Consider the following 457,920-nt stretch of genomic DNA (forward strand, 5'->3'; position numbering starts at 1 on the left):
CGCCCACCCGTACTTGAAGGAAGCTCCGATGGCCGAGAAGGACACGCGCACCTACATCAGGGTGCACGACGGTCTGCCGGACCACCCGAAGATCATCGCTGCGGGCGGTGAGGCTGGCTGGCTCTATATCTGCGGACTCTCGTACTGCTCGCGTCAGCTGACCGACGGAGTGATCCCCAAGGGACTCGTCCCTCGGCTCACCGACTCAAGCAATAGCGAAGCACTTGCTTCAGCGTTGTTGCGGGTCGGCTTGTGGCACGGCTTCGACCACGACTGCCCCAGGTGCCCGCCCGCGCCGGCCGACTCCTACGTCGTCCACGACTACGTCGTCCACCAGCGTTCCCATTCTGAGGTCAAGGCCCTCAGCGAGAAGCGCGCAGCCGCAGGTCGGAAGGGGGGACGGCGCTCCGGAGAGGTGCGTCGGGCCGCTTCCGCCGCTGAAGCAAACGGCGAAGCAAGTGCTTCAGCAAAACCGAAGCAACCGCGAAGCAAAACCGAAGCAGATACAGAGGCAGAGGCAGAGGTAGTTAAAAGAACTACTCGAACTCCTTCGGAGTCCTCGGAACCTCTGCGGCACGACGTCGAACGGGTCTGCAGACACCTTGCTGCCGCCATCGAGAAGGGCGGCGACCCACGCCCCCAGATCACCAAGAAATGGCGCACCGACATGCGCCGCCTGATCGACGTCGACGGCATCACCCCGGACCAGGCCATCGCCGCCATCGACTGGGCCCACGCCTCCGACTTCTGGAACGCGCACATCCTGAGCCCCGCCAAGCTCCGCGACAAGTTCACGACCCTCCGCCGGCAGGCCGCGAACGAACAGCGCCGCCACCACCCTTCCGGCCCCCAGACCGCCAACCGAGACATGACCGACGAGGAGATCCGCAATGCCAGCACCTTCGGCTGAACCGTCCGACATGGACGACTGGCGCACCGAGCGCCGCGACGAGGCCGTCGCCGCCTTCGATGGCCAGATCCCCGCCCTCTACCGCCAGCAGATCGACCTCCACCCCGCTGTCGCCGCCTGGGCGGACCGCACGGCCGACGCCCCCGTCAGCCTGTTCCTGTGGGGTCCCCTCGGCGTCGGCAAGACCCACTCCGCCTGGCAGGCCACCCGCCGCTGGATCGCCGCCCTCTACCCGCTCCACGACCACGGCCGGCCCTGCGGCGGCGGACGGGTGCCGCAAAGCCGGGCCGTCGACGACGTCCTGGAGACGCTGTGACACGCGCCCTCGCCCCCGGCGGGCAGCTCACTGAACTCGATCTCGCCGTTCTCCAGCACGCCGCCCACGGGCTCACCATCGCCGCCACCGCACGCGCCATAGGGAAGTCGGCAGTTGCCGTCCAGGACGCCAGGCATCGGCTCATGGGCAAGCTCGGCGCCACCACCTTGGTCCACGCCGTCTTCCTCGCCTGCCAGGCCGGGATCCTCGACGGCCGGCCCCGACGCCACGGTGACCACGCCGGCTACGAAGCCCACCGCCGACGCGGCGAAGACCCCACCCAGTGCGAGCCCTGCCGACTCGGCGAACGAGCCCACCGGCAAGCCATGAGAAACCGCAACAACGAGAACCAGGAGGCAGCGTGAACCCCAACAAGGCGGCAGGAGAGGGCCTGAGTGGCCGTGTAAGCGCCGAACAGGGCGCGGAGGCAGTCGGGGAGGGTCGGGTCGCTCCGGGGCCCCAGAAGGGCACGCAGAGCCTTGAGACCGCCCAGCGCCTCGCCGTCACCTTCCAGACCCGCATCGACGCCGCCCGCGACTGGGCCCGACACAACCTCCCCGCCAACCAGCGGGATGCACTCCTCCGCGTACTCCGCGGCAACACCACCAGCAACCCGAAAGGCCAGCCGTGAACCACGACAACAACCCCGAACCCGACAGCACCTACACCCCCAGCTGGTCAGCCGGCGACACCCCCATCCCCTCAACCCACCACCAGACCCACCACTTCGACACGACCGCCAGGCCCACCGACCCCCGACAGCCCGCCTACGACGCCGTGTACGCCCACATCCGCGAGCTCGGCGACCACATGCCGCCGAACCCCGTCCACCGCAACGCCATGATCTGGCGCGCTGTCCACGCCGCCCTCGGAGCCACACCCGTCGGCCGCTGCGTCTCCTCGCACTGCGTCGACGGCGACCACGTCATCGACCTCGGCCCCGTCAGCGGTACGGAGGGCGAGCGATGACCCCGCCCGACCCGAACCCCGCCGTCCAAGGCCAGTGTCCCGCCTGCCGAGGAACCAGCCTCTTCCTCGGCAACGGCGGCCACGTCACCTGCGCACGCATCGACTGCCCCAACCCCTGCGCCACCGACGACCTCCTCCACGGTCAGCCCGCCAGCCAGTGCACCACCGAGACCCCCACGAAGGACCGCTGTATCCGGCCCGCCCAGCACGCCGGCCCCCACACCGACGCCTACGCCATGCACTGGGAGCAGACGTGAGCTACGACATCAGCCTCTACCTGAAAGTCGACACCGGCGACCCCGAGCCCATCGACTACTGCGCCGCCGACATCGGCAACTACACCAGCAACGTCGCCGCCATGTGGCACGACGCCCTCGGCCACCGCCTCGCCGACCTCCACGGCCAGCGCGCCGGCGACTGCAGCGACGCCCTCACCCGCGCCGTCCACGACATGCAGCAACGCCCCGACCACTACCAGGCCATGAACCCGCGCAACGGCTGGGGCGACTACGAAGGCGCCCTCGACTACCTCGCCCGCCTCCGCATCGCCTGCCTCGCCCACCCCGCAGCCGAGATCCACATCAGCCACTGACCCACCGCACCGCCAGCAAGGAGAGAGCCGCCGTGGACCACAACTCCGCTTGCACGATCTGCAACCGCGACCTCTGGAACGACGAGCAGGGACGCCTCATCTGCCGGCTCTGCCAGCAGCACGTCGACCGGAACCTGCAGTCCATCGCCGGACCCCGCGGCCTTTATGCCCGGCTCTGCCTCCGCACCACCCCCGGCAAGAGCAGCGGCGGCCCCGCAGTCTCCGGCACCCGCGGATCCAGCATGCCGCCCAGCGAACACGTCCTGAACCTCGTCGCGAACGGCGGCATCGTCAGCAACCTGGAATCCTGGGTCAAGGACTGGGCCACCTACGGGCTCGCCGACATCGGAGAAGGCGGCCGGCTGCAGCACCGCATCGACCACGCCGTCCGCACCCTCCGGCTCAACCTGGGCCAGGCGGCACTCAAGCATCCCGCTCTCGATGAGTTCGCTCGAGAGATTCACAGCATGGTCCGCCAGTGCTCGGCGGTTGTCGAAGGGGAGAAGCCCCCTATCCGCGTCCGAGTCCAGTGCCCCTGTGGCGCCACCCTCGGTGTCACGCTTTCCACCGATGGGGAAACATGCCGGGCCTGCGGCGCCGAGTACGGGCACGCGGAGGTTCTCCGGCTACCCCTCGCCGACAGGCGGGCTGCGGCATGAGCGACTACCCCGGCCTCCGCGTCGGCGACGTCATCCCCATGGCGCCCGCCTCCGACGGCCAGGCATGGATCCCCGCCGCCGTGGTCGTGCAGCTCCTCCGCGCCATAGCCGACGGACACCGAGGCCTCGCCGACGACCCCGAGTGCGACCTCCGCAGCGGCGCCGACGCCATCGAAGCCGAGGCTGATGCCATAGAGGTCCGGGCCATCATGCAGACGCGGGCGGGTGGGCTGTAGGCGGAACACGACGAAGCCCTCCACCCGGTCGGGTGGAGGGCTCGTTCGTCGTTACTCGGTCTTCTTCGGGTGCCTGCTGGCCGCGTGGAGGATCCATACGATCTTGCGATCCTCGTCGACCACGTACCAGACTCGACCGCCGCTCGTGACCTCGATCTGCCACTGGTCACGGCGCTTACCGTCGAAGACGACCGTAGCGAGGTCGAACTTCAACTTGTGATGGCGGGCGGTCTGCACTGCAGGCGCCGGCTCGGTCCTCATCGCGAACCAGGCGTCAGCGGTGTTGCTCGGGGCTTCGGTGCAGAGCTCCTGCCACCCCGTTCCCACTCCCTTGACCCCGAATCGGATCTTGTATTCGCCCGGCTTGGGCGGCGGGACGACGAAGTCCCCCCTCTTATTGCTCAATCTGCAGGTACCTCCGGAGGCTCGACTTCCCCGAAGTCGCCCGCCTCCGGACTGGTCAGCTTGCTGTAGAGCTCCTGGTCCGCGTACACCTCGGCGGTCGACTTCCATGCCGCGATCAACGGCACGATCGGCCCAACGGTACCGAGGTCGGAGGCCGCACGTGCGGTCTCCATGAACTCAACGAGGAACTCCTGGACTGCCTTCTGCGGCAGGAAGCGGACCCACGGGAACGCCTCGGGGAACACCTGGGTGAGCATGGCGACGGCTTCAGGGCTGCTCTTCATGAGCGCCACGAACATCCGGGTGGTGGAGTCGACGACCTCCGTGACCTGCTCGGCGCGCTCGGCCGTGGTCAGGTACAGGTCCTCTTCGTCGCCGCGACGGTGCAGGAGCAGGCCCTTGCGAGGGCTGTCCTGCAGCCGCGCGACGGTGTCCTTGGGCTTCTGGATGAGCTCCGAGAAGTTCACTTCTGCCGGCATCGTGGTCATGACCTCAAAGGTAGTTCAAAAGTTTGCAACCGTCCACCGGAAACGAGACGCAAATCAGGCCGGAAAGCCATGAGGAAATCACGCAGAGTGACCGACGGAAAGAGGGCGGACATCCTCGCAGGTCAGGCAGGAGTCAGCCAGCCGCATCCGAACCCGCCCCACCCCCAGAACACCCACCGAGCGCCCGCCGACCCCCGACGGCGGGCGCTCGCATGCGGGCGGGTACGACGAAGCCCGCCGGGGGTGGGCCGGCGGGCTGGGGGTGGGTGCGGTTCGGGGACGCTAGAGCGGACAGGCCGCGTCCAGCACCCTCAATGCCTCATCAAGAGCCCGTGCAGCCTCCCCAGACGTCCCCTCCCGCAGAAGCCGATCCGCCTTCACCAACAGCCCCCGGGCCTCGGCGTAAACAGCATCGTCGCCAATCGCGTCCAACGCCTCGGCGACAGCCTCATCGATCCTCAAACGGCACCTCTCATCGACAGAACAGCACTCGAACCGTTGCCCGCCGGGGTGGGCCGGCGGGCTTCAGGAGTGGGGTCAGGCGGACATGCGGAGCTGGCCGCCACCCTCGAAGTCGTCGATGATGTCGGCGATCTCCTGGTAGACCTGCTCCAGGATCGGGCGGTCGTCCTCGGTGTACGCGGCGACCTGGTCGATGCGCGAGCCGGCCGGGCCGGGGATCTTCCCGGGGCGGCGGCCGTGCACCTTGAAGTACCGGTTCGAGACCCGCGAACCGAAGCCCGACTGGAACTTCGCGACGGTCTTCGGCTTGTGCCCCTTCTCGGCGAGGAACGTCGACGCGTACAGCGGCGTCTCCGACGACTCCAGCTCCGGCCGCTCACCCATCACGCGCGCCATGATGACCTTGCCCGTCGCCGTCGCGTAGGCCTCCGGGAGCACCGGGCGCAGGATCGACAGGATCTCCGCCTGCTCCCGGTACGGCACCGGGCCAGCGGCAGCCGTGATCTCGCGGGACTTCGGGACGGGGACGGCCCTCCGGGTTTCGTCGGTGACGTACCGGTACAGGGCATCGGCAAGTTCGACCTGGGCGCGCTCAACCTTCAATCGCTTGCCCTCGTCGGCGATGCGACTGGTGGTGACGTTCGCCAACCACATCGGCAGAATGCGCTCATGGATCAGGAACTGAGGGTAGACACGGCTCTGTCCGGGAAGCATGACGTGCATTACGCACGTCTTACCCTCTGACCAGGCCTTTCGCTCGATCGCCTGGCGCTGTCCGTTCGGGTCCAGGGTCAGGTTCTGGCACAGCTGGCCAAGGACGGCCCAGCTGCCCTGCTCGTTGGTGACAACCGTGACGGTGTCACCGTGGAACTCGAACGAACCGATCTCAAACTCAGGGCCCTGACGTGCGACCATGGTCATGGTCTCTCCTGTCTGTAGCGCAGTGGGTTGATCGCCAGGCCCACCCCGAACCGCCAAGTACCGGGTGGGCCTTTCGCGTTCAACATAGCCACCCTAGGGGCTATCTCGCTACATCTTCCGCTAACTATGACCATCTAGGTAGCCGTAGTTGGACCTAGTTGGCATCATGGCGCCATGACTACTTCCCTATCGCGAGACCTCGACCGGCTCGCCGAGAAAGCCCTGGCCCGCCGACAGGAGCTGGCCCTCCCTCTCACCGCTGCCGCCCAGACCGCAGGCATGTCCAAGGACACCTTCCGGCGCGTCGAGCGGGGACTCCCTATCCGCGACAGCAGCTACAGCAAGGTCGACAAAGCTCTGCGCTGGGCGCCCGGCTCCTCGCTCGGGATCCTTGCAGGGGAAGGTGGCCCTATCGAGACCGAGCCCATCCCGGCTAGCGGCCTCACGCTGGCCACGATTCCGGATGACACCCTCAAGGGCGCCGTTGTCAAGGCCGTCATCGCGACCTCCGACACGCTGACCGCGCGAGAGATCCGAGCCCTCTCCGATCGCGTACTCGAAGAACTGCGCCGCCTGCATGAAGGTGAATGACAGAGACGGCGAAGGCCCCGCCGGATGCCCGGTGGGGCCTTCTGCGTGTGCGGCTGAGGTCTTGCTTCACGGTCGAGTTCGGACGATGCTGCCGAACCCAGAGACTGGATCCACCCAGCCCTCAGTGGAGAGGGTCTGGATGACGCGCGAGGCGGTGCTGGGGCTGATGCCCTTCGCCTTCGCCAACTTGCTGATCGAAGGCGCATGGTCGCCTGGCTTCAGTGCGCCCGATTTGATCTGGCCGATGATCTCATCCGCGTACTGGCGATAGGCGGGGGAGTGACCTCTCGTGACGCGTGGCCGTTTCGCCCATTTTCGCTCACGTGAGGCAATGAGGGCCTGCTCGGTCAGGCGGCTCACGTCCTTCACGTTCCACGGAGGAGACTCGGATTGAAGGGCTGCGAGTTCTGCGGCCTCGGCTTGAGACCTCGTCTCGAACCAGATCTGTGTGCGTGCGGCGATGAGCGGGAACCACGTCCGCGCGGAGTCGCGCCGGTGCTGCGACTCCCGCCTCTGAAGGTCGTTCGTGATCCCGAGGTACAGGACGTTCCCTGAGGTGTCGAAGTAGCGGTAGAGGGTGGTTCGCTCCGTCATGCGTCTACTCCCCAGGGGCCAGCGTCTCGTCGAGGTACTCCTGCACCGGCCCGAACAACCCCCACGGCACGAAGTCGGGGATCTCGCCCAGCCGGATCCAGGCGACCTCGGCCAGTTCCTCCTCGTCGGCGACTCGGGCCTCGCCGCCGACGACCTCGCAGGCGACGTAAGACATGTGCCGGCCGGTCTGCGGGTGGACTCGCTCGCCGAGTGATCGGACCGCCTTCACCTCCAGGTCGACCTCCTCGGCCGTCTCCCGGACCGCGGCCTGCTCCGGCGTCTCCCCGGCCTCGATCCCGCCGCCCGGGAACGCCCAGAGAAGCTTCCCCTCCCGCTCCCGGCGTCGGATCATCAGGACGCGGTCGCCCGCGGTGATGATGGCGGTGGAGATGCCCTGCTCAGTCGTCGTCTCGGTCACGCCAGTGCCTCCAGGATCGGCGGGTAGATGTGCTGCTCAGGGATGAAGCGGGTCAGGTCTGCGCGCGGCACCCAGGCCACGTCGCTGTTCTCGTCGGGGTCCCGGTTCTCGGCCTCGCCCATCAGGTGCTCCGCGAGGAAGTAGTCGACCAGGACTCCCGTCTTGGGGTGGACGCGCTCACCAAGTCGCTGCCGGATTGCGCACCGAACTCCGGTCTCCGCGCGGGTCTCCTCGACCGCGACCATCTCGGCCTTCCGGCCGGGCTTCACGGTGCCTGCCGGAAACTGCCAGGTGAGGGCATCGTCACCTCGCCGGCAAACGAGGAGCACATCGGGGCCCCGCGTTACGACCGCGACTGCCACGCGGAAAGCCTGCGCCTGAGCAGCGGTTGGGGTCGGGCGGGATAAGGCAGCGAAGCGGCGAATCACCGATGCGGAGGCCCTTTCGTAGGCGGTGTCGAGGAGCTGCTGGGTGTCATTCTTCGGGACCATGTCCGGCGAGCTGTGCCAGCTGGCGACGGTGCGGACCCCCACGTCGAGATGCTCGGCGAACTGCTCGTTCGTCATCCTGAGGGCCTGCTGCAGAGCGCATGCCGTGCGGCCGGTCCACGTCTCGACGACTTCCACTTTCCGCCCCTCGCGCGATCGGATTCGAGGTCTTGCACTGTCGAAGCACCGTAGTTGCACCGACACTGCCCTGCTCGCTCATGGCAGTTGAGCTGTCAACTCGGTTGACTACAGGGCATGCAAAGGGTGCTTCTATCTGGCGGCGCGCGAGATCTGCTCGGCTCGCGAGCCGGTCACGCCGAGCAGCTTGCCAACCTGGTTCCAGGAGCGGTCGACGTACAGCTCCTTCGCGACATCGGCCTTGATCTCCTTGAGGGAAAGGTCGAGCCGCCCCTCAAGCTCTTTGACCGCCTCGTACCGCTCGACGGCGTCGCTGATCTCCTTGAGCGCAGCGATGAGCGCCCTCTCTGCGGTGTCCACGGCATCGGTCATGACACGAGAGTAAGGGCCAATCCGGGCCACTTCAAGCAGCTGCTTGACGGAGGCTGCGCGACCCCCTACATTCGTCATCAGCGAGGGAATCCAAGCGCCGCTTGGAACCCCTCCGTCGTCCACTCTCACCAGGCCCAGCCTGCGGACGGCGCTACAACAGAAAACGGGCTGGACACCGCGACTCTCACCTCGCAGGCCAGCCCTACCACGAGGAATCTCTGAAGGGTCACCCTCATGGCTACGCAGAAGTCTAACGGCACCCGTGTGCCCGCTACCGAGAACAGCCTCACCCCCGCCCGCCTCCTGTCCACCCCTCTGGCCGATCTGCTGGCCGAGGTGGACGCGGAGGTCACGGAAGCGCCCTCCGAGTACGGCGACGCCTTCGAGGGTGTCTTCATCAAGCCGTACATCGGCCCGATCCAGATCGTCCTCCCGAAGGCCCGTAATGCGGCGCACCGGGACGTGATGGCCCGCGTGCTGGTCGGCCGGCTGCTGGGTACGGACCTGGCCCCGCTGCCCTCCTCGCTGGAGTCCCGCTCGTTCGGCGGTGTCCGGTGAAGGCCGCGTCGTCGGAGCGCCGGCTGGTCCTGGTGGGCCGGAAGTCGGGCCGTGGTCCGATCGTCATCCAGATGCCCGCCCCGGCTCCGCAGCCGGCCCGCATCCCCTCGGCCCGGTGATCGCCGTGTACGAGATGTCTGCGGCTGACCGTGCCGCCCACGAGGCCGCCTCCTACGTTCGCCGCCAGGCCGCCGCGCCGCTGTCGGACAAGGAGCGCGAGGAGCTGTCGCGGAAGCTCGCCGAGCGCAACAAGAACAGCCGGCGGTGAGTAGGTACGTCGGCACCCTGCCGACCCGCCTGCTGAACGACGACGCCATCCGCCCCGGCTCGTACCCCACGTGGGGTCACGCGGCCAGGGACTTCGACGGCCGCAGCAAGGACCGGAAGGTTCTCGCCAGGCTGATGGAGTCGCTGCCGCAGGGCCAGCGGAAGCCGATCCTCCTCGGTGTCGACGACCGCTACCACGACATCTACGTGTCGGACGGGCATCACCGGGCGCTGGCTCTGCTGAGGCTCGGGATCGTCGACTTCTCCTTCCGCTGGTGCTGGCTGCGTGCCTGGTCCGTGGATCACCAGTCGGAGCGCTTCCCGTACACTGGGCCAAGACCGGCGGATGGGGCGCCGCCCTCACCGCCACCGGAGCCACCGGGGTTCTCACCGGCCAGCTGTGGGTTGACCTCCTCCTCGGCGCTGCCTTCTACGGCATCGGCGCCGTCCACGGGCGGCCCGTCACCGAGGTGAGCGAGACGCAGCCGGACCCCACCTTCGTCCCCCTGGACGGCCCGCCCGCCACCGCATCCGGCGGCGAGAACAACCTGGTCGACGCTCTCATCACCGCAGGGATCATCGCCGAGAGCCAGCGAGGCGACACCCGAGTCGTCGGCGACATCCACCGCGACGGGCCCGGCTGGGCCGCCACCGTCGAACTGCCCCGCGGCATGGCCGCCGTCACCGCCATCGACAAGGCCGGCTTGCTCGCCTCCAGCCTCCGCGTCAAGCGCCAGCGCATCGAGATGAAGGCCGACGCCTCCGCCGAAGGTCACGAAGGCCGCTTCACCCTGTGGGTTGCTGACTCCGACAACCCCTACGCCGGCCCCAAGGTGTACAGCGAGCTCGCGCAGGCCCAGCGCTGGGACTTCTGGCAGTACGGCGTCCCCCTCGGCCTCGACGGCCGCGGCCGCCGCGTCGACCTGCACCTGCTGTGGTCGTCCCTCCTCATCGGCGGCCTGCAGGACTACGGCAAGTCCTACCTCGCCCGCCTCGTCGCGGCCGCCGCCGTTCTCGACCCGACCGTCCGGATCGTCCTCATCTCCGGGAAGGTCAGCCCCGACTGGCTGCCCCTCGAAGAGGTCGCCCACAAGTACGTCATCGGCGCCGACCCGCGCACGGTCCGCAAGGTTCTCGACGTCCTCGACGAGACGATCACCGACATGCAGGGCGTCGGCTCCGAGCTGACCCGCCTCTACCGCGAGGACCCGGCCAGCTGTCCGGAAGGCAAGCTCACCAAGGAGCTGACCCGGCGCCCCGGGCTCGGCCCCACCCTCGTGATCGTCGAGGAGCTCCAGGAACTCCTCGACGCGGCCGCCCTCATGAAGGTGAAGACCAGTGAGGACGAGGACGGCGAAGGTGCCCGCACCCGGTCCGCGAAGGACGTCATGGTCGAGTCCATGGCCCGGTTCGTGCGCGTCGCCCGGTTCGCCGGCGGCATGGGGATGTTCATCACCCAGCGGCCCGACTCCAACTCGGTCCCCACTGCCCTGCGCGAGGTGTGCGTCAAGCGCGCCAGCTTCCGAGTAAAGGGCGACCGCAGCGCCAAGATGGTCCTCGGTGACGACGCCGTCATGAACGGCGCCGCGCCCCACCTCCTGACCGAGGACTCCAAGGGCATCTTCGTCCTCGACCAGGGTGCCGAAGAAGGCCACTCCACCCAGCGTGGCGACGTGATCGACCTGCCCACCTTCCTCGCCATCTGCAAGCGCGGCCGGCAGCTTCGTATCGACGCCGGAACACTGACGGGGTACGCCGCCCAGTTCGGCAAGCCGGTTGAGGTGCCGCCCGAGGCGCGGATCGTCGCCGACGCGACCAAGGCCATGCGTGAGGCCGGTGTCGACCGCATGCGAACGGAAGACCTCGCGAAGGCGCTGAACCTTGAAGCCGGCGACCTGCGCGACCTCATGGAGAAGGCGGGGGCTGGCAAGCCTGTCCAGTTGGGAGGGATGCCCGATGGGAAGAACCCCCGCGGCTACAAGCTCGATGTTCTCCAGTCACGCGCCAGGCGCCCGTAATGCCCTGATCGTCCTCTGCTAGGCGTCTGCTAGTGACTGCTAATCCGCAGGTCAGAGCCTGCTGTTCGCCTGCTACCGCACTGCTAGCCGGTCAAGAAGTAGCACCCCTTTAGCAGACCCTCTAGCACCCCTGACCTGCAACTTAGCGGCAGCCCCATGCCGCCTAGCACCCGAAATCAACCCATTCATCCCCGCCGAGAGGAGCCCCCGACGGACAGCCCGCAGACCACCTACTACCGCACCCGAGTCGACGCAGACGCCCTCACCGCCGCCATCCAGCCCGGCACCACCCTCTACATCCACCACCACGGCCGCACCCACGCCTGGACCGTCACCGACCAGACCGGCGTCCTCCGCAGCCCCATCCTCACCCCCGCCGACGGCCACCCCGGCCGCGTCACCCTCCACCAGCTCCTCGCCCGATACGGCGCCATCCACACCCAGAACCCCACTGAAAGGACCCCGACATGAGCCTCAAGTCCTCCTACCAGGCCACCCGCGGCGACGAGCGCAAGTTCCTCCGCGACATCCAGCCCGGCGACCACCTGTACGTCATCAACAACCACTCCGACCGCGGCGACACCTACAGCGAATGGGTCGTCACCAACAAGCGCAGCATCATGGGCCACCGCGAGGTCGAGTCCCCCTCCCACGGCGGAGTGATGAGCGCCCAGAGCCTCCTCCGCAAGGAACGCGAAGTCCTCACCCAGCGGCCCACCCACCTGCCCAACCTCGGCGTCCGCGACCTCCACGGCGCCTTCACCGAGGACGCCCAACGGGCCGCCCGCCTCGTCGGCGACCTCCACGCCATCGAGACCGCCAACGCCCTGTCCGCGCAGTACGCCGGCCGCCGCTGAGCCAGGACTGCCCGCTGCCCGATCCGCCCGACACGCACGGGCGGTGAGGGGAGCCGGGACAGCCCCGAGCCCAGAAAGGCCCGCCATGCCCAAGCCCACCCTCCGTGGCCGCCTCGTCGCCGCCGTCCACACCGCCGGAGCCCGCGTCGCCGGCGACAAGGGAACCAAGGCCGCCGGCGCCATCACCGCCACCCTTCTCGGCGTCGAGATCGTCGAATGCGGCCCCACCTGCGGCGACCACTGCGCCGGCTACGAGCACGTCGACACCCTCCGCCGCCTCAAGTAACCCGCCCCCACCACTCGAAGGAGAACCCGAGATGGCCGCGTCCACCGCCGTCCGGCCCGCCGATCTGACGGTCGACGCGGCCACCCTCATCCGCGACATCGAGCAGTACCTCGCCACCCAAGCCCCCCGCACCGCACACCCGCTCGTCACCAAGACCACCGACCAGCTCGTCGCCGAAGCCCTCCAGCAGTCCTCCGTCGAGACCACCACCGCGGCACCCGAACTCACCGCCCCCGCACGCTGGTGGCGCATCATCCCCGACTGGGCCCTCGCCATCACCCCCGCCCGCCGCCTCCACGGCGCCGGACGCCCCATCACCGTCACCCAGCACCTCCAGCTCACCGCCCTCGTCATCGAGCAGTACGGACATCACCGCGGCGGACTCCGATCCCTCAGCGGACGGCGATGCATCCTCGGCGCCCAAGCCGTCCTCTACCGCCTCGGCTACGGCGACGAAGCCACCGCCATCGCCGCCGGCCAGCAGATGCAGAACGTCCTCCGGCGCCGCGGCATCAACGAGCCCTACCACCGGTGGAACGACCGGCCCGAACGGTGCACAGGCGACGCACTCCAGCTCATCCGCGAAGCCATCGACGGAATCGAATAGAGAACCCCTATGTAGACCTACTTAGAGATAGCTTGACCTGATGACAGGACCGAACATAAGGTTCTCTCAATCGGTGCTTTGCGCCTGCTGAGGCCGCCCCACACGGGCGGCCTTTCGCGTACCCGGAGGTGACCAATGACCTCCCTCGCCCTCGTCGACGAAGAAGCCGCCGCCTACTACACCGGCCGGCCCCGCGTCACCATTCGCCGGTGGGCCCACGAAGGCCGCATCCGGCGATACGGCAAAGGCCGCGGCCGCGTTCGTTACAACGTCTTCGAGCTCAACCCCGCCCACCGTGACGAAGACACAGGTGAAGTGCTTGAAGCTGGCGGACCACCTCCACTGCCGTCCCGTAGCGACGCCGCGTAGGTAACAGCACGGCTACACCGGCCCGAGACGACCCTCAGCTCCGGCAGCCTGGCCCGATGCGCATCAGACCCATCGCGGCCATGGCCAGCCTCGCCTTCGCCCTCACGCTCACCGCGTGCGGCGCCGCCGACAACCCGCCCGCCACGCCTTCGGACAAGCAGGGCGCTGAAGCCTCCACGGCAACCGCTGCGCCGGCGGCCGAAACCACCAGCCAGCCCCCCGCAGCCACCACGGAGCCCAGCACCAGCGGACCACTCGCACTCGGTACCACCCACACCTGGGAAGACACCGAGAACGGGATCCGCGGCACCAGCGCCGTGCTCAGCTACCAGCAAGGCATCAAGTCCGTCGGCTCCGCCGCCGAACACTCCGGCACCCCTGGCTACGTCTGGGCCGCCCTCGAACTCAAGGTGTGCAGCGTCAAGGGCCTGTTCGCCGCAACCACGACACCGTGGACCCTGTCCTATGCCGACGGCGCCCGCGTCGAACCGTCCAGCGGCACCTGGGCCGACTTCCCCAAGCCGCAGTTCCCCATCGAGACCAAGCTGACCCCGGGCAAGTGCGTGCGCGGCAAGGTCGTATACCCGGTCCCCGGCAACAGCCGCCCGCAGACCGTCGTCTACGCCCCTGATGGCTTCGACGTACCCGTCGAATGGGCGGTGCCCACTAAGTAGAAGGAGGCGCCCGTGGCTGGCAATCCCCGCAACGGGCGCCCCTACCGCGAGCTCGCTTCGGAAATGGTGAGCATGGACGATTGCGGCATCATCCCCGTTACCGGTGCACCAGGCCTCCACTTCCTGTGGGAACGCCGGGGCCGAGTCATCACCCTTACCAGCGTTCTCAACGCGCCTCCGCCGCCTACTCTCTGGCGACCCTCGCTCCCTTCTGCGCGCCGGGATGAGGACCGTTAGCCACGCTCTACATCGCCCCCCAGCACACGCCACCAGGAGCCGGACATGCCCCGCGTAGCCATCCCCGTCACCCAGTCCTCACGCGCCGGCACCGTCCTTCCGGCGGCCACCACCGGCGACGCCGTCAACAACCACAGCGTCGCCAACGACGGGCGCGTCATCCTCATGGTGAAGAACACCGGCGCCTCGTCCCGCAACATCACCTTCCTCACCACGCGGAAGGTCGACGGCATCGCGACCCCCGGGCGCGTCGAGGCCGTGCCTGCCGGAGAGACCCAGCTGTTCGGACCGTTCCCGCCGACCGACTACGGCACCACGCTCAGCGTCGACGTCGCCCACGCCGAGCTCACCCTCAACGCGATCCGCGTCTGACTCGCCCTGCCAGTCGCAAATCCGCGAAACCCCCACCTCCCTCGCCGGTGCCCCCTAGGCTCCCGTGGTTACCACCACGCAAGGGGGCCAAATGGCGAAGATCAAGACGCGGCGGAAGATGGGCTGGATCGCACTCGCATTCCACTGGACCATGCTCGTCTGCACGGTCGGACTGTGGACTCCAGTGTTTCTCGCAGCACGCCGGCGCCGGCTCACCGTCACCCACATTCCCGACGGATACATGGGCCCCATTCCGCCGCACTAGAGTTATTCACTGGGAGGTGCGCCATGCCAGTCGCACCTCCCAGCCGATGCAGTTCCGTGGGCTGCCGCAGCCTCGCCGTCAAGTACGGCAAGTGCGACGAACACCAGCGTCCACCCTGGGCCGGCCGATCCTCCCCACGCGAGCGCTACGGCATGAGCAGCGGCACCATGCGCGCACTGAAACGCAAGGTCATGGCCAGGGACAACGGCTGCTGCTATTGGTGCGGCGGCGAGGGAGCCGAGGAGCTGGAGCACAAGACGCCCGTGAGCCAGGGCGGTGCCCAGCGCGACCTGGACAACCTCGGAGTCATCCACGTCGACTGCCACAGGGAGAAGTCGATCGGGGAGGCCATCGAAGGAAGCCGGCGCGCTCGAAATCGTTGATCTTTCCACGCGGAAATTTTGAGATCGATTTCAGAATTTCCACGGGGGAGGGGGAGGAAAAATCTCTGGAAGAATCCGCACGGGGACCGACGCGGCCAGAGCGGGAGATCTCTGCACAGAATCTGCGGTAGGGGGTCTGTGATCATGGCGCGCACTGCGCAGCCGGCTGCGCTGAAGCTGATCAAGGGTCGGGGTGAGGGCAAGGACACCGCGGGCCGGCCGGTCAACCTGGGGCCGGCGTTCAAGCGGGTGCCGCCGAACCCGCCGTCGTGGCTGAGCGCCGAGGCGAAGGCGGAGTGGAAGCGGGTGGTGCCAGGACTGTCCCGCCTGGACCTGCTCAAGCCGGAGGACCGGGCGGCCCTGGCGGCGTACTGCGAGGCGTGGGCGACGTTCGTCGAGGCGACCCGGACCGTGCAGGCCGAGGGCCAGGTCATCGAGGCCAGACAGGGGAAGCTGGCGCACCCGTGTGTGGGCATCGCGCGGGCGGCGGGACGGGAGATGCGCAGTTGGGCGGCGCACTTCGGGCTGACTCCGTCGACCGAGCAGGCCCTGGCGAGGGGGGCCGACGATGGCGACGAGGACGACAACCCCTTCGGTTGACCTGCCCGACTCTGACGAGCTTGAGCGGCTGAAGCTGTCTCCGGAGGTCGCCTGGTACTTGCTGAGCCGTGGCGTCCCGCTGCCGGATTGCCCGCCGCTGATCCAGACGCCGTCTCCGGGCGAGGCGCCCGGCGCGGTGTTCGATCCGGATCGTGTCGACAAGGTCATCAAGGCGTTCAGCCTGTTGCGGCACACGCAGGGCCAGTGGGCCGGCCAGCCGCTTCGGCCGGACCCGTGGCAGGTGGCGTACATCCTGGCGCCGGTCTTCGGCTGGGTCCGCTGGGACGCTGACGCGGGCGCCTACGTGCGGATCGTCCGCGAGCTGTATGTGGATGTTCCACGCAAAAATGGAAAATCGACATTGGCCGGCGGCCTCGCGATCTACATGACGTGCGCGGACGGCGAGCAGGGCGCCCAGTGCATCACCGCGGCGACGACGAAGGAGCAGGCCGGGTTCGTCTTCGAGCCGGTGAAGAAGCTCGCCGAGGCGGCTCCTGCCCTGAAGCGCCATGTGACGCCGCTGAAGGGCGTGATCCTGCATCGCAAGTCCGGCTCGTACTTCAAGCCGATCTCGTCGGTGGCGGGCGCCCAGCATGGCGCGAACATCCACTGCGCCATCATCGACGAGCTGCACGAGCACAAGACTCCCGAGCTGGTCGAGACGATCGAGACGGGCACGGGTTCGCGCCGGCAGCCGCTGGTGGTCATCATCACGACCGCGGACTCCGGCAAGCGGGAGTCGGTGTACGACCGCAAGCGTCAGCGGGTCGAGAAGCTGGCTCGCCGGGTCTTCGAGGCCCCGTCGGTGTATGGCGTGGTGTGGGCGGCGGAGCGGGACGACGATCCGCATGTTGAGGCAACGTGGCGGAAGGCGAATCCGGGCTACGGGGTGTCTCCGACCCGCGCGTACCTGCAGTCGAAGTCGGATGAGGCGAAGCAGAGCCCGGCCGACCTGGCGAAGTTCCTCCGCCTGCACCTGGGGCGGCGGACGAAGCAGGAGACGAAGTTCCTGACCATGGAGTCCTGGCACCGCAATGCCGGGATGGTCGACGAGGCGCGGCTGGCTGGCCGCGAGGCGTATGGCGGCCTGGACCTGGCGGCTACGTCCGACTTGCTGGCGTTGTGCTGGCTGTTCCCGGACGACGAACGCGACGGCTTCGACGCGATCTGGCGCCTGTGGACGCCGGAGGACAACGTCGACGCACTGGACCAGCGGACGGCCGGGGCGGCCACGGTGTGGGTGCGCGAGGGGCTGCTGGTGGCGACCCCGGGGAACGTCGCCGACTACGACTACATCCAGCTGCAGATCGAGCGGGACATGGAGGTCTTCGATGTGCGCTCGATCGGCTTCGACCCGTGGTCGGCGGTCCCGCTGACGAACAAGCTGGCGGAGTCGGACGCGCCGATGGTGAAGGTCCGGCAGGGCTTCATCACGATGTCGCCGCCGCTGAAGGAGATGCAGCGTCTGCTGCTGAAGGGCACACCGGAGGCGCCGATGTTCCGGCACGGCGGGAACCCGGCGGTGACGTGGATGGTGGACAACCTGGCCGTGGCGATGGACCCGGCGGGCAATGTGAAGCCGGACAAGGCCCGGTCGGCGGAGAAGATCGACGCTGTTTCGGCGGCGGTGACCGCCTTGTCTGAGGCGATGACCCGGGAGCCGGTTGTGAAGTCGGCCTACGAGGACGGCGACCTTGAGGTCGTGTGAGGGGGTGCCGTCATGTGGGGCTGGTTTCCGTGGCGTCGGACGGTGGTGCGCCGCCGTGTGGTGGTGAACCTCGCCGACAAGGCGTTCGCCGGGGTGCTGTGGGCGAAGCGGGGCCCGCTGCTGGTGCTGCGGGACGTCACGCTGATGCAGCACGGCGCGGCGGACACGCCGATGGACGGCGAGGTCGTCGTCGAGCGGGCCCGGGTGGAGTTCATCCAGGCGATGGGGGGCTGATGTGGCGTTCGTCGTCTCCCAGGGCCGCCTTGCGGCGGTCTCGCTGGCCCCGTCGGTGGCTCCGGCGGCTTGGATGCAGGTGTCGGACGGCGTGTTCCTGGAGTACGCGCACTTGTACCGGGCCCAGCCGCAGATCCGCACGGTGGTGTCCTTCTTGGCGCGGAACATCGCGCAGCTCGGCCTGCACGTGTACCGCCGGGTGTCGGATGTGGACCGGGTCCGGCTGACGGATCATCCGCTGTCGCAGATCCTTGCCGCCCCGGGCGCGAGACTGACGTGCTTCCGGCTGGTCGAGCGCCTTGTCGCCGATGTCGCAATCTATGACACGGCGTTCTGGGTGAAGGTGCGCCAGCCCGGTTCCGGCGTCATCGGCGTCATTCCCATTCCGCCGACGCGCATCTCGATCGAGGGCGACAACTGGCTGGAGCCGGAGGGCTTCACCGTCCACGGCTCGAAGGGCGATCTGAAGCTCACGCCGGACCAGGTCGTGCACTTCCACGGCTACAACCCGGTGGACCTGCGTATCGGCTCGTCACCGATCGACTCGCTGCGCGCTCTGCTGGCGGAAGAGTTTGAGGCGACCCGGGCCCGCGAGGAGATGTGGCGGAACGGCGGCCGACTGTCGGGCGTGCTGAAGCGGCCGGCGGACGCCCCGAAGTGGGATCCGACGGCGAAGGCCCGGTTCAGGGAGGGCTGGAGGTCGTACACGCAGGGCGGCGGGACGCCGATCCTTGAGGACGGCATGGAGTACGAGCAGCTGGCGATCGATCCGGCGAAGGCTCAGTACATCGAGGCCCGCAAGCTGACCCGCGAGGAGACGGCTGCGGCGTACCACATCCCTCCGCCGATGGTCGGGATCCTGGATCACGCCACGTTCTCCAACATCAAGGAGCAGCATCAGCAGCTCTACCAGGACACGCTCGGCCCGTGGCTGCAGTCGATCCAGGAGGACATCGGCCTCCAGCTGATTCCGGATCTGCCGGACAGTGACGGCGTGTATGTGGAGTTCAACTTGCAGGAGAAGCTGCGCGGCTCCTTCGAGGAGCAGGCGCAGATGCTGCAGACGGCGGTTGGTGCGCCTTGGCTGACGCGGAACGAGGCGCGGTCGCGGATGAACCTGCCGCAGATCGAGGGCGGCGACGAGCTGGTGACGCCGATGAACGTGATGGTGGGCGGCATGGCGTCGCCGACGGACACCGCGAAGTCTGGTGGCCCGCTCCCAAAAGCGGCGGGCCGCCTGGTCTTGTCGAAGGCGGGGCGGCCTGAGGGCCTGGATGATGCGTCTGTTGAGCGTGAGCGGTTCGCGGCGGCGCTGGAGGCGTTGACCCGCAGGCAGGCCGAGGGTCTGCTGGAGGACCTTCCCGCCGACAGCGGCGGGGTGTCGGCCTGGTGGGGCCGGGACCGGGCCGTCCGGGTGGCTCAGATCCAGGGGCTGATCGAGCACCACATGGTGCGGATGGCCCAGTTGGGCGCGTGGGACGTCCTGGAGGCATCCAACCCGGACGCCGAGGGATGGTCGGCCGAGGTGATGACTGCGTGGCTGGCGGCCGCGGCCCTGCATCATGCCGAACTGCACGACGGCGCCGGCGAGATGGCGGCAGTCAAGGCTGCCGCAGCCCCGCCGCCGCCCGAAGAAGGCGGTCTGGGCGCTGCTCTGGCGCTTGCGGCCTCGGTGTGGGTGGCGGCCGCCTTCGCCCGCTCGGAGACTGCGGCCACGGAGGCCCAGAGCTTCGGCGGCCACGACGCTGCCGGCGCTTCGGGGATGCGCTTCAAGCGGTGGGAGACCACCAGCGGTAACCCGCGGTCGCAGCATGCCGTGCTCGACGGGGAGACGGTGCCGTTGAACGGCGTGTTCTCGAACGGTCTGCGCTGGCCTGGCGACGGAACGGGCGATGCGGACCAGACCGCGAACTGCCGCTGCATTTTGACGTACTCAAGTTCGGAGTGACCCATGCGGATCAAGAGCTGCCCGGTGCGGATCAAGGCCGCGGGCACCCACGAAGGAACCGACGACGGGGTCTTCGAGGCCATCGTCGCCGCCTACAACGTCGACAGCGTCGGCGACAAGATCAGCCCTGGAGCCTTCGAGGCCACCTTGGCCGAGTGGAAGGGTCGCGGCGACCCCATCCCGGTGCTGTGGTCGCACATGTCCCACGACCCCGAGTACCACATCGGGGAGGTCCTGGAGGCGGAGGAACGCCCTGAGGGCCTGTGGGTGAAGGCCCGTCTCGACACCGACCCCGGCACGAAATCCGCCCAGGTCTACAAGCTCCTGAAGGGTCGGCGCGTCACCCAGTTCTCCTTCGCCTACGACATCGAAGAAGGGTCGTGGGTGGACCAGAAGGACGGCCCCGGCTACTACGAGCTGCGCAAGCTCAAGCTGTACGAGGTCGGTCCGACGCTGATCGGCGCCAACCAGGCCACCGAGCTCCTCGATGTGAAGAGCCGGGCGGCCGCCGAGACGTTCCCTGACCTGTCCAAGGTCCAGGAGGCCCTGGAGGGCCTGAAGGCCGGCAGGACACTGTCGGCGAAGAACGAGGAGAGGGTGCGGGACATCGCACGCCTCGCCACCGAGCTGCTGGACTCGCTTCCTTCCAGCGACGACTCGCAGGACGCCGAGAAGGCCACGCCTGCCCCGCCCGCTGCCGCTTCGCCCCGGGAAATCCCTGAGGCCAAGGCCGAACAGCCCGCCGGGCCGAGCCCCGCCTCGCTCCGTCTGCACGCCGACCTCGAAGCCCTCGCGGCCGAGGCCTACACGCTCACGGACTGAGGAGAGACGTGGACAAGATCCAGGAGCTGAAGGACCAGCTCAAGCACCACCTGCAGCAGGCCCAGGGGATCGCCGCGAAGGCGGACGACGAGGGCCGCGACTTCACCGACGACGAACGCACCCAGGTCACCGAGCACATGGCCAAGGCCGGCGCCGCCAAGGACGGCCTTGAGAAGGCCAAGGCGACCGCCACCATGCGCCAGGCGCTGGCCGACCTCGGCGAGGGCGTCGAACTGAACGAGAAGTCCGGCGAGCGCCGCACCCCGTCCGGTCTGATCGTCCCGGACGCCAAGGCATCGCTGGGCGAGACGTTCGTGAAGTCGGGCGAGTACCAGGGCCTGCTCGCGTCGGCCCCGAACGGCGTCTTCGGCAAGGACCACCGCGTCCAGTCCCGCCCGGTCGGCTACAAGGCGCTCGTCACCGGCGGCTCGGACACCTCTGGCGGCGCGTTCGTCACCAACGACATGCGCGGCCTGCTCGTCGGCGAGATGGCGTTCCAGCGCCCGCTGCGCCTGCGAGACGTCGTCACGAACCTGACGACGACCTCCGACACGATCGAGTACGTCCGGCAGACGTCTCAGACGAACAACGCCACGCCGGTCGCCGAGTCCACCGCGACCGCGGACCCGGGCTCCATGAACGCGGCGAACGGCGTGAAGCCGGAGTCGGCACTCGCGTGGGCGAAGGTGACGACCCCGGTCAGGACCATCGCCCACTGGATCCCGATCACCAAGCGGGCCCTGTCGGACGCCTCGCAGGTCCGGTCCATCATCGACGCATTCCTCCGCTACGGCCTGGAGGAGGAACTCGAAGACCAGATGATCTCCGGCGACAACACCGGGGAGAACTTCGAGGGCCTCTCCAACGTCTCCGGCGTGCAGGCCCAGGCCTGGGACACCAACCTCCTCACCACGACCCGCAAGGCGAAGACCAAGGTGCGGCTCGTCGGCCGGTCCACCGCCAACGCCTACCTGCTCAACCCCGCGGACCTGGAGGCCATCGACCTCCTGCAGGACAACGAAGCCCGCTACTACTTCGGCGGCCCCGCCGGGGTCGGCTCCGCAGGCACCCTGTGGGGCGTGCCGGTCATCGAGACCGAGGCGGTCCCCGCGGGAACCGGCTACGTCGGCGACTTCCGCAAGGCGGTCCTGTGGGACCGCGAGCAGGCGTCGATCACGATCTCCGACAGCCACGCCAACTTCTTCATCCGCAACATGGTCGCGATCCTCGCGGAGATGCGGGCCGCGTTCGGCATCATCCAGCCCAACGCCTTCGTCGAGATCGACCTGACCGCCTGATCGGAGGCCCTGTCATGGCTTACCTGAACCCGGGCGCCGGCGCGGCACGCGAGGGGCGGCAGACGGCCGCGGTCACGAACGCGGCCGCCGCCACCGCCTCGGCAGCGGCCGGCGCAACCCCGACGAAGGCCGAGTACGACGCGCTCCTCGCCGACGTGAACGCGCTGCGCACCAAGCTGAACGCGCTGCTCGCGGCGATGCGCACGTCGGGCCAGATGGCCCCGTGAGTCTCATCAGCTCACGCACGGTCCAGGGACGGTGTCCTGTGTGCGGCGAAAGCCACGCATCATGCGGCACCGCCCAGGACGCCGATCCTGTCGACCGACGTGTGGAGGTGGCCGCTGTGGGCGGACCGCTGAAGAAGTACGAGGTGGTCACGCCGCATGGCGTGACGACCACGATGAAGCTGAACGAGGCCGATGCCCGCCGGCTCGGCGTCCTCGACGCGCCCGCCACGGAGTCCGAGAGCGTCGCCGCCGACGGCGAGGAGGCGGCACCGGTCGCGAAGAAGAGGGCTGCCAGCAACAAGAGCCGTACCGCGGCGGACAAGGGCGGTGCGGGCGGTGGCGACGACTGACTACCTGGCGGCCCCTGAAGACCTTGCCTCCTGGCTGGGTGTTCCCGCGACCGATCCACGACTGCTGCAAGCGCTGGCGGCGGCCTCAAGCCGCTTCCGGGGAGCCGTCCGGCACTACGTCTCGCTCGTCGAGGGCGATGTCACGGTTCTGGACGGCAACGGTAAACAGTCCTTGTTCCTGCCGGCCGCGCCGGTCGTCTCCGTGGCGGCCGTCGAGGTCGATGGGGAGACGCTGACCTACCTCACCGACTACGAATGGTCGGCAGACGGCTTCCTGCGGAGGATCGGCGCCTGCTGGCCGAACCGGCTGCGCTGCGTCGAGGTCGTGTGGACGCACGGCTTCGACCCGGTGCCCGAGGACATCGCCGAGGCGGTCATCGACCAGGCCCGCGCCCAATACGCGATGCGTCCCGGCGTGACGTCGATGACGGTGGGCGGCCAGTCGGTGTCCTTCGGCGCACAGGCGGCCATCGGGGTGACGGCCCAGTGGACGACGGCGGTGGAGAAGTACCGCCTGAACTGGGGGGACAGTCCGTGACGCTCATGTTCTACCAGTCGGTCGTCCGCGTGCGCGCCCCGCTGGTCACCGACCGATACGGCAACAAGAAGCGAGACTGGTCCGCCGCCGAGCACTCCACGGTGGAGGGCGTGAACGTGCAGCCGTCCGCCAGCCGTTCGGACTCCAGCGAGGAGACTCTCGACCGCCAGACGACGGTCACCGGCTGGATTCTGCAGACCGCTGAGGGTGTCGACCTGGACCTGCTGGCGACGGACAGGATCCAGTACGACGGGATGACCTTGGAGGTCGAGGGCGAGGTCGAACGCTGGCCCGACCCCTTCGGCCCTGGGGTTCATCATGTGGAGGCCCGCCTGAAGGAAGTCGACTGATGGCCCGCGGGCGCACGCGCGTGGTCTTCGAGCGACGTATGTTCCGCCAGATCGCCTCAGGGCCCGAGATGGCCGCGTACATGCTGGAGCTCGCCACCCGGGGCAAGGCCATCGCCGAGGCTCTGGCACCGACGTACACCGGCCCGACATGGGGCACGGCCACCCGCTCCCAGGACTACAAGCGGTCGCTGGAGGCGAAGCTCACACGCAACACCTTCGGCTGGCGCGCCGAGATCGCGGCGAACGTCGCCTATGCCGTGCAGGTGGAGTTCGGCACAGGCCGCCCGTACACGTCCCAGGAGCGCCCCCAGGAGGGGCATTCGCCGAAGTGGCGGACCCTGGGCCGCACTCTGGAAGCGATGAGGAGTCCCTGATGCCCCGCATCAAGCTGGCCCATTGGGTGGGCGACCACAAGCCGGGCGACGAGATCGACGTGAGCGACACCGAGCTGGCGTCGCTGAACCGTGACGGCCGGGTGGCTGCCGTCGTCGATGTCGTACCCGACCCGCCGACCCCGCTGCCCGAACCGGCCGCCCTCGCCGTGGCGCCGCAGGCGGAACCTGCGGCTGGTGAGACGGGCCGCAGGCGACGATGACGCTGCCCGTCGCTCCCATGCCGGACGTCGAGCAGGTGGCCATCGATCTGCTGGCCGAGGTTCTCGACGACACGGTGACTGTCAGCAGTGAGTGGCCGGAGTCCGTGGCCGAGCACCTTCCGGTGGTGGCGGTGTCCCTCGGGCCGGGCGGCGGCTCGGCCATCAAGGCGGTCACCGCGAACCGCGGTCTCGACATCGACGTCCTCGCCGCCACCAAGGCGGAGGCCCGGGACCTGGCGGCGCTCGTCTCGGCGCATCTGCTCGCAGCACAGGGCACTGTCCGGCCCGGCGCCCGAATCTACGGGGTGGCGGAGACGAGCCTCGTGTGGCTGCCGGACCCTGTCACCAACCTGCCCCGCTATGTCCTCGTGATGAGCATGGTGGTCCGCCCCGCGTAGCAGCACCCAACCCGCACCCCCATACCCATTCACCCGTCGGCACCTGGCCGTGCGGGTCCTCGCTATGCCTGGAGGCATCCCGTGGCGAACGACGCCGACAACGTGCGCGTGGGCTTGACCGGCTCCGTGCTCATCGCCCCGAAGGGCACGACCGCCCCCGCCGACCTCGACACCGCCTGGCCCGCCGGCTGGGAGGACCTCGGCTACCTGTCCGACGACGGCGTGGAGCTGACCTACTCGACGGAGTCCGAGGACATCAACGCCTGGCAGTCTCTGTCGCCGGTGCGGAAGGTTCTGACCGGCGTCGACATGACGCTCGGGTTCACCGCCATCGAGCTCAAGACGACCACGATGACGCTGTACTTCCCGTCCGCGACGATGTCCGACGTCTCCGGCACCGTGCACAAGCTCAGCATTCCGGCCGCCCCGGCGCCGGACGAGCGCGCGATCGGCCTGGAGTGGATCGACGGCGACATCAAGAACCGGCTGATCATCGCCCGCGGCGAGGTCACCGACCGCGAGGCCCTCACCCTGGCCCGCTCGGGCGCGGTGGGTCTCGGCATGACGGTGTCGGCCTACGCCGACTCGGCGCCCGAGATCGCCGTCTGGCTGTCCAACGACCCGGCCTGGTCCGCGGCGTAACCACATCTCCCGGCAGGCGTGCCATGCGGGTCGCGCCTGCCGGGCCTCAACCCGCTACCACCCGCAAGGAGAACCCCATGACCACCAAGAAGCCTGCCGGCCGCGAGGTCGTCTCTCTCGACTCGCTCGCCGCACAGAAGCGCGAGGCGCTGCCCGAGGCGACCACGTTCGAGCTCCGCGGCGTCGAGTTCACCCTGGAGCCCTTCCACACCCTGCCGATGAACCTGCAGGAACGCATGAAGGGTCCCGACGACTACCTCGGCATCGTCCGTGTCGCCCTCGGCGCCGACAAGATCAAGGAGATGGTCGACGCCGGCTACGAGATCGTGGACCTGAACCTGATCGCCGAGGAGTGGATGCGGCGCTCCGGGATCGAGCCGGGGGAATCCCCGGCCTCCTCCGCTTCCTGACGGAGTACGGGGAGGCCGTCGAGTGGGACATGGCCCGCTACTGGCCGGGCCGCTCCCTGCTGGATCTGTGGCGCGGGGGGCTCACCTGGCGTGAGCTGCGGGTCTTCCTGCGCTATCTGCCGCGTGACTCGGCTACGGCCCGCGCTGTGCGTAACGCCTCGCCGGAGGAGGAGGCGTGGACGATGGACCGCCATCTGCTGGCGTCCATCGTCGACGCCGTCCGGGAGAGCACCTACGCCGCGATCAAGCTCGGCGGTGATCCGAAGAAGACGGGCCGGCTGAAGCCGCCGGCGCCGATCCCTCGGCCGGGTGTCGCTGAGACGCAGAAGTCGAACGTGATCCGTTTCGGTGGCCGCCACGGCTCCGGAGCAAAGCAGCTGGCGACGGTCTTCGGGAGGCCCGCCGCGAACCAGTAACGGAGGTCGCGGTGGCTGAAGGCGGTGTGCTCGTAGGGCGCGGGTATGTGTCGATCCGGCCCGAGTTCGAGGGGGACTGGTCCCGCTCGGTCACCTCCCGCGCTGCGCGGGCGGGCAGCGGCGGCGCTTCGGCTTTCTCGAAGGCGTTCGGCGCCGGCCTGAAGGGGCTGGGGGCGCTCGCGGGCGTGGCGGTCGGCGCGAACCTCGCGTCGGCGGCCGCGGGCGCTGCTGCTCTTGCGCCTGCGCTGACCACCGCTGCTACCGCTGCGGCTGCTTTGAAGATCGGCCTGTCGGGTGTCGGTGAGGCGCTCAAGGCCGCTTTCGCAGACACCAGCTCGGAGGCCAAGGAGGCCGCGTCGGCGAGCAAGGCCGTCGAGTCGGCCCAGCGGAGTCTGGCGAACGCCCAGCGCGGCCTCGCGCGGGCCCGGGTGGATGCCGCAGCCCGGGTCCGTGACGCCCTGGAGGGTGTTGCGGACGCCGAGCAGAACCTGGCCCGCGTCGCGCAGGAATCGGCGCGGCGCCAGAGCGACGCTCTGCAGGAAGTGCGGGACGCCGAGGGGGACCTGCGTGCTGCCCAGCAGGACGCATTCGACGTCCAGGTGTCGCTGACCGAGGCCCGCGAGGAGGCCACTCGGTCGCTGGAGGACATGAACCAGCGGCTGGCCGAGGCCAAGCTCGACGAGCGCGAGGCGACCCAGCGCCTCGCGAAGGCCGAGAGGGAGCTCAAGGAAGCCCAGAAGAAGAAGGGGACGACGCCGCAGGAGCTGGCCGAGCTGCAGCTCGCCTACGACCGGGCCGCCCTCAACCTGCAGGAGCAGCAGCGCGAGACCAAGCGTCTGGCGGAGGACACCGAGGCGGCGAATCGGGCCGGCGTCGAGGGTTCGGCCCAGATGCAGCAGGCGCGCGAGCGTCTCAGCAGCGCCAACGAGACGGTCGCCGACCGCGAGCGTGATCTGGCGCGGGCGCAGGAGGAGGCCCGCCGTAGCGGTGTCGAGGCGGCCCAGGATGTCGCCGACGCGCAGGAGTCCTTGGCCGAGGCGCAGCGTGGCGTCGACGAGGCGCGCGCGGATGGCCAGCGGCAGGTCGAGGACGCGCAGCGTGCTGTCGCCGAGGCTGCCGCCGCGGTGGCGGACGCGCAGGCCGCCGCGGCGAGCCAGACGTCGAAGTTCGGCGAGGCGATGGCCAAGCTCGCGCCGAACGCCCAGTCGTTCGTGCGGGCGATCCAGGGGCTGGCGCCGGCGTGGACCGGCATGAAGCTGTCGGTCCAGAACGAGCTGTTCAAGGGCCTCGACGACACGGTCACGCAGCTCGGCCGGACCACCATCCCGATTCTGCAGCGGCAGCTCACCGCTACCGCCGGGATCTGGAACCAGATCGCCAAGTCGGCCGCGTCCGGCGTCGAGGAAATGGCCCGTACCGGGCTCCTCGACCAGGTACTGGCGGGCGCCAACGACAACTTGGCCGCGTTCAAGGACGCCCCGGCGCAGATCCTCACCGCCTGGGGCCGACTCGCGGTCGCCGCGCAGCCCGCCTTCAACCGGATGATGCAGGGCCTCGCCGGCACCATCGAGCGGTTCTCCGCCGGTGTCGCGAAGGGCTTCGCCTCCGGCGCGCTCGAAGAGGGCATCAACACCGCCTTCGAGATCCTGTCGCAGTTCGCGACGCTCCTGGGCAACGTCTTCGGTGTCGTCCAGGAGATCTTCCGCGCGGCCTCGGACGCCGGCGGCCAGATCATCGGTGCGCTCGCTGCGGTCTTCGGCGAGATCGAGAAGATCCTGGCCGCGCCGCAGATGCAGGCGACGATGCGCGCCCTGTTCGCGAGCGTCTCTCAGATCATCGGCGCACTCGTGCCGGTCATCGGCGCCATCGTGCAGGCCGTTGTCCCGCTGCTCGCGGCCATCGCACAGCCCATCGCGGCCATCGCCGAGGCGCTGGGGCCGGTCCTTCAGGAGCTCGCCGCCTCGCTGGGTGCGGCCCTGATGCCGATCATCGAGGCTCTGGCGCCGGCGCTGGTCCTGGTCGGCACGACGATCGTGGAGCTCGTCCGGGCGGTCATGCCGCTGATCCAGCCCATCGCGGAGCTGATCAGCGGGGTGATCGCGGCGCTGGCTCCTGCCCTGGAGCCGGTCGTCCGGGTCACGGCTCAGCTCGTCGATCTGCTGATGGGGCCGCTGACTCAGGTGGTCGAGGCGCTGATGCCTGCGCTGGCTGTGATCGCGGACATGGTCGCGCAGGTCTTCCAGGCGCTGGAGCCGATGCTGCAGCCTCTCATCGATCTGTTCTCGCAGGTCGCCGAACTCGTCGCGAATGTGCTGACGATCGCGCTCGACCAGCTCATGCAGATCCTGCCGCCTCTCATCGAGGCGGGCCTGGCGCTCGTCGACGCCGTTTTCGCCGCACTGGAGCCGCTGCTGCCGGTGATCAGCGAGGCGCTGGAGGCAATCGGCGGGGCTCTGCTGACGATGCTGCCGTCGCTGCTCTCCTTCGCCGACGCGGCGGTGGTGCTCGTCGAGGGACTGACGCCGCTGATTCCGATCGGCGTCCAGCTCGTGCAGACGGTGCTGGAGGCGCTGCTGCCGATCCTGCCGACAGTGGCGGAGGCGTTCGTGGCGATATCCGACGCGCTGGCCCAGATGATCGGCCCGCTCGCGGAGATGATCGGCCAGATCGCGGACCAGCTCGCCCCGATCCTCGTCGACATCGCCCCGTTCCTGGGGCAGTTCGTGACACTGCTGGCGGACCTCCTCGCGCAGGTGCTGCCGCCGTTGACGGGTGCTCTCCTGATCCTGGTGCAGGCGGTCGCGCCTCTGCTCCCGGTGTTCGTGGAGCTGGTCGGGATGATCCTGGACGCGGCGGCCGGTGTGCTGATGCAGCTGCTGCCGTCGATCCTGCAGCTGGCCCAGGCCGGGGTGGATCTGGCGGTGGCTCTGCTGCCGCTGGTGCCGCCCCTGGCTGAGCTGATCGGCCTGGTGCTGGAGCTTGCGGTCAACGTCCTGTCGTGGCTGCTGCCGCCGCTGATCGATCTGGCCACGTTCTTCGTGGACGAGCTGACGGGCGCGCTGACTACGGTGATCGGCTGGATCTCTGGTCTCGTCACCGCTATCGCTGATCTGATCACGTGGGTGCGAACCAAGCTGGGGCCCGCGTTCGTGTGGCTCCGGGACAAGGTGGTCCTGCCCGTGTGGCGGGGCATCCGGACCGGAATCGCTGACGCGTGGTCGTGGCTGAAGACGAACGTCTTCGCGCCCATCAGGATCTTCTTCACCCAGACGATCCCGGGCTGGGGCGCGACGCTGAAGGACCGCGTCAAGGGCTCCTGGCGGGACATGCGCGACGGTGTCGCGTCCTCTTGGGCCTGGCTGAAGACGCACGTGCTCTATCCCGTCCGGGACTTCTTCACGAAGACGATCCCGGGCTGGGGTGACAGCCTCAAGGGCCGCATCGTGGGAGCCTTCGATGCTGCCCGCGCCGGCATCAAGCTGGTGTGGGACAAGATCAAGGACATCGCCAAGGCGCCGGTGAAGTTCGTCGTCGACACCGTCTACAACGCCGGCATCCGCAAGGTGTGGAACCTTGTCACCGACGCGTTCGGCGGCAAGCACCTGGAGCCGATGCGGTTCGCGACGGGCGGCATCATGCCCGGCTACACCCCGGGCCGCGACATCCACCTGGTGCCGTCGGTGGCAGGCCCGGTGGCTCTGAGTGGCGGCGAGGCCATCATGCGGCCGGAGTGGACCCGCGCAGTCGGCCCCGGCTACGTCGCGGCCATGAACGCCGCGGCCCGGTCCGGTGGCGTCGGCGGGGTTCGGTCCGCTCTCGGCTTCGCCGATGGCGGCATCTTCGACGGCATCGGCAACGCCCTGTCCGGCGCCTGGGACAAGGTGAAGTCCGGCTACGACTGGCTGGCGGACACTTTCGGCGGTGCCATCCGCGCCGGCGTCACCCGGGTCGTGAACCCGCTGATCGACGCCATCCCCGGCGGCTCCATCGGCCTCGTCGGCCTGCTCAAGGATCTCTCGAAGGGGGCCGTCGCACGGCTCCTCGGCGCCGGAGAGGAGGGCGACAAGAAGGCCACCCCGAACGTCGACTACCGGCCCGCCGCCGGCGTCGAGCAGTGGCGGGGCGTGGTCCTCAAGGCGCTGACGGAGGTGGGCCAGCCGCACACCTACGCCAACATCACCCTGCGCCGCATGAACCAGGAGTCGGGCGGCAATCCGACCATCGTCAACAAGTGGGACTCCAACTGGCAGGCCGGCCACCCGTCGGTCGGCCTCATGCAGGTGATCGGCCCCACCTTCCGGTCCCATGCCGGCGCCTACCGCGGCACCGGTCCGTTCTCCTACGGGGTGTCGACGAACCCCCTGGCCAACGTGTACGCGTCCATGCGGTACGCGCTGAGCGCCTACGGCAGCCTGCCGAAGGCGTACAACCGGGCGGGCGGCTACGACTCCGGCGGATTCCTCCAGCCGGGCTTCACCCTGGCCTACAACGGCACGGGGCGGCCTGAGCCGGTGCTGACCGGCGCCCAGTGGAACTCGATGAGGCAGGCCCGCTCTGAGGGCGCTGGCGACATGTACGTCTCCGTGTACGTCGGCGACAAGGAGATCACCGACATCGCGCGGGCGGAAGTCCGCCGCGCCAACGGCGAATTGATCCAAGTCCTCAACGCGGGAGGGGGTCGCTGATGGCCATTCCCGGGAACGCCCTGTCGGATCTGGTGTCGACCATCGAGCCGAACTCGTCCGGCTGGGCGTCGCTCCTGAACTGCACGCTCTCGCGCGCGACTGGGGGGACCGCGTCCGACGGCTGCCTGCAGATGCGGTCTGTGGCGTCCGGCGAGATGCGGTGCCGCACGACGGCAGGGTATGACGTACTGCCTGGCGTGGAGTACCTCGCGTTCGCTGACGCGTCGGGCGCTACGGTGCCGGAGCGGATCGGGATCCGCTGGCTGACGGCCGCCTTCGCGGAGATCTCGGTCTCGTGGTCGCTGACGACGGCTGCTGCGTCGGCGACGTGGCATCGGATCGCGGTCGCCGACTACGCCCCGGCCGGCGCCGCGTTCGCGCATGTCGTGTTCTCGTCGACTCCCGCAGCCGCCGCCGTGAACAGCCTGTTCGACAACGTGTACTTCGGGCCGCCGATGCGGTCGACGGGCAACTTGCTGTCGGCCAACACGGAGACGTCGGAGCGGGCTGCGGGCTGGGAGTACACGGCCACCACGAACTGCACGGTCGCGCGCACGGTACCGGCTGTGAACTGGTCGGCTACCGCGTACACGGTCGGCGGTCACGTCGCCACGATGACCGTGACCGCGAACGGGGCGGCCGAGTTCCGGTCGACCGACCAGCCGACTGTCGTCCCGGGCCAGGAGTACCTCGCCTACGCCCACCTGAACCCTCCGGCGAGCGGCACCGCCGCATGGATCGAGCTGCGGTTCTACGACGCCGGACTCGCCCAGATCAAAGCGACTCGCGCGGTTCTCGCCGCTCCGGGAACCGGCTGGTACCGGCAGCGGGTCTCCGACTTCGCGCCCACCAACGCCGCCTACGCGTCGGTGGCGTTCGGCCTGTCGACGGCAACGGCCGGGCAGGTGCTGCGCGTCGACAACGTGGCCGTCATCGTGGCCCCGCGGTTCGCGGCCGGCAGCATCGTGCCGTATGCCGACGCCGACTTCGAGGCGGGTGTCGGGTCGTGGGCCGTCATCTCCGGGGTCGCTGCGATCAGCCGCAGCACCCCGTGGGGATCGGTCTTCCGCTCCGGTTCCTACGCACTGACTGCCACGTCGGCGACCGCGACCGCATCTGTCATCCGGTCGGGCCAGTACGCCCTCAACGCCACCGGTCCCCACCGCATCACGCTCGACTTCATGGTCAGCGCCGGCGGCTGGACCCTGGCGGTCACCACGCGGTACTACAACAGCTCGGGGACCGAGATCCTCGTCGGGTCCTCGCCGCCGATCGCGGCCCCCGGGGCGGGCTGGTGGGAGCTGATCGCTGATGCGGAGCCGCCGGCTGCAGCAGCCAAGATCGCCATCGACCTGACTCTCACTGCAACTGCAGTGTCGTCGACCATCCGGCTCGACCGTGTGGCCTGCTTCCCATCCCTGTCGTTCTTTGAGGTGACTCCCCAGGAAGCCACAGCGTCGGTCAGCATCGTGATCCGGGAGCTGGAGGTCGGAAATCTGCTGACGCTCACCCGCACCACGCCGGACGGAGTGCGCACTCTGGTCCGCGGGCCTGACGGCCTCATCGACCGGATGCCGATCACCGACAGCCAGTTCCTCATCGAGGACTACGAGGCCCCGCTCGGCGTCCGTGTCGTCTACGCCTACGAGACGTTCGAGGTCGGCGACACCGTGGCGGACCGCAATGGGGCCGGCGGGGCCACGATCCCGGCAGGGGACCCAAATCTCGCCTGGCTGTCGGATCCGGGCATGCCGCAGCGGAACCTGCAGGTGATGGTGAAGACCCCGCCGGACTGGCAGCGGCCGATCGCCCAGGGCGAGTACCGGGTCCGGGGGCGCCGCAACTCGGTGGTTCTCTCCGACGTCCGTGGCGGGCTGGAGGGCGACCTCGTCATCTGGACCCGCTCCGACGAGGAACGTCGGGCCCTGCACTGGCTGCTGGACTCGGGCCGGGTTGTGATGTGGCGGGCCGTGCCCGGCATGGGCATCGACGACATGTACGTGGCGGTCGGCCAGGTCACCGAGGGCCGGGTCGTTCCGCAGGGCTGGGAGGTGTGGCGGGAGTGGACTCTGCCGCTGCGGCAGGTCGACATGCCGACTGCTCTCGGGGTGTCCGGGTCGGCCGGTCGCACATGGCAGGACGTCCTCACCGAGTACGGCACGTGGGCGGACGTCCTGAACCGTTTCGCCACGTGGGAGGACGTCTACCTGAACCGGCCGAAGGGGTGATCGATGTACCCCGTATCCGACCGGTTCCTCGCCGCGATCGCCGCGTCCCACACGCCTGCCACGGAGGTGGCGCTGTACCGCACGGACGGCATCGTGGAGCAGCTGGCCCATACGGGCGGTTCGGTGGCGGTGGACCGCGGGTCGTCGGTCCGCCGCACCTGCTCCATCACTCTGGCGGACACCAGCCTCATCCCGAGGGACCCTGCAGCGAAGCTGGGCGTGTACGGCGCCCGGGTCCGGGTGGCCCGCGGTGTCGTCTACACGGACGGAACCCGCGAGCTGGTGCCGCTCGGAATCTTCCGCGTCGACGAGATCTCCGGGGACGTCGACGAGGGCCCGGTCACCTTGCAGGGCAAGGGCCTGGAGGCGGTCGTCTCCGACGACAAATTCACGGCCCCGTGGAGGGCCAGCGGCACCGCGGTGTCCGCGGTCACCGCCCTGATCCGGCGGAGTCTGCCGGACGCCCCGGTCGACAGCAGCGCGGCCACCGACGCGGCGATCGGCGCCCGCACCTGGGACGTCGAGGCCGATCCGTGGGAGGCGGCGGTCGAGGTGGCGGCCGCGATCGGATGCGAGGTGTACGCGGATCCGGACGGCGTGTTCGTCATCGCCCCGCTGCCGGACCTGCTGACCGCCACACCGGCGTGGACGATCGCGGCCGGCGAGGGCGGCGCCTACATCAAGGCCGACCGCACCATGTCGGCCGACGGCGTCTACAACGGGGTGCTGGCCCGCGGCGAGTCGACGGAGACCGCAACGCCGCCGGTGAGCTCGCTCGTCGTCGACAACGACCCGGGCAGCCCCACCTACTGGTCCGGGCAGTTCGGGCGCCGGCCCACGTTCTACTCCAGCTCCACTCTGATCACGGTCGGCGCCTGTACGCAGGCCGCGACGCTGCTGCTCCAGTCCGCGCGCGCCCCGAACGCGACCGCGGACATTTCGTCTCTGCCGAACCCGGCGCTCGCGCCCGGTGACGTGCTGCGGGTCGTCTACCCGGACGGCACCAAGGAGCTCCACCAGGCGAGCAGCTTCACTGTCCCGCTGGACGTCTCGGGCGACTTCACGATCCGGACCATCTCGGCGAAGGAGGGCACGTGAGCGGTGCGAGTGATCTGGCGGCCGCCCTCCGGCGCAACACACTCAGTGCAGCGCGCGCCAATCCCGGAGTGAAGGGCGCCGATTTCCACCTCGCGACCGTCTCCGCTGTCGGCAGCGACGGCACCGTCACCACCACCGACGGCATCATCGCCCGCCGCATGGAGACCTACCTCGCCCCCGTGGTCGGCGACCTCATCGTCGTCACCGTGTCCGGGAAGGGCTCATGGCTGGCCCTCGGCCGCACCGCGCCCTCCGACGCCGGTACCGCCTGGGTCAGCTACACGCCCACGTTCGTCTCGGCCGGTGGCGGCGCCGCTGCCGGGAACGCGCTCGTCGACGCGAAGTACACGCTCCGTGGCGATGAGTGCACCGTCAGGCTGTCGTTCGTGGCCGGTACGACGACCACCTTCGGAACCGGCACCCTGCGGTGGGGCCTGCCCTTCACGTCCGCGGCTCTGCCCAGCGCGTCGATGTTCTGGGCCGGATCGGCCATGTGCTCCGACGCCGGCACCGCCTACTACCCGGGCATGTGCCGTGTCATCGGCGGCACTTCCTACCTCGTCGGCATCAGTGCAGTCACCGCGGCAGGGTCCGCCGCCACCGAATGGCGCTTCGCCACCCCTTTCACCTGGGCGAGCACCGACTACGCCTCCTTCGGCGTCACCTATCAGATCGCGTAGAAGGGTCCCACGTGGCCACCGACTCCTACGGGCAGGGGATCGTCGTCCCTGCCCTCACCGACGCCCCCAACATCAGCCTCAACGCCACAGGCATGGACGACATCGTCGGCCAGACAGTCCTGCGATTCAGCTCCGCATCCGAACGGAATGCCACTCTCGTCGGCGACCAGGCCCCCGTACCCGGGCAGATGGTGTACCTCGCCGCCGAGGACCGGTACGAGGGCCGGATGAGTGACGGCACCTGGCGCAGCATCAGCTCAGGCCCCTGGGTCCCCATCACCTTCGCGGCTGGCTTCGCGGCGAAAACGGGCACGCCCTCCTACCGGGTCAGCGGCGACACCGTCGAACTGCGCGGCACCGTCGAACGCAGCTCGGCCGCCCCTTTCGACAAGGGGGCCTCCTTCACCATTGCCACGCTGCCCGCCGCTGTCCGACCCGCGTTTTTCCGCTACTTCCCTGCCGCGACGGGCTACGTGTCCTCCCACATCTACGCCCGCATCGAGGTCGGGACTACCGGGGAGATCTCGGTCATCATCCCGCCCGGCACCGGCACCGCAACCTCGTGGCTGTCGCTCGACAGCTGCCGCTACTCCCTCACCTGACCTGGAGCCCCTTCATGATCCGTCTCCCACAGGTTGACCCTGACGGCGTCGTCTACCGCATCAACCTCTGGTCCGACTTCACCGGCGGCGTCCCCGTGCTCGTCAACGTGCCGGCCCGGACCGACCTCGACAGCCAGGCCATCGAGACCGAGGTGATCGCCCTCGCGAACCGGCTCACCGAGCAGCTCCAGGTCGGGGTGACCAACATCCTCCGACACGAGTCCACGAGCGCCGAGCTCCAGCTCACCCAGCCCGAGACCCCGTAGCCCACCCCTGTTCCTCGCCCGCCCCGCGCCGACCGGCCGGGGTTTCGTCATGTCTGGAGGCCCCATGGCCTGGTACCCCGGCGCCATCAAGATGGAGCTACAGCCGGAGTCTGATCAGCAGCCGGCCATCAGGCCGACGCAGTTCATCCTGCACAGCATCGCGGCCCCATGGGCGGCGCGCCGCATGTACGAGTACTGGCGCGACTCGACCAACCTCGACAGCCACTTCGGTCTCGGCTACGCCGGCGACATCGGCCAGTACATCGGCACCGAGACCCGAGCCGACGCCAACTACCGGGCCAACCGCCGCGCGGACGGGACGGGCGCTGTCTCCATCGAGACGGCTTCGAACCTGCAGCACACGGACCCGTGGACGGCCGAGCAGGTCGAGGAGCTGATCAAGCTCGGCGTCTGGCTGCACCAGCGACATGGGATCCCGCTGCGGATCTGCCGCTCCTGGGACGACCCGGGCTACGGCTACCACTCCCTGCACCCCGAGTGGGCCGTCAGCGGGACGGCCTGCCCTGGCAAGGCCCGCATCGAGCAGTTCAGAAAGGTCGTGTTCCCGGGCATCGTCGCCCGCGCGACCAGCACCGAGGAGGAAGACATGACCCCCGAGCAGGCCAAGCAGCTCGCCGACCTGGCCGTCGCCGTGAAGGGCCTCACAGCCGCGGTGAAGCGCATCGAGGACAAGCAGCGCATCGCGCCCTGGCAGTACAAGCAGGAGGGCCTCACCGACACGCGGGACATGAACCAGATCCTGCGCGACGTCGACAAGACAGTCCGCATCACCGCGACGGGCGGCATGACCCCCGACCAGGTCAGCGCCCTCGTCAAGCAGATCGCAGCCCGCGTCTCGACCGACATCTCCGCCCGCCTCGCCAACTGAACGGACCACTCATGACCGTCGACCTCGACCGCGCCTACTGGCTCGGCCTGCTCATCTCCGTCGTCCTGCCCATCCTCGTCGGACTGGTGACGACACGCGTCACGCACGCCGGCACGAAGGCCGTCCTGCTGCTCGCGCTCACCGCCCTCAACGGGTTCGTCATCGAGCTCGCCAACCCGGGGCCCGGCTGGGACGCCGGCACCGCAGCCGTGCTCGCCCTCGTGTCCTTCGCGACCGCGGTTCTCGCACACTTCGGCCTGTGGAAGCCCACCGGCGTCTCCGGCCGGGCCCAGGACGCGCTCGTCACCGCCCGGGCACCCCGGGGGGTGTAGGTGACGGGCGCGACGCTGCGGCGAGTCCGGAAGCACTTGGGCCGCCGCGGCGCGATCCTCCTCATCTTCGGCGTCGGCAAGATCTGCTGGGGCGCGAGCTTCCTCGTCGATCCTCCCGAGCCCGTTGGCCTGCGGCTGCTGACCCAGTGGCGCGGGCTGCAGGACTGGGCCTGGCTGTGGATCGTCTGCGGCGCCATCACCGCCGGCTCCGCGTTCGCGCGTATCGGCCGCGACAGGGTCGGCTTCCTCGCCGCCCTGATACCCCCCTCGGTGTGGTCCGTCGCCTACCTGGCGGCCGTCCTCACCGGCGACTACTCCCGCGGCGCGTTCGTCGCGGTCTGGTACCTGACCTCCCATGTGGCGGTCATCATGTGGGCCGCGACGGTGCCCGAGTACTCGGTCCCCAAGTCTCCGCGCGGCCGGAGAGAGGCCGGATGAACGTCGGTGAATGGGCGGCTGTGATCACGGCCGCCGGCAGCATCCTGGGCGGCGGCGGCCTCTTCGTCGGCCGCGCCACGGTGCGGGCTGCGAGGGCTACGGCAGCGGCCACTGAAGCAGCCGCCCGCGCGAACGCCGCGCCGGCGCAGCAAGCGGCCGACCTGGCTGTCCTGCAGGCGACGGTGAAGCGGGTGGACGAGGAGAACGGGTCGCTGCGAGGCCGGCTGCTCCGTCTGGAGTCCCTCGTCCGGGCCTTCTCGTGGACGGTGGACGAGCTGTACCGGTGGGCCCGCGACCCGGTCGGCAAGCCGCCCGACCCGCACGAGCTCGTCCAGGAGTACAACCGGACAGGGGTGTGAGCATGGAGCTGAAGCCGCTGCGACCTCTGCCTGTCGCCATCGAGGCCGATGGGGAGACGCTCGCCGACATGGGGGTTGCCGACCCGCCGCACGAGCCCGACGTCGTACCGCCGCCTGACGAGACCCCCTGAGGCCCGACGGCAACGCCCCCTCCTTCGGGAGGGGGCGGCTTCGTCATGTCCGGGGTCATGCGTCCGGGTGTCGGACCTTCTTCTTCAGCGCGGCCTCGACGGCGAACCGCGGCTCCCCGATGGCCGTCGCGTGCTCAGTGACTGCGGCCTGTACGGCGGCTGCCGTTTCCACGGTGAGCGCGCCAGCCTGCTGCTCGGCCCACGCCTGCTCTTCGAGTTTGATCAGTTCGTCAGGGAGTTCGATCGCCACGGTCGCATCGTAAGCGGCGCCCCTGACAGCGCTGCGACGGCACCCCGGACTGTCGGCGGCCAGTCGTAGACTCGGGCCAACATCAGCGTCTTCTGGCTGACGCGATGCTCGGACCCGCCCGTCGGGACAGCGACCGACGGGCGGGACACCAACCGGGAGGCCCCGTGCAAGACCTGGTCGCGTTCCTCCGCGCCCGCCTCGACGAAGACGAGCGGATCGCTCGCAGCACCGTTCCGGGCCCCTGGAGCTGGACGCCCAAGGAGGACGTGTGGGGGCAGTGCGGTCCGACTCTCGTCCACAACCCGGGCGACGACGAGACCGAGGTGCTGGCAGGCATTGGGCACGACGCGTGGGGTCTGTGCGTGGCCGATGGCGCCGCCGGCCACATCGCCCGTCACGATCCCGAGCGGGTGCTGGCCGAGGTCGAAGCCAAGCGGAAGATCGTCGCCCTGCACGAGCCCGTCATCCTGCACGCGGGCGGTGGCGCAGCCCACTTCGACACGACCCGGGTCTGCCGTTCCTGTGAGCCGCCCAAGCAGTTCCCCGAGACCGCTTACCCCTGCGCCACGCTCCGTCTGCTCGCCTCCATCTACGACGGTCACCTGGACTACCGCGAGGAGTGGCGGCCTCTCTAGGCCGCGAGCTCCTGCTCGGCCTGGACGGCGGCATCCCACTCGACGAGCAGCCGGCCGTACTCCGCGCGCCCCTCGGCCGTCAGCTCGCCAGCGCGCAGCAGGGCACGGATCCGGCAGTTGATGACGGCAGGATCGGCGGTGCGGGTGGCGGGGCGGGAGTGCTCGGACATGGGGGCAAGCCTACGGGGTGGGACTGACGGCTTCCACAACTTGTAGAGAACGACAGATTCCAAGTATCTGCAGCGCCCCACTGTTGCCGAAGGGAAACGTTCGGCACACTGCGTAATGTGCGTCAGGCCCTGCACTGCTGGGCGCCCCCGCTGATGTGCTACCTCATGCCGCTCAGGCGGATCAGCCATCGGTCCATAGGGAGGACGACATCAGCGGTCTCAACGGGGCGCCCGTCTTCGCCGAGGCGCGTCCGCACCAGCCGGTACGCCATCGCGTCCACCAGCAGCCTGAGCGAGCGGGCCTCCTCCTCGGTGACCGGCCGGACGCCGACCTCGACCACGAAGGACGCGTGCGGGCGGCGCGGTGCGCGCCACCACGAGGTGACGACCATCGCGGACCGGCCGCCCGGGTCCATGCACTCGACGACCTCGCGCCGAAGGGCGGTTCCTTCCGGGACTGCGAGGCGGCCGGCGAGCTCGGCGGTCGCCCGGCAGGGCGTGGTGTCGGTGAGTTCGGCGCCGTAGGGCCACGGGGCGTCGGGGTCCGTGAGGGTGCGCATAGCAGGAGGGTGCGCCACGTAGACGCCCTTGCGCTGCTCTCCGTCGAGAATTCCAGCCTGTCGGAGGAGAACGTAGGCGAGGCGCACGGTCTGCTCGTGCACGGTGTACTGGCCGGCCATGAGCTTGCGCGACGGCAGAGCTTCTCCTGGCGCCCACTCGCCGGCCTGGATGCGGGCGTGGATGTCAGCGGCGATGCGGCGGTAGCGCGCGTCGGCTGACATGGCGACCTCTGATCATGATCACGAGTGAGGTTCGCACAGTACGAGCCGCGTCGGGCGCTTGATATATCAAGGTGGCGCCGGGCACGCTGTGGGCCACAGAGCAACTGCACAGAGGGTTCGGCACGGCGGGTTCAGGTCCCGCTGGTGCCGACGGAGCCGCTCCCGGTTCGCCTGTACCCCGCGTGCGAGCAGGAGGCGGTTCTCGCGGCCACCCGCCCCAGTACGGCGGGTGGTCGCACCGGCGAGTCTCTCTCAGGGGGTAATTCCCGCGCGAGATGCTCGTTGGCCAAATGCCAGGGCCAGACCGCTGTTGACGCCTTCGAGGGTGCCGTGCGGTCTGGCCCTGGTCTATGTGGTGGGGGACTGGGAAACGAGTGGGAGACGATCTTGACCAACCAAGGGTGGTTGTTGACCAATCCATGACGTACTGCACTGAGTAAGTGCAGGTCAGACGGTTACGGTCAGAGATTCCGCCAGGCTGTCGAGCCGCCGAAAAGGTGGATGCGAGATCCCAGAAATCCTGCAGGCACTCGCCCTTGCTCAGGATGTCCGTCTTCAGCACCATCTCACCCTCCGCGAGGCATCGACCAGCCCTCCACTGGAGGGGCGGCTTCGAGCAGCCGCCCCTCCAGGTTTCGCCATCTTCGCGGTTTCCCCCGGCCGAAATCTGGTGCTAGGAAGGTTCCGTCGTGCCGGTCAGCCAGTTCGCTTGTCATGCAGTTCGGATCGGGGCGAACAGACCGCTGGCGTCCTCACAGCGACGGCAACCTCGACGGATCGACCGCCTAACGTTCGCTCCCGACATACAACTGTCGGTTGCTGGACGCGTCTCCCACCGCATAAGTTCAGCCATCACTCGCGCTCCATCCGGAACCTGTGCCCGCCCCGCTACGATGAGCGACACGGTTTTCTGGCATGTGACAGAGACAGCGCGGCCGACGAGCCTCTGTCATGAGGTGTGCGAGATGACCGAGGCAGAACCGCACAGGGGTGCATCGGGAAGGTCCCCCAACCTCCCGGAGTGCGTCTGGAGATAGGAAGCGCCCGACCCTCGGGGTACGGGCGGGGATACATGGGGTGGGATGTGCGGACCGACTTCGGTGACCTTGTCGTAGAACGGGCCATCGTGCATGTGGTGCCTCAGCGCCCCAGAGGAGAAGACCCTCCGCCACTCGTACTGAGCGAGACGGCCTGCAGGCTCGATGACGGGGGACGCACGGCCTTGCAGGGGAAGCTCCGTGATGTCCTCGGGCGTCTGGGCCGTGAGGTCGTTGAGGATCCCGAGCTCAAATCCGGCCTGCCCGATGCTGTCCGGGCGTTTCTGACCGGCAAGCAGGATCTGGTTGAGGTCTCGGGTGAGCTCGCCCATGCGCTTCGTGACAGCCAGAACGGATCCAGCTCGGCGGGCCTCCTCCTGGTTGCCGCTGCCCGTCTGGACAACCAGTCGGCGCTCCTGATGGTCAAGCTGGAGCAGGAGACAGGCATGCAAGCGAACGAGATCCTCACTGACGGCTTGCGAACCTTCGATATGCAGTATCTCGCCAATCTACTGTTCACCGAGAGATCAAAGGTGTACAAGGTTGCCCTCTTCTCCGAGGAGGGAATGGGCGGGCAGAAGCTTCAGGGGTGGGCTGCCGACCCCCAGACATCAGGCAAGGACGTGGCGCAGTTCTTCCTTGAGAGGTTCCTCGGCTGCCGGCATCAGAACGACCCCCGAGAGCTGACCCGACGCTTCCACGACGTCGCCATGGACTGGGTGAACAGCCGCTTCAGAACTTCCGACTCCGACGTGCGCGTGGACTATCTCATGGCCGTCATGGTTGAGCTCCAGAGCTCCGCCGGTGCTCTGGACCCCGCGAACTTCATCGAAACCCATCTCCAAGAACCGCACCGAGACGACTTCGCGGAGTTCCTGCAGACGAACGATGTCCCTCTCCGTACCTTCGACAAGAACACCGACCTCATCGGCAACCGGCTGCAGAAGGTGCGAGTCGATCTTGCCAGCGGAGCTTTCCTGGTTGCACCGCTGGAGGCCGTTCAGGACGGCACCGTGGCTGTGAAGGACCTCGGGGACGGGCGAACCACGGTCACTGTCACCGACACTCTCGCCAATACCAGTAGTGGCGCTGCGGCCGGGCGTCCACCCAAGCTGCCCGAGCAACCCGTAGAGCTGCCTTCTCAAGCAGAGACGATCCCCGGTCTCGAAAGCATTCTCGGTGCCCCGACTCGATCCTTGCGCGCCAAGGTCGTCCACTCACTCCCGCCGGCGCAAACGTGATCGTCAGCAGCGCTTCTACCTCCGAACTGACGTTGAGACATTCATGCCTCTAACCGCCGACGAGGCCTTCCAACGCTACCAGCAAGAGCTTCCGCGTATCGAGGAAGCCGCCGAAGCGACAAAAAAACACCTTATCCACTGCACTACCCGCAAAGGGATCAACTGTGAGGTAACCGCCCGCGCGAAGGAGGTCAGCAGCTTCAAGACCAAGATCTACCGCAAGCGCTACACCGATCCCTGGAAGCAGATAACCGACAAGGCCGGCCTACGTGTCGTCGTGCCGCACCGAGGCCTCCTCGACCCGGTCCTGGAAGCCATCAAAGGGTGCCTCGACATCGTCAGGGTGGAGGACGCCCGCAAGGATCCTGGCTATGTAGACCATCTGCGCTACCCACGCCTGCACGTCCAGGCCATCATGGTCGGCGGATTGGCAGACCCAGACGGCGTCCCGTACGAGTGCGAGATCCAACTACGCACAGAAGCTGTCGACTTGTGGTCGCGCATGTCCCACCGGCTCCTCTACAAGCCTGGCGTCGAGCCTCCAGCTGATGTCAGTCGCTCGCTGTACCGTCTGATCGCACTGGTCGAGCTGTTCGACCTTGAAGTCGAACGGGGGGTTGAAGCGTTGACACAGCATCCCGATCTCGCTCACGGCAACCGTCTCCTCTCGATGGCCGAACAGCGCTACCGCACGTTCACCGATCACCCTTACAGCAGAGACCTCTCGCGTGACACGATCGACGTCCTGTCCCAGACGATCGATGACGACACCACCTATGGTGAGCAGCTACTCGAATTCACCGAAGTCTTCCGTGAACGCATCGAGCGAGCTTACGCCGACTACGGTCCAACCAGCGCCCACTTCTTGAAGCATGGCCGCTATCTACTGGCCAGCCAACCAGAAAGCCTGATCATCTTCGAGCGGCTCCACCGTGCACGCTTCCGCCTTAAGAGCGCCTGGCAGAAGAGCGAGCTACCGGAAACCATGCTCTCCGATATGGCACAAATCTGGGGAACCGGACTATGACGAACTCAACACAAGCAGAACCCCCAGCCCTTGCGGCCGCCACCGCGATGTTCATCGAGGTCCTCGTGGTCGGTATCGGCACACTGGCTGCAGCAGTTCTGCTATTCATCGCCCTCATAGGCCCCGCAAACACGAGCAAGCTTGCGCCTGCAGCGGATTCCTCCCTGATCGCTGGCGTGGCACTTGCCGCCGCCTACGCTCTAGGAATTCTCATCGACCGAGCCGCTGACACGATCCTGGCCCCCCGGCGGCGACGCCTTCGCATCCATCACTTCCCATCTGATGGCGTCTACGCCCAGGCGCGCCTACGCCTGGCCGATAACCCTATCCAGGCGGCGCGGGCGGACTACGCCCGCTCGCGCATGCGCATCTGCCGCGGATGGATTCTCAATGTCATCGCCTTGACCCTTACGGCAGACCTGGCCATGTTGCGCTACACCTTCGACGATCGTGCGCTCATCCTCTGCGTCACCACACTGCTCGGCGCGGTGACTTCCTTCGGCTTTTATCGCGCCTGGAGCGCCCTCACCGAGACCGGCTACCGCAAGCTCGCCCAACAGACCGCCCTTCTCACTAGCCCAGCAGTGCCTTCCCAACCTGACCCCAGCGCCACACTTACCTGAGGCAGCTGGCACGCAAATTGAGACCACATACGTTCGGATACTTCACGATCGCACCATCCGACGCGCCCGCCCCAAAAAGGCGCAAAGGCGACCCGCGTGAAGCTCCTTAGGGACTCCCGAGCGGAATATCCGCAGCCCCTCGTTGATTGCTTCCTCTTAGAGATCACGGGAGGGGCGCTGATGGTCGACTTGATGTTGTTCCGGCAGGACGCGGACGGGCGGGATGTCGAGCTGTCCGGGTCGACGGTGGCGCTGGAGGTGGAGCTGCAGCGGCGGGTCGAGGCCGGGCTGGAGCAGATGCTCGGGATCCGGTTCCTGGCGTCGGAGTACGCGACCGGTCCGTGGCATCGGGGGCGGATCGACACGCTCGGGCTGGATGAGAACGGCAGTCCGGTGGTGATCGAGTTCAAGAAGGGCTCCGACAGCGGGGTGCTGTCGCAGGCCGTCTCGTACATGGCGTGGCTGGAGTCGGCACACCACGAGTTCGAGGCACTCGTCAGGAAGGTGCTCGGCGCGGAGGCGGCCGAGTCCGTCGACTGGCGGCGTCCGCGGATGGTCTGCATCGCGGCCGGTTTCTCGCACCACGACCGCGTGGCCGTCCAGAGGGTGCCCGAGCGGATCGACCTGGTGCGCTACCGGGTCTTCGAGGGCGGGCTGCTGAGCCTGCTGCTGGTGGACTCCTCGCCCGGCGTCCCGAGCGCGGCGCCCCGGCGGAGCCGCGCTCGGGACGCGGGGGCCGAGGACGCTGCGGTGGCCCCGGCGGCTCCGGCGCCGGCGGGCGCCGGTCTTGTTCCGGATTGCCTTCGGGATCTGTTCGGGGAGGTGGACGAGGCGCTGACGGCGTGGGGCGAGGTCGAGGTGGTGCCCCTCAAGCACTACGTCGCCTACCGGCGGCTGGTGAACGTGGCCTCGGTCCTGTTCCGTCCGAAGCACGAGGTGATCCTGGTCTATCTCAGACTCGACCCGGACACGGTCGTGCTGGAGGAGGGCTTCACCCGGGACATGCGCGGTATCGGGCATCTCGGGACGGGGGACCTGGAGGTTCGTGTCGCGTCGGCGGCGGACCTGGAGAAGGCGGCGCCGTTGATCCGGCGGGCGTTCGAGGCGGCCTGAGACAAGCGGAAGGGCGGCTGGAGCATCGGTTCTCGATGTTCCAGCCGCCCTTCGGTGTCTGTGGTCCGCCGGCCCCGGCTTCTCGTTTCTCATGATCAGCTCTCCGGTCCGGCGAGGGTGAAGTCGTCCTGTTCCAGTTCGGCACGCAGGCGCTGTTCGGCGACGTCGGCGTAGTGCGGGGAGAGTTCGACGCCGACGAAGTTCCGGCCTTCCCGGAGGGCTGCGACGCCCGTGGAGCCGCTGCCGGTGAACGGGTCGAGGACGGTGCCGCCCTCGGGGCAGACCTGGACGAGCTGCCGCATGATCTCGACGGGCTTCTGGGTGATGTGGACCCGGCCCTTGCGGGGCTGCGAGGCGATGTAGTGGCCAGGCAGGTAGAGGTCGCGGGAGTGGTCGAGGGAGCCCTTGACGCCCCAGACGATGAACTCGGAGTCCTGCTTCGGCCCGCCCTTGCGGGGCCGGCTGGCGGGCTTGATCCACGGGAGGGTGCCGCTCCAGGTCCAGCCGGCCATCTGCAGGGCGTCGGTCGTGGTCGGTTCCTGGCGCCAGTCGGTGAAGACCATGGCGATCGCGTGCTCGGTGGAGGCCCGGTACGCCTCGGTGAGCAGTTCGGTCAGCCAGGAGCGGTACGAGCGCTGGTCGCGGTTCTCGCCAGGGAAGTTGGCGAGGTCGTGTGCCGAGTTACTGGTGACGTACTTGGCGCGCGCGGTGCGGCCGGTGCGTTCCGAGCTCGTACGGCCGCCGGAGTTGTACGGAGGGTCGGTGATCACCGCGTTGACGCTCTCGTCCGGGAGTGTCTTCAGGACGGTCAGGGCGTCGCCTCGGTGCAACGTGTAGCTCATAGGGGAGGGCCTCTCTACGGGGGGCGGAGGGTCGTGGAACCCATGCCGGACAGCGCGCAACGGCGCTCGTCTCTGGCGGGGTTGTGCCGGAGGTTAGCCGTGGATTCCGGCCGGACCTAACGAGGCGGCGGCGGCTCGGGGCCGGGGCCGGAGGTCGTTTGGTGCGGCCGGAATCGCGGTCTACTGTCTCGCCGTGTCGCCGGGAAGGAGCCTCGCTCCACCTCGCTGACCTGTGCTTATCCGAGCTTTCCCGTCCAATCAGGCCAGCAGGAACGAACGTTGCCCACACGTTTCCCGATGCCGTCCGGAGGTCCTTGTGTACCGCCTGAGATTACAAGCGCGGCTGGCTGCCGCGCGTGACCTGAGACCGGCGTTCGGGAGCTGCTAACTCCTCTGACCTCGGGCCCGCCCAAGAGGCGGATGCACATCGGCGCGGTGCCGGCGGCTTTGCACGAGAAGCCGGCACCGCGTCTCCTACGAACACCGAGGAGCCGCTGCGATGCAGCATGTCCTGATACCCCCGCGCCCCGACCCGACGCCGTCACCCGGCCGGCCCCGCCGCCCCGGTGAACGGCGGCGGCGATGAACAAGACCACCAAGGGCGTCGTCGGCCTGTGCGCGGCCGGCTCGATGCTGCTGGTCGTGCCGGTCCTCGCCTTCGGCGCCGGAACCGCTTCGGCTTCCTGTCCGATCGGTGACGCGCAGTCCGTGGACACCGCGGCGGTCGCCGACCAGGTGAGGGCCATCCTGGATGGCGGCGGCAAGGCTTCGGTCTCCGTGCCGGGGCTGGACAATCCGGCCGAGCAGATCCCCTTCGCCAAGACGATCCAAACCACCGGCGTCGCGATGAACATCCCGGCCCGCGGGCAGGTCGTGGCCCTGGCGACCGCCCTGCAGGAGAGCGGCCTGCGGAACCTGACCTGGGGCGACCGCGACTCGCTGGGGCTGTTCCAGCAGCGGCCATCGATGGGCTGGGGCACGGCGAACGAGATCCTCGACCCGGTGCACGCCTCGACCAAGTTCTACGAGGGACTCCGGCAGGTCTCGGGCTGGCAGTCCCTGTCCGTCACGCAGGCCGCCCAGGCGGTGCAGAAGTCGGGCTTCCCCGAGGCGTACGCCAAGTGGGAGCCGCTGGCCACGGCCTTGCAGAAGGCCATCGAGCCCCTGCTGCCGAAAACCGGTGGCGGTGGCGGTGGTGCGTCACCGTCGCCGGTTCCGGACGGTCCTGCGCCCGGCTCCACGGGTGGCTGTGCCGCCGACGGGGACGGCACCGACTTCGGCACCATCCCAGCCGGCGCGCTGCCCGAGAAGTACAGCATCCCCGCGACCGCTCCGCGGGAGGTCCAGACGGCGATCCGGTGGGCGCTCGGACAGCTCGGCACGCCGTACCAGTGGGGCGGGACGTGCACCGACTCCCACGGCGACACGGCGATGGCCCGGTGCGACTGCTCCTCCTTGATGCAGCAGGCGTACAAGGCCGCCAGGGTCACCCTGACGCGGACGACGTACACGCAGGTAAAGGAGGGCAAGCCGGTCTCGGCCGACGCCCTTCGGCCGGGTGACCTGATCTTCACCGAGGGAACGGCCGCCGTACCCGAGCACGTCGGAATGGCCATCGGTCAGGGCCTGGTCGTGCACGCCCCGCGCACTGGCGACGTCGTCCGCATCACGACCGTCGCCGCCTGGAAGTCCGGGATTCTCGCGGTCCGCCGAGTCGTCTGACCGGCATCTCTCCCCCTCTCCCCTTTCTCGCACCGCCGCTCCACCTTCACGGGCTTCGGCGTGCCTTCATTCAAACTGGAGTTCTCGTGTATCTCGCCGAACAGGTCATACAGCTCGCCTACGACCCCGGGATCAAGCCGAACGAGGGCGGCCTGCCGGGCCTGAACGTCCTCAAGCAGGTGATGGGCTCCATCAACCTCTTCGGGCTCATCGCCGTGGTCGGCGCCCTCGCCGTCAGCGCGGGCGTGTGGGCCTGGGGCCACCACTCCGGCGGCCACCAGGCCGAAGCCAACGGCAAGAAGGGCGTCCTGGTGAGCGCCGGCGCGGCCCTCCTGCTCGGCGCCGCGAACGGCGTGGTCGCGTTCTTCAGCACGCTGGGGACGCAGGTCCACTGATGTCTTCCCACTCCTCCAACCCCGGCGGCGCATCTCGCGTGCGCCGCCGGGCGCTGCTCGGCACCGCCGTCCTGGCGATGCTCCTCGCCCTCGCCGGCCTGGCCGCCTACCTCACCCGCGACAGCAGGGCACCCGCCAAGGCCCCTGTCCAGCGTCCGAGTTCGCCGCCGACTTCCTCCTCGGCCGTCACGCCGTCCGGGCCGCCCACGGTGATCACCCGCCCCCGCGCCCTGCCGGTTCCGCCGAGGACCACCGACCCGATCACCTTCGGGAAGGCGGCCGCAGCGGCGCTGTGGTCGTACGACACCCGGGCGTACCCGCAGGCCGAACTGCGGCGCGCTCTGCACGCGTGGCTGACCCCGGAGGCCAAGTACGCCGACGCGGCCTCTGTCGACCGAGGTATCCCCTTGGCGGTGCTGTGGAAGGAGATGGCCGCCAACGGCCAGTTCGCCACGGCCACCGTGAACGAGGGGCACTTCCCGAACGCCTTCACCCGGGCCCTTCAGGAGGACCCCGGCGCGATCACCCAGGCGTACGTCTACGCCGTCACGGTCTCGGGGAAGCAGGCGATCGCCTGGAAGGGCTCGCCCGTCGGCGGCGCGGAGAGCCGCTCCACCACTCTCGCGGTCCAGTGCCGCCCCAACCAGCCCTGCGCCCTGGCCGGCGTCATGCCGTCCGTCGCACCCTGAGTCCCGTTCACGAAAGGAGGTACCCCCATGGATGTCTGCGGCCTTCCAATGATGGACAAGGTGTGCACCGCCGTCGACTTCGTCACCAACCCGGCCGGGGCCGTCACCGACGGCATCGGCGCGTGGATCGCGAAGTCGGCCGGCGAACTGGCGGCCAGCGCGGCGGACCTCGCCGCCAAGGCCGTCAACGAGACGACCGCCATCGACCTCAACGCCGGCTGGTTCCGGGACAACTACCAGCTTCTGCTGCCCATCGGGCTCGCGCTGACCGTAGGCATCTTCTGCATTCAGCTCATGTTCGCGGCCTGGCGGCGCGACGAGCGGGCCCTGGCCCAGGCCGCGATCGGCACCATGACCGGCGTCCTGTTCAGCTTCTCCGCCATCGCCTTCACCACCGTCGCCATCACCGTGGTCGACGCCCTGTCCGACGGACTGTTCCAAGCCGCCAACACCTCGGTCGACGACGCGATCCGCCGCGTCGTGAAGATCAACCAGTTGGGGGCGATGTACGGCCTGGGCTGGGGTGTTCCCGCCCTGGTCGCCTTCGGGTGCGCGATCGGTGCCTTCCTGTACTGGGGCGTCATGGTCGCCCGGAAGGTCGGCGTGCTGATCATGGTCGCCCTCGCCGTGTTCGCCGGCGCGGGCGGCGGCTGGGAGGTCGCCAAGCGCTGGCGTCGGGGCTGGATCGAGGCCACCGCCACCCTGATCGTCTCGAAGCTTCTGATGACCGTGGTCTTCCTGATCGGCGTCTCCGCCATGGGCAAGAGCGACGCCAACGACGGTCTGTCGGCCCTGTCGGACGCGATGGCCGGCATCGTCGTCATGGTCCTGGTGCTGCTCTGCCCGTACGCGACGTACAAGTTCGTCCACTGGGCGAGCGAAGGCGGCGGCCACGACGACCTGCACCGCACCGGCGTCGCGGGTATGGCCGTCGCCGCCGGCGCGGCGAAGACCGCCGGCAGCCTGGCGATGCGGGTCGGCACCGGAACCCCCGCTCCCCAGGGACCGAGTCAGGTTCCCGGCGCGGGCGCCGACGGTGTCGCCTCCGGCATCGATCCTGCCGGCGGCAACCTCAGCAAGGAGGGCATCGACGCCGGCCCGCCCAAGCCGCAGACACGCTTCCGTTACGGCGAGGACCCGAACGCGACCGGCGACAAGGGACGGGCCCTGATCCAGCGCCCCGGCATCCCGCCGCTCATCACCCGGCCCGGCGAAGAGGAAGCGGAAGGTTCCCAGCCGGGTGCCCAGGCCGTCAGCGGCAGCTCCGGTCGTCCCGCCAGCACGTCGGCTCCGGGCAACGGCGTGAGCCACATCGGCACCACGCCGCCCGCCGGGCCCTCGGCGGCAGCCACCGGCTCGCCGGCGCCGACGCCCTGGGTGTTCCCCACCCAGCCGCCTGAGGGTTCCTGACCCTCCCCCACCGGGGGCGGGCTGCCCCTCCGCAGCCCGCCCCCTCCCGACTCGACCGTCGAAGGAGCCCCGCCGTGTCCTCCAGAAGTGTGCCGCCCGCCCCGTCTCTCGTTCACCTCCACCGTCTGGAACCCTCATGTCCGGTAAGCACCAGGCCGAAGTCCCCTCGGCCACCGTGAAGTTCCCCCACCGCAGCAGGCGCGGCGTCCTGCTCGGCCTGACCGCCCCGCAGCTCCTCGCCGCCGGACTCACCGGCCTTCTCCTTCTCGCCGTGATCCTCGCCCGCGGCGTGGTCGGCGCCCTCGCGCTCATCCCCCTGTGGGCCGTCATCGCCCTGTTCGTCTTCGTCCGCCACCGGAGCCGTGCCCTGGCGGACTGGGCTCCGGTCGTCGTCCGGTACGCGCTGCGCCGGATGCGCGGCCAGCTCCTCTGGCTTACCCGCCCCTCGCGCCGGCCGACCCACGAAGGACTGCTCCACCTGCCCGGCACCGCCGCCAGCCTGCGCGTGGCCACCGCCCCGGACGGCCGGTACGGCGCGGTCCACGACCCGCACAACGGCACGCTGACCGCCGTCGTCAAGGTCTCCTCCCGCGCCTACGCCCTGCTCGACCCAGGCACCCAGCACGCCAACGTCTCCGGCTGGGGACGGGCCCTGGCCGCGCTCGCCCGGACTGGGCAGATCGCCCGCATCCAGGTGATCGAACGCACCGTCCCGGACTCCGGCGACAGCCTGCGCCGCTACTGGGAAGAGCACGGCCGCCCCGACACCCCGGTGGCCGGAGCGATCTACAACGAGCTGATCCAGAGCGCCGGTCCGGCCGCCGCCCCGCACGAGGCGTACGTCGCGCTGTCGCTGGACACCAAGGCGGCACGCCGGCTGATCAACCAGGCCGGCGGCGGCCTGACCGGGGCCTTCAGCGTCCTGGCACAGCTGACCTCGACCTTCGAGCAGGCCGCGCGGACCGCCGGGCTCAACCCGACCGGCTGGCTCACCGCCCGCGAGATCGCCGCCGTCGTCCGCACCGCCTACGACCCCAAGGCCCTCGCCTCCCTGGATCGCTGGTCGGCCACCGGCCGCCCCGAGGCCGAGCCCACAGCCGCCGGCCCCGTCGTGGTCGTCGAGAAGGCGGACCACATCGCGACCGACTCCGCCGTCCACGCCACGTACTGGGTGGAGAACTGGCCCAGGACCGAAACCAGCGCCGGCTTCCTGCACCAGCTCCTGTTCACCGGCGGAGTCCGGCGCACGCTGTCGCTCTGCTACGAGCCGAAGGGACTGGACGCCGCCCTGCGAGACGTCCAGCGCAAGAAGGCGTCTGTTATCGCCGATGCCGCCGAGCGGGCCCGGCGCGGGCAGGTCGACTCCGAGGCGGACTCGATCGAGTACCAGGACATCAAGGCGCGCGAGCGGCAGCTCATCGCCGGCCACGCGGACGTCGCCCTGACCGGGCTGCTGACCGTCTCGGCCGACTCCGAAGAGGAACTGCGCACCGCGTGCGCGGTCGTGGAGACCGCCGCCGTCGGCGCCCAGCTCGACCTCCGGCCGCTGACCTGGCAGCAGGCCGAGGCGTTCACCGCCGCCGCCCTGCCGCTCGCCCTCGCCGCGTAGCCCCGGCACTCCCCGCATCACTGAAAGAGCACTCCCGTGCCCCGCACTCCCCGCACGACCGCGCAGGACTTCGTGCCCTTCGCCACCGCCGCGCTCGACTTCCACCGCGCGCTCAACCTCCCCGGCGGCCCGCTCGTCACCACCCGCGCCGAGCTGGATGCCCTTCACTGCCATCTCGTCTCGCTGCACGGGCTGCTCGACGCCCACGCCGTACGTGCCGGCCGGCTCCTCCCGGCGGAGGGCGACCACCTGCGTGCCGCCCGTACCCGGATCTGGCAGGCAGTCGACCACCTCCACGCCGCCTACCACTCAGCTCCCCGCCCGGACTCCGGCGAGGTGCCCGAGCGCGAGGCGTGCCGGGGCGGCCTGCCCGAAGGGGCGCCAGAGCTGACCGTCTGCCAGCGCCATCAGCGAACCGCGCGCCTGGTCCGCCGCCGAACGACCCCGGCCGACCTGCACTCCCCGTTCACCGGCCTCACCCGCCGCTGACCCGCCCCCACTCGGAGAAACGTTCATGCCCCGTACCCGCGCCAGCGCCTCCCACCTGTTCGTGCCCCACAAGGCATCGCGCACCGAGCGCAGGGCAGCCCGCGCCGGTTTCGCCGACGCCCACCGCCAGGCCCGTCTCGCCGGAACGCCCCCGAACCACCGTGCCCAGGAGACCACCGATCCGGAACTTCGACCGGTCTACCCGCCGGCCGGGCGGCCCGGACCGGCCTCGGCCCGCGGCGGCAAGCTCCGCCTGCCCGCCCACCGGATGACCACCGCCACCGCTTCCGGGGCCTATCCGTTCGTCGCCGAGGGCGGTCTGGGGGCCGAAGGCGTCTTCATCGGCCGTGACGTCCATGCGGAGGCCGCGTTCTGTTTCGACCCGTTCTCGCTGTACGGCAGTGGCCGGATCGAGGGCTTCACCAACCCCAACGCCGTCCTGGCCGGGATCATCGGCATGGGCAAGTCCGCGCTGGCGAAGTCCATCGCCACCCGGTCGATCGCCCATGGCTACCGGATCTACATTCCCTGCGACCCGAAGGGCGAGTGGACCGGCGTCGCGCAGGCCCTCGGCGGCTACAGCATCGCGCTCGGCCCCGGCCTGCCGGGCCGGCTGAACCCGCTGGACGCACCGGCCCGGCCCGTCTCCGTCAGCGAGGACGACTGGGCGAGCGAGGTCCGAAAGCGGCGCCTGCTGCTCCTGGCCGGCCTGGCGCGCACCGTCCTGAAGCGCGATCTGCTGCCGATGGAGCACACCGCCCTGGACCTCGCTCTCGACCTGGTCGTCGCCGAGGCCGCCGCCCGCGGCACGGTGCCGCTGCTCGGCGAGATCGCCTACGTGCTCGGCTCGCCCCAGCGCCTCGACCAGGCGCTCGGCAACTCCTCCGGGCACCTGGGGGCGGCCGCCCAGGACGTCGCACACGCCCTGCGCCGCCTGGTGCACGGTGATCTGAGCGGCATGTTCGACGCCCCGAGCACCGTGGCGTTCGACCCGACCGCGCCGATGCTGTCCATCGACCTCTCCCGCCTCGGCGGCGCCGGCGACGACACCGCGCTGGTCCTCGCCATGACGTGCGCGAGCGCGTGGATGGAGTCCGCCCTCGCCGACCCCGCCGGCGGCCGACGCTGGGTGATCTACGACGAGGCGTGGCGGGTGATGCGACATGTCGGCCTGCTGGAGAGGATGCAGTCCCAGTGGAAGCTGAGCCGTGGTCTCGGCATCGCGAACTTGATGGTCATCCACCGGCTCAGTGACCTGCTCTCGGCGGGGGACGCCGGTTCGCGCGGCCGGGTGCTGGCCGAGGGTCTCCTGGCCGACTGCTCCACGCGCATCATCTACCGGCAGGAGCCCGACCAGCTCGACGCTGCCGCGTCCCTGCTCGGCCTGACCGGCGTCGAGACCCAGGCGGTGTCCGCGCTGACCAAGGGCCGGGGCCTGTGGAAGGTCGCGGGCCGGTCCTTCATCACGCAGCACATCCTCCACCCGGCCGAACGCGAACTGTTCGACACCGACGCCCGAATGTCGGCCTAGACCATGGCCGGAGGAACGATCATGTCCGTTTCTTCCAGTTCTCCCGCCCCTGCCGAGAACCAGCCGGCGGCGGCCAGTGTGGACCTGGCATGGCGGAGGCACATCCCGGCGCTGGCTGCTGCCGTCGCCGGGATACGGAAGGCGTCCGACGACTGGGACGCGGTCTCGGACTCCTTCTGCGACACCGACGGCTGGCCCGTCGACGAGCACGGGTACGAGGACGGGAAAGTGAAACGCGACGCCGAGGCGTGGCGGCACGTCGAGGTCTTCCTCGACCACGGCCCCGAGGTCCTGGCCGGCGCCCGCGCGACCGCCCGGAGCGCCGACTACGCCGAGGGGCCCATCAGCGAAGACCTCCGCTGGCTGCGCGGCATCGACGCCACCCTGGAACACGCAGGGCAGCTTCAGCGCGAGTGGGACCAGATCCTGGTCCTCATGGACGCCTCCATGCCCGGTTCACGGAAGCTCTACGAGGACCGGGCGAAGGAGGAACGCAACGCTGACGGCTGGCACTACGCCGACGAGCTGGCCATCCGCGGCCCGGCCCTCGTCCGGGCCGCCGACCACCTGGCCCGTCGGGCGGACGCCGAGCACTCCGCGCACACGAAGCGGGCGCGTGCGGCTCTCGCCCGCTCCGCATCCGGAATTCGCGGAACCCTGCCCGCCTCTCCCCCAGCGCCGGCACCCGGCGCACCGGTTCCAGGCCGCTCCCGCTGACACCCGTAGCACCGAGTCCCGGCCGGACCAAACCGCCCGATCACCAGATCCTCGTGGACCACCGCCCGCCCCACGCGGTCCGGTCTGCGCTCACCGCGGCGTCGACCGCCGGGACGCCTCACCACGGAGAAGACCGATGAACCCAGACCACCCCCTGGTCACCGCACGGACCAGCTCCTTCTCGCCCCTCGTCGACGCGGATCCGAAGCGGGATCGTGGGTACGGCTACCTCACCGGTCCCCTCCGCCGGCGGGGCCTGGAGGTCACCGTCGAGTACGGCCTGAGCGACTACGTCGTCGATGTCGCCCTCCCCGACGGCAGTTCGATGATCATCTCGCCGCCGCAGGAACCGCCTTCCGAGAACCCCGGCTTCCCCGAGAGCTGGACGGTGGTCCGCCACCGGGAGGCCGGACCCCCGGTGTACGAGGTGATCTACGACTCCGAGCCCGACGGTCCGGACGCCCGGCACGGCGGCAGCGTCTCAAGCCTGCTCGCCGCCGTCGACACGTGCCTGGACCAGCTCGGCGTACCCCCACGCCGCGAGCAGTACCGCTCCTCACAGGAGCACGCCGCCGACCCCGTCCCACCCAGGGTGAGCGCTGCTCTCTCGCCGTCCCCGTCGGCCGGATCGCGCACGGTCCGCACACCTCTGGCGGCGGAATCACCCCCTCGCGCCGCGCTGCCCCCCTCGCGCTCGTCCACCGCCCCTGGCCGCTGACCCCTTCCCGTCTCGGAGCACGCCATATGCCTCGCACCAGCAGAACCATTCCCGGCCCTCGCTCTCTCCCGTCATCGAGCCCGCACCGGATGGATCAGCCGTGTTGCCCAACTCCGCCGAAGAACTGCTCGCCGACGTCACCGTCGGCCGCCACCCCGATTACGGCATCGTCGCCGCGAACCCCAAGAACCTTCCCGCCGGCACCTGGATGCTGGAACGGCTCGACTTCCGCCCCATCCCGGGCGAGCCCGCCCTGTACGCCCTGACCGACCAGCAGCGTGACGGGCAGGGCCGCGCAACCCGGGCCGTCGAGCTGCTGCGCAACGCCGACTTCCGGGTCGATGCGGACGCCGTGTTCGAGCCCTCCCTCGCACCCGGCGCGCGCCCTGCCCCGAGCCGAGTCCCGCTCGGCGAGCCCGAGGTCGCCTTCGCCGAACATCCGCAGCTCGGCATCGTCGCGGCCCTCGACGATCGCGCCTCCGGAATCACCGCAATCGCCCTGCTCGGCCACGGCTGGCGACACGACCCCCGCCTGGACATCTACACGCTGCCCGCCTCCACCGGCCGGGACGAGGCCCTGGGGAAGGTCGCCGGCGTCACGCTGGATCTGTACCGCTCGGATGTCCGGGTCGCGGTGCACCCCCGCCTCGCCCAGGAGGTCGCGAACCGTCGCGCCGCCCCCGCGCCGCACCCGTCCCCAGACCGCGACCACGACCACGACCACGACCACGACCAGGGTGCCGGCGCCCACCGTTCTCCGATCAGCGCCGCCGCGCTCGCCTCCAGCCCAGCCGTCGCCGGCCTCCCGGGCAAGCGACCAGTGGCCGCTCCCGCCATCCCCGTCACGGCGGCCCAACCTGTCGATCCGCGCATCGCCTTCTCCCGCAACCGCTGACCCAACACCCCTAACTGATCGTTTCAGAATGAGGTTCGGAGTCGTCGCAAGCAGATGATGCTGCAAGCGAGTTGAAGCAGGCCGAGGTGGAGGTCGGCGCGTATCTCGTAGCGGATCCGCAGGCGTTTGAACTGGTGGAGCCAGGGGAAGGTCCGCTCCACGACCCAGCGCGTCTTGCCCAGCCCCGAGCCGTGAGGGACACCTCGACGGGCGATCTTCGGGGTGATGCCCCGAGCCCGCAGGATGCGGCGGTACTTGTCGTAGTCGTAGCCGCGGTCGGCGAACAGCCGTCGCGGCCGGTGACGCGGCCGGCCGACCAGGCCGCGGACGCGGGGAATCGCGTCCAGCAGTGGCGTCAACTGGGTGACGTCGTGCCTGTTTCCGCCGGTCAGAGTGACGGCGAGAGGTGTTCCGTGCCGGTCGACGATCAGGTGGTGCTTGCTGCCCGGCCGGGCCCGGTCGACCGGCGAAGGTCCGGTGTGAGCCCCCCTTTCAGGGCCCGGATGTGCGAGCCGTCGATCGCGCAGTCGTCCATGTCGAGCAGGCCTGCCTTGCGCAGCTCGGCCAGGAGGACTTCGTGCAGGCGGGGCCAGACGCCGGCCTCGGTCCAGTCCCGCAGCCGCCGCCAGGCCGTCACTCCACTGCAGCCGGTCCGCTCGGCGGGCACGTCCCTCCAGCTCACGTTCTTGCGCAGCACGTAAACGATGCCCCGCAAGGCGGCGCGATCGTCCGCAGGCAGGCGTCCGGGATACCGGTGGCGCCGCGGCGGGCGGGGCGGCAGCAGCGGGGCGATGCGTTCCCACAGCTCATCAGGCACAAGATCATCCGACACCCGCACCACTCTGCCGCCACCAAGCTCGACCGCCAAGTCCCTGCACGGAACTCATTCTGAAACGATCAGTAAGGAATAAGTCCTATGGCTGTGAAGACCATCTGGCCCATCGATCACTCCTGCGGCCATCACTCCAACCGTGACCTGTCCGATCGGCCGGCCGACCGCCGCGCAGGCTTCGCCGAATGGCTCGCCACACAGGAGTGCACCGCCTGCTGGCGTGCCTCCAAGGAAGCCAACGAGCAGGACAAGACAGCATGGTTGGAGACCAAACGGGCTGAGGAGCAGGCCGAGTCCGAAGCCTGGTCGCAGCAGTACCGGATGCCTCCGCTGGAGGGAACCGAGCGGGCCGTCTCCTGGGGTGTACGCTGCCGCCACCAGATCCTGGCCGCCGCCTACACCGCCCTGGTCGTCGAAGGCGACACCAGCGAGGTCGACTGGGAGGCCATCGAGGAGTCCGCACGCACGATCACCCGCGCCGGCTGGTGGATCGACCAGCGCTCCTCCGAGCCCGACGACCTCCCCAAGCTAATCCAGGCTGCCACCGACGCCAACCGCCCCATCGAGAACCCTTACTTCTAGTACTCCAGTGCGGTTTTTTGATCTACCTGCCGGCTGGGCGGGCGAGCAGTCGTTGGTAGTCGCCACGTCGGGTCGTGGCATGGTGCCGTGTAAGGCTGCGGCAGACCTGAGCTCTTCCAGCGGCTGACGTACTACAACGCGCGACGGCGCCACAGCTCCCCCGGCTACCTCTCACCCGTCGACTTCGAACAGCAGCACCAGCGAGGACATAGACTCACACTCGCAGCATGAACCCCTGTGTCCAAACTCCGGGGGTCACCTCACCGTCGGTCGGGCCCTCGGGGCCGGACATCCGGATACGCCCGGGCTCAGTCGACGGGTGAGCGTTCCACGGTGCAGGTGACGGTGCCCGCGGGGCACCAGTGGGTACGGCCGCCGACGAGGCGGAGCTGAAGATCCGCGTCACCCATGCCGGCGCCGTCGAGCGCCGCGCGCAGTGCGGTGGGGGCGGGCTGGGGCGGAAGCCCGAGGACCCCGACCAGGACGACGCCGTTGCGGGCGTCGACGGAGGCGATCTGCCAGGCGCCCGCCTCCGCCCAGCGGTCGGCGACCGGCCGGGCGTCGGCGGCCAGGGCGCGGTCCCGGGCGACGGAGACGGTGCCCGTGGTGAGCGGGACGGCGACCAGCAGCACCACGGCCGCCACCGCCGCCAGCGTCCGGCCGTGGAACGTACCCACCGGGAGCCCGGCCTCCCGGGCCGCGTCGCGCACCCGGTAGCCGAGGAAGACGAGGGTGCCGGTGGCCACGATCGCGGCCACATTGGTGGCGAACAGAAGCGCCGACTCACCCGCGTCGTGGTAGCGGTGCACGGTGATCAACAGCCCGGTCACGGCCAGCGGTGGGACGAGCGAGATGGCGATGGCCACCCCGGGCAAGGTGTCGGAGATGTCGGTCCTGACCAGGGCGAAAGCGCCGACCGTTCCCGTGGCCAGCGCGGCGAGCAGGTCGATCAGACGCGGACTGATCCGGGAGGACACCTGACTGTTGCTCGCGAACGCGTCGGGCGGCGCGGCGATCCAGCCCAGCAGCATGCCGATCAGCACGACCACCACCGCACCGCCGAACACCAGTAGCACGCTGCGCACGACATGCGCCCGGTCGGCGAGGACCAGGGCCAGCGCGGTCCCGAGGATCGGCGTCATCAGCGGGGCCACGATCATGGCCCCGATGACGGTGGCGGTGGAGTCCCCCACCACTCCCGCGCTCGCGATGACCGCGGCCAGGGCCAGCAGCACCCAGAACCGCGAGGCACTGCGACTGCCCCACGCCCTTTCGATGAACAGCGCGTCGACCATCCGGCGGGCCGCCGCCTCGCCCACACCGGCCATTTCGCCCCCTTCGTTAGGTATGCGGAGATTCTGCCCTCCGGGGCCCGGTGGCGGGGGAGGACACGACGGACCACGGACCCTCGGTGTGCCGGCGGTGGTGCCGCCCACGGCGACGGCGGCACATTCACGCGAGGCGGGAGTGTCCGTGCCGTGAACTGTGAGAAGGAAGCCGCGGACGGGGCGGACGGGATGCAGACGAGGCCTCGGTGATCAACCCCGCCCGGCGGCCCGATCAGCACCAGAGGGACCATGTCAAACGTCTTCTCCCTGAACAGCAAGTTCCTGTGGACGATGACCATCTCTGCAAGAAGGTTGGTGAAGGTGAGGTCCCGCGTCGTGGCAGGAGGTAATCGTCTCGCGAGGGAAGTAGAGCGCTGTCAGGTGGCACGGCTCGACTCCTGGCAGATCTCACGCAGATCCCGCATCAGCCCCAACCGCATGAGCGTCATGACCCAAGCCGTGCTCACCCTGAAGAGGCAACGCGGAGAACGCTCAGTGCCGGCCGCACTGGGTCAGCGCCGCACCCATCCGCGTTCGTAGGCATGCCAGCCGAGTTGCATGCGCGTGGAGACCTTGGCGACCTCCATGAGCCGCTGCAGTCGGCGCTGGACCGTGCGCAACCCCAGTCCCAGACGGGCGGCCACCGCCCGGTCGGTCAGTCCGGTGAGCATCAAGGACAGCAGAAGCAGGTCGGTGTCGTCCGGCTCCTCGGTCTGCGGCTCCGCCTCCACTTCACCGGACGCCGACAGCAGCAGGGGACGGGCTGAGTTCCATACCGTCTCGAAGAGGCTGAGCAGTGCCCCCACGATGCCCGGAGCACGCACCACCACGGAGGTCGGTTGCGCACCGTCCTGAGGGGAAACGGGGCCCAGCAGAGGCATCAGTGCTGTGGAACGGTCGGCCACGATCAGCTTGCACGGTACTCGCTCGACGACCCGCACCCGTTGGGTGCGCCCCAGAGCCGCGGAGAGTTCGGCAGTCGTCGACGGCCCGTCCAGCGCGGCCTGTTCGATGACGACCCGGTACCGGACCCCGCGGCGTGCCGCATGCTCCTCCGCCTCGTGCTCGTCCCCTCGTACCACCGCCGGCTCGGCCGTGACGAAGGCGTGCAACTCGCGCTGGGCGCCGTGCTGGAGCTGTTCGAACCTGTGCCGGATCGCATCGGCTCCGGTCAACACTTCCAGAAGGCCGGCGCGCTCCTGTCCGGCCGCGCCCCGCCGGTACTCCTCGGCGAGTTCCGCCACCGTGGACTCCGCCTGCTCCAGGGCGTGGCGCCCCGCGGCGAGCGCGGGGCCGAAGGCCAGCTGTGGCGGCGCCACCACGTAGACGCCGACCTGTCCGGCGGCGCGTGACACCATGCCGCCGTTCTCCAGCCTGCCGAGCAGCCTGTCGGCCTCCCTCGCGTCCACGTTCAGATGCCGGGCCACCTCAAGGCTCGTCGCGCTCCCCAGCCGGACCAGCACCCGGTACACCCGCTCCTCATCCTGTTCCAGACCGATGGACCGCAGCATGAACCCCTCCCTTTGAACGCTCGGACACCCCGCCACGAGCACCGTGGAACGGAGGGTCACACTACGACCCCGCTTTCTGAGGCAGACGCAGGTCCTCCAGCAGAGGGGACACGGACCTGTGGGCTCCGGCGCACCTGGGCACGGCGGGCCCGCCATCCACCCGCGAGTCGGCCGGGCGCCACCGTGAGTTCGGGCTTCGGAGACCATGGCTGCATACTCCGCCCGTCCGAGCGCGCGATCGGCCCCGCGGGGTGGCGGCAAGTCGCCTGGCCACTTGCCGCCAGTCGGCTCGCTTCGCACCGGTGGGATGCGCACGGGGGCTGCCGTCCCGCCAGGACGAACGGTGTGCGGCAACCGGTCCGGGTACTGCTCCTGGGCTGGCCGGTCCGGGCCGGGCACGGCGCTCCTGACGTCGACGAACAGCTGGTCAGAGGAGTGGGCGAGGAGATTTCGGGCGAGGTGCGTGTCGGCGAACGGCTGCCGGGGAGAGCTGCCGATCCAGATCCCGAGGGCGTGCCGTGAACCCGTCGCGCGCGTACGGACGACGCCGGGAGACGGCGGCCTGCAGAGCCTGTGGCGCCCTTTCAGGGGCCTTGCGTGCCCCGCTCCACGTCCCTCAGGATCCAACCCCGCAAGCTCACGCGGCCCCCGACTCGTCCGCCCCACCCCAGCGGCCATCGGCAGCTATGAGCGGCACCAAATCGACCCATCCCAAGGGGAGATCCCCCACCCATGTCCCAAGGAGAGCTTGTGTCAGGACGTCTCAGACGACGGGCAGCCGCAGCCTTGCTCACGGCTGCCGCGACCGCCGTACCTCTGGCGGCCGGAGCCCTTCCGGCCCAGGCGCGGAACGAACCCGCGCCCTACTCCGCCTATCGGGCGAAGTCCGAGGCCAAGGTGGTCGAGCAGTTCGCCGACGAGGAGAAGGTGACCTTCTGGGTCGACCTCGCGTCGGAGGCGGACGACTCATCTGCCCGTGCGGCGAAGGGCAAGCCGGCCAAGGCCGCTGCCGTCTACCGTGCGAAGACCGCGTTCGCCAAGAAGTCCCAGGCCGGGGTCATCGCCCTGGCCGAAGAAGCCGGGGCGACGTACCAGTCGTTCTGGATCTCGAACACGGTGAAGATCACCGGTGACCGGGCGCTGGCCGAGAAGATCGCGGCCCGCTCGGACGTGACCGCCATCGAGGCGGACGACCCGGTGATGGTGCCCGACCCGCTGCCGGGCACCACGGAGGTACCCCGGGTCAACGCCGTGGAGTGGGGTGTCGACCGGATCAACGCTCCCAAGATCTGGAGCGACCTCGGCATCCGCGGTGAAGGCGTCGTCGTCGGCAGCATCGACACCGGCGTCCAGTTCGACCACCCGGCCCTCGCGTCGAAGTACCGAGGCCTGAAGATCGACGGTTCGTACGACCACGCGTACAACTGGTTCGACCCCGGCGGCACCTGCCCGACCTCCGCGCCCTGCGACAACAACGGCCACGGCACCCACACCGTGGGCACCATGGTCGGTGACGACGGCGGCAGCAACCGGATCGGCGTCGCCCCCGGTGCCCAGTGGATAGCGGCCAAGGGCTGCGGAACCAGCTCCTGTTCCCAGGCGGACCTGCTCGCCTCCGGCCAGTGGATGCTCGCGCCCACGGACGCCTCCGGTGCCAACCCCAGGCCGGACCTCGCGCCGGACGTCATCAACAACTCCTGGGGTGCCGACATCATCGACACCTGGTACAAGGACCTCGTCCAGGCGTGGCGTGACGCGGGCATCTTCCCGGCCTTCTCCAACGGCAACAACGGAGTCGAGGGCTGCAACACCGCGGGCTCGCCCGGCAACTACTCCAACTCCTACGCCTCGGGCGCGTTCGACAGCAACAACGCCATCGCGAGCTTCTCCTCCCGCGGAACCGGCGAGGACGGCATCGTCAAGCCGAACATCGCCGCGCCCGGTGCCAACGTCCGTTCGGCCGCGCCCGGCGGCGGCTACACCGTCAAGTCGGGTACGTCGATGGCCTCCCCGCACACCGCCGCCACCGTGGCGCTGATGTGGGCGGCCTCGCCCGCGCTCCGCGGAGACGTCGTCGCGACGGAGCGGATCCTCAATGAGACCGCGATCGACACCGCCGACCTGAGCTGCGGAGGCACTGCGGAGTTCAACAACGTCTGGGGCGAGGGGCGTCTGGACGCGCTCGCCGCGGTCGAGGCCAGCCCGCGTGGCGCGCTCGGCGCGATCGGTGGCAAGGTCGGCTCCGGCGGCTCCGGTGTCGCGGGTGCGACGGTGACGCTGGACGGACCGATGAAGTCCACGCTGACCACCGGCGCGGACGGTTCCTACGGCGTCCCCAAGGTCCTGGTCGGCGACTACAAGGTCACCGTCTCCAAGTTCGGCTACCACTCCACCGAGTCCACCGTCACCATCGTCGAGAACGGGACGGCGACGAAGGACTTCTCCCTGGAGAAGGCGCCGGACGCCACGATCAGCGGCACCGTTCGGACCGAGGGCGGCGCCGAGGCCGGTGCGGCCGTCGTGGTCCAGGGCACCCCGGTGAAGACGGTCACGGCCGCCGACGGCACGTACTCGATGACGCTGCCGACCGGTGCGTACACCATCGCCGTCACCCCGGTCAGCCGCTGCGCCACGGCGACGACCGTACGGGTGGAACTGACCGCCCCCATGGGCAAGGACTTCCACCTGGCCAGCAGGGAAGACGGCTTCGGCACGACCTGCGCGGTCGGCACGGCAGCCTTCCCGGCCGGTGACACCAAGCTCGCCATCACCAACCCGACGGCCGGCGCGGCCACCCTCGACCTGCCGTTCCCGGTCGCTCTGTACGGCAGGACCTACCGTTCCGCGAACGCCACCGTCAAGGGCGTCCTCGCGTTCGGCACCCCCAGCATCACCTCGGCGAACGTCAGCCTGCCGTCCACCGGCGTTCCCAACGGGGTCCTCTATCCCTTCTGGGACAACCTGCAGATCGACACCGGCTCCAGCGACTCCGGCGTCTACTGGGCGATCCGCGGCACCGCGCCGCACCGCTCCGTGGTCGTCGAGTGGCGCGACCTGCAGTTCATCTCGGCCGCGGCCCAGCGGATCAGCTTCTCCGCGGTCATCGGCGAGGACGGCACCGTCTCGTACCACTACAAGGACATCGACAGCGGCACCTACGAGAACGGCTCCAGTGCCACGATCGGCGTCGAGGACCACACCGGCATGGACGCCCTGCAGTACTCGTTCAACCAGCCCGCCGTCGCGAACGGCCTGAGCGTCTCCTTCAGCACCGGCAGGAGCGCGGTGCTCGCCGGCAGGGTCACGGACGAGAACGACGGCAAGGCCGTCGAGGGCGCCACCGTCAAGGTCGGCAAGGGCGGCACCGACATCGCCACGGGCACCACGGGCGCCGACGGCAGCTACCTCCTCCAGGTCCCTGCGGGCAGCACCGAGGAGGCCTACGACATCGCGGTCTCCGCGGAGCACTACTCCGGCGCCACCGCGACGCGTGAGGTGAAGGCCCGCGGCATCGCCGTGGCCGACGCCGTCCTGAAGACCGCTCTGGTCAAGGCCTCCGCGGACCAGTACACCGTGGTCGTTCCCGCGGAGCAGACGCGCACCCGCACGCTGACCCTGACCAACGAGGGCACCACCACCCCGTACGCGGTGAAGGAGAAGGACTCCGCCGCCTGGGTCACCATCGCGGCCACCTCCGGCACCCTCGCCAAGGGCGCCACGCAGAAGGTGGGCCTGCTCTTCGACACCCGCGGCGCCACTCCGGGCACGGTTCTGTCCGGCACGCTCCTCATCACGTCGGAGAGCGGCCGGGTCCCCGTCATCGAGATTCCGCTGAAGATCGTCGTCCCGGCCTACCAGGCGGCGCTCGACACCGGCGCCACCGGTTCGGTCACGGACCTGCGGGGCGACGCCTGGGGTCCCGACCGGGCGTACAAGGCCGGCTCGTACGGCTACATCGGGTCCGGGGGGATGTCCAGCACGAAGAAGACGATCTCCGGCACGAACGAGCAGGAGCTCTACCGCACGGCCCGTACCGGCGCGCAGGAGTACCGCTTCGACAACGTCCCCGACGGCGTCTACCGCATCGAGCTGGGATTCGCCGAGGTCAGCGGCACCAAGCCCGGAGCCAGGGTCGTCGACCTGCTCGCCGAGGGCCGGGAGTTCGTATCCAACCTCGACATCGCTCTGGAGGCGGGCACGTTCACGGCTCTGGACAAGACCATCACGGTGAAGGTCACCGACGGTCAGCTCAACGTCCGCCTGTCGGCGATCCACGGCAAGTCGCTGGTGAACTCCGTCCGGGTCACCCAGCGCCCTGACCTGGCCGGCTGAGCCACAGCGGCCCGACACATAGATCACAGCGGCCCGCCCGGTGTTCCTCCGGGCGGGCCGCCCCGCGTCGCCGACGCGGCTCGACGCGCTGGATTCCGCAAGTGGTGTGGGGTGAGAAGTCCACATGCTGAAATCGGCAGGCTGATTGACAGAAGCCGGCGCGTGCCCGGTTCGTCCGGCCACCCCAGGCGGGGCAGGAATCGGTGTCCCCATGCAGGTGAGTTCGGGAGGTGGGCTGCGGTGGTGCGTCGCACGAGGTCGGAGGAAGGCGCCCCGAGACGGCCTTGGCCGGCTGCGCGCCGATGCGGCCGCGTCCACGGGCGCGCCGCCGGACGACGACGTGGTTCTGCTGCTGCTGGTGGAGTTCGCCCCGGGAACGACGGCGACGACGGAGGACGAGTATCGGAGGGTGGCGCCTGACGCTCCCGGCCTGGCGAAGGCGGCCACCGGTTTTCCAGGTCCACCGCGACGACCTGCGACAATGCCGGGATCCGGTCGGCGGAGGACGAGGACGAGGAGCGGACATGAGTCTGGAGGAGCTGGGACTCACGGCGGACGAGGACGCCGTCTATCAAGCGCTCGTGCGGCTTCCAGCGGCACGGCGCGCAGAGGTCGCCGACGCGGCCGCCCTACCGGACCACCGGGCCGACGACGCCCTCCGCCTCCTCGTCGACCGAGGTCTCGCGGCCCTGACGGCGGACGGTGAACGATATGCGGCCTCGCCGCCCGCCGTGGCCCTCGGCGCCGAGCTCGCCGCCCAGCGGGAGCGACTCCTGCGGGCGGAACTGACCGTCACCCGGCTCGTCGAGGCGTACCGGACCGTCGACGTGGACCGGGCCGAGCGGGACCTGGTGGAGATCGTCCACGGGACCGCGGCGATTCGCCGGCGCCACCTCCAGCTCCAGCTGTCCGCGCGCAGCACCATCGACATCCTGTCCGCGGGGGATCCTCGCGCGGTCGCGCCCGACGACAGCCAGGAGGTGACGGCCATCGGTCGCAGCGTGCGGGTCCGGGCCGTCGTCGACCGCACGTTCCTGACCGAGCCGGGGGCACAGGACCAGGTGGCGCAGTCAGTGGAGGGCGGCGTGGAGGTACGCGTCGTCGACCGCGTCCCGTGCAAGCTCATCCTCGTCGACGGCGAGACGGCGATGCTGCCCCTGCGCTGTCACGGCGAGGACGTCGATCCGACGGTCGTCCTGCGCGACGGTCTCGCCCAGGTGGCGGCCGTGCTCTTCGAGCAGGTCTGGACGCAGGGACGGCCCTACCTGGATCCGCATCCCGCGATCGACGTGTTGGACACGCACATCCTGCGGCTGCTCCTGGCAGGGCTGACGGACTCCGCCGTAGCGGGCCAGCTGGGCATGTCCGTGCGGACCGTCCAGCGACGGTTGCAGGCCCTCATGGCACGAGCGCAGGTGACCACTCGACTGCAACTCGGCTGGCACGCCAAACACCACAGCTGGGTGTGAGAAGCCGTGGGGCCGCCCCTCAGGCAGCCCCACGGAGTGCGGATCACTTCAGGAGGACCGCCCGGATGACCTCCTGCTCGACGCTCAGGCCGCCCGGCGCCTCACTCGTCGCCCGCAGGGAGATCGAGGACGCGTCGTCCGGGCTCTGGAGGACCGTCGCCCACCGTCCTTCACCCGTCCGCTTCAGTGGAGCGGGTCGCCACGTCGCCCCGTCGTCGTACGACACCTGGAGCGAGGCGGCGGTGGCCGCGATCTCACCGGTGTACGTCGTCGAGCGCAGCCCCAGGTCGAGACGGTGCCCCGCGCGCGCCTTCCCCTGGATGTCGGTGGCGACGTCGTAGTCCAGGTTCAGCAGCGGGACGTCGGCGCGGACGGCGCCGTTCGCCGGCAGGGGCAGGTAGTCGAAGCCCCACGCGGTGCGCGTGCGGGTCGACGTGGGCCAGGCCGCGCTGGCCCGCTGCCCGGTGGCGACGAGCTCGTACCTGCCCTGCGGCGCGTTCCACGCCCGGCCGGACTGACTGTTGGACGTGGCGACCTGCGTCCCGTCGCGGTACAACGTGGTCTTCGTGCCCGTGCCCCCGACGCCCAGGTGGCCGTCGTGACCACTGGACCACATGGCGACGTTCCACTGGAAGGTTCCGCTGACATTCTGCTGGGCGACGTAATTGGAGCCGTCGCTCAGGCGTGGAGCGGTGACCGGGGCGAACCAGGCGGCGCGGTACCGCTTGCCCGCGGTGTAGGAGGCGCTCACGTTCCGCTCGGCGAAACCGGCCCCCGTACCCGAGCCGGCGTGCTGTTCGTACCAGGTCCCGAGGCCCGCGGGGTGCTGAGCCACGAACTCCGTGACCGCGCGGGAGTACCGCTCGTACTCGTCCGTGCCCACGGCCGGGCCCCAGGTCGGTGCGAAGTGACGCGAGCCCTGCCCCAGGGTGCCGGGCGTGGCGTTGTACGTGCTCTCGACACGCGCCAGGTCGTCGTCCTCGGGACGGTGAACGAGCGGTGTGTCCGGGATGGAACCCTTGAAGGTCTGCAGCAGGTCGTAGGTGTAGTCCGGGTACTCCTTCTGCCGTACGTGCAGCTTGCCCCGCCCCGACCGGGCTTCCGCGATGAGCAGCTCACCGTCCCGCTGCATGACCGAGGCGACGGGCATGGAGCCGCCCGCGGTGGCGGACTCGTAGAGTCGGCCGCGCGTGTCGTTGACGCTGATCAGCAGGGCGGCGCCGGCCTCGGAGGCGGCCCGCACGCGCTCGGCGATCGGGACTTCCGTGCTGCGGTCGACGACGACGGCCTTCCCGCGGACGTCGAGCCCCGCGTAGTCGGCGGTCGAACCCTTCCCGGCGTACACCGTCCGGAGGGTGCTGGTCCCCTCGTGGAACGGGCTGTTGCGCTGCGCCGTGAGAGCGATCTCGCGACCGCTGCCGGTCTCGGCGTCCAGCGCCTTCTCTCGCATCCGCCAGTGGATCAGCGTGTCCAGTGAACCCTTGGTCACCGGCTGTGTGGGGGAGAGGTACAGGGAGTCGTACGCGGCCGGCAGGAGCAGTGCGCTGTTCCAGTTGAAGGCCGAGGTCACCGGGCCCGTCTCGTAGGCACGCGAGAAGTCGAGGATCGTCTGGGTGGACGTGCTCTCGCGCTCCGGAAGGGCGTACGCGCGGCGCGCCCGGCTCGCGTCGAGGCGCACCTCGCCGCTCGGGTGGGCCGCGTCGACCGTGGTCGTGGGATCGAGGAGCAGGGCCATGCCGAGCCCGTCGGAGGTGTCGCCAGGGACCTCCATGAACGACCAGGCGGTGTAGTCGCCCGGGGGCAGGCGCAGCGTGGTCTCACCGTCGACGTTGACGTACATGGGGTCGCTCCGGTGAGGGCTGTTGACGACCACGGTGTCCCTGGCCGGCTTCCCGTCCCGGCCGGTGACCTTGATCGTGTAGTCGTACAGTTCCCTCTCCTTGTACAGGGCGAAGCCTGTGTGGGCCACGACCTTGCCCGTGGCTGCGTCGGTGGCGGCGATCCTGCCGGAGAAGGTCGTGTCGACGGGCACCCGCGACGGATCCAGCGTCAGCGTGACCTCGGCGCTCCCACGGGCGGGCACGGTGACCGAGGACGCCGAGAGGCTGTAGGCGGAGTCCGCGGTGTCCAGGGCGAGGTCGAGCGTCACCGCGCCGTCACCGCTGTTGCGGTAGGTGACGGTGCGGGTGCTGGACACATCCCCCGTGTGGGGCCACTGGTAGACGGCGGCCGGGACCGATCCCGTCGCGTCGATGACGGTGTCCACGGCGGTCTCCACGTCCAGACGGCCCGTGCCCGTCTCGTACGGCTTTCCGTTCGTGGTGTGCGACGCGGACATCAGCGCGTCCTTGATGCGCTGACCGCTCCACTCGGGGTGGCGCTGCTTGAGCACGGCCGCCGCACCCGAGACGTGCGGGGTGGCCATGGAGGTGCCGTTCATCGACCGGTACATGCCGCCGGACCACCCGGGCACGGACTGGGAGGCGGCGGCGAGGACGCCCACCCCGGGGGCGGAGAGATCCGGCTTCAACCCGTGCGAGCCGGTGAGCGGGCCCTGGCTGGAGAAGTCGGCGCGCTTGTCCTTCGCGTCGACGGCGGCCACCGTCAGGGCTGACTTCGCCGCTCCGGGGGCGCCGATGCTGCCGGGAGAGTAGCTGTTGCCCGCCGCAACGACGTAGAGGGGGCCGCCGTCGGCCGACAGCGCGTCGAGTGCCAGGGACATCGGATCGTCGCCGCCGGAGGAGTCGTTCGATCCCAGGCTCATCGACACGACGTCCGCGCCCTGTGCCCTGGCCCATTCCATGCCTGCGATGACTCCGGAGTCGGCTCCGGCTCCGGAGTCGGCCAGCACCTTGCCGATCAGGAGGCGGGCGCCGGGCGCCACGCCCTTCTCCGCGCCGCCGGACGCCGCCCCGCTGCCGCCGACGGTCGAGGCGACGTGCGTGCCGTGACCGTTGCCGTCGTCGACGCCCTCACCCGGTACGAAGCTCTTCGCCTCGTCGACCCGCCCCTGCAGGTCCGGGTGATCGAGGTCGGCGCCGGTGTCCAGCACCGCCACCTTCACACCGCTGCCGTCGAATCCCTTCGACCATGCTTCAGGAGCCTTGACCTGGGCCGTGGACGCCGCGAGGGCGGCTTCGACACGGCCGTCGAGCCAGAGCTTGCCGACACCGCTCGCGGGACTCCAGGTCCCGCCGCCCGGGGCAATGCCCTGCCAGAACGCACGGGACCGTTCCTTGTCGACGCTCAGGACCGTGGAACGGATCGACGCCAGGGTCCGTACGGTCCGGGAGCCGGCGGGCGCCGGCGGAGGCGTGGCGGAGCGGTTCACCGAGGACGGTGTCGCGATGAGCGGGACCGAGTCCGCCCGCGCGTCGTCGTACCCCATCGCGACCAGATCCGTGACGTTGAACAGGCGAGGATCCACCCGTCCCGCCGCGAGCAGCGGCATCGCGTCCGAGGGCACGACGTAGGTGTCCTCACCTCGTGTGTACACCTGCACCGGGCCGGACGAATCGGCGGCGGGCTCGACCGTCACCACGTCGCGGGAGCCGGGCAGATCGGTGAAGTGCACCACGTCACCGGTGACGAGGGTGATGTCATGGGACCGGACGGACTCCGGTGCGCCGTCCTCCGCGGCGCGGAGCGGCGGGGTGTCCGCCGACGCCGCGGAGAGGGGAGGCCAGCCTGCGATGGCCAGGACGAGGGCGGCGGCCAGGGTGGACCGCCGGGGGGATATGGATCTCATGGGCCCTGGTCTATCGGGTGGCGAAGCACAGGCACAGTGGTACCGGATGGCAAGGTTCCGCCATGGCGGAAGTCGGACAGTCGAGGAGACCGCGTGTCCGGTGTCGCCCGGTCGAGCCGACGGTTCCGCGCCCTCCGTCAGCGGGCTACGGCAAAGGGCTGGAGACGAGCCCTTGCGAGCGGGCTGAGCCGACGACGCGAGTGGCATGTGGTGGTGGCGGCGATGCGGATCGGCACCTTGGCCACGAGGGACATCGAGGCGGCGGTGCGAACGGCACCTCCCGCCCGCGCGCCCTCGTCACCGAGGCGTCGCCTGCGGCCCTGGAGACCGCGCCCTGCAGCGGCCCGTGCCCGGCGCCAGGCCGCGGGGCGTGGCAGCGACGACATGCCGGCGATCCGGCGTAGCCTAACCGGACCGGTCTCAGGGGCCGTCGCGTAACCGGAGGGGACACAACGGAGCGAAATGTCTCTGAGCAGCAACAACTCGGGCAGCGAAACCACCCGCAAGCGCGCCCGCGCGATTCCCGCCCTTCTGGTCACCCTCGGCGTCGTCTTCCAGATCTTCACCCCGGAACAGCTGACCGGAATGCCCGCGTTCGTCGTCGCCCCCCTCATGGCCGCTCCCTTCTACACCTGGTGGGGGACACTCTCCTTCGGTGTCGCGGGCATCGCGGCCGAGCTGCTGCTCAGCGTCGTCTCGGACAGCATCGGGGGTACCGCGGCAAACCAGGACCTCGCCACCCATCTCATCTCCATCGGATTCGCCACCGTCATGGCCGTCGTACTGAACCGCGCCGCCGTACGAGTCAACGCCCAGATCACAGCGGCCAGAGGAGTGGCCGAGGCGGCGCAGCGCGCCGTCCTGCCGGCCGCACCCGAGCACATCGGCGAACTACGCCTGAGCACGCACTACGAGACCGCCCAGCAGGACACGCTCGTCGGCGGGGACCTGTACGCCGCCCGCGCAACCCCTCACGGCACCCGGACCATCGTCGCCGACGTACGCGGCAAGGGACTGGAGGCCATCGAGACCGTCTCGATCATCCTCGGCGCCTTCTGGGAAACAGCCGACCGGGCAGCCACTCTCACCGAGGTCGCCAACGACCTCGAACGCGCCCTGGCCCGCGAAACCGCACGACGCAGCGGCTACGGCGACGCCGAAGGCTTCGCCACCTGCCTCCTCACGGAAATCCCTGACGAACCCGGCACCCTACGCACCATCAACCTGGGCCACCCACCCCCACTGCTGCTCACATCCGACGGAACGGCCTCGCTCCTCACACCGAACGCCTTCTCGGTCCCCTTGGGACTCGCCCAACTCGCCTGCGGCGAACCCGCGGAAGACCACTGGGACTTCCCACCAGGGGCCATCCTGCTGATGTACACAGACGGCCTCTCGGAGGCCCGGGACCAGATGGGCCGGTTCTACGACCCCGTCCAACGCCTCACCGGACGCACGTTTCCCACACCCCAACGCCTTCTCTCGGCTGTGGTGAAGGACGTACGCAGCCACACGGGCGGTCACCCCACCGACGACATGGCCCTGCTCGCCGTGCAGAGCCCGTCCAACAGGACGACGTAGACACCCTGGCGAGGCGGCGGCCACCACCATGCCGCCGCCCCGGTGGGCCTCGCCCCGCTACCTGCTTCCGGGGAAATGGCGGTGACGACTCGACACACCCGAGGCCTGTCGTTCAGGTCCGTCCCCGAGCTGGACGGCTTCGGCCCGGTAGTCGAGACCGACGCCCGCTCGACCACCACGACCTGTGCCGGGTCGCCACCAAGGCCGACGGCACGGGCCGCTGATGGTTGACCGGATCGGTCGAGGAGCAGCCTTGGGGAAGGGCTGTCGAGCATCGCCGCGGAGCGGGTCAGTGTGAAACAGGGCGCGGAGTTGCGGCGTTCAGGCAGACGGCGCTGGACGCAGGGTCGCCCCGGAACCGGGTGGCGCGCCGCTGTCTCCGCGCGGTGTCCCGGGCGACGGTCCGGGCACCCGAGACGATTGCGCGGGCGAGGATCAGTGCGCCGGTCAAGTGGTGCCGTCGCCCGCGGCCTGCGTCCTGATCGGGCATGAGTCCTACGCTGGCGCACAGGAGGCTGCACTCGTGTCCGGGCTCCTGCCGCCGCGTCACGCTTCGTGGAGCGCGGACGCCGCGCGGATTCGGGACGTGTGGCCGCCCAGCGGGCCGGCCGGATCGAGAACGGCGGCGCTCCGAGGAAGGGGACCGCTCACGCTTAGGCCACCTGCTTCAGATCGGCGATGGCGGCGAGAGACAGGCCCATCTCCTCGTGCAGGAATCGCACGATGGTCCAGTGGGGCAGCGCACCCTCGTCGAAGGGCCCGAATTCACGGCAGTACAGGGGGATCCAACGCAGCGCCTCTTCCAGTGCCTGTTCCCGACCCGGCTCTTGCTGGTATTCCTCGTAGGCGATGCTCCGGTGATGGATGAAGAATCGCCCGGGGAGGCGCTCCTCGCACAAGGTGCGGTATTCGCGTGTCTGCAGGATGAGGTAGTGCCATATCTCGTCGATGTCCTGCTCGACCGGGAGGAAGAGTCCGCCGAGCTGTTCCCGATGACGGGAGACGAGGTAGAGGTAGCGCAGGCACTCGGTTATCTGGCGCTCCACGAAATCCACCGGAGCGTCCGGAGTCCCGTCCGTGAAATGCCGCACGATCTCCGCGTGCAGCGACTCCCCGAGGAGACTTTTCATGTCGTAGGTAGAGAGGGTTCGACCTCTGGTCATGGTGCTCCGGTTCCTGAGGAAAAGGAAGTCAGAAGAGAAAGAGGAGAGGGAATCCGTCGGTGAGGTCAGGCGCCGCCGGCGGTGAGCCAGGCGTACTTCCCGGACTTCCCGACGGGAATGTGGGTTCGGTGCTCGATTCGGCAGCGACGACCGGTCAGTTCGTCGAGCCCCTGCCGCAGCGCCTCCGCCTCCCCGGTTCCGACGGGCTCGCCGGTGAACGTCGTGTACAGGAGAGTGGCCTCCTTGTCGCCGTGGACGTCGAGCCGGTGGACGAAGACCGCGTCGGACGCGTCGCCCATGAGGCGGTCGAGATCGCCTTGGGCGACCGGTCCCTGCGATGTGCTCAGCAACTCCTTCACCCGGCCGCAGAACTGGACGATGGTCTCCGGGTCCGGCTCGCCGTCCGAGGTGCGCACGCAGTCCCCCGTCCGGTAGCGGACCAGTGGCATGTAGGGGTTGCGCACACTGGTCACGACGAGCTCGTGGATCGTGCTTCCGTGGGCCACCGGGAGGAGTTCGACGCTCATCCCGTCGAGGTGGGGCCGGTACCGGCCGTCACGGTCGCTGAAGTACAGGTAGCCCAGTTCCGTGCTGCCGAAGAGGTCGATGACGGGGCAGCCGAAGTGGCCGTGCAGGTAGCGCCGTACGTTCACCGGGGTGTACTCGTAGGCGTGGATGATGCTGGCGGGCGGGGGGAAGGCGTCCCACAGGTTCCAGGCCAGGGCCTTCCGCACCAGATGCGCCAGGTGGTAGCCGGAGCAGTCGAGGTGGTAGAGCCCCTGGGGGTGGTTCCTCCGCACCCGATCGATCTCGTCGAGCATGCGCATCACCTCCCCACGGTCCCATGTCGCCGGATCGAGATGGAGGTTGAGGTAGCAGGTGCGCTCGTCCAGCCAGCGGTCATCGAGTGTGGGTACGGGGCCGGGCTCGACGCCCCGCCGGGCGGCGTTGATCCTCGCCACGTGCTCCGTCGCGAGCACCGTGGTCAGGGAGACTCGGCGGCAGCCCGACCGCCACGTCTCGGCGATGTCGGGGTGGCTGCTCCACAACTCGTAGTAGGAGTACAGCAGGAAGTACGGAGGCCGGATGATCTGCATGCGCGCGTGGTTGGTCCCGGTGGACAGGACGAACTCCGCCTCACCCGATGCCAGTGCCGCCGCGAGTCGGGGCGTCATCCAGTTGTCGGGGAATCCCCGCGCGATCTCCGGCTTCTCCAGGAGGGGGAAGTAGCCCTCGGCCAACGCCTTCTGGTAGATCGGTATGTCGCGAACATGCTGGATCACCGTGTCGGTCGGCTGGCCCTTCATTAATTCCTTCTCATTTTGCGCATGGTCGAATCGGAACGGGACAAGGGGTCGACGATCGGGCGCCCGGAGCGCACCGGGGCAAGCAGGGGAACCTCCCACGAATTCACCCCGGGCGCCCTCGCCGAGGCGTCAGGAGATACAGCCGGCCTTCGGGGTCGCACTGATGCAGCCACTCTTGGGCGTTGCGCTGATGCACCCGTTCTTCGCCTGCAGCTGCGCGGAGTTGACGGCCAGCCAGTTCTTCCAGACGTCGTCCTCTGCCATCCTCCGGATGAGCTGTTCCATGATTATCTCCGATGCTCGTGGAAGGCTTACTTCGTGCGGACCGATCACGGAGGCACTACCTGATGACGCGCTCCTGGCGATCCGCTCGGTGAATTTAGAAGCGCGATCGGCGGACTGTCAACGATTGGTAAAGAAGATTCATGAGAAGTGGTCTTGTCACAGCCGTCTTTGGCGTGATCCCGACGACTCGGCGCTCCTTGGGCGCCGATGCGTCCGGCGCGTCAGCCCACGTCCCCCGTGCGCGGCGACGTGGGCTGACGGTCGCGCCATCGGAGAGGAGGGGACATCGGCCGGATGCCCGCAGCCCCGCGCATGAGAATCCTCTCCTCGTGTCCGGCGCCTGGATCATGAGCGGGCACAATGACCGGATGCTGTGGCACAGGCTGGGGTTGGCATTAGGAGCGGGAGTGGCCCTGCCGGCGCTGCTGATCGTGTGGCACTGGCCGGGGCAGCACTCTCCACCTTCCATGGGCCCTGCGGTCGTCCTGGGGCCTCCCCTCGCGCAGGCACCTCCGGCCACTTCCGCGCCCCGCCCGGGCCGGCCGGCCGAACCTTCCCCCACCTTCCCGCATCCCTCTGTCGCCTGCCCCCGCTCCGGTGGCAGCGAGGTGGCCGCCCTGCCTCCCCCGGAGACCGAGGACGACGACTTCTGGGACGACTTGACGGACTTGGAGGAACAGGACGGGTCGGGCTGCCTCTGGGAAGACGACGATGACGCCGAGCGGGACGACTGATGCCGAGTGTGTCGATCAGCGCTCGGTCCCGGATCGTGGGCTGGATGATGCTGCTGCTGAGCGCGGCTCTGGCCGTGCCCACCTTCGGGATCACGGTCCTCTGGCGGGCCGAGCTGGACCGCCAGGTCGACGTACAGCTCCGTGCCGAGGCGGACAAACTGCGTGCCTTCGCCCGGACCTCGCGTGACCCGCACTCCGGAGAGCCCTTCGGCACGGGGGCCGCGCTGCTCACGGCGTTCATGACGGTGCACCATCCCGCCCATGAAACGGCCTTCTTCAGTGTCGTCGACGGGCGCGCCGACCGGCGCAGCCCCGGTCCGGTGCCGACCCGTCTGGATCGGGATCCCGAGGTCGTGGCCATGGTGGCGGAAACGACCGATCCGGGCATCCGGTGGCTGGACACCCCGGCGGGGCGTGTCCGCTACGGCGTCGTCCCGGTGCGGGTGCGGGGCGACCGTGCCGACACCCGTCTCGTTCTGGTGGCCTTCCGGGACCGACAGTTGAGCCGGGAGTCGCAGATGGCGCGAACCCTGCTGGCCTCAGGAGGCGTCGCCCTGCTGGTCGCCGGGGCGGCGAGCTGGCTGGTGGCGGGCAGAGTGCTGGCTCCGATCCGACTGGTCCGGCAGACGGCGGAGCGAATCAGCGAGACCGACCTGACGCAGCGGCTGCCAGTACGGGGCAATGACGATGTGGCACTACTCGCTGAAACGTTCAACCATATGCTCGAACGGCTCTCCCAGGCCTTCACCTCACAGCGCCGCTTCCTCGACGAGGTGGCGCACGAACTGCGGACACCCATCACCGTCGTGCGCGGACATCTGGAACTGATGGACGCCGCCGAGGGCAACGAGGCCCACCAGACCCGCGCACTGCTCCTCAGCGAACTGAACCGGATGCGCCGGATCGTGGACGACCTCCTCCTCCTGGCACGGGCCGAGCGCCCGGACTTCCTCAACCTCGGCCCGACCTCGCTGACCGATCTGGCGGTCGACGTGGCGGCCAACGCGCAGGGGCTGGGACGTCGGCACTGGAAGGTCGCCGAAGTCGCCGACGCCACCGTTCGAGCGGATGGTCAGAGACTGACCCAGGCGCTGATGCAACTCGCCGCCAACGCGGTCGCCCACACGACCGAGACGGGCACCATCGAGATCGGTTCGCGTCTGCGGCACGGCCGGGTGGTGCTGTGGGTCGCCGACACCGGGCCGGGCGTGGCACCGGAGGATCGCGAGCGGATCTTCCACCGCTTCTACCAGGCCGATACGGCAAGCTCCGACACCGGTATCGGCATCGGGCTCGCGCTCGTCAGCGAGATCGCCCAAGCCCATGGCGGCGGCGCCCACGTCGAGGACGCTCCCGGCGGTGGCGCGCGCTTCGTCATCGACATTCCCGCACTGCACCCGACGACGGAGGACACCCACGGTGAGCCGGATCCTGATAGCGGAGGACGATGCAAGAATCGCCTCCTTCGTCGAAAAGGGGCTGAGCCGTAGCGGATACGTCACCCATGTCGTCGCCGATGGTGTCTCCGCCTACGAGCTCGCACGCGGCCGCGACTTCGACCTCCTGATCCTCGATCTCGGTCTGCCCGGCCGCGACGGACTGACGGTCCTGCGCAAGCTGAGAAACGCACGCGTCACCCTGCCCGTCATCATCCTCACCGCCCGTGACGCGGTGAGCGACGTCGTGGGTGGACTGGAGAGCGGGGCCGACGACTACATGTCCAAGCCCTTCGCCTTCGACGAGCTACTGGCGCGGGTACGGCTGCGGCTGCGCCGCGAGGAACCGCTGGACGGTTTCCTGCTGCGGGTCGGAGATCTGGTCCTCGACCTCCGTACCCGCCGGGTCCGGGCAGGGAACCGGGTCACCGACCTGTCCTCCCGCGAGTTCGCCCTGGCGGAGATCCTCATGCGCAATCCCGACCGGGTGCTCTCGCGGGAGCAACTGCTCAGCCATGTATGGGGGTTCGACTACGACCCCGGCTCGAACATCGTCGACGTCTACGTCCGCTACCTGCGGCGCAAGATCGGGGCCGAACGCGTCCAGACCGTGCGCGGGGTCGGCTACCGGCTCAGAGTCTGACCTTCGGCGCGAGTTCGAGCTGTGGCGGCCCCGCGCCGGCCTGTGTACGCGGCGCCCGGTCCACCGGCGGAATCGCCCGTGGGCCGTGGGCGGCCGCGGGTTGTTGCGCCCGCGAGCGCGTCCTGCTGGAGGGCGGCCTCCGGGTCCGGCTCATGAGAACTGTCTCACCGTCATCTCATTTCCAGCTCATGGTCTGGACCAATAGTGTTCCTGCGGGTCACCGGCGACGCGACGCCCTTGGGACGGCGCGTTCGGTCGCCGTGGCGCCATTCCGGGACCAGGGCGCCACCGCACCTACAGCAGGCATGGACGACCTCGACGGTTCCTCCGCGCGACGACTCGCAGCTGTTCCTCCGGCACCCGTGCCACTCCGTACACCCGAGAGCCCTGTCGCGCCGGTCGAAGCCGCCACCGGTACGACGAGCCACGCACCACTTCCCCAAGGAGGACACTCCTGTGTTGCAGATCATCGACCAGGCCCGGGACTTTCCTTCCCGCTACGGCGGAGAGGGACCCGGTCTCCAGGGCTTCGCGGACGGCCAACGGCCCTCCGCCATGTTCATCACCTGCTCCGACTCCCGTGTGGTCCCGACGCTGTTGACCGGCGTCGGCCCGGGCGAACTGTTCGAGTTGCGCACCGCCGGCAACATCGTTCCGCCGTACGACCCGGAGAACGCCACCAGCGAGATGGCGACGATCGAGTACGCGGTCTCCGTGCTGGAGGTGTCCGACATCATCCTCTGCGGGCACTCCCACTGCGGCGCCGTGGGAGCCGTGGCGCGTGGGGACGACCTGCGGACCCTGCCCGCGGTACGCGGCTGGCTCAGCCGGTCCGCCCCCACGGACGACGGCGGGCCCGACTTCGGCGACCTCGGTCCCGATGTCGCGCTGCCCGTGCAGCACCACGTCGTCGCGCAGATGCAGAGGCTCCGCGACTACCCCTGCGTGAGCGAGGCCGTCCGCGAGGGCCGGCTCGGCCTGCACGCCTGGTACTACGAGGTCCACACCGGCGCCGTCCAGGCCCACCAGATCGCCACGGGTACCTTCTCCTCCCTGTAGACGGCGGTGCCGGCGCGCGCGGTCCCCCGCCGCCCTCGGCTGCCGCTCCCCCCACCCCCAGGAGCTGAAGTCAATGAAGACCTCTCCACGTCTCCGGTTACAGCCGGACATCCTCTCCCGCGACCTGCTCGCATCGGTCGTGGTGTTCCTCGTCGCCGTCCCCCTGTGCGTCGGCATCGCCGTGGCCTCCGGTGTCCCCGCCGAACTGGGCCTGGTCACGGGAATCGTCGGAGGGCTGCTGGTCGGCGCGCTGCCGGGCAGCGCGCTTCAGGTCAGTGGCCCGGCCGCGGGTCTCACGGTCCTCGTGTTCGAGGCCGTGACCAGCCATGGCGTCGGTGCGCTCGGCATCCTCGTCCTGGCCACGGGACTGCTCCAGATCGCGCTCGGTGTCGTCGGCTTCGGAAGGTGGTTCCGTGCCATCTCCACCGCGGTCGTCCACGGCATGCTCGCCGGCATCGGCCTCGTCCTGATCGGCAGCCAGCTCTACGCCCTGGTGGGAGCCGAGGCGCACGGAAACGGTCTCGACAACCTAGCCGGCCTTCCGGAGCTGCTCACGAGGAGTGTGTCCGGAGCCCCGGCGCTCTCCTCCTGCGCGATCGGTGTCGGAGCCATCGCCGTGCTCATCCTGTGGAAGCGGCTTCCCGGACGCCTGCCCCGGCTGCTTCCCGGACCGCTGGTCGCCGTGGGTCTGGCCACCCTCGCGGTGGCGGTGCTGGACCTGCCCGTCGCCACCATCGAGGTCCGCGGCCTGATCGACTCCCTGAACCTGACGGGCCTGGACGACATCGGGCTGCTGGCGGATCCCGCGCTGCTGGGCGTCGTTCTCGCCTTCACGCTCATCGCCTCCGCGGAGTCCCTCTTCAGCGCCGCCGCCGTGGACCGGATGCACGACGGCCCGCGCACGCACTACAACAAGGAGCTCATCGCCCAGGGAGCGGGGAACACACTGTGTGGCCTCGTCGGCGCGCTGCCCATGACCGCCGTCATCGTGCGCAGCGCCGCCAACGTCCAGGCCGGTGCCCGTACCAAGATGTCCAGGATCCTCCACGGAGTGTGGCTGCTGCTGTTCGCGGCCCTGTTCCCCGCCGTCCTCGGTCTGATACCTGTGGCCGCGCTCGCCGGGGTGCTCATCCACGCCGGCGCGAAGCTCGTCCCGGTCAGGATGTTCGGGACGCTCTGGCGCGAACACCGTGGCGAGGCAGTGGTGCTGGCCACGACCGGACTGGCGATCATCGCCACGGACATGTTCATGGGTGTCCTGGTCGGCATCGGGGCGGCCGTTATCAAGACGGCGTGGGAGACCTCCGCTGTCCGTCTCGACATCGACGAGCGGGATGGGCGCACCACGGTCGCCCTCAGCGGCAGCGCCACCTTCCTGCGCCTTCCGCTGATCCTCGACACTCTGGAGGCGCTGCCGAAGGACCGGCCGGTGAAGATCGACCTCTCCCGGCTGCGTCACCTGGATCACGCCTGCCGTACCGCCCTTGACGCGTGGACCGCCCAGAACAGCGTCGGCGTCCGGGACCCCGGAGGCATGCCGGATCCGGCGCCGCGCAAGACCGCCCTCGTGGCTGCCGCACGGGGCGGCGACACCGGGGACGGCCCTCGCGGAACCACCTCTTGACGGACGTGCACCCCTTCTCTTCGTCTTCAGGAGGCTCCACCGCGCACCGGCACCACCAAGAGCGGTCACGTCCTTCGACCCGTTGACGCCCCACGCTGTCGGCGCGGCCGTCGCCGCGTCGACAGCTCTCGTTCGCACCGCCCGCCTTCCACTGCCCCGGAGAGCTCACCGTGAAGCTCCTGCCGAGTGGCCGACACCCCGATCTACCATGCCGCCGTCGAGCGCTGTCATCATCCACGCCTTACGAGCACACACCGTTGAGCGTCCGCGCCCACCTGCGCGCCCCAGAGGGGCGTGTCTTCCAGGGTGACCTCGACGCCTGTATCGCCGAGGTCCGCGGCGGCCAGGCGCGCCCGACGACGGCCCCCGAAGGAGCCTCATGCCCACGTCCACCGTCCGCGCCCCCTCGGACCACGCCGCCGACCGGGCGCCCAGCACCGAAGAACTGGTTGGCCCGACTCCGCACGAGGAGGTGGTACGTCAGGAAGCACCCGGACGCGAGACCGCCGCCGAGGAGGCCCTGCGCTGGATCCCCCTCTACACGGCCGCGTTCGGCCCCCTCGACGCCGACGCCCTGCCGCACTGGACGATCGTGCGGTTCCCGCACGACGAACCGCACATGTCGCTGGCGGAGATAGCCAGCCTGGCTGGCGGGACGGAGACGCCCGACGGACCGACGGTCCCCGTGCGGGACCACACGTGACCCAGACGGCCTCCTCAACCAGGGTGGCGGGTTTCTCCCGTGAACAGCGCCGCGCCCTGACGGTGCTCTGCATCTCGCAGACGCTCGGCGGCGCGGGCATGGCGGCCGGCATCACGGTCGGCGCGCTGCTCGCCCAGGACCTGCTCGGCTCGACCGGTCTGGCCGGACTCCCGGCCGCGCTCTACACCGCCGGAGCGGCCTTCGGAGCGGCGGGGCTCGGGCGCGTCGGCCAGCGCTTCGGGCGCCGTCCCGGGCTGGCGCTCGGCAACGGCATCGCCGCGCTGGGCAGCGCGGGCGTGGTAGCGGGAGCCGCGGCGCGCTGGCCCGTCCTGCTTCTGGCCGCCCTCTTCGTGTACGGGGCGGGTACGGTCACCGGTCTCCTGGCGCGCTACGCAGGCGCCGACCTCGCTCCACCCGAACGACGCGGCCGGGCCGCCGGAACCGTCCTGTTCGCCATGCCCCTGGGAGCGGTCGTCGGCCCGAACCTGACCGGACCCACCGGAGACCTCGCCGACACCTGGGGCCTGCCACGGCTGACGGGCCCCTTCCTGCTGGCGGCGGTCGCGTACGTGGCGGCCGCGCTCGTCCTGCTGGTGTGGTCGCGCCCGGACCAACTGCCCCCGACCCCGCCCCGGGAGCCCGGAGCCGCCCGTACCGGGCGCCCCGCCCCCGGGGTCGTCACCGGCGCCACCGTGATGATCACCGCGCAGCTGGTGATGATCGCCGTGATGACCATGACGCCCGTCCACATGGCGGGCCACGGCCACACGACACGGGCGGTGGGCCTGGTCATCGCCCTGCACGTGGGCGCGATGTTCCTGCCGTCACCGCTGAGCGGCCTGCTCGCGGACCGGATCGGCGGGCGGCGGGTCGCCGCCGCGGCCGGAGCCGTCCTGCTGGGCGCGGGTCTGCTCGCCGGCCTCGCCCCACCGCACTCCCTCCCCCTCCTGGCCTGCGCGCTGGTCCTGCTCGGAGTCGGCTGGAATCTGGCCCTGCTCGGCGGCACGGCCATGCTCACGGACGCCGCGCCCGCCGAGAACCGGGCCGCGGTGCAGGGCCTCGCGGACGTCGGGATGTCCGTGGCGGGCGCGACCGGCGGCATGGCCTCGGGACTGGTGATGGGTGCCGGCGGATACCCGGTCCTGGCCGCGGCAGCTGGTTCCCTTGCCCTCGCGGTCATCCCGGCCGTGGCGAGGGGCGGCAGCCGCCCCACCTGACGAGCGGCCGGCCGGCATGTGCGCGGGAGGACGACCCAGAACCCGTCACAGCAGCCTCTCCGCTCCCCTTCCCCTTCGTCCGTGGTCCGACAGAACAGGAGCCGCCAGATGAGCCGTCCGACGAGTTCTCCGACGAGCGCCCCGACGGTGTCCGCCGCCCGGCCACTCGCCGACGGCGACCGGGTCGACGCCGTGATCGTCGGGGCCGGGCTCTCCGGCCTCTACCAGCTCCACCGGCTGCGGGAGCTCGGCCTGACGGCCGTGGTCTTCGAGGCCGGCGACGACATCGGCGGAACGTGGTACTGGAACCGCTACCCCGGGGCCCGCTGCGACATCGAGAGCACGTCGTACTCCTACTCCTTCTCCCCGGAACTCGACCAGGAGTGGGAGTGGAGCGAACGCTACGCCGCCCAGCCGGAGATCCTGCGCTACATCCACCACGTCGCCGACCGGTTCGACCTGCGCGAGGACGTCGTCCTACGCACGCGCGTCATACGAGCCGTGTACGACGGACGCGACCATCGCTGGCGGCTGTCCACGGACGCCGGAGGGGCCGTCACCGCCCGCTTCGTGATCCTGACGACAGGCTGCATGTCGGTCCCGAATGATCCGCGGATTCCCGGGGCCGACAGCTTCACCGGCGCCGTCCACCACACCGCACGGTGGCCGCGCGAGGACGTCTCCTTCGCCGGGAAGAGGGTCGCCGTGATCGGCACCGGATGCTCGGGCGTCCAGGCCGTTCCCGTCATCGCCGAGGAGGCGGCCTCCCTGACCGTCTTCCAGCGCACCCCGGCCTACGTCCTGCCGGCCCGCAACCGCCCGCTGCGGGCCACGGAGCGCGCGGCGCTCAAAGCCGGGTACCCCGAGTTCCGGCAGGCGCAGCGGCGCTCGCGGGGCGGGACCGTCTTCGCGCCCCCGACCCGCTCGGCGCTGGAGGCGGACGAGGCGGAGCGCACCGCCGCCTACGAGGCGGCCTGGGACGAGGGCTTCCTCAACGGACTGCTGCGCACCTACACCGACATCCTCACCGACGAGAAGGCCAACGAGACCGTGGCGGAGTTCGTCCGGTCCAAGATCCGGTCGATCGTGACCGACCCCGCGACGGCGGAACTGCTCTCCCCGCGCACGTTCCCGTTCGCGACCAAGCGCCCCTGCCTGGGAACCGGCTACTACGAGACGTACAACCTCCCGCACGTGGCGCTCGTCGACCTGCGCGCGACCCCGATCGAGCGGATCACCCCCCGAGGCATCCGGATCTCGGACGGGGAGCACGACCTCGACGTGATCGTCCTCGCCACCGGCTTCGACGCCCTCACCGGCTCCCAGATCGCCATCGACATCGTGGGAAAGGGAGGCATGACACTCCGTGAGCGGTGGGCCGAAGGCCCCCGAAACCACCTCGGGCTCGTCTCGGCCGGCTTCCCCAACCTCTTCACCGTCCTCGGGCCGCTCAGCCCCTCCGTACTCACCAACATCACCGTGTCCCTCGAACAACAGGTCGAGTGGATCACCGACTGCATCGACCACCTGCTCAGGAACGGCCTCACCGAGATCGACGCCACCCCGTCCGCCGAGGCCGCCTGGGGGACACGCGTGGCGGAACTCGCCGCCCGCACGCTCTACCCGGCAGTGGACTCCTGGTACACGGGGGCGAACGTCCCGGGCAAGCCCCGCGTGTTCCTCGCCTACGCGGGCGGGCTCGACCGGTACAGGGAAGAGTGTGACGCCGTGGCCCGCGCGGGTTACGCGGGCTTCGTCCTCTCCTCCTCCACGGACGGGCGTTCCCTGTCGGACCCCTACTGATCCGAAACGCTTGGGGTTCAGGCTCGTTGACCGTGCGTGACCGATCTGGTGGAGGATGCTCGGATATGGTCGCCGGACGCGCAGGAGGCTGTGCGGTTGCTGGCGGTGTCCGCGGTGGTGGAAGGCCGGGACCGGCCGGAGGCTGCGGCCCTGTTCAGGGTGTCGGTCAGGGCCGTGGACAACTGGTGGGCCAAGTGGCAGGCGGGTGGCCAGGACGCGTTGCCGTCCCGGCCGCGAGGCCGCCGCACAGGCGAGCATCAGGTGCTGTCCGAGACCGAGCAGGCCGCCGTGCGGCAGGCGGTCCTCGATCACATCCCCTGCGACCTGGGACTTTTTCCGGTCAGCTGTGGACGCGGGGGCTGATAGGCGAGCTGATCATCAAGCTGTACCGGGTCCGCTTCACCGAGCCGGGAGTGGCCAATTACCTGAAGCGGTGGGACCTGACCTTCCAGCGGCTGGACAAGCGGTCGGTCGAGCAGGCCCCGGCGGCGGTCCGCCTCTGGTGCGAAGAGGCCTGGCCGGCTATCCGGGCCAGGGCGAAGGCGGAAGGCATCGAAGTCTTCTTCGGCGACCAGGTCGGGATCCGCTCGGACCAGGTCACCGGCCGCACCTGGGGCGAGCAGGGACGGACGCCGGTCGTCCGCCGCACCGGCAACCGGTTCTTCGTGAACGCGATGCCCGCGAACGAAGGGGCGGATGCACTTCAAGGTCTTCACCGAGACCTTCGACGCGAACGTCAGGTGCCGCTTCCTCGCCCGGCTCGCCGACCACGTCGACGAGATCGAGCTGCACTTCCTGCCCTCGTACTCAGCCGAGCTGAAACCGGGCGAGCTGGTCAACGCCGACCTCAAACGCAGCCTGCCCCCACACACCGAGTCAGGAACCAGCCCGAACTCGCCGCCGAGACTCGAAGCCCCGCACGTCCGCTACGTCCTCGACGAGTGAACCCGATGACTTTCTGATCAATATGTCGAGTGCGTCGTGAACCTTGAGACTTGAACCACGGGCACGCGGGTTCAGGGCGTGACGATGGCGAAGTCGGGGTCGGGCCGTCCGAGGTGGCCGAGGAGTTCGGTGAGCTTGGCGGTGTCGCCGGTGGCCCGGACACCTTCCCTGGTGAGAAGATCCGCTGGGGAGAGGGTGCCGAGGAGGACAGCGCGCAGGTCGGCTTCGGCGAGGGTGATGTCGAGATCGGGGTTCGCGTCGAGGGGAACCCTGGCGGACCCGTGGGTGAGGACGCCGTTACGCAGGCGCAGGGTGACCGGGTCGGCTCCCGTAATGTTCCAGCGGATGGTGATGTCGGCGTGCCAGGAGCGGGGGCCGTCGACGCGGATCGCAGCGGCGTCGAAGAGCTGCTCCAGAGTGAGGGCCGCCAGGAAGTCGGGGGACGCGGTGGTGGTCGGGGTTCCGACCGCTCCTTCGCGCAGTTCCAGGGCGCCCATGAGGTAGAAGTTGCGCCAGGTGCCGTTCTCGCTGCCGTAGCCGAGCTGTTCCAAGGCCCGGGCCTGGAGGTCACGGGCCTCAGGGTTGTCCGGGTCCGCGAAGAGGACGTGGTTGACGACCTGCGCCACCCAACGGAAGTCCCCCTCGTCGAAGGACGTGCGGGCTCGGCGCAGGACCTCCCCGGCTCCGCCCATGAACTCGACGTAGCGTTTGGCGGCCTCGGTGGGCGGGTGCTCCCACAGGTGCGCTGGGTTGCCGTCGAACCAGCCGAGGTAGCGCTGGTAGACGGCCTTCGTGTTGTGGCTGACGGAGCCGTAGTAGCCGTGGGTGTGCCAGGCCTGTTCAAGTACGGGCGGCATCTCCATCCGCTCGGCGATCTCCAGCGGGGTGAACCCCTCGTTGATCATGCGCAGGGTCTGGTCGTGCAGGTAGGCGTACAGATCGCGCTGCTCGTTGAGGAAGGTGATTACCCGGTCCCGGCCCCACACCGGCCAATGGTGCGAGGCGAAGGCGACGTCGGTGTCCGCCCCGAAGAGGGTGACGGCCTCGGCGAGGTAGCGGGCCCACGTACGCGGGTCGCGCACTTCCGCGCCGCGCAGGGTCAGCAGGTTGTGGAGGTTGTGGGTGGCGTTCTCGGCCATGCACAGGGCCCGGTGGTCGGGGAAGTGGATGTTCAACTCGGCCGGCGCCTCCGTGCCTGGGGTGAGCTGGAAGACCATGCGGATGCCGTCCACCTCCTCCTCCTGACCGGTCCGCAAGATGGTGAGGGTCGGAGGGATCAGGCCGACGCTTCCGGTGGAGGTCGTCTGGCCCAGCCCGGCACCGACCTGCCCGCGTTCGCCCCTGGGCAGCGCCGCGCCGTACATGTACGCGGCGCGCCGGGCCATCGCGGTACCCGCGTAGACATTCTCGCTCACCGCGTGCTCCAGGAAGCCGTACGGGGCGATCACCGGGATTCCCGCCGCCAACTCGGCCTCCCCGACGACGCCGCGCACCCCACCGAAGTGGTCGACGTGACTGTGGGTGTACAGCACCGCGGTGACGGGGCGCTGACCGCGGTGGGCGCGGTAGAGGGCCAGGGCGGCAGCGGCCGTCTCAGATGAGATCAGCGGATCGATGACCAGGACGCCCCGCTCCCCCTCGACCAGCGTCATGTTCGACAGGTCGAAGCCGCGGACTTGGTAGATGCCCTCGGCAACCTCGAACAGGCCGTGGTCGGCGACCAGACGGCTCTGGCGCCACAGACTCGGATTGACCGTCGCAGGGCAGTCACCCGCCAGGAAACCGTAGGCGTCCAGGTCCCACACCGCACCGTCGGCACCGCGTACGAGCGGGTCGCGCGCCGTACCCAGGAAGCCCCGGCGCGCGTCCTCGAGGTCACGGGTGTCATCGAACGGGAAACGGCGCAGGACCGCCGCGTTCGCCTCCACGATGGACGGCTCGGCAGGCGCGGGCCCTGTGCTGCGGTTCATGCTGCTCTCCTCGGCGTGCTGTTCTGCACGTCGCCCGCCGACAGCGGGCCGTTCCCCCCACCCTCGCGGCTGGGGCAACGGGCCACGAGCCGGATGAGCCGTCCGGGTGGTGTCGGTCGCCGCTCCGCTTCCGGGCTGCCGCCGACGAAGGTCGTCCCGATACTCGGGGGATGATCAGCACACTGCGCGGCTGGGTCCTTCCCGCGAATCAGCGCCGGTCCCTGGAGGCACGGCTGGGTGGGGTCCACCATCTCGGTCGTCGCCGAGCGAGCCTTGCGGGGTGCGGCCCAGCACCACTTCCCGACTTGCAAGGACCTGTTCACCTGGCCGAGGAACGCTCGGCCGCCCTGCGTGCTCCCCGTCCAGGGCCTCGCCAACTTTTGACCGACGACGACACCGCCGGGCAGCATGGGTGGTCGCGCAGTGGGGCGGTGCTGGTGGACGGGCTGGGGTGACGGGGAGCGGCGTATGCCGTCCCACCTCGCCGAACCGGCTCGTCCCTTCTATGTTGGTACTCCAGGACCGGCCGGAACACGGCATCGAGTGATCCCAGCACGTCTGTCGTGGTCCTGATCCGGGCGGGTCGCGAGTGCCCCTGGCCGGAGAGTGGACAGGAGGTGCGGCGATGGAGTGGCTGCGAGCCGCAGGGCCGATGGTGCGTTCGTCGGCCGCGCTGCCCCTGGGCGTCATGCTGGGTGTCGCGGTGGTGGACGCGCTGACGGGGCCTGAGTACAACCTGCTGCCGGTGTACGCCGCCGGCCCGGCGATCGCCGCAGGGCGTGGAAGCATCCGGAACGTCGTGACGATGGGGGGCGTCGCCGCCCTGCTGTGCCTGCTGTTCGCGGCACATGCCGACCGGTTTGGCGCGCTGCGCATGTACGTCGCGCTGGCCGCTATCGCGTACGTCACGCTCGCCGCCGTCTACGCCGCGTGGATCAGGCTCAAAACCGAGCGACGCCTCGTCGACGTGCAGGAGGTGGCCAGGACGCTGGAGGACGTGCTCTTCGTTCCCCTGCCACCGGTGCTCGGCCCCGTACGGATCGGTGCCTCCTACGTATCCGCGAGCCGGGCCACCCGTGTCGGAGGGGACCTGTACAAGGCGGTGCCCTCCCCCTACGGCGTACGCCTCGTCATCGCTGATGTCCAGGGCAAAGGGCTGGGCACCATTCGCTGCGCTGCCGTGGTGCTGGCCGCGTTCCGTGAGGCCGGTCCGGAGTACGAGGACCTCACGGAGGTCGGCCGACGCATCGAATCCGCCCTGAAACGCTCCACTGACGGCAAACGGTTCGTGACCGGCATCCTCGCCCAGATCAGCCCGGACGGACAGCTCCTCGCCTTCAACCAGGGTCACCCCGCGCCCCTGCTGCGCACCGCTGATGGTGGCATCAGGTTCCTCGAGCCGGACGAGCCGGTGCCGCCTTTCGGGCTCACCGGGCTGGCAGGCTCCGGCAACGTGCTGGACAGTGTCACGCGACTGGCCCTGCAACCAGGGGACCGGCTCCTGCTCTACACCGACGGTCTGAGTGAGGCGCGGGACCGGGACGGGCGGTTCTACCCGGTGGCCGAGCGGGCGGGGCCGCTTCTGGATGAAGGCAGCCCCGAGGAAGCTCTTCGCCGCGTACGTGCCGACGTCGCCGCCTTCACCGGAGCGGTGCCTGACGACGATTCCGCCCTGATTCTGGTGGAGTTCGCCCCGGGGGCGGTCCCGTAGGATGCCGGGGTCGTGGTGCCGGCCGGAGATCTGGACTGTAAATCGTTCGGCTCTGTCTCATATTCGGTGGTGACGGAGAGTGCCGCTATCCGAGGAGGATGCGGTGGCGAAGAGGGTGAAGCCTGCTCGTCCGTGCATCTGACGCGCGATCCGCTTGGTCTTGGTTTGGTCTTGGTGTTGACGCCTTCGGTGGGGCCGTTGCTGTACGGAAGTGTGAGTGCGGCGATCACAGCGTCGCGGTCTCGGTCCAGGCTCCGGGTGAAGGCGTGCAGATGGGGCAGATCGGCTGAGCGAACCTTGAAAATCCAGCGCGAGAGACCGTCGGCATTACCTTCGCAAGGTGTCAGGAGTTCGGCGAAGCCTTCGGCAACGGCGGCCAGCTGGGTCATCTCGGGGCAGGCAGCGGTAAGGCGGGCCAGAAGACCGCGATGCTCGGCCTTGAGGTTGTCGGGCCTGGCGAGGATCATCGGGGCGAGCCGGAGCGGGGAGACGTGCCTGCGGTCGGCGTCCGCGCGGCCCTGGTTGATGTACTTGTGCAAGAGGTTCAGACATCCGGTGAACCCAAGGGCCTTGATCTCTTCGAAGAGGTGCTGGACGGGGACGGCCGGGTCCGCAGCACGACGTCTGCGCAGGTGTTCGCGGCAGGAGTCGACGAGGCTGGCGCGGTACTTGGGGACTCGGAGCATCCGCTCGGGCCGGTCGGCTCGCGCATAGCGTTTGACGGTGTTCAGGGCCAGTTGCAGGCGGCGGGCGCATTCGAGTAGGCCCACACCCTTCTCGAGCAGGTCGTGGACCTGGTGCCAGCGCTCCAGAGTCGTCTGCGCGCGGGGTCCGTCGTAGATGGGCGCGTCTAGCTCGGCGGCCCAGCAGGTGCTGTGTGCCTTCACCTCGCTCAGGGCGGCTTCGCACAGGTTATGCCATAGGTGCCACCGGTCGGCGACCTGGACTGCGTCGGGCAGGGCGCGGCGGATGGCCTCGGCGTAGGTCGTGGAGCCGTCTCGGCACACGACCTCGACGCCCGGATGCTTGAGCAGCCACGCTTCCAGCGTGTCGGCGGTGCGGTCGGGCAGTACGTCGATCCGTTCATGGATCTCGGCGTCGATCACCACGGTGGCGTAGCGATGCCGCCGGCGCAGGGCGAAGTCGTCGACGCCGATCACGCGGGGCACCCGCCCGGTGGGCAACGGGATACGCAGCAGGGTCCGCAGGGCCGTGTGACGCGACACGCCCACCGCGAGTATCGCCAGCAAACGCGATCCAGCCCGGCCCGCTAACTCTTTGACCACGGCCTTGACCTGCCTGGTCAGACGGGCCGTACGACGCTGGTATCGCTCCAGCACTCCGGGCATCTGCTCGCGGAAGGTCTGCCGACAGCCGCGTATGGGACACACCAGACGCCGCACCCGCACACGGACCACCACCCGGCGGTCGTCGACCGGCACGTCGGCGACTGTCCGCCAGTGGTAGCTGCGCACCCGCCCCGCCGACGCCCCGCACCCCGGACAGATCACGGCCTCCTGCGAAGTCCGGGCCCGCACCACAATCCGTTCACCCTCGTCGGCCACATCCCCGATGACCAGCGGGAAGAGACCCGAAAACACCATCTGCACAAGCTCGTTGACATCCTTCATGTGATGGCCAACGACCCTCACGACGCCCCGTCACCACCGGATATGAGACAGAGCCGTTCGATTGACAGACCCGAGTACTAGCTGTCCGGTGCCCCGCTGCCACGGGGCACCGGACTCTCGCTTCCCGTCGCCCAAGGGGAGGCCCCGGTGCGGCTCGCGGCCTCTATCAGCGATCCCCGGCCGGGCCAAATCACGGATTCTGCGGATCCTCTCCCCTGTCGATCCGATTCCCCACGCCCAGGAGCCCGTGTGCCCACCCCTTCGATCACCATCTCCTCCGAGTTCAGCGGCAGCGTCGTGGCCAGAGGGGCCGCCGACGACCTGTCCGCGATGCTCCTCAAGCACGCCGGCTTCCAACAGACCCAGGACTGTCACGGCCGGCGCCACCGGCTTCCCACCACCACGCCCGGTCGCCGACCAGGTCGCAATCGCCAGCCGCACCGCCGACATGCTCCGCGCCGCCCGCTACGACGTCGCCCTCGCACCCTCCCTGGACAAGGCCCGAATGAGCCCCCGGCGAACCCCCTTGAGCCCTATGCCGCTGGCGCCGCACTTCTCCAAATCACCGACGAGATCCGGTCGGCCGAGAACGGCGAGGGCCTTCGGCGAGCCGTCGACCAGCTTCTCCACCCCGAGCACGGGGCCCTGGAGTACATCCGGGAAGCACTGGAGGCCGCCGGCGAGCACATCAACGGCCTCGACGACGAGGCGTACCGGCTGGCCGACCGGTTCGGCTTCGCGGCGGACTTCGTCTGTTCGGCGCAGTCGGAGCTCGTCGACTCGGAGGACGATCTGCGTCGTGTCGGCGGACCGTCCCGGTCCGAGGCCGAGTCGGCAACGCGCTCCTCGAACCCGTCCGCCTCCCGGAGCGCGGCGCTAGCCGTTTCGCCCGCGGGGGCCAAGGCCGATGTCGCCACCGCGGCCTTCGCTAGCGATGTCGCGGAACTCCGCCCGTCCGCCCGTCCGTCGCACCTCTCCGGCCCCCGGCGGTAATCGGGATTTCCTCTTCCGTCGCGTCATCCGCCGGCCGCATTCCTCCGCCACAAGAGCAAACTCGTCTCCTCCGGTGGGAGCGCGTGCTCCCACCCGGCCCGGCCCGTCAGCACCACCCTTCAGGAGGACCCGTGCCCGAGTACTACTCCAGCATCGGCGAGGCCATCGGCGCCGCGATGCAGCACAACATCCGGCTCGCCCACAGCGGCCGGAGGCCCATCGACGATCCGCCCCTTCAGATCCGTCGCCTCCCGTCGGCCGCCGCCGACCCCTCCTCCGTGCCGGGGATGATCACCCGGCTCACCGAGGACGCCTCGCCCGACGAGGTGGCCGGGATCATCGAAGAGGTCAACGGCGCGCTCGTCGGTGCTCTGCCCCAACTGACCGAACTCGTCGCCGCTGCCGCCGACTGGGTCCGCGTCCGCCTGGCCTTCGACGACCCGCACCACAACCCCGCCATGGAGACCTGGACCCGGCTGGCCGCCGCCCACGGCCTACTCGAAGACGTACGGGAACAGCTGGAGGCCGCCGAAGACGGCATCGCCGCGTGCTCGGCCGAGCGCACCGATCCCCGGCACCACAAAATGATCAGCGTCCTTCGGACGCGGGAACTGCTCGACGACGTTCTCGGTGCCGACCCGGATGCCTCACCTTCCCCTGCCCATGTCCCGGACCCGGACCCGGGCCGACGGCTCTCCCCTAGCACAGCATCGCTACCGGTGCCCTCCTCCACTTCTCTTGCCCCGCCCCGTTCTGCGGAAGGAGCCCCGATGGGCAACTTGGCCGACACCTACGGCACCGACGTCGAGATCTACACCTGGGCCGACGGCATGGTCTGGGCCGACGGACGCACCGACCTACCCGAATCGGCCCACCGCGTCCTGCGCTCCTGCGGATTCACCGCCCCGGCCGACCCGGGCAACCCCGCCTCCTACAGCCTTGCATCGCACATCACCGGCCCGGACCGGCAGCTGGCCGCTTCCGCTGCCTCGAGCCAGCTGACCGACCTGGGGCACCGGGTCGCGATCGACCCGGGCCTGGCCGTCGGCTACGTCGGCGAGTCCGTCGACACCGACGCCCGGCGCCAGGTCGCCGCCTGCCAGACCTCGCCCGTCGCGGCCAAGGTCCGCCCCGGCACCAGTACCCCGCCGCCCGCCGCATCGCCTCCGTCCGTGGGCCGCACCTCCCCTCGTTCCCGCTGAAACGTTCCCGCCCAATCCGTAAGGAGTAGTCCCGTGGCCTGCACGAGAGCCGAGCGCGCCCCGCCCCCGCCCGCTCGCACCCCAAGGAACCGCCCGTGCCTTCCCCGCGCACCAGCGCGCCGTCGACGACCGCCGGCTCCGACGCGCTCCTCTACCTCCTGTTCGGCGTCCTCGGCGCCGCCATGGCCTTCGGCTCGCTGGCCTGGCTGACCGGCAACCTCACCAACGCCCTCGTCGGAAGCGGCCCATGGGCCCCGCTCCGCGCCACCGACGCCCTGCTCCACCCGGAGATGCTGTGGCCGGCCCTGAGCACCACCGCGCTGCTGACCGGCGCCCGCGTCGTTCCCGCCCTGCTCACCCTGGCCCTGCTCACCGCCGTCCTGGTGGTCTGGCTGCGCCGACGTGCCGGCGCCAAGACCTGTCTCGCCCGCAAGGGCGACCTGGCGCCGCTGCTGGACAAGGAGATCACCGCCAAGGCCAAGAGCCTGCGCCCGTCCCTCGGCGACCGGGACGACAAGGAGGTCGCTCCCGCCGACCGCGGCATCCTGCTCGGCACCCTCGACCCGGGCCGGGCCGAGGTCCGGGCCTCGTGGGAGGACGTGATCGTCGCGATCATGGCCCCTCGTTCCGGTAAGACGTCCGGCCTGGCGATCCCCGCGATCCTCGCGGCTCCCGGCCCGGTCCTGCTCACCAGTAACAAGGCCGCGAACGACGCGTTCACCGCGACGGTGGACGCCCGCGCCGAGGTCGGCACGGTCTGGACCCTCGACCCCCAGCAGATCGCCCACCACCCGCGCGAGATGTGGTGGGACATCCTGGCCGACGCCCGCGACCTTGCCGGTGCGAAGCGGCTGGCCGGGCACTTCGTCGCGGCGAGCGTGGACGAGTCGAGCGGCTCCGACTTCTGGTCCACCGCCGCGTCCAACACGCTCGGCGCCCTGTTCCTGGCCGCCGCGAGCCACCGGCGGCCGATCACCGACGTGCTGGCATGGCTCGCCTCCCCCGCCGACCGGACCCCGGTCGACCTGCTCACCGACGCCGGCCACGACGCGGTCGCCGCCCAGCTCCAGGGCACCGTCTCCGGTGCGACCGAGACCCGCGACGGCATCTATGAGACGGCGAGGCAGTACGCGAGCTGCCTGCTCGACCCGGACGTCGCCGCCTGGGTCACCCCGAGCAAGGACCTCCCCGAGTTCAAGCCCTTCACCTTCGCCACGTCCCGCGACACGCTGTACCTGCTGAGCAAGGACGGCGGCGGCAGCGCGTCGGCGATCATCGCGGCAGCGGCCGACGCCGTGATGCGCGCGGCCGTGATCGTCGCCGAGCGTTCCGGGGGTCGGCTCGACCCGCCAGCCCTGTGTGTCCTCGACGAGGCCGCCAACGTCTGCCGCATCAGCGATCTGCCGGACCTGTACTCGCACCTGGGCAGCCGGGGTGTCATCCCGGTGACGATCCTGCAGTCCTACCGGCAGGGCCAGCAGTGCTGGGGCGAGGCCGGAATGGACGCCCTCTGGTCCGCCGCCACCGTCAAGATCGTCGGATCGGGCATCGACGACGCCGACTTCGCCGACCGCCTCAGCCGACAGGTCGGCGACCACGACGTCCAGACCGTCTCGGTCTCCACGAGCGAGGGCGGCAAGTCCACCTCGATCAGCATGCGCACCGAGAGGATCCTGCCCCCGGACGCGATCCGCGCCCTGCCCAAGGGCAAGGTGCTGCTGCTCGCCACCGGACTGCGAATCGCCATGCTCAGCATCCGGCCCTGGTACAAGGAGCCCTCCGCCAAGGTGGTCGGGCCTGCCTCCGCCCGCGCCACGAAGGCGATCACCGAGCGGGCCCTGGCGAAGACTGTTGGCCACGACGACTTCGGGCTGTCGGCATGAGCGCGCCCACGCCGTCCTCCGCGCAGCTGGCGCAGTCGCCGGCCGTCCTGCACGCAGGCCGGTGGTGGCTGGTCGGTGATGTCGGGTCGGTTCCGCTCTCCGACCTCGCGTTCATCACCGTGCTGAACGGCTTCGCCGAGGCGCTGTCCACCGCCGACCATGCGGTCGCCGCTCTGCGTGCCCGACTGGATGAGCCGTCCGCCGCGTCCGTTCCCCGTACGGGAGGATGGCGGTGAACCCGCTGATGGACGCCGAGCAGGCCCTCCTCGGCGCGGTGCTGCTCGACCCAGGCCAGCTCGCGCACCTGGAGTGGCTCGCGCCGGATCACTTCTACCGGCCCGTCCACCAGGCCCTGTTCGGCGCGCTGCGCAAGCTCGGGAGCGACGGCCACCCCGCGGCCGAGGGCGAGCGGCCGGTGCCGCTGTCGTGGGTGACCGACGCGGTCGCCGAGGCTGGTCTTCACGTACGGGGGTTGACCGCCTCGTACGCCCATGTACTGATCTCGACCTGTCCGCGTCCGGGGCATGCTCCGGTGTACGGCCGCATGGTGTTGGAAGGGGCGATCCACCGCACCGTCACCGAGCATGCGGTCCGGCTTCACCAGGAGGCGCGCACGGGTGCGCTGCGCGGCGAGGTCGAGGGGACGCTGCACTACGCGGACGTCCTGGCGGGGGTGCTCACGGATCTCGCCCGGCGGTGGGGCACCGAACCGCGACCGGTCGCGCCCGCCGTTCCGCCGGCCGTCACCCCATCCGCCGTTCCGCCGGCGCAGGCCGATCAGGTGGCCGAGGACGAGGTGTTCCTCCTGGCCCTCCTCGTCGAGCGGCCGGGCGCGATGGGCGAGGTGGTCGACTGGCTGCGGCCGGGGGACTTCGCCGACCCGGTCCACGGACAGCTCTACTGGTGCCTCGGCGCGCTGCACCACCGGGGTGAGCCCCTCGACCGGATCACCCTCCTATGGGAGGCCCAGCGACGCGGCCTGCTGACCGACGGCACGCTGTCGAAGGGCCGGTTCGCCCTCATCTGCGACGGCGTGGGAGCCGGCAACGCCGAATGGCTCGGCCAGCAGGTGATGCGCTCCTCGCTCAGCCAGGCCGCCGCCTCCTCCGCACGCGCCGTCCGTGCGCTGGCCGAGGACGAGGCCCTGGCTCCTGGGCGGCTGATCAACCACGCCCTGCACGCACTCTGTCCACTCGACGAGGTCCGCGCCCGATGGCAGACCGCGCACGGCCGGACGGCCTCTCCGGTATCGGCCCCTACGTCTTCTCCGGACGGGCCGCCACCGGCGCGGGTGCACGCGGCTCTCAACCGCAGCACGACACGCGAGACGCCATCGCCCCTGCCTCGGGCGGGCCCCAGCTCCCCAACGCACACCGGTCGGACGCCCTCTCGCAGCCACCGCTGACTCCACCCCCGTACCGGTCCTCCCTCACGTCTTCCTCTCCGGAGCTCACCTTGACCGACACCTCCGTCTCCAACGTCTTGGCCCTCCGTACCTCGGCACTGGGCTTCGACGCCCTGCGAGACAACCTCCCGTCCACCGACCCCCACCACCCCTCACCCGACGCCGTCACCGTCGCCCGCCGCCTCACGGAACTCAGCGCGCTGATCACCGACCTGGCCGACGAGGTGCTCCTGCGGTCCGCCGAGCACGGCCTCGAAGGACGCTCCGCCCCTGCCACCGTGGGCTTCGCCGCCGCCATCCGGCCCGCGTGCGAAGCGGCGTCCGCTCTCGGGGCCGTAGCCCTCCGGCTCTCCGTCCTGGACCAGGAAGAGCACCTTCACGGCCCGCTCGGAGCCAAGGACAGGCGCGCGGCGGAAAGGCCGCTCCTCGACAGCGCACTCGGCATCGCGAGGGGGGCTCTGCGTGAGACCGCCGAGTCCCTGCGTGTCGCGGCGGCGACGGTCTCCCTTCCGTCCCTGCGCACCCAGGCCGCTCTCCTCCGGTCCGTGGCAGCGGCGTCTTCTCCTCGTTCCCTTCCTCCCGCTGCCGTCTCGGCGGCGGCTCCTCAAAACCGGATGACACGAGGTCGGTGACGTGGCCATCACCGTCTCCCGTCCTCCGCTGATCGGGTCGCTCTGCTCCGGGTACGGCGGCCTCGACCTGGGGGTGCAGGCCGCTCTCGGCGGCACCCTGGCCTGGCACGCGGAGGTCGATCCGAACGCCTCGCGCGTCCTGGCCCGCCACTGGCCCGGCGTCCCCAACCTGGGCGACATCACGGCCGTCGACTGGTCCGCCGTCCCCCGGGTGTGCGTCCTCACGGCCGGATTCCCCTGTCAAAGACGTCTCGGTCGCCGGCCGCCGGGCCGGACTCAACTCCCACACCCGTTCCGGGCTGTGGCTGCACGTCGCCCGTGCGGTCGAGGCCCTCCGACCCTGCTTGGTAGTGATCGAGAATGTGCGCGGCCTCCTCACCTCCCCCGCCGGTTCCCCTGGCGACGTGGAACCCTGCCCGTGGTGTCTGGGCGACACCGCAGGTCAGCCTCCTCTGCGGGCACTCGGTGCCGTACTCGGATCCCTGGCCGACCTCCGGTACGACGCGAAGTGGCTCGTGCTTCGCGCCTCCGACGTCGGAGCCCCGCACCGTCGCGAGCGAACCTTCCTGGCGGCCTGGCCCGCAGGAGACCCTGCTCAAGACGCCGACCAGCAACATCGGGAAGAACGGCGGCTCGCAGCACCCGGCCAAGAGGAAGAGCGGGGGCCACGGGCCGAACCTGGCCGACGAGGTCGAATGGCTCCTGCCGACCCCGAAGGCGTCGGACGGGATCAAGGGCTCGCCCAACCCGCGGCACGGGAACGGGGACATGACCCTGCCCAGTGCGGCGGCCTCGCTCTCCCCCGCCCGGCGGACCGGAAACGCGAGCATCCGCTCGGGCGGGGATCGGCACCCTCCCCTGTCGGCGACGGCCCTGCCGCTGTGGGCGGAGACGGGACCGGAAGCCGGGGCGGAGACGAGCAGTGGGGACCGTACGCCGCCGCCATCACCCGATGGGAGAGGCTCACCCGCCCCGCGCCAGCGCCCACCGACACGGCCGGTCGCCTGCGGGCCGACTTCGTCGAGTGGATGCAGGGCCTCGACACCGGCTGGGTCACCGCCACCCCGGGGCTCAGCCGACCTGCGCAGCTCACCGCCCTCGGCAACGGCGTCGTTCCCCAACAAGCTGCTCGGGCTCTGCAGTTGCTGGCGCCACCGTTCCCGCGCTGCCCACGCTGCACGGGCGATGGGGCCTGTTGAATCCCCCACTCAATGACTGCTCTTGTCCGGTGTGCCAACGGTTGCTGTCGGCATCGATGAAGACGGGAGCGCGCACGCAGCACAGAGCACCAGACGTTTCCGGCACCGTGGCAGACACGAGACTGGCCTCATCGATGCCCAGCAACCCGACGCGGGGCACCTGTCTGCGCAGGCAGACACGTCCCCGTGACCGCCTACCGAATCACCTGGCACACCCTGTTGTCGTCCGTCACCTCGTACACATCGATGCGCAGCAGCTCGCGGACATGGAGCGGGACTCGTTCGGCAGCCTTGACTGACGACGAGGGCACGACGAGCGCATAGCGTATGTGAGGGTCCTGGCTCGTCATGCGGCGTAGCAGCTGGCCGTAGGCGATGTCGGCGTCGATGCCTTTCTCGCTGGTGCGGCCTTTGGCTTCGCAGATCAGCCGCTCGTGGTCGCGTACGGCCTCCAGGTCGGTCCAGCGGTCCGTGGGGTCGACCGGGGTCCAGCCCTCGGCCAACAGCCACGTGCGGAAGGCGTCGGTGACGCGGTCCTCGTCGTTGTCGCGGGCCAGGATCTTCCGCAGCGCCTCCAGGTCGGCCTTCTCGTTGCGGCGCAGCCGTCCGCGGCTGTCCGCGTCGAGGTCGGCCGGGCGGACGACGATCAGCCGTAGCCCGTGTGCGGGGATCTCCGTGTCACGTCGGGCGTCGTATAGGGCCCGCTGCTCGCCCCGGTGGACACCACTCACGGTCAGCCGGTCCGGCTTGTCGAAGTGAGGCATCGGCTGGTCGTGCTGCAGTTCGCGGTACTCGACAACGAGCTCGTGACCGGGCCAGTAGGCGTCGACGGGCAGCTTGACCCGGCGGCCGTTGGTTCCAGGATCTCCCAGCAGCCAGTCGAACTTGTGCTGCGTCAAGGCGCTCTCGTGGAGGATCCGGTTGCACAGATCGACGACGTATGCCTCGTCACTATCATCTCTCGTTCCCATGACCGGGCATCCTGCCACCCCCGACTGACAACTGCCCCCAGGCCAGCGAGCCTCACCTCACGGACCGCACCCAGCGCCAGAGCACCGCGCCCGGGCAGGGGAAAACCGACGTCCCCGCCCAGGGCTCGCGCGCCCCGTGAGCGTTCACGGGTTGCGCCGTTCGGTCTCAGGCGGAACGCAGCAGATCAGCCGCCTGACGCAACGTGTCCAGGATCTCCTGGCGGGCCGCAGGCCGGGAGGCGAACACCCGCGGACTTGGGTGCCATGTGGCAAGAGTGTGGACCTTGGGCGCGTACTGCTCCTGATAGGCAGCCCAGCCGGCTTGCGCCTTGCGCCCCATCAGGACGACCACCTCCAGCGCGGGAAGCATCGAGATCACCTCATGCAGGAACGGCGCCGCGCGCTGTATCTCCGTCCGCCCGGGTGCGGCGATCCGGTCCGCGGTGCCCAGGTACCACGGCACGACGTTCCAGTGCACAGACAGCTCATAGGGCAGACCCGCCTCGTCTCGCAGCGTCCAGCAGTTCTGCGCGGTCGGATCGTCGTTGTCGATGGAGATGATGCCGCTGCCCGTACGGCGCAGGGCAGCTTCCGCCCCCATGGACTTCTGGCCGGGCGCCTCCAGAAGGAACAAGCTGCGCGCTTCAACGCCCCCAGACGCGGGATCGAACCACGGCACGGACTCGCCGTCCCCGAGACGTTCGCGCAGATTCTCCACCCAGTCGTTCAAAGGACGTACGGCAGGTACGGTCCGCACAGCCTCCAGCCGTGCCTGCAGGGCTTCGGGATCGCGCAGAGCCCGAGGAGCCGTGGAACGAAGATGATCGCGTGACGTCATGGACCGCAGTGTGCCAGGCCCATCTGACATCAGTAGCCAGCCTCCAAACACCCCACCTGTCCCTCCCCCATCCGAAACCGGATCAAGCGCGGAAGGGAAACAGCTCCGGCCGTTTTCAAAATGCCTCACCAGCGGCCAAATAGTAGCGCTCTACCGGGATTTTCCGGCCGGGCCAAACCGCGGTTTCTCCGGATCCTGTCGGGCATGTCGCCGTCTCACAGATGGAGCACGCCCCGATGTTCGACACAAACCCGACCGCCTCCGCCCCCGGCCCCGTGCCGTTCCGGGTCTCCGACGAAGACCTCGACGACCTCGCCAGCGCCCTCGCCCAGACCATCGCGGAGGTCAAGCGGCACGGCGTCATCCTCGACCGCCTCGGCTCCGAACCCGACCCCGTGCCTCCTGCCGACCAGCAGGAGGACGGGGCTGCGGAAGCCGAGGCGGACGACCCGGAACAGACCGACGGCCCTGCCTCAGTGTTCATCGTCGCCCTGGGCGGCGAGGCGTACGCCGTCGAACTCGCCGCCCTCAGCAACTGGGTGAACCACCTCCTCCTGCCGGTGTACGGCCGGGAGATAAGCACAACGCGCCCGTGGTGCGCGCAGTGGCACGACCACCCCGAGGCCGTCGCCCGCCTCCACGCGCTCTGGCTCGCATGGCAGCAGCTCACCGACAAGCAAGCCGGTCTGGCAGGCCCCTCCACGTGGCACCGCGACCACCTGGACCAGGCCCTGGTGCACCTGCGCGCCCCGGACGGTCCGTTCGCCGCGTGCACGACGAGCCCGACCCGGCCCAACCACCGGGTCCTGTCCACTCCCGCCCCCGGGTACGCGGAGGTGGCGGCGTGAACGACGACTTCGACTTCGACTTCGATCTCGACGAACTCGCCCCCGCCGATCCCGCCTCCGCGGAGGCGGTGGAGCGATTCTGGTCCGGCGACCTGAGGGCGCTGTCCCAGCACCACACCACGCCCAACGGCTCCCACAGCTTCGTCGTCGCCCACGATCAGTCCGTTACGTGGGGGGTGCCCGGCAAGCCACAGGTCATGGCGATCGCGGTCGCGCGAGACCTGAGCCGGTTCACGTTCACCCTGGAGACGAGCTACCACGCCACGGTGTCCTTCGCCCAGGCGTGGCTGGTCGAGCGCGGCTGCCCGCCCGAGAAGATCGCCAAGATCCACGGCGACGCAGTGAAGCCCGCCGACGATCTCACTCTCCAGATCGAGCAACAGATCCGGGGATCAGGCACCCGGTACGAGGTCCTCGACACCCACACCTCGGACTTCAACCCGAGCGAGACGTGGACACTGACCCGGGACGCCCAGCCTTCCGAGGCGCCGATCCGGGTCTTCCACGAAATGTGGGACCACGCCGCCGGCACATACACGATGCGCGAGGGCGCGTTCGCAGACGAGGACGCCGCCCACGCCTGGCTGGACGACCGAGACGGCCCGCTGCCCGAGCCACCGGAGTACCGATACGCCGACGGCGCCGTACTCCGGGCCCGAGCCGCCCTCTCCCGGTCGGCCGACACCCCCGCGATACCGAAGGCCGGCGTCGACGCCCCGCGCACACCGCCAGCCGCACCAGGCCGCCGCCCGGCCCAAGGGCGGCTGCTGTGAGCCGTGCCCGCTTCGCCTTCGCCGCGCACCCCGACGCCATCGCGGACCTGCGGGAACTCCCGGACAACATCCGCGACCTGGCGCTGCTGGAACTGCAGAACCTGGTCCACGGAAGCGACGACTGCCTGCCGTTGAAGGGCCGCCTCGCCGGCTACCACAAGGTCTACGTCGACCCGTCCGTGTCCTACCGCCTGGTCATCCAGTTCCGCCCGGCCCCTCCGGCCTCGAACCACAAGCGCGAGATCTACCTGGTCGCCGCCGGGAGCCGGAAGGACTACGCGGTCTACCGCACGGCCCACCTGCGCACCGCCCCGACGCAGGGCACCGCGGCGGCCTCCGCCGCCGAGGCCCGCGTCCAGGCCGCCCGGTCCCGCTCCTCCCTCACCGCCGGCCGCCCGCCGGCCACCCCGGCAACTCCCGTCCCGGCGGTCCCCACCACGGCCGCCGCCTCCCGAAAGGCCCCCTCGCGATGACCGACGACCGCGCTCTCCTGTCCCGTAACGAACTCGCGGGGCTTCTCACCGAGGCCGCGCAGAGCGTCTCGGGCATCGTGACCGCCGAGTACCCGACGGCCGCCAGCCGCTCCTACCTGCACCCCGTGCTGGGCCCGCTGTCCGCCGGACCCCGGGTGGTCGGTGAGCTGAACGACCGGCTCGAAGGGCTGGTGGCCGCCGTGCCCCGCCCGGCCACGCCGGCGGGACTGTTCACCCTTGCTTCCTACGCCGCCGCGCTGGGCTGGCTCACCGAGTCCTTCACCGAGCTGACCGCCTCGGTCGACCAGATCTGCACCCGCGTGGGCATCCCCTCCGAGCCCCGGGACCCGGCCTTCGCCGCGTCCGGCGATGCCGGCCGGGACGGCGAGTTCGATCTCGCGTTCAACGCGCTGGAGCTGGCGGCGATCCGGACCGCCGCCGAGGCCGCCGGCCTCTCACCGAACGACTACGTCGAGGTCCTCTCCCAGTCGCTGCTCGCCGCCTCCCGGATCACCGACGCCTGCATGGAGATCTCCAGCGGACTACTCGAAGACGCCGCGTACGTCCTGGACGAGGCGAGCGACCACGTCCGGACCGACAACGGACCGAACAACCTGCCCACCCTGGTCCGTTCCCTGCTCGCCCGGATGGAGACGGCCCAGTGAACCCCTACGACCCGAACGAGGAGCCCGGTCTCCACCTCGTCGCCGAGACGCTCGGCGTCTCGGAAGTCACCACGCTCAACACCACGTACCGCCCCGGCAGTCCGCTGTACCGGGCTGCGACAGGGGTGATCGGGGCCGCGTACGAACTTGATGCCCGGCACGACCAGGTGACGGGCGCCGCCAAGGCGGCTCTCCGGCTACTCGGACCCGTTGGGGACGGCGAGCTCAGCGGTGCACGCGTCTCGTACGCGATCCTGCGGAGTTCGATCCCGAAGCTCGGAGACCTCCTCACTCAGCAGGATCGGGCCTACGACCGTCTCGTCGAGGCCATCTCCGCGTACCGGCGTCTTCTGCACGAGTCCGGCACCGAACACACGACGGCGAAGGCCCACGAGGCGAACCAGGAGCAGGATGCCGGCCGGGACGACGACTGGGCCATCGCGGGTGATCGCCGGCTCAGGGCTCTCGAAGCCGCCGAGGCCGGCGGCCTCCGATTCCACGAGAGCGCGCTCTACGGCTACGCCTACCTCTCGGACAGCCGACGCCCGGGCACCGCCCCTCAGGTCTGGCCCGAGACCGTTCAGCGGCTGGTCGCCGACGGGCTGCTGCACCAGGACACCAGCGAAAGCCTGCACCGGCCCGGACAGCTCCTCTCACTCACTCCGCGAGGCGAAGTCGCCCTGCGTGAAGCGCGTACGGCGGCACCGCGCGTGAACGCCGCCCTCATCCGCAGCAGCCCTCCGGCCAGCCCCGGTCTCGTCGCCGACTCGACCGCCGCGCCCGTCGCCGGGACGGCCAACACGGCCTCCCGCTCTCGCTGACTCCATCCCGACAGGACGCTTCCATGCCCACTCCTGCTCAGCCCCCCACCTTCTCCTTCGCATCGAACGACGCGCAGCACGTCGAGGACGCACTCGCCCTGATGGGGCCGAATTGGACCACCTGGATGGTGATGACCCTGGCCCAGGAGCGCAGCCCCCTGCGTGTACGGGATGCCGCCGCCTCCCGCCCCCATCGCAGCAGCCCAGCGAACCCACCCCGGCGTCCCGTTGGGGGCGGACGGTGCCCGGACCGCAGCGGCCCTGCGCCGGAGCACCGCTGTGCTGGCCTCACTGTTCAGCCACGCCCCCCAGCCGCAACCGCGGGTGCCGTCCTACGTGACCACCCAGTCCACTCCGGTGCGGTCACGGTGAGCCGGATGGTGCCGAGAACCGCGGCGCCCCTCCGTCGATACGGCGTCCGCGCGCTCCTGCCGTCCAACTCGCTGCGCGCGCGGGCCCCTCTCTCCTCCCTCCGCGCCTGGAGCTTCGACCATGTCCCCCTTTTCCGACCCGTCCCGCTATGAAGAGGTACTGGTCAGCCCCCTGTATCTCGCCGGCTCCAACGGGGCCGGTGACGCCGGCTTCGCCCCCGTGGCCCACTGGCCGCACCACTACCTCGACGACGGCCCCTGCCAGCTCCTCGTCACCTCGCCCGACCAGCGCATCAGGATCGGCTGGTTCGGCGACGACTTCGACCTGTGGAAAATCACCGCCGCCGAGGACGCCGTCGCCCCGCCCCGCTGGACGGCAACCTTCAACCACGTCACCCCGGCCGAGATCGTCGCCGGCCTCACCACCGCCCTGGCCCAGGACTACGCCGCGTCCGACCCGTACAAGAACGACGGGCGCTTCCTGGCGGAACCGTCGTTCTACTGGGCCGACGCCGTCCGGCCGCTGCTCGACGCCGGCTGGCAGTCCAGGCGCACGTACGGGTTCGTCGATCTCGTCTCCCCCGACGGACTCGCGGGCGCCGAAATCGACTCGTACCGTGAGGGACCCAGCAGCCAGTTCATCACGCTGTGGGCCGGCCCTCGGGGCTGGGGCACGCGGGCGGAGGCGGTGTTCACCGCCCGCACCCCGGCCCACCTGATCGCCGCGACGGCCGCCGCCATGGCGAGTTCGGCCCCGGTAGTCCGCGAGCGGCACATGATCCACCGCGAAGTGGAACACCTGGTCACGCTGACCCCGGTCGCCCCGGCTGCCGCTCCTCAAGACTCTCGTGCCCCGACCCCGCTCGACGTGCGACGTACCGCCGTCACCGAAGCCGTCCGCCGTGCCGCGCGCGCTCCGCAGACAGCCACCGACCTCCGCGTGATGGCGGCCCAGAACCGCACCACGGCCTCGGCCCGCATGCGGTCCTCCACCCTTGCGCCCGCCGCCGCAGCCCGGCCGCCGGTCGCTTCGCCGCCGCGCCGGCACAGCCGCTGACTCCCGCCCGGCCCCACCCAGACGCCCCCTTCGCCCCTCCGCACGCCAGGAGTCCTCTCATGCCCGACACCACCGCGCTCGACCAGGCCGCCTCCATGATCGAGAAAGCCTGGGCCCAGCCCATCGAAGTCCTGGAGGTCCTCGCGGTCCGTCGCCCCTGCGACGACCCGCTCCTGCGCTCGGCCATGCACATCCGTACGGCCCTGGCCATCACCGACAACGCGGCGGCCGCTCACCAGGACCGTCTGCACGCCCTGACCCGGCCCGGGTACGTGCCGGCGCACTACGAGCTGGACCGGCTCGTCAGCTCGGCCGCCGACCTTCGCGTCGCGCTCGCGGAGAGCGGTGCGCACGTGCAGGCGATCCGGCGCGTGATCGAGGCACGTGAAGCCTCCTCGACGGCGGCCCGGGGCCCGGCGGCGAGCCTGTCCCGGGCCGCCAACGCCCGATCGAGGCTCGCCCCGCACGCCCCGGGCCGGCTGCCCGACCAGCCCGTTGCTGCGGCTGCCGTCGGGCCGTCGGCGCCCGTCTCGGGGCCGCGTCGCTGACCGGTCAGGCGAGGTCCTCGTCGCGGTCGGCGTCCTCGGTACGGACGCCCACCGCGCGGGCCAACTCCTCCACCGTCAGCTCGACGCGCCGGCCGGCCGCGACCCGGTGCTCCACCACCATCTCCTCGTCCGGCCACCGGCCGGACTGCGCTCCGACGGTCCACGACCGCCCGGCGGCGCGGATCTTGCGCTCCAGCCCGGCCCCGTCCCAGTGTCTGCTCGGCTCCGTCATCCCTGCTCCCCCCTCCGGTCCTGTACGGCTCGCTGCCGTAACCCAGTTACGACAACTCCGGCCGCCGCTCCATTCCCGCGCCGCCGGCGTCCTGGACTGATGCCCGTGGCCAGTTCGCCCACGGCAGACGGGTCACTCCCGGAAACAACTACGGACTTCGGCACACCCCATGCCAACGTACGGGTGTCAGAAAACCGCAGCTCAACGAAGGGATCGCCCAACCGTGAACGCCTCAGCCACCCTCCTGCCCTCTGTCGTCCGCCCCTCCGTGGAAAACCGCCACTGGCTCTCCTCGGACCACTGCGCCACCCCGGTCCTCGAACTCCTCCACGACCTCGACTGGACGGTCATCGAAACCCCGGAGGCCAACGTCCACGCGACGAGCCCTGACGGCCGCGTTTACGTCGGCTGGCTCCCCGAGGACCCCGCCGCCTGGACGCGCGACATCGTCTGGCACGTCCAGGTGCTACCCGCCGAAGGCGACGAGTGGACCCAGGAGTTCGGCACCCATACCCCCGCCGAAGCGGTGGCCGGATTCATCGCCGCCCTCGTCGCCCACTCCACCCGCTGAACCGGTGGTCGGGGCGGGCCCTCGCCAGCCACACCCAGGGGCCGAAGGTCCCCCGGGACCTGCTCTGTCTCGGCGCCTCCTGATGCTCCCGACCCGTACGCCCTCACCTCTCCCGGAGGCTTCCCGTGCCCCAGTACATGACCGTCGGCCACCTGCTCCGCCAGCTCCAGGACCTCGACCCCACCCTTCCGATCCGCCTCGCCATCAACCCAGACTGGCCCTTCACCCACTACCTGGCGGCCGAGGTCTTCGTCCGGGACGGCAAGGCGTTCATCGCCGACGACGGCCAAGAGGGCTACCTCCCCCCACCGGTCAGCGACGCCCTCGCCTGGTCCTAGCCCCTCTTCCCTGCACCCCGGAGGCTTCCATCCCGCCGCACATACACCCGCTGCACGGCCTCGCCGTACGCCCCATGCCGGGCGGTGTCCGCGGCGCGCTCGTTCAGCGCGTCTCTCCACGGTACGACGGCCCTCTCGACGTCAGCTGGCTCCCCGTTGATGCCCAGAAGCTCCCCCTCGGCCGTATCCGCCTCCACTGGGAGCCCGCTCCCCGCGCCGGCTGGAACGTCAACGCCCACCTGGGCCTAGCCACCACCGAGGTACACCTCACCTCCTGGCCCGCGGCCCCGGACGACTGGCCGCGCCTGGTCCGCCCGACCCTCCACGAGGTGACCGGCCTGTGCGCCGCCCTCGCGTTCACGACCGAAGCCCTCGACCTCTCGAACCGCCTTGCCAAGCTCTGACCGAGCACTGCAGAAGGCCGCCTCTCGCCAACCTGGCCGGGGCGGCCTTGCCTTGATGCCCAGCCGTGTCCCGTGTGCGCATTTCCTGAGGAATAGATACGGCGGATTCAATCGGTTGTCGCAACACCTTGATTTCGGAGGTGTTCAAGATCGCTACGGAGGACTGGAGCAGGAAGACCGGTGATGCGCCCGAGAGACTTCGGCGGCAGTGGCGTGCTGACCGGGCGCTGAGGCCAGCGATGCGCTCGCCTGGCCGGCCTGATCCGTCGCGGGTGGTGCAGCGGCAGTTCTGGCGGCTGATCGCCACGGGCGTCACGACGGCTGAGGCATCGCTGGCGGTCGGAGTGTCGTGGCCGGTCGGTTCTCGGTGGTTCCGTCACGCTGGCGGCATGCCGCCGATCTCTCTGGCCGAGCCCACCGGCCGCTACCTGAGCTTCGAGGAGCGTGAGGAGATCGCGATTCTGCGCGCCCAGGACAAGGGTGTGCGGGAGATCGCCCGCGCGGTCGGACGTGACCCGGGGACGATCTCTCGCGAGTTGCGTCGCAACGCCGCCACCCGCAGCGGGAAGCAGGAATACCGGGCCACGGTCGCGCAGTGGAAGGCGCAGCAGGCGGCGAAGCGCCCGAAGGCAGCCAAGCTCGCAGGCAACGGCAGATTGCGTGAATACGTACAGGAACGGCTCGCCGGCAGTGTCCGTCGCCCCGACGGCACGATCGTCACCGGGCCCGAGACGAAGGCGTGGAAAGGGCTGAACAAGCCGCACCGGCAGGACAGGAGATGGGCCACGGCATGGAGCCCGGAGCAGATCTCGCGTCGGCTTCATGTCGACTTCCCCGATGATGAGCGTATGCGCATCAGCCACGAGGCGATCTACCAGGCACTGTTCATCGAAGGCCGTGGCGCGCTCAAGCGGGAGCTGGTCACGTGTCTGCGTACCGGCCGGGCACTACGGACTCCCCGTGCGCGGTCGCAGAACAAGCCGCAAGGGCATGTCACCGCGGACGTCGTCCTCAGCGAACGCCCCGCCGAAGCTGGGGACCGCGCGGTCCCGGACACTGGGAAGGTGACTTGATCATCGGGACGGGCCGCTCCGCGATCGGCACGCTCGTCGAGCGCAGCAGCCGCTCCACGCTCCTGGTGCACCTGCCCCGGCTCGAAGGCTGGGGCGAGAACCCGCCGGTGAAAAACGGCATCTCGCTCGGAGGCTATGGCGCGATCGCGATGAACGCGGCGCTCACCACATCAATGACGCAACTGCCCGAGCAGCTGCGCAAGACCCTCACCTGGGACCGAGGGAAGGAACTCTCCGGCCATGCCCAGTTCGCTCTCGATACCGGGACGAAGGTGTTCTTCGCCGATCCGCACTCGCCCTGGCAACGACCTACGAATGAGAACACCAACGGGCTGCTGCGTCAGTACTTCCCGAAGGGGACCGACCTGTCCCGATGGCCCGCCGAGGACCTCGAAGCGGTCGCCACGGCGATCAACAACCGGCCCCGCAAGGTCCTAGGCTGGCGGACACCGGCCGAGGTCTTCGAAGAACAGCTACGCTCGCTGCAACAGCCCGATGTTGCAACGACCGGTTGAACCCGCCTACTGAGCCTTTTCCATCTTCATCTTGAGCTGGTCAGATGCAGAGTGAGGACGGCCTGGACGAGGCTGGTGATCCGGGTGGTCGAGCACCGCAGTTTGCGGAGGAGCCGCCAGGACTTGAGGGTGGCGACGGCCTTCTCGGCCAGGGCCCGGATCTTCGCGTGGGACCGGTTCACCGCCTGCTGGCCTGCGGAGAGGGTCTCCCAGCGTCCCCAGCACGGGATGCGGACCGTGCCACCGGCACCTCGGTATCCCTTGATGCTCCTATAGACGTCAAGTAGTTGAGATGGCGTGGCGAGCGCGGGGCTGGTTGAGAGCGTGGTAGACCTCCCGGGCTATGAAGCGCTTGAGGCAACGGATGATGTCTTTCTTCGTCAGCCCCTGCTGGACGCGCCGCGCGACGTAGGCCCGGGTGCGAGGGCAATAGCGCATACGAACCACCGCGATCATGTGAAGGGCACGGTTGGCCTGGCGATCACCGCCCCGACTGAGGCGGTGTCTGTCGGTGCGCCCGGAAGAGGCTGGGACTGGAGCGGCGCCGCACAGAGCCGCGAAGGCGGCCTCCGAGCGCAAGCGCTCGGGGTTGTCGCCGGCCGTGACCAGCAGCTGGCCGGCGGTCCCTGTGCCCACGCCGAACAGCGCGACCAGTTCGGGGGCAGCCGCCGCGGTGAGCACGGAAAGGTGCTCGTCGACTTCGTCGATCTCTTCGGTGAGTCTGCGGATGCGGCGAGCCAGCTGGCGCAGGGCGAAGCGGGAGGCGTGAACAGGGTCGCCGAGGTCGGGCCCGGGCCGCAGCCGAAGGCAGCTATTGACCAGGGCGGCGCGCGTGAGCCCTGCGAGCGTCTGACGCAGAGGCTCAGGAGTGGTGACTCGCAAGCCGATGAGTTGGTTGATCGCTTGCGTCCTGGCCTTGATCGCGGAGGCGCGGGTCACTCGCAGTTGGCGCAGGGCTTCAACTGTGCCGGTGCGGGATTTGGGAATGGCCTGGGCTCGTCCCGAGGCTGCTGCCCGGGCGGCCACGTAAGCGTCGATCGGGTCGGACTTGCCACGGGAATGGCGAGTGCCCCGGTCGGGGACGTTGACCTCGACCACCACCAGGCCGCTCGCAGTCAGCACGGTGGTCAGCCCCGCCCCATAGGATCCAGTGCACTCGACGCCCACCGCCTGTACCTGGCCGAATGTGCCGAGCCACGTCAGCAGGGCGCGATATCCCTGGGTGGTGGCGGGAAACTCCTGGTCGGCCACGGGCCGCCCGAGCGGGTCGACAACAGCGGCGTGGTGGGTGTCGGTGTGAGTGTCGACTCCGGCAAAGACCTCACGCTCGGGATGCTCGTCGATCATGCTGGGCCTGCTGCCTTCTCATCGCGTGGACAGGGCAGCACGCGCCGGTCGGGAGAACGAACACGACAGTGACGGGGCTTCTCGCACAAGCTCCTATGAAGTCACGACACCCTTCCGGGCTGCGTGCGGTGGTGTCACCGACAGGCCGACAGATCAAGGCAAAGACACGGAAGTTGTGGTCAGTCAGCCCAAGGGTCAGACCTGCCGGTGGCACCACCAACCATCATCACTGTCGGCCCAGCACCGGATGCCGGCCCCGGCGAGGGCGTCGACGATGCCGTGTTCGCGGGCCGCGCGGACGTCGTGGACGGCGCCGGGCAAGGCCGGTGATGCCCACAGCAGCCGGCCGAAGGGGTCGGCGAGTACCTGCACGTTCATCCCGTGCTTCTTGTGCCTGCCGGAGTAGAACGGCCGGTCCGCGGCGATGCGGTCGATGGGCAAGGACCGTGCCGTCGAGGAGGAGATATGCCTTCGCCGGCGCGGTCCGCACCGCTTCGGCCAGGCTGGGGGCGAGAACGGCCAGGAGCTCGACGGCCTCGGTGACGTAGCGGTAGGCCGTCGTGGTGCCGATGCCGAACCCGACCGCGAGCTGGGCATAGGTGTGCCCCATTCGCAGATGGGCGAGGGTGAGCAGGGCCTGGCGGCCCGCGCTCAGGCGCCGCCACCGGGAGCTGATCGCGCGGCGGTGGCGCCGCAACTGCTGCGTGAGGAAGCGGAGGGCGGAACTGGACACGTCGACGCCCGACGGGTAGACAAGCACGTGAAGCCTCTGGTGGAGACGGTTCTCTTGGTCGAAATCCCATCTACCAGGGGCTTCATCACGTTGTCAGGCCAACTGTCGTACATCATCGGCAGTTTGGAGGTGGCTCACTGCGGGCGTCACCGTGGAGATGTTCGAACTGGCGGCATGGTGGCCGAAGTGAAGGAGAGCGATGATCTCGCAGAGCGCTTGGCGCCGGCGTTATGTCGTGCCTGTCGCCAAGGAAGCCGGGCTTGTCCCGGAGGGCGGCGTGCTCCGGATGTTGGGGGAACGCGGCGACTGCGCGGTGCTCGAATTGCAGGCACACCCGATGGATCCGAAGCTCCAGAGCTTCTTCGTCCGGGTGTCCGTCGTTCCGCTGACGGAACGCGCCTGGACTCAGCGCCAGCACTGGGACCAGGCCAAGGACCACCTTCCCGGTTCGGGTTTCGGGATGCTTGGGTGGGAAGTGAAGCCACCTGCGGGTGTGGCCTTCGATGTCCCGGGGGGCAGCTCGCTGGACGGTTTGTGGACGTACGGAGCCGGCGTCGAACCGGAAGAGTGTGCCGAGCACCTGGCCGAAGTGCTGCGCGATCACACGTTTCCGGCCATGAGGCGATTCCTGGACCGTGATGTCCTGGCCGCCGAGATGCGGCAGCGTTCCAGTCACCTGCGACATCACCGTCCGGCCGGTTGGGCAGCCGTCCTCCTCAACGTGGACCGCGTGGCACCGGTAGCCCTGGAACACCTGCTCCAGGCGGTGGAGACCGACTACCCGCTTGCGGACGAGTTCGTCGCCTGGGCCCAGGAGTACGCAGCACGGCACAATACGCCTGACTGACGGCCTCTTGCCTGCAGCACCAACCGCATCACCGCGATCGTCCAAGCCGTGCTGGCTCTTCATCACACGTCAGCGTGAGGTTGGAAAAGGCTCACTTCTACCTCAATAGGCGCAGTCGTCGTACACCTGATAGTCGCGACCTTCGCAGAGGCTGCTGGAGTACCCGGGGTCCCGGATCTCGCTCGTAGGGTTCGGGTCGGCAGGAGCGGGTTTCTCGTTTGCCGAGACGACAATTGACACGACGGCAACGACCAAGAGCGCGACTACAACGAAGATGCATCCTGGATGCTGCTGCCCCGCCATGCCAGGTGCAGCATTGCGTCCTGCGCAGGCGCGGCGGTGGCCTGCCTGCTGGTAGTGGTCATCCATCACTTGCGCATATGGGACACCAATACGCAAGGGGACAATCTTCCCGCAATGCTGGCAGTTGTATTCGCCCATCTTTCCCCCAAAGATCGAGGACGGTTCCCGAGTCCGCCGAACGGCACGCTGCCCGCTCCACGCGCGACGGCGCTCGGCCCCTGCTCTACGGTCACCCGCTCCGCTCGACTCGGTCCTTGGCCCACCACAGGAACGCGGCCGAGTGCTGCTGGTTGGCGAAGCCTTCTCCGACGAGGGTGCGGAGGAGATCATTGCTCCAGAGAATGAGGCGCCCACGGGTCCAGCTCACCGACTCGGGGGCCGGAAGCTCCAAGCCGTAGACCAGCCGCGCGATCTCGCGCTTGCCACCCGCATCCGTCATGTACTTGAGGATCGTGAGGAATCGCTCGGGGTACACCACGCACAGGACCCTTGTCAGGAGCGCTTCCTTGAAGCCGGTCATGGCGAAGGGCTTCGATCCGTCGAGCAGTTGCTGGAGCCGGTCCTCCAAGGGCACCTCGCCGGGCCCGTGCAGGAGGTATCCGATCGTTGAGCGGGTCGCCTCGGCTGCCGCCGCATCACCCATGTCGTTCCACGCGGAATTGAACGTGGCCTGGTTCCCGGGCCGCGCGCCGATCTCGGAGTTGGCGAAGTCCTTGAGCACCTGCGGGTTGCACGTCCGCAGTCCGTCGGGGGCGAATACCTCCTGGTACTTGGCCCAGTAGGCGGCTACTCGCGAGTCGAGGTCCGGCTTGACCGCGAGGTACTGCGCCTTCAACCGGGCCACGCGCTCCAACCGCTCGGGGTCGACGTCCTCAGGTTTCGGGAACCGTGCCTTGAGCGCCTCGAAGGAGCGGGGCGTCTGCTTCTGCGGGGACGGGAGCCCGCCGTGCTCCCACTCGAAGCCGCACCGGTGTCGGACCACCCGGCGTCCGCCGTCGAGCGTCGCGCGCACCTCGATGTCCTCGTCGTCACTGCACAGCGGACACATGGCCATGGACATGGCTACCCCCGGTTCTCCTCGCGCCGCCGCCCGCCCCCCGAGCCGGCTCGCTCCCCATCGGTTTGAAGGGTGCGGCAACAGGGCCGCATCGACGGTGAGCGTACCCGTCGCCCCCGCATGGTGCTGCCAGGCCGCGTGCGCGGAACGGCGGGGGCGGGCGTTCGCTGCCAGCCCTGCTGGAAATGGTTCCGCGCCGCCAGATGCGCCCGTGCCCGGCACGTGTCGGTCCGGAATCAACTGGGTGGATTCGGGCCGGACCGCGGGGCGTCGGGCCGTAGGATTCGGCAGTGAGTGCCGACGGTGTCTACCCGTCGCGTGCCCTCGCTGGGGAGGAAACCACATGCAGGACCCTTCGGACTCGATGGAGATAGCCGTTCCGGGGGAGAACGGTCGGAGCGATTCCGCCGACTCGCTCATTGCAGACGGCCCGGTGTCCGACTCGGACGTCGACTCGACGGCGGTGTCGACGGTCCTGGTGGAGGTGCTCCCGGGGGTGGCCGTCGTCGCCGGTGAGGTCCCGCCGGAGCTGAAGCCTGATCTGATCGACTTCGGGATCGTTCCGGCTGCCGACCGCAAGCAGATCTCGGCGGTCCTCGCCTCGATCGGTAACGCGGCGACCTTGGCAGGCAATCTCGGAAACGCGTTCGCCAGCGTGCAGGGGCTCTACAGGATCGGCGACACGGCGCAGGCCCTGCTCAAGAGCGGCGCGACCCTCGCCGCCAAGGACGGCGGGAACCTCGGCGCGGTGATGGTTCCTGGCCACTTCTTGCATCAGGCTCGCTTCTACTCCGTGAACGCGGTGAGCAAGGCGCAGACCGCGGCCTCGGTCGGGCCGGCGCTGGCCATGGTAGCCCTTCAGATGATGCTGAGTGAGGTCTCGGGCCTCGTCAGGGCCAACCTCGCGGTGACGAGTCAGGTCCTCGCAGACATCCGCAAGGATCAGTGGGCTGAACTGACCGGGCTCGTCGCCGCCATCGATCGCGCGGTCGCCCAGGCGCGGGAGATCGAATCGGTCCCGACGTCCTTGTGGGATGACGTCGCGGGCAGCGGAGCGCTGCTGCAGAAGCAGCTTGAGCTCTACCAGGGGAACGTCCGCGACCACGTCCGGCAGATCGGTCGGGCTGACGCACGCAGCCACCGTGAGTATTTGCAGACGAACGCCGAGGCGATCGCTTTCGACGCCTACGCCCTCCTGTCCTCCCTCAAGGCATGGACCGGGTACCACGCGCTCCGCGCCGCGAGGGCGAGAGCCGCTGGGCGCGAAGACGCCGCCGAGGCGCAGTATGCCGAGGTCATCGCACGCGACACCCGCGCGGAGTTCGACTCCGTCCTCGCCGAGTCGACGAGCCTCGTCGACTCGCTGACGCGGGAGTTGCGGATCACCGTCGAGCTCCCCGGGCCCGACTCATGGCCGCTGCCGGGGAAACGGAAGGACGTGAAGGCTGCCCGTGAAACCTCCGCCCGGCTTCTGGAAGCAATCGCGCCGCTTGCCGACGCTCTTCACCCGCCGACTCCCCCGCTCGAGGCCCCGAGCATCGTCTGCGCCCCCGAATCGCTGACTCTCGAACCGTACCTTCCCATCCTGCGCTGGTTCCTCAAGGACGGTGAGGCCCTGCGCGTCCTCGGCTTCCCCGACCAGCTCGATGCCTTCGGCCCCATCTCCGCGATCTTCAGCGGAGCAAAGGAGAAGTTGGCTGCGGCAAGGGACAAGACCTCGGCAAAGACCCTGGTCGCCGTCACGGATCGCCGCATCATCACAGCCAGGGCGAACGCATTCCTCGAGCAGGGCGAGATCGTTCGAGACATCCCGATCGATCTCGTGCGATACGTACGGGCAGCGACCGCGCAGGACGGAAACGCGCGTCCGGCGATCGATCTCATCACGCGCGACGAAAACATCCGGTGGCTCTTTCAGACCGACGTAGCCGACACCGAAGTGGACGCGCTCGCCGCCGTGCTTGCCGAATCGATGACGATCCCGGACGTGGAACGCAATGAGTTTCAGCGGCGCCGCTACGCCCTCCCCCAGGCGGGCGGAAAGAACGAGAACGCCAGCACCAGATCTGCGGAACCGGCTGGTTCCGACGCCACAGCCTGTGACAGCGAGTAGAACCGGAGCGGTCGATCGTTTTCGGGGAGCCGGTCACCGCAGCAGAGCGTGGACGGGCTCGCCAGCGTACGAGATTCGACCGAGCAGCCTGGGCCCATACCGAACCGCTCCATGATCCGGGCGATCACGCAGCGAGTTTCACGTGATCGCCCGTCAGGTCCTACGCCAGGTAGGTGCCTGCAAAAGCGCCGTCGAAGCCGAGCGCGGTGAGGGCCTGCTCGACGCTGGGGTAGTTCGTGACGTCCGGGGTGCCGCTCAGAGCGTCGAAGTCGGCGCGGCTGATCTCGGGTTCGAGCCACTGGTCGCCGCACCGGCAGCAGACCCAGACGTTGCGGCCGTGGTTGATGAGCAGCCAGTCGCGTCGGGCCCGGCAGCCCGAGCACATCGCGGGGATGCCGCCGAAGGCCAGCTCCTGCGGGTGGCTGAGGCAGCGGGTCGCGCCGGGGCCGTCGGCCGGCTGAGTCTCGTTCTGGAGGTACAGCAGGGGGTCGGTGCCGGCAAGGAGGGCGGGCAGCACGGGTGCCGGCTCGGTGGTGTGGTCGGTGGTTCTGAGCACGAGCGTCATCTCCCGGTCGAGGGCTTGCTGTTTTCAGCCGTAACAGCCGGTGGAACCGCTTGTCCAGGCATTTCGAGGCATCCGGCGGCCAGTGACCAGCTTTCCGGGCGCACTGGTCAGCGGCGCGGCGGGCGACTGCGCGGGGCAGGGACGGCAGGGCGCGGCGCTGCTGCGGATGTGTTCCGTCCGCTGGTGGGGCGGGCCGAGGGCCTGTTCGGCCGGGTGCCAGCCTGCTGGCGATGAGTAGCTTCCCCTGGGTGGGCGGGGAGCTGCGCGATCCGGCGCAGGCGCCAGACCAGGACGTCGTTCACGTCCGCGGCGGTGTCGAGTTCGCGCATGTCGATGGCCCGCTGGAGGAGGACCTCGGGGTCGTGTCCTGCTGCTTCGGCCTGGGCGAGGGTGGCGGCCAAGGCGTCCGTCTGCGTCGAGGCGCCTTCTGTGCGGACGTCCTGTTCCTTCAGGACTGTTCGGATGGTGCTCTCGTACTTCCGCCGGTCGGCCTCGGGCAGGGCGCGGCCTTGGTCGTGGAGTGCTCGCATGGGGGTGTTGGCGGCGAGGCGGTAGGCGGTGCGGAGGTGTTGGGCGGTCTGGCGGGCGGCGTGGGCCTGCTGGGCGTGGCCGTGGGCGGAGTGCCAACGGGCGGCGGCGAGGGCGACCAGGACGAGGGTGGAGACGAGCATGGCGGTGGTGCCGCCGTCTTCGCCGCGCCCGAGGGCGCCGCCGGCCTGGATGATGCCTCGGGCGGCGAAGCGGATGGCTCGGGTGTCGGCGCGCTCTGCTCGCACGTGGCTGCGGGTCGCACGTTCGAAGGATCGGGCGGCGGCGGCCAGCTCGGCGCGGGTGGCGGCGGGGGAGGTCTGGGCGAGGGCGTCGAGGAGTTCTCCGACGCCGACGAGGTGGGCGGCGGCTTCGTCGTCGTCGCGGTCGAGGAGGACGGCGGCGTGCTCGGCGGTGCCGGTGGCGCTGCGGCGTGCTCGGGCGGGTGGGGGCCAGTCCGGTCGGCCTTCGGCAGCGGGGGGCGCGGCCTGGTCGGTGAGGCCGTCGGCCAGGTGGTGGCGGATCTTCGGGAGGGACAGGTCGGGGGCGAGCTTGGAGCCGGGGTACCAGATCGGGTCGCCGTGGCGGTTGCGGTCGCCGGGAAGGGCTACGTTGTAGCCGAGGGCGTCACCGGACGATGCGTGGCGCACCTTCACGCGCAGGCCCGCCTCGTGAAGGCGGGTGAAGAACTCCTCTTCGGTGGCGGCTCCGGCAAGGGCTTGGCGGACGGCTTCGCGGAGCGTCTCGCGGGGGGTCTCGGGGCGGCCGGTGCGTTCGGCCTTGAACTTCTCGGCGCTGGTGGGGTTCTTCGCTGCGGTGCCGTCGCCGGCGTTGAGGCGGCGCAGGTCCATCTCCTTCTCGATGCGCCGGCATTCGGCCTGGGCCTTGTTGAAGTCGTAGTTCAGGCGTGGGTTGCGCAGGTCTCCTCGGACCAGGGTGGCGACGATGTGGATGTGGTCTTCCGCGTGGCGGACGGCGATCCACCGGCAGCCGTCGGGATCACCGTCCGGGGCGATGCCCGTGGCGTGGACGATGCGCTGGGCGATGGCGTTCCACTCCTCGTCGGAGAACCGCCGGTCGCCGGGGGCGGTGCGGACCGAGCAGTGCCAGACATGCTTGGCGGGTGCGCGGTCGCCGGCCTGCTTGACCCGCAGGTCGAGGGCTGCGGTGAGGCGGGCGAGGGTGGCCTTCGGGTCGGGGTCGGGGCTGGTGTCGCGGCCGGGGTCGGGGGCGAAGCCGTCCCAGGAGCCCACGAGGTGTGCGTCGGTGTGCTCCTCGCGTCGGCCGGGGCCGTAGAGGTAGACGAGGAGTCCGTGGGTGCGGGAGCCGCGTCCGATGTCGGGGACCATCACAGCCTCCTGGTCACCAGGTCGTTCGCCGCGTCGTCGAGGCGTGCGAGAAGCCGGGTAAGGGCCATGAGGGCGTGGTCGAGTTCGCCGACCCGCGGGCGGCTGCCGCTGTTGAGGGTGTAGGCGATCTGGTTGGTGTTGTTGCCGATCCGGGCCAGGGCGGTGCGCAGGGCGGCGAGTTCGTCGATGGCCGCGTCGAGTTGTTCGTTGGTGTGCAGGGCGGTCGAACCGCGGGCGGCGGCTAGACCGGCGGCGGCGAGGAAGCGGGCGACGGTGACGTTGCGCTGCGCGGCTGCGGCAGCGATCTCGGCTTTCTCGTCGTCGGAGAGGCGGGTGGTCGTCTTGCGGGTGCGTTCGCTCGGGTTACGGGGGCGGCGGCGCGGTGTGCGGTCGGGGAAGGCGGGTGTGCTCGGGCTCGGTTGCTCGCGGTGGTCGTCGTGGTCGGCTTCTCCCTCGGTGACCGGCGCCCCCTGGTGCCGGTTGCCCGGCTGGTCCCCGTGCGCCCTCGCTCGGGGACCAGCCGGGCTTCCCTCGCCCTCTGGGGCGGGGGCAAGTGCGTGCGACGGGCCGTAGGACCGTCGTACGCGATAGCTTGCTCCGCCAGGAGCCGTCGTGGGGTCACGCTGCTCTCCGGCCGTGGTCGCTGCCGGGTCGTCGGTGGTCACCGGCTCGTCTCGGGGTTCTGCTGCTGGATTTCGCGGACGATTTCCTCGATCCAGTCCATGGCGAGGACCGGGTGGTGGAGGGTCCAAGGGCGGTCGTGCTGCCCGCGCTGCACGATCCAGGTGGTATCGGGGCCGGATTGGGCGTGGTGGAGGTGGCCGCGCTGGTGCAGGACGGTCAGCCAGGACTCAACTTCGGCGGGCGTGGCCGGGTGAGTGCGCATCAGGTGGGCTCCGCTTCTGTTCGGGAGGGGTGTCCGGAGCGGGTGACCGGTCGGGGTGACCGGCTCGGTCACCCGCTCCGTGGAGGTTCGGTCAGGGGCGGGTTGAGGTGACCGGTTGTCCGTGCTGGGCGCGGAGCTGGGCCATCAGGGTGGTCAGGGTGTCGCTGGAGAGCGGGATCTGCTGACCGCGGATCGCCTGGGCGACCACCTTGCGGGTCAGCTTGTCCTGGGTCCTGACCGCCGACCGGGCGATCTTCAGCAGCTCCTCGGTGTCCGGGTCGGGCCGCCGGTCACCAGGTGTCCGGGTGCCCCGGTCAGTGACCGGCGGCTGGGTGACCGGCTGACCGGGATCCGCTGTCTGGCTGTTCTGGTCACGGGTGACCAGGGCAGCGTCTTCGGCGCGGTCAGTGACCGGCCGCGCCGTGTCCGGCTGTCCGGGCAGGTCAGCGGCCTTGTGCCGCTGACCGGAGTGACCGGGATGACCGGTGACCGGCGTCGGACTGTCCGCCGGGGTCGTGTCCCCGGTCAGTGACCGGGGGGCGGGGGCCTTCTTGTCCAGGGGCAGCGGGGGCTGGTCGGTCAGTGCAGTGACCGGCTGACCGGGGGTGCCCTGACCGGCCGCTGGCTGCTGCTGACCGACCCAGTCGGTCGGGGTGACTTCGGCGGCGTCGAGCCGGTCGACCTGACCCGGGTGACCGGCCTGACCGAGGTCCTCGCGGTCACTGCTCTTGACCGGCCTCCGGGCGATGAGGATGTAGAGGTGGACCGCTCCGGCCAGGGCGAGCGGGGCGATGGTGGACAGCACCGCGACCACCGTGTCTCCGAGCCGGAGGCCGGTGCCGGCGACGGTCTGCTCGTTGAGCCGGACGGCGTGGAGGGCGTTGGCCCAGATGCTGGCGGCGGTGGCCGTGCCGAAGAGGGTCCAGACGTAGAGCCTGGCGCGCAGCGGCGCGTCGCGCAGGACCAGGAGCGCCCGGACGCCGTAGGCGATGAACCCGTCGATCACCAGGGGGAAGAGGTAGGTCAGGAAGCCCCGGATGTGGATGGCGACGGCCATCTGCTGCAGGGCGTCGTACGACAGGGCGCAGCCCGCGCCGCCGAGGGCGATGACGACCGCGCGGTCCCAGCCGGATATGTGCGCCGTCTTCGGCGCGGTCGTGGCGCTCACGCCGCCGTCCCGAAGTCGTCGCGGCCCAGGCGCTCGCCGCCGGCCTCGAGCGTGGCGGTGGCCGTCTCGGTCTGCTTCAGATCTCGGTTGCGCAGGGCGCGGCGGAGTTCGCGGTACCGCTTCTGGGCATGCTCCTCACTGATCTTCAGCAGTCGGGCCAGGCGCTGCTCGGTCACCCCGTGGCGGAAGGCGGCGCGGATGACCGCGCGGCGCTCGGCCTTGGTGAGGTGGATGTCGCGGCCGGCGATGGTGTCGTTGACCCGGCTGTAGTCGAGGCGGTCGGCGATCTTCTCGTGTAGCGGCTGGCGCTCCTCCTCGGTCAGTCCGCCTCGGATGCCGTCGGCGTCGCCGCCTTCCAGCGCCGCGTCTAGGCAGGTTCGGCGGACCGGGCACTGGTTGCACAGCGCCTTCGCTGCGGTGATCTTGTCGGTCTCGTCCGGCTCGGGGAAGAAGATCTCTGGGTCCACCGGGTTGCACTCGGTGCTCTGGCAGACGGCGTCGGCCCGCCAGGTCTGGTCACCGAGGAGGCGGTGGCGAGTGGGGCTGTTCGTCGTGGGGGTCATGCAGGGTGCTCCGATCGCTCTCCGCGCGCAGGGGCGCCGGCGGAGAGGTGCGCTGGGTCGGGGAAGGGCTCGGGGCGGCGCGTAGCGGGCGCGGCCCGGCGTGGTGACTTGGGATTGGTCAGGCCGCGAGGCGGTGCCGTCTGCGGTCGACCTGCTCGAACTCGACCCGGGTGGTCATCTGGGCGAGCCGGGAGGCGACGCGGTCGCCGAGCTGGGCCCGGAGATCGCTGATGCGCAGGTTGGTGGTGATCAGAGTCGGGAGTTCGTAGTTGTACCGGCGGTTGATCAGCCGGTACGTCACTTCCTCGGTCCAGTCGCTGGCCTTGGCGGCGCCGAGGTCGTCGATGATCAGCAGCGGGCAGCGGCTGACGGTGGCCAGCTCCCGCTCGCTGTCGGCTCCGGGCCGGGGCCGCAGGTCGGCGTACAGGTCGGCAGCGGTGGTCGCGCGCCAGCGCACGCCGACTCCGCTCTGCACCAGAGCCCGGACCGCGCCGTACGCCTGGTGCGTCTTGCCCGCGCCGACGACGCCGGCCATCAGCAGGCTGGGGCCGGTGGTGACCTGCCGTCTGGCTCCCTGGTTGGGGGCGACGGCGGCGTCGGCAACGGTCCGGACCCAGGTCAGGACCTGGGGGTGGTCGGCGACGGCGGCCCGGTAGCGCGGGGGCATCCCGGCCGACAGGGCCTCCAGCGGGGAGACGGTCTCGTCCTCGGCCGGTACAGCGACGGCAGCGGGGTCGATGTTGCGGGTGGCCAGGATCCGGGCCATCCGGTCCAGGGTGCCCTCGCCGAGGGTCTGCGGTTCGCGGTGTCGGGTGCGCATCACAGCTCCTCGGCGTAGGCGGCAGCGGCGTCGGTCGGGTTGGTCCACGCCTGGTGGGCGGGCACGTTAGGCCGGATTCCCGGCCGTGCCAAACCGCTGAGGCGTGCGTTCATGGCCTCGTTGACCATGCTGGTCAGCACGCTGGGGTGCTTGGGGTTGGTGGCGAAGTTCGCCAGCCCGGCGCGGATGTGCTCGGGGGCGATGCCTTCGCCCAGGAGCTTCTTGGTGATCCGGCCGAGGTGTCCGATCACGTCGCTGGGCGGGCGCTCGTCGCAGGCGGCGACGTACTCGCCGACGAGTTGGTTGGCCGAGACGCCGGCTGCGGGCGCCGTGCGCCCAGTAGGGACAAGGGATCCAGGATCCAAGATCCTAGATCCAGGCGCCGAGCCCTCCCCGACGCTTCGGGGAAGGTTCGGAGAACCCTCGGCGAATGCGCCCTGACCTGTGCTTTTCTCCGCCTCGTGCTGTGAGGCTCCGATCATGCCGTCGAGGGCGTCCTGGTGGGCAGCGGGAGCCTCGCCTGCGCGGTCGCGAGGGGACGCGGTGGCCGGAGCACCCGAATCGAGGGTTCGAGGAGTACTCGGCGAACCCTCGGCGAGCCCTCGGCGAGTGGTGGACGAGTCCTCGGTCCGCTTGCTGCAGGTGCCCTTGCAGGGGGCGCACCGGGCAGCGGCCTGGTGCGCCGGGCAGGTGGGGATGCGCGACTGGCTCGGCTTGTCGATCTTCTGGTGGTCGGACCAGGTCACGATGTGGAGGTAGCGGCGGCCGTCGCAGCCGGTGTACCGGCAGATCAGGCCTGCGTTCGCGAGCTGGTGGAGGTCGTCCTCGACGTGGACCGAGGTGTGCTCGACCCGGAGGGGCCAGAGGAGTCCGGCGATGATCGCGGCGTTGTCGCGGTGGCGACCGTGGTCGTCGGACTGGGTGAGGAGCCCGAAGAAGGTCCGCTCGGCCTCGACGCTCACTTCGGCGAGCGACTCGGAGACGAACGCCTCCGGCTTGATGGTTCGGATCCGCGCCATGTCAGCGGCCCCGGCCGGCGGCAGCCGAGTCGCTGTGGGTGAGGGTGGCGTCGGCAAGGTCGAAGACGTGCGGCCTGGTCCAGTCCGCCTCGGGCCAGGTCCGCAGGATCCAGCGGGCGGCGACCCTGGCGGTCGTACAGTTCGTCGTCAAGATCCTCCCGGACTCGTTCCTGACGACGGCGTGCAGATGGGGCCACCTCTGCTTCGGGTCGTCGAGACCGACCCGGACCGTGGCCGCGCCCGGGATCATGTCGGCGAGCTGGGTGGCGAGGCGGTGCTGGCGGCCGGTTTCCGGGCAGGCCAGAGTTCCACTCGGCATGGCGAGCATGCGATACTCCGTTGTTCGTAGGAGCGCGGTGCGGTGGTTCTCGTGCAAAAGCCCCGCCGCCCGCGTGATGTGTTGGACACCTCTTGAGGTGTCGGCCCGGCGCTTGGGAGTTAGCAGCTCCCGGGCGCCGGTTCTTTATTGCTGGCGTTCATCACGGGCCGTTCGCCTGCATCGGCCACCTCTCCTGTGCTCTGCCTCTGCGCACGCCTGCCCTCGAGGGCGAGGGTGCGCACCCCTGCGTTTTTCGGTAGCCTGAAACTATCTTGACCAACTCGAAAGGTCAACGTCTCGAAGTTTCTTCGGCTCTCCCGAAAACGAGGTCTGATGCCAGCTCGCCGCTTCGACAGAACTCGCATGCGCTCGGTGCGCCGGGCTGCCGAGATCTCTCAGTCCGACGTGGCGTCCGCCCTGGGTGTCGCGGATTCGACGGTGGCAGGGTGGGAGCTCGGCTCGTCCACGCCGGATCAGGAGAAGCTGTCCGCCCTGGCCCAGGTGCTCAAGCAACCGGTGGACTCCCTGTTCCCCCGGGACGGCCTGCCCGACCTCACCGACCTGCGGTGCGACGCCGGCCTGCACCGGTACGAGATGGCGGCGGTCATCGGCACCAAGAGCGACGGCCCAGTGGCCGGCGCGGAACAAGGAGTGCGGCGCCTCAAGGACAAGTACCTCCCCTCTTTGGCCGAGGCGTACGGCGTCACCGTGGACGAGGTGAGACGGGCGCAGGAACGTTCCATGGCCAAGGCTCGCGGCGAGGAAGTACAGCGGGAGGCCGCTTTCGTTCCCGAGGCCGAGGAGCCCCCTCGTACGCTGGCCGGGAAAATCACCTTGCTGCTCGAACGCTCGTATCCTGAGGGAACGGCGCCAGGGGACGCGGAGATCGCCAAGGCCGTGAACGCGTACGCCGGGGCGGAGGTCTCCAACCCCGAGATGATGGCAGCCCTCCGGACGGGCTCTGCCGGAACCCCTGCTCCCGTTGTTCTGGAGGGGCTCGCCGACTTCTTCGGTGTCGCGCGTCTGTACTTCGAGCCTGACGATGCCGTCGTGCGCCAGGTCTATGAAGGGCTGCGCCTGATGTCGGCCGCCAAGCACGGGAAGGTGGGTCGCGTCCGCGCCCGCGGCCTCGGCTCCGAGGGTCTACCCGCAGAGGTCCTTTCCATCCTGAACGAATTCGCGACCGAGTTCGAGAAGAAGGCCGGCCCCACCGACAACGAGTAGTGCCCTGACTCCGGCTTCTCAGCTTGGGAGGCAGGGCACTTGGGCAGGCGTCCCCTACTCGGCCGCCGACGTCGGCTCGTAGTGCTCTCCGCCGACGAACACGGCACGGACGTTCTTCAGCGCGCCCAGGTCCGAAAGCGGATCGCCGTTGACGAGGAGCAGGTCGGCGCGGTGTCCGGGAGTGATCCGCCCGGTCGTGGTGTCCAGCCCCAGCGCCGTGGCCGCTTCGGACGTCGCCATGTCGATGATCGCGGCGGGCGTCAGGCCCAGGTGGGCGTAGAACGAGAGAGCCGGGACCAGTCCGTCGAATCCGGCGCGCTGCACGCCGGCGTCCGTGCCGGCCACCAGGCGTACGCCCGCGTCGGCCATCCGGCGCACCATGTCGAACATCGCGGCGGCTCGCTCCTCTCCGAAGATTCGGGGAAGCATCTGCCAGTGAGGGCTGACCGCAGGGCAGACGGCGATCCCCCGGTCGATGATCTGCTGCACCACGTCCTGCCGGAAGTCGAGGCCGCCGCCGGTCATCCAGGTGCAGTGCTCGATGGTGTCCACCCCCGCCTCTACGGCGGCGGCAATGCCATCGGCTCCGTGCGCGTGGGCAGCGACGGGAACGCCTGCCCGATGGGCCTCGTCGACGAGGGCGCCCAGTTCTTCCTTGGTGAACTGGGACTCGTGGCTCTTGGGACCGTCCTTCGTCAGGCCGCCGCCGGTGACCATGGCCTTGATGACTCCGGCGCCGGCCGCGAGATTGCGACGGACAAGGTCGCGGGCCTCGGCTTCACCGGCGATCTCGCCTCCGAGGAAGTGGCAGTGCCCACCTACTGTGGTCACCGGCGTGCCTGCGGACACGATCCTCGGCCCCAAAGTTCGGCCCTCGCTGATCTCGGCGGCCAGCCGGAGGACCAGCCCACCCCGGTCGCCGAGGTCGCGGGCCGTGGTGACGCCGCTGCGCAGAAGCTGCTCCGCACGATGGCGCATGTCTTCGAGCAGGACTTCGTCCGTCGAGGTCTGGAGGCCGGCCACCGGGTCGGGGCTGCCGTCGAAGACCAAGTGGACGTGAGCGTCGATCAGGCCCGGCATGATCGTCCCGTCGAACGCGAACCGAGGCGTGTCGGCGCCGGCCTGCTCCTCGACCTCCTTGCGCGGTCCGACAGCAGCGATCAAGCCGTCCTTGACGAGGACGGCCCCGTCTTCGAGATACGTCCCCGATCCGACGATGACTCGTCCGCCGGTGATCAGCATGCTGGCTCCTTGGGCGTGGGGGGTCATACGGCGTTCCTCAGAGCGTCGGACACCTCTATCAGTTGTTTCACATCCGACTCGCGGTCGCTTCCCAGCGCCATCGCGAGAGGGACGGCACGGCGCGGCGCCGGAACCCCTTCCTCGATTCGTCCGGCGGCCCTCCGGAGTCGGGCCGCGAGCTCGTCGGTGTCGAGGTCGAGCATCGCGCTGTCGTCGCCGTCGTCCAGAAGGTACGGGCTGATGTCCACCAGGCCGTCGCGGCATTCGACGATGCGACGGTGGTAGCGGCGGTGCACACCGCGGGCACGCCAGCGGTCGAGCGCCGCCGGGGAGGCCGGCCGCAGCACAGTGTCGGGATACGCCTCCGTCAGCAGTTCCCACAGGGGGGCGAGGCGGCGGTGATCACGTCGGTGCCGGAGCCAGAGCCGCAGGGAGGAGAGCCGTGCTCGCGCGCCGGAGTAGGTGATACCGGCCGCGAACAGCAGGATAGACGCGACCAAGAGGAAGGCGACGGCTGCCATCACGGGATGAGGCACCTCGCCGCCGCCCCATCGAACGGCGACGATGACGGCGCGGATCGCGCAGGCGATGGCCATCGCGCCCAAGCCGACGGCCGTCATCCACAGCCCGGTGGAATGCGGCCGACGGGACATGCGCGCGTACTGGGTCGTCCAGCGGTACGCCATGCCCAGGGCGTACATGAGGTAGAGGCCGGCGCCGGCGTAGAAGAAGGCGATCTGCGGGACCGTCATGTCGGCCGTGCTGAAACTGCCGGCGAAGACCTCGTGCGGGACCGTCAGCGCCGCCGCGCTGATCGCGATCACGACGAGGCCGACGGCGACCGCTTCCTTGCGCGCCCGCCGGCGCCCCGCCTCTTCGTCGGCAGCAGAGAAGAGGTAGAAGCACATCAGGAAGTAGACCGTCAGGAGCAGCAGGACGTTCTGGATCAGCTTGGCCGCTCCGTGGCCGGCGACCGTGTCGACGCCGGAGGCGCCTCCCGGCATGGCGACGGGGTACGAGAGCGTGGCACAGAGAAGACAGAGCGTGACGGAGCGCAGGGGTGCGTCGTGGGGAGAGCGTTTCAGCTGGTAGACCTTCCAGCCGAGGGCGGCGACAAGCACCAGAAGGAGCAGTTCCACAGCTACAGCCACCCTCGCCGGTCACCGAGCGCCGCCTCGACACGGCGCAGCGAGGGGTCGGTCGACAGCGGCGTTGCGCCGGCCAGCAGGGACGACCACTCCAGGATGATCGTGGCCACCAGCTCGACGGAGCACTCCTCGCCGTCGTCGTACGAGCAGCGACGCGCCACGCGCTTGATGGTCTTGGGCGCGAAGACGGGCAGCATGGCGGCCCAGCCTTCGACGAAGACGGCGGTCTCCTCCTCGGCGGCGACCGCAGGATCCGCCTCCGGCCGAGCCTCGACGGCTTCTTCGTTCTCCGCGACGAAGATGTGGCCTACTTCGTGGAGGATGATGTGCTCTTGGTGCATACGGGTCGTTTCCTGCTGGTACAGGATCACGTCGTAGTCGTCGTACTCGACCCACATCCCCGAAGGACCCGGCTTCGGCAGAGGGGCTTCCCGCAGGTACAGAGGTCGGCCCCGGCGTCGGCTGAGCGCCTGGCACAGCTCCTCTATATCGAGTGGCGGTGCGATTCCAAGGTCCTGCAGCTCACGCCGAACCAGCCGATGCAGGTCACCTTCCACGGTGCGGTTCACGGCCGGCCGCCAACGACTGAGTCGCCCGGCTCGACCACCTCCACCTTGCGAAGGAACCGATCGCCCTACCGCGCCTCGGGCACGATTCTCTGACCACACTGGGTAATCCTCCAACCGTCCAGTGATCGCTCCCCCGAGCAGGGGTAAACCCCCATTGATGACGTTTGATCCCTGAGCCCAGTCAGCCTTGGCCGGATGCGCCCACAGGCTCCACGAGGTGCCCCACGGCCCGTGACCACTCAACCGTCAGGCCTCGCCACCTCACGGCGATATCGCATACGCGAACATCACGAACCCGCTGATGGGGCACCTTCGGCCAGGTCTCGGGAACCTGATGGACAGTACGTGATCGCGCAGGCGAACCACGAACCCCTACTCATGATCCACCGGGTCGGCACAAATACCCTAAAACGGCCATAAGTATACCATCAAGAGCCCCCGACCTGGCCTTTTCCGACCTCACCATGCGCACCTCAAGTGCCGAGTTGCAGCACTGGTCCGTTATGAATCCGAGATATTTACACTCCGGCAAAACCTGACAGATAGCCCACGTTTTCACGAAACGCTCACCTCAAGGCCACATGTGGCACCGGCCACTCTGGGGCACATCGGGCGCTAGCGACCATTACCCTGTCCCGCATGTCGAAAGCCCTCCCCGAACAGACCGACGACTACAAGAAGTTCTGGAATGAATACCACCTGTGCACGCTCACTACGCTGCGGCCTGACGGCGGACTGCACGTGGTCCCGGTCGGAGTGACCATCGACCCGACCGTTGGCATCGCCCGAGTTATCACCCGCAAATCAAGCCGGAAGGTCGCCAATATCCTGGCTGACGGCGGCCAGGGGCGCGTTGCGGTATGCCAGGTGGACGGAGGTCGGTGGGCTACGCTCGAAGGAACGGCGAAGGTTTCAACCGACGCTGCCGAAGTCGCAGAAGCCGTGGCCTGTTACGCAGAGCGATACGGACGCATGCCAGCTCCAGACCCCGAGCGCGTCGTCATCCGGATCGCCGTGGAGAGGGCCATGGGGCAGGTTTCCGCCCAACGCCACGGTCCCGCCTCAAGGGCTGCGGCGTAGCACCTCGCTGGAGGGGCTTCCTCAAGCTCTGGCTGATCGAGCGTTACTCCTCGTAGGCCCATGCCCGGCCGGTCTGCCGGTACTCCTCGACAGGGATGGGGTCGACGCCGGCCCTCATGCGTGAGGTGTAGAGCAGGCCGTCCAGGTGGTCGATCTCGTGGTGGATCAGTCGGGCGAGCCCGCGTTCGTAGACCGTGGTCACTGTCTGGCCTTCGAGGGTGGTGGTCTCCACGGTGATCCGCAGCGGTCGGGGGACGAGGCCGCGTACGTCGAAGTAGCTGAGGCAGCCCTCGTACTGCTCATCCTTGTCGATGGAACTGTCGGTGATGCGGGGGTTCAGCAGGACGATAGGCGGGGTCTCGAGGCCCGGGGGCTGAACCACGGCAGCGGCCCGGCCGATCGCGATCTGAGGCGCCGCGAGCCCCATGCCCTTCGCGAACGGGTGCACCTGCCCGATCCGCTCCATGGCGGAGAACAACCGCTCGACGGCTTGCTCAGCTACCTGGCGCTCGGCCGGCAGATCGAAGGCGCGGGCCGGTTCGGCGAGGACGGGGGCTCCGCGCTGCACGACTCCGAGGTCGCGCATCTGCTCGCTGGGCCGCACCTGGGTCACCTGAACTCCCCTTGATTCATGTCACGTTCGGGACTCGCCCGGAATCTCCATTCGAGACGGTACCGGGCGTGGAGGGCAGGTGTGGACGTGCTCCAGGAGAAGATCCGCTTCCCGTTCTCCTCGTGCTGGACCGGTGCCGTCCTGAGCGGGGCGGCCTCGGCAGTCATGGAGGTCTCGGTGCCCCACACGGCGGGGTCGAGGTCGGCAGGGAAGGCGAGTTCGACCGCCAGGTGTTCGGTGGGCAGGCGGACGGCGCGCTGGAACCACCTTCCCCACTGTTCCTCCCCCACGGAGTAGGCGTACTCGATCCAGACCGACTCGCCCGGATAGAGGGGGAAGCGGCCCTCGCTATTCTCGAAGCGCAGCCACACTTCCTTGAAGGCGTCGCGGTCGTGCTTGGCCTGCCAGCGCATCTCTTCACCGCGGCAGGTCGCGGTCAGTGCGAGGTCGTCCCAGGTCAAAGGGTGGGCACGGTAGTGGGCGTTGGAGCGCTCGGGTTCGCCGGGGTAGCGGTCGACGCTGATGCGGATGAGATAGCGGGTGATCGGCTCGGTGCCGGTGTTCCGCAGCAGCCGACACATCGTGAGCCGGTAGAGGCGGCCGTCGTAGTCGAGGCGGGCTGCGTCGTGCTCGACGACGATCGCCGAGCCGGTCGCGTACGGCTGCTCCATCCTGCGGGGAGCCGGTACGGATGCGGACGGCGCGGTACGGGCCTTCGCCGCCTCGTAGTCGAGCCAGCACTTCCAGATGGCCTTGCCGGCGCCGAGGGTCTCCTCGGCGCGGCGGGCGAAGTCCTCGGTCGGCTTGTGCCGGCCCGACTCGATGTGGCTGACGTAGGACGGATCGAAGCCCATCCTCTTGGCTAACGCTCGCTTCGGAAGGCCCCGTACCTCGCGCCAGTGGGCGACCGTCGCCGCGAAGTCCTCGGCAGCTTGGTCGACCGTCTGGGCATCGTTCCGCGCGTCCATCGAAGCCCCCGCCTGGATGCTGGATGAGATGAGTGAACCGTGCGTGATCTCGATTCATCATTCTGTCACGGTCCCGTTCATCGGTTTCCTTCCTTCACCGGCCCAGGTCGACCCCCGGGCCCCGACGAGGAAGGCGGCAGCGATGCGCTTGCTGTATCTACTCAATGTCTCCAACGCCAGCCAGTTGGCCGCCGATTCGGGTTTCACCTTCGCCAACCTGCTCGCCCCGGCCCTGACAGACGCCGGGGTCGAGGTGACCGTGGCCTCGCCGGTTGCGGTCGGCGACGCCCGGGTCGCCTTCGAGCCCACCGTCTCGCCGTCCACGAAGTACCGGGCCCGCTTCGACCCCGGCATGGGCGCCCTGGTCGCCCTGTTCCGTGAGCGGCGGCCCGAGGTGGTGGTGGCCAACCAGGTCGAGGCCGCCCCGGCGATCCGGGCCGCGCTCCTGGAGGCCGGGGTGGACGCGACGGTCGTCGGGTACTGCCACTACCTGCCGTTCTCCTTCACCGACACCGGCGTCCTGGAGCTGGACCCGGCGATGGACGACCGGGGCCTGGGCCGCAGCGTGCTGCTGGCCTTCGCCGCCGGCCTCGCGGCCTGCGACCGCGTCCTGGTCCACTCCTCCACCGCCGCCTCCTGGACCACCGCAGCCGCCGCCCGTACCAGCGTCGACCTCGGCGACAGGCTGCACATCGTCCCCGCCCCCAGGGACGTACGGCTGGTGCGCGACCCGGCCGGCATCACCCCGCCCGACGGCCGGGCCACCGGTCTCTACAACCACCGCCTCTACGCCCACTACGGCACGGCCCGCTTCACCGAGCTGGCCCGCCGTCTCGTCGCCGGCGGCGCGGTGCGGCTGACGGTGATGGACCTGTTCGGCACCCGAAGCCCCGAGCGGATCCGTCTCGACCCCAGCCCCGAGCGGCACCTGGAGGAGCTGGCGACCACGGACGGCGTCACGATCGCCTCCGACCGCGGCGACCGGGTGCGCTACCGCAACATCCTGGCCGGTGCCCACTTCGGCATCGCGCCGTTTCGCCCCGGCTGCCCCTGGTCGATGTCGGTGATCGACTGCCAGGCCATGGGCCTGCCCGTGATCGCCCCGCGTACCGGCTGGCTGGCCGAGCACATCGACGACGAGCTGCTGTTCGACACCGCCGAGCAGGCCGCCCAGGTCGCCGAGCGTCTCGCCACGGACCCGGAGTTCTACCTGCTGCACGCCAAGCGCGCGTACGCCTCCACCGCCGACCTCACCCCGGCTGCCGTGGCCGCCCGCTACCTGGAGGCGATCCGATGACCGGCTTCGACGCGGTCCTGCTCTCCTACGACGAGCCGCAGGCCGACCTCCTGCACACCCGCCTCGGCCACGTCCTGGGCAGTGCGGTCAAGCGCCTGCACGGCGTGCGCGGGATGCGGCGGGCCTACCGGCTCACCGCCGAACTCGTCGACACCGAGCAGTTCTTCCTCGCCGACGGCGACTTCGCCATCGACGAGGACTTCTGCGCCGGCGAGGTGGAACCGCTGGCCGACGGGGTGGCGATGCGGGTCTGGCAGGCCGCCAACCCGGTCAACGGCCTGGTCTACGGCTATGGCGGGCTCAAACTGATCCACCGAACGGCGCTGCGGGAGATGGGCCAGGCCGTCGACGTGCTGGCCGCCCTGCCCGGCCGGGTCGAGTTCTGCCGCCAGACCGCCGGGGTCACGCGGTTCAACCAGTCGCCGTTCCACGCGTGGAAGGCGGGCTTCCGTGAGTGCGCGATGCTCGCCCGCGGCAGCGAGTACGGCATGACCGACGCCTCCGCCCAGGAACGGATCGACGCCTGGAAGGCCAGCAACAGCGGCGACTTCGCCGCCTACGCGGCGGCCGGCGCCCTCGACGGGCTCGACTTCGCCCAAGCCGTCGGCCGCGACCCCGAGCGCTTCGAGGCGATCAACGACCCGGCCTGGCTGCAGCAGCACTTCGCCGTACTGCGCGACGAGCCGGCGGTCGCCGGATGAGCACCGCGCCGGAGCCGCTGGTGCTGATCGAGCCGTACGCACACCGGGGCGGCGGGCACCACCAGCACACGCTGACCGCGCTCGCCGCCACCGGGGCGAGTCTGGTCGTCGCCCCGGCCAGCCCGAGCCAGGGACTGGGTCCGCTGGCCCGCTCCGATGCTCGCATCGCGGCCGGCCCGGACGGGGCAGTGGCGCGGTTCCTGCTGGCCGCCGCGTGGGGAGCCGAGCGCGTATCGGCGGCCGGACGGCGGGCTTTCGCTTCCCGGCGCTGGCCTCGTCCGGTGCGCCGGTTGCCGCACCAGGTCACCCTCCTGGCCCGGTGTCTGGCCGAGGCAGCCTGCCTGCGGACAGCGCGCCGCCTCGCCCCGCAGGCGTCGGCGGTGGTGATCCTCAGCGCGAGCGAGGCCCTGCACGGCCTGGCCGCCCTGCTCGGCGGAGCCCCGCACCTGCGGTTCGTCCACGAGCTGGTCACCACCGAGGACCTCCTTGTCCGCTGGCTGGGGCGGCTTACCCGCAGGGGCGAGAAGCGGGTGGTCGCGCTGCACCCGACCCCGGCCGTCCGCGACCAGATCGCTGCCGCCTTCCCGACCCTTCCCGGCGAGGTGCGCGCGTTCGCGGTCGACGACGGGCGGCGGCTGACCGAGGCCGAGCGCGACGGCGGCCGGACCGCCTTCGCCATCCCCGACGACGCGACGGCGGTGTGCCTGGTTGGCGGCTGGTGGCCGTACAAGGACATCGCCACCGTCGACGCCGCACTCGCCCGCCTCACCGCCCCGCTGCACGTCCTGGTGTGCGGCACCCCGCTGGACGACTCCGTCCTCGCCCGCTGGCACCGGCTGCCCCACGTCCGCCTCCACACCATGCCCGGACCGGTCGCCCACGAGATCCTGCGGCTCGTCTACGGCGCCGCCGACGCGGCCCTCGTCGCCCGCCACCCGGGCGTGGGCAAGGAGTCCGGGCTCGTTATGGACGCCGCCCGCCTCGGTGTTCCGCTCCTCGTCTCCGAGCACGACCCCGACCTGACCGCCCGGCTCGTCGGCCAGCCGTGGGTCCGGTCCTTCCCGGCCGGCGACGCCGGCGCGCTCGCCGAGGTGCTGGACCAGCTCTCCGCCGAGGTGCCCGCCCGGCCGGGGTCGTCGGCACGGGCGGTGCTGGACCTGTACCCGGCAGCCGAGCAGGCCGCCTTCCTCACCACCACCTACACCCGCCTGGTTAAGGAGTGCCGCTGATGACGTTCATCCCTCCCACCCTGATCGCGGTCGTCGGCCCCGTCGAGCCCGCGCTGCTGGCCGCCTGGACCACCCATTACCGCCGACTCGGCATCGAGCGGTTCCTCCTCGCCTTCCACTTCCCCGACCACATCCCCGACGCCCAGCGCCACGAGCTCCTCGCCGCCACGCACGCTCTCGGCATCGTCCCCACCCAGGTCAGCACCGGCCCGTGGCACGAGCACACCAACACCGAGCTGCGCGACGGGTTGCGCGAGAAGGCCGGGCCCGGCTGGCACCTGATCGCCGACACCGACGAGTTCCAGACCTACCCCGCCCCGCTGGCCGACGTGATCGACCGGGCCATGGGCACCGCGAGGAGAGTGGTGGGCGGGCTGATGCTCGACCGCGTCTCGGCCGACGGCAGCCTCGCCCCCTGGCGCCCCGGCCCCGGACTGGAGCGGGCCTTCCCGCTCGGCGGACACCTCACCCACCGGCTCCTCAAGGGCGACCCCCGCAAGATCGTCCTCGCCCACTCCTCGGCCGACGTGGCCTCCGGCAACCACCGAGCCTCCGGCCACAAGCCCGACCTGGACACGCTCGCGTGCGTGCACCATTTCAAGTGGCGCTCGGGCGTCCTGGACGACCTGCGCCGACGGGTCGAACGGTTCTCCTCCGGCGCGTGGGCCGAGCACACCCCGGCCGTCCGCAGCGAGGCGTCCCGCCTGCTGGAGCACGTCGACCGGCACTCCGGCCGCATCGACGTCGCCGACCCCCGCCTCGCCTTCCGCCGCGTCACCCTCGACCGCCTCCCTGAGGGCTGGGCCGCCGAAGCGGCCACGATCACCACCACCTGGCGCCCGCCCACCTCTCAGAACCAGCCCGGCTCCACGATCTCCTCGCCCTCGCCCTGAGGCTCCTCGAACCGCACGAAGAAGTCGTCCAGCGCCTCCGGCGTCACGACGAGCGCGTTCGCGTCCGCCCGCGAGTTGCGTTCCGCCAGCCGGCGCAGCAGCTCGTCCCGGGCCACGGGGAAGTACAGCAGCCGCCACCGGCCTCCGGCGGCCTCCACCAGCGTCTTCATCGCCTCGCGGTCCTTGCGCGGCCACAGTGCGTGGTCCCACACCACGTCCCGGCCCTCTGCGACCAGCTCGGCCAGCCGCTCGTGCAGCTCGGCGACGACCGGAGCCTCCTTCCCGAAGTAGGTGTTCTCCGGGTAGTCGACGCCGTACCGGCCGTGCCGCTCGAAGACCACCTCGTCCACCGACAGCCGCACCGCCCCCCGAGGCTCCAGCACCCGCTGGGCATAGGTCGTCTTCCCCGAGCCGGTGAGCCCCACCAGCAGGAAGACCGTCGGAGCGCCGCTCTCGACCACCATCAACTCCCCTCGCCTCCGCCGTCGTTCCCGGCAGTCTGCCACCGTCGGCCGGGCCGGATTCCCGTTCCCGGCCGCCGCCACCCGAAGGAGCAGCCCGTGCCCGCCTCCGCCCTTGCCCGCGCGCTACGCGCCTACGTCCGCTACTCCCCCGGCACCCTCGGCAAGGCCCAGATCATCGACCGCTTCCTCGACGAGCACCTGCGCACCCACCCCGTCCACACCGCCGTCCGGCTGCGCTCCGGCGACACGGTTCCCGTCACCACCAGCGACGTCATCCAGCGCTTCCAGTACCTGTTCGGCGAGTGGGAGCCGAACCTGTCGGCCTTCCTGCGCGACCGGCTCCGCCCCGGGGACACCTTCATCGACGTCGGCGCCCACCGCGGCGTCTTCAGCCTCTTGGCCTCCCACGCTGTCGGACCTCACGGCCACGTCGTCGCCATCGAGCCCCATCCCGGCTTCCACGGCGACCTGGTCTCCGCAGCCGCCGCCAACCGCCGCACCAACATCCGCACCGTCCGCTCCGCTGTCTCCGACTCCACCGGAACCCTGACCCTGTACGTGGAGGACCCCTCCAACCTCGGCCACACCACCGCCGTCCGCCCCCAGCACGTCCACGCGACCGTCGAGGTCCCCACCACCCCCCTCGCCAACCTGATCAGCCGGGCCGACCTTGCCACCACCCGCGTCATCAAGATCGACGTCGAAGGCGCCGAAGCCGCCGCGATCCGCGGACTCCTCCCCGCGCTCCCGTACCTGCGTGCCGACGCCGAGCTCGTCATCGAGGTCACCCCCCGGCTCCTGGCCAAACAGGGCGAGAGCGCCGCCGCCGTCATCGCCGCCCTACACGACCACGGGTTCCACCCGTACACGCTCACCAACAGCTACGACCCGGCCACCTACCCCCGGACCATGCGCCGGCCCCAGACGCCCGTCCGGTGCGCCACGCCCCCGAAGGCGATGACCGACCTGGTCTTCTCCCGCACCGACACCGACCGTCTCATGCTCGGGTGCTGAACCGCATCCACACCATCCGGACGATGAGGAGGGCACCATGCCGAATGAGATGACCAGCCGGAACATGGTCAGCGTGATCGTCCACGACAAGGCCAGCGACACGGTCGCCGCTGTGCTCTACGGCGTACGCAATTGGATCCCGCAGCCGGCCTGAACTCTTCCTGGTGGCAAGGCGGAGTCCGGCGAAGCGCTCGACGAAGCCGCCGTCCGCGAACTCGCCGAGGAGACCGGGCTGCTCACCGACCCGACCGATCTGGCACTCGTCCACGTCACCCACGTAGATCAGGGCTTCGACCAGCTCGGTCCGTTCGTCCTCTTCGTTTTCGCCACCAGTACATGGACCGGAGAACTGACCAACCGCGAGCCGGACAAGCACGTGAGGACCTGCTGGGTCCCTGCCGACCTCCTTCCCTCGCCCGCATTCCCGACCTCCACACAGGCATTGGCTGCGTGGAGGACGGGCGGCCCCGTCTTCTCCCGCTATGGAGGGCCAGGGCGTGGAGGAGTCGACGGGACGCCGGCCCAAATTGTCAACGGTGCGGGCAATCTGCCGCGTCTCCGTACGACGCCGGCACATGAGCAGACGTAGCGGGCGCCCCTCGTACTCCTGCCCCCAGGAGTCGGAGGTCTCCCCCCTTCACCGAGCGCCTGGGCTCGTTTGGTCTGGCACGAGGGCACGGCAGGCCTCTCAAGCGGAGCGGTCGCCGACTCGAGTGAATCGTCAGCGAAGGTCTGAGACAGCTTCCAGCGCGGCGTGCCAAGGGTACGTGGTCGGGTCGCCCTTGCCTGGCTCGTTCGGCACGAAACCGCCCTCGCCGTACACCACGCGAACGCCAGTGGTGCGAAGCGCCTCAATCGACCGCTCGAATTGAGGGTGGGCGACGTATGCACTGTTGACGCACGGCATCATCGCGATCGGGATGCCTTTGCCGATGCCTTCGGCGACCACCCCGACGAGCCATTTGTCCGTGAGGCCGAGCGCCCAGGCGTTCACCGTGTTGAAAGTGGTCGGTGCGACGAGGATGGCGTCCGGCTTCGGCCACACGTCCGGCTGGCCGGGAAGCCGGTAGTCCCATCTGACTGGTCGACCCGTCAGCGCGGCGAGGCCGTCAAGGGATTCGTGGAGCCAGCGGGCCGCCGTCGGAGTGAGTCCCAGGCATACGTCCCATCCATCGGCCTGTGCCTCCTCGATGACCCGGGCTATGTCGAAGACTGGAGGCGCCGCGCTGCTGAACAGGTACAAGGTCCGCGTACTCATGGACCTATCCGACCACACGGCGGCGCCCCCGACTCAACGAGTCGGAGGTGAAGCCATCTCGCGCGGCTCTGGGCGCGAGTAGCGTTCCGGATGACGAGTCAGGAACGGAGTACCAGTATGCCGACACCGGACGACGACCACACCGGAAGGCGCATCAAGGAGCAGCGCCGGCTAGCGAGATTGACTCAGCGCGAACTCGCCGACCGCATCCCGTACTCGTACAGCTGGCTGACCCAGGTTGAATGCGGTGCTAGACCGGCATCCGTGGACTTCACCGCCGCCGTGGCACGAGCACTGAGAATCGACGTCACTGTGCTGACAGGACAGCCCTACGTGGTCCAGCTGCAGGAGGACCGTCTCGCGGAACTCATCCGCCCGATCCGGGAGTCCCTCGACCTGTACGACCTGGGTGATGACCCGGGGGTCATCACCCGCCCCGCCGTTGAACTGACCGCTGCGACCGAGGAACTGTGCGCGCACGTCAGGGCCACCCACCTCCATGCTGCTGCGGCTGCCCTCCCGGACGTCATCACCGAACTGACCGCCCTCTGCTGGCGCACACCGACGACCGAGCTGTGGAGAGCGCTCGCCTCGGCCTACCGCACCGCGCACGACGTCACGGTCAAACTCGGGTACTTCGACCTGGCCAGCGTCGCCCTCGACCGTCTGGGGTGGGCATCGGAGCGGGCCTCCGACCCCTGCCTCGCCGCCGTACGGCAGTACTTCCGCGGCCTGGTGTACTTCCGCGAGGGCGAGTACACCATCGGTCTGCGTCTCATCCGCTCCGGCCACGCCTTCCTCGACCCTTCCGTCGAGTCCCGCGAAGCCCTCACGGTGGCCGGCCAGCTCCACCTGGGCGGCTCCGTCCTCGCCGCCCGAGCGGAGGACGAGAGCACCGCTGCCACTCACATCGCGAGCGCCCGCGAATACGCGGGACGGGTCGGCGACGCCAGCAAGGTTCACTGGCTCAACTTCGGCCCGGTCAACGTCGACCTCCACGAGATGAGCGTCGCAATGGAGATGCGGGATTACGACGAAGCGCTGAGGCAGGCGAAGGCGATCAAGCTGCCGGCCGGCATCGCGACCTCCCGCCGCGCGCACTACTTCATCGACCGAGCCCGCGTGGAGATGGAACTCGGGCGCAGCGAGGCTTCATTGAGGTCCCTGTGGGCCGCACGACGGGCAGCACCGGAGCAGACCCGTTACCACCCCGGGGCCAGAGAAACGGTCCGCGGCCTCATCCACATGTCCCGTCGGACACCGGAATCCCTGGGCAGCATGGCAGCGTGGGTCGGCATGTAACGAGGTCAGACTCTCTCCGAAGTGAAAGAGTTTCGCACCCCCGAGCTCGCCACGATGGTCCCGGCACTGTTCAACGACCAGGTCGGGGGCGCTCCATGGCGAGCCGCGAGGGTGCGGAGTTCCGCAACTACAGCCCCGGTCCTGCTGCTGGAAACGGCAGCCGGACCGGGATGGACCAAGGCAACCGACCGGTTGTCGCCGCCTTCGCGTTGCCGCCGCTGGAATTGTCCCCGGGAGTGCTCGTGCACTCCCGGGAGAACCGGGAGGCGGCCGTCGAGACCTGGCTCCTTCTGGCCTCACCCGACGCGCAGAAGGCCCAGCGCGAGTGGAGGAGGGACGGGCTCACGCTCCTACGGTGCGGCGGCCTGTTCTCCGCCGTACGCATCCCCGCCGCGATCATCCACGCCGCGGCTGGCACCGAGGACCCTCGCGAGCTGACGGACGTCCTCGGCGACGCCCTGGACGGACCGGTCTTCTACGACCGCAGCGGGCGACAGTTCTACGCCCTCACCCCGCACAGCACCGCCCGGCTCTGGAGAGTGCCGGACATCGAGTGCCTTGGGTCGGACTTCTTCCTCGGAGTCCCGGCGACCAGCGTGACGGAACCCGATCCGCGCTACCGGGCGTGGTGGGTCGTACCGATGGATGGCCCGGCTGTGCTGTGCGTCCCGGACGCCGTCGTCTGCTTCGTCCAGCGAGGCCGAAGTCTGGTTGCCGCGGCGAAGGATCAGGAGACCCGAAATGCATGAGTTCAAGACCCCGGCCAGACGAAGGTGCTCCGATGGCTGACCTCGCTACACGCTATCCCCCGCCGGGGCCGGAGTTCATGGACCGCGTTTCCGTCGCCGCCTGGGTGGAGCGCGGACCCATCGTCTCCGTGCCTCGCGTGCTACTCACCCCGGCCCGGCCGCGGCCGACCGAGAGCGTGGAGGCATACCGGCCGGGCCTGCTGGGCATTGCCCAGGGCCTTGGCCTGGGGCAAGCCACCGACCCGTACCGGCTCCGCTTCGGTCTGCTTCTGGTTCAGGGCATCGCGACTCTCGACTACGGACACCCCTCCACCACACTGAACGTGCCCTACCCGGAGACCTGGTACCACCTGGCTCAAGCGAGCGGCTACGCCCACGTGACGGTCGGGCTCGCACTGCGCGAGCTCGGTGGGGGCTTGGAAGCGGTGCACGACTACCTGGCCACCGAAGGCCGGGCCGGGCGTCTGTGGAGCGGCCAGGCCGCCTGGCAGCGCTCGATTCCGGCGACCTGGCTCCGAGCCCGTTAGAGGTTCTGTGTGTACCCCATCACGGCTCGCCCCGGGCAGGCGCCCAGGGCTTCCCAGGAGGGGCGGCGCGACAACCGATACCGCTCGGATCGCACCCCGGTCACCAGAGCCCCGTGCACGGCAGACGGCCGTCGGCCCCACCCTCTCGAACCGCCCTCCGTGGCACGTCGCAGCCCCCGGCGGAGGGCCCTCAACCGATGGATTCGAACCGATGAGTCTCGACACACTGCCTGTCCACCGAGGACTCCACGTCCCGCGCGTCGCGCGGTGGTCGGCGGAGCAGGACATCCCCTTGGACGTTCTCGTCCGCGGCGGCCGCCTCACGTACGCGGATCCCGTCCGTCCGATCCGCCTCCGCACGGAGGCGGCCCAGGCCGGACTCGTCGGAGCGGAGGGCGGCCGGTGATCCCCAACGATCCACACCGGGCGGCCGCGGCGGCTGCACAGTGCCGGCGCGTCGTCGCCTACCTGGTCGTCTTGGGCGGACTCGTCTGCGCCCTCACCTACGGGATCATGCGGTGAGGCTCCCTGACGAGCCCGTGACCGGGCCCCGGCAGAAGTGGGTCACGGGCCAGTGCTGGCGGTGCGACGGCACAGGGCTGCAGGTGCTGTGGCTTGGGCCGGCCCTGAGCGAGGTTCACGGTTACGCCCCGCTCTACGCCTGTGAGCCGTGTACCCGCCGTCTGGAGGAGTTGATCAGCGCCTACAACGCACGCCGTGACATCACCTGACGCACCGCTTCGCGGACACTGTCCATCAAGGCCGACCATTGCGCCCGTTCAGGGGGCTTCCCTACCCCTACCGCGTCAAGCGCTCTCGCGCTGCAGGTGTTGCTCACCCTCCTCGGCGGGTGGCCCCACCTGGCGTGGCAGAGAGACGCCCTGTTTCATGCGAGGTTCCTTGCCGAAGAAGTCCTGATACTTCGCAGGGGTGCCGACTTCTCTGATGATCTTCTCGACCCAGGCCTGGGTGTAGAGGTAGGCGTTGAAAGCCTCGCTGTAGATGCAGTACCTCGCGTCGGTCTCATACGGCTTCGCGGAGTCCTTCGGGGGCCGGACGTGGAACCGCTGCCACATCTCCACATGCTCGCTGAAGGGACTGAACTCGAAGGGCAGGCGCTCCTCCACGGCACCACAGACCTGCTTCGCACGCAGCTTCGCCCTGTCTGCGACCTCCACCTGACGGTCTCTGATGATCACCGTGCCCTTACGCCCGGCCTGAACCATGACCCGACGCTCTTCCTCGGTCAGCTCGTCGAGCTTCACGAAGTCGATCGCCAGGTCGGCGTCCGTCTTCGATCCGACCATGGGGACGAGCCGAATGCGGTAGTCGTACTGGAGGCTCTCCAGAACGTCCGGATCGATGGCCGCCTCGAACTTCGCGACAAGGTCGCGGGTCGGCTGCGGGAGCTTCCTCGCCGCTGATTCCAGCTGCTCACGTCCTTCAGCCGTGAGCGCCTGGAGCGAGACCGGAAAGCGAAGGCGGTCCGCCAGGCTGTACTTGATGCCGAAGTGCCCCACCATCTCCTGCTCATAGTTCACGACGAGCGCTTGCGCCTTACCACCTGTGGCGATCTTGAGATTGTGCTCATATCGGTGCTCCACCTTGTTGCGAAGCGCAACAAAGAGCTCAGCGTTCAGACGTACCGGATCACCGGCGTTCGCGTAGCGCTCTCTCAAGCATCGTTCCAGATCCCAAGCTTTCGGCTCGCCGTCGATCATGACGTACCGACCAGTCTTCGGATCCCTGTACCGGTAGTCCACTCCGGCCTTGTGGAACTCTGCGTGAAGCAAGTAGTGCCACGCCTTGTGCATGTGAGTGAGGAAGTCGGAGTAGTTGCCCGTGGAGCAGTTCCACTCATCAACCGCTTTGAGGGCGTGGCGCTGCGACTCCATGAGCATGTGATGCCACCGAGCATGTGCCATAAGCGTATGTCCTTCTCGTCCTCCCGAAGGATCACATCCTCGATCTCCTGGGGGCAAGCAGTAATACTCACCTGTTGCGACTCACCCGCGGAGCACACTGGCCCCACTGAGTCGTCCGCAGGGGTAAAATACCTGCGCCTTCCGATTTCTGCTCGACTCGACGGGGAAACCGTTCACGCTGAACCTTTTCCAACCTCGAACCAGTCGTGTGCCGCGGTATGTCTCGGTGCGGAGGACTGCCCCCGGGCCGGGGGTACGTGACGCGCCGACTGGTCCGATCGCTGAAGTCGGCACCAGGAACGCCCAGCGTTCCGGGGCCAGGGCGAAGTGCTGCTCGACGCGGCAGGTTTCGGTTCCGTAGGTATCTCATGACAGCACCGACTTCGCGCTCTATGCCGTGAAGAAGTCTGCGAGTGCGCGTGCGACCGGGCCGGACGCGTTCTCCGTAGGGATGTGGCCTGCGTCCGGGATGCGTACGAGGGTGGTGTGCGGGATCTCCGAGGCAAACCGCTCGGCGTACTCCACCTTCTGGAACTCGTCGTCCGCGCCCCAGATCAGCAGTTTGGGTGTCTCGTTCTGCCGCATGGCAGGGAGGAGATCCCGGGTGTAGCGGTTGTCGGCAGCGCCCACCATGGCCATCCAGGAGCGGCGGACCCGCGCGTCGGTCCACGGGTCCAGGTAGTCCGTGATCAGCCGCTCCGTGGCGGCACCGGCCAGCGCTTGGGTCACGGCCTGGCGGCGGGCGGCGAGGACCTCGCCGGCGGTGGTCGCGGCGACGACCTCGGGGTCCCGGAAGCGGGCCACGCTCGACACCGGCCAGGAGTCGTAGCTGACCGAGTTGACCAGGGCAAGCTGGGACACCTCGAGGCGGGCGTGGACGAGGAGGTACTGGGCGACGGCGCCGCCGATGTCGTGACCGGCCACGGCGATCGGCCCGGAGAGGTCCAGCGCGGAGGCGAAGCGCGCCACCCAGTCCGCGAGGGCGGGGACCGTACCCGTCTCCAGGGTGAGTTCGCCTCCCGAGCGCCCGAATCCGGGGAAGTCGACCGCGACGGGGCGCAGTCCCGCCGCGACGAGGCGGTCCATCACCGGAAGCCAGACCCGGCTCCAGTAGGTGCCGTGGAGCAGGAGCACGGCCGGGCCGTCCTGTTCCACGGTCAGGTAACTGGTCGGCGCACCGCCAACCTGGGTCTCGGTCCGCAGCACTGTCGATTCGATGATCTCGTTCATGGGCCCACTGTGGCGGGGGCCGGTCTCCCAGCCGAGAGTCCGGAATGACATTCTCAAGTACTTTCTTGCCATGTCGCTTCATCGGGTGGTGGCCCTGCTCACTCCGCCACAGTCGCCCTTCGAGCTGGCCAGTGCGTTCGAGGTCTTCGGTATCGCCCCGCCGGACGCGCCGCCCCGCTACGACTTCCGGGTCTGCGCCGAGCAGACCGGGCTGCTGCCGACCGGCGCCGGCTACACGATGCTCGTCGAGGAGGGGCTGTCCGCCCTGCGGGAGGCGGACACCGTGGTCGTCCCCGGCCGGCAGCCGCCCGACGCGCCCGTGTCCCCGGACGTCGTCGAGGCGCTGCGGGACGCCCACCGGCGCAGGGCGAGGATCGTCGCGATCTGCACGGGGGCGTTCGTCCTCGCTCAGGCCGGACTGCTCGACGGCCGCCGCGCCACCACTCACTGGCGCAGCGCCGCCCGGTTCGCCGCTTCCTTTCCCGAGGTGCAGGTGGATCCGGACGTGCTCTTCGTGGACCACGGTGACGTGGCAACCAGTGCAGGGACCGGCGCCGGCATCGACCTATGCCTGCACCTGGTGCGTTCCGACCACGGAGCGGCGTACGCCGCCCAGATCGCCCGGCGCATGGTCCTGCCGCCGCACCGGGAGGGCAGCCAGCTCCAGTACGCCACGCAGCCCGTACCGGCCAGGGCGGACGAATCGTTGGCGCCCCTGCTGGAGTGGGCCACCTCCCGCCTCGACACCCAGCTGACCCTCGACCACCTCGCCGAACACGCCGGCCTGTCCAGCCGAACCCTCGCCCGGCGCTTCGCCGAACAACTCGGCACCAGCCCGGGACAGTGGCTGCTCGCCCAGCGCCTCGACGCGGCACGGATCCTGCTGGAACAGACCGACCTTCCAGTGGACGCCGTCGCCACCCGAGTCGGACTCGCCTCAGCGGTCAACCTGCGCCGCCGCTTCCGGACACATCTCGGCACCACACCCGGCGCCTACCGGCGAACCTTCAGCGAAACCTGATGGCACAGATGGGCGTTCATACACGCACTGGCAAACGATCTGAGCGCGGGCGCAACGAGAGCAGCCCTTTCTAATCCGACGGCGCTAGCCGCGTGTTGGACGGATCTACAGAACGACGAAGTCCCTGGTAGACGGGTTCTCGACCAAGATCGCCCATAGCCACCAGGAGCTTCGTATGCTTGTCTACCCGTCGTCGTTTGCCCCGTCCAGTCGCACCCTGCGGTACCTGACCAGACGGCTTGCGGCGCGGAGAGGGGAGGTCGGGACCCGGTGGCGGCGTCTGACCGCTGGCCGTCAGGCTCTCCTCGCCCTGGCCCATCTGCGGTGCGATGACACTGCGCCCAGCTCGCCACCGGGTTCGGTGTCGGCATCGCGACCGCATACCGCTACATACGCGAGGCCGTCGACGTGCTGACCGCGCTCGCGCCCACCCTGGCCGGGGCGATTCTCATCGCACGGACCAAGGCGTTCGTAATCCTGGACGGCACCCTGCTGCCGATCGACCGGATCGCCGCCGACACCCCGTACCACTCCGGCAAACACAAGCGCCACGGCATGAACGTCCAGGTCCTCCCCGATCCGTTCGGCCGCCTGCTGTGGACCTCGCCCGCGCTGCCCGGCTCCACCCACAACCTGACCGCAGCCCGCCCCCACGGCATCGTCGAAACACTCACCGACGAGGGCCTCAAGTACTGAGCCGACAAGACACACCAGGGCGCCGGCGGCAACATTCGGGTGCCCATCCGCAGTCGTGGCCTCAAGTGGTGGCAGCGCCGCCACAACAGCACACATGCCAAGATCCGGTGCCTCGGTGAGCAAGTCATGGCCACCCGGAAGGGTTGGCGACTCCTGCGGAAACTCCGGTGCAGCACCAACCGCATCACCGCGATCGTCCAGGCCGTCCTCGTCCTTCATCACGCGTCAGTGTGAGGTTGGAAAAGGCTCAGTGGTGGAGCGCGACTTCCTCACGGCAGCTCGAAGGGCAGCTCCATGCCGTCGAGCGCCGTGGAGCAGGCGCACTCCCTCTCGGGCTCCATGCTCCGGACGGTACGGAGGACGAGGTCCTTCAGCCGTCGGACGTTCGCCGAGAACGCCCTGAAGACCTCGTGCTGCGAGACGCCCTCCCCGCGCGCCACCCCGGCGTCGTAGTCGGTCACGAGAGCCACGGAGGTGTAGCAGAGCGCGAGTTCGCGTGCGAGCGCCGCCTCAGGATGCCCCGTCATGTTGACCAGCGACCATCCCGCGGAGGCGAACCACCGCGACTCCGCCCGAGTCGAGAAGCGAGGGCCTTCCACGACGACCATCACTCCGCCGTCGTGGACCTCCTCCCCGCTCTCACTCGCCGCCTTGAGGACGGCGGTCCGGCCCGTCTCGCAGTACGGGTCCGCGAAGGAGACGTGCACCGCGCCGTGGTCGTAGAACGTCTGCGCACGTCCCCTCGTGCGGTCCACCAGTTGGTCGGGGACGACCACGCTGCCGGGGCCGAGGTCGTCGCGGAGGGATCCGACGGCGCAGGGCGCGAGGATCCTCCGGACGCCCAGCGAGCGGAGGGCCCACAGGTTGGCGCGGTAGTTGATGCGGTGGGCCGGGAGGGCGTGAGTGGCGCCGTGCCGGGGGAGGAAGGCCACCGCACGGCCGTCCACGGTGCCGATGGTCACGGCGTCGGAGGGCGGGCCGTACGGGGTGGTCACCTCGACCCGGTGGGTCGGTTCCAGCAGTTCGTAGAAGCCGCTTCCGCCGATGATCGCGATGTCGGCCGTCGGGTTGCCGCCGGGTCGTTCATGCATGGTGTCGTGTCTCCGTGGGAGGGGTGGTCGGTTCGTCACAGGGCCGTGGGCGAGGGTGGGGACGTGCCGTATCGGGAACTGCGCCCTCAGCGCGTCGTCGTGTCCACCAGCCGGCGCAGACCGCCGCCGCCGCGATCCCGTAGGCGGTGGTGGCCGTCCCTTGCCCCGCCAGGGGCGTCGCGAGGTAGGCGGTGGCACCGGCGAGGGCCACGCCCAGCCACTCCCAGCGGCCGTCCAGGGCGACGAGCGCGACCAGGAGGAGGGCGTACCAGGAGTAGCCGGGGGTCAGCAGGAGGAAGGCGGTCCCTGTGGTCACCAGGGCACCGCTCCAGGGGCGTTCGGGATCTCCGCGCGACCAGACAGTGAGCGCCACCGCCACCATGACGAGGACGACGGCCGGCACGGCCCACGCGTCGGGCAGGACGAGTCGGAGCAGGGCGTACCGGCCGCTCGCGGCCGCCTCGTCGTATCCCTCCTCGCGTGCGTAGCCGCTCAGGTACCCGAAGACGGATTCCTGGGAGAGCAGGACGTACGGCAGGTACAGCGCTCCGACGGTGGCCACCGCGGGAAGCAGGACCGCCAGGACCGCGCGCGGCCGCTTCGCTCCGGACAGCGCTCCCGGCACGAGGAGGGCCGGCAGCATCTTCGCGGCGACCGCCAGGCCGAGCAACACCCCGCCGGCGACGCGGTGGCGTGCCACGACGGCCAGGGCGGCGACGGACAGGAGGACCGCCAGGATGTCGACGTGGGCGTTGTTGACCGCTTCGACGGGCACGGCCGGGCACCAGGCCCACAGGGCGACCCTGTGGGGATCGCCCCGGCGGCGGGTGATCACGACCAGCAGAGCCGTGACGGCCAGCGCGAGGAGGGCGGCGGCGGTCTGGAGTGTCTTGTGGCGGACGCCGTCCGGTGAGACGGCGTGGACCAGCAGAAACCATGCCTCGGCGGTCGGCGGGTAGATGGTGTGGACCGTGGGCCGGTTGATGCGGGTGCACAGGCCGTCGTCCAGTGGGGCGAGGTCGGGTTCGCTCCGCGCGCAAGCCGCGGCGTCGGGGAAGAGCCACACGTCACGGAGTTCGAGGAGTGCCGGGTCGTCCGGTGCGTGGTCGTACGGGGAGAATCCGGAGGCCTGCACTCGCCCGTCCCACGCGTACCGGTAGGAGTCGGTGCTCGTGGTCGGCGCCGCCGTCAGGCCGGTGGCCGTGACCGCGATGGCCCCGGTGACGAGGAGCGGGAGAACGCACCGGCCGGGGACCCGGCGCAGGGCGACGACGGCAGCCGCGAACAACACCCACGCCCCCGCGTATCCGGCCAGGAGACCGGCGCCGCGCGCGTTTCCGTGCAGAAGGGCGACGAGGAGGGCGGTCAGGGCCGTGAGCATGAGGGTGGCGACGACGACGGGGCGATTGCGGATCACCCACGCAGCGTGGCAGGGCCCCGGCCTTCCAGGGAGGCGACCCGGCGGGACGTTCGAGTTCCGTAAGGTGTCGAACCGCTCCCGCGGCCCTTCCCGGGGGTGTCATGGACGACATGACCTTCCGCGTGCCCAAACCGCCGATCCGGTTCCTGTCCACGGTGCGGCCACCCTCCTTCGGCGGTCGGCTGCACGACGCCAGGACGGCGACGGTGGTGGGCCGGTGGCTCGGTGCCGCCTTCGGCGTCTGCCTGCTGACCGGTCTCGTCAGTCACTACCTCCAGCACCCGCCGGTCTGGCTCGCCGACCGCTTGCCCGCACGGCCGGTGTGGGGTTACCGGCTCACCCAGGGCCTGCACGTGGCCGTCGGCATCGCCGCGCTCGTGCTGCTCCCGGTCAAGCTCTGGGCGGTGTACCCGCGGCTGTTCGTGTGGCCGCCGGTCCGGTCCGTACGACACGCACTGGAGCGCCTCTCGATCGCCGTCCTGGTGGCCACCGCCGTCTTCCAGGTGGTGACCGGGCTGCTCAACATCGTCGAGTGGTACCCCTGGTCGTTCTCCTTCGTACCGGTGCACTTCGCCGTCGCCTGGGTCGTGGCCGGCTCGATCCTGCTGCACGTCGCGGTCAAGGCACCCGAGATCCGGGCCCATTGGAGCGGACGGTCGAGCGGAACACGTGCGTTGCCGGCCGAGGACGTCGCCGACCGGCGTTCGTTGCTCCTCGCCGTGGGCGGGGCGGTCGGTGTGGTGACGCTGACGACGGTCGGTCAGTCCGTCACCCCCCTCAAGGCGCTCGATCTGCTCGCGCCCCGCAGCCCCGACCACGGCCCCCAGGGCCTGCCGGTGAACCGGACGGCCGCCGCGGCCGGTGTCTCGGCCGACGGCCTGGCACGGTGGCGACTGGAGGTCGTGGGTCCACAGACCTACGTCCTCGGTCTCGGCGAACTGCGGACGATGGCTGCCGCTCAGGCCCGGTTGCCGATCGCCTGTGTCGAGGGCTGGAGCGTCGACGCAGACTGGGGTGGGGTGCGGGTGCGGGACCTGGTGGAGAGGGCCGGCGGACGGCCGGGCCGGGACGCCCTGCGGGTGACTTCGCTGGAGGCCCGGGGCGCCTATCGGGTGATGGAGATGGGTGCGGAGTACGTGGACGATCCGCTCACCCTCCTCGCCCTCACGCTCAACGGGCAGCGGCTCTCGCTCGACCACGGCTTCCCCGCCCGGATCATCGCCCCCAACCGGCCGGGGGTCCTGCAGACCAAATGGGTACACCGCCTGGAGGTGCTGTGAGCCCGTCTCAGGTGTTGCGCTACGCGGTCGGCGGTCTCGGGGTCGGCCTGATCGGCCTGGGGGCCTGGCTGGTGACGGCCGAACCGGCCCCGGGCGCCGTACTGGTGTGGCTGGCCGGGGCACTCGTCGTCCACGACGGCGTCCTCGCCCCGCTGGTCCTGGCCGTCGGCCTGCTGATCGCCGGACGACCCGGACGGGGCCTGTGGCGCGGGGCTCTGGTGATCGCCGGCAGCGTGGTACTGGTGACGCTGCCGCTCCTCCTGCGGCCCGGTCCTCCGCCCAATCCGTCGGCGCTGCCCCTCCCCTACGGACGGAACCTCGCGATCGTGCTGGCGGCCGTGGCCACGGGCGCGGGGCTGCTGCACCTCGCGCGCCTGTGGCGGCGGCGGTCTCAACGGCGAGTCGGTACCGACGGCTGAGGCACGAGGGACAGGAAAGAGCGTCCTGCAGCCGTCCAGCCATCGGACACGCTCCATCCGGTCGCGGCCGCCTGGTCGGAGAGGGCCCGGACACCCATCCGGGCCCAGGGGAACGGCTCTCCCCTGCCACCGCGGCCGTCGTCGACCCGCACCTCGCAGCGCTCGTCGACGTCGACGGGCGCGCATTCGGCGAGGACGCGACCGGTGCGGGACACGATCCGGCGCAACCGCCGCAGCAGGCGGGCGGGATCGCCGCCGATGCCGATGTTCCCGTCGATGAGGAGGGCCGTGTCCCAGCGGCCCTCCTCCGGCAGCTCCTCGAAGACGGACCTGCACAGGGCTGCGCCGCCCGTTCTCTCCGTACGGGACACTGCCTCCGGGTTGACGTCGATGCCCAGGGTTCGACGGCCGTCGGAGGTGAGGGCGGCGACGAGCCGTCCGGGACCGCAGCCGATGTCGAGGACCCGGTGCCCGCACCGTGCCAGGACGGACCGGTCCGCGGAGTCCGGCTCCTCGCACCAGCGCTCGACCTCCAGGGGCAGCAGCCAGCCGTCGTCACGCCGCAGGAACAGCGGCCCCCGCCCGGTGCGCAGGGCATCGGCGTATGGATCTGCGCGCCACGCCGTCGTGGTCACGACGCCGTCCCCGCTGTCGAAGCCGTGAGGCGGGCGTGCCGGGCCGCGAAACGCGTCCACGATGCCTCAGCCGCCACGTACCGGGCGTCCCGCGCGGTGTCCACGTCACACAGGACGGGCAGCGAACCGGTCCTCAGGCCGGCCGCCCTCAGCCGCGCGTGCTGCACGGCTCCGGTGTCGGGGCGGGACATCGGGACGCCGAGCAGGAGGGCGGGGTCGGGAACGGCGAGGCCGAGGGCCCAGAAACCCCCGTCGGCGGCGGCGCCGAACCAGGCGTCGTGCGCGTCCCAGCACAGGGCGGGGGCGAGGATTTCCGGGGTGATCTGCGGGGTGTCCATGCCGAGCAGGAGCGCCGGACCGTCGCAGGCGGCGAACGCGGCCGCGAGCCGGACGTCGAGTCCGCCCGCCACCTGGGGGACGACCTGGAAGCCTGGCGGCAGCCACGGCCCCGGTGCGCCGTCGAGCACGAGGACGTGCCGTGCGGCCGGGACGCGCGCCGCGGCGGTGAGAGTGTCCGCGAGGGCCGCCTCGGCGAGGGAGGCCGCCTCCTCCGGGGTGAACGGAGGCGTGAGGCGGGTCTTCACGCGGCCCGGCAGCGGCTGCTTCGCGATGACCAGGAGGGCGGTCACGGGCGGCCACCTCCCACGGCGACGGGCTCGTCGAGCACGCGGCGCATGTCGGTCACGGCCTGCCAGGTGCCCTTCCAGGTGCCGGTGACCTTCGAGCGGCCCGCCCGGGGCAGGTACGGCACGTCGACCTCGCACACGCTCCAGCCGGCGTCGGCCGCCCGTACCACCATCTGGAGCGGGTAGCCGCTGCGGCGGTCCGAGAGGTCAAGGCCGAGGAGTGCTTCGCGGCGGGTGGCGCGCATCGGTCCCAGGTCGCGCAGCCGCAGCCCGGTGCGGCGTTTCAGCAGTCGGGAGAGGGCCAGGTTCCCCGCTCTGGCGTGGGCCGGCCAGGCTCCTCGCCCGGTGGGGCGGCGGCGGCCGAGGACCAGGTCGGCGGAGCCGTCGGCCACGGAGCGGACGAGGCCGGGCAACAGGGCGGGGTCGAGGGAGGCGTCGCAGTCGCAGAAGCACACGAACTCGGCCTCCGCCGCGAGCAGTCCGGCCTGACAGGCGGCCCCGAACCCGCGCCGGGGCTCGCGCACCACCGTGGCCCCGAGGTCGGCGGCGAGCGCGGCCGATCCGTCGGTGGAGCCGTTGTCGACGACGATGGGCCGCCAACCGGCGGGAATCCGGGACAGGACCCAGGGGAGGGCCTCGGCTTCGTCGAGGCAGGGCAGGACGACATCTGCGGTCATGGGTGTCACACGTCTCACCGTAGGAATCGCGGACGGTTTTCAGGCCCTTTCACTCCTTACGAAACGCGGACATCGGGAAGCGTCCCCCGGGTGGGCGTGGCCGTCGGCGGCAGGAGGGTGCGAGGGTGAACGCCATGAGCGAGCACGACACCCCGACCGCACCCGCCCGGATCCTGGTGGTGGACGACGACCCCACGGTGGCCGAGGTGGTCGGCGGCTACCTGGAGCGGGCGGGCTGCTCCGTCGAGCACGCGGCCGACGGCCCCGACGCGCTGCTGCGGGCGGAGCGGCGGTGGCCGGACCTGGTCGTGCTCGATCTGATGCTGCCCGGCCTGGACGGCCTGGAGGTCTGCAGGCGGCTGCGTGCGCGCAGGCCCGTGCCGGTGATCATGCTGACGGCCCGCGGCGACGAGGACGACCGCATCACCGGCCTGGAGATGGGCGCGGACGACTACGTCACCAAGCCCTTCAGCCCGCGCGAACTGGTGCTGCGGGTCGAGTCCGTGCTGCGGCGGACCCGTACGGCCGCCGCCCCGGCGGATCCGGGACCCCCACTGCGGGGCGGAGACATCACCGCGGATCCCGTGACCCGCCGCGCCACCCGGGCGGGGCGGGAACTCGCCCTCACCCTCAGGGAGTTCGACCTGCTCGCGTACTTCCTGAGCCGTCCGCGCACCGTGCACGGCAGGGAGGAACTGATGCGGGAGGTGTGGGGTTGGGACTTCGGCGACCTGTCCACCGTCACCGTCCACGTGCGACGGCTCCGGGCCAAGATCGAGGACGATCCGGCCCGGCCCCGGTTCATCCGTACCGTGTGGGGCCTCGGCTACAGCTTCGAGCCGGAGAACGAGGAGGGGACGGAGTGAAGGACGTCCTGCTCATCGCCCTCTTCGCGCTTCTGGGGGCCGCGTGCGCCGGGCTCGCGGGCGCGGTCGTCCTGCGGCTCGTGCGCCACCGCTCGGTCGCGGTCTCCCTGGCCGTGGTCGCCGCCGTCACCGTGACGGCGATGCTCGCCGGAACGCTGGCCGTCGCCCAGGCGATGTTCCTCTCCGCCCACGACCTGTGGGTCGTCACCGTCGTCGTCGCCATGGCCGCCCTCGTCTCGCTGGCAGTCGCGCTTCTCCTCGGACGGTGGGTGGTGGCCCGCAGCCACGCCCTGACGAAGGCGGCGCGGGACTTCGGCGACGGAGGAAGCTTCTCCGCCCCCAGGGGCACCGCCACCGCCGAACTCGCCGCCCTCACCCTCGAACTGGCCGCGACGAGTGCCAAGCTGGACGAGTCCCGTCGCCGTGAACGCGCGCTGGAGACGTCCCGGCGGGAGCTCGTCGCCTGGATCTCCCACGACCTGCGCACCCCTCTCGCCGGGCTGCGGGCCATGGCGGAGGCGCTGGAGGACGGTGTGGCGGCCGACCCCGACCGCTACCACCGGCAGATCCGCACCGAGGTCGACCGCCTCACCGCCATGGTGGCCGACCTCTTCGAGCTCTCCCGGATCCACGCCGGCGCGCTCACCCTCGCTCCGAGCCGGCTCTCCGTCTACGACCTGGTCGGTGACGCGCTCGGCGGCGCCGATCCGCTCGCCCGCGAGCACGGCGTACGCCTGTCGGGAGAGGCGGTCCAGGCGGTGCCCGTCGAGGTGGACGGGAAGGAGATGACCCGTGTCCTGGCCAACCTCCTCGTCAACGCCATCCGCCACACCCCGCCCGACGGCACGGTGGCGGTGGCCGCCGAGCGGCGCGAGGACACCGTGGTCCTGTCGGTCACCGACGGCTGCGGGGGCATCCGGGACGAGGACCTGCCCAGGGTCTTCGACACCGGCTGGCGCGGCACCCAGGCGCGCACCCCTCCCGCGGGGGCGGGGCTGGGGCTCGCGATCGTGAGGGGCATCGTCGAGGCTCACTCGGGCAGCGCCGCGGTGCGCAACGTTCCCGGAGGGTGCCGTTTCGAAGTCGTCCTTCCGGCCGCCGCCGGCTGAGCGCGCGGGCCAGACCACGGCGTCAGACCGCGGCGGCGGAAGCCCGCTGCCCGGCCCGGGCGAACTCCTCCATCCCCTCGGCGAAGCCGACCTCCGGCAGCCAGCCGAGGTCATGCCGCAGCCGGGTGGAGTCGGCCGTGACGTGCCGGACGTCCCCGAGCCGGAACTCCCCCGTCACCAAGGGCTCCGGGCCTCCGTGGGCGCGGGCCAGGGCGGCGGCCATCTCGCCCACCGTGTGCGGCTCCCCGCTGCCGACGTTGTACGGGGTGAGCACCCCCGCGGGCAGGTCGGCGACGGCTTCCAGTGCCAGCACGTCCGCCGCGGCGACGTCCCGTACGTGGACGAAGTCCCGGAGCTGTCCGCCGTCCTCGAAGACGCGGGGCGCCTCGCCGCGTGCGAGGGCCGAACGGAACAGCGACGCCACGCCCGCGTAGGGGGTGTCACGGGGCATGCCCGGCCCGTACACATTGTGGTAGCGCAGGGAGACGGCCGTTCCTTCCACCGAGCGGGCCCAGGAAGCGGCCAGGTGCTCCTGGGCCAGCTTCGTCGTCGCGTACACGTTCCGGGGGTCGACAGGCGCGTCCTCCCGGACGAGTCCCGGGGCGAGGTCGGCGCCGCAGACGGGGCACCGGGGCTCGAAGCGTCCCGCCGCCAGGTCCTCGGCGCGCCGGGGCCCCGGCCGTACAGGACCGTGGGCAGGGCACTCGTAGCGTCCCTCCCCGTACACGACCATGGAACCGGCGAGGACGAGACGCCGCACACCGGTCTGCGCCATCGCCGCGAGCAGCACCGCGGTCCCCAGGTCGTTGCAGCCGACGTAGTCAGGGGCGTCGGCGAAGTCCTTGCCCAGGCCGACCATGGCCGCCTGGTGACAGACTGCCTGCACCCCGTCCAGCGCGGACCGTACCGCCCGCGGGTCCCGGACGTCCGCGTGCAGGAACTCCACCGGCGAGGGCGCTGGGGCAGTGGGATGAGCGCTGGGCAGCAGCGCGTCCAGTACGACGGGCTCGTGGCCCGCCGAGAGCAGTTCCGTGACGATGTGCGAGCCGATGAACCCGGCTCCTCCGGTGACGAGTACGCGCATGGTGCGACGTTAGGGGCAGGTGCCGCACCGCGGGGGCATCCATGCCGTGACGTAAGGCTTCCGTCATCAGTACGGACTTCCGAGGTTGCCCCACATCCCGGCTCCATCGAGTCGGCCCCCTCTCACGGAGCCGCTCCGACGCCCACGGCATCGTCACACGGGCGACGAGCCGGTGCGTGATCACCGGCCTTCCTGATCCCGGGGCCTGTCGCTCGAACCGACTCCGTCCCCCACAGCGAACGACCGGAAGTACTCGCGCAGCATCACGACAACTATCGGAACGCCACCCCAGACAGCACACAGGACCAGAGACTTCGGCTCCTCCGTGAACTGACCGCCGATCCACCAGAACGCGGTCATGGCCAGCCACAGCGCAACCCACAGAAGGGGCGTCGGAATTCGTCTGAACCAGTCATGCATACAAGGAGGTTACTGCCCAACCGATGTGCCACGAGCAGCACGGGCACCGAGACCAGTATCAGCGGCAAGCGCCCTCGCCGAAGGTCGCGTGGGAGATGTAGAAGGCGAGCACGTCGGGGCCGGGCGGGAGCAGGTCCTCGATTCCCGGAAAGACCACGGGCGGCTCCGGGTCCGGGGTCAGGGTGACGCGGACGCAGTACTCGGTATCGGTGTCCTCAGTGCCAACGGTGTAGCCGCCGTCCTCCTCCTTGTGCGTCTCGATGTTGTGCCTGGGCCCGATACCGCTCTCCTGGATCGCCTCGGCGATCAGGAATCCGCGGTCGCCCGCGAGAGTCGTGTAGTGCGCCTTGCCGTCCAGGTCCGCGACGGCCTGGTGGACGGCGTCGCGGAGCTCGCCCTCGCTCCAGGTCGACTCGGCCCGCACTCCGTACAGCCCGCCGAGCACGATGAGCGGCGCCAGGACGATGAGTGCGCGTCCGACCGGGTTGCGGTGGTTGTAGACGTACCGGCCGGTTCCCCAACCGCTCCTGACGAAGACCGGCTCCTCGCTCACCGTTCCTCCGGTCCGGGAGCGGCTCGACCTGGTCCCGTCCGCACTGCGGTCAGCGGCAGCCACTTCTTGCGCATCGGTCACTCGCCCATCGACTCGTCGGCACCTTCCGTGCCGTCCTGGCACAGACACAGCGCCAGGACGAAGCACACGACCCGCCTCGCCGACAGAAGCCGGTGGCGCCGCTCGATCCGGTCGTGCTTGGCCATCACCCCGTCCACCAGCTCAGCGGTGAACACCCTACTCAGAGCCCCGATCCGTACCTACTGACCCGCGCGGCCCCCGACCCCCACCGGCCGCCTGCCGACAGAAGCGAAGCGGTGGACGATTCATCGATTCGGTAACCGGCGGGGACAGCCGTCTCCGCCCACAGGATCGTTGCATAGGCTAAAGGTAGCCATGAGTGAAGAGCACCTTCCGGGGGAACGCCTTGTCCAACCAGCAGCCGTCCGGAACCCGGGTTCTATCGCTCCTTCCCTACATCGTCATGGGGGTCACTCTGGTGGCGGACGTCGCCGCCGGCCCCACAGTCGGTCTGCTGCCGCTGGTGGCGCTGGGGCCCGCCTTCGCGGGGCTCACCGGTGGACCGGCCCGCACCGCCCTCGTCGGGAGCCTGGCCCTGATCCTCTGCCTCGCCCTGGGCTGGTACGACGGACTGTTTCCCGGGCGGCGCGGCACGACGGCACTCATCTCGGTGGCCGGAGTGACCGCCGCCGGCCTGGCCGCAGCGGTGACGCGTCGCCGCAGGGAGGCGGAACTGGCCAGCGTCCGCTCGATCGCGGAGGTCGCGCAGCGGGTTCTCCTGCGCCCCGTACCGCGTCAGGCAGGCGAGCTCCTCGTGGCCGTCTCGTACACGGCGGCCGTCGCGGAGGCGCGGATCGGAGGGGACCTCTATGAGGTGGTGACGTTCCCCGGGGGCGTGCGGGTCATCGTCGGAGACGTACAGGGCAAGGGGCTCGACGCGGTGGAGACGGCGGCGGACGTGCTGGGCGCCTTTCGGGAAGCGGCCCACGACGAGCCGGAGCTGGTGGGGGTGAGCACAAGGCTGGAGCGGGCGATGGACCGGACTCTGCAGGGCGAGCGGTTCGTCACCGCGGTGATCGCGGAGGTACGGCCGGACCGGACCATGACGCTGCTGAACTACGGTCATCCCGCGCCCCTGCTGCTCGGTTCCGCCGGTGCGGCCCGATTCCTCGAGCCGGGTACGCCCGCACCGCCGCTGGGCCTGGGGCTCGACGGGACAGAAAGCCCGGAACCACTGACAGGAAAGTTCGCTCCGGGTGACCAGCTGTTGCTGTACACGGACGGCGTCGTCGAAGCCCGTGACCGGCGGGGAACGTTCTACCCGCTGGTGGACCGGCTCAGCCTCTTGGACGCGGAAAGCCCCGAGCTCGCCCTGGAGAGGCTTCACGGGGACCTCGTCAGACACGCCGAAGGGCCGCTCGGGGACGACGCCGCCTTGCTTCTGTTGCGCTACCGCCCGCAGGGCGAGCGAGTGGGAGGCCATGACGGACAGCCGCGTCTCTCAGGGTAGAAAGGTCGTATGCAGAAGCACGCGGGGGCCGAGCCGGCGCCGGACGACATCGAGGCCGTCACGCGCGCCGTGCTCACGGCTTCACGACTTCTGGTGGCCGTGTCGGCGCGGTCGCTGGCGACGGTCGAGGAGAGCATCACCCTGCCCCAGTTCAGGATGCTCGTGGTGCTGTCCACCCACGGGCCGTCGAAGCTGGTGACGCTGGCGGAGCACCTCGGGGTCCAGCCTTCCACCGCCATGCGGATGGTGGACCGGCTGATCGCGGCCGGCCTGGTGAGTCGCCGCACCAATCCCGGCAATCGGCGCGAGACCATGCAGAGCCTGACGTCCGAGGGTGAGCGCGTCGTCCAGCATGTGACCACGCGGCGCAGGGACGAGATCACGGGCATCCTGCGCCGGCTCGACCCCGCCCAGCGCAGCGCTCTCGTCAACGCGCTCGCCGCCTTCAACTCGGCCGGCCAGGAACCGCCCTACCGGGCGGGGGATGCCGATCCGCTGCCCCTGGGCTGGTCCGACCCCACGGACGAGACACGATAGGACCGCACCGTGGCGACGAAGGAGACGGCCGCGAAGACGAGCAGCAGGACGGTCGTCCAGGCCAGTCTTCGCAGCAAGGGGCCACGTCCTTCGAGTCCCCTCGGGGCGACCCTGTCGCCGGGGTCGTAGACCATGCCGATCAGGTCGCCCGGGATCACCTCGGGTCCACACCCGCGCCACAACCTCTGCCGTACGGGGGAGCCGTCCTGCAGCCGGACGGAGCACCGGTAGGCAGGGCGGTCGAGCGGCTCGTGAGCGACCGCGGTCACCACCACGTCCCGGGTCCGGCCGGCACCCGACAGAACCGCGTCGGCGGCGAGCGCCGAAAGGGCCGGGGAGAGGAGGAAACCGACGGCCACGAGGAGGGCGACCAGCAGATGGCCTGCGCGAAGGAACAGCAGGTACAGCGCCACGGCAGCTGTCGCCACCAAAACGGCCGCCTCAGCCTGGGACGAGGTCACACCGACCAGAACGGCGGCGGTGCTCGCCCCGCCGACGAGCAGAGTCGCGACGGAAGCGACGAAGAAGCCCTCGGCCACCAGCCACCACGGAGGGTTGCCCGCGTACTGCGCGGCGCCGAGAAGCCTTGCGCTCACTCGTGCTCCCGGCCCCACGTTGAGACTATGCAATAGTTTGTTTGCGTCGCGAAATAGCCGATGCCGGGACGTTACCGAACCGCGTCCATGGCGTATCGAGGCCAGCTGTCACACCCGGAGGCCAGCCACATGCCCACCTCCCCCCAGCGCCCACGTCCTCCCGTCGGCTGGAGAAGATTGCTCTTCCGTTCACCGATCCATCTCTTCCGCGCCGGCCTCGGCCCCTTGTTCGGCGGGCGGCTGCTCCTGTTGATCCACACCGGTCGACAGTCGGGCCGATCGCGCGAGGTGGTCCTGGAAGTGGTGGCCCGGGACCGCCGCCAAGACACCTGGACCGTCGCCTCCGGTTTCGGGTCGGAGGCCCAGTGGTACCGCAATCTGCGCCACACGCCCCAGGCGACGATCCAGTTCGGGCGTGGCTACCACGTCGTGACGGCCCAGTTCCCCACCCCCGAGGAGGGCGCGAGGATCATGACCGAGTACGCCCGCCGGCATCCCCGCGCCGCACGGACGCTCTGCCGCTACATGGGATTTCCCATCGACGGACACACCATCGACTTCCGGTCGGCCGGCAAGCAGATCCCCTTCGTGCGGCTGAAGTCCGACGAGCCGAGGTAAGCACCGCGGCAAGCCCAGGCATCCGCGGTCAGGGCAGGACCTCCAGAAGGTCCTTGCACGCATGCTGACAGTCCCGGCAAGCTTCGGCGCAGACCAGACAGTGCGCGTACTCCTTCGCGTGGCCCGCACACATGTCGGCGCATGCCGCACAGACGTCGGAGCAGATCCTCAGGAGGTCTCGAGCGACCCTGTCGAGACCGCCGGACGCGCGCGACAGCACGGACGCCGTGGCGCAGCAGGCTTCGGCGCAGTCGAGATCGAGCCGCACACAGCCGACCAGGCCCTTCACCCCATCCTCCCCCAGACATGCATCCGCGCATGTCTTACAGATCTGCGCACAGACGAGACACGAATCGATGCAGGCCGCCAGCTGTTCTCTCGCCTCGCTCGAGGCCATGGCCGCGGGATGGCGGCCGAGTACCGACGACATCCGGGGATTCATGAAAACCACCCTCTTCGTACAGCCCTCTCGATGCGTCTCCCCATGACCGGGGCAGTCATGCGCAAGGAAAGCAAGACCCTCAACCCGCCCTCCGCCAGCCAAACCCCCATCGGGCCGACGATGCGGTAACACTCAGGTAGCAAAAGTGGCACAACGCAAAGATGTTACTTTTTCGTTACATGGGGAAGCTTTGTCCAATTAAGGGGTTGTATCGACCCCTGAATCTCACCCTTACAGCCGACGAGAGGATTGCCGGACACCCCGCCCTTACCACAATCTCAGCACCTTACGGAACCTCTGCAGTCCAAGAAGTTGTCGACTGCGCTGGGTAACTTCGGCGCCCATGACCACAGCTCACACAGCACCGGAACACGTCCGGGACGAAGCGCCGGTCTCTGCCCGGGGATGGACCATCGGACGGCCACGGGCCGGCGACGGCGCCCAACTCTGGCGGCTGGCACGGGAGTCCGAGACGCTCGACGTCAACTCCTCCTACAGCTACCTCCTGTGGTGCCGGGACTTCGCCGACACCTCCGCCGTCGCCCGCGACGCGGACGGCCGGCCGGTGGGCTTCGTGACCGGCTACCTCCGGCCCGACGCGCCGGGGACGCTGCTGGTCTGGCAGGTCGCCGTCGACGCCGCTCACCGGGGCCGCGGCATCGCCGGGGCGCTGCTCGACCACCTCTCGGAACGCGTCGCCGGCACGTACCCGCTCGACGCCGTCGAGACGACCATCACCCCGGACAACCTCGCGTCGGAGCGCCTGTTCGGCGCCTACGCGCGGCGGCACGGCGCCCGGGTGAGCCGGACGGTGCTCCTCCCGTCCGGTGCCTTCCCTACGCCCGGCCACGAGGCCGAGGTGCTGCACCGCATCGCGCCGCTGGCCTTCTGACGCCGGACCCTCCGCCGCCCGGCCCCGCCCCTCCCCCGCTCCGTCTCCCCCGTTCCGCCACCCCCCGTACTGGAGTCCCGCATGACGCTCATCGCCGATACCGAACCCACCGTCTTCGAGACCGTCGAGTCGGAGGTGCGCAGCTACTGCCGCGCCTGGCCCACTGTCTTCGAACGCGCCACGGGCAGCCGCCTCTTCGACGAGCACGGCCGTCCCTTCCTCGACTTCTTCGCGGGGGCGGGTTCGCTCAACTACGGCCACAACAACCCCGCGCTGAAGCGCCCGCTCCTCGACTACCTCGGGAGCGACGGCATCACCCACGGCCTCGACATGTCGACGACGGCCAAACGGAGCTTCCTGGAGACCTTCCGCTCGGCCGTCCTCGAACCCCGCAGTCTGCCCTACAAGGTGATGTTCCCTGGACCGACCGGCACCAACGCCGTCGAGGCGGCGCTGAAGCTGGCCCGCAAGGTCACCGGCCGCAAGACGGTCGTGTCCTTCACCAACGCCTTCCACGGCATGTCCCTCGGCTCCCTCGCCCTCACCGGAAACGCCGGCAAACGCGCCGGCGCGGGCGTGCCGCTGACCCACACCACCCAGATGCCCTTCGACCACTACCTCGGTGGCAGGACCCCGGACTTCCTCTGGTTCGAGCGGCTCCTGGAGGACTCCGGGTCCGGCCTCGACCACCCGGCCGCCGTCATCGTCGAGACGGTCCAGGGCGAGGGCGGGGTCAACGTGGCGCGCGCCGAGTGGCTACGCGGCCTCGCCGACCTGTGCCGGCGCCGGGACATGCTGCTGATCGTCGACGACATCCAGATGGGCTGCGGGCGCACCGGTGACTTCTTCTCCTTCGAGGAGGCGGGCATCACCCCGGACGTCGTCACGCTCTCCAAGTCCATCAGCGGCTACGGACTGCCCATGTCGCTCTGCCTGTTCCGCGACGAGCTCGACGTGTGGGAGCCCGGCGAGCACAACGGCACCTTCCGCGGCAACAACCCGGCCTTCGTCACCGCCACCGCCGCCCTCGACACCTACTGGCGGGACTCCACCCTGCGCGACCGCACGCTGCGGCAGGCCGGACGAGTCGAGAGTGCTCTGCGCGACCTCACCGCCGGGCATGAGCGGCTCGGGATGTCGTACCGGGGCCGCGGTCTCGTGTGGGGCCTGGAGTTTCTGCACGAGGGTCGGGCGCGGGCGGTGTGCCGGCGTGCCTTCGAACTGGGCCTGCTCGTCGAGACGTCGGGGCCGCGCGACGAGGTCGTCAAGCTGCTGCCGCCGCTGACCGTCACCGACGACGAGCTGGACGAGGGCCTCGGCATCCTCGCCCGCGCCGTCCGCCACACCGCCTGAGACCGCCCGACCCACCGCACGGAAAGGCCACCGCCATGATCGTCCGCACCTTCGCGGAACTGGAGAACACCGAGCGGCACGTGAAGTCCGCCTCCGGCACCTGGGAGAGCAAGCGCATCGTCCTCGCCCGCGAGCGCGTCGGCTTCTCCCTCCACGAGACCGTCCTGTACGCCGGGACGGAGACCGCCATGTGGTACGCGAACCACGTCGAGGCCGTCGTCTGCACGGCGGGCGAGGCCGAACTCACCGACCACAAGACCGGGACGACGTACACGATCACCCCCGGGACGATGTACCTCCTCGACGGCCACGAGCGGCACACCCTCCGGGTCAAGGAGGACTTCCGCTGCCTGTGCGTCTTCAACCCGCCGGTCACCGGCCGCGAGGACCACGACGAGAACGGCGTGTACCCGCTGCTCACCGAGCCCGAGGGCGCCTGACCGCCCCGCCCCTCCCCCGTACGTACGAGAAAGGCCAGCACCGCGATGACCACCGCCCCCGCCCGCCCCGTCGACCCGTACCCCACCCGCGGCACCGAGGAGGCCCTCGTCTACCGCAAGGAGCCCGTCGTCTGGTCCGAGCCCGGCACGCCGGGGCCGTTCTGGCCGCGCGAGCTGGAGAGCTATGACCGCAACGGCTTCTTCGCCGTCGACGCCCTCGTCACCCCGGACGAGGTGACCGAACTCCGCGCGGAACTCGACCGGTTGGTCAACGACCCCGCAGTGCGCGACGACGAGCGGTCGATCGTGGAGCCGCGCTCCCAGGAGATCCGCTCGGTCTTCGAGGTGCACCGGATCAGCGAGGTCTTCGCCCGGCTCGCCGCCGACCCCCGGCTCGTGGACCGGGCCCGGCAGATCCTCGGCTCCGACGTCTACGTCCACCAGTCCCGGATCAACGTCAAGCCCGGCTTCGGCGCCAGCGGCTTCTACTGGCACTCCGACTTCGAGACCTGGCACGCCGAGGACGGACTGCCCCTCATGCGGGCCGTGTCGGTGTCGATCGCGCTGACCCCGAACTTCACCACCAACGGCAGCCTCATGATCATGCCGGGCTCGCACCGCACCTTCCTCGGCTGCGCCGGCGAGACCCCCAAGGACAACTACAAGCAGTCGCTGCGGATGCAGGACGCCGGCACCCCCTCCCACAAGGCGCTCACGACCTTCGCCGAGGCCTGCGGGATCGAGCACTTCACCGGCGTGGCGGGGTCCGCCGTCTGGTTCGACTGCAACGCGATGCACGGCTCCGGCGACAACATCACCCCCTTCCCCCGCAGCAACGTCTTCCTCGTCTTCAACAGCGTCGAGAACGCACCGGAGCTGCCGTTCGCCGCGCCGGTCCGCCGGCCCTCGTTCATCGCCGCCCGCGACACCACCCCTATCGGCTGATCCCGGTGAACCTCCGGCACAGAAAGGACCTCATGAAGCACCTTCCCTCCCTGGACCGCCGCCGCTTCCTCACCCGCTCGCTGGGCATCGGCACCCTGATCGCCGCCCCGGCCCTCCTCGGCGCCTGCACCCGTACCGAGATCGGCGCCAATGGCCCCGGCGGGGATGCGGACCTGCTGGCGAGGCTGCGGAAGCAGGGTCACGTCCGGGTGGGCTTCGCCGGCGAGGCCCCGTACGGCTTCCAGGACGGCGGCGAGCTCGCCGGGGAGGCGCCCACCCTCCACCGGGAGATCTTCACCGCCCTCGGCATCCCCGAACTCCGGCCCACCCTCACCGAGTTCGGCGCCCTCATCCCCGGGCTGCTCGCCGGACGGTTCGACGTGGTGAGCGCCGGCATGGCCATCACCCCCGAGCGCTGCGCCAAGGTCGCCTTCTCCGAGCCGGAGTTCGTCTCCCCCACCGCCCTCATGGTCCGCGAGGGCAACCCGAAGGGCCTGAGCGACCTGACGTCCTGCGCGGCGAAGGGCATCCGGGTCGGCGTCCTGACCGCCGCCGTCGAGGGCGGCTACGCGAAGGCCGCGGGCGTCCCGGACGGGGCCCTGGTGACGGTCGGCAAGCAGCAGGACGGACTCGACGCCCTGCTCGCCGGACGGATCGACGCCTTCGCGCTCACCGGCATCTCGCTGCGCTGGCTCGCCCGCACCAACCGGGGGGCCGCCGTCCAGGTCCTCGAACCGTTCGTACCGGAGATCGACGGCGTCGAGCAATACAGCCCTGGTGGTGCCGTCTTCCGGCCGGGTGCCACGACGCTGCGCGACGCGTTCAACGCCGAGCTCATCAAGATCACCGGTGACCCCGGGCGGTACGTGGGGCTGATCGGGAAGTACGGCTTCACCGAGCGCGAGGTGCCACCGCGCACCCTGCGCACCACCGATCTCTGCACAGCGTGACGGGCCGCCGGCATGGCTGACTTCCTCCCCGAGCTGGGCCGGGCCCTCCCTGCGATCGGCGAGGGGCTCCTGGTCACCCTGGAGGCGACGGTGCTCGGCGCGGCCCTCGCGCTGCTCGTCGCCTTCGGCCTGGGCCTGGCCGCCCGCTCCCGGGCCGTCGTGGTGCGCGGCGCGGCCCGCGTCGTCGTGGAGTTCCTGCGCGGCACCTCGCTCTACGTCCAGCTGTTCTGGCTCTTCTTCGCGCTGCCGATGCTCGGCTTCCGGCTGGAGCCGATGGCCTGCGGGGTGCTCGCCTTCGGGCTCAACTACGGGGCGTACGGCGCGGAGGTGGTGCGGGGCTCGATCGCGGCCGTGCCCGCCGCCCAGACCGAGGCGGCGATCGCGCTGGGCATGGGGCCGGTCCTGCGGCTGCGGCGGGTCGTGCTGCCGCAGGCGTACGTCCTCATGCTCCCGCCCTTCAAGAACCTCCTCATCCAACTGCTCAAGGCAACCCCGCTGCTGTCCCTGGTCACCGTCGCCGACCTCACCTTCCAGATCGATCAGCTCCGCTCGGCGACCGGCGCCACCGCGTCCGCCTATCTGGTGCTCCTGCTCCTCTACTTCGGCGTGGCAGCGCTTCTGGGAGCCGGCATGAACGCGCTGGAGCGAACGGCGAAGGAACGGCTCGGCCAGGAAAGCGGTGGTGCGTGATGTGGGACATGGACGCGGCGCGGGCCGCGCTGCCCGTCGTGCTGTCCGGCTTCGGCGTGACCCTGCTGGCGACGGTCCTCGGCTTCGCGGTCGCGGTGGTCGCCGGGCTCGGCGTCGCCCTGGTCCAGCGCTCCGGGGCCCGGTGGATCGCCCTGCCGGTGGGGGCGCTGGCCTCGTTCGTCCGCTCGACGCCGGTGATGGTGCAGCTGTTCGCCGCCTGGGTGCTGGTGCCGGGCCTGGACCCGTTGACGCTCGGGGTGCTGGTGCTGGGGCTGCACTACGCCACGTACCTCTCCGAGGTCTACCGCGCCGGCATCGACGCCGTGCCGAAGGGCCAGTGGGAGGCGTGCACGGCACTGTCGCTGCCGCGCCGCCGGGTGTGGCGGGCCGTGGTGCTGCCGCAGGCCGTGCGGAAGGTGCTTCCGGCGCTCGGCAACTACGCGGTCTCCATGTTCAAGGAGACGCCGTTCCTCTCGGTCATCACGGTGAACGAGATGGTCCACGAGGCGAGCACCTTCGGCAGCACCCACTTCGCCTATCTGGAGAGCTTCACCCTGGCCGCCGCCGTCTTCCTGCTGGCGAGCTGGCCGACGTCCGTGCTCGTCCGCCGACTGGAGGCCCGCCTTGCCCACTGAGACCGACCACGGACCGGAGAAGGTGCGGTTCGCCCGGGTGACGAAACGGTTCGGGGACCACACCGTCCTCGACGGGCTCGACCTGGCGGTCGCGCCGGGCGAGCGGGTGACCCTGATCGGCCCGAGCGGCTCCGGGAAGACGACGATCCTGCGGCTGCTGATGACGCTGGAGCGGGTCACGGACGGCGTCGTCCACGTGGACGGCGAGCCGTACTCCCACATGCCGTCGGGCCGCGCGGGCGGCAAGCTCGTCCCGGCGGACGAGCGCTACCTGGCCCCGCGCCGCCGGCGCGTGGGGATGGTGTTCCAGCAGTTCAACCTCTTCCCGCACATGAGCGTCCTCGCCAACGTCATGGAGGCGCCCCGGCACGTCCTGGGCCTCGACGGCGACGAGGCCGCCGCGCGCGCCCGGGACCTCCTCGGACTCGTCGGTCTCGCCGAGAAGGAGGACGAGCACCCCACCCGGCTCTCCGGCGGCCAGCAGCAGCGCGTCGCCATCGCCCGGGCCCTGGCGATGCGCCCGGAGCTGCTGCTCCTGGACGAGGTGACCTCCGCGCTCGACCCCGAGCTGGTGGCGGAGGTCCTGGACGTGCTGCGGGACGTGGCGGCCGGCACCGACATCACGATGCTCTGCGTCACCCACGAGATGGGCTTCGCCCGCGACATCTCGCACCGGATCCTCATGTTCGACGAGGGCCGCGTGCTGGAGTCCGATGCCCCGGAGCGGCTGCTCGACGACCCGGAGCACGAACGGACCCGGGCGTTCCTGAGAACGATCCGGTGAGCGGCCGCTCGCAGAGCCGACCGTCCAGCCCGTCACCCGTTGGACGCCGATTGCCCGCCAGGGCTGGCACGCCGACGGAATGCGGCAGCAGAGGGAAGGCGAGGGCTCCCTCGTCAAACGCGAGTGAGGGCGGCGGCGCCGAAGGAAACATCGAAGCGGTCGCACCAGATGCTGAGGCTGGTGTATTGGGACCAGTCGACGTCGGCGGGCAGCGCGTAGTTCTGGTCGCCCTTGTTCCCCTTGAGTTTGGCAAGCGTGACGTGACGCCCGTCGTCGAAGACGTGCCAGCCCGCCTTCCCCTCCACGACTGGCGCGTCGCTGAGGACGACCCGAAGGTCCGGCCCGTTGCTCGTGTCAAGCTCCTCGATCCTCAGGGTGTGGGTGCCATCCGCGAGACGGACCACCTTCGCGGTGCCGGAGGTGTCGTGTTCGTGACTGATGAAGACTCCCTCCGCCACGGTCGTCGGACCGACCGGCGCGGGCGCGGGCGACGTGGCACCGGAGGCGGTGGGGACCACTGCCTCGGTGGTGGGTGCGCTCGTGGGGAGAGCCTCGTTCACCGTCTCGTCCACCCACAGGGCCCACGGCTTGAACCACATCAGGGCTGAGGCCGCCACCACTGCGGCGACACCGCCCCACAGCGCCCACTTCCTTCGGCGTTCCATGGTGCCCTCCTCCGGTTCGACTTCACTGTCTTCCCCATCCAAGCGGGGGACACCCTTTACAGAGAAGCCGCACCGGATGACGAATCTCTTACGGCCTGGACGTCTCGATCACTCGACCGCCTCGCACGGCGGGCGCCGAGAGGACTCGCCTCGAAGGCCAGCCGCCCCAGCGCGACGAGGCAACCCTGCCCGAAGACCATCACCAGCAAAGCGCCTTCGTCCCAGTACCACTCCACGGCCCAGGGGCGAAGGATCACCACCGTCACGCCGAGATGTGAGGCGGAGAGGACGAGCCCGGCCCGGCGACGGCGGATGCAGAGAAGCGGCACCACCGCCCACACAGTGGAGACGAGCACCATCAGAGGGGCGGCAAAAGGCAGAACGGACATGGCGGACCTCGTGATCGGCAGATCGGTCTGCAACCGTCGCATCCGCGCAGGGCTCGTACCAGTCTTTCAACGCATCACCTTCATCACGGGAAAGCCGAGCTCGACGGCCGGCACGGTCTCCGCCGGAGGGCACTCACGTGCGGCCGGCCGAACGGTGTGCTTTCGTGGGGCCAGGTCGTTTCCCGGAACCTCGGCCGGCGATCTCGATCACCAGCCCTCGGTGCGTTCGCCGACCTTCTTGGCATCGCCCAGAGAACAGCAGCCACTGGCTTGCACCAGTGTGCCGTCCGCAACTTCAAAGGTCGCTATGGCCCCCCTGTCGGACGGGACGCGTGGACGACGAATGCGTCTCCCGCGACGACGCGCCCCTCGCCGCGCGCCCGGGACTCAGACGGCCGAACGGTGGTCCCGAGTGCCCGCACCGCGCGCGAATCGGAACCGCGTGACCGACGTGGGGGCCCAGCCCCGCAGGTAGGCGACGCCGAGCGGCGGCAGGATGACCGTGCGCAGAAAGTTCCACAGAATCTGGAACAGGAGTGTCGCCCTCCCTCATGCAGGAGATGGTCGGCAGGTTGACCAGCCCGAGAGCCGTAGGTCGCCGCTCCGGGCCTGCGGTGCGCCGAAGTCCCAGGCGTGTAGCGGAGCGGGACCGCGTGGGCATGGTCGGCCGCTGGTCACAAGAGCGTGCTTCCCGCCGCGAGGGGGCGCGCGTGCCGACCTCGGCTCCGTACGGCCTTCCAGGCGAGGTAGTGGCGGACGAGCGGAACCATGGCGCACCAGAGGAGGGCCTCGCCGACCGGCCCGAGCTCTGCCAGGCCGGCGAGGGCGAAAGCGGGCAGCACGCACAGGGTGGAGCCGAGGGCCCATTTCAGCCGCAGCACGAGCACAGCGGGCAGCCCGGTAGCGGCCCAGGCACGGGCCCCGGCGCAGGCGGAGGCTCCGGTGTGGAGGAGGAAGGCGCCGATGGGGATCAGGGCGAGGGCGACAGCGAGGATGAAATCCGCCTCGTCTTCCGGGGTGTCCGCTGTTTCCTGGGCGATTCCGTCGCGGGCGACGACGACGGCGTGGTCGCGCCACAGGGTGACGGTGACGTCGTCGCCCGCTTCGAGGCGTTCGAGGAGCGGCCCTTCACCACCCATGTCTATCTCCTGGGGAAGCCCCGGTGTCTTGTGCAGGCGGAGGGCGAACTCCTCATGCTTAGGTTCGTCCCGGATGACGACAGTGGCCACGCGGGCCTTGCGGGCATGGAGACAGCTTGCGTGAGGCGCGGGAGTGGCATCGGCGCAGGTCTCGGCCTGGAGGTACTGGCGCTCGTCCGTCACTGCCTGGGGTACCGCGGCCAGGCCGAGGGACACGACGGTGAGGGCGGCAAGGCCCAGGAGGGCGGCGACGGCTCCCCACGCCCGGTGCCAGAGGGTTCGTCGGCGCGTGCTCATGGCGAGGTCCTGTGGCCGGAGAACCCAGGGTGCGTGAGGCTCCTGATGGCAGTCTGAGGTGGGACGTCCATGTCTCCCTCGGGGGGCGGCTGTGCGATTCAGAAGAAATGCTGGAGCAGGGTGGTGGCGTCCACGGTGCCGAGCAGGTGCGGCTCTTCGTCGGTGTAGTCCACGACCAGGACGACGGGACAGCCGGTGCGTTCCATCACCGCGGCCATGTGGAGAGGTGACGCGTCGGGGCTGACGACCGGCGGACCGGGCGGACGCGTGGGCAGGATGTCCGCGAGGAGGATCTCGCCGGCCCCGGCCCGCACCGTCTCGTCGAGTGCCTCGCCCACGACTGCGGCGAGCAGGGGGTCGTCCCGCACGGGGCGGGGCAGAGCGGCGTTGAGGATCGTGGTGGGAGGCACTGCGGCAAGGGGATGTCCGTCCGCGCTCACGACGACGAGTGCCGGCGCCCTTTCGCGGATGAGCAGGCCCACGGCGTCCCAGAGGCGGGTGTCGAGCCGGACAGAGGTACAGGGCCATGCCAGATCACGCGCGTGCATGCGGGATGGTCTCCCCCGTGCTCGTCCCGCCGCCGGAGGTCTTCGGAGGCGTGGTACCGGTGCCGATGAGGTCGTCGACGTGGAAGAGGCGGGCGATGGGGACATCGGTGCTGCTGTGGGCGATGATCGAGAAGGCGATGCAGACGGCGATGAGCGTGTACGCCTCCTGTCCCTGCGGAATGCCGGCCTGGAGGACGAGCAGTCCGTAGACGACCGACGCGAAGCCCTTGGGGCCAAACCATGCGGCCACCAGCTTCTCGCGGCGGTCGATCCTCGTGCCCCACAGGGACAGCAGCAGGGAACCGGGCCTGATCAGCACGATGGCGAGGACGGCGGCTGCGTAGCCGCCCCAGGAGAGGTCGCCGAACAGCTGCGGGGTCAGCAGGGCGCCGAAGACCAGGAGGGCGGCGAACTTGGCCAGCTCCGCCAGCGCCTCGCCCAGCGGCTCGAACGCCTTGTGGGACTCCGGCGCGACGGCGGCGAGGACCGCGCCCGCGGAGAAGGCGGCGAGGTAGGGGTTGGCGTGGGTGAGGTGACAGGCCGCGTACAGGATGATCCCGGTGGCCAGCGGCAGCAGAGGTTGCAGCTTGGGCTCGGCGCCGAAGTGCGGCAGGCGTACGAGCCCGTTGACGATCAGCGGGAGCAGCACGCCGAAAGCGAGACCGAGGCCGAGCTCCAGGGCGATGCTTCCGTACGACGCCTCCGCACCGGCCGCGGTCGGGCCGGCGGCGGCGATGAGAATCAGGACCACCGGAAGGGCGAGCCCGTCGTTGATGCCGCTCTCCACGTTCAGCAGCTCCCGCAGCCGGGCCGGCACCTCCTTGCGGCCCACGATCGCGGAGGCGAACACCGGGTCCGTCGGCGCCAGGACCGCGCCGACCAGGAAGGACGTCGTCCAGTCCAGGCCGACCAGGTAGTGGGTGATCAGCGCCATACCGACGCAGGCGAGCGGCATGCCCAGCCCGAGCGCCCTGACCGGATTGCGCCAGTTCGCCCGCAATTTGGCGAAGGAGACGTGCATCCCATCGGTGAACAGCACGGCGAACAGCGCGAGGTCGGCGGTCACCGCGACGATCTCGCTCTCCGGCGTGACATGGATCAGCCCCAGGAAGCCGTCGCTGACGAGCGCTCCGCCGAGCAGGAAGAGCAGCGAGGTCGACAGGACGGTACGGGCGGCGAGCCCGGACAGCAGGACCGCGACGAGCAGCGCGGCCCCGAAGACGGCGACAAGCACCATGAAGGAAGTCCCCCGATCGGCAAATAAGACACGTGTCCCTTGCTCGCCGACCAGACTTCCCGGCACACCACGAGGAAACTTACACCTTCCCTACGCGGCATTGACAGAACCTTGACACGCACGAAATCCCGGCATCTATTGCCGAGGTCCGGCAATTACAAAGGAAGGGATCTTCTTACTACGCCACCCCAAGCCGGGCAGCTCGCCCGCGGATGCGGTGTCCGTCCAGGTCGCCAGGAAGACCGGTCGGCGACGGTCGAATCGGTTCTGGAGCCCGTACGGCTCCGACGGGCACGGCCGCGCAAGGGCGGTCGTGGGGCACGGCCAGGACCTGAACTCATGCGTCCGCGCGGTACAGACTGATGCCACCGTTGACAAACAACTGCACGTACCCACAGGACCAGCAGATCAGCCCGGTGGCCGACTCGTTCGCCCACGCGAGGTTGAAGAACTCCATCCCCGTGCTGTTGAGCTTCACCTCGCGCTCCCGGAAAACATCACCCCCGCACGTCAGGCAGCGAATCTCCCGCTTGCCGATTCGTGCGCGTACAGGCTTGGCCATGGTTCCCCCTTCGCTTCCGTGACTCGGCAGCGGTTTGGCCGCTGTTCTGCACTGTTTGCCATTGTGCGGCGAGGGCAGGAGCAGCTGCCTTGCCATCGGTCGGCAGTCTTGTCGCCTGACCGATGCCGACCCAGTTACTCCCCACGGCCTGACTCGACATGACGGGACGATTGGACGACCGCTCCAAGGGCCGAGGAGCCGGGTGCGCCGTCGATCACCGGCTGCCGCCGGGCCGGACACCGCTCTCGGCCTGGCAGTGGTCCGGCGCGTGAGGTTGCCCGAGGCTGCCGGACCGCGCCAGCGAGACAGACAGATCCGGGCGCCAGGTGGTCATGCCACCTGTTCTTGCCACGATCGGCTCCTCCTCTGAACAGCACCGCCTGACGGGGCTCTTTTCCCACCGAACCCGGTTGCTATGGTCGGAACTTCGAGCAGCAGATCGATTCAGCTCCTGGAGCACGTCGGAGCGATAGCACACACGGGGGAAGGGGTCTGATGGCCTGGGAAGAGTGGGAACAGCTCAAAGCGGAGGCCTCGGGTCAGTCCTCCACCGCGATGTAGCTGAACCGGGTGCCCGACGAACAGGATCCGGGTGGCGGGGCGCCCGGCGGTGACCTCAAGGTCAGCCAGCAGGATCTCGCCGCCGTCGGCGACTCCGCCTTCAAGCTCTTCGACAAGCTGGGCAAGGACGGACGCGACGCCTGGTCCGTCAGCCAGTCGGCCGCCAGGGACCTGCGGACGCAGGGCTTCGACCTGGGCGACGCGATCGACCACGTGCAGGACCGCTGGGAGAAGCAGTTGAAGACGTTGCTGGACGCCTGCGCGCACATCTCGAACCACATGGACTTCACGCAGAACGCGCACGCCGGCGACGAGCACTACATCTACGGCGTCGTGAGCAGCATCGCGACCCTGGACGAGGGCTTCACGGAGAGGACCCAGCGCTGATGGACCTCGAAGCGCTGCGTCAGGGCAGCTTCGGCCAGCTCAGCCAGGCCATCACTGCCTGGAAGGGGGTCGCGGACAAGCTCAAGGCACTGGAGACGGACGCCAGGGACGACCTCAAGGCCAAGGCGGACAAGGCGAACTGGGCCGGCGCGAACGCCACCGTCTCCCGCTCCTTCATCACCAAGACGGCGGGCGAGTTCTCGGACGCGCACACGCAGGCGCAGAGCATCCACGACATCCTCAAGGACACGCATGACGAGCTGGTGAGCTACAAGCAGCAGCTCGACCAGGCGCTGGAGCGCGGCCGTCAGAAGAACCTGACGGTGACGTCGATACCCGGCGGTTTCACCGTCACCATGCTCATCCACCCGGATCGCGCCGCCAAGGGCCACGACGTACCGGACCACTCCCCCCAGGACGCCGAGCACCTGCGGGACGTCGTGGAACGCATCCTGAACAGGGCGACGGAGAGCGACTCGACCGCCGCGACCGTCCTGCGCGCCCTCGTCGACCAGGCCGAGACCGGCTTCTCGGGAGCGAAGTACGGCGACCGGGACACCGCGATCGACGCGCTGCGCAAGGCCGAGGAGGCGGCGAAGCTCCTGAAGGAGAAGGGCGACGAGATGTCGCCCGAGGAGTTCCAGAAGCTGAACGGCCTCCTCGCCTCGTACAAGAACGACCCGCTGTTCCAGGAGAAGTTCGCCACGCAGGTGGGTCCGAAGGCGATGCTGGAGTTCTGGGCCGACCTGTCGAGCCCGGACAACCCGAACGAGCTGACGCGCACCCTGGACCGGACGCAGCTCAACCAGCTCGGCGAGTTCCAGAAGAACCTCGGCGCGGTCCTCGGCGGCGCCACCCAGTCGGACAGCTCCGCCATGCGGAACTGGGAGAACGACATGGTGTGGCTCTCCGGCGAGCGGTACAAGACGCGCGGGGCGGAGGTCTACGGCTATCAGATCATGAGCAACCTCATGCGCACGGGCGACTACGACGACCAGTTCCTCAACAAGTACGGCAACCAGCTGGTCGCCACCGAGGAGAAGATGAAGATCCCTGGCAACTACTACCAGGGCATGGGGCAGATGATGCCCAAGATGAACTTCATCGGCGACGACGACTTCGGCCGCGACCCGATGACCGGATTCATGACGGCGCTCTCCAACAGCCCCGACGCGGCCACGCAGTTCTTCAACACGAAGGAGCCGCAGGACAACGCGCAGTGGGTCCTGAAGGAGCGCCCGTCGTTCGACGACTCCCCGCTGAAGGACGGCCCCAACGAGGCCCTCGACGCCACCGGCAAGGCGATGTTCGCCGCCGTCTCCGGCGCCACCGGGCCGGACGCGCCCAAGTCGGAGTTCGGGGAGCACCCTCCGGAGCGGCGCGAGGCGATGAAGCGCACGCTGGACATCCTGGCGAGCACGGGCAACGACTTCCCGCCCGAGCTGCGGGACGACATGGCGTACTCCATGGGAAGCCACAGCGACTGGGTCCACAAGTCGATGAGCAGCCCTCTCGTCAAGCACGAGCTCGACTCCGGGCAGTTGATGGAGGTCAGCAAACAGATCTCCAGGAACCAGGAGTCATACACCCTCCTGAACAAGCAGATGCACGGAGCGATAGCCGCCGACATCTACACAGAGAAGACTCATCCGGAAGACAGCCTGGACAGGGCGGGACGCACCATCGGCTTCCTGGAGGAAGCCCGCTACCAGGCGACGAACGACGAGAAGGGCGAGAAGCTCGCCGACGCCTCGTGGGAGAAGGCCGGCAGGTACCACGCGATCGGCGGCCTCGTCACACCGTGGCACCCGGCCGGTGACGCGGCCCAGCGCGTGGTGGACCTGATCACCTCGAAGATGCTGGAGGACGAGCAGAACCGGATCAACGCCGACGCCACCAGCGATCACACCAAGACCTATGAGAACCGCAGGTTCGAGCTGCAGAAGCTTGCGGACATCTGGTACCAGGAGAACAAGGAATGGGCGGAGGATCCGACGCACGAGGGATTCTCGAAGGAGCACGGTGTGTACGCCCAGATCGAGGGCTCCGCGAACGACGGCAACAAGAAGGCCGAGGGAGTGGCGGGCATCCAATGACAAGGGCAACACGTCGCGGGGTGACGTACGCGCTCGCCGCCGTCGTCTCGTTCTTCCTCACTGCCTGCGGCGGGGGACGCGAGTACGCGGTCCCGGAGCAGACCTGTGGGATCACCGTGAATCGGACGACACTCGACCCGTTCCTGCCTGACGGGGAGAAGGTCGAGATCGTCGGCGACTCCCTCGTCGAGACGGGCGAGGACACACGCGGCCACTGCGAGATCCGGGTGGACGGCAAACGGGCGATGTACCTCCGTGTCAGCAAGGTGGACAAGCTCTACGACCCGATGGGCGAGGTGGACGCGTTCCGCTTCACCAACCGCGAGAAGATGAGCGGCCTGCCGTTCCCGGGCGAGGGAGCGTTGGGTGACGCTGCGGCCATGGTGAACACGGAGTGCACGGCGCCCGGAGCGGCGTACCTCAGTGTTCTGGTCACCGTCGACGGCACGGTGGACGACGAGGTCGCCGAACGTCGCCGCGACCTCCAGGCATTCGCCGTGGACCTGGTACCGGCGGTGAAGAAGGCCCTCGGCTGCGCGGCCTGACGCCCGGCGGGGAAGCCACGTCCTCGCCGGGCCCCGGACGGTCTCGTCCGGGGCCCGGCGGGGACGGCCCCGTGACAAGGCCAGAGACCGCGAGCCGGCGCACACGAAGGAATACGGGCATCCCGGCCCACGAAGAACACGAGAGCGACAGGAGAGAGCGTGACGTGGAACGACCGCGAGCCCATGTTCGTAAGGAGGGGCCGATGGGTCTACAACTCGCGTAACCCCGTGGCGCGGGTGCTGATGCTCCTGACCGTCGCCGGCCTGGTCGGCTCCTACCTCTACGTGTCCGACCAGGGGCAGTGGAGTGAGTCCGAGCTGCGCGACGCGGTCCACGGGGCCGCCCGCGATCTTGAGGCCGAGCCGCAGCGGGTGTACTTCGGCTACGACAGCATGATCAGGGACGCCATCGAGGCGACGGACGAGGGCCCCGTCTCCGACCTCGTCATCAGAGCCACCGACGACGGCCACGGGAGCGGTGCGGCGAGCATTCCCACGGAGGACAGCTTCGAGGTCAGCGCGGCCCACATGTCCGAGACCTTCTGCATGCGCCTCTCTCCGCCCGAACCGCCGCGCGCCCTGGGAAAGACCCCCACCGTCAGTCTGACCGTGCAGGTCTCACGGGGCGACTGCTGAGACCTCCTCCGGCGTAGTCTCTCCCGGCTTTGCCGCCCAGGCAGGGAAACAACGGTCATGCCGAGCCCTCCCGCTGCCGGTACGCAGAGGTGAGGTGCGCGCTTGCGGGCTCGGCGGGGCGGCCCGCCGTGAGCGGACCCCGGTGGGTCGAGCCTCTCCTTGCCCCGGCAACCCGTACGAGCACCTCTGCCCCTGCCGGGAGCCGGCGCTCTGGGGGACACAGCGCCACACAGAAGGTGGACGAGTGGGGGCGGAGCGTATGGTGAAGGCGGGTGTGCCGGGAAGTCTGGTCGGCGATCTCTGTGACCTGCCCTGGAGCCCGCATGACTCCGATGTCCCCGGTCGAACGGGTCCGCCATCGTTCCCTGACGCTGCTGCGCAGACTCCGTCCCCGCCGCGACCACGCCGTCGTCCGGTTCAGGGGCGACCTGACGGCTGACACCGTCATCGACACGCATCGCGTGCTGCGCGCGGCCCTGCGCGATGTGCCGACGGTGCTGGTGGTCGACGTCTCCCGTGTGACCCACCTCAGTCCGGACGGAGCTATGGCGCTACTCCTCGCGGTCCGGGCCGCCCAAGCCCAGGGAACCCGGATGGAGATCACCGGTGCGCATGCGCAGGTGGCGGCGACCATGCGCCAGACGGGGCTGGAGCGCTACCTGTCGGTCCTCCCTCCAGCCCGTTAGCCCGCTCGCCGCGGTGATGTCCCCGTCGGCACTCGAGGCTTGCCCCTTGTCGGGCGGGCTCGGGCGGGAGTACGTTCACGGCTGGTGTGCCGGGAAGTCTGGTCGGCGTTCAGGGGCCGTGTGCCCGCCGTTCCCTCTCGTGGAGGCCTCATGGTCTCGCCCGCCCTCCTCACCGAGTCCCTCACCAAGCGCTACGGCCGTATGACGGCACTGGACAGCCTGGACCTGAGCGTCCCGGCGGGCGAGGTCTTCGGGTTCCTCGGGCCCAACGGCGCCGGCAAGTCCACCACCATCCGGTTGCTGCTCGGTCTGGCCCGGCCGACCGCCGGCCGAGCGTGTGTCTTCGGTGCGGACGCCGCCGACGTCGCCGTGACGCACCGCCGGCTGGCCTATGTGCCGGCCGACATAGCGCTGTGGCCCCGGCTGACGGGTGCGGAGACGCTCGAACTTCTGGCGCGGACGGGGCCGGGCACCGATCTCGCCTATCGGGACGAGCTGGTGGAGCGGTTCGGTCTGGATCCGTCCAAGCCGGGCCGGACGTACTCCACGGGGAACAGGCAGAAGGTGGCGCTGATCGCTGCTTTCGCCACCCGGGCTCCTCTGCTCGTGCTGGACGAGCCGTCCAGCGGCCTGGACCCGCTGATGGAACGTGAGTTCCGCCACGCGGTGGGTGAGGCCCGGGACAACGGCCAGACCGTCTTCCTCAGTTCGCACCAGCTCTCCGAGGTCGAGGCCGTCTGCGACAAGGTGGCGATCCTGCGCGCGGGGCGGCTCGTGGACGTCGCGGCCGTCGGAGAGCTGCGACGGCTGCATCGCACGGAGGTGACGGCGGGCTTCGCCACCACGCCGCCGGACCTGACCCGGGTGCCCGGCGTGGAGGAGGTCGAGGCGACCGGCGCGACGTCGGTCCGGTTCACCCTCATTGGACCGCCCGGCCCGGCCCTGCATGCGCTGGCGGCCGCCGACGTGCGGAGCCTGACCGTGCGTGAACCGTCCTTGGAAGAGATCTTCCTCGGCTACTACGGCGGGGAGGAGCGATGACCGCCACGGTGACGGCACCCGGCGCGGGCCGGGGGACTCTTTCTTCCGCCACGTGGGTGGTCACGGGCCTGACGCTGCGACAGACGTGGCGGGGAGCGGTCGTCGTGATCGCGCTCGCGGCCCTGATGTCCGCGGTGGCGGTGGGCGCCTATCGCACTGCCGTCGCAAGCCCGTCCGACGCCGCGGCTCTGGCTGCTCTGGCTGAGAATCCGGCGATCCGTACGCTGTTCGGCGAACCGGTGGCGCTGCATGACGCCGGCGGTTTCGCGGTGTGGCGGACAGGGACGGTGCTCTCGGTGCTGCTCGCGGTGTGGGGACTGCTTGCCGCGACACGGATCACCCGGGGCGAGGAGGACGCAGGCCGGTGGGACGTCCTGCTCGCCGGGAGGGTGCCGGTCAGGAAGGTGGTGACGCGCCACCTCGCAACCCTCGTGGCCTGGACGCTGCTGGCGGGCGTGGCCGCGTTCACCGGTCTCGTCGTCGCGGGCGCGACCGCGCACGGCGCGATGGCACACGCGGCCGGCCTTGCCCTGTGCGGAGTGTTCTCCGCCTCTGTGGGCGTGCTGACGTCGCAGGTGTTCGCCGCGCGGTCGGCTGCCAGCGGTGCGGCGGTGGCGGTGCTCGGCGTCGGCCTGCTGCTCAAGATGGTCGGGGACGGCATCGCCGCTCTGGAGTGGCTGCGCTGGTTCACGCCCTTCGGCATGGCGGCACTCGCGCGCCCCTACGACGGAGACCACATGGGGCCGCTGGCGGTCCTGGGAGCCGTATGCGTTCTGCCGGCCGTCGCCGCCCTCGCCGCGGCAGGACGACGCGACGTTCGTGGCGGCCTTCTACCGTCTCCGTCGGGTCGAGCGCCGCGCACGGTCCTGCTCGGTTCGCCCCAGGCGTTCGCCGTGCGGCGCCTTCTCCGGCCGCTGGCCGCCTGGTCGGTAGGGATCGGTACCTACTTCCTCCTCATCGGTGTGCTGGCCGTTTCGATGACGGCCTTCCTCGCCGGCAACCCCCGCTTCGTCGAGCTCGCCGAGCAGTCCGGTTTCGGTGGGCTGGCCAGCGTCGAAGGCTACGTGGCAGCGCTGTTCGCTCTCTTGGCCGTCCCCGTGGGAGCGTTCGCCGCGGTCCGGCTCGCCGGCCTCGCCCAGGACGAGACCTCGCGACGGCTGACGCTGCTGCTCGCCCAGCCCATCAGTCGGGTTCGGGTGCTCGCCGCCGAGGTCACCGCCTCGGCCGGGGGCGCCGTCGTGCTGACGACCGTCGCCGGCCTGGCCACCTGGGCCGGGACCGTGACGGTCGGTGCAGGCCTGGGCCTGCTCGACGCGTTGTCCGGGGCGTGGAACGTCCTGCCCGTGGTCTTTCTGTGCCTGGGCTCCGGGGCTCTGGCTCTCGCCTGGGCTCCGCGCGCGGTGGGGTTCGTCGGCTGCGTGCCGGCTGCGGGAGGGTTTCTCCTCAACGTGTTCGCCGACTCCTGGGGATGGCCGACGTGGGTCGGGCAGGTCTCTCCTTTCGCGCATCTGGCGGCCGTACCCGGCGCCCCGGTCGGCTGGTTTGCGGCGATGATGATGACGGCTGTCGGTGTCCTTGCCATGGTGGTCGGCGCGGCCGGCTATCAGCAGCGGGACCTTCGCGTCTGACCGTCCGAAGAGCAGGGTCAGCTCTTCTCCGAGGTGACGTGCGCAAGGAGCAGGGCGGCGAGCAGCGCCCATGGCAGGTACGCCGGACCCGCCGTGGCGTAGGTAGTGGCGGCGAGCCCGCAGGCGGCCACGAGGAACGTGGTCAGGCCCCGGCCTGTGGTCAGGAAGGCCCATGCCCGGCGTGCGCTGCCCGGTCGTCTCGTCTCCGTCACGGCTGTGCGGATCACGAGGGCCGCCACGACAACGGCACAGCCGAGGAGCGCGGGGCCGTATCCGTCCTCGATCACCGGCTGCCGCCGGGGCGGGCGCCGGTTCCGGTCTGGTAGCAGTCGGGGATTCCGTCGCCGTCGTCGTCGCGGTTCTCGGCCTCGTAGAGCTGCCTGTAGATGCGGTTGCGGCGGCGCAGGAGGAGGGCGGCGAGTGCGGCGGCGGTGAGGGAGCCGATGAGGACGGCTGCCTTGACGTGTTCGGCCTGGGTGGGGTCGGGGAAGGCGAGTTCGCCGATGAGGAGGGCGACGGTGAAGCCGATGCCGGCGAGGGTGGCGAGGCCGAGGACGTCGGCCCAGGCGAGGTCGGGGTTGAGCTCGGCGCGGGTGAAGCGGGCGGCGAGGTAGGTGCCGAAGAAGATGCCGAGGATCTTGCCGACGACGAGGCCGATGAGGACGGCGAGGGGTTCGGGGTCGGTGAAGACGTGACCGAGGGCCTCGCCGGAGACGCTGACGCCGGCGGCGAAGAGGGCGAAGAGGGGGACGGCGACGCCGGCCGAGAACGGGTGGATGAGGTGGGCGACCCTCGCGCCGGGGGATGCCTTCTCGTTCTTGTCGCGGGTGGTGCGCAGGATGAGGCCCATGGCGACGCCGGCGACGGTGGCGTGGACGCCGGAGTTGTACATCAGGGCCCAGACGGTGATGCCGAGGGGCACGTACCACCACCAGCCCCGGATCCGGAAGCGCTGGAGGGCGTAGAAGAGGACGAGGCCGGCGACGGCTCCTGCGAGGGCCCAGAAGTTGAGGTCGGAGGTGAAGAAGATCGCGATGATGAGGATGGCGCCGAGGTCGTCGACGACCGCGAGGGTGAGCAGGAAGGCGCGGAGGGCGGTGGGGAGGTGGGTGCTGATGACGGCGAGGACGGCGAGGGCGAAGGCGATGTCGGTGGCCATCGGCACGGCCCAGCCGTCCGGGGAGCCGCCGCCCGCCTTCGCGGTGAGGACGTAGAGGGCGGCCGGGACGGCCATGCCGCACAGGGCGGCGACGGCGGGCAGTGCGGCGGTTGCGGGGGTGCGCAGTTCTCCGACGACGAGTTCGCGCTTGAGCTCGATGCCGGCGACGAGGAAGAAGACGGCGAGGAGGCCGTCGGCTGTCCAGTGGCCCACGGAGAGGTCGAGGCCGAGGGCGGGTATGCCGAAGTGGAAGTCGCGTACGGCCTCGTAGGCGCCGCTCCACGGACTGTTCGCCCAGGCCAGCGCCACTACGGCGGCGGCGAGCAGGACGAGTCCGCCGACCGTCTCGGTGCGCAGGGCTTCGGCGACCGCCTGGCGTTCGGGCCAGGGAAGGAGTCCGAAGACGGTCTTGCGAGGGCGTGCCTGGGTCATGGGAAAGCCCTCCGGGGCATGTCGGCGGACGGGCGCACGGGCCCTCGGACGCCGACCAGACTTCCCGGCACACCAGCATCGATCGTTTCTTGATGCGTTCTTCACAGCCTATCGGCAGGCCGGGGGGCTCACCAGGGCGCCCTGCGGACGGTGGCCGGGTACGAGGGGTGAGGGTGCCCGTGTCCACCAAGGCGCGAGGTGGATGCGGGCACCCTCGGGAGCCGGGCCGCCGGGGGGCGGTCAGACGGTGGTCTTCACCGGCTCCTGGTCGGAGTCCTCGTCGGTGTCGAGGCCGGCGTCGCGGCGCTTGGCGAAGGCGAGGAAGGAGTTCAGCTCCCGCTTGACGACGGGGGCGAGGAGGTAGAGGCCGATGATGTTGATGACGGCGAGCATGAAGAGCACCGCGTCGGCCATGTCGATCAGGGTCTGGAGGGTCAGGAGCGAGCCGGCGACGGCGAAGACGGTGTAGACGACCTTGTAGGTCAGCTCGCTGGCGCGGCTGCGGCCGAAGAGGTGCGTCCACGCCTTGAGGCCGTAGTAGCCCCAGGTCAACACGGTCGAGATGGCAAAGAGCATGACCGCGATGGTGAGGATGTACGGGAACCAGGGCAGGACCGTGCCGAAGGCGTCGGAGGTGATGGTGACGCCGCCGATGGACTCGCCGGCGCGGGCTTCGGCCCAGCTGGCGGGGTTGGCGATGACGATGGTCAGGGCGGTCATGGTGCAGATGACGACGGTGTCGATGAACGGCTCCAGGAGGGCGACCAGGCCCTCGCTGGCGGGGTGCTTGGTCTTGACCGCGGAGTGGGCGATCGGGGCGGAGCCGAGGCCGGCCTCGTTGGAGAACGCGGCCCGCTTGAAGCCGATGATCAGCGCGCCCAGCACGCCGCCGGCGACGCCCTGCGGGTTGAAGGCGCCCTCGATGATCGTGGAGACCGCGGCGGGGACGGCGGTGACGTTGACGGCGATCACGACGAGGCAGGCGGCGATGTAGATGCCGGCCATGGCGGGGACGAGCTTGCTGGTGACGGAGGCGATCGAGCGGATGCCGCCGAGGAGCACGATGCCGACGAGGGCGGCGATCAGGATGCCGAAGAACAGGGCGCCGGCGGAGGAGCCCATCATTCCGTCCTCGCCGCCGGTGACGGAGACGAGCTGGGCGTAGGACTGGTTGACCTGGAAGAGGTTGCCGCCGAAGAGGCCGAAGAACAGGACCATGAAGGAGGCGAGGACCGCGAGGACCTTGCCGAGGGTCTTGCCGTTCTTGCCGAAGCGCTCGGCGAGGCCCTTGGGCAGGTAGTGCATGGGGCCGCCGGAGACGGTGCCGTCGGCGTGGACCTCGCGGTACTTCACTCCGAGGGTGACCTCGACGAACTTGGTGGCCATGCCGAGCAGGCCGCACAGGATCATCCAGAAGGTGGCGCCGGGGCCGCCGATGGAGACGGCGACGGCCACACCGGCGATGTTGCCGAGGCCGACGGTTCCGGAGACGGCGGCGGTCAGGGCCTGGAAGTGGTTGACCTCTCCGGCCGATCCCTTCTCGTCGTACTTGCCGCGCACCACGTTCACGGCGAGGCGGAACTTGCGCAGCTGAACGAAGCCGAACCAGCCCGTGAAGACCAGACCCGCGACGACGAGCCAGGCCACGATGAGCGGGACCTCGGTGCCCCCGACGGGCACGGAGTAGAAGACGACCTCGCCGAGCCAGGTGGCTATCGGCTCGAAGAACCCGCTGACGGCTTCGTCGACGGACTGGGTGAAGGAATCGAGTGACACGGTGGGGACCTCAGGTGCGCAGGACCGGCCTTGCGGGAGGCGGTGCCGGTGTGGGGGTGCGGTCTGTGAGCGAACGCCGTTGTCCGATCGGCGAGCGGGGTGACCGACGTCCACGGACTCGGAGCGTGATCACCTCGGTCGTACAGCCGGGTCTTGCCCGGAACCCCGGTGCGGCGGCGAGGGGTGGCGCCACCTGCGGAGTTGGGCATTCCTAACACAGACCACACACCTTTTCGCGTGACGCAAATCACAGAACTGTCAGTGACATGAGAAAGGGCCAGCAGGTGTGATGTGACCGTTATGCGGACCGGTCGATCCGTTCACAGGACACGCATTTCTGCACGTCAGCACCGTGTCGCGGTACGTGCCTGTTGCGCAGCCCGGCTTGCCGCGCGATACGGCCGGATGGACCAGCGCAAGGCGAGAGACGTCGGGGAGGTGAAGCGTGACGGCTGCAGAGGATCGCGGACGCAGGACAGACCCGTGATCCGGGCGCTCACGTCGTCGCGCCGCGTCACCCGGTTCGCGGATCTCATGCCCGCGTAACCGCCACCGATCACGACCACACGCGTCTTCGCCGTCACGACGCCTCCGCCGCCCCAGCGTTCGGCATCAAGGCGCCGCGTCCTCTGGGAGAAGGCATGCGTCGGATCACTTCCCCGCGTGCGCGGACCTGCTCGGTGCAGAGCTCGTCCCTGCGAGCGCACCCTGAGCGCCCAGGCCCGGTCCCGGCCCGCCCTATGCTCCGCCCTGGTCGTCCGCTGTACGTCCAGACGCACGTCCGGGGGCGAAGGGAAGCGCCTCGGCATCGGCATCGGCGGCGTCGGCGAGCGCCTCGGCGGCGGCTTCCGCCGCCTTCGCCGCGTCGTCCGCGGCTTCGGTCGCGGCCCTGTCGTCGGTGGGCGTCTCCCGGGTCGCCGGGGACCGGGGCAGCGCCTCGCCGAAGGCGCGCGACACGCCTTGGAGTGCGGTGGTGACCTCGCCCGGGATCACCCAGAAGGTGCTGCCGGCCCCCTGGGCGAGCTGGGGGAGCGTCTGCAGGTACTGGTAGGCGAGGAGCCCCGGGTCGGGGTCGTTGCGGTGCACGGCCTGGAAGACCTCGTCGATCGCGCGGGACTGCCCCTCCGCCTTCAGGATCTCGGCAGTGCGGTTGCCCTCCGCGCGCAGGACCGCGGCCTGCTTGTCCCCCTCCGCGGTGAGGATCTGGGACTGCCGCTGGCCTTCCGCTCCCAGGATCGCCGCCCTCTTGTCCCGCTCGGCACGCATCTGCTTCTCCATCGCGTCCTTGATGGACTGCGGAGGGTCGATGGCCTTGATCTCCACGCGGTTCACCCGCAGCCCCCACTTGCCGGTGGCGTCGTCGAGCACGCCGCGCAGCTGGCTGTTGATGGTGTCGCGCGAGGTCAGGGTCTTCTCCAGGTCCATCGAGCCCACGACGTTGCGCAGGGTGGTGACCGTGAGCTGTTCGACGCCCTGGAGGAAGTCGGCGATCTCGTAGGCGGCCGCTCGCGGGTCGGTGACCTGGAAGTACAGGACGGTGTCGATCTCGACGACGAGGTTGTCCTCGGTGATGACCGGCTGCGGCCTGAAGGAGACCACCTGCTCCCGCAGGTCGATGACCGGGTAGACCCGGTCGATGTAGGGGATGACGAGGTTGAGTCCGGGCCTCAGCGTGCGGCGGTAGCGACCGAGGCGTTCGACGTTGCGGGCCCGCGCCTGCGGCACGATGCGTACCGCCCGTACGACGGTGAACACGGCGAGTGCCGCGAGGATCAGACCGGCGATGAGCAGTCCGGACACGTCCATGGCTCTCACTCCCGGGGGTAGACGACGGCCGTGGCGCCGTCGATCTCCATGACGTCGACGGTCGCTCCCGGAGGGATCACCAGCGCCTCGTCGTAGGCGCGCGCCGTCCACTCCTCACCGCCGATCCGGACCCGGCCGCCCGCCCCCGTCACCTCCGAGACGACCCGGGCGGGCCGTCCCACCAGCGCGTCCACGCCGAACGGCTCGGCCGGGGGCCCTCCCAGGCGGCGCACCGCCGCGGGGCGTACGAACAGGAGGCTGACAGCGGCGAGGGCCGCGAAGACGACGAACTGCAGCGGGGGCGGAAGGCCCAGAGCGGCGGTTCCCGCCGTGACGGCGGCAGCGGCACCGAGGATCCCCAGCGCGGCGGTGAGGGTGAAGATCTCCGCCACGGCCAGCGCCCCCGCGACGATCAACCAGACCAGCCAAGGATCCATGGCGCGCTCCCGACAGGGTGCGGCTCCGCGAAAGGCGAGCTAGTTCGGAATCTTTTGTGGTGTTTTACCCACCTTGGTGCTGTCGCACTCCCGGGAACCCTGTCTCTCCCGGCTCAGCGGCTGTCGCCGTGCCGACGGCCGGTGCGGCGTGCCGCCCGCCGGGCCGGGCGAGAAGGTGGCGGGGGTCCGTCGCCCGGGTGATGGCCGTTTCGACCGCCGCGACGCGGTCGGCGAGCAGGCCGAGGGCGGCGACCGCCCTCGCCAGGGGCTCTCCTCCGGAGTCACCCAGCGCACGGGTGCGGGCATGGGCGGCGGTGATCTCGGCCCAGCGGGCGGCTTGCGCCGGCGTCCGGGTGCCGCGGAGTTCGGCGAGCTTGAGGAGGTTGGCCTCGGCGTCGGCGGTGAGGGTCTGGGCCTCGGCGGTGTAGTGGTCGTCGATGACGGCGGCGAGCTCGGCGTCGTTCATCGCGGGCGAGACGCGGGTGGCGATCTTGTTCATGGTGCGGTACGAGCCCTGGAGCCGGAAGGGCGGTTCGGTACGGGCTTCTTCCGAGCGGGCGGCGGAGGCGATGTACTCGGCGTTGACGGCCAGGACGGTCTCGCGTGCCGTCAGCAGGTGCCGGAGAACGGCCAGGACCTGGTCGAGCTCGGCCGGGGCATAGGGGTGGGAGAGGCGGTCGCGGCGCGCGGTCGGGTCCCCCGCCGCCAGGCGGACGAGCAGTTCCACGTCCGTGCGCTCGCGGCCGGCGAGCGGGGCGAGCACCGGGTTCGAGGTGAGGGCGTTCTCGATGAAGCTGAGGGCGAAGACGTCCTCCTTACCGGTGAGGACGTCGCCGAGGTTCCACACGTCGGCGCGGTTGGCGAGCATGTCGGGGACGCGGAAGGCGTGCCCGGACTCGGTGTACGGGTTGCCGGCCATGCAGACGGCGAAGCGCTTGCCGCGCAGGTCGCGTCCGTTCAGCGTCCGGGTGGCGTCGCAGAGGGGGATGAACTTCTGCAGGAACTCGGGCGAGCAGTGCTGGATGTCGTCGAGGTACAGCAGGACGTTGTCGCCCGCGGCGAGGGCGAAGGCGATCTTCTCCAGTTCACGGCGCGCGGTGGCATCGGGGGCCTCAGCCGGGTCGAGGGTGACCGTGCGCTGTCCGAGCGCCGGGCCGTCGATCTTGACGAGGAGGAGGCCGAGGCGGTCGGCAACGTACTCGATGAGCGTGGTCTTGCCGTAGCCGGGCGGGGACAGGAGCAGCAGCAGGCCGTGGGAGTCGCTGCGCTTGGCGTCGCCGGCCGCACCCAGCTGCTTGGCCAGGTTGTCGCCGATGAGCGGGAGGTAGACGTCGTCGACGAGGCGGTTGCGGACGAAGGAGGACATCACCTTGGGCCGGTACTCGTCCAGTCGGAGCCGTACGCGCTCCGTGTCGACGAGAACGCGGCGACGCTGTTGGTAGGCGCGGTGGGCGGGCACGTCGTCGGCGGCGAAGGCCGCCGTCCTGGCGAGGAACTCGTCGAGACGGAGGTCCAGGGCGCGGTCCGTCAGCCTCGGGTGACTGCCGAGGAGACCGGTGACCTTCGCCCCGGCGGTGCCCTCACCTTCGTAGCGTTCGAGATCCGGAGAGAGCTCGACGGCGACCGCCTCGGCGAGCACGTCCGCGTCGAGGCCGTCGCCTGACGCGGACGCGTAGGCCGTGAGCCAGGCTTCGACGTGCTGTCGGCGTGCGCCGGGGGTGGCGAGGGCGGCGAGGGAGTCGTCGTACGAGGAGGTGCCGACGGCGTGGCGGAACTTCTCCAGGAGCGTGCGGGCCGGGGTGGACAGGACGAATCCGGTCGGTTCGGCGGCGAGTTCCTCGACGAGGTACGCGGCGGCGGCCGGATCTCCGATCTCTTCGGTGAGGTGCCGTCGCAGTCCGTCGAAGACGGACTCGGTGCCGAAGAGGTCGCGGGCGTGGGTGAGGGAGGTGGCCCGCTCGGCCCACTGTGCGCGGTCCTCGGCCGTGGCGGTGTGGGCCCAGTGGAGCTGGGCGGTCGCCCGTGCCCGGCCGGAGTGCCTGAGCAGACCGGCCGTCGCGTGCAGGTCGACCAGCGCCCTCAGGATGACGGCGGCGTCGTGGTCGTGGACGCCCCGCTCGTACCCTTCGCCGTAGGCCCCTTCCGCCGCTCGCCGGGCGAGGGCGTGGAGGTCCTCGTCCGCCAGGCCGCCGGCGCCGTACTCGGTGAGGAGGCGGGCGGCCAGGTGCTCGGAGCGGTAGACCTCCGGGGACTCGGAGGGCAGGGGGCGGGTCCAGAAGCGGCGGGCCTCCTCGAAGGCCGGGTCGGTGACGGGCGCCCGGTAGTCCGTGCCGGTCAGGGCGAGGGTCAGCGCGTCGCCGGACGGTACGAGGGTGAGTTCGGGGGTCTGGCGGTGGACGGCGAAACGGTGCCGGCCGAGCCGGATGGTGTCCCCTCCGTCGGAGAACAGGTCGGTACGGTCCCGCAGCGCGCGTCCGGCCTCCTGGCGGGCGGCGGCGAGCCGGCTCTCCAGTTCCTCCGCCCGCGTCCGGTCCCCGAGGTCCCGGAGGGCGGCCGCGGTGCGCCTGACCTTGACGACCATCGGGTCGGACGCGAAGTAGGCGTGGACCTCGTCCTGGTCCTTCAGGGTCGCGGAACGGCGGGCGACCGCCTCCAGGACCCTCATGGCCGAGTCGGCGTGCCGCTCCGCCTGCCGGGCACGGGTGTCCTGGAGGGACTGCCTGCGTGCCGAGAGCGCCTCGTGGATGTCCGCGCGCTTCTCGGCCAGTTCGTCGAGGAAGCCTTCGGAGGCGGAGAACCGGGCCTCCAGGTTCTCCAGCTGGAGCATCAGGCGGCCGAGCTGGTCGTCGCACGCCTCGGGGGTGTCGGCCGCGGCGAGGGCGCTGGTGACCGTCTGGCCGAGCAGCGCGAGTTCGGCGGCGAACTCGGCCGCGCCTTCGCGGTCGAGGAGTTCGGTGCGCCGGGCGGTGAGGACGGCACGGGCGCGGTTCAGGGCGCCGAGCACGTCCGCGATCCTGCCGAGGATCGCGGTGCGGAGGGTGGCGTCCCCGACGTCGAGCCCGGCGATGATCTCGCTGACGGTCCGCAGGGCGAGCGTGCTCGCGTCGATCCGCTCGCCGAGGGGGCCGGCCTCGGCGGCGGTGACCAGATCCCGCGCCTGGACGGCGAGCGCCTCGGCCTCCGCGTGCTGAGGGGCGAACGCGTCGTCGCGGCCGAGGAAGAGCACGGCCCGTCCGGCCGCCGTGACGATGTCGTCCTCGGTCTCGGCCGCCAGGGACTCGATCGCGTCGGCGTCCGCGTACCGCATCTCCTTGAGCGTCAGCACATGGCCCTGTGCCTGGCGCAGTTCGGTGATCCGGGAGATCCATTCCTCCGCCGTGGCGGGGGCTTCGCCGTGGACGCGCCTTGTCAGCCGGGCGATGCGTTCGGCGGCCTTCGTGAGGGCTTCCGCCGCCTGGCGGGTGAGGGTGGTGACGGTCTCGAACTCGTCGAGGACCTGCGTGAGCGTGCCGAGAAGTCCGTTCAGCGGGGCACGGAGGTCTCCGGCCGCCGGGTCTCCGAGCCAGTGGTGGACGTCGTCCGCGTGGACGCAGGCGGCGCGCAGGGCTTCGTACACCTCGCCGGCGGGTGTGAGCTCGGTGGCCTGACGGGCGATCGACAGGCAGTCGGAGATGCCCCGGACGAGGTCGGCGTTGCCGATGCGGCCCAGGGGCCCGTCGCCGGTGGGTGGCGCGTGGACGTCGGAGAGGTACGGCGTCCGCCAGACCTGTACCTGGTGGATCCGTCCGGGCTCTCCCCCGCCGTCGCGCAGGAGCAGCATCGTTCCGTCGTCGAGCAGCGCGTGCCCGTGGCCGGAGAGAGGGGCGGCGATCTCCTTGCGGATCAGGTTGTACGGGAGGAGCAGGGCACGTCCCTCGGCCTGGTCCTGGAAGACGTACAGGAGGTCCTCCCCGTTGGGGGAACGGATCACCTGGTCGAAGGCGAGTCCCGAGGTGTCGGCGTCGAAGGTCTTCACGGTGCCGGTGGCGAGGCAGTAGCCACCGGGGAACACGAGACCGGCGTCCTCGGGCAGGCGCAGGCACGCCTGCTCCAGGCCGTCGAGACGGGAGACCGCCCCGGTGAGGGTGTTGAAGACGAGGTGCCGCCGGACCTCTTCCTTGTAGGGGCGTACCCGCACGAGGACCAGGGGGCCGACGGTCTCGTGGGCGACCTCGGCGTCGGCCAGGGACTGCAGCGGCTCCTCGACCGGTTCGATGTGGATGCCGTCGGCGGTCTCCGTGTCGTTCTCCGTCTTCAGGGTCAGGGCCCCGCCGACCGTGGAGACGAAGAGACGGCCGCCTCCGACCGCGATGTGAGGGAAGCGGCCAGGTACATGGTCCTGGCGGCCGGCCTCGACCCAGTCGACCTCCTGGGAGGCGGGCAGGACGTGGTCGCGCTCGCCCCGGGCGTCGAGGAACCGCGGCGCGCCCGAGGGGCCGATGGCCCAGCGCAGGACACGCAGGTCCCCCGCCTTCTCCCCCACCTGGAAGACGGCGAGCAGACGGCCGTCGACACGGCGCAGTCTCAGCAGACGGGCGCCCCGGAAGTAGCGGTGCAGCGCCACGAACTCGCGGCGGAAGTCGGGGTCGTCGAGGAGGCCGGGGACAGCGTCCTCGGGCAGGGCGTTCAGGTCCCGGTCGTACAGGGTGAAGGTGTCGGCGACCGTGGGCTCCGCTCCACCCGTGGTCGCCGTGTGACGGCCCACGAGCAGGAGGTCGTCACCGACGGCTACAACGTCCCGGGGCAGGCAGGCCTGCTCGGTCCGGAGGTGGGCCGTACGGGTGAGGGCCAGTTCTCCCGACCCGAACTCCGCGATCCGCGCCTCGTTGAGGGCCTCGGCGCGCCGGGCGAGTTCGCCCGCCTGGGCGGTGAGGCGGTCGCGCAGCACCGCGTACGCGTCCTGGTCGATTCCGGTGCTCATCCTCTGCCGCTCCTTGTACCGTGGTGATGGACGGGTCCGGTGCCGGTGACTCCCCCGTTCGCCGGCACCGGGCCCGTTCTGACCGCACCCCCGTGGGCGGTCAGTTCGTGGCCGCGCCGTTCAGCGCGGCGGTCTCCGCCGGTACGGCGCCCTCCGCGGGCGCGTCCAGCAGGCCGGAGTTCATGACCTTGGCGAGGAGCGCGGAGACGCTCAGGTTCTGCACGTCGGTCGTGGACAGGGATCCGAGCACCTTGGTGAGGTCCCCGGTGAAGGAGCCCTCGCCGTTCAGCCAGGGGCCCGCGAGGGCCTGCATCGTGCTGGAGTGGTCGACGAACCCGTCGACGGACTTGCCCAGCGCGATGGACTGCACGAGCCGGTCGAGGAAGACGGACTCCCCGCCGACGATGCTGATGTCCGCGTTCTCAAGGCCGGTGGCGAGCACCGTGGCCTGGGCCTCGGCGACCTGCCGCTGGACGTCGAGACCGGCGAGCCGGATCTCCTTCTCCGCCTCCAGCCGGAGCCGGTACTCCTCGTGCGTACGGGACGCCTCGTCGAACGCGGCGACGGCGATCGCCTTCTGGTTCAGGCCCTCGGCCTCCGCCTTCAGCTTCTCGCCGATCGCGGTCGCCTCGGCGAGCGCCTTGGCCCGCAGCCCCTCGGCCTCGGCGCGCAGCCGGGCCTCGGTGGCGTCGGCCTCGGCGCGGCCAGCCTTCTCGATGGCGTCGGCCTCCTTCTCGCGGACCTGGACGGCGGCGAGCCCTTCGGCGGCGGCCTCGGCCTGGACGCCTTCCGCGAGGCGGATCTTGGCGCGGGCGTCCATGTCGGCCGCCTTGTGCCGGGCCTCGGCCAGGGTCAGCTCCTCGGCGGCCCGGTGGATCGCGGCCTGCTCGGCGGCCTCGGCCGCCTTGATGTCCTTGACCAGCTTCTCCTGGGCCTCGGCCTCGGCGGCGATGACCAGGGCCTGCCGCTCGCGCTCGGCCTCCTCCACGGTCCGCAGCCGCTTGATGGACTCCTCCTGCTCGGCGACCGTGCGGTCGACGGCGACCCGCTCCCGGATGACCTCCGCGATGTCCCGGCGCTCCGCCTCGACCTCCTTCTCGGCCGCGATGCGGTTCAGCTCGGTCTCCCGGTCGCGGGCGATGACCTCCAACAGGCGGTCCTTCTCGATCCGCTCGTTCTCGATCGCGATGACCCGCTCGCGGTTCTTCTGCGCGACGACGACCTCGCGGGCCTGGTTCTCCCGCTGCACACCCAGCTGCTCCTCCGTACGCAGGAACGCGCTCTGCGCCCGCAGCCGCTCCTCCTCCACGACCTTCGCGGTCTCCGCCTCCTCGCGGGCCCGGACGGTCTCGATCTCACGCCTCTGCTTGATCTCCGCGTCCGCCTGACGCCGCTCCAGCTCCAGGATCGCCTCGCGGGCGTCGACGTTCTGGCGGGTGATCTCCTTCTGCTCGTGCTGCCGCAGCTCGTTGGTGCGGACGTTCTCGGCGGCGGTCAGCTCGGTGATCTTGCGGATGCCCTGGGCGTCGAGGATGTTGCCGGCGTCGAGCTGGGTGAGCGGGGTCTGCTCCAGGTGGTCGATGGCGGCGTCCTCAAGGCTGTAGCCGTTGAGGTCGATGCCGATCAACTCGATGATGCGGAAGCGGAGTTCCTCGCGCTTGGTGTAGAGGTCGGTGAAGTCCATCTGCTTGCCGACCGACTTCAGCGCCTCGGAGAACTTCGCGTTGAACAGCTCCTGGAGCGTTGCCTGGTCGCTGGCCCGGGCCGTGCCGATGGCCTGGGCGACCTTGATGACGTCGTCGACCGTCTTGTTCACCCGGACGAAGAAGGAGATCCGGATGTCGGCCCGGATGTTGTCCCGGCAGATCAGGCCGTCCCGGCCGGTCCGGGAGATCTCGATGGTCTTCACCGAGATGTCCATGACCTCGGCCTTGTGGAGCACGGGCAGGACCACCTGCCCGGTGAAGGTGACGTCCACCTTCCGCATCTTGGAGACGATCAGCGCCTTGCCCTGCTCCACCTTGCGGAACAGCCGGCCGACCATGAACAACGCCGCGACGACGGCGAGCAGGACAACGGCGACGAGCACGCCGAGGCCCGAGGTGATGGCATCCATGAGAGAACCCCGTGTCGATCGAAGAGTGCGTACCCGCTCAGGCGGCGGTACGCGAAGAATCAGGTGCGGGCACGTCGCCCCGGGCCCGGCCGTGGCGACGTCCTCGGGAACGAGGCGCGTCGCCGTAGGCCGAAGACCCACTTCGTCAGCCACCAGGACAGGGTCAGAGCACCCGCGAGCAGGAACACGGACAGCGGCAGGGCCCAGACTCCGGGCAGTCCGGCCCGGCCGAGCAGCACCATGCCGCAGACGTCGAGCACCCACCCGGTGGCGACGACGGCGGATGCCGCCGTGGCGGCCGACGTGTCACCGAGCCCCAGAACCTCGGTGTCCGCGTCGGCATCGAAGGTGTCCGGGGCTGTGACGCGGCAGAGCACCAGCGTCCAGAAGCCGATCACGGCGGCGAATGCGGTGGTCATCACCAGACAGGGAAAGCCGAAGGCCGCTCCGATGAACTCGCTCATCGCCGCTCCCCCCGTGACAGCTCTTCCGGATCCCGGCACCAGTGACACAACACCTCTGCCGCCGAGGCCCATTCTGCGGGACATCTGGTAGGAGCCGCATTGCCGGAGTACGGCAATCTTTACGTCTTCTTGATGCCGAGACGCGCAAACCTCGAGCGAAAGTGGAGTTCCATGCGTTGACGACGTACTGGACGCCGATGGTGCTCGCCGGACGCCTGACACCGTCAAGTCGGTAACGGAACGGCCGTGGACGGCGGCTGCCGTCGGGGAAGCAACGCGGCGATGCCCCCGAGGACTACTACGCCCCGGGGGCATCCACTGGACGTACTCGGCGAGCGGTGTCAGACGCACGCCAAAGCCGCGGCGCCGAAGGAGACGTCGAACCGGTCGCACCAGATGCTCACGCTCGGAACCGTCGACCAGTCGATGTCTGTGGGCAGCAGATCGGGGCCATTACTGGTATCGAGCCCTTCGAGGCGCAGAGTATGGCTACCGTCAGCGAGGCGGACGGCTTTTGCGGTGCCGGTGGTCGTGTGCTCGTGGCTGATGAAGGTAGGAGGAAGGGACTCCCGGTCCACGAGCGCGGACCGCGCGTGGACCGGGAGCGCTCGGTCGTCCCGGCTGGGTGCTCCGGGGCGGCCGATGTTCCGATCAGGCTCGTGTGACCGTGAAGGCGCACCAGGCGGTCCAGGCGGAGGCGGTGTCTCCGTCCTTCACCCTGACCCGCCAGCGGTACGCGCCCTCGGTCAGGGTGCCGGCCGGCACCTGGAGGGCGGCGTCGTGGCTGGTGTCGCTCGTGAGCTGTCGGTGGAGCACGGGCTTGCCCGCGACGGTGTCGACCTCGAAGACGACCTTGCGGCGGGGGCCGGGCCGAGACGGTTCGACGGTACCGGGAGGAGCGACGGACTCCAGGGTGGCGGCGAGCGTCGGGCTGTCGGCGGTGACGACCGGGTTTCCGGCCGGGTCGCCGCAGAGCTGGAAGCCCGCGTACGAGCCGTCGGAGACGCGCGGGGCTTCAGGGGTCGGCAGCAGCCGGTCGTCCGTGACAGCCGCGGCCGGGGCGCGGTCGGCGGAGGCGGCCGCGAAGGCCATCGGAGCGGCGACGGCTCCCGCGGCGCAGAGCGCGAGAAGAGCGAAGGCCGCCCGGCGGGTGCTCCGGCGGGGTTGGGTATGCGTACGCATGTCGGTGTCTTTCCTCCTCATCGTCCGGCTACTTCACGTAGAGCGTGTGGTCGGGGCCCGACGCCTGGACCTGGGTGCACTGGTAGGAGTTCCAGCGGTGTTCGGCGACGAGACGTTTGCCGACCTCCTGACAGCCGGCAAGGTTGTGCAGGGTCTCGTAGGAGGTCCAGGCCGCGGCCGAGTTCGGCTTGAGCTTGTTCGCGACGCCGTAGGCGGCGGCGTTGCCTCCGGCGGTGACCCCGTCGGTGCCGTCCCAGCGGTAGTGGACGCCGAGCCAGACCCGGCCGACGGCGTTCTCGGTCGCCGCCGCGGAAATGCTGGTGAAGGTGCGGGTGACACCGAGGGCGTTGGGGTCCTCGGTGGTGGCGGTCCAAGTGATCTGGTCGGTGCCGAACCACGCCTGGGTGGCCTTGGACCAGGCACCGGCGAAGGTGGCGTGGCCGGAGACGTAGGCCGGGAACGGCGGGGAGAAGTGCAGGCCGTTGCGGTCCTGTGACAGCGGCTGCCAGTTGGCGTCGGCGGTGGTGTTCGCATTGCCGTCGCCGTCGAGGCGGATCGCGCTCTCCGGCCGCCACAGGTCGATGTTCGTCTGGTACTTCTGATCCCAGGACGTGATCGCCGCGTCCGCCATGGCGAAGGCGGTCAGCGCGAACAGTTTGGCGTTGCCGGTCACGGTGGTGCCGTGCTGGCGGGACAGGATCTGGGTGTGCTCGAAGAGCTGGCCCGGCGGCTTGTAGGTGCCGTCGAGGTCGTTGGCCCAGAACAGTGCCGCCTGCGTCTGGTCGGCAGTACGGGCGGTGGACTCGGCACGACCGAGGCTCTTCACGTCGTTGACCTGGTCGGCGTATGCCTGGCTCGGCAGCAACGTGCTCATCTGGCTGTGCCCGGCCGGACCTGCGGTACGGAACTGCGCGCTGCTCGCCATGGCGAAGGGCTTGACCAGACCCCACTGCGGAGTGGCTCCGTCACCTGTGCCGGTGGGCCGCCAGTAGCCGGGCTGCGTGGATCCGGTGTAGGGGGCGACGGGAGCCGAGCCGTCGTTCTGGCGGGCCGCGATCATCGCGGAGGCGGCCTTCTGTCCCACCTCGGTGCCGGCCGCGCGCTGCGCGCTGGTGACGGCGGCGGGGATGGTGGAGCGGGCTGCGGCGATCTCGTCGTCGAAGTTCAGTGTCGGATACAGCGACCGCAGGACGTCGAAGGCGGCGTGGTCGATGGCGCTGTTCACGTCCGGCAGGGCTCCGTTGGAGGCCGTCGCCTTGACGAGGTAGGCGTCACCAAGGCACTTGAGCGCGCCCTCGGCGCACCTGGCCGAGTTGGCCGCGTCGTAGATGGCTCCGTGCACCATCGCCCCGGCCCGAGCCAGCGGGCCGGGCGCGCCGCCGACCTGCCGGAAGGTCTCTTGCAGGACGTCGTTCCAGTAGACGACGTGGTCCTTGACCGGGTCGGCCGGCGTCTCGTAGGTGACGAGGATCGACGGCGCGGTGCTGGTCTGTGCGGAAGCGAAGATCTTGAAGGCGGTGACGTCGCTCTCGTCGGTCGCCCGCAGGCCGATGGTGTCGACCGTGTTCGCGGTCTTCGACCACTGCTTCACCAGAGGGGTGATGTCCTCCGATATCCAGCGCGGGCCGCAGTCGGTGTGGCCGTGGGTCTGGGTGGAAGTGGTCACCTTGGAGCGCCAGGCGGGCTGGTTGCTCCAGCGGGTGGCGGACGAGGCGTTGCCCGTGTCCCAGATCTCCCAGGAGCGCGGTGTGCAGTTGTCCGCCCAAGTGGCGTAGAGGTTGAGTTCGGCGTTCAGGATGTCCTGGCCGGTGACGGACGCATGGCGCGGGAAGTTGATGAAGGAACGGGCCTCGCCCTTCTGCCACTCGCGGCCCACGCGCAGGTCGACGCCGGCCGAGAAGTCGGCCGTGTCGCCGTTGCGGACGTAGGTGTCGAAGTCCGTGCCGAAGTAGACGGCCGGGTCGATGGTCACGGGATAGCGGGTGGCCTCGTCGGTGAGGAAGCCGCGGTCCGCCTTGACCCGCAGGTCGAAGCCGCCGGCCCGCTCGGTCACTCCCAGGTCCACGCGGGCGGCGCGGGCTCCGGGCGCGTTCTCGCCACCGGCTCCCGCGTCCCACATGTACGGCGTGGAGCCGCGTCCCACGCTCTCGCCCGTACGTGTGTCCGTCAGGGTCAGCGTGTCGTCCGGGCCCTGACGTGCCGTGATCCCGCCCGTCCGCACCGGGAGGACCAGATCCGCGGCCCGTTCGGCCGCCTTCCGGTCCGCCACGACGAGGTACTGCTCGAAGCCCGTGCGGGTGGCCTCGACGACCAGGTCGGTTCCGGGAAGCACATCGTCGTACGTGGCCTTCGGACCGTTCAGGCGGGGCTCGGGAAGGGGGCCCTTCCAGCCGAGGGAGAGCCGTTGCGCGTCCTGGCCCAGGGTGGCCAGGTCTCCACCGGACGCGCCCGTACGGCCGGCCAGGCGCAGGCCACGGGGGTGGGCCTTCGGCCGGACGGAGCCGTCCGTGTCCTTCACCAGGGTGAGGTCGACACCGACCCAACGGCCGCGCTCTCTGAATCGGACAGGCCCGGCGAACGACTCGAGCGACATCGTGCCGTCGGGGTTCGCCCACAGCGTGGTGCTCTCCGTGCGGGCGCTCACGACCTCGATCCGCCGCCCCTGGGCCTGAGCGGTGAGGCGCGCGTTCACTTCTTCCCGCGGGGCCGCCGACTCCACGGCGCGGTGCGCCGCGGGCTCCGATGCGGAGGCGGCCGGCGCGAGGGATAAGACAGTGCCCGCTTCGGCGAGCAGGAGCAGAGCAAGAGGGAAGGCCAGAGGCCCGCCGCGCCGTTCCGGTCCGCGGGACCGGCCGGTGGAACCGTGCACGCCGTACTCCTTCTGATCAAGAGGGAACAGACGCACGGAATGCTCACAGCCGACTACTCGGCGCGTCCACGGCTTGTCTCGGAAAGCGACGTGATCATTCCGACAGTGGAACCAGGAACTCCGTTGGAAATCGGGCGGTTCTCCAGCCAACAGCGTCGCGCCGGGACGTTCACCTCATCAACTCCCATCACGGCACTTGACAGAAGTCGCCGGTCAAGACCACTCCAACCGATACGGTCATGCGTGGTGATCCCTTGACCGGGGGAACGCTGGTCCCGCCCCACGTGACCGGTTCTGTCGCCATCCGCCCCGGGTGACCCCGCGCTCAGAACTCCCTTTCCGGCCAGCCGAGCAGGCGGGCCCCGATCACGGCCGTTTGCAGCGTGTAGCGGCTCGCAGGGTCGGCAGGGTCCGCTCCGGTCAGTCGATGGATGCGTTCCAGGCGGTAACTGACCGCCCTGACCGACAAATTGAGGTCCTGGGCGGTCTTGGTCGTCACGCACCCGCTGTCGAAGTAGGCGGTGAGCGTGTCGAGGAGGGGTTCGGCCCCGCCGCGGGAGGACCTCAGGGGTCCGAGGGTGCTGCGGACGAGGTCCTCCATGGCCTGGCGGTCCCGGGTGAGGACCGGGTAGACGAGGAGGTCGACGGCGTGCAGTACGGGCGCGTCGAGACCGAGGCGGTCGGCGAGGTCGAGGGCGCCCAGTGCCTCCTCGTAGGAGTGCACGACGCCCCTGGGCCCGGGCTGGGGCCGGCCGATCGCAGCCTGGCCGCCGCCGGTGGCGGCGAACGCCTGCTTGGCGAAGTGGGCGAGGACCTCGGGCTGGTCGCCAGGAGCGACACAGACCATGCGACCGCCCTTCGTGGTGAGCAGGATGTGCCGGTCGCCGAACCGCCCGATCAAGGCCCTCTCGACCTGCTGCGGCACCGGGTCCGCTTCCGTGTACGCCTTCGGCCCGCGCGCGACGGCGACCGCGTGGGCCTGGGAGAGGCGCAGCCCGAAACGCTCGGCCCGTTCCGCCGTCCGGCCCAGGTCGCTGCGCCCGTACAGCAGGTCGTCGATGAACTCCCGGCGCTCGGCCTCCTCCTGCCTGACGGCAAGTCGCTGGGCCCGTTCGAACCCCGCCGAGAAGGCGTCGACGGACTGCTCGACCACGGAGAGAAGGTCCAGGACCGTGCGCCGGGTCAGCGACTGCTCCGGCCAGGCGGACCTCACCGCGGTCAGGTGGCTGCCGATCAGCTCCCGCAAAGCGCGTCCCTCTCGGGCAGCCTCCTCGCCCGACTCCCGCCTGCGTTCGATCTCGTCCCTGGTCAGCCGCCGTCCGGTGGCCGCGACGTCCACGAGCAACGACGCGTACTCAGGTGTGTAGTCGTCTGTCATCTTCCCGCCCACCGTTATTTCCTGCCGCGCCGGTTCGCCCCGGCGAGGATGTCGTAGAGGATGAAGAGCCCGACGGCCGTCCACATCAACCCCAGGCCGACGTAGGCCCACGTGGTGCGCACGGCAGTGGGGGCATCGACCAGACGCGGGATCGCGGTGGCCAGTACAGCCCCGTACACGCACAGCCCGAGGGCACCCAGGAGTGGCACCGGCGCCCGGGCGCCCCGCAGGAAGACCGGCCGCCAGCCGGCCAGCACCGCCACGCTCGGTGCGAGGAGGAACACCGCTCCGCCGATCAGGACCACCCAGCTCTGCGTGACGCTCACGAGGCCACGCCGGAGCGCTCACGGCGACGCCGCCGATCCACCTCATACATGCCGAGCAGGGCGGTGGCCGCGTTCAGGGGGAACGCGACAGCCTCGGCAACGGCGGTGATGTCCCAGGCGCGGCCTGCGCTCGCCGCGAGCGCCGTGCACAGCAGCAGTGCGGGAAGGAGCCTCCGCCACCGGGGCAGCTCCGCCATCCGCCACACCCGCACGCACAGGACGACGTTGAAGACCAGGAAGGCGAGGGCGAACAGGGCGATCAGGATCAGGGTGAAGGGCACGGCCGGACTCTTTCGGGGCAGGCGGAAGACAGTGCCGACCAGACTTCCCGGCTCACCAGCGCACGATCCTAACCTCAGGGCAGCTCGGTGAAGGCCTCCACCGCCCTGGTCTTGCCGGTCACGACGATGATGTCGCCCTTCGCGACGACCGTCTCGGCGGTCGCGTGGGTGAAGTCCTCGCCCGGGCGCTTGATGCCCACGACCGTCACGCCGTGACGGGCGCGTACCTGGGACTGCCCCAGGGGCTTGCCGGTCGCCACGCTGGGGGCGACCGTCTTGACCAGGGCGTAGTCGTCGTCGAATTCGATGAAGTCGAGCATGCGGCCGGTGACGAGGTGGGCGACGCGTTCGCCCATCTCGTGCTCGGGCAGGACGACGTGGGGGACGCCGAGGCGTTCGAGGATCTGGCCGTGCTGGCGGCTGATCGCCTTGGCCCAGATGTTGGGGACTCCGGCTTCGAGGAGGTTGGAGCTGATGAGGATGCTCGCCTCGATGTCGCTGCCGATGCCGACGACGGCACTGGTGAACTCGTGGACGCCGAGCTGGCCGAGGACGTCGGGGTCGGTGGCGTCGGCGACGGCGGCGTGGGTGAGCTGGTCGCTGTACTTCTGGACGAGGCGGGCGTCGCTGTCGATGCCGAGGACGTCCCAGCCCCGGCGCATCAGCTCGTTGGCGAGAGAGCTGCCGAAGCGGCCGAGGCCGATGACGGCGACGCGCTGGTCCGGCTGCGCCCGGTCGTCGTCCGGGCGACGTGTCCGGCCCTTGCGGAGACGGTGCAGGAAGCTAGCCAATGACAGGTCGCTCCTCGGGGAGTTCGTAGCGGCGCGTGCGCTCGCGCAGGGCGAGCGCGGAGACCAGGGTGATGGGGCCGATGCGGCCGATGAACATCAGGACGATGAGGACGAGCTGTCCGCTGCCGGGCAGGTCGGCGGTGAGGCCGGTGGACAGCCCCACCGTCGCGAAGGCGGAGACCACCTCGAACAGCACCGCTTCGAAGGCCGCCCTGCTCACCGACAGCAGCGCCAGGGTGGCAGCCATGACCAGGCCGATGCCGAGCAGCGCGACGGTCAGGGCCTGGCGCAGCACGTGCGGGCCGAGGCGGCGGCCGAGGACGGCGGAGGTCGGCTCGCCGCGGACCTCGGCGAGCATCGCGGCGGCGAGGACGGCGAAGGTGGTGACCTTGATGCCGCCTGCGGTGCCCGCGCTGCCGCCTCCGATGAGCATGAGCATGCACGTCATCAGCAGGGTCGCGGGCTGCATGGCGCCGATGTCCAGGGAGTTGAACCCGGCGGTGCGGCTCATCGCCGAGTGGAAGAAGCTGTTGAGGAGCTTGCCCCAGAAGTCCTGGGCACCGAGCGTGGCGGGATTCGTCCACTCCAACAGGCCGGTGAGGAGCGTTCCGGCGGCGAGCAGCGCGACGGTGGTGATGACGGTGAGCTTGGTGTGCAGGGTCCAGTTCTTCCGGCCGGTCGTACGGGCCCGGTTCCGGTGGCGCAGCATCTCCAGCAGAACCGGGAAGCCGATGCCGCCGAGGATGACGGCGGCGGCGATGGGCAGCGTGACCCACGCGTCCTGCGCGTAGCGGGTCAGACTGTCGGCGTGGAGGCCGAAGCCGGCGTTGTTGAAGGCGGACACCGCGTGGAAGAACCCGAGGTAGGCGGAGTCGCCGACGGAGTGCCCGTACCCGAACCGGAACCGCAGTGCCAGGACGGCGCCGACCGCGAGCTCGACCATCAGCGTCGTGCCGGCGACCCCGAGAAGGACCCGGCGTACGTCTCCGATGCCGAGGCTCTTCGTCTCGGCCTGCGCCGTCAGCTGCAGCCTCAGACGAAGACGCCCCGAGACCAGCAGGGCCAGCAGTGAGGCCATGGTCATGATCCCGAAGCCGCCGACCTGGATCAGGGCCAGGATCACGCCCTCACCGAAACCGCTCCAGTAGGTGCCGGTGTCCACGACGGCCAGGCCGGTGACACAGACGGCCGAGGTCGAGGTGAACAGCGCCGTCAGTACGTCGGTGGCACCGCCGTCCTCGGCAGACGCCGGCAGCATCAGCACTCCTGTGCCGATCACGACGGCGGCGGCGAAGGCCAGGACGACGGTCCGAGCGGGGTGGGCGGAGAAGAACGAGCGGGCCCGTCCGCGACCGGTAGTCACCACGATGGCGGGCCCCTCCCCTGCGGTCCGGTCACGCCCGGGCTGCGGGCGCGCCCCCATGCGTTGGCGATGTGTCGAGAACGGCCGTAACCCTACCCGCGGCTCCGCGCCGACCCCAGCATCCTCCAACGGCGCGGCCATGCCGTCATCGGTCCACCCGCGATACCACTGCCCAGTCCCCTCGCCGGGAGAGCAGGCAACCACAACGTGCACATCGAAATACCGTTGCCCTACGCCGACCAGGCACTACAGGGGCTTTCGTCACGTTTGGATCGATCTTCCCCACACCTGACCACCACCTCCGCCGCCAGCCTCAGCGCGCGGATGGCCTTCGCGGGAAATCCCTCCCCTCCTCACACGGCCACGGCACTGAAGGCGCTCTCAGATTGCCGGATCCGGGCAGTCGACGCGGGCGTGTGGCCGTGACACGGTGTGCGCGCAGCAACGCATCGACCTGTGACGGGGGATCAGGATGGCATCGGGAGGGGAACCGCACGCTGGGGGTCACGAGGCGCGACGAAGCCGTCCCGAACCGGATCCCAGGCGGTCGTGACGTGACGGGGCCTCGGCACGGCACGCCGTTCGACTCTCGTCGACGGCACATCCAGAACGTCCTCATCGGCGTTGTCAGCCTCGTCGCCCTCCTGTCCGGCGCCACACTCCTGATCGGCGTACTGCCCCGGGCCGCCGCGGACGAGCACGCCTTCCTCTCGGCGTCTCCCTGTCACGACGACTCGATGGACGACTGTCTCCGTACGACGTGGTTCTCCGTGGACTCCGTCCGCGTCCGGCATGGCAAGTCCTCAGGAGGAGAGGTAGGACTCTCCGGGCCCGAGTCGGGGTCCAGGACGGTGAAGTTCAGCGGAGTCGACGAGTTCCTGGAGCGAACCCGCCCGGGAGACCGCGTCGAGGGCACCCTGTGGCGAGGCTCGATCGTCCTGCTCTCCGATGCCGAGGGCGGGCGACGGACGGACGCCCATCCGGCCGGCAGCTCCCTCTTCGCAGCGGGATTCGGCATCGTGCTCGTCCTGGCCGGCGGGCTCGGCGCCTTCGCTGCATGGTGGTGGATCCGGCACTCCGACGGCTCACCGGTCCGTCAGCGGCTTGCCCCGGGCATCGCCACCGGATCGGTCGTCGCATGGGGTCTCTACACGTTCGCGCTGACCGTCGTCCTGTACGAGCGGGACGCGAGTCTCCAGAGGTTCTTCACCCTGTGGGCCCCGGCCGCCGCCATAGGAGTGACCGCCGTACTTTGGCAGCCGCTGCGGGCCCGTCGTCGCGCCGCTGCCCGCTCGCTGCGGCACCGAAGCGGCTGAGGGAACGTCGATGCCGCCGCGCAATCCAGGACGGGACTTTGTGACGAGCCCGACCTGGATGGCCCTGTGCGTCCTCGTGTACGCCTGGACAGCCGCCAGTAGCGGCACACCGGCATGGCTGCGCCTCGTGGCCACAGCGTTCGGCCTCGTCTGGCTCGCCCTTCTGACACGGACCGTGGCCTACCACCGTCGTGCTCGCCGTTCGCCCGATCGGCGGTCCTCCGGGACCTGATACTTGTTCCGCCCGACGATGCCGCTTCTTTCTCGGCCCGTCCGGATCGATGCACTGGGGGAGAGATGACCGTGCTGCCGCACCAGGAAGGTTCGTGGACCGACGGCCACATGGTGGTCTGCGGTGACGACGGGCTGGCCCGCCGGCTGGCGGCCGAACTGCGGGACATCTACCGGCGGCACGTCGTCCTCGTCGTCCCCGGCGGCCAGACCGGCGCCCCGGGAGCGGAGCCGGCCGCCGCCCACGACGGTCAGACACCACCGGCCGGGAACGCGACCGCGGCGGTGCCGCCCCTGCGCGAGGTGTCCGCCGCGGCGCCGACGCGCGAAGCCCTTCGGCGCGCCCGGGTCGAGGGGGCCGCCGCGCTCGCCCTGCTCTACGAGGACGACGAGACGAACCTGCGGGCCGCACTGGCCGCGCGCCGGCTCAACCCGGGGCTGCGGCTGGTCGTCCGCATGTACAACCGCAGACTTGGCGACCATCTGGAGCAACTCCTCGACCAGGCCGCGCTCGTCACCGCGTCCGCCAACGACCGAACCGTCCTGGACGCGTCCACGACCGTGCTGTCCGACGCCGACACCGCCACGCCCGCGCTCGTGGCCACCGCCATCGCCGACACCCGCAAGATCATCCAGGCCGACGGGCTCCTTCTGCGCGCGGCGGAGCGTCCCGCACCAGGCCGCGGAGAGGTCCCCGATCCCGGCCTGTGCACCCTGGCCCTGCTGTCCTCCGCCACCACCGACCCGACCGGCGCCGAAGGCTCCGGCACCAGCGGTTCGGACGCCCCCGAGCTCCTGCCTGACGAGCGAGCCGTCCAAGCCGCCCAGGGCCGGGGCGCCATCGTCCTGGAAGCCGTACGACGAGCGAGTGCCGCTCCGCCGCCGCGGCGGCTGGCGCGACGCGGCGCGCCGTTGGGCGAGGTGTTCTCCGCCCGGCTGCGGTGGGCGGTCGCCTGCATCGCCGCCGCGGTCCTGGCACTGACCGCCACCACGGCCGTGCTGACCGACGCCGACCCCGTGCACGCGGCGTACCTGACCCTGCTCGACCTCTTCTCGATCAACGACCCCGCGCTCGACGGCTCGACGACCCGGCAGGTCCTCCAACTGCTGTCCGGTCTGGTCGGTCTCGCCCTCCTGCCCCTGCTCGTGGCCGGAGGCCTGGAGGCACTGGGCACCTTCCGCACGGCCAATGCGCTGCGCCGCCCTCCGCGCGGCCTGTCCGAGCACATCGTGCTGCTGGGCCTCGGCAAGATCGGGACCCGGGTCCTCGCCCGGCTGCGGGAGCACGACATCCCGGTCGTCTGCGTCGAACAGGACCCCGACGCCCGCGGCATCCCGCTCGCCCGCGACCTGGGCGTCCCGGTGATCCTCGGCGACGTCACCGAGGACGGCGTCCTCGACGCCGCCCGCGTCCACCGGGCCGACGCCCTGCTCGCCCTCACCAGCTCCGACACCACCAACCTCGAAGCCGTCCTCGCCGCCCGCACCCTCAACGGCGGCCTGCGCACGGTCCTGCGGATCTACGACGACGACTTCGCCACCGCCGTCTACCGCACCCTGCGCTCCGCCCACCCCGACGCCGTCACCCGCAGCCGCAGCGTCTCCCACCTCGCCGCCCCCGCCTTCGCCGGCGCCATGATGGGCCGCCAGATCCTCGGCGCGATCCCCGTCGAACGCAAGGTCCTGCTCTTCGCCGCCCTCCTCGTCGCCGGACACCCCCAGCTCGAAGGCCGCACCGTCGCCGAGTCCTTCCGCCCGAACGCGTGGCGGATCCTCGCCCTCGACACCGCCGACCCCGCCGCCCGCCGCCCCGACCTCGCCTCCACCCCGCACGACGGCGCCCAGCCCCAGCTCCTGTGGGACCTCCACCCCGGATACGTCCTCCGGCCCGAAGACCGCGTGGTCATCGCCGCCACCCGAAGCGGCCTCGCCGAACTCCTCGCTCCCGGCCCCGCACCGTACTCAGGTAGCTCGTCGGCCGGCCGCTGACGTCGCGGTTGCTGAAGCGCGACATGCCGGCGACTGCGAAGACCGCGGAGACGATGACCAGGGCCGCCTGCGCCCAGACGACGCCAAGGCCTGCTCGCGCCGGCCGCACGCATGGGTTCGCGTGATCGGTGGGAGGGCTGTCCCGGGTTCAGAAGAGGTGGCGGGCCCATGCGAGCTGTTCGACCGTGTCGGTCTGGGCAGGCGCGAAGGGCGTCTTCCACTGGCCGGTGCCTCGGTAGAGGTGCAGGACAGTGTCGTCCGTTGCGTCACGGCTGGCCGCGAGGAGGTCGTTGCGGCCGTCACCGTTGACGTCGCCGATACCTATGAGGTGAGGGAAGAGGCTCCAGCCACCGCCGATGCGGGTCCGAGGGGCGAAGGTGCCGTCGCCCTTGCCGAGGTAGAGCCAGAGGACGCCGTCCTTGTCGCGGGCGACCAGGTCGCCGGCCGTGGCCCCGGCAAGGTTGCCGGTGGCGGTGAGCTGGTTGTAGACGCCCCAACCGCCGCCGATCTTCTTGCGGGTCGCGAAGGGGGACTTGGCGTTGCCGGTGCCTCGGTAGAGCCACAGCACCCCGGCCCTGTCGGAGGCCAGGAGATCGGGGCGGCCGTCGCCGGTCACATCGGAGCCGGTCGCAAGCTGGTCGTAGATCCCCCAACCGCCGCCGATCCGGGCGCGCGGGGCGAAAGGCGCCTTGTGGCCGCTCTTGCCTTCGTAGAACCACAGGACGCCGCTCTTGTCTCGTGCGACGGTGTCGCCGGTGCGGGTGCCGCCAAGGTTGCCGGCGGCGAGGATCCGGTCGTACCCGTTCCAGCCGCCGCCGATCGGTAGTTCGTACGGCCTCTCGTAGGCATCGAGCCCCCACACCTGTCGGATGTCGTACGAAAAGAGGTTGCCGTCGGAGTGTCGGGCGAGGACGTCGGGGGAGCCGTTGTCGTCGAAGTCGTGCGGACGCGGGGCTCGGGTGAGAGTGAAGGTCCCCTTGCGCTCGACGGCCGGGCCGACACCATTGGCGGGTACGGCCGTCACCGTCCAGGTGTAAGCGCCGTTGAACGCCGGAAGGCCGTCCTTGTACAGCCCGTCCCATGTGAGGGACTGTGCGGTCACGCCCTCACGGGGCTCCTGGACGACCTTCGCGGACCGGCCGGACGCCGTGTGGGTCAGCGTCAGTGTCGTCCTGGCGTTGAAGCGGCTGAGCGTCCAGCCGACGGTCAGCTTGCCACCCGCGCGGTCGAAGTCGAACGTGCCGGTCGTCGGCAGGTTCTCCCTCAGCACCATCAGGGCGGACGGTTGGTTGAAGGTGCGCAGCAGGGTGGCGATGGGTTTGCCGGTGACCGGGTCGGGGGCGATCCGGTACAGCCCCTCTCCGTGGGCGAGCGTGCCCCCGAGGGCGAGCAGGCTTCCGTCGGGGCTGGACGCGACGGATCCCGCGTGGGCCAGGAGCGGTACGTCCGCCCCGCCATCGAGCGACCGCGCGACGAGCGGGGTGTACGGGTGGGGGGACGTGGCTGTCCCGCCACCCGGCTTGACCAGTGCCACCCAGTCGCCCACGTGGTGCACCGTCAGGCCGATCGTCTCCCGGCGGACCAGCGGGGTGGTGGCCAGCGGCGAGCCCGTGGCGCGGGACAGCACCTGAAGCTGGGGGTTGCTCCCGTACGGGCCGAGTACCCAGGTCAGGTGGGTCGGCGTCACGGCGATCGCCGTGTAGTTCGCCTCCGGGAGGAAGTAGTGGGACGCGGTGATCGCGCCGGTGGCCACGTCCACCGTGCTGAGCCGACCCCTGTAGTAGCCGTTCGGTATCGGCTCCGCGTAGGAGACGGCGAGGCTGTCCGGACCGGAGGCGTAACTGAACCTCGCCCTCGACCCCTCGGCCAGGTCGAGCTTGCGGTCCCTGACCTGACCGTTCTCGCCCAGGGAGACGAGATGGAACTCCTCCGCTCCGTTCACAGTGGCAGTCATCAGCAGCGACTCTCCCACCACACGGTCCACCGTGTACCGGGTGACGGCCGTGTTGAACGCCGACGTGTCGATCACCACCGGCTCCGTGGCACCGCTCATGTCGGTGAGCGTGAACACAGCCCCTCTCTGGGACACGATCAGGTCGGTGCCGGCGCTGCCCCAGTAGGACCCGGCCGGCAGGGTGGTGGTGGCGCCGTCCACCAAACGCGTCCAGCGGTGAACAGCTGCCGCATCGGTACCGGTGCGGCTGAGCATGCCGGTCTTCCCAGCGCTGAGCAGCACGGAATCGGCGGGTATGGACAGAGGCGCGACCGCTTCCGCTGTCGCCCCTGGTCCTGCCTCGGCCGTCGGAGCCGCGGACGCCGGTGCGCTCAAGGCCCCTGCGCTCATGGCGAGAACAAGGGCGAGGGCCGGGCTGAGGCGTTTCAAAGAAGGGACCTCCCGTGCTGCGGTGTGGGAACGTCCACGTCACCCACATCAGACTCTCGTGGCGGCGGTACAAGGTCGCGCGGCACCGTGATCAGGATTCCGCTGCCCGCTCGATCCGGGCTTCCGCTTCGTGGGGCATGGAACCTCTGAGCGCTGTCAGCAGTCCGGCCCCGCCGGCGCCCGGTACCAGGCCGCCCGCAGCATGGCACACCTCCACCTCCGCGTCGCTTCCGTACTTCGGCAGCCTCAGGCGGGTCGACGATGCCGACCCCGCACGCATCAACGTCACGCTCGATCCCACGCCGGCCGGTCGCTGCAGCAACCGGCCGTGCCGCTTCATCCACGGCTACGCCATGGGTGGCCTCTCCCCCACTTCGACATGAGGGCGTGACTTAAAGTGCGATGCGAAGTATGGACAGATCTGTCCGAGTGCTGGGTTTCGAGAGTCCCAGGATCCCCCCATGCCGGAAGGAAACGAAACGGTGCACGGTGAGTACAAGGCGCCCGGCGGCAAGCTCGTCGTCGTCGATCTGGACGTCGAGGAAGGGGGGCTCCGCAACGTGCGGGTGGCAGGGGACTTCTTCCTGGAGCCCGACGAGGCGATCCTCGCGATCAACAGTGCCCTGGAGGGGGCTCCGTCCTCGACGGACGCCACGGGTCTGGCAGCCCGGATCACCGCGGCACTGCCTGAGTCGACCGTGATGTTCGGGCTGACCGCGGAAGGGATCGGCATCGCCGTACGGCGGGCCCTGGCCCACGCCACCGAGTGGAGCGACTACGACTGGCAGCTGGTGCACGCGGGACCTCAGGCCCCTGCCCTGCACATGGCGCTGGACGAGGTGCTCACCGCCGAAGTCGCCGCCGGACGGCGCGCTCCCACCCTGCGGGTCTGGGAGTGGGCCTCGCCCGCCGTGGTCATCGGCAGTTTCCAGTCACTGCGCAACGAGGTGGACCCCGAAGGGGCGGCGAAGCACGGGATGACCGTGGTGCGCCGCATTTCCGGAGGCGGGGCCATGTTCGTGGAACCGATGAGCACCATCACCTACTCCTTGTCCGTGCCGGAGTCCCTGGTGTCGGGTCTCTCCTTCGCCGACAGCTACGCCTACCTCGACGACTGGGTCCTGGGTGCGCTCGGCGACATGGGGATCAAGGCGTGGTACCAGCCGCTCAACGACATCGCCACCGAGGCCGGGAAGATCGCGGGCGCCGCCCAGAAGCGCGTGGTCGGCCCGGACGGCGGGCCCGGGGCGGTCCTGCACCACGTGACCATGTCGTACGACATCGACGCCGACAAGATGCTGGAGGTCCTGCGCATCGGCCGGGAGAAGATGTCCGACAAGGGCACCAAGAGCGCCAAGAAGCGCGTCGACCCGCTCCGCCGACAGACCGGCCTCGCCCGGGAGCAGGTGATCGAGAACATGATCGCCTCCTTCCGCGACCGCCACGGGCTGACCACCGGAGAGGTCACCGCGGAGGAGCTGCTCCGGGCGGAGGAGCTGGTGCGGACGAAGTTCGCCACCGAGGAGTGGACCGCGCGGGTGCCGTAGGCGGCCTGGCAGGCCGCCCAGCGGGGGATGGCCGACCGGAGACGCGGCTTGTAGTGTCTTCGGCGTCCGACCTTCATCGAGCCGGGCAACACCATCACGTACTCCCTGTCGGTCCCCGACGCGCTCGTGCAGGGCCTGTCCTTCGCCGACAGCTACGCCTACCTGGACGACTGGGTGCTGGGCGCGCTCGGCGACATGGGCGTGAAGGCGTGGTACCAGCCGCTCAACGACATCGCCACCGAGGCCGGGAAGATCGCGGGCGCGGCGCAGAAGCGGATGGTGGCCGGCGGCGGCGCGGTCCTGCACCACGTGACGATGGCGTACGACATCGACGCCGACAAGATGACCGAGGTGCTGCGGATCGGCCGCGAGAAGCTGTCCGACAAGGGCACGAGGAGCGCGAAGAAGCGCGTCGACCCGCTGCGCCGCCAGACCGGCCTGCCGCGCGAGGCGGTCATCGAGCGGATGATCGCCTCCTTCCGGCAGCGGTACGGCCTGACGGAGGGCGGCGTCACGGAGGAGGAGGCGGCCCTCGCCGAGGAGCTGGCGGAGTCCAAGTTCTCGTCCCCGGAGTGGACCGCGCGGGTCCCCTAGGGTCCGTGCCCTCCGGGACGGGCCCGGCCCCGTCCGGAAGGCGCTCTGGGCCGTGCCTTCCCGTGCGGGATCCGGAAGGCGCGGCCCGGGGTCCTTCCCGTGCGGGATCCGGAAGGCACGGCCCGGGGTCCTTCCCGTGCGAGTGGATTCCCCGGTGCGGGCGTACGAGGAGCGGATGGCGGCGCTGGAGGAGGGGCCGCTGCGCGCGGTCCGGGCGGCGAACGCGGCCCGCGCGCTCGCGGGCGCGCGGGAGGCGGTCGCCGCCTCCGCCGGGCCGACCCGCGCCCGGCCGCATCCGGGCGGCGTCCCGGCCTGGGAGGCGGCGGCCGCCGCGTACGTCCCCGGCTGGCGGCCCGACCCGGACGGGTGACCTGCCCGCGACCGGCTCGTTGACGTCGTGGACACGCTGGGTCGACGGCCGCGGAGGGCACCTTGGGACGGACGAGAGCGGGGGCGGCGGCGCTCCTGGGGATGCTCCTGGCGGCGGCGCCGGTCGCGCCGCGCGGGGCCGCGGCGATCGTCGGCGGCGAGGAGGCGGTCCCGGGGGCGCATCCGTACGCGGTGGCGCTGGTCGACGTCGAGCGGCGCCGGGAGTTCTGCGGCGGGGCGCTGATCGGCCCCCGGCACGTCCTGACGGCCGCCCACTGCCTGACCGGCTCGTACACGGACACCGGCCGGGTCGCGGTGCTGCTCGGCGACCACGACCTGCGCACGGCGGCGGAGTCCCGTCACGCGCGCGCGGCGCGCCCGGCCCGCTTCTCGGTGCACCCGGGCTACGACCGGGCCACCCAGCACGACGACCTCGCCGTCATCACCCTGTCGGCCCCGGTCCGCCCGGACGCCGGGGTGCGTCCCGTACCGCTCCCCGCCCCTGGCGAATCGTTCGTCCACACGCGGCTGGAGGCGGTCGGCTGGGGTGCGACGTCCTTCGGCGGGGGCCCCTCCCCCGTGCTGCGGACGGTCTCCCTGGACACGCTCTCCAACGCCGCCTGCGCGCTCCGCGGCGTCGACGGCCTCACCCCGGCCCAGCTGTGCACCTGGACCCCCGGCCGCGACACCTGCGTCTACGACTCCGGCGGCCCCCTGGTCCACCGCTCCCCCGCCGGCCGCCCCACCCTGGCCGCCCTGGTCTCCTACGGCCGCGGCTGCGCCACGGAGACCCCGGCGGTGAACACCCGGATCACGGCCCACCTGTCCTGGATCGAGCGCGTGACCGGCCTCCGCCCGCCCGCCTCCTGACGGCCCGGCGGAAACGGGAACGAGCCGTGCGGACCGGTGTGAAACCGGTCCGCACGGCTCGTCTCTGCTGGTGTCCGAGGGGGGACTTGAACCCCCACGCCCGATAAAGGGCACTAGCACCTCAAGCTAGCGCGTCTGCCATTCCGCCACCCGGACAAGGTGTCTGCCGCTTCGCGCTTCTGCTCGGCGACGAACATCAATCTACCAGGTGTTCGAGGTGCTTCTCACCCACGTTTCCGATGGTCAGGGCGTCGGGGCGGCCGGAGTGGCCGGGGTGGCCCGAGTGGCCGCCGCGGCCCCGGGGCCGTCGCCGGCGTCCTCGGCCGGCCGGGCGTCCTTGACGCGCACCCGCCACACCGCGGCCAGGGCCAGGACCGGCAGCGCCGTCACCACCAGGAAGCCCGTGGTGGGCGAGGTGGCCTGGACGAGCGGGCCCACCAGGAGCGGGGAGGCGAACTGTCCGGCGAAGGCGGCGGTTCCCGACAGGGCGGTGGCCTTGCCGCGGACCGCGACGGGCACCTCCTCCCCGATCAGGACGGTGGTCACCGGGAAGAACACCCCCTGGCCGAGGCCGAAGAGGACCGGGGCCAGGAACAGCAGGGGGGCCGAGGGCGCCACGGCCAGGAGGAGGAACGCGGCGGCCCACAGGGCCAGGGCGCCGCGCAGCAGCGCCGGCCGGCCCAGCCGGGCGCCGAGCGGTGCGTAGAAGAGGCCGATGACGCTCATCGTGGCGGACATGCCCACGGTGTAGAGGGAGACCAGCAGGGGATCGTCCACGCCCGTCTCGGCGAGGCGCTGGGGGAGGAAGAGCAGCAGCGCGTAGAGCAGCAAGGAGGCGGAGAACTGGAGGGCGTACCAGACGAGGAGGACGCGGTGGCGGCGCAGGAGCGTCCTCGTGCCGATCCGCTCCGCCGGGCCGCCCTCGCCGGCCGGGCTCCCGCCGGGCAGCAGGAAGAGGGTGGCCACGCCCAGGGGCAGTCCCAGGAGGTAGACGCCGAACGGCAGGTGCCAGGAGATCCCGCCGACGGCGCCGGCCAGGAGCGGCCACAGCACTCCGCCCAGGCTGGTCGCGGTCGACCGCCAGCCCATGGCCCGCTCCCGGTCGCTCCCCTGGTAGAGGTTGAGCAGGGCGAGGGTGGTGCCGGTGAAGACCAGGGCCGCGCCCACGCCGAAGACCATCCGGCCGGCGATGAGGGCGGCGTAGTCCTCGGTGACGAGGCCGGTGGCGCCGGCCAGGCCGTAGACGACGAGGCCGCCGGCGAGGGGGAGGCGCAGTCCCCAGCGGTCGAGCATCCATCCCGCCAGCGGGCTGGCGACGGCGATGGCGAGGCTGTGCGCGGTGACGATGAGGCCGGCGGCGGTGCCGCTGAGGGCCAGGTCCTCGCGGATGACCTGGACGACGGGGGCGAGGATGGAGCCCGCCATCACCGTGAGGGTCGAGGCGAAGAGCACGAGCGGCAGGGTGCCGGAGCGGGGTGCGGCGGAAGGTGCCCGGTCCGCGGTGCCGGCGGGCGGCCTGGCGGCGGTGGTCATCGGGCACCGCCCAGGGCCAGGTCGCCGCGGGGGGTGCGGGGGGCGGGGGCCAGGCCGAGGTTGGGCAGGCGCAGGGCCCGGGCGTTGAAGGCCATCAGGGGCTGGATCAGTCCGTCGACGAAGACGAGGAAGGCGAGGGTGCCGACGCCCACCGGGCCGCCGAGGAGCCACCCGACCCCGAGGAGGACGGCCTCGACGCCGATCTTGGCCCCCCAGAAGGGGAGGTGCCACTTGCGGTGCAGGGAGATGACGAGGAGGTCCATGGCGCGGATGCCGGTGCCGCTCATGATGATGAGGGCCGATCCGTAGGCGCACAGCAGGACGGCCGCGACCAGTGCGGGCACCGGGGCGATCCCGTCCAGGTCCGCCAGGCGCATCAGGTCGATGAGGCTGCCGCAGAGCAGGAAGGTGACGAAGGGCATCAGGACCGGGCGGCGGCGGTTCCACAGCGACCAGATCACGATGCAGACGGCGGCGATGAGCGCCTGGGCCAGGCCGATGGTGAGCGGGAAGTGCTCCAGCAGGCCGAGGGAGAGGACGTCCAGCGGGTCCACGCCGAGGCCGGAGTGGATGAACAGGGTGGCTCCGGCGGCGAAGACGAGGCAGCCGGCCAGATAGGTGAGGTGGCGGGGCAGGTTTCGGCGCGTGCGTCCGGGGGCTGCGCTCGAAGGGGAGGTGGGCGGGTGCGGCACGGGGGGCCTCTTCCTTCGTGGACGGGTGGGGGGAGGTGCGGGCCGCTCCGGCGGTGCGGGGCGGACCGGTGGTGCGGGGTGCTCCGACGGCGCGGACCGGTGGTGCGCGGGGCGTACGACGGCGCGGACCGGTGCGTGCGGGGCCGGGCCGCCGGGGCGGGGCCCGGCGGGGCCGGGTCGGACGGGGTGCGGCGCCGTGGGGCGGGCCGGTGGGCCGGGCCCGAACGCGGCGGTCCGGGTCAGGCGTTGACGAAGATGAGGTGGTTGCCCTCGGGGTCCGTCAGCTCGAAGCGCTCGCCGGTCTTGTGGGGGACGATCTCGGTGGCGCCGAGGTCCTTCAGCGCGGCGTGCGCGGCGGGGATGTCGGCCTCGGTGAAGGCGATGTGGACGGGCTTGTCGCCCTTGCTGACGATCAGCTCGCCGCCGTGGCCGGTGTCGAAGACCACGGTGTGCCCCGGGTACTCCTCGCGGACGGCCAGTCCGAGCCGGTCGCGGTAGAAGGCGACCATCGCGTCGAGGTCGGTGCAGAAGATCTTGGTGACGGTGAGCTTGCCGAACATGGCGCCTCCTGGGAGAGCGCCCCGCCGGGGCGGGGCGGGTGGCTGGGGGGTGCGGGCGGGACGGACACGCGGAAGACGGGGGTCGGATTTCCTCGTGGAATCCCGCCCGCAGATGTAAACTACACCGTGCAGTACCCCATGTAAACCACCCAGTGCATTTAGAAGGCGAGCCCCGTGGACCAGACCACCGCACCCCGCTCAGGACGGCCGGCGAAGCGCGCCGCCATCGACTGCGCCGCCCGCACCGTCTTCGGGCGCGAGGGCTTCACCCGCGCCAGCGTCGACGCCATCGCCGCCGAGGCCGGGGTCTCGAAGCGCACCATCTACAACCACCACCAGGACAAGGAGCACCTCTTCCTGAGCGTGCTGCGGGAGAGCACCCACGCGGTCGCCGCCCACCAGGAGGAGCTCATCGACCGGCACCTGTCCGACCCGGCGGACCTGGCTGCGGGCCTGGCCGCGCTCGGCCGCGCGCTGGCCACCCCGCAGGAGGGCTTCGAGGAGCACTTCGCGCTGGTGCGCGTGATCTTCGCGGAGGCGTCGCGGCTGCCCCCGGAGTTCATCGACAGCTGGCGGGAGGAGGGGCCCCGCCGCATCGCCGAGCGGCTCGCCGAGCGGCTGGCCGGACTCACGGCCGCCGGCCACCTGCGCGCGGACGACCCGGCGCGGGCCGCCGCGCACTTCACCCAGCTCGCCACCTCGGAGGTGTACGAGCGCTCCTTCCACGGCGCCCTCCCCCTTCCCCAGGCCGAGGTGGACGCGTCGGTCGACGCCGGCGTCGACGCCTTTCTCCGCCTGTACGGAACAAGGGGCTGACTTTCTGATCTGCACGGTGTAGTTTACTTTTCGGAAGGCCCGCCCTTCCCCCGGTCCACGCCGTCCCTCTGGAGGTACCCCATGTCCGCTCAGCCCCTGGCCCTCGCCGTGATCATCGGCAGCGTCCGCGGCGGCCGTCTCGGCGAGAAGGTCGGCCACTGGGTCGCCGACCAGGCCCGCGGCCGGGACGACGTGACCGTCGACGTGATCGACGTCCTCGACCACCCGCTCCCCCTGGCCATGCCGGCGATGGGCGAGGCGCCGGCCGAGGAGGTCAGGCTGGTCAAGGACGCGCTGTCGGCGCGGCTCGCGGCGGCGGACGCGTTCATCGTGGTGACCCCGGAGTACAACCACTCGTACCCGGCCTCGCTGAAGAACGTCATCGACTGGCACCTCCAGGAGTGGGCCGCCAAGCCGGTCGGACTCGTCTCGTACGGCGGGATGGGCGGCGGCCTGCGCGCGGCGGAGCACCTGCGCCAGGTCTTCGCCGAGGTGCACGCGATGACGGTGCGCGAGATGGTCAGCCTGCACAACCCGTGGGGCGCGTTCGGCGACGGCGGCGCGCCCGAGGGCGCCGACGGGGCGGCGAAGAAGCTGATCGACCAGGTGGCCTGGTGGGGCAGGGCGCTGCGCACCGCCCGCCGCGAACAGCCCTACACCGTCTGACCGCGGCGGCACCCCGGGGTCAGGGAGCCCGGTCCGCGACCGCCCGCGCCCCGCGCGGGTCGCCGCCGGCCGGGCCCGGGTCGGCCGCGGCGCCCGGCCCCGGGGACACCCGGGGCGGAAACGTCCGGTGGACGCCGAGGACCACGGCGGCGGCGAACGCCGACGCCACCCCGCCGAGCAGGAGCCCCGACCGGGCGCCGTGGCTCTCCGCGAGGGCGCCGACGAGCAGCGCGCCGAACGGCGTCGTGCCCTGGAAGACCAGCGTGAACAGCGCCATCACCCGGCCGCGGTAGGCGGGGTCCGCCCCGAGCTGGACGCAGTGGTTGGCCGCCTGCGAGAAGTAGATCGACCCGAAGCCCGTCAGGAAGAGCAGGGCGGCCGCCGCGACGAAGCCGGGGGCGAGGGCCGCCAGGGCCTCCACCGCTCCGAAACCGGCCGCCGCCGCGACGACGTGGCCGAGCCCCGGTCTGCTCCGGCGCCCCGTCGTCACGAACGCGGCGACGAGCGAGCCGGCCGCCAGCGCCGTGGTCAGCAGGCCGAAGGCGGCGGCGTCGGCGCGGAAGACGACCTTGGCGAGCAGCGGCAGCGTGAGCTGGAAGTTGAAGCCGAACATGCCGACCACCGCCACCAGGGCCATCGGCAGCGCCAGGTCCCGCCGGGAGAGCACGTGCCGGATCCCCTCCCCCACCGGTGCCCGGCCCGGCCGCCGGGCGGCACGGTGGAGCTCGGCCGGCCGGATCAGACGCAGCCCGCCCCAGGTGGCGAGGTAGCTGAACGCGTTGACCAGCATCACCGGGCCGGTGTCCACCCGACTGATCAACAGCCCCGCCACCCCCGGCCCGACCACCCGCGCCACGTTGAAGTACACGGCGCTCAACGCGGAGGCGTTGGGCACCAGTTCGGGGCCGACGAGCTCGCTCACGAAGGACATCCTGGCGGGCACCTCGACCGCGTTGACGGTGCCGAGGCCGAGCGCGAACAGGTAGATCTGCCACAGCCGCACGTCACCCGCCAGCACCAGGACGGCCAGCCCCAGGGCGAGGGCGCCGGCGGCGAGGTTGGCGGCCATGAGCAGCCGGCGCTTGTCGTACCGGTCGGCGAGCCCGCCCGCCCAGAGGGTGAGCAGGATCAGCGGCGCGAACTGCAGGGCCGTGACCACCCCCAGGGCGGTCCCCGAGTTCCCGGTACGGGACAGGACGAGCCAGTCCTGGGCGACGACCATCATCCAGGTGCCGGTCACGGAGACCAGCTGGCCCGCCGTGAACAGCCGGAAGTTGCGTACCGTCAGGGACTGGAAGGTGCGGTGCAGGGGGCGCTTCATCGTTCCTCGCGTGGGTGGAATCCGGCCGTGGCGGAGGGCGGGGCTCAGTCGAGGCCGCGGAAGATGTGGAGGTCGGGCGCTTCCTCCTCCTCTCCGGCGAGCAGCGCGGCCCGCACGTGGACCATCCTCTCCGTGCCGGCCGTGTCGTGTTCCCTGATGTCGGTGTTCATGCGTCCCAGCCTCTCGTCGTCGTTCCGCTGCTCGTTCGGGATCCTGTGCCCGGGCCCTTCGCCGTCCGGCCGGCGGGGTGGGCCCCCCGGGGACGGGAGGGCGCCGGGTCCGGGTTCGTGGGTGCGGGCCGTCGGGGCCCGCACCGGCGCGGGCCTCCCCGGCTCCGTGCGCCCCTCAGCACGCCGCGCGTTCCGGCACCGGGACGGGGACGCGCGTGCGGTGGAGGGCCGCGTGGATCCGCTCCGTCCCCGGCGCGGGGGTCTGGCTCCTCAGGGCCCCGTCGCGGGGCCGGGGTATCGCCGCGTCGCGGGCGAGGAGGCACTCCTCCAGGAACCCGAACGCCTGGAGGTGGTAGGTGCGGGCCGCCCAGCCGAGGCTGATGTTGTGCCCGGCGTCCTGGAGCTGGTCGACCCGCACCTTGGGCGCGGCGAGCGGGGCGGTCAGCGCCGCCACCGCCCCGGGGTCGAAGCGCCACCACTGCTCCTGCTCGGCGAAGGTGAAGCGCACCGGCACGCGCACCCTGGCCGCGAGGGCGGGGTACGCCTCGGGCCACAGCGGCGCTTCCCGGGCCTCCACGGCGGGCACCGGGGCGACCAGTTCGCGGCCGAGCCGGAAGGCGTCCGGCGGGTAGAGGCGCAGGGCGCCCCAGTGCCGGCGCCAGGCTCCCGGGGCGCCCGCGCCGGGGAGCTGGTCGGGGGTGACGGCCAGCCGGGTGCCGAGGCCGGACACGTCGAGGCCGAGGAGGGAGTCGCCGCGCTCCTGGGCGGCGGCGGTCAGCGCCAGCTTGCCGCCGTTGGAGTGCGCCACCAGGAAGAAGCCGGCGCCGAGCGGGTGGGTGCGGGCGAAGTCGTCCAGGGCCGCGTAGAGGGTCCGGGCCTGGTCGGCGAGCGGCAGCCCCTCGGGGAAGTGGGGGGCGGAGACGCCGTAGCCGGGGCGGTCCAGGGAGAGGACGGTGAAGCCCAGTTCGGCGCCGAGGGTGAGCAGGGAGAGGCCGGGGCGGGCCCGGCTGTCGAAGTACCCGGCCCGCATCCCGCCGCCGTGGACGGCGACCACCACGGCCCGGGGCGGCGTCCGGAGGGGCTCGGCGAGCAGCCCCGAGACCGGTACGCCCCCGGCGTCGAGGGTGACGGCGCGCACCTCCGGGGCCTCGGGGGGCGGGGAGCCGGCGCCCGGGGGCGCGTCGCCCCCAGCCGGTATTTGTTGACTTTCAGGCATTTTTCCAGACATCCCTTCCATTACTGGATCAATCCTCAATAACCTGTCATGTCATGAGCACATCACTCGCGACCGTCCCGGCCGCCCGCCGCTGCCAGACGGCCCTCAACTCCTTCCACAGCACCGTCTACTTCGCCCCCGACCTGAGCCGGAGCCTGGCCGGGTACGGGGTGGAGGACCCCCTCGCCGCCCACGTCGCCGGCAAGACGGCCGCGCTCGGCCGCGTCGGCCCCGGCGTGGCCGCCGCCGCGCTCAACGGCCTCGCCCACCGGCTGGTCGCCCGCCACCTCCCCGCGGTCTGGGACCGGGTCGACCCGCGGACCGTCGTCGCCCTGCGGACCGAGGCCGCCGACACCGTCCTGCGCCGCCTCCTCGGCGAGGAGGTCATCGCCTCGCCCGGGATGGCCGAGGCGGCCGGACTGGCCGAACGGGCCGTCTCCGCCTGCGCCCCGCAGGGCCGTCCCATGTACGCCGCGCTGGCCGACCTGCCGGTGCCCGACGCCCCGCACCTGGCGCTGTGGCACGCCGCCACCCGGCTGCGCGAGTACCGGGGCGACGGACACATCGCCCTCCTGCTCGGCGCCGGACTCGCCGGCCTCGACGCCCTGGTCCTGCACACGGCGAGCGGCGACGGCGTGCCCAAGGAGGCCGTCCTCGCCAACCACGGCTGGACGGGCGCGGAATGGGACGCCGCCGAGGAGCGGCTGCGGGCCCGCGGACTGCTGGGCCCGGACTCCGCTCCCACCGAGCGGGGAAGGCGCTTCCGCGAGGAGCTGGAGTCCGACACGGACCGCCTCGACGCCGCCCCCTACGACCGGCTGGGCGAGGAGGGCGTCGCACGCCTGACGGAGCTGGTCGGGGGCTTCGTCACGGCCGCCGCCGAAGCGGGCGCGTACCCGCCCGCCCTGCGGCACCTGTTCACCGTCGACTGAGGCTCCCCGCCGCCGGTCCGCCCCGGCTCGCGCCCGCGGACCGGCCGGCGGCCGGCGGTCAGAAGTCCACGCCCCGCATGGACTCCAGCGGCTCCCCCGACGTCCAGGCGATCCGGAAGACCAGCCGGTGGAACCGCCAGCCGGCGGCCGTGCGCACGGCGCGGACCTCGCTGTGCCCGCCGACCCGGAAGTGCTCCTCCGGCCCTCCGGGGCCGTGCACGTGCGTGGCGAGCTGGTGCGCCCGCAGGGTGGCCCGGTCGCCGTCCAGCTCCACGAGGTGGTTGGCGCTGACGTGGTGGGTCCCCTCCCACCAGGAGCGGGCCTCGCGCTGGAAGGCCGCGAACCCCCTCACCCCCCGGTGCGTCCCGATCGGGAAGACGAACTGGGCGTCCTCCGTGAAGACGGACCGGAACCAGTCGTCGCCGTAGCCCCGCTCGCACACGGTGTCCAGCGCGACGACGTACCGGTCGAAGAGCTCCCTGATCTCCAGACGGTCCGTCACTTCGCGCAGTCGGGCCCGGAGTTGATCCAGCTCCGCCGTCACCCTCGCCTCGTCGGCGCGCAGCGGCGTCGTCACTCGTGCCTCCCGCCGTGCGGGGCCGCCGCAATCTTCGCCGCGGACGCCCGCCAGCTGCGCGGGGTGTGGTGGCCCGGGGCGCGCTCCAGACGCTGCCAGCGGGCGACGGGGCGGCCCTCGGACACCCCGTCCGGTTCCTCCGCTGCGGTCATCCGGGAGAACAGGACCGCGACCAGCGCGGCGAGTTCCTCGGGGCCGGCGGAACCCCTCTCGATGCGTAGGAAGTTGTCTGCGGTCAGGTCGGGCAGGGTCATGGGTGATCGTCTCCGTCGAGTCGGGTCGAGTCGATACGGGCGGGGGGTGGGTGGGGGGGGCGCGCCCTGGGAGCCCGGCCGCACGGCGGCCGGGCTTCTGGGGTTCTGGGGGTCCGGTACAGGGGATGCTCACCGGCGGTGGGGACGCCGGCGGTGGCGGCAGGTGAGGGGGCCGGTGGTCAGCGCGCCTCGAAGATCTTCCAGTGGCCGCGCTTGATGAAGATGGTGCCGTCGTTCGCGTCCACGAAGAAGTCCACCACGGCGTAACGGCCCGGCTGGAGCGTCAGGTTGAGCACCGAGGACTCGCCGGAGTTCATGGGGAGGCCGCCCGTGCCCTGGGCCAGGTCGAGGGCGCCCGAGTGGTCCGGGAACTTGCCGTGGTCGCCGAACTCGGCGATGTACGCCTTGAGGTCCTCCTCCGTGGTGTCCTCCGCGAGGCGGAAGAAGATCGCCTCGATGTTCTGCCCGGCGGGCATCGCGTTCCGGAAGACCAGCGGGCGGCCGGCGCGGACCGTGCCCTGGAGGTCCCAGACCGGCCGGCCGTCGACCAGGCGTCCCGTCAGGCTCGCGGTGGGCACGGGCAGCGGGGCGGTGGCGGGCGCACCGCCGACGGTGAGGGTGGCGAAGCGCGGCTGGGCGTCCCGGATGTTCTGGTAGTCGAAGAACCAGTACGTGCCCGGCGTCAGCGTCTTGCCGAAGGAGGCCGGGAGGTTCGGGTGGATCACCGTGCCGCCGAGCAGCTCCGCCCGGTCCCTCAGCTCGGCGCTGCCCTCGATGATGTCCGGCGCCGTGTGGTTGATGATCTTCAGGAGGCTGGACCGGAACTCCTCGAACGTCACCCCCGGCTTCGGGCGCACCAGCGAGACCCAGCCGGACGCGGGGTCGGTGGTGGTGACGCGGAAGGTCACGTTGCCGGGCCGGGCGGTGGCCGGCGCCGAGAGCCCTTCCGCGGAGGACCTGATGTCCAGGACCTGGGCCGACTGCCCGTCGGGCGCCGGTTCGACGGCGGCGGGGGCGGACGCGGGCGCGGCGGCGGTGGCCGGGCCGGTGGTGGCCGTGAGGGCGAGCAGCAGGCAGGCCACCGCTCCGACGCGGGTGGAACGTGTGCGCTTCGTGCGCATGGTCTCTCCTCGGGACGTGGGGTTTGCGGCAGGGGCCTCGCGGCGCGGACGGCGCACCGCGCGGCCGGACGCCCGCCGGGCAGGCGGGCGCGGGGCCGCCCGGACCGGGGCCGCCCGGGCGGCCCCGGTCCGGGCGGCGGCTCAGCCGCCGTGGCGGGCGGCGGCCTCGATCGCGCGGCGGAACGCCTCCTCCGGCTGCGCGCCGGAAAGGAGGCCGGCGCCCTCGAACCGGAAGAGGGGGACGGAGCGGACGCCGAGCGCCCGCACCCGGTCGAGCTCGGCCCGGAGCCTCGACGCCTCGGCGTCCGCCCCCGGGCCGGTCTCGGCCCGCCGGACGCCGATCTCCGCGGCGAGGCGCGTGAGCGTCGCCGCGTCGCCGATGTTCAGGCCGTCGGTCAGGTACGCCCGGAACAGGCGCTCGGCCATCGGCTCCGCCAGCCCCTGCTCCCCGGCGGCGGCCAGGAGGCGGTGGGCCTCGAAGGTGTCGACGTGGACGGCGCGGGCGAAGTCGAACTCCAGCCCCTCGCGGGCGCCGGTCTCCGCCATCCCCGCGGTGGCCCGCGCGGCGTTCTCCGCGCTGCCGAAGAACTCCGCGTGGACCTCGGACAGCGGCCGTCCGGCCGCCGGGGCGTCCGGGGAGACCCGGAAGGGCAGGAACGTCACGTCGAGCGTCCCGCCGGCGTCCCGGTGACGGCGGGCGGCGCGCTCGAAGCGGGTGAACCCGAGGTAGGAGTGGACGCAGGTGAGGTCGAGGGTGATCTCGACGCGCACGGTGGCGCGGTCGGCGGTGGTCATGTGCGGGCGGTCCCTTCGGTGGCGTGGGAGTTCGGCTCGTCCTGGTGCGGCACGCCCCGGGGCGGCTCGGTCCGGGACTGCTCGCCCCGGGACGGCTCGGCCGGCCGGCCGGGCGCCCCGGCCCCGGCGCGGGCCGAGCGGCGGCCGCCCAGGTGGTACGCGGCGGCGACCAGCACCGCGCCGGCGGCTATCACCCCGAAGGTGGGCTGGATGCCGAGCGAGCCGACGATCGGCTGGGTGACGAGCGGCGCGAGGAACTGTCCGAGGAAGAGCGCCGTGGTCAGCAGTCCCGCGTAGCGGGCGCGCACCGCCGCCGGGGCCTCGGCCAGGACCCAGTTGTTGAGGTTCGGCATGAGCAGGCCCAGGCCGGTGCCCATGACGAGGAGGGCGAGCACGAGCACGGTGATGCCGGGGGCCAGCGCCAGGACGACGTAGCCGAGGCCGATCGCCAGGAACGCCAGGGCGGCGAGGGAGTACTCGCCGGCGAGCCGCCGGAAGAAGGCGAACCGCATGGCGACCAGGCCGGTGGTGAGGGTCTGCACGGCCAGCACGCCGCCGGACACCACCGAGGCGGCCCCGAAGTGGCCCTCCACCAGGAAGGGGACCTGCACGGGCACCGAGTAGAAGGCGATCTGGCCCAGCATCATCGCGAGGAGGGCCGCCACGATCCCCCCGGGGACCTTCCGCCCGGCCGGCCCGGCGTCCGCCCCGGCATCCCTCGGGGCGGCGGCCTGCCGGCCGCCGGGGAGGAACATCAGGGCCGGGACGGCCAGCGCGCCGCCGAGCAGGTAGATGAGGAAGACCACGCGCCAGTCCAGGCCGGCGAGCGCGCCGCCGCCGAGGAGCAGCACCACCCCGCCGAACGACCCCGCGGCGGCCTGTCGTCCGAGGAGTCTGCGGCGGTCGTCGCCCTCGTACAGGTCGGCGATCATGGCCATGCTGCTCGTCATGATCAGCGAGACGCCGATCCCCAGCACGGCACGGCCGACGAGGATGCTCGGGAGGTCGGGCAGGTAGGAGCCCGAGCTGCCGCCGAGGGCGAACGCCAGCATGCCGATGACGAGGGCGCGCTTGCGTCCGACCCGCTCCACGAAGAGTCCCGCCAGGGGCGAGAACAGGACGATCGCCAGCGCGTGGGTGGTGGTGATCATCCGCGCCAGCAGGTCGACGTTGGCGGCGTCGGCGAAGCTCTCGCGGATGCCGGGGATCGCCGGGGCGACGGTCGCCCCGGCCATGATGGTCAAGGTGCCGGCGAGGACGAGGGTGGCTCCCTGCCCGCCCCCGGCCGGTTTCGCCGCGTCCTGTCCGCGGGGCTCTGTCGTCACTGCGGTCATCGTTCCTCTCTCGTGCCGTGCGGGGGTGCTCATGCGCTCGGGCGCCGGCCCCACGCGGAGAACAGCAGGGTGGTGACGTCCCGGGCCCGCGGGTCGTCCAGGTTCGCGACGAACTGCTTGAGGTCCTCGGCCCCGACGAGACCGCTCGCGACGAGGCCCTCGCCCTGGAGGGCCATGCGCAGGCGCATCAGCTCGTTGTCGTCGGCATGCTGCCCCGGGCCGAGCGGGGTCACCCGCAGGTCCACCGCTTCGAGGCCCGCGCGGGCCAGCGTGGACGGGAGCCTGCGGCCCCAGTGCATGTCGGCGCCGGCCGCCTTCCACCCCTGGAGGTAGGCGGCGACCAGGGCCCGGCCCGCGGGGGTCGCGCAGTGTTCGCTGGGCAGGAAGTAGAAGTCCTCCACCACCAGCCAGCCGCCGGGAGCGAGCCAGCGCACCGCCCGCGCGAGGACCTCCTCCGCCCCGTCCAGGTGCTCGAAGAGGGCCCGGGCGAAGACGAGGTCGAACGAGCCCTCCTCGAACTCCGCCTCCTTGACGTCGAGCTGACGCACAGTCAGCTTTGGCGAGCGGTCGGCGTCGAGGGCGCTGACGTCGGTGTCGACGGCGAGGACCGACGCGGTGTCGGCCCGCTCGGCGAGCCAGTACGCCATCGATCCGGCGCCGGCCCCCAGTTCCAGGACCCGCCGCGGGCCCGCGGCGGGCAGGCCGTCGATCACGGCGCGGCTCTGGGGGTCGTAGATCCGCTCCCAGAGCTCGGTCAGGGCGGCCTCGATCCGGCGGCTCTCGGGGGTCCGGGTCTCTGCGGTCATGCGGGTCCACTCTCCTGCTCGGTTCGGGGGGCCGCGTCCATGTGGGCGGCCACGGTGCACAGCACGTACTCCGGCGGTGCGACTTCCAGTCGGGCCAGTTCCTCCTGGCCCTCGGAGATGCGCGGATCGGCCATCCACGACCGGTACGCCACCTCGCTCACCCACATCGGGTAGTTGATGAAGGTGGTGCCGTCCCGGTCGACGTAGGGGGTGGCCGAGATGAAACCGGGGAAACCGCGCTTCCACTCGCTGCTGCGCTCCAGCAGGTCGAGCACCGCCCGCGCGGACCCGTGGCCGTCCAGGTGCCGGGTGGCCACCACCACGACGCCGGGCCGCGCGTCGGTCTCGGGGCCCTCGATGCCGGGGGCCGGGGCGCCGTGGAAGACGGTCGCCGAGACGACCCCGGGCCGGCGGCCCAGGCCGTGCAGCACGCCTCCCGCGGGGTTGTCCCGGAACGAGGTGCGGTAGGCGGCCTCGTCGGTCCACTCGCCCCGGTTGACGACCGTGGCGCCGTCCGCGCTCAGGTGCACCCGCGAGGAGACGAAGCCCGGCGTGTGCCGGACCCACGCGGTCACCTCGGCCTTGAGGACGGCGACCAGGTCGGCGGCGGCCTCCGGCCCGGTCGTCCTGAGCACGCCGAAGGAGACGAAGCCGGCCTCCCGCCCCGGGCGGGCGGCACGTGCGTCGGGCATGGGGTAACTCCTTTGTGGGGGTGGGACGGTCACTGGAAGACGGAGGCGTGCTCCCGCGCCCAGTCGCGGAAGGTGCGGGCCGGCCGGCCCGTCACGTCCTCGACGACGGTCGATCCCGCCTCCGGCTCCTTGGTGAGCATCGCGAAGTAGTCCAGGGCGCCGTCCGCGTACGAGGGCGGCCAGCCGGTGGCGACCATGGCGGCGCGGGCCGCCTCGTGCGCCACGTCCTCCCAGCCGAGCTCCCGGCCGACGACCTCGCCGATGATCGCCACCTGCTCCCGCTGCGACAGCGCCTCCGGGCCGGTGACCAGGTACTTCCGCCCCCCGTGGCCCTCGCCGGTGAGCACGGCCGTGCCCACGGCGGCCAGGTCCGCCTCGTGCACCGAGGTCCGGACGGCCTCCCCGTACGGGAAGCGCACGACCCCGTCCTCGCGGATCTGGGCGGCGAAGCCCAGGGCGTTGGCCTGGAAGCCGGTGGTGCGCAGGAAGGTCCACTCCAGGTCGGTGGCCTCCAGCAGCTCCTCCAGGTAGGCGTGGCAGTTGTTGTCGGTCCGCTCCAGGCCGATGTGGACGCCGACGGAGGAGACGAGGACGGCCTTGCGGGCCGTGGCCGCGATCTTCCGCACCACCTCGGGGGCCGTGTCGACGGGGGTCGTGAAGAAGGGCCACATCAGGAAGACGCCGTCGACGCCCTCCAGGGCCGCGTCGAGGCTCGCGGGGTCGGTGAGGTCGCCCACGTGGATCTCCACGCCCTCGGGGAGCCGGCCGATGTTCGGGTCGTCCTTCAGCACCAGGGCGCGGACGGTGGCGCCCGCCTCCAGGAGCTGCGCGACGGCGTGCGGGCCGACGTTTCCGGTGGCCGCGGTGACCAGGACGGTGTTCTGCTGCGGCATGGCTGCCTTCCCTCGTTCGGTGTGCGGGGCGGTCGGGGGTCGTTCGGTGGGCGCCGGGGTGCTCACTGCGGCGGGTTGCCGTGCTTGCGGGACGGCAGGTCGGCGTGCTTGGCGCGCAGCATGTCGAGCGACCGGATCAGGACGGACCGGGTCTCGCGCGGGTCGATGACGTCGTCGATGAGGCCGCGCTCGGCGGCGTAGTACGGGTGCATCAGCTCGTCCTTGTACTCCGCGATCCGCTGCGCCCGCACCGCCTCCGGGTCGTCGGCCGCGTTGATCTCGCGGCGGAAGACGACGTTCGCCGCGCCTTCGGCGCCCATGACGGCGATCTCGTTGGTGGGCCAGGCCAGGGCCAGGTCGGCGCCGATCGAGAGGGAGTCCATGACGATGTACGCGCCGCCGTACGCCTTGCGCAGCACCAGGGAGACGCGGGGCACCGTGGCGTTGCAGTAGGCGTACAGCAGCTTCGCGCCGCGCCGGATGATGCCGTTGTGCTCCTGGTCGACGCCCGGCAGGAAGCCGGGCACGTCGACCAGGGTGATCAGCGGGATGTTGAACGCGTCGCAGAACTGGACGAACCGGGCGGCCTTCTCGGACGCCTCGATGTCCAGGGCGCCCGCCGTGGCGGCCGGCTGGTTGGCCACGATGCCGACCACGTGGCCGTCCAGGCGGGACAGGGCGCAGACGATGTTGGGCGCCCAGGCGGGGTGCACCTCGAAGTAGTCGCCGTCGTCGACGATCTCCTCGACGACCTTGCGGATGTCGTAGACCCGTCCGGCCTCGGCGGGCACCAGGTCGAGCAGGGTGTCGTTGAGCCGGTCCGCCGGGTCTCCCGACCGCTCGACGGGCGACAGCTCGCGGTTGTTGGCGGGCAGCAGCGACAGGAGGTGGCGCACGTCCTCCAGGCAGCTCTCCTCGTCGTCGTACGCGAAGTGCGCGACGCCGGAGGTCGCCGCGTGCACGTCGGCGCCGCCGAGGCCGTTCTGGCTGATCTCCTCGCCGGTGACCGCCTTGACGACGTCCGGGCCGGTGATGAACATCTGCGAGGTCTCGCGGACCATGAAGACGAAGTCGGTGAGGGCGGGGCTGTAGGCCGCGCCGCCGGCGCACGGGCCGAGCATCACGGAGATCTGCGGGATCACCCCGGAGACGCGGGTGTTGCGCCGGAAGATGCCGCCGTAGCCGGCGAGGGCGGTGACGCCCTCCTGGATGCGGGCGCCGGCGCCGTCGTTGAGGGAGACCAGCGGGGCGCCGGCCGCCTCCGCCAGGTCCATGATCTTGTGGATCTTCTGCGCGTGGGCCTCGCCGAGGGCGCCGCCGAAGATCCGGAAGTCGTGGGCGTAGACGAAGACCGTACGGCCGTGGACGGTGCCCCAGCCGGTGACGACGCCGTCGCCGTACGGCTTCCTGTCCTCCAGGCCGAAGCCCTGGGCGCGGTGCCGGCGCAGCGGCTCCACCTCGTTGAACGACCCCTTGTCCAGGAGCAGCCGGATGCGCTCGTGGGCGGTGAGCTTGCCCTTGGCATGCTGCCGCTCGGTGGCGGCCGGGTCGCCCTCGTGGGCGGTCTCCTTGATCTGGTTCAGTTCCTCGATCCGGTTGCGGATCGTGCCCTCTGCTGTGGACATGTCGCTCTTCCCTCTCCGTTCGGTCGTGGGGTTTCAGACGGTGGCGGCGGCGAAGGCCCGCTCGGTCCTGGCCAGTTGGCGGGCGGTGCCGGTGGCGTGGACGCGGGCGCCCGGCGCGATCCGGCGGATCAGCCCTCCGAGCACCAGACCGGGACCGACCTCGACGAAGCGCTCCGCGCCCATGCCGGAGAGCGTGGTGACGGTCCTCGTCCACCGCACCGGTTCGGTGAGCTGGTCGCTCAGGGCGACGACGATCTCGGCGGCGGTGGACAGCCGGGTCCCGGTCACGCTGGAGACGAAGGGGACGCGCGGCTCGCGGAAGTCGGTCCGGATGAGCGCTTCGGCGTACTCCCCCCGGACGGACCGCAGCAGGCTGGAGTGGAAGGGGCCCCCGGGGTCGAGCGGGGCGACCCGCGAGGCGCCCGCGCGCAGGGCCGCGCGGGTGAGCGCGGCCACCGCCTCCGCCCGGCCCGACACGACGACCTGCCCGGGGCCGTTGTCGCCCGTGGCCTCGACGGTCTGCCCGGTCTCCGCCGCGGCCTCGGCGCACAGGCGCACGACCGTGGCGTACCCCAGTCCGAGGACCGCCGCGGTGGCGCCCCGCACCCGGTCGCCGACGGTCGCGACGAGTTCGCCGCGCAGCCGGACGAGCCAGAGCGCCTCGGTCCACTCCAGCACGCCGGCGGCGACCAGCGCCGCGTACTCGCCCAGGCTGTGCCCGGCGACCGCGTCCGGCTCGATGCCCTGGCCGCGCAGCACGTCCAGGGTGATCAGGCTGGTGAGGAAGACCGCGGGCTGGGTGACCGCCGGGTCGTCCAGGTCCCTGGCGGGTCCTTCCCGGCAGATCCGCCCCAGCGGGATCCCGAGGAGGTCCTCGGCCTGGCGGAAGTAGGCGTCGGCCAGGTCGGGGCGGCGCGCGAGCGGTTCCTTCCCCATGCCGACGCGCTGGGAGCCGTGGCCGGGGAAGACGAAGGCGGTGCGGGTCATCCTGTCACGTCCTTGTCGTTCGGTTCAGCGGGCGGGGAGGGCGGGGGCGGCGGTCCGGTCGTACGGGCGGCCCTGGAGCCAGGCCCCGGGCAGGGTGCGCACCTCGACCACCCGGGGGGCCGGTCCCCGCACCGCGGCGGAGGCGGCGTGGCCGGGGCCGCAGGGCACGTCGAGGACGCTCCAGCCCTCCGGGTGCCGGTCCCGGGCGGCGCCGAGGTAGTCCTCGGACGGTGCGCGGCTGAGACCGGTGCCGATGCCCTTGAGGTACGCCTCCTTGCGGGTCCAGATCCGGCCGAAGAGCTCGGTGCGCTCCCGCCCCCCGGTGTCGGAGAGTTCGGCCTGCTCGCCGGGGTGCAGGGCCGCGACGCAGAGTTCGACGGTCTCGTCGCGCGGCAGCCGCTCCACGTCCACGCCGACCGGGACGGCCGCGACGCCCACCAGCGCGAGGCCGCTGCTGTGCGAGAGGGAGAAGTGCAGGGACGGCGCGTCCGCCACGGCGGGCCGGCCGTGCGCCCCGCCGCACCCGGGGCAGGGTTCGCGGACGAACCGCAGGTCCGCGGGGTGCCGTCCGGTGTAGTGGCCGAGCAGTCTGCGCAGGGCCACGTGGGCCGCCGCGTACAGCAGCCCGTCGGCGGGCCGGATGAAGGAGTCGGCCCGCCGGCTCTCCGCCGCGTCGAGGTCGGACCGGTCGAGCGCGGTGGCGTCCGCCCCCTGCGGGGCGCGGACCAGCCACAGGTCCAGCCGGTCGGACGGCACGGCCGCGAGCGGGGCTGCGTGCCGGGCGGGGGCCGGCCGCTCCGGTGCCAGGGTGGCGTGCCCCGTCATACCGGCACCGCGGCGCCGTGCCGGGGCCCGTCGCCGGCCGGTGCGAACTTCCGGACCAGGCAGTCGACGAGTTCGGCGGCGCTGTTGGCGAGCAGCAGCATCTGGAGGTGGAGTTCGACCCCCAGCGCCGTCTCCATGCGGTGCTGGAGTTCGAGGCCGGCGATCGAGCCGACGCCCAGGCTGTTCATGGGGCGGCCCGTGGTGTCGACCTGGTGGGGCGCGATGCCGAGGATCCTGCCGAGCTCCTGGCGGACGTACTGGTCGAGCAGCCGCGTCCGCTCGCCGTGGTCGGCGGTGGCCAGGGCGGCCGGGTCGGGGGCGGTCACGTCGGCCGGCCGGGTGCGGGCCGGGCCGGTGCACGCCTTCAGGTTCGCTGTCATGCTCTTCCCGTGGTCGAGGGCGGCGGGGACGCGCGGCGCGTGCCGCGCGTCCCCGTCCCGGACGCGGTGGCCCGGGGGCGGAACTCAGGCCTGGTAGGGGGTCTTCTCGCGGCCCTCGCGCAGGACGGTGGCCCACCAGGCGAGCTGGTCGAGCAGCACCTTGGCGGCGCCGGCCGGGCCCGTCTCGTCCTTCGGCCGGCCGTCCTCGCCGAACTGCTCCCAGGCGGTGTGGAAGCTGACGGCGTCGCGGACGGTGACGGCGTGCAGCTCCGCGAAGATCGGGCGGAGCTGCTCCACCGAGCGCAGGCCGCCGGAGAGGCCGCCGTAGGAGACGAAGCCGACCGGCTTGGCACGCCACTGGGTGTAGTGCCAGTCGATGAGGTGCTTCAGCGAGGCGGGGAAGCTGTGGTTGTACTCGGGCGTGACGACCACGAAGGCGTCCGCCTGCTCCAGCCGCGGCGACACGGCCGCCAGCGCCTCGGCGGTCTCGGGCGACGGGTTGTGGGACAGCGCGGCCGGCAGCTCGTGGTCGGCCAGGTCGATCACGTCGACGATCAGGTCCGCGCGGTTCTCGGCCTCACCGGCGAACCAGGTGCCGACCACGGGGCCGAAGCGGCCCTCGCGGACGCTGCTGACGATCACCGCGAGCCGCAGGGGTGCGTGGGACATGAAGGGTTCCTTTCACAGGGGCGCAACGGGGTGTTGCACGATCAGGGGGCGGCACGGCGCGGCGCGAGGCCGTGGAGCGCGACGAGGAGTCCGGCCGTGCCGACGGCGGTGACCAGCAGGAGCGGCGGCCCGTACCCCGTGTCGAGGAGGGTCGACGTCAGGGCGGTGACGATCGCCGCGCCCGTCTGGACGGCGGTCTGGTAGAGCCCGCCCGCCGCGGGCCGGAGCTCCTCGGCCACCGAGGCGGTGGCCTGGAGGTGGAGGGCGGTGAAGGCGAGGACGAAGGCGGCGCCGACGAGCAGCATCGTGGGCAGCACGTCGGTGGCGTACCGGACGTCCGCCGGTGCGTCCCGCGGGTAGAGCGCGTAGCCGAGCGGTGCGGCGGCGGCGCCGGCCGCGATCAGGAGGGCGGGGCGGACGCGGGTGGCGAGCCGGCCCGAGCCGAGGGCGACGCAGGCCAGCGGGAGGGCGGCGGGCAGGAACGCCAGTCCGGTCTCCCAGGGGCCCCAGCCGGCCCGCCGTTGCAGGTGCGTGGTGCTGACGAGGAGCAGGCCGAGGTACGAGCCGTTGAGCGCGGCGGCGCCCAGCGCGGAGCGCACCAGCGGGCCGTGGCCCAGGAGGCCGGGCCGTACCAGCGGTTCGGGCGAGGTCCGCTCCGCCCGGACGAACAGGGCGGCGAGCAGCGCCGCCGCGGCGAGCGCGGCGACCGTGCGCGGGTTGCCCCAGCCCGCGCCGGGCACGGCCGAGATCGCGTACACCAGGGCCAGCAGCGCCCCGGTGTGGGCGAGCGCGGAGGGGGCGGCGTACCGTCCGGGCCGGGGCCGGGCCGGGTCGTCCTTCGGGATCAGGCGCAGGCCGGCCGCGAACAGCAGCAGGGCGACCGGGGCGGGGAAGGCGAAGGTCCAGCGCCACCCCGCCTCGGTGAGCGCTCCGGACAGCAGCAGTCCCGCCGTGAAGCCGGACGCGCCGAAGAACGAGTAGACCGACACGGCCCGGCCGCGCGCGGGCCCCGGGGGGAACGCCGAGGTGATGATGGCGAGTCCGGTGGGCGCGGTGAGCGCCGCGCAGACGCCCTTCACGAAGCGGGTGGCGATCAGCAGGGACCAGTCGTCCGTGAGCGCGCCCGCGAGGGACGCGGCGGCGAAGACGGCCAGCGCGGTGAGGTAGACCGGCCGGCGTCCGAGGATCGCGACGAGCCGGGTGCCGAAGAGCATCAGGCCGCCGAAGCCGATGGCGAATCCGGTGACCACCCAGTGCGTCCGGGCGGCGGTCTGTCCCAGGTCGTCGCCGATGGAGGGCAGCGCCACGAGGGCCACCGACACCTCCAGGGCGTCGATGAGCATGTTGCCGGCGAGCACGAACAGCAGGCCCCAGAGGGCCGGGCTCCGGTGCCCGTCCGTCGTGGCGCGGGGCGCACCGGGCCGGGGTGTCGTCGAGGACGTCATGATCCCGTTCCGTGTGGTGGTGGGTGGGGGCGGTGGGGGTGGCGGGGGGCCGGCCGCGGGGGTGTGGGGGTCGCGGCCGGCCCGCCGCGCCGGCGGGGGGTGGGGTCCCGGTCCGCCGGCCGTCGGGGCCCTTCAGCCGAGGAGGGTGCCGCCGGTGGCGTCGACGAAGGAGCCGGTGATCCACCGGGCCTCGTCGCCGGCGAGGAAGGCCACCACGTCGGCGACGTCCTCGGGCTCGCCCACCCGGTTGAAGGCGGACAGCGCCGCCATCTGCTCGACCGCCTCGGGGATGCCGAAGACGGGGTTGTCGTTGCGGGTGATGCCGGGCGCCACGCTGTTGATGGTGATGTTGCGCGGGCCGAGGTGCTTGGCGAAGTGCAGCGCGAGCTGGTCCACGGCGCCCTTCGTCATCGCGTACGCGATCTCGTCCGGGTTCGCGACCCGGGTGAGGCCGGAGGTGATGTTGATGATCCGGCCGCCGTCCGGCATGTTCTTCAGCGCCCGCTGGATGAGGAAGAACGGCGCCTTGGCGTTGACCCGGTACAGCTCGTCGAACTTCTCCGGCGTGGTCTCCTCGGGCTTGACGCCGCCCATCACGCCGGCGTTGTTGACGAGGATGTCGAGGTCGGTGGAGCCGGTCCGCTCCCGCAGCCCCTCCTCCAGCCCGAGGAAGAGCCGGTGGACGTCGCCGTCGACGCCCAGCACCGCCTGGACGGTGAAGGCCCGGCCGCCGTCCTTCTCGATGACGGCGACGACGTCCTCGGCCGCCTCGCGGCCGGTGGCGTAGTGCACGGCGACGAGCGCGCCCTCCTGCGCGAGGCGGATGGCGGTCGCGCGGCCCATGCCCCGGCTCGCGCCGGTGACGAGTGCCGTCCTGCCCGTGAGCCTGCCCATGTCTGTTCTCCGTTTCTTCGCTGTTGCCGTGTCCGGGACCTGTGCCGAGGCCGCCGGGGTCTTCGAGGGGGTGGGGACGGAGGCCGCCGGGGCCTTCGGAGCGCCGAACCAGCGGAGCAGCGCCGTACGGAGGCCGGAGGCGTCGTCCGCCGCCCCGCCGGCCCAGGCGACGTGGCCGTCCGGCCGGACGAGGAGGGCGGCGGAGTCCTCCGCCGTCGCGTGCGGCGGGAGGACGACGTCCACCGTGTCCACCAGGGCCGACCAGGGGGCGGCCGTCTCCCGCAGGCTCCGGGCGGCCCCGTCGCCGGAGGGGACGAGCAGGACGCCCCGGCCGGAGCGCAGCAGCCGCGCGCCGGTGGTCGGTCCGTCGGGGGTGGTGAGCGGCCGGGGCGGCAGCCGCCGGCCGAGCAGGGGGTGCCGGCCGGGGCCGACGTCGTGGCGGACGTCCAGGCCGGAGATCATTCCGGCGAGGTGGGTGCGGACGTTCTCACGGGGCGTGAGTTCGGCGAGCACCTCCCGTACGGCGTCGACCTCGGGTCCGCCCAGCAGGAGCAGGGCCTGGGTCCGGATGTTGCTCAGCACCCGCCGGGCGACCGGGTGCCGCTCGTCGTGGTAGCTGTCGAGGAGTCCGTCCGGGCCGCGCTCGGCGACCTGGGCGGCGAGCTTCCAGCCGAGGTTCACGGCGTCCTGGAGGCCGAGGTTGAGGGCCTGGCCGCCGATCGGCATCTGCTGGTGGGCCGCGTCCCCGGCGAGGAGGAGCCGGTAGTCGCGGTAGTGCGTGACCTGCCGGGAGGCGTCGCCGAAGGAGTTCACCCACAGCGGGGTGCCGCCGCCGATGTCCTCCCCGGTGACGCGCTTCCACGTGTCGGCGACGTCCTGGAAGGAGGGCTGTCCGCCGCTCGGCCGGGCACCGAACTCGTGCACCATCACCCGGGTCACTCCGTCGGGACGCCGGGCGGCGATGGCCAGTCCCCCGGCCAGCCGCTGGAAGCGGCGGTCGGGGATGTCGATGCCCGCCACGTCGGCGCGCAGCAGTTCGCGGGTCGCGTCGGTGCCGGGGAAGTCGAAGCCGCCCAGCCGACGGACCGTGCTGTTCTCGCCGTCGCAGCCGACGACGCACTTGGCCCGCAGGGACACCGTCGTCCCGTCGGGGGTGCGCGCGACGGCCTCGGCGTGGTCGCCGGTCACGGTCAGGCCGGTCAGCTCGTGGCCGCGCCGGATCTCCGCGCCCAGGCCGCTCGCCCACTCCCCGAGGAGTTCCTCCAGGCGGGTCTGCGGCACCTTCCACTGGCCCGGCCAGGGGCTGGGGAGCCGGAGGTCGAGGGGGATCCCCCCGAAGTGCCCCCGGGGCTCCGACGGCACCTCGCCGAGCCGGTCGAGCAGGCCGCGGCTGTCGAGGATCTCCATGGTCCGGGCGTGCAGGGTGGAGGCCCTCGACTCGGTGGTCGGCGCGGTGAGCTTCTCCAGGACCACGACGTCCGCGCCGGCCAGCCGCAGTTCCCCGGCGAGCATCAGGCCGACCGGGCCCGCGCCCACCACGACCACCTGGGTCTCCGTGCGGTCCTCGGTCATGGTCAGGCCCTGGCTTCCGCGTGGCTCTTCGCGTGGTTCAGGGTGGCGCGGCTGTTGGTGCTGAGCGCCGTGCGCACGTACTCCCGGGCGTCGGCCACGGTGGCCTCGGGCCCGAGGACGCGGGCGATGTTGTCGGTGTTGAGGGTGACGGTGTGCTGGGACGAGGCGGCGACGCCGTGCTCGTTCTCGGCGAACGTCCAGTAGCCGGTGTGGAGGGTCATCAGGGCCGGCAGGGTGACCTGCTTGTAGGCGATCTTGTGGTGCGGGAAGGTCACCCGGTACGACCGGGTGGTGTGCACCGAGCCGTCCTTGGCGCGGGTGTCCATCTCCAGCTCCTGGAGGCCCGGGGTGTCCTCCTGGAGGCGGACGGTCGCCACGTGCGGCAGCCGCTCGGACCACAGGTGGGCCTCGTTGACGAAGTCGTAGACGTCCTTGGCGGAGCCGCCGATCTGCACGGTGTCCTCGAAGGAGAAGGTCAGGTCCTCGGTGGCGTGCGCGAGTTCGACGTTCTTCTTCAGGGCGGCGAGTTCGGAGCGCGAGTTGCGGTCGACCGCCTCGTCGATCCACTTCATGTTCGCGGGGTCCTCGTCGACGGCCCGGTAGTCGTGCAGCAGCCGGACGCGGGACTCGGTGTCGGAGAGGGCCTCGACGATCCAGGTGCCGCCCATGGCGGCGACCGGCGGCGTCGAGACCTCCTGGCGGAAGGTGATGCGCAGGTTCTCCGGGTCGAGGGTGCGGCGCGAGGTCCAGTTCTTGGGCTCGCCGTTGGCGGTGGCCCAGATGCGGATGCGCTCGGTGCGCTCGTCCTTCTCGACGTGGTCGACGTGGATGGTCGGCGGGAAGATCCGCGGCCAGTTCTCCACGTCGGCTATCAGCCGGTAGACGGCGGCGGCGGGAGCCGAGATCGCGATCTCGTGCTCCACCTCGCGCAGGCCGGACTGCGTCATGCTCGTGCTCCTTGGGGTCGTTCGGTCGGGTGGGCCGGTCAGAAGTTGCCGAGGCCGCCGCAGACGTTGAGGGCCTGGGAGGTGATGGAGGCGGCGGTGTCCGACGCCAGGTAGCCGACGAGGCCGGCCACCTCCTCGGGGGTGGAGTAGCGGCCCAGCGGGATCTTCGACTGGAACTTCGCGAGGATGGCGTCCTCGGTGGCGTCGTACGCGGCCGCGTAGCCCTGCCGGACGCGCTGGGCCATGGGCGTCTCGACGTAGCCGGGGCAGACGGCGTTGACGGTGATGCCGGTGGGGGCGAGCTCGTTGCCCAGCGCCTTGGTGAAGCCGACGACGCCGTGCTTCGAGGCGGAGTACGGGGCGCCGAGGACGACGCCCTGCTTGCCGGCCGTGGAGGCGATGTTGATGATCCGGCCGCGGTCCTTGTGGCGCAGGCCGCCGGTGGTGAGGACCTCGCGGGTCAGCCGGAACACGCTGTTGAGGTTGGTGTCGATGACGTCGTCCCACAGCTCGTCGGCGATGTCCGCCGTGACGCCGCCGCCGCTGCGGCCCGCGTTGTTGACGAGGACGTCGACGGTGCCGAAGCGGTCGACGGCCGCCTGCACGAAGGCGCGGGCGTCGGCCGAGGAGCGCACGTCGAGGGTGGTGCCGTCGACCTCCAGGCCCTCGGCCTGGAGCTGCTTGACGGTCTCGGCCACGTTCTCGGCGCTGCGGGCGCCGATGAAGACGCGGTGGCCCTGGTTCGCCAGGAGGCGGGCCACGGCCAGCCCGATTCCGCTGGTCCCGCCGGTGACCAGGGCGACCCGCTTGTCCTGCTGCGACATGTCTCTCTTCTCCAAAGGGGATCGTGGGGCGGGCGGCCGCCGCGCTGGGACGCGCCGGCGGCCACCGCACGGTGCCGGACCGGTTCAGGCCTGGGGGACGAGGGCGGAAAGGGTCTCGTTGATGGCGGCGACCAGGGCCCGGGGGGTCCGGTTGTCGGTGAAGACGTCGTCGTCGAGCGCTATGCCGAACTCGCGCTCGATGCGGCTGCCGGTCTCCAGCAGGGCCAGCGACTCGTAACCCAGCTCCTCGAAGTCGGTGTCGAGGATGTCGCCGTCGAGGTCGACGCCCTCCTCGGCGCCGGCGCCCTCCAGGAGGATGCGCTTGAGGTCGTCGATCGTGAACTGCGTGGACATGAGGGTCCTTTCGTGGGGCGTACGTGCCGGAGCACGGGAGGTGGGGGTGCGCCGGCCGTCGGCGGGGGGGGTGGGCGCCGCGGCCGGCGCGGCCTGGGGGGCGGTCAGTCCGTGGCCCGGACGACGACCGCCGAGTTGTAGCCGCCGTAACCGCGGGCGAGGACCAGGGCGGTGCGGATCGAGGTGGGCCGCGGCTGCCCGACCACCAGGTCGATGTCGTACGCGGGCGACAGCTCGACGTTGGTGGTGGGCGGAACCAGCCCCTCGCGGATGGCGAGCAGGGCGGTGACCACGTCCACCGGCGCGGCGCCGGAGTAGAGCCGGCCGATCATCGTCTTGGGGGCGGTGACCGGGACTCCGGAGGGCCCGAAGACGGCGGTGATCGCGTCGGCCTCCTCGCGGTCCAGCCGGGGTGTGCCGGCCGCGTCAGCGAAGACCACGTCGACGTCGCCGGCCTCGACGCCCGCGTCGGCGAGGGCGACCTCGATGGCGCGGCGCAGACCGGGCTCCCGGCCGCTGCCCGGCTTCGGGTCGAAGGTGGCGCCGTATCCGGCGATCTCGCCGTAGACGTTGTCGGCGCCGCGCTCGCGGGCGGTCCGCTCGTCCTCCAGGATCAGCAGCGCGCCGCCCTCACCGGGGACGTAGCCGCCGGCGGCGGCGTCGAAGGGCAGGTAGGCGCGGTCGGGGTCGTCGCTGGTGGACAGCCGGCCGCCGGCGATCTGGGCGACCCAGCCCCAGGGGCAGATCGACGCGTCGAAACCGCCGGAGAAGATCAGCTTGCTGCCCTTGCGGATCTGCCGGCGCGCCTGGGCGATGGCGTCCAGGCCGCCCGCGTGGTCGCTGACGACCACGCCGCTGGGGCCGCGCATGCCGTTGCGGATGGAGATCTGGCCGCTGTTGACGGCGTAGAACCAGGCGAAGGACTGGTACGCGCTGACGTACTGACTGCCCTGGCTCCAGAGCTTCTTGAGCTCGTTCTGGCCGAACTCGAAGCCGCCGGAGGTCGAGGCGGTGACGACGCCCATGTCGAACTCGGGGATGTCGCCGGGCTGGACGCCCGCGTCCTCGAAGGCGCAGTCGGCGGCGACCAGGGCGAGCCGGGTCATCCGGTCCGTCTGCGGGATCAGGCGGCTCGGCAGGTGCTTCTCCGCCTCGAAGCCGCGGATCTCGCCGGCGAGCCGGGAGGGGTACTGCTCCGGGTCGAAGCGGGTGACGCGCTCGATGGCGTTCTTGCCGACCCGGGTGGCGGCCCAGAAGTCGTCCACGCCCAGGCCGTTGGGGGTGGCGACGCCGATGCCGGTGACGACTGCCTTGGCGCTCATGCCGCGCTCCTCTCGGGTCGGGCCAGCACCATCGCGCTCTGGAACCCGCCGAATCCGCTGCCCACGGTCAGGACCGCGTCGGTGCGGTGCTCACGGGCGTGGAGCGGGACGTAGTCGAGGTCGCACTCCGGGTCGGGGGTGTGCAGGTTGGCGGTGGGCGGCACCACGTGGTGTTCCATCGCCAGCACGGAGGCGGCGATCTCGATGGAGCCGATGGCGCCCAGCGAGTGGCCCACCATCGACTTGATGGAGCTGACGGGGGTGCGGTACGCGTGGTCGCCGAGGCTCAGCTTGAACGCGGCCGTCTCGTGCCGGTCGTTCTGCTTGGTGCCCGAGCCGTGCGCGTTGATGTAGTCGATCGACTCCGGGTTCATCCGGGCCTCGGCCATGGCCACGTTGATCGCCTCGGACATCTCGCGCCCGTCGGGGCGCAGCCCGGTCATGTGGAAGGCGTTGCAGCGCGAGGCGTAGCCGGCGATCTCCGCGTAGATGTGCGCTCCGCGGCGTCGCGCGCTCTCCAGCTCCTCCAGGACGAAGACCGCGGAGCCCTCGCCGAGGACGAAGCCGTTGCGCGTGCCGTCGAAGGGCCGCGAGGCGTGCTCGGGGTCGTCGTTGCGCGGGGTGGTCGCCTTGATGGCGTCGAAGCAGGCCATGGTGATCGGCGAGATCGGGGCGTCCGTGGCGCCGGTGATCATCACGTCGGCGGTGCCCTCGCGGATCAGCTCGACGGCGTGGCCGACCGAGTCCAGTCCGGAGGTGCAGCCGGTGGAGACCACCGTGGCGGGGCCCTCGGCGCCGACGGCCCAGGCGACCTCGGCCGAGAACGAGCTCGGGACGAAGTAGTTGTACAGGTGCTGCGGCGCGTACGTGTGGTCGACCAGGTCGAGCCGGCCGTCGTCGCTGACGATCCGGTACTCGTCGTCCAGGCCGGTGGTGGCGCCGACGGCGCTGCCGATCGTGACGCCGGTGCGGTGCGGGTCGAAGCCGGCCAGGTCGAGGCCGCTGTCGGCCAGCGCCTCGCGGGCGGCGACGACGCCGAACTGCGCGGCGCGGTCCATGCGGCGGATCTCCTGCGGGGTGAGCCCGTGGAGTTCGGGGGCGAAGTCGACCTCCGCCGCCACCTGGGAGCGGAACTGGGAGGGGTCGAAGAAGGTGATGCCCCGCGTCGCGGTGCGTCCCTCGCTCAACAGGCTCCAGAAGTTCTTGGTGCCGATTCCCCCGGGGGCGAGCACTCCGACCCCTGTGATCACTACGCGGCGGCCCACTGGTCGCGCCCTCCCTTCGTGTCGTCGTGTCGCGGTGTCACCGGGAAGCCGTCCAGTCGTAGAAGCGGGTGGCCATGGCGTCGGCGGGCGAGCGCCAGGTCTTCGGGTCGTAGGCGGTGATGAAGGGCTTCAGGTCGTCGCTGACCTTCACGAAGGAGGGGTCCGTCTTGGCCTCCTCGATCAGCTCGCCGCCGTTCTCGACGTCGAAGTCCTGGAGGTGGAAGTAGAGGCCCCGGTACGCGAACAGCTGGCGGCGGCGGGTGCCCATGCGGTGCGGCATGTCGGTGGCGTCGAACTCCGCGAAGAGCTGGCCGACTTCGGCGGTCGACGCGAGGTCCATACGGGCCACGATCAGGGTGCTGTGCATCTCTTCCTCTTTTCCGTGCGTCAAGGGGTGGCTCGGGGGCTGAACAGCCGGACGAAGTCGGTCACGCCGTCCGTGATGAGCGCGTCGACCTCGAAGTCCGGGAGCTTCAGGGCGCCGTGGAAGGAGCGCTGGACGACGCCCTGCGCCACCAGCTGGATGAACCGGTCGGCGGCGTGGTCGGCGTCGGCGATGTCGAGCAGTCCAACATCGGCCAGCCGCCGCAGTCGGCGGGCCAGTTCGCGCCGGGCCTGCCGGGGGCCGGCGGTCTGCCACATCTCCAGCACCCCGGCGGGCAGCCGGTCGAGTTCGGCGCCGATGTGCCGGACGATGGCGAAGTGCTCCGGGAAGCTCGTCAGCGGCGTCAGCCACGCGCGGCCGAGGGCGGCGAGGTCATGCTCCAGGTCGACGACGTCGACCAGGTGCTCCTCGGCGATGACGGTCAGCGAGGCGGCGACGGCGGCGGCGCTCTCCAGCAGGACGGAGAGCAGCAGCTGCTCCTTGTCCTTGAAGTAGTGCGTGACCGTCTCCGGGGCGACGTCCGCCTCGTCCGCGACGGTCTCCACGGTGGCGTGGGTCCAGCCTTCGCGGGCGAAGACGTCCCGGGCCGTCCGCACGATGTGGCGGCGCTGCTCGGCGGGGCCGGCTTGCGGGGGGCGGGTGGCGGTTGCTTCCGGCGTGGCCATGGGGTTGCTCCTCCAGGGGGGCGGTTGGGACCGGTTGCGGGGTGCGGGGCTCCGGCTCAGAGCGCGCGGGGTCGGCCGAACCAGCGCTCCAGGGCCATGGGGAGGTCGTGGTGGCTGCCGGGCGCGGCCCAGGCGACGTAGCCGTCGGGGCGGACGAGGACGGCGGTGGTGCCGCGCAGTCCGCTGTCGGCGGAGACCTCGCCCGGTTCGGCGGTGACGATGTCGACCCGGTCCGACCAGCCGGCGGCGCGGGCCCGGAGCCGGGGGTTGTCCGTCAGGTCGAGGAGCAGACCGCGGGCGGAGTGCAGCAGCCGGGTGCTGCTGGTGGTGCGGTCCCCGGTGGTCAGGGCCAGGTGGGGCATCCGCTTGCCGAGCAGGGGGTGGTCGCCGGTGCCGACGTCGTACGTGATCTCCAGGCCGCTCACCATGGCGGCGAGGTGCCGGGACACGTCCTCGTAGCGGATGAGCTCGTTGAGGACGTCGCGCAGCGGCTGCACCTCGGGACCGCTGAGGAAGAGCAGGCCCTGGGCGCGGGTGTTCATGAGGAGGCGCTTGCCGACGGCGTGGCGCTCGCTGTGGTAGGTGTCGAGCAGCTCGGGGGAGGCCGTGCCCCTGACGGTGGCGGCGAGCTTCCAGCCGAGGTTCACGGCGTCCTGGATGCTGGTGTTCATGCCCTGCCCGCCGGCGGGCAGGTGGATGTGGGCGGAGTCGCCCGCGAGCAGCACCCGGCCGCGGCGGTACTCGGTGACCTGGCGGGTCGCGTCGCCGAAGGAGCTGACCCACACCGGTTCGGCGTGCGAGATGTCCTGGCCGGTCAGCCGCTTCCAGGCGTCGGCGACCTCGTCGAAGGAGGGCGGGGCGTCCCGCCGCTGGGGCGGGGTGCCGCGCTCGCAGACGATGATGCGGGTGATGCCGCCGGGCAGCGGGCCGACCATGACCATGCCGCCGGGCAGGGTCTCCCCGATCATGCGGGGTTCGAGTTCGATGCCCTTGAGGTCGGCGAGGAACATCTCCATCGTCGACGGCGTGCCGGGGAAGTCGAAGCCGGCCGCCTTGCGGACGGTGCTGCGGCCGCCGTCGCAGCCCACCAGGTAGTCGGCGCGCAGGGTCTGGACGCCGTCCGGACCGCGGACCTCGACCTCGACGCCGTCGTCGCCGTCCGTGAGGGACAGCAGCTCGTGGCTGCGGCGTATGTCGGCACCGAGGCTGACGGCCCACTGCTCCAGGTGGGTCTCGGTCACGGACTGCGGCACGGTCTTGGCGGCCTGCCAGGCGCCCTCCAGGACCCCGAAGTCGACGGGCAGGCCGCCGAAGTGGCCCTGCCGGCTGGTCTCGATCTCGCCGAACCGGGGCAGGATGCCCCGCTGGTCGAAGACCTCCATGGTGCGGGCGGTGAATCCCAGGCCCCGGGACTCGCCGGTGCGCTCCGCGAGCCGCTCCAGGACGATGACGTCGACTCCCGCGAGGCGCAGTTCGGCGGCGAGCGTCAGCCCGGCCGGACCAGCGCCCACGACAATCACCGCAGCGTCGGCGTCCATGTACCTCTCCTCGGCCATCTCAAGGGTTCCTTCGGTGGGAGTTCCGGTGCGCGGGAGATCCCGTGTGCCGGAGTGACGTGTGCTCAGAGCAGAGCAGCGGAAGCTGATGACAATCCTGTCCGCCGGGAAAGGTGAATTCAACCGGCCCATGTTCATGCCTCTGTGAGTTTTCGTCATGTCTTTCCGCCCGGCACAGAACCCGGTGCGGCGAATGTCAGAGGAATGCAAGAAGTGCTCCCGCGACCGCCCTTCGGGGTGCCGGAGCGCCAGGTCCGGGGGGCTCGGCACGGAACGCCGAACACCTTCCCGCTCTCCCCTCCCTTCACCGACAGGAAACCTTTCGGAGGATGTCAGAAGCCGTACAGAATTGGCTTTCCGCTCTTGCCGCCGTCCGCGCGGCGGAATTAGCGTCGCCACCGATTCCAGCGACCACGAGGGGGATGCGGTGCATCACGGGACGATCCTTACGACCGGGGCCACGGCCGCCTGCGCGGGCACCGACTGCCGCCTCCGGGAGGCGGCGGGCCGGACCCGCCGGCCGCCGGTGGCGGGGAGCAGGCTGTGCCCGTCCTGCCGCGGACGGCTGGGCCGGGAGCTGCGGGATCTGTCGGAGCTGTACGAGGAGTGCGGTCGCCGCCTCGGCGGGGACGCAGGCCGCACCGGTGAGCAGGTCCGGGGCGGCACGGTGCCGGAGGTCCCGCTCGACGTCCGGGCCGTGGAGACGCGCACCCTGATCCTCCAGGTCCTGAGCCGCTGGGCCTGCCGGGTCGCCGAGGAGCGCGAACTGGCGGCCCCGCGGCGCGCGATCGCCCCGCTCGTCGGCTTCCTGGTCCGGCACGCGGCCTGGCTCGCGGCGCACGAGGCGGCCGGGGAGGTGTCCGAGGAGGTGGCGCGGACGGCGCGCGGCGCCCGGCGGGCGGTCGTCCCGCCGCCGGGCCAGCGGGTCTCCATCGGCGCGTGCGTGGAGCAGGGTTGCGGGGGCGGACTGACGGCGGTCGTGTGGCCGGAGCGGCCCGAGCAGCCGGCCGAGATCCGCTGCGACGCGCATCCCTCCCACCGCTGGCTGGGACACCGCTGGCTCCAGCTCAGCCGGCGGCACGGCGCGACGCGGCACCGCGCCCCGGCGGCACCGCGCGCGCGGACCCGGGGCGACCGCCCGGCCGGAGGCGACGGCGGCGGGCACGCCCCGGCCGCCGAACCGTCCCGCTGGGTGGCTCCCGCCGACGTGGCCCGGCTCTGGGGCGTGCCGATGGGCAGCGTCTACCGCCACGCCAGCACCGACAAGTGGCGCCGGCGCAACGAGGGGGGCCGCGCGTACTACCACGCCACGGACGTCCACGAGACGCTGGCCCGCCGAGCGACGGCCGAGGCGGCGCGCTGAACCCCCGGCCCCGCCCCAGGGGGAAGGCCGAGCCCTGAGGGCTCGGCCTTCCCCCTGGGGCGGGGTCTCTTCCGGTCCGCGCGGCAGCGGTCTGCTGGGGCCTGGCGTTGCCTGCCGGGGGTTTGCTGCCGCCTGGTGGGGCCTGTTGCCGCCCGCCGGGGGCCGTTGCCGTCGACCGGAGGGCCCGTTGCCGGCCGCCGAGGGGCCGTTGCCGTCGGCTGGGGGGCTGTTGCCACCCGCCGGGGGCCTGTTGCCGCCCGCCGGGGGGCCGCTGCCGTCGACCGGAGGGCCCGTTGCCGGCCGCCGAGGGACCGCTGCCGTCGGCTGAGCGTCCGCCGCCACCCACCGGGGGCCCGTTGCCGCCTGCCGGGGGCCGCTGCCATCGACCGGAGGGCCCGTTGCCGTCGGCTGGGGAGCTGTTGCCACCCATCGGGGGCCCGTTGCCGCCCGCCGGGGGCCTCCGGAGATCTGCTGAGGGCCGGTGGGTACGCACCCACCGGCCCTCGTGCCCACCGGGCTTCCTGCACGACGCGCTTCGCGCGCACCGGACCAGGCGCTCCGCCGGCCCTCGCGCCCGCGAGCTTCGCACCTCCGGCCCGGACGTCCGCCGGGCTTCGTACTCCGACGGATGCCGTGTCCTCCGCCCGCGCGCCTACGGGCTCCGGCAGTCGCCGGCCGTCGTGTCCGGCCGCCGTCCGCCCACCGGGCCCGGCGCTCGCCGGGCTTCGTACCCACCTTGCGGGAACGCGCGGCCGGCGGGCTTCGGCGCGGGGGTCGTCCGGTGCTCGTCAGGCCTTGATGTCGCAGATGCCGGCGCCGGAGGTGACCGACGCGCCGACCTCGGCGTTGAGGCCGGTGACGGTGCCGGACTTGTGGGCGTTGAGGGGCTGTTCCATCTTCATGGCTTCCAGGACGACGATCAGGTCGCCCTCCTGGACCTCCTGGCCCTCCTCGACCGCGACCTTCACGATCGTGCCCTGCATCGGCGAGGCCAGGGTGTCGCCCGACGCGGCCGGGCCGGACTTCTTCGCCGCCCGGCGCTTCGGCTTCGCGCCGGCGGCCAGACCCGTGCGGGCCAGGGTCATGCCCAGGCTCGACGGCAGGGACACCTCCAGGCGCTTCCCGCCGACCTCGACCACGATCGTCTCGCGGCCCGCCTCGTCGTCCTCCGCCTCCGCGCCGGCCGGGGCGAACGGCTTGATCTCGTTGACGAACTCCGTCTCGATCCACCGGGTGTGGACCCGGAACGGGTCCGCGGTGAACGCCGGGTCGACGACGACCGCCTGGTGGAACGGGATGGCCGTCGCCATGCCCTCGACCCTGAACTCGGCCAGCGCACGCGCGGCACGCTGGAGCGCCTGCTCACGCGTCGCACCCGTCACGATCAGCTTCGCGAGCAGCGAGTCCCACGCCGGGCCGATCACGCTGCCGGACTCCACACCCGCGTCCAGGCGGACGCCCGGACCGGTCGGCGGCTGGAAGAGGGTGACCGTGCCGGGGGCCGGGAGGAAGTTGCGGCCCGGGTCCTCGCCGTTGATGCGGAACTCGAAGGAGTGACCGCGCATGGCCGGGTCGCCGTACCCGAGCTCCTCACCGTCCGCGATCCGGAACATCTCCCGGACCAGGTCGATGCCCGTGACCTCCTCGGTCACCGGGTGCTCCACCTGCAGACGCGTGTTCACCTCCAGGAAGGAGATCGTGCCGTCCATGCCGACGAGGAACTCGACCGTGCCGGCGCCGACATAGCCGGCCTCCTTCAGGATCGCCTTCGACGCCGCGTACAGCTGCGCGTTCTGCTCCTCCGTCAGGAACGGCGCCGGGGCCTCCTCGACGAGCTTCTGGTGCCGGCGCTGGAGCGAGCAGTCACGCGTGGAGACCACGACCACGTTGCCGTGCTGGTCGGCCAGGCACTGCGTCTCCACGTGACGCGGCTTGTCCAGGTACCGCTCGACGAAGCACTCGCCCCGCCCGAACGCGGCGACGGCCTCGCGGACGGCGGAGTCGTACAGCTCCGGGACCTCTTCGAGGGTGCGGGCGACCTTCAGACCACGCCCGCCGCCGCCGAACGCCGCCTTGATCGCGATCGGCAGACCGTGCTCCTCGGCGAACGCGACGACCTCGTCCGCACCCGACACCGGGTCCGGGGTGCCCGCCACCAGCGGGGCACCGGCACGCTGGGCGATGTGCCGGGCCGCGACCTTGTCACCGAGGTCGCGGATGGCCTGCGGCGGCGGGCCGATCCACGTCAGACCGGCGTCGATCACGGCCTGGGCGAACTCCGCGTTCTCCGAGAGGAAGCCGTAACCGGGGTGGATCGCGTCCGCCCCCGAGTCCTTCGCGGCCTGCAGGACCTTGCCCATGTCCAGGTAGCTGGTCGCCGGGGTGTCACCGCCCAGGGCGAACGCCTCGTCAGCCGCACGGACGTGCAGAGCGTCCCGGTCCGGCTCCGCGTAGACGGCTACGCTGGCGATCCCGGCATCCCGGCAGGCACGGGCGACACGAACAGCGATTTCGCCACGGTTGGCGATGAGCACCTTGCGCACGACGATTCACTTCTCCTGATGTCCGGGTACGGAATACATGACTTCCTCCACCTTGACCAGCGATCCTTCAGGGATCAACCTCCGCCAGTACAGGGTTCGGTGAAATGCGAGGTCCCCTCGAGGAGAATTCACAGATTTCCGAGGCGGAACCCGACTCCCCTGACAGTGAGGATCCACCGGCTGGAGCCGAGTTTGTTGCGCAGACTGCTGACGTGGGTGTCGATGGTGCGTCCGGGGCGCGACCAGGAATCCTCCCATACCTGGGTCATCAGCTGTTTCCGGGAGACGACGTGATCGGGCTGGGAGGCGAGCAGGTGCAGCAGGTCGAATTCCTTGCGCGTCACGTCGACCGGCTCCCCGTGGAGCCGGACCTCGCGGGTTCCCGCGTCGATGCGCAGCGGACCCCGGATGATGACCTGGGCGAGCGCCGGCTGCATGCGGACCCGGCGCATCACCGCCTCGATCCGCGCCATCAGTTCGCGGAACCCGTACGGCTTGACCATGTAGTCGTCCGCGCCCGCCTGAAGGCCGAGGACCCGGTCCAGTTCGGTGTCCCGGGCGGTGACCGCGATGACCGGGGTGTCCGCGTCGGCGCGGACGCCCCGGCAGACCTCCAGGCCGTCCAGGTCCGGCAGGTCGAGGTCGAGCAGGATGAGGTCGGAGTTCCGGTACTCCCGGAGGGCCGCGCTCCCGGTGGCCACGCTCTGCGCCCGGTACCCGTGCCGGCGCAGGCCCTGCACCAGGGAGTCGGCGGCGCGCGTCTCGCTCTCCACGACGAGCACCCGCAGGGCTTCCTTGCCCTGGGCGGACGGCGCTGTCGGCGCGGACGGCACTGTCGGCGCGTGCGGAGCGGAAGCGTCCCGCCCCTCTCCGTGTTCTCGCGGTACGCGTGCCTCGAGTAGGTCTGTGGACTGCCTCTTCATCTGCCGCTCCTGCACATCCGCGCATTGGCGCATCCCCGTTGTTCCTTCGATGGGGAGATTACAAACCGCCGATCCGGTTTGTCAAAGACCTGACCAGCCCCCGACGGAGCGCCGACTCCGCCGCACCGACCGCAAGGAGGGGTGCAAAGTGGCAGTTTGGGAGACCATGTCCACTTCTTGTCTCGCAACCCGCTCCCGCAAGGGGACGGTCTGACGGTATACAAACCACGCAGTTGGTTTGGTATATTCCCCGGTACAGTCACCGCCGCCCCGCGCGGTGCCCTCCGGGAGCCACGAGTGAGCAAACAAGAACGGGCCGCCCGCACCCGCTACGCACTGATTCGCTCTGCGGCCGAACTGTTCGAGCAACGTGGGTACGCGCAGGCACGCCTGGCCGAGATCAGCGCCGGCGCCGGAGTCAGCTCCGGAGCACTGCACTTCCACTTCGAGAACAAGGCGGCGGTGGCCCAGGCCGTCGAGAACGAGGCGTCCCGGTCCCTGCGCCGCGCCGCGCGCGCGGCGCAGGAGCGGAACGCCGACGCGCTGCAGACGCTGACGGACACCTCGCACGCCCTGGCGCGCCTGTTGCAGCAGGACGTGGTGGTACGGGCCGGCTACCGGCTCAACTGCGACGCCGCCGGGCGCCCGGAGCTGAACCTGCGCCAGGAGTGGCAGAGCTGCGTGCAGTCGCTCCTCTCCCAGGCCGCCGACGAGGGCGCGCTCGCCGACGGGGTGTCGCACCGCGAGGTGGCCACCGTCGTGGTCGCGGCGACCACCGGGCTGGAGGTCCTGGCCGGGGACGAGGCCGAATGGCTGTCGCGCGCCTCGCTGACCGTGCTGTGGCGGCTGCTGCTGCCCCGCATCGCCACCCCGTCCGCGCTCCGGGCGGTGGACCCCCGCGGCCGGGACTCCGTCACCGTGGCGCTCGAAGGGGCGGTCCTGCGGACGCCCGTGCCGCTGCCGACGCAGACACCTCCGCGGAGCCCCGCGGAACCCTGAGCGACCCCGCACCACCCTCCGCCCCCGAGTCCCGAGCTCTCGGACCCTCGGACCCGGTCGTCGAGAACCCGGCGTCACCGGACCGTTCACGGTCCGGTGACGCCGGGTTCTCGACGACCGGGTGCGGCCCGACACCCGCCCCGGCGCCCGACGCTGTCCGACGCCCCGCATCGCTCCGTCCCGGACGTCCGCGTCACCCCGTGCCAGACGCCCCGCATCCCTCCGCCCCGGTCACCCGCGTCACCCCGTCCCGGGCCGCCCCCGCGGGCACTCGGTCGACACCCCCTCCCCCAGCCACCCACCCCTCCCCCGCCCCGGCCCCCTCACTCTTCCTTGACAAACAGTCCATCCGGTTTGTTATTTTCTTCGTAAGCGCCGGAGGGGAGGGTCCGCCCGTCCCCGCGACGGCGGACAAGTCCGGTGGCCCGCCCACCGGCCTAGAGCACGGGGGCTCATGGTGGAGACGGGTTCTCCTTCCGAACACGCGGGCATCGGCCTGCTGGAAGCATTCGTGGGGCGCGGCTTCGCCGCGGCCCTCCAGGACGGGCTGCGGCGCTCCGCCCCGGCCTACGCGCACGGGGTCGCCCACACGGCGGCGGACCGGACGGCGTCCCGGACCCGCGGGGCGGTTCCCGCCCCGCGCCGGGCCGACGACGGACCGGCGGACGGGGTGCTGCGCCCCACCGAGGCCGTCGCCGTCCTGCGCCGGTTCGACGAGCGGCTGCACGCCGTGCTCGGTCTCGTCCCCTCCCCGGACTCCGAGGACGACGCGGTGCGGGCCGTCCTGAACGTCTACGCCCGGCGCGTCCTGGAGGACGCCCAGACCATCGCCACCGGTGACGCGCCCCGGATCGTGCCCCACGGTCCGGCCGTCCCCGCCCTGGCTCCCGCCCTCGCCTCCGCGGCCGGCGCCCTGTTGACCGAGTGCGCCCTGCGCCACGTCCTGGCGAGCACTCCGGCCGCCCACGCCGTCTCCCGCGCGACCGCCCTGGTCAAACCGCTGAGCCAGGCGATCCGCGAGCACCACGCGGCGGCCTCGCCGTCCGGACCGGGCGGCGGGACCGGTGACCCGCTCGCCGCGGAGGGTGCCCTCTGGCACGAACGGCGCCGCCTCGCCCGCGAGTTGCACGACGAGCTCGGCACCCGGCTGACGGAGGCCCTGCGCCTGCTGGAACTGTGCGCGCAGCGCACCGAGGACCGCCACGGCCACCTCGACGCCGCCGCGGCCTCGTTGCGCGCGGCGGTCGGCCAGGCCGGCGACCTCATCACGGGGCTGCGCAACGACACCGCGCTCCCCACCCTGCGCCAGGCGGTCGAGGAACTCGCCGGCCGGGCGGCGCCCGACGCGCCGCCCGTGACCGTCGTCTGCACCGGCGACGAGCGCCTGATGCCCACCGCCTGGCGGCGCGAACTGCTGCTCGCCGTGAGGGAGTGCCTGCGCAACGGCCTCGCCCACGCCGAGGCCGACCGGATCACGGTCACCAGCCGCGTCACCCGCCGCTGGTGCCACGTCCGGGTCAAGGACGACGGCATCGGCTTCCTGCCCGACCTCGACGGCCCCGGCGCGCGCGGCCACGGCCTGCGGTCGGTCAAGGACCGCGTCGAGCACATCGGCGGCCGGCTCTCGATCGAGAGCGTGGTCGGCGAGGGCACCACCGTCGACATCCACGTGCCGCTGCGCCCGCGTCCCTGAGCCGCTCCCACCCCGGCACCTGCCGCACCGGAACCCTCCGTACCGGCACCCTCCGCACCGGAACCCTCACACGGGGAGACCGATACCGTACCGGTCGAGCGGTTTCCGCGATCGGCCGGAGGGCCGGTCCCGGGGCCGGCCGCACCGCCACCACAACTAACCGACCGTCCGACGCCCCCGGGACCGCCACCGCCGACCGGCCGTCCGACACCCCGGCACCCCCGCCCGATCAGGCGGGGGTGCCCCTCCCTGCGTACCCCGCGGCCGGATCCCGGCCGCCGACCCGCGGGCGGTCGCCGCACCGGCGCCCAGGCACCCGCCCAGCCCAGCCCAGCCCCGACAGCGTCTCCTCACACCCTCTTTCTCTTTCACCGATACGGGAGAACCGAAGTGGCCCTGCACGCAGAGACCGCGACATGCCCTTTCGCCCTCGACCCGCAAGGACGTGACATACACGCCGAGACGGCGGCCATCCGGAGCCGGGGAGGATCCGCCGTGCGGATCGAACTCCCCGGCGGGGTCCCGGCCTGGTCGGTCCCCGGCCATGACACCGGCAGACGCCTGCTCGCCGACCCCCGTCTCTCCAAGGACCCCGAGCGGCACTGGCCCGCCTGGATCAGCGGCGAGGTGTCCGCGGACTGGTCCCTGTCGATGTGGGTGTCGATCCGCAGCATGTTCACCGCGCACGGCGCCGAACACGCCCGGCTGCGCGGCCTCGTCGCCTCCTCCTTCACCGCCCGCCGGACCGAGGCCATGCGCCCCGCCGTCGAGAACGCCACCGCCGAACTGCTCGACCGGCTGGCGGCGCTCCCGCCCGGGCAGCCCTTCGACCTGCGCGCCGAGTTCGCCGTCCCGCTGCCGGCCCGGATCATCTGCGAGCTGTTCGGCGTGCCCGCGGAGACGCGGGGCGAGCTGTGCGCGCTCTTCGACCGCCTCTTCGAGACGTCGACGGACATCGAGGAGGTACGGCACTGCGCCGGTGTGCTGTACGGGCTGCTGACCGACCTGGTGGCGGCGAAGCGCCGCGCGCCCGGCGACGACCTCACCAGCGGGCTCGTCCGCGCCTGGCAGGCCGAGGGCCGCTGCGACGAGCAGGAGCTCCTGGACACCCTCGTCCATCTGCTGTCGGCGGGCTACGAGACGTCCGTGAACCTCATCGACCACGCCGTGCACGCCCTGCTGACCCATCCCGACCAGCTCGCGCTGGTCCGCGCGGGCGGAGCCTCGTGGGAGGACGCGGTCGAGGAGACGCTGCGATGGCAGCCGCCCGCCGCCCACCTCCTGCTCCGTTACGCGGTGGAGGACGTCGACCTCGGCGACGTCGTGATACCACGGGGCGACGCGGTGGTGATCTCCGTGGCCGGCGCCGGGCGGGACCCCGGGACGCACGGCCCCGACGCGGACGCCTTCGACGTCACCCGGCCGACCCGGCGCACCCACCTCTCCTTCGGGCACGGCGCGCACCACTGCCTGGGCGCGCCACTGGCCCGGATGGAGGCCGTCATCGCCCTGTCGGCGCTCTTCGAGCGGTTCCCGCACCTCGCGCTCGCCTTGCCCGGCACGGAGTTGCGGCCCCTGGCCTCGTTCATCTCCAACGGCCACCGGGAGCTGCCCCTGGTGACCGGCGGGGCCCGCCGGGGCCCCGCCGGCGCGTCACGCCCCGGAGACCGGCCCTGACCCGAAGGCCGGGGAGCGCACGCCCTCGATGACGCAGCTGAACGTCGTCCGGCCCCGCTGGACGCCGACGACCTCGACGGCCCGCGCCCCCCGCCGCCGGGTGGGCACCTCGCGGGCCTCGATCCAGCAGGGGGCGTCGAACTCGACGTACTGCCGGGCCGTGACGGCGGTGGAGACCGGGCAGAACGCCGGGTCCCCCACGAAGGCGTAGGCCGCCTGGTGCGCGGCCTCGGCGAGGACGAGGCCCGGCACGTGGTCGACGGCGTGGTCGAAGAGCGCCGGGTTCCCGGTGTCGCCCCGCAGCAGCCAGCGGCCGGGGCGGCCGGCCGGGGCGAGGGCGACCTCCGACTCCGTCCGCCGCCCCACCAGCGCGGGCGGCTCCGGGGCGGGGGCGGGGACGGGCCGGGCCGCCGCGTAGGCGCCGCGCAGCCTGCGGTAGACGTCCTTCGACACCCAGCCGAAGCGCGAGGAGCTGGTGAGGAAGACCCCGCCGGCGTGCCGGACGGTGATCCCTATGTCGAGGGTGCGGCGGCCGGAGCGGACGCACACGGCAGTCGCGGTCATCGGCCCGGGGGCGCGGCCCGCCGTGGGGCGGTGCGGGTGGGTCTCGTACCGCATCGAGTCCATCAGGAACTCGTGGGAGCGGGTGATGCCCAGTCCGGCGTGGGCGACCAGGAGGCCCGTCTGACGGATCGTCTGCGCGACGAGCATCTCGGAGTGGGCGGCGCCCGGGGCGGCGTCGAAGAAGCAGTGGTCCCCCGACCAGTCCAGGTCGAAGGAGAACTCGGTCTCGCTGCGGCGCCACCAGCGGGTGACGAGGACGTCCCGCTCGTCCACGCGGTGCGTGAACGAGGGCGTCGGGGCCGGCAGGAGCACCCCCGCGGACGGCGGCGCGCAGGTGGCGGCAGGGCGCGACGGGACGGCTGGGCGGGTGGTCTCGGTGTCGCGCGACATGACGTCGATCATGGTTCCCCCGTGTTCGGATCGGTGGCCGGAAAGGTTCCGGTCACCCCCTCGTTCGGTAAGATACGGACGAGCCGGTTTTCTTTTCAACCCCGGCCAGTACATAGGTTGGTCAAACAACAGATGGCAAGGAGGCCATGCGGTGGCACGACAACCACGCGCTATCCGAACGCGCAACGCGGTACTGACGGCTGCTGCGGAGGTGTTCGCCCGCCGTGGTTACGAGGCGGCGAACATCGCCGAGATCCTCACCCAGGCGCAGGTGACCAAGGGCGCCCTGTACTTCCACTTCGCCTCCAAGGAGGAACTCGCCCGCGGGGTCCTGGAGCACGCGGTGACCGGCACGGTCGACCACCCGGTGAAGGTGCAGGCGCTGGTGGACACGGGACTGCTCCTGTCGCGCCGCCTGCCCAACGAGCCGATCCTGCGGGGCGCCGCCCGGCTGGCGGCCGACCAGGGGGCGGGCGCCTTCTTCGGCGGCCCCTGGCCCATGTGGACGGACCTCACCGCCCGGCAGCTCGCCGAGGCGAAGGAGGCGGGCGAGATCTACGAATCCGTCGACCCCATGGGGACGGCGGAGGTGCTGGTGGGCGCGTTCACCGGCATGCAGCTGATGGCCCTGGCCTCCGGCACCGAGCAGGAACTCGTCCGTCTGACCTCGAAGTTGTACGAGCTGATCCTGCCGGGCATCACGATGCCGGCCGTCCTCCAGCGCGTCGACACCTCTCCGGCCCGCTCCGACGCGCTGCTCGAACAGGCGCGCGCGCAGAACGCGGCCGAGCCGGCTCCGGAAGAGGCCGCCGAGTCCGCGTGACGGGGCCGCGTTCCCCGGGAGCGCCCCAGGAGGCGGGAGCGCTTCCGCGCCCACGGCGCGGGAGGCCCGCCCCGTGGGCGCGGTGTCCGCCGCGCGCGGGTCAGGGCAGCAGCACGACCTTGCCGGTCGTGCGGCGCTCCCGCAGGTCGGTGTGGGCCGCGCGGGCCTCGGCGAGGGGGTACGCGATGCCGGTCACCGGACGGAGCCGGCCCTGGAGCGCGAGGGCGAAGAGCTCCTCCAGGGGTTCGTGAAGGGCCCCCGGGCGGGCCAGGGTGGGCCGCAGCCAGAAGCCGACCACGGCCGCGTTGAGCCGGCCGAGCCGCTCCGGGTCGAGCGCGGCGAAGGCGGTGCGGGAGGCGTTGCCGTAGGTGACGAGCCGTCCGAAGTCGGCGAGGGAGCCGAGCGCCTGGTCGAAGAGCGCGCCGCCGGCGGCGTCCAGGATGACGTCCGCGCGCAGCGGCAGCGGATAGCGGGCGGCCTCGTCGGCGCCCAGTTCCAGCGCGAGCCGTTCCTTCTCCGGCGTGGACGCCTGCGCGAGGACGCGGCCCGCGCCGAACTCCCGGGCCAGCTGGACCGCGAGGCTGCCCACGCCGCCCGCGGCGGAGTGGACCACGACGCTCTCGCCGGGCACGAGCCGGGCCGCGGAGCGCAGCAGGTGCCAGGCGGTGAGCCCCTGGGTGAACAGGGCGAGGGCCTGTGCCGCGTCCAGCTCCTCGGGGACCTCGACCAGGGCCGCCTCCCGGGCGACGACCTGTTCCGCGTAACCGTGGGCGACCTTGGCGAGGACCCGGCGGCCGTCGCCGGTGCGGCCGACCACCTCGCTGCCCGGCACGTGCGGCAGCAGGTCGGCGGAGAGGTAGGACCCGTCCGTCTGGAAGGTGTCGGCGAAGTTGACGCCGGCCGCCTCCACGGTGATCAGGGTCTCGCCCGGCCCGGGCACGGGGGCGGGGAGGTCGACGGGCGTGAGGACTTCGGGACCGCCGAAACGGTCGAACCGTATCGCGAGCATGATCCGGAACGTTACCCGACGGTCCGCCGTCCCTGCGGTGCGGTCCCAAAAGGAGCGGCGGCCATGAGGCCGGTGACGCGCCGGACGCCTCAGCGGAGCGCGGGGATGACCTCGGATCCGTACGCGTCGATGGTGCCCTCGCGGTCGTCGTGCATGGCGTAGACGGCGAACTGGTCGACGCCGAGGTCCTTGAGGCGGCGGAGCTTGTCGACGTGGGCCTCGGCGGGACCGAGGAGGCAGAAGCGGTCCACGATCTCGTCGGGGACGAAGGCGGTGTCGGGGTTGCCGGCGCGGCCGTGGTGGGAGTAGTCGTAGCCGTGCCGGTCCTTGATGTACGCCGTCAGCTCCTCCGGCACCATCGAGGAGTGCTCGCCGTACCTGGCGATTAGGTCGGCCACGTGGTTGCCGACCATGCCGCCGAACCAGCGGCACTGGTCCCGGGCGTGCGCCAGGTCGTCGCCCACGTAGGCGGGGGCGGCGACGCAGATGGTGAGGGCGTCGGGGTCCCGGCCGGCCTCCATCGCCGCCCGGCGGACGGCCTTGACCATCCACTCGGTGAGGAAGGGGTCGGCGAGCTGGAGGATGAACCCGTCGGCCTTCCGCCCGGCCAGCGCGAGGGCCTTGGGGCCGTAGGCGGCCATCCACACGGGCAGCTTGCCGTTCTTGACCCAGGGGATCCGGATCGGGTTGCCGTCGACCTCGGCCTCGCGGCCCTCCGCGAGGTCGCGGATGACGTCGATGGCCTCGCCGAGACGGGCCAGGGTGTTGGGCCTGCGGCCGGCGACGCGCATCGCGGAGTCGCCCCGGCCGATGCCGCAGACCGTGCGGTTGCCGAACATGTCGTTGAGGGTGGCGAAGGTGGAGGCCGTCACCTCCCACGTGCGGGTCCCCGGGTTGGTCACCATCGGGCCGACGTGGAGCTTGGTGGTGTGTTCGAGGATCTGGCTGTAGATGACGAAGGGTTCCTGCCACAGCACGGCGGAGTCGAAGGTCCAGCCGTAGCGGAAGCCGTTGCGCTCCGCCCGCCGCATCAGGCCGACGACCTGCGAGGCGGGCGGGTCGGTCTGGAGCACGAGTCCGAAGTCCAAGGCGGGGCCTCCTAGTTCAGGTACTGACAGGTGGAGCGGGGGACGAAGACGCCGTGGCCGGCGCGGCCGACGTACGTGCGCTGGTCGACGACGAGTTCGCCGCGCGAGAGGACGGTCTCGACCCGGCCGGTCACCGTCCTCCCCTCGTACGCCGAGTAGTCGACGTTCATGTGGTGGGTCTCGGCCGACAGGACCTGGGTGGCGTGCGGGTCGTAGATGACGACGTCGGCGTCCGCGCCGGGCGCGATGGTGCCCTTCTGCGGGTAGAGGCCGAACATGCGGGCCGGGGTGGCGCAGGCGATCTCGATCCAGCGGCGCCGCGAGATGTGGCCGTCGACCACCGCCTGGTGGAGGAGGTCCATGCGGTTCTCCACCCCGGGCAGGCCGTTGGGGATCTTCGAGAAGTCCCCGCGTCCCAGCTCCTTCTGCCCCGTGAAGCAGAACGGGCAGTGGTCCGTGGACACCACCTGGAGGTCGTTCGTCCGCAGCCCCCGCCACAGCGCCGCCTGGTGCTCCTTCGGCCGCAGCGGCGTCGAGCACACGTACTTGGCGCCCTCGAAGTCCGGCTCCGCCAGGTTGTCCGTCGACAGGAACAGGTACTGCGGGCAGGTCTCGCCGAAGACCGGCAGGCCCTTGTCCCGCGCCGCCGCCAGCTCCGCCACCGCCTCCTCGGCGGACACGTGCACCACGTACAGCGGACTGCCCGCGACCCGGGCGAGCTGGATCGCCCGGTGGGTGGCCTCCGCCTCCAGCAGGGCCTTGCGGACCTCCCCGTGGTAGCGGGGGTCCGTCTCGCCCCGGGCCAGGGCCTGTTCGACGAGGACGTCGATCGCGATGCCGTTCTCCGCGTGCATCATGATCAGCCCGCCGGTGTCGGCGGCGACCTGCATGGCGCGCAGGATCTGCCCGTCGTCCGAGTAGAAGACCCCCGGATACGCCATGAAGAGCTTGAAGGAGGTCACGCCCTCCTGGACGAGCAGCGGCATCTCCCGGAGGGTGGCCGGGGTGACGTCCGACATGATCATGTGGAAGGCGTAGTCGATCGCGCAGTTGCCGTCCGCCTTGGCGTACCAGGTGTCCAGGCCCTCGCGGAGGGGGTGGCCGACGGACTGGACGGCGAAGTCGACGAGGGTGGTGGTGCCGCCCCAGGCGGCGGCACGGGTGCCGGTCTCGAAGGTGTCGGAGGCGGAGGTGCCGCCGAAGGGCAGCTCCATGTGGGTGTGGACGTCGACGCCGCCGGGGATGACGTAGCGGCCGGTGGCGTCCAGGGTGCGGTCGGCGGTCCAGCGGGCCGCCGCGTCGGAGCCGTGGGCGGCGAGGGCGGCGATGCGGCCGTCCTCGATCAGGACGTCGGCGTGGAGTTCGTCGGAGGCGGTGACGACGAGGCCGCCCCGGACGAGGGTTCGGGTGCTCACGGGACTTCTCTCCTGCCGACTAGAGGGAGCGGAGGGCCTGTTCGAGGATCGCGGCGCCTTCTTCGGCCTCGGCGACGGTCAGCGAGAGGGGCGGGGCGACGCGCAGCGCGCTGGTGTCGTGGCCGCCTCCCTTGCCGATGAGGAGGCCGTGCTCGCGGGCCGACTCCAGGACGGCGGAGGCGGCTTCGGGGGCGGCGCGGCCGGTGGCGGGGTCGGCGAGCTCGATGCCGATCATGAGGCCGCGGCCGCGGACCTCGCGGACGAGGCCGACCCCGGCCGCGGCGGCGCGGATCCGCTCGATGAGGAGGCCGCCGACGCGCCGGGCGTTGCCCTGGAGGTCGTGGTCGAGGAGGTACGTGAGGTTGGCGAGGCCCGCGGCCATGGTGACGGGCGAACCGCCGAAGGTGGAGATGGAGTTGGCGTCGAGGCAGTTCATGATCTCGGCGCGGGCGACGACGCCGCCGATCGACATGCCGTTGCCGATGCCCTTGGCGAAGGTGAGCATGTCCGGCGGCCCGGCCTGGGCGTGCGCCTGCCAGCCCCAGAAGTGGTCGCCGGTGCGGCCCCAGCCGGTCTGCACCTCGTCGGAGATCCAGAGGACGCCGTGCCGGTCGAGGACCTTGCGGAAGGCGGCGTAGAGGCCGTCCGGCGGGGAGGTGAAGCCGCCGACGCCCTGGACGGGTTCGGCGAGGAGGGCGGCGGTGCGGTGGGTGTGGCCGAGGAGGTCCTCCAGGTCGGCGACGGCGGCCTCGGTGAACCGCTCGTCGGTGAGCCCGGCGAAGGGGCCGCGGGTGCGGACCGCGCCGTGCAGGTAGAGGGTCTGGAGCGGGGAGAGGCCGGTGGGCGACCAGGCGCTGTTGCCGGTGACGCCCACGGTGGAGAAGGAGCGGCCGTGGTAGCTGTTGCGCATCGCCAGGACCTGGTTCGAGCCGCGGTACGCGGTGGCGAGGAGCAGGGCCGTGTCGTTGGCCTCGGTGCCCGAGGTGGTGAAGAAGACGCGGGCGTCGGGGATGCCGGAGAGGGTGGCGATCCGTTCGGCGAGCTCCACCATCGGCCGGTTGAGGTAGAGGGTGGAGGAGTGGACGATCCGGCCGGCCTGTTCGGCGATCGCCTTGGTGACCTCGGGCAGGGCGTGGGCGGTCATGGTGGTGAGGATGCCGCCGAAGAAGTCGAGGTAGCGGCGGCCGTCGGCGTCCCACACGTGGCGGCCCTCGCCGTGGGTGATCTCGATCGGCCGGTCGTAGTAGAGCGCCAGCCAGTCGGGGAGGACGGCGCGGTGGCGGGCGTGCAGGCTGTTCACGGCGTCACCAGTCCGTCGTACGCGTCGGGGCGGCGGTCGCGGTAGAAGGCCCACTGCTGCCGGACCTCCTCGATGAGGCCGAAGTCGAGGTCGCGGACGACGAGTTCCTCCTCCTTGTCGGAGGCGACGTCGCCGACGAAGCGGCCGCGCGGGTCGACGAAGTAGCTGGTGCCGTAGAAGTCGTTGTCGCCGTACTCCTCGACGCCGACGCGGTTGATGGCGGCGACGAAGTACTCGTTGGCGACGGCGGCGGCGGGCTGCTCCAGCTGCCAGAGGTAGGAGGAGAGGCCGCGGTGGGTGGCCGAGGGGTTGTAGACCAGCTGGGCGCCGTTGAGGCCGAGTTGGCGCCAGCCCTCGGGGAAGTGGCGGTCGTAGCAGATGTAGACGCCGACCTTGCCGACGGCGGTGTCGAAGACCGGCCAGCCGGCGTTCCCCGGGCGGAAGTAGTACTTCTCCCAGAACCCCTTCACCTGCGGGATGTGGTGCTTGCGGTACTTGCCGAGGTAGCTGCCGTCGGCGTCGATGACGGCCGCGGTGTTGTAGTAGAAGCCCTCGGACTCGACCTCGAAGACGGGGACGACGATCACCATGCCGGTCTCGCGGGCGAGCTCCCGCATCCGCGTGACGGTGGGGCCGTCCGGCACGGGCTCGGCCCAGCGGTAGTGCTCGGGCTCCTGGACCTGGCAGAAGTAGGGGGCGTTGAACACCTCCTGGAAGCCGATCACCCGGGCGCCCTGCCGGGCGGCCTCGCGGGCGTGCTCCTCGTGCTTGGCGATCATGGATTCGGTGTCGCCGGTCCAGGTCGCCTGGACGAGGGCGGCGCGTACGACGGTCATGAGCAGCTCCTTCGGCGCGGCGTCAAAGAGCCTCTACGCCCGTAGACACGGTGCGTAGGAGGAGAACGTAAGCCCCGTCACACCCCGGAGCAAGAGCGCCGCCCGGAAGCAGTGCGGTCGATCATGTTTCATACCGGACCGGTCCACACCGGACACGTACCGACACGTACCGACCGCTGCCCGTACGTACGGTTCCGCCCTCAGGCCCCGAGGACGCCGCCGACCCTCAGCGCGTGCCGCAGGGCGCGGTCGTCGGCGGGCGAGAGGGCGCGGGCCGCCGCGCCGAGCCGGGGCATCAGCAGCGCCGGGTCCACGGCGGCGAGCCGGGCCGCCTCCTCGGGGGTGCGGACCCGGAGGAAGGCGGTGAGCAGCGCGTGCGCCTCGTGGTCGTGGTGCTCCGCGACCAGCGCGGCGACGGCTCCGGCCAGCTCCTCGACGGGCCGGGCCAGCCCCTGGCGGAGCAGCTGCTCGCAGTCGTCGGCGCGGCCCGCGTCGGCGAGCGCCCCGGCGACGGCGGCGAGCCGCGCGGGCGGCAGCGAGGCGGCCTCCCAGAGCAGGATGGCCCAGTCCGCGCCGAGCCCGGCGCGGTGGAGCTCCCCGGCGAGCGCGGGCAGCCGCCCGACCGGCCCGGCGAGTGCCTCGAAGAGCAGGGCGTGCGCCTCGCCGGTACGCCCCTGGGCCCGCAGCCGCTGGATCGCGTAGACGGCGTTGGCGGCGGCGCGGGCGGCCTCCTCCTCGGCCCCCGCAAAAGCGGCGGCGGACGCAGGCGCAGAAGCGGACGCGGTGGCGGTGGCGGGCGGTGCGGCCGGGCCGGTGCGCGGGCCGGGCTTGAGCCGGAAGCGGGCGCCGCGCGGCTCCGCACCGGCGGCCGGCGGCGCGGGCGCGTCGGGGACGGGCCGGGGCTCGGGGCCTCCGGAGGCGTCGTCGGCCCAGGCGTACCGGGCGCCCCGGGGACGCCGCCGCTCCGGCGCGGGAGCGGCGGGGGCGAGAGCGGGGGCGGGGACGGGTTCTTCGGCCCCGGGGGCGGCGCCCAGGTCGGCCCGCCCGAGCCGTCCGAGCCGTTCGCCGAGGTCGGCGATCCGGGCCGTGGCGCGGGCGAGGTCGTCCCGGGTCCAGGCGAGGTCGTGCTCCAGCCGGGCCGCTTCACCGGGGTCGGGGGTGCCGGGCCGCCGGCCGAGTTCGCGGAGTCGGGTCTCGGCGTGTCGGCGCTCGCGTTCCATGAGCTCACGGCGGGCCGCCAGGGCGTCGGCGCCGCCGGGTCTGCGGTCGTGGGCGAGGGCCGCGGCCTCGTACAGTCCCCGCCCCGGCTCCGGCGCCTCGCCCGCGTCCCGGAGGAGGGACTCCACGACGTCCCAGGGCAGCAGTTCGGTGCCGTCGAGGCAGGCGCGCAGCCCGTCCGGGTCCCGTTCGGCGAAGACGGCCCACCAGCCGCCCGACGCCTCGGCGCGGGCGGCGAGTCCGCCCAGCCAGTGGGTGAAGTCCGCCATCTCTGTGGGAATGTGAGTGACCGTCATGCGTACGCACCTGCCCCGCGGTAGAAGGGGACCTTCCGGTCCGCCGCAGGGCATTGCACCGCACGCGTGTTACGGGACGGCTACGGACCGTTTTCCTTTCCGTGCCCCGGGGACCACATCCGTGCGGTACCGGGCGGTCACAGGGTGACGACGATCCCGGCGTGCGGGCGCTTCCCCCGGCGGACGATCGCGGCCGGGAGGTCGACGAGCCAGAACTGGTAGGTGTACTTGCGGGCGAGCATCTTCCGGATGCGGCCCAGCTCGTCCGGCGTGGCGAGCCGGGCGGTGCCGGAAAGGCGGGCGGCGCCCCCGGGGACGTTGCCCCGCACGTCGCAGACGGCCAGTTCGACCTTCGGGTCGTTGCGGAGCCGCTTGACCTTCCAGGAGTCGGCGCGGGTCCACACGTACACGTGCCCGTCCTCGACGGCGTACCAGACGGGGGTGGAGACGCCGGTCCCGTCCTTCCGGTGGGTGGTGAGGCTGATGTAGCGGCCGCGCCGCAGCTCTTCGGTCGTCCTGTCGGTCGTCATGGCCGACGAGCCTACGCGGGGGTGGGGTTGCGGGCGTGGGTCAGCGTCTCCCAGGCGACGAAGAGGTCGTCGGTGCCGCCGGGCCGCTGGCTCGCGGCGAGCTTCTCGGTCTGCGGCAGCCGCATGCCCAGGCGGCCTTCGAGGTGGTTGAGGGCGACCTCGACGTCGGGGCCCATGGTGCGCTCGACCTTGCCGCCGCACAGCCAGCGCGGGACGGTGGCCCCCAGCTGGTAGCGGGCGTGGAACTCCAGGGCGGCGGCGATCCGCGGGGCCTCCTCGCGGTAGAGGTCGACGCCCTGGTGCCAGGCGGTCTCGGCGATGTGGGCGGTGGCGGCGAGCGAGTAGCCGATGTGCATGAAGTTGCGGCAGGTCTCCTGGCCGAGGCCGTCGCGGTAGGTGCGCTGGCCGAACCAGTACGTCGCCAGTTCGTCGGCGGTGTCGATGGTGCCGCCGGGCGGCGGCTTGGGCAGGACGCCGTCGGAGGCGAGGTAGAAGTAGGCGGGCACGCGGGCGCGGTAGCGGCGCACGGACTGCTCGAACAGCCCCCGGTCCTCCAGGAAGACGGCCATGCCGATGGCCGCGTCGGTCATCGCCAGTTCCCAGTTGCCGTTGTGGTCGGGGACGCGGGCGGTGACGGCGGGCAGGTACGCCTTGCGCAGCATCCACTTGAAGCGCTGCACGGAAGCGCCGTCCCAGGCGGGGTAGCCGGCGTGCACGATGTCGGCGGCGCGCGCCCAGGAGGAGCCGGACCAGGCGGTCTGGAGGTCGGCGTCGTCGCGGGTGTGCTCCTTGACGGTCCGCGCCCAGGCGTCCATGATCTCGACGGCCTTCGCGGCGTGCGCCTTCTTCCCGGTGACCGACCACATGAGGGCGTGGGTGTACGCGGCGAGGGCGTCCTCGCGTTCGGCGACGCACGCCTCGGTGCCGGCGTTGGAGGCGCAGGCGACGGTCTCGGCCGGGTGGGGGACGTAGTCGGGGGAGGCGTAGTCGGAGGCGCTCATCGCCCGGTAGGCGGAGGCCCAGGGCTCCTCGCCGGCCGCGACGTGCCGCCGGACGGCGTCGAGCTGGGCGCCGCCGACGAGGACGCCGGGGTGGCGGAAGCGCTCCGGGGCGGCGCCGGCCTGCGGGACCCGCGCGCCGTCCCCGGTGTCCCCTCCGCCGCAGGCCGCCGCGGAGAGCAGCAGCAGCGGGACGAGGGCGGCGGCGAGCGCGCGGCGGTGGAGGCGGCGGCGCGGACGGGGGCGGGCCGGGTGGGCCGGACGGCCCGGGTGGAGCGGACGGGGCGGGCGGGTACGCGGCTGAGGAGGCACGGCACCACGGTGGGGCCGCGGGCCCGGTGCCGCATCCGCTGTTACGCCACCGGGCTGTCCCCCGCGTACGCCGACCGGGCGTCGCCGATCGCGGTGCCGTGGGCGCGGGCCCAGGAGCAGGCCGCGTCGAGCGGTCCGAAGAGGGAGCGGCCGAGCGGGGTGAGGGCGTACTCGACGCGCGGCGGGTTCTCCTCGTACGCGGTCCTGGCGAGGAAGCCGCTGCGCTCCATGGACCGCAGGGTCTCGGTGAGGACCTTGGGGGTGATCCAGGGCAGTGCGGCGCGGAGTTCGCCGAAGCGGCGGGCGGTGCCGTCCTCCAGGCAGCGCAGCACGTGCCCGGTCCACTTGTCGCCGACGCGGAAGGGCTGGACGGCGTCGTCCGCGCAGTCCGGTCCGCCGAACGCGACGCGGATCGGGGGCCGTTCGCCGTCCGGCGGCCGCGCGCCCGTCCCTTCGGCCGTTCCTTCGGCCGGTGGTTCGGCCGGTGGTTCGGCGGGTGGTCCGGCCGGTCGCTCGCTCATGGGTCGACGGTAGCCGCGCCGGTACCGTTGAAGTAACCGGGGGTCCTCCTCCTACCGTCGCGCCCATGGACATCGACAGCGGCAAGAGGATCATCGTGTTCGGCGCCGGCGGGCGGGTCGGCCGGGCGGCCGTGGCGGAGGCCGCGGCCCGGGGCCACCGGGTGACGGCGGTGGTGCGCGACCCGGCGCGCCACCCGGACCTGGAGCGGCCGGGCGTGGCGGTGGTACGGGGCGACGTGACGGACCCGGGGTCGGTGGCGGCGCTCGCCGCCGGGCACGACGCGGCCGTGCACGCCTCCGTCCGCCTCGACGTACCGTCGGAGGAGTACTTCGGGGCGACGACGAAGGCGCTGGTCGCCGGCCTGACGGCGGCCGGGGTGGGCCGGCTGCTCACCCTCGGCATCGCCGTCACCCTCGGGCTCGCGGACGCTCCGGACGTGCGTCCGATGGACGCGCCGGACTTCCCGGCCGAGTGGCGGGCCTTCGCGCAGGGCCACGTCGTGGAGTTCGACCTGCTGACGGCCCGGGCGGGGCCGGAGCTCGACTGGCTGATGGTGGTGCCGCCGATGGACCTGGACGCGGAGGCGGAGCGGACCGGCGGCTACCGGACGGCGGTCGGGACGGCGCTGGACGGCCCCGGCCGGATCGCGCACGCCGACCTGGCGCTCGCGCTGCTCGACGAGATCGAGACGCCCCGCCACAGCCGGGTCCAGCTCGCGGTCTCGGTCTGAGCACGGTCCGGCGGGGCCGGTCCGACGCGGTCCGGCAAGGCTCCGCGAGGGCCGGTCCGCCGGGGCTCAGCCCCGGGTGGTGATCGCGGCGAGCCCCTTGGCCAGCTCGTCGGGGTTCATCACCGGCGAGTAGTGGATCCTGGCGCCGAGCCGCATGAAGAACGGCTCCGCGATCGCCGGCAGGTCGGAGGTCTCGGTCAGGTCGAAGAAGAAGTAGCCGGTGCGGCAGCCGTTCTCGACGGTGAAGTAGGCGGCCTCGGGTCGGATCCGGCCGACCGCCTCCTGCATGAGCCCCTGGATGCTGCCCTCCCGGATGGCCTCGTTGGAGGCCGCGGTGTCCATCTCGACCTTCAGAAGCATGCGCATGGCTCAGCCCTTCTCCCGGCCGGGCGGAGGCGGCGCGCGGTACGCCCTCGGTCCACCCGGACGTACTCGTCTCCAGCCTCCTCCCCCGGCGGGACGGGGGCCACTCGGCGCCCGGCTCAGGCGGCCAGCAGGGCGCAGTGGGCGACCAGGTCGTCCATCGACAGGTCGAGGACGCCGGCGAGGGCCGCGACGGTGAAGAAGGCCGGGGTGGGGGCGCGGCCGGTCTCGATCTTGCGGAGGGTCTCGGCCGACAGGCCGGCCGCCGCGGCGATCTCGACCATCGAACGCTCGCCGCGGGCGTCGCGCAGCAGCCGCCCGAGCCGCTCGCCGCGCTCGCGCTCTTCCGGGGTGAGGGGGGTGCGCACCATGCCCCCACTCTACGGGACCGACCCCATTTTTATACCGGTATAGTAATGGGAATGGTGGAGATCAAGACCGAACAGAACCTGACCGAGATGCGCGAGGCGGGCCGGGTGGTGGCCCGCGCCCTGGCGGCGGCCCGTGCGGCGGCGGCGCCCGGCGTGCCGGCCACCGCGCTGGACCGGGCGGCCCGGGAGGTGCTGGCGGAGTCCGGCGCCGGCTCGCCGTTCCTGGACTACCTCCCGGAGTGGGCGCCGACGCCCTTCCCCGCCGTCGTGTGCGTCTCCGTCAACGACGCGATCGTGCACGGCATCCCGGACGGGACCCGGCTCGCCGACGGCGACCTGGTCTCGGTGGACTGCGGCGCCCTGCTGCGCGGCTGGGCCGGGGACGCGGCGGTGAGCTTCACCGTGGGCCAGGCCCGCCCCGAGGACGTCCGGCTGATCGCCGCGGCCGAGGAGGCGCTGGCGGCCGGCATCGCGGCGGCGGTCGTCGGCAACAGGATCGGGGACATCGCGCACGCGATCGGCACCGTCTGCCGGAAGGCCGGGTACGGCGTCCCGGACGGTTTCGGCGGGCACGGCATCGGCCGCGCCATGCACGAGGACCCGGGCGTGCCCAACGAGGGGCGTCCCGGCCGCGGGATGCGGCTGCGGGCCGGGATGGTCCTGGCGATCGAGCCGATGCTCATCGGGGGCGGCGGGGACGACCACTACACGGCGCGGGACGGCTGGACGATCCGCACCCTCGACGGCTCGCGCGCCGCACACGCCGAGCACACGGTCGCGGTCACCGAGGCGGGCCCGCGCGTCCTGACGGCCCCGTAGCCGCCGGGGGCGGGCGGGGAGCGGGCGCCTTCTGGGGGATCCCGGCCTGGCCTAGACTCGCGGCATGACGGAGGAGCCGGAAGGACGCGCCCTCGGGGCGGAGGCCCTCGCCGCGCTGGGCGAGCGGCTCGGCGCGTCCCTGGCCGTGGAGACCGGGGACGTGCCGACGCTGGTCTGGACGGACGGGCCGACCGTCGGCCGGGCCGAGGAGGCGGTCCGGGCGGTGGCGCCGGAGGCGGCCGGCCGGGTCGCGTTCCGGCGCGAGCTGTCGGAGAGGTCGGTCGCGCTGGGGGCGCTCGGCCTGGCGGAGGAGCCCAGCCCCCTGGCCTGCGGGCTGCCCCGGCCCGTCTCGCCGGCGGACGTCGCGGCGCTGTGGCGGGACACGCCGCTGCCCGCCCGGGCCACCGCGCGCGAGGAGCAGCTGCTCCACGCCCTGCTGTACGAGGTGCACGACGACCACCGCAGCAACCACGTCACCCCGCGGCAGATCTGCGACGGCCTGATGGTCCGGGGCGTGGCGGCGCTCGCCCGCCGCATGGGCCTCCCCCGTCCCTGACGCCGCGTCACCGCGCCTTTCCGCGCCGGACCTCCTCCCCCACCCCCTCGAACGGCTGCCCGGCCGCCGCTAGCATGCGCCCCTATGGACGAGGACCTGCGCAACATCGTGCTCGGCGTGCTGGCGACCGGCGTCAGCGCGTCCCTGGGATGGCTCACCCGGACGTACGCGTGGCGCCGCCGGCTCCGCCGCAAGCAGGCGTTCTTCGGCCTGCCCGACCACGCGGAGTGTCTGCTCGTGGTCAACCGGGAGGCGGGCGGGGACGGGGCGGTGCACCGCTTCGACGTCTTCGCGCTGCTCGAACTCGCCGCCCTGGTGAAGGACTGCGGGGCCCAGGCCCAGATCGTCCAGCACGACCGGACGCACCTGGGCTTCGGCGACCGCACCGAGTTCTGCGTCGGCGGCCCGGGGTCGAACAGGCGGATGGCCGCCCACCTCGGCTCCCTGCTGCCCGGCCTGACCATGCGGACGGAACCGGACCCGGTCGAGGAGCGGGGCGCGATCGAGATCGGCGGCGAGCGGTACCTGATGGACCCGGGCGCGGTCGAGTACGTGGTGCTCGCCCGGATCACGGCGGGCGAGGGCGGCCGCCCGGTCTTCCTCTTCTGCGGGCAGCGGGCGATCACCAACCAGGCGGCGACCCGCTATCTGGCCCGCCACCACGAACGGCTCGCCCGCACCCACCGGGGCGGCTCGTTCGTCCTGCTGCTGCGGGTGGTCAACTCCCAGGCGTACGGCCCCGACGTGGTCGAGCTGGTGGCCGACGTGACGCGGGCGGCGCTCAGGGCTCCCGCAGCCGTACCGGCAGCGACTTGATCCCGTTGATGAAGTTGGAGACGAGCCGCCGGGGCTCCCCGGCGAGCTCGACGTCACCGCAGGAGTCCCGCAGCTCCTCGTAGAAAACCCGGAGTTGCAGCCTGGCGAAATGGGCGCCGAGGCAGACGTGGGGGCCGTCGCCGAAGGAGACGTGCGGGTTCGGGCGGCGGCCGAGGTCGAGCCGGTGCGGGTCGGGGAAGACGCGTTCGTCGTGGTTGGCGGAGACGTGGAAGACGACGACCTTGTCGCCCTCGGCGATCGGGGTCCCCGCGAGTCCGGTGGCGCGGGCGGCGGTGCGGTGGAAGGAGAGCACCGGCGGGTGGACGCGCAGGAGTTCGTCCACGGCAGTGTCCACGCCGGCCTCACCCCGCCACAGCCTCCGCCGCTCCCCCGGGTTCCTGGCGAGGGCGAGCACCCCGCCGGGGGCCGCCGCGCGCACGGTGTCGTTCCCGGCGACGGTGAGCAGGAAGAAGAACATCTCCAGTTCGGCGTCGGCCAGTTCGGTGGTGGCGAGGGCGGTCATCAGGTCGTCGGCCGGATGCTCCCGCTTGTACGCGGCCAGCTCCTGGGCGTACGCGAACATCTCGGCGAGCATGGCGGGCGACCGGGGGTTCACCGGCTTCCCGTCCGCGCCGAGGACGGGCGGCTCGTCCGGGTCCTGGTAGGCGATGACCCGCTCGGTCCAGGCGTGCAGCAGCCCCCGGTCGCTCGCGGGCACACCGAGCAGGTCGGTGAGGTTGAGCAGCGCGTAGTCGTCGGTGACGCCCCGCACGAGGTCGACCTCGCCGCCTTCCCCGACCGCCGCCGCCAGGAGCTGCCTGGCCCGCGCGCGGGCGGTCTCCTCGAACCGCGCGATCCGTCCCGGCGTGAAGGCCCGGCCGGCGAGCCTCCGCAGCCTGCCGTGCTCCGGCGGGTCCTGGTTGAGCATCATCCGCCGGATGAACGGCAGGTCGGCGGGGTCGGGGTCGCGGATCTGGGTGGCGCCGGCCCAGGAGGAGTACGTCCGCGCGTCCTTGAGCACCCGGACGACGTCGGCGTGCCGCGTCACCGCCCAGAACCCGGGCCCGGCCGGCCAGCCGAGCACCGCCCGCTCCTCCTGCCAGGCGACCGGCGCCCGGTCGCGCAGCTCGCGGAAGGCGTCGTGGGGCGGCCCGGCGGCGTGGATCCGGGGGTCGAAGACATCGGGAAGGTCCGTCGGCTGCTGCACGGCTCCAGCCTGGGGGCGGGGGCGGGGGCCTGTCCACCACGACGGACCCGCTCCGGCCCGGACGCCCCGGAGGGAGCGGGCACCCCAATCGTTACCCGCACGTAACTTACCGACTGGTTACCTCGGGTAGCACGCCGCCGTTACGGTCGGGCCACCTCACTGCCCCCCATCAGTGACCCCCCATCGAGGAGTGGCCCGTGCGTACTTCCCTGGCCCTCGCCGTCTCGGCCGCCCTGGTGGCCGGGACGGCCCTGTCCGTGGCGCCCGCCGCCCAGGCCGCCGCGAGCGGCGCGTCGATCCGGTTCGTCGACATCGCCGGAGACGGCGGCACCGTCCTCAAGGCCAACGTCGTCACCCCGGCCGGGGCCGGCGACTCGGCCCGGCTGCCCGTGATCGTGCTGCCCACCAGCTGGGCCATGCCACAGGTCGAGTACCTGGCGCAGGCGCAGAAGCTCGCCGACTCCGGTTACGTCGTGGTGAGTTACAACTCGCGCGGCTTCTGGGAGTCCGGCGGCGAGATCGAGACCGCAGGTCCCAGAGACGTCGCCGACGCCTCCAAGGTGATCGACTGGGCGCTCGCCCACACTCCGGCCGACCCGGACAAGGTCGGCATGGCCGGGGTGAGTTACGGCGCGGGCATCTCGCTGCTCGCCGCCGCGCACGACTCCCGGATCAAGGCCGTCGCCGCGCTCAGCGGCTGGGCCGACCTCATCGAATCCATCTACAGCGGCCGCACCCAGCACCTCCAGGCCGCCGCCCTGCTCGGCGGGGCCGGATACCTCACCGGCCGTCCCGGGCCCGAACTGAAGAAGGTCCTCGGCGACTTCCTCTCCTCGAACCTCGACCAGGAGGACGAGATGATCGCCTGGGGGAAGCAGCGGTCGGCCGGCACGTACCTCGACCGGATCAACGCCAACGGCGCCGCGATCATGCTCGGCAACGCCTGGGGCGACACCATCTTCCCGCCCAACCAGTACGCGAGCTTCTACGAGAAGCTGACGGGCCCGAAGCGGCTGGAGTTCCGCCCCGGCGACCACGCCACCGCCGAGGCCACCGGCATCCTCGGACTGCCCAACGACACCTGGACCAGCGCCCACCGCTGGTTCGACCGGTACCTCAAGGGCGCCGACAACGGCGTCGACCGCGAGCAGCCGGTCCGGCTCAAGCCCCGGTCCGACGGCGGCTACGAGGGCTACGCCGACTGGAAGTCCGTGGGCGCGCACCGCGAGCGCATCGCCCTGGACGACCCCGAGCACGTCTGGACCGGCGTGGACTCCGGTGCCGACGGCGGCGTCGTGCTCCTCAGCAACCTGCTGGACCAGCTGGCCCGGACCCCGCCGGCCGTCTCCGTGCCGCTCCTCCCCCGCTCCTTCGCCGCCGTCTGGCAGTCCGGGCGGTACGACGCCGGGGCCGAGGTGCGCGGCACCCCGCTGCTGCACACCACGGTCACGCCCACGAAGTCGAGCGGCACCTTCGTGGCGTACCTCTACGACGTGGGCCCGCTCGGCGTCGGGAAGCTGGTGAGCAACGCCCCGTACACCTTCCACGACCGGACGCCGGGCCGGCCGTTCGCCGTGGACCTGGAGCTGTTCTCCACCGCCTACGACGTGCCGGCCGGTCACCGTCTCGCGCTGGTGGTCGACACCGTCGACCCCCTCTACATCGCGCACAACCCGGCCGGCGCGCAGCTGACCTTCTCCTCCCCCGCGTCCGATCCCTCGTACGTCTCGGTGCCTCTGCGGGAGGAGTGATCACGGCTGCCGCCGGTCCGTGGTCCCGGGCCCGCGCGGGGCCCTCAGACGGGGGCTCTCACTCGCGGCCCGGCAGCGTGGTCACCGGTGCGGCGGGAGCGACGTCCACCCCCTTCGTCCGGGGGTCGCGGCGCTCCCGCCGCGCGACCCAGCCGGCCAGCCAGGACAGCAGCATGCACATGCCGATGTAGATCGGCGAGATCACCAGGACCACGGGGATGAACGGCAGGTCGTAGTCGAGGTTGGAGGCGATCAGCTTGCCCGCGTGGAGGAACTCCTCGTAGGTGATGAGGAATCCGAGCGAGGTGTCCTTCAGGGCCACCACCAGCTGGCTGATGATGGCGGGCAGCATCGCGCGGACCGCCTGCGGGACCAGGACCCAGGTCATGACCTGGGTCTTGCGCATGCCGAGCGCGTACGCCGCCTCCCCCTGGCCGCGCGGCACGGCGTGCACGCCGGTGCGGAAGACCTCGGCGAGCACGGAGCCGTTGTAGAGGGTGAGTCCGGCGACGAGCGCGGGCAGCGGCTGCACCTTGAGCGCCACGAAGATGAAGAAGATCATCACCAGGACGGGCATGGCCCGGAAGAACTCCACGAGCAGCGTGGCGATCCAGCGCACCGGCCGGTGGTCGGAGAGCCGCCCGGTGGCGAGGACCGCGCCGAGGGCCAGGGAGAACACGGCGGCGAGCGCGAACGCCTTCAGGGTGTTGCCGAGACCCTTGAGCAGCAGCTCCTGGATGCCCTCGTAGAGGAAGGGCCGCCACTTCACGGCGGTGAACTGGCCGGTGTCGAAGAGGAGGTGGAGGATCCAGGCGGCGATGCCGAGGATCACGACGGTGGAGGCCAGGCCGTAGAGGAGGTGCCGGCGGCGGGTCTGCGGGCCGGGCAGGTCGTAGAGGGCGCTGGGCCGCGGCGCACGGCTCATCGGGCCACCCCCCAGCGCTTCTCCAGCACGTTGAAGACCGCGCTGATGGCGAGGGTGATGATCAGGTAGCCGACGGCGATCCAGACGAAGGTCCAGATGATGTCGTAGCCGAGCTCGCTCAGGGTCTTGTAGGTGCCCAGGAGTTCGGTGACGCTGAAGGCGCCGGCGATGGCGGAGTTCTTGGCGAGGGCGATCAGGGTGGAGCCGATCGGCGGGATCACGGAGCGGAAGGCCTGCGGCAGGACGACCGTGCCGAGGGTCTGGGTGAAGCTCATGCCGAGGCTGCGGGCGGCCTCGCCCTGGCCGACGGGGACGGTGTTGATGCCGGAGCGCAGCGCCTCGCAGATGAAGGCCGAGGTGTAACAGCCCAGGGCGAGGACCGCGAAGAGCTCGAAGGGCAGCACGATCCCGAAGCGGGGCAGGCCCAGCATCACCGCGAAGAACAGCAGGGTGAGCGGGGTGTTGCGCAGGACCGTGACCCAGGCGGTGCCGAAGACCCGGAAGGAGCCGACGGGCGCGACCCGGAAGGCGGCCATGACGAAGCCCAGGACGAGGGCGAGCGCCGAGGCGTAGACGGTGAGTTCGAGGGTGCCGAGGAAACCCTCGGCGTAGAGCGAGAAGTTCTCTGTCAGTACGTCCATGTCAGCGGTGGCGGTCCTCAGTTGGCCGGGTAGCGGTCGATGGGCGGCGGCTTCGGGGCGGGGACCCCGGAGAGGCCGAGGGTCGCGTCGTACGCCTTCTTCCAGTCGCCGTTCTTCTCGTGCGCGGCGACGGCGTCGTCGAGGGCGAGGCGGAGCGCGGTGTCGCCGCGCGGCACGCCGATGCCGTACGGCTCCTTCGAGAACGGCTTCCCGGCGAGCTTCAGTTCGTCGGGGACCTTGGCGGCGTAGCCCATGAGGATGGTGTCGTCGGTGGTGACGGCGTCGACCTGGTAGGTGAGGAGGTTGTCGACGCAGATGGAGTAGGTGTCGTAGGCGACGAGTTCGGCCTTCGGGTAGTCCTGCTGGATGCGCTGGTAGGGGGTGGAGCCCGCCGCCGAGCAGACCCGCTTGCCGTCGAGGTCCTGGGGGCCGTGGATGCCGTCCTCGTCGGTGCGGACGAGGAGGGACTGGCCGGCCTGGTAGTAGGGGCCGGCGAAGCCGACGAGCTGTTTGCGCTTGTCGTTGATGGTGTAGGTGCCGACGTAGTAGTCGATCTGCCCGTTCTGGAGGGCGGTCTCGCGGTTGGCGGAGGCGATGGTGCGGAAGTCGACGCCGGTCGCCGGGTCGAAGCCGAGGGAGGCGGCCATCATCTTGGCGATCTCGATGTCGAAGCCGGAGTAGCGGCCGGTGGCGGGGTCCTTCTCGCCGAGGTACGGCTGGTCCTCCTTGGCGCCGACGATCAGCCGGCCGCGTTTCTTCGCCCGGTTCCAGGTGGGCGAGTCCGGCAGGGTGAAGGCCGACTCCACGGTGTAGACGGGCAGCCGGTCGGGCTGGGGGCCCTTGACGGGCGGGCTGCCGGGCCGGCCGCAGCCGGTGAGCAGGGGGCCCGCGGCGGCGAGCAGCAGGGCGAGGGCGCCCAGGCGTCGGTGCGTACGCTGCATGGTTCCCGTCCCGGTCAGTGCGAGAGGATCTTGGAGAGGAAGTCCTTGGCGCGGTCGCTGCGCGGGGCGGTGAAGAACTCCTCGGGCGCACGGTCCTCCAGGATCCGGCCGTCGGCCATGAAGACGACGCGGTTGGCGGCGGAGCGGGCGAAGCCCATCTCGTGGGTGACGACGACCATGGTCATGCCGTCGCGGGCGAGCTGCCGCATGACCTCCAGGACCTCGTTGATCATCTCGGGGTCGAGGGCGGAGGTCGGTTCGTCGAAGAGGAGGGCCTTGGGGTCCATGGCGAGGGCGCGCGCGATGGCGACGCGCTGCTGCTGGCCGCCGGAGAGCTGGGCGGGGTACTTGTCGGCGTGGGCGGCGAGGCCGACCCGGTCGAGGAGTTCGCGGGAGCGCCGGTCGGCCTCGTCGCGCTTGCGGCCGCGGACCTTCGTCTGGGCGAGGGAGACGTTGGCGAGGACGGTCTTGTGGGCGAAGAGGTTGAAGGACTGGAAGACCATGCCGACCTCGGCGCGGAGCCTGGCCAGCTCCTTGCCCTCCTCGGGCAGCGGCCGGCCGTCGATGCGGATCTCGCCGGACTCGATGGTCTCCAGGCGGTTGATCGCCCGGCAGAGGGTGGACTTCCCGGAGCCGGAGGGGCCGATGACGACGACGACCTCGCCGCGGTCGACGGTGAGGTCGATGCCCTGGAGGACGTGCAGCGTGCCGTAGTGCTTGTTCACGTCACGCAGTTCGATCAGCGGATCGCCGGTCATGCGCTGCCCTGCCCCTTGGTCGGCGGTGTGTCGAGACAGCGCAAACTATCCGCCGGAAAAAGGGACTTCACGCCCGACACGCACGAAAGGGGGCAAGCCGGTATTAGCCGTATTTACGGCAGCCGGAGCCGGGGGCGCCCGGCTGCCGAAAGGTCACTGCTCGGCGGCCTCGGCGTACACCTGGGACAGCTCGGGCGCCCCGGTCATCGCCCACTCGACGCCGTACTCGACGACCGGGACCTCCCGGCCGGACTCCAGGACGACGACGGGCCCGCCGCCCGGCCACAGCTGCCAGTGGGCCCCGGGCACGTTCCGCACGATGACGGTGCCGAGGTAGAGCCCCGCGTCGTTCCCGAACCAGGGCAGTTCCTCGGCGTCGTCGCGCCAGCGCGGCGGGAGCTGGTCCAGCTCCTGGAGCGAGCGCGGGGTGTCGTCGAGCCGGACGCCCGCCGCCTCGACCCGGGCGCGCAGCAGCTCGCATTCGGCGAGCAGTTCGCCGACGCCCTCGGGGTCGCGGTCGAAGGCCGCGGCCAGCGGGGAGGGGTCGGGTTCGTGCCGCTTGCGCCAGTGGTCGAGAAACGGGATGTTCATCGGAACAGCGTCGCACCGTCACCGCCGGTCCACCACCCGGCACGCTGAGATCGTTATCGAACGATCCGCAGGTCACCGCGGCCGGCGGCGGTCAGGGCGCGGAGCCGTTCAGAGGTCCAGGTCGACGACGACCGGCGCGTGGTCCGAGGCGCCCTTGCCCTTGCGCTCCTCGCGGTCGACGTAACCGTCCCGCACGGCCTCCGTGAAGGGCTTGTTGCCGTACACCAGGTCGATGCGCATGCCCTTGTTCTTCGGGAACCCGAGCTCGCGGTAGTCCCAGTACGTGTACGGGTGGTCGTACTTGAGGGGGCGCGGGACGACGTCGGAGAGCCCGGCCTCGCGCAGGGCCGCGAGGGCCGCCCGCTCGGGCTCGGTGACGTGGGTGCCGCCCTCGAAGACGGAGACGTCCCAGACGTCGGCGTCGGTCGGGGCGATGTTGTAGTCGCCGAGCACGGCGAACGGCCGCGCGCCGGCCGCGTCCTCGGCGACGGCCGCCCTCAGCGCCTCCAGCCAGCGCAGCTTGTACGCGTAGTGCGGGTGGGCGAGCTCCCGGCCGTTCGGCACGTAGACCGACCAGAGGCGGAGCGGGCCGCAGGTCGCGGAGACCGCGCGGGGCTCCTGGACCCCGTCGTACTCGGGGCCGCCGGGCAGGCCGGAGACGACGTCGTCGAGGCCGACGCGGGAGAGCAGCGCCACGCCGTTCCACCGGCCGGTGGCGTTGACCGCCGACTCGTAGCCCAGCTCCCGCAGTTGCTCCGCGGGGAACTGCTCGGCGCCGCACTTGGTCTCCTGGATGCACAGCACGTCGGTGCCGCTGCTCTCCAGCCAGGCCAGCAGGCGGGGCAGCCGGGCGGTGATCGAATTGACGTTCCAGGTGGCGATGCGCATGACGCCCAGCCTACTGGCGGGCACCGACAGCGGCCCGGGGCGCGCTCACAGTTCGGCGGAGGCGCCGGACGCGAGCCGCTGGTGGTCGGTGCCGCCGAGCTCGCCGATCTGCCGGTCGTAGATGGGCCGGGCCAGGTCGGTCAGGAGCGCGTCGTGGATGTCGTACGCCCGGCGCGGCCGCACCTCGCGGACGTAGTCGATCACCTCGGAGATCTTGTTCCACGGCGCCATGACCGGCAGCAGCAGAGTGTCCACCGGGCGGCCCGGGACGGTGAGGGCGTCGCCGGGGTGGAAGACCGCGCCGTCGACGAGGAAGCCGACGTTGGTGACCCGGGGGATGTCCGGGTGGATCACGGCGTGCAGCTCGCCGTGGACCTCGACGTCGAAGCCCGCCGCGGTGAAGGCGTCCCCGTGCCCGACCGTGTGCACCCGGCCCGGGTAGGCGGGGGCGAGCCGGTCGGCGACGCTGCGCAGCGTCCACAGCCCGGCGGCCGGGTTCGCGTCGAGGGCGGCGCGCAGCCGTCCCTCGTCGAAGTGGTCCGGGTGCTCGTGGGTGACGAGGAGGGCGTCGGCGCCGAGCACCGCGTCCTCCTCCGTGAACATCCCCGGATCGAGGACGAGCGTCCGCCCGTCCTTCTCCAGCCGGACGCAGGCGTGGGACTTCTTCGTCAGCTTCACGGCCTCACCCTACGCCGGGCGTGCGGGCCCGGCCCGGGCGCGCTACGCGGGCGGCGTGGTCTCCTCCTCGATGACCCGGCCGACGGTGCCGAGCGCGGTCTCGGCCGCCGGCAGGCCGCAGTAGACGGCGGTGTGCAGCACGATCTCGCGGATCTCGGCGGGCGACAGGCCGTTGCGCAGGGCGGCGCGGGTGTGGTCGGCGAGCGCCTCCCGGTGGCCGCCGGCGATCAGCGCCGTCAGGGTGACGACGCTGCGGGTGCGGCGGTCGAGGCCCTCCCGGGCCCAGACCTCGCCCCAGGCGTAGCGGGTGACCAGCTCCTGGAAGTCGGCCGCCGTCGCGTCGGCGAGCGCCCGGTCGACGTGGGCGTCGCCGAGGACCTCCCGGCGGAGCCCGAGCCCCGCGTCGTACGGGTCGGGGCGGCCGGCCGGCGGCTCCTCGCCGTCCTCGGGGGCGGCCGGGGCGGCGGCGGGCTCGGCCGGGACCGGGGCCGCCGGGGGCACGGGCGGCAGGGCGGCGAGGGTGCCGCTGGGGTCGTGGCCGGTCGCCGAGAAGTGCTCCAGGAGGAGGTCGGTGACGGCCGCGGGCTGCTCGACCGGGGCGAGGTGGGAGGCGCCCGGGACGACGGCGAGCTTGGCGTCGGCGATGCCGGCGACGAGGGTGCGGGCCTCGGCCGGGCCGGTGACCCGGTCCTCGGAGCCGACCAGGACGAGCGCGGGCACGCCGATGGAGCCGAGGGCGGCCCGGACGTCGAAGACGGCGAGGGCCTCGCAGGCGGCGACGTAGCAGGAGGCGTCGGTGGTCCGCACCATCTGGACGGCCCAGTCGACGATGGCCGGCTGGTTGGCGGCGAAGTGCGGGGTGAACCACTGCTCAGGCGCGGCGCGGGCCATCGGCTCCAGTCCGTTGGCCCGGACCACGACCCCGCGCTGGCGGAACTCGTCGGCGGTGCCGAAGCGCGGCGCGGTGGCGACCAGCGCCAGCGAGGCGACCCGGTGCGGGGCCCGCAGGGCGAGGTCGAGGCCGACGGCGCCGCCGAGGGAGCAGCCGGCGTAGCCGAAGCGCTGGACGCCGAGGACGTCGAGGGTGGCGAGGAGCCGGTCGCCGAGTTCCGCGACGGAGGTGAAGGGCTGGGCGGGCGCGCCGCCGTGTCCGGGCAGGTCGAAGCGGACCACCCGCCGGTCCCGGGTCAGCTCCGGGACCTGGCGGTCCCACATGTGGAAGGTGGTGCCCAACGAGGGGCCGAGGACCAGGACGGGCGCGTCCTCGGGCCCGTCGACTCGGTATTGCAGGGTGTTCGTCGGTGTCTCGCTCACTCGCCCGACCCTCTCATCCCTTCGGCCCCGGCGGAGCGCCGGGGCGGAATTCGGTGGCCGGGAGAGCGTACGGGAGCCCCGCGGACCGGCGTACGGGGGCAGACGTGAGAGCCCGGCGCCCGGCGTGCGCGGGGCAGGCGTACGGGCCCGGCGTACGGGGGTGTCAGTGGCCCCGGCGGACGCGGGCGGCCCGGCGGGCCTCGGCCAGCTTGCGTTCCTCGGCGGAGCGGCGGGACTCGTTCTTGGCCCGGCCGGGCTTGCCGGGGACGGTGCCCATGCCGCGGAACTGCGCGCCGCCGCGTTTGGGGCGCTCGGCGCTGGGGGCGGCGCCGTCGACGGGGACGCCGGACGGCGCCCGGGCTCCGGTGAGGCGGGTGAGCTCCGCCTCGCCGGAGCGGACCTGGGTGACCCGGGGCCGGAGCCCCGCGTCCGCCATGAGCCGGAGCACGTCCTTGCGCTGGTCGGGCAGGACCAGGGTGACGACGGTGCCGGAGCCGCCGGCGCGGGCGGTGCGGCCGCCGCGGTGCAGGTAGTCCTTGTGGTCGGCCGGCGGGTCGACGTTCACGACGAGGTCGATCTCGTCGACGTGGATGCCGCGCGCGGCCACGTTGGTGGCCACCAGGACAGTCACCTCGCCGCTGCGGAACCGCTCCAGGGTGCGGGTGCGCAGCGGCTGCGACTTGTCGCCGTGCAGGGCGGCGGCGCGGACGCCGCTGCCGCGCAGGTGCGCGGTGAAGCGGTCGACGGACGCCTTGGTGGACAGGAACATGATCGTGCGCCCGTCGCGGGCGGCGATCTCCGTGGCGGTGGCGAACTTGTCGGCGCCGTGCACCTGGAGCACCCGGTGCTCCATGCCGTCGACGGCGGCGGCCGTGGGGTCGGCGGAGTGGGCCGCCGGGTCGTGGAGGTAGCGCTCGACCAGGAGATCGACGCCGCGGTCGAGGGTGGCGGAGAACAGCAGGCGCTGGCCGTCCTCGCGCACCAGGTCGAGCAGGGCGGTGACCTGGTCGGTGAAGCCCAGGTCGGCCATCTGGTCGGCCTCGTCGAGGACGGTGATCGCCACCTGGTCGAGGCGGACGTCCTTGCGCTCGACGAGGTCCACGAGGCGGCCGGGGGTGGCGACCACGACCTCGGCCCCCTCGCGCAGCGCGGTGGCCTGCCGGCCGATCGACATGCCGCCGACCACGGTGACCGTCCGCACCCCCAGCTCCCGGGCGTACGGGGCGAGCGCGTCGGTGACCTGCTGGGCCAGCTCGCGGGTGGGGACGAGGACGAGCGCCCGGGGCCTGCGGGACTCGGCCCGGCGGCCCGCGGTGCGCACGAGGAGCGGCAGCCCGAAGGCGAGGGTCTTGCCGGACCCGGTACGGCCCCGGCCCAGCACGTCCCGCCCGGCGAGGGCGTCCGGCAGGGTCGCCGCCTGGATCGGGAAGGGCGTCACGACGCCCTGTTCGGCGAGCACCTTCCGCACCCCCGCGGGCAGGTCCAGCTCGTCGAAGGAGGCGACGGCGGGGAGGCCGGGGGTGCGGCCTGCCGGGCGCGCGAAGTCCTCCTCGGCGGCGGTGGGGCGAGGGGTGCGGTCCGGGCGGGCTGAACTGTTCATGGGTTCCATTGTGGGTCAAGGAGGGCGGCCGGGGCCCCGGAGGCGGGGTACGGGGGCTTGCCCCCGCGCCGGGGTCCCGGCCGCCGGCCGGTGGGCGGGCCCGTCAGCGGGCCTCGCGGATGGGCTCCCCCGTCCGGTGCAGGTGGCCCAGGATCTCGCGGTACGAGCGGAGCAGCCCGACCTCGTAGTAGGGGATGTCCTCCTCCTCGCAGAACGCCCGGGTGATCTCGGCGGCGCGGCCGAGCGCGGGGGTCGGCATGCTCGGGAAGAGGTGGTGCTCGACCTGGTAGTTCAGGCCGCCCATGAGGGTGTCGACGAACGGGCCGCCCCGGACGTTGCGGGAGGTGAGGACCTGGCGGCGGAGGAAGTCCAGCTTCATCCCGGGCGTCACCATCAGCATGCCCTTGTGGTTGGGGGCGAAGACGCATCCCATGTAGACGCCGATCAGTGCCTGGTGCACGGCGAGGAAGGCGACCGCCTTGCCGGCGGGGAGGGCCGCGAACACGGCGCCGAAGTAGGCGGCGAAGTGGGCGACGAGCAGGGCGCCCTCCAGGACGGGCCGCTTCATGGTGGGGCTGCGCAGCGCGCGGAAGCTGTTGAAGCTGAGGTTGAGCCCTTCGAGGAGCAGCAGCGGGAAGAAGAGGTACGCCTGCCGCCGGCCGATGAACCGGGCCAGTCCGCTCGCCTCGCGGGCCTGGCGCTTGGACCAGACGAGGATGTCGGGGGCCACGTCGGGGTCCCGTTCCTCGTGGTTGGGGTTGGCGTGGTGGCGGGTGTGCTTGTTCATCCACCAGCCGTAGCTCATGCCCATGAGGAGGTTGGCGGCGACGCGTCCGGCGATCTCGCTGGGCAGGCGGCGGCTGAACACCTGGCGGTGGGCCAGGTCGTGGGAGATCAGCGCGACCTGCGCGAAGACGACGGCCATCGCCGCGGCCAGTCCGAGCTGGAGCCAGGTGTCGCCGAGGGCGAACAGCGCGTACCAGCCGCCGGCGAAGGCGAGGAGCACGAGGCCGAAGCGCACCGTGTAGTAGAGGGGCCGGCGGTCCAGCAGGCCCTCCGCGGCCATCCGGCGGCTCAGCCGGGCGAAGTCGCTGGCACCGGGGGCGGGCCGCCGCGTGGGGGCCCCGCTGGTGGTGGGGACGTCCGTGGTCGTCGCGAACTCTGTGCTCATGGGAAGAAGTCTGCGGATCGGCGGCGGCCGTCGGCAGCCGCCCAGCACCCCTCTTCCAGGGGGAGTTAACTCCCCCTTGCGGGCCCTCCGCCGGGCCCTCTGACGTACCCTCGGTGGGGAGCGGGACCCGTGCGCGGGCCGCGGGGAGACCGAAGACTGGAGCCGGGAGCTGCTGGACCCGTGACACCGACCCGGTTACGACAGCGCGTCCGCGCGGAGCTGTGTCCCTGGCTGGTCGAGGGGCTGGTGGCCGCGAGGCGCGGTCTGGCACTGGCGTTCCTCTCGCAGCTGGGGGCGGTTCCGCTGCTCGCCCTCTCGGTGGCCTCGTTCGGGGTGACGCCGGTGGGCCTCGGTGTCCTGACGCTGCCGATCGCGCTGCTCGCGGTGCGCGGGTTCGCCGACATGCACCGGCGGTTCCTGCGCGAGTGGTGGGGGGTGCGCGTGCCCCGTCCGTACCGCCCCGATCCGGTGGACGACTTCGAGCCGCTCGACGTGCCGAGCAGCATCCGGTACTACCGGCGGCTCGTGACCGATCCGGCGACCTGGCGGGACCTGCTGTGGCTGCTGATCGACGCGCCGCTGGGGCTGGTCCTCGGCCTGCTGCCGGCGTGGCTGATCATCTACGGGATCCACGGGGTGGTGGCCACGCCGTTCTTCTGGCCGTACATGGAGGAGTTCTACGGCTACGGCCTGACCTGGCCGGTGCACAGCCGGCCCATGGCGGTGCTCGCGTTCGTCCAGGGCGTGGGGATCCTGTTCCTGGGCTTCTGGAGCGGGAAGCGGCTGCTGCGGACCTACACGAGGGTCACGCGCCGGCTCCTCGCCCCCACCGCGAAGGACGATCTGTCGCGCCGGGTGGTCGAGTTGACCGAGACCCGGTCGGCCGCGGTGGACGCGCAGGCCGCGGAGCTGCGGCGGATCGAGCGCGACCTGCACGACGGCGCGCAGGCCCGGTTGGTGGCGGTCGGGATCAAGCTGGGTCTGGCCGAGCAGTTGCTGGGCCGGGATCCGGAGGTGGCGCGGCGGCTGCTGGTGGAGGCGCGCCAGGCCGGTGCGCAGGCGCTCGCCGAACTCCGGGACCTGGTGCGGGGGATCCATCCGCCGGTGCTGGCGGAGCGGGGTCTGGAGGGCGCGGTCCGGGCGCTCGCGCTCGACCTCCCGATACCGGTGCGGGTCGACGTCGACCTGCCGGGGCGCGCCCAGGCGCCGGTGGAGTCGGCCGGGTACTTCGCGGTGGCGGAGGCGCTGGCGAACGTCGCCAAACACAGCGGCGCCACGTCGGCGTGGGTCCGCGTCGGCTACGCCGGGGAGCGGCTGACCATGGTGGTCGGCGACGACGGGGCGGGGGGCGCGGTGGCCAGGGAGGGCGGGGGGCTGGACGGGCTGCGCCGCAGGCTGGCGCCGTTCGACGGGACCCTGGAAGTGGACAGTCCGGTGGGAGGGCCCACCACAGTGAGGATGGAGCTGCCGTGCGTGTTGTGATCGCCGAGGACCTGGCCCTGCTGCGGGAGGGCATCATCCAGTTGCTCACGCTGAACGACTTCGAGGTCGTCGAGGCCGTGGACAACGGGCCGGACCTGTTACGGGCGCTCCTGGAGCACCGGCCGGACGTCGCGGTGGTCGACGTACGCCTGCCCCCCACGTTCACCGACGAGGGGCTCCAGGCGGTGGCCCGGGCGCGCCGCGAGCTGCCGGGGCTGCCGGTGCTGGTGCTGTCGCAGCACGTGGAGCACCTGTACGCGCGGGAGTTGCTCTCCGACCACCGGGGCGGGATCGGCTACCTGCTGAAGGACCGGGTCTTCGAGGTGAGCGAGTTCGTGGACGCGGTGCGGCGGGTGGCGGCGGGCGGCACCGCCATGGACACCTCGGTCGTCGCCCAGCTGCTGGCCCGCAACGAGACGCGGGGGACGGTGGAGGCGCTGACGGCGCGGGAGCGGGAGGTGCTGGGGCTGATGGCCGAGGGGCGCAGCAACGCGGCGATCGCGCGGCAGATGAACATCGCGGAGAAGTCGGTGAGCAAGCACACCAACAACATCTTCGGGAAGCTGGGCCTGGCCCAGTCCTGCGACGACAACCGCCGGGTGCTGGCGGTGCTCGCCCACCTCAACCTCTGACGGCCCATGACGGCCTGTGACGCCCGGCAGGCGCCGGGCGTCCGGCCGGCCCCGGTCCCGGCCGGCCCTAGTCCCGGGCGGCGCAGCCGGGGCGCGGGCCGGGGGGCAGCGGGGGTTCCTCCTCGACCACGCCGTGGGCCTGGAGCTCTTCGACCCAGCGGCCGAGGGCGACCCTGACCAGGAGGGGGTCCATGGCCCACACCCGGCCGAGGTGGACCGCCGCCGGGGCGAGCCGCCACCGGTGCTGCTGCAGGGCGATCCACATGGCCGCGGTGTCGGAGCCGCTCCTCCAGCAGCGGCCGGTGACCGTGCAGCGCAGCACGAGCCCCCCGTCGCCGGTGACCTCCCCGGTCACGCCGGGCGTCGGCCTCACTCTGGTCCACAGGTCGTCGTCTTCCACCACACGCTCCTCGTTGCTCGCGGCTGCCGGCGGCGCTTGCCGGAACCCCTTGCTCCCCGAGCATGCGCGGTCGCCCTGCGTGAGGATGCCAGGGTAGGGCCGACCGAGGTCCGGCGGAAACCGGGTCACGCCCCCCGTGCCGGGGGGAGTTTCTCCCACCCCCCGGCCCGCGGGGCCCGCCCGTCGGGCCGGCGGCTCCGCCTCAGTCGGCGGTGCCGGCGCCGACCGGGCTGCCGGCGGGGGGTGCCCCCGCGGGGCCGACGGCGCCGACGAAGATGCGCATCGCCTGGGCGAGCTCCTCGCCGGTCGGCGCCTTCTCCGGGTCGAGGAGCCACTGGAGGCCGAGGCCGGAGACGAGGGCGAGGTGGAAGGAGCCCACCAGCCACAGGGTCCGGTCGGCGGCGGAGTCGCCGAGGTGGGGGGTGAGCGGGGCGGCCAGGGCCATCCGGGCCCGCTCGTACATCTCGGCCAGCTGCTCGCGGAGCCCGGGGACGCGGTCGGCCTGGGCGAACGCCTCGATGCTGGCGAGCAGGAGGGGGCGGTGCGTCACGAAGAACTCCGTGACGCGCTCCCAGGCGGCGTCGACCGTGGGGTCCGCCGCCTCCTCCAGGATGCGGCGCAGCTCCTGCCCCCATTCCTCGAACGCTTCGATCACCGCCGCACTGAGCAACGCCTCCTTCGAGCCGAAGTGGTAGCCGATGGAGGCGAGATTCGCACCGGACGCGGCGACGATGTCACGCGCCGTGGTGCGGGCGTACCCGCGCTCGTACAGGCATTTCTTGGCACCGACCAGCAGGTCTTCTCGATTTCCCACAGTTGCATCCTAACCTTGGTCGCACATTTGTCACAGACATGCGTATCAGACAGATGTCTCTTACTTCTGTCTCAGACGGCCCTCTTAGACGCTCGGCTTATACGCTCGTACTAGACAACCATCTAGGACGTACGTATGGTTCAGTTCTATGAACGCAGACACGCAACGTGCCGACCGCAAGGCATGGTTCGGGCTCGCCGTCCTGATCCTCCCCGTCCTCCTGATCTCCCTCGACATGCACGTCCTGTCGTACGCACTGCCGATGATCAGCGCTTCTCTGGAGCCCAGCAGCTCGCAGCTGCTGTGGATCATCGACATCTACCCGTTCATGCTCGCGGGGCTGCTGCTGACGATGGGCACGCTCGGTGACCGGATCGGTCGCCGGAAACTCCTGCTCTTCGGCGCCGCCGCCTTCGGCCTCGCGTCCGCGTTCGGTGCCTACTCGGACAGCGCGGAGATGCTGATCGCGACCCGGGCGCTGCTCGGTCTCGGCGGCGCGACGCTGATGCCGTCGACGCTCTCCCTGATCCGCAACATGTTCCACGACGACGAGCAGCGCCGCGTGGCCATCGCGGTGTGGACCGGCGCCTTCGCCGCCGGCGCCATGCTCGGCCCCCTCATGGGCGGTGCCCTCCTGGAGCACTTCTGGTGGGGCTCGGTCTTCCTCGTCAACCTGCCGATCATGGCGCTGCTCATCCTGCTCGCGCCGGTGATGCTGCCGGAGTCCAAGGACCCGAACCCCGGTCCGTTCGACCTGCTCAGCGCGGTCCTGTCGCTGGCGTCGATGCTGCCGACCATCTACGGCATCCAGCACATCGCCCAGGACGGCATCAGCGTCACGCCGCTCGTCGTCATGGCGGCCGGCCTGTTCCTCGGGTACGTCTTCCTCCGCCGCCAGAAGTCGCTGGCGCAGCCGATGCTGGACGTGAAGCTGTTCCGCAGCAAGGGCTTCACCGCCTCCATCACCGCGAACACCCTCGGTGTCTTCTCGATGGTGGGTTCCAGCCTCTTCACCACCCAGTACCTCCAGATGGTGGCCGGTGTGCGGCCGTTCGTCGCCGGTCTGTACGCCCTCCCGGCGGCCGGCGCCGCCATGACCGCCGCCGCCCTCGCCCCGATCGTCGTCCGGCGGGTCCGCCCGGCGTTCGTCGTCGGCGCGGGCCTCCTCATCGGCGCCGTCGGCTTCGTCCTCCTCGGGCAGCTCGACGGCGGCACCGGGGTCGCCGCGCTGGTCGCCGGAACGGCGACGATGGCCGGCGGCATCACCCTCGTCCTGACCATCTCCTCCGACATGATCATCGCCACCGCCCCGCCGGAGAAGGCGGGCACCGTCTCGGGCCTCTCGCAGATCGCCACCGAGTTCGGCGGCGCGCTCGGCATCTCGGTCCTCGGCAGCGTCGGCACCGCCGTCTACCGCTCGGACCTCGCCGAGAACGCCCCCAGCGGCCTCGAACCGACCCTCCTGGAGTCCGCCCGGGACACCCTGGGCAACGCCCTCGACGTCGCCACCCGCGTCCCGCAGGACCTGGGCCAGGCGCTGGCCGCCGCGTCCCGCGCGGCCTTCACCCACGGCCTCCAGATCGCGATGTACACCGCCGCCGGCCTGCTGGCCCTGATGGCCCTGCTCGCCTTCACCCTGCTGCGCCAGGTCCGCATCGGCGCCCAGACCAAGGTCGTCGACTGCGCCCCGGCCCCGCAGGCGGACCGGCCCCAGCCCACGGCGGCCGCCTACGCGGCGCAGGGCGCGCCGGAGTACGGCACCTCGAACGGCTACGGCGCCCCGAACGGCTACGGCCCCTCGACCGGATACGGGACGCCGACCGGATACGGGACGCCGAGCACGTACGACGCGCAGGACCCGCAGGGGCAGCAGGGCCCCCGCCACCGGAGGGACGGCGGTCAGTCGACCCAGTGGTGACCTGAACAGACGTGAGTGCCGGGCCGGTTCGCCGCCCCGGCACACACGTGTGTCCGGGGACGGACGGGACGGCACGGGGTGGGTCGGGGGCGGGCACGGGGCGGGTCGGGGCGGACGTTGGATGGGTCGGGGCGGACGCGGGATGGGTCGGGGGCAGTGGATGCGTGCGGGAGCGGCTGGGCGACGGGAACGGCCCGGGGGCGGGAACGGCCCGGGCGCGGAGGCGCCTCCGCTGCGGGGCCCTGAGACAGAAGGGTCCCGGCGCGGGAGCCCCGAGACCGAGAACGCCGGGCCCCGGGGCGCCCGGGTCCGGGGCGTCCCGGGTCCGGGCGTGGGGTGGGTGCCGGGTGCGGGGGTGGGGTGGGTGCCAGGCCAGGTGCGGAAGGGATGACGGGTGCGGGCAGGACGAAGGCCCGTGCCGGGGGCGCTGGGGGCGCTCCGCGGCACGGGCCGGGTGGACGGTCGGGGTGGGCGGGTGGGGTCAGAGGCCGAGTTCGTTGTCGAGGATGTCGAAGAGGTCGTCGGCCGAGGCCGCCTCCAGCGCGCCGGCGCCGTCCGCCTCCTCCTGCTCCCGTTCCGCGCCCGCCGCGCCGTCGGCCCACCGGGCGCTCAGGGCGCGCAGCCTGGCCCCGATGCGGGCGTGCTCGGCCGGGTCGGGCGTCGCGGTGCCCAGGAGGCGTTCCAGCCTGGCCAGTTCGTCCTCGACGGTGGGCTCGGCCGTCTCCTCCACGAGTTCACCGAGGAGGTGCGCGGCGACCGCCACCGGTGTCGGGTGGTCGTAGATGAGCGTGGAGGTCAGCCGCAGGCCGGTCGCGGCGCCGAGCCTGTTGCGCATCTCGACCGCCGCGAGGGAGTCGAAGCCCAGCTCGGAGAAGCCCCGTTCGGCGTCGACGGCTTCCGGTCCGGCGTGGCCGAGGACCGCGGCGACATGGGTGCGGACCAGGGTGAGGAGCAGCGCCCGCCGGTCCGCGTCGGACAGTCCGGCGAGGCGGCCGGCGAGCGTGCCGGGCCCGTCGGTCCGCCCGGCCCCGGCCGGGCGCCGGTCCCTGCGCACGGGTCCGGTGACGAGCTCCCTGAAGAGGGCGGGCACCCCTTCCGTCGCGGCCCGGGCCCTGATCGGCGCCGTGTCGAGCCGTACGGGGACGAGGACGGCCTCGTCGGAGCGGAGGGCCGCGTCGAAGAGGGCCAGGCCCTCCCGCACGTCGAGCGGGGCGACTCCGGAGCGGGCCATCCGCGCCCGGTCGGTCTCGCTCAGGCCCTCCCCCATGCCGTCCGCCCCGTCCTCGGCTCCCCACAGGCCCCAGGCCAGGGAGAGGCCGGGCAGTCCGGCGGCCCTGCGCCGCCGGGCGAGGGCGTCCAGCGAGGCGTTGGCGGCTGCGTAGTTCGCCTGCCCGGCGCTGCCGGTGGTGCCGGCGAGCGACGAGAAGAGGACGAAGGACCGCACGTCCTGGCGGGTGGCCAGGGCGTCCAGGTGCAGGGCCGCGTCCAGTTTGGGCCGCAGGACGGTGTCGAAGCGTTCCGGGGTGAGGGCGGCGAAGGTCCCGTCGTCGAGGACGCCCGCCGTGTGCACGATGCCGGTCAGCGGGTGCCCGGCGGGCAGTGCCGCCACGGCGTCGGCCAGGGCCGTCTCGTCCGCGACGTCGCAGGCCCGGACCGTGACGCCGGCCGCGCCGAGGGCGAGGAGCTCGTCCCGGAGGGCTTCGGCACCGGGCGCCCGTTCACCGGAGCGGCTGAGCAGCAGCAGGTGCCGCACGCCGTGCGCGGTCACGAGGTGCCGGGCCAGGATCGCGCCCAGTCCGCCGGTCCCGCCGGTGACGAGCACGGTCCCGTCGGGGTCGAAGGCGGCCGGTCCGGCCTGCCCCGTCCCGTCCTCCGCCCCGGTGCCGGCCTGCACGAGGCGGGGCACCAGGAGCCGGTCACCGCGGACGGCGACCTCCGGGACGCCGAGCGCCACGGCGGCGGCGAGACGGTCGTCCCCTCCGGTGCCGGGCTCGACGTCGACGAGGGCGACGCGGTCCGGGTACTCCTCGCGCACGGAGCGGACCAGGCCCCACAGGGGGGCGTGGGTGAGGTCGGCGGAGGCGTCGTCCCCGGTGGCGGCGACCGCTCCCTCGGTGACGACCACGACACGTGCGGCGGCGAGCCGTTCGTCGGCGAGCAGCCCGTGGAGCACGCCGACGGTGCCGAGCAGCACGGCCCGCGCCCGGTCGGCCTCGGGAAGCGCCGGGTCCGGAGCCGTACCGTCCGCCCCTTCCTTCACCTCCGTTCCGTCCGCTCCGTGCACGACGATCGTCCCGGGGACGGTGCCCCCGTCGTCGAGGGTCCGGGCCAGGTCGGCGAGGAGGACGTACGGCTCCGTCTCCCCGGCTCCGGCCGGGGCGGCCTCCCTCCAGACGACCCGGTGGAGCGCGGCGCCCGCGCTCCGGCCGGAGGGGCCGGGCCCGCCGGCCGGGACGGCGCGTGCCACCAGGGATCCGACCGTGAGGACGGGGGCGCCGGAGGTGTCGTAGGCGTCGACGGCCAGGGCTCCGGCGGCGTCCTCGCGGAGCCTGACCCGCAGGGCCGTGGCGCCCGCGGAGTACAGCGTCACGCCGTTCCAGGAGAACGGCAGCCTCGGCCCCTCTTCGGGGTCCTCGGGCAGGCCGGTGGGCAGGAGGGAGGCGTGCAGGGCCGCGTCGAGGAGTGCCGGGTGCAGCCCGAAGCCCTCGCCGCCGCCGGGGGCGTCCTCCTCCGGCAGCTCCACCTCTGCGAGGATCTCGCCGCTCCCCCGCCAAGCCCGCCGCAGCCCCTGGAAGGCCGGCCCGTATCCGTACCCCTGACCGGCCAGTTCGCCGTACGCGTCGGGGAGTTCGATCTCCTCGGCGCCTTCCGGGGGCCAGACGGACAGGTGCGCGGGTTCGGTGAGGGGGGCGAAGGCGGGGAGCAGGGTTCCGGCGGCGTGGACGGTCCACTCCGCGTCCGGGTCCTGGCCGTCGGGCCGGGCGTGGATCCTGACCGTCCGCCGCCCCGCCTCGTCGGGCCCGGAGACCGTCACCAGGACCTGGACGCCGCCCCGCTCGGGCAGCGGCAGGGGCGCGGTGAGGGTCAGCTCGTCGAGCCGGTCGCAGCCCGCGTGCTCACCGGCGTGCACGGCGAGTTCGACGAAGGCGGAGCCCGGCACGAGGACGGCGCCCGCCACCCTGTGGTCGGCGAGCCACGGCTGCGCGGCCTGCGACAGCCGGCCCGTCAGCGCGACGCCGCCGGAGTCGGGCAGCTCGACCGCGGCGCCCAGCAGCGGGTGCCCGGCCGGCCGCAGCCCCAGCGCCGAGGCGTCCACGGCGGCGGGTGCCGCGTCGAGCCAGTAGCGCACGTGCTGGAAGGCGTACGTGGGCAGGTCGACGCGCCGGGCACCGAAGCCCCCGAACAGCGCCTCGCCGTCGAGGCCCGCCCCACGGACGAAGAGCTCCGCGAGGGCGGTGAGGAAGGTGGTCGGTTCGTCGCGCTCGCGGCGCAGGGCCGGAACGAGGAGAGCGTTGTCGGGCTCCTCCAGGGACGCCTGGGCCATCGCGGTCAGGATGCCGTCGGGGCCGAGTTCGAGGTACGAGGTGACACCCGCGCCCTCCAGGGCGCGGACGCCGTCGGCGAACCGGACCGCCTGGCGGACGTGCCGCACCCAGTACTCCGGGTCGGTGAGGTCGGACGCCTCCGCGAGCCGGCCGGTCACGTTCGACACGACCGCGATACGCGGCTCCGCGTAGGCCAGACCACGCACGACCTGCCGGAACTCCTCCAGCATCGGATCCATCAACGGCGAGTGGAAGGCGTGCGAGACCTTCAGCCGCTGCGTGGCGACACCACGCTCCTCCAGCACCGCAACGACCTTCTCGACGGCCGCCTCGGCACCCGAAATCACCGTGGAGGAAGGACCGTTGACGGCGGCTATGCCGATCTCGTCCTCACGGCCGGCCAGCAGCGGGAGTACGTCCGCCTCGGCCGCCCGGACCGCGACCATCACCCCGCCGGAAGGCAACGCCTGCATCAGACGGCCACGAGCCGCGACGAGACGGCAGGCGTCCTCCAGCGAGAACACCCCCGCCACGTGGGCGGCGGCGATCTCGCCCACCGAATGACCCGCCAGATAGTCCGGCCGGACGCCCAGGGACTCGACCAGACGGAACAACGCGACCTCGACGGCGAAGAGCGCGGGCTGGGTGTAGACCGTCTGCCCCAGCAGCTCACCGGAGTCCTTGATCACCTCACGCAGCGGACGTTCGAACGCGCCCTGTCCGTCCAGGAGTTCGCACGTCTCGTCCAGGGCCTTGGCGAAGAACGGGAACGCGGCGGCAAGGCCCTCCGCCATCCCCACCCGCTGCGCGCCCTGCCCCGTGAACAGGAAGGCGAGGCGACCGCCGGTGCGCCCGACGACCGTACGCGGGGAGGGCGAGCCCTCCGCCACGGCGGCCAGGCCGTCCAGGAGTTCCTCGCGCGTCGCGCCGAGCACGACCGCGCGGTGCGTGTGCCTCGTGCGCGACGTGAGCGCGGCGTGGGCGACATCGAGCGGACCGGAGGCGGATCCGGCAGCGAACGCCCTTAGACGGGAAGCCTGTTCGCGCATGGCCTCCTCCGTGCGTCCGGACACCACCCACGGCACCGGGACTCCCGAAGGCCACTCCCCCACCGCCGCCTCCGCCTCGACGGACGGAGCCTCCTCCAGAATCACATGCGCGTTGGTGCCGCTGATGCCGAACGACGAGACACCCGCACGACGCGGAACACCCTCGGACGCCTCCCACGGCCGGGACTCCGTCAGCAGCTCGACCTCACCCGCCGACCAGTCCACATGCGACGACGGAGCATCCACGTGAAGCGTCTTCGGCAGCACGCCGTGCCGCATGGCCTGCACCATCTTGATGATGCCGGCGACGCCGGCAGCGGCCTGCGTGTGACCCAGGTTCGACTTCACCGAACCGAGCCACAGCGGCCGGCCCTCCGGGCGCTCCTGACCATACGTCGCCAGCAGAGCCTGCGCCTCGATCGGATCGCCCAGGGTCGTGCCCGTCCCGTGCGCCTCGACCGCGTCCACGTCCGCCGCCGACAGACCCGCGTTCGCCAGCGCCGCACGGATCACCCGCTGCTGCGACGGACCATTGGGGGCCGTCAGACCATTGCTCGCACCGTCCTGGTTCACCGCCGAACCCCGTACGACGGCCAGGACCTGGTGTCCCTTGGCGCGGGCGTCGGAGAGGCGCTCCACGACGAGGACGCCGACGCCCTCGCCCCAGCCCGTACCGTCCGCGGCCTCCGCGAACGCCTTGCACCGGCCGTCGGCCGCGAGACCACGCTGACGGCTGAAGTCCACGAAGGTCTCCGGCGTCGCCATCACCGTCACACCACCCGCCAGGGCGAGCGAGCACTCACCCCGGCGCAGGGCCTGGATGGCCCAGTGCAGGGCCACCAGCGACGACGAGCACGCCGTGTCCACCGACACCGCCGGACCCTCCAGGCCCAGGGCGTACGCCACCCGGCCGGAGACCACACTGCCGAGGCTTCCGTTGCCGAGGTAGCCGCTGACGTCCTCGGGCACCGTGCCGAGGCGGGTGCCGTAGTCGTGGTACATGACGCCGGCGAAGACGCCGGTCTGGGAGCCCTTCAGCGACGACGGGTCGATGCCCGCCCGCTCGATCGCCTCCCACGACGCCTCAAGCAGCAGCCGCTGCTGCGGATCCGTCGCCAGCGCCTCGCGCGGACCCATGCTGAAGAACTCGGCGTCGAAGTCGGCCGCGTCGTGGAGGAAGCCGCCCTCGCGGGCGAGGCTCTTGCCGGGGACGCCGGGCTCGGGGTCGTACAGGCCCTCGATGTCCCAGCCCCGGTCCTCCGGGAAGCCGGTGATGCCGTCGCGGCCTGCGGCGAGCAGTTCCCACAGTTCCTCGGGGTTGCGCACGTCGCCGGGGAAGCGGCAGCTCATGCCGACGATCGCGATCGGCTCGTCGTCGGAGAGCACGACGGCCGGGGCGGTCGCGGCGGGGCCCTCGTCGCGGTCCTCGACCAGTTCGCTCTTGAGGAAGCGGGCGAGGACGTCGGAGGCGGGGTAGTCGAAGACGAGGGTGGCGGGCAGCCGCAGTCCGGTCGCCTTGCCGAGGCGGTTGCGCAGGGTGACCGCCGCGAGGGAGTCGAAGCCGAGTTCCTTGAACGCGCGCTGCGGTTCCACGGCGTCCTTGCCGCCGTGTCCGAGGACCGCCGAGACCTCCGAGCGCACGAGGTCGACCAGGAAGGTGTCGCGTTCGTCCGCCGACAGGCGCGCCAGGCGGTCCCGCAGACCGGTGGAGCCGGGGTCCGCGGTTCCGGCGCTCGCCCGGCGGGCGGGGGCCGGGACGAGGGTGCGGAGCATGGCCGGGACGGGGCGGGCGGCGCGGCGCACGGCGGCGAAGTCCCAGCGTACGGGCAGCAGGACGGGTTCGTCGGAGGCGAGGGCGGCGTCGAAGAGCGCGGTGCCCTCCTCGGCGGTGAGCGCGAGGACGCCGTCTGCCGCGATGCGGTCGATGTCGGCGCGGGTGAGCTTGCCGCCCATGCCCGCCCCGGTGTCCCACAGACCCCACGCGAGGGAGAGCGCGGGAAGACCCTCGGAGACCCGACGACGCGCCAGCGCGTCCAGATAACCGTTGGCAGCCGCATAGTTGCCCTGACCCGCACCGTCGAGCGTGCCCGCCATCGACGAGAACAGGACGAACGCGCTGAGATCCATCCCCCGCGTCAGCTCGTCCAGATGACGCGCCGCGTCCGCCTTCGGGCGCAGGACCACCTCCAGGCGCTCCGGCGTGAGCGAGGACAACACACCGTCGTCCACCACACCCGCCGTGTGGACCACGGCCGACAACGCACGCCCGGCCGGAATCCGCCCCAACACCTCCGCCAGAGCCTCCCGCTCCGACACGTCCACCGACTCCACCACCACCGACTCCGCACCCAACGAAGCCAGCTCCTCCACCAGGTCCACCGCACCAGGAGCCTCCAGCCCCCGCCGACTCACCAACAGCAGGTGCCGCACGCCGTGTTCCGCCACCAGGTGCCGGGCCACCACCGCACCCAGACCACCCGTACCACCGGTGACCAACACCGTCCCCGCACCGTCGAACGACACCTCCCGCACACCCGCCGAAACCCGCGCCAGACGCGGCACGAGAACCCCACCGCCCCGCAGGACGACCTCCGGCTCACCGGACGGCAGGGCAGGGAGGGGGCCGTCGGCGTCCTGCCGCTCCACCCACACGATCCGGTCGGGGTTCTCGGCCTGGGCCGCACGCACCAGTCCGAGAACCGCTCCGCGGACCAGGTCGTCGGTGTCCCGTCCGGCGACGACGACCAGCCGGGAGTCCTCGGACTCCGGTTCGGCCAGCCAGTCCTGAAGGGTCGTCAGGATCTTTTCCAGTTCGTCGCGGAGTCCGCCGCTCCCGACGGTGACGACCACCGCGTCCGGGTGCGTCCCGGCGGCGGTGGCCTCCGGGGCCTTCGTCCACTCCACGCGGAACAGGGAGTCGTGCGCGAGGGCGGGGGCGGCGGTGAGCCGCTTCGGGTCCACGGCCCGCAGGGCGAGGGAGGCCACGGTGGCCACGGGGGCGCCGTCCGCGCCGGCGATGTCCAGCGCCAGGGTGTCGGGGCCGGAGCCGGTGAGGCGGACGCGCAGGGCTCCCGCTCCCGTGGCGTGGAGCCGTACGCCGCTCCAGGCGAAGGGGAGGCGGAGGGCGGCCGCGGGATCTCCGGCGGCCGGGTCCGTGTCGGCGCCCGCGGCGTGGAGTGCCGCGTCCAGCAGGGCGGGGTGCAGGCCGAAGCGCGCGGCCTGGTCCCGTACGGGCTCGGGGAGTTCGACCTCGGCGAAGAGTTCGTCGCCGCGCTTCCAGACGGCGCGCAGGCCCTGGAAGGCGGGCCCGTAGCCGTAGCCCTGCTCCGCCATGCGCGGGTAGAGGTCGCTCACGTCGACGGCGGTGGCGCCCTTCGGGGGCCAGGTCCCCAGGTCGGCGGCGGGCGCCGGCCGCTCGGGGGCGAGGGTGCCGGTGGCGTGGAGGGTCCACGGCGTGCCGGGCTCGTCGTCCTGGTCGTCGGGGCGCGCATGGATCCGGACCGGGCGCCGCCCGTCCGCGTCGGCGGTGCCGACGGAGACCTGCATCCGGACCCCGCCGCGCGGGGGCAGGACCAGCGGCGCGGTGAGGGTCAGCTCGTCGAGGAGGCCGCAGCCGACCTGGTCGCCGGCGCGGATCGCCATCTCGACGAAGGCGGTGCCGGGGAGCAGGACCGTGTCCCCCGCGGCGTGGTCGGCGAGCCACGGCTGGGTCTCCAGGCTCAGCCGTCCGGTGAGGAGCGCCTCGTCCGCGTCGGCGAGGGCGATCGCCGCGCCGAGGAGGGGGTGGTCCGCCTTGCCCAGGCCCCAGGCGGTGGGGTCGCCGGCGTCCCCGAGGGAGTCCGGCCAGTGGCGCCGGCGCTGGAAGGCGTACGTGGGGAGGTCGAGGCGGCGGGCGCCGCCGCCCGCGTGGAACGCCTCCCAGTCGACGGGGGCGCCGAGGACGTGGGCGCGGCCGAGTGCTTCCGCGAAGGCGACGGCGGCGGGCTCGCCGGGGGCGGGCGGACCGATGACGGCCGGGGTGAAGTCCTCGGTCGCGGCGGCCAGGACGGGGCCGGCGGGCGCGGGCGCGGGGCCCGCGTCGACGAAGAGGGTGTGGCCGCCCGCGACGAGGGCGGCGGTCGCCTCGGCGTACTCCTCCTCGGTGCGGGTCAGGAGGAGCTGCGCGCCGCCGGGACGTCCGGTCGCGGCCGGGGGTCCGGCGGCGGGGTCGGCGGCGAGGCGGGCGGCTTCGTCCAGGGAGAGTCCGCCGGCGAGGTGGGCGGCGGCGATGCCGCCGGAGCCGTGGCCGAGGACGGCGGCGGGCCGCAGTCCGTGGGCGCGCCAGAGGGCGGCGAGCGCGAGCTGTACGGCGAAGGCTCCGGCGCGGGCGACGGCCGGGTCGTCGGGCGAGGGCGCGTCCGGCTCGCCGCCGACGACGCGGGTCAGGTCCGGGCCGGTGTCGCCGTGGGCGCCGAGCGCGAGGGCCGTGGTCCGCAGGTGTGCGGCGAACAGCGGTGAGGACGCGGACAGTTCGCGGGCGACGCGGAGCCAGGGGGCTTGGTCCGCGGTCTCTCCGGGGGCGGCTTCGAGGCCGGGGAGGACGAGGACGGTGCGGGGTTCCCGGGCCGCGGCGCCCCGGATCACGGTGCCGGCTCCCTCCGCCGGTTCCGTGCCCTCGGCGAGGGCACGGAGTCCGGCGAGGAGGGCGGGGCGGTCCGGCGCGGTGAGGACGGCGCGGTGTTCGAGGGTGGCCCGGGTGAGCGCGAGGGAGTGGGCGAGGTCCTGGTGGCGCGGCTCGTCGCCCGTCTCCAGCCGGTGGAGGAGGCGGGCGGCCTGGGCCCTGAGCGCCGGTTCGTCGGCGGCGGAGAGGAGGACGGGGAGGGCGCGCGCGTCACGGGAGGCCGTGCCCGCCGGGTCCTGAGTCTCCCCCGCTCCTTCCGTCTCCCCCGCCCGTGCCGTCCGGTCCGCCGGGGCCGCCGGAGCGGGCGCCCAGGCGAGGGGCTCGGCGTCCGGCCTCGGCTCGCCGGTGGCGGTGTCGTCGGCGTCGGCGGTCTCCGGCGCCTCCTCGATGATCACGTGGGCGTTGGTGCCGCTGATGCCGAACGACGAGACGGCGGCCCGGCGCGGCGCGCCGTCCTCCTTCTCCCACGGGCGGGCGTCCGTGAGGAGGGCGACGGCTCCGGCCTCCCAGTCCACCTGGGACGTGGGGGCGTCGACGTGCAGCGTCTTCGGCAGGACTCCGTGCCGCATCGCCTGCACCATCTTGATGATGCCCGCGGCGCCCGCGGCGGCCTGCGTGTGCCCCATGTTGGACTTGATCGAGCCCAGCCACAGCGGCCGGTCGCCGGGGCGCTCCCTGCCGTAGGTGGCGAGGAGGGCCTGGGCCTCGATGGGGTCGCCGAGGCGGGTGCCGGTGCCGTGCGCCTCGACGGCGTCGACGTCGGCGGGAGCCAGCCGGGCGTCGGCGAGGGCGGCGCGGATGACGCGCTGCTGGGAGGGGCCGTTGGGGGCGGTCAGGCCGTTGCTGGCGCCGTCCTGGTTGAGGGCGGAGCCGCGTACCACGGCGAGCACGCGGTGGCCGTTGCGGCGGGCGTCGGACAGGCGCTCCAGGACGAGCAGGCCCACGCCTTCCGACCAGCCGGTGCCGTCGGCGGCCTCGGCGAAGGACTTGCAGCGGCCGTCCGGGGCGAGGCCGCGCTGCCGGCTGAACTCGACGAAGGTGCGGGGGGTGGACATGACCGTCACACCACCGGCGAGGGCGAGGGAGGAGGTGCCCTGCCGCAGCGACTGGCAGGCGAGGTGCAGGGCCACCAGCGAGGAGGAGCAGGCCGTGTCGATGGAGACGGCCTGGCCTTCGAGGCCGAGGCTGTAGGAGACCCGGCCCGAGACGACGCTGCTGTCGGTGCCCACGACGAGGAAGCCCTCGGCGCCCTCGGGCACCGTCCCGGGACGGGCGTGGTAGTCGGCCGCCATGACGCCGACGAACACCGACGTCTGGCTTCCGCGCAGGGTCTCCGCGTCGATGCCGGCCTGCTCGAACGCCTCCCACGACGCCTCCAGGATCACCCGCTGCTGCGGGTCCGTGGCGGCCGCCTCGTGAGGGCTCATGCTGAAGAACGAGGCGTCGAAGAGCGGGGCGTCGTGCAGGAACCCGCCCTCCTTCGCGTACGTCTTGCCGGAGCGCGAGGCATCGGTGTCGAAGACGCCGTCGAGGTCCCAGCCGCGGTCGGAGGGGAACGGCGTGACCGCGTCCCGGCCTTCGGCGACCAGCCGCCACAGGTCGTCCGGGTTCTCCACCCCGCCGGGGAACCGGCAGCTCATGCCGACGATGGCGATCGGTTCCCGGGCGGCGGCGGTGACCTGGTCGTGCCGCCGGCGGAGCCGCTCGTTCTCCAGAAGGGAGTTGCGCAGCGCTTCCGCTATCTGCTCGACAGAAGTACTCACGATTGCTGTACGCCTTCCTCGGTCACTCGGAATCGCTGCGTCGGGCCGCCTCGGCCAGCAGGGCCTCGACGTCCATGGCCATGATCGTTTCGCTCTGGTCGGCGGCCGTGTCCGGACCGGAGTCCGGGCCGGCGTCCGTGCCGGTCTCCGTCCGCGGAGTCCCGGCGGCGCCCTCCGGCGCCGCCAGCGCGAGGAGCGAGTCGAGCAGCCCGGCCTCGCTGACGCGTGCCAGCGTGAGGGCGTCGAGCGCCCTGCGGAACGTCTCCTCGTCGAGCCCGCCGGCCGGGGCGGCGGCCTCGGGGATGCCGGGGAGCAGTTCGGCGAGGAGGTACTTCGACAGGGCCACCGGGCTCGGGTAGTCGAAGATCAGCGTCGCGGGGAGCCGCTGCCCGGTCGCCTTGTTGAGCCGGTTGCGCAGTTCGATCGCGGTCAGCGAGTCGAAGCCGACCTCCTGGAAGGACCTGGCCGGGTCCACGGTGGCGGCGGAGACGTGTCCCAGGACCGCGGCCACGTGCGCGCAGACCAGGTTCTGGAGGAGGTGCAGCTGCTCGTCCTCCGCCAGGCCGGAGAGCTGCTGCTCCAGGCTCTCGTCCGCCGCCGGGGCCGCCGCGGCCCGCGCCTCCCGCGCCTGCCGGGCGGGCCGGGCGGCGTCCGGGGCGACCAGGCCGCGCAGCAGGGCCGGTACGCCGCCGGTGCGGCCCCGGAGGCCCGCCGGGTCGAGCCGTACGGGCATGAGCACCGCCTCCTCGGCGGTGAGGGCCGCGTCGAGGAGGGCAAGGCTGTCCTCCTCCGACAGGCCGACGACCCCGGAGGCGTTGATGCGGTGGACGTCGGCGCGGGTGAGCTTGCCGCCCATGCCCGCCCCGGTGTCCCACAGACCCCACGCGAGGGAGAGCGCGGGAAGACCCTCGGCGACCCGACGACGCGCCAGCGCGTCCAGATAGCCATTGGCAGCCGCATAGTTGCCCTGACCCGCACCGTCGAGCGTGCCCGCCATCGACGAGAACAGGACGAACGCGCTGAGATCCATACCCCGCGTCAGCTCGTCCAGGTGACGCGCCGCGTCCGCCTTCGGGCGCAGGACCACCTCCAGGCGCTCCGGCGTGAGCGACGACAGCACACCGTCGTCCACCACACCCGCCGTGTGGACCACGGCCGACAACGGACGCCCGGCCGGGATCCGGCCCAGCACCTCCGCCAGGGCCTCCCGCTCCGACACGTCCACCGACTCCACCACCACCGACTCCGCACCCAGCGAAGCCAGTTCACCGACGAGTCCGGGCGCTCCGGGGGCCTCCAGCCCCCGCCGGCTCACCAACAGCAGGTGCCGCACGCCGTGTTCCGCCACCAGGTGCCGGGCCACCACCGCGCCCAGACCACCCGTGCCACCGGTGACCAGCACCGTCCCCGCACCGCCGAACGACACCTCCCGCACCCCGGCCTGAGCCGGAGCCAGCCGGGGGGCCCGCACCTCGCCCCCGTGAAGGGAGAGTTCCGGCTCGCCCGAGGCGACGGCGGCGGGCAGGGCCCGCAGGGAGGCGTCGGATCCGTCCGACCGCACGAGGACGATCCGGTCCGGGTTCTCGGCCTGGGCCGCACGCACCAGGCCGGTGACGGCGCCGTCCACCAGGTCGTCGGTGCCGGACTCCGTCACCACGACGAGCCTGCCGCCCTCGTACCGACCGTCGGCGAGCCATCCCTGGAGGAGGCCGAGGACGCGCGCCAGCTCGTCCCGCAGCCCTCCTCCGCCCACCGGTACGAGCACGACGCCCGCGCCGGCGACGGCGTCGAGCCCGTCCGCCGTCTCCACGCCCCACTCGGCCGCCCAGGCGTACGACCCGGGGCCCACGAGCGCCCAGCGGCCCTCCAGGACCGCGGCCGGGTCGACGGACACCCCGGTCCACTCCGTGCGGTACAGGGCGCCCGCGCCGTCCGTCCGCCCCGCCGCCGCGATCTGGGCGGCCGACAGCGGGCGCGCCACCATCGAGCCGACCGACATGACCGGCAGGCCCGCACTGTCGGCGATGACGAGGGAGGACTCGTCGGGGGCCGCCGACGAGACCTTCACGCGCAGGGCGGTCACCCCCTCGGCGTGCAGGAACACGTCCGTCCAGGCGAAGGGGAGCGAGGCCCCTTCCGTGCCGCGCCGGGAGTTGTCGAGCAGTTCGGTCGCGTGCAGGGCGGAGTCCAGCAGCGCGGGGTGGAGGGCGAACGTGGCCGCGGCCCCGTGCGACGCCTCCGGCAGGGTGACCTCGGCGAAGACCTCGCCGTTCCGCTTCCAGGCGGCCCGCAGCCCCTGGAAGACGGGGCCGTAGGCGAGGCCGGCGGCGGCGAGTTCGCCGTACACGCCGTCCAGGTCGACGGCGACGGCCCCCTTGGGCGGCCACACGCCCAGACCGGCGGGGGCGTGCGGGGCCGCGTCGGTGAGCGCGCCGGTGGCGTGCAGCGACCAGGCGCGGTCCGCGGGCGCGCCCTCCTCCCGGGAGTGCACCGAGAACGGCCACCGGCCGCCCTCGTCGGGGTCGCCCACGGTGACGCGGATCTGGACCCCGCCGTGCTCGGGCAGGACGAGCGGCGACTGGAGGGTCAGCTCCTCCAGATGGGTCTGGCCCTTGTGCCGGGCCGCCCGGATCGCCATGTCGACGAAGGCCGTCCCCGGCAGCAGCACCGCACCGGCCACCGTGTGGTCGGCGAGCCAGGGGTGCGTGTCGAGGCCGACCCGGCCGGTGAGCAGGTAGCCCGCCGAGTCGGGCAGTTCGATGGCCGCGCCGAGGAAGGGGTGCTCGGTCGCCGCCTGCCCCAGCGAGGCGGCGTCACCGGGGGCGGCGACGGCGTCGAGCCAGTAGTGCTCGTGCTGGAAGGCGTACGTGGGGAGGTCGACGCGACGGGCACCGGTACCGGCGAAGAGCGCGGCCCAGTCGACGTCCACGCCGGCTTCGAAGAGGGCGCCGAGGGCGGTGAGGAAGGTCGTGGGCTCGTCGCGCTCGCGGCGCAGGGCCGGGACGAGGAGCGCGTTGTCGGGCTCCTCCAGGGACGCCTGGGCCATCGCGGTCAGGATGCCGTCGGGCCCGAGTTCGAGGTACGAGGTGACACCCGCGCCCTCCAGGGCGCGGACGCCGTCGGCGAACCGGACCGCCTGGCGGACGTGCCGCACCCAGTACTCCGGGTCCGTGAGGTCGGACGCCTCCGCGAGACGGCCGGTCACGTTCGACACGACCGCGATACGCGGCTCCGCGTAGGCCAGACCACGCACGACCTGCCGGAACTCCTCCAGCATCGGATCCATCAACGGCGAGTGGAAGGCGTGAGAGACGGACAGCCGGACCGCTCCGATCCCCTTCTCCTCCAGCACCGCCACGACCTTCTCCACGGCCGCCTCGGCACCCGAAATCACTGTGGAGGAAGGACCGTTGACGGCGGCTATGCCGACCTCGGCCTCGCGGCCGGCCAGCAGGGGAAGCACGTCCGCCTCGGCCGCCCGGACCGCGACCATCACCCCGCCGGAAGGCAACGCCTGCATCAGGCGGCCACGGGCGACGACCAGGTGACAGGCGTCCTCCAGGGAGAACACCCCGGCCACGTGGGCGGCAGCGATCTCGCCCACCGAATGACCCGCCAGATAGTCCGGCCGGACGCCCAGGGACTCAACGAGACGGAACAAGGCCACCTCGACGGCGAAGAGCGCGGGCTGGGTGTAGACCGTCTGGTTCAGCAGCTCACCGGAGCCCTTGATCACCTCACGCAGCGGACGCTCGAACGCGCCCTGCCCGTCCAGGAGTTCAGACACCTCGTCCAGAGCGGTCGCGAAGACCGGGAACGCGGCCGCAAGACCCTCCGCCATCCCCACCCGCTGCGCACCCTGACCCGTGAACAGGAACGCCAGCTGGCCTTCGAGTCGTCGGCCGGGTTCCATCCCGCCGAGCCCCTCGGTCAGGGCGTCGAGTCCGGAGCCGAGCACCACGGCCCGGTGGTCGAGGACCGCGCGCGTGGTGGCGAGCGCGTGTCCGAGGTCCACGGGAGAGGGGGCCGTCGCGGAGGCGAAGGCCCGGAGCTGGTCGGCCTGGGCCCGCAGGGCGGTGGGGGTGCTGCCGGAGACGATCCACGGCACCGGGACTCCCGAAGGCCACTCCCCCGCCGTCACCTCCGCCTCGGCGGACGGAGCCTCCTCGATGATCACGTGAGCGTTGGTGCCGCTGATGCCGAAGGACGACACGCCCGCCCTGCGCGGGGCAGTCCCGGACGCCTCCCACGGCCGGGACTCCGTCAGCAGCTCGACCTCGCCCGCCGACCAGTCGACGTGCGACGAGGGAGCATCCACGTGCAGCGTCTTCGGCAGCAGACCGTTCCGCATGGCCTGCACCATCTTGATCACACCGGCGACGCCGGCGGCGGCCTGGGTGTGTCCGAGGTTCGACTTGACCGAGCCGAGCCACAGCGGCCGGCCCTCCGGGCGCTCCTGGCCGTAGGTGGCGAGGAGGGCCTGCGCCTCGATCGGGTCACCGAGGCGGGTGCCGGTGCCGTGCGCCTCGACGGCGTCCACGTCGGCGGCCGACAGACCCGCGTCGGCGAGGGCGGCGCGGATGACGCGCTGCTGGGAGGGGCCGTTGGGGGCGGTCAGACCATTGCTCGCACCGTCCTGGTTGACGGCCGAGCCCCGCACCACCGCCAGGACCTGGTGTCCCTTCGCGCGGGCATCGGAGAGACGCTCCACGACGAGGACGCCGACGCCCTCGCCCCAGCCCGTACCGTCCGCGGCCTCCGCGAACGCCTTGCACCGGCCGTCGGCGGCGAGACCACGCTGCCGGCTGAAGTCCACGAAGGTCTCCGGCGTCGCCATCACCGTCACACCACCCGCCAGAGCGAGCGAGCACTCACCACGGCGCAGGGCCTGAATGGCCCAGTGCAGGGCCACCAGCGACGACGAGCACGCCGTGTCCACCGACACCGCCGGACCCTCCAGGCCCAGGGCGTACGCCACCCGGCCGGAGACCACACTGCCGAGGCTTCCGTTGCCGAGGTAGGTCTCCAGGTCCTCGGGGACCTGGCCGCCGAGGCGGGAGGCGTAGTCGTGGTACATGACGCCGGCGAAGACACCGGTCTGCGAACCCTTCAGCGACGACGGGTCGATGCCCGCCCGCTCGATCGCCTCCCACGACGCCTCAAGCAGCAGCCGCTGCTGCGGATCCGTCGCCAGCGCCTCGCGCGGGCTGATCCCGAAGAACTGGGCGTCGAAGTCGGCGGCGTCGTGGAGGAAGCCGCCCTCGTCGGAGTACGTCTTGCCGGGGGTGCCGGGCTCGGGGTCGTACAGGCCCTGGACGTCCCAGCCGCGGTTGGCGGGGAAGCGGGAGATGCCGTCGCGGCCTGCGGCGAGCAGTTCCCACAGTTCCTCGGGGTTGCGCACGTCGCCGGGGAAGCGGCAGCTCATGCCGACGATCGCGATCGGCTCGTCGTCCGAGACCGTGACGGCCGGCGGGTTCTCGGCGGCCGGGGTCTCGGCGCCGAGGACCGTCTCCTTGATGTGGTCGGCGAGGGCCTGCGGGGTCGGGTAGTCGAAGACGAGCGTGGCGGGCAGGCGCAGCCCGGTCTCGGCGTTGAGCCGGTTGCGGAGGTCGACGGCGGACAGCGAGTCGAAGCCGATCTCGGTGAAGGCCCTCTTGGGGTCGATGGCCGAGCCGCTCTCGTGGTGGAGGACGGCCGCCACGTGGGTGCGGACCAGGTCGAGCAGGGCCCGGGTGCGCTCGTCCGCCGGGAGGCCGGCGAGCCGCTGCGCGATGGGGGTGTCGGCCGTGGTCGTGGGGCCGGCCGCGGCCGCCCGCCGGCCGGGGGCGCGGACGAGGTCGCGGAGCAGGGCCGGCACGCCGCCGGGGCGGGCGCGCAGGTCCGCCGGGTGGAGGCGGACGGGGGCGGCGACGGGCACGTCGCTCGTGAGGGCGGCGTCGAAGAGCGCGAGGCTCTCCGCCGCGTCGAGTCCGATCATTCCGGAGGAGTTGAGCCGGTCGATGTCGGCGCGGGTGAGCTTGCCGCCCATGCCCGCCCCGGTGTCCCACAGACCCCACGCGAGGGACAGCGCGGGAAGACCCTCGGAGACCCGACGACGGGCCAGCGCGTCCAGATAACCGTTGGCAGCCGCGTAGTTCCCCTGACCCGCACCGTCGAGCGTGCCCGCCATCGACGAGAACAACACGAACGCGCTGAGATCCATCCCCCGCGTCAGCTCGTCCAGATGACGCGCCGCGTCCGCCTTCGGACGCAGCACACCATCCAGACGCTCCGGCGTCAGCGACGACAACACACCGTCGTCCACCACACCCGCCGTGTGGACCACGGCCGACAACGGACGCCCGGACGGAATCCGGCCCAGCACCTCCGCCAGAGCCTCCCGCTCCGACACGTCCACCGACTCCACCACCACCGACTCCGCACCCAGCGAAGCCAGCTCCTCCACCAGGTCCACCGCACCAGGAGCCTCCAGCCCCCGCCGGCTCACCAACAGCAGGTGCCGCACGCCGTGTTCCGCCACCAAGTGCCGGGCCACCACCGCGCCCAGACCACCCGTGCCACCGGTGACCAACACCGTCCCCGCACCGTCGAACGACACCTCCCGCACACCCGCCGAAACCCGCGCCAGACGCGGCACGAGAACCCCACCGCCCCGCAGGACGACCTCCGGCTCACCGGACGGCAGGATGTGCAGGGAGGCGTCGGCGCCGTCCCATTCGACGAGGACGAGCCGGTCCGGGTTCTCGGCCTGGGCCGCACGCACCAGGCCGAGAACCGCTCCGGTGACCACCGGGTCGGCGTCCGGGCCGGGGACGAGCACGAAGGCCGTCGGCCCGGATCCGTCGCGGTCCACCGTCTCCTGAAGGAGCGTCAGGACGTGGGCCAGGGTGGCCCGGAGGTCCGCTCCGTCGATCGGCACGATCACCGCGTCCGTGCCGAACGCGGCGGCCGGGGAGGCCGCGGGCTCGGCGGCCAGTTCCTTGTGGACGGGGGCGTACAGCGGGTCGGCGCCGGGGTTCGCCGTCTCCAGCTGGGCGGCGGTGACGGGGCGGGCCACCATGGAGCCCACCGTCATGACGGGCAGGCCGGTGCCGTCCGCGAGGAAGAGGGACGCCTGCTCGCGGCTGGTGACGGTGATGCGGACGCGCAGCGCGTCGGCGCCGTTCGCGTGGAGGGTGACGTCGTTCCACGCGAAGGGCAGCAGGGTGGCGTCGGTGTCGTCCGTGCCGCCGGCGCCGGTCTGGAAGGGCAGGTCGGCGGCCTGGAGGGCGGCGTCGAGGAGGGCGGGGTGCAGGCCGAAGCCGGCCGCGGCGGCCCGCTCGCCGTCCGGGAGGCCGATCTCGGCGTAGACCTCGTCGCCGCGCCGCCAGGCGGCGCGCAGGCCCTGGAAGACGGGCCCGTAGTCGTAGCCCTGCTCGACCATGCGGGCGTAGGCGCCGGACACGTCGAGGGGGGTGGCGTCGCGCGGCGGCCAGGCGGTGAGGCCGTCCGGGTCGTGCGGGGCCGTCGCGGGGGCGAGGACGCCCTCGGCGTGGCGGGTCCACGGGGTGTCGGCGGAGGCGCCGTCGGGGCGCGAGTGGACGGAGACCGTGCGGCGGTCCGAGGCGTCGGCGGGGCCGACCAGGACCTGGACGGAGACCCCGCCGTGCTCGGGGAGGCCGAGCGGGGCGTGGAGGGTCAGCTCCTCCAGGGTCTCGTGGCCGACGTGGTCGCCCGCGTGGACCGCGAGTTCGACGAAGGCCGTGCCGGGGAGGAGGACCCGGCCGCGGATGGCGTGGTCCGCGAGCCAGGGGCTGGTGCCCAGGTCGAGGCGGCCGGTGAGGACGACGCTGTCGGAGCCGGGGAGCTGGACGCCCGCGCCGAGGAAGGGGTGGTCGACGGGGAGCTGGCCGACGGCGGCCGGGTCGGTGGCGGAGCCGGCCGGCTCCAGCCAGTAGCGGCGGCGCTGGAAGGCGTACGTCGGCAGCTCGGGGAGCGGTTCCTCCCGGGCGGGGAACAGGCCCTCCCAGTCGACCTCGTGGCCGCGGGTGTACGCCTGGGCGACGGCGGTCAGGAACTGCCGGGCCTCGGGGCGGTCCTTGCGGAGGACGGTCGTGAGGAGGGCCGCGTCGGGGTCCTGGAGGCAGGGCTGGGCCATCGCGGTGAGGACGCCGTCGGGGCCGAGTTCGAGGTACGTGGTGACACCCGCGCCCTCCAGCGCGCGGACGCCGTCGGCGAACCGGACCGCCTGGCGGACGTGCCGCACCCAGTACTCGGGGTCGGCGAGTTCGTCGCCGGTGACGAGGGTGCCGGTGACGTTGGAGACGACGGGTGTCTCGGGGGTGCGGGCGCGCAGCGCGCTCGCGACGCGGCGGAACTCGTCGAGCATCGGCTCCATGAGGGGCGAGTGGAAGGCGTGCGAGACGGTGAGGCGCTTCGCCGTGATCCCCCGGTCGGCGAGGGCCGCGGTGAGGTCGTCGACGGCGTCGCCGGTGCCGGAGAGGACGAGCGAGGCGGGGCCGTTGACGGCGGCGATGCCCACCTCGTGCTCGCGGCCGGCGAGGAGGGGGAGGACGTCCGCCTCGCTCGCCCGGACGGCGGCCATGACGCCGCCGGCGGGCAGCTCCTGCATGAGGCGGCCCCGGGCGGCCACCAGGAGGCAGGCGTCCTCCAGGGAGAAGACCCCGGCGACGTGCGCGGCGGCGATCTCGCCGACGGAGTGGCCGGCGAGGTAGTCGGGGCGCAGGCCGAGGGATTCGGCGAGCCGGTAGAGGGCGACCTCGACGGCGAAGAGGGCGGGCTGGGTGTAGGCGGTCCCGTCGAGGAGGGCCGCCTCGGGGGTGCCGGGCTCGGCGAAGACGACGTCGAGGAGGGGGGTGTCGAGCTGGAGGTCGAGCAGGTCGGCGGCGTCGTCGAGGGCGTCGGCGAACACCGGGAAGGCGTCGTAGAGTTCGCGTCCCATGGCGAGGCGCTGGGCGCCCTGGCCGGTGAAGAGGAAGGCCAGCAGGCCCGGCTGGGCGCGGCCGGTGACGACGGCGTCGACGGGCACGCCCTCGGCGAGCGCGCCGAGGGCGGCCACGAAGGAGTCGCGGTCCTCGGCGAGGACGACGGCGCGGTCGTCGTGGGGGGAGCGGGTGGCGACGAGGGCGTGGCCGATCGCGGCGGGCGGTTCGGCGGAGCCGGCGGCGAAGGCGGCGAGCCGGGCGGCCTGGGCGCGGAGCGCTTCGGTGCCGCGGCCGGAGACGGCCCAGGGGGTGGGGACGCCGGCGGCCGGCGCCTCCGGCTCCGTGGCGGGGGCGGCCTGCTCGGCGGGCGGCTCCTCGATGATGAGGTGGGCGTTGGTGCCGCTGATGCCGAACGCGGAGACGGCGGCGCGGCGGGGGCGGCCCTCGGCGGGCTGCCAGGGGGTGGCTTCGGTGAGGAGCCGGACGTGGCCGGTGGTCCAGTCGACGTGGGGGGTGGGGGCGTCGACGTGGAGGGTCTTGGGGAGGGTGCCGTGCCGCATGCCCATGATGAGCTTGATGACGCTGGCGGCGCCGCCGGCGGCCTGGGTGTGGCCGAGGTTCGACTTGATGGAGCCGAGCCACAGGGGCCGGTCCTCGGGGCGGTCCTGGCCGTAGGTGGCGAGGATGGCCTGGGCCTCGATGGGGTCGCCGAGGGTGGTGCCGGTGCCGTGCGCCTCCATGGCGTCGACGTCGGCGGCGGCGAGGCCGGCGTTGGCGAGGGCCTGGCGGATGAGCCGCTGCTGGGAGGGGCCGTTGGGGGCGGTCAGGCCGTTGCTGGCGCCGTCCTGGTTGACGGCGGTGGAGCGGATGACGGCGAGGACGCGGTGGTTGTTGCGGCGGGCGTCGGAGAGCCGTTCGAGGACGAACATGCCGACGCCCTCGGCGAATCCGGTGCCGTCGGCGGCGGCGGCGAAGGGCTTGCAGCGGCCGTCGGCGGCGAGGCCGCGCTGCCGGCTGAAGGCGGCGAACATGCCGGGGCTGCCCATGACGGTGACGCCGCCGGCGAGGGCGAGGGAGCTCTCGCCCTGGCGCAGGGAGTGGGCGGCGAGGTGGAGGGCGACGAGGGAGCCGGAGCAGGCGGTGTCGAGGGTGACGGCGGGGCCCTCCAGGCCGAGGAGGTAGGAGAGGCGGCCGGAGATGACGCTCGGCGTGTTGCCGGTCATCAGATAGCCTTCGAGGCCCTCCGGCGCCTCCTGGATGCGGACGCCGTAGTCGTGGACCTCGGCGCCGACGAAGACGCCGGTGCGGCCGCCGCGCAGCGAGTCCGGGGCGATCCCGGCCCGTTCGAGGGCCTCCCAGGCGGTCTCCAGGACCTGGCGCTGCTGGGGGTCCATGGAGATCGCCTCGCGGGGGCTGATCCCGAAGAAGTCGGCGTCGAAGAGGGTGGCCTCGGTGAGGAAGCCGCCCTCGCGGACGTAGCTCTTGCCGGTGGCGTCGGGGTCGGGGTCGTACATGCCGTCGACGTCCCAGCCGCGGTCGCGGGGGAACTCGGAGAGGACCTCGGCCTCGCCGCGCACCAGCTCCCACAGGTCCTCGGGGGAGGCGACGCCGCCGGGGAAGCGGCAGCCGACGCCGATGACGACGATCGGGTCGTCGTCGTCGCCGGCGCGTTCGGCGGTGACCTCCTGCGCGGTCAGGCCGAGGGCGGTGGAGCGCAGGTGGCCGGCGAGGGCGAGCGGGGTGGGGTGGTCGTAGGCGAGGGTGACGGGCAGGTCGAGTCCGGTGGCGGCGACGAGCCGGGCGTGGAGGTCGACGGCGGCGAGGGAGTCGAAGCCGATCTCCAGGAAGGGGCGGCCGCCCTCGACGGCCCGGGGGACCTGGGCCCCGGCGTGCCGGAGCGTCGCGAGGACCTGCTGTTCGACGACGGCGAAGGCGGCGCGCAGCTGCTCGGCGGGGCGCCGGCCTGCCAGGTGGCGGGCCAGCGTGCTGTTCCCCTGCTCCGAGGTGCTGCCCGTCCCGGTGACCACGTTCTCGGACTCGCTCATTCCGCGCACTCCACTATTCGTTCGGTTTTCCGGCGGTCGGAAGATCGGGCAGAGGCCCTGGGACTCCGGGCGGAATTCGACTCACGCCCCGGCCATATGTCCCCAAGCTAATGACGGCGTTCGGTGGGGTCACACCCCTACGGCCCCCTACGGCCCCCCTACGCGGAGAGCGGGTGGCGGGGGGTGTCGCCGTCGAAGGTGCGCTGGACGTAGGAGAGGGCGGTGAGCAGCTCGCCGGAGGTGACGCGGCGGTCGCCCCGGCCCGGTGCGGCCCGGCCGATGGGCAGGGCTCCGGTGGAGGCCCAGCGCAGCCGGCCGTCCGTGTCGATGAAGCTGCGGGTCCGGCCGGCGTTGTCGGGGTGGACGCAGTAGGGGACGTCCAGGTATCCCCTTTTGAAGGCGAGCAGCAGGGCCTGGCCGAGGTCGTCGTGGAGGTTCACGACGGCGTCGACGAGGGCGGCCGCCTCGGCGTACGTCGGGGAGTCCGTGCCGATCTCCGTCGGGGTCCGCCGGAAACGGCGGGCGGTGTCCGACGCGTGTTCCAGCGCCGTGACGTTCTCCTCGATCGTGGGGATGCGGCGGGATTCCGCGACGGTCTTCACGATGATGCGTTCGGCGCCGGTGGTGGCGGCCAGCCGGGCCGCTTCGCCGAGGAGCCGGTAGGCGCCGGACTCGGTGGTGGGGTAGACGCCCATGTAGGTGTAGATGACGACGTGCCACAGGGCGTCCGGCAGGAGGCGGGCGCAGAGGGCGCGGAGGGCGGCGACGGCTTCGGCGTCCTGTCCCGGGTGGGTCTGCTGGGCGTAGCTGACGGAGATGCTGCGGATGCCGAGGCGGTGGAAGAAGAGCGCTTCGAGGGCGCTGATGGCGACCAGCAGGCTGGGCGGGCAGAGCTGTCCGAGCATGCAGCCGCCGAAGGACTCCAGGTGGGGTTCGACGCCCTGGCCGCGGAGGGCGGCGAAGAGGCGGGTGGACCGTTCCCAGGCGCGGACGGACTGGTCGAGGGGGGTCCGGCCGTAGGGGAGGCAGTACGAGACGGGGCCTCCCTCGGTGGCGGTGAGGCCGGCCCGGAGGAGTGCCTCGAAGATGTGGAACGGCAGGGAGGAGCCGTGCCGGACCTGGACGGGGAAGCCGGGTCCGTGGAGGCCGGCGAGGACGTCGCGGGTGGTCTCGGGGGTGTGGTTGACGATGGGGTAGCCGTTGATGCCGGCTCCCCGTCGCAGCGCCTCGTCGACGGCGGGCATGTCGCCGACGCGGGTGTAGCTGTCGAGGGTGAGGGTGCCGACGGTGGTGGCGCGGGCGTTCCGGGTGGCGGCGAGGCCGCGGCGCATGTGGCCGGGGTCGCTGAAGCCCATGCGGGGCTGGACGACCAGGTGGCCGGCTTCGTGGGCGTCGCGGACGAAGCGGCCGAAGTCCGGGTGGGCGTGCGCGACGCCCGCCCGGACGGCGGGCCGCGGTGCTTCGGTCACGTGAGGGCCCGCTGGGGCAGTGCCCCTATGAAGCGTTCGAAGGAGCCGAGTTCGGTCCTGCCGTCCTCGAAGACGGCGTCGAAGCCGGCGGCGACGAGTTCGTCGAGGGGGGCGTCGTCCTCGCCGCCGGAGATGCCCAGCTTGCCGCCGATGACCATGGGGGTGGCCGCGAGGGCGGGGACGGCGCGGAGCCTGCGGATGACGCGGAGGCCGTCCTGGTGGCCGTGGCCGTTGACGCTGCTGATGACGACGAGGACGGGGTCGTGCGCCAGGATCTCGGCTTCCAGGAGGGCGTCGGGGACGGTCGGGCCGAGGTTGACGACGTCGTAGCCGAGTTCCTCGACGAGCAGCTGGAGGAAGACCAGGTTCCAGGTGTGGGCGTCGGAGGAGAGGCCGCTGACGACGACGGTCTCGCGGCGCCCGGTGGGGGCGGGCGCGGTGGGGAGGACGGTGTCGGGGAGGCTCATACGGGGGTCCTGATGTGTTCGATGCGGGTGACGGAGACGGGGTCGGTGCCGCGGACGACGGCTTCGACGGGGGCGGGCCTGCCGAGGAACATCAGGAGGCTCGCCGTGGGGCCGTAGGCGCCCGCGTTGGGGATCTCGACGAGGTCGCCGCCGGTGAGCTCGGGGAGCCGCACGTCGCGGCCGAGGATGTCGCCGGGGGTGCACAGGGGGCCGACGAGGCTGGCCTTGTGCCAGTCGGTGGTGTCGGCGTCGGCGGGGTCGGGGCTGACGGCGACGGGCAGCAGCCGGCCGATGCCGGACATGCCGCCGAAGGTGTTGATGCCGGCGTCGAGGACGACGAAGGTGCGGCCCCGGCTCTCCTTGACGTTGACGACCTGGGCGAGGAGGGTGCCGCTGTCGCCGACGAGGTAGCGGCCCGATTCGCAGGCGACGGTGGGGAAGCCCTGGCGCCAGCGCGGGAAGTGCTCGTCGAGCGCCTCCTGGAGGGCGGCGCGCAGCCGGGGGTAGAGGGGGCGGACGCCGGGGACGGCGTAGGGGGCGGAGAAGCCGCCGCCGATGTCGAGGAAGCGGGGTTCGATGCCGGTCTCGGCGAACATCGCGGCGGCGACGGCGACGGTGTTGCGGAACTCGCCGATGAGGGCGTCCTCGTCGCGGGCGTTGCTGAGGGGGAAGAAGTGGGCGCCGGCGAGGCGGACGCCCTCGACGGCCCGCAGGGCGGGCATCAGGTCGGCGAGGGTCTCGCTGTCGATGCCGAACTGCGAGGGGGCGCCGGTCATGCGGATGCTGGTGGTGGCGCTGGCGGAGACGCTGTTGATGCGGAGCAGGGCGTCGGCGACGAGGCCGAGGCGGGTCGCGGCGGCGCCGATGTGCTGGAGGTCGGTGAGGGACTCGACGGAGAACATCCGCACGCCCTTGGCCAGCACTTCGTCGAGTTCGCCGTCGGTCTTGCCGGGGCCGGTGTAGAGGCACTCGGCGGCGTCGTATCCGGCGGTGAGGGCGGCGGCCAGTTCGCCGGTGGAGCTGATCTCGGCGCGGCAGGCGCGGTCCGAGCCCTCACGGAGCGCGCGGAGCACGTCCGGGTGCGGGTTGGCCTTCACGGCGCAGAAGAGTTCGAACTCCTCGGGCAGCGCGGCGAAGAGGTCGTCCCGGGCCGCCTCGACCCGGTCGAGGTCGTAGACGTAGAGCGGAGTGCCGTAGCGCTCCGCGAGGTCCGCGTAGCGGGTCACTGGTGGGTCCCCTCAAGGATCTCGGCGAGTTTCTTGCGGTCGTTCTTGCCGTTCGGGGTGAGCGGGATCGCGTCGACCACGTGGCAGACGGAGGGCACCTTCTGGGCCTCCAGGCGGGCGTTGAGTTCGCGGAGGACCTCGTGCCGGCCGCGGTGCGTCTCGACGAAGAGGACGAGGTCGCGGTCGCCGTCGGGGGGCAGCACGGCGGCGGCGCGCACGCCGTCGATGTCGGTGGCGGCGGACTCGATCTCGACGGTGCTCATGCGGACGCCCTTGCGCTTGAACATGTCGTCGCGGCGGCCGTCGAAGTACAGGTAACCGTCGGCGTCGAGCCGGCCGTAGTCGCCGGTGTGCAGGCGCAGGCCGCCGGCGGGGTGGGGGCGGAAGGCCCGGTCGGTCTGCTCGGGGTTGCGCCAGTAGCCGGGCATCACGTGCGGGCCGACGGCGACGATCTCGCCGGTCTCGCCGGCCGGCAGGGGCCTGCCGTGCTCGTCGAGGATGAGCACCTCGGTGCCGGGCAGCGGGAGTCCGACGGAGTCCGGCCGTTCGCGTTCCCGGTCGGGCGGCATGACGGTGATGCGCTTGCACTCGGTCTGCCCGTACTGGCGCACCACCCGGCTGCCGGGGAACAGGGTCCGCAGGGAGTCGATGGTGGACTGGGGCAGGGCGGCGCCGGTGTTGGTGAAGAGCCGCACCCGGGGGGCCGGTTCCTCGTCGCGCTCCGCGAGGCGGACGATCATGGCGGCGAGGGAGGGGACGATCGGGACGACGGTGGCCCCGGTCTCCCGGATGCGGCGCAGCAGCACCAGGTCGGAGGCGTCGTCGGCGAGGACGATCTCCGAGCTGCCGATGACGGAGAGCAGCACCTTGTAGAGGCCGTAGTCCCAGGAGAGCGGGAAGCGGCAGAGGACGACGTCGTCGGGGCGGTAGCCGATGACCCGTTCGATGGCCGCGGAGGCGAAGGTGATCTGGGCGTGGGGGCAGATCACGGCCTTGGGGGCGGCGGTCGATCCGGAGGTGTAGACGAGGACCGCCACGTCGTCGGGGGCGACGGGGGTGCGGGGGGCTTCGGCCCCGGTCTCGGCGTACTTGCGGACCTCGGCGAGGACGGAGTCCTGGTCGCGGACCTCGGCGCCGGTGAGGGCGGAGACGGTCTCCAGGGCGGCGGGGCCGACCAGGACGAGGGAGGGCTCGGCGTTCGCGAGGACGGGCGCGAGGTGGAAGGTCTTCATCCCGGGGTTGAGGGGGACGAAGACGACGCCCAGCATCGCCGCGCCGAAGAACATGGCGACCAGGTCGCGGGTGGTGGGGAGCTGGACGACCAGCCGGTCGCCGCGGCCGAGGCCCTGGTCCGACAGCCAGGCCGCGAAGGCGTGGGCCGCCGTCTCGGTCTCGGCGTAGGTCCACGTCCCCGAGGCGTCGGTGACGGCCCTGGAGTCGGGCGAGTCGGCCGCCGCCTCGGCGAGCAGTCCGTGGACGAGTCTGCTGCGGGGTGAATTCTCCGTACCGGCTGCCGCGCCGGTTATTCGGTCCCCGACGGAAAGGGGGTCCAAGGCCATTCTCCTGTCGCCGGCTCCGGGGTTCGTACGGGAATTCCCCGGTTACGAACCCCGAAATGGGGGAATCGGATCCCTGGCAACGCTAGTGCGGAGCGGCCCTGCACCCCCACCCCTAGTTCCCCCTATTGCCGCCGTCCGTCCCGGGGGTGGCGGCGAGGGCGGTCGCGGCGCGATTCCGGAGTTCCTTGCGGTCGACTTTCCGATTGGCGTTCAGGGGCAATTCGTCGAGGCGGACGTACCGCTGGGGGAGGATCCCGCGGGGCAGCACCTCGCCGAGCTGTTTCGCGAACGCGGCGGCGCGCACGGGTTCGGGGCCCGTGTAGTAGACGACGAGCCGGGTGCCGTCGTCGGTGGCGGCGTCGACGGTGACGGCCTCGGTGACGCCGGCGACGCCGGCGAGGGCGTGGTCGATCTCGGCGAGTTCGACGCGCCAGCCCTGGACCTGGACCTGTGCGTCCATGCGGCCCAGGTAGGCGAGGTGCGCTTCCGCGGGGTCGCCGACGCGCCGGACGCGGTCGCCGGTGCGGTACCAGGTGCGTCCGCCGTGTTCCAGGAAGCGGCCCTCGTCGTCCCGGGGGTCGAGGTAGCCGGGGGTCATCTGCGGCCCGGCGATGCACAGTTCGCCCTCGTCGGCGGCCGGCCGGCCGTCGGCGTCGAGGAGGAGCTGCTCGTGGCCCTCGTGGACGGCGCCGATGGGGACGACGCCGTTGACGGCGAGGTCCGGCGAGACGTCGGGGTCCCAGCGGTGGGCGGCGATGGTGACGGTGAACTCGGTGGGTCCGTAGAGGTTCTCCACCGTCGACGAGGGCGCCGCGCGCTGCCAGTCGGCCGCGTCCTGGCACTTCAGGGCCTCGCCGGCGAAGAAGCTCCAGCGCAGGCCCGGCAGGGCGCCGGGGGTGAGGGCGCCGGTGCGCCGGGCGAGGGAGATCGCGCTCGGCGTGGAGAACCAGACGGTGACGCCGTGGTCGGCGAGGTGTCCGGGCAGGTCGCGGTAGCCCTGCGGGGGGATCCAGTGCGCGGTGGCGCCGGCGCCCCAGGCGCAGAAGAGGTCGAAGAGCGAGCAGTCGAAGTTCAGGTCGAAGGTCTGGGACAGGACGTCGTCGGGGGTGAAGTCGTAGCGCCTGTCGAGCAGTTCGAAGTAGTGGCGGGTGTTGCCGTGGGTGAGCGGCACCCCCTTGGGCCGGCCGGTGGAGCCGGAGGTGAACAGCATGTAGGCGGTGTCCGCGGCCTGGACGGGGCGCGGTGCGTCGAGCGCGTGGCGGTCCCGTACGTCGACGCGGCGCAGTCCTGCGCCGAGGACGGCGCCCTCGTCGGGGACGAGGACGGGCACGTCGCCGCCGGGGCCGAGGAGTCCGGTCAGGGCCGCGGCGCCGGGGCCGTCGGCGACGACGGCGGAGAGCGGCGCGGCCTCCAGCATGGCCCGGGTGCGGGCCTGCGGGAAGTCGGGACGGAGCGGGACGACGGCCGCGCCCGCGTAGAGCGCGGCGAGGATGCCGGTGTAGGCGGTGGCGCCCTTGGCGGCGAGGACGCCGACGGCGGCGGGCGCCCCGTCGGACGCCGCGAGCAGCGATCCGGCCCAGCGCAGGGCGCGTTCGTGGAGCTGCTCGTAGGTGAGGGTCTCGGGCCCGGCGCGGAAGGCGGCGCCCCGGGGGGCGGCCGCCAGTCCGCGCAGGAACCGGCCCGCGAGCGCGGGATCGGCCGGACCGCCCATCAGGCGGCCTGGTGGATCAGCGCCGACAGCGCGGCCCAGAGGACGGCCGGGGTGCGGAAGGTCTCCAGGCTGAGGGCGTCGTCCTGGAAGTGCACGTCGTAGGCGCGCTCCAGGGCCGCCAGGAGTTCGACGGTGCCGAGGGAGTCGAGGCCGACGTCACGCAGCGGGGTGTCGGGGGTGAGTTCCTCGTCCTCGCCGAGGAAGGGCAGAAAGCCGCGGAGGGTCGTCTCGAAGGTCTCGTCCCACATGAGGGGCTCCTTGCTGGGGTGGTGGCCGAAAAGGAGAGAAAGGGAAAACGGGAAAAGCGCGGAAAGGGGCCGTACGGAAGGGGGCGTGGGGGAAGAGGGTCGTACGGGAGGGAGGGAGCCGGGCCGGGAGAGCGCGCCCGGTCACGCCCGCCGGGCCGGGCCCGCGCCCGCCGCGGTGCGCCGGGGGCGGCTGCGGGGGCGCATGGCGACGGCGGGGGACGCCGGGACGACCTCGAAGGCGTCCCGGGTCACGGGAACCCGTCCGAAGAGGGCGTCGGGGCCCGCCACGCACACCGTGCGCACGCCCAGCCCCTTCAGCGACGCGACGACGGAGGGCCAGTTCATGGGGGTGACGAAGCTGTCGAGGAGCATGGTCCGCACGCCCTCGGCGGTGATGAGGACGGAGCCGTCCTGGTCGGCGACGACGGGCAGCCGGGGGTCGTGGAACGTGAGGCCGGCGAAGACCTCCTCCTCGACCCTGGCCCGCAGCGGCCCGAAGGCCGTGCAGTGCACAGGCGGTCGCATGGTGTACAGCGACATGCCGCCGCCGGCGCGCAGGGCCGGCAGGAACCATTCGAGGCTGGACTCGTTCATGGAGACCATGTGGAAGTCGTGGTCCACGTGGCAGGACACCTCGTGGAACTCGCCCCGGGACTCGAACTCCGCGAAGAGTTCGGCCAGTCGCTCGGCCGGGGTGCGCAGGAACGAGTGGGTGACCACGTCCTGGTGGGCGGTGCGGAAGTAGTCCTCCATGCACCGGGCCCCTCCGGCGGTCATCCGGACGGCGTCCTCGAAGGAGAGCGCACCGGTGTGGGCGGCGAGGGCCTTCTCGCCGAAGCTGGGCCCGGTGCACACGTCGGGGGTGAAGCCGAGGTTGTCGGCGGCCCACCGGGCGGACGCGAGGCAGTTGACGAGGAAGGCGACCTGCGCGGCCTCGGAGTAGTCCCCGGCGCCCTCCTCGTCGCGGAACCGGTCGACCAGGTGGTAGCCGAGCACCTCGCCGGCGCGGTCGGCGAGTTCCCGGGCCACCGGGTCGACCAGCATGAACTTCCCCACCTCGGTGAAGGGGGAGGCGCTCATGCCGGGGAAGACGAGGGCCTTGCCGGGACGGATCCCGGCGGGGTCACCGCCGGCGGTCCCGGTGCGGTCCTCCGCGGGGTTCTCGGCGCTCATCGGACGGCTCCTTTCCGCTCGTCGTCGGTGAGCAGCCCGTCGAGGTAGTCGAGGACGACCTCCCGGAACCGTTCGGGCTCCTCCAGGTGCGGGAGGTGGCTGGAGTCCTCCAGGACCTCCCAGCGGACCTCCGGGACGCGGTCGAAGTACGGCTGCACGGTGGCGGGGGTCGCCTCGTCGTGGCGGCCGGTCAGCAGCAGGGTGGGCACCTCGATGCGGTGGACCTCGTCGACGACCGACCAGTCCTTGAGGGTGCCGATCACGTGGAACTCGTTGGGGCCGTTCATCGTGTAGTACACGGTCGGGTCGTCGTAGATCTCCATGAAGGAGGCGACGAAGTCGCGGGGCCAGGGCACGACCCGACAGACGTGCCGGTCGTAGAAGACCCGCATCGCCGTGAAGTACTCCTCGCTGTCCGTCGTGCCGGCGGCCTCGTGCCGGCGCAGCGTCTCCTGGACGTCCTGGGGCAGTCCGGCGCGCAGGACCTCCATCTCCTGGAGCCACAGCACGTACGAGGCGGGGGCGTTGGCGATCACCAGTCCGCGCAGTCCCGGGGGGCGGCCGGCGGCGTGGGAGGCGCCGAGGATGCCGCCCCAGGACTGGCCGAACAGGACGTAGTCGTCGGCCACCCCGAGCGCGCGCAGGAGGTTGTCGAGTTCGTCCTTGAAGAGCTGCACGGTCCAGAAGTCCTCGCCCCGGTCGGGGAGGTGGGTGGAGCCGCCGTTGCCGAGCTGGTCGTAGTGGATCACGGGCCAGCCGGCGTCGGAGAGTTCGGCGAGGGCCAGCAGGTAGTCGTGGGTGCTGCCGGGGCCTCCGTGCAGCACGACGACCGGCGGGCGGCCCGCGCCCAGTTCTCCCGTCACGCGGTACCAGGTCTTGTATTCGCCGAAGGAGACGATTCCCTTGGAGCTCGGCGGTCTCGACATCGTGGATTCCTTTCGAAATTGCCCGGAGGTCGCCCGAATCCGGGCCGTGCAGCCGAGTTCACGGAGGGATGGAATTCACATGACGGCGGCGCATGACAGGGGACTTCGAGTTTCCAGGCACGGTATACGTCCGGCCCCCGGCCGGTGGACCCCTAATCGGCCCCTACTCACCCCTGAGCAGGGGCGGCCGACGGGAGCCCGGCGGCACCCGAGGTGCCGCCGGGCTCCGTGGCGCGGTGGCCCCGGCCGTTTCAGCCGCAGGTCTCCGCGAGCCATTCCTCCACGGCCGCGGCGGCCTCGACCGCGTTGTTCTCGATGATCGTGAAATGGGTGCCGGGGACCTCGGTGAGGCGGTGCGGCGTCGGCCAGTGGGCGCGCCAGTCCCCCTCGGCGGGGTCCGGGGCGGCGACGAAGGACTCCGCGGGCCGGACGAACAGCACGGGGGTCGCCATCTCCTCGGGCCGCAGCCCTCCGATCAGTTCGACGTACCGGCCCATGGCCCCGAGGCGGGTCACGTTGAAGCCGCCGAAGTCGTCCTCCCGGTCGAACATGCCGGCCATCATCTGGCCCCAGAAGCCGGTCGACGCGTTGTCGTCGTCGCCCGTGTTCGGCAGGTACGAGTCGAGCAGGACGACGCCGGAGGCGGGGGTGCCGGCCCGTTCCAGGTGCTCTGCGGCGGCGTGGGCGAACTGGCCGCCCGAGGAGTAGCCGACGATCACGAACGGTTCGCCCCCGGCGGCCCGCGCGATGTGCGCGGCGAACGCCTCGACCGCGGCCGGCACGGTCGCCGGCAGCCGGTCGGCCGGGTGGAAGCCGAGGACAGGCAGGGCGACGACGTCGCGCACGTCCCGGAAGCGGGCGGCGAACCGCGCGTACTGCTGCGCCCCGCCCATGGCCATCGGCGACGGCAGGCACACCAGCCGCGGCCCCTTCGGTCCTCGGGACAGCCGCACCGGCTCGGGGAACGCCCCGCCGGGGCCTTCGCCGGCGGACTCCTCCAGGTCGGCGAGCGAGTGGAACCAGGGCCTGACGTGTCCGGCGGCCTTGAGGAGCCGGATGCCGCCCGGCAGGTTGCCGGTGAGGATCGCCTGCCGGAAGAGCCCCCGGAAGGTCTCGGGGGTCTCCCCGTCCCGGTCGGGGGCCGGGCGCGCGTTCCCTCCGGCGGCCTCGGCGAGCCGCTCCCGGAGGTGGGCGGCGAGCGCCGCCGGGGTGCGGTGGTCGAAGAGCGCGCTGGTGGGGAGGTCGGCGCCGGTCGCCTTGTTCACGAGGTTGCGGATCTCCATGGCCGACAGCGAGTCGACCCCCGCCTCCAGGAAGTCCCGGCCGGGTTCCGCCTCCTCGGCGGAGGCGTAGCCGAGGACGACGGCCGTACGGGTGCGGACGAGGTCGAGCAGGATCCGTTCCCGCTCCGCCCCGGGCAGCGCGGCGAAGCCGTCCGGCAGCCCGCCGGGCGTGCCGGCCCGCCGGGCGCGGGGCGCCGGCACCCGTACCAGCTCGCGGAGCAGGGCCGGCACCTCGACCACGTCGGCCCGGGCCCGGATGGGCGCGGTGTCGAGGCGTACGGGCAGGAGGGCGGCCCGCTCGGCGCGCAGGGCCTCGCTGAACAGGGCGAGGCCCTCGTCGCCGGAGAGCGCGAGGATGCCGGAGGCCGCGAGGCGCTGCCGTTCGGCGTCCCCGATGGACTCGGCCATGCCGTCCCCGGCGGTCCACAGGCCCCAGCCGAGGGAGACGGCCGGGAGGCCCGCGGCGCGGCGCCGCTGGGCGAGGGCGTCCAGGAAGGCGTTGGCCGCGGCGTAGTTGCCCTGTCCTGCGCTGCCGAGGGTGCCGGCGAGGGAGGAGAAGAGGACGAAGGCGGAGAGGCCGGCGTCGCGGGTGAGCTCGTCCAGGAGCAGTGCGGCGTCCGTCTTCGGGCGCAGCACCCGGGCCAGCCGCTCGGGGGTGAGGGAGGTGATCGTCCCGTCGTCGAGGACGCCGGCGGTGTGCACGACGGCCGTCAGCGGACGCCCGGCCGGCACGCTGCCGAGGAGCCGGGCCAGCGCCTGCCGGTCGGCCACGTCGCAGGCGGCGACGGTGACGCTCTCGGCGCCCGCGCCCGTCAGGGCGTCCTTCAGCGCACCGGCTCCCGGCGCCTGTTCGCCGCGCCGGCTGACGAGCAGCAGGTGGCGGGCGCCGTGGTGCTCCACCAGGTGCCGGGCGACGGCGCCGCCGAGTCCGCCGGTGCCGCCGGTGACCAGGACGGTGCCGCCGGGGTCGACGGCGAACGGCGCGGCCTGCGCACGCGCTCCGGCCGGGGTCCTGCGCAGGCGCGGGGCCAGCAGCCGTCCGCCGCGGACGGCCACCTCGGGCTCGTCGAGCGCCACCGCCCGGGCGAGCGTCCCCGGCGACGGGGCCGGGCCCCCGGGGTCGGCGTCGACCGTGGTGAAGCGGCCGGGGTACTCCTCGTGCGCGGAGCGCAGCAGCCCCCACACGGGCGCGCCGGCGAGACCGGGCAGCGTCTCGCCGTCGGCGGCGGCCACCGCCCCCGACGTGAGGACCACCAGGTGCGAGCCCGCGAGCCGCTCGTCCGCGACCCAGCCCTGGAGGACCTCCAGGGTGTCCCGGGCCGTGGCGTGCGCCCGCTCGGCGGTACCGGCGGCGCCGTCCTCCGGGGCGGTGTGGTCGAGGACGGCGACGTCGGGCGCCCCGTCGCCCGCGTCGAGCCGCGCGAGCAGCCCGCCGAGCCCGTCGTGGACGGCGGCCCCGTCCGCCCGCTCCCCTCCGCCGGCCCGCAGGAAGGCCCAGCGGGACGCGTCGGGTTCGGGGGCAGGGGCGGGGGCGGCGGGGACGGGCACCCAGTCCACCTGGAACAGCGTGTCGGACGGGGCGCCGCCCGCCGTGAGCGCCCCTGCGGGCAGCGGGCGGACGACGAGCGAGCCCACGGACGCGACCGGGAGGCCCTCCCCGTCGGCGAGGTCGAGCGCCACCGCGCCGTCCTCCGCGCCCGTCGCCCGGACGCGTACCCGCAGCCCGGTCGCCCCGGTCGCGAACACCTCGACGTCCGTCCAGGCGAACGGCAGCCCGCCCTCGCCCACCGAGCCGGACAGGCCCACCGCGTGCAGGGCCGCGTCGAGGAGCGCGGGGTGCAGGGCGAACGCGTCGGCGTCCCCGTGGGCGCTCTCGGGGAGCGCGGCCTCGGCGAACACCTCCCCGTCGCCGGTCGTCCAGGCAGCCGTCAGCCCCTGGAAGAGCGGTCCGTACTCCAGCCCGGCGGAGGCCAGGTCCGCGTAGAGCGCGTCCACGTCGGCGGGCCGACCCCCGGGCGGCGGCCACGCGGAGGCACCGGACGCCGCCGGCCCCCGGGCCTCCCCGACCGTGCCCGTCGCGTGCAGGGTCCACTCCGCGCCCTCCGGCGCGTCCTCGGCCCGCGCGTACACCCTGACCCCGCGCCCGCCGTCCTCGTCCGCCGCGGCGAGCACCGCCTGGAGGGCGACGGATCCGCGCTCGGGCAGCACGAGCGGCGCGGTGAGCACCAGCTCCCCGATCCGCTCGCGGCCGACCTGCCGGCCGGCGCGCAGCACGAGGTCCGCGAACGCCGCACCGGGCAGGATCACCGTGCCGGAGACGGCGTGGTCCGCCAGCCAGGGGTGGGTGTCGAGCCCGACCCGTCCGGTGAGCACGAACCCACCGGAGTCGGGGAGTTCGATCCCCGATCGCAGGAAGGGGTGAGCGGTGCCCACCTGCCCCAGAGTGGTCGTGTCGGCCCCGTCGTACCCCGCGTCGAGCCAGTGGCGCTCCCGCTGGAAGGCGTACGTGGGCAGGCCGACGCGGTGGGCACCGGTACCGGCGAAGAGCGCGGCCCAGTCGACGCCGACACCGGCCTCGAAGAGGGCGCCGAGCGCGGTGAGGAAGGTCGTGGGCTCGTCGCGCTCACGGCGCAGGGCCGGAACGAGGAGAGCGTTCTCGGGCTCCTCCAGGGACGCCTGGGCCATCGCCGACAGCACGCCGTCAGGGCCGAGTTCGAGGTACGAGGTGACACCCGCGCCCTCCAGCGCGCGGACGCCGTCGGCGAACCGGACCGCCTGGCGGACGTGCCGCACCCAGTACTCCGGGTCGGTGAGGTCGGACGCCTCCGCGAGACGACCGGTCACGTTCGACACCACCGCGATACGCGGCTCCGCGTAGGCCAGGCTCCGCACGACCTGCCGGAACTCCTCCAGCATCGGATCCATCAACGGCGAGTGGAAGGCATGGGAAACCTTCAGCCGCTGTGTGGTGACGCCTCGCTCCTCCAGCACCGCCACGACCTTCTCGACGGCCGCCTCGGCCCCCGAAATCACCGTGGAGGAAGGACCGTTGACAGCAGCGATGCCGATCTCGTCCTCGCGGCCGGCCAGCAGGGGAAGCACGTCCGCCTCGGCCGCCCGGACCGCAACCATCACCCCACCCTCGGGCAACGCCTGCATCAGACGGCCACGAGCCGCGACCAGACGGCAGGCGTCCGCCAGGGAGAAGACTCCCGCCACATGCGCGGCGGCGATCTCGCCCACCGAGTGACCCGCCAGGTAGCCCGGCCGGACACCCAGGGACTCGACGAGACGGTACAACGCCACCTCGACCGCGAACAGAGCGGACTGCGTGTAGACCGTCTGGTTCAGCAGCTCACCGGAGCCCTTGATCACCTCACGCAGCGGACGCTCGAACACGCCCTGCCCGTCCAGGAGTTCACACACCTCGTCCAGAGCGGTCGCGAAGACCGGGAATGCGGCGGCGAGGCCCTCCGCCATCCCCGCCCGCTGCGCACCCTGCCCCGTGAACAGGAACGCCGACTTGCCCTCCAGCCTGCGCCCCGGCACCACTTCCTCCGGAACCCCGCCGAAGACCACCGCACGCCGGTCGAACACCGCACGCGACGAGACCAGCGAGAAACCCACGTCCACCGGATCGAGACCGGCACCCGCGGTGAACTCCCGCAGACGGGCGAGCTGAGCGCGAAGGGCTTCGTCCGTGCGTCCGGACACCACCCACGGCACCGGGACACCCGAAGGCCACTCCCCCACCGTCACCTCCGCCTCGACGGACGGAGCCTCCTCGATGATCACATGGGCGTTGGTGCCGCTGATGCCGAACGACGAGACACCCGCACGACGCGGAGCACCCTCGGCCACCTCCCACGGCCGGGACTCCGTCAGCAGCTCGACCTCACCCGCCGACCAGTCCACATGCGACGACGGAGCATCCACGTGCAGCGTCTTCGGCAACACGCCGTGCCGCATGGCCTGCACCATCTTGATCACACCGGCGACACCGGCTGCGGCCTGGGTGTGACCCAGGTTCGACTTCACCGAGCCCAGCCACAGCGGACGCCCCGCAGAGCGCTCCTGGCCGTAGGTGGCGAGCAAGGCGTCGGCCTCGATCGGGTCGCCCAGGGTCGTGCCGGTGCCGTGCGCCTCTACGGCGTCCACGTCCGCCGCCGACAGACCCGCGTTCGCCAGCGCCGCACGGATCACCCGCTGCTGCGACGGACCATTGGGAGCGGTCAGACCATTGCTCGCACCGTCCTGGTTCACCGCCGAACCCCGCACCACCGCAAGGACCTGATGGCCCTTCGCGCGGGCGTCGGACAGCCGCTCCACCAGCAGCACGCCCACGCCTTCGGCGAATCCGGTGCCGTCGGCGCCGTCGGCGAACGCCTTGCAGCGGCCGTCGGGGGCGAGGCCGCGCTGGCGGCTGAACTCGACGAAGGTGCCGGGGGTCGCCATGACCGTCACGCCGCCGGCGAGGGCGAGGTCGCACTCGCCGCGGCGCAGGGCCTGGACGGCGAGGTGGAGGGCGACCAGCGAGGAGGAGCAGGCGGTGTCCACGGACACCGCCGGGCCCTCCAGGCCGAAGGTGTAGGAGACGCGGCCGGAGACGATGTTCCCGCTGCCGAAACTGTTCGGGTAGTCGTGGTACATCACGCCGGAGTAGACGCCGGTCCGGGTGCCGCGCAGGGCGGCCGGCGGGATGCCGGCGTGCTCCAGGGCCTCCCAGGACGCCTCCAGCATGAGGCGCTGCTGGGGGTCGAGACCGGCGACCTCGCGCAGGCCGATCCCGAAGAAGCGGGCGTCGAAGTCCCCGGCGTCGTGCAGGAATCCGCCGTCGGTGCTGTAGGTGGTGCCGGGCCGCTCGCCCGAGGGGTCGTGGAGGCGGGCGAGGTCCCAGCCCCGGTCGTCGGGGAAGGGGGTGATGCCGTCCCGGCCGTCGCGGACGAACTCCCAGAGCTCGTCCGGGTTCGCCGCGCCGCCGGGGAAGCGGCAGGCCATGCCGACGATCGCGATCGGTTCGCGGGTGGCCGACACGAGCCTGCGGTTCTGCTCCCGCAGGCGCTCCGTCTCCTTGAGCGAGGAGCGCAGCGCCTCGACGAGCTTCGTTTCTTTCTGTGCCATGGCGGCCTAGGCCTCCCGCGTCGTGTCGTCGAGAGCCATCGAGATGAGGCTCTCGGCGTCCATGTCGTCGATGTCGATGCCGGCGTCGGTTCCGGTGCCGGCGGCCTCGTCCCCGGGGCCGGCGTCGAAGCCGGCCAGTTCGAGGAGGCTGTCCAGGAGTCCGGACTCCCGGAGCCGGTCCAGCGGGATCGTCCGGAGGGCGGACCGCACCCGGGACTCCGGGTCGGTGCCGGGCTCGTCCGGGCCCGCGGGAAGCGCGGGGGCCAGCTGTTCCCCGAGGTGCCGGGCCAGGACCCGGATGCTCGGGTAGTCGAAGATCAGGCCGGCGGCCAGCCGCAGTCCGGTCTCCTCGGCCATGCGGTTGCGGAACTCGACGGACGTCAGCGAGTCGAAACCGAGCTCGTTGAAGGCCCGTTCCGCCTCGATGCCGTCGGCGTCCTTGTGTCCCAGGACCAGTGCGGCCTGCTGCCGCACCAGGGCGACGAGGATCTCCTCCCGCTCGTCTCCGGTGGCCGCCCCGGCGAGGCGGCCCCTCAGGGCCTCCGCTCCGGAGGCCGTGCCGGAGGCGGCGCGCCGCCGGACAGTCGTACGGACGAGTCCGCGGAGGAGCGGCGGGAGGTCCGCCGCGTCCGCCCGGCCCAGGGCCCGGAGGTCCAGGGCCACGGGGACCGTGACGGGGGCGCCGGACGCCAGGGACGCGTCGAAGAGCGCGGTTCCCCGCTGCTCGTCCAGCGGCGCGATGCCCGAGCGCGCGGCGCGGCGCACGTCCGTCTCCGTCAGGCCGCCGGCCATCCCGCCCGCGCCTCCGGGAGCCCCGGTCGCGCCCCACAGGCCCCAGGCCAGGGAGACGGCCGGCAGGCCGGCGGCGGTCCGGTGCCGGGCGAGGGCGTCCAGGTAGGCGTTGGCGGCGGCGTAGTTGCCCTGTCCGGGGCCGCCGAGGACCCCGCCCACGGAGGAGAAGAGCACGAAGGTCTTCAGCGCGTGGTCCCTGGTCGCCTCGTGGAGGTGCCAGGCCGCCTCCGCCTTGGGCCGCAGGACCGTGGCCAGGCGCTCGGGGGTGAGCGAGGCGAGGGTGGCGTCGTCGAGGACGCCCGCGGCGTGCACGACGCCGGTGAGGGGGTGCGCCGGGGAGACGACGGCCAGGGCCGCCGCGAGGGCTCCGGGGTCGGCGGCGTCGGCGGACGCGAAGAGGACCGACTCGGCGCCGAGCGCCTCCAGTTCCTTCCGGAGCGCCGGAGCGCCGGGGGCGTCCGCGCCCCTCCGGCTCACCAGGAGCAGGTGCCGCACCCCGTGCCGTACGACGAGGTGGCGGGCGAACACCGGGCCGAGGCCGCCGGTCGCCCCCGTGATCAGGACCGTCCCGTCCCCGTCCCACGGCGATTCCGTGGCCGCCGCCGTGTCCTGCGGGGTGCGGACCAGGCGCGGCACGAGGACGGTCGTCCCGCGGACGGCGACCTGCTCCTCGCCGGCGGCGAGGACGCCGGGCAGGGTGCGCGGGTCCGTCCCGTCGTCCAGGTCGGCGAGCACGATCCGGCCGGGGTGCTCGGCCTGGGCCGACCGCACCAGGCCGCCGACGGCGGCGCCGACCGGGTCCGGCCGCACACCGTTCCCGTCCCCGTCGGCGTCGGTCTGGGCCGCGCCCTTGGTGAGGACGACGAGCCGGGTCGCCGCGAACCGCTCGTCCGCCTGCCACGCCTGGAGCAGCGCCAGGACCCGGGCGGTCTCGTGCCGCAGGGCGTCCGGCGTCGCGTCGACGCCGCCGTCCGGGCCCGCCGCGCAGGCTCCGACCGGCAGCAGCAGGACGTCCGTCCCGTCCGCCACCTCGTCGAGCCCGGTCACCGCGCCGGCGCCGAACCGGTCCGCGAGGCCGTGCGGCTCCGCGCCGAGCACGGTCCAGGAACCGTCCCCGCCGGCGGGGGCCACCTCGGCCTCCACCCAGGCGACCCGGTACAGGGGCTCGGAGGAGGCCCCGGCGCCGATCGCACCGTCGGCGACCGGCCGCAGCGCGAGCTCCCCGACGGAGGCGACCGGCCGCCCCTGCCCGTCCGCGATGTCGAGGGCCACCGTCCCCCGGCCGTTCCCGGGCCGGATCCGCGCCCTCAGGCGGGTCGCCCCGGTCGCGAACAGCTCCGTGTCCGTCCACGCGAACGGCAGTTCGGCCCGCTCCGCGCCCCGGGCGAGCCCGATGGCGTGGAGGACCGCGTCGAGGACCGCCGGGTGGAGCGCGAACCCCTCGGCACCGTGCCCGGCGAGGTCCTCCGGGAGCACGACCTCCGCCAGGACGTCGTCACCGTCCCGCCAGGCCGCCGCGAGGCCCTGGAAGGCGGGCCCGTAGACCAGCCCGCCGTCGGCGAAGGTCTCGTACATGCCGTCGAGCGGCAGGGGCTCGGCTCCGACCGGGGGCCAGACCCCCAGGTGGAACGAGGGCTCCGCGTGCTCCGCCGACAGGACACCGGTCGCGTGCCGCGTCCAGGGCTCGCCGGCGTCCGCGTGGGCCGGACGGGCGTGGACGGTGAACCGCCGCGTCCCCTCCGGCTCCAGGCCGCCCACGGAGAGCTGGACGTCCGCCCCTCCCCGGCCGGGCAGCACGAGCGGCGCCTCCAGCACCAGATCGGCGACCCGGCCGCAGCCGACCCGCTCCCCCACGTACAGGGCGAGGTCGACGAACCCGGTGCCGGGGAAGAGGACGGCCTCGCCGAAGGCGTGGTCGCCCAGCCACGGCGCGGCCCGCACGGACAGGCTTCCGGTGAACAGCCCGCCATCCGCCTCGGCCAGCTGGATCGACGAGGTGAGGAAGGGGTGCCCGACCGCGTCCCCGCCACCGGCGGGGACCTCCGCGTCGAGCCAGTAGTGCTCGTGCTGGAAGGCGTACGTGGGCAGGTCGACGCGACTGGCACCGGTACCGGCGAAGAGCGCCGCCCAGTCCACGTCCACGCCGGCTTCGAAGAGGGCGCCGAGCGCGGTGAGGAAGGTGGTCGGTTCGTCGCGCTCGCGGCGCAGGGCCGGGACCAGGAGGGCGTCGTCCGGGTTGTCCAGGGACGCCTGGGCCATCGCGGTCAGGATGCCGTCGGGGCCGAGTTCGAGGTACGAGGTGACGCCCGCGGCTTCCAGGGCGCGGACGCCGTCGGCGAACCGGACCGCCTGGCGGACGTGCCGCACCCAGTACTCCGGGTCCGTGAGGTCGGACGCCTCCGCGAGCCGGCCGGTCACGTTCGACACGACCGCGATCCGGGGTTCGGAGAACACCAGACCGCTGACGACCTGACCGAACTCCTCCAGCATCGGCTCCATCAGCGGCGAGTGGAAGGCGTGGGAGACGGACAGCCGGACCGCTCCGATCCCCTTCTCCTCCAGCACCGCCACGACCTTCTCCACGGCCGCCTCAGCACCTGAAATCACCACAGAAGCAGGCCCGTTGACGGCGGCGATACCGACCTCGGCCTCACGGCCGGCCAGCAGCGGAAGCACGTCCGCCTCGGCGGCCCGGACCGCGACCATCACACCACCGGAAGGCAACGCCTGCATCAGACGACCACGCGCCACCACCAGACTGCAGGCGTCCTCCAGCGAGAACACTCCGGCCACGTGGGCGGCAGCGATCTCGCCCACCGAATGACCCGCCAGATAGTCCGGCCGGACGCCCAGGGACTCGACCAGACGGAACAACGCGACCTCGACGGCGAAGAGCGCGGGCTGGGTGTAGACCGTCCGCCCCAGCAGCTCCTCGGATTCCCTGATCACCTCACGCAGCGGACGCTCGAACGCACCCTGTCCGTCGAGGAGTTCACACGTCTCCTCCAGGGCCTTGGCGAAGACCGGGAACGCGGTCGCAAGGCCCTCCGCCATCCCCGCCCGCTGCGCACCCTGCCCTGTGAACAGGAAGGCGGTCCTGCCCTCCAGCCTGCGCCCCGGCACCACTTCCTCCGGAACCCCGCCGAAGACCACCGCACGCCGGTCGAACACCGGTCGGGAGGCCAGCGAGAAGCCCACGTCCACCGAGCTCGGGCCGGCCTCCGCGACGTATTCGGAGAGTCGTCGGGCCTGGGCGCGGAGGGCTTCCTCCGTGCGTCCGGACACCACCCACGGCACCGGGACACCCGAAGGCCACTCCCCCACCGTCACCTCCGCCTCGACGGACGGAGCCTCCTCGATGATCACGTGAGCGTTGGTGCCGCTGATGCCGAACGACGAGACACCCGCCCGGCGCGGAGCACCTTCAAACGCCTCCCACGGCCGGGACTCGGTCAGCAGCTCGACCTCACCCGCCGACCAGTCCACGTGCGACGACGGCTCGTCCACGTGCAGCGTCTTCGGCAGGACTCCGTGCCGCATGGCCTGCACCATCTTGATGATGCCGGCGACGCCGGCGGCGGCCTGCGTGTGACCCAGGTTCGACTTCACCGAACCGAGCCACAGCGGCCGGCCCTCCGGACGTTCCTGGCCATAGGTGGCCAGGAGGGCCTGCGCCTCGATCGGGTCGCCCAGGGTCGTGCCCGTCCCGTGCGCCTCGACCGCGTCCACGTCCGCCGCCGACAGACCCGCGTTCGCCAGCGCCGCACGGATCACCCGCTGCTGCGACGGACCATTGGGGGCCGTCAGACCATTGCTCGCACCGTCCTGGTTCACCGCCGAACCCCGCACCACCGCCAGGACCTGGTGTCCCTTGGCGCGAGCGTCGGACAGCCGCTCCACCAGCAGCACACCGACGCCCTCACCCCACGCCGTACCATCAGCGGCCTCCGCGAACGCCTTGATCCGACCGTCGGCGGCGAGACCACGCTGGCGGCTGAACTCGACGAAGACCTCGGGGGTGGCCATGACGGCGACGCCTCCGATGAGGGCCAGGTCGCACTCGTCCCGCTGGAGGGCCTGGATGGCCCAGTGGAGGGCGACGAGCGACGACGAGCACGCCGTGTCCACCGACACCGCCGGGCCTTCGAACCCGAAGGTGTAGGAGATCCGGCCGGAGACGGCGCTGCCCATCGCGTGGCTGGTCGGGTAGTCGTGGTACATCACGCCGGCGAAGACGCCGGTCCGGCTGCCCTTCAGGGTGGCGGGGTCGATGCCCGCGCGTTCCATCGCCTCCCAGGAGGTTTCGAGGAGGAGCCGCTGCTGGGGGTCGACGGTGAGGGCCTCGTTGGGGCTGACGCGGAAGAACGCGGCGTCGAACTCGGCCGCCTCGTGCAGGAACCCGCCCTGGTCGACGTAGCTGGTGTCGGGGCGTTCCCGGGTCGGGTCGTACAGCCGCCGGGTGTCCCAGCCCCGGTCCTCGGGGAAGGCGGAGATCGCGTCCCGGCCCTCGGCGACGAGGTCCCACAGTTCGTCCGGGGTGGTGACGCCGCCCGGGTAGCGGGCGGCCATGCCGACGATCACGATCGGGTCGTCGGCGGCGCCCGGCGCGCCCGCGGAGGTGCCGCGGGCGGTGCGGCCCCGGGCGTCCCCGGCGGCCCGGTCCGGGCCGGCGAGGGCTTCGTGGACGTGTTCCGCGAGGGACGCCGACGACGGGTAGTCGAAGACGAGGGTGGCGGGGAGCCGCAGTCCGGTGGCGCCGTTGAGGGCGTTGCGCAGTTCGACGGCGGAGAGCGAGTCGAAGCCCAGCTCGCTGAAGGCGCGGTCCGGTTCGATCGCGTCCGGCGAGGTGTGCCCGAGGACGTTGGCGACCTGGGTGCGGACGATCTGGAGCAGCAGGTGCCGCCGCTCGTCCCGGCCGAGGCCGGCGAGGCGTCCGGCGAGGCGCCCGGCGGGCGTGTCCGCTCCCGCTTCGCCCGCCGCCCGCGCGGCCGTGCGGCGCGGGGCGGGGACCAGTTCCCGGAAGAGGGCGTCCAGGCTCTCGGCCTGGGCGCGCAGGGCCGTGGTGTCGAGTCGGACGGGGACGAGGGCGGCCCGTCCGGTGCGGCGGGCGGCGTCGAAGAGGGCCAGGCCCTCGTCGGCGCCGAGGGGGACGACGCCGCCGCGCGCCATGCGGGACCGGTCGGTCTCGCTGAGCGTGCCGAGCATGCCGCCGCCCTCCGCCCAGGGGCCCCAGGCGAGGGCGGTGGCCGGGAGGCCCGCGGCGCGGCGCCGCTGGGCGAGGGCGTCCAGGAAGGCGTTGGCCGCCGCGTAGTTGCCCTGGCCGGGGACGCCGAGGGCGCCCGCCGCGGAGGAGAAGAGGACGAAGTCGGTGAGGCCGGACTCCGCGGTCAGTTCGTGGAGGTGCCAGGCGGCGTCCACCTTGGGGCGCAGCACGGTGTGCACCTGGTCGGCGGTGAGGGAGGCGATGGTGCCGTCGTCGAGGACGCCGGCGGCGTGGACGACGCCGGTGAGGGGACGGTCGGCGGGGATCGCCGCGAGGAGCGCCGCGAGCGCGGCGCGGTCGGCGACGTCGCACGCCTCGATGGTGACGGTCAGCGCGCCGAGGGAGAGGAGTTCGTCGCGCAGGTCGTCCGCGCCGGGTGCGGCGGCGCCGCTCCGGCTGGTGAGGAGCAGGTGGCGGACGCCGTGGGCCCGGACGAGGTGGCGGGCGAAGAGGGCGCCGAGGCCGCCGGTGGCGCCGGTGAGCAGCACCGTGCCGTGGTCGGGCCGGCTCCCCGTCCCGGCGGTCTCCGCGTCGGTGGTGTCCGTGCCGACGGTCTCCGCGTCGGCGGTCTCCGTCCCAGTGGTCTCCGTGCCGCTGCCGGGGACGCGGGCGAGCCGGGGGGCGTGGATCCGGCCGCCCCGGACGGCGAGGCGCTCCTCGCCGGGGGCGAGGGCGACGGCGGCGGGCAGCGCCCGGGCGGACGCGGGGTCGTCGTCGAGGTCGATCAGGACGATGCGGCCGGGGTTCTCGGCCTGGGCCGAACGGATCAGGCCGCTGACGGCGGCACCCACCAGGTGGGGCCCGGTCCCGGCGGCACCGCCACGCGTGCCCTCGTCCCCCTGGCCCTCGCCGGGCGTGCCCCCGTCACCCGTGTCGACGGCTCCGCGCGTCACGACGACGAGCCTCGCCGCCTCCTGGCCGGGGTCGGCGAGCCATTCCCGGACGGCGCCGAGGACCCGTACGGTCTCGGCGTGGACGGCGTCCGCGACGCCGTCCGGCAGGTCGGTGCCGGGGCCCGCGGCGGCGCCCGCGGGCAGCAGGACGAGGTCGGCGGGCGCGCCGGCCGGGATGGGCCCGCTCCCCAGTGCCTCCTCCCACGTGCCGGCGTCGTCGCCGAGGAGGGTCCAGCCGGTGCCCTCCACGGGGGCGGCGGCGTCCGGGAGCGGCAGCCAGGAGATCCGGAACAGCGCGTCGTGGTGCGCGGCGGCGGCCTGGATCCGCTCGGCGGATATCGGGCGGACGGCCAGCGACCCCACGGACAGCACGGGGCTGCCCGTCGCGTCGGCGATGTCGAGCGCCGCGGCGTCGCGCCCGGGGACCGCCCGTACGCGGACCCGGAGCTGGGTGGCACCGCCCGCGTACAGCTCGACGTCGGACCAGGCGAAGGGGAGTCCGCCCTGCGACACGGTGTCCGACACGCTCACGGCGTGCAGGGCCGCGTCGAAGGCCGCGGGGTGCAGGCCGAACCGCGCGGCGTCGTCGTGGGCGCCCTCAGGCAGCCGGACGTCCGCGTACACCTCGCCGTCCCGCGCCCAGGCGGCCGCGAGCCCGCGGAAGACCGGGCCGTACGCGAGGCCGGCGACGGCGAAGTCGTCGTAGACGGTGTCGAGGCCGACGGGCTCGGCGCCGGCCGGCGGCCAGACGGCGAAGTCGAACGCGGCCGCGTCCCCGCCGGGGGCGACGGCGCCCGTGGCGTGGGAGGTCCAGGCCGTCTCGGTGTCGGCGTCGGCGGCCCGCGAGAAGAGGCGTACGGCACGGGTCCCGTCGTCTCCCAGCGCGGCGAGCAGGACGACCACCTGGGCCGCGCCGCGCTGCGGCAGCACGAGCGGCGCTTCGAGGACCAGGTCCTCCAGGCGGTCGCAGCCGGTCTCCCGGCCCGCGCGCAGCACCATCTCGACGAGCGCGGTGCCCGGGACGACGACGGCCCCGGCGACGACGTGGTCGGCGAGCCACGGGTGGCTGCCGAGTCCGATCCGCCCGCTCAGCGCGATGCCGCCGGAGTCCGGCAGCTCGACGGCGGCGCCGAGGAGGGGGTGGTCGGTGGCGGCGAGCCCGAACGCCGTCGCGTCGCCCCCCTCGGGGGTGGGGGCGAGCCAGTAGTGCTCGTGCTGGAAGGCGTACGTGGGCAGGTCGACGCGCCGGGCACCCGTACCGGCGAAGAGCGCCGCCCAGTCGACGTCCACGCCGGCTTCGAAGAGGGCGCCGAGGGCGGTGAGGAAGGTGGCCGGCTCGTCGCGCTCGCGGCGCAGGGCCGGAACGAGGAGCGCGTTGTCGGGCTCCTCCAGGCAGGACTGGGCCATCGCCGACAGCACGCCGTCCGGGCCGAGTTCGAGGTACGAGGTGACGCCCGCGCCCTCCAGGGCGCGGACGCCGTCGGCGAACCGCACGGCCTGGCGGACGTGCCGCACCCAGTACTCCGGGTCCGTCAGCTCACCGGCGGCGGCAAGCCCGCCAATCACGTTGGACACGATCGCGATGCGCGGCTCGGAGAACACCAGACCGCTGACGACCTGCCGGAACTCCTCCAGCATCGGCTCCATCAGCGGCGAATGGAAAGCGTGCGAGACCTTCAGCCGCTGCGCGGCGACACCCCGCTCCTCCAGCACCGCCACGATCTCGGAGACAGCGGCTTCGGCACCCGAAATCACCACGGAAGAAGGCCCGTTGACGGCGGCTATGCCGACCTCGGCCTCACGGCCGGCCAGCAGCGGGAGTACGTCCGCCTCGGCGGCCCGGACCGCGACCATCACACCACCCGCGGGCAGCGCCTGCATCAACCGGCCACGAGCCGCGACCAGACGGCAGGCGTCCGCCAGGGAGAAGACTCCCGCCACATGCGCGGCGGCGATCTCGCCCACCGAGTGACCCGCCAGATAGTCCGGCCGGACGCCCAGGGACTCGACCAGACGGAACAACGCCACCTCGACGGCGAACAGCGCGGACTGGGTGTAGACCGTCTGCCCCAGCAGCTCACCGGAGCCCTTGATCACCTCACGCAGCGGACGCTCGAACACGCCCTGTCCGTCAAGGAGTTCACACACCTCATCCAAAGCAGCGGCGAAGACCGGGAACGCGGCGGAAAGGCCCTCCGCCATCCCCGCCCGCTGCGCACCCTGACCCGTGAACAGGAACGCCGACTTGCCCTCCAGCCTGCGCCCCGGCACCACTTCCTCCGGAACCCCGCCGAAGACCACCGCACGCCGGTCGAACACCGCACGCGACGAGACCAGCGAGAAACCCACGTCCACCGGATCGAGACCGGCACCCGCGGTGAACTCCCGCAGACGGGCGAGCTGGGCGTGCAGTGCGGCTTCGGTCCGGCCCGAGACCACCCACGGCACGGGCACGCCCGCCGGCCACTCCCCCACCGGGGTCTCCGGCGCGGCGGCCTCGGTCTCGGTGGTCTCGGCGGCCTCGGGTTCGGGGGCCTCCTCGATGATCACGTGGGCGTTGGTGCCGCTGAGGCCGAAGGACGACACGCCCGCCCGGCGGGGCTGCTCGCCCCGCTCCCAGGGGGTGCGCTCGGTGAGGAGGCGGACGTGTCCGGCCGTCCAGTCGACGTGGGTCGACGGCTCGTCCACGTGCAGCGTCTTCGGCAGGACGCCGTGCCGCATGGCCTGCACCATCTTGATGATGCCGGCGACGCCGGCGGCGGCCTGGGTGTGACCCAGGTTCGACTTGACCGAGCCGAGCCACAGGGGGCGTTCGGCGGTGCGTCCCTGGCCGTAGGTGGCGAGGAGGGCCTGGGCCTCGATGGGGTCGCCCAGGGTGGTGCCGGTGCCGTGCGCCTCGACGGCGTCCACGTCGGCGGTGGACAGGCCGGCGTTGGCGAGGGCGGCCCGGATGACGCGGCGCTGGGAGGGGCCGTTGGGGGCGGTGATGCCGTTGCTGGCGCCGTCCTGGTTGACGGCCGAGCCGCGGACCACCGCGAGGACGGGGTGGCCGTTGCGGCGGGCGTCGGAGAGGCGTTCGACGAGGAGGACGCCGGCGCCCTCGCTCCAGCCGGTGCCGTCGGCGGCGTCGGCGAAGGCCTTGCAGCGGCCGTCGGCGGCGAGGCCGCGGGCCTTGCCGAAGGCGACGAAGGGGTCGGGGGTGGCCATCACGGTGACGCCGCCGGCGAGGGCGAGGGAGCATTCGCCGCGGCGCAGGGCCTGGACGGCGAGGTGGAGGGCGACCAGCGAGGAGGAGCAGGCGGTGTCCACGGACACCGCCGGGCCCTCGAAGCCGAAGACGTAGGAGATGCGGCCGGAGAGGACGGCTCCGTTGGTGCCGGTCGTCATGTAGGCGGCGGACTCCTCGGGCAGTTTCATGCCGAAGTACGACTGCCCGTTGGTGCCGGTGTAGACGCCGACCGGGCCGCCCTTGAGGGTGTCGGGGGAGATCCCGGCGCGTTCCATCGCCTCCCAGGAGGCTTCCAGGAGCAGGCGCTGCTGGGGGTCCATGGCGACGGCCTCGCGCGGGCTGATGCCGAAGAACTCGGCGTCGAAGCGGGCGGCTTCGTGGAGGAATCCGCCGCTGCGGGTGTAGCCGCTCTCGGCCTGGTGGGCATCGGCGTCGTACATGTCGTCGATGTCCCACCCGCGGTCCTGGGGGAACTCACCGATGGCGTCGGTCTCTTCGGCGACCAGCTTCCACAGGTCCTCGGGTGAGCGGGCGCCTCCCGGGAAGCGGCACGCCATCCCGACGATCGCGATCGGCTCCGACTCGATGTCGCGCAGTCGCTGCCGCGTCTGGGCGAGGTCGGCGGTCGTCCGCTTGAGATAGTCGAGCAGCTTCTTTTCGTTCCCCATCAGGGCCTCACCAATTCTGTTGATAAAGATTCCAGGAACCCGGTGGTCAGGAGATCCCTAGTTCTTTGTCGATGAAGTCGAACAGTTCGTCGGCCGAGGCCGCCTTGAGCTGGTCGGCGACCGCGGCGGCCTGCTGCGGGGCGTGGGCCTCGTTCAGTCGGGCCAGGAGGGCCTGGAGCCGGGGGACGACCTTGGCACGCTCGATCTCGTCGGGTGCCATGGAGGCCACCGCGGCCTCCATGCGGTCGAGTTCCGTCGCCGCCCCCGCCGCCGGGCCGGCCGCGGCGGGGGCGAGCTCGCCGTGCAGGTGCTCGGCGAGGGTGGCGGGGCTGGTGTAGTCGAAGAGCAGGGTCGCCGGGAGTTTGAGGCCGGTGGCGGCGTTCATCCGGTTGCGGAAGTCGACGGCGGTCAGGGAGTCGAAGCCCATCTCCTTGAACGCCCGGTGGGGCGGGACGGCCTCCGATTCCGCGTGGCCGAGGACGGTCGCCACCTGGCCGCGGACGAGGTCCAGGAGGGCGGTGTCCCGTTCCTCGGGGGTGAGGGCGGAGAGCCGGCGGCCGAGGGTGTCGGCGTCGGCGGGGCCGTCCGGCGTGCCGGTGCGGGGGGCGAGGGCGCGGGCGGCCTCGGGCACGCCGTGGAGGAGGGGGCTGGGGCGTCCCGCGGTGAACGCGGGCGCCAGGGCCTCCCAGTCGGCGTCGACGACGCCGATGCCGGTCTCGTCGCGTTCCAGGATCTCGTGGAGGGCGGCGACGGCGAGGCCGGGGTCGAGTTCGGTGAGTCCGCGCCACCAGGCCCGTTCCTGCACGTCGTCCTGGGCGGCCATGCCGCCGCCGCCCCAGGGGCCCCAGGCGACGGAGGTGGCGGGCAGTCCGCGGGCCCTGCGGTGGTCGGCGAGGGCGTCGAGGTAGGCGTTGGCGGCGGCGTAGGCGGCCTGTCCGGCGCCGCCGAGGAGGCCCGCGATCGAGGAGAAGGACACGAAGGCCGTCAGGTCCAGGTCCTGGGTGAGCTCGTGGAGGTTGCGGGCCGCCTCGGCCTTGGGGCCCAGCACGCCGGCGAGGCGGTCCGGGGTGAGGGAGCCGACGGTGCCGTCGTCGAGGACGCCTGCGGCGTGCATGACGGCCGTCAGCGGGGCGTCGGCGGGCAGCTCCTTCAGGAGGGCGGCGACGGCGTCGCGGTCGGCGACGTCGCAGGCGGCGAGGGTGACGCGGGCGCCGAGCGCGGTGAGTTCCCGCTTGAGGTCGAGGGCGCCGGGGGCCTCCTCGCCGCGTCTGCTGGTGAGCAGGAGGTGGTCGGCTCCGGCGCCGGCGAGCCAGCGGGCGACGAGGGTGCCGACGGCCCCGGTGCCGCCGGTGACGAGGACGGTGCCGGTGGGCCGCCAGGTGCCGCGGGCGGGGCTGGTGGCGCCGGTGGCGCGTTCCAGGCGGCGTACGGAGGTGCCGGCGGCCCGTACGGCGAGCTGGTCCTCTCCCGCGGGTGCGGCGAGGACGTCGGCGAGGCGGGCGAGGATCCGCTCGTCGGGGGCGTCGTCGGGGACGGTGCCCGGCGGGGCGGCGGGCAGGTCGACGAGGCCGCCCCAGAGGGCGGGGTTCTCCAGGGCGACGACGCGTCCCAGGCCCCAGACGCGGGCCTGCCCGGGGTGGGGCAGGGGTTCGGAGCGGCCGGCGGCGACGGCGCCCCGGGTCACGCTCCACACGGGGGCGGTGACGTCCAGGTCGGCGAGGGCCTGGACGAGGGCGACGGTGGTGGTGAGGCCGCGGGGCGCGAGGGGCGCGGCCGGGTCGGGGGTCTCGTCCTGGCCGAGCAGCGACACCGCTCCGGCGAGGGGGCCCGCGGTGGCGAGCAGCCGGGAGAGGTGGCCGGTCATGCCGGCGCGGTCGGTGTCGGCACCGGTGGCGCGGAGCCGGAGCACGGTGGCGCCGCGGTCGGTGAGGGCCCGCTCGGTGGCGTCGGCCCAGGCGTCGGTGACGCCGTCGGCGGGGACGGCGAGGAGCCAGGTGCCGTCGAGGGTGCCGGAGGGGGCGGCGGGGCGCGGGTGCCAGGCGACGCGGTAGCGCCAGCCGTCGACGACGGCCTGGTCGACGCTCTGCCGGTGCCAGTCGGAGAGCAGCGGCAGGAGCGGTTCCAGGGAGGCGCGGCCGTCGGCTCCGGCGTCGAGGAGGCGGGTGAGCCCGTCGAGGTCGTGGCTTTCGACGGCGGACCAGAAGGCGCCGTCGGCGGCGCCGGCGCGGGCCGGGGCGGCGGGGGCGGTCTCCTCGGGGTCGGCCCAGTGGCGGCGGCGCCGGAAGGGGTAGGTGGGCAGGTCGACGTGGTGGTGTCCGGGGCCCGCGTACGCCGCCCAGTCGACGTCGGTGCCGTGGGTGTGGAGGGCGGCGAGGGCGGCCGCGACCGTCTCGGGTTCGGGGGTGCCCGGGCGGAGCAGCGGCAGGCACGGCGTGTCGTCGTCGAGGGTCGCGCCGGCGAGGGCGGTGAGGGTGGCGCCGGGGCCGATCTCCAGGCAGGCGGTGACGCCGAGTCCGGCGAGGGCGCGTACGCCGTCGTGGAAGCGGACGGTGCCGCGGACGTGCCGCACCCAGTAGTCGGGGGTGCGCAGGTCGTCGCCGTCGGCGGGCAGGCCGGTCACGTTGGACACGACGGGGACGGTGGGGACGTGGAAGTCGAGGGTGGCGAGGACGTCGGCGAAGTCGTCGAGCATGGCGTCCATGCGGGGCGAGTGGAAGGCGTGACTGACCCTCAGTTCGTGTGTCTGGTCGCCCTGTTCGGCGAGGAGGGCGGCGACCTCGGCGACGGCTTCGGCGTCGCCGGAGAGGACGACGGACGTCTCGCCGTTGACGGCGGCGAGGCCGACGCGGTCCTCCCGTCCGGCGAGCAGCGGCAGCACCCGCTCCTCGGTGGCGCGTACGGCGGTCATGGCGCCGCCCTCGGGCAGGGCCTCCATCAGCCGGCCGCGGGCGGCGACGAGGGTGGCTGCGTCGGGCAGGGAGAGGACGCCCGCGACGTGGGCGGCGGCGATCTCGCCGACGGAGTGCCCGATGAGCACGTCGGGGCGGACGCCGAAGGACTCGACGAGGCGGTGGAGGGCGACCTCGGTGGCGAAGAGCGCGGCCTGGGTGAAGACCGTGCGGTCGAGGAGGGCGGCCTCGGCCGAGCCCTCGGCGGCGAAGACGACCTCGCGCAGCGGCCGGGGCAGTCCGCCGTCGAGTTCGGCGCAGACCGCGTCGAAGGCGTCGCGGTAGGCGGGGTGGGCGGCGTACAGTCCGGCGCCCATGCCGACGCGCTGGGCGCCCTGGCCGGTGAAGAGGAACGCGGTCCGGCCGGCCGGTGCCCCGCCGGCGGGCCCGGTGGGGCCCTCTCCGGCGGCGATGCGGTCGAGGGCGGCGAGGAGTTCCGTACGGTCGGCGCCGACGGCCACCGCCCGGTGCTCGAAGAGGGTGCGGGTGGCGGCGAGCGAGCGGGCCACGTCGGCGGGGTCGGCGGCGGGCCGGTCGAGCAGGTGGGTGCGGAGCTGTGCGGCGCGGGTCCGCAGGGCCGTCTCGTCGCGGGCGGACAGCGTCCACGCGTACGGCACGGAGGGGTGCCGCACGGCCTCGGCGGCGGGGGCGGGGCCGGTTCCGGTTCCGGCCTCCGGGGCGGCGGGGGCGGGGGCCTCCTCGATGACGGCGTGGGCGTTGGTGCCGCTGATGCCGAACGAGGAGACGCCGAAGCGCCGCGGGCGTTCCCCGCCGGGCCAGGGCACCTCGTCGGTGAGGAGCCGCACCCGGCCGGCCGACCAGTCGACGTGCGGGGTGGGCCGTTCGGCGTGCAGGGTGCGCGGCAGGGTCTCGTGCTGGAGCGCGAGGATCATCTTCATCACGCCGGCGACGCCGGCGGCGGCCTGCGGGTGCCCCATGTTCGACTTGATGGAGCCGAGCCACAGGGGCCGGTCCTCGGGGCGGTCCTGGCCGTAGGTGGCGAGGATGGCCTGGGCCTCGATGGGGTCGCCGAGGGTGGTGCCGGTGCCGTGCGCCTCGACGGCGTCGACGTCCGCGGCGGTGAGGCCGGCGTTCCGCAGGGCGGCCTTGATGACGCGCTGCTGGGCGGGCCCGTTCGGCGCCATCAGGCCGTTGCTGGCGCCGTCCTGGTTGACGGCGGAGCCGCGCACGACGGCGAGGACGGGGTGGCCGTTGCGGCGGGCGTCGGAGAGCCGCTCCAGGACGAGGACGCCCGCCCCCTCCGACCAGCCGGCGCCGTCGGCGTCCGCGGCGAAGGACCGGCAGCGGCCGTCCGGGGACAGGGCGCGCTGCCGGCTGAACTCGATGAACAGCTGGGGGGTGGCCATGACGCACACGCCGCCGGCGAGGGCGAGCGTGGAGTCCCCGGCCCGCAGGGACTGGCAGGCCAGGTGCAGGGCGACCAGGGAGGACGAGCAGGCCGTGTCGGTGGTGACGGCGGGGCCTTCGAGGCCGAAGGTGTAGGAGACGATGCCGGAGACGATGCTGCCGGCGGTGGTGCTGCGCGGGTAGTCGTGGTGCATCAGGCCCGCGAAGACGCCGGTCCTGCTGCCCTTGAGGGTGGTGGGGTCGATGCCGGCCCGTTCCAGCGCCTCCCAGGACACTTCGAGGAGGAGGCGCTGCTGCGGGTCGGTCTCGGGGGCCTCGCGGGGGCTGATGCCGAAGAAGTCGGCGTCGAACTCGGCGGCGTCGTGCAGGAAGCCGCCGCGCCGGACGTAGGTGCGGCCGGGCCTGCCGGGCTCGGGGTCGTACACGGCCTCGGTGTTCCATCCCCGGTCGGTGGGGAAGTCGGAGACCGCGTCGACGCCGTCGGAGACGAGCCGCCACAGCTCCTCGGGAGAGGTGACGCCGCCGGGGTAGCGGCCGCTCATGCCGATGACGGCGATGGGTTCGCGGTGGGCTTCCTCGGCCTCGCGCAGCTTGCGCCGGGTCTCCTGGAGGTCGGTCGTCGCCCGCTTGAGGTACGCGCGGAGTTTGTCGTCGTGCGCCATCGGTGTCTCAGCCTTCTCAAGGGTGGGGAGGGGCGGACTGCGGAGGGGGCGGGGGGTGTCAGGAGATGCCGAGTTCGTTGTCGAGGAAGTCGAAGAGCTCGTCGTCCGTCGCCTCGTCGAACTGCTGCGCGGACACCGTCGCGCCCGTGCCGGCCTGGAGTTCGGTGACCCGGCGCAGCAGCCCCTTGAGGCGGGCGGCGACCGCCGTGTGGTCGTCCTCCGGCGACGCCTGGGCGAGCGTGGCCTCCAGGAGTTCGAACTGCGCCTCCAGGGACTTCGGCGCGGCGTCGGCGGGTGCCAGCGCGGTGACCAGGTGGTCGACGAGCGCGGCCGGCGACGGGAAGTCGAAGACCAGGGTCGTCGGCAGGCGCAGTCCGGTCGCCTTGTTGAGGAGGTTGCGCAGTTCGACGGCGGCCAGCGAGTCGAAGCCCATGTCCTTGAACGCCCGGTCCGGGACGACGGCGTCGCCGGAGGCGTGGCCGAGCACGCCGGCGACGTGCTCGCGGACGAGGAGGTGGAGCTGCCGGGCCCGCTCGGCCTCGGAGAGGCCGCCGAGGCGGTCGGCGAGGCCCCTGGCCGGTGCGGCGGCGGCCGCCGCCTTCCGGGCGGGCCGCCGGGTGCGGGCCCGGCCCATGCCGCGCAGGACGGCCGGCAGGTCGTCGGTGCGGTTGGCGAGGGCGGCGAGGTCCAGCCGGATCGGCACCAGGACGGGCTCGCCGGAGCCGAGGGCCACGTCGAGGAGGCGCAGCGCCTCCTCGGTCTCCAGCGGCGGCATGCCGAGGCGGTGCATCCGCTGGAGGTCGGCGGCGCCCATCTGTCCCGCCATGCCGTCGGTGGACGCCCACAGGCCCCAGGCGAGGGACACGGCGGGCAGTCCGGCGGCGCGCCGGTGGACGGCCAGCGCGTCGAGGAAGACGTTCGCCGTGGCGTAGGGGGCCTGTCCGCCGCCGACGAGGAGGCCGGCGGAGGACGAGAAGAGGACGAATGCGTCGAGGTCCCGGTCCCGGGTCAGTTCGTGCAGGTGCCAGGCGGCGTCGGCCTTCGGCCGCAGCACGCCGTCGAGGCGCTCCGGCGTCTGGGTCTCGACGACCCCGTTGTCGGCGACGCCGGCGGTGTGGACGACGCCGGTCAGCGGGGGCCGCCCGGTGTCGTCGAGCAGGGCGGCCAGGGCGGCGCGGTCGGACACGTCGCAGCCCTCGACGGCGACGGTCTCCGCGCCGGCCGCGAGCAGCGCCCGCCGCAGCTCCTCCGCGCCCGGCGCCTGCGGCCCCCGGCGGCTGACGAGCAGCAGGTGCCGTACGCCGTGCCGTTCCACCAGGTGGCGGGCGACGAGCGCGCCGAGTCCGCCGGTGCCGCCGGTCACCAGGACCGTGCCGTCGCCGCGGAAGACGCCTCCGCCGGTCTCCTCCGCGGGCGCGGCGGTGCGCACCAGGCGCGGCAACAGGACGACGCCGTCCCGGACCGCCGCCTCGGGTTCGCCCGAGAGCACGGCGGCCCGCAGCGCTCCCGCCGTGCCGCGGGCCGCGTCCCAGTCGATCAGGGTCAGCCGGTCCGGGTGCTCGGCCTGGACGGAGCGCACGAGGCCCCACAGGGGCCCCGCGACGAGGTCGGCGGCCCCGTCCGCGGCGGCGGGCGCGGTGCTGACCGCGCCCGAGGTGAGCACGACCAGCCGGGCGGAGGCGAACCGCTCGTCGGCGAGCCACGTCTGGATCCCGGCCAGCGTCCGGCCGGCGGTGGCCCGCAGCCGCGCCGGCACGTCGGTGCCGTCCGCCGCGCCGGTGGGCGGGCACGGCAGCAGTACGACGTCGGGGACGGCCGCACCGCCGTCCACGGCGGCCACGAGGGCGGGGACGTCCGGGTACGGGGTGAGCGTGCGGCCGGCGACGGCCGCCCATGCCTCGGCGGGCCCGGCGACCGCCCAGTGGCGCCCGGCGTCGCCGGACGCGGACGGGTAGGCGGGGGCCTGCTGCCAGGCGGGCAGGAAGAGGTTGTCGGTGGCCGCGGATCCGGCGAGCCGCAGCTGGTCGTCGGAGATCGGCGGCGCCACCAGGTGGTGCACCGAGACGACCGGGGCGCCGGTGGCGTCGGCGATGTCGACCTGCGCCGTGTCGGGCCCGTTGGAGTCGCAGCGCACCCGGACGGTCGTGGCTCCGGCCGCGTGCAGCCTGATGCCGTGCCAGGAGAACGGCAGGCGCGGCACGTCGGGCCCGCCCGGCTCGACGAACAGCGAGGCGTGGAAGGCGGAGTCGAGGAGCGCCGGGTGCAGCCCGCACGCCTCGGCGTCGCCGCGGGCCTGCGCGGGCAGCGCCACCTCGGCGAACATCTCCCGGTCGTTGCGCACCCAGGCCCTGCGCAGCCCCTGGAACACGGGGCCGTAGCCGTAACCGCGCCCGACGAGCCCGTCGTAGGCGTCGCCGATCGGCACCTCCTCGGCGCCCTCGGGCGGCCAGACGGTGAGGTCGTACGGCTCGCCCTCGGGCGCCTCGTCGCCGACGACGCCCTCGGCGTGCCGGGTCCAGGGACCGGTGGCGTCGCCGTCCGCGGTCTGCGAGTAGACCGTCAGCGACTGCTTCCCCGTCTCGTCGGAGGCGCCGACGACGACCTTGACCCGCACCCCGCCGGACGGCGGGATCACGAGGGGCGCCCCGATGGTCAGCTCCTCGACCACGGTGCGGCCCGCGTGCTCGGTCGCCTGGACGGCCAGCTCGACGAAGGCCGATCCGGGCAGGATCACGGTCCCGAACACCGCGTGGTCCCCCAGCCAGGGGTGGGTGTCGAGGCCGAGCCGCCCGGTCAGCACCAGCCCGTCGGAGTCGGGCAGGTCGAGCACGGCGCTGAGCAACGGGTGGGAGGTCGCCGTCAGCCCGTGCGCCGCCGCGTCCCCGCCGACGCCCGCCACGGCGTCGAGCCAGTACCGCTCCCGCTGGAAGGCGTACGTGGGGAGGCCGACGCGCCGGGCACCGGTACCGGCGAAGAGCGCGGCCCAGTCCACGTCCACGCCGGCTTCGAAGAGGGCGCCGAGGGCGGTGAGGAAGGTGGCCGGCTCGTCGCGCTCGCGGCGCAGGGCCGGGACGAGGAGCGCGTTCTCGGGCTCCTCCAGGGATGTCTGGGCCATCGCGGTCAGGATGCCGTCGGGGCCGAGCTCAAGGTACGAGGTGACGCCCGCGGCTTCCAGGGCGCGGACGCCGTCGGCGAACCGCACGGCCTGGCGGACGTGCCGCACCCAGTACTCCGGGTCCGTCAGCTCACCGGCGGCGGCAAGCCCGCCACTCACGTTCGACACGATCGCGATCCGGGGTTCGGAGAACACCAGACCGCTGACGACCTGACCGAACTCCTCCAGCATCGGCTCCATCAGCGGCGAGTGGAAGGCGTGAGAGACGGACAGCCGGACCGCTCCGATCCCCTTCTCCTCCAGCACCGCCACGACCTTCTCCACGGCCGCCTCGGCCCCCGAAATCACCACGGAAGCAGGCCCGTTGACAGCGGCGATACCGATCTCGTCCTCACGGCCGGCCAGCAGCGGGAGTACGTCCGCCTCGGCCGCCCGGACCGCGACCATCACCCCGCCGGAAGGCAACGCCTGCATCAGGCGGCCACGGGCGACGACCAGGTGACAGGCGTCCGCCAGGGAGAACACCCCCGCCACGTGGGCGGCGGCGATCTCGCCCACCGAATGACCCGCCAGATAGTCCGGCCGGACGCCCAGGGACTCGACCAGACGGAACAACGCGACCTCGACGGCGAAGAGCGCGGACTGCGTGTAGACCGTCTGGTTCAGCAGCTCACCGGAGTCCTTGATCACCTCGCGCAGCGGGCGGACGAACGCGCCCTCGGCGTCGAGGAGTTCACACACCTCGTCCAGAGCGGCCGCGAAGACCGGGAACGCGGCGGAAAGGCCCTCCGCCATCCCCGCCCGCTGCGCGCCCTGCCCCGTGAACAGGAACGCCGACTTGCCTTCGGCCGCGACGGCTCCGCGCTCGCCGGACTCGTCGGCGATCAACTCTTCCAGAGCGACCAGGAGTTCGGTGCGGTTCGCGCCGAGGAGCGCGACACGGTGGTCGAGCACCGCACGCGAGGAGGCCAGGGAGAAACCGAGGTCCACCGGCAGGTGGTCCGAGCCGAGGGCCAGCCGACGCAGTCGCCGGGCCTGTTCGCGCAGGGCTTCATCCGTGCGTCCGGACACCACCCACGGCACCGGAACACCCGAAGGCCACTCCCCCACCGCCGCCTCCGCCTCGACGGACGGAGCCTCCTCCAGAATCACATGCGCGTTGGTGCCGCTGATGCCGAACGACGAGACACCCGCACGACGCGGAACACCCTCGGACGCCTCCCACGGCCGGGACTCCGTCAGCAGCTCGACCTCACCCGCCGACCAGTCCACATGCGACGACGGAGCATCCACGTGCAGCGTCTTCGGCAGGACTCCGTGCCGCATGGCCTGCACCATCTTGATGATGCCGGCGACGCCGGCAGCGGCCTGCGTGTGACCCAGGTTCGACTTCACCGAACCGAGCCACAGCGGCCGGCCCTCCGGGCGCTCCTGACCATACGTCGCCAGCAGAGCCTGCGCCTCGATCGGATCGCCCAGGGTCGTGCCCGTCCCGTGCGCCTCGACCGCGTCCACGTCCGCCGCCGACAGACCCGCGTTCGCCAGCGCCGCACGGATCACCCGCTGCTGCGACGGACCATTGGGGGCAGTCAGACCATTGCTCGCACCGTCCTGGTTGACGGCCGAACCCCGCACCACCGCCAGGATCTGGTGGCCGTTCCGCTGCGCGTCGGACAGCCGCTCCACCAGCAGCACACCGACGCCCTCACCCCACGCCGTACCATCAGCGGCCTCCGCGAACGCCTTGATCCGACCGTCGGCGGCGAGACCACGCTGCTGGCTGAACTCGACGAAGGTCTCGGGGGTCGGCATCACCGTCACGCCGCCTGCCAGGGCGAGCGAGCACTCACCGCGACGCAGGGCCTGGATGGCCCAGTGCAGGGCGACGAGCGACGACGAGCACGCCGTGTCCACCGACACCGCCGGACCCTCCAGGCCCAGGGCGTACGCCACCCGGCCGGAGACCACACTGCCGGTGTTGCCGTTGCCTATGTAGCCCTGGAGCTCGTCGGGTATGACGGGGAGGCGGGAGGCGTAGTCGTGGTACATGACGCCGGCGAAGACACCGGTCTGCGAACCCTTCAGCGACGACGGGTCGATGCCCGCCCGCTCGATCGCCTCCCACGACGCCTCAAGCAGCAGCCGCTGCTGCGGATCCGTCGCCAGCGCCTCGCGCGGACCCATGCTGAAGAACTCGGCGTCGAAGTCGGCCGCGTCGTGGAGGAAGCCGCCGGACCTGGAGTACGTCCTGCCGGGGGTGCCGGGCTCGGGGTCGTACAGGCCCTCGGTGTCCCAGCCCCGGTCCTCCGGGAAGCCGGTGATGCCGTCGCGGCCCCGGCTGACCATCGTCCACAGGTCGTCGGGGGATCCGACGTCGCCGGGGAAGCGGCAGCTCATGCCGACGATCGCGACCGGTTCGTTCTCCCTGCGCTCGGCGTCCCGCAGGCGCCGTCGAGCTTCACGAAGATCGGCTGTCGCCCGCTTCAGATAGTCGAGAAGCTTCTCCTCGTTTTCCACCCAACGTCTCCTCACTGGTCCGCGCAGGAATTCGGAATTCTGGATCGGCATTCAGCCGGAGGCGCCGGATTTCGAGGCACGTCGTCAAATCCACCTGCGGCGCATATGCTCGTAACGCTACGCAGGTCAAGGGTGTCCGCCCACCCCTAGGCCGCCCCTATGCGCCCCTATTGAAGAGGGCCCGGGAGTCGCGGGAGCCGGGCCCCACCACTGTCGATTCGGGAATGTCTTGCCCCGTGCGACGGGCTCCAATAGCCTGCGCCGGAAGCGCAGTCGAGTTGATCCTCACGGGATATTCGCTTCGCGACAACACAGAACATCCGGGTTCGACGGAAGGATACGGAAGTCGTGGGAGTGGCAACAGAAGGGGCGAGCAGTCCCTGGATCCGCAGGTTCCACCCGTCCGACGACGCCCCGGTGCGGCTGGTCTGCTTTCCGCACGCGGGGGGTTCCGCGTCGTTCTATTTCCCGGTGTCGAGGAGCCTGGCGCCGGCGGTGGACGTGATCACGCTGCAGTACCCGGGACGTCAGGACCGGCGCCACGAGGAGGGGATCGGCGATCTGCACGACGTGGCCGAGGTGCTGACCGGCGAGCTGCGTCCGTGGGCGGACCGGCCGCTGGTCCTCTTCGGGCACAGCATGGGCGCCTCGCTGGCCTTCGAGGTGGGGCGCCGCCTCGAACGGGCGGGGATCGTCCCGGCGGCACTGGTCGCGTCCGGCCGGCGGGCGCCGTCGCGGCACCGGGACGAGTACGTCCACCGGCGCGACGACGAGGGCCTGGTGCGCGAGCTGAAGGAGCTGAGCGGGACCGACCCGGGGGCGCTCGGCGACGAGGAGGTGCTGCGGATGATCCTGCCGGCGATCCGCAGCGACTACCGCGCGGCGGAGACCTACCGCTACCGGCCGGGCCCGGACCTGTCCTGCCCGGTGTGGGCGCTGGTCGGCGACCGGGACCCGAAGGTGACGGTGGACGAGGCGCGTTCCTGGGGCGACCACACCTCGGGCGGTTTCGAGCTGAAGGTGTTCGACGGGGGCCACTTCTTCCTCGCGCCCCACGCGGCGGAGGTCAACCGGCTGCTCGCCGACTGCGCGCGGGACCGCGTGCCCCGGCCCTGACCGCGACGGGCCGGGAGGCGGGGGGCGACGGGCGGGGAGGCGGGGACGACGGGCCGCACACCCCCCGCCCCGCCCCCGCCGCGCCCCCGTCGCCTCCTCCTAGAACTCGCGCTCCGCGGCCAGTTCCCCGCCGTCGTGGTCGTCGAGCAGGTCTTCCGGTTCGCGCCGGAGCCGGAGTCCTTCGAGGAGCTCGTCGCGGCTGCTGACCTGGAGCTTGCGGTAGATCCGGGTGAGGTGCTGCTCCACCGTGCTCACGGTGATGTAGAGCTTGTTGCCTATCTCCCGGTTGGTGTGCCCGACTGCGGCCAGCGTGGCGACCCGGCGCTCCGCGTCGCTCAGGGCCGTGGAGGTGTCCCCCTTCGCGGGGGCCGGTTCCTCCTTCTTCTCCCTTTCCGCGACGACCACTTCGCCGGGGAGGCCGCGCAGGAGCTGGGCCGGCACGGCACCCGCGTAGCAGAGCTTGGCCTCCTGCACGGCGCGCCGGCCGCTGGTGCGGGCGCGGGCGAAGTCGCCGAGGGCCTGGTAGGCGGCGCTCAGGTCGGCCAGCGCGCGGACGAGTTCCAGCCGGTTGCCGGAGTCCTGGAGCAGCTCGATGGCCTTCTTCAGGAGCCGGGGCCGCTGGCCGAGTTCACCGGCCGCGGCCTTGACGCGCAGCGAGACGCCGCGGACGACGCCGTTCTGGGATCCGGGGAGTTCCAGCTGGCGGTCGACGAGGTCCCGGGTGACGTCGGGCCGGGCCAGCTTCAGGTAGACCTCGGCGAGGTCGGTGCGCCAGGGCATGAGGGTGGGGACGTCCGCGTTCCAGTCGCGCAGCTTCGTGCCGCAGGACTGGAAGTCGCTGAGCGCGGCGAGGGCCCGGTCGCCGGCGAGGTGGTGGTGGCCGCGGGCCCGGAGGTAGAGCAGGCCGAAGGAGGTGTCGAACATGGCCTCGGGGACGAGGAGGGTGAGGAGTTCGGCGGCGCGTTCGGGCCGGTTGAGGGCGGTGTGGACCATGACGAGGGTCGAGATGGGGAGTCCGATGAGGACGCCCCAGCCCTTCGGCTGGAGCCGGCTGAAGGCCGCCTCCGCCTTGGCCTCGGCGATGGCGAGGTCGCCCTGGCGGAGGGCGATCTCGGCGCGGACGCTGCCGAGGACCGCCTGCCAGGTGTTGGCGCGGCGGCGCACGGCCTCCTCGATCAGCCCGTCGCACCACAGGGCGGCGAGGTCGGGCCGGCCGGAGAACTGGAGGGCGAGCAGGGCGAAGGCGGTGATCTCCAGGGTGGTGTCGCTGAGGCGGCAGCTCTGGAGGATGTACTCGGCGCTCATGACGGCCGCTTCGGGCGATTCCCGCTGGAGGACGTCGGTGAGGGTCGCGGTGGCGCGGGCCCAGGGGTTGCCGAAGGGGCCGCCGATCTCGGGGGCGCCGGGGGTGGCGGGTTCGGCGCCGCGGGGCAGGGGGTGGTGGGAGGGGCCGCGCATCGCCAGGAGGATGAGGCTGAGTTCGGCGGTGTGCTGGGCGTCGGCCAGGTCGTCCATGACGGCGGGGTCGTTCATGATCTCGCCGGCGCCCTCGATGTCGCCCTGCCAGAGCAGGTAGCGGATCACGTTGACGACGTCGCGGCCGTTGAGGGAGCCTTCGCGCACCGCTTCGCGGAGGGTGTCGAGGTGGGGCAGGATCGCCGCCGGGTTGACCCGCCAGGCGGCGCGCGCCAGCATCGCGGTGATCGTGAGGCGTTCGGCGTCGTGGGTGCAGGCGTCGAGGGCGAGTTCGAGGCAGGCGGCGGCGTGCTCGGCGTCGTTCCCGGCGAGGGCCTGGGCCGCGGCGTCCCGGAGCACCTCCATGGCCCAGCGGCCGGAGGCGCGGTCGGCGGCGAGGAGGTGGACCGCGATCTCGGCGGTGCTGGAGCCGAGTTTGTGGAGCAGTTCGGCGCACAGGGAGTGCAGTTGGGAGCGTTCCTCGGCGTCGAGGGTGCCGAGGACGGCGGCGGCGACGGGTTCGGGGAAGCCGGAGGGGCCGAGGAGTCCTGCGGTGCCGAGGATGTCCTGCATCTCCGCGGCGCGTTCGGGCATGACTCCGAGGAGGCGGGCGATGAGGGCGGGCGAGGCGTGTTCGCCGAGGACGGCCTGGCCCTGCGCCACTTCGAGGAGGGCGGGTTCCCAGCGGTGCAGGATGCTGTGGACGGCCTGGTCGAAGCAGACGCCGGGGGTGATCCGGGCGGAGCCGTCGTCGGGGTCGTGGTCCGCGCGGCGCTCGCAGTCCTCGATGAGCGCGTTGACGAGCATCGGGTTGCCGCCGGTCAGGAGGTAGGCGGAGCTGGCGAGCCGGCCGGCGGTGTGCTCGCCGAGGGAGTGGGCGAACAGGTCGTGCACGCCGGTGCGGGAGAGCCTGTCGAGCCGGATCCGGTGGTGGGGCTGGCGGGTGGTCTCGGCGTGGAAGAACGGCTGGGCCATCCGCGGCCGGGTCCATTCGTTGAGGACGAGGAGGATGCGGGCGGAGCGGACGCGGCGCTGGAGGTAGAGGAGGGTGTGGAGGGAGGCGTTGTCGACGAAGTGGACGTCGTCGATGCCGATGACCACCGGGCGTTCCGCGGCGAGTTCGAGGAGGAGCGCGCACAGGTCGCGTGCCTCCTGGGCGGTGTGCCGGCCGGTGTCCTCGGCGGGTTCGCCGGCGGCCGGGGAGCGGGCGGCCGCGGCGACGATCTCCTCGACGCGTTCCACCGGTCCGGCGGGCAGCGCCGCGTCCTGGAAGAGCTGGCTCATGGCGCCCATCGGGAGGGCCTGTTCGGCCTTGGAGCCGGTCGCCCTCAGGACCAGTGCGCCCTGTCCCGCGGCGCGCTCCGCGAAGTGGTCGAGCAACTCGGTCTTCCCGGTGGCGAGCCCGCCACTGACCAGTGCCACGCTTCCGTTGCCCCGGGAACACTCGGCCAGGAGTTCGTCCAGGGCATGCAGGCAGTCATCGCGTTCCACTAAAAACAAGATTCCCCCAAAACAGAAGACGCGCTCCCGTCCGGGGCCGGATTCGGCCGAGCTGATGCCCCGTCGCACGTTCGCGCATCCGAGTGAGCGCCCTACTGGATGCACTTCCGCGAGCGTTCGCCGGAGGGCCGCGGCCCCCGTCGCGCTCCTCCACCGTTCTACACCCCGCCCCCTTCGAGACGCCGTGACCTGCATCACATGTGGCTCGGAGTGGTTGACGCTGGCTGGATAACCGGTTGTGCGGGACAGGGGGGCCTAGGGGTACCGGTAGGGGGCGGCCCTGTCGTAGAACTTTCTCACCCTTCCGCATGTGAGGACGAGACGCCGTGCCCCTTTCCAGACTCCTCGCCGTCAGCGACCTCCACACCGGCATGGCGGACAACCGGGAGGTCGTGGCGGGCATCCGCCCGACCTCGGACCGGGACTGGCTCCTGGTGGCGGGCGACGTCGCCGAGATCAGCACCGAGATCGAGTCCACGATGAAGGCGCTCGCCGACCGCTTCTCCACCGTGGTGTGGGCACCCGGCAACCACGAGCTGTGGACCGTCCCCCACGACCCCGTACGACTGCGCGGCGAGGAACGCTACCGCCACCTGGTGGAACTCATGCGCGGCCTGGGCGTCGTCACCCCCGAGGATCCCTACCCCGTCTGGGAGGGCCCCGAGGAGAACCTGACGATCGCCCCGCTCTTCGTGCACTACGACTACAGCTTCCGCCCGGACCCCTCGCTGACGCCGGAGCAGTCCCTCGCCCGGGCGCACGAGTCCGGGGTGGTGTGCACCGACGAGTTCATGCTCCACCCCGAGCCGTACGGCGGCATGGCCGAGTGGTGCCGCCGGCGCGTCGAGCTCACCGAACGGCGGCTCGCCGCCGTGGACCCCGGCACCCGGCTCGTGATGGTCAACCACTACCCCCTCGTCAGCGCCCCCACCCGGGTGCTCCGGTACCCGGAGTTCGCCCAGTGGTGCGGGACCGAGCGGACGGCGGACTGGCACCTGCGCTTCCCGACCGCCGCCGTCGTCTACGGACACCTCCACATCCCCCGCACCACCTGGCACGACGGAGTCCGCTTCGAGGAGGTGTCCCTCGGCTACCCGCGCGAGTGGCGCGCCCGGGGCATCGTGCGCCCGGTCCCCCGGCAGGTCTTCCCCCACCCGGAGCGGTGATGATCGAGGAGCTGTTGCCCGCCGGGGTCGCCGGCGCCGAGCGGTTCGACGACGCCGAGGCGGTCACGCCGTTCCCCGAGGAGGAGGCGGTGGTCGCCCGTTCCGTGGCCGAGCGCCGCGACTCCTTCCACACGGCCCGGCTGTGCGCCCGGCTCGCCCTGGCGGAGCTCGGGCTGCCCCCCGTGCCGATCCTGCCCGGCCCGAAGGGCGAGCCCCGCTGGCCCGCCGGACTGGTGGGGAGCATGACCCACTGCACCGGCTACCGGGGCGCGGTGCTCGCCCGGGCCTCGGAGTTCGCCGGGCTCGGCATCGACGCCGAGCCGCACCTGCCGCTGCCCGAGGGCGTCCTGGAGACCGTGAGCCTGCCCGCCGAGCGCGAGCGGCTGCTCCTGCTCGGCCGCGACCACCCCGGCGTCCACTGGGACCGGCTGCTGTTCAGCGCCAAGGAGGCCGTCTACAAGGTGTGGTTCCCCCTGGCCAGGAAGTGGCTCGACTTCGACGAGGCCGACATCGCCCTGCTGCCCGACGGCCGGTTCACGGCGCGGCTGCTCGTCCCCGGACCGGTCGTGGCGGGCCGCCGGGTGCCGGTGCTGGCCGGCCGGTGGCGGGTCGGCCGCGGGCTCGTCCTCACCGCCCTCGTCCTCGGGCCCGCGGGCGAGTCCCTGACGGGCCCGGGGCACGTCAGAGACCTGCCTTGACGATCTGGCCGGCGTCGACCCTGAGCTGCGCGCCCGTCACGTAGCGGGACTCGTCGGAGACGAGGTACAGCACGGCGTGGGAGACGTCGGACGGTTCCAGGTGCGCCACCGGCAGGGCGGTGAGCCGCTCGTACGCGGGGAGGGCGTCGTCGGCGCCGGGCGCGGCCAGGTCCGGCCGGAAGACCCGGTGCATGCGCTCGTTCAGGATCATCGGGGTGCCGACGAGGGCCGTGTGCACGGCGTTGATCCGGCGGCCCGACGGCCCGAGCTCCACCGCCAGGGTGTTCACGTAGTCGGCGAGGCACCGCTTGGCGAACATGTAGCCCGCCATGCCCGGCCCGCCCGGGTTCTCGCCGTGCCCCGGCATGAGCGCCGCCACCGAACCGATCACCACCACCGCGCCGCCCGGCCCCAGGTGCGTCAGCCCGGCGTGCACGGTGTTGATCGCCCCCGACAGGTCGATGTCCACGGTGGCGGTGAAGGCGTCCAGCGGCTGGTCCGCGCCGACCGCGATGATGCCCGCGTTGGCGACGACCGCGTCGAGCCGGCCGAGCTCCGCGACCCCGTCGGCCAGCGCGGCGCGGAGCGCGCCCCGGTTCCGTACGTCGGCCTGCCGGCCGAAGGCCCGCCGGCCGGCCTTCTCCACCAGCCGCAGGGTCTCCTCCAGGTCCTCGGGCACCGGTCCCGGATAGCCGGTGACGGGCACGTCGGCGCAGAGGTCGAGGGCGATGATGTCGGCCCCCTCCTCCGCGAGCCGCACGGCGTGGCTGCGGCCCTGGCCGCGCGCGGCCCCGGTGATCGCGACGACCTTGTCCTGCACGCGCCCCATGGCGACTCCTCCGCTCGTGGTCCCGTCCCGGCCCGTCCGATGCGTCCGGACGCGGCCCGTGCCCGCCCGCGCGGCCGTCGGCCGTGAGCGCCGGGCGCCGTGAGCCTAGGCCGGGGCCGGGGCGCCCCCAACCCCTATTCGGCGACCGCGCGGACAGTGGGGTCGGGCGGCCTCGGAATAGGGGCGTCCACGGGATCACACGAACCGCCCCAGCGCGCAGACTCGAAGCCATGACGACCGAAGCCGCGGCCCCGCCGCCTCCGTTACTCCCCGCCCGGTCGCCGGCCCCCGCCCGCCGGGCGGACCCCGGCCGGCCCTCGGGCAGCGACTTCGCGGCGCTGTCCCGGACGGTCGCGGACGCCGGCCTCCTGCGCCGCCGGCCGCTCTACTACACCGTGCGGTTCGCCCTCGTCGGCGCGTCCGCCGGAGCCTGCGCGGCCGGTGTCGTCGCCCTGGGCGACAGCTGGGCGCAGCTGCTCCTGGCCGTCCCGCTGGCCGTGGTGTTCGGTCAGATCGCCCTGCTCGCCCACGACCTCGCGCACAAGCAGGTCTTCTCCACCCGGGGCCCCAGCGAGTTCTGGGGGCTGATCGTCGCCAACCTGTTCCTGGGGATGAGCTACGGCTGGTGGATGAACAAGCACAACCGCCACCACGCCAACCCGAACCACGAGGAGAAGGACCCGGACGTCGCACCGGACATCCTGGTCTGGTCGAAGCGCCAGGCGAGGGTGGCCCGGGGAATTCCCCGGTTCATCGGAAAGCACCAGTCCCGGCTCTTCTTCCCGCTGCTCACCCTCGAGGGCTGGAATCTCAGCGTGAACAGCATCCGGGCGCTCGGCCGGCCGACGACCAAGCGCCCGGTTCTCGAAGGAACTCTGCTCGCCGCCCATTTCGCCGTCTATTTCGGCGGGATCTTCGCCGCCCTGCCGGCCGGAAAGGCGATCGCCCTCATCGTCCTGCACCAGGCCCTCTTCGGGGTCTATCTGGGCTGCGTCTTCGCCCCCAACCACAAGGGAATGGCGATGCTGACGAACGAGGACGACCTCGATTTCCTGCGCCGCCAGGTCCTGACGTCCCGGAACGTGAAGGGCGGTCCTTTCGTGGACGTCCTCATGGGCGGCCTCAACTACCAGATCGAGCACCACCTGTTCCCGAGCATGCCCACCCCGGCCCTGCGGAAGGCACAGCTCCTCACCGAGCGGCACTGCGCCGGACTCGGCATCCCGTACCACCAGACGGGGCTCCTCGCCTCCCACCGCGAAGCGCTGCGGCACATGCGGGCGGTCGGCGAGCCCCTCCGCGAGGACGCCTGACGGCCCGCGGACCCCGGACCCCGGCCCGGTGCCGCCGCTCATTCCCCCGTGCGACGGCGGCACCGGGCCGGTTCCCTTCCCGTACGACAGGCCGGGGGCGGCACAGGACGCGTGCCGCGCCCGGCCGACGGTCAGGAGGCCACACATGAACACGGTCGCGCCCACCGGCGGTGGCCGGACGCCCGCCCCGCACGTCCCGTACGACGCGGACCGCGCCACGGTGTTCGCGGAGGTGCTCGACGGGCTCCTCACCGGCTACCCCTACAACAGCGCCACCCAGCTCCACGAGTACTTCGGCGGCCGGACCGTCCCCCGGCCGTACGGCGCCTCCTGCGCCTGGCAGTCCTTCGAGGCGGGCCGGCTGGTGGCGGAGCGGACCGGCGCGGCGGTGGAGCACCCCGCCGACGGCCGCCACGTCGCCGCCCTGTTCCCCGACGCCGACGGGCTGACCGTGCTCGACCCCTATCTGCTCCACCGCCTGCCCCTGCGGCTCGACCGCGCGGCCGCCGAGGACGGCGTCGTGCGGCGGGCGGTGGACGCCTACCCGCTGCGGGTGCGCGCCGACGGCTCGCCCGCGCCGAGCCGCGTCCGCGCGACCTGGCGCCTGGACGACGACGCGGTGCGCCTGGACTACCTGCGCCACAGCCCGCGCCGGGGGCACAACGTGCTCAGCCGCTCCTTCACCCTGCGGCCGGCGACCCGGATGGTCCGGGTGCCGCCGCCCGCCGAAGAGGTCCGGCCGCTGCTGCTCCACCCGGAACAGCACAGCGTCTCCGTCCGCGTGGTCCACCCCGGCGAGCGGCTGATGGGCGAAGTGGTCCTGCCGCTGGCCGGCCGGCCCACCGGCGTCCGGGGCGACGCCGCGCTGATGATCGGCAAGGACAACCAGGGGGCCGTCTCCCGGCCCGGCTCGGCCGCGTTCGGCCGGACCGCCGACCTGGTCGCCGACGCCGTGGGGGTGCCGTACGAGGAGCTGGCCGGCTTCCTCCTGGAGGCGGCGGCGCTGCACCGGGCCGCCGCCCCCGCCTCCCTCGCGCTCGCCGCCTATCCGGTGGAGGACGAGTGACCGGCCTCCGCGACCTCACCGCGCCGGGGCCGGGCAGCGCCCCCGGCCGTACCGCCGCGTCGTTCTTCCTGGCGGGGACGATGCAGGGCGCGCGGCCCGGGTCCGCCGTGCTCGACCAGTCGTACCGGCTCGCCCTGCGCTCCTGCATCGAGGAGCGGGTGCCCGGTGCCGTCGTCCACGACCCGGGCGTCCTCATGGCCCGGTGGGAGGCGGGCCTGCGCGCCGACGTGCGGGCCGCGCACGCGGCGCTCGCGGACACCCCCGTGGTGCGCCGGCGGGACCTCCCGCCCGAACTCGTCGCCCTCACCGACATGTTCCACCGGCTCACCCTGCTCGCCGCCCGCAGCGACGTGTGCGTGGCCTGGCTGCCGGGCCACGAGCCCAGCATGGGCACCGCCGCCGAGCTCCTCTCCGCGCACCGCGCGGGCCGCACCGTCGTCTCCATCACCGGCATGCGGCAGAACCTCGCCGTGCTGGCCTGTTCCACGCTGATCCTGCCCGACCTCGACGCGTTCGCCGACTGGCTCGACCACGGCCGGCCCGACCCCGCCCCACCTTCCGAAGGACACCGATGAGCCTCCGTCGCAGCACCGCCGGAACCCTGGCTCCCCGCCCGCCGGCCGAGCCCCCGGCCACCCTCGTCGAGGCGCTGGCGGACCGCGCCTCGGGCCCCCTCGCCGACCTTCCGTTCCTCACCGCCCTCGACGCCTCGGGCCGGCCCGTCGAGCGGCTCTCCGCGGCCGGTCTCGACGCCCGCGCGCGGGCGCTGGCCGCCGAGCTGCGCGCGACCGGCGCCCCCGGCGACCGCGTCGTCGTCCCGGCCATGCCCGGACTCGACTTCCACGTCGGTTTCTTCGCCTGCCTGTACGCGGGCATGGTGGCCGTGCCCGTGCCGCCGCTCCGCCCGGCGGCGCGCCCCGGCGCCACCGTCCGCGCGGGCCGGCTGGAGGGCATCTGCCGGGACTGCTCCCCCCGGGCCGTGCTGGTCCCCACCCCCGAGGACGCCGCCGCGGCCGGCCCCGCGCCCGCTCCCGGCGTGGCGTACGTGCCGGTGCGGCGTCCCGGCCGCCCCGACGCGCCCGTGCCCGGGGTGCCGGAGCCCTCCGTGGGGCCCTCGTCGACGGCCCTGCTCCAGTACACCTCGGGGTCGACCGGCGACCCGCGGGGGGTCGTCGTCAGCCACCGCAACCTGATCGCCAACCAGACCGCGATGCGGGACCGCTGCGAGATCGACTCCGGCACCACGGTCGTCAACTGGCTGCCGCTCTTCCACGACATGGGCCTGTGCACCTCCCTCGTGCTGCCCCTGGTGTCGGACGCGTCCGTCGTCACGATGGAACCGGCCGCCTTCGTCCGGGACCCCCGGGTGTGGCTGCGGGCGATCGAGGCCGAGGAGGACGTGTTCTCCGCCGCCCCCGACTTCGCCTACGACCTGTGCGTGCAGCGGATTCCCGAACGCGAGCGCGCGGCCGTCGACCTGTCGACCTGGCGCGTCGCCGCCAACGGTTCGGAGCCGGTACGGGCGAGCACGCTGCGCCGGTTCGCCGAGGCGTTCCGTCCGAGCTTCTTCCGCCCGGAGGTCTTCTCCCCCGGCTACGGACTGGCGGAGTGCACCCTGACCGTGACGTTCGGGCTCCCCCTGGAGCACACGACGGTCCGCCACTTCGACCGGGAGGCCCTCGCGGCCGGCCGGGCCGAGCCGGTGGGGCGGTCCGCCGCGGCGGCCGAACTCGTCAGCAGCGGACCGCCGTTGCCGGGCGTCGAGGTGGACGTCGTCGACCCGGAGGGACGGCGGCTGCCGGCGGGGGCCGTCGGTGAGATCCAGGTGCGCTCCACCGGGAACTGCGGCGGCTACTGGGGCCGTCCGGAACTCTCCGCGGAGGTCTTCGCGGCCCGCCCGTACGGCCCGGACTGCGAGCCCGTCGGCGGGGAGTCCGCCGGTGAGGAGTCCGTCCGCACCGGCGACCTGGGTTTCCTGTACGAAGGGGAACTCTTCGTGACCGGCCGGGTCAAGGACCTCGTGATCGTCGGCGGGCAGAACTACTACCCGCAGGACGCCGAGGAGCTGGTGACCTCCGCCCACTCCGCCTTCACGGCGCAGCGCGCGGCCGCGTGGTCGCCCGACGACCTCGACGGGCCCGGCGGGCCCGCGCGGGGCCGGGGGATCGCCGTCGCCGTGGAGACCGCCGAGCGGGACCAGCGGGTCCTCGCGGACGCGCTGCGGGCCGCCGCCGTCGCGGTCGCCCGCGCCGTGCCGGCCCCGGTCACCGTCTACGCGGTCGCCCGCAACAAGCTTCCGCGCACCACCAGCGGAAAGATCCGACGCCAGACCTCCGGCCAGGACCTCGGTGAGGGGCGGATCCCCGTCCTCGCCCAGTGGTCCGGCCTCCGATGAGCGAGGAACGCCCCCATGACCCCGTCGCCCCGGTCCGCCACCGCCGCCCCGACCCAGGAGGAGGCCACGGCGCTGGTCGCCGGCCTGCTCGCCCGGCTGCTCGAACTGTCCCCGCAGGACGTCGATCCGGGGATCCCGGTCTCCGCGTACGGCATCGACTCCGCGACCAGCACGCTCCTCGCCCACGAGATCGAGGACGCCTGCGGGATCGCCGTCGACCTGGAACTGCTGCTCGGCGGCCCGACGGTCGCCGAGATCGCGGCCGAGGTCACCGCCGGCTCCCGTCCCGCCCGCCCCTGACCGTCCGATCGGCCGGCCGACCAGCACCGGAGGAACAGATGAGCTCGTACACCCGCCCTTCCCTGCCGGACACGTCCGTCTGGGACGCCTTCGTGGGCGCCGGGTTCGCCGCCGCCCTCCAGGACGGCCTGTCCCGCGCCCGGCTCAGCAGCCGTCCCCGGCCGGCCGCCGACCGTGCCGTCCCCGAGCGGGCCGAGCGGCCCGTCCCGCAGCTGCCGCCGGTCTGCCCCGGCGCCCACGGCCTCTGCCGCCTCTCCCCCGCCCGGAACCGCTGACGCCCGCGGGCCCCGGCTCCCCCGGCGGGGTCAGGGGCTGGTCGTGGAGACCGCGAAGACGCGGGGGAAGGCGGGGTCGGTGAGGTCGACGGCGAGGTCGGTGTCGGGGCGGGGGGACTCGCGGTCGACGGTGGTGCCGGACCAGGCCAGGCCGTCGGGGAAGGTCCAGCCGACGATGTCCGCGTCCCGGGCGGAGACGGTGGTCCGGCCGGGGACGAGCGCGGAGCGGCTGGTGCCGGACCCGGCGAGGAAGGCGTCGAGGCCGGTGGCCGTGGTGGTGAACTGCACGTAGAGCCGGCTGGTCCTCCAGTTGCTGGTCTCGTAGTAGGCGACGCCGGAGGCGCCCGCCGGGACGGGGACCTCGAAGACCCGGCGCTTCATCAGGGAGGGCCAGTTGTCCTGGAGGCCGACGGCGGAGGACTCGCGTTCCTTGTCGATGCCGCTCTCCCGGCTCTGCCCGGCGGAGATCACCAGGTAGCCGGCGGGGATGCCGACGAGCAGGACGATGATGACCGCCGTCAGCCAGCGGCGGCGGATCATGTGCCCCCGGTCCTCGGGCATCCGCTGCCCGGCCGGCCGGTGCCCCGGGCCGCGGTCGTCCGGACGGTGCTCCTCGGGCGGGGGCGCGGCCGGCGGGTGCACGGTCACGTCGCGGGGTCCTCGGGGGTGCGGGGGGCGCGCCCGTGGGTTCCGGGGCGCAGTGCCTGCGCGTAGCGCTCGTACCGCTCGTAGCGCTCCACCCGGCGCCGGTTGGCGCGCCGGAAGCGGCGGGCGACGAGCCGGGCGAGGTCGGCGGCGCCGACCATGCCGGCCTCGGGGCCGAGCTGGGCGCGGGTGATGCGGGCCTCGGGGCGGTAGCCGCGGCCGGTGAGGTGGCGGCGGAAGGCGTCCCGGGCGGGGCCGATGAGCAGGTCGTCGGCGGCGGAGACGCCGCCGCCGATGACGAAGCAGGAGGGGTCGAGGGCGGCGGCGAGGTTGGCGATGCCGACGCCGAGCCACTGGCCGATGTCCTGGAGGAGCTCGACGCACATGGCGTCGCCCTCGCGGGCCAGCTCGGTGATGAGGGGGCCGGTGATGTCCGGGACGTTCCCCTTGACCCGCTCGATGATCTCGTACGCCACCGGGGAGTCGGCGGCGGCCAGCTCGCGGGCCTCGCGGACCAGGGCGTTGCCGGAGCTGTACTGCTCCCAGCAGCCGCGGTTGCCGCAGGGGCAGCGGTGGCCGCCGGGGACGACCTGCATGTGGCCGAACTCTCCGGCGACGCCGTACTTGCCCCGCTTGACCTTGCCGTCCTCCAGGATGGCGCCGCCGATCCCCGTGCCGAGGGTGATCATGACGAGGTGGTCCTCGCCGCGTCCGGCGCCGAAGCGCCATTCGGCCCAGGCGGCGGTGTTGGCGTCGTTGTCCACCATGACGGGGACGGCGAGCCGGTCCTGGAGGGCGTCCCGGAGGGGTTCGTTGCGCCAGGCGAGGTGGGGGGCGAAGAGGACGCGGGCCCGGTCGGCGTCGACCCAGCCGGCCGCGCCGATGCCGACGGCGTGCACGTCGTGCCGGTCGGAGAGGTCGAGGACCAGTTCGGCGATGGTGTCCTCGACGACCTTGGGGCTCTTGGACTTGTCGGGGGTCTCGGTGCGGATCTTCTCCAGGATGGTGCCGTCGGCGTCGACGACGCCCGCCATCACCTTGGTGCCGCCGATGTCGATGCCCACCGTCGGCACCCGGGGCGCCGACAGGTGGGAGCGCCGCTCGCGGGTCCCGACGGTCCGCAGGACACCGCCCCGGGCGGCGGGGTCACGGTAGGTGTTCACCGGGTCGATTCTGCCAGGAGGGGCGCCGGGTCCGCGTGAGGAGAGCCGGGGCGGGTCACGGGCCGGCGGGGCGCTCCAGTTCGTGGCGGAGGTCGTCGAGCTCGCTGCCGCCCGCCATCTGGCGGGTCAACTCGTCGAGCGTCACGGACTCCTTGGTGTGGCTCGCGGCCATCACCCCGCGCTTGAGCAGCACGAACCGGTCGCCGACGAGGTAGGCGTGGTGGGGGTTGTGGGTGATGAGGACCACGCCGAGGCCCTGGTCGCGGGCGGCGGCCACGTACTTCAGGACGACGCCGGACTGCTTGACGCCGAGGGCGGCGGTCGGCTCGTCGAGGACGAGGACCTTGGCGCCGAAGTGGACGGCGCGGGCGATGGCCACGCACTGGCGTTCGCCGCCGGAGAGGGTGCCGATGGGCTGGTCGACGTCGCGGAGGTCGATGCCCATGCGGAGCAGCGCCTCGCGGGTGGTGGTGCGCATCAGCGCGGTGTCGAGCCGCTTGAGGGGGCCCTTGCCCCTCGTCGGCTCGGAGCCGAGGAAGAAGTTCCGCCAGACCGGCATCAGGGGGACGACGGCGAGGTCCTGGTAGACGGTGGCGATGCCCCGGTCGAGGGCGTCGCGCGGGTTGGCGAGCGTGACCTCCTCGCCCTCGATGCGGAAGGTGCCGGCGTCGTGCCGGTGCAGTCCCGCGACGATCTTGATGAGGGTGGACTTGCCGGCGCCGTTGTCGCCGAGGACGCAGGTGATCTCGCCGGGGCGGACCTCCAGGGAGACGCCTTCGAGGGCGCGGATGTTGCCGTAGTACTTGCTGACGTCGGCCAGCTCGACCAGGGGGGTGGTGCCGGTGGTCACTTGGTGGCCTCCACGCGCTTGCGGATCCAGGCGTTCAGGAGGGTCGCGAGGAGCAGCATCGCGCCCAGGAAGAACTTGAACCAGTCGGGGTTCCACTCGGCGTAGACGATGCCCTTGCTGGTCATGCCGAAGATGAGGGCGCCGACGGCGGAGCCGATGGCCGAGCCGTAGCCGCCGGTGATCAGGCAGCCGCCGATGACGGCCGCGATGATGTAGATCAGTTCGTTGCCGACGCCCTCGCCGGACTGGACGACGTCGAAGGAGAAGAGCAGGTGCTGCCCGGCGATCCAGGCGCAGAGGGCGACGCCCGTGTAGAGGCCGATCTTGGTGCGGTGGACCGGGACGCCGACCGCGCGGGCCGCGTCGGCGCCGCCGCCGACCGCGAAGATCCAGTTGCCGAAGCGGGTGCGGAGCAGGATCCAGGTGGCGACCGCGACGAGGCCGAGCCACCACAGGATGGTGACCTTCAGCTCCACGCTCCCCACGGTGAGGGTGGAGGCGAAGACGGCGTGGGCGGAGGGGAAGCCCTCCATGTCGGCGATCGACTTGGTGGAGACGGTGCCGGTGATCAGCTTGGTGAGGCCGAGGTTGAGCCCGGTGAGCATGAGGAAGGTGCCGAGCGTGATGATGAAGCTGGGCAGCTTGGTGCGGGTCAGCATGAAGCCGTTGAAGGCGCCGATCGCGAGGGTGACGAGCAGCGAGACGCCGACGCCGACCCAGACGTTCGCGGTCATCTGGTAGCTGAACATCGAGGACACCAGCGCGGAGCTGGTGACGAGGACGCCGGCGGAGAGGTCGAACTCGCCGCCGATCATCAGCAGGGCGACCGGCACGGCCATGATGCCGAGGGTGGAGGCCGCGTAGAGGACGGTGCCGAGGCTGGAGGGGCGCAGGAAGCTGTCGGCGGCGACCGCGAAGAAGGCGAAGACGGCGATCGCGCCGACGACGGAGCCCAGCTCGGGACGGGCGAGGAGCTTCTTCAGCGGGGTGGTGCGCAGCAGCCGTTCGTCGACGTGGTCGACGCCGTCGCCGCTCGCCGGGGGTGCGGTGGTGCTCATCGGGTCCCCCGCTCCGCGTACCGCTTCAGCGCCCCGGCCTGGTCCCCGGTGACGATCTGCGGTCCGGTGAGGACGGGCTTGCCGCCGCCGAGCACGTCGGCGTTGTAGCGGTAGAGCCAGAGCAGGTCGACGGCCTCGTAGCCCTGGAGGTAGGGCTGCTGGTCGACGGCGAAGCCGAGGGTGCCGGCCTCCAGGGCGGCGGCGACCTTGGCGTTGAGGTCGAAGGTGTCGATCTCGGCCTTGCTGCCGGCGCTCTTCGCGGCCTGGACGGCGGCGTCGGCGAAGGGGGCGCCGAGGGTGACGACGGCGTCGACGTCCTTGTCGGACTGGAGCTTGGCCTCGATGGACGCCTTCACGTCGGGCATGTTGGTGCCGTCGACGTAGAGGTTGACCAGTTCGCCGCCGAAGGTCTCCTTCGTGCCGGCGCAGCGCTGCTCGTGGCCGACGTTGCCCTGTTCGTGCAGGACGCAGAGGGCCTTCTTCCTCCCCCGCTTGGTCAGCTCCTCGCCGACGGCCTGGCCGGCGACGGTCTCGTCCTGGCCGATGTGGGTGAGGGCGCCGAACTCCTCGGACTGCGCGGCGCCGGAGTTCACCGTGATCACCGGGATGCCGGCCTTGACGGCCTTCGCCACGGCGGCCTTCATGGCGTCGGGCTTGGCGAGGGTGACGATGAGGCCGTCGACGCCCTTGGCGACGTACGAGTCGATCAGCTGCGCCTGCTGCTGGGACTCGTCGCTGTGGGCGTAGAGGAAGTTGATGTTGTCCTTGGCGGCGGCCTGCTCGGCGCCGTTCTGGACGATGTCCCAGAAGGTGTCCCCGTCGCCCGAGTGGGTCACCATCGCGAAGGTCCAGCGGGGGGTGTCCACGGCCGCCCCGCCCTGGGCCGCGGCCGCCTTGCGGGCGTCCTCCGCCCGCTTGCCGCCCGTGCTGCTGCACCCGGCGAGCGCTCCCGTGAGCGCGAGGGCGAGCACGGCGCCGACCGCGGCGCGTACCCCTCCTGTCCGAAACCTGGTCACGAGGCCGTGCCCTCCTTTGTGTCCTTCTGCGTGCATTGCAGTATCGGTCATGCGGGTCACGGGGCTCGTCAGGGGGCCCGTCCCCCGATCCCTACCCCCTCCGTACGGACCAGCAACGGCACCTCCTTGACACCGCCCGACGGGCGCCCCACGGTGGGGCCATGCGCATCGGACTGATCGGTACGGGCCGGATCGGAAGCTTCCACGCGGGGGTGCTCGCCCGGCATCCGGAGGTCGGCTCGCTGGTGGTCGCCGACGCCGACGCGGGGCGGGCGGCCTCGGTGGCGGCGGCGCTGGGCGCCGAGGCCGCGCCGGACGTGACCGCGCTGCTCGGCCGGGGCCCGGACGCGGTGGTGATCGCCTCGGCGACCGCCGCGCACGCGGAGCTGATCTCCCGGGCCGCGCGGGCGGGCCTGCCGGTCTTCTGCGAGAAGCCGATCGCCCTGGACGTGCCGGGCACGCTGGCGGCCCTGGCGGCGGTCGCGGAGGCGGGCACCGAGCTCCAGCTGGGTTTCATGCGCCGCTTCGACGCCGGCTACCGGGCCGCGCGGGAGGCCGTCCGGGCGGGGCGCCTGGGGCGGCTGCACACGGTGCGGACGGTCAGCTCGGACCCGGAGCCACCGCCCGCCGCGTACCTGCCGCTGTCCGGGGGCCTCTTCCGGGACTGCATGATCCACGACGTGGACGCGGTGCGCTGGGTGACCGGCCGGGAGGTCGTGGAGGTGTACGCGCGCGGCGCGGACGGGGGCCCGGCGGTGTTCCGGGAGGCCGGTGACGTGGACACGGCCGCCGCGCTGCTCGTCCTGGACGACGGGACGCTGGTGACGGCGACCGCGACCCGCTGCAACGGCGCCGGCTACGACGTGCGGATGGAGCTGGCGGGCGACCGCGACCAGCTGGCGGTCGGCCTGGACGAGCGGACCCCGCTCACCTCCCTGGAACCCCACTCCCCCGCGCCCCCGCCCAAGCCCTGGCCCGGTTTCCTGGAGCGCTTCGCCCCCGCGTACGAGGCGGAGCTGGACGCCTTCGTGCGGCTGGTGCGCGGCGGGGCCCCGAACCCCTGCGACGGGTACGAGGCCCTGGCCGCGCTGCGGGTCGCGGAGGCGTGCGAGCGGTCCCGGCGGGAGGGCCGGGCGGTACGGGTGGACGGCTAGCCGCGTCTTCCGGATCGCGCCCGGCCCGGGTCGGACGGGGCCGGATCAGGCGGGACTTCCCTGGCCGGCCGCGCGGACGGTGCCCTGGGCGAGGGCGCAGAGGGTCTCGGTGCCCTCCTCGTCGACGGCGAGGAGCTCGCAGCGGACGACGGCCTGGCGGCGGCCGGCGTGGAGGACCTCGGCGCGGGCGCGGAGGGTGACGCCGACGGCGGGGCGGACGTAGTCGATGGAGTAGCCGGCGGTGAGGACGGCGGGGCCCAGGACGGTGCCGGCGGCGAAGGTGATCGCGTTGTCGGCGGCGTAGGAGAGGACCCCGCCGTGGACGTAGCCGTTCTGCTGACGCAGGTCCTCGCGGATCGGCAGCTCCAGGGTGGCGCCGCCGTCGCCGAAGGCGCTGACGTCGGCGCCGACGAGGCGGCTGAACGGCTGGGCCCGCAGGACGTCGCGCGCCATGGACAGGAGGGCGGTATCGGTCACCCGCGCCACACTACTCGCCGGTAGGGCCGGGCGGGGCTTCATCGAGGAGACCGGCGTCGTGGACCAGCAGGGCGATCTGCACCCGGTTGTTGAGGCCCAGCTTGGCGAGCAGCCGGGAGACGTACGTCTTCACGGTGGGCACGCTCATGTAGAGCCCGGCGGCGATCTCGGCGTTGGAGGCGCCCCGGCCGACGGCGAGCGCGACCTGCCGCTCGCGCTCGGCGAGGCCCGCGAGGCGTTCGGCGGCGCCGGCCCGCCGGGGCGGGGCGTCCGGCCGGCCGGCGACGTGGCTCATCAGCCGGCGGGTGACGGCGGGCGAGAGGACGGGCTCGCCGGCGGCGACCCGGCGGACGGCGGTGACGATCTCGGCGGGCGGGGTGTCCTTGAGGACGAAGCCGGAGGCCCCGGCCCGCAGCGCGCGCAGGACCTGCTCGTCGGCGTGGAAGGTGGTCAGGACGATCACCTCGGGGGCGCCGGGGCGGGCCCGCAGCCGCTCGGTGGCGGTGAGCCCGTCGACGTGCGGCATGCGGATGTCCATGAGGACGACGTCGGGGGCGAGCCGGTCGACGAGGTCGGGGACCTCGCTCCCGTCGGATCCCTCGCCGACGATCTCGATGGACTCGGCGCCGCCGAGCATCAGGGTGAGGCCCGCGCGGACCAGGGGGTCGTCGTCGACGAGGAGCAGCCGGATGGTCATGAGGGCCACGGTAGCCAGGCGACGAGGGCGAACCCGCCGCCGGGGGCCGGGCCGTGGTCGAGGCGGCCGCCGGCGAGGGCGGCCCGCTCGGACAGGCCGATGAGCCCCTGGCCGGAGCCGGGGACGTGCGGCACGGGCCCGTCGGGCGCCGGGTTGCGGACCTCGACGGTGAGTCCTTCGCCGGGCCGGCCGCGCAGCACGACGGTGACCGGGGCGCCGGGGGCGTGCTTGCGGGCGTTGGTCAGGCCCTCCTGGGCGATGCGGTAGACGGTCCGGCCGGTGGCGGCGGGCACCGAGCCGGGGTCGTCGACCGTGGTGTCGAGGACGACCTCCGTCCCGGCCTCGCGGGACTCGTCGACGAGCGCGCCGAGGGTGGCGAGGGTGGGCTGCGGCCGGTCGCCGCCGCCGTCCTCCCCGGGGGCGCGCAGCACGCCGATGATCTCGCGCAGGTCCTGGAGGGCGTCGTGGGCGCTGTCGCGGATGACTCCGGCGGCGCGGGCGATCTGCTCGGGCGGGGCGTCGGGCCGGAACTCCAGGGCTCCGGCGTGGACGCTGAGCAGGGTGAGCCGGTGGGCGAGGACGTCGTGCATCTCGCGGGCGATGGCCTCGCGGGCGAGCCGCTGGGCCTGGGCGGCGCGCAGCTCGGCCTCCGCCTCGGCCCGGTCGGCGCGCTCGCGCAGTGCCTCGACGAGCTGGCGGCGGGCGCGCACGAGCATGCCCCAGGCGGTGACCATGAGGGTGAGGGAGACGCCGAGGACGATGCCGAGGGCGGCTCCGGTCTCGGGGTCGGGGCGGACGAAGACGGTGGCGACGGCCCCGGCGAGGGCGAGGGCGAGGATCCAGGCGATGTCCCGGAAGGGACGGCGGACGGCGACGCTGAAGAGGGCCGCGAGCATGGCTCCGGCGGCGGCCGGGACGAGGGCCCCGGCGACCGCGAGGACGGCGGCGAGCCCGGTCGGCCACCGGCGGCGCAGCCAGAGCGCGCAGCAGGCGAGGGCGCCGCCGATCTGGTCCAGCACGTTGACGAGGTCGCCGTTGTACCGGGCGCTGGTGTCGGCCGCGAGGAGCCCGAAGAAGGCGGCGAGGAGGAAGACCGTCGTGTCGACCACCCAGTCCCGGACGGTGCGGCGCGGCCGGGCGGCTCCGGGCCCGCCCGGTCCGGCCAGGTGGGAGGGGAGCAGCCAGCGCTGCCGGTCCGTACGCGTCATATCCGCAATGTACGCAGGTGCGGGCCCTCCGGACGGGTCGCGCGGCCCGTCCGCGACGGAAGTCGCGGGGATCGGTACTTCGGTCGCGGGGCGGTGGACCGGGGACGGACGCGGGGTGCCGGGAGGCGCGTCCATGATCGTCCCATGAGGAGATTTCTTGAGGTGACCGGTTTCCTGCTCGCCGTCTTCGGGGTCTGCGGAGTGGTCCGCGAACTGACGGACGGATGGTTCTCGTTCATGGGCGCCACGCGCTTCCTGACGGAGAACGTGTGGTTCCTGGAGGGCAGGGAGATCTTCGCGAACATCGTGATCGCCGTCCTCGGCCTGGTCCTGATGATCGTCTCGGACCGGGTCGAGAAGGACGGCCGGAAGACCTGATCCCCGGAGGGTCCGACACCCGGGACGGCCGACGCCGGGAAGGGCGGCGGCAGGTCCGGGGCGGGCGCGCGTCAGGCGCGGGGGGCGGTGTCCAGGTGCTCGGCGACGCGGCGGGCGGCGCTGCCGGAGGCGTAGACGGCGGAGCCGACGGCGGCGAGCGGGACGGAGCCGCCGAGGAGGGCGGTCATGAACGGCCAGTCCCGCAGCTCGGCGCAGGGGTCGGCGGGGTCGTACTCCCGGGCGATGAGGGCGGCGCAGTCGCCGCCCTCCTCTCCGTACGGGGTGACGAGGAGGACGGCGAACCAGGCCCAGAGGAGCCCGGCCGCCGCGAGGAGGCCGAGGCCCCAGCCCTGGGAGCGGCGGGCGCGGACGAGGAGCGGGGGCTCGGCGCCCGCTGCGGTGGTGACGACGGTGGGGTTTGTCATGATCACAACCTATCCCGCGTCGGCGCTGCGCCGCCCCCAGGCCGTGCCGCCGAGGACGAGGACCGCGCCCGCCAGCCCGAGGACCCCGGGGCGGTCCCCGGCCAGCGCGATGCCGGCGAGGGCGGCCCACAGCGGTTCGGTGCCGAGCAGCAGGCTGACCCGGGAGGCGGAGGTGCGGCGGACGGCCCACATCTGCACGAAGAAGGCGAAGAGCGTGCAGAAGACGGAGAGGAAGAGCAGCCCGGCCCACTCGCGGGGCCCGAAGTCGAGCGCGGCCGTCCAGGGCGCGGGGCCGCCGCCGGCCGCGGCGAGCAGCGCGAAGACGACCACGGCGGTGCCGAGCTGGACGGTGGTCAGGGAGAGTGCGTCGGCCGACCGGACGGCCTCGGTCCGGGCCATGGCGAGGACGTGGACGGTCCGCGCCACCGCCGCCAGGAGGATCAGCAGGTCGCCGAGGGAGGGGGCGGTGAAGCCCGCGCCCTGGGTGAGCAGCACGACGCCGGCGACGGAGAGCGCGGCGGCGCCGAGGAAGCCGCGCGAGGGCACGGTCCGGGTGACGGCGGCCTCGGCGAGCGGGGTGAGGATCATGGTGAGGCTGATGATCAGGCCCGCGTTGGTGGCGGAGGTGTGCACGACGCCGTAGGTCTCCAGGAGGAAGATCCCGGCGAGGATCACGCCGAGCAGGGCGGCGCCCCGCCACTGCGCGCCGGTCAGCGCCCGCAGCCCGCGCCGGCCGGCGACGACCAGGACGGGCACCACCAGGGCGAAGCGCAGCACCAGGACGGCGACGACGGTGTGGCCGGTGGTGATGCCCTTGGCCGCGAGGTAGCTGCCGCCCCAGAACACGGCGACGAGCAGCAGCGGCAGGTCGGTGAGCCAGGCGCGGCGGCGGGCGGCGAGCGGGACGGATCCGGCGTACGGCGAAGCGGACGGAGCGGCCATGTCGGGGCGGGTCTCCCACGGTCGGAACGGGGTGGAGACTTCGGCGGCTCCCACACGGGAGGCTCACCGTACCCGGCGCCGAACGGTGGTGACCACACCCTTTTCCGCGGCCCGGCCCTCAGGCGTAACTGCCGTACGCGGGGCGGCCCGCGCGCTCGTACGTGTGCAGCGCGACGCCCGTGCTCGTGACGGCCGCCTCGGCGAGCCGGAAGGCGGCCGGCCGGGCCCCCTCGGCGAAGAGGCGGAAGCCGGTGCCGAGGACGACGGGGAAGACGTGCAGGTGGAGGGTGTCGATGAGGTCGTGGGCGAGGAGGGTGCGGGCGAGTCCGCCGCTGCCGTGCATCTGGATCTCCCCGTCGAGGCGCTCCTTGAGGGCGGCTACCTCCTCGACGACGTCGCCGCGCAGCAGGGTCGTGCCGGCCCAGTCGGCGGAGTCGAGGGTGGTGGTGGCGACGTACTTGGGGAGGGAGTTGAGCTTGCTCGCGACGGGATCGTCCGGGTCCGCCCGCTTCGGCCAGTGGCCCGCGAAGATGTCGTAGGTGCGGCGGCCGAGGAGGAAGGCGGTGGGCCGGGCGAAGATGCGGTCGATGTGGCGGCCGAAGTCCTCGTCGCCGAAGGGCACGGACCAGCCGCCGTGCTCGAAGCCGCCGCTGCGGTCCTCGTCGGGGCCGCCGGGGGCCTGGTAGACGCCGTCGAGGGTGAGGAACTGGGTCAGGCTCAGGGTGGCCATGGCGGATGCCTTTCGTCGTGCGCTTCCCTCGTGCTCCACCGGTGTCGACCGCGCAGGGCGCCGGAACTCATCGGTGCGCGGCGAACTCCGTGTCCGATGGCCGCCAGCACGGGCCGCCCGCCCCGAGTTTCCTTGAAAACGCAACCAGTTGTGCGAGACGAGGAGGCTTGGAGCACATGTCCACGATGAACGGGACGGCGGTGCTGGTGACGGGCGGGAGCCGGGGCATCGGCGCGGCGACCGCGGTACGGCTCGCGGAGGAGGGCGCGGACGTCGCCTTCACCTACGTACGCGACGAGGCGGCGGCCAAGGAGGTCGCGGCCCGCATCGAGGCGGCCGGCCGGCGGGCCCTCCCGCTGCGCGCCGACGCGGCCGACGCCGGGGACGCGGCGGGCGCGGTGGACCGGGCGGCGGACGATCTGGGGCGGCTGGACGTCCTGGTCAACAACGTCGGCATCGGCGTCCTCGGCCCGCTGGCCGGACTGACCCTCGCCGACGTGGACCGGGTCCTCGCGGTGAACGTCCGCGCGACCTTCCTCGCCTCCCAGGCGGCTGCGCGGCGGCTGCCGGACGGCGGCCGGATCATCACCATCGGCACCTGCATGACCCGGCGGGTGCCGGGTCCCGGCGGCACGCTCTACACCCTGAGCAAGACCGCCCTGGTGGGCCTGAACCGGGCACTGGCGCGGGAGCTGGGCGGGCGCGGGATCACGGCGAACATCGTCCACCCGGGCCCGGTCGACACCGACCTCAACCCGGCGGACGGCCCGTACGCGGCGGACCAGGCGGCCATGACGGCCCTGGGCCGCTTCGGCACCCCCGAGGAGGTCGCGGCGGCGGTCGCCTACCTGGCGGGCCCCGACGGCCGGTACGTCACGGGCGCCGAGCTGTCGGTGGACGGCGGCCACGCGGCCTGACGGACGGAGGACGGGGCACGAACCCGATGGCGAGTAGCCCCGCCCGGCGACCGGGCCTCGCCCCGCGGAACCCGTACCCCCGGCCACCCCGCCACCTCGCCCGCGGAGCCGTACCTCCCCCCGCAGGACCGGCGAGTGAGCCGAAGGGCGCGCCGGGGGAACGACCCCGAGCGCGCGCAGCCCGTGAGGAACGAGCGGGCGAGCACGGTCGGGGTCGTGAGCCCGGCTCACAGCGCCCGGAGGCGAACCGAGCCTTAAAAAAAAAGGGGGTGGTGTCGTTGCGCGAGGGCGCACCGGTGCTGTCGGGTCGGTGCGCCCTCGCGGGCCGGGCGGGGTGTCGTGCCCGCCCGGTCGTCGCCGGGGCCGGGCGGTGTCGGCCGGCCGGGCCCCGGGGTCGTACGGGCTCCGCTCAGCCGCCGAGTTCCTGGTGGCGGGCGGTGAGCCGGGCCGCGCCCGCTTCGGTGAGGGAGCCGAAGAGGCGGAGGCGGGAGATGCCGCCGTCCGGGTAGATGTCGATCCGGACGCGGGAGCCGACCGCCGGCGCGTCGAGGACGAAGCGGTGGTTGGTGTCGGGCTGGAGGCGGGTGCGGGGCAGGACCTCGGTCCAGTCCTCGGAGCCCTCCGCGGCGACGGAGAGCGCGGCCCAGCCGGCGCTGTTGCCCTTGAGGTAGGCGGTGTCGATCTCGACGGCGCGGATCGCGGACTCGGCGACGAGGGCGTAGCGGATCCAGTCGTTGCCCTTGTCGCGGCGGCGGCGGGTCTCCCAGCCGTCGTCCATCTTGCGGGAGCGGCCGGGCTGGATGGTGTTGGTGGCCGGCGAGTAGAAGCGGTCGGAGGCGTCCTCGACCTGGCCGCCGTTCTCCAGGGCGGCGAGGTCGAAGGTGCCGAGGACGTTCAGCCACGCCGGGTCGGGGGCGACCTCGCCGTACACGCGGAGGCGGGCGATGCCGCCGTCCGGGTGCTGGTTGACGCGGAGGTGGGTGAAGCGCTGTTCGGCGTCGACGGCGAAGCCGTTGGCCGCGTGGCCGCCGATGGCGGTGCGCGGGACGAGGGTCGTCCACTTGACGTCGTCGGCGAGGAGGTCCTCGGGCGAGGGCGAGCCGGGGACGGAGGTGGCCTCGACGGAGACGGCCTGCGGGTAGTTGCCGCGGAAGTGGGCGGTGTCGACGACGATGCCGCGGATGACTCCGGGGGCGCCGAGCCGGACGAGGGCCCAGTCGTGGTCCTCGGCGGTGGGGTGCGGTTCGGCGGCGGAGGCGCCGCGCCGGCGGCGGGTCTCCCAGCCGTCCATGATCTTGCCCTTGTGGCCGAAGTGCTCGGGGTCGAACTCGGCGGCCTCGGGCTTGAGGAGGTTCTCGCGCTCGGCGAAGAACTCGTCGTTGGCGGCGATGACGCCGGCGCCGAGGCGGCGGTCGGCGAGGTCCGCGTACTGGGTGAAGGGGAACTCGGCCGTGCGGTAGTCGGCGTACGGGTCGCCGCCGCCGTAGGGGCTGGCGTCGCCGGTGAAGGAAGGTATGCCGGTCACGGTTCAGTTGTTCCTTTCGAGGAGGCGGCCGGAGGGCTCGGCGAGGGTGCCGCCGTCGTTGATCCTGCGGCCGTGGAGCCAGGTGGACTTGACGACGCCGTGGAGGGTCTTGCCCGCGTAGGCGGTGATGCGGTTGCGGTGCTGGAGCTCGGCCGGGTCGACGGTGAAGGTGGCGTCGGGGTCGATGACGGCGAAGTCGGCGTCGCGTCCGGCCTCGATGGCGCCCTTGCGGTCGAGTCCGGCGAGGCGGGCGGGGCCCTCGGACATCCAGCGGACCACGTCGGTGAGGTCGAAGCCGCGGCGGCGGGCTTCGGTCCAGATGGCGGGGAGGCCGAGCTGGAGGGAGGAGATGCCGCCCCAGGCGGAGGAGAAGTCCGGGGTCTTCAGGTCGGCGGTGGACGGGGAGTGGTCGGAGACGATGCAGTCGATGACGCCGTCGGCGAGTCCCTGCCACAGGGCGTCCTGGTTGACGGCCTCGCGGATGGGCGGGCAGCACTTGAACTCGGTGGCCCCGTCCGGGATCTCCTCCGCGGTCAGCGTCAGGAAGTGCGGACACGACTCCACGGTGACCTTGAGGCCCTCGGCCTTGGCGGCGGCGATGAGCGGCAGCGCCTCCGAGGACGAGAGGTGCAGCACGTGCACGCGGGCGTCGAGCCGGCGGGCCTGGTCGATCAGGTTCTGGATCGCGGTGTTCTCCGCGTCCCTCGGGCGGGAGGCCAGGAAGTCCGCGTACTGCTCCGAGGACTTCTGCGGCGCGGCGGCGAGGTGGTGGGGGTCCTCGGCGTGGACGATCATCAGTCCGCCGAACCCGGCGATCTCCGCCAGCGACTGCGCCAGCTGTTCCTGGTCGAGCTCGGGGAACTCCTCGACGCCGGAGGGCGACAGGAAGCACTTGAAGCCGTAGACGCCGGCGTCGTGCAGGGCGCGCAGGTCCTTGACGTTGTCCGGCAGGGCGCCGCCCCAGAAGCCCACGTCCACGTGGGCCTTCGCCCGCGCCACCTCCTGCTTGACCCGCAGGTTGTCCACCGTGGTGGTCGGCGGCAGGGAGTTCAGCGGCATGTCCACGATCGTCGTGATGCCGCCGGCGGCCGCGGCGCGGGTCGCGGTCCAGAAGCCCTCCCACTCGGTGCGGCCCGGGTCGTTGACGTGCACGTGGGAGTCGACCAGACCGGGGAGGACCACGTCGTCGCCGACGTCCTCCAGGACGGCTCCGGCGGGCACCTCGGCGTCGTGCGGCAGCAGCGCCGCGATCGTCCCGCCCGAGACGGCGATGGCCGCCGGCCGCGTGCCCTCCGGGGTGATGACCCGTGTCGAGCGCAGTACCAGGTTGACGTCCACCATGCCCCTTCCGTTCCGCTTCCCCGAAGCAGAAATTCAACGAACTGTTGAAGGAGTCTGCGGCCGGGACGAGACGGCGTCAAGAGCCCCCATCGCCCCGGGACCTCCACGGTAAGCCGCTTAGATGTTTCCACAAAGTGGAATGCAAATTTCGTACAGTAGAAGGTAGCTCCGCACATGCGGGGCCGACCCGGCCCCCGCCGGGCAGCCGCCGACACCGGACAAACACCCCGCTGACCGGCCCGGACGCCGGGCCCCGCACACAGTGCACGGCCCGGCGGACCGGTAGGCTGCTGCCTTGCCCGCCTGCCCCGAAAGGACCGTTGCCGTGCCGACGTCCAGCGCCAGCACCACCGACGCCGCCAAGCCCGCCGCGAGCGGAGGCGTCCAGTCCCTCGAGCGCGCCTTCGACCTCCTGGAACGGATGGCCGACGCCGGCGGCGAGGTCGGGCTCAGCGAGCTCTCCGCCAGCAGCGGGCTGCCGCTGCCCACCATCCACCGCCTGATGCGCACCCTCGTCGCCTGCGGCTACGTCCGCCAGCAGCCGAACCGGCGGTACGCGCTCGGCCCCCGGCTCATCCGCCTCGGCGAATCCGCCTCCCGCCTCCTCGGCACCTGGGCCCGCCCCTACCTGGCGCGGCTCGTCGAGGAGACCGGCGAGACCGCGAACATGGCGCTGCTCGACGGCGACGAGATCGTCTACGTCGCCCAGGTGCCGTCCAAGCACTCCATGCGCATGTTCACCGAGGTCGGCCGCCGGGTACTGCCGCACTCCACCGGCGTCGGCAAGGCGCTCCTCGCGCACACGCCCGACGACGAGGTGCGCGCCCTGCTCGCCCGCACCGGCATGCCGGCCGCGACCGAGAAGACCATCACCACCGCCGACGGGTTCCTCGCGGCGCTCGCGGACGTGCGGGAGACGGGGTACGCCGTCGACGACAACGAGCAGGAGATAGGAGTCCGCTGCCTCGCGGTCTCCGTCCCCGACTCGCCGACCGCCGCGGCCATCTCCATCTCCGGCCCGGCCGGCCGCGTCACCGAAGCCGCCACGGAGAAGATCGTCCCCATCCTCCAGCAGGTGGCCCGGGAACTCTCCACCGCCCTCACCACCACCACCCTCAACGGCCAGCCGTAACGCCCCACGGCCCCGCCCCGCCACGGCGGACCGTTCCAGGCGCCCCCCGGGCCCGGGACCCGCGCGGGTGCGGTGCCGCCGCCGTTCCGTTGCGGGCGGACGCTCCGCCGGGGCGGTGCCCACCCCTGGGCCCGGGCCCGCGCGGGTGCGGTGCCGCCGCCGTTCCGTTGCGGGCGGGCGCTCCGCCGGGGCGGTGCCCACCCCTGGGCCCGGGCCCGCGCGGATGCGGGACGGGCCGCCGGCGTTCCGTTGTGGGCAATCGTTCCGCTGGGGCGGAACGGGTGGGCACAACGGAACGGCACCCCTCGCGGGTGCCTCCTCTTCCGGGCCTGGACCCGCACCCCAAGTGCGCCGCGCACCGGGTGCGGGTCCAGGCCCGGAAGCCTCGGCCCGGCAGAGGGCGCCGTCCCTGTGCCCACCCGTCCCGCCCTGCGGGACACCTGCCCACAGGGACGACGGCGACAGCCCCGCAAGGGAACGCGGGCGCGGCCCGCAGGGGGACACGGGCGCAGCCCGTGCGGGGGCGCCTGGCGAGGGCGCGGGCGTCGGGTCAGGCCGGGGCCGGGAGGGTCAGGTGGCCGTCCTGGACGGTGGTGACCTCGTCCGCCGCCGTCAGGTGCGCACGGTCGTGCGTGACGAGGACCGTCGCGGTGCGCCGCTCGCGGGTGAGCCCCGCGAGGAGGGCGACGACGGCCGCGCCCCGCTCGTGGTCGAGGGCGCTCGTGGGCTCGTCGACGAGCAGCACCGCGGGTTCGTTCATGAGCGCCCGCGCGATGTTGACGCGCTGCCGCTGGCCGCCGGAGAGCTGGTGCGGCCGGCGCGCGGCCCGGTCCGCGAGGCCGACCGCGTCGAGGAGTTCCATGGCCCGGTCCCGTACCCGCTTCGGCGCGCGCCCCGACAGGTCCGCCATGACCTGGAGCTGTTCGACCGCGGTCAGCGAGGGCAGCAGGTTGGGCTGCTGGAAGACGATCCCGATGGACTCCCGTCGCAGCGCCGCGCGGCCCCCCGCGTCGAGTCCCGCCGTGTCGGTGCCGGCGACGACGACCCGGCCCCGGTCGGGGGTGACGAGGGTGGCGGCGACGGCGAGCAGGCTGGACTTGCCTGAGCCGGAGGGTCCGACGACGGCGGTGAGCCGGCCGGCGGGGACGGTGAGGGAGACCTCGTCGAGGGCGGTGAGCCGCCCGTCGCCGTCGGGGTAGGTGAGGGTCACGGCTTCGAGGACGAGGCTCATCGGGCGCTCCCGAGCGCGGTGAGGGGGTCGACGGCGGTGATGCGCCGGATGGACAGGGCGGAGCCGATGACGCCGAGCACGATGATCACGGCCGCGGGGGTGAGGACGGTCAGGGGTTCCAGGACGAAGGGCACGTCGCCGCCGCTGACGAGCGCGCCGATGCCGACGGCGAGGCCGGTGCCGAGCACCGTGCCGGCGGTCAGCATGAGGACGGCCTGTCCGAGGGCGTCGCGCAGCAGGTAGGGCGTGGACGCGCCGAGCGCCTTGAGGACGGCGACGTCGCCGCTGCGCTGGATGGTCCAGACGGTGAAGAAGGCTCCTATGACGAGCGCGGAGATGACGAAGAGGAAGCCGCGCATGAGCTGGAGGGAGCCGTTCTCGGCCTGGTAGGACCCTATGGCGGTGAGGGCGCCGTCGACGGTCCGCGCCTCGGTGCCGGCGGCGGCGTCGCCCGCCGCCCAGTCGACGCCGTCGCCGCGCAGCGCGAGGACGGTCGCCTGCTCCCCGGTCTCTCCGGCAGCGACGGCGTGTCCGAGCCGCTGCCAGTCGGCGAGCGAGGTCCACACGACGGGCGTGTGGCTGTACGAGGCGTCCCCGGCGACCGCGGTGACGGTGAGGTCCAGGGGGCCGAGCCGGACGGTGTCCCCGGCGCGCGTGCCGAGTTCCTCCGCCGCCGACGCGGACAGGACGGCCCGGCCGGGGGCGACGGCCGCCGGGGCGAGTCCGTCGCCGGGTTCGGTGCCGAAGGCGGAGACGGCGGCGGTCCGGTCGCCGGCGGCCGCGTTGAGGGTGCGGATGCCGAGCGGCGCCGCCCCGGTGACGCCGGGCCGCTCTGCCCAGGCGTCCCGCTGCTTCCCGGTCACCGTGGAGTTGGTGAACGAGACGGACTGGCCGGCCGGCGGGGCGGCGAAGGCGATCCGGTCGGCGGGCAGGCCGGTGATCGCCGAGATGTTCTCCCGCGCGAGTCCGGCCGTCAGCCCGGAAAGGAGCCCCACGAGCAGGGTGATCAGCACGATCACCGTGCCCATGAGGGCGAACCGCCCCTTGGCGAATCTCAGGTCTCTCCATGCCACGAACATGGGGCCAAGCCTGCTGTCGGGGACCCCTCCGGGGCATCGCGCCACGGATGGCTCCTTATTCAAACTTTCGGTTGAGCCGTCCCCTTCGCGCCCTGTCTACGCTGGTGGGGTCATGGATGCCCGCACGCTCACCCCCGCCCTCCGCGCCCTGCGCCTGTGTCTGCACCTCCTCATGGCGGGGCTGCTGGTGCTGGCCGCGGTCCGTGCCCACTCCCCCGCCGGGACGGTCGCCGCGGCGGTGACGGGCGCGGTCTACGCGGCGGGCGCCTGGCTGCCCTCCGTACGGACGTCGCAGCGGGCCGCGGCCTGCTGGCTGGGGGTGCTGGCGCTGTCCTGGCTGGGGCTGCTGTGGGTGACCCCGGAGGGCCTGTGGCTGGCCTTCCCGCTGTACTTCCTCCAGCTGCACCTGCTGCCGGTCCGCTGGTCGCTGCCGGCGGTCGCGCTGACGGCGGGCGCCGCGATCGGCTCGTACGTGGGCCACGGCGCCGCCCTGAACCCGGGTGTCTTCATCGGGCCGCTGCTCGGGGCGGCGGTGGCGGTGGCGACGGTCCTCGGCTATCAGGCGCTGTACCGGGAGAGCGAGCGGCGGCGGCGGCTGATCGAGGAGCTGATCGCCACCCGGGCCGAGCTGGCGGCGGCGGAGCGGCACGCGGGGACGCTGGCGGAGCGGGAGCGGCTGGCCCGGGAGATCCACGACACGCTCGCGCAGGGTCTTTCGTCGATCCAGCTGCTGCTGCGGGCGGCCGAGCGGGCGCTGCCCGCGGGTTCGCCGGCGGCGGGGCACATCGACCGGGCGCGGCAGGCGGCGCAGGACAATCTGGCGGAGGCCCGCCGGTTCGTGCGGGCGCTGACGCCGCCGGACCTGGAGCACGGTTCGCTGGCGGCGGCCCTGGAGCGGCTGTGCGAGCCGGGGGCGGGGCCGAGGGCCCGGTTCTCGGTGAGCGGGACGCCGGTGGAGCTGCCGACGCCGTACGAGGTGGCGCTGCTGCGGATCGCGCAGTCGGCGCTGGGGAACACGGTGCGGCACGCGGGGGCGGAGCGGGTGGAGATCACCCTGTCGTTCATGGAGGACGCGGTGGCGCTGGACGTGGTGGACGACGGGAAGGGCTTCGACCCGGAGGGGGTGCGGCCGTCCGCCGACGGCGGCGGGTTCGGACTGCCGGCGATGCGCTCGCGGGCCCGGTCGCTGGGCGGCACGTTCACGGTCGAGTCGGCGCCGGGGCAGGGCACGGCCGTCGCGGTGACCCTGCCGCTGCCCGCCGGGGGTGCCGCGTGACGGGCCCCGCGCCGGTCCGGCTGCTGCTGGCCGACGACCATCCGGTGGTGCGGGCCGGGCTGCGCGCGGTCCTGGACACCGAGCCGGGCTTCACGGTGGTCGCGGAGGCGGCGACGGCGGAGCGCGCGGTGGAGCTGGCGGCGGCCGGGGGCGTCGACGTGGTCCTGATGGACCTCCAGTTCGGCGCGGGGATGCACGGTTCGGAGGCGACGGCTGCGATCACGGCCGTGCCGGGCGGGCCGAAGGTGCTGGTGCTGACCACGTACGACACGGACGCGGACATCCTGGCGGCGGTGGAGGCGGGCGCCTCGGGCTATCTGCTGAAGGACGCGCCGCCGGAGGAGCTGGCGGCGGCGGTGCGGACGGCGGCGGCCGGCCAGTCGGCGCTGGCGCCCGCGGTGGCGCACCGGCTGATGGACCGGATGCGGACCCCGGCGGAGGCGCTGACGAAGCGGGAGCTGGAGGTGCTCCAGCTGGTCGGCGAGGGCCTGTCGAACCAGCAGATCAGCAAGGTGCTCTTCCTCAGCCAGGCGACGGTCAAGTCGCATCTGGTGCACGTCTTCGCCAAGCTGGGCGTGGACTCGCGGACGGCGGCGGTGGCGGCGGCCCGGGAGCGGCGGCTGATCCGGCGGTAGCCCGTACGCGGGGCGGTGCCGGTCCGAGCGGGGCGGTGCCGGGCGGTGCCGGCCGGGGCGGGTCAGCGCTGGACGGGCGGGCCGGGCGGACCGAAGAGCTCGACCGCGTGGCGCACCCCCGCCAGGGCTTCGGACAGGGCGCTGACGGAGCCGAGGGAGCCGGCCACGAGGAGCAGGCTGCGGCGCAGCCGCCACACCTCGGGGGCGCCGCTCACCGCCATCGCGTCGAGCGCGGCGAGTTCGTCCTCGGCGATCTCGCGGTCGGCGAGGTCCACCCGGTGTGCGGCGAGTTCGCGCCGGAGGCGGGAGACGGCGGACCGCAGTCCGGTCACCCTCGGGTCCACTGCCTGGCCGGTCACTCGCCTCTGCCCCACGCTCCGCACCACGGCCCCCCGCTCCGAGACGTACGTTCCCCATGGCTCCGGACGGTGGTCGGGCGTCCTGAGTGGGGGTCAGTTAACCTCCCGGCCGCCCGGTGGGGAAGAGGCCGCGGCCCGCATTCATGCGACCGTGTCATTCCGTGGCATGCGGTATGCAGTCCCCATGACGAAGACAGCCGCTCCCCTCCCTTCCTCCCCTTCCTCACCGCCCCTGGTCGCGGGGCTGCTGCTCGCCGCGGGCGGCGGGCGCCGGCTGGGCGGGCGCCCCAAGGCGCTGCTGCCGTACCGGGGGCGTCCGCTGGTCGAGCACGCGGTGCGGGTGCTGCGCGAGGGCGGCTGCGCGGTGGTGCACGTGGTGCTGGGCGCGGCGGCGGAGCGCGTGCGGGAGCGGGCGGAGCTGGCGGGGTGCGTGGTGGTGGAGAACCCGGGGTGGGACGGCGGGATGGGCTCGTCCCTGCGGGTGGGGCTGGCGTCGCTGGCAGCGGATCCGCGCGGGGTGGACGCGGCGCTGGTGTCGCTGGTGGACCAGCCGGGGATCGGGGCCGCGGCGGTGGCCCGGGTGCGGGGGGCGTACGGGGCGCGGGACGCGCTGGCGGCGGCCTCGTACGGCGGGCGGCGGGGGCATCCGGTGCTGTTCGGGGCGGACCGGTGGGCGGGGATCGCGGCGGGCGCGGAGGGCGACCGGGGGGCGCGGGACTACCTGGCGGCGCACCGGGACGCGGTGGCGCTGGTGGAGTGCGGGGACGTGGCGGAGCCGTTCGACATCGACACGGAGGCCGATCTGTACCGCCTGGAGGGGTGAGCGGAGCCGGGGACGGGCACCTGGAGTGAAGGGGCTGGCACCCGGAGCCATGTTCTGTCGACCCGAAGAATCTCGACATCAACAAACGATTGAACTTCCACCATGAGGAAACTAATATCCACTGCATAGAAGCGCCTGAGCCCCTGTGACGGCGCTCGCGGCCGTATCTCGGCACCAGCGGCACTCCGTGCCGTCCGTGACGCCCGGCGGCCGCAAGGCACCGCACGCGTAGTCCGCTGAAGGAAGTGACAGTTCATGTCCGCACCAGCGCCGTCCCCCCTGGTCGTCGTCGACGCCGAGCCCCTGCCGCGCCAGGAGGAGGTGCTGACGGAGGCGGCCCTCGCCTTCGTCGCCGAGCTCCACCGCCGGTTCACCCCGCGCCGTGACGAGCTGCTGGCCCGCCGCGCCGAGCGCCGGGCCGAGATCGCCCGCACCTCCACCCTCGACTTCCTGCCGGAGACCGCGGCGATCCGCGCCGACGACTCCTGGAAGGTCGCGCCGGCCCCGGCGGCCCTGAACGACCGCCGCGTCGAGATCACCGGCCCGACCGACCGGAAGATGACGATCAACGCCCTCAACTCGGGCGCGCGGGTGTGGCTCGCGGACTTCGAGGACGCTTCGGCCCCCACCTGGGAGAACGTGGTCCTCGGTCAGCTCAACCTGATCGACGCGTACACCCGGAACATCGACTTCACCGACGCCCGCACCGGCAAGTCGTACGCCCTGAAGCCCGCAGAGGAGCTGGCGACGGTCGTCATGCGCCCGCGCGGCTGGCACCTGGAGGAGCGTCACCTCGCCTTCGAGGGACGCGCGGTGCCCGGTGCCCTCGTCGACTTCGGCCTGTACTTCTTCCACAACGCGCAGCGCCTGATCGACCTCGGCAAGGGCCCGTACTTCTACCTGCCGAAGACCGAGTCGCACCTGGAGGCCCGCCTCTGGAACGACATCTTCGTCTTCGCCCAGGACTACGTCGGCATCCCGCAGGGCACCGTCCGCGCCACGGTCCTCATCGAGACCATCACGGCCGCGTACGAGATGGAGGAGATCCTCTACGAGCTCCGCGACCACGCCGCCGGCCTCAACGCGGGCCGCTGGGACTACCTCTTCTCCATCGTCAAGAACTTCCGTGACGGCGGGCAGAAGTTCGTCCTCCCGGACCGCAACGCGGTCACGATGACGGCCCCGTTCATGCGCGCGTACACCGAACTCCTCGTCCGCACCTGCCACAAGCGCGGCGCGCACGCGATCGGCGGCATGGCGGCCTTCATCCCGTCCCGCAAGGACGCCGAGGTCAACAAGGTCGCCTTCGAGAAGGTCAAGGCCGACAAGGACCGCGAGGCCGGCGACGGCTTCGACGGCTCCTGGGTCGCCCACCCCGACCTGGTCCCGATCGCCATGGCCTCCTTCGACGCCGTCCTCGGCGACAGGCCGAACCAGAAGGACCGCCTCCGCGAGGACGTCTCGGTGGCCCCCGGCGACCTCATCGCCATCGACTCGCTCGACGCGAAGCCCACCTACGACGGCCTGCGCAACGCGGCCCAGGTCGGCATCCGCTACATCGAGGCGTGGCTGCGCGGCCTCGGCGCCGTCGCCATCTTCAACCTGATGGAGGACGCGGCCACCGCCGAGATCTCCCGCTCGCAGATCTGGCAGTGGATCAACGCCGGCGTGGTCTTCGAGAACGGCGAGACCGCCACCCCCGAGCTGGCCCGCAAGGTCGCCGCCGAGGAGCTCGCCGCCATCCGCGCCGAGATCGGCGAGGAGGCCTTCGCGGCCGGCAAGTGGCAGCAGGCCCACGACCTCCTCCTCCACGTCTCCCTCGACGCGGACTACGCGGACTTCCTCACCCTCCCCGCGTACGAGCAGCTCGTCGGCTGATCTCCCGCACCACCCGTGCCAGGGCCCGCCCCCCGGAAAACGCACAGCTCCGGGGGCCGGGCCCTGACGCGTCACAGGCGACGTGACGCAACCGAGATATGCAGCTACCTAGCGGTAATAAGTCAGCGCGTGCGAGATTCCGCCATGCCACCGGCCGGCGGCCGTCCCCCACACCACTGCGCACCGCAGGAGCACAGCCATGCCCTCCCCCCACCGCGCGCTGCGCGCGTTCCTGGCACTGTGTACCGCCGCCGGACTGGCCACCGCCGCCGCCCCGGCCGCCCAGGCCTCCCCGGGCGGCGGTCCCACCGCCGTCGTCGCCATGGGCGACAGCTACATCTCCGGCGAGGCCGGCCGCTGGCTCGGCAACGGCCTCACGAACTCCGGGAGCCGCGACGGCACCGACCGCGCCTGGACCGGCAGCGGATACGACCCCTCGCGGGTGTACGGCTCCACCGCCGGCGGCTGCCACCGCTCGGACGTCTCCGAGGTCAGGAGCGCCGGACCGATCGCGACCGAGCTGATCAACCTGGCCTGCTCCGGGGCGACCACCGAGAACGTCGTCCGCGCCGCGCGGGGCGGCCTGGCGTACAAGGGCGAGGCCCCGCAGGCCGACCGGCTGGCCGCCGTCGCCGCCACGCACGACGTGGAGCTGATCGCCCTGTCGATCGGCGGCAACGACCTCGGCTTCGCCGACATCATCACCGCCTGCGCCACCGACTACCTCGTCTGGTACTCCTACTGCCACGACGACCAGCAGGCCGAGGTCGACGCCAGGATCGACGCCGTGACGGCCTCCGTCGGCACGGCCGTCGACGAGATCCGCGCGGTGATGAGCGGCGCGGGCTACGCGGCCTCCGACTACCGGATCGTGCTCCAGTCCTACCCCTCGCCGCTCCCCCGCGCCGCCGAGAACCGCTACTCCGAGAGCGGCTGGTCGCGGACGAACACCGGCGGCTGCCCGTTCTGGAACGAGGACTCCGACTGGGCGCGGGACTCCCTCGTCCCGCAGCTCTCCGGGCGGCTGCGGCAGGTCGCGGTGGCGAAGGGCGCGCAGTTCCTCGACCTGCGGGACGCGCTCCAGGGACGCGAGGTGTGCGCGAAGGCGAGCCGCCAGGCGACGGCGTCCCAGCCGCCGTCCGGGGCGACCGCCGAGTGGGCGCGGTGGATCGACAGCCGGTCCACCCAGGGCCTCGTCCAGGAGTCGATGCACCCCAACGCCTACGGGCAGCAGGCGCTCGGGCGGTGCCTCGCCCTGATCCGCGCCGTCCCCTCGGGCCACCGCGCCTGCCGGAACACGGCGGGCGCGGGCCCCTCGGGGATGTACCTCACGGCGGGGTGACGCCCAGCGGGCCGAGGACCCGGCGCGTCCCGTGCGGATCGGCCGCCGTCAGCTCGCGGAGCAGGGCGGCCGAGCCGCCCGGCCAGTCGGCGGCGGCCGCGTCGAAGGCGGCCCGGCGGGACTCCAGCGGGCCCTTCTTGCCGGGCAGTCGGTCGAGGAGGTGCAGGGCGCGGGCCGACGGCGGCACCTGGACCGGGTCGGCCTCCTCGCCGCGGACGTGGAGGGCGTGCAGGGCGTAGGCGCCGATCACCGGATCGCGCAGGGCCGCGCGCAGGGCGCCCGGCGGGGCGGCGGCGGTGTCGAGGAGCCCGAAGAGGGCCCGTACGTCCGCCCCTTCGGAGGCGTGGGCGTGGACGGCGCCGAGGGCCGCGAGCAGTTCCGTCCACGCCTCCGCGGTGTCGCCGCGCGCGCGGAGCCAGTCGGCGAGCACGCGCGCGGCGGGGGCGTGCGGCCACCGGGCCGCGGCGGCCGCCAGCTCCCGCGCGGACCAGGCGGCGGCCTCGGCGGCGGTGGGCGCGGCGACCCGGCGGACCCGCAGGAGGTAGCGGACGGTGGCGGCGCCGCGCGGGGTCAGCCCGAAGGCGTCGCCGGAGCGCAGGACGAGGCCGGTGGCGGCGAGCCGGTCGGCGACGGCGGCGAGTTCGCGGGCCGGGCCCTCCAGGCGGGCCCGGTCGTCCTCGCCGAGCCCGGCGGAGCCGAGCAGCCGGACGAGTTCGGGCACCGGCGGGGTGGCGTACGGGCCGCCGGCGCCCTCCGGCACGGTCACCGGCACGTCCTCCAGGGCCGGGTCGACGGTCCAGTCCTCGTACTCGGCGGCGCGGCGGGCGATCGAGTCGGCGGCGCAGCCGCGCTGGTAGAGCGCGTACAGCAGGTGCGGGGCCTCGCCGCCGTACGGCTCGTACTCCTCCTCGGCCAGTTCCTCGACGGCGGCGAGCAGCGCGTCGGCGTCCCGCTCGGCCTCGCCCTCCTCGACGGCGTGGGGCGGCGGGACGGGGATCGCGGGGTCGCCGTGGTAGTCCATGTGCTCGTCGAGCAGGGCGTCGGCGAGCACGAGGTGGGGGAAGTCGTCCGGGCCGGGCGCGAACCGCGCGTGGGCCCCCGTGAGCTCGTCGGCGAGCCCGGCGGCGGTCCAGCGGTCCAGGAGCGCGGCGGCGACCCGGCCGATCCCGGCGGCGACGGCGTGGTCGCCGAGGAGCGGCCCGGCGGCGGGCGGGTGCTCGGCGTCCCGTACGTAGGCGCGGGCGACGGCCTCGGTGAGCACGGTGTCCGCGAGCGCGGTCCGCCCCATGAGGTCGGTCCGCAGCACGCCGTCGGGCAGCGGCGCCCCTTCGAGGGCGCCGAGCCTGCGCCGCACGTCCTCGGGGTCGGTGAGGTCGGTGCCCATGGTCCGCAGCAGGGAGGCGTACCAGCGGTGCCAGGTGAGGTTCCCGGGGTCGGTCATGGCCCGCTCGAAGTCCCCGGCACTCTCCTCCACGGCGGCCGCGATCCGCTCGCGCACCCCGTCGTCGAACCAGGCGGCGAGCTCCCCGACGACCGCCGGATAGCCCGCCAGCTCGCCCGGGGCGACGTGCACGAAGGCGGGCAGGTCCTCGACGAGCAGCCGCCGCACCAGCTCCGGCGTCGGCTCGGGCAGTCCGCCCGTCCGGTCGGCCCCGCGCAGGGCGAGGAGGCCGAGGACGACCTCGGCGGCCCGGCGGAACGCGGGGTCACGGTGCTCCGGCCTGCCGTCGAGCAGTTCCAGGAACCTGTCCAGCCCAGTATTGGTGAGAACGGTCTCGGCCACGGTTCCAGGGTAGTTCGGGGGCGGGGGGAACGGCCTGAGGGACACCCCCGCCGGGGTCAGCGGACGGTGACGGTCCGGGGGGCGGAGAAGTCGCCCCAGGTGCCGTCGGGGAGGCGGGCGCGGAGGGTGAGGGTGAGGACGGTGCCGGGCGGCACCTGGGCGGGGAAGGCGTAGGTGGCGCGGCCGGCGGGCGGGGCGGTGCCCCAGACGACGGTGGTGGCGAAGCGGCCGTCGATGTGGAGTTCGTGGTGGGTGACGGGGGCTCCGGTGTCCGGCGGGGTCCAGGTGAGGGTGATCTCGCCGTGCGCGGAGGTGGCGGTGAGGGCGAGGGGCGAGGTGTTGGCGGGCGCGCCGGGGGCGGGGGCGGTGGTGAGGTCGGCCGGGGGGCTGTCCGGGGAGGAGTTCTCGGCGGCGTCGCGGGCGCGGAGGGTGAAGGAGTAGGCGGTGCCGGGGCGCAGTCCGGTGAGGCGGGCGGTGGTGGCGGTGCCGGGGGCGGTGTGGACGCGGACGCCGGCCTGGTAGACGTCGTAGGCGGTGACCCGGGTGTCGTCGCGGGAGGCGGTCCAGGCGAGGGTGGCGGCGGTGGTGCCGTCGGGGGCGGCGCGCAGGGCGCGGGGGGCGGTGGGGGGTTCGCGGTCCTCGGCGGTGGCGCGGAGGGTGGTGGCGGTCGCGGCGGGGGTGGCGGGCGAGGTGTTGCCGGCGGCGTCGCGGGCGCGGACGGCGAAGGCGTGGCGGGTGCCGGGGGCGAGGCCGGTGACGTCGGTCATGAGGGTGGTGGCGGGGAGGTCCTTGACCGGGCGGCCGTCCTGGAGGACCTGGTAGCCGGTGACGGCCCGGTCGTCGGTGGCGGCCCGCCACATGACGTGGACGGTGGTGGAGCTGCCGGAGACGGCGGTGAGGCCGGTGGGGGCGGCGGGCGGGGTGGTGTCGGGGGGATCGGCACGGGAGCAGCCCGTGACGGCCAGCACGATCAACAGGCTTGCGGCGAGCGGTCGTTGCACGGGCCGGCCTCCGTCCGTCGGAAAGGTCTGGACCTATATCGCATGCGGAGGGAGGGATTCGCAAGAGGGCGTTGTCGGTGGGGTGCGCTTCACCGGAAACGTCACTCTGCGCAGCCGGTTCCCGGGGGGATCATGACGGACCGTTCGCCGTGCGCGTCGCCGGCCGGGGTGCCGCGGCGCGACCGGACCGGCCCGACGGTGCGGGAGCCGGCCGGGCCCCCGGGCGTCCGGGGGCGCGGCCCGCGCCGGTACGCGCCCGCGCCGGCGCGGGTGGGGGCGGTGGAGCGGACGCCGGGCGCCAGGACGCCGCCCCGGGCCCCGCGGGGTGCGCGGGGCCCGGGGCGGGCGGTGTCGCTGTTGTTGCTGTTGCTGTTGCTGTTGTCGCGGCTGGTGCCGCGGAGGGCCGGCCGGGGTCTAGTGGGCGTGGGCCGCCTTCGCGCCCCGGGTCTCCGAGATCTCCTCGCCCGGCTCCATCGGCGCGGTCACCTCGTCGTCCTCCGTGCGGCGGCCGAAGTGGTTGAAGACCACGTTGAGCAGGACGGCGGCCACGCAGCCGGTGGAGATGCCGGAGTCCAGGATGATCTGGGCGGTCTCCGGGAAGGCGTGGTAGAAGTCCGGTTTGGTGATCGGGATGATGCCGACCGCGATCGAGACCGCCACGATGAGGACGTTGTTGTCCTTCTCCAGGCCGGCCTTGACCAGGATCTGGATGCCGCTGGCCGCGACCGAGCCGAAGAGGACGACGCCGGCGCCGCCGAGGACGGGGCGGGGCACGACCGAGATCAGCGAGGCCATCACCGGCGAGAGGCCCATCAGGACCAGCAGGCCGCCACCGCAGGCGACGACGAAGCGGCTGCGGATGCGGGTCATGGCGACCAGGCCGACGTTCTGGGCGAAGGCGCTGCACATGAAGCCGTTGAAGAGCGGGCTGAGCGCCGAGCCGAGGGTGTCGGCGCGCAGGCCGGCCGCGATGGTCTTCTCGTCGGCGGGCCGCTCGACGATCTCGCCCAGCGCCAGCATGTCGGCGGTGGACTCGGTCATCGAGACGAGCATGACCACGCACATGGAGATGATCGCGGCCAGCGCGAACTGCGGGGCGCCGAAGTGGAAGGGGGTCGGGAAGCCGACGATGTCCGCCTCGGTCACCGGGGTGAAGTCGGTGGCGCCGAAGGGTATGGCGATCAGGGTGCCGAGGACCAGGCCGACGAGGACCGCGATCTGCTTCAGGAAGCCTCTGGTGAAGCGGCGCAGCAGCAGCACGACGACGAGCGTGACGGCGGCGAGCCCGAGGAACTTGCCCGAACCGTAGTCCTCCGCCTTGGGGTTGGGCCCCTGGGCCCAGCCGAAGGCGACCGGCAGCAGCGAGATGCCGATGAGGGTGATGACGGTGCCGGTGACGACCGGCGGGAAGAACCGCACCAGCCGGGAGAACCAGGGGGCGGCGAGGAAGCCGAGGAGTCCGGCGACGATGATCGCGCCGAAGATGATCGGCAGGGCGTCGGCCTTGTTCTCCGTCGTGTCGACGATGGCGAGCATGGGGGCCACGCCGGCGAAGGTGACGCCGTTGACGAAGGGCAGCTTGGCGCCGATCTTCCAGACGCCGAGGGTCTGGAGGAAGGTCGCGAGGCCCGCGGTGAAGAGGCTGGCGCCGGTGAGGAAGGTCAGCTCGGTGCCGGAAAGCCCGACGGCCGCTCCGACGATCAGGGGCGGGGCCACCACGCCCGCGTACATGGCGGCCACGTGCTGGAGGCCGCTGGTGAACATCTTGAGGGGGGGCAGGGTCTCGTCGACCGGATGCTTGGTCCGGTCTTCCGGGGCGGTGCCTGCGTCTTGTGCATTGCGAACCTGGGGCTCGTCGGCCACGGCGGTTCCTCCGGTCGGTTACACGTCGGCGGTGACGCGGGTGTCTGGGAGGTGGTGCGATGCGGTGCGAAGTGCAGGAGGTGCGGCTCGGTGCGGGGTGGAGCGGTGCGCCGGAGGAAGGGGTGCGGCGCGGGGACGGGACGCCCGAGGGGGGTGCGGGCGGGTGCGGCCGTCCCGGGCGGCGCCGTACGACGGGTGCGTACGGCGCCGCCCGGTCGGGCCGCCGCGGACCCTGGGGTCCGCGGCGACCGGTCGAGGGCCGTCCCCCTCGACCGGACTCCGGGGGAAGGGTCAGCCCTGGGCCGCGATGCGGGCCAGGCGCTGCGCCTCCGTGCGCGCGTCACGCGCGATGGTGTCCTCGTCGACGGTGAGCAGGCGGTTGTTCTCCACGATCTGCTCGCCGTTGACGAAGGAGGCGGTGACCGGGGCCGCCGCGCCGAAGACGATGGCGGTGACCGGGTCGGCGATCGAGGAGTGGCCGAGGCCGTCGATCTTCCAGAGGACGAAGTCGGCGAGCTTGCCCGCCTCCAGGGAGCCGATGTTGTCGGCGCGGCCGAGGACCTGCGCGCCGCCGTAGGTGCCGAGGCGCAGGGCCTGGCGGGCGTTGAGCGCCGACTCGCGGTGGGCGCCGAGGCGGTTGATGAGCAGCGCGTTGCGGAGCTCGGTGTGCAGCTCGCCGGACTCGTTGGAGGCGGTGCCGTCGACGCCGAGGCCGACCGGGACGCCCGCCTTCAGCATGTCGGGGACGCGGGCGATGCCGGCGGCGAGGCGCGCGTTCGACGAGGGGCAGTGCGCGACGCCGGTCCTGGTGCGGGCGAAGGCGGCGATGTCGGAGTCGTTCATGTGGACGCAGTGCGCCATCCACACGTCCTCGCCGAGGAAGCCGGTCGACTCGAAGTAGTCGGTCGGGCCCATGCCGAAGAGCTCGTGGCAGAACTTCTCCTCCTCCACGGTCTCCGAGCCGTGGGTGTGCATGCGCACGCCGAGGCGGCGGCCGAGCGCGGCGCCCTCGCGGAGCAGCTCGGTGGAGATGGAGAAGGGCGAACAGGGGGCGACGGCGACCTGCGTCATCGAGTCGAAGGAGGCGTCGTGGTGCTTCTTCACCGTCTCCTCGGTCGCGGCGAGCGCGCCCTCGGTGGTCTCGACGGCGAAGTCCGGCGGCAGGCCGCCGTCCTTCTCGCTGCGGTCCATGGAGCCGCGGGCCAGGGTGAAGCGCACGCCCATCTCGGAGGCGGCGCCGATGATGGCGCCGGAGAGGTCGCCGGAGCCCCGGGGGAAGACGTAGTGGTGGTCCATGGCGGTGGTGACGCCGCCGCGGGCCATCATCGCGAGCGAGCCCTGGGCGGCGACGCGGACCATCTGCTCGTCGATGCGCGCCCACGTGGGGTAGAGCGCGACCAGCCAGTTGAAGAGGTTGTGGTCGGTGGCGAGGCCCCGGGTGATCCACTGGTAGAAGTGGTGGTGGGTGTTGACCAGGCCGGGCGTGACCAGGTGGCCGGTGGCGTCGATCCGCCGGACCACGTTCTCCAGGTTCTCGGGGGCCTTGCCGGGGCCGAGGGACTCGATCCTGTTGCCGGCGACGACGAGGTGGCCGGAGGCGTACTCGGTGTCGTGCGCGTCGACGGTGGCGATCGCCGCGTTCTCGATGACGATGCGCCGGTCTGCCGAAGGTGCTGCCATGGCGGTGCTTCCTTCATTCCTCTTGGGTGGGGTGGGCACGGCAGGACCCTAGGAGGATTTGAGTGCCGGGGCCGCCTGACGGCTCCGGGTGCCGAGATGGTGGAAGAACAGGTTCAGCAGGACGGCGACGAGCGCGCCGGCGCTGATGCCGGAACCGAGCACGGTCTGCGCCCAGGCCGGGAAGTCGGCGTAGAAGGTGGGCGCGGCGAGCGGGATGATGCCCGCGCCGAGCGCGACGGCCACCAGGATGATGTTGGAGCTGTCGTCGAGTCCGGCCTCGGAGAGGGTTCGGATGCCGCTGACCGCGATCGAGCCGAAGAGGACGATGCCGGCGCCGCCGAGGACGGGCATCGGAACCATGGAGACGACCGCGCCGAGCACCGGGAAGGCGCCGAGGACCAGGAGGGCGCCGCCGGCGACGGCGACCACGTAGCGGGAGCGGACCCGGGTGAGCGAGACGACGCCGACGTTCTGCGCGAAGGCGGAGGTCGGGAAGCCGCCGAAGACGGGGCCGAGCAGGGTGGCGATGCCGTCGGTGCGCAGGCCGCGGGTGATGGTCCTCCCGTCGCTGGGCCGTTCGCAGATCTCGCCGAGGGCGAGCATGCCGGCGCTGGACTCGGTCATGAGGACCAGCATCACGATGCACAGGGAGAGGATCGCGGCGGGCTGGAACTCGGGGGCGCCGAAGGCGAAGGGCGCGGGCAGCGCGGCGACGGGGGCCTCGCGCAGGGCGCTGAAGTCGGCCATCCCGAAGGGGATCGCGGCGAGGGTGCCGATGAGCAGGCCGAGGAGCAGGGCGACCTGCTTGAGGAAGCCGCGGCCGAAGCGCTGGAAGAGCAGGACGACGACCAGGGTGAAGCCGGCGAGGGCCAGGTGCTTCATGGCGCCGAAGTCGGCGGCGGTCTTGTCGCCGCCCTGGGCCCAGCTGACGGGCACCGGCATCAGGGTGACGCCGATCAGGGTGATGACGACGCCGGTGACGAGCGGCGGGAAGAAGCGCAGGAGCCGGCCGAAGAAGGGGCCGACGGCGAGGCAGAAGACGCCGGCGACCATGACCGCGCCGTAGATGGCGGGGAGCTGGTGCCCGGGGGCGCTCGTCTCGGCGATGGCCAGCATGGGGGCGATGCCCGCGGAGGAGGCGGCGTTGACGAAGGGGAGCCGGTTGCCGGCGAAGTTCCGGACGCCGAGGGTCTGGAGGATGGTCGCGAGACCGGCGATCAGGAGGCTCGCGGCGATGAGCCGGGTCATCCCGGCGGCGTCCAGGCCGACGGCCTGGCCGATGATGAGCGGAGGGGTGACGACGCCGGCGTACATGGCGGCGATGTGCTGGAGCGCCGCGGGCACGAGCCGCGAGGCGGGGAGTTTCTCGTCCACCGGATGGCAGGCGGCCTGGGACGGGGCCGCGGTGGGCGATGGGGTGGAACACGGGCCTTCGGCGGTCGCCGGCCCCTTTGCGGGCAGTGCCATGCTGGGTTCCCTCCGGTCTGGTGCCGGCCCCCGCCCGACTGCGGGCGGGCGGGGGCCGGGTCACTCAGTGCCGCTCAGAGATGTGATGCCGCTCAGAGATTGGTCATGTCGACCGGGATGAGCGCCGAGGCGCCGTCACGCAGGACCGTGGCCTCGATGAGGCCGTACATGCGGTCCGCGGCGTAGTAGACCTCGTTGTCGTTCTTCAGCCCGAAGGGCTCGAGGTCGACCAGGAAGTGGTGCTTGTTGGGGAGCGAGAAGCGCACCTCGTCGATCTCCGCGCGGTGGTTGATGATCCGCGTGGCCATCTGGTAGAGGGTCTGCTGGAGGGAGTACGAGTACGTCTCCGAGAAGGCTTCCAGCATGTGCTTCTTGGTCTGCTCGTAGGACCGCTCCCAGTTGGGCATGCGCTGCTCGTCGTCGGTCCAGTTGAACCGCCAGCGGCCGGACACCTGGGTGGCCAGGATGCGGTCGTACGCCTCCTGGAGGGTGGTGTACTGGTCCTTGATGTAGCCCCAGAACTCCGAGTTGGTGGAGTTCATGACGACGAGGTCCTTGAGGCCGGAGATGACCTCCCACTTCTCGCCGTCGTAGGTGATCTGGGTGACGCGGGTCTCCTGGCCCTTGCGGGCGAAGGAGTGGTTGACCTCGTCGGCGCCGATGAACTTGGAGTTGGCGTCGGAGGAGGCGATGCGCTCCCAGGCGTACTCCTCGATCCGGATCCGGGCGCGCTTGATCGGCTCCTGGCTCGTCACGAAGTGGCGGGCGAGGTGGATGCCGAACTGCTCGGCGGACTCGATGCCGTACTCCTTGGCGAACGCGAAGACGGTGTTCTTCGTCGTGTCGGTGGGGAGGCAGTTGGCGTTGGAGCCGGTGAGGTGGACGTCGCTGAGGTCGCCGGAGAGGGCGACGGAGACGTTGAGGTCCTTGATGTGGTGGGTGGCGCCGTCCCGCGTGATCTTGACGACGCGGTTCTCTGCTTTGCCGTACTGGTTCTGGCCGAGAATCGTGGGCATGTCTGCTAGCTCCCTCGGTAAACGGAGTAGCCGAACGGGTTGAGCAGCAGCGGTACGTGGTAGTGCTCGCCCGGCTCGACGGCGAACGTGATCGCCACCTCCGGGAAGAAAGCACCGGCCGGACCGCTGTCCCGATTCGCGGGGGCGTCCTGCTGCGCCTCGGCTTGCTGGTTCTGCTTGCTCAGGAAGTACGCCTCGGTCTCGAAGTCGAGGCGTACGTGGGTGGTGCCGACCGGGAGGGCCGGCAGGTCCTTGCACCGTCCGTCGGCGTCGGTGGCCGAGCCGCCGAGCGCGACCCAGGCGGCGCCGGAGCCGGCGCGGGCGGCGAGGGTGATCGCCACGCCCTCCGCGGGGCGTCCGATGCTGGTGTCCAGGATGTGGGTGGACACCGAGGCCGTGGTGTCGGTGCTCATGCGGCGCTCTCTTCCTCTACGAGACGGGTGAGCCGGATGCGGTTGATCTTGCCCAGTTCGGTGCGGACGATCTCCCGCTCCTGCTCGGGCGAGTTGCCGATCCGGTCCTTGACCGCGTCGCGCATCTGCTCGCCGGTCCTGCCGGTGGCGCAGATGAGGAAGACGTGGCCGAAACGTTCCTGGTAGGCCAGGTTCAGTTCGAGCATCTCGGCCTTGAGCTCGGCGGAGGAGCCGGCCATCCCGCTCTGTTCGCGGGTGGAGGTGGCATCCCCTTCCTTCGGACGACCGATCGGCGGGTGGCCCTCCATCGCCTCGGCCAGGTCCTCGGCGGTCAGCTCGGCCATGGCGGCGTCGCTGGCGAGGAAGAGGGCTTCGGCGGTGGTGTACGGGCGCTGGGCGAGGATCTTGCTCCCCCACGCCGAGCTGGAGCACACCTCGTGGAGCGCGGCGAGAGCCTCGCTGTCCGCCGAGGTGTTGAACCGGGTGAGGCCCGGTGTCGTACCTGAAGTCACGGGAAGCCTCCGTGGCTGTTTTTCGCTGTGCGTCGGACGGGCTGCGGATAGCTAACGCCCTCGGCAACACGACGTCAACACTTTGTTGAAAACTCGGTGACACAAAAGCCGTCGTCCCGACATCCGGACGACGGCTCGTGGCCATTCTTGATCAACTAGGCGTTCTTGGAGGCGTTTTCCCTGTTCAGGTAGTTGTACACGGTGAACCGGCTGACACCGAGTGCACCGGCCACCGTCTCCACTCCGTGCCGCACGGAGAAGGCGCCGCGCGCCTCCAGGAGCCGGACCACCTCCTGCTTGGCCTTGCGGTCCAGCTCGGCCAGCGGCATCCCGTGCCGCCGCTCCATCGCCGCGAGGATGTGGTCCAGGGAGTCCGACAGCTGGGGCAGCCGTACGGCGAGGACGTCCTCGCCCTCCCAGGACAGGACGACGTCGTCGGCCGCGGCCTGCGCCGGCTCCAGGACCTGTGCGCCCATCGCGTCGACCAGCGGCTTCACCGCCGCCGCCAAGGGGTGCTCGCTCACTTCTCGTCCTCCCCGCCCTCACCGATCACGTTGACCTGGAGCGAGACCCGGGTGGCACCGGCGTCGAGCGCCTTGCGCAGCAGCTCGTCGACGGCGGTGAGGACGGCGTCGGCACCGCCTTCCGCGGTGTTGCCGAAGGGGCCGACGTCGACGGCGTCCAGTTCTGCCGACTGGATGACCTCACGGGCCACGACCGCGTGGGCCGGCGCCTCGTCGAGGTCGAACGGCTCGGTCGTGAACTCCACTCTCAAACGCACCATGCCCCCACGCTACGGCCCGTTCGGGCCACGGGGGAGTCCCGATCGGGAGGGGCGCCCTTGACAACCACCGCCACGGGCTTGCAACATTCCGTCAGACAGAAAACGACTTCCGCAATACGGAAGGAGCGCCGCCCCTCATGGGATACACGGACCAGCGCTTCGATGTGAACCTGTCGATCCTCTTCACGGAACTCCCGCTCCTGGAGCGCCCCGCGGCCGCCGCCGCGGCCGGCTTCACCGCGGTCGAGCTGTGGTGGCCCTGGATCGACACCGCCACCCCCGAGCAGAGCGAGCTCGACGCCCTCAAGAAGGCCCTCGAGGACGCCGGCACCCAGCTGGTGGGCCTGAACTTCTACGCCGGACAGCTCCCCGGCCCGGACCGCGGCGCGGTCTCGGTCCCGGGCGAGGAGTCCGACCGCTTCCGGGCCAACATCGACATCGCCGCGGACTTCGCCGCCTCGGTCGGCTGCAAGGCGCTCAACGCGCTCTACGGCAACCGCGCGGAGGGCGTCGACCCGGAGGTCCAGGACGCCCTCGCCCTGGAGAACCTGGTCCTGGCGGCCCGCGCCGCCGACCGCGTCGGCGCGATCCTGCTGATCGAGACCCTGAACAAGCCGGAGTCGCCGCTCTACCCGCTGGTGAGCGCCCCCTCCGCGATCGAGGTCGTCGACAAGGTGAACGAGGCCACCGGGCTCGGCAACGCCAAGTTCCTCCTCGACATTTACCACCTGGCCATGAACGGCGAGGACGTCAGCGCGGTGATCGCCGAGTACGCGGCGAAGACCGGTCACGTCCAGATCGCGGACATGCCGGGCCGCGGCGCCCCGGGCACCGGCGAACTCCCCCTGGAGCAGCTCCTCGACGAGCTGCGGAAGGCCGGTTACGACGGCTGGGTGGGCCTGGAGTACAAGGCCGCCGACGCCGCCGCGTCCTTCGAATGGCTCGCCGCCGAGGCCCGCCCGGCCCGCTGACACAGGCCCCCTCCCCCGTACGACCTTGCTTTGAGAGGCACCCTCACCATGAGCACTCTTCCGAAGATCGCGTGGATCGGCCTCGGCATCATGGGCTCGCCCATGTCCGAGAACCTGATCAAGGCCGGCTACTCGGTCACCGGCTTCACCCTGGAGCAGGACAAGCTGGAGCGCCTGGCCGCCGCCGGCGGCACCGCGGCCGGCTCGATCGCCGAGGCCGTCAAGGACGCCGACGTGGTCATCACGATGGTGCCCGCCTCCCCGCAGGTCGAGGCGATCTCCTACGGCCCCGAGGGCATCCTGGAGAACGCCAGGCAGGGCGCGCTGATCATCGACATGTCGTCGATCACCCCGCAGACCTCGGTCGACCTGGCCAAGAACGCCAAGGAGAAGGGCATCCGCGTCATCGACGCGCCCGTCTCCGGCGGCGAGGCCGGCGCCATCGAGGCCGTGCTCTCCATCATGGTCGGCGGCGAGCAGGCCGACTTCGACGAGGCCCTCCCGATCCTGGAGGCCCTCGGCAAGGTCATCGTGCTCTGCGGCCCGCACGGCTCCGGCCAGACGGTCAAGGCGGCCAACCAGCTCATCGTCGCCGTGAACATCCAGGCGTGCGCCGAGGCCGTGGTCTTCCTGGAGAAGTCCGGCGTGAACCTCCAGGCCGCCCTCGACGTCCTCAACGGCGGTCTGGCCGGCTCGACCGTGCTGACCCGCAAGAAGGACAACTTCCTGAACCGGGACTTCAAGCCCGGCTTCCGGATCGACCTGCACCACAAGGACATGGGCATCGTGACCGACGCCGCCCGCAACGTCGGCGCGGCCCTCCCGGTCGGCGCCGTGGTCGCCCAGCTCGTCGCCTCGCTGCGCGCGCAGGGTGACGGCGGCCTGGACCACTCGGCCCTGCTCCGCGCCGTCGAGCGCCTCTCCGGCGCCCAGGTCTGATCCACCGCCCCGGATCCCCGGGGCCCCAGATTTCCGGTCGGCGGCGGTGCTGACACCTGTCCTGTCGCGCCCAGGCGCCGCCGCCGACCGGAACACCACACTTCATTTTCAACAAACTGTTGACGTCGTGTTTCGAGCGAACCTACGCTCCACCGCATCGTCATCAGCATCTTGCAGGGAAAGGCCACCATGTCGAAGCGCGTGCTTACGACCGAGTCCGGCGCCCCCGTCGCCGACAACCAGAACTCCGCCACCGCCGGCGTCGGTGGCCCCCTCCTCCTCCAGGACCAGCACCTGCTGGAGAAGCTCGCGCGCTTCAACCGTGAGCGCATCCCGGAGCGCGTGGTCCACGCCCGCGGCTCCGGCGCGTACGGCTACTTCGAGGTGACCGACGACGTCACCGGCTTCACCAAGGCCGACTTCCTCTCCGAGGTGGGCAAGAAGACGGAGCTCTTCATCCGCTTCTCCACCGTGGCCGACTCGCTCGGCGGCGCGGACGCGGTCCGCGACCCGCGCGGCTTCGCGGTGAAGTTCTACACCGAAGAGGGCAACTACGACCTCGTCGGCAACAACACCCCGGTGTTCTTCATCAAGGACCCCATCAAGTTCCCCGACTTCATCCACTCCCAGAAGCGCGACCCCTTCACGGGCAAGCAGGAGCCGGACAACGTCTGGGACTTCTGGGCGCACGCCCCCGAGGCCACCCACCAGATCACCTGGCTCATGGGCGACCGCGGCATCCCGGCCTCGTACCGTCACATGAACGGCTACGGCTCGCACACCTACCAGTGGACCAACGAGGCGGGCGAGGCCTTCTTCGTCAAGTACCACTTCAAGACGAACCAGGGCGTCCGCTCCCTCTCCGCCGACCAGGCCGCCGAGCTCGTCGGCAAGGACGCGAACTCGCACCAGACGGACCTGCTCCAGGCCATCGAGCGCGGCGTGAACCCGTCCTGGACGCTGTACGTGCAGGTCATGCCGGCCGCCGAGGCCGCCGAGTACCGCTTCAACCCGTTCGACCTCACCAAGGTGTGGCCGCACGCCGACTACCCGCTCCAGCGCGTGGGCCGCATGGTCCTCGACCGCAACCCGGACAACGTCTTCGCCGAGGTCGAGCAGGCCGCGTTCTCCCCGAACAACTTCGTGCCGGGCATCGGCCCCTCGCCGGACAAGATGCTCCAGGGCCGCCTCTTCGCCTACGCGGACGCCCACCGCTACCGCCTCGGCGTCAACCACACCCAGCTCCCGGTGAACGCCCCCAGGGCGACCGTCGCCGAGAACTACGGCCGGGACGGCGCCATGGCGACCCGCAACGGCTCGCGGTACGACAAGAACTACGAGCCCAACTCGTACCAGGGCCCGGCCCAGACCGACACGCCGCTCTCGGCGCCGCTCGCGATCCACGGCTGGACCGGCACCCACGCGGCCCCGCAGCACACCAAGGACGACGACTTCTTCCAGGCCGGCGAGCTCTACCGCCTGATGTCGGAGGACGAGAAGTCCCGTCTGATCGCCAACATCGCCGGCGGTCTCTCCCAGGTGTCCCGCGAGGACGTCATCGAGAAGAACCTCGCCCACTTCGCCGCCGCCGACCCCGAGTACGGCAGGCGCGTCGAGGAGGCCGTCCGCGCCCTGCGCGAGGACTAGCCCTCTCGGATTCCCAGACCGCGTACGGCATCTGACGGGAGGTCAATGCCGTACGCCGTCCGGAACACCGGCCCGGATGAGGGGTGGTCGGTGTTCATGGACAGCGTGAGACCGCGGTGGCCGCGAGCCAGTGCGGTGGCCAGGACGCCAGGCCCCCTTCCAGACCTGAAGGAAGGGACCGGCCGAAACGTCCGTCGTGACCACCGCGGTCCCCACGCCCTCCCCGCACACGGGAGGCACCACAGACTCCGTCCGGCGGCGCGAACGTCCTGTCGCGCCAGCCCTCGCGTCGCCGGGCGGCCGAACGAGAGCGCGGAACCAGGTTTACGGTCCCTGGTTCCGCGCTCTTTTCCGTGCCCCCGGCACCGCTCCCCGGCACCCCCGGCAGCGCATCGTTTCTGCGGTGAAGATCCGCACCCGCCCGGAGGAACGCCCCGCGATTCGCCCCCGCGCGCCCCGCGTCCGGCGCTATCCAGCCGTACGTGATCAAGAACCTGATGCGCGGGCTCGTCCCGCTCGCCCTCGTCCTGTCCCCGCTCACCGCCCCCACCGCCTCCGCGGGCGTCCAGCTCTTCCCCGACGCGCTCGCCGAACTCACCGAGGCCGCCGAAGTCCCGGGCGGCCACCGGGAGTCGGCCTTCCCCCACTGGGACCGGGGCCTCGACGCCGCCGACGGCTGCGACACCCGCGCCGAGGTGCTGCTCGCGGAGGCCGTCGAGGCGCCCGCCACCGGGGCGGGCTGCGCGCTCACCGGCGGCCGGTGGACCTCGTACTACGACGGCCAGGACGTCACCGACCCGGCGCTGCTCCGGGTCGACCACCTCGTGCCGCTGGAGGAGGCGTGGGCCTCGGGGGCGTCCGGCTGGACGGCGGCCCGGCGGGCGAAGTACGCCAACGACCAGGGGGCCGCGGCCACCCTGGTCGCCGTCACCGCCCGCAGCCACCGGGCGAAGGCCGGCCAGGACCCGGCCGACTGGGTGCCCGAGGGCAACGCCGCCTACTGCCGCTACGTCGGCGAATGGGTCGGCACCAAGCTGCGCTGGGGACTCTCCGTGGACAAGGCCGAGATGGAGGCGCTCAAGCTGTTCGCCGACGGTCCGTGCGAGGAGACGGTCGTGCTGCGCTCGACAGCCCCGCGGTGAGCGCGGCGGTGACGGCGAGCGAGGCCGCCGCGAGGAGGGCCATCGCCGTCGCCGGTGAGGCGAGCTGCGCGAGACCGCCCGCCAGGGCCGCGGCGAGGCCCTGGCAGGCGAGCATCCCCGAGCCGTGCAGACCGAGCGCGTGTCCGCTCGACTCGTCCGGGACGAGCGCGAGCAGCCGCTCCTGGTACAGCAGGCTCGCCGCGTAACCGGCGGCGGAGACCGTCACGGCCGCCACCGCCGCCGCGAACGGCAGCCCCGCGCCGAGGGCGAAGAGCAGGTACGGGGCCGCCAGCAGCGCCTGGAGGGGCGCGGCGAGGCGGCTTTGCAGCCGGGCGGGCACGAAGCGGCCCACGACGGTGTCCCCGGCGAGCATGCCGACGGCGGCGCAGGCGAAGAGCAGTCCGGCGCGGTCGGGGGCGTACGGCACGAAGAGCGACTCGCAGCCCACGATCAGCCCGTTGGGCACCCACAGCGCGAGGTACAGCAGCCGGCGGCGCCGGTCGGCGAGCAGCCGGCCGTTGGTGCGCCAGGTCTCGGCGGGCGAGGGCCGTCCGGCGGCGCGCGGCGGACGGGCCGTCAGTCCGAAGCGGTACAGCAGGCCGGCGAGGAGGTAACAGGCGGCGCCCGCGAGGAGGGTGCCGCGCGGGGAGAGCACGGCGAGGAGCACGCCGCCGGCGGCGAACCCGGCGATCTGGCAGGCGCCGACCGCCATGTTCGACACCGCGCGCCCGAGCAGGTACCGCTCCCGGGGCAGGATCTCGCCGAGCAGCCCGAGCCGCACGCCCCCGCCGAGCGACCCGACGACCCCGAGGACGGCGAGCAGTCCGAACGCCGCGCCGAGCGGCATCCCCGGCGCCGCCTGGACCGCCGTGCCCGCCGCGAAGACGACCGCGACGACGGCGAGCGCGGTACGGGGCGGCAGCCGGTCCGCCGCGGACAGCAGCGTCGTCGCGCCGAGCAGCTGCGCCAGCGAGGGCCCGAACATCGCGAGCGCGCTGAGCAGCGGCGATCCGGTGGCCCGGAACACGAGCGTGGCGAGCCCGAGCCCGGCGACGGTCTGCGCGGCGGTCTGCGCGGCCCCCGCGAGGAAGAGGGGGGTGAACTCGGGGGTGCGGAGCAGGTCGCGGTAGCGGGGCGCGGCGGAGGTCCCCGTCGAGGAGGGGGAAGCGGAAGAAGAAGGGGAAGCGGAAGGAGGGGAAGCGGGCATGCGGGGATTCTGGGGAGCCCGTGGGCGCGCCGGTACTTTTTCGCGGGGAGGCGAAAGAAGGGGAGGGCGGCGGAGTACGGGGTACGGAGTACGGGATGCGCCGAGGCCGGTGGACAGGCGGGGCAGGTGGACGGACAGGGGCAGGCCGGGGGACGGTGGGCGGTCGGGGAAGGCCGAGGGGAACGGAAGGCGGCGGGGCGGTATGGGCTGGTGGCGGATCGGGGCGGACGCGCTCGCGGGGAGCAGGTTCGTCGTGTCGCCGCTCGCCGAGACCGTCGCGGCGCTGAAGGCGCTGCACGCGGGGCGGGCCGGGCACCCCGGCGAGCGGGCGTGGATGACGGAGCACCTCCCGGCGTACCGGGCACGGCTCGCGGCGGAGCCGCTGGACGGGCTGCTGGTCCGGGCGGCGATCAGCCCCACCTGGAACGCGGACTTCCTCACCCCGACCCCCCTGGGCGACGGCGAGCGGTGCTTCGAGGAGGAGGTGGAGGCGGTCCGCGCGACCGGGCGGGCCGCCGCGCTCGCCGATCTGGAGGTCGCCCTGGCCGGCCCGGTGCCGAAGCCGCTCGCCTCGGCGCCCGATCTGCCGAGACGGCTCGCGGAGCTCCTCACCTGGGTGTGGCGGGAGACGGTGCTGCCGGAGTGGGCGCGGCGGCGGCGGGTGATGGAGGCCGACGTGACGGCCCGGACGGCGCGGCTGGCGCGGGACGGCTGGGCGGCGGCCCTGGACGAGCTGTGTCCGGGCCGGACCCGCTGGCTGGGGGACGGGCGGCTCCAGGTCAACGCCCGTGACTATCCGCCGCGTTCGGTGGAGGGCGGCCGGCTGCTGCTGGTGCCGGTGACGCCCGCGACGGGCTGGGTGTCGTGGGACGCGTCACGGGAGGGCGAGGAGCGGTACGCGATCGTCTACCCCTGCGCGGGAGTTCTGGCGGACGGGGCGGGCCCGGTGGTCCCCCAGGCGCTGGGCGCGCTCCTCGGACCGGCCCGTGCGGGCGTCCTGGTGCGCCTCGAATCCCCCCTGTCCACCAGCCAGTTGGTCGCCCTGACCGGGCAGGGCCTGGGCTCGGTGGGCCGCCACCTGAAGGTGCTGCGCGACGCGGGGCTCATACGGCGCGGGCGGGCGGGCCGGTCCGTGCTGTACGCGTGGACGGAGGCGGGCGCGGTGCTCGTACGGGCGCAGCGCGGCGGGTCCTAGGCCGCTTCCGGGCCGTGTTCGGGCCGGCCCTCCGGGAAGCCGGCCCAGGCGCGGAGGGCGGCGTCGGGGACGACGTCGTGCGGGAGGACGGCGAGGGCGGCGGCGTCGACGCGTACGCCCCGGCGGGAGAGGCGGTCGGCGAGGGCGCCCCAGTGGGCGGCCTCGGCCTGCGCGTGGGTCTCGTCCCCGTAGGGCTCGTCGGGGCCGACGACCGTGCGGGCGGTCTCCGCGAGGGATTCCGGCGTGAGCGACTCCCGGATGTCGCCGCCCAGGCCGCTCTCGGCCCAGCCTCGGTCGTCGAGAAGGACCAGGGCGCGCCCGTCGGAGAGTTCGGCCTCCAGCCGCGCGCTCACGTCGAGCTGCCGGGCGGTGGTGCGGGCCTCGTTCAGCTCGACGTGGGTGACCAGGCGGGTCACGGTGGGCTCGGCGGTCATCGGCGCTCTCCTCTTCGCGGACGGAGGGCCGCCCTGGGGGCTCCACGCTAACGCGACGCACCCGCCCGCGCCCGTCACGTGGACGACGGGTGCGGGCGGGCGCGGGTGCGGGACGGGCCCGGGAGGGCCCGGCGGTCAGACCGCGAGCGGCTTGATCGCGGTGGGCGCGTGGCCCGGCTCGGTGGCCAGGTCCTCGAACTCGGTGACGTCGCTCATGTCGACGGTCTTGCTCATCGCGATGTTGGTGATGCGCTCCAGGATCGCCTCGACGACGACCGGGACCTGGAACTCGACGGCCATCTTCTTGGCCTGCTCCAGGGCCTCGCCCAGCTTCGCCGGGTCCTCGACGCGGATCGCCTTGACGCCGAGGCCCTCGGCGACCTTGACGTGGTCGACGCCGTAGACGCCGATCTCCGGGGTGTTGATGTTCTCGAACTCCAGGTTGACCTCGAAGTTGATGCCGAGGCCGCCCTGCGCCTGACGGATCAGACCGAGGTAGGCGTTGTTCACGAGGACGTGGACGTAGGGGACCTTGTGCTGGGCGGCGACCGCCAGCTCCTCGATCATGAACTGGAAGTCGTAGTCGCCGGAGAGCGCGACGACCGGGGTCTCCGGGTCGGCGGTGGCGGCGCCGATGGCGGCCGGGATGGTCCAGCCGAGCGGGCCGGCCTGGCCGCAGTTGATCCAGTGGCGCGGCTTGTAGACGTGCAGGAACTGCGCGGCGGCGATCTGGGAGAGGCCGATGGTGGTGACGTACCGGGTCTCCGGGCCGAAGGCCTTGTTCATCTCCTCGTAGACGCGCTGCGGCTTGATCGGCACGTTGTCGAAGTGCGTGCGGCGCTGGAGGGTGGCCTTGCGCTCCTGCGCGGAGGCGGCCCAGGCGGTGAAGTCGGGGAGCCTGCCCTCGGCCTTCCACTCCCCGGCGATGGCGACGAAGAGCTCCAGGGCGGCCTTGGCGTCGGAGGCGACGCCGTAGTCCGGGGCGAAGATCTTGCCGAGCTGGGTGGGCTCGATGTCGACGTGGACGAACTTCCGGCCGGCCGTGTAGGCGTCGAGGTTGTAGCCGGTGTGGCGGTTGGCCCAGCGGTTGCCGATGCCGATGACGACGTCGGACTCCAGGAAGGTCGCGTTGCCGTAGCGGTGCGCGGTCTGGACGCCGACCATGCCGGCGGCGAGCTCGTGGTCGTCCGGGATGGTGCCCCAGCCCATGAGGGTGGAGATGACCGGGATGTTCGTCAGCTCGGCGAACTCGACGAGGAGGTCGGTGGCGTCGGCGTTGATGATGCCGCCGCCGGCGACGATCAGCGGGCGCTCGGCCTCCAGGAGGAAGCTCAGCGCCTTCTCGGCCTGGGCGCGGGTGGCCGCCGGCTTGTAGACCGGCAGCGGCTCGTACGTCTCCGGGTCGAACTCGATCTCGGTGAGCTGGACGTCGATCGGCAGGTCGATGAGGACCGGGCCGGGACGGCCGGAGCGCATCAGGTGGAAGGCCTGCTGGAAGACGCCGGGGACCTGCGCGGCCTCCAGGACGGTGGTGGCCTTCTTGGTGACGGGCGCGGCGATCGAGGCGATGTCGACGGCCTGGAAGTCCTCCTTGTGGAGCTTCGAGACCGGGGCCTGGCCGGTGATGCAGAGGATCGGGATCGAGTCGGCGATCGCCGAGTACAGGCCGGTGATCATGTCGGTGCCGGCGGGGCCGGAGGTGCCGATGCAGACACCGATGTTGCCGGCCTTGGCGCGGGTGTAGCCCTCGGCCATGTGGGAGGCGCCCTCGACGTGGCGGGCCAGCGTGTGGCTGATGCCGCCGACGTTCTTGAGCTCGCGGTAGAAGGGGTTGATCGCCGCGCCGGGGACGCCGAACGCGTTGGTGACGCCTTCGCGCTTGAGGATCTCAACGGCCGCTGCGGCGGCGGTCATACGAGGCATGGGAGTGCTCCTGCTTCGGCCGGTCGGTCGCAGGTTCCGGGCGGGCCGCCCGTCCCTGTTTCCGTAATGCGGAAGAACTGTTCTGCTATACGGAAGCAATGTAGGTCGGGGTCGGGAAGCCGTCAAGGGACCGCCCGGCAGACGGGCACCGGAAGGCCCTCCGTGATGGCCGAAGTCGCACCCCCGGACGGCCGGATTGGTGGACTATGGGCGAGCGAGAAGAGGGGGTTCGGCGTGGGTGAGTCGCCAGGCGACGCGGTGACGGTGCACTGCCCGGAGTGCCGGCGGACGCATCCGTACACGGCACCCGTCTTCCCCTGCGCCTGCGGCAGCCCGGTCGCCGCCCCGCTCCTCCCGGACGCCCCCGCCCGGCCGGTCCGGCACCGCAACTGGCTGGACGAATGGGTCACCGTCCGCTGCGGAGCCTGCGGCCGCGAGGACGACTGGCCGCAGCCGGAACTGGGCTGCGCCTGCGGGACGGTCCTGCGGGTCGCGGTGGCGCCGGTGAGGCCGGTGCCACCGGGAGAGCCGGGGGTGTCGGGAGTGCCGGTGCCGCCGGCGGGCCCGCTTCCCGAGGGGGAGCACGAGGGGGAACGCGAGGGGTACGCGGCTGCTGCGGGCGATCCGGGGGCGCCGGGGCCTGCGGGGACTGCGGGGGTGCCGGAGAGGCCCGGGGTGCCGGAGAGGCCCGGCGGTCCGGCGGCCCCTGGCGGTCCAGGTGCTTGGGGTGCTCCGGTGCCTTCCGGGGCTCCGGACGTTCCGGCGGCTTCCGGCGGTCCGGACGTTCCGGTGGATCCCGACGCCACCGGGGCTCCCGGAGCCCCTTTCGACCCCTCCGCCCCTGGCGGTCCCTTCGGCCTCCCCGGCCCCGGGAACCCGCCCCACTCCCCCGGCACCACCGACTGCGACCCCCCGGACCCCCTCGGTCCTTCCGGGCTCTCCGGCCTCCCCCACCCCCTCGGCCCCTCCGAGCCCTCCGACTCCTCCGATCCCTTCAGGCCACTCGATCCCTTCGATCCCTTCGGGCCCGACCAGCTCGCCGACCCCGCCGAGCTCTTCCTCCTCCCGGAGGACGAGGGGCCCGTCGCGCCGAGGTCGTTCGCGGAGCGGTATCCCGCGCACGTGCCGCCGCTGCCGGCGGTGCCCCGGCCCCCGGCGGAGCGGGGGGTGTTCCGGCCGGTGACGATCCGGACGGCGCGGGACGCGGTCGCGGCAGCGGCCTCGTACCTGGACTGGCTCGGCTTCCGGGAGATCGTGCAGCCGGAGGACCGCCACTCCGCCGGGGTCGACCTGCGCGGGCCCGGGCTGGTCGCCCAGGTCGACCCGAGCACCCGCCCGGCCGGGCTGCGCGCCGTCGAGTGCCTGTGGCTGAACGGCCTCAGCGCCTCCGCCGTGAGCATCTTCTTCTCGCTGGCCGGGTACACGCCCGAGGCCCGGTCCCGCGCCGCCGAGATAGCGCTGCCGCTCTTCGTCCTCGACCTCACCGGCACCCCGCAGCCCGTGAACAACGCGGCCGACGAGCTCACGTCGGGCGGCGCCGTCTGACCCGTACCGCGCTCCCCGAGGGAACGGATCCGGCCATCCACGCGTGACGATCACGCTCTCCCGGGCACAAACACCGTGGGGAGGGGTGGACGGCATGGGGACGGGGACGTGGTGGTGGGCGGGGGCGGCCGGGACGGCCTGGGCCGAACTGCTGGTCGCGGCGGTACTGCTGCTGCGCCCGCGCGGCCGGACAGGGGGTACGGGCTCCGCCGACGCGATGCCCGGCGTGGCGCGGGGCGCGACACCGGGCGTACCACCCGACGCTCCGCCCGGCCCGGCGGCGCTGGCCCTGCTGCGGGGCGGGCGGCGGGCGGCGGTGACGGTCGCGCTGGTGGCGCTGCACCAGCGCGGGGCGGTCGCGGCCGGACGCCGGCGGACGATCCGCGCCAACGGCGGTCCGGGCCGGACCCGCGACCCCGTCCAGCTCGGCGTCCACCGTTCACTGCGCAACGCCCTGCCGCTGCGGGCGCTCGCCCTGCGGCCCGAGGCGCGGCAGGCGGTCGACGGGCTGCGGGCCGAGCTGGGACGGGCGGGGCTGCTGCGGCCCCCGGGGCGCCGGCGCGCGGCCCTGCTGCTGGCGGCGGCCGCACCGGCGACGCTCGCGGCCGGGCTGCTCGCCGGGGCCGCCGCCGGGGACGGGCCCGGCGCCTGGGCCGTCCTCGCGGCGGGGCCGCCGGTCCTGCTCGCCGCGCTCGGGCTGCTGCGGCTGCCGCCCGCGACCCGGGCCGCCCGGCGGCTGCTGGCCGAGCTGCGGGAGCGGCACCCGCTGCCCGCGCACCGGCGGGAGGTGACGGACGGCCACCTGGTCCAGCTGTACGTGGCCCTGTACGGCGATCCCGCGCTCGCCCTCTTCCTGCCGCGCTTCTCCCGTGACGGGGGGCTCCTGGACCGCCCGGACCAGGACGGTCCCTGACCCCGGCGGGCCATACTGTCGTATGCGCATCCGAGCGGCCGCACCGGCCGAACTCCCGCTGCTCCAGTCCATCGAACGCGCCGCGGGCGAGCCCTTCCGCACCCTCGGCATGACGGCGATCGCCGACGACGAGCCGCTGCCGCTGGACGTCCTGGAGGGCTACCGCGCGGCCGGCCGGGCGTGGGTGGCGGTCGACGGGGCCGACCGCCCCCTCGCCTACCTGCTGGCGGACACGGTCGACGGCGCCGCCCACATCGAACAGGTCTCCGTCCACCCGGACGCGGCGCGCCGCGGCGTCGGCCGGGCCCTCATCGAGCACCTGGCCGACGCCGCCCGCGAGGAGGGCCTGACGGCCCTCACCCTCACGACCTTCGCGGAAGTCCCGTGGAACGCCCCGTACTACGCCCGCCTCGGCTTCCGTCCGCTCGCCGAGGCCGACCCGGCACTGACGGCCGGCCTGCGGGCCATCAGCCGGGCCGAGGCCGCCCACGGCCTGGCGGCCTGGCCCCGCGTCTGCATGCGCCGGGAACTGGCCGGGTCCCCGGAGGCCGCCGCCTGAGGACGACGCCCCCGGCGGCGGGGCCTCCGCCCTGCCGGACCCGGGCAGCGCCCCGGCCGCCCCCCTCGGACCAGACTCCCGGGGGGCGGCCGGACGGGCGGCCTAGACCCCGTACCGCTCCCGCAGTTCGACCTTCCGGACCTTGCCGCTGACCGTCATGGGGAACTCGGCGAGGAGTTCGACGCGGCGCGGGACCTTGTAGTGGGCGAGGCGGCCCTCGCAGAAGGCGGCGACCTCCTCGGGGGTCGGCGGGTCGGCCGGGTCCCGGGGGATGACGCAGGCCAGGATCTCCTCGCCGTAGCGCTCGTCGGGGATCCCGACGACCTGCACGTCGGCGATCTTGGGGTGGCCGTACAGGAACTCCTCGATCTCGCGCGGGTACACGTTCTCCCCGCCACGGATGATCATGTCCTTGATGCGGCCGACGATCTGGACGTAGCCGTCCTCGCGCATCACGGCGAGGTCGCCGGTGTGCATCCAGCGGCCCGCGTCGACGACCTCGGCGGTCTTCTCCGGTTCGCCCCAGTAGCCGAGCATCACGCCGTAGCCCCGGGTGCACAGTTCGCCGGCCGTCCCGCGCGGGACGGTGAGGCCGGTGGCCGGGTCGACGACCTTCACCTCGACGTGCGGCAGGACCCGGCCGACGGTGCCGGTGCGGCGTTCCAGGTCGTCGTCGCGGCGGGTCTGGGTGGAGACCGGGGAGGTCTCCGTCATGCCGTAACAGATGGACACCTCCGTCATGTTCATCTCGGCGACCACCCGCTTCATCACCTCCACCGGACACGGCGAGCCCGCCATGATGCCGGTGCGGAGCGTGGACAGGTCGTACGCGGCGAAGTCGGGGAGGTTCAACTCCGCGATGAACATGGTCGGTACGCCGTAGAGGGAGGTGCAGCGCTCCTCCTGGACGGCGCGGAGGGTCGCGGCCGGGTCGAAGGACGGGGCCGGGATCACGATGCAGGCGCCGTGCGAGGTGGCCGCCAGGTTCGCCATCACCATGCCGAAGCAGTGGTAGAAGGGCACCGGCACGCAGATCCGGTCCGCCTCCGTGTAGGCGATCATCTCGCCGACGAAGTAGCCGTTGTTGAGGATGTTGTGGTGGGAGAGCGTGGCGCCCTTGGGGAAGCCGGTCGTGCCCGAGGTGTACTGGATGTTGACCGGCTCGTCGGCGGAGAGGGGCTCGGGGACGAGCCCGCCGGACGGACGGGCCGCGAACTCCTCCCAGCTCGGGTCGCCGAAGTACACCGCCTCCCGCAGCTCAGGGCACTCGCCGCGCGCCTCCTCGACCATCGCCCGGTAGTCGCTGGTCTTGTGCGCGAGCGAGGCGAAGAGCATCGAGATGCCCGACTGGCGCAGCACGTAGGCGAGTTCGTGGGTGCGGTAGGCCGGGTTGATGGTGACCATGACGGCGCCGACGCGGGCGGTGGCGTACTGGACGAGGACCCATTCGGCGCGGTTCACCGCCCAGATGCCGACCCGGTCGCCCTTGCGGACGCCGCTGCCGAGCAGCGCCCCGGCGATCCGGTCGACCTCGGCGCCGAACTCGGCGTAGGTCCAGCGGCGTCCGTCGGCCAGGTCGACCAGCGCCTCCCGGTCGGGCCAGGCGGCGACGGCCCGGTCGAGGTCGGCGCCGATGGTGTCGCCGAGCAGCGGGGTGTCCGACACCCCGTGCGCGTACGAGAGTTCCGTGCCGGTCATGCCAGGTCTCCCTCGGTGAACTCGGGCCCCGTGGCGGACCCTTCGGCGGTGAGGCGGCGCAGCTCGACCCGCCGGATCTTGCCGGAGACGGTCTTCGGCAGCTCGGCGAACTCGATGCGGCGGACCCGCTTGTACGGGGCGAGCACGGCCCGCGAGTGGGCGAAGAGGGCCCGCGCGGTCTCCGCGTCCGGCTCGAAGCCCTCGGCGAGGACGACGTACGCCTTCGGGACGGCGAGCCGCAGCGGGTCGGGCGCGGGGACGACGGCCGCCTCGGCGACGGCCTCGTGCTCCAGGAGCGCGCTCTCCAGCTCGAACGGGCTGATCTTGTAGTCGGACGCCTTGAAGACGTCGTCGGCGCGGCCCACGTAGTGGATGTAGCCGTCCTCGTCGCGGGTGCCGATGTCGCCGGTGCGGTAGTAGCCGCCGGCCATCGCCTCGGCCGTCTTGTCCGGGTCGCCGTGGTAGCCGGTCATCAGGCCCACCGGGTGGGTGGACAGGTCGAGGCAGATCTCGCCCTCCTCGGCGTCCGGGCGGCCGGTGACCGGGTCGACGAGGGTGACCGCGTAGCCGGGGCTCGGGCGGCCCATGGAGCCCTCCTTGAGCGGCTGGCCGGGGCTGTTGGAGACCTGGACGGCGGTCTCCGTCTGCCCGAAGCCGTCGCGGATGGTGACGCCCCAGGCGCGCCGGACCGCCTCGATGACCTCGGGGTTCAGCGGTTCGCCCGCGGCGACGACCTCGCGCGGCGGGGTGGCGAGGCGGCTCAGGTCGGACTGGATGAGCATCCGCCACACGGTCGGCGGGGCGCAGAAGGAGGTGACGCCGTGCCGGTCCATCTCGGCCATCAGCCGGCCCGCGTCGAAGCGCGTGTAGTTGTGGATGAAGACGGTCGCCCCGGCGTTCCAGGGGGCGAAGAGGTTGGACCAGGCGTGCTTGGCCCAGCCCGGCGAGGAGATGTTGAGGTGGACGTCGCCGGGCTTCAGGCCGATCCAGTACATCGTCGCCAGGTGGCCCACCGGGTAGGAGGTGTGGGTGTGCTCGACGAGCTTGGGGCGGGCGGTGGTGCCGGAGGTGAAGTACAGCATCAGGGTGTCGTGGGCGAGGGTGGCGCCGTCGGGCTCGAAGACCTCGGACTCGCGGGCGGAGTGCTCGTACCCCAGCCAGTTCACCCCGTCGCCGCCGATCGAGATGCGGGTGTAGTCGCCGGGCACCTCCGCGAACTTCCCGGTGTCCTCGGAGCGGACCAGGACGTGCCGGGCCCGGCCGCGCTCGATCCGGTCGCGCAGGTCGGCGGGGCCGAGGAGCGGGGTGGCGGGGATGACGACGGCGCGCAGCTTCATCGCGGCGAGCATCGTCTCCCACAGCTCGACCTGGTTGCCGAGCATCACGACGATCCGGTCCCCGGCGCGGACGCCCTGGGCGCGCAGCCAGTTCGCGACCCGGTTCGAACGGGCGGACATCTCCGCGAAGCTCGCCCGCGTCTCGGAGCCGTCCTCCTCGACGATGTGCAGGGCGGTGCGGTCGTTGCCCTCGGCGATGACGTCGAACCACTCCAGCGCCCAGTTGAACCGCTCGGGACGGGGCCAGACGAAGCCCTCGTACGCCGTCGCGTAGTCCTCGCGGTGCCGGAGCAGGAAGTCCCTGGCCGTCCGGAACTCCTCGGTGGCGCTGGTGGCCATCATGTGTCCTCCTCGTTGCGGGACCGGTCCCGCCCATCGTGTAATCGGTGACCCGGGTCTCACCACCCCCGTTCGGGGGTGATGGCGGGGCTTCCGGGGCGAACGAAGGAGATTCCCCCGTGTCCGAGCGGATCGAAGCGGTGGAGCTGCGGGCCGCGCTGGTGCGGCTGCGGCGCGGCAGCGGGCTGCCCGTGGTCTTCGGCGGTCTGGTCCAGGACGGCGGCCGGCCGCTGCGGATCGCCGAGCTCCACGGGGCGGTCACCCCCGCGCTCCAGGGCCTCGTCATCTCCCCCGGCAACGGCCTGGGCGGAAAGTGCCTGTCGCTGGGCCGGCCGTGCGCGGTCACCGACTACCCGGTGGCCCGGCACATCACCCACGAGTACGACCTGCCGGTGTCGGCGGAGGGCCTGCGCTCGGTGATCGCGGTGCCGGTGGTCGTCCGGCGGCAGGTGCGCGGGGTGCTGTACGGGGCGCTGCGGGACGCGCTCCCCCTCGGCGAACGCGTCTTCGACGCGGCGGTGGCGGCGGCTCGGGACGTGGAGCAGGCGCTGGTGGTGCGGGACGAGGTGAGCCGCCTCGTGGAGCCGCCGGACGGCCCCGGCGCCGACCGCCCCGGCCCGTCGTGGGAGGAGGTGCGGTACGCCTACGGGGAGCTGCGCGCCCTCGCCCCGCAGGTGCTCGACCCGGAGCTGCGGGCCCGGCTCCTCGCCGTCTGCGGCCGCCTGGAGACGGCCGCGGGCAACCCGGCGCCCGCCGCCGGGGTGGCGCTCACCCCGCGCGAGACGGACGTCCTCGCGGCGGTCGCGTCCGGCGCGACGAACGCGGCGGCGGCCCAGCGGCTCGGGCTGCGCCCGGAGACGGTGAAGGGCTACCTGCGCTCGGCCATGCGGAAACTGGGCGCCCACACCCGCCTGGAGGCGGTGGTGGCGGCCCGGCGGGCGGGGGTGCTGCTGTAGGGACAGGCGGCCGTACGGCGGCGGGTTCCGCCCGTACCCGTACGGCGGCGGGTTCCACCCGTACCCGTACGGCGACGGGGTCCCGCGCTACTCGCGGAAGACGAGGTCGTACGCGTCGCCCTCGGATGCGGTGAGGCGGAGCGTCCGCTCGGCCTCGTCCGTGAGGGCGGCGCGGTCGGCGCGCGTGAGCGGGGCGAAGGGCTCCACGGTGAGGAGGGTGCGCCCCTTGGTCTCCTCCAGGTGCCAGAGCCCGGCGAGCGTCCCGTCGAGGAGGAAGACGCGGTGGGCCTGGTTGACGGTCCAGGTGCGGCCCTTGTACGCGGCGGGGACGATCCGGGTGCGGTCGGCGTGCGAGAGCAGCAGGTTGTCGAACTCGGGCAGGAAGCGCGGCGGGGCGGGGACGTCCTCGTCGGGACGGGGCGCGTCGGGCAGGTCGAAGAGTTCGGTCCCCGACTCGTCCCGGAAGGAGAGCAGCCGGGGCCGCAGCCGCTCGAAGACGGGACGCAGGCGGGTGAGCCTGCACCAGGTCTGCGCGTCCTGGACGGAGGCGGGACCGAAGGCGGCGAGGTAGCGCAGGACGGTCTCCTCGATCCCGGCCGCCTCGGCGTCGGGCTCCCCGAGCCACACCCGGCTGGTGGTGAGCGCGACGCGGCCGCTGCGCCGCCACAGTCCGCGCGGGGTGACCTGGACCAGCAGCAGCAGACAGCGGGCGGCGACGGTGAGGGCGAGCGGGTCGGCGTCGGGCCACTCCCGCAGCAGCCGGTCCCGCAGCTCCTTCGGCGTGCGGGGCCGTTCCTCGACGTACGCGGTGGCGAGGGCGGCCAGCCGGTCGCGGTCGACGCCGACGAGCCCCTTGCGGAAGATGCTCAGCTCCCGCTCGACGGCCCCCGCCTGGACGAGCCGGCGCAGCCCGACGGCGTCGCGGGCGGTGTGGGTGTGCACGGTCGACCGCAGGGAGACGGTCCGGACGACGGCGCGGGACTCCATCAGCGCGGAGAGCTCCTCGGGCCGGAAGCCGTCGAGGCGGGCGGCGAGGGCGTAGTACGGCGGCTTGGTGTTCTGCCCCTGGAGCCCGACCAGGTGGCGGACGGCCTCTTCGGCTCCGAGCGGCGAACGCCGGAGGAGGAGCTGACGGGCGAGGGTGGCACGGCCCAGGGCGCGGCGCGAGACCGGGGGGAGGGAATCCATGCGGGAACGCTACGAGCCATAGAGGACAGAACCTGTCCGCGATGACCGGAACCCCTTCACGTCTTCAAGGTTTTCCTCCCATATATCCTGATCATCCCCTTGCCGGGATCCGGAAGGAACGGGCCGGACCCTGGGCCGGGTCCGGAGAAACCAGCCGGATCCCACCCCCGGGGGTCCGGCAGGAACGGGCCGGATCCCCCAGAGCAGCCGACGGAGGTACGCCCGTGTCCGACCGCCGCCCCCGCGCGGCCCGGCGCCGCAGCCCGGAGCCGCCGCCCGCCGCCGCCTCCCCGGGGCCCGCCGCCGGGCCCGAGAGCCCGAGCGTGGTCCAGGCGACCCTGTACCGCGACGGCCGGAGGGTCGCGTCACCGGCGACGCTGGCGGAGACGTACCGGCAGCTGCGCGAACACCCGGACGGCATGGCCTGGATCGGCCTGCACCGCCCGACAGAGCAGGAACTCCACTCCCTGGCAGCCGAGTTCGACCTCCACGAACTCGCCGTCGAGGACGCCCTGGAGGCCCACCAGCGCCCCAAGCTGGAACGGTACGGCGACACCCTCTTCGTCGTGCTGCGCGCGGCCCGCTACCTGGACGCCCAGGAGGAGGTCGACTTCGGCGAACTCCACGTCTTCGTGGGCCCCGACTTCCTCATCACCGTCCGCCACGGCGCCGCCCCCGACCTCTCGGCCGTCCGCCACCGCATGGAGGAGAACCCCGCCCTCCTCTCCCTGGGCCCCGAGGCCGTCCTCTACGCCATCCTGGACGCGGTCGTCGACGGCTACGCCCCGGTCGTCGCCGGCGTCCAGAACGACGTCGACGAGATCGAGACCGAGGTCTTCGGCGGCGACCCCGCCGTCTCCCGCCGCATCTACGAACTCTCCCGCGAAATGGTCGAGTTCCAGCGCGCCACCCGCCCCCTCGTCGGCATGCTCCACGCCCTCATGGCCGGCTTCGCCAAATACGGCACCGACGAGGAACTCCAGCGCTACCTCCGCGACGTCGCCGACCACGTCACCCACACCAGCGAACGCGTCGACGGCTTCCGCCAGGCCCTCACCGAGATCCTCACCGTCAACGCCACCCTCGTCACCCAGCAACAGAACGCGGAGATGCGGGCGTTGGCCGAGGCGGGCTTCGAACAGAACGAGGAGATCAAGAAGATCTCCTCGTGGGCCGCCATCCTGTTCGCCCCCACGCTGGTGGGAACGATCTACGGCATGAACTTCGACCACATGCCGGAGCTGCACTGGGCGGGCGGGTACCCGTTCGCGGTGGTGCTGATGGCGGTGGTCTGCACGAGCCTGTACGTGGTGTTCAAGAAGAAGGACTGGCTGTAGCCGCCCACCCCGAAACCTTGATCCGCTCACGGTGAGCGGATCTCCGCGCCCTCCTCCGGGGGGTTCCGGGCCCCTACCGCCGCGTCCGGACGCGCAGGGCTTCGGTGGACCAGTCGAGCACTCGCGCCAGGCTCTCCGGAGCGGGCCAGCCGTTGATGACCGCGAGCAGCCGGAAGTACCGGTCCCTGCGCGGGTCGTTCACGCTCTCCAGCCGGAGCAGCAGCCGGCGGCGGAGCTCGGCGTCGTCAGGACGTCCGCAGATGTGCGCGTAACGATCCGCGAACGCGGCGACGATCGGATCGGCCTGGGGGGAGGCCGGGTCGACGCCCGCCGCCAGGGCCGGGGCGGCCAGGTCGCGGACGACCGCGGCGAAGTCGCGGCGCGGGCCCGTGGTGTCGCCCTCCGCCCGTTCGGCCGCCAGGTCCTCGGCCATGCGTCGCATGCCGGCGCGGAAGTCCGGGTCCAGGGCCAGTTCGGCCCACTCCACCCACGCTCGGGCCTGCTCCGCCTCGGGAGCGTCCGGCAGTTCGGGAGTCATCGTGCGCCTGACCCCAGCGAACGCGGGGTCGGCGCCGAGGCCGCCGAAGACGGTGTCGAGGAAATCGCCGATGAGGTCCCGGCGTTCGTCCTCGGAAAGCTGGGCGAGCTGGTGCATGAGTTCGGTCTCCTCGGGAGTGAGTCCACGCTCGGCCACGACCGTCAGCACCGCGTGGCGCAGACGCAGGATGCGGATCTGCGCCGCGAGCGCCTCGGCATGCGCCGCGGCGACCTCGGGGAGCGAGAGCTCCCGGTCGACGATCCTGCGGATCGTGGGGAGGTCCAGCCCCAGCGTCCGCAGGGTCCGCACGAGGTCCAGGCGCGCGGCGGCACCGGTGTCGTACAAGCGGTAGCCGGCCGGGCTGCGGTCCGTCGGCGTCACGATTCCGCGGTCGGAGTAGAACCGGATGGTCTTGACCGTGAGACCGGTCCGCCGAGCCAGCTCGCCGATCGGGTAAAGCGTGTCGCCGTCCATGCCCCCACCTTGCCGTCTCCCCCTACAGGAGACTCAAGCCCCCTCGCCCCCCCGGCGATCGCCCCCCCCGCCCCCGCAGTCCGGAGGTGCGGGGCGCGCGGAGTTTCCTCCCCTTCTCGGAATACCCCCAGGGGGTATATGGTTGTGATCATCGTCCAGCGCGGACGAGACACCGCAGCGACTTTCATCCTGGGGAGACACGCCATGCAGAACCACACCGGTCACGGCAGCCACGACAACCACACCATCCACGCCGACCACGACGCGCATGGCGCCCACGCCGGTCACGGTGGCCACACCGGTCACGGTGGCGGGCGGCCCGGTGGGCTGTCGGTCTCCGAGGGCGGGTACACGCTCGAGGTCGACTCCCCGGTCCTCGCCGCGGGGGCGCGGCAGCACGTCGGGTTCCGGGTGACCGGGCCGGACGGGCGGCCGGTGACGGACTTCGTCGCCGAGCACGAGAAGGAGCTGCACTTCATCGCCGTACGGCGGGACACGGCCGGGTTCCAGCACGTGCACCCGGTGCGGGACGAGAAGGGCGACTGGAGCACCGAGCTGGACCTGGAGCCCGGGGACTGGCGGTTCTTCACCGACATCCACCCGGCCGGTCACGACGGGACCCTGACGCTGGGGATCGACGTCGCGGTCGCCGGACCGTACGCCCCCCGGCCGCTCCCCGAGGCCGCCCGCACCGCGCGGATCGGCGAGTACGGCGTCACCCTCGACGGCGTCCTGGTGCCCGGCGAGGCGAGCGAGCTGACCCTCACCGTCAGCCGGAACGACCGGCCCGTCACCGACCTGGAGCCCTACCTGGCCGCCTACGGGCACCTCGTGGCCCTGCGCGTCGGCGACCTGGGCTATCTCCACGTCCACCCGGAGGGCCACCCCGGCGACGGCGTCACCGCGCCCGGGCCCGGCATCAGCTTCATGGCGGTCGCGCCCACGGCCGGCACCTACCGCCTCTACCTGGACTTCCAGCACGACGGCGTCGTCCGCACCGCCGAGTTCACGGTGCGCACCGCCGAGGCGGCGCCCGCCCCCGCGCCCGCGCACGGCGACCACCACCAGGGGCACGGCCACGGGCACCACGGCCACCACTGATCCGTCCGGAAGAGAGCACGGGACACGAGACACGAGCACACGGGAAACACGAGGAGCGTCATGAGCTGTCCGGTCCGGTCCGCACCCGAATCCCCCGCCTGTACGGGCGGGGCGCGGCCCCCGCCACGGGGCCGCGCCCCGCCGCATGGACACGGAAGGAAACCGCCATGCGACTGTTCGGCATCCGCGACTACCGCCGGCTGTTCGGCGCCCAGGTCATCGCCCTGTTCGGGACCGGGCTGACCACGGTGGCCCTCGGCCTCCTCGCCTACGACCTCGCCGGTCCGCGCGCCGGCGCGGTGCTCGGTACGGCCCTGACCGTCAAGATGGTCATGTACGTGGCCATCGCGCCCCTGGCCGCCGCGTACATCGACCGGCTCCCCCGCAGGACCTTCCTCTTCCTCCTCGACGCGGTCCGCGGCGCGGTGGTCCTGGCCCTGCCCCTGGTCAGCGAGGTCTGGCACGTCTATCTGCTGATCGGTCTGCTCCAGGCCGCCTCCGCGGCCTTCACCCCGACGTTCCAGGCCGTCATCCCCGACATCGTCACCGACGAGGCCGACTACACGCGCGCCCTGTCCGCCTCCCAGGTCGCCTCCACCATGGAGAGCCTGCTCAGCCCGGTGCTCGCGGCGGTCGCCCTGACGTTCCTGAGCTTCGACCGGCTGTTCCTGGGCACCTCCGCCGGATTCCTCGTCTCCGCCGCGCTCGTCCTGTCGACCCGCATCCCCGACGCCCGCCCCGGCGGCCGGACCGGGGCGTGGGAGAAGACGGCGGCCGGGATCAGGACGTTCTTCGGGACGCCCCGGCTGCGCGGCGTCATGGCGCTCAACCTCGTGGTGGCGGCAGCCGGTTCGATCGTCGTCGTCAACACCGTGAACCACGTCCGGGACGTGCTCGGCGGCACGCGGTCGGACGTCGCCTGGATGCTCGCCGCCTCCGGCACCGGCACCCTCCTGACCGCCCTCGTCCTGCCCCGCGTCCTCGACCGGGCCGCCGCCCGCACCGTCATGACGACCGGCGCCGGGGTCCTCGCCGGCGGCACGGTCGCCGCCGCCGCGCTCGCCGCGACCGGTCTCCTCACCTGGACCGCCACGGCCCTCGTCTGGAGCGCGATCGGCGTCGGGACCGCCCTGGTCATCACCCCGACCGGCAAGGTCCTGCGCGCCTCCGTCGCCCGGAACGCGATCCCCCAGGCGTTCGCCGCCCAGTTCGCCCTGTCGCACCTGGCCTGGCTGGTCACCTACCCCGTCGCCGGCCGGCTCGGCACCACCGCCGGCTTCCCCCTCACCTGGTCCGTCCTCGCCGCCCTCGCCCTGACGGGAACGGCCGCCGCCCTCCTCCTGTGGCCGCGCCACGACGGCCGGCCGACCCCGACCGCCCTCACCGCCCCCGCCCGCACGGACCGTTCCGCCCTGACCGAGGCGGCGTGAAGGACGGTCCGGCCGGCAGCCCTCCCTCGCGCGGCGGGTCAGCGTCCGAGTGCCACGGCCGGGAAGGCCGCCGTGACCGCCGGGAGCAGCATGACGACGGCGTACCGCACGCAGCGGTTCTTGGCCCGGGCGATCCTGCTGGTCTCCCTGAGCGCGCGGAGCAGCCGGGGCCGGGGGTCGGAGCCGTCCCTCCCCAGCCCGGCCGCCAGATCGGCGCGCTTCTCCGCACGCACCACGTCCTCGTAGTACGCGAGGAGGTCCTGTCTCCCCCCCGCCCTCGCCCCGTGACGCGGGGTGAGGGCGAGGAGCAGAAGCCCCAGCGCCCCGGTCGTGGCGGCGGCGGCCGCCCACCACAAGGGGAGGGCCCACGAGTCGCCCAGGGGGCGCCGTAAGAGAAGAAGCCCGAAGAGCGTTCCCCCGGTGGCCAGGAGAACGGCCGCCTTGCCGTCGGCCCGGCCGATCTCCAGGTGGTTCTGCGCGATGAGTTCCCGCGACAGAGCGGCCACGTGGTCCTCGTCCGGGACAGGACGGCCGGAGCCGTTCCTCCAACGGGCCGGGCGGGGCGGGAGGACTCCCCTCACGGCGTCCCCCTGTGGAAGCCGTTCATGCCGCCGCGGGGTGCGTCCGCTTCGCCGATCCTGCGCAGGACCTCATCGCCCTGGGGCACGCCGACTTCGCTGAGCAGGCGGGCCAGGTTCACCCCGACGAAGCCCCGGTCCCTTTTCGACAGGCCCTGGAGGGTCGCGGCCAGCGTCCGCTCCCACCCGTCCCGGTCGGTGAGCAGTTCGTCGTGCGCAACCGTCCAGTCGAGCACTTCCCTGGCCTGGTCGGGATGGTGGAGGAGCCAGAGCGCCGCCAGACCGACCGGCCCGCCGGTAATCACCTCGCGGTAGAAGCGGTACGCCTCTTGGTGGGCCTCGCCGAAGCCCGGCGGGAGGAGGAGTTCGGCCGGGTGGCTCGGAGCCGGCAGGAGGCCGGCCGGGGGGTCCAGGAACCAGTAGGCCAGGCCCGCCCCGCCGATGTTCCGCGGGTGTCCGGGGGGCTCGACCTGAGCGGTCCCGTACAGAGTCGGCGGCTGCCGAAGGGGATCCGGCCCCTCCGGCAGTCCGGCGGTTCCGCGGATGTCCTGGACGATCAGCCGGCCGGCGGTGGCCTCGGTGAGGCCGCTGCGCGCCGCGGCCACCGGGTTGCTGACGTTCCAGGCGACTTCGTAGCGTGCTCGCGCGGGCGTCGGCGTCGCGGAGCCCCGGCGCGGCACCTCCACCACGATCCGGCGTTCCGTCAGCGAGACCCACCCCATCGAGTCGAACTCCCGCCGGAACACCGCCCCGATCGACGGCCGTGGGTATCCCCAGATGTCTCTGCCGCGGGGCAGTTCGACGCGGTCCTCCCCCTGGCCCGAGAGGAGGACGAGCGCGCGGTCCTCGGACGGCGCGAATCGCTGCCGCAGCAGTTGCCGGACCGGTGAGGGCCCTGCCGGTACGAACAGTGGCTTGCTCATGAGGCGTTCTCCCTTCGCGAGGCGTTCGCGTGGTCCCGGTGGCGTTCCAGCAGGAAGCGGACGACTCCCCGGCGGCGGCCGGCGGTGCGGGCGAGTTCGCTCAGCAGGTGGTCGAAGGCCACCCTGTGGAACAGGTCGGGGTCGGCTTCGATCCGGCCCAGTGCCCCGGCCACCGCTTCGTACGTGGCCGGGTCGTCGAGCCCCGGCACGACGAGGGCGAAGCCCTGTGCCGGGTGGCCCTCCAGAATCCGGGCCAGGCTCGTCCGGACCGCGCCCGGCGTGCCCCGCTGGGGGAACGTCGAGAGCGACAGGGCGTGGATCACGTGCACCGCCAGCGTGTGCCGGGGTGTTCCCCGGCCGGCTTCCAGCCATCTCGTCACCGCCTCCAGGACCTCGGCGTGGTTCCCCGCCTCGGTGAGGAGGGCGCCCAGCGCGAAGGAGACGGCGGAACGCAGTTTCACGTCCAGTTCCGGGGAGGGACCGTCGAGGACGCCGTCCAGGAGCCTGAGGGCCGCGGCCGGACGGGCGAGACCGTAGCTGCCCCCGCAGGTCTCGGCCACGGTGCAGCGAAGCTCGGCCGACGACCGGCTCCACCGGCGCATCTGCTCCTTGACCGCCCCGGAGACCAGGGGGTGCTGGACGAGTTCGCCCAGCGCCACGGCGACCAGTCGGCGGCGCCAGCGGTCTCCCGAGGAGGCGAAGCGGTGCAGCTGGTTCAGTGCGCCGGGGCCGGTGGCGTGCGCGAGCACGCGCCCGATCGCCTCCCCCGCAGCCAGATCGAGGCCCGGCTGGTGGCCCAGCTGCTCCAGCGCTCCCCACAGTGCTTCTGGCATGCCCTCGAAGTCCAGCCACAGATGACGCAGGAGCGTCGCCGAGCGGTGCCTGCCGGAGAAGACGACCGGCTGCACGGGACAGCGGTACCGGTCGGAGGAAGAGCTGCGAGGGGCCAGCGACCGGGCGCCGATGGCTTCGAGCCGGTCCTCGAAGGAAGGACCGAGGACGTCCGGCGGCCCGTCCTCCGGGTGCCCGCTCCGACCCGCCCCGGCGGCACGCTCACCGAGCAGGGGACGCAACGCGGCGGTGAACTGCTCGATCACCGTGCGGTCCTGTCCCGGGAGCAGGGCGATGGCCGCCATCAGAGAGACCTCGTCGGCGCTGTGCCGGGACCGGGCGAGTGCGGACCGGGCCGCCGCCTCCGTACCGGTGAGGAGGTCCTCCAGCACCGATTCGGCGGGGGCCGAGGTCTCCGCGGACTGCAGCAGCCCGTCCGAGAGGTCCACGGCGTCGCCGGGCAGCGGATGCGTCGAGAGGTACTCGCCGAACGCGGGTGAGTCCAAGTCCTTGAGGAAGAAGGCGAGTCGTTCGCTTCCGAGCCTCCCCTCCGCGACCATGAGCCGCAGTCGCCTCTCCGCGACGTCGCGCGGTCCGGGTGCGACGTGCGCCGCTTCCCACCGGCCGCTGCCGGACGGCAGCCGGGCGTCCTGCGCCATGGTGACGACCAGGTGCGCCCCGGCGCCTCGCAGGGCTTCGGCCAGACCGGCCAGCCGTACGCCGTCGAGCGAGCGGGCGGAGGCCGCCGGCAGCCCCTGGAGGAGGTAGCCGCGGCCGGCCTTCGGCCGCCACGCCGACAGGTCCTCCATCGCGTCCAGGCCCGTGACGCCACCCTCACCGTGCCTTTCGGCGAGAAGGGCGAACGCCGCCGTTCCGGCACCCGTCCCGGCCCTCGCCCTGAGCAGCACGATCCGGCCGTCCAGCACCTTCCGGCAGTGCGCGTACGACGGGGGCTCGACGAATCCGTACAGCCGGTCGCGCACCTCGTCCGGCGGGTAAGGCCCCTCGCGCAGGCGCGGTTTGAGGATGCGCTCGGTGGCTTCGTCGTCCCAGTCCCACGCGGTGATGTTCAGGTACGTGAAGTCGCCGCCCACGTTTCCCATCAACGCCACTCCGCCGTCGACCTGTTGGCGGGATCCGGGGAGGGGAGCGCCCGGACCAGCAGGCGGGACGGGCCGACCGGCGGCGGGCCCGCCGGTGACCGGGTCCGCGGCCGGACCGGGTCCCGCGTTCACCGGTGGCCCCCGTCGCCGATCCGCTTGTCACCGGAGACGTTGTCTCCGCCGCCCCAGTGCTGGTTGGTTCCGCGATACGTGGTCGCGGGCGCAGTGTAGGTGAAGTCCCCGCCGACGTCGCCCATCATCGCGACGCCCTCCCCGACCTGCTGGGAGTTTCCTCCGTACCCCCTGCCGCCCCTCTCGCCAGGCTCCGCGGCGGACGCCTCCGGGATCGTGCCCACGGCTTCCTCGCGCGGCCGGATGCCCGCCCGCACGAGGTTCCCCGAAGGCGAGGGGACGTAGAGCCAGGCCCGCTGCGAGAAGTTCTTTCCCTCGACGGTGGCCGGCACTTCGACGCACCGGTCGGGGTGGAGTCCCGTGTAGGCAGCCCGTACGACGTCCTCGTAGACCCGCTCCGAAATGATCGCGGCGAGGTGGGTCACCTCCTCGCTCGCCGCGGCGAGGATCGCCTTGACCGGGCGGGAGTCCAGGAGCCGGTGCAGGTCGTTGCGGGCCGTGCCGTTGCCGTCCCCGGGCTCGCCCTCGTCGGGAAGCGGGCCGACGTGGACGCTGGCCCGGAGCCTGATCCGGGGACCGACGGCCTGCCGGTTGTACGACCCGAGCACGTCGTCAAGAACGCCCAGGAAGGGCCAGAGCACGAAGGGCAGGTGGACCGGGTCGAACCCGAAGACCACCCCGTCCCCCGTGTTGGCGGGAAAGCGCTTGGCGTCGCGCAACCGGTGCAGGTCCGCCCGCTCCAGGGCCTGGTCCACCAGCTGGGGGATCAGCCGGCTGACCGGGCCGTGCTGGGCGGCGGGCAGACCCGTGAAGTCCTTCGCGTCCACGGCGAACAGAGCACGGTACGGCGGGAGCGGCCGGCTTTCGGCGTACGGGCGGGGCATGGGTGCAGACACGCGGATTCTCCTCACGAACGGTCCGTCGAGCAGCCTGGATCCGGCTGCTTCGAGGTTCCCTCCGTGCCTCTCCGTCGAGTGCACAGCGCTGGGCACATGGGGCGTGACCCAGATCACGAACCGCCGCCCTCAGTCGGCCGCCGCCCAGCGCCGCAGGGCTTCCACGTCCCGGATGACGATCACCCGCCGCGCCGTTTCGACCAGCCCGACGGCCCGTAGCTGTCCCAGGCCGCCGATGACCGCGTTGCGGGTGACGCCGATCGCCTGCGCGACCTCCTCCTGGCTCAGTCCCGTCAGCCGGACGGCGTCGCCCCCAGCCGTCTGGCCGGTGAGCGCGGCCAGTCTCAGCAGCGTACGCGCCAGCCTCACGAGCAAGGGCAGCGTCTGCAGTTCGCCTCGGTGGAGGTCTGACTCCCGCATCCTGGCGAGTGCTTGGCGCATCAGATGGATGACCAGTCCGCGCTCCTCGACGAACCGTACGAAGCGCTTGGCGTCCAGGACGACCGCGGCACAGGGCGTCAGCGCGACGACGTCCGCCGTGCGTGCGGTTCCGTGGAAGACCGACACCTCGCCGAGGAGGTCCCCCGGCCCCCGGAACGCGAGCCAGGTCTTCGCGCCGTTGGACTCGCGGCACACCACTTTGGCCAGACCTGAGGTGAGCGCCAGGAGGTGCGTCCCGGGGGAACCCTGCCGCAGCATCACGCTGCGCGCCGGAAACATCCTGGTCACGCCTTGGCTGCGCAGGTCGCGCCAGACTTCGTCGGACAGCACGCGTCGCCTTCCCGTCACGCCCCCACCGGTGAACCTCGGCCTCCCGAGTTGTACGCCGACGCGACGAACGGCATCGGCGATCAGCCGACGTTGACCGAAAGCGATCGCGGCGGAGCGCGGGGTGTGCCGGGGCTCACGGTGACCTCCGCGGGCGGGGTGCCTAGGATGCGTGGATACGGCAACCATCCATGCAGGCCCGCACGAGGGGACGGATCCGTGAGCGCAGGCGCCGACGGCCGCGAGAGCTACTACGAGCGGACGGGAGAGGGGCGTTACAAGCCCACGGCGCACGCGGGCGGGGCGTGGAGCGCGGACGAGCAGCACTTCAGTCCGGTGTCGGGACTCCTGGTGCACGCGGTCGACCGGTATCTGGAGGGGCGGCCGGGAGGCGCGGGCGGGCTGCTGCCGGGGCGGATCGGTTACGACATCCTCGGGCGGATCGCGCTCGACGAGTGCGAGGTCACCGTCGAGAGCGTCCGGCCGGGCCGGACCATCGAACTCCTCGAAGCGACCATGGCCATCGGCGGCCGGGCCGTGGTCCGGGCACGGGTCTGGCTGCTCGCGGAGCTGGACTCCTCGGCCGTCGCCCACTCCTCCGCCGAGCCGCTGCCCGCCCCCGGGGAGGTGCCGGTCTGGCCCATGGGAGACGCGTGGGACGGCGGGTACGTCTCCTCCATCGAGGTCCGCCGGACGGCCTCGTCCCGGCCGGGGCGGGGCACCGCCTGGCTGTCCACGCCGCTCGCGCTCGTCGCGGGCGAGGAGAGCGGCGCCCTCGCCTCGTACCTGACCCTCGTGGACACCGCGAACGGCATCGCCGTCCTCCAGGACCCCGCCGACTGGATGTTCCCCAACGTCGACCTGACCGTCCACCTGTACCGGCAGCCGCGCGGGCCCTGGACCGGGCTCGACACCACCGTCGCCTTCGGGCCGACCGGGCAGGGCCTCACCAGCAGCGTCCTCCACGACGTGGACGGGCCCGTGGGCCGCGCCGAGCAGATCCTCACCGTCCGGCCGCAGCCGCGTCCCTGAGCTGCCGCGGGCGGCCGGGCACGGGCCCTCAGGCGCTCCAGACCGTGCCGCGCGCCTCGTACTCCAGCATCTCCTCCAGGCCCGCCGCCGCGTCCGCGCCCAGTTCGCGGCGGACCAGCCGCAGGCCCAGGTCCAGGCCCGAGGTGATGCCGCCGGCGGTGACGAGGTCGCCGTCGTCGACGACCCGGGCGTCCTTCACCAGGCCGCCCTGCCGCCGGAGGTCGGCCCCGGCCCGGTGGTGGGTGGTGCAGGGGCGACCGGCGGTGAGCCCGGCCGCCGCCAGGAGCATGACCCCGGTGCACAGCGCCGCGACGGTCAGTCCCGGGCGGGGCGCCGCAGCCAGGGCACGGGGCAGCGTGCCCCGGTCGATCTCGGCCCACACCCCGGGGTCGTCCCGCCGGGCGTAGCCGCCGCCCGGGACGACCAGGACGTCCGCCGCGCCCGGGTCCCAGGAGCGCAGGCCGCGCACCGCCGTCCCGTACGCCCCCGTCACGGCGCGGGCCCCGGTCGCGGAGACGTACCGGACCTCCACCGGGCGCGGGGTGAAGAAGCGGGCGGCGGAGAGGACCTCGTACGGGGCGGCGAAGTCGAGTTCCTCCACCCCGTCGAACATCACGACGTGGACGCGGAGCGGGCGGGACGGGTCCTGGGCCGACGCGGGTGCCGGAGCGGCTCCGGGCGCCGCGGCGGCCCCTGACGCCGCCGCGGCCGTCGGGGCCGCGACGCCGAGGGCGGTGGTCGTGCGGAGCAACTGCCTGCGGTTCACGTGGTTCCCCTGTCTCCCGTGTCTCCCGTGCGACGGCAGGAGAGGGGTCGGGCGGGGAGCCCGTCCGGTTCCCGCCCGGTCCGACGCGCTCTTGTGGGGGCCGCCGCCGTCGCGTACTCATGACCCGACGGGTCGGGGGCGGCCGTGACCGCCGTCCCCGCCGCCCCGCCTCCGGAGAGGGGTGCGAGGATGGGCGCGCCATGACACCAGGCCGCTGTGCGCGAGGAGCCCGGGCCGCGATGTTCGCGGCCGTCTGCGTGCTGCTCGCAGCCACCGGCCACGTCCTGATGTCGGGCCGCGACCTGCCCGCCCTCGTCCTCGGCCCGGCCTTCGCCGGGACGTTCGCCGCCGCCTGGGTCCTGGCCGGACGCGAACGCGGCCCGGCGGCCGTGACCACGACCGCCGTCGCCGTCCAGGGCGTGCTGCACGAGGCGTTCTCCCGGGCGCAGGGACCCGCCCCCGGCCCGGACGCCGGCGCGGCCCCGCCCATGGACCACACCGCCATGGGGCACATGGGGCACATGGCCCACCTGGGCATGTCCCACGGCTCCCCCGGCGGCGGAGCCCCCGTCCACGACATGGCGGACATGGCCTCGTCGCCCGGCATGCTGTCCGCCCACCTCCTCGCCGCGCTCCTGAGCGGCCTGTGGCTGGCGCACGGCGAGCGGGCCTTCTTCCGGCTCGTACGGGCGCTGCCCCTCGGGCGCCGCCGCTCCCTGCGGCCGCTGTGGCGCCTGCTCTCCGCCGTGGTCCCCGCGCCCGCGCGCCCGCCCCGGGTCCGGTCCGTCCGCACCGGTGACGCGCCCGCTCCCCGGCGGCTCCTCCTCGCCCGTCCGATCGTCTCCAGGGGTCCCCCGCCGGCATCCGCTGTCCTCTGACAGCCGGCTCCCCGGGCCCGGCGGCGCGCACGCGCCGACCACCGCCGCCCGGGCCCCGGCCCTGCCGCCACGGCGGGCCGCGACCCCTCACCGGCGCCACGCCACGGCGCTGCCGCGCGTGCCGCCGGATCCTTCCGCTCCGTAAGGACGTACGGCGATGACCCCTGCCCCCGACACCCTCAGCCCGGAGACGAGGAAGCCCCCTCGGCTCCCTCGACTCCCCCAGCCCCCTCGGTCCCCTCGGCCTCCCCGGCCCTCCCGCGCCCCGGACGCCGGCACCGACGCGGCGACGACCCTGCTCGCGCTGGCCGCGCGGGACGGCGATCCCGCGAAGACCGAGCTGTTCGTACGGGCCCTGCACCACGACGTCCGGCGGTACGTGGCGTACCTGAGCGCCGACCGCCAGGCCGCCGACGACCTCACCCAGGAGGTGTTCCTCCGCGCGATCACCGCGCTCCCCCGCTTCCAGGGACGGTCCTCGGCTCGGGCCTGGCTGCTCTCCATAGCCCGCCGCACCGTGGTCGACAGCCTGCGCCACGCCGCCGCCCGCCCCCGGCTCTCCGGGCGCGACGACTGGCAGAAGGAGGCGGAGCACACCCAGCCCCTGGGGCTGCCCGGCTTCGAGGACGGCGTCGCCCTCGCGGAGCTCCTGGCCTCCCTCCCGGCCGACCGGCGCGAGGCGTTCGTCCTCACCCAGCTCCTCGGGCTGCCCTACGCCGAGGCGGCCGACGCCCTCGGCTGCCCGGTCGGCACGGTCCGCTCGCGCGTCGCCCGCGCCCGTACGGCCCTGATCCGCCTGCTGCGGGACGCCGCCTGACGGGAAGCCCCCCGGGAGCCCGCCCCGCAGACCCGTCCCGGAGATCCGTCCCGGAAAACGGAAGGACCGCCGGAACCCGGAGGGCCGGCGGTCCGACTCCTCTCCGGACGCGCCCGGAGGAGGCCGCGCCCGGGGAGGAGGGAGCGCTGATGGACGGGGAAGCGGAGGGCTACGCCGTCACGAAGCCGTCCAGCACGCCGGCCTTGGCCTGGGCGACCAGGTCGGCGAACTGCTCCTCGCTCATCTGCACCCGCTGGCCGAAGTCGTCGGTGATGCGGACGCGCCTGTCGGCGGGCGCGTCCGCGTCCACGAAGAGCTGCGGACAGCCGCAGTCGCACTTTCCGCAGAAGGTCGCGATCGGTTCCGGAGTCGTGTCGGGCATGGGGCCACCTCGCCGTCTCGGGATGTGTGGTCGTACCGGGCGCGTCGATGCTGCCCAGCAGCCCGCGTACGCCAAACCGCCCCGCCCCGTGAGGGAGGCCACCGACCTCGGCGGGAACCGGAGGGCACCGCCGGCCGACCGGACGCGCGACGCCCGTACCCGCACTCCCGCCCGTACCCGCACCCCTGCCCGTACCCGTAGCCCCGCCCGCATCCGTAGCCCCACCCGCACCTACCTCTCACACCTCGGGGGACATCCATGACCGCCACCATCGACCACGACCCCGGCCCCGGCCCCGACCCCGACCTGCGAAGAGCGGCGCCCGGCGTCCGCTCCCGGCACGGCGTGCGGGAGCTGCTGGTCCGGCTGCACTTCTACGCCGGGGTGTTCGTCGCCCCGTTCCTCGTCGTCGCCGCGCTCACCGGCCTCGTCTACGCCCTCACCCCGCAGCTCGACCAGCTCGTCTACGGCGACCGGCTGGGCGTCGAGCGGACCGGCGGGCCGACGGTGCCCCTGTCCGGGCAGATCGCGGCGGCGCGGGCCGCGTACCCGGAGGGCGTCCTGGCCTCCGTCGCCACCCCGGCCGAACCGGACGGCACCACGCGCGTGGTGCTCGACGTGCCCGGCCTGGGCGAGCGGCAGCGGACCGTCTTCGTCGACCCGTACACCGCGGAGGTGCGGGGCGCGCTCGCGACCCGGTCAGGGGCGACGCCGCTGACCGCCTGGCTCGGCGACCTGCACCGCGACCTGCGGCTCGGCGAGACCGGCCGGCTGTACTCCGAGGCCGCCGCGAGCTGGCTGTGGGTGCTCGTCGCGGGCGGCCTCGTCCTGTGGCTCGGCCGGGCCCGGGGGCGGCGGGCTGCGTCCGTGCGGGGCGTCCTGCTGCCCGAGCGGACCGCCCGCGGCGTGCGGCGGACCCGCGGCCTCCACGCCGCGACCGGCGTCTGGCTCGCCCTCGGCCTGCTCTTCCTCAGCGCCACCGGGCTGACCTGGTCGCAGTACTCGGGGGAGCGCTTCGGGCGGCTGGTCGACGCCGTCCAGGGCAACGCCCCGAAGCTGGACACCCGGCTTCCGGGTGCGGCGCCCGCCTCCGGGGCGGAGGGCGGCGAGCACGCGGGCCACGGCGGGGACGGCGCGACCGCCGACGCCGCCGAGCCCGCCGAGCCGGGTCCCGCCGCCTTCGACACGGCCCTCGCCACGGCCCGCCGGGCGGGGCTCGACGGGCCCGTCGTCCTGACCCCGCCCGCCGACGCCTCCGCCGCGTGGGTGGTGGCCCAGAAGGACGACGTGTGGCCCGTGCGCTACGACCGGGTCGCCGTGCACCCCGTGACGGGCGAGGTCACCGCGCGCACCCGGTGGGCGGACCACCCGCCGCTCGCCAAGCTCAGCAAGCTCGGCGTGCAGGGGCACATGGGCGTGCTGTTCGGCGTCGCCAACCAGGTCGTACTGGTCGTCGTGGCCCTCGGTCTCGTCCTGGTCGTCCTCTGGGGCTACCGCATGTGGTGGCAGCGGCGGCCGACCCGGGGGGACCGTGCCTCCCGCCTCGGCCGGGTCCCGGCGCGCGGCGCCTGGCGGCGCGTCCCGCTGCCCGTGCTCGTGGCGGGCGTCCCCGCGGTGGCCGCCCTCGGCTGGGCGCTCCCGGTGCTCGGCTGGACGCTGCTCCTGTTCCTGGTGGTCGACGCGGCCGCCGGGCTCGTCGCCGGGAGGGCGCGGTGAGGCGGCGGCGGAGGCACCTGCCGGGGCGCCGTCAGGAGCGCCCCGCGAGCCGCCCCCGCAGGTCCTCGGCCTCGGGGACGCCGAGGCGTTCGGCGAGGTCCCGGGCCCGGCGCAGGTGGGGAACGGCGTCCTCGGGGGTGCCGAGGTCGGTGAGGCAGTCGGCGACGCCGGTGGCGGCGAGCATCTCCTCGTAGGGGGCCTGGAGCCGGGTGGCGAGGCCGAGGGCCTCCCGGTGGCGGGCGAGGGCCCGTCCGGGGGAGCCGGCGGCGCGCAGGGCGCGGGCGTGCAGGTGGACGGCGGCGGTCTCGCCGCCGGGGTCGCCGAGTTCGCGGAAGCGCGCGGCGCACTCCTCGGCCGCCTCCCCCGCCCGGACGTGGTCGCCCCGCAGCTGGACGGCCTCGGCCTCGGCCAGGGAGACGTACGCGGTGCCGATCGCGCTGTTCACCTCGGTGCACAGGGCGCGGGCGCGGGCGAGGACGTCCTCGGCGCGGCCGGCGTCGCCGCGCCGGAGGTGGACCCGGCCCAGGTACGTCAGGGCCTGGGCCTCGCCGAGCCTGCTGCCCAGTTCGTGCTGCTTGCCGACGGCTTCGGCGAGGACGTCGGTCGCCTGGTCGTGCGCCCCGGTGAGGAGCAGGACGTCGCCGAGGTCGGTCAGCACGTTCGCCTCGCCCAGCCGGTTGCCCAGGCCCCGGTAGAGGCCGAGGGCGTGGCGGTGGTGTTCGGCGGCCCGCGCGTAGCGGCCGAGGGAGCGGCAGGTGTCGGCGAGTATCGCGCGGGCGTTGGCGAGGCCGAGGTTGTCGCCCGCGTCCTCGAAGAGGTCGAGGGCCCCTTCGAGGGCCGTCGCGGCCTGCGCGTAGCGGCCGGTGAGCTGGAGGACGTGGCCGTGTTCGACGCGGGCGGTGCCCTCGCCGAGGTCGTCGCCGGCGTCGCCGAGGCGGCGCAGCGCCTCGTCCAGGGTGCCGGCCGCCTCCTCGTACCGGCCGGTGAGGCGCAGGACGCGGCCGAGGCCGTAGAGGACCATGCCCTCGCGGCCCCGGTCGCCGAGTTCGCGGACGAGGCCGAGGGCGTGGAGCATGCCCTCCTCGGCCTCCTCGTACCGGCCCTGGAGCGAGCCGACGAGGGAGAGCTGGTACCGGGCCACGGCCTCGCCGAGCCGGTCGCCGGACTTCCGGGCGGCCTTCACCGCGCTCCGGTGCGTCGTGCGGGCCTCCTCCCAGTGGCCGTCGGAGCGCAGGAAGTCGTGGAGGGCCGCCGACAGGCGGACCGTCACCTCGTGGGCGCCGTCCCGGGCGGCGTGGGCGAGGGCGGCGCGCAGGTTGGCGTGTTCGGCCCGCAGCCAGGCGGTGGCGCGGTACGCGTCGGCGAAGGCGGGGAGTTCGGCGGGGCGCGGGGCGGTGAGGGGCGGCGGGTCGGCGCGGTGGCGGGCGATGCGCAGGCTCGCGTCGGTGGCGGCGTGCAGGTAGTGGGCCATCAGCCGGCCGATGGCCTCCTCGCACCGCGCGGGGTCGTCGGCGCGGCCGAGGCCCCGGGCGTACTCGCGGACCAGGTCGTGGGTCTGGTAGCGGCCGGGGACGGGTTCGTCGACGAGGTGCCGGTCGCACAGTTCGTCCACGAGGACGCGGGTGGCGGCGAGTCCGGAGCCGTGGAGGGCGGCGGCGCCGTGGAGGTCGAGGTCGGTGCCCGGCAGCAGGCCGATCCGGCGGAGCAGGGTCCGGGCGCCGTCGGTGAGGTCGCGGTAGGACAGGTCGAAGGCGGCGGCCACCGACACGTTCTCGGCGGCGAGGGCGGCGGGGCCGCCGGCGGCCGAGCCGAGGTCGTCGGCGAGGTCGGCGGGCGTCCAGTGGCGGCGGTGGCGCAGCCGGGCCGCGACCAGGTTGAGGGCGAGCGGCAGCCGGCCGCACATCCGGGCCAGGCGGGCGACGGACGGGTCGTCGCGGGTGACGTCGGGCCGGCCGGAGCGGGTGCTGAGGAGCCGGACCGCCTCGTCCTCGGACAGGATGCCGAGGGTGAGGGGGCGGGCGCCGGTCAGGGCCTCCAGGCGCCGGCGGCTGGTCACGAGGATCAGGCAGCCGGGGGTGCCGGGCAGGAGGGGTTCGATCTGGTCGGTGCCGGTGGCGTCGTCGAGGACGATCAGCATGCGGCGGCCGGCGATCCGGCTGCGCCAGGCGCCGGCGCGGGCGGCGAGGCCGCCGGGGATGCGCTGCGGGCTCTCGCCGGCGGCGAGGAGGAGTTCGGCGAGGGCGTCCTCGGGGGCGAGGGGCGGGGTGCCGGCGGTGTGGGCGTGGAGGGGGAGGAAGATCTGGCCGTCGGGGTAGGCGTCGCGCACCTGGTGGGCGACGCGGAGGGCGAAGGCGGTCTTCCCGACGCCCGGCATGCCGTCGACGGCGTGGACGCGGAGGGCGGCCGGGGGACGGGCGGCTCCGGGCCCGGTCTCCTCGCCTATCTCCCGTATCAGGTCCTGGAGTTGGGCCTCGCGACCGGTGAAGGAGACCGGGTCGCGGGGCAGCGCCATGGGGACGGCGGGGGGCTCCGGGGCGGGGGCCGTGGAGACGGCCACGGAGACGGAGACCGGCGGGGGCGGGGGCACGGCCGCGGGGGCGGGCGGGGCGTCCTCCAGGATCCGCTGGAACGCGGCCCGTACGGCGGGGCCCGGTTCGATGCCGAGGGCGTCGGCGAGGGCGCGGCGCAGGTCGTGGTACGCCTCCAGCGCCTCGCTCCGGCGGCCCGTGGCGTGCAGGGCCAGGAGGAGGTGGGCGTGGAACGCCTCCCGGAGGGGGAACTCCTTGGTGACGTGCCGCAGTTCGGGCAGCAGCTCCTGCTGGCGGCCCAGCTCCGCCCCGGCGTCGAGCCACAGCTCCAGGGCCTGGAGCCGGGCCTCCTGCCAGCGCGAGGCCTCGGAGGCGGCGTGGTCGGCGAGCGCGGGGAGTTCGGCGAGGGGGGCGCCGCGCCAGAGCGCCAGGGCCTCCTCCGTGACCCGCGCGGCGCGGGCCCAGTCTCCGGCGGAGCGGGCCCGCCGGCCCTCCTCCAGGGCGCGCACGAGCCGTTCGGCGTCGAGTTCGCCCGGCTCGACCCGGAGGACGAGGCCGCCGTCCCGGCTCAGGACGCGGGAGGCGTCGCCGAGGGCGCGGCGCAGGCGTGCCACGTGGTTGTGGAGGGAGGCGCGGGCGCTGGCGGGCGGCCGGCCGCCCCAGAGGAGGTCTTCGAGGCGCTCCAGCGGCACCGCCCGGCCGGGGGTGAGGAGGAGGGCCGCCAGCAGTGTCCGCACCATCGGCGAGTGCGGGGTGAGTTCGGTGTCCTGGTCGTCGCAGACCCGCAGCGTGCCGAGCACGGCGAAGCGCATGTCCATCCCCACTGGTCGGTGCGCGCGGGCCGGAAGGGGGCTCGCGCGTCCGCATCGTAACGACGGTCCGGCGCGCCCGGATCAGCGTCCCGCCCTCCGGTCCGCGCGCGCCCGGTGCCGGAGGTTGACGGCCGCGGCGCGGGCCACGGCCCGGGGGCCGAGGAAGCCGAGGGGGCTGATCAGGCGGGAGGCGAAGCGGTACATGTGGCGGGCGGTGGCGGGGTCGCGGACGGCGGCGGAGAACATGAGGCGTTCCAGGGCGTTGAAGCGGCGGGCCCGGGCGAAGTCGGCGGCGATCCGCTGGTGGGGGCGGAGCCGGCGGCGGTGGGTGCGGTCGTAGACGGCGAGGGCGGCGTCGAGGTCGCCGCGGCCGGTCGCGGCGGGGGCGACGGCCTCGGCGAGCCACTGCGCGCTCTGGAGGGCCCAGCCGCAGCCGACGCCCCACAGCGGGTCGCCGGCGAGGGCGGCGTCGCCGACGAGGGCGAGGCCGGGGGCGGTCGGGTCGCGGGTGACCAGGGGGTGGTCGAGGGTGCCGATGATCTTCGAGACGCGTTCGGCGGAGTCGAGGGGCGGCGCCTCGGGCAGGGCGCGGACGAAGGCCTCGAAGCTGCCCTCCAGGTCCTCCCGGAAGGCCGGGAGGCGCTTCTTGTCGGGGAGGACCGCGAGGACGGTGACCCCGTCGTCGTTGGGGAAGGCGTAGGCCATGTCGGGTTCGAGGAACCAGGTCTGGCCGATCCCGCCGTGGAGCGGGAGACCCCGGTAGTGGGCGAGGTAGCCGAAGCGGGTGTTCTCGTGCCGCTCGGTGGGCACCCCGGCGTATCCGGCGACGGGCGAGTCCTTGCCGTCGGCGCCGACCACCAGCCGGGCCCGGAACTCCCGTGCGCCGCCGGGCGCCGCGACGGTCGCGCCGACGGTCCTGCCCGCCTCCCGGACCAGTCCGGTGACCCGGTGGCCGAGGAGGAGGTCGACGCCGGGGGTCTGCGCGGCGCGGGACCGGACGAGCGGATCGAGGACGCTGCGCCGGATGTTGTACGCGTACGGGAGTTCGGGCCCGCCGGGCGCCGCCCTCGGTTCTATCCAGCCCCAACGGGTGTGCCAGCGGGCTTCGTTGCGCACCGCTCCGGCCTTCTCCAGGGCGGGGACGAGGCCGAGCTCGTCGAGCACGGGGTAGGCACAGGCGGTGAGGGCGTGGGTGCAGAGCACCTTGTACGCGTCGGGGTCCGAGCGCCGTTCCAGCAGGGCGACGCGGGCGCCGCGCCGGGCGAGGAGGATCGCGGCGGCGCTGCCGGCGAGGCTCGCCCCGCTGATGACGACGTCGTACGGCTCGCCGTCTCCGCCCGGCCCTCCGCGCTCGCCGAGTCCGTCATGTCCGCCCGGCCCGCCGTGTTCGCCGAGTCCGTCGCGCTCGCCGGGTCCCGCGCTGTCGGGTCGGGTCATGCGTGATCGCCCCCTCGGGTGTGCCGCCGGCCTCGGTGGCGGCGCGGCACCCAGTCCCTCCCGATCCCGGCCGCCTTGTCAAGGGCGGTGGACGGCGGGCGCCGGGGCGGTCGAGGCGGCCTCGCCGGACGGAAGCCGGCCCTCCGGGGCGGAACGGTTCGCTCCCGTCAGCGGCACAGGAGGGCCGCGCGCAGATCCGCCGCGTGGTCGAGCCGGGACAGGTCGCGGCCGGTCAGTTCCTCGATCCGCGACACGCGGTAGTGGACCGTGTTGACGTGCACGTGCAGGGCCTCGGCGGTCCGCGCCCAGGAGCGGTCGTGCGCGAGGAAGGACTCCAGGGTCTCCAGGAGCATGGGGGCCGATCCCCGGCCGGCCTTCAGGAGCGGGCCGAGGACCGTGTCCCGGTACACCTCCCGGACGTCGGAGGGGACTCCGGCCAGCAGCATGTCCAGTCCGTCGAGGTCGCCGAGGCCCACCACGCGGGGCCCGGCGGGGCCGGTGGCCCGGGCCGCGGCCAGGGCGTAGCGGGCCTGGGCGAGGCCGGCGGGCAGCCGTTCGGGGGCGTCGACGGGGCCGCTCACCCCGGCGTGCGGGGCGGCCTCGGGGCGGCAGCCGTGGATGAGCGGCCAGACCTCGCCGAGCCGGGCGCGCACGTCGTAGCCGGCGTCCGGCTCGCGGGCGACGACCGCGGTCGCGCCGCCGTCCGGGTCCTCGGTGACGGCGCGGGCGGCGGACGGCAGGTGGCGCAGGGCCTCGGCGAGGGCGGCGGCCGCGTCCCCGGCTTCGCCGCGCGGCGCGAGCGAGGCGACGACGACGGTGTAGGGGCCGGTCTCCCCCAGGCCGCAGGCGGCGAGGGCGGCCCGCAGCCGGGTGGATCCGTCCCCCTCGCCGGTCATGCCGAACTCCCCTGCGGAGCCGTCATGTTCCTCGGCACAGGACCCGAAGGCGGCCACGCGATCAGCTTGTTCGCCGGTGAAGGCGTCGAAGGCGCGCAGGGCGTCGGCGAGTTCGGCGGTCGCCCGCTCCGCCACCTGCTCCGGTTCCCGCTCGCGGCGGTGCCGGGCGAGGAGGGCGGCGACCTCGGCCAGGGCCCGCGCCGGCACCCGTACCGGCTCGGGCAGGTAGAGGTGCCAGGCGTCGAAGTCGGTGGCCGCGCCGTCGTCGACGCGCAGGGTGGTGCCGCGGCCGGTCCGCAGGAGGTCGGCGGCGCGGGGGGCGGGGAGTTCGGCGCGGGCGGCGGCGGTGCGGGCGACCGTGCGGCCGCTCCCGGTCAGCAGGTGGCAGGCGGGGGCCCCGAGCGGGGCGAGCGCCCGGTCGAGCAGCTCGCCGGTCGGGGCGCCGGTGTCCGGGGCGCGGTCGAGGGCGGCGGGCATGGGGGCTCCTTGCGCGGTCGCGGGTCAGGTCCGCAGTCCGCATTCACCAGGCGAATGCGCGTCGGAACATCGTAGATGCCACGGCCCGGCACCCAAACGGCCGGTGGGTACGTCGTCCCTCCCCGCGCGGGCGCCGCTCAGGACCGCCGGAGCTCCAGGAGCGCCGGGAAGGTGCCGACGGCGTCGAGCGCCATGGAGAGCTCGGCGACGATCCGGGGGTCCTCCAGCGGGCCGCGGAGGAACTCCTCCAGGCGGTGCATCCGGTAGCGGACGGTGTTGGGGTGGCAGTAGAGGGCCCGGCCCGCCTCGGTGGCCGAGCCGTGCGCCTCCAGCCAGGCGCGGGCGGTGGCGAGGAGGGTGGTGCGGTCCTCCTCGGGCAGCGAGAGCACCCCGCCGAGGATGCGGTGGACGGCCCGCTGGGTGGTCTCCAGGTTGTTCATGACCAGCTCCGTGAGCGGCGTGTCGTCGAGCTGGCGGACCGCGACCGCGCCCGGCGGCAGCGACTCGGCCGCGACCTGCGCGTACCGCAGGGCGTGGCCGGTCCGGTCGAGCCGTTCGTAGACGGGGCTGACGCCGACGCGGCTGGTGGCGACGGACCGCACGGCCTCCAGGACGGCGTCCACCCGTCCCCGCTGGGGGCAGGAGAGCACCCCCGTCTCGGAGCCGGGCTGGGCCCGCCACGCGGAGGAGACGTCGACGGCGCGGAGTCGGCTCTCCAGGCCGGGGAGCGGCGGCTCGCCGGGGGTGACGCCCTCGGCGGTGACGACGAGGAAGGTGCCCTGGAAGGGGAAGTCGAGGATCCGGGCGACCTCCCAGACGGTCTCGCTGTTCGGTGAGGGCCCGTCGATCAGCTCGGCGACCAGGGCGGACCTGCGCCGGTCGGTCTCCACCATCCGTTCCGCGCGGGTCTGCCGGTAGGCGTCGGTGAGGGTGGTCGAGTAGGTGTCGGCGAGCTCCCAGATGGCGGAGGCGGCGTCGAGGAGTGCGTCGGGCGCGGAGCCGCCCGCCTTCCGCGCCTCCAGGAGGAGTTCGTCCCAGAAGTGGCGGAACCCGAGCCGGTAGGCGCGCAGGACCTCGGTCAGCGGCGCGTCCTGGAGGGCGCGCCTGCGGCCGGTCTCGGTGGGTCCCGAGAGGTCCACGGCACCGGACTCCGGGTCGGCGAGGTGGTCGATGATGTAGGCCACGTTGAGCCGCATGGAGGCCCGCAGGTCCTCGGGGCCGACGACCGTGCTGCGGTAGAACTCGATGTGGTCGTACGTGTTCCGGGCCATGTCCGCCGCGAGGTCGTCGATCCTCGCGGCGAGCTTCCGGGAGAGTTCGGCCACCTGCCGCCGTGCGGCTGTTGCGTGCATTCGGGAGAGCCTAGGCGCAGTGACGGGCCGTAGGTGTTCCAACGCCGGAACTTCCCCCGTGGTGGTTGTCCGGCGTGACAGCAGACCCTGTGCGCGCCGACATGGTCCGGGCCCGCCCGGTCCGGCGAAGATCGTCCACGTCCCGACCCCCGTCCCCGTCCGTACGCGTGTGAAAGTGGAGTGACGTGACCAACCTCGTGGTCGTCCTGGTGGAAGCAGCCCGGCGGTGTCCGCAGGAGCCGGCGGTACGGGTCGGCGGGGCCGTGCTCGGCTGGGCCGACCTGGACGAGGCGAGCGCGCGGGTGGCGGGCGGGCTGCTCGCGCACGGCGTGCGGCCCGGCGACCGGGTGGGGCTGCGGCTGCCCGACGTGCCCGCCTTCCCCGTGCTGCTCCTGGGGGCGCTGCGCGCCGGGGCGGTGGTGGTGCCGCTGTCGCCCCGCCCGTGGTCGCTCGCCGTCCGGCCGCGCGGGGAGGCGCGGGGCGCGCGGCTGGTGTTCGCCGCGCCCGGCTCGGCGGGGGCGGGCGGGGGCGGGGTGCCGGGCGACACGGCGTACGTGCCGGTGGGCGCGGACTTCCTCGCCCAGAGCGGCTTCTGGCCGCAGCATCCGGGGGTGGTGGACCGTCCGGACGACGCCCCGGCCGTCATGGCGGGTCCCGGCGAGGCCCCGACGGGGCCGTGGGGGCCGGTGCTCGGCCACGGGGTGCTGCGGGCGGGGTCGGTCCCGGCCCCGGGGGCGCCGGGGCCGGTGCCGTCCTTCTCCCCGGCGGGCCGGACGTACGGCCTCGCGGCGGCCTACCGGGTCCTGGACGTGCTGGCGGCGGCGCGGGCGTCGGGGAAGCGGGCGTCCGCGCCGCCGGACCGGCTGTCCGTCAGCTGACCGTCCAGCGCTGGAGGGCGGCGCCGGTGTCGGGCTGCTGGGTGACCTCGGCTCCGTTCGCGGTGGAGGCGGTGGTCAGGAGGAGGCCGCTGCCCACGGAGGTGAGGGTGTGGGTGCCGGCCGGGAGGCGGGTGAGGGACCAGCGCTGGTTGGCGCCGCCGTGGCAGGTCCACTGGATGACGCGGGCGCCCGCGGCGGTGGAGCCGTTCTCCACGTCGGCGCACTTGCCGGAGGCGTTGTTGCGGAGCTCGTAGGAGCCGTCGGTGCGGCGGGTGAGGGTCCACTTCTGGTTGGCGCCGTTGTTGGCCGTCCAGGTGACGAGCCGGGTGCCGTCGGCGGTGGAGCTGTTCGGGTTGTCGAGGGCCCGGCCGCCGGTGGTGAGGGTGTGGACGCCGTCGAGGACGGGCGGCGCGTCGGTGGGGGTGAGCGTCAGGGTCTGTTCGGCGGGGGTGCGGCCGCCGCCGACCGTGCCGCCGGTGGTGTCGGTCCAGCTGCGGGCGGGGGTGGTCTCGGCGGGGCGAGCGGGGTCGGCGGAGAGGCCGAGGACGAGGCCGCTGTAGCGGTTGACCAGCTTGTAGGTGCCGGTGGGGGCGTGGTCGGCGGCGGAGGCGCCGGGGATCACCCACCAGTCCTGGCCGGGGCCCTGGGCCGCCGGGGTCGCGGTGGGGCGGGTGCCCCAGGCGCGGGTGGCGGGGCCGGTGGCGGCGACGCCGAGGAGGTTGCCGGTGGCGGCGTTGGCGATGCGGTAGGAGCCGTCGCCCTTCGCGGTGAAGGTCCACGCCTCCAGGGCCGAGCCGGTGGGGGCGGCCGCCGAGGTGGTGGCGGAGCCGCCCTGGACCTGGGCGAGGACCCGGCCGGCGCCGCTGGAGATGCGGTGGGCGCGGGTGGTGTCGACGGGGGCGGCGGGCGCGTCGGTGCCGAGGGACAGGTTGACGTACTCGCCGCTCGCGCCGCCGGAGCAGCCGAAGGAGCAGTAGGCGCGGAAGTCCTTGCCGGTGATGCCGGAGGAGGTGCGGCTGCCGCTGTCGAGGAACCAGCGGTACCAGGAGGCGGTCCGGTAGCTCCCGGTGTCGCCGAGCCGGAACCACTTCTGGGTGGTCAGGTCGGCGGTGGCGTACAGCTCCTGCGGGGCGTTGCCGCTCTGGTCGACGGCCTGCGGCTCGCCGACGTAGAGGCCGAGGTGGGCGTTGTAGGTGATGTCCATGACGAAGAGCGGGGAGGTCGCGGGGGTCAGTCCGGCGGCGACCTGCTGGGCCACGGTGCCGGCACTGGCCGGGGAGTACTCCTTCGCCGGGGGCACGTAGCCGGTGGCGCTGCCCGCGCCGACCGGGACCATGGTGGATTCCCGGCCGCCGACGCCGGGCTGGGTCCAGGCGCCGTCGTACCACTTGCGCCAGGAACCGGGCGCCATCTTCCCGGAGATGGGGGCGCGGGCGACGTGGCCGTAGAACGCGGCCCAGCCGCCGCCCTTGTTGACGATCCGGGAGCCGTAGAAGACGTAGAAGTAGCCGGAGGCGGTGTCGGCGAAGAGCCGGGGGTCGCCGGTGCCGTAGTGGTAGGTCTGCTGCGGGAAGGCGGCGGTGTCGCCGCGCTTCGTGCTGTACGGCGAGGTGATGACGTGGTCCTTGACGGTCCACGTCCGGCCCTGGTCCTTCGAGACGGCGTAGTCGATGCCGTCGTAGTGGATGCCGTCGGCGAAGGGCTGCGGGGTGAACTCGTTGTGGATGAGGCCGTACCAGTCGCCGGTGTCGGGGTCGACCCACAGTCCGGTCAGGTCGCAGTAGTTGCGGTGGGCGTAGCCGCTGCCGGCCGGCGCGGGGGTGGACTCGACGCCGGTGGGGCTGTTGTCGCAGCGCCAGGTGGTGTCGTCGTTGCGGTCGGCGGGGTTCGCGGGGTTCACGGCGTCGCTGATCGCGGCGGAGCGGTTCGCGGTGTCGAAGTCGGTGCCGGTGTAGAAGGTCCACTTGCGGGGGTCGTTCGTCCCGTACAGGGCGTGGGCCTGCTGGTAGTAGAAGGTGCCGTCCTTGTCGATGTAGGGGCTGGCGGGGGTGTCGTCGGGGCGGTTCCAGGTGCCCTTGGCGCCGACGGTGACCGTGTAGGAGGCGGTGGCGGACGCGGGGGCGGCCGGGGCGGGGGCGGGGGCGGCGAGGGCGGCGCCGCCGGACGCGGCGAGGGCCGCCGCGACGAGCGTGCTCACGAATCTGCTGCGCGGAAGGTGCACGGGCACTCCCTGGGGTGGAGGAGTCGAGCCGCTGACGGCACGGACCCTAGAGCGCATTTGACCGGTAAAACAAGAGCCCTGACACCTCAGGTCCCTTTCGGTACAAGGGAGTTGGCGGCCAGAATGGCGAACGGGCCTCTTCCGTCCGCGCCTTGACCGCAGGTGGGGGCCCGGTTACGTTGCGAGCCGGGCGGGATCGGCGGGCGGGGCGGGTACGACGGGGGCGTCATGGTCACCATGCAGGACGTGGCGGAGCGGGCCGGCGTCACCAAGCAGACCGTCTCCAACGTCGTCACCGGCCGCGTGACGGTCCGCCCGGCCACGGAGGCGCGGGTCCGCGCCGCGATCGCCGAACTCGGCTACGTTCCCAACCTGGTGGCCCGTTCGCTCGCCACCGGCAGCAGCCGCACCGTGGGCCTCTTCGTGCCGACCGTCTCCGCGCCGTTCTACGCGGACGTCGTCGAGGAGGTCGAGGACGCCCTGGAGGAGCGCGGCCACCGGCTGCTGCTGTGCACCACCCGCCTCGACGGGGAGCGGGCCCGGCGCCATCTGGCCGGGCTCGCCGCCCGGTCCGTGGACGCCCTCCTGATCGCCGGCGACCAGGGGCTGACCGGGCACCTGCCGCTCCTCGCGGACGTCCGCTTCCCGGTGGTGCTGTGCGCCTGGGAGGCGGCGCTGCCGGACGGCTTCCCGGTCGTCACCGTCGACTACGAGCACGGCGGCCACCTCGCCGGGCGGCACCTGCGGGCGCTCGGCCACGAGCGGGCGCTGGTCCTCGCCAGCCCGGCGCACACGGTCCGGACCGCGGGTTTCCGGCGGGCCTTCCGCGAGGACGGAATGCCGCTGCCGGACGACGCGGTGCGGACGGCGGCCGACCCCACCTTCCGGGGCGGGCTCGCGGCGGCCCTCGAGGCGCTGCGGGACCATCCGGACGCCACCGCGCTCTTCGCCACCCACGACGTCCTGGCGGTCGCCGCCCTGGAGGCCGCGCGGATGCTGGGCCGGAGCGTCCCGGACGGGCTGTCGGTGGTGGCGCACGACGACACCCCGGCCGGGCTGCTCTCGGGACCGGCGCTCACCACCGTGGTCCTCCCCAAGCGGGAGATGGCCCGGCAGGCCGTCGGCCTCGCCCTCGGCGCCGCTTCGCGGGGCGCGCGCCCCGATCCGCGGCCCCGGCTGCTGCTGCCCGCCCTCGTCCCCGGGGAGAGCACCGCGCCGGTGCGCTGACGCTCCCGGGGGCGGACGGTGGTCACCGTCCGCCCCCGGGAGGCCGTCCGCTCAGGCGGTGGCGGCGCGGTGCGCGCCGTCGGGGCACTCGTCGCCGTAGCCCTCGTCGCCGTAGCCCTTCGGCTCACAGGGGTCGGGGCCGGGGTCCGGGCCGTCGCCGCGCCGGTTGTCCAGGGCGACGAAGACGACCTCCTGCTCCGCGCTCACCACGTACGGCCCGCTGACCGGGTTCCGCGGCGGCTCGTAGCCGTCCGGGACGCCGGTCTCCCGCAGGTAGTACGTGCCGTGGTCGAGCTCGCCGAAGCCGCACAGTCCGGCGAAGCCGGTGGTGCAGGGCTCGCCGACGCGGGTGTCGGGGTCGGCGCCGGAGGTCTGGAGCCCGGCGACCCCGTTGGTCTCCTCCCACAGCTCGAAGGTGGCGCCGCGCAGCGGCATCCCGCTGTCGGCGTCGGTCTTGAACAGCCGCACCGACCCGGTCCCCGGCGGGACGGGCGTGCGGGAGTTGGCGGCCCGGACGTCGACGCCGGCCTCCGCGTTCTCCTCGGTGAGGACGAGCGGTCCGAAGACCGGGTCCGCCGGCAGGTCGTAGCCGTCCGGGGCCGCCGTCTCCTGCCAGTAGTACGTGCCGGTCCCCACGGTCCGCGAGCAGACGCCGTCCGCGCCGGTCGTGCACGGGGTGCCGACCGCCGTGTCGGGGTCGGCGCCGCCGGTCTGGAGTCCGGCGGTGCCGTTGGTCTCCTCCCACAGGCGGAAGGTGGCGCCGGACAGCGGGGCGCCGCTCTCGGCGTCGGTCTTCGTCACCCGGACCTCGCCGGTGACCGGCGGGACGGGGGTGGCGGTGTTGTCCGCCTCGACGCCCACGCCGGCCGGCGCGTTCGCCCCGGTGAGGACGAGCGGTCCGAAGACGGGGTCCGCCGGCAGGTCGTAGCCGTCCGGGGCCTTCGTCTCCTGCCAGTAGTACGTGCCGGTCTCCACGGTCCGCGAGCAGACGCCGTCCGCGCCGGTCGTGCACGGCACGGAGACGGTGGTGTCCGGGTTGATGCCCTGGGTCTGGAGGCCCGGGACGCCGTTGGTCTCCTCCCACAGCTGGAAGGTGGCGCCGGGCAGCGGGTCGCCGGTCTCGGCGTCGGTCTTCGTCACCCGCACCTCGCCGGTGACGGTGCTGGGGGTGTCGCAGTCCGGCAGGTCGCCGTTGAAGGGGTAGGCGTGGAACTCCTGGCCGCCGCCGCCCGTGGCGGAGCTGGTGTGGGTGAGGGAACCGGTGGTGAAGAAGCGGCCGTTGATCCCGGGCAGGGAGACGGTCGTGGTGGACGCCTGGTTGCCGATGAGGAAGCTGCCCTGGAACTGGCCGGTGCCGACCAGGTCGACCTCGGTGGCGTCGGGGAAGTTCCACAGCAGCCGCTCGCGGTGGGCGTTGAGCGGGTCGTCCTTGTCGGCGATGGCGCCGCTGTAGGTGTTGATCGTGCGGTCGGCGCCGAGGACGTTGACGAGGATCGTGGCGCCGGCGGGGATGTTCGCGAAGACGACGCCCTGCTGGCTGTCGGTGGGCTTGACCATGTCGAAGTCGACGGTGAAGACCTGGAGCGGGGAGCTGCCGTCGCCGGTGAAGAGGGTCTGTTCGCCCTGGTTGACGGCGGTGCCGGTCGGGGTGCGCGGGACGCCGTCCACGCGGGCGTAGCACTGGCTGGCCCGGGTCAGCCGGTCGCGGAGCGCGGTGTACGGCGCGGTGGCGTCGTCGTCCTGTTCGAGGGTGGACTGGACGGTGCCGGTGACGGCGCCCGCATGGCGGACGACGCCGGCCTCGGCCAGCAGCCGCTGGCCCGCGGCGACGGTGACGTCGCCGCCCGTGGTGAGCCAGTCGGCGCCCTCGGAGGGCGGCACCTTCGAACCGACGCCGACCTCGCCGACGTTGTAGATCCCGTCCGCGTCCTTCCTCATGTCGAAGGAGTCGAGGACGACCACGCGGCCCTCGGCCTCGGCGGCCCGGCCGCGGACCAGGTAGTCGCCGCCGACGTAGATGTTGATCGCGTCGTCCCGGCCCTTGACCGGATCGTTGTCGATCTCGGGGAAGGGGGAGGGGCAGCCGGGCGGGTCGCCGGCGACGCAGGGGCCGAGGCCGCCGGGGAGGCCGGCGGCGGCCGCGGGCACGGCCGCCGGGCCGAGCACCAGGGCGGGGACGGCCGCGAGCGCCAGGGCGCAGGCGAGGCCCGTCGCCCCGGCGCGTCTCCGGGGGCGAGCCGGGGGGCGAGTCGTGTGCTGTGTCATGCGGGGAGTCTCGAAGGGCCCTGGGCGGCCCACCACTCGTGCGGCCCGCCGTTGGGCCGGTCAGGGCGGCCGCTCACCCGTCAGGTGCGTCCGGCTCCGCCGTCGGGAGCAGTCGCCGCGGGGCGGGCGGCCCGGTCGGTGCCGAGGCGGCGGGCGAGGGCGGGTTCGCGGGCGAGTACGGCTCCGATGGTGAAGGCGAAGGTCAGCGCGGCGCAGACGACGATCAGCCAGGACAGCAGGGTGAGGACCAGGCCGAGGGCGCCGTACTCGGCGAGGGCGCGGTTGAGCGCGCCCGGCATGTAGAAGCGGGCGGTGACCCCGAGGACGGTGGTGGCGGTGCCGCCGAGGAGGGCGCCGGGCAGCAGCGGCAGCCAGGGGACGCGCTTGGCGAGCAGGAGGTGCTGGGTCCAGAGCCAGACGCCGGTGCTGACCAGGAAGTACAGCGGCAGTCCCAGCCAGCCGCCGGCGCCGAAGCCGTCCCGGATGGGGGCCTGGAGGAGCAGCACGAGGACGAGGGCGAGGAGCCAGACCGCCCACCGCCAGGCGGCGATCCGGGTGCCGGCCTTGGGCAGGCCCCAGGCCCGTTCGCAGACCCGGGCCATGGCGCGGCTGAAGCTGGTGGCGGAGACGAGGGCGATCAGGACGCCGACGGCGCCGGTGGTCTCCCGCACCTCGGCGGCGGTGGTGCGGTCGAAGACCCGCTCGAGTTCGGCGTCGGCGGGGCCGGTGAGGCCGAAGACGGCGCGCAGGGACTCCAGGAGCTGCTCGCGCACCGCCGCGGGGGCGAAGGCGGCGAGCGCGAAGAGCAGCGGGATCGTGGCGAGGAATGCCTGGGCGGCGAGGCGGGTGCCGGCGTCGAGGAGGTTGCCGTCGACGAGCCGGGCGGTCAGTTCGGTCAGGACCGGGAAGCGGCGCTCGGCGCCGGCGCGGAGGCCCCGCGCCCGGGTCTTCCACTCCACCGCGCCTCCCCGCCTGTCCTGCCGGGCTCCCCCGCGCGGACGCTCCCCGCCATGGGACGGCACGGGCGGCGGTCCGGCCACCCGGGCGCGTCCGTCCGGGGGGTCAGGGCGTCCAGTAGCGGGCCAGCGCACCCTCCTTGTACGGGGCGGGGCTGACGCTCAGCTCGCCGGAGAAGGGGCGGTCCAGGACGAGGACGAGGAGCAGGCTGAAGCCGATGAGGGCGGCGACGGAGGCGACGAACAGCAGCTGGATCCGCAGCCGCCGCATCCCGTACAGGAAGGTCAGCGGCACGAGGACGAGCGCGCCGCCGAAGGCCAGGACCTGGAGCAGCGGCGGGAGTTCCTGCTCGGCCATGGTGATCCGGGCCCGGCGCTGGGCGGCCACGTCGTTGAGGTGCGAGACGGCCTCCTCGTAGAAGACCTCCTCGCGCGGGGTCTTCGGGTCGTAGGTCTGGAGCACCTCGAAGGCGGCGACGAGGCTGCGTTCGGTGGCGCCGTACTGCGGCCGGCCCTCGCGCATCAGGGGCCACTGCTGCTCGACGACGGCGTGGACGTAGTCGCTGAGCGCCGCGTCGAGGCCGGACCGGACCTCCGGCGGGAAGGCGGCGGCGTCCCGGGCGATGAGGGCCGCGTCGGTGGCCTCGGCGGCGACGATGGTCTGGGTGCTCTCCAGTTGGGTCCAGAGGGTGACGATGACGAAGGCGAGGATGATGCCGTAGATCGCGCCGAACATCCCGAGGGTGACGCCGACCATGTCGTTGTGCTCCCCTCCGGCGAGCGACGGATGGCGGCGGCGGAGCAGCACGCTGCCGGTGACGGCGAGGACGACGGTGCCGCCGACGAGGAGGAGGGCGAGGGAGAAGGAGCTGAGGTGGTTGAGCAGCCAGAGCGACATGGGCGCGGAGTCTAGGCATCCGGCGCACCGCCTCCGGACCGCACCGGAGGCGCACGCCCCCGGCGCACGGGAAGAGTGCACACCATCGGGTGACCCCGCCCGACGCCCCCGGTGACCGCCGTGGGGGTACGGCGGCCGCCGGGGGCGCGGGCCCCGGATCAGCCGAGACGGGCCAGGAGGTCGGCGAAGGGCTCGGGCCTGTGGACGTACCCGACGTGCGGGACGGGCAGGGTGTGCACCTCGAAGGGGTGGTCCGGGGTGAGGGCGTCCGCCGTGCGGATCATGTGGTCCTGGACGGCCGGGGTGAGGGCACGGTCGGCGGAGAACCGGACGTACGTGTGGGGCACCCGGCGCCACGCGCCGGGGTCGACGAGGGCGGCCGGTTCCAGGACGCCGTGGTTCTCGTCGGCGTCGAGGGTGTCGAGGAAGAGCCGGAAGCGGTGGTCGGTGGCGTCGGCCATGATCGCGGCCTTCAGCAGGGCGAAGACCTCCGGGTCGTGGTGCGCGCGGCGCCAGTCGAGGCGGACGACGCCCGGGTCGCGCCCGGGGGCGTCGTACGGCACGGCGATCCGGGCCGCCGCCGCGTCGAGGAGGTTGTCGTCGGGGACGTCCCGGGCCCCGGTGAGCAGGGCGGGGTCGGCCAGGCAGAGGGCCGACAGGTAGACGACCCGGTGGACGAGGTCCGGGACGGCGTTGACGACGGCGGTGAGGGTGAGGCCGCCGAGGCTGTTGCCGGCCAGGACGACGGGCCCGTGGGCGGTGAGCCGCCGCAGCACGCCGACGACGTGCCGGACGTTGTCGGCGAGGGTGACGCCGTGCATCGGGGAGGGTTCCGAGGCCAGGGCCGCGGGGTCACGGGGCTGCCGGTGGTACGCGGCGGGGCCGGTGGCCGCGTCGCCGTGGCCGGGCAGGTCGACGGCGTACGAGCGGAGGCCGCGCAGGGCCAGCTCGTTCTGGAGGGGTCCCCAGGCACGGGCGTTGCTGGAACCGCCGTGCACGAACAGGAAGGTGGGGCGCGGGTCTGCGCGCATGGGAAGGAGTCCTCGTCGTCCGGAGGCGAACGGTGGGCACGGGGACCCGGATCCGGCGGCCCGGACGCGCGCGCACGCTTCCGTCGCCTCCTCCGCCCGGACGGGCGGAGGAGGCGTACGGGGCCGCGCGGGGCGCGACGGGGCCGGAACCGCGGTCAGCGCGCGGAACGCAGCCGGGTCGACCGGAAGTCGTGGAGGACGGAGCACATGCGCCGGACCCTAGCCCCGCCCGGCCGGGGCCCGCACCCCTTTTTCCGCGTCGCCCGGCTGGGGGGTGGAGGAACCCGGCAGGTCAGAGCGGGGTCGCGGCCTTGAGGACGGCGTAGAGGGTGACCGCCGAGTTCGCGGAGGCGAGGGCCGAGACGGCGACGCCGGTGACGGCGCCCCAGAGGGCGAGGCCGACGGCGGTGAAGACCGGCGGCCAGGCGCGGGGGGCCGGCGGCGGGGCGAGGAGGGCGGCGACCCGGCGCGGCACGGGTCCGGCGGCGGCGAAGGCCGGGAGGGTCGCGGGCCCCGCGCCGGCGGGGGCCAGGGCGGCCCGGCCGATGGCCCGGGCGACCGCGCGCCGGCTCCCGACCCGTACCGCGGCCTCCTCGTCCGCCCAGCGTTCGGCGGAGTAGGTGACGGCGGTGCGCAGCGGGCGCAGGAAGGGGTTGGCCGCCGCGGCCAGCCGGGCCACGAGCAGCAGCCGGTCGTGGCGGCCCGTCAGGTGCGCCCGCTCGTGGGCGAAGAGCGCGCGGCGCTCGGCGGGCCGGAGCAGGGCGAGCATGCCCCGGCTGACCACGACCCGGTCCCGGGAGCCGCGGCGGACGGCCGGGAGGGCGTACGCGTAGGGCGCCGGGTCCGGCAGGACGGCGACGGGCGCGTCCGGCAGTCCGGCGAGCGCGCGGGCGGCCCGGCGGCGGATCCGGCGGTGGCGCAGCAGCACCCGGGCGCAGACGCCGGTGACCGCGAGGAGGGCGGGGATCGCCGCCTTGCCGGCGACCTCGTCGTGGGGCAGGGCGGCCCGGACCTCCGGGTCCGACCAGGCGTCGGGGAGGGGGTTGCCGGGCAGCTGGGCGGTGCCGACGACCATGAGGAGGCCGAGGCAGAGGGTGCTGCACGCGGCGAGCACGGCGGCCACGGCGGTGAGGAGCCGGGTCGCGGTGCGCGGGTGGAGGTGGTGCTCGGCGAGGCGCGCGACGGGCCAGGCGGTCAGCGGCAGGACGAGCGGCAGGAAGACGAAGAGGCCCACGGTGTCAGTCCTCCCCCGTCCCGTGCCGCTCCCCGTCCGCCCCGTCCCCCTCGTCCTCCCCGTCCTCCCCGTCCTCCCCGGCCCGGGCGAGGAGGTCCCTCAGGAGCCGCTCGTCGGAGGCCTGGAGGGTGGTGAAGAAGCGGGTGAGGACGGCCTCCCGGTCGCCCTCGCCGTCCAGCACCCGGCGCATGCGGAGGGCGGCGAGGCCGGCCTCGTCGGCGACGGCGGTCCACTCGAAGGACCGGCCGGCGCGCTCGCGGGCGACGGCGCCCTTGGCGTGCAGACGGGTGAGGATGGTGATGACGGTGGTGTACGCGAGTCCCCCGCCGAGCCGTTCCCTGACCAGGCCCGCGGTGACCGGTCCCCCGGCGGCGCGCACGGCGGCGAGGACCTGGGCCTCCAGCTCGCCCTGGCCGCGCCGGCGCGCGGAGCCGGCCGCCTCCGCGCCGGCGGCGTCCCGCTTCTTCATCCGTCGTCCTCCTGTCCTTTCCCGGCCGCTCGTCCGGGCCGCGCCCGGCCCGGTCGTCGTGCGGGGGCGACCCTACCCGGACGTTCTACGTCCCTGTAGATTGTCGCTGGTCCGAGCCCCCGTCCCGTCCCCCGCCTGGAGTGCCCATGTTCGGTCTGAGCGAGATCGCGATCCTGCTGATCGTCGTCGCCCTGGTGGTCGGCGCGAAGAAGCTCCCGGAGCTGGCCCGCAGCGCGGGCAAGGCGTCCCGCATCCTGAAGGCGGAGTCGCGGGCGATGAAGTCCGGCGACGGGGCCGGGGAGCCGGCCGCCACGTACACCGTCAAGGAGACGCGGCCCGCCGACGGCGAGCGCTGAGCCCGGGGACCCGGCTCAGCCGGCGGGCCGGTCGGCGACCCGGTCGGCGACCCGGTCGGCCGGCGCGGCGACCGAGGCGAGGTAGCGGGCGTACTCGTCCAGGGCGGCCAGCGCCCGGACGTCGTCGCGGTCGATCAGCCAGGTCAGGGTGAGGCCGTCGAGGACGCCGAGGCCGTACCGGGCGAGGACCGCCAGGTCCACGGTCCACACGAGACCGGCGGCGCCGGCCATCGACTCCAGGTGCGCGCGGTACACGTCCTGGTAGTGGCGGTACTGCCGCCGGGCGAGGTCGGCGAGCCCGGGGCGGCGCAGCGCGTACTGGGTGACCTCGTACGTGACCAGGTGCTCGTCCGGGCGCGCCCGGACCTGGTCCCAGTAGGAGCGCAGGAGCGCGCGGACCTTGTCGTGGGGCGTGGCGCCCTCGGGGTGGGCGGGGCCGGCCGGCGGGAGGTTGCGTTCCATGATCCGCTCGATGACGGTCTGGAACAGCTCCTCCTTGGAGCGGAAGCAGTAGTGGAAGGCGCCGAGCGGCACCCCGGCCTCGGTGACCACGGCCCGGGTGGTGGTCTCGGCGACCCCGTCGCGGATCATGACCCGGATCGCCGCCTCCGCCAGCTGCTCGCGGCGCTCGCCGGCGGAGAGTCGGGACATGGCACGGGCTCCTCGGGACGGGGGACGGGCGTGGGGCGCGGTCAACGTACCGCAACGGGCGGCCGGCGGGTCCCGGCGCGGCGCCCCTACAGGAAGGCCATGCCCTCGCCCCGGTAGGTGGGGACGGCGGCCACCACCCGGTCGTGCTCGACGAGGTGGAGGACGTCGACGCGCTCGCAGAGCTCGCCCGCCTTGGCGTGCCGGAACCAGACCCGGTCGCCGACCCGGAGGGTGTCGGCGGCCGGTCCGGCGAGCGGGGTCTGGACCTCGCCCGCGCCCTCGGCGGCGAGCATCGCGAGGCCCGCCGGGTGGACGGGGACGGGCAGCCGGTCGGGGCCGGGGGCGCCGGAGGCGGTCCAGCCGCCGCCGAGGACGGTGACGTGGCCGGGGGCGGGGCGGCGGACGACGGCGAGCGCGAAGAAGGCGGCGGGCAGCGGGCTGAAGCCCCGGTAGTGGTCGAAGAGGGCGGGGGCGTAGAGCCCGGAGCCCGCGCCGAGTTCGGTGACGGCGGGTTCGGCGGAGGTGGTCTCCAGGCTGCCGGTGCCGCCACCGTTGACGAACTCCAGCGGGGCGACCTCCTGGACGGCGCGGACGGCGGCGGCCCGGCGGGCGCGCAGCTCGCGGGCGGAGAGGTGCTGGACGACGCGGACGGCGGCGCGCATCGGACGGGCCTGGGCCGGCTGGTCGTCGCCGACGCCGGCGATCTGCCCCTCGTACGCCATCACGCCGACCAGGCGCAGCCGGGGCCGGGCGGCGACGGCGCGGGCCAGCGCCGCCGCCTCGGCGGGGGCGTGGACGGGCGAGCGGCGCATGCCGAGGTGGACCCGGCCGCCGAGCAGGCGGAGGGAGGCGTCGAGGTCGAGGCAGACCCGGACCGGGGGGCCGGAGGGGCCGGCGGCGGCGGTGAGGAGGTCGAGCTGTTCGGCGGAGTCGACCATGACGGTGATCCGGGCGGCGGCGTCCTCGTCGGCGGCGAGCCGGGCCAGCGCGTCGGTGTCGGCCGTGGGGTAGCCGACGAGGACGTCGACGGCGGGGTCGCGGGAGGCGAGCCACAGGGCCTCGGGGAGGGTGAAGGCGAGGACGCCGGAGAAGCCGGGGCGGGCCAGGACCTCGTCGATCAGGGCCCGGCAGCGGAGCGACTTGCTGGCGAGGCGGATCGGCTTGCCGCCGGCGCGGCGGGCCATCTGGGCGGCGTTGGCCCGCAGGGCGCCGAGGTCGACGACGGCGAAGGGCGGCTGGAGGCCGGCGGTCGCCTTCTCCAGGTCGGCGAAGCCCGCGGGGCGCGGGACGGGCGCGGCGGCTGCGGCGTCGGGGCGGGCGCTTGCCATGGTGGCGGGCCTTTCGTGGACCTCTGCGGGAGCGGGCGGGCCCTGCGCGGGATGTGCGGAAACGCTCCGAGGGGCGTGTGGGTCCCTTCGAAAAGCCCCGCGGGGCCGGTGGCGACGCCGTCACGGTCTCTTGGACGACCGTCCAAGTCAAGACTCCGGGACCCTTGACTTGGACGCTTGTCCAAGTCCACTCTTCCGGACAGCGAGAACCGGCGGTAACCCGCCATTGCCGCCCTCCGCCCCCGACCCGGGCCCCGACCCCGGCTCGGGCCCCGCCCCCGGCCGGGACCTCGGACCCGAATCCGATCCCGACCCCGGCCCCCACCTCGACCCCGACCCCGAAGGGAACGCCCGGCATGAGCAGCAGCGAGAACGGCGTCTGGCGCAACTGGGCCGGGAACGAGGAGGCCGCGCCCCGGCGCGTCCTGCGTCCGGCCCGCACCGAGGACGTGGCCGCCGCCGTGAAGGACGCGGTACGGGACGGGCTGCGGGTCAAGGCGATCGGCTCCGGCCACTCCTTCAGCCCGATCGCCGTCGCCCCCGACGTCCAGCTCCGGCTCGACCGGCTCGACGCCGTGGACGCGGTGGACCCTGAAACCGGCCTCGTCACCGTCGGCGCGGGCATGCCGCTGTGGAAGCTGAACCCGCTGCTCGCCTCGCACGGCCTCGCCCTGGAGAACATGGGCGACATCGACCGGCAGACGGTGTCGGGCGCGATCTCCACCGGCACCCACGGCTCCGGGATCCGCTTCGGCGGCATCGCCACCCAGGTCCGCGCCCTGGAACTGGTGCTGGCCGACGGATCGGTGACGGTCTGTTCGGCGGACGAGCGGCCCGAGCTCTTCGCGGCGGCGCGGGTCGGGCTCGGCGCGCTCGGGATCATCACGAAGGTGACGCTCCAGACCGTCCCGCTGTACGCCCTGCACGCCCGCGACGCGTCGATGCCGGTCGCCGAGACCCTCGGCCGGATCGACGAACTCGTGGAGGGGAACGACCACTTCGAGTTCTTCTGGTTCCCGCACAGCGAGACCACGCTCACCCGCAGGTTCCGCCGGCTGCCCGCCGACACCCCCCTCTCCCCCATGGGCACCCTCTCCCGCCGCCTGGACGAGGCCGTGAGCGGTCCCGGCTTCGAGCTGCTGAACCGGCTCGGCACCCGCGTGCCGCGCCTGGTGCCGCCCATCACCCGCTTCGCGGCGCGCGCCATGTCCTCCCGGACCTGGACCGACCACTCGTACCGGATCTTCGCCTCGGTCCGCGACGTCCGCTTCCACGAGGGCGAGTTCGCGATCCCGCGCGCCCACGCGGCCGAGGCACTGCGGGAGATCCGGCGCTGGATCGACGCCCACGGGGAGCCGGTGTCCTTCCCGCTGGAGGTGCGCTTCACCGCCGCCGACGACATCTGGCTCTCCACCGCGCAGGGCCGGGAGAGCTGCTACGTCGCCTTCCACCAGTACCACCGGATGCCGTACCGCCGGTACTTCGACGCCTGCCGGGAGGTCCTCGGCTCCTACGGCGGCCGGCCGCACTGGGGCAAGATGCACGACCTCGGCGCGGACGAACTGCGGCCCCGCTACGAGCGGTTCGACGACTTCACGGCCCTGCGGGACGCGCTCGACCCGGCGGGCGTCTTCGCCAACCCGTACCTCGACCGCGTCCTCGGCCCGGCCCCGGCGGCCTGATCCCGCACGGCCCCGGCCCGTGGCCGGGGATCACGGGCCGGGCCCGTGGCCGGGGATCACGGCCCCGGCCCGCGGTCCGGGATCAGGCACCGGTCGTGCTCCCCGTACGGCACGAGGTCGCTCCACCAGCGGGCCGTCGGGTCGAAGCGGGCGTGCGCGAGGGTGCCCGTCAGCTCCGGGTCCCGGGTGCGCAGCGCGCGCAGCGCGAAGGCGGGCCCGTCCGGGAGCCGGGCGATCCCGTCGACGACGAGTTTCCCGAGTCCGGTCGCCATCACCGGGCCGCGCGCCGTCCGGGCCAGGCCCGAGACGCGCCGGCAGGCTTCCGTGTACACGCCGAGGACCCTGACCAGCGGCAGCCCGTAGTAGCGGCGGGGCCCGGTGTCCCGCGCCACGAACATGTCATAGGGCACCAGGCCGAGTTCGACCTGCTCCTGCCACATCCGGGCCCAGACGGCGGGGTCGTCGTTGACGTGCCGGACGACGGGCGCCTGGGTGCGCAGCACGGCGCCGGTGGCGTGCAGCCGGCGCAGCGCCCGGCGGGCCGGGCCGGGTTCCAGCTCGCGGGGGTGGGTGACGTGCAGCATGAGGGCGAGGTGGCGGCCGGAGCGGACGACCCCGTCGAGGAGGCGGAGCAGGTCGTCGGCGTCGGGCGCGGTGAGGAAGCGCTCCGGCGCGAAGGAGACGGCCTTGGTGCCGATCCGGACGGTGCGGACGTGCCCGTGGCGGCGGCCGGTGAGCGGGGCGAGGTAGTCGGCGAGGACGTCGGCGCGCATCACGAGCGGGTCGCCGCCGGTGAGCAGGACGTCGGTGACCGCCGGGTGGCGGTCGAGGTGGGCGCACATCGCGCCGGGCCCGTGGACGGCCCGCCGGCCGCCGGGCTCGCCGGTGAACTGCGGCCAGCGGAAGCAGTATCCGCAGTGGCTGTGGCAGGTCTGGCCCTGGCGGGGGAGGACGAGGAGGGTGTCGGGGTAGACGTGTTCGAGCCCCTGGCCGTCCTCTCCGCCCGGCGGGTCCTCCGGCGGCGGGGCGAGCCGTTCGCGGATGCCGGTGACGACCCGGCGCAGCCGCTCCTCGTCGGGCAGGGCCGCCTCGACGGCGGCGAAGTCGGCCGGGGACAGCATGTCGCGGTGCGGCATGACCAGCCGGTAGAGGGGGTCGTCGGGGGCGCGCCCCCAGTCGACGAGGACGTCGGCGACGTGGGCGCTCACCTTGAACGGCAGGACGCGGGCGACCACGTCGGCGTCGTGGCCCAGCTCGGGGCGGCCGGTGCGCTCGGCGACGAGGCGGGCGAGTCGGCGTCCGGTGTGGAAACGGCTCTCCATGTGTGTCCCCCGCCGGGTCGGCCGCTGCGCGGACGGTCGGTGCGGATCCGGTGGCCCGGTCCGGAACCGATGATGGGCAACGGCGGCCGGGCCGCCAACGGCACTAGGGCCGGGCGGCCCTGGGGACAACCCGGAAGTCCGGCCGTTCTCGGGCGTACGGGAACGGGCCACCGCCGGCCCCGGGCACCCGCCCGCCCGCCGCGCCACCGGCCCGCACCGCGCCGAAACGGATGATTCCGGCCCTCCCGGACGCCCGGACGTCCCCCGGGATTGGCGCGATCCGGCACTCCCGGCGGACCCCGGCGCGCCACCCACGGGCCACCCCGGGCCACTCCGGGCCACCCCGGGCCGCCTCCGGACCGGAGCAGAGCCGCCGCCCCCTCGGGACGCCGACCCGGACCGCGCCCCTTCCCCCCGGCCGCCCTCCCCGGAGCCGTACCGGACCCTCCCGGAACGGCCCGTCCGCGCGGGGTGCGGTGGCAGACTGGCCCGCGACCTGCCGAAGGAGTGCCACCGTGTCCGTGATCCAGCGCCTGCGCACCGCCGTCCGCCGGACCTACCGGCGGACCGTGGACCTGAGCCACCCGGCCCGCTCGCCGCTCGGCAGCGCGGTCGTCAACTGCGTGGTGTACGCCGACGGGGTGCGGCGGACGGCCCCGGGCGCCGCCGTCGGCGCCGAGGAGGCGCTGCGGTACGTGCGCCGCTCCGGGGACGGCTTCGTCTGGATCGGCCTGCACGAGCCGGCGGAGAAGGAACTGACGGTGCTGGCCGAGCTGTTCGGACTGCACCCGCTGGCCGTCGAGGACGCCGTCCACGCCCACCAGCGGCCCAAGGTCGAGGAGTACGACGGGGTGCTGTTCGCGGTCCTGAAGACGGTCCGGTACGTGGAGCACGAGGAGCTGACCGCCACCAGCGAGGTGGTGGACACCGGCGAGCTGATGGCCTTCGTCGGGCCCGACTTCGTCGTCACCATCCGGCACGGCGGGCACGGGTCGCTCGGGCCGCTGCGCGAGGCCCTGGAGGCGGTGCCGGAGCAGCTGGCCAAGGGGCCCTCGGCGGTGCTGCACGCCGTGGCGGACCACGTCGTCGACGACTACCTCGCCGTCGCGGACGCGGTGCAGACCGACCTCGACGCGATCGAGAACGCGGTCTTCTCCGACCAGGCGGACCGCCGGGACGCCGGCCGGATCTACCAGCTCAAGCGGGAGCTGCTGGAACTGCGCCGGGCCGTCGCCCCGCTGTCCCGGCCGCTGACGGAGCTGGCGACCCGGCCGATGCCGCTGGTCGACCCGGAGATCCGGGCGTACTTCCGGGACGTCACCGACCACCTGTCCCGGGTCACCGAGCAGGTCGCCTCCTACGACACCCTGCTCGACTCGGTGCTCCAGGCGCACCTGGCCCAGGTCACGGTCGCGCAGAACGAGGACATGCGGAAGATCACCGCCTGGGCGGCGATCGTCGCGGTGCCGACGATGGTGTGCGGGGTGTACGGCATGAACTTCGAGCACATGCCCGAGCTGCGCTGGACCTACGGCTACCCGGTGGTCCTCGGGGTGATCGCGGTCGCCTGCTACGTCATCCACCGGGGCTTCCGGCGCAACGGCTGGCTGTGAGGCGGCACCGTCCGGTCACGGAGGGGAGGCGTGTGACGGATCCGACGCGCGCCCGGGGGATCTTGACGGTTCCCTGACGCGCTGGCGCCGATCGGGGGCCCTCCCTCTGCCTACGCTGACCCGGCCCGCCGGTCGGCGGGCCGAGACCACCCCTCACCAGTCAGCCCGGGAGCACCCATGTCCACCCCTCACGAGACGCGTACGAGCAGGCTGCGCGCGTGGATGCTGGAGGGCCTGTCCGACATGGGCAGGGGCAGACCCTCCCGTCCGGAGGAGACGGCCCCGGACGCCGGGCACCAGGGGCAGCCCTGGTGGCGGGTGATGTGCCTGACCGGCGTCGACTACTTCTCCACCCTCGGCTACCAGCCCGGCATCGCCGCCCTCGCGGCCGGCCTGCTCTCCCCCGTCGCCACGGTCGTGCTCGTGCTGGTCACGCTGGCGGGCGCGCTGCCGGTCTATCGGCGGGTGGCGGAGGAGTCCCCGCACGGCGAGGGCTCGATCGCGATGCTGTCGCGGCTGCTGTCCTTCTGGAAGGGCAAGCTGTTCGTCCTCACCCTGCTCGGCTTCGCCGCCACCGACTTCCTCATCACCATCACCCTGTCGGCGGCCGACGCCTCCACCCACCTCGTGGAGAACCCGCACCTGGAGTCGGCCCTCCACGACAAGCAGGTGATCATCACCCTGATACTGATCGCGCTGCTCGGCGCGGTCTTCCTCAAGGGCTTCCTGGAGGCCATCGGCGTCGCCGTCGCCCTGGTGGGGACCTACCTCGCGCTGAACGCCGTCGTCGTGGTCACCGGCCTGTGGCAGGTGATCACCGAGGGGCACGTCGTCACCGACTGGACGGCCGCCCTGACCCAGGAGCACGGCAACGTCTTCGTCATGATCGGCGTCGCCCTGATCGTCTTCCCCAAGCTGGCGCTCGGCCTGTCCGGCTTCGAGACCGGCGTGGCCGTCATGCCGCACGTCAAGGGCGACCCCGACGACACCGAGGCGAAGCCCACCGGCCGGATCCGCGACACCAAGAAGCTGCTGACCACGGCCGCGCTCATCATGAGCGTCTTCCTCATCTGCACCAGCTTCATCACCACCGTCCTCATCCCCCACGAGGAGTTCGAGTCCGGCGGCAAGGCCAACGGCCGTGCGCTGGCCTACCTCGCGCACGAGTACCTGGGCAACGCCTTCGGCACCGTCTACGACGTCTCCACCATCGCGATCCTGTGGTTCGCCGGCGCCTCCGCCATGGCGGGCCTGCTCAACCTGATGCCGCGCTACCTCCCCAAGTACGGCATGGCACCGCACTGGGCGCGGGCCGTGCGCCCCATGGTCATCGTCTTCACCCTCGTCGCCTTCCTCGTCACCTGGATCTTCGACGCGGACGTCGACGCCCAGGGCGGCGCGTACGCCACCGGCGTCCTCGTCCTGATCTGCTCGGCCGCCATCGCCGTCACCATCGCCGCCCGCAAGGCCGGCCAGCGCGGCTGGACCGTCGGCTTCGGCGCCATCTCGGTCGTCTTCCTCTACACCACCGTCGTCAACGTCATCGAGCGCCCGGACGGCGTGAAGATCGGTGCCTGCTTCATCGCCGGCATCATCCTCATCTCCCTCCTCTCCCGCCTCGGCCGCGCCTTCGAGCTGCGCGTCACCCACGTCGAGCTCGACGACATGGCGGAACGCTTCATCCGCGACATCTCCCACCGCACGCCCCGGTTCATCGCCAACGAACCGGACCGGCGGGACGTCGCCGAGTACCGCGACAAGATCGAGCAGATCCGGGCCGACAACGAGCTGCCGCCCACCGACGACTTCGTCTTCATCGAGGTCACCGTCACCGACCCCTCCGAGTTCGAGGCCGGACTGACCGTGCGCGGCGAGGTCCTCCACGACCGCTACCGGGTCCTCACCGTCGAGTCCTCCTCCGTCCCCAACGCCCTCGCCGCCCTCCTCCTGCACTCCCGCGACCTCACCGGCACCCGCCCGCACATCTACTTCGAGTGGACCGAGGGCAACCCCTTCGCCAACTTCTTCCGCTTCTTCCTCCTCGGCCGGGGCGAGGTCGCCCCCACCACCCGCGAGGTCCTGCGCGAGGCCGAGCCCGACCGGGACCGCCGCCCGCACGTGCACGTCGGCTAGGGACGCCGTCCGGCGGTATGAGAGGTTTGCTCCGTTCATCCGATCAGCGGGCGGAGAGGTACGGCACGGCATGGCGCGGTGGGACGGCACGGACACGGCGGGGCCCCGGTGGGAGGAGCGGGCGGCGGACGACGACGCCCGCTGGTTCCGGACCCTGCTCCACCTGGGCTTCTTCCTGCTCCTCGGCTCCTCCCTGACCCGCTTCCTGATGCGGCACACCGGCGAGGGGATCGCCCCCTGGGTGGTCTCGCTCGCCGCCGTCCTCGCCGTGCTGTACGTGGCGGAGCCCGCCGTCGCGGGCGACCGGGTCCGGCAGAGCGCCTGGCTCGGCGCCTGCTCGGCGGTCTGGGTCGCCCTCGTCTTCCTCGCGCCCAGCTTCGCCTGGTGCTCGATCCCGCTCTTCTACCTGGGGCTGCGCCGGCTGCGCCCGCCGGCCGCCGCCTGCTACATCGGCCTGCTCACGGTGGTGTCGGTCACGGCCCAGCTGCGGCTGGCCGGACGCCTCGAGTTCGACATCCTGCTCGGCCCGCCCGCCGTCGCCGCCATCTGCGTCGCCGTCTTCGTCCGCATGGACCGGCAGTCCGCGCGGCAGCGCGAGCTCATCGCGGACCTCGTCCGCACCCGCCGCGAACTCGCCGCCACCGAGCGCCGCGAGGGCACCCTCGCCGAGCGGCAGCGGCTCTCCATGGAGATCCACGACACCCTCGCCCAGGGCCTGTCCAGCCAGCAGATGCTCCTCCAGGCCGCCGACCGCACCTGGCGGACGGACCCCGACACGGCCCACCGGCACGTGCGCGCCGCCACCGCCATCGCCGAGCACAACCTCACCGAGGCCCGCCGCTTCGTCCACGACCTCGCCCCCGCCGACCTCGCCAGCGGAGGCGGCCTGGACAAGGCGCTGCGCACCCTGGCCCGCCGGGAGTCCACCGACGGGCTGGCCGTCCGCTGCCACGTCGAGGGCGTCCCGGCCCGGCGGCTGCCCGACCGGGTGCAGTCGGCGCTGCTGCGGATCGCGCAGGGCGCGCTGGCGAACGTCCGCGAGCACGCGGACGCCCGTACCGCCGCGCTCACCCTCACCTACCTCGACGACCAGGTCGTCCTCGACGTCGCCGACGACGGCCGGGGCTTCGACCCGGCGGCCCTCCGCGACGGCGACGGCGACGGGATGCGGGGCCACGGCCTGCCGGCCATCCGCACCCGGACCCGGCAGCTCGGCGGCACCCTCACCGTCGAGTCGGCGCCCGGCGAGGGCACGGTGCTCTCCGCCGCCGTACCGCTGGACGCCGCCGCGCCCGCCGGGGACTGACGCGGGCCGGGTGCCCGGTCAGGCCGGGGGGAGGCCGCCCGGGTAGGCGACCCGGGCGGTGACGCGGGCGATCCGCCGCGCCGAGTCCTGCGGGGCGGCGACCGGCTGGACGATGTGGCTCACGGTGAGCCGGACGATGGTCTCGACCGCGAGCCCCCGCGACTCCTCGTCCACGTCGGGCCACGCCTCGACGGCGTACGCGTCGAGCAGGGTCATCGCCGTGCCGAAGACGGGTTCGGTGCGGGTGGTCAGATAGGCGAGGAGGTCGCCGTCCGAGCCGTCCCGCGCGGCCAGCAGCACGCTCTTGATCAGCGGATTGCCGGCGGCCTGCCGGAGGGTGTACTCCACCCCGGCCCGCGCGGCGGCCTCCAGCCGGCCCCGGTGGGCCTCCAGCTCCCGCTGGATCCCGAGGAGGAACCGTTCCAGCTCCCGCTGCACGAGCGCCCCGCCGATCGCCTCCTTCGAGCCGAACTCGTTGTAGAGCGTCTGGCGGCTGATCCCGGCCGCCCGCGCGATGGCGGTCATGCGCAGCATGCCCCAGCCGTCGGCCGCGACGAGGTCGTAGGCGGCGTCGAGGACCTGCTCGCGCAGCAGGGACCGGACGCTCTCACGGAAGCGTGTCATCGTGCCCCCACCTTAGACGCGCCCCCGCCTCACAGACCCGTCCCTCCCCCGGCCGCCAGGTACTGCCCGGTGATCCAGCGGGCGTCGTCGGAGGCGAGGAAGGCGACGACGTCCGCGATGTCCTGGGGGGTCCCGACCCGGCCGAGGGCCGAGAGCGCGGCGAGCTCCGCGACGGCCTCGGGGGTCGTCCGGTGACGGGCGTTCATGTCGGTGGCGACGTAGCCGGGGGCGACCGTGTTGACGGTGATCCCGCGCGGACCCAGCTCCTTGGCGAGGGCCAGGGTCATGGTGTCGAGCGCGCCCTTCGTCATGGAGTAGGTGACGGACTCCGGGTAGGCGTTCCGGGAGACGAGCGAGGAGACGTTGACGATCCGGCCGCCGTCGCGGAAGCGGTCCAGGGCCCGCTGGACGAGGAAGAGGGGGGCCTTCACGTTGACGGCGAAGAGCCGGTCGAAGACCTCGGGGGTGAGCTGGTGGAGCCGGCCGGAGCCGCTGGCGCCCGCGTTGTTGACCAGGATGTCGACCTCCCGTCCGGCGCCCGCCCCGGCGAGTCCCCGGTCGAGCGCGGCGTAGAAGACGTCGACGGCGTCGGGACGGTCCAGCTCGGCGCGGAAGGCGAAGGCCCGGCCGCCGTCCTTCTCCACGGCGGCCACGGTCGCCGCGGCGGCGTCCCCGTCGTTTCCGTAGTGGACGGCGACGAGGGCCCCGTCGCGGCCCAGCCGCTCGGCGATCCCCCTCCCGATGCCCCGGCTCGCGCCGGTGACGACCGCGGTCCTGCCTGCCAGTCTCGCCATGGGGGTCATGTCCTGCCTCGTCTGTGGTGGGGAAGGGGGAAAAGGGGTGCCGGGTTCAGCCGCGGGCGGCGAGGAGGCGCCGGTACCAGTCCAGGTGGCGGGGGAAGGCGGCGGTGAAGCCGGGTCCGGGCCCCCGCCCGAAGTCCGTCCAGGGACGCTCGTCGGCGAACCAGTGGTCGAGGCCGAACATCTCCAGGTGGTGGGCGGCCACCGGGTTCCCGGCGAGCAGCGCGCGGGCCTCGGCGAACCCCACGGCGGGCCCCCGGGAGGCCCGTACCCGCTCCGGCAGCAGGGGTTCGAGGGCGGCGGTCAGCTCGGCGTCGGAGACCGGGTCGGGGTGGGAGAGGCCGTACGCGCCCGGCCGGGTCGCCGGGGAGAGCGCCGCGCCCAGCAGGGCGTCCCCCAGGCTGCCCGCCTCGACCGCCGAGTGGAGCGTGCCGGTCCGGGCGAGCGGCCCGGGGAGCGCGGCGAGCAGCAGGAGGAGACCGGGGACGACGTACCGGTCGCCGGTGCCGTAGACCAGGTGCGGCCGCAGCACGGTGCCGCCGGCGTCCCTCACGTACCGCTCCCCCGCGGCCCGGCTCCGGCTGGTCGCCGAGACCGGTGCGAGCGGGAGGGCGTCGGGCGCCGCGGCCCGGAAGGGGCCGCGGCCGTGCACGGAGGCGGTGCCGAGGGCGACGATCCGCCGGACCCCGGCCCGTACGGCGGCGTCGACGAGGTCCCGGGTGCCGTGCTCGTTGACGGCCCGCAGCGTCTCCTCGGCGCCGCCGATCGCGGAGGCGCAGTGGACGACGGCGTCCGCCCCGGCGCAGGCCCGGCGCAGGCTCGCGGGGTCCCGGAGGTCGCCCCGCACGGTCTCGACGGCGGGCCTGCCGGGCCGCCCCGGGCCCGCGGCGGCCGGTTCCGCCGGGTCCGGGGCGCGGACGAGCAGGCGGACGTGGTCGAGGTCCGGGTGCGCGGCGGCCGCGGCGGCGACCCGGCTGCCGATGAAGCCGGTGGCGCCGGTGACGAGGATGCGGATTCCCATGGTCCTTCCGGTCGGTGCGGGGGCGTGCGGGGAGCGGTGGAGGGGTCAGCCCGCCAGCCGGCGCTCGAACGCGGGGAGGGGGGACGCGGTGACGGGGGGCAGGGCGGCTTCGGGGGGCGAGACGAGGGTGCAGCCGAAGACGGGGTTCCCGTCCTGGTGGCCCTCGACGCGGACCGCGACCGCCAGGGGGTCGCGGTCCGGGATCCGCTCGGCGACGATCCAGCAGGGCGTGCGGAGCTCGGCGTAGCGGGAGAAGGACACGTCGAGGACGGAGGGGAGGAAGGGGACGCCGGGCCCGGCGATCGCCTGGGCCGCCTGGCGGGCCGCCTCCAGGAGGAGCATGCCCGGCACGTGGTCGTTGGGGCGGCGGAAGAGGGTGGGGTGCGCGGTGTTGACCCGCAGCCGCCAGTGGTTCGGCCGGATGCCGGGGCCCAGGACGACGTCCTCGTCGCGCTCCCGGCCGACGGTGCGCGGGGCGACGCCCGCGGTCAGGGGGACCGGCTCGCCGAGCTCGGCGAGCTGGACGTGACGGATCCTGCGGTAGGCGGGCGCCGAGGTGCAGCCGGCGAGGCCGCCCCCGGTAGCGAGGAGGGTGCCGCCCCGGGTGAGCACGGTCGTGGTGCGCAGGCTGCGCAGGTTCCGGCCGCTCCCCCGCAGGTCGGAGAGGACGACGTCGACGGTGACCTCGGAGGAGCGGCCGTCGACGACGAGGGCGGCGGGGTCGGCGTCGTAGGACAGCTCCCGGAGGACGAACTGCGAGTCGACCGGCACCCCGAGCTCGGCGTGCGCCACGAGCATGGTGGCCTGTCGTATCGTCTCGGCGACGAGGACCGGGTCGTGCCGGTCGCCGACCGGGGAGAAGAAGGGGTGGGCCGCGGGCCATGCGGCGGATATGGAGAAGCGATTCTCCCGGAGCTGGGTCCAGTCGGTGGGGATGATGTCGGCGGGATCGGAGCGGTGGACGAACTCGCCCGGGACGCCCATAACGACTCCTCGCTCCTGCCGGTCCATGGCTTCCCCCCGCGTCCCTCTCCCCGGGCACCGTACCTGGCCCGGCGTAGAGTACGTACGTTCCGGTTTCTTTTTCAACGCTCGGCGTCACACGGCGGCAGCACACAGTGAGATTGCGGGAGGGCCCTTTGGCGCAGCAGGCGCGTGCCATCCGAACCCGGCAGGCGATCCTCGAGGCCGCCGCCGGGGTCTTCGCGGAGCGTGGCTACGAGCGGGCGACCATCGGCGAGATCCTCGCGCGTGCCGGGGTGACGAAGGGGGCGCTGTATTTCCACTTTGCGTCCAAGGAAGAAGTCGCGCTGGGCGTGCTCGCCGCCCAGATGCTCGACGAACCGCTGCCCGAGCAGCCCGTCAAGCTCCAGGAACTCATAGACCAGGGCTTCCTGCTGGCCCACCGGCTCCAGGGCGATCCGCTGGTGCAAGCGAGCGTGGCCCTGGCCATGGACAGCGGCGCGGTCAGCATCGACCGGGCCGCGCCCTTCCAGGCGTGGGTCGCGCAGGTCGCCGACATCCTCACGGTGGCGCGGGCGCGGGGCGAGCTGCTGCACCACGTCGACCTGATGGACACGGCCGAGCTCTTCTCCGGCGCCTACGCCGGGATCCAGACCATGTCGGCCATCGTGTGCGACCGCAACGACCTGACGCACCGGACGAGGGTCCTCCTGCGGACGCTGATCCCGTCGATCTGCACGCCCGCGGTGCTGCTGGAGCTCGACATGTCGGCCGAGCGGGCGGCCTCGCTGGCCGCCGAGTACACGGCCCACCGGCTCCGCCGGGACGCCGACCTGACAGATACCGAGGGTTAACCCGGCCGCTCTCCCGGCTTCCCGAAAACAGACCGGATGGTTCTTCCAGCGCCCCGACGGCACCCCGCCGCCGGGGCGCTCTGGCGTCATGGCACTGAGTGTGTTTTGCTGAGGGTACTCAGTGCCATAAACGGTGCCGTGGATGATTCCGGGTGCCACAGCCAGGTGCCACAAGCATTTCCAGGGAGCTCGAGACCATGGGCAAGGACTTCGACCTGTACCGGACCTCCGAGGAGCACGAGATGCTCCGGGAGTCGGTGCGTGCGCTGGCGGAGGCGAAGATCGCCCCGTTCGCGGCGGCGGTGGACGAGGAGGGCCGGTTCCCGCAGGAGGCCCTGGACGCGCTGGTCGCGAACGACCTGCACGCGGTCCACGTCCCGGAGAGCTACGGCGGTGCGGGCGCGGACGCGCTGGCGACGGTGATCGTGATCGAGGAGGTCGCCCGCGCGTGCGGGTCGTCGTCGCTGATCCCGGCGGTGAACAAGCTGGGCTCGCTCCCGGTGATCCTGTCCGGGTCGGAGGAGCTGAAGGCGAAGTACCTCGCCCCGCTCGCCGCCGGCGAGGCGATGTTCTCCTACGCCCTGTCCGAGCCCGACGCGGGCTCCGACGCGGCCGGCATGAAGACCCGCGCGGTCCGCGACGGCGACTTCTGGGTCCTCGACGGCGTCAAGCGGTGGATCACCAACGCCGGCGTCTCCGAGTACTACACCGTCATGGCCGTCACCGACCCCGACAAGCGCTCCAGGGGCATCAGCGCCTTCGTCGTGGAGAAGTCCGACGAGGGCGTCTCCTTCGGCGCCCCGGAGAAGAAGCTCGGCATCAAGGGCTCCCCGACCCGCGAGGTCTACCTCGACAACGTCCGCATCCCCGCCGACCGCATGATCGGCGCCGAGGGCACCGGCTTCGCCACCGCCATGAAGACCCTCGACCACACCCGCGTCACCATCGCCGCCCAGGCCATCGGCATCGCCCAGGGCGCCCTCGACTACGCCAAGGGCTACGTCAAGGAACGCAAGCAGTTCGGCAAGCCCATCGCCGACTTCCAGGGCATCCAGTTCATGCTCGCCGACATGGCCATGAAGCTCGAGGCCGCCCGCCAGCTCACCTACGCCGCCGCCGCCAAATCCGAGCGCACCGACGGCGACCTCACCTTCTTCGGCGCCGCCGCCAAGTGCTTCGCCTCCGACGTCGCCATGGAGGTCACCACCGACGCCGTCCAGCTCCTCGGCGGCTACGGCTACACCCGCGACTACCCCGTCGAGCGCATGATGCGCGACGCCAAGATCACCCAGATCTACGAAGGCACCAACCAGGTCCAGCGCATCGTCATGGCCCGCAACCTCCCGTAACCATCAGCCCGTTGAAAGGAGACAGGCCGTGACCCTGAGGATCGCCGTCTGTGTGAAGTACGTTCCCGACGCCACCGGTGACCGCGGTTTCGCCGACGACCTGACGGTCGACCGCGACGAGGTCGACGGGCTCCTCTCGGAGCTGGACGAGTACGCGGTCGAGCAGGCGCTGCGGATCTCCGAGGAGGCCGACGACGCCGAGGTGACCGTCGTCACCGTCGGTCCGGACGACGCCAGGGACGCCCTGCGCAAGGCGCTGTCGATGGGTGCCGACAAGGCCGTCCACGTCAACGACGAGGCCATCCACGGCTCCGACGTCATCGCCACCTCCGCCGTCCTCGCCAAGGCCCTGGAGAAGACCGGTTTCGACCTGGTCGTCTGCGGCATGGCGTCGACCGACGGCACCATGGGCGTGCTCCCCGCACTGCTCGCCGAGCGCCTCGACCTGCCCCAGGCCACCCTCCTCTCCGAGGTGTCGGTGGAGGACGGCGTGGTCAAGGGCCGCCGTGACGGCGACGCCGCGACCGAGTTCGTGGAGGCCCCGCTGCCGGCCGTCGTCTCGGTCACCGACCAGTCCGGCGAGGCCCGTTACCCCTCCTTCAAGGGGATCATGGCCGCGAAGAAGAAGCCGGTCGAGGAGCTGGAGCTCGACGACCTGGACATCGACGAGGACGAGGTCGGCCTGGCCGGCTCCTGGACGCTGGTCGAGACGGCCGACGCCCGCCCGGCCCGCACCCAGGGCACGATCGTCACGAACGAGGACGGCGACGGCGGCAAGCAGCTGGCCGCCTTCCTCGCCGCCCAGAAGTTCATCTGACCGCCCGTCACCCCACCTCAGGAGCAAGGAATCATGGCTGAGATCCTGGTTCTCGTGGACCACGCCGACGGTGCGGTCCGCAAGCCGGCCCTCGAACTGCTCACCCTGGCGCGCCGCCTGGGCGAGCCGTCCGCGGTCGTCCTCGGCGCCGGCGAGGCCGCCGCCTCCGTCGCCGCCACCGCCGCCGAGTACGGCGCGGCCACCGTGTACGTCGCGGACGGCGCCGAGTTCGCCGAGCGGCTCGTCGTCCCCAAGGTCGACGCGCTCGCGCAGATCGCCAAGGAGAAGGAGGTGGCCGCCGTCCTGGTGACCTCCTCCGGCGAGGGCAAGGAGATCGCGGCCCGCGTCGCGCTCCGCCTCGGCTCCGGCCTCATCACCGACGCCGTCGAGCTGGAGGCCGGCGCCGAGGGCCCGGTCGCCACGCAGTCGGTCTTCGCCGCCTCGTACACGGTGAAGTCCCGCGTCTCGCACGGCGTCCCGGTCATCACGGTCAAGCCGAACTCCGCCGCCCCGGAGGCCGCCCCGGCCGCCGGCACGGTCGAGAACGTCACCGTGGCCTTCGGCGGCAACGCGGCGAAGGTCGTCTCCCGCACCGCCCGCGTCTCCACCGGCCGCCCGGAGCTGACCGAGTCCGCCATCGTGGTCTCGGGCGGTCGCGGCGTCGGCGCCGCCGAGGGCTTCGAGGTCGTCGAGAAGCTGGCCGACTCGCTCGGCGCGGCCGTCGGCGCCTCCCGCGCCGCCGTCGACGCCGGCTGGTACCCGCACTCCAACCAGGTCGGCCAGACCGGCAAGCAGGTCTCGCCGCAGCTGTACGTCGCGGCGGGCATCTCCGGCGCGATCCAGCACCGGGCCGGCATGCAGACGTCCAAGACGATCGTCGCGGTCAACAAGGACCCCGAGGCCCCGATCTTCGACCTGGTCGACTACGGCGTGGTCGGCGACCTCTTCGAGGTGCTGCCGCAGCTCACCGAGGAGATCGGCTCCCGCTGACGCGCCCCGCACGCACGGGAGGGGGGTGGCACAGAGTGCCACCCCCCTCCCGTGCGTGCGCGTTCAGATCCAGCCGTCCAGCGGGACCTCCTCGCAGAGCCGGACGACCGGCCTGCGCCCGGTGTCCGCGGCGCTCGCGAGCTTGACCCGGACGCCCGGGCGCACCGCGTGCGGCGGCCCGTCGACCCGGCAGCGGACGACGAAGCCCTCGGCCATGTGCACCGGCCAGAGGTCCGCATCGGCGGCGGTGTGGGCCCGGCGGACGGTGATCACGCCCTCGCCCTCGCTGAGTTGGGGGGACAGGTCGGTCGACCCGCAGGTCGGACAGAGCAGGCGCTGGAAGGTGGTGGTGTGGCACCAGGCGCAGCGCTGGAAGTAGAGATCGGTGCCGGCGGCCGATTCCTCGGTCCGGACGGCGCCGGGGGTCCTCAGTCCCGTGTGGAACACGATGCCTTCTCCTCGCACTCGGCGGCTCGACCGTGCATGAGCCCCAAGATATGGCACTCAGTGCCAGCAAAGAAAGACCTGAGTTCCCTTGAATTGAGATACTGAGAACCCTCTCAGCCCTCGCCGAGGCTCGACTCCACCTCGCGCACCACGCGCCACATCGGGGTGGACCGCCGGGTGATGACGACGACCACGTCCTCGGCCCCCTCCCCCGCGGGGTCGCCCCCGGTGCCCGCCGCGGCGTCCGGGCTCCAGGTGGCGCGGACGAACTCCAGGGCGCGGTCGACCTCCTCCAGCGGCTCGCCCTCGCCGCCCGAGCGCAGCCAGCGGCGCAGGGCGTGGTTGTGGGCGGCGACGACGGCCGCGGCGGCCACGTTGGCCCGCAGGGTGCCGTCCTTGCGGTCGGCCCAGCGGGTGCGCAGGTAGTCACCGAGGGTCTTCTCGTACCGCCAGACGACGGAGAGCTCGTAGGTGCGCAGCCCCGCGACCTCACGGGTGAGGCGGTAGCGCTGGACGGAGAAGGTGGGGTTCTCCGCGTACATCCGCATGACCAGGCGGGCGGCGTCGCAGACCCGGGTCACCGGGTCGTCGGAGTCGGCGCTCGCGGCGAGGAAGCGGGTCATGTCGTCGAGGCACTGCTCGTGGTCGGGGAAGACCACGTCCTCCTTCGACGGGAAGTAGCGGAAGAAGGAGCGCCGGCCGACGCCCGCGAGGGTGACGATGTCGTCGACGGTGGTCTGCTCGTAGCCCCGCTCCAGGAAGAGCTGGAAGGCCGCGGCGATGAGGGAGTCCCGCATCGCGGGCTTCGGGGTGCTCGGGGGGTTCGTCGCCGCTGCTGCCATGCCACGAACCTAACATTCGGAACCGCCTCGTGCGGCACTCGGTGCCGGAATTTTCCGACACCGAGTGCTCTGCCGGGTGGTGGGGTCAGCGGGCCGCCATCCGCAGCGCGCCGTCCATCCGGATCGTCTCGCCGTTGAGGTAGTCGTGCTCGACGATCATGGTGACGAGCCGGGCGTACTCCTCCGGGCGCGCCAGGCGCTGGGGGAAGGTGACGCCCGCGGCGAGCCCGGACCGGATCTCCTCGCTGAAGCCCGCCATCATCGGGGTGTCGACGATGCCGGGGGCGACCGTGACGACCCGGATGCCGTACTGGGCGAGGTCGCGGGCGGCGGTGATGGTCATGCCGGCCACGCCCGCCTTGGAGGCGGCGTACGCGATCTGCCCGACCTGGCCCTCGAAGGCGGCGATGGAGGCGGTGTTGACGACGAGGCCGCGCTGGCCGTGCGCGTCGGGCTCGTGGCGGGCGATCGCCTCGGCGGCGAGCCGCATCACGTTGAACGTGCCGATCAGGTTGACGTTCAGGACGGCGCGGAACAGGTCGAGGTCGTGCGGGCCCTTGCGGCCCAGGACGCGGGCCGAGGGGGCGATGCCGGCGCAGTTCACCGCGAGGCGCAGCTCCGCCCCGTCGGCGTCGGCCTCCGCGAGCGCGGCGCGGACCTGGTCCTCGTCGGTGACGTCGGCGGCGAGCAGCCGCACGCCCTCGGGGAGTTCCCCCGCGGCGGCGACCGCCTTGTCCAGGTCGAGCCCGTAGACGGTGGCGCCGCGGGCGGCGAGCGCGGCGGCCGTGGCGGCGCCGAGCCCGGAGGCGGCGCCGGTGACGAGAGCGGCGGAGCCGGCGATGTCCATGGAACTCCTCGTTCGTGTCGTGCGGGTGACCCCGCCGGCGGGTTGGCCGTCCGGCCGGGGGCGCGTCCCCGCGGGAGGACCGCGCGGTCCGCGCGGTCTGCGCCGCCACCATAGAACCCCGTTCCCGGCCCGCGCGGGACGGGGGTCATCCGATCGGCGGACCCCGGGGTCGGCCGATCCGCGCGCGGCTCGCAGCCGGTGCGCCGACCGCCGGGACCCGGAAGCGGCCGGAGGATGAGGCGTCAGTCGATCTTCCGTCCCCGACCCGTGGAGCGACATCCCCATGAAGCACGTGAAGAAGGCCCACCGCACCCGTCTGATGACCGGCGGCGCGATCGTCGCCCTCGGCCTGGCCGGCGTCGGCGCCTACTCCGCGAGCGCCGGAGGCGGGGACACGGCCGCGGCCCCCGCGGCCGTCACCGAGGCGAAGAACGGGACCACGACCGCCACCACCCACCTGACGGTCGCCGCGGCGACGAAGGCGGCGAAGGCCGCGCTGGACGCCGCCGAGGCGGAGAACCAGCGCGTCACGGTCGCCGTCGTGGACCGCGACGGCAACACCGTCGTCACCCTGCGCGGCGACGGCGCGGGCCCGCAGTCCTACGAGTCGGCGGAGCGGAAGGCGTACACCGCCGTGGCGTGGAACGCCCCGACCTCGGAGCTCGCGAAGCGGCTCGCCCAGGCGCCGAACCTCAAGGACATCCCCGGCACCCTCTTCCTCGGCGGCGGCGCCCCGGTCACCGCCGAGGGCGCCCCGGTCGCGGGCATCGGCGTGGCCGGCGCCCCGTCGGGCGACCTGGACGAGGAGTTCGCCCGCGCGGGCGTGGCGGCCCTGGCCCGGTAGCAGACCGGCGGCCGTCCCGGGGGCGGCCGCGGCGACGGGCCCCGGAGAACGCCGAACCCCGGTGCGCCTGAAACGGGGGAACACAGGCGAACCGGGGTGGCTCCCCCGAGCATACGCCTGAAGTTGTTCAACACGAAATCACCACGGATATGTCAGGTCCGTGGTGATCGCGTGTCCGCCGGACCCGTCCCTACACGGCGGCCGGCGGGTCGACGAGGAGGGTCGCCCGGCCGATCAGCACCCGGTGGTCGGAGCAGGGGGCGGTGGTTCCCGGGACGAGCACGCCGTTCCTGATCGCCGTGCAGTCCGGGGTGGTCCTGGCGTCGGCCGTGTAGTCGCCCGAGGCGAGCCGGTCCGCGCGGACGAAGATCATGTCGATCTTGACCAGCGGCAGACCGCAGCGCAGACCGGTCTCGGGGGTGTTCGAGGTCGGTTCGCCGTACCCGGGGCAGGAGCCGCCCAGGTCGTCGAGCTCGCGGTGCGCGCCGTAGTTGTCCTCGCTGAACTTCGGCTCGGCCGCCGCGACCCCCTTGGCGTAGAGCTGGTTGAGCCGCCCGTCGTACGGCTCGGCGTTGAAGTCGCCGGCCACCATGTACGTCTGCCCCGCGGCGGCGAACCCGTCGAGCACGCCGCGCAGTTCGGCCAGCTGTCGGTAGCCGTACGGCTTCGCCTCCTCCGTCGGCGTCGCGGCGCGGGAGACCGGGCTGATGTGGACCGAGCAGAACTTCATGTTCGGCCGGTCGACCAGCGGGGCGCAGAGCAGCCCGTTGGTCACCGGGTGGAGGACGTCGTCGGCGGAGAGGTAGAAGAGGCCGCTCTCCTGCGCGAACGTGCGGTACTCGGCCTTGCCGAGCTCGTGCCGGCTGAAGATCGCCTTGCCGAAGGACTCGCCGCCGCAGATCGACGCGTGGCCCGGCCCGTCGTCCCGGCTGCCCGCCGGTATGGACTCCTGGAAGCGGGCGTAGCTCGGGTTGTCCGGGTTCCAGCTCGCCAGGGCCGTCCGGATGCTCCGGTACTGGCTGTGGCAGATCTCGTTGAACGAGACGAAGTCCACGGCGTTCTCGGCCCGCCTGATCGAGCCCACCGCCTCCTCGACCAGGCCGTTGTCGGTCCGGCCCTGGTTCATCTTGTGGCCCGATATGTTCCAGGTCCACGCCGTGTACGTCACGGCCTCCGGTTCCGCCTGCGCCGAGGCCGCCGCTCCGGTGACGTTCGTCAGCAGCGCGACCATCGCCAGCGCGCCGGCGACCAGTGTCTTCCTCATGGATCCCCCCACGGAAAGGGCGGGCGCCGCGGTGGCGCCCGCCAAAGGGGATCATGGTAGGCGGAGGATTCCCCTCCGCCCGCCGCTACTTCTCCGGGCGGGCCAGCCCCCGGCTGATGACCAGCCGCTGGATCTGGTTCGTGCCCTCGAAGATCTGCATGATCTTCGCCTCGCGCATGTAGCGCTCGACGGGGAAGTCGCGGGTGTAGCCGTAGCCGCCGAGGACCTGGACGGCGTCCGTGGTGACCTTCATGGCGGTGTCGGTGGCGATGAGCTTGGCGGCGCTGGCCTGGCGGCTGAAGGGGCGGCCGAGGTCGCGGCGGCGGGCGGCGTCCAGGTAGGTGGCGCGGGCCGCGTCGACGGCGGCGGCCATGTCGGCGAGGAGGAAGCCGAGGCCCTGGTGGTCGACGATGCGGCGGCCGAAGGTGGTGCGCTGGTTGGCGTAGTCGACGGCGGCGTCCAGGGCGGCCTGGGCGAGGCCGGTGGCGCAGGCGGCGATGCCGAGGCGGCCGTTGTCGAGGGCGCTGAAGGCGATCTGGAGGCCCTGGCCCTCGGTGCCGATC

At 72.4% G+C, this 457,920-nt stretch carries 407 protein-coding genes, 1 tRNA gene and 12 pseudogenes (1 of these 420 only partly in view); 204 read left to right on the forward strand and 216 right to left on the reverse strand.

Translation table 11 applies throughout. From position 1 onward, the window contains the following. Positions 1-28 precede the first annotated feature (28 nt). The 9 genes from IE326_RS00005 to IE326_RS00045 are packed head-to-tail and all read left to right on the forward strand — an operon-like array spanning position 29 to position 3,682. Positions 29-910 carry a phage replication protein O gene (locus IE326_RS00005; protein WP_190040377.1) on the forward strand — a complete coding sequence of 294 codons (882 nt, stop codon included), beginning with the start codon at positions 29-31 and terminating at the stop codon, positions 908-910. Then, entirely contained in the window at positions 891-1,226 is a 336-nt protein-coding gene (locus tag IE326_RS00010; protein ID WP_190040378.1) for a hypothetical protein, read from the forward strand. The genes IE326_RS00005 and IE326_RS00010 overlap by 20 nt, the downstream gene beginning before the upstream one ends. After that, the gene (locus IE326_RS00015; RefSeq protein WP_190040379.1) at positions 1,223-1,591 is read left to right on the forward strand and encodes a helix-turn-helix domain-containing protein; all 369 of its coding nucleotides are present in this window, start codon (positions 1,223-1,225) and stop codon (positions 1,589-1,591) included. Before IE326_RS00010 ends, IE326_RS00015 begins: the two co-directional genes overlap by 4 nt. Beyond that, positions 1,588-1,857, forward strand: coding sequence for a hypothetical protein (locus IE326_RS00020; RefSeq protein ID WP_190040380.1), 270 nt, complete (start codon positions 1,588-1,590; stop codon positions 1,855-1,857). The genes IE326_RS00015 and IE326_RS00020 overlap by 4 nt, the downstream gene beginning before the upstream one ends. After that, a complete protein-coding gene (locus IE326_RS00025) occupies positions 1,854-2,195 on the forward strand; it encodes a hypothetical protein (RefSeq protein ID WP_190040381.1) in 342 nt (113 codons plus the stop codon). Before IE326_RS00020 ends, IE326_RS00025 begins: the two co-directional genes overlap by 4 nt. After that, a complete protein-coding gene (locus IE326_RS00030) occupies positions 2,192-2,452 on the forward strand; it encodes a DUF6085 family protein (protein ID WP_190040382.1) in 261 nt (86 codons plus the stop codon). The genes IE326_RS00025 and IE326_RS00030 overlap by 4 nt, the downstream gene beginning before the upstream one ends. Beyond that, positions 2,449-2,787: a hypothetical protein gene (locus IE326_RS00035; RefSeq protein ID WP_190040383.1), complete on the forward strand. Its 339-nt coding sequence runs from the start codon at positions 2,449-2,451 to the stop codon at positions 2,785-2,787. Before IE326_RS00030 ends, IE326_RS00035 begins: the two co-directional genes overlap by 4 nt. 32 nt (positions 2,788-2,819) lie before the next feature. Then, on the forward strand, positions 2,820-3,446 hold the full coding sequence (locus IE326_RS00040; protein ID WP_190040384.1) for a hypothetical protein: 627 nt from the start codon (positions 2,820-2,822) through the stop codon (positions 3,444-3,446). Then, positions 3,443-3,682 carry a hypothetical protein gene (locus IE326_RS00045; RefSeq protein ID WP_190040385.1) on the forward strand — a complete coding sequence of 80 codons (240 nt, stop codon included), beginning with the start codon at positions 3,443-3,445 and terminating at the stop codon, positions 3,680-3,682. Before IE326_RS00040 ends, IE326_RS00045 begins: the two co-directional genes overlap by 4 nt. Before the next feature lie 51 nt (positions 3,683-3,733). Here IE326_RS00045 and IE326_RS00050 read toward each other — a convergent pair whose 3' ends face one another. The 3 genes from IE326_RS00050 to IE326_RS00060 form a co-directional block, all read right to left on the reverse strand. Beyond that, positions 3,734-4,087, reverse strand: a complete 354-nt coding sequence (locus tag IE326_RS00050) for a hypothetical protein (protein ID WP_190040386.1) — start codon at positions 4,085-4,087, stop codon at positions 3,734-3,736. Continuing rightward, entirely contained in the window at positions 4,084-4,575 is a 492-nt protein-coding gene (locus IE326_RS00055; protein WP_190040387.1) for a hypothetical protein, read from the reverse strand. Before IE326_RS00055 ends, IE326_RS00050 begins: the two co-directional genes overlap by 4 nt. Positions 4,576-5,112: 537 nt before the next feature. After that, positions 5,113-5,958: a phage antirepressor N-terminal domain-containing protein gene (locus tag IE326_RS00060; RefSeq protein ID WP_190040388.1), complete on the reverse strand. Its 846-nt coding sequence runs from the start codon at positions 5,956-5,958 to the stop codon at positions 5,113-5,115. Between the two features lie 174 nt (positions 5,959-6,132). On the opposite strand from IE326_RS00060, the gene IE326_RS00065 reads away from it, so the two are divergent. Beyond that, positions 6,133-6,549, forward strand: a complete 417-nt coding sequence (locus IE326_RS00065) for a hypothetical protein (protein WP_190040389.1) — start codon at positions 6,133-6,135, stop codon at positions 6,547-6,549. A gap of 66 nt (positions 6,550-6,615) precedes the next feature. On the opposite strand, the gene IE326_RS00070 is transcribed toward IE326_RS00065, so the two are convergent. The 4 genes from IE326_RS00070 to IE326_RS00085 form a co-directional block, all read right to left on the reverse strand. Then, positions 6,616-7,143 carry a GntR family transcriptional regulator gene (locus IE326_RS00070; RefSeq protein WP_190040390.1) on the reverse strand — a complete coding sequence of 176 codons (528 nt, stop codon included), beginning with the start codon at positions 7,141-7,143 and terminating at the stop codon, positions 6,616-6,618. 4 nt (positions 7,144-7,147) lie between these two features. Continuing rightward, a complete protein-coding gene (locus IE326_RS00075; RefSeq protein WP_190040391.1) occupies positions 7,148-7,561 on the reverse strand; it encodes an NUDIX hydrolase in 414 nt (137 codons plus the stop codon). Continuing rightward, a complete protein-coding gene (locus IE326_RS00080) occupies positions 7,558-8,187 on the reverse strand; it encodes an NUDIX hydrolase (RefSeq protein ID WP_190040392.1) in 630 nt (209 codons plus the stop codon). The genes IE326_RS00075 and IE326_RS00080 overlap by 4 nt, the downstream gene beginning before the upstream one ends. A gap of 132 nt (positions 8,188-8,319) precedes the next feature. Beyond that, positions 8,320-8,559 carry a hypothetical protein gene (locus IE326_RS00085; RefSeq protein ID WP_190040393.1) on the reverse strand — a complete coding sequence of 80 codons (240 nt, stop codon included), beginning with the start codon at positions 8,557-8,559 and terminating at the stop codon, positions 8,320-8,322. 234 nt (positions 8,560-8,793) lie between these two features. On the opposite strand from IE326_RS00085, the gene IE326_RS00090 reads away from it, so the two are divergent. The 39 genes from IE326_RS00090 (at position 8,794) to IE326_RS41370 (ending at position 37,696) form a co-directional block, all read left to right on the forward strand. Continuing rightward, entirely contained in the window at positions 8,794-9,117 is a 324-nt protein-coding gene (locus IE326_RS00090; RefSeq protein WP_190040394.1) for a hypothetical protein, read from the forward strand. Positions 9,118-9,250: 133 nt separating this feature from the next. Continuing rightward, positions 9,251-9,385: a hypothetical protein gene (locus IE326_RS41360; RefSeq protein ID WP_268982879.1), complete on the forward strand. Its 135-nt coding sequence runs from the start codon at positions 9,251-9,253 to the stop codon at positions 9,383-9,385. A 274-nt stretch (positions 9,386-9,659) separates the two neighbouring features. Beyond that, positions 9,660-11,402, forward strand: coding sequence for a hypothetical protein (locus IE326_RS00095; protein WP_190040395.1), 1,743 nt, complete (start codon positions 9,660-9,662; stop codon positions 11,400-11,402). A gap of 156 nt (positions 11,403-11,558) precedes the next feature. Then, positions 11,559-11,873: a hypothetical protein gene (locus tag IE326_RS00100; protein WP_190040396.1), complete on the forward strand. Its 315-nt coding sequence runs from the start codon at positions 11,559-11,561 to the stop codon at positions 11,871-11,873. Next, positions 11,870-12,259, forward strand: coding sequence for a hypothetical protein (locus IE326_RS00105; protein ID WP_190040397.1), 390 nt, complete (start codon positions 11,870-11,872; stop codon positions 12,257-12,259). The genes IE326_RS00100 and IE326_RS00105 overlap by 4 nt, the downstream gene beginning before the upstream one ends. A gap of 85 nt (positions 12,260-12,344) precedes the next feature. Continuing rightward, positions 12,345-12,545 (forward strand): hypothetical protein, encoded by a 201-nt coding sequence (locus IE326_RS00110; protein ID WP_190040398.1) that lies wholly within the window; start codon positions 12,345-12,347, stop codon positions 12,543-12,545. A 31-nt stretch (positions 12,546-12,576) separates the two neighbouring features. Beyond that, the gene (locus IE326_RS00115) at positions 12,577-13,152 is read left to right on the forward strand and encodes a DUF6197 family protein (RefSeq protein WP_190040399.1); all 576 of its coding nucleotides are present in this window, start codon (positions 12,577-12,579) and stop codon (positions 13,150-13,152) included. A gap of 135 nt (positions 13,153-13,287) precedes the next feature. Then, complete coding sequence (locus tag IE326_RS00120) at positions 13,288-13,521, forward strand: helix-turn-helix domain-containing protein (protein ID WP_190040400.1); 234 nt, start codon at positions 13,288-13,290, stop codon at positions 13,519-13,521. A gap of 56 nt (positions 13,522-13,577) precedes the next feature. Then, positions 13,578-14,195, forward strand: a complete 618-nt coding sequence (locus IE326_RS00125; protein ID WP_190040401.1) for a hypothetical protein — start codon at positions 13,578-13,580, stop codon at positions 14,193-14,195. A gap of 282 nt (positions 14,196-14,477) precedes the next feature. Then, entirely contained in the window at positions 14,478-14,804 is a 327-nt protein-coding gene (locus IE326_RS00130; protein ID WP_190040402.1) for a hypothetical protein, read from the forward strand. A 91-nt stretch (positions 14,805-14,895) separates the two neighbouring features. Continuing rightward, positions 14,896-15,069, forward strand: a complete 174-nt coding sequence (locus IE326_RS00135) for a hypothetical protein (RefSeq protein WP_190040403.1) — start codon at positions 14,896-14,898, stop codon at positions 15,067-15,069. 167 nt (positions 15,070-15,236) lie between these two features. Next, entirely contained in the window at positions 15,237-15,452 is a 216-nt protein-coding gene (locus tag IE326_RS40445) for an HNH endonuclease (RefSeq protein ID WP_229915135.1), read from the forward strand. A gap of 144 nt (positions 15,453-15,596) precedes the next feature. After that, positions 15,597-16,052, forward strand: coding sequence for a phage terminase small subunit P27 family (locus tag IE326_RS00145; protein WP_190040405.1), 456 nt, complete (start codon positions 15,597-15,599; stop codon positions 16,050-16,052). Beyond that, entirely contained in the window at positions 16,021-17,760 is a 1,740-nt protein-coding gene (locus tag IE326_RS00150; RefSeq protein WP_190040406.1) for a terminase large subunit, read from the forward strand. The genes IE326_RS00145 and IE326_RS00150 overlap by 32 nt, the downstream gene beginning before the upstream one ends. 42 nt (positions 17,761-17,802) lie before the next feature. Next, a complete protein-coding gene (locus tag IE326_RS00155; protein WP_229915136.1) occupies positions 17,803-17,994 on the forward strand; it encodes a hypothetical protein in 192 nt (63 codons plus the stop codon). Between the two features lies 1 nt (position 17,995). After that, positions 17,996-19,942 carry a phage portal protein gene (locus IE326_RS41365; protein ID WP_268982880.1) on the forward strand — a complete coding sequence of 649 codons (1,947 nt, stop codon included), beginning with the start codon at positions 17,996-17,998 and terminating at the stop codon, positions 19,940-19,942. 3 nt (positions 19,943-19,945) lie between these two features. Beyond that, the gene (locus IE326_RS00165) at positions 19,946-20,764 is read left to right on the forward strand and encodes an HK97 family phage prohead protease (protein ID WP_190040408.1); all 819 of its coding nucleotides are present in this window, start codon (positions 19,946-19,948) and stop codon (positions 20,762-20,764) included. 8 nt (positions 20,765-20,772) lie between these two features. After that, positions 20,773-22,062, forward strand: a complete 1,290-nt coding sequence (locus IE326_RS00170; protein WP_190040409.1) for a phage major capsid protein — start codon at positions 20,773-20,775, stop codon at positions 22,060-22,062. Positions 22,063-22,076: 14 nt separating this feature from the next. Then, the gene (locus IE326_RS00175; protein WP_190040410.1) at positions 22,077-22,289 is read left to right on the forward strand and encodes a hypothetical protein; all 213 of its coding nucleotides are present in this window, start codon (positions 22,077-22,079) and stop codon (positions 22,287-22,289) included. A 116-nt stretch (positions 22,290-22,405) separates the two neighbouring features. Further along, positions 22,406-22,639, forward strand: coding sequence for a hypothetical protein (locus tag IE326_RS00180; RefSeq protein ID WP_190040411.1), 234 nt, complete (start codon positions 22,406-22,408; stop codon positions 22,637-22,639). Further along, the gene (locus IE326_RS00185) at positions 22,626-23,177 is read left to right on the forward strand and encodes a head-tail connector protein (RefSeq protein WP_190040412.1); all 552 of its coding nucleotides are present in this window, start codon (positions 22,626-22,628) and stop codon (positions 23,175-23,177) included. Before IE326_RS00180 ends, IE326_RS00185 begins: the two co-directional genes overlap by 14 nt. Then, positions 23,174-23,527: a hypothetical protein gene (locus IE326_RS00190; RefSeq protein WP_190040413.1), complete on the forward strand. Its 354-nt coding sequence runs from the start codon at positions 23,174-23,176 to the stop codon at positions 23,525-23,527. The genes IE326_RS00185 and IE326_RS00190 overlap by 4 nt, the downstream gene beginning before the upstream one ends. After that, entirely contained in the window at positions 23,527-23,901 is a 375-nt protein-coding gene (locus tag IE326_RS00195) for a hypothetical protein (protein WP_190040414.1), read from the forward strand. Before IE326_RS00190 ends, IE326_RS00195 begins: the two co-directional genes overlap by 1 nt. Beyond that, entirely contained in the window at positions 23,901-24,122 is a 222-nt protein-coding gene (locus IE326_RS00200) for a hypothetical protein (protein ID WP_190040415.1), read from the forward strand. The genes IE326_RS00195 and IE326_RS00200 overlap by 1 nt, the downstream gene beginning before the upstream one ends. 17 nt (positions 24,123-24,139) lie before the next feature. Continuing rightward, positions 24,140-24,520, forward strand: coding sequence for a hypothetical protein (locus tag IE326_RS00205; protein WP_190040416.1), 381 nt, complete (start codon positions 24,140-24,142; stop codon positions 24,518-24,520). A gap of 81 nt (positions 24,521-24,601) precedes the next feature. Beyond that, complete coding sequence (locus tag IE326_RS00210) at positions 24,602-25,162, forward strand: phage tail tube protein (RefSeq protein ID WP_190040417.1); 561 nt, start codon at positions 24,602-24,604, stop codon at positions 25,160-25,162. Between the two features lie 77 nt (positions 25,163-25,239). Next, positions 25,240-25,572 carry a hypothetical protein gene (locus IE326_RS00215; protein WP_190040418.1) on the forward strand — a complete coding sequence of 111 codons (333 nt, stop codon included), beginning with the start codon at positions 25,240-25,242 and terminating at the stop codon, positions 25,570-25,572. A 29-nt stretch (positions 25,573-25,601) separates the two neighbouring features. Then, positions 25,602-25,988, forward strand: a complete 387-nt coding sequence (locus IE326_RS00220; RefSeq protein ID WP_190040419.1) for a hypothetical protein — start codon at positions 25,602-25,604, stop codon at positions 25,986-25,988. An 11-nt stretch (positions 25,989-25,999) separates the two neighbouring features. Beyond that, a complete protein-coding gene (locus IE326_RS00225) occupies positions 26,000-30,673 on the forward strand; it encodes a transglycosylase SLT domain-containing protein (protein WP_190040420.1) in 4,674 nt (1,557 codons plus the stop codon). Further along, positions 30,673-32,901: a hypothetical protein gene (locus tag IE326_RS00230; RefSeq protein WP_190040421.1), complete on the forward strand. Its 2,229-nt coding sequence runs from the start codon at positions 30,673-30,675 to the stop codon at positions 32,899-32,901. The genes IE326_RS00225 and IE326_RS00230 overlap by 1 nt, the downstream gene beginning before the upstream one ends. Positions 32,902-32,904: 3 nt before the next feature. Next, positions 32,905-33,999: a DUF5047 domain-containing protein gene (locus IE326_RS00235; protein ID WP_190040422.1), complete on the forward strand. Its 1,095-nt coding sequence runs from the start codon at positions 32,905-32,907 to the stop codon at positions 33,997-33,999. Further along, entirely contained in the window at positions 33,996-34,679 is a 684-nt protein-coding gene (locus IE326_RS00240) for a hypothetical protein (protein ID WP_229915137.1), read from the forward strand. Before IE326_RS00235 ends, IE326_RS00240 begins: the two co-directional genes overlap by 4 nt. 11 nt (positions 34,680-34,690) lie before the next feature. Then, the gene (locus IE326_RS00245) at positions 34,691-35,281 is read left to right on the forward strand and encodes a hypothetical protein (protein ID WP_190040423.1); all 591 of its coding nucleotides are present in this window, start codon (positions 34,691-34,693) and stop codon (positions 35,279-35,281) included. 14 nt (positions 35,282-35,295) lie between these two features. Then, positions 35,296-35,547: a hypothetical protein gene (locus IE326_RS00250; RefSeq protein ID WP_190040424.1), complete on the forward strand. Its 252-nt coding sequence runs from the start codon at positions 35,296-35,298 to the stop codon at positions 35,545-35,547. A 64-nt stretch (positions 35,548-35,611) separates the two neighbouring features. Continuing rightward, positions 35,612-36,436, forward strand: coding sequence for a peptidoglycan recognition protein family protein (locus tag IE326_RS00255; RefSeq protein WP_190040425.1), 825 nt, complete (start codon positions 35,612-35,614; stop codon positions 36,434-36,436). An 11-nt stretch (positions 36,437-36,447) separates the two neighbouring features. Further along, complete coding sequence (locus tag IE326_RS00260) at positions 36,448-36,768, forward strand: hypothetical protein (protein WP_190040426.1); 321 nt, start codon at positions 36,448-36,450, stop codon at positions 36,766-36,768. Further along, positions 36,769-37,206: a hypothetical protein gene (locus IE326_RS00265; RefSeq protein ID WP_229915138.1), complete on the forward strand. Its 438-nt coding sequence runs from the start codon at positions 36,769-36,771 to the stop codon at positions 37,204-37,206. It begins immediately after the preceding gene. After that, positions 37,203-37,565: a hypothetical protein gene (locus IE326_RS00270; protein ID WP_190040427.1), complete on the forward strand. Its 363-nt coding sequence runs from the start codon at positions 37,203-37,205 to the stop codon at positions 37,563-37,565. Before IE326_RS00265 ends, IE326_RS00270 begins: the two co-directional genes overlap by 4 nt. A 2-nt stretch (positions 37,566-37,567) precedes the next feature. After that, positions 37,568-37,696, forward strand: a complete 129-nt coding sequence (locus tag IE326_RS41370) for a hypothetical protein (protein ID WP_268982882.1) — start codon at positions 37,568-37,570, stop codon at positions 37,694-37,696. Between the two features lie 55 nt (positions 37,697-37,751). Here the strand turns inward: IE326_RS41370 and IE326_RS00275 are convergent, their stop codons facing one another. Next, positions 37,752-37,946 carry a hypothetical protein gene (locus IE326_RS00275; protein WP_190040428.1) on the reverse strand — a complete coding sequence of 65 codons (195 nt, stop codon included), beginning with the start codon at positions 37,944-37,946 and terminating at the stop codon, positions 37,752-37,754. Between the two features lie 164 nt (positions 37,947-38,110). Between IE326_RS00275 and IE326_RS00280 the strand changes: the two genes are divergently transcribed. Then, complete coding sequence (locus tag IE326_RS00280) at positions 38,111-38,581, forward strand: DUF6221 family protein (RefSeq protein WP_190040429.1); 471 nt, start codon at positions 38,111-38,113, stop codon at positions 38,579-38,581. Here the strand turns inward: IE326_RS00280 and IE326_RS00285 are convergent. Further along, the gene (locus IE326_RS00285) at positions 38,578-38,751 is read right to left on the reverse strand and encodes a hypothetical protein (protein WP_170313777.1); all 174 of its coding nucleotides are present in this window, start codon (positions 38,749-38,751) and stop codon (positions 38,578-38,580) included. The two genes, IE326_RS00280 and IE326_RS00285, sit on opposite strands and share 4 nt — an antisense overlap. Before the next feature lie 158 nt (positions 38,752-38,909). Next, positions 38,910-39,533: a GntR family transcriptional regulator gene (locus IE326_RS00290; RefSeq protein ID WP_190040430.1), complete on the reverse strand. Its 624-nt coding sequence runs from the start codon at positions 39,531-39,533 to the stop codon at positions 38,910-38,912. Between the two features lie 1,072 nt (positions 39,534-40,605). Here IE326_RS00290 and IE326_RS00295 point away from each other — a divergent pair. From IE326_RS00295 to IE326_RS00310, 4 genes are all read left to right on the forward strand, one after another. Further along, complete coding sequence (locus IE326_RS00295; RefSeq protein WP_373310216.1) at positions 40,606-41,811, forward strand: nucleoid-associated protein; 1,206 nt, start codon at positions 40,606-40,608, stop codon at positions 41,809-41,811. 43 nt (positions 41,812-41,854) lie between these two features. Further along, complete coding sequence (locus tag IE326_RS00300; protein WP_190040432.1) at positions 41,855-42,838, forward strand: RelA/SpoT-related domain-containing protein; 984 nt, start codon at positions 41,855-41,857, stop codon at positions 42,836-42,838. After that, entirely contained in the window at positions 42,835-43,461 is a 627-nt protein-coding gene (locus IE326_RS00305; protein ID WP_229915140.1) for a hypothetical protein, read from the forward strand. The genes IE326_RS00300 and IE326_RS00305 overlap by 4 nt, the downstream gene beginning before the upstream one ends. A 180-nt stretch (positions 43,462-43,641) precedes the next feature. Beyond that, complete coding sequence (locus IE326_RS00310) at positions 43,642-44,574, forward strand: DUF5655 domain-containing protein (RefSeq protein ID WP_190042109.1); 933 nt, start codon at positions 43,642-43,644, stop codon at positions 44,572-44,574. A 95-nt stretch (positions 44,575-44,669) separates the two neighbouring features. Here IE326_RS00310 and IE326_RS00315 read toward each other — a convergent pair whose 3' ends face one another. Then, on the reverse strand, positions 44,670-45,416 hold the full coding sequence (locus IE326_RS00315; protein ID WP_190040433.1) for a DNA-methyltransferase: 747 nt from the start codon (positions 45,414-45,416) through the stop codon (positions 44,670-44,672). Positions 45,417-45,998: 582 nt separating this feature from the next. Between IE326_RS00315 and IE326_RS00320 the strand changes: the two genes are divergently transcribed. The 10 genes from IE326_RS00320 to IE326_RS00365 all read left to right on the forward strand — a co-directional run bounded on the left by IE326_RS00320 (position 45,999) and on the right by IE326_RS00365 (position 55,591). Then, positions 45,999-47,138 carry a C40 family peptidase gene (locus tag IE326_RS00320; RefSeq protein ID WP_190040434.1) on the forward strand — a complete coding sequence of 380 codons (1,140 nt, stop codon included), beginning with the start codon at positions 45,999-46,001 and terminating at the stop codon, positions 47,136-47,138. An 86-nt stretch (positions 47,139-47,224) separates the two neighbouring features. Further along, positions 47,225-47,533, forward strand: coding sequence for a DUF6112 family protein (locus tag IE326_RS00325; protein ID WP_011029048.1), 309 nt, complete (start codon positions 47,225-47,227; stop codon positions 47,531-47,533). After that, the gene (locus tag IE326_RS00330; protein WP_190040435.1) at positions 47,533-48,222 is read left to right on the forward strand and encodes a hypothetical protein; all 690 of its coding nucleotides are present in this window, start codon (positions 47,533-47,535) and stop codon (positions 48,220-48,222) included. Before IE326_RS00325 ends, IE326_RS00330 begins: the two co-directional genes overlap by 1 nt. A gap of 27 nt (positions 48,223-48,249) precedes the next feature. Further along, a complete protein-coding gene (locus tag IE326_RS00335) occupies positions 48,250-49,632 on the forward strand; it encodes an SCO6881 family protein (RefSeq protein WP_190040436.1) in 1,383 nt (460 codons plus the stop codon). 136 nt (positions 49,633-49,768) lie between these two features. Continuing rightward, positions 49,769-51,241 carry an SCO6880 family protein gene (locus IE326_RS00340; protein ID WP_190040437.1) on the forward strand — a complete coding sequence of 491 codons (1,473 nt, stop codon included), beginning with the start codon at positions 49,769-49,771 and terminating at the stop codon, positions 51,239-51,241. Positions 51,242-51,277: 36 nt separating this feature from the next. Beyond that, positions 51,278-51,730, forward strand: a complete 453-nt coding sequence (locus IE326_RS00345) for a DUF6238 family protein (protein WP_190040438.1) — start codon at positions 51,278-51,280, stop codon at positions 51,728-51,730. Between the two features lie 25 nt (positions 51,731-51,755). After that, positions 51,756-53,261, forward strand: a complete 1,506-nt coding sequence (locus tag IE326_RS00350) for a putative type IV secretion/conjugal transfer ATPase (protein ID WP_190040439.1) — start codon at positions 51,756-51,758, stop codon at positions 53,259-53,261. Positions 53,262-53,282: 21 nt separating this feature from the next. Then, entirely contained in the window at positions 53,283-53,978 is a 696-nt protein-coding gene (locus IE326_RS00355; protein ID WP_190040440.1) for a hypothetical protein, read from the forward strand. 136 nt (positions 53,979-54,114) lie between these two features. Further along, the gene (locus tag IE326_RS00360) at positions 54,115-54,696 is read left to right on the forward strand and encodes a hypothetical protein (RefSeq protein WP_190040441.1); all 582 of its coding nucleotides are present in this window, start codon (positions 54,115-54,117) and stop codon (positions 54,694-54,696) included. 100 nt (positions 54,697-54,796) lie between these two features. After that, a complete protein-coding gene (locus IE326_RS00365) occupies positions 54,797-55,591 on the forward strand; it encodes a hypothetical protein (protein ID WP_229915141.1) in 795 nt (264 codons plus the stop codon). Positions 55,592-55,614: 23 nt separating this feature from the next. On the opposite strand, the gene IE326_RS00370 is transcribed toward IE326_RS00365, so the two are convergent. Then, positions 55,615-56,423, reverse strand: a protein-coding gene (locus tag IE326_RS00370) for an IS5 family transposase (protein ID WP_190042111.1) whose coding sequence is annotated in 2 segments (ribosomal slippage) — positions 55,615-56,084 and positions 56,084-56,423 — 810 coding nt in all. Because the reading frame shifts where the segments join, the coding sequence is not laid out codon by codon here. A gap of 84 nt (positions 56,424-56,507) precedes the next feature. Between IE326_RS00370 and IE326_RS00375 the strand changes: the two genes are divergently transcribed. Beyond that, positions 56,508-57,005, forward strand: coding sequence for a hypothetical protein (locus IE326_RS00375; RefSeq protein ID WP_190040442.1), 498 nt, complete (start codon positions 56,508-56,510; stop codon positions 57,003-57,005). A gap of 308 nt (positions 57,006-57,313) precedes the next feature. Here IE326_RS00375 and IE326_RS00380 read toward each other — a convergent pair whose 3' ends face one another. Together IE326_RS00380 and IE326_RS00385 are read right to left on the reverse strand one after the other, a co-directional pair. After that, positions 57,314-58,333 (reverse strand): DUF389 domain-containing protein, encoded by a 1,020-nt coding sequence (locus IE326_RS00380; protein WP_190040443.1) that lies wholly within the window; start codon positions 58,331-58,333, stop codon positions 57,314-57,316. Between the two features lie 512 nt (positions 58,334-58,845). Next, positions 58,846-59,844 carry a TrmB family transcriptional regulator gene (locus IE326_RS00385; RefSeq protein WP_190040444.1) on the reverse strand — a complete coding sequence of 333 codons (999 nt, stop codon included), beginning with the start codon at positions 59,842-59,844 and terminating at the stop codon, positions 58,846-58,848. Positions 59,845-60,630: 786 nt separating this feature from the next. Between IE326_RS00385 and IE326_RS00390 the strand changes: the two genes are divergently transcribed. Further along, positions 60,631-64,176, forward strand: a complete 3,546-nt coding sequence (locus IE326_RS00390) for a S8 family serine peptidase (protein WP_229915142.1) — start codon at positions 60,631-60,633, stop codon at positions 64,174-64,176. Positions 64,177-64,700: 524 nt separating this feature from the next. After that, complete coding sequence (locus IE326_RS00395; protein WP_190040446.1) at positions 64,701-65,645, forward strand: helix-turn-helix domain-containing protein; 945 nt, start codon at positions 64,701-64,703, stop codon at positions 65,643-65,645. Positions 65,646-65,688: 43 nt separating this feature from the next. Here the strand turns inward: IE326_RS00395 and IE326_RS00400 are convergent, their stop codons facing one another. Further along, entirely contained in the window at positions 65,689-69,393 is a 3,705-nt protein-coding gene (locus IE326_RS00400; protein WP_190040447.1) for a S8 family peptidase, read from the reverse strand. A gap of 462 nt (positions 69,394-69,855) precedes the next feature. Here IE326_RS00400 and IE326_RS00405 point away from each other — a divergent pair, with 462 nt between their 5' ends. Next, complete coding sequence (locus IE326_RS00405) at positions 69,856-70,974, forward strand: PP2C family protein-serine/threonine phosphatase (RefSeq protein ID WP_190040448.1); 1,119 nt, start codon at positions 69,856-69,858, stop codon at positions 70,972-70,974. Positions 70,975-71,627: 653 nt separating this feature from the next. On the opposite strand, the gene IE326_RS00410 is transcribed toward IE326_RS00405, so the two are convergent. The 3 genes from IE326_RS00410 to IE326_RS00420 all read right to left on the reverse strand — a co-directional run bounded on the left by IE326_RS00410 (position 71,628) and on the right by IE326_RS00420 (position 73,729). Then, the gene (locus tag IE326_RS00410) at positions 71,628-72,137 is read right to left on the reverse strand and encodes a glycine-rich domain-containing protein (protein ID WP_190040449.1); all 510 of its coding nucleotides are present in this window, start codon (positions 72,135-72,137) and stop codon (positions 71,628-71,630) included. Positions 72,138-72,202: 65 nt separating this feature from the next. Beyond that, the gene (locus tag IE326_RS00415; RefSeq protein ID WP_190040450.1) at positions 72,203-73,444 is read right to left on the reverse strand and encodes a phenylacetate--CoA ligase family protein; all 1,242 of its coding nucleotides are present in this window, start codon (positions 73,442-73,444) and stop codon (positions 72,203-72,205) included. 129 nt (positions 73,445-73,573) lie between these two features. After that, positions 73,574-73,729, reverse strand: a complete 156-nt coding sequence (locus tag IE326_RS00420) for a hypothetical protein (protein WP_190040451.1) — start codon at positions 73,727-73,729, stop codon at positions 73,574-73,576. A 778-nt stretch (positions 73,730-74,507) separates the two neighbouring features. On the opposite strand from IE326_RS00420, the gene IE326_RS00425 reads away from it, so the two are divergent. The 10 genes and pseudogenes from IE326_RS00425 to IE326_RS42005 all read left to right on the forward strand — a co-directional run bounded on the left by IE326_RS00425 (position 74,508) and on the right by IE326_RS42005 (position 83,893). Continuing rightward, positions 74,508-75,953 (forward strand): sensor histidine kinase, encoded by a 1,446-nt coding sequence (locus IE326_RS00425; protein WP_190040452.1) that lies wholly within the window; start codon positions 74,508-74,510, stop codon positions 75,951-75,953. After that, the gene (locus IE326_RS00430) at positions 75,883-76,542 is read left to right on the forward strand and encodes a response regulator transcription factor (RefSeq protein WP_190040453.1); all 660 of its coding nucleotides are present in this window, start codon (positions 75,883-75,885) and stop codon (positions 76,540-76,542) included. Before IE326_RS00425 ends, IE326_RS00430 begins: the two co-directional genes overlap by 71 nt. A 456-nt stretch (positions 76,543-76,998) precedes the next feature. Continuing rightward, positions 76,999-77,601 (forward strand): carbonic anhydrase, encoded by a 603-nt coding sequence (locus tag IE326_RS00435; RefSeq protein WP_190040454.1) that lies wholly within the window; start codon positions 76,999-77,001, stop codon positions 77,599-77,601. A gap of 73 nt (positions 77,602-77,674) precedes the next feature. Beyond that, entirely contained in the window at positions 77,675-79,225 is a 1,551-nt protein-coding gene (locus IE326_RS00440) for a SulP family inorganic anion transporter (protein WP_190040455.1), read from the forward strand. Between the two features lie 481 nt (positions 79,226-79,706). Then, a pseudogene (locus tag IE326_RS00445) lies at positions 79,707-79,928 on the forward strand (hypothetical protein); the annotation flags it as partial. After that, positions 79,925-81,145: an MFS transporter gene (locus IE326_RS00450; protein WP_190040457.1), complete on the forward strand. Its 1,221-nt coding sequence runs from the start codon at positions 79,925-79,927 to the stop codon at positions 81,143-81,145. The pseudogene IE326_RS00445 and the gene IE326_RS00450, both read left to right, overlap by 4 nt. Positions 81,146-81,253: 108 nt before the next feature. Continuing rightward, positions 81,254-82,948: a flavin-containing monooxygenase gene (locus IE326_RS00455; protein WP_190040458.1), complete on the forward strand. Its 1,695-nt coding sequence runs from the start codon at positions 81,254-81,256 to the stop codon at positions 82,946-82,948. 36 nt (positions 82,949-82,984) lie between these two features. Further along, the gene (locus IE326_RS41995; RefSeq protein ID WP_190040459.1) at positions 82,985-83,311 is read left to right on the forward strand and encodes a helix-turn-helix domain-containing protein; all 327 of its coding nucleotides are present in this window, start codon (positions 82,985-82,987) and stop codon (positions 83,309-83,311) included. Between the two features lie 20 nt (positions 83,312-83,331). Beyond that, positions 83,332-83,400 (forward strand): annotated as a pseudogene (locus tag IE326_RS42000) (hypothetical protein); the annotation flags it as partial. A 244-nt stretch (positions 83,401-83,644) separates the two neighbouring features. Then, positions 83,645-83,893, forward strand: a complete 249-nt coding sequence (locus IE326_RS42005) for a hypothetical protein (protein WP_190042291.1) — start codon at positions 83,645-83,647, stop codon at positions 83,891-83,893. A gap of 71 nt (positions 83,894-83,964) precedes the next feature. Here IE326_RS42005 and IE326_RS00470 read toward each other — a convergent pair whose 3' ends face one another. After that, positions 83,965-85,863, reverse strand: coding sequence for an alkyl/aryl-sulfatase (locus tag IE326_RS00470; RefSeq protein WP_190040460.1), 1,899 nt, complete (start codon positions 85,861-85,863; stop codon positions 83,965-83,967). Positions 85,864-86,488: 625 nt separating this feature from the next. Here IE326_RS00470 and IE326_RS00475 point away from each other — a divergent pair. Continuing rightward, positions 86,489-87,574: a PP2C family protein-serine/threonine phosphatase gene (locus IE326_RS00475; RefSeq protein ID WP_190040461.1), complete on the forward strand. Its 1,086-nt coding sequence runs from the start codon at positions 86,489-86,491 to the stop codon at positions 87,572-87,574. 85 nt (positions 87,575-87,659) lie between these two features. On the opposite strand, the pseudogene IE326_RS00480 reads toward IE326_RS00475, so the two are convergent. Beyond that, a pseudogene (locus IE326_RS00480) lies at positions 87,660-89,205 on the reverse strand (ISL3 family transposase). A gap of 249 nt (positions 89,206-89,454) precedes the next feature. Here IE326_RS00480 and IE326_RS00485 point away from each other — a divergent pair. From IE326_RS00485 to IE326_RS00515, 8 genes and pseudogenes are all read left to right on the forward strand, one after another. After that, positions 89,455-90,198, forward strand: coding sequence for a hypothetical protein (locus IE326_RS00485; protein ID WP_229915143.1), 744 nt, complete (start codon positions 89,455-89,457; stop codon positions 90,196-90,198). Between the two features lie 131 nt (positions 90,199-90,329). After that, positions 90,330-91,400 (forward strand): hypothetical protein, encoded by a 1,071-nt coding sequence (locus tag IE326_RS00490; protein WP_190040462.1) that lies wholly within the window; start codon positions 90,330-90,332, stop codon positions 91,398-91,400. A 95-nt stretch (positions 91,401-91,495) separates the two neighbouring features. Beyond that, positions 91,496-93,283 carry a type IV secretory system conjugative DNA transfer family protein gene (locus IE326_RS00495; protein WP_190040463.1) on the forward strand — a complete coding sequence of 596 codons (1,788 nt, stop codon included), beginning with the start codon at positions 91,496-91,498 and terminating at the stop codon, positions 93,281-93,283. Then, entirely contained in the window at positions 93,280-93,519 is a 240-nt protein-coding gene (locus IE326_RS00500; protein ID WP_190040464.1) for a hypothetical protein, read from the forward strand. The genes IE326_RS00495 and IE326_RS00500 overlap by 4 nt, the downstream gene beginning before the upstream one ends. Next, positions 93,516-94,688, forward strand: a complete 1,173-nt coding sequence (locus tag IE326_RS00505; protein WP_190040465.1) for a DnaB-like helicase N-terminal domain-containing protein — start codon at positions 93,516-93,518, stop codon at positions 94,686-94,688. Before IE326_RS00500 ends, IE326_RS00505 begins: the two co-directional genes overlap by 4 nt. A 50-nt stretch (positions 94,689-94,738) precedes the next feature. Then, positions 94,739-95,320, forward strand: a complete 582-nt coding sequence (locus IE326_RS00510; protein WP_190040466.1) for a hypothetical protein — start codon at positions 94,739-94,741, stop codon at positions 95,318-95,320. A gap of 73 nt (positions 95,321-95,393) precedes the next feature. Further along, positions 95,394-95,501, forward strand: a pseudogene (locus IE326_RS41375) (DNA cytosine methyltransferase); the annotation flags it as partial. A gap of 118 nt (positions 95,502-95,619) precedes the next feature. Next, complete coding sequence (locus IE326_RS00515) at positions 95,620-96,519, forward strand: DNA cytosine methyltransferase (protein WP_268983024.1); 900 nt, start codon at positions 95,620-95,622, stop codon at positions 96,517-96,519. 194 nt (positions 96,520-96,713) lie between these two features. Here IE326_RS00515 and IE326_RS00520 read toward each other — a convergent pair whose 3' ends face one another. Beyond that, a complete protein-coding gene (locus IE326_RS00520) occupies positions 96,714-97,490 on the reverse strand; it encodes a hypothetical protein (RefSeq protein ID WP_190040467.1) in 777 nt (258 codons plus the stop codon). Between the two features lie 166 nt (positions 97,491-97,656). Then, entirely contained in the window at positions 97,657-98,328 is a 672-nt protein-coding gene (locus tag IE326_RS00525; RefSeq protein WP_190040468.1) for a uracil-DNA glycosylase, read from the reverse strand. Between the two features lie 236 nt (positions 98,329-98,564). Here IE326_RS00525 and IE326_RS00530 point away from each other — a divergent pair, with 236 nt between their 5' ends. The 7 genes from IE326_RS00530 to IE326_RS00560 all read left to right on the forward strand — a co-directional run bounded on the left by IE326_RS00530 (position 98,565) and on the right by IE326_RS00560 (position 103,884). Beyond that, on the forward strand, positions 98,565-99,176 hold the full coding sequence (locus IE326_RS00530) for a DUF4913 domain-containing protein (RefSeq protein WP_190040469.1): 612 nt from the start codon (positions 98,565-98,567) through the stop codon (positions 99,174-99,176). After that, a complete protein-coding gene (locus IE326_RS00535; protein WP_190040470.1) occupies positions 99,173-99,949 on the forward strand; it encodes a glycosyl hydrolase in 777 nt (258 codons plus the stop codon). Before IE326_RS00530 ends, IE326_RS00535 begins: the two co-directional genes overlap by 4 nt. Further along, entirely contained in the window at positions 99,946-100,422 is a 477-nt protein-coding gene (locus IE326_RS00540) for a hypothetical protein (RefSeq protein ID WP_190040471.1), read from the forward strand. Before IE326_RS00535 ends, IE326_RS00540 begins: the two co-directional genes overlap by 4 nt. Next, the gene (locus IE326_RS00545; RefSeq protein ID WP_190040472.1) at positions 100,419-101,087 is read left to right on the forward strand and encodes a hypothetical protein; all 669 of its coding nucleotides are present in this window, start codon (positions 100,419-100,421) and stop codon (positions 101,085-101,087) included. The genes IE326_RS00540 and IE326_RS00545 overlap by 4 nt, the downstream gene beginning before the upstream one ends. Next, positions 101,084-101,908 carry a large ATP-binding protein gene (locus tag IE326_RS00550; protein WP_190040473.1) on the forward strand — a complete coding sequence of 275 codons (825 nt, stop codon included), beginning with the start codon at positions 101,084-101,086 and terminating at the stop codon, positions 101,906-101,908. The genes IE326_RS00545 and IE326_RS00550 overlap by 4 nt, the downstream gene beginning before the upstream one ends. A 492-nt stretch (positions 101,909-102,400) precedes the next feature. Beyond that, positions 102,401-103,336, forward strand: a complete 936-nt coding sequence (locus tag IE326_RS00555) for an SPDY domain-containing protein (RefSeq protein WP_190040474.1) — start codon at positions 102,401-102,403, stop codon at positions 103,334-103,336. 59 nt (positions 103,337-103,395) lie between these two features. After that, the gene (locus IE326_RS00560) at positions 103,396-103,884 is read left to right on the forward strand and encodes a hypothetical protein (RefSeq protein WP_190040475.1); all 489 of its coding nucleotides are present in this window, start codon (positions 103,396-103,398) and stop codon (positions 103,882-103,884) included. A gap of 4 nt (positions 103,885-103,888) precedes the next feature. Here the strand turns inward: IE326_RS00560 and IE326_RS00565 are convergent, their stop codons facing one another. Continuing rightward, on the reverse strand, positions 103,889-104,116 hold the full coding sequence (locus tag IE326_RS00565; protein WP_190040476.1) for a hypothetical protein: 228 nt from the start codon (positions 104,114-104,116) through the stop codon (positions 103,889-103,891). Positions 104,117-104,339: 223 nt separating this feature from the next. Between IE326_RS00565 and IE326_RS00570 the strand changes: the two genes are divergently transcribed. From IE326_RS00570 to IE326_RS00585, 4 genes and pseudogenes are all read left to right on the forward strand, one after another. Further along, positions 104,340-104,687, forward strand: a complete 348-nt coding sequence (locus tag IE326_RS00570; protein WP_190040477.1) for an SPDY domain-containing protein — start codon at positions 104,340-104,342, stop codon at positions 104,685-104,687. Positions 104,688-104,812: 125 nt separating this feature from the next. After that, on the forward strand, positions 104,813-105,025 hold the full coding sequence (locus IE326_RS00575) for a hypothetical protein (protein WP_190040478.1): 213 nt from the start codon (positions 104,813-104,815) through the stop codon (positions 105,023-105,025). Positions 105,026-105,099: 74 nt separating this feature from the next. Further along, the gene (locus IE326_RS00580) at positions 105,100-105,429 is read left to right on the forward strand and encodes an esterase (RefSeq protein WP_190040479.1); all 330 of its coding nucleotides are present in this window, start codon (positions 105,100-105,102) and stop codon (positions 105,427-105,429) included. Between the two features lie 239 nt (positions 105,430-105,668). Further along, a pseudogene (locus tag IE326_RS00585) lies at positions 105,669-107,017 on the forward strand (IS30 family transposase). Between the two features lie 26 nt (positions 107,018-107,043). Here IE326_RS00585 and IE326_RS00590 read toward each other — a convergent pair. The 3 genes and pseudogenes from IE326_RS00590 to IE326_RS00600 form a co-directional block, all read right to left on the reverse strand. Continuing rightward, positions 107,044-107,280, reverse strand: a pseudogene (locus tag IE326_RS00590) (transposase family protein); the annotation flags it as partial. 16 nt (positions 107,281-107,296) lie between these two features. Continuing rightward, a complete protein-coding gene (locus tag IE326_RS00595; protein WP_190040480.1) occupies positions 107,297-108,364 on the reverse strand; it encodes an IS110 family RNA-guided transposase in 1,068 nt (355 codons plus the stop codon). A gap of 231 nt (positions 108,365-108,595) precedes the next feature. Next, a pseudogene (locus IE326_RS00600) lies at positions 108,596-109,124 on the reverse strand (transposase family protein); the annotation flags it as partial. A 172-nt stretch (positions 109,125-109,296) separates the two neighbouring features. Between IE326_RS00600 and IE326_RS00605 the strand changes: the two are divergent. Next, on the forward strand, positions 109,297-109,944 hold the full coding sequence (locus IE326_RS00605) for a hypothetical protein (RefSeq protein WP_190040481.1): 648 nt from the start codon (positions 109,297-109,299) through the stop codon (positions 109,942-109,944). A 102-nt stretch (positions 109,945-110,046) separates the two neighbouring features. Here IE326_RS00605 and IE326_RS00610 read toward each other — a convergent pair whose 3' ends face one another. Together IE326_RS00610 and IE326_RS00615 are read right to left on the reverse strand one after the other, a co-directional pair. After that, the gene (locus IE326_RS00610; protein ID WP_190040482.1) at positions 110,047-110,385 is read right to left on the reverse strand and encodes a hypothetical protein; all 339 of its coding nucleotides are present in this window, start codon (positions 110,383-110,385) and stop codon (positions 110,047-110,049) included. A 91-nt stretch (positions 110,386-110,476) separates the two neighbouring features. Beyond that, on the reverse strand, positions 110,477-111,307 hold the full coding sequence (locus IE326_RS00615; RefSeq protein ID WP_189712792.1) for a hypothetical protein: 831 nt from the start codon (positions 111,305-111,307) through the stop codon (positions 110,477-110,479). A gap of 340 nt (positions 111,308-111,647) precedes the next feature. Here IE326_RS00615 and IE326_RS00620 point away from each other — a divergent pair, with 340 nt between their 5' ends. Continuing rightward, on the forward strand, positions 111,648-113,417 hold the full coding sequence (locus IE326_RS00620) for a hypothetical protein (protein WP_190040483.1): 1,770 nt from the start codon (positions 111,648-111,650) through the stop codon (positions 113,415-113,417). A 160-nt stretch (positions 113,418-113,577) separates the two neighbouring features. Here the strand turns inward: IE326_RS00620 and IE326_RS00625 are convergent, their stop codons facing one another. From IE326_RS00625 to IE326_RS00665, 9 genes are all read right to left on the reverse strand, one after another. Beyond that, positions 113,578-113,982: a hypothetical protein gene (locus IE326_RS00625; RefSeq protein WP_190040484.1), complete on the reverse strand. Its 405-nt coding sequence runs from the start codon at positions 113,980-113,982 to the stop codon at positions 113,578-113,580. Positions 113,983-114,089: 107 nt separating this feature from the next. Next, positions 114,090-115,859 (reverse strand): relaxase/mobilization nuclease domain-containing protein, encoded by a 1,770-nt coding sequence (locus IE326_RS00630; protein ID WP_190040485.1) that lies wholly within the window; start codon positions 115,857-115,859, stop codon positions 114,090-114,092. Next, on the reverse strand, positions 115,859-116,524 hold the full coding sequence (locus IE326_RS00635; RefSeq protein ID WP_190040486.1) for a plasmid mobilization protein: 666 nt from the start codon (positions 116,522-116,524) through the stop codon (positions 115,859-115,861). The genes IE326_RS00630 and IE326_RS00635 overlap by 1 nt, the downstream gene beginning before the upstream one ends. Beyond that, the gene (locus tag IE326_RS00640; protein WP_189712797.1) at positions 116,521-116,745 is read right to left on the reverse strand and encodes a hypothetical protein; all 225 of its coding nucleotides are present in this window, start codon (positions 116,743-116,745) and stop codon (positions 116,521-116,523) included. The genes IE326_RS00635 and IE326_RS00640 overlap by 4 nt, the downstream gene beginning before the upstream one ends. A gap of 91 nt (positions 116,746-116,836) precedes the next feature. Then, on the reverse strand, positions 116,837-117,913 hold the full coding sequence (locus IE326_RS00645) for a DUF2637 domain-containing protein (RefSeq protein ID WP_190040487.1): 1,077 nt from the start codon (positions 117,911-117,913) through the stop codon (positions 116,837-116,839). Further along, positions 117,910-118,476, reverse strand: coding sequence for a WhiB family transcriptional regulator (locus IE326_RS00650; protein WP_190040488.1), 567 nt, complete (start codon positions 118,474-118,476; stop codon positions 117,910-117,912). Before IE326_RS00650 ends, IE326_RS00645 begins: the two co-directional genes overlap by 4 nt. 118 nt (positions 118,477-118,594) lie before the next feature. Next, entirely contained in the window at positions 118,595-119,296 is a 702-nt protein-coding gene (locus tag IE326_RS00655) for an ATP-binding protein (RefSeq protein WP_190040489.1), read from the reverse strand. Further along, positions 119,296-120,315, reverse strand: a complete 1,020-nt coding sequence (locus IE326_RS00660; protein WP_190040490.1) for a hypothetical protein — start codon at positions 120,313-120,315, stop codon at positions 119,296-119,298. The genes IE326_RS00655 and IE326_RS00660 overlap by 1 nt, the downstream gene beginning before the upstream one ends. Position 120,316: 1 nt before the next feature. Next, a complete protein-coding gene (locus IE326_RS00665) occupies positions 120,317-120,643 on the reverse strand; it encodes a transcriptional regulator (RefSeq protein WP_190040491.1) in 327 nt (108 codons plus the stop codon). A gap of 354 nt (positions 120,644-120,997) precedes the next feature. On the opposite strand from IE326_RS00665, the gene IE326_RS00670 reads away from it, so the two are divergent. Further along, positions 120,998-121,858 carry a helix-turn-helix transcriptional regulator gene (locus IE326_RS00670; protein ID WP_229915144.1) on the forward strand — a complete coding sequence of 287 codons (861 nt, stop codon included), beginning with the start codon at positions 120,998-121,000 and terminating at the stop codon, positions 121,856-121,858. 54 nt (positions 121,859-121,912) lie between these two features. Here the strand turns inward: IE326_RS00670 and IE326_RS00675 are convergent, their stop codons facing one another. From IE326_RS00675 to IE326_RS00685, 3 genes are read right to left on the reverse strand one after another with little or no spacing between them, the layout of a single operon-like run. Continuing rightward, a complete protein-coding gene (locus IE326_RS00675) occupies positions 121,913-123,100 on the reverse strand; it encodes an amidohydrolase family protein (RefSeq protein WP_190040493.1) in 1,188 nt (395 codons plus the stop codon). Between the two features lie 23 nt (positions 123,101-123,123). Continuing rightward, a complete protein-coding gene (locus IE326_RS00680; protein WP_229915145.1) occupies positions 123,124-124,221 on the reverse strand; it encodes an MAB_1171c family putative transporter in 1,098 nt (365 codons plus the stop codon). Positions 124,222-124,241: 20 nt separating this feature from the next. Continuing rightward, on the reverse strand, positions 124,242-124,646 hold the full coding sequence (locus tag IE326_RS00685; RefSeq protein WP_229915146.1) for a hypothetical protein: 405 nt from the start codon (positions 124,644-124,646) through the stop codon (positions 124,242-124,244). 810 nt (positions 124,647-125,456) lie between these two features. On the opposite strand from IE326_RS00685, the gene IE326_RS00690 reads away from it, so the two are divergent. Then, a complete protein-coding gene (locus IE326_RS00690) occupies positions 125,457-125,897 on the forward strand; it encodes a pyridoxamine 5'-phosphate oxidase family protein (protein ID WP_190040495.1) in 441 nt (146 codons plus the stop codon). Between the two features lie 43 nt (positions 125,898-125,940). Here the strand turns inward: IE326_RS00690 and IE326_RS40465 are convergent, their stop codons facing one another. Both IE326_RS40465 and IE326_RS40470 read right to left on the reverse strand, forming a co-directional pair. Continuing rightward, a complete protein-coding gene (locus IE326_RS40465; protein WP_229915147.1) occupies positions 125,941-126,510 on the reverse strand; it encodes a peptide deformylase in 570 nt (189 codons plus the stop codon). After that, positions 126,507-127,478, reverse strand: a complete 972-nt coding sequence (locus IE326_RS40470) for a helix-turn-helix domain-containing protein (protein WP_229915148.1) — start codon at positions 127,476-127,478, stop codon at positions 126,507-126,509. Before IE326_RS40470 ends, IE326_RS40465 begins: the two co-directional genes overlap by 4 nt. 142 nt (positions 127,479-127,620) lie before the next feature. Here IE326_RS40470 and IE326_RS00700 point away from each other — a divergent pair, with 142 nt between their 5' ends. From IE326_RS00700 to IE326_RS00715, 4 genes are read left to right on the forward strand one after another with little or no spacing between them, the layout of a single operon-like run. Beyond that, the gene (locus IE326_RS00700) at positions 127,621-128,775 is read left to right on the forward strand and encodes a glycosyltransferase family protein (protein WP_190040496.1); all 1,155 of its coding nucleotides are present in this window, start codon (positions 127,621-127,623) and stop codon (positions 128,773-128,775) included. Beyond that, positions 128,772-129,476 (forward strand): hypothetical protein, encoded by a 705-nt coding sequence (locus IE326_RS00705; protein WP_190040497.1) that lies wholly within the window; start codon positions 128,772-128,774, stop codon positions 129,474-129,476. Before IE326_RS00700 ends, IE326_RS00705 begins: the two co-directional genes overlap by 4 nt. Next, positions 129,473-130,705: a glycosyltransferase family protein gene (locus IE326_RS00710; RefSeq protein WP_190040498.1), complete on the forward strand. Its 1,233-nt coding sequence runs from the start codon at positions 129,473-129,475 to the stop codon at positions 130,703-130,705. Before IE326_RS00705 ends, IE326_RS00710 begins: the two co-directional genes overlap by 4 nt. Then, entirely contained in the window at positions 130,705-131,598 is an 894-nt protein-coding gene (locus IE326_RS00715) for a glycosyltransferase family protein (protein ID WP_190040499.1), read from the forward strand. Before IE326_RS00710 ends, IE326_RS00715 begins: the two co-directional genes overlap by 1 nt. Here IE326_RS00715 and IE326_RS00720 read toward each other — a convergent pair. Next, positions 131,556-132,062 (reverse strand): P-loop nucleotide/nucleoside kinase family protein, encoded by a 507-nt coding sequence (locus IE326_RS00720; RefSeq protein ID WP_190040500.1) that lies wholly within the window; start codon positions 132,060-132,062, stop codon positions 131,556-131,558. The genes IE326_RS00715 and IE326_RS00720 overlap by 43 nt on opposite strands. A 96-nt stretch (positions 132,063-132,158) precedes the next feature. On the opposite strand from IE326_RS00720, the gene IE326_RS00725 reads away from it, so the two are divergent. Further along, a complete protein-coding gene (locus IE326_RS00725) occupies positions 132,159-133,076 on the forward strand; it encodes an FkbM family methyltransferase (protein ID WP_190040501.1) in 918 nt (305 codons plus the stop codon). A gap of 169 nt (positions 133,077-133,245) precedes the next feature. Further along, positions 133,246-133,665 (forward strand): annotated as a pseudogene (locus IE326_RS00730) (NUDIX domain-containing protein); the annotation flags it as partial. A 132-nt stretch (positions 133,666-133,797) separates the two neighbouring features. Here IE326_RS00730 and IE326_RS00735 read toward each other — a convergent pair. Then, the gene (locus IE326_RS00735; RefSeq protein ID WP_190040502.1) at positions 133,798-134,334 is read right to left on the reverse strand and encodes a flavoprotein; all 537 of its coding nucleotides are present in this window, start codon (positions 134,332-134,334) and stop codon (positions 133,798-133,800) included. Between the two features lie 117 nt (positions 134,335-134,451). Between IE326_RS00735 and IE326_RS00740 the strand changes: the two genes are divergently transcribed. The 4 genes from IE326_RS00740 (at position 134,452) to IE326_RS00755 (ending at position 137,318) form a co-directional block, all read left to right on the forward strand. Beyond that, the gene (locus IE326_RS00740) at positions 134,452-135,636 is read left to right on the forward strand and encodes a helix-turn-helix domain-containing protein (RefSeq protein ID WP_190040503.1); all 1,185 of its coding nucleotides are present in this window, start codon (positions 134,452-134,454) and stop codon (positions 135,634-135,636) included. Positions 135,637-135,878: 242 nt separating this feature from the next. Continuing rightward, the gene (locus IE326_RS00745; RefSeq protein ID WP_190040504.1) at positions 135,879-136,385 is read left to right on the forward strand and encodes a hypothetical protein; all 507 of its coding nucleotides are present in this window, start codon (positions 135,879-135,881) and stop codon (positions 136,383-136,385) included. Between the two features lie 32 nt (positions 136,386-136,417). Continuing rightward, positions 136,418-136,912, forward strand: a complete 495-nt coding sequence (locus IE326_RS00750) for a hypothetical protein (RefSeq protein WP_190040505.1) — start codon at positions 136,418-136,420, stop codon at positions 136,910-136,912. 211 nt (positions 136,913-137,123) lie between these two features. After that, the gene (locus IE326_RS00755; RefSeq protein ID WP_190040506.1) at positions 137,124-137,318 is read left to right on the forward strand and encodes a hypothetical protein; all 195 of its coding nucleotides are present in this window, start codon (positions 137,124-137,126) and stop codon (positions 137,316-137,318) included. A gap of 400 nt (positions 137,319-137,718) precedes the next feature. On the opposite strand, the gene IE326_RS00760 is transcribed toward IE326_RS00755, so the two are convergent. Next, positions 137,719-138,807, reverse strand: coding sequence for a DUF3644 domain-containing protein (locus IE326_RS00760; protein WP_229915149.1), 1,089 nt, complete (start codon positions 138,805-138,807; stop codon positions 137,719-137,721). Positions 138,808-139,227: 420 nt separating this feature from the next. Then, complete coding sequence (locus IE326_RS00765) at positions 139,228-140,067, reverse strand: alpha/beta fold hydrolase (RefSeq protein ID WP_190040508.1); 840 nt, start codon at positions 140,065-140,067, stop codon at positions 139,228-139,230. A 70-nt stretch (positions 140,068-140,137) separates the two neighbouring features. On the opposite strand from IE326_RS00765, the gene IE326_RS00770 reads away from it, so the two are divergent. Together IE326_RS00770 and IE326_RS00775 are read left to right on the forward strand one after the other, a co-directional pair. Further along, positions 140,138-141,088 carry a GlxA family transcriptional regulator gene (locus IE326_RS00770; protein WP_190040509.1) on the forward strand — a complete coding sequence of 317 codons (951 nt, stop codon included), beginning with the start codon at positions 140,138-140,140 and terminating at the stop codon, positions 141,086-141,088. Positions 141,089-141,263: 175 nt separating this feature from the next. Next, positions 141,264-142,018, forward strand: a pseudogene (locus IE326_RS00775) (transposase family protein). A 35-nt stretch (positions 142,019-142,053) separates the two neighbouring features. Here the strand turns inward: IE326_RS00775 and IE326_RS00780 are convergent. Beyond that, the gene (locus tag IE326_RS00780; protein ID WP_150235202.1) at positions 142,054-142,875 is read right to left on the reverse strand and encodes an S-methyl-5'-thioadenosine phosphorylase; all 822 of its coding nucleotides are present in this window, start codon (positions 142,873-142,875) and stop codon (positions 142,054-142,056) included. Next, positions 142,868-144,292 carry a glycosyltransferase 87 family protein gene (locus IE326_RS00785; RefSeq protein WP_308440295.1) on the reverse strand — a complete coding sequence of 475 codons (1,425 nt, stop codon included), beginning with the start codon at positions 144,290-144,292 and terminating at the stop codon, positions 142,868-142,870. The genes IE326_RS00780 and IE326_RS00785 overlap by 8 nt, the downstream gene beginning before the upstream one ends. A gap of 113 nt (positions 144,293-144,405) precedes the next feature. Between IE326_RS00785 and IE326_RS00790 the strand changes: the two genes are divergently transcribed. Together IE326_RS00790 and IE326_RS00795 are read left to right on the forward strand one after the other, a co-directional pair. Further along, positions 144,406-145,575, forward strand: a complete 1,170-nt coding sequence (locus tag IE326_RS00790) for a molybdopterin-dependent oxidoreductase (RefSeq protein WP_373310217.1) — start codon at positions 144,406-144,408, stop codon at positions 145,573-145,575. Then, on the forward strand, positions 145,572-145,994 hold the full coding sequence (locus IE326_RS00795) for a hypothetical protein (RefSeq protein WP_229915150.1): 423 nt from the start codon (positions 145,572-145,574) through the stop codon (positions 145,992-145,994). The genes IE326_RS00790 and IE326_RS00795 overlap by 4 nt, the downstream gene beginning before the upstream one ends. Here the strand turns inward: IE326_RS00795 and IE326_RS00800 are convergent. The 3 genes from IE326_RS00800 to IE326_RS00810 are packed head-to-tail and all read right to left on the reverse strand — an operon-like array spanning position 145,967 to position 147,932. Further along, the gene (locus tag IE326_RS00800) at positions 145,967-146,629 is read right to left on the reverse strand and encodes a class I SAM-dependent methyltransferase (RefSeq protein ID WP_190040512.1); all 663 of its coding nucleotides are present in this window, start codon (positions 146,627-146,629) and stop codon (positions 145,967-145,969) included. The genes IE326_RS00795 and IE326_RS00800 overlap by 28 nt on opposite strands. Beyond that, positions 146,626-147,258, reverse strand: coding sequence for a TIGR04282 family arsenosugar biosynthesis glycosyltransferase (locus IE326_RS00805; RefSeq protein WP_190040513.1), 633 nt, complete (start codon positions 147,256-147,258; stop codon positions 146,626-146,628). The genes IE326_RS00800 and IE326_RS00805 overlap by 4 nt, the downstream gene beginning before the upstream one ends. Further along, positions 147,255-147,932: a glycosyltransferase family 2 protein gene (locus tag IE326_RS00810; protein WP_150235211.1), complete on the reverse strand. Its 678-nt coding sequence runs from the start codon at positions 147,930-147,932 to the stop codon at positions 147,255-147,257. The genes IE326_RS00805 and IE326_RS00810 overlap by 4 nt, the downstream gene beginning before the upstream one ends. Positions 147,933-148,066: 134 nt before the next feature. On the opposite strand from IE326_RS00810, the gene IE326_RS00815 reads away from it, so the two are divergent. Both IE326_RS00815 and IE326_RS00820 read left to right on the forward strand, forming a co-directional pair. Next, the gene (locus IE326_RS00815; protein WP_190040514.1) at positions 148,067-148,798 is read left to right on the forward strand and encodes a response regulator transcription factor; all 732 of its coding nucleotides are present in this window, start codon (positions 148,067-148,069) and stop codon (positions 148,796-148,798) included. Then, positions 148,795-149,907, forward strand: a complete 1,113-nt coding sequence (locus IE326_RS00820; protein WP_190040515.1) for a sensor histidine kinase — start codon at positions 148,795-148,797, stop codon at positions 149,905-149,907. Before IE326_RS00815 ends, IE326_RS00820 begins: the two co-directional genes overlap by 4 nt. 22 nt (positions 149,908-149,929) lie before the next feature. Here the strand turns inward: IE326_RS00820 and IE326_RS00825 are convergent, their stop codons facing one another. The 4 genes from IE326_RS00825 to IE326_RS00840 form a co-directional block, all read right to left on the reverse strand. After that, entirely contained in the window at positions 149,930-150,991 is a 1,062-nt protein-coding gene (locus IE326_RS00825; protein WP_190040516.1) for an NAD-dependent epimerase/dehydratase family protein, read from the reverse strand. Positions 150,992-151,171: 180 nt separating this feature from the next. After that, the gene (locus IE326_RS00830) at positions 151,172-151,411 is read right to left on the reverse strand and encodes a hypothetical protein (RefSeq protein ID WP_190040517.1); all 240 of its coding nucleotides are present in this window, start codon (positions 151,409-151,411) and stop codon (positions 151,172-151,174) included. A 58-nt stretch (positions 151,412-151,469) separates the two neighbouring features. After that, complete coding sequence (locus tag IE326_RS00835) at positions 151,470-151,964, reverse strand: hypothetical protein (protein WP_190040518.1); 495 nt, start codon at positions 151,962-151,964, stop codon at positions 151,470-151,472. Between the two features lie 77 nt (positions 151,965-152,041). Beyond that, on the reverse strand, positions 152,042-152,218 hold the full coding sequence (locus IE326_RS00840; RefSeq protein ID WP_308440320.1) for a transposase domain-containing protein: 177 nt from the start codon (positions 152,216-152,218) through the stop codon (positions 152,042-152,044). A gap of 230 nt (positions 152,219-152,448) precedes the next feature. Between IE326_RS00840 and IE326_RS00845 the strand changes: the two genes are divergently transcribed. Next, positions 152,449-153,495, forward strand: coding sequence for a PP2C family protein-serine/threonine phosphatase (locus IE326_RS00845; RefSeq protein WP_190042114.1), 1,047 nt, complete (start codon positions 152,449-152,451; stop codon positions 153,493-153,495). A gap of 9 nt (positions 153,496-153,504) precedes the next feature. Then, complete coding sequence (locus tag IE326_RS00850; protein ID WP_190040520.1) at positions 153,505-154,032, forward strand: MarR family winged helix-turn-helix transcriptional regulator; 528 nt, start codon at positions 153,505-153,507, stop codon at positions 154,030-154,032. Here the strand turns inward: IE326_RS00850 and IE326_RS00855 are convergent. Continuing rightward, positions 153,966-154,628, reverse strand: a complete 663-nt coding sequence (locus IE326_RS00855) for a hypothetical protein (RefSeq protein WP_190040521.1) — start codon at positions 154,626-154,628, stop codon at positions 153,966-153,968. The genes IE326_RS00850 and IE326_RS00855 overlap by 67 nt on opposite strands. 129 nt (positions 154,629-154,757) lie before the next feature. Between IE326_RS00855 and IE326_RS00860 the strand changes: the two genes are divergently transcribed. Beyond that, entirely contained in the window at positions 154,758-155,246 is a 489-nt protein-coding gene (locus IE326_RS00860; protein ID WP_190040522.1) for a nitroreductase family deazaflavin-dependent oxidoreductase, read from the forward strand. Between the two features lie 28 nt (positions 155,247-155,274). On the opposite strand, the gene IE326_RS42070 is transcribed toward IE326_RS00860, so the two are convergent. After that, the gene (locus tag IE326_RS42070; RefSeq protein ID WP_506417381.1) at positions 155,275-155,688 is read right to left on the reverse strand and encodes a four-helix bundle copper-binding protein; all 414 of its coding nucleotides are present in this window, start codon (positions 155,686-155,688) and stop codon (positions 155,275-155,277) included. 343 nt (positions 155,689-156,031) lie between these two features. Between IE326_RS42070 and ectA the strand changes: the two genes are divergently transcribed. The 8 genes from ectA to ehuA all read left to right on the forward strand — a co-directional run bounded on the left by ectA (position 156,032) and on the right by ehuA (position 162,377). Continuing rightward, complete coding sequence (ectA, locus tag IE326_RS00865) at positions 156,032-156,580, forward strand: diaminobutyrate acetyltransferase (protein WP_190040523.1); 549 nt, start codon at positions 156,032-156,034, stop codon at positions 156,578-156,580. An 81-nt stretch (positions 156,581-156,661) separates the two neighbouring features. Continuing rightward, a complete protein-coding gene (gene ectB, locus IE326_RS00870) occupies positions 156,662-157,933 on the forward strand; it encodes a diaminobutyrate--2-oxoglutarate transaminase (protein ID WP_190040524.1) in 1,272 nt (423 codons plus the stop codon). Between the two features lie 35 nt (positions 157,934-157,968). Next, positions 157,969-158,373, forward strand: a complete 405-nt coding sequence (locus IE326_RS00875; RefSeq protein WP_190040525.1) for an ectoine synthase — start codon at positions 157,969-157,971, stop codon at positions 158,371-158,373. Positions 158,374-158,418: 45 nt separating this feature from the next. Further along, positions 158,419-159,318 (forward strand): ectoine hydroxylase, encoded by a 900-nt coding sequence (thpD, locus tag IE326_RS00880; RefSeq protein WP_190040526.1) that lies wholly within the window; start codon positions 158,419-158,421, stop codon positions 159,316-159,318. 32 nt (positions 159,319-159,350) lie between these two features. After that, positions 159,351-160,268 (forward strand): ectoine/hydroxyectoine ABC transporter substrate-binding protein EhuB, encoded by a 918-nt coding sequence (ehuB, locus tag IE326_RS00885; RefSeq protein ID WP_190040527.1) that lies wholly within the window; start codon positions 159,351-159,353, stop codon positions 160,266-160,268. 12 nt (positions 160,269-160,280) lie between these two features. Beyond that, positions 160,281-160,958 (forward strand): ectoine/hydroxyectoine ABC transporter permease subunit EhuC, encoded by a 678-nt coding sequence (gene ehuC / locus IE326_RS00890; RefSeq protein WP_190040528.1) that lies wholly within the window; start codon positions 160,281-160,283, stop codon positions 160,956-160,958. Beyond that, positions 160,958-161,593, forward strand: coding sequence for an ectoine/hydroxyectoine ABC transporter permease subunit EhuD (gene ehuD / locus IE326_RS00895; protein WP_190042115.1), 636 nt, complete (start codon positions 160,958-160,960; stop codon positions 161,591-161,593). Before ehuC ends, ehuD begins: the two co-directional genes overlap by 1 nt. Next, entirely contained in the window at positions 161,583-162,377 is a 795-nt protein-coding gene (gene ehuA, locus IE326_RS00900) for an ectoine/hydroxyectoine ABC transporter ATP-binding protein EhuA (protein WP_190040529.1), read from the forward strand. The genes ehuD and ehuA overlap by 11 nt, the downstream gene beginning before the upstream one ends. Positions 162,378-162,490: 113 nt before the next feature. Here ehuA and IE326_RS00905 read toward each other — a convergent pair whose 3' ends face one another. The 6 genes from IE326_RS00905 to IE326_RS00930 form a co-directional block, all read right to left on the reverse strand. Beyond that, positions 162,491-163,042: a DM13 domain-containing protein gene (locus IE326_RS00905; RefSeq protein WP_190040530.1), complete on the reverse strand. Its 552-nt coding sequence runs from the start codon at positions 163,040-163,042 to the stop codon at positions 162,491-162,493. A 56-nt stretch (positions 163,043-163,098) separates the two neighbouring features. Further along, on the reverse strand, positions 163,099-163,464 hold the full coding sequence (locus tag IE326_RS00910) for a hypothetical protein (RefSeq protein ID WP_190040531.1): 366 nt from the start codon (positions 163,462-163,464) through the stop codon (positions 163,099-163,101). A gap of 641 nt (positions 163,465-164,105) precedes the next feature. Next, complete coding sequence (locus tag IE326_RS00915; RefSeq protein ID WP_190040532.1) at positions 164,106-164,867, reverse strand: hypothetical protein; 762 nt, start codon at positions 164,865-164,867, stop codon at positions 164,106-164,108. A gap of 98 nt (positions 164,868-164,965) precedes the next feature. Then, positions 164,966-165,277 carry a CBS domain-containing protein gene (locus tag IE326_RS00920; protein WP_190040533.1) on the reverse strand — a complete coding sequence of 104 codons (312 nt, stop codon included), beginning with the start codon at positions 165,275-165,277 and terminating at the stop codon, positions 164,966-164,968. A gap of 124 nt (positions 165,278-165,401) precedes the next feature. After that, positions 165,402-166,652 carry a cation:proton antiporter gene (locus IE326_RS00925; RefSeq protein ID WP_190040534.1) on the reverse strand — a complete coding sequence of 417 codons (1,251 nt, stop codon included), beginning with the start codon at positions 166,650-166,652 and terminating at the stop codon, positions 165,402-165,404. Between the two features lie 337 nt (positions 166,653-166,989). Further along, entirely contained in the window at positions 166,990-167,214 is a 225-nt protein-coding gene (locus tag IE326_RS00930; protein WP_150235255.1) for a hypothetical protein, read from the reverse strand. 570 nt (positions 167,215-167,784) lie between these two features. Between IE326_RS00930 and IE326_RS00935 the strand changes: the two genes are divergently transcribed. From IE326_RS00935 to IE326_RS00965, 7 genes are all read left to right on the forward strand, one after another. After that, complete coding sequence (locus tag IE326_RS00935) at positions 167,785-168,162, forward strand: hypothetical protein (protein WP_373310146.1); 378 nt, start codon at positions 167,785-167,787, stop codon at positions 168,160-168,162. Continuing rightward, the gene (locus IE326_RS00940; protein WP_190040535.1) at positions 168,162-170,258 is read left to right on the forward strand and encodes a hypothetical protein; all 2,097 of its coding nucleotides are present in this window, start codon (positions 168,162-168,164) and stop codon (positions 170,256-170,258) included. The genes IE326_RS00935 and IE326_RS00940 overlap by 1 nt, the downstream gene beginning before the upstream one ends. Continuing rightward, a complete protein-coding gene (locus IE326_RS00945) occupies positions 170,255-170,803 on the forward strand; it encodes a hypothetical protein (protein ID WP_190040536.1) in 549 nt (182 codons plus the stop codon). The genes IE326_RS00940 and IE326_RS00945 overlap by 4 nt, the downstream gene beginning before the upstream one ends. A 159-nt stretch (positions 170,804-170,962) precedes the next feature. Further along, entirely contained in the window at positions 170,963-171,439 is a 477-nt protein-coding gene (locus IE326_RS00950; protein WP_190040537.1) for a hypothetical protein, read from the forward strand. A 323-nt stretch (positions 171,440-171,762) separates the two neighbouring features. Continuing rightward, positions 171,763-172,125 carry an STAS domain-containing protein gene (locus tag IE326_RS00955; protein WP_190040538.1) on the forward strand — a complete coding sequence of 121 codons (363 nt, stop codon included), beginning with the start codon at positions 171,763-171,765 and terminating at the stop codon, positions 172,123-172,125. 150 nt (positions 172,126-172,275) lie between these two features. Further along, positions 172,276-173,166, forward strand: coding sequence for an ABC transporter ATP-binding protein (locus IE326_RS00960; protein ID WP_190040539.1), 891 nt, complete (start codon positions 172,276-172,278; stop codon positions 173,164-173,166). Further along, positions 173,163-174,794 (forward strand): ABC transporter permease, encoded by a 1,632-nt coding sequence (locus IE326_RS00965; protein ID WP_229915151.1) that lies wholly within the window; start codon positions 173,163-173,165, stop codon positions 174,792-174,794. Before IE326_RS00960 ends, IE326_RS00965 begins: the two co-directional genes overlap by 4 nt. A gap of 17 nt (positions 174,795-174,811) precedes the next feature. Here IE326_RS00965 and IE326_RS00970 read toward each other — a convergent pair whose 3' ends face one another. The 16 genes from IE326_RS00970 to IE326_RS01045 all read right to left on the reverse strand — a co-directional run bounded on the left by IE326_RS00970 (position 174,812) and on the right by IE326_RS01045 (position 196,137). Beyond that, positions 174,812-175,081, reverse strand: a complete 270-nt coding sequence (locus tag IE326_RS00970; protein WP_190040540.1) for a hypothetical protein — start codon at positions 175,079-175,081, stop codon at positions 174,812-174,814. Further along, the gene (nhaA, locus tag IE326_RS00975) at positions 175,078-176,385 is read right to left on the reverse strand and encodes a Na+/H+ antiporter NhaA (protein ID WP_190040541.1); all 1,308 of its coding nucleotides are present in this window, start codon (positions 176,383-176,385) and stop codon (positions 175,078-175,080) included. Before nhaA ends, IE326_RS00970 begins: the two co-directional genes overlap by 4 nt. Positions 176,386-176,625: 240 nt before the next feature. After that, the gene (locus IE326_RS00980; protein WP_190040542.1) at positions 176,626-178,161 is read right to left on the reverse strand and encodes an alanine/glycine:cation symporter family protein; all 1,536 of its coding nucleotides are present in this window, start codon (positions 178,159-178,161) and stop codon (positions 176,626-176,628) included. Between the two features lie 738 nt (positions 178,162-178,899). After that, positions 178,900-179,967, reverse strand: coding sequence for an SPFH domain-containing protein (locus IE326_RS00985; protein ID WP_190040543.1), 1,068 nt, complete (start codon positions 179,965-179,967; stop codon positions 178,900-178,902). Positions 179,968-179,972: 5 nt separating this feature from the next. Next, positions 179,973-180,404, reverse strand: a complete 432-nt coding sequence (locus IE326_RS00990) for an NfeD family protein (RefSeq protein ID WP_190040544.1) — start codon at positions 180,402-180,404, stop codon at positions 179,973-179,975. Positions 180,405-180,468: 64 nt separating this feature from the next. Then, positions 180,469-185,364 carry a DNA repair ATPase gene (locus IE326_RS00995; protein WP_190040545.1) on the reverse strand — a complete coding sequence of 1,632 codons (4,896 nt, stop codon included), beginning with the start codon at positions 185,362-185,364 and terminating at the stop codon, positions 180,469-180,471. A gap of 100 nt (positions 185,365-185,464) precedes the next feature. Next, positions 185,465-187,480 (reverse strand): SPFH domain-containing protein, encoded by a 2,016-nt coding sequence (locus tag IE326_RS01000; protein WP_190040546.1) that lies wholly within the window; start codon positions 187,478-187,480, stop codon positions 185,465-185,467. A gap of 59 nt (positions 187,481-187,539) precedes the next feature. Then, positions 187,540-187,944, reverse strand: coding sequence for a hypothetical protein (locus IE326_RS01005; protein WP_190040547.1), 405 nt, complete (start codon positions 187,942-187,944; stop codon positions 187,540-187,542). Positions 187,945-188,285: 341 nt separating this feature from the next. Then, positions 188,286-188,522, reverse strand: a complete 237-nt coding sequence (locus tag IE326_RS01010; protein WP_373310147.1) for a DM13 domain-containing protein — start codon at positions 188,520-188,522, stop codon at positions 188,286-188,288. A gap of 73 nt (positions 188,523-188,595) precedes the next feature. Further along, positions 188,596-189,126, reverse strand: coding sequence for a hypothetical protein (locus tag IE326_RS01015; RefSeq protein ID WP_190040548.1), 531 nt, complete (start codon positions 189,124-189,126; stop codon positions 188,596-188,598). 28 nt (positions 189,127-189,154) lie between these two features. Then, positions 189,155-191,995 (reverse strand): DNRLRE domain-containing protein, encoded by a 2,841-nt coding sequence (locus IE326_RS01020; RefSeq protein ID WP_190040549.1) that lies wholly within the window; start codon positions 191,993-191,995, stop codon positions 189,155-189,157. A gap of 325 nt (positions 191,996-192,320) precedes the next feature. Beyond that, the gene (locus IE326_RS01025; RefSeq protein ID WP_190040550.1) at positions 192,321-193,373 is read right to left on the reverse strand and encodes a PucR family transcriptional regulator; all 1,053 of its coding nucleotides are present in this window, start codon (positions 193,371-193,373) and stop codon (positions 192,321-192,323) included. A 14-nt stretch (positions 193,374-193,387) separates the two neighbouring features. Next, positions 193,388-193,699 (reverse strand): hypothetical protein, encoded by a 312-nt coding sequence (locus IE326_RS01030; RefSeq protein WP_190040551.1) that lies wholly within the window; start codon positions 193,697-193,699, stop codon positions 193,388-193,390. Further along, positions 193,696-193,980 carry a hypothetical protein gene (locus IE326_RS01035; protein ID WP_229915152.1) on the reverse strand — a complete coding sequence of 95 codons (285 nt, stop codon included), beginning with the start codon at positions 193,978-193,980 and terminating at the stop codon, positions 193,696-193,698. The genes IE326_RS01030 and IE326_RS01035 overlap by 4 nt, the downstream gene beginning before the upstream one ends. Before the next feature lie 74 nt (positions 193,981-194,054). Continuing rightward, complete coding sequence (locus tag IE326_RS01040) at positions 194,055-194,771, reverse strand: potassium channel family protein (protein WP_190040552.1); 717 nt, start codon at positions 194,769-194,771, stop codon at positions 194,055-194,057. After that, complete coding sequence (locus IE326_RS01045) at positions 194,764-196,137, reverse strand: TrkH family potassium uptake protein (RefSeq protein ID WP_229915153.1); 1,374 nt, start codon at positions 196,135-196,137, stop codon at positions 194,764-194,766. The genes IE326_RS01040 and IE326_RS01045 overlap by 8 nt, the downstream gene beginning before the upstream one ends. Before the next feature lie 551 nt (positions 196,138-196,688). Here IE326_RS01045 and IE326_RS01050 point away from each other — a divergent pair. Both IE326_RS01050 and IE326_RS01055 read left to right on the forward strand, forming a co-directional pair. Further along, positions 196,689-197,450, forward strand: a complete 762-nt coding sequence (locus tag IE326_RS01050) for a hypothetical protein (protein ID WP_190040554.1) — start codon at positions 196,689-196,691, stop codon at positions 197,448-197,450. Between the two features lie 297 nt (positions 197,451-197,747). Further along, the gene (locus IE326_RS01055; protein ID WP_229915154.1) at positions 197,748-199,670 is read left to right on the forward strand and encodes a potassium channel family protein; all 1,923 of its coding nucleotides are present in this window, start codon (positions 197,748-197,750) and stop codon (positions 199,668-199,670) included. 148 nt (positions 199,671-199,818) lie between these two features. Here IE326_RS01055 and IE326_RS01060 read toward each other — a convergent pair whose 3' ends face one another. Continuing rightward, a complete protein-coding gene (locus tag IE326_RS01060) occupies positions 199,819-201,906 on the reverse strand; it encodes an FG-GAP-like repeat-containing protein (RefSeq protein ID WP_190040555.1) in 2,088 nt (695 codons plus the stop codon). Between the two features lie 629 nt (positions 201,907-202,535). Here IE326_RS01060 and lplAB point away from each other — a divergent pair. The 4 genes and pseudogenes from lplAB to IE326_RS01080 all read left to right on the forward strand — a co-directional run bounded on the left by lplAB (position 202,536) and on the right by IE326_RS01080 (position 205,433). Beyond that, on the forward strand, positions 202,536-203,600 hold the full coding sequence (gene lplAB / locus IE326_RS01065; protein WP_150236260.1) for a lipoate-protein ligase LplAB: 1,065 nt from the start codon (positions 202,536-202,538) through the stop codon (positions 203,598-203,600). A 72-nt stretch (positions 203,601-203,672) separates the two neighbouring features. Next, positions 203,673-204,194 (forward strand): annotated as a pseudogene (locus tag IE326_RS01070) (lipoate--protein ligase family protein); the annotation flags it as partial. A gap of 136 nt (positions 204,195-204,330) precedes the next feature. Further along, positions 204,331-204,564 (forward strand): hypothetical protein, encoded by a 234-nt coding sequence (locus IE326_RS01075; RefSeq protein WP_190040556.1) that lies wholly within the window; start codon positions 204,331-204,333, stop codon positions 204,562-204,564. 62 nt (positions 204,565-204,626) lie between these two features. Further along, the gene (locus IE326_RS01080; protein WP_229915155.1) at positions 204,627-205,433 is read left to right on the forward strand and encodes a serine protease; all 807 of its coding nucleotides are present in this window, start codon (positions 204,627-204,629) and stop codon (positions 205,431-205,433) included. A gap of 68 nt (positions 205,434-205,501) precedes the next feature. Here IE326_RS01080 and IE326_RS01085 read toward each other — a convergent pair. The 4 genes from IE326_RS01085 to IE326_RS01100 all read right to left on the reverse strand — a co-directional run bounded on the left by IE326_RS01085 (position 205,502) and on the right by IE326_RS01100 (position 208,218). Beyond that, positions 205,502-205,589: transfer RNA gene (locus IE326_RS01085), tRNA-Leu, on the reverse strand. A gap of 87 nt (positions 205,590-205,676) precedes the next feature. Continuing rightward, positions 205,677-206,966: an MFS transporter gene (locus tag IE326_RS01090; protein WP_150235308.1), complete on the reverse strand. Its 1,290-nt coding sequence runs from the start codon at positions 206,964-206,966 to the stop codon at positions 205,677-205,679. Beyond that, the gene (locus IE326_RS41380) at positions 206,963-207,658 is read right to left on the reverse strand and encodes a YczE/YyaS/YitT family protein (RefSeq protein WP_190040557.1); all 696 of its coding nucleotides are present in this window, start codon (positions 207,656-207,658) and stop codon (positions 206,963-206,965) included. The genes IE326_RS01090 and IE326_RS41380 overlap by 4 nt, the downstream gene beginning before the upstream one ends. Before the next feature lie 239 nt (positions 207,659-207,897). Continuing rightward, a complete protein-coding gene (locus IE326_RS01100; protein ID WP_150235311.1) occupies positions 207,898-208,218 on the reverse strand; it encodes a VOC family protein in 321 nt (106 codons plus the stop codon). A 174-nt stretch (positions 208,219-208,392) separates the two neighbouring features. On the opposite strand from IE326_RS01100, the gene IE326_RS01105 reads away from it, so the two are divergent. Together IE326_RS01105 and IE326_RS01110 are read left to right on the forward strand one after the other, a co-directional pair. After that, complete coding sequence (locus IE326_RS01105; protein WP_150235313.1) at positions 208,393-209,034, forward strand: TetR/AcrR family transcriptional regulator; 642 nt, start codon at positions 208,393-208,395, stop codon at positions 209,032-209,034. 81 nt (positions 209,035-209,115) lie between these two features. Beyond that, positions 209,116-209,700: an NADPH-dependent FMN reductase gene (locus tag IE326_RS01110; RefSeq protein WP_150235315.1), complete on the forward strand. Its 585-nt coding sequence runs from the start codon at positions 209,116-209,118 to the stop codon at positions 209,698-209,700. Positions 209,701-209,719: 19 nt separating this feature from the next. On the opposite strand, the gene IE326_RS01115 is transcribed toward IE326_RS01110, so the two are convergent. From IE326_RS01115 to IE326_RS01120, 3 genes are all read right to left on the reverse strand, one after another. Beyond that, the gene (locus tag IE326_RS01115) at positions 209,720-211,021 is read right to left on the reverse strand and encodes an MFS transporter (RefSeq protein ID WP_190040558.1); all 1,302 of its coding nucleotides are present in this window, start codon (positions 211,019-211,021) and stop codon (positions 209,720-209,722) included. Positions 211,022-211,065: 44 nt separating this feature from the next. After that, positions 211,066-211,191 carry a hypothetical protein gene (locus tag IE326_RS41385; RefSeq protein WP_268982889.1) on the reverse strand — a complete coding sequence of 42 codons (126 nt, stop codon included), beginning with the start codon at positions 211,189-211,191 and terminating at the stop codon, positions 211,066-211,068. Positions 211,192-211,366: 175 nt separating this feature from the next. After that, positions 211,367-212,329, reverse strand: coding sequence for an alpha/beta hydrolase (locus IE326_RS01120; protein WP_229915156.1), 963 nt, complete (start codon positions 212,327-212,329; stop codon positions 211,367-211,369). Between the two features lie 131 nt (positions 212,330-212,460). Between IE326_RS01120 and IE326_RS01125 the strand changes: the two genes are divergently transcribed. After that, the gene (locus IE326_RS01125; protein ID WP_150235319.1) at positions 212,461-213,339 is read left to right on the forward strand and encodes an SCO6745 family protein; all 879 of its coding nucleotides are present in this window, start codon (positions 212,461-212,463) and stop codon (positions 213,337-213,339) included. Positions 213,340-213,397: 58 nt separating this feature from the next. On the opposite strand, the gene IE326_RS01130 is transcribed toward IE326_RS01125, so the two are convergent. The 23 genes from IE326_RS01130 to IE326_RS01240 all read right to left on the reverse strand — a co-directional run bounded on the left by IE326_RS01130 (position 213,398) and on the right by IE326_RS01240 (position 235,526). After that, entirely contained in the window at positions 213,398-213,916 is a 519-nt protein-coding gene (locus IE326_RS01130) for a nuclear transport factor 2 family protein (protein WP_229915157.1), read from the reverse strand. Then, the gene (locus tag IE326_RS01135) at positions 213,913-214,170 is read right to left on the reverse strand and encodes an acyl-CoA carboxylase subunit epsilon (protein WP_190040560.1); all 258 of its coding nucleotides are present in this window, start codon (positions 214,168-214,170) and stop codon (positions 213,913-213,915) included. Before IE326_RS01135 ends, IE326_RS01130 begins: the two co-directional genes overlap by 4 nt. Before the next feature lie 179 nt (positions 214,171-214,349). After that, complete coding sequence (locus tag IE326_RS01140) at positions 214,350-215,291, reverse strand: hypothetical protein (protein WP_150235323.1); 942 nt, start codon at positions 215,289-215,291, stop codon at positions 214,350-214,352. A 141-nt stretch (positions 215,292-215,432) separates the two neighbouring features. Then, complete coding sequence (locus IE326_RS01145; protein WP_190040561.1) at positions 215,433-216,086, reverse strand: DsbA family oxidoreductase; 654 nt, start codon at positions 216,084-216,086, stop codon at positions 215,433-215,435. Continuing rightward, on the reverse strand, positions 216,083-217,411 hold the full coding sequence (locus tag IE326_RS01150) for an MFS transporter (RefSeq protein ID WP_190040562.1): 1,329 nt from the start codon (positions 217,409-217,411) through the stop codon (positions 216,083-216,085). Before IE326_RS01150 ends, IE326_RS01145 begins: the two co-directional genes overlap by 4 nt. Positions 217,412-217,449: 38 nt before the next feature. Further along, positions 217,450-218,226: a class I SAM-dependent methyltransferase gene (locus IE326_RS01155; protein WP_190040563.1), complete on the reverse strand. Its 777-nt coding sequence runs from the start codon at positions 218,224-218,226 to the stop codon at positions 217,450-217,452. After that, positions 218,223-218,918 carry an NIPSNAP family protein gene (locus IE326_RS01160; RefSeq protein WP_190040564.1) on the reverse strand — a complete coding sequence of 232 codons (696 nt, stop codon included), beginning with the start codon at positions 218,916-218,918 and terminating at the stop codon, positions 218,223-218,225. Before IE326_RS01160 ends, IE326_RS01155 begins: the two co-directional genes overlap by 4 nt. A gap of 29 nt (positions 218,919-218,947) precedes the next feature. Next, complete coding sequence (locus IE326_RS01165; protein WP_190040565.1) at positions 218,948-219,811, reverse strand: NAD(P)H-binding protein; 864 nt, start codon at positions 219,809-219,811, stop codon at positions 218,948-218,950. A 62-nt stretch (positions 219,812-219,873) separates the two neighbouring features. Beyond that, positions 219,874-221,436, reverse strand: a complete 1,563-nt coding sequence (locus tag IE326_RS01170; RefSeq protein ID WP_190040566.1) for an acyl-CoA carboxylase subunit beta — start codon at positions 221,434-221,436, stop codon at positions 219,874-219,876. A gap of 33 nt (positions 221,437-221,469) precedes the next feature. Then, entirely contained in the window at positions 221,470-222,423 is a 954-nt protein-coding gene (gene fabD / locus IE326_RS01175; protein WP_150235340.1) for an ACP S-malonyltransferase, read from the reverse strand. Between the two features lie 24 nt (positions 222,424-222,447). Further along, entirely contained in the window at positions 222,448-223,248 is an 801-nt protein-coding gene (locus IE326_RS01180) for a 4'-phosphopantetheinyl transferase family protein (protein WP_150235341.1), read from the reverse strand. Continuing rightward, positions 223,245-223,628, reverse strand: a complete 384-nt coding sequence (locus tag IE326_RS01185; RefSeq protein ID WP_150235343.1) for an acyl carrier protein — start codon at positions 223,626-223,628, stop codon at positions 223,245-223,247. Before IE326_RS01185 ends, IE326_RS01180 begins: the two co-directional genes overlap by 4 nt. An 84-nt stretch (positions 223,629-223,712) precedes the next feature. Next, entirely contained in the window at positions 223,713-224,297 is a 585-nt protein-coding gene (locus IE326_RS01190; RefSeq protein WP_150235345.1) for an NADPH-dependent FMN reductase, read from the reverse strand. Between the two features lie 41 nt (positions 224,298-224,338). Further along, complete coding sequence (locus IE326_RS01195; RefSeq protein ID WP_150235347.1) at positions 224,339-225,742, reverse strand: MFS transporter; 1,404 nt, start codon at positions 225,740-225,742, stop codon at positions 224,339-224,341. 132 nt (positions 225,743-225,874) lie between these two features. Then, complete coding sequence (locus IE326_RS01200) at positions 225,875-228,208, reverse strand: SDR family oxidoreductase (RefSeq protein WP_190040567.1); 2,334 nt, start codon at positions 228,206-228,208, stop codon at positions 225,875-225,877. A 2-nt stretch (positions 228,209-228,210) separates the two neighbouring features. Continuing rightward, positions 228,211-229,155 carry an aromatase/cyclase gene (locus tag IE326_RS01205; protein WP_190040568.1) on the reverse strand — a complete coding sequence of 315 codons (945 nt, stop codon included), beginning with the start codon at positions 229,153-229,155 and terminating at the stop codon, positions 228,211-228,213. 38 nt (positions 229,156-229,193) lie between these two features. Then, complete coding sequence (gene fabG / locus IE326_RS01210; protein ID WP_150235353.1) at positions 229,194-229,979, reverse strand: 3-oxoacyl-ACP reductase FabG; 786 nt, start codon at positions 229,977-229,979, stop codon at positions 229,194-229,196. Positions 229,980-230,063: 84 nt separating this feature from the next. Next, a complete protein-coding gene (locus tag IE326_RS01215; protein WP_150235355.1) occupies positions 230,064-230,333 on the reverse strand; it encodes an acyl carrier protein in 270 nt (89 codons plus the stop codon). A gap of 104 nt (positions 230,334-230,437) precedes the next feature. Continuing rightward, positions 230,438-231,655 (reverse strand): ketosynthase chain-length factor, encoded by a 1,218-nt coding sequence (locus IE326_RS01220; RefSeq protein ID WP_150235357.1) that lies wholly within the window; start codon positions 231,653-231,655, stop codon positions 230,438-230,440. Next, on the reverse strand, positions 231,652-232,920 hold the full coding sequence (locus IE326_RS01225) for a beta-ketoacyl-[acyl-carrier-protein] synthase family protein (RefSeq protein ID WP_150235358.1): 1,269 nt from the start codon (positions 232,918-232,920) through the stop codon (positions 231,652-231,654). The genes IE326_RS01220 and IE326_RS01225 overlap by 4 nt, the downstream gene beginning before the upstream one ends. Positions 232,921-232,957: 37 nt before the next feature. Then, positions 232,958-233,287 (reverse strand): TcmI family type II polyketide cyclase, encoded by a 330-nt coding sequence (locus IE326_RS01230; RefSeq protein ID WP_190040569.1) that lies wholly within the window; start codon positions 233,285-233,287, stop codon positions 232,958-232,960. 20 nt (positions 233,288-233,307) lie between these two features. Further along, positions 233,308-233,970, reverse strand: a complete 663-nt coding sequence (locus tag IE326_RS01235) for a TetR/AcrR family transcriptional regulator (protein ID WP_190040570.1) — start codon at positions 233,968-233,970, stop codon at positions 233,308-233,310. A gap of 56 nt (positions 233,971-234,026) precedes the next feature. Next, positions 234,027-235,526 carry an FAD-dependent monooxygenase gene (locus IE326_RS01240; protein ID WP_229915158.1) on the reverse strand — a complete coding sequence of 500 codons (1,500 nt, stop codon included), beginning with the start codon at positions 235,524-235,526 and terminating at the stop codon, positions 234,027-234,029. Positions 235,527-235,953: 427 nt separating this feature from the next. On the opposite strand from IE326_RS01240, the gene IE326_RS01245 reads away from it, so the two are divergent. Further along, positions 235,954-236,889: a hypothetical protein gene (locus IE326_RS01245; protein WP_190042292.1), complete on the forward strand. Its 936-nt coding sequence runs from the start codon at positions 235,954-235,956 to the stop codon at positions 236,887-236,889. 788 nt (positions 236,890-237,677) lie between these two features. Here the strand turns inward: IE326_RS01245 and IE326_RS01250 are convergent. Beyond that, on the reverse strand, positions 237,678-239,432 hold the full coding sequence (locus tag IE326_RS01250; protein WP_190040571.1) for an acetyl/propionyl/methylcrotonyl-CoA carboxylase subunit alpha: 1,755 nt from the start codon (positions 239,430-239,432) through the stop codon (positions 237,678-237,680). A gap of 128 nt (positions 239,433-239,560) precedes the next feature. Continuing rightward, the gene (locus tag IE326_RS01255; RefSeq protein WP_150236266.1) at positions 239,561-240,355 is read right to left on the reverse strand and encodes a response regulator transcription factor; all 795 of its coding nucleotides are present in this window, start codon (positions 240,353-240,355) and stop codon (positions 239,561-239,563) included. Between the two features lie 297 nt (positions 240,356-240,652). Here IE326_RS01255 and IE326_RS01260 point away from each other — a divergent pair, with 297 nt between their 5' ends. The 3 genes from IE326_RS01260 (at position 240,653) to IE326_RS01270 (ending at position 244,724) form a co-directional block, all read left to right on the forward strand. Beyond that, positions 240,653-241,354, forward strand: coding sequence for a ScbR family autoregulator-binding transcription factor (locus IE326_RS01260; protein ID WP_150235364.1), 702 nt, complete (start codon positions 240,653-240,655; stop codon positions 241,352-241,354). Between the two features lie 454 nt (positions 241,355-241,808). Next, the gene (locus IE326_RS01265) at positions 241,809-243,047 is read left to right on the forward strand and encodes a sensor histidine kinase (protein WP_190040572.1); all 1,239 of its coding nucleotides are present in this window, start codon (positions 241,809-241,811) and stop codon (positions 243,045-243,047) included. A gap of 495 nt (positions 243,048-243,542) precedes the next feature. Then, complete coding sequence (locus tag IE326_RS01270; protein WP_229915159.1) at positions 243,543-244,724, forward strand: cytochrome P450 family protein; 1,182 nt, start codon at positions 243,543-243,545, stop codon at positions 244,722-244,724. Here IE326_RS01270 and IE326_RS01275 read toward each other — a convergent pair. Continuing rightward, positions 244,701-245,678 carry a ScbA/BarX family gamma-butyrolactone biosynthesis protein gene (locus IE326_RS01275; protein ID WP_190040573.1) on the reverse strand — a complete coding sequence of 326 codons (978 nt, stop codon included), beginning with the start codon at positions 245,676-245,678 and terminating at the stop codon, positions 244,701-244,703. The two genes, IE326_RS01270 and IE326_RS01275, sit on opposite strands and share 24 nt — an antisense overlap. A gap of 151 nt (positions 245,679-245,829) precedes the next feature. Here IE326_RS01275 and IE326_RS01280 point away from each other — a divergent pair, with 151 nt between their 5' ends. Continuing rightward, positions 245,830-246,501: a ScbR family autoregulator-binding transcription factor gene (locus IE326_RS01280; protein ID WP_150235370.1), complete on the forward strand. Its 672-nt coding sequence runs from the start codon at positions 245,830-245,832 to the stop codon at positions 246,499-246,501. A 100-nt stretch (positions 246,502-246,601) separates the two neighbouring features. Here IE326_RS01280 and IE326_RS01285 read toward each other — a convergent pair whose 3' ends face one another. From IE326_RS01285 to IE326_RS01325, 9 genes are all read right to left on the reverse strand, one after another. After that, positions 246,602-247,510, reverse strand: a complete 909-nt coding sequence (locus IE326_RS01285; protein WP_190040574.1) for a quinone oxidoreductase family protein — start codon at positions 247,508-247,510, stop codon at positions 246,602-246,604. A gap of 89 nt (positions 247,511-247,599) precedes the next feature. Next, positions 247,600-248,598, reverse strand: a complete 999-nt coding sequence (locus IE326_RS01290; RefSeq protein WP_190040575.1) for a TIGR03842 family LLM class F420-dependent oxidoreductase — start codon at positions 248,596-248,598, stop codon at positions 247,600-247,602. A gap of 11 nt (positions 248,599-248,609) precedes the next feature. Beyond that, positions 248,610-250,013, reverse strand: coding sequence for a dihydropyrimidinase (gene hydA / locus IE326_RS01295; protein ID WP_150235376.1), 1,404 nt, complete (start codon positions 250,011-250,013; stop codon positions 248,610-248,612). A 19-nt stretch (positions 250,014-250,032) separates the two neighbouring features. Next, positions 250,033-251,313: an aspartate aminotransferase family protein gene (locus IE326_RS01300; protein WP_150235378.1), complete on the reverse strand. Its 1,281-nt coding sequence runs from the start codon at positions 251,311-251,313 to the stop codon at positions 250,033-250,035. Then, positions 251,310-252,149 (reverse strand): nitrilase-related carbon-nitrogen hydrolase, encoded by an 840-nt coding sequence (locus tag IE326_RS01305; protein WP_150235380.1) that lies wholly within the window; start codon positions 252,147-252,149, stop codon positions 251,310-251,312. Before IE326_RS01305 ends, IE326_RS01300 begins: the two co-directional genes overlap by 4 nt. Positions 252,150-252,349: 200 nt before the next feature. Beyond that, entirely contained in the window at positions 252,350-253,663 is a 1,314-nt protein-coding gene (locus IE326_RS01310) for a UL36 very large tegument protein (RefSeq protein ID WP_190040576.1), read from the reverse strand. Positions 253,664-253,800: 137 nt separating this feature from the next. Then, positions 253,801-254,193, reverse strand: a complete 393-nt coding sequence (locus IE326_RS01315; protein ID WP_190040577.1) for a PPOX class F420-dependent oxidoreductase — start codon at positions 254,191-254,193, stop codon at positions 253,801-253,803. A gap of 11 nt (positions 254,194-254,204) precedes the next feature. Beyond that, positions 254,205-255,380, reverse strand: coding sequence for an alginate lyase family protein (locus IE326_RS01320; RefSeq protein ID WP_190042122.1), 1,176 nt, complete (start codon positions 255,378-255,380; stop codon positions 254,205-254,207). Between the two features lie 164 nt (positions 255,381-255,544). Next, on the reverse strand, positions 255,545-256,024 hold the full coding sequence (locus tag IE326_RS01325) for a winged helix-turn-helix transcriptional regulator (protein WP_190040578.1): 480 nt from the start codon (positions 256,022-256,024) through the stop codon (positions 255,545-255,547). Positions 256,025-256,089: 65 nt separating this feature from the next. Here IE326_RS01325 and IE326_RS01330 point away from each other — a divergent pair, with 65 nt between their 5' ends. Beyond that, positions 256,090-256,755, forward strand: coding sequence for an NAD(P)-dependent oxidoreductase (locus IE326_RS01330; protein WP_190040579.1), 666 nt, complete (start codon positions 256,090-256,092; stop codon positions 256,753-256,755). 66 nt (positions 256,756-256,821) lie between these two features. Here the strand turns inward: IE326_RS01330 and IE326_RS01335 are convergent, their stop codons facing one another. Together IE326_RS01335 and IE326_RS01340 are read right to left on the reverse strand one after the other, a co-directional pair. Beyond that, positions 256,822-257,121, reverse strand: a complete 300-nt coding sequence (locus tag IE326_RS01335; RefSeq protein WP_150235388.1) for a hypothetical protein — start codon at positions 257,119-257,121, stop codon at positions 256,822-256,824. 116 nt (positions 257,122-257,237) lie between these two features. Next, positions 257,238-257,489 (reverse strand): helix-turn-helix domain-containing protein, encoded by a 252-nt coding sequence (locus IE326_RS01340; RefSeq protein ID WP_150235390.1) that lies wholly within the window; start codon positions 257,487-257,489, stop codon positions 257,238-257,240. 51 nt (positions 257,490-257,540) lie between these two features. On the opposite strand from IE326_RS01340, the gene map reads away from it, so the two are divergent. The 3 genes from map to IE326_RS01355 all read left to right on the forward strand — a co-directional run bounded on the left by map (position 257,541) and on the right by IE326_RS01355 (position 259,680). Beyond that, positions 257,541-258,308 carry a type I methionyl aminopeptidase gene (map, locus tag IE326_RS01345; RefSeq protein ID WP_190040580.1) on the forward strand — a complete coding sequence of 256 codons (768 nt, stop codon included), beginning with the start codon at positions 257,541-257,543 and terminating at the stop codon, positions 258,306-258,308. A 64-nt stretch (positions 258,309-258,372) separates the two neighbouring features. After that, the gene (locus IE326_RS01350; RefSeq protein ID WP_190040581.1) at positions 258,373-258,864 is read left to right on the forward strand and encodes a hypothetical protein; all 492 of its coding nucleotides are present in this window, start codon (positions 258,373-258,375) and stop codon (positions 258,862-258,864) included. Between the two features lie 84 nt (positions 258,865-258,948). Further along, entirely contained in the window at positions 258,949-259,680 is a 732-nt protein-coding gene (locus IE326_RS01355) for a hypothetical protein (protein ID WP_150235396.1), read from the forward strand. Here IE326_RS01355 and IE326_RS01360 read toward each other — a convergent pair. Beyond that, complete coding sequence (locus tag IE326_RS01360; protein ID WP_190040582.1) at positions 259,646-260,887, reverse strand: cytochrome P450; 1,242 nt, start codon at positions 260,885-260,887, stop codon at positions 259,646-259,648. The two genes, IE326_RS01355 and IE326_RS01360, sit on opposite strands and share 35 nt — an antisense overlap. A 197-nt stretch (positions 260,888-261,084) precedes the next feature. Here IE326_RS01360 and IE326_RS01365 point away from each other — a divergent pair, with 197 nt between their 5' ends. Further along, entirely contained in the window at positions 261,085-262,638 is a 1,554-nt protein-coding gene (locus IE326_RS01365; protein WP_190040583.1) for a CocE/NonD family hydrolase, read from the forward strand. Positions 262,639-262,696: 58 nt separating this feature from the next. On the opposite strand, the gene IE326_RS01370 is transcribed toward IE326_RS01365, so the two are convergent. From IE326_RS01370 to IE326_RS01415, 10 genes are all read right to left on the reverse strand, one after another. Then, positions 262,697-263,563: an amino acid ABC transporter permease gene (locus IE326_RS01370; RefSeq protein WP_190040584.1), complete on the reverse strand. Its 867-nt coding sequence runs from the start codon at positions 263,561-263,563 to the stop codon at positions 262,697-262,699. After that, positions 263,560-264,204: an amino acid ABC transporter permease gene (locus IE326_RS01375; protein WP_190040585.1), complete on the reverse strand. Its 645-nt coding sequence runs from the start codon at positions 264,202-264,204 to the stop codon at positions 263,560-263,562. The genes IE326_RS01370 and IE326_RS01375 overlap by 4 nt, the downstream gene beginning before the upstream one ends. Before the next feature lie 17 nt (positions 264,205-264,221). After that, the gene (locus tag IE326_RS01380; protein WP_150235404.1) at positions 264,222-265,145 is read right to left on the reverse strand and encodes a glutamate ABC transporter substrate-binding protein; all 924 of its coding nucleotides are present in this window, start codon (positions 265,143-265,145) and stop codon (positions 264,222-264,224) included. 14 nt (positions 265,146-265,159) lie between these two features. Next, positions 265,160-265,903, reverse strand: coding sequence for an amino acid ABC transporter ATP-binding protein (locus tag IE326_RS01385; protein WP_150235406.1), 744 nt, complete (start codon positions 265,901-265,903; stop codon positions 265,160-265,162). A gap of 153 nt (positions 265,904-266,056) precedes the next feature. Further along, positions 266,057-266,494 (reverse strand): DUF6278 family protein, encoded by a 438-nt coding sequence (locus tag IE326_RS01390; RefSeq protein ID WP_150235408.1) that lies wholly within the window; start codon positions 266,492-266,494, stop codon positions 266,057-266,059. A gap of 108 nt (positions 266,495-266,602) precedes the next feature. After that, a complete protein-coding gene (locus IE326_RS01395) occupies positions 266,603-267,382 on the reverse strand; it encodes an exodeoxyribonuclease III (protein ID WP_150235410.1) in 780 nt (259 codons plus the stop codon). 45 nt (positions 267,383-267,427) lie between these two features. Continuing rightward, positions 267,428-268,060, reverse strand: a complete 633-nt coding sequence (locus tag IE326_RS01400; RefSeq protein WP_190040586.1) for an MBL fold metallo-hydrolase — start codon at positions 268,058-268,060, stop codon at positions 267,428-267,430. A gap of 42 nt (positions 268,061-268,102) precedes the next feature. Further along, positions 268,103-269,374, reverse strand: coding sequence for a bifunctional 3-oxoadipate enol-lactonase/4-carboxymuconolactone decarboxylase PcaDC (gene pcaDC, locus IE326_RS01405; protein ID WP_190040587.1), 1,272 nt, complete (start codon positions 269,372-269,374; stop codon positions 268,103-268,105). Positions 269,375-269,537: 163 nt separating this feature from the next. Further along, positions 269,538-270,974, reverse strand: a complete 1,437-nt coding sequence (locus tag IE326_RS01410; RefSeq protein ID WP_150235416.1) for a DEAD/DEAH box helicase — start codon at positions 270,972-270,974, stop codon at positions 269,538-269,540. Positions 270,975-271,077: 103 nt separating this feature from the next. Then, the gene (locus IE326_RS01415) at positions 271,078-272,145 is read right to left on the reverse strand and encodes a fatty acid desaturase family protein (RefSeq protein WP_190040588.1); all 1,068 of its coding nucleotides are present in this window, start codon (positions 272,143-272,145) and stop codon (positions 271,078-271,080) included. A gap of 180 nt (positions 272,146-272,325) precedes the next feature. Here IE326_RS01415 and IE326_RS01420 point away from each other — a divergent pair, with 180 nt between their 5' ends. Both IE326_RS01420 and IE326_RS01425 read left to right on the forward strand, forming a co-directional pair. Next, positions 272,326-273,627, forward strand: a complete 1,302-nt coding sequence (locus tag IE326_RS01420; RefSeq protein ID WP_229915161.1) for a sensor histidine kinase — start codon at positions 272,326-272,328, stop codon at positions 273,625-273,627. After that, positions 273,615-274,259, forward strand: a complete 645-nt coding sequence (locus IE326_RS01425; RefSeq protein WP_150235421.1) for a response regulator transcription factor — start codon at positions 273,615-273,617, stop codon at positions 274,257-274,259. The genes IE326_RS01420 and IE326_RS01425 overlap by 13 nt, the downstream gene beginning before the upstream one ends. A 67-nt stretch (positions 274,260-274,326) precedes the next feature. On the opposite strand, the gene IE326_RS01430 is transcribed toward IE326_RS01425, so the two are convergent. Both IE326_RS01430 and IE326_RS01435 read right to left on the reverse strand, forming a co-directional pair. Further along, positions 274,327-274,659 carry a PqqD family protein gene (locus tag IE326_RS01430; protein WP_150235423.1) on the reverse strand — a complete coding sequence of 111 codons (333 nt, stop codon included), beginning with the start codon at positions 274,657-274,659 and terminating at the stop codon, positions 274,327-274,329. Positions 274,660-274,861: 202 nt separating this feature from the next. Next, entirely contained in the window at positions 274,862-275,473 is a 612-nt protein-coding gene (locus tag IE326_RS01435) for a TetR/AcrR family transcriptional regulator (protein ID WP_150235424.1), read from the reverse strand. A 148-nt stretch (positions 275,474-275,621) separates the two neighbouring features. Here IE326_RS01435 and IE326_RS01440 point away from each other — a divergent pair. Further along, positions 275,622-277,136, forward strand: a pseudogene (locus IE326_RS01440) (MFS transporter); the annotation flags it as partial. Positions 277,137-277,872: 736 nt separating this feature from the next. Here the strand turns inward: IE326_RS01440 and IE326_RS01445 are convergent. The 14 genes and pseudogenes from IE326_RS01445 to IE326_RS01510 all read right to left on the reverse strand — a co-directional run. Continuing rightward, on the reverse strand, positions 277,873-288,408 hold the full coding sequence (locus IE326_RS01445) for an SDR family NAD(P)-dependent oxidoreductase (protein ID WP_190040590.1): 10,536 nt from the start codon (positions 288,406-288,408) through the stop codon (positions 277,873-277,875). Positions 288,409-288,430: 22 nt separating this feature from the next. Then, entirely contained in the window at positions 288,431-299,377 is a 10,947-nt protein-coding gene (locus IE326_RS01450) for a type I polyketide synthase (protein ID WP_190040591.1), read from the reverse strand. 158 nt (positions 299,378-299,535) lie between these two features. Beyond that, a complete protein-coding gene (locus IE326_RS01455) occupies positions 299,536-300,846 on the reverse strand; it encodes a methylaspartate mutase (RefSeq protein WP_190040592.1) in 1,311 nt (436 codons plus the stop codon). Beyond that, on the reverse strand, positions 300,843-301,313 hold the full coding sequence (locus IE326_RS01460) for a cobalamin B12-binding domain-containing protein (protein WP_190040593.1): 471 nt from the start codon (positions 301,311-301,313) through the stop codon (positions 300,843-300,845). The genes IE326_RS01455 and IE326_RS01460 overlap by 4 nt, the downstream gene beginning before the upstream one ends. Next, positions 301,310-302,539, reverse strand: coding sequence for a type III PLP-dependent enzyme domain-containing protein (locus tag IE326_RS01465; RefSeq protein ID WP_190040594.1), 1,230 nt, complete (start codon positions 302,537-302,539; stop codon positions 301,310-301,312). Before IE326_RS01465 ends, IE326_RS01460 begins: the two co-directional genes overlap by 4 nt. Beyond that, positions 302,536-304,065 carry an AMP-binding protein gene (locus tag IE326_RS01470; RefSeq protein ID WP_373310218.1) on the reverse strand — a complete coding sequence of 510 codons (1,530 nt, stop codon included), beginning with the start codon at positions 304,063-304,065 and terminating at the stop codon, positions 302,536-302,538. The genes IE326_RS01465 and IE326_RS01470 overlap by 4 nt, the downstream gene beginning before the upstream one ends. A gap of 145 nt (positions 304,066-304,210) precedes the next feature. Continuing rightward, on the reverse strand, positions 304,211-305,809 hold the full coding sequence (locus IE326_RS01475) for an AMP-binding protein (protein WP_190040596.1): 1,599 nt from the start codon (positions 305,807-305,809) through the stop codon (positions 304,211-304,213). Next, on the reverse strand, positions 305,809-306,057 hold the full coding sequence (locus IE326_RS01480; RefSeq protein ID WP_150235443.1) for an acyl carrier protein: 249 nt from the start codon (positions 306,055-306,057) through the stop codon (positions 305,809-305,811). The genes IE326_RS01475 and IE326_RS01480 overlap by 1 nt, the downstream gene beginning before the upstream one ends. Positions 306,058-306,198: 141 nt before the next feature. Beyond that, positions 306,199-307,101 (reverse strand): ACP S-malonyltransferase, encoded by a 903-nt coding sequence (locus IE326_RS01485; protein ID WP_229915404.1) that lies wholly within the window; start codon positions 307,099-307,101, stop codon positions 306,199-306,201. A 125-nt stretch (positions 307,102-307,226) separates the two neighbouring features. Continuing rightward, on the reverse strand, positions 307,227-308,156 hold the full coding sequence (locus IE326_RS01490; RefSeq protein WP_190040597.1) for a proline iminopeptidase-family hydrolase: 930 nt from the start codon (positions 308,154-308,156) through the stop codon (positions 307,227-307,229). A gap of 251 nt (positions 308,157-308,407) precedes the next feature. Beyond that, the gene (locus tag IE326_RS01495) at positions 308,408-314,527 is read right to left on the reverse strand and encodes a type I polyketide synthase (protein WP_373310219.1); all 6,120 of its coding nucleotides are present in this window, start codon (positions 314,525-314,527) and stop codon (positions 308,408-308,410) included. A 39-nt stretch (positions 314,528-314,566) separates the two neighbouring features. After that, complete coding sequence (locus IE326_RS01500; protein ID WP_190040599.1) at positions 314,567-325,405, reverse strand: type I polyketide synthase; 10,839 nt, start codon at positions 325,403-325,405, stop codon at positions 314,567-314,569. Between the two features lie 46 nt (positions 325,406-325,451). Then, positions 325,452-330,383, reverse strand: a complete 4,932-nt coding sequence (locus IE326_RS01505) for a type I polyketide synthase (RefSeq protein ID WP_190040600.1) — start codon at positions 330,381-330,383, stop codon at positions 325,452-325,454. A gap of 58 nt (positions 330,384-330,441) precedes the next feature. Continuing rightward, positions 330,442-336,009: pseudogene (locus IE326_RS01510) on the reverse strand (type I polyketide synthase); the annotation flags it as partial. 360 nt (positions 336,010-336,369) lie between these two features. Between IE326_RS01510 and IE326_RS01515 the strand changes: the two are divergent. Continuing rightward, the gene (locus IE326_RS01515) at positions 336,370-337,131 is read left to right on the forward strand and encodes a thioesterase II family protein (protein WP_150236272.1); all 762 of its coding nucleotides are present in this window, start codon (positions 336,370-336,372) and stop codon (positions 337,129-337,131) included. A gap of 99 nt (positions 337,132-337,230) precedes the next feature. Here the strand turns inward: IE326_RS01515 and IE326_RS01520 are convergent, their stop codons facing one another. Continuing rightward, positions 337,231-340,281 carry a helix-turn-helix transcriptional regulator gene (locus IE326_RS01520; RefSeq protein ID WP_229915162.1) on the reverse strand — a complete coding sequence of 1,017 codons (3,051 nt, stop codon included), beginning with the start codon at positions 340,279-340,281 and terminating at the stop codon, positions 337,231-337,233. 176 nt (positions 340,282-340,457) lie between these two features. Between IE326_RS01520 and IE326_RS01525 the strand changes: the two genes are divergently transcribed. Together IE326_RS01525 and IE326_RS01530 are read left to right on the forward strand one after the other, a co-directional pair. Then, entirely contained in the window at positions 340,458-341,252 is a 795-nt protein-coding gene (locus tag IE326_RS01525; RefSeq protein WP_229915405.1) for a metallophosphoesterase family protein, read from the forward strand. Beyond that, the gene (locus tag IE326_RS01530; protein ID WP_190040603.1) at positions 341,252-341,950 is read left to right on the forward strand and encodes a 4'-phosphopantetheinyl transferase family protein; all 699 of its coding nucleotides are present in this window, start codon (positions 341,252-341,254) and stop codon (positions 341,948-341,950) included. The genes IE326_RS01525 and IE326_RS01530 overlap by 1 nt, the downstream gene beginning before the upstream one ends. Here the strand turns inward: IE326_RS01530 and IE326_RS01535 are convergent. After that, positions 341,934-342,779 (reverse strand): mycofactocin-coupled SDR family oxidoreductase, encoded by an 846-nt coding sequence (locus tag IE326_RS01535; RefSeq protein ID WP_190040604.1) that lies wholly within the window; start codon positions 342,777-342,779, stop codon positions 341,934-341,936. The genes IE326_RS01530 and IE326_RS01535 overlap by 17 nt on opposite strands. A 230-nt stretch (positions 342,780-343,009) precedes the next feature. On the opposite strand from IE326_RS01535, the gene IE326_RS01540 reads away from it, so the two are divergent. The 6 genes from IE326_RS01540 to IE326_RS01565 all read left to right on the forward strand — a co-directional run bounded on the left by IE326_RS01540 (position 343,010) and on the right by IE326_RS01565 (position 348,128). Next, complete coding sequence (locus tag IE326_RS01540) at positions 343,010-344,092, forward strand: fatty acid desaturase family protein (protein ID WP_190040605.1); 1,083 nt, start codon at positions 343,010-343,012, stop codon at positions 344,090-344,092. Between the two features lie 145 nt (positions 344,093-344,237). After that, positions 344,238-345,158, forward strand: a complete 921-nt coding sequence (locus IE326_RS01545; RefSeq protein ID WP_190040606.1) for a hypothetical protein — start codon at positions 344,238-344,240, stop codon at positions 345,156-345,158. Continuing rightward, a complete protein-coding gene (locus IE326_RS01550) occupies positions 345,155-345,733 on the forward strand; it encodes a hypothetical protein (RefSeq protein ID WP_190040607.1) in 579 nt (192 codons plus the stop codon). Before IE326_RS01545 ends, IE326_RS01550 begins: the two co-directional genes overlap by 4 nt. Further along, the gene (locus IE326_RS01555; protein WP_190040608.1) at positions 345,730-347,553 is read left to right on the forward strand and encodes a fatty acyl-AMP ligase; all 1,824 of its coding nucleotides are present in this window, start codon (positions 345,730-345,732) and stop codon (positions 347,551-347,553) included. Before IE326_RS01550 ends, IE326_RS01555 begins: the two co-directional genes overlap by 4 nt. A gap of 15 nt (positions 347,554-347,568) precedes the next feature. Beyond that, positions 347,569-347,853 (forward strand): acyl carrier protein, encoded by a 285-nt coding sequence (locus tag IE326_RS01560; protein WP_150235485.1) that lies wholly within the window; start codon positions 347,569-347,571, stop codon positions 347,851-347,853. A 38-nt stretch (positions 347,854-347,891) separates the two neighbouring features. Then, complete coding sequence (locus IE326_RS01565) at positions 347,892-348,128, forward strand: hypothetical protein (protein WP_150235486.1); 237 nt, start codon at positions 347,892-347,894, stop codon at positions 348,126-348,128. Between the two features lie 30 nt (positions 348,129-348,158). On the opposite strand, the gene IE326_RS01570 is transcribed toward IE326_RS01565, so the two are convergent. The 5 genes from IE326_RS01570 to IE326_RS01590 are packed head-to-tail and all read right to left on the reverse strand — an operon-like array spanning position 348,159 to position 352,860. Beyond that, a complete protein-coding gene (locus IE326_RS01570; RefSeq protein WP_373310148.1) occupies positions 348,159-348,776 on the reverse strand; it encodes a hypothetical protein in 618 nt (205 codons plus the stop codon). Beyond that, complete coding sequence (locus IE326_RS01575) at positions 348,773-349,936, reverse strand: ROK family glucokinase (RefSeq protein ID WP_150235488.1); 1,164 nt, start codon at positions 349,934-349,936, stop codon at positions 348,773-348,775. Before IE326_RS01575 ends, IE326_RS01570 begins: the two co-directional genes overlap by 4 nt. 55 nt (positions 349,937-349,991) lie before the next feature. Beyond that, positions 349,992-350,786: an ATP-binding cassette domain-containing protein gene (locus IE326_RS01580; protein WP_150235490.1), complete on the reverse strand. Its 795-nt coding sequence runs from the start codon at positions 350,784-350,786 to the stop codon at positions 349,992-349,994. After that, on the reverse strand, positions 350,783-351,844 hold the full coding sequence (locus IE326_RS01585) for an ABC transporter permease (RefSeq protein ID WP_150235492.1): 1,062 nt from the start codon (positions 351,842-351,844) through the stop codon (positions 350,783-350,785). The genes IE326_RS01580 and IE326_RS01585 overlap by 4 nt, the downstream gene beginning before the upstream one ends. After that, positions 351,841-352,860, reverse strand: a complete 1,020-nt coding sequence (locus IE326_RS01590) for a sugar ABC transporter substrate-binding protein (protein WP_150235495.1) — start codon at positions 352,858-352,860, stop codon at positions 351,841-351,843. The genes IE326_RS01585 and IE326_RS01590 overlap by 4 nt, the downstream gene beginning before the upstream one ends. A 161-nt stretch (positions 352,861-353,021) precedes the next feature. Here IE326_RS01590 and IE326_RS01595 point away from each other — a divergent pair, with 161 nt between their 5' ends. After that, positions 353,022-354,014, forward strand: a complete 993-nt coding sequence (locus IE326_RS01595; RefSeq protein ID WP_150235497.1) for a Gfo/Idh/MocA family protein — start codon at positions 353,022-353,024, stop codon at positions 354,012-354,014. Between the two features lie 45 nt (positions 354,015-354,059). Here IE326_RS01595 and IE326_RS01600 read toward each other — a convergent pair whose 3' ends face one another. Genes IE326_RS01600 through IE326_RS01610 form a run of 3 tightly spaced genes read right to left on the reverse strand, consistent with a single transcriptional unit; the run spans position 354,060 to position 356,396 of the window. After that, positions 354,060-354,467, reverse strand: coding sequence for a PaaI family thioesterase (locus IE326_RS01600; RefSeq protein ID WP_229915406.1), 408 nt, complete (start codon positions 354,465-354,467; stop codon positions 354,060-354,062). A gap of 34 nt (positions 354,468-354,501) precedes the next feature. Then, positions 354,502-355,188, reverse strand: a complete 687-nt coding sequence (locus IE326_RS01605) for a response regulator transcription factor (RefSeq protein WP_150235501.1) — start codon at positions 355,186-355,188, stop codon at positions 354,502-354,504. Further along, positions 355,185-356,396 (reverse strand): sensor histidine kinase, encoded by a 1,212-nt coding sequence (locus tag IE326_RS01610; protein WP_190040610.1) that lies wholly within the window; start codon positions 356,394-356,396, stop codon positions 355,185-355,187. The genes IE326_RS01605 and IE326_RS01610 overlap by 4 nt, the downstream gene beginning before the upstream one ends. A gap of 144 nt (positions 356,397-356,540) precedes the next feature. On the opposite strand from IE326_RS01610, the gene IE326_RS01615 reads away from it, so the two are divergent. After that, the gene (locus IE326_RS01615; protein ID WP_150235505.1) at positions 356,541-356,774 is read left to right on the forward strand and encodes a hypothetical protein; all 234 of its coding nucleotides are present in this window, start codon (positions 356,541-356,543) and stop codon (positions 356,772-356,774) included. A gap of 71 nt (positions 356,775-356,845) precedes the next feature. Here IE326_RS01615 and IE326_RS01620 read toward each other — a convergent pair whose 3' ends face one another. The 3 genes from IE326_RS01620 to IE326_RS01630 all read right to left on the reverse strand — a co-directional run bounded on the left by IE326_RS01620 (position 356,846) and on the right by IE326_RS01630 (position 358,871). Next, positions 356,846-357,199: a hypothetical protein gene (locus IE326_RS01620; protein WP_190040611.1), complete on the reverse strand. Its 354-nt coding sequence runs from the start codon at positions 357,197-357,199 to the stop codon at positions 356,846-356,848. A 9-nt stretch (positions 357,200-357,208) separates the two neighbouring features. Beyond that, complete coding sequence (locus IE326_RS01625; protein WP_150235510.1) at positions 357,209-358,141, reverse strand: DMT family transporter; 933 nt, start codon at positions 358,139-358,141, stop codon at positions 357,209-357,211. A 118-nt stretch (positions 358,142-358,259) separates the two neighbouring features. Then, the gene (locus tag IE326_RS01630) at positions 358,260-358,871 is read right to left on the reverse strand and encodes a dihydrofolate reductase family protein (RefSeq protein WP_190040612.1); all 612 of its coding nucleotides are present in this window, start codon (positions 358,869-358,871) and stop codon (positions 358,260-358,262) included. 176 nt (positions 358,872-359,047) lie between these two features. Between IE326_RS01630 and IE326_RS01635 the strand changes: the two genes are divergently transcribed. Then, entirely contained in the window at positions 359,048-359,788 is a 741-nt protein-coding gene (locus IE326_RS01635) for an SDR family NAD(P)-dependent oxidoreductase (RefSeq protein WP_190040613.1), read from the forward strand. Positions 359,789-360,197: 409 nt separating this feature from the next. On the opposite strand, the gene alc is transcribed toward IE326_RS01635, so the two are convergent. Both alc and allB read right to left on the reverse strand, forming a co-directional pair. Further along, positions 360,198-361,313, reverse strand: a complete 1,116-nt coding sequence (gene alc / locus IE326_RS01640; protein WP_190040614.1) for an allantoicase — start codon at positions 361,311-361,313, stop codon at positions 360,198-360,200. A 3-nt stretch (positions 361,314-361,316) separates the two neighbouring features. Continuing rightward, entirely contained in the window at positions 361,317-362,654 is a 1,338-nt protein-coding gene (allB, locus tag IE326_RS01645; RefSeq protein ID WP_150235518.1) for an allantoinase AllB, read from the reverse strand. 325 nt (positions 362,655-362,979) lie between these two features. On the opposite strand from allB, the gene IE326_RS01650 reads away from it, so the two are divergent. Continuing rightward, positions 362,980-363,786 carry an IclR family transcriptional regulator gene (locus IE326_RS01650; protein ID WP_150235520.1) on the forward strand — a complete coding sequence of 269 codons (807 nt, stop codon included), beginning with the start codon at positions 362,980-362,982 and terminating at the stop codon, positions 363,784-363,786. A gap of 550 nt (positions 363,787-364,336) precedes the next feature. On the opposite strand, the gene IE326_RS01655 is transcribed toward IE326_RS01650, so the two are convergent. Both IE326_RS01655 and IE326_RS01660 read right to left on the reverse strand, forming a co-directional pair. Further along, positions 364,337-365,017 carry an ABC transporter ATP-binding protein gene (locus IE326_RS01655; protein WP_190040615.1) on the reverse strand — a complete coding sequence of 227 codons (681 nt, stop codon included), beginning with the start codon at positions 365,015-365,017 and terminating at the stop codon, positions 364,337-364,339. After that, positions 365,014-366,096, reverse strand: a complete 1,083-nt coding sequence (locus IE326_RS01660) for an ABC transporter permease (protein ID WP_190040616.1) — start codon at positions 366,094-366,096, stop codon at positions 365,014-365,016. Before IE326_RS01660 ends, IE326_RS01655 begins: the two co-directional genes overlap by 4 nt. Positions 366,097-366,208: 112 nt before the next feature. Here IE326_RS01660 and IE326_RS01665 point away from each other — a divergent pair, with 112 nt between their 5' ends. Together IE326_RS01665 and IE326_RS01670 are read left to right on the forward strand one after the other, a co-directional pair. Then, the gene (locus tag IE326_RS01665) at positions 366,209-367,372 is read left to right on the forward strand and encodes a sensor histidine kinase (RefSeq protein ID WP_190040617.1); all 1,164 of its coding nucleotides are present in this window, start codon (positions 366,209-366,211) and stop codon (positions 367,370-367,372) included. Continuing rightward, positions 367,369-368,007, forward strand: coding sequence for a response regulator (locus IE326_RS01670; protein ID WP_150235528.1), 639 nt, complete (start codon positions 367,369-367,371; stop codon positions 368,005-368,007). The genes IE326_RS01665 and IE326_RS01670 overlap by 4 nt, the downstream gene beginning before the upstream one ends. 62 nt (positions 368,008-368,069) lie before the next feature. Here IE326_RS01670 and IE326_RS01675 read toward each other — a convergent pair whose 3' ends face one another. Beyond that, positions 368,070-368,381 carry a DUF5955 family protein gene (locus IE326_RS01675; RefSeq protein ID WP_229915163.1) on the reverse strand — a complete coding sequence of 104 codons (312 nt, stop codon included), beginning with the start codon at positions 368,379-368,381 and terminating at the stop codon, positions 368,070-368,072. A gap of 169 nt (positions 368,382-368,550) precedes the next feature. Between IE326_RS01675 and IE326_RS01680 the strand changes: the two genes are divergently transcribed. The 3 genes from IE326_RS01680 (at position 368,551) to IE326_RS01690 (ending at position 372,409) form a co-directional block, all read left to right on the forward strand. Next, a complete protein-coding gene (locus IE326_RS01680; protein ID WP_150235531.1) occupies positions 368,551-369,189 on the forward strand; it encodes a nucleotidyltransferase family protein in 639 nt (212 codons plus the stop codon). Positions 369,190-369,444: 255 nt separating this feature from the next. Next, positions 369,445-371,067, forward strand: coding sequence for a malate synthase A (aceB, locus tag IE326_RS01685; RefSeq protein WP_150235533.1), 1,623 nt, complete (start codon positions 369,445-369,447; stop codon positions 371,065-371,067). 199 nt (positions 371,068-371,266) lie between these two features. Beyond that, positions 371,267-372,409: a GDSL-type esterase/lipase family protein gene (locus tag IE326_RS01690; RefSeq protein WP_190040620.1), complete on the forward strand. Its 1,143-nt coding sequence runs from the start codon at positions 371,267-371,269 to the stop codon at positions 372,407-372,409. Here the strand turns inward: IE326_RS01690 and IE326_RS01695 are convergent. The 10 genes from IE326_RS01695 to IE326_RS01740 all read right to left on the reverse strand — a co-directional run bounded on the left by IE326_RS01695 (position 372,396) and on the right by IE326_RS01740 (position 382,925). Next, on the reverse strand, positions 372,396-374,192 hold the full coding sequence (locus IE326_RS01695; RefSeq protein WP_190040621.1) for a hypothetical protein: 1,797 nt from the start codon (positions 374,190-374,192) through the stop codon (positions 372,396-372,398). The two genes, IE326_RS01690 and IE326_RS01695, sit on opposite strands and share 14 nt — an antisense overlap. 56 nt (positions 374,193-374,248) lie before the next feature. Next, the gene (locus tag IE326_RS41390) at positions 374,249-375,193 is read right to left on the reverse strand and encodes a fibronectin type III domain-containing protein (protein WP_190040622.1); all 945 of its coding nucleotides are present in this window, start codon (positions 375,191-375,193) and stop codon (positions 374,249-374,251) included. Positions 375,194-375,607: 414 nt separating this feature from the next. Beyond that, positions 375,608-376,957 carry a nucleobase:cation symporter-2 family protein gene (locus IE326_RS01705; protein ID WP_229915407.1) on the reverse strand — a complete coding sequence of 450 codons (1,350 nt, stop codon included), beginning with the start codon at positions 376,955-376,957 and terminating at the stop codon, positions 375,608-375,610. A 390-nt stretch (positions 376,958-377,347) separates the two neighbouring features. Next, entirely contained in the window at positions 377,348-378,736 is a 1,389-nt protein-coding gene (locus IE326_RS01710) for an 8-oxoguanine deaminase (RefSeq protein ID WP_150235541.1), read from the reverse strand. A 48-nt stretch (positions 378,737-378,784) separates the two neighbouring features. Next, positions 378,785-380,203 carry a nucleobase:cation symporter-2 family protein gene (locus tag IE326_RS01715; protein ID WP_190040624.1) on the reverse strand — a complete coding sequence of 473 codons (1,419 nt, stop codon included), beginning with the start codon at positions 380,201-380,203 and terminating at the stop codon, positions 378,785-378,787. A 92-nt stretch (positions 380,204-380,295) separates the two neighbouring features. Then, positions 380,296-381,219 (reverse strand): factor-independent urate hydroxylase, encoded by a 924-nt coding sequence (pucL, locus tag IE326_RS01720; RefSeq protein WP_150235544.1) that lies wholly within the window; start codon positions 381,217-381,219, stop codon positions 380,296-380,298. Between the two features lie 5 nt (positions 381,220-381,224). Next, positions 381,225-381,632, reverse strand: a complete 408-nt coding sequence (gene uraH / locus IE326_RS01725; RefSeq protein ID WP_030762623.1) for a hydroxyisourate hydrolase — start codon at positions 381,630-381,632, stop codon at positions 381,225-381,227. Further along, the gene (gene uraD, locus IE326_RS01730) at positions 381,629-382,144 is read right to left on the reverse strand and encodes a 2-oxo-4-hydroxy-4-carboxy-5-ureidoimidazoline decarboxylase (protein WP_150235548.1); all 516 of its coding nucleotides are present in this window, start codon (positions 382,142-382,144) and stop codon (positions 381,629-381,631) included. The genes uraH and uraD overlap by 4 nt, the downstream gene beginning before the upstream one ends. Before the next feature lie 155 nt (positions 382,145-382,299). Beyond that, complete coding sequence (locus tag IE326_RS01735; RefSeq protein ID WP_150236274.1) at positions 382,300-382,620, reverse strand: helix-turn-helix domain-containing protein; 321 nt, start codon at positions 382,618-382,620, stop codon at positions 382,300-382,302. 44 nt (positions 382,621-382,664) lie between these two features. Beyond that, a complete protein-coding gene (locus IE326_RS01740; protein ID WP_078955377.1) occupies positions 382,665-382,925 on the reverse strand; it encodes a YkoF family thiamine-binding protein in 261 nt (86 codons plus the stop codon). Positions 382,926-383,065: 140 nt separating this feature from the next. On the opposite strand from IE326_RS01740, the gene IE326_RS01745 reads away from it, so the two are divergent. The 4 genes from IE326_RS01745 to IE326_RS01760 all read left to right on the forward strand — a co-directional run bounded on the left by IE326_RS01745 (position 383,066) and on the right by IE326_RS01760 (position 387,627). Further along, entirely contained in the window at positions 383,066-383,899 is an 834-nt protein-coding gene (locus IE326_RS01745) for a TIM barrel protein (protein WP_150235551.1), read from the forward strand. A gap of 48 nt (positions 383,900-383,947) precedes the next feature. Then, entirely contained in the window at positions 383,948-384,838 is an 891-nt protein-coding gene (locus IE326_RS01750) for a 2-hydroxy-3-oxopropionate reductase (RefSeq protein ID WP_150235553.1), read from the forward strand. A gap of 189 nt (positions 384,839-385,027) precedes the next feature. After that, positions 385,028-386,485 (forward strand): catalase, encoded by a 1,458-nt coding sequence (locus IE326_RS01755; RefSeq protein ID WP_190040625.1) that lies wholly within the window; start codon positions 385,028-385,030, stop codon positions 386,483-386,485. Between the two features lie 482 nt (positions 386,486-386,967). After that, positions 386,968-387,627 (forward strand): HNH endonuclease, encoded by a 660-nt coding sequence (locus IE326_RS01760; protein WP_190040626.1) that lies wholly within the window; start codon positions 386,968-386,970, stop codon positions 387,625-387,627. Here IE326_RS01760 and IE326_RS01765 read toward each other — a convergent pair. Continuing rightward, positions 387,563-388,834, reverse strand: a complete 1,272-nt coding sequence (locus tag IE326_RS01765) for an MFS transporter (protein WP_229915164.1) — start codon at positions 388,832-388,834, stop codon at positions 387,563-387,565. The genes IE326_RS01760 and IE326_RS01765 overlap by 65 nt on opposite strands. A gap of 202 nt (positions 388,835-389,036) precedes the next feature. On the opposite strand from IE326_RS01765, the gene IE326_RS01770 reads away from it, so the two are divergent. Next, positions 389,037-390,029, forward strand: coding sequence for an ArsR/SmtB family transcription factor (locus IE326_RS01770; RefSeq protein WP_190040627.1), 993 nt, complete (start codon positions 389,037-389,039; stop codon positions 390,027-390,029). On the opposite strand, the gene IE326_RS01775 is transcribed toward IE326_RS01770, so the two are convergent. Then, positions 390,026-390,463 carry a hypothetical protein gene (locus tag IE326_RS01775; protein ID WP_190040628.1) on the reverse strand — a complete coding sequence of 146 codons (438 nt, stop codon included), beginning with the start codon at positions 390,461-390,463 and terminating at the stop codon, positions 390,026-390,028. The two genes, IE326_RS01770 and IE326_RS01775, sit on opposite strands and share 4 nt — an antisense overlap. A 135-nt stretch (positions 390,464-390,598) precedes the next feature. Next, entirely contained in the window at positions 390,599-392,386 is a 1,788-nt protein-coding gene (gene gcl / locus IE326_RS01780; protein WP_190040629.1) for a glyoxylate carboligase, read from the reverse strand. A 789-nt stretch (positions 392,387-393,175) separates the two neighbouring features. On the opposite strand from gcl, the gene IE326_RS01785 reads away from it, so the two are divergent. The 3 genes from IE326_RS01785 to IE326_RS01795 all read left to right on the forward strand — a co-directional run bounded on the left by IE326_RS01785 (position 393,176) and on the right by IE326_RS01795 (position 395,403). Beyond that, complete coding sequence (locus IE326_RS01785; RefSeq protein ID WP_190040630.1) at positions 393,176-393,931, forward strand: hypothetical protein; 756 nt, start codon at positions 393,176-393,178, stop codon at positions 393,929-393,931. Between the two features lie 94 nt (positions 393,932-394,025). Further along, positions 394,026-394,844, forward strand: a complete 819-nt coding sequence (locus IE326_RS01790) for a TIGR04222 domain-containing membrane protein (protein ID WP_190040631.1) — start codon at positions 394,026-394,028, stop codon at positions 394,842-394,844. Between the two features lie 22 nt (positions 394,845-394,866). Next, the gene (locus tag IE326_RS01795) at positions 394,867-395,403 is read left to right on the forward strand and encodes a GNAT family N-acetyltransferase (protein ID WP_190040632.1); all 537 of its coding nucleotides are present in this window, start codon (positions 394,867-394,869) and stop codon (positions 395,401-395,403) included. Positions 395,404-395,505: 102 nt separating this feature from the next. Here IE326_RS01795 and IE326_RS01800 read toward each other — a convergent pair whose 3' ends face one another. Further along, positions 395,506-397,101, reverse strand: coding sequence for an AMP-binding protein (locus IE326_RS01800; protein ID WP_190040633.1), 1,596 nt, complete (start codon positions 397,099-397,101; stop codon positions 395,506-395,508). Continuing rightward, the gene (locus IE326_RS01805) at positions 397,098-398,780 is read right to left on the reverse strand and encodes an AMP-binding protein (RefSeq protein WP_190040634.1); all 1,683 of its coding nucleotides are present in this window, start codon (positions 398,778-398,780) and stop codon (positions 397,098-397,100) included. Before IE326_RS01805 ends, IE326_RS01800 begins: the two co-directional genes overlap by 4 nt. A 116-nt stretch (positions 398,781-398,896) precedes the next feature. Here IE326_RS01805 and IE326_RS01810 point away from each other — a divergent pair, with 116 nt between their 5' ends. Next, positions 398,897-399,733, forward strand: coding sequence for a helix-turn-helix transcriptional regulator (locus tag IE326_RS01810; protein WP_190040635.1), 837 nt, complete (start codon positions 398,897-398,899; stop codon positions 399,731-399,733). Between the two features lie 87 nt (positions 399,734-399,820). On the opposite strand, the gene IE326_RS01815 is transcribed toward IE326_RS01810, so the two are convergent. Then, positions 399,821-400,921, reverse strand: a complete 1,101-nt coding sequence (locus tag IE326_RS01815; protein ID WP_190040636.1) for a winged helix DNA-binding domain-containing protein — start codon at positions 400,919-400,921, stop codon at positions 399,821-399,823. A 224-nt stretch (positions 400,922-401,145) separates the two neighbouring features. Here IE326_RS01815 and IE326_RS01820 point away from each other — a divergent pair, with 224 nt between their 5' ends. Next, positions 401,146-402,258 carry a magnesium and cobalt transport protein CorA gene (locus tag IE326_RS01820; protein ID WP_190040637.1) on the forward strand — a complete coding sequence of 371 codons (1,113 nt, stop codon included), beginning with the start codon at positions 401,146-401,148 and terminating at the stop codon, positions 402,256-402,258. Between the two features lie 73 nt (positions 402,259-402,331). On the opposite strand, the gene IE326_RS01825 is transcribed toward IE326_RS01820, so the two are convergent. Further along, positions 402,332-403,270 carry a MerR family transcriptional regulator gene (locus tag IE326_RS01825; protein WP_190040638.1) on the reverse strand — a complete coding sequence of 313 codons (939 nt, stop codon included), beginning with the start codon at positions 403,268-403,270 and terminating at the stop codon, positions 402,332-402,334. 204 nt (positions 403,271-403,474) lie between these two features. Here IE326_RS01825 and IE326_RS01830 point away from each other — a divergent pair, with 204 nt between their 5' ends. Continuing rightward, positions 403,475-404,371 carry a DUF8832 domain-containing protein gene (locus tag IE326_RS01830; RefSeq protein ID WP_229915165.1) on the forward strand — a complete coding sequence of 299 codons (897 nt, stop codon included), beginning with the start codon at positions 403,475-403,477 and terminating at the stop codon, positions 404,369-404,371. Positions 404,372-404,538: 167 nt separating this feature from the next. Then, positions 404,539-405,801, forward strand: coding sequence for an MFS transporter (locus tag IE326_RS01835; protein WP_190040639.1), 1,263 nt, complete (start codon positions 404,539-404,541; stop codon positions 405,799-405,801). A gap of 38 nt (positions 405,802-405,839) precedes the next feature. Here IE326_RS01835 and IE326_RS01840 read toward each other — a convergent pair whose 3' ends face one another. From IE326_RS01840 to IE326_RS01860, 5 genes are all read right to left on the reverse strand, one after another. Then, positions 405,840-406,307 carry a Pycsar system effector family protein gene (locus IE326_RS01840; protein WP_268982894.1) on the reverse strand — a complete coding sequence of 156 codons (468 nt, stop codon included), beginning with the start codon at positions 406,305-406,307 and terminating at the stop codon, positions 405,840-405,842. 71 nt (positions 406,308-406,378) lie between these two features. Then, a complete protein-coding gene (locus IE326_RS01845) occupies positions 406,379-407,302 on the reverse strand; it encodes a hypothetical protein (RefSeq protein ID WP_190040640.1) in 924 nt (307 codons plus the stop codon). Further along, positions 407,299-409,236: a hypothetical protein gene (locus IE326_RS01850; protein ID WP_229915166.1), complete on the reverse strand. Its 1,938-nt coding sequence runs from the start codon at positions 409,234-409,236 to the stop codon at positions 407,299-407,301. Before IE326_RS01850 ends, IE326_RS01845 begins: the two co-directional genes overlap by 4 nt. A gap of 128 nt (positions 409,237-409,364) precedes the next feature. After that, positions 409,365-410,252 carry a hypothetical protein gene (locus IE326_RS01855; protein ID WP_190042128.1) on the reverse strand — a complete coding sequence of 296 codons (888 nt, stop codon included), beginning with the start codon at positions 410,250-410,252 and terminating at the stop codon, positions 409,365-409,367. Between the two features lie 141 nt (positions 410,253-410,393). Then, positions 410,394-411,035 carry a Crp/Fnr family transcriptional regulator gene (locus IE326_RS01860; RefSeq protein ID WP_190040642.1) on the reverse strand — a complete coding sequence of 214 codons (642 nt, stop codon included), beginning with the start codon at positions 411,033-411,035 and terminating at the stop codon, positions 410,394-410,396. A 216-nt stretch (positions 411,036-411,251) separates the two neighbouring features. Here IE326_RS01860 and IE326_RS01865 point away from each other — a divergent pair, with 216 nt between their 5' ends. Then, entirely contained in the window at positions 411,252-412,064 is an 813-nt protein-coding gene (locus IE326_RS01865; RefSeq protein ID WP_229915167.1) for a thioesterase family protein, read from the forward strand. A gap of 28 nt (positions 412,065-412,092) precedes the next feature. Here the strand turns inward: IE326_RS01865 and IE326_RS01870 are convergent, their stop codons facing one another. Beyond that, positions 412,093-412,830: a DJ-1/PfpI family protein gene (locus IE326_RS01870; RefSeq protein WP_190040643.1), complete on the reverse strand. Its 738-nt coding sequence runs from the start codon at positions 412,828-412,830 to the stop codon at positions 412,093-412,095. A 239-nt stretch (positions 412,831-413,069) separates the two neighbouring features. On the opposite strand from IE326_RS01870, the gene IE326_RS01875 reads away from it, so the two are divergent. Both IE326_RS01875 and IE326_RS01880 read left to right on the forward strand, forming a co-directional pair. Continuing rightward, complete coding sequence (locus IE326_RS01875; protein WP_229915168.1) at positions 413,070-413,708, forward strand: hypothetical protein; 639 nt, start codon at positions 413,070-413,072, stop codon at positions 413,706-413,708. A 157-nt stretch (positions 413,709-413,865) separates the two neighbouring features. Further along, positions 413,866-414,525: a sigma-70 family RNA polymerase sigma factor gene (locus tag IE326_RS01880; protein ID WP_150235588.1), complete on the forward strand. Its 660-nt coding sequence runs from the start codon at positions 413,866-413,868 to the stop codon at positions 414,523-414,525. 169 nt (positions 414,526-414,694) lie between these two features. Here the strand turns inward: IE326_RS01880 and IE326_RS01885 are convergent, their stop codons facing one another. Next, positions 414,695-414,907, reverse strand: a complete 213-nt coding sequence (locus IE326_RS01885; RefSeq protein WP_150235590.1) for a hypothetical protein — start codon at positions 414,905-414,907, stop codon at positions 414,695-414,697. A 258-nt stretch (positions 414,908-415,165) separates the two neighbouring features. Here IE326_RS01885 and IE326_RS01890 point away from each other — a divergent pair, with 258 nt between their 5' ends. Then, positions 415,166-416,623 carry a PepSY-associated TM helix domain-containing protein gene (locus tag IE326_RS01890; RefSeq protein WP_190040645.1) on the forward strand — a complete coding sequence of 486 codons (1,458 nt, stop codon included), beginning with the start codon at positions 415,166-415,168 and terminating at the stop codon, positions 416,621-416,623. 31 nt (positions 416,624-416,654) lie between these two features. On the opposite strand, the gene IE326_RS01895 is transcribed toward IE326_RS01890, so the two are convergent. The 4 genes from IE326_RS01895 to IE326_RS01910 all read right to left on the reverse strand — a co-directional run bounded on the left by IE326_RS01895 (position 416,655) and on the right by IE326_RS01910 (position 424,125). Beyond that, positions 416,655-419,963, reverse strand: coding sequence for an AfsR/SARP family transcriptional regulator (locus IE326_RS01895; RefSeq protein WP_190040646.1), 3,309 nt, complete (start codon positions 419,961-419,963; stop codon positions 416,655-416,657). A gap of 81 nt (positions 419,964-420,044) precedes the next feature. Continuing rightward, positions 420,045-421,400, reverse strand: coding sequence for an NAD(P)/FAD-dependent oxidoreductase (locus tag IE326_RS01900; RefSeq protein ID WP_190040647.1), 1,356 nt, complete (start codon positions 421,398-421,400; stop codon positions 420,045-420,047). Positions 421,401-421,567: 167 nt separating this feature from the next. After that, positions 421,568-422,773: a PucR family transcriptional regulator gene (locus IE326_RS01905; protein WP_190040648.1), complete on the reverse strand. Its 1,206-nt coding sequence runs from the start codon at positions 422,771-422,773 to the stop codon at positions 421,568-421,570. Between the two features lie 137 nt (positions 422,774-422,910). Further along, positions 422,911-424,125 (reverse strand): PucR family transcriptional regulator, encoded by a 1,215-nt coding sequence (locus IE326_RS01910; RefSeq protein WP_150235599.1) that lies wholly within the window; start codon positions 424,123-424,125, stop codon positions 422,911-422,913. 185 nt (positions 424,126-424,310) lie between these two features. On the opposite strand from IE326_RS01910, the gene IE326_RS40510 reads away from it, so the two are divergent. After that, positions 424,311-425,003 (forward strand): AMP-binding protein, encoded by a 693-nt coding sequence (locus IE326_RS40510; RefSeq protein WP_229915169.1) that lies wholly within the window; start codon positions 424,311-424,313, stop codon positions 425,001-425,003. On the opposite strand, the gene IE326_RS01920 is transcribed toward IE326_RS40510, so the two are convergent. Then, entirely contained in the window at positions 424,996-427,200 is a 2,205-nt protein-coding gene (locus IE326_RS01920; RefSeq protein ID WP_308440296.1) for an RICIN domain-containing protein, read from the reverse strand. The genes IE326_RS40510 and IE326_RS01920 overlap by 8 nt on opposite strands. Positions 427,201-427,452: 252 nt before the next feature. Between IE326_RS01920 and IE326_RS01925 the strand changes: the two genes are divergently transcribed. Then, positions 427,453-428,451, forward strand: a complete 999-nt coding sequence (locus tag IE326_RS01925; protein WP_190040650.1) for a LacI family DNA-binding transcriptional regulator — start codon at positions 427,453-427,455, stop codon at positions 428,449-428,451. Between the two features lie 51 nt (positions 428,452-428,502). Here IE326_RS01925 and IE326_RS01930 read toward each other — a convergent pair whose 3' ends face one another. The 6 genes from IE326_RS01930 to IE326_RS01955 all read right to left on the reverse strand — a co-directional run bounded on the left by IE326_RS01930 (position 428,503) and on the right by IE326_RS01955 (position 435,304). Then, complete coding sequence (locus IE326_RS01930) at positions 428,503-430,716, reverse strand: choice-of-anchor A family protein (RefSeq protein ID WP_150235605.1); 2,214 nt, start codon at positions 430,714-430,716, stop codon at positions 428,503-428,505. 80 nt (positions 430,717-430,796) lie between these two features. Next, positions 430,797-431,675 (reverse strand): YhjD/YihY/BrkB family envelope integrity protein, encoded by an 879-nt coding sequence (locus IE326_RS01935; RefSeq protein ID WP_190040651.1) that lies wholly within the window; start codon positions 431,673-431,675, stop codon positions 430,797-430,799. Positions 431,676-431,778: 103 nt separating this feature from the next. Then, positions 431,779-432,570 carry a bestrophin-like domain gene (locus IE326_RS01940; RefSeq protein WP_150235610.1) on the reverse strand — a complete coding sequence of 264 codons (792 nt, stop codon included), beginning with the start codon at positions 432,568-432,570 and terminating at the stop codon, positions 431,779-431,781. Positions 432,571-432,728: 158 nt separating this feature from the next. Next, positions 432,729-433,601: an alpha/beta hydrolase gene (locus IE326_RS01945; RefSeq protein WP_190040652.1), complete on the reverse strand. Its 873-nt coding sequence runs from the start codon at positions 433,599-433,601 to the stop codon at positions 432,729-432,731. A gap of 292 nt (positions 433,602-433,893) precedes the next feature. Next, complete coding sequence (locus IE326_RS01950; protein ID WP_190040653.1) at positions 433,894-434,835, reverse strand: M56 family metallopeptidase; 942 nt, start codon at positions 434,833-434,835, stop codon at positions 433,894-433,896. Between the two features lie 4 nt (positions 434,836-434,839). After that, on the reverse strand, positions 434,840-435,304 hold the full coding sequence (locus IE326_RS01955) for a BlaI/MecI/CopY family transcriptional regulator (protein WP_190040654.1): 465 nt from the start codon (positions 435,302-435,304) through the stop codon (positions 434,840-434,842). 146 nt (positions 435,305-435,450) lie between these two features. On the opposite strand from IE326_RS01955, the gene IE326_RS01960 reads away from it, so the two are divergent. Continuing rightward, positions 435,451-435,660 carry a twin-arginine translocase TatA/TatE family subunit gene (locus IE326_RS01960; RefSeq protein WP_150235618.1) on the forward strand — a complete coding sequence of 70 codons (210 nt, stop codon included), beginning with the start codon at positions 435,451-435,453 and terminating at the stop codon, positions 435,658-435,660. A 15-nt stretch (positions 435,661-435,675) separates the two neighbouring features. On the opposite strand, the gene IE326_RS01965 is transcribed toward IE326_RS01960, so the two are convergent. Next, positions 435,676-436,311 carry a TetR/AcrR family transcriptional regulator gene (locus tag IE326_RS01965; protein WP_190040655.1) on the reverse strand — a complete coding sequence of 212 codons (636 nt, stop codon included), beginning with the start codon at positions 436,309-436,311 and terminating at the stop codon, positions 435,676-435,678. Positions 436,312-436,397: 86 nt separating this feature from the next. Continuing rightward, complete coding sequence (locus tag IE326_RS01970; RefSeq protein ID WP_150235622.1) at positions 436,398-437,639, reverse strand: alanine racemase; 1,242 nt, start codon at positions 437,637-437,639, stop codon at positions 436,398-436,400. A 356-nt stretch (positions 437,640-437,995) separates the two neighbouring features. Here IE326_RS01970 and IE326_RS01975 point away from each other — a divergent pair, with 356 nt between their 5' ends. Beyond that, positions 437,996-439,321 carry a D-arabinono-1,4-lactone oxidase gene (locus IE326_RS01975; protein ID WP_190040656.1) on the forward strand — a complete coding sequence of 442 codons (1,326 nt, stop codon included), beginning with the start codon at positions 437,996-437,998 and terminating at the stop codon, positions 439,319-439,321. A 56-nt stretch (positions 439,322-439,377) separates the two neighbouring features. Here the strand turns inward: IE326_RS01975 and IE326_RS01980 are convergent, their stop codons facing one another. After that, positions 439,378-440,643, reverse strand: coding sequence for a KamA family radical SAM protein (locus IE326_RS01980; RefSeq protein ID WP_190040657.1), 1,266 nt, complete (start codon positions 440,641-440,643; stop codon positions 439,378-439,380). A 521-nt stretch (positions 440,644-441,164) separates the two neighbouring features. Here IE326_RS01980 and corA point away from each other — a divergent pair. The 3 genes from corA to IE326_RS01995 all read left to right on the forward strand — a co-directional run bounded on the left by corA (position 441,165) and on the right by IE326_RS01995 (position 445,695). Further along, positions 441,165-442,256 carry a magnesium/cobalt transporter CorA gene (corA, locus tag IE326_RS01985; protein WP_150236278.1) on the forward strand — a complete coding sequence of 364 codons (1,092 nt, stop codon included), beginning with the start codon at positions 441,165-441,167 and terminating at the stop codon, positions 442,254-442,256. A 177-nt stretch (positions 442,257-442,433) separates the two neighbouring features. Further along, complete coding sequence (locus tag IE326_RS01990) at positions 442,434-444,389, forward strand: APC family permease (protein ID WP_190040658.1); 1,956 nt, start codon at positions 442,434-442,436, stop codon at positions 444,387-444,389. A gap of 70 nt (positions 444,390-444,459) precedes the next feature. Beyond that, positions 444,460-445,695 (forward strand): sensor histidine kinase, encoded by a 1,236-nt coding sequence (locus IE326_RS01995; protein WP_190040659.1) that lies wholly within the window; start codon positions 444,460-444,462, stop codon positions 445,693-445,695. An 18-nt stretch (positions 445,696-445,713) separates the two neighbouring features. Here the strand turns inward: IE326_RS01995 and IE326_RS02000 are convergent, their stop codons facing one another. The 4 genes from IE326_RS02000 to IE326_RS02015 are packed head-to-tail and all read right to left on the reverse strand — an operon-like array spanning position 445,714 to position 449,124. Continuing rightward, complete coding sequence (locus IE326_RS02000; RefSeq protein ID WP_150235633.1) at positions 445,714-446,319, reverse strand: TetR/AcrR family transcriptional regulator; 606 nt, start codon at positions 446,317-446,319, stop codon at positions 445,714-445,716. A gap of 29 nt (positions 446,320-446,348) precedes the next feature. After that, positions 446,349-447,113, reverse strand: coding sequence for a glucose 1-dehydrogenase (locus IE326_RS02005; RefSeq protein WP_150235635.1), 765 nt, complete (start codon positions 447,111-447,113; stop codon positions 446,349-446,351). Between the two features lie 55 nt (positions 447,114-447,168). Continuing rightward, the gene (locus tag IE326_RS02010; RefSeq protein WP_190040660.1) at positions 447,169-448,140 is read right to left on the reverse strand and encodes an NAD-dependent epimerase/dehydratase family protein; all 972 of its coding nucleotides are present in this window, start codon (positions 448,138-448,140) and stop codon (positions 447,169-447,171) included. Between the two features lie 45 nt (positions 448,141-448,185). Continuing rightward, entirely contained in the window at positions 448,186-449,124 is a 939-nt protein-coding gene (locus tag IE326_RS02015; RefSeq protein WP_229915171.1) for a ScbA/BarX family gamma-butyrolactone biosynthesis protein, read from the reverse strand. A 155-nt stretch (positions 449,125-449,279) separates the two neighbouring features. Here IE326_RS02015 and IE326_RS02020 point away from each other — a divergent pair, with 155 nt between their 5' ends. The 4 genes from IE326_RS02020 (at position 449,280) to IE326_RS02035 (ending at position 453,113) form a co-directional block, all read left to right on the forward strand. Further along, positions 449,280-449,957: a ScbR family autoregulator-binding transcription factor gene (locus IE326_RS02020; protein ID WP_150235641.1), complete on the forward strand. Its 678-nt coding sequence runs from the start codon at positions 449,280-449,282 to the stop codon at positions 449,955-449,957. Positions 449,958-450,154: 197 nt separating this feature from the next. Continuing rightward, positions 450,155-451,306, forward strand: coding sequence for an acyl-CoA dehydrogenase family protein (locus tag IE326_RS02025; protein WP_150228467.1), 1,152 nt, complete (start codon positions 450,155-450,157; stop codon positions 451,304-451,306). 28 nt (positions 451,307-451,334) lie between these two features. Next, entirely contained in the window at positions 451,335-452,123 is a 789-nt protein-coding gene (locus IE326_RS02030) for an electron transfer flavoprotein subunit beta/FixA family protein (protein ID WP_150235643.1), read from the forward strand. Positions 452,124-452,156: 33 nt separating this feature from the next. Next, entirely contained in the window at positions 452,157-453,113 is a 957-nt protein-coding gene (locus tag IE326_RS02035; protein ID WP_190040661.1) for an electron transfer flavoprotein subunit alpha/FixB family protein, read from the forward strand. 63 nt (positions 453,114-453,176) lie between these two features. Here IE326_RS02035 and IE326_RS02040 read toward each other — a convergent pair whose 3' ends face one another. The 3 genes from IE326_RS02040 to IE326_RS02050 all read right to left on the reverse strand — a co-directional run bounded on the left by IE326_RS02040 (position 453,177) and on the right by IE326_RS02050 (position 455,249). After that, positions 453,177-453,560 carry a Zn-ribbon domain-containing OB-fold protein gene (locus IE326_RS02040; RefSeq protein WP_150235647.1) on the reverse strand — a complete coding sequence of 128 codons (384 nt, stop codon included), beginning with the start codon at positions 453,558-453,560 and terminating at the stop codon, positions 453,177-453,179. Positions 453,561-453,673: 113 nt separating this feature from the next. Then, positions 453,674-454,402, reverse strand: coding sequence for a TetR/AcrR family transcriptional regulator (locus IE326_RS02045; RefSeq protein ID WP_150235649.1), 729 nt, complete (start codon positions 454,400-454,402; stop codon positions 453,674-453,676). A gap of 85 nt (positions 454,403-454,487) precedes the next feature. Further along, positions 454,488-455,249, reverse strand: coding sequence for an SDR family NAD(P)-dependent oxidoreductase (locus IE326_RS02050; RefSeq protein ID WP_150235651.1), 762 nt, complete (start codon positions 455,247-455,249; stop codon positions 454,488-454,490). 283 nt (positions 455,250-455,532) lie between these two features. Here IE326_RS02050 and IE326_RS02055 point away from each other — a divergent pair, with 283 nt between their 5' ends. After that, a complete protein-coding gene (locus tag IE326_RS02055) occupies positions 455,533-456,093 on the forward strand; it encodes a GlcG/HbpS family heme-binding protein (protein ID WP_190040662.1) in 561 nt (186 codons plus the stop codon). A gap of 190 nt (positions 456,094-456,283) precedes the next feature. Here IE326_RS02055 and IE326_RS02060 read toward each other — a convergent pair whose 3' ends face one another. After that, complete coding sequence (locus IE326_RS02060; RefSeq protein ID WP_190040663.1) at positions 456,284-457,357, reverse strand: endonuclease/exonuclease/phosphatase family protein; 1,074 nt, start codon at positions 457,355-457,357, stop codon at positions 456,284-456,286. Positions 457,358-457,442: 85 nt separating this feature from the next. Continuing rightward, on the reverse strand, positions 457,443-457,920 hold the 3' end of the coding sequence (locus tag IE326_RS02065) for an acyl-CoA dehydrogenase family protein (protein WP_190040664.1). It continues 674 nt past the right edge of the window; only the last 478 of its 1,152 coding nucleotides appear in the window; its start codon lies off the right edge, out of view; its stop codon occupies positions 457,443-457,445.

The sequence above is a fragment of the Streptomyces filamentosus genome, assembly GCF_014654895.1.
Taxonomy (GTDB): domain Bacteria; phylum Actinomycetota; class Actinomycetes; order Streptomycetales; family Streptomycetaceae; genus Streptomyces; species Streptomyces filamentosus.

Coding starts and splice junctions, on each gene's coding strand:
- IE326_RS00005 (WP_190040377.1), top strand. CDS start 29: ATGGCCGAGAAGGACACGCGCACCTACATCAGGGTGCACGACGGTCTG.
- IE326_RS00010 (WP_190040378.1), top strand. CDS start 891: ATGCCAGCACCTTCGGCTGAACCGTCCGACATGGACGACTGGCGCACC.
- IE326_RS00030 (WP_190040382.1), top strand. CDS start 2,192: ATGACCCCGCCCGACCCGAACCCCGCCGTCCAAGGCCAGTGTCCCGCC.
- IE326_RS00045 (WP_190040385.1), top strand. CDS start 3,443: ATGAGCGACTACCCCGGCCTCCGCGTCGGCGACGTCATCCCCATGGCG.
- IE326_RS00055 (WP_190040387.1), bottom strand. CDS start 4,575: ATGACCACGATGCCGGCAGAAGTGAACTTCTCGGAGCTCATCCAGAAG.
- IE326_RS00060 (WP_190040388.1), bottom strand. CDS start 5,958: ATGACCATGGTCGCACGTCAGGGCCCTGAGTTTGAGATCGGTTCGTTC.
- IE326_RS00065 (WP_190040389.1), top strand. CDS start 6,133: ATGACTACTTCCCTATCGCGAGACCTCGACCGGCTCGCCGAGAAAGCC.
- IE326_RS00070 (WP_190040390.1), bottom strand. CDS start 7,143: ATGACGGAGCGAACCACCCTCTACCGCTACTTCGACACCTCAGGGAAC.
- IE326_RS00085 (WP_190040393.1), bottom strand. CDS start 8,559: ATGACCGATGCCGTGGACACCGCAGAGAGGGCGCTCATCGCTGCGCTC.
- IE326_RS00090 (WP_190040394.1), top strand. CDS start 8,794: ATGGCTACGCAGAAGTCTAACGGCACCCGTGTGCCCGCTACCGAGAAC.
- IE326_RS41360 (WP_268982879.1), top strand. CDS start 9,251: ATGTCTGCGGCTGACCGTGCCGCCCACGAGGCCGCCTCCTACGTTCGC.
- IE326_RS00100 (WP_190040396.1), top strand. CDS start 11,559: ATGCCGCCTAGCACCCGAAATCAACCCATTCATCCCCGCCGAGAGGAG.
- IE326_RS00105 (WP_190040397.1), top strand. CDS start 11,870: ATGAGCCTCAAGTCCTCCTACCAGGCCACCCGCGGCGACGAGCGCAAG.
- IE326_RS00110 (WP_190040398.1), top strand. CDS start 12,345: ATGCCCAAGCCCACCCTCCGTGGCCGCCTCGTCGCCGCCGTCCACACC.
- IE326_RS00115 (WP_190040399.1), top strand. CDS start 12,577: ATGGCCGCGTCCACCGCCGTCCGGCCCGCCGATCTGACGGTCGACGCG.
- IE326_RS00120 (WP_190040400.1), top strand. CDS start 13,288: ATGACCTCCCTCGCCCTCGTCGACGAAGAAGCCGCCGCCTACTACACC.
- IE326_RS00125 (WP_190040401.1), top strand. CDS start 13,578: ATGCGCATCAGACCCATCGCGGCCATGGCCAGCCTCGCCTTCGCCCTC.
- IE326_RS00130 (WP_190040402.1), top strand. CDS start 14,478: ATGCCCCGCGTAGCCATCCCCGTCACCCAGTCCTCACGCGCCGGCACC.
- IE326_RS00135 (WP_190040403.1), top strand. CDS start 14,896: ATGGCGAAGATCAAGACGCGGCGGAAGATGGGCTGGATCGCACTCGCA.
- IE326_RS40445 (WP_229915135.1), top strand. CDS start 15,237: ATGCGCGCACTGAAACGCAAGGTCATGGCCAGGGACAACGGCTGCTGC.
- IE326_RS00145 (WP_190040405.1), top strand. CDS start 15,597: ATGGCGCGCACTGCGCAGCCGGCTGCGCTGAAGCTGATCAAGGGTCGG.
- IE326_RS00150 (WP_190040406.1), top strand. CDS start 16,021: ATGGCGACGAGGACGACAACCCCTTCGGTTGACCTGCCCGACTCTGAC.
- IE326_RS00165 (WP_190040408.1), top strand. CDS start 19,946: ATGCGGATCAAGAGCTGCCCGGTGCGGATCAAGGCCGCGGGCACCCAC.
- IE326_RS00175 (WP_190040410.1), top strand. CDS start 22,077: ATGGCTTACCTGAACCCGGGCGCCGGCGCGGCACGCGAGGGGCGGCAG.
- IE326_RS00195 (WP_190040414.1), top strand. CDS start 23,527: ATGGCCCGCGGGCGCACGCGCGTGGTCTTCGAGCGACGTATGTTCCGC.
- IE326_RS00200 (WP_190040415.1), top strand. CDS start 23,901: ATGCCCCGCATCAAGCTGGCCCATTGGGTGGGCGACCACAAGCCGGGC.
- IE326_RS00205 (WP_190040416.1), top strand. CDS start 24,140: ATGCCGGACGTCGAGCAGGTGGCCATCGATCTGCTGGCCGAGGTTCTC.
- IE326_RS00215 (WP_190040418.1), top strand. CDS start 25,240: ATGACCACCAAGAAGCCTGCCGGCCGCGAGGTCGTCTCTCTCGACTCG.
- IE326_RS00220 (WP_190040419.1), top strand. CDS start 25,602: ATGGCCCGCTACTGGCCGGGCCGCTCCCTGCTGGATCTGTGGCGCGGG.
- IE326_RS00230 (WP_190040421.1), top strand. CDS start 30,673: ATGGCCATTCCCGGGAACGCCCTGTCGGATCTGGTGTCGACCATCGAG.
- IE326_RS00235 (WP_190040422.1), top strand. CDS start 32,905: ATGTACCCCGTATCCGACCGGTTCCTCGCCGCGATCGCCGCGTCCCAC.
- IE326_RS00250 (WP_190040424.1), top strand. CDS start 35,296: ATGATCCGTCTCCCACAGGTTGACCCTGACGGCGTCGTCTACCGCATC.
- IE326_RS00255 (WP_190040425.1), top strand. CDS start 35,612: ATGGCCTGGTACCCCGGCGCCATCAAGATGGAGCTACAGCCGGAGTCT.
- IE326_RS00260 (WP_190040426.1), top strand. CDS start 36,448: ATGACCGTCGACCTCGACCGCGCCTACTGGCTCGGCCTGCTCATCTCC.
- IE326_RS00270 (WP_190040427.1), top strand. CDS start 37,203: ATGAACGTCGGTGAATGGGCGGCTGTGATCACGGCCGCCGGCAGCATC.
- IE326_RS41370 (WP_268982882.1), top strand. CDS start 37,568: ATGGAGCTGAAGCCGCTGCGACCTCTGCCTGTCGCCATCGAGGCCGAT.
- IE326_RS00285 (WP_170313777.1), bottom strand. CDS start 38,751: ATGTCCGAGCACTCCCGCCCCGCCACCCGCACCGCCGATCCTGCCGTC.
- IE326_RS00290 (WP_190040430.1), bottom strand. CDS start 39,533: ATGTCAGCCGACGCGCGCTACCGCCGCATCGCCGCTGACATCCACGCC.
- IE326_RS00295 (WP_373310216.1), top strand. CDS start 40,606: ATGGGGTGGGATGTGCGGACCGACTTCGGTGACCTTGTCGTAGAACGG.
- IE326_RS00300 (WP_190040432.1), top strand. CDS start 41,855: ATGCCTCTAACCGCCGACGAGGCCTTCCAACGCTACCAGCAAGAGCTT.
- IE326_RS00305 (WP_229915140.1), top strand. CDS start 42,835: ATGACGAACTCAACACAAGCAGAACCCCCAGCCCTTGCGGCCGCCACC.
- IE326_RS00310 (WP_190042109.1), top strand. CDS start 43,642: ATGGTCGACTTGATGTTGTTCCGGCAGGACGCGGACGGGCGGGATGTC.
- IE326_RS00315 (WP_190040433.1), bottom strand. CDS start 45,416: ATGAGCTACACGTTGCACCGAGGCGACGCCCTGACCGTCCTGAAGACA.
- IE326_RS00320 (WP_190040434.1), top strand. CDS start 45,999: ATGAACAAGACCACCAAGGGCGTCGTCGGCCTGTGCGCGGCCGGCTCG.
- IE326_RS00330 (WP_190040435.1), top strand. CDS start 47,533: ATGTCTTCCCACTCCTCCAACCCCGGCGGCGCATCTCGCGTGCGCCGC.
- IE326_RS00335 (WP_190040436.1), top strand. CDS start 48,250: ATGGATGTCTGCGGCCTTCCAATGATGGACAAGGTGTGCACCGCCGTC.
- IE326_RS00340 (WP_190040437.1), top strand. CDS start 49,769: ATGTCCGGTAAGCACCAGGCCGAAGTCCCCTCGGCCACCGTGAAGTTC.
- IE326_RS00350 (WP_190040439.1), top strand. CDS start 51,756: ATGCCCCGTACCCGCGCCAGCGCCTCCCACCTGTTCGTGCCCCACAAG.
- IE326_RS00355 (WP_190040440.1), top strand. CDS start 53,283: ATGTCCGTTTCTTCCAGTTCTCCCGCCCCTGCCGAGAACCAGCCGGCG.
- IE326_RS00360 (WP_190040441.1), top strand. CDS start 54,115: ATGAACCCAGACCACCCCCTGGTCACCGCACGGACCAGCTCCTTCTCG.
- IE326_RS00375 (WP_190040442.1), top strand. CDS start 56,508: ATGGCTGTGAAGACCATCTGGCCCATCGATCACTCCTGCGGCCATCAC.
- IE326_RS00380 (WP_190040443.1), bottom strand. CDS start 58,333: ATGGCCGGTGTGGGCGAGGCGGCGGCCCGCCGGATGGTCGACGCGCTG.
- IE326_RS00385 (WP_190040444.1), bottom strand. CDS start 59,844: ATGCTGCGGTCCATCGGTCTGGAACAGGATGAGGAGCGGGTGTACCGG.
- IE326_RS00395 (WP_190040446.1), top strand. CDS start 64,701: ATGAGTCTGGAGGAGCTGGGACTCACGGCGGACGAGGACGCCGTCTAT.
- IE326_RS00400 (WP_190040447.1), bottom strand. CDS start 69,393: ATGAGATCCATATCCCCCCGGCGGTCCACCCTGGCCGCCGCCCTCGTC.
- IE326_RS00405 (WP_190040448.1), top strand. CDS start 69,856: ATGTCTCTGAGCAGCAACAACTCGGGCAGCGAAACCACCCGCAAGCGC.
- IE326_RS00410 (WP_190040449.1), bottom strand. CDS start 72,137: ATGACCAGAGGTCGAACCCTCTCTACCTACGACATGAAAAGTCTCCTC.
- IE326_RS00415 (WP_190040450.1), bottom strand. CDS start 73,444: ATGAAGGGCCAGCCGACCGACACGGTGATCCAGCATGTTCGCGACATA.
- IE326_RS00420 (WP_190040451.1), bottom strand. CDS start 73,729: ATGGAACAGCTCATCCGGAGGATGGCAGAGGACGACGTCTGGAAGAAC.
- IE326_RS00425 (WP_190040452.1), top strand. CDS start 74,508: ATGATGCTGCTGCTGAGCGCGGCTCTGGCCGTGCCCACCTTCGGGATC.
- IE326_RS00440 (WP_190040455.1), top strand. CDS start 77,675: ATGAAGACCTCTCCACGTCTCCGGTTACAGCCGGACATCCTCTCCCGC.
- IE326_RS00455 (WP_190040458.1), top strand. CDS start 81,254: ATGAGCCGTCCGACGAGTTCTCCGACGAGCGCCCCGACGGTGTCCGCC.
- IE326_RS42005 (WP_190042291.1), top strand. CDS start 83,645: ATGCACTTCAAGGTCTTCACCGAGACCTTCGACGCGAACGTCAGGTGC.
- IE326_RS00470 (WP_190040460.1), bottom strand. CDS start 85,863: ATGAACCGCAGCACAGGGCCCGCGCCTGCCGAGCCGTCCATCGTGGAG.
- IE326_RS00475 (WP_190040461.1), top strand. CDS start 86,489: ATGGAGTGGCTGCGAGCCGCAGGGCCGATGGTGCGTTCGTCGGCCGCG.
- IE326_RS00500 (WP_190040464.1), top strand. CDS start 93,280: ATGAGCGCGCCCACGCCGTCCTCCGCGCAGCTGGCGCAGTCGCCGGCC.
- IE326_RS00520 (WP_190040467.1), bottom strand. CDS start 97,490: ATGGGAACGAGAGATGATAGTGACGAGGCATACGTCGTCGATCTGTGC.
- IE326_RS00525 (WP_190040468.1), bottom strand. CDS start 98,328: ATGACGTCACGCGATCATCTTCGTTCCACGGCTCCTCGGGCTCTGCGC.
- IE326_RS00530 (WP_190040469.1), top strand. CDS start 98,565: ATGTTCGACACAAACCCGACCGCCTCCGCCCCCGGCCCCGTGCCGTTC.
- IE326_RS00545 (WP_190040472.1), top strand. CDS start 100,419: ATGACCGACGACCGCGCTCTCCTGTCCCGTAACGAACTCGCGGGGCTT.
- IE326_RS00555 (WP_190040474.1), top strand. CDS start 102,401: ATGTCCCCCTTTTCCGACCCGTCCCGCTATGAAGAGGTACTGGTCAGC.
- IE326_RS00560 (WP_190040475.1), top strand. CDS start 103,396: ATGCCCGACACCACCGCGCTCGACCAGGCCGCCTCCATGATCGAGAAA.
- IE326_RS00565 (WP_190040476.1), bottom strand. CDS start 104,116: ATGACGGAGCCGAGCAGACACTGGGACGGGGCCGGGCTGGAGCGCAAG.
- IE326_RS00580 (WP_190040479.1), top strand. CDS start 105,100: ATGCCGGGCGGTGTCCGCGGCGCGCTCGTTCAGCGCGTCTCTCCACGG.
- IE326_RS00595 (WP_190040480.1), bottom strand. CDS start 108,364: ATGATCGACGAGCATCCCGAGCGTGAGGTCTTTGCCGGAGTCGACACT.
- IE326_RS00605 (WP_190040481.1), top strand. CDS start 109,297: ATGATCTCGCAGAGCGCTTGGCGCCGGCGTTATGTCGTGCCTGTCGCC.
- IE326_RS00610 (WP_190040482.1), bottom strand. CDS start 110,385: ATGGGCGAATACAACTGCCAGCATTGCGGGAAGATTGTCCCCTTGCGT.
- IE326_RS00615 (WP_189712792.1), bottom strand. CDS start 111,307: ATGTCCATGGCCATGTGTCCGCTGTGCAGTGACGACGAGGACATCGAG.
- IE326_RS00620 (WP_190040483.1), top strand. CDS start 111,648: ATGCAGGACCCTTCGGACTCGATGGAGATAGCCGTTCCGGGGGAGAAC.
- IE326_RS00625 (WP_190040484.1), bottom strand. CDS start 113,982: ATGACGCTCGTGCTCAGAACCACCGACCACACCACCGAGCCGGCACCC.
- IE326_RS00630 (WP_190040485.1), bottom strand. CDS start 115,859: ATGGTCCCCGACATCGGACGCGGCTCCCGCACCCACGGACTCCTCGTC.
- IE326_RS00640 (WP_189712797.1), bottom strand. CDS start 116,745: ATGCGCACTCACCCGGCCACGCCCGCCGAAGTTGAGTCCTGGCTGACC.
- IE326_RS00650 (WP_190040488.1), bottom strand. CDS start 118,476: ATGACCCCCACGACGAACAGCCCCACTCGCCACCGCCTCCTCGGTGAC.
- IE326_RS00655 (WP_190040489.1), bottom strand. CDS start 119,296: ATGCGCACCCGACACCGCGAACCGCAGACCCTCGGCGAGGGCACCCTG.
- IE326_RS00660 (WP_190040490.1), bottom strand. CDS start 120,315: ATGGCGCGGATCCGAACCATCAAGCCGGAGGCGTTCGTCTCCGAGTCG.
- IE326_RS00665 (WP_190040491.1), bottom strand. CDS start 120,643: ATGCTCGCCATGCCGAGTGGAACTCTGGCCTGCCCGGAAACCGGCCGC.
- IE326_RS00670 (WP_229915144.1), top strand. CDS start 120,998: ATGCGCTCGGTGCGCCGGGCTGCCGAGATCTCTCAGTCCGACGTGGCG.
- IE326_RS00675 (WP_190040493.1), bottom strand. CDS start 123,100: ATGCTGATCACCGGCGGACGAGTCATCGTCGGATCGGGGACGTATCTC.
- IE326_RS00685 (WP_229915146.1), bottom strand. CDS start 124,646: ATGTGGGTCGAGTACGACGACTACGACGTGATCCTGTACCAGCAGGAA.
- IE326_RS00690 (WP_190040495.1), top strand. CDS start 125,457: ATGTCGAAAGCCCTCCCCGAACAGACCGACGACTACAAGAAGTTCTGG.
- IE326_RS40470 (WP_229915148.1), bottom strand. CDS start 127,478: ATGGACGCGCGGAACGATGCCCAGACGGTCGACCAAGCTGCCGAGGAC.
- IE326_RS00700 (WP_190040496.1), top strand. CDS start 127,621: ATGCGCTTGCTGTATCTACTCAATGTCTCCAACGCCAGCCAGTTGGCC.
- IE326_RS00705 (WP_190040497.1), top strand. CDS start 128,772: ATGACCGGCTTCGACGCGGTCCTGCTCTCCTACGACGAGCCGCAGGCC.
- IE326_RS00710 (WP_190040498.1), top strand. CDS start 129,473: ATGAGCACCGCGCCGGAGCCGCTGGTGCTGATCGAGCCGTACGCACAC.
- IE326_RS00715 (WP_190040499.1), top strand. CDS start 130,705: ATGACGTTCATCCCTCCCACCCTGATCGCGGTCGTCGGCCCCGTCGAG.
- IE326_RS00720 (WP_190040500.1), bottom strand. CDS start 132,062: ATGGTGGTCGAGAGCGGCGCTCCGACGGTCTTCCTGCTGGTGGGGCTC.
- IE326_RS00735 (WP_190040502.1), bottom strand. CDS start 134,334: ATGAGTACGCGGACCTTGTACCTGTTCAGCAGCGCGGCGCCTCCAGTC.
- IE326_RS00740 (WP_190040503.1), top strand. CDS start 134,452: ATGCCGACACCGGACGACGACCACACCGGAAGGCGCATCAAGGAGCAG.
- IE326_RS00750 (WP_190040505.1), top strand. CDS start 136,418: ATGGCTGACCTCGCTACACGCTATCCCCCGCCGGGGCCGGAGTTCATG.
- IE326_RS00755 (WP_190040506.1), top strand. CDS start 137,124: ATGAGTCTCGACACACTGCCTGTCCACCGAGGACTCCACGTCCCGCGC.
- IE326_RS00760 (WP_229915149.1), bottom strand. CDS start 138,807: ATGGAGTCGCAGCGCCACGCCCTCAAAGCGGTTGATGAGTGGAACTGC.
- IE326_RS00765 (WP_190040508.1), bottom strand. CDS start 140,067: ATGAACGAGATCATCGAATCGACAGTGCTGCGGACCGAGACCCAGGTT.
- IE326_RS00770 (WP_190040509.1), top strand. CDS start 140,138: ATGTCGCTTCATCGGGTGGTGGCCCTGCTCACTCCGCCACAGTCGCCC.
- IE326_RS00780 (WP_150235202.1), bottom strand. CDS start 142,875: ATGCATGAACGACCCGGCGGCAACCCGACGGCCGACATCGCGATCATC.
- IE326_RS00790 (WP_373310217.1), top strand. CDS start 144,406: ATGACCTTCCGCGTGCCCAAACCGCCGATCCGGTTCCTGTCCACGGTG.
- IE326_RS00810 (WP_150235211.1), bottom strand. CDS start 147,932: ATGACCGCAGATGTCGTCCTGCCCTGCCTCGACGAAGCCGAGGCCCTC.
- IE326_RS00815 (WP_190040514.1), top strand. CDS start 148,067: ATGAGCGAGCACGACACCCCGACCGCACCCGCCCGGATCCTGGTGGTG.
- IE326_RS00825 (WP_190040516.1), bottom strand. CDS start 150,991: ATGCGCGTACTCGTCACCGGAGGAGCCGGGTTCATCGGCTCGCACATC.
- IE326_RS00830 (WP_190040517.1), bottom strand. CDS start 151,411: ATGCATGACTGGTTCAGACGAATTCCGACGCCCCTTCTGTGGGTTGCG.
- IE326_RS00845 (WP_190042114.1), top strand. CDS start 152,449: ATGGGGGTCACTCTGGTGGCGGACGTCGCCGCCGGCCCCACAGTCGGT.
- IE326_RS00850 (WP_190040520.1), top strand. CDS start 153,505: ATGCAGAAGCACGCGGGGGCCGAGCCGGCGCCGGACGACATCGAGGCC.
- IE326_RS00860 (WP_190040522.1), top strand. CDS start 154,758: ATGCCCACCTCCCCCCAGCGCCCACGTCCTCCCGTCGGCTGGAGAAGA.
- IE326_RS42070 (WP_506417381.1), bottom strand. CDS start 155,688: ATGAATCCCCGGATGTCGTCGGTACTCGGCCGCCATCCCGCGGCCATG.
- ectA (WP_190040523.1), top strand. CDS start 156,032: ATGACCACAGCTCACACAGCACCGGAACACGTCCGGGACGAAGCGCCG.
- ectB (WP_190040524.1), top strand. CDS start 156,662: ATGACGCTCATCGCCGATACCGAACCCACCGTCTTCGAGACCGTCGAG.
- IE326_RS00875 (WP_190040525.1), top strand. CDS start 157,969: ATGATCGTCCGCACCTTCGCGGAACTGGAGAACACCGAGCGGCACGTG.
- thpD (WP_190040526.1), top strand. CDS start 158,419: ATGACCACCGCCCCCGCCCGCCCCGTCGACCCGTACCCCACCCGCGGC.
- ehuB (WP_190040527.1), top strand. CDS start 159,351: ATGAAGCACCTTCCCTCCCTGGACCGCCGCCGCTTCCTCACCCGCTCG.
- ehuC (WP_190040528.1), top strand. CDS start 160,281: ATGGCTGACTTCCTCCCCGAGCTGGGCCGGGCCCTCCCTGCGATCGGC.
- ehuD (WP_190042115.1), top strand. CDS start 160,958: ATGTGGGACATGGACGCGGCGCGGGCCGCGCTGCCCGTCGTGCTGTCC.
- IE326_RS00905 (WP_190040530.1), bottom strand. CDS start 163,042: ATGGAACGCCGAAGGAAGTGGGCGCTGTGGGGCGGTGTCGCCGCAGTG.
- IE326_RS00915 (WP_190040532.1), bottom strand. CDS start 164,867: ATGAGCACGCGCCGACGAACCCTCTGGCACCGGGCGTGGGGAGCCGTC.
- IE326_RS00925 (WP_190040534.1), bottom strand. CDS start 166,652: ATGGTGCTTGTCGCCGTCTTCGGGGCCGCGCTGCTCGTCGCGGTCCTG.
- IE326_RS00930 (WP_150235255.1), bottom strand. CDS start 167,214: ATGGCCAAGCCTGTACGCGCACGAATCGGCAAGCGGGAGATTCGCTGC.
- IE326_RS00940 (WP_190040535.1), top strand. CDS start 168,162: ATGGACCTCGAAGCGCTGCGTCAGGGCAGCTTCGGCCAGCTCAGCCAG.
- IE326_RS00945 (WP_190040536.1), top strand. CDS start 170,255: ATGACAAGGGCAACACGTCGCGGGGTGACGTACGCGCTCGCCGCCGTC.
- IE326_RS00955 (WP_190040538.1), top strand. CDS start 171,763: ATGACTCCGATGTCCCCGGTCGAACGGGTCCGCCATCGTTCCCTGACG.
- IE326_RS00960 (WP_190040539.1), top strand. CDS start 172,276: ATGGTCTCGCCCGCCCTCCTCACCGAGTCCCTCACCAAGCGCTACGGC.
- IE326_RS00965 (WP_229915151.1), top strand. CDS start 173,163: ATGACCGCCACGGTGACGGCACCCGGCGCGGGCCGGGGGACTCTTTCT.
- nhaA (WP_190040541.1), bottom strand. CDS start 176,385: ATGACCCAGGCACGCCCTCGCAAGACCGTCTTCGGACTCCTTCCCTGG.
- IE326_RS00985 (WP_190040543.1), bottom strand. CDS start 179,967: ATGGACGTGTCCGGACTGCTCATCGCCGGTCTGATCCTCGCGGCACTC.
- IE326_RS00990 (WP_190040544.1), bottom strand. CDS start 180,404: ATGGATCCTTGGCTGGTCTGGTTGATCGTCGCGGGGGCGCTGGCCGTG.
- IE326_RS00995 (WP_190040545.1), bottom strand. CDS start 185,364: ATGAGCACCGGAATCGACCAGGACGCGTACGCGGTGCTGCGCGACCGC.
- IE326_RS01000 (WP_190040546.1), bottom strand. CDS start 187,480: ATGGATGCCATCACCTCGGGCCTCGGCGTGCTCGTCGCCGTTGTCCTG.
- IE326_RS01005 (WP_190040547.1), bottom strand. CDS start 187,944: ATGAGCGAGTTCATCGGAGCGGCCTTCGGCTTTCCCTGTCTGGTGATG.
- IE326_RS01015 (WP_190040548.1), bottom strand. CDS start 189,126: ATGCGTACGCATACCCAACCCCGCCGGAGCACCCGCCGGGCGGCCTTC.
- IE326_RS01025 (WP_190040550.1), bottom strand. CDS start 193,373: ATGACAGACGACTACACACCTGAGTACGCGTCGTTGCTCGTGGACGTC.
- IE326_RS01055 (WP_229915154.1), top strand. CDS start 197,748: ATGACCGTGCTGCCGCACCAGGAAGGTTCGTGGACCGACGGCCACATG.
- IE326_RS01090 (WP_150235308.1), bottom strand. CDS start 206,966: ATGACCACCGCCGCCAGGCCGCCCGCCGGCACCGCGGACCGGGCACCT.
- IE326_RS01100 (WP_150235311.1), bottom strand. CDS start 208,218: ATGTTCGGCAAGCTCACCGTCACCAAGATCTTCTGCACCGACCTCGAC.
- IE326_RS01110 (WP_150235315.1), top strand. CDS start 209,116: ATGTCCGCTCAGCCCCTGGCCCTCGCCGTGATCATCGGCAGCGTCCGC.
- IE326_RS01115 (WP_190040558.1), bottom strand. CDS start 211,021: ATGAAGCGCCCCCTGCACCGCACCTTCCAGTCCCTGACGGTACGCAAC.
- IE326_RS41385 (WP_268982889.1), bottom strand. CDS start 211,191: ATGAACACCGACATCAGGGAACACGACACGGCCGGCACGGAGAGGATG.
- IE326_RS01125 (WP_150235319.1), top strand. CDS start 212,461: ATGAGCACATCACTCGCGACCGTCCCGGCCGCCCGCCGCTGCCAGACG.
- IE326_RS01135 (WP_190040560.1), bottom strand. CDS start 214,170: ATGACCCTGCCCGACCTGACCGCAGACAACTTCCTACGCATCGAGAGG.
- IE326_RS01140 (WP_150235323.1), bottom strand. CDS start 215,291: ATGCGCACGAAGCGCACACGTTCCACCCGCGTCGGAGCGGTGGCCTGC.
- IE326_RS01145 (WP_190040561.1), bottom strand. CDS start 216,086: ATGACCACCGCCGACCGCGCCACCGTGCGCGTCGAGATCACCCTCGAC.
- IE326_RS01155 (WP_190040563.1), bottom strand. CDS start 218,226: ATGACCGCAGAGACCCGGACCCCCGAGAGCCGCCGGATCGAGGCCGCC.
- IE326_RS01160 (WP_190040564.1), bottom strand. CDS start 218,918: ATGCCCGACGCACGTGCCGCCCGCCCGGGGCGGGAGGCCGGCTTCGTC.
- IE326_RS01165 (WP_190040565.1), bottom strand. CDS start 219,811: ATGCCGCAGCAGAACACCGTCCTGGTCACCGCGGCCACCGGAAACGTC.
- IE326_RS01170 (WP_190040566.1), bottom strand. CDS start 221,436: ATGTCCACAGCAGAGGGCACGATCCGCAACCGGATCGAGGAACTGAAC.
- fabD (WP_150235340.1), bottom strand. CDS start 222,423: ATGACCCGCACCGCCTTCGTCTTCCCCGGCCACGGCTCCCAGCGCGTC.
- IE326_RS01180 (WP_150235341.1), bottom strand. CDS start 223,248: ATGACGGGGCACGCCACCCTGGCACCGGAGCGGCCGGCCCCCGCCCGG.
- IE326_RS01185 (WP_150235343.1), bottom strand. CDS start 223,628: ATGACAGCGAACCTGAAGGCGTGCACCGGCCCGGCCCGCACCCGGCCG.
- IE326_RS01190 (WP_150235345.1), bottom strand. CDS start 224,297: ATGTCCCACGCACCCCTGCGGCTCGCGGTGATCGTCAGCAGCGTCCGC.
- IE326_RS01195 (WP_150235347.1), bottom strand. CDS start 225,742: ATGACGTCCTCGACGACACCCCGGCCCGGTGCGCCCCGCGCCACGACG.
- IE326_RS01200 (WP_190040567.1), bottom strand. CDS start 228,208: ATGACCGAGGACCGCACGGAGACCCAGGTGGTCGTGGTGGGCGCGGGC.
- IE326_RS01205 (WP_190040568.1), bottom strand. CDS start 229,155: ATGACGCAGTCCGGCCTGCGCGAGGTGGAGCACGAGATCGCGATCTCG.
- fabG (WP_150235353.1), bottom strand. CDS start 229,979: ATGTCGCAGCAGGACAAGCGGGTCGCCCTGGTCACCGGCGGGACCAGC.
- IE326_RS01215 (WP_150235355.1), bottom strand. CDS start 230,333: ATGTCCACGCAGTTCACGATCGACGACCTCAAGCGCATCCTCCTGGAG.
- IE326_RS01220 (WP_150235357.1), bottom strand. CDS start 231,655: ATGAGCGCCAAGGCAGTCGTCACCGGCATCGGCGTCGCCACCCCCAAC.
- IE326_RS01230 (WP_190040569.1), bottom strand. CDS start 233,287: ATGCACAGCACCCTGATCGTGGCCCGTATGGACCTCGCGTCGACCGCC.
- IE326_RS01235 (WP_190040570.1), bottom strand. CDS start 233,970: ATGGCCACGCCGGAAGCAACCGCCACCCGCCCCCCGCAAGCCGGCCCC.
- IE326_RS01240 (WP_229915158.1), bottom strand. CDS start 235,526: ATGGCCGAGGAGAGGTACATGGACGCCGACGCTGCGGTGATTGTCGTG.
- IE326_RS01255 (WP_150236266.1), bottom strand. CDS start 240,355: ATGAAGAGGCAGTCCACAGACCTACTCGAGGCACGCGTACCGCGAGAA.
- IE326_RS01265 (WP_190040572.1), top strand. CDS start 241,809: ATGGTGGAGACGGGTTCTCCTTCCGAACACGCGGGCATCGGCCTGCTG.
- IE326_RS01275 (WP_190040573.1), bottom strand. CDS start 245,678: ATGTCGCGCGACACCGAGACCACCCGCCCAGCCGTCCCGTCGCGCCCT.
- IE326_RS01285 (WP_190040574.1), bottom strand. CDS start 247,510: ATGCTCGCGATACGGTTCGACCGTTTCGGCGGTCCCGAAGTCCTCACG.
- IE326_RS01305 (WP_150235380.1), bottom strand. CDS start 252,149: ATGACCGTCGTACGCGCCGCCCTCGTCCAGGCGACCTGGACCGGCGAC.
- IE326_RS01310 (WP_190040576.1), bottom strand. CDS start 253,663: ATGACGGTCACTCACATTCCCACAGAGATGGCGGACTTCACCCACTGG.
- IE326_RS01315 (WP_190040577.1), bottom strand. CDS start 254,193: ATGACGACCGACAGGACGACCGAAGAGCTGCGGCGCGGCCGCTACATC.
- IE326_RS01325 (WP_190040578.1), bottom strand. CDS start 256,024: ATGAGCGAGCGACCGGCCGGACCACCCGCCGAACCACCGGCCGAACCA.
- IE326_RS01330 (WP_190040579.1), top strand. CDS start 256,090: ATGGACATCGACAGCGGCAAGAGGATCATCGTGTTCGGCGCCGGCGGG.
- IE326_RS01335 (WP_150235388.1), bottom strand. CDS start 257,121: ATGCGCATGCTTCTGAAGGTCGAGATGGACACCGCGGCCTCCAACGAG.
- IE326_RS01340 (WP_150235390.1), bottom strand. CDS start 257,489: ATGGTGCGCACCCCCCTCACCCCGGAAGAGCGCGAGCGCGGCGAGCGG.
- map (WP_190040580.1), top strand. CDS start 257,541: ATGGTGGAGATCAAGACCGAACAGAACCTGACCGAGATGCGCGAGGCG.
- IE326_RS01350 (WP_190040581.1), top strand. CDS start 258,373: ATGACGGAGGAGCCGGAAGGACGCGCCCTCGGGGCGGAGGCCCTCGCC.
- IE326_RS01355 (WP_150235396.1), top strand. CDS start 258,949: ATGGACGAGGACCTGCGCAACATCGTGCTCGGCGTGCTGGCGACCGGC.
- IE326_RS01370 (WP_190040584.1), bottom strand. CDS start 263,563: ATGAGCCGTGCGCCGCGGCCCAGCGCCCTCTACGACCTGCCCGGCCCG.
- IE326_RS01375 (WP_190040585.1), bottom strand. CDS start 264,204: ATGGACGTACTGACAGAGAACTTCTCGCTCTACGCCGAGGGTTTCCTC.
- IE326_RS01380 (WP_150235404.1), bottom strand. CDS start 265,145: ATGCAGCGTACGCACCGACGCCTGGGCGCCCTCGCCCTGCTGCTCGCC.
- IE326_RS01385 (WP_150235406.1), bottom strand. CDS start 265,903: ATGACCGGCGATCCGCTGATCGAACTGCGTGACGTGAACAAGCACTAC.
- IE326_RS01390 (WP_150235408.1), bottom strand. CDS start 266,494: ATGAACATCCCGTTTCTCGACCACTGGCGCAAGCGGCACGAACCCGAC.
- IE326_RS01395 (WP_150235410.1), bottom strand. CDS start 267,382: ATGCGCATCGCCACCTGGAACGTCAATTCGATCACCGCCCGGCTGCCC.
- IE326_RS01410 (WP_150235416.1), bottom strand. CDS start 270,974: ATGAACAGTTCAGCCCGCCCGGACCGCACCCCTCGCCCCACCGCCGCC.
- IE326_RS01415 (WP_190040588.1), bottom strand. CDS start 272,145: ATGAGCACAGAGTTCGCGACGACCACGGACGTCCCCACCACCAGCGGG.
- IE326_RS01450 (WP_190040591.1), bottom strand. CDS start 299,377: ATGAGCGAGTCCGAGAACGTGGTCACCGGGACGGGCAGCACCTCGGAG.
- IE326_RS01460 (WP_190040593.1), bottom strand. CDS start 301,313: ATGAGCCTCCCCGACACCGTCCTCCCCACCGCGCCCGCCCCCACCGGG.
- IE326_RS01475 (WP_190040596.1), bottom strand. CDS start 305,809: ATGGGCGGTCCGGCCGATCCCGCGCTCGCGGGCCGGTTCCTGCGCGGA.
- IE326_RS01480 (WP_150235443.1), bottom strand. CDS start 306,057: ATGTGGGACGAGACCTTCGAGACGACCCTCCGCGGCTTTCTGCCCTTC.
- IE326_RS01485 (WP_229915404.1), bottom strand. CDS start 307,101: ATGCTGGTCGACCCGGTGGCCCGGGAACTCGCCGACCGCGCCGGCGAG.
- IE326_RS01490 (WP_190040597.1), bottom strand. CDS start 308,156: ATGTCGAGACCGCCGAGCTCCAAGGGAATCGTCTCCTTCGGCGAATAC.
- IE326_RS01500 (WP_190040599.1), bottom strand. CDS start 325,405: ATGGGGAACGAAAAGAAGCTGCTCGACTATCTCAAGCGGACGACCGCC.
- IE326_RS01505 (WP_190040600.1), bottom strand. CDS start 330,383: ATGGCGCACGACGACAAACTCCGCGCGTACCTCAAGCGGGCGACGACC.
- IE326_RS01520 (WP_229915162.1), bottom strand. CDS start 340,281: ATGCAGGTCACGGCGTCTCGAAGGGGGCGGGGTGTAGAACGGTGGAGG.
- IE326_RS01525 (WP_229915405.1), top strand. CDS start 340,458: ATGGCGGACAACCGGGAGGTCGTGGCGGGCATCCGCCCGACCTCGGAC.
- IE326_RS01530 (WP_190040603.1), top strand. CDS start 341,252: ATGATCGAGGAGCTGTTGCCCGCCGGGGTCGCCGGCGCCGAGCGGTTC.
- IE326_RS01535 (WP_190040604.1), bottom strand. CDS start 342,779: ATGGGGCGCGTGCAGGACAAGGTCGTCGCGATCACCGGGGCCGCGCGC.
- IE326_RS01540 (WP_190040605.1), top strand. CDS start 343,010: ATGACGACCGAAGCCGCGGCCCCGCCGCCTCCGTTACTCCCCGCCCGG.
- IE326_RS01545 (WP_190040606.1), top strand. CDS start 344,238: ATGAACACGGTCGCGCCCACCGGCGGTGGCCGGACGCCCGCCCCGCAC.
- IE326_RS01555 (WP_190040608.1), top strand. CDS start 345,730: ATGAGCCTCCGTCGCAGCACCGCCGGAACCCTGGCTCCCCGCCCGCCG.
- IE326_RS01560 (WP_150235485.1), top strand. CDS start 347,569: ATGACCCCGTCGCCCCGGTCCGCCACCGCCGCCCCGACCCAGGAGGAG.
- IE326_RS01565 (WP_150235486.1), top strand. CDS start 347,892: ATGAGCTCGTACACCCGCCCTTCCCTGCCGGACACGTCCGTCTGGGAC.
- IE326_RS01585 (WP_150235492.1), bottom strand. CDS start 351,844: ATGAGCACCACCGCACCCCCGGCGAGCGGCGACGGCGTCGACCACGTC.
- IE326_RS01595 (WP_150235497.1), top strand. CDS start 353,022: ATGCGCATCGGACTGATCGGTACGGGCCGGATCGGAAGCTTCCACGCG.
- IE326_RS01600 (WP_229915406.1), bottom strand. CDS start 354,467: ATGGCGCGCGACGTCCTGCGGGCCCAGCCGTTCAGCCGCCTCGTCGGC.
- IE326_RS01605 (WP_150235501.1), bottom strand. CDS start 355,188: ATGACCATCCGGCTGCTCCTCGTCGACGACGACCCCCTGGTCCGCGCG.
- IE326_RS01610 (WP_190040610.1), bottom strand. CDS start 356,396: ATGACGCGTACGGACCGGCAGCGCTGGCTGCTCCCCTCCCACCTGGCC.
- IE326_RS01615 (WP_150235505.1), top strand. CDS start 356,541: ATGAGGAGATTTCTTGAGGTGACCGGTTTCCTGCTCGCCGTCTTCGGG.
- IE326_RS01620 (WP_190040611.1), bottom strand. CDS start 357,199: ATGACAAACCCCACCGTCGTCACCACCGCAGCGGGCGCCGAGCCCCCG.
- IE326_RS01625 (WP_150235510.1), bottom strand. CDS start 358,141: ATGGCCGCTCCGTCCGCTTCGCCGTACGCCGGATCCGTCCCGCTCGCC.
- IE326_RS01630 (WP_190040612.1), bottom strand. CDS start 358,871: ATGGCCACCCTGAGCCTGACCCAGTTCCTCACCCTCGACGGCGTCTAC.
- IE326_RS01635 (WP_190040613.1), top strand. CDS start 359,048: ATGTCCACGATGAACGGGACGGCGGTGCTGGTGACGGGCGGGAGCCGG.
- allB (WP_150235518.1), bottom strand. CDS start 362,654: ATGGTGGACGTCAACCTGGTACTGCGCTCGACACGGGTCATCACCCCG.
- IE326_RS01655 (WP_190040615.1), bottom strand. CDS start 365,017: ATGAGCCTCGTCCTCGAAGCCGTGACCCTCACCTACCCCGACGGCGAC.
- IE326_RS01660 (WP_190040616.1), bottom strand. CDS start 366,096: ATGTTCGTGGCATGGAGAGACCTGAGATTCGCCAAGGGGCGGTTCGCC.
- IE326_RS01665 (WP_190040617.1), top strand. CDS start 366,209: ATGGATGCCCGCACGCTCACCCCCGCCCTCCGCGCCCTGCGCCTGTGT.
- IE326_RS01680 (WP_150235531.1), top strand. CDS start 368,551: ATGACGAAGACAGCCGCTCCCCTCCCTTCCTCCCCTTCCTCACCGCCC.
- aceB (WP_150235533.1), top strand. CDS start 369,445: ATGTCCGCACCAGCGCCGTCCCCCCTGGTCGTCGTCGACGCCGAGCCC.
- IE326_RS01690 (WP_190040620.1), top strand. CDS start 371,267: ATGCCCTCCCCCCACCGCGCGCTGCGCGCGTTCCTGGCACTGTGTACC.
- IE326_RS01705 (WP_229915407.1), bottom strand. CDS start 376,957: ATGTTCACCAGCGGCCTCCAGCACGTGGCCGCCATGTACGCGGGCGTG.
- IE326_RS01710 (WP_150235541.1), bottom strand. CDS start 378,736: ATGGCAGCACCTTCGGCAGACCGGCGCATCGTCATCGAGAACGCGGCG.
- IE326_RS01715 (WP_190040624.1), bottom strand. CDS start 380,203: ATGGCACTGCCCGCAAAGGGGCCGGCGACCGCCGAAGGCCCGTGTTCC.
- pucL (WP_150235544.1), bottom strand. CDS start 381,219: ATGCCCACGATTCTCGGCCAGAACCAGTACGGCAAAGCAGAGAACCGC.
- uraH (WP_030762623.1), bottom strand. CDS start 381,632: ATGAGCACCGACACCACGGCCTCGGTGTCCACCCACATCCTGGACACC.
- IE326_RS01735 (WP_150236274.1), bottom strand. CDS start 382,620: ATGGGCGCACAGGTCCTGGAGCCGGCGCAGGCCGCGGCCGACGACGTC.
- IE326_RS01745 (WP_150235551.1), top strand. CDS start 383,066: ATGGGATACACGGACCAGCGCTTCGATGTGAACCTGTCGATCCTCTTC.
- IE326_RS01750 (WP_150235553.1), top strand. CDS start 383,948: ATGAGCACTCTTCCGAAGATCGCGTGGATCGGCCTCGGCATCATGGGC.
- IE326_RS01755 (WP_190040625.1), top strand. CDS start 385,028: ATGTCGAAGCGCGTGCTTACGACCGAGTCCGGCGCCCCCGTCGCCGAC.
- IE326_RS01765 (WP_229915164.1), bottom strand. CDS start 388,834: ATGCCCGCTTCCCCTCCTTCCGCTTCCCCTTCTTCTTCCGCTTCCCCC.
- IE326_RS01770 (WP_190040627.1), top strand. CDS start 389,037: ATGGGCTGGTGGCGGATCGGGGCGGACGCGCTCGCGGGGAGCAGGTTC.
- IE326_RS01775 (WP_190040628.1), bottom strand. CDS start 390,463: ATGACCGCCGAGCCCACCGTGACCCGCCTGGTCACCCACGTCGAGCTG.
- gcl (WP_190040629.1), bottom strand. CDS start 392,386: ATGCCTCGTATGACCGCCGCCGCAGCGGCCGTTGAGATCCTCAAGCGC.
- IE326_RS01790 (WP_190040631.1), top strand. CDS start 394,026: ATGGGGACGGGGACGTGGTGGTGGGCGGGGGCGGCCGGGACGGCCTGG.
- IE326_RS01795 (WP_190040632.1), top strand. CDS start 394,867: ATGCGCATCCGAGCGGCCGCACCGGCCGAACTCCCGCTGCTCCAGTCC.
- IE326_RS01800 (WP_190040633.1), bottom strand. CDS start 397,101: ATGACCGGCACGGAACTCTCGTACGCGCACGGGGTGTCGGACACCCCG.
- IE326_RS01805 (WP_190040634.1), bottom strand. CDS start 398,780: ATGATGGCCACCAGCGCCACCGAGGAGTTCCGGACGGCCAGGGACTTC.
- IE326_RS01815 (WP_190040636.1), bottom strand. CDS start 400,921: ATGGATTCCCTCCCCCCGGTCTCGCGCCGCGCCCTGGGCCGTGCCACC.
- IE326_RS01825 (WP_190040638.1), bottom strand. CDS start 403,270: ATGGACGGCGACACGCTTTACCCGATCGGCGAGCTGGCTCGGCGGACC.
- IE326_RS01830 (WP_229915165.1), top strand. CDS start 403,475: ATGCAGAACCACACCGGTCACGGCAGCCACGACAACCACACCATCCAC.
- IE326_RS01835 (WP_190040639.1), top strand. CDS start 404,539: ATGCGACTGTTCGGCATCCGCGACTACCGCCGGCTGTTCGGCGCCCAG.
- IE326_RS01845 (WP_190040640.1), bottom strand. CDS start 407,302: ATGAGCAAGCCACTGTTCGTACCGGCAGGGCCCTCACCGGTCCGGCAA.
- IE326_RS01850 (WP_229915166.1), bottom strand. CDS start 409,236: ATGGGAAACGTGGGCGGCGACTTCACGTACCTGAACATCACCGCGTGG.
- IE326_RS01855 (WP_190042128.1), bottom strand. CDS start 410,252: ATGCCCCGCCCGTACGCCGAAAGCCGGCCGCTCCCGCCGTACCGTGCT.
- IE326_RS01875 (WP_229915168.1), top strand. CDS start 413,070: ATGTTCGCGGCCGTCTGCGTGCTGCTCGCAGCCACCGGCCACGTCCTG.
- IE326_RS01880 (WP_150235588.1), top strand. CDS start 413,866: ATGACCCCTGCCCCCGACACCCTCAGCCCGGAGACGAGGAAGCCCCCT.
- IE326_RS01885 (WP_150235590.1), bottom strand. CDS start 414,907: ATGCCCGACACGACTCCGGAACCGATCGCGACCTTCTGCGGAAAGTGC.
- IE326_RS01890 (WP_190040645.1), top strand. CDS start 415,166: ATGACCGCCACCATCGACCACGACCCCGGCCCCGGCCCCGACCCCGAC.
- IE326_RS01895 (WP_190040646.1), bottom strand. CDS start 419,963: ATGCGCTTCGCCGTGCTCGGCACGCTGCGGGTCTGCGACGACCAGGAC.
- IE326_RS01900 (WP_190040647.1), bottom strand. CDS start 421,400: ATGACCCGACCCGACAGCGCGGGACCCGGCGAGCGCGACGGACTCGGC.
- IE326_RS01905 (WP_190040648.1), bottom strand. CDS start 422,773: ATGCCCGCCGCCCTCGACCGCGCCCCGGACACCGGCGCCCCGACCGGC.
- IE326_RS01910 (WP_150235599.1), bottom strand. CDS start 424,125: ATGCACGCAACAGCCGCACGGCGGCAGGTGGCCGAACTCTCCCGGAAG.
- IE326_RS01925 (WP_190040650.1), top strand. CDS start 427,453: ATGGTCACCATGCAGGACGTGGCGGAGCGGGCCGGCGTCACCAAGCAG.
- IE326_RS01930 (WP_150235605.1), bottom strand. CDS start 430,716: ATGACACAGCACACGACTCGCCCCCCGGCTCGCCCCCGGAGACGCGCC.
- IE326_RS01940 (WP_150235610.1), bottom strand. CDS start 432,570: ATGTCGCTCTGGCTGCTCAACCACCTCAGCTCCTTCTCCCTCGCCCTC.
- IE326_RS01945 (WP_190040652.1), bottom strand. CDS start 433,601: ATGCGCGCAGACCCGCGCCCCACCTTCCTGTTCGTGCACGGCGGTTCC.
- IE326_RS01955 (WP_190040654.1), bottom strand. CDS start 435,304: ATGAAGAAGCGGGACGCCGCCGGCGCGGAGGCGGCCGGCTCCGCGCGC.
- IE326_RS01960 (WP_150235618.1), top strand. CDS start 435,451: ATGTTCGGTCTGAGCGAGATCGCGATCCTGCTGATCGTCGTCGCCCTG.
- IE326_RS01965 (WP_190040655.1), bottom strand. CDS start 436,311: ATGTCCCGACTCTCCGCCGGCGAGCGCCGCGAGCAGCTGGCGGAGGCG.
- IE326_RS01970 (WP_150235622.1), bottom strand. CDS start 437,639: ATGGCAAGCGCCCGCCCCGACGCCGCAGCCGCCGCGCCCGTCCCGCGC.
- IE326_RS01975 (WP_190040656.1), top strand. CDS start 437,996: ATGAGCAGCAGCGAGAACGGCGTCTGGCGCAACTGGGCCGGGAACGAG.
- IE326_RS01980 (WP_190040657.1), bottom strand. CDS start 440,643: ATGGAGAGCCGTTTCCACACCGGACGCCGACTCGCCCGCCTCGTCGCC.
- IE326_RS01990 (WP_190040658.1), top strand. CDS start 442,434: ATGTCCACCCCTCACGAGACGCGTACGAGCAGGCTGCGCGCGTGGATG.
- IE326_RS01995 (WP_190040659.1), top strand. CDS start 444,460: ATGGCGCGGTGGGACGGCACGGACACGGCGGGGCCCCGGTGGGAGGAG.
- IE326_RS02000 (WP_150235633.1), bottom strand. CDS start 446,319: ATGACACGCTTCCGTGAGAGCGTCCGGTCCCTGCTGCGCGAGCAGGTC.
- IE326_RS02005 (WP_150235635.1), bottom strand. CDS start 447,113: ATGGCGAGACTGGCAGGCAGGACCGCGGTCGTCACCGGCGCGAGCCGG.
- IE326_RS02010 (WP_190040660.1), bottom strand. CDS start 448,140: ATGGGAATCCGCATCCTCGTCACCGGCGCCACCGGCTTCATCGGCAGC.
- IE326_RS02015 (WP_229915171.1), bottom strand. CDS start 449,124: ATGGGCGTCCCGGGCGAGTTCGTCCACCGCTCCGATCCCGCCGACATC.
- IE326_RS02025 (WP_150228467.1), top strand. CDS start 450,155: ATGGGCAAGGACTTCGACCTGTACCGGACCTCCGAGGAGCACGAGATG.
- IE326_RS02035 (WP_190040661.1), top strand. CDS start 452,157: ATGGCTGAGATCCTGGTTCTCGTGGACCACGCCGACGGTGCGGTCCGC.
- IE326_RS02045 (WP_150235649.1), bottom strand. CDS start 454,402: ATGGCAGCAGCGGCGACGAACCCCCCGAGCACCCCGAAGCCCGCGATG.
- IE326_RS02050 (WP_150235651.1), bottom strand. CDS start 455,249: ATGGACATCGCCGGCTCCGCCGCTCTCGTCACCGGCGCCGCCTCCGGG.
- IE326_RS02055 (WP_190040662.1), top strand. CDS start 455,533: ATGAAGCACGTGAAGAAGGCCCACCGCACCCGTCTGATGACCGGCGGC.
- IE326_RS02060 (WP_190040663.1), bottom strand. CDS start 457,357: ATGAGGAAGACACTGGTCGCCGGCGCGCTGGCGATGGTCGCGCTGCTG.